The 461,373-nt window shown below is 60.5% G+C and carries 367 protein-coding genes, 2 tRNA genes, 71 pseudogenes, 1 riboswitch and 1 other annotated feature (2 of these 442 running past the window's edge); of the genes and pseudogenes, 253 read left to right on the top strand and 187 right to left on the bottom strand.

Annotation, left to right across the window (positions count from 1 at the left end):
• The 3 genes and pseudogenes from tnpC (JG739_RS30215) to JG739_RS30205 form a co-directional block, all read left to right on the top strand.
• A protein-coding gene (tnpC, locus tag JG739_RS30215) for an IS66 family transposase (protein ID WP_183445373.1) crosses the window boundary here: on the top strand, positions 1–600 show its 3' portion. It extends 1,041 nt beyond the left edge of the window; 600 of the gene's 1,641 nt are visible here — the last part of the coding sequence; its start codon lies off the left edge, out of view; its stop codon occupies positions 598–600.
• Between the two features lie 9 nt (positions 601–609).
• Positions 610–1,227 (top strand): annotated as a pseudogene (locus JG739_RS30210) (transposase); the annotation flags it as partial.
• Between the two features lie 33 nt (positions 1,228–1,260).
• Positions 1,261–1,486, top strand: a pseudogene (locus tag JG739_RS30205) (integrase core domain-containing protein); the annotation flags it as partial.
• Positions 1,487–1,660: 174 nt separating this feature from the next.
• Here the strand turns inward: JG739_RS30205 and JG739_RS30200 are convergent.
• Positions 1,661–2,506, bottom strand: a complete 846-nt coding sequence (locus JG739_RS30200) for a LuxR family transcriptional regulator (protein WP_202364566.1) — start codon at positions 2,504–2,506, stop codon at positions 1,661–1,663.
• 350 nt (positions 2,507–2,856) lie between these two features.
• On the opposite strand from JG739_RS30200, the pseudogene JG739_RS30195 reads away from it, so the two are divergent.
• The 3 genes and pseudogenes from JG739_RS30195 to JG739_RS36545 all read left to right on the top strand — a co-directional run.
• A pseudogene (locus tag JG739_RS30195) lies at positions 2,857–2,980 on the top strand (IS110 family transposase); the annotation flags it as partial.
• Positions 2,981–3,300: 320 nt separating this feature from the next.
• Positions 3,301–4,602, top strand: a complete 1,302-nt coding sequence (locus tag JG739_RS30190) for an aminotransferase class I/II-fold pyridoxal phosphate-dependent enzyme (protein WP_202364565.1) — start codon at positions 3,301–3,303, stop codon at positions 4,600–4,602.
• Positions 4,603–5,125: 523 nt separating this feature from the next.
• A pseudogene (locus tag JG739_RS36545) lies at positions 5,126–5,778 on the top strand (transposase); the annotation flags it as partial.
• A gap of 116 nt (positions 5,779–5,894) precedes the next feature.
• Here JG739_RS36545 and JG739_RS30185 read toward each other — a convergent pair.
• The 4 genes from JG739_RS30185 to JG739_RS30170 all read right to left on the bottom strand — a co-directional run bounded on the left by JG739_RS30185 (position 5,895) and on the right by JG739_RS30170 (position 11,281).
• The gene (locus JG739_RS30185) at positions 5,895–6,680 is read right to left on the bottom strand and encodes an SDR family NAD(P)-dependent oxidoreductase (protein ID WP_202364564.1); all 786 of its coding nucleotides are present in this window, start codon (positions 6,678–6,680) and stop codon (positions 5,895–5,897) included.
• On the bottom strand, positions 6,677–8,404 hold the full coding sequence (locus JG739_RS30180; protein WP_202364563.1) for an acetolactate synthase catalytic subunit: 1,728 nt from the start codon (positions 8,402–8,404) through the stop codon (positions 6,677–6,679). Before JG739_RS30180 ends, JG739_RS30185 begins: the two co-directional genes overlap by 4 nt.
• A 3-nt stretch (positions 8,405–8,407) precedes the next feature.
• Positions 8,408–9,766 carry an aspartate aminotransferase family protein gene (locus JG739_RS30175; protein ID WP_202364562.1) on the bottom strand — a complete coding sequence of 453 codons (1,359 nt, stop codon included), beginning with the start codon at positions 9,764–9,766 and terminating at the stop codon, positions 8,408–8,410.
• A gap of 285 nt (positions 9,767–10,051) precedes the next feature.
• On the bottom strand, positions 10,052–11,281 hold the full coding sequence (locus JG739_RS30170) for an ATP-grasp domain-containing protein (protein WP_202364561.1): 1,230 nt from the start codon (positions 11,279–11,281) through the stop codon (positions 10,052–10,054).
• A gap of 1,471 nt (positions 11,282–12,752) precedes the next feature.
• Between JG739_RS30170 and JG739_RS30165 the strand changes: the two are divergent.
• The 3 genes and pseudogenes from JG739_RS30165 to JG739_RS30155 all read left to right on the top strand — a co-directional run bounded on the left by JG739_RS30165 (position 12,753) and on the right by JG739_RS30155 (position 17,530).
• Positions 12,753–13,781, top strand: a pseudogene (locus tag JG739_RS30165) (transposase).
• 455 nt (positions 13,782–14,236) lie between these two features.
• Positions 14,237–15,520 carry an ATP-grasp domain-containing protein gene (locus JG739_RS30160; RefSeq protein WP_202364560.1) on the top strand — a complete coding sequence of 428 codons (1,284 nt, stop codon included), beginning with the start codon at positions 14,237–14,239 and terminating at the stop codon, positions 15,518–15,520.
• A gap of 840 nt (positions 15,521–16,360) precedes the next feature.
• The gene (locus tag JG739_RS30155) at positions 16,361–17,530 is read left to right on the top strand and encodes a M24 family metallopeptidase (protein WP_202364559.1); all 1,170 of its coding nucleotides are present in this window, start codon (positions 16,361–16,363) and stop codon (positions 17,528–17,530) included.
• A gap of 951 nt (positions 17,531–18,481) precedes the next feature.
• Here JG739_RS30155 and JG739_RS35705 read toward each other — a convergent pair.
• Positions 18,482–19,045, bottom strand: coding sequence for a transposase (locus JG739_RS35705; RefSeq protein WP_244749636.1), 564 nt, complete (start codon positions 19,043–19,045; stop codon positions 18,482–18,484).
• Positions 19,042–19,434, bottom strand: coding sequence for a helix-turn-helix domain-containing protein (locus JG739_RS35700; protein ID WP_244749635.1), 393 nt, complete (start codon positions 19,432–19,434; stop codon positions 19,042–19,044). The genes JG739_RS35705 and JG739_RS35700 overlap by 4 nt, the downstream gene beginning before the upstream one ends.
• A 281-nt stretch (positions 19,435–19,715) precedes the next feature.
• Between JG739_RS35700 and JG739_RS30145 the strand changes: the two genes are divergently transcribed.
• The 11 genes and pseudogenes from JG739_RS30145 to JG739_RS36535 all read left to right on the top strand — a co-directional run bounded on the left by JG739_RS30145 (position 19,716) and on the right by JG739_RS36535 (position 31,959).
• The gene (locus JG739_RS30145) at positions 19,716–20,879 is read left to right on the top strand and encodes a M20 aminoacylase family protein (RefSeq protein ID WP_202364558.1); all 1,164 of its coding nucleotides are present in this window, start codon (positions 19,716–19,718) and stop codon (positions 20,877–20,879) included.
• A gap of 185 nt (positions 20,880–21,064) precedes the next feature.
• Positions 21,065–22,177 carry an ABC transporter substrate-binding protein gene (locus JG739_RS30140; protein WP_202364557.1) on the top strand — a complete coding sequence of 371 codons (1,113 nt, stop codon included), beginning with the start codon at positions 21,065–21,067 and terminating at the stop codon, positions 22,175–22,177.
• Positions 22,178–22,262: 85 nt separating this feature from the next.
• On the top strand, positions 22,263–23,360 hold the full coding sequence (locus tag JG739_RS30135; RefSeq protein WP_202364556.1) for an ABC transporter ATP-binding protein: 1,098 nt from the start codon (positions 22,263–22,265) through the stop codon (positions 23,358–23,360).
• Positions 23,361–23,377: 17 nt separating this feature from the next.
• Positions 23,378–25,150 (top strand): ABC transporter permease subunit, encoded by a 1,773-nt coding sequence (locus JG739_RS30130; protein WP_202364555.1) that lies wholly within the window; start codon positions 23,378–23,380, stop codon positions 25,148–25,150.
• A 120-nt stretch (positions 25,151–25,270) separates the two neighbouring features.
• Positions 25,271–26,977, top strand: a complete 1,707-nt coding sequence (locus JG739_RS30125) for an acetolactate synthase catalytic subunit (protein WP_202364554.1) — start codon at positions 25,271–25,273, stop codon at positions 26,975–26,977.
• Positions 26,978–26,993: 16 nt separating this feature from the next.
• Positions 26,994–28,016, top strand: coding sequence for a cyclase family protein (locus JG739_RS30120; protein ID WP_202364553.1), 1,023 nt, complete (start codon positions 26,994–26,996; stop codon positions 28,014–28,016).
• Positions 28,017–28,029: 13 nt separating this feature from the next.
• Positions 28,030–28,815, top strand: coding sequence for an SDR family oxidoreductase (locus tag JG739_RS30115; RefSeq protein WP_244749634.1), 786 nt, complete (start codon positions 28,030–28,032; stop codon positions 28,813–28,815).
• 506 nt (positions 28,816–29,321) lie between these two features.
• Complete coding sequence (locus JG739_RS30110) at positions 29,322–30,272, top strand: aldehyde dehydrogenase family protein (RefSeq protein ID WP_244749633.1); 951 nt, start codon at positions 29,322–29,324, stop codon at positions 30,270–30,272.
• Between the two features lie 58 nt (positions 30,273–30,330).
• Positions 30,331–31,041, top strand: coding sequence for a hypothetical protein (locus tag JG739_RS30105; protein ID WP_244749632.1), 711 nt, complete (start codon positions 30,331–30,333; stop codon positions 31,039–31,041).
• A 394-nt stretch (positions 31,042–31,435) separates the two neighbouring features.
• Positions 31,436–31,690: pseudogene (locus JG739_RS36540) on the top strand (transposase); the annotation flags it as partial.
• 29 nt (positions 31,691–31,719) lie between these two features.
• Complete coding sequence (locus tag JG739_RS36535) at positions 31,720–31,959, top strand: transposase (protein ID WP_202364552.1); 240 nt, start codon at positions 31,720–31,722, stop codon at positions 31,957–31,959.
• A 186-nt stretch (positions 31,960–32,145) separates the two neighbouring features.
• Here the strand turns inward: JG739_RS36535 and JG739_RS30090 are convergent, their stop codons facing one another.
• The 5 genes and pseudogenes from JG739_RS30090 to JG739_RS30075 all read right to left on the bottom strand — a co-directional run bounded on the left by JG739_RS30090 (position 32,146) and on the right by JG739_RS30075 (position 35,921).
• A complete protein-coding gene (locus tag JG739_RS30090) occupies positions 32,146–33,375 on the bottom strand; it encodes an ATP-grasp domain-containing protein (RefSeq protein WP_202364551.1) in 1,230 nt (409 codons plus the stop codon).
• 470 nt (positions 33,376–33,845) lie between these two features.
• Positions 33,846–33,983 (bottom strand): annotated as a pseudogene (locus tag JG739_RS30085) (ATP-binding protein); the annotation flags it as partial.
• A gap of 197 nt (positions 33,984–34,180) precedes the next feature.
• On the bottom strand, positions 34,181–35,158 hold the full coding sequence (locus tag JG739_RS30080; protein WP_244749997.1) for a zinc ribbon domain-containing protein: 978 nt from the start codon (positions 35,156–35,158) through the stop codon (positions 34,181–34,183).
• 30 nt (positions 35,159–35,188) lie between these two features.
• Positions 35,189–35,362, bottom strand: a pseudogene (locus JG739_RS35690) (recombinase family protein); the annotation flags it as partial.
• A gap of 49 nt (positions 35,363–35,411) precedes the next feature.
• On the bottom strand, positions 35,412–35,921 hold the full coding sequence (locus JG739_RS30075) for a recombinase family protein (RefSeq protein WP_202364549.1): 510 nt from the start codon (positions 35,919–35,921) through the stop codon (positions 35,412–35,414).
• Between the two features lie 718 nt (positions 35,922–36,639).
• On the opposite strand from JG739_RS30075, the pseudogene JG739_RS30070 reads away from it, so the two are divergent.
• Positions 36,640–37,850: pseudogene (locus tag JG739_RS30070) on the top strand (IS256 family transposase).
• Positions 37,851–37,902: 52 nt separating this feature from the next.
• On the opposite strand, the pseudogene JG739_RS36530 reads toward JG739_RS30070, so the two are convergent.
• Positions 37,903–38,064: pseudogene (locus JG739_RS36530) on the bottom strand (ATP-binding protein); the annotation flags it as partial.
• Between JG739_RS36530 and JG739_RS30060 the strand changes: the two are divergent.
• Both JG739_RS30060 and JG739_RS35685 read left to right on the top strand, forming a co-directional pair.
• A pseudogene (locus JG739_RS30060) lies at positions 38,061–38,252 on the top strand (transposase); the annotation flags it as partial. The pseudogenes JG739_RS36530 and JG739_RS30060 overlap by 4 nt on opposite strands.
• A gap of 133 nt (positions 38,253–38,385) precedes the next feature.
• A pseudogene (locus tag JG739_RS35685) lies at positions 38,386–38,700 on the top strand (IS21 family transposase); the annotation flags it as partial.
• Between the two features lie 36 nt (positions 38,701–38,736).
• Here the strand turns inward: JG739_RS35685 and JG739_RS36525 are convergent.
• Both JG739_RS36525 and JG739_RS30055 read right to left on the bottom strand, forming a co-directional pair.
• Positions 38,737–39,074 (bottom strand): annotated as a pseudogene (locus tag JG739_RS36525) (CapA family protein); the annotation flags it as partial.
• 495 nt (positions 39,075–39,569) lie between these two features.
• On the bottom strand, positions 39,570–40,307 hold the full coding sequence (locus JG739_RS30055) for a class I SAM-dependent DNA methyltransferase (protein ID WP_202364548.1): 738 nt from the start codon (positions 40,305–40,307) through the stop codon (positions 39,570–39,572).
• A 515-nt stretch (positions 40,308–40,822) separates the two neighbouring features.
• Between JG739_RS30055 and JG739_RS36520 the strand changes: the two are divergent.
• A pseudogene (locus JG739_RS36520) lies at positions 40,823–41,754 on the top strand (transposase); the annotation flags it as partial.
• 778 nt (positions 41,755–42,532) lie between these two features.
• On the opposite strand, the gene JG739_RS30045 reads toward JG739_RS36520, so the two are convergent.
• Positions 42,533–42,847, bottom strand: coding sequence for a hypothetical protein (locus tag JG739_RS30045; RefSeq protein WP_202364546.1), 315 nt, complete (start codon positions 42,845–42,847; stop codon positions 42,533–42,535).
• Between the two features lie 77 nt (positions 42,848–42,924).
• On the opposite strand from JG739_RS30045, the gene JG739_RS30040 reads away from it, so the two are divergent.
• The 6 genes from JG739_RS30040 to JG739_RS30015 are packed head-to-tail and all read left to right on the top strand — an operon-like array spanning position 42,925 to position 48,619.
• Entirely contained in the window at positions 42,925–44,523 is a 1,599-nt protein-coding gene (locus JG739_RS30040; RefSeq protein ID WP_202364545.1) for an ABC transporter substrate-binding protein, read from the top strand.
• Positions 44,523–45,464, top strand: a complete 942-nt coding sequence (locus JG739_RS30035; protein WP_202364544.1) for an ABC transporter permease — start codon at positions 44,523–44,525, stop codon at positions 45,462–45,464. Before JG739_RS30040 ends, JG739_RS30035 begins: the two co-directional genes overlap by 1 nt.
• A gap of 1 nt (position 45,465) precedes the next feature.
• A complete protein-coding gene (locus JG739_RS30030) occupies positions 45,466–46,347 on the top strand; it encodes an ABC transporter permease (protein ID WP_202364543.1) in 882 nt (293 codons plus the stop codon).
• A 1-nt stretch (position 46,348) separates the two neighbouring features.
• The gene (locus JG739_RS30025; RefSeq protein ID WP_202364542.1) at positions 46,349–47,356 is read left to right on the top strand and encodes an ABC transporter ATP-binding protein; all 1,008 of its coding nucleotides are present in this window, start codon (positions 46,349–46,351) and stop codon (positions 47,354–47,356) included.
• Positions 47,353–48,384 carry an ABC transporter ATP-binding protein gene (locus JG739_RS30020; RefSeq protein ID WP_202364541.1) on the top strand — a complete coding sequence of 344 codons (1,032 nt, stop codon included), beginning with the start codon at positions 47,353–47,355 and terminating at the stop codon, positions 48,382–48,384. Before JG739_RS30025 ends, JG739_RS30020 begins: the two co-directional genes overlap by 4 nt.
• A 46-nt stretch (positions 48,385–48,430) precedes the next feature.
• Entirely contained in the window at positions 48,431–48,619 is a 189-nt protein-coding gene (locus JG739_RS30015) for a hypothetical protein (RefSeq protein WP_202364540.1), read from the top strand.
• Between the two features lie 326 nt (positions 48,620–48,945).
• Here JG739_RS30015 and JG739_RS30010 read toward each other — a convergent pair.
• A pseudogene (locus tag JG739_RS30010) lies at positions 48,946–50,052 on the bottom strand (IS3 family transposase).
• Between JG739_RS30010 and JG739_RS36515 the strand changes: the two are divergent.
• Both JG739_RS36515 and JG739_RS30005 read left to right on the top strand, forming a co-directional pair.
• A pseudogene (locus tag JG739_RS36515) lies at positions 50,051–50,354 on the top strand (hypothetical protein); the annotation flags it as partial. The pseudogenes JG739_RS30010 and JG739_RS36515 sit on opposite strands and share 2 nt — an antisense overlap.
• 70 nt (positions 50,355–50,424) lie before the next feature.
• Positions 50,425–50,577: a hypothetical protein gene (locus JG739_RS30005; RefSeq protein WP_202364539.1), complete on the top strand. Its 153-nt coding sequence runs from the start codon at positions 50,425–50,427 to the stop codon at positions 50,575–50,577.
• Positions 50,578–50,946: 369 nt separating this feature from the next.
• Here JG739_RS30005 and JG739_RS30000 read toward each other — a convergent pair whose 3' ends face one another.
• The 3 genes from JG739_RS30000 to JG739_RS29990 form a co-directional block, all read right to left on the bottom strand.
• A complete protein-coding gene (locus tag JG739_RS30000) occupies positions 50,947–51,267 on the bottom strand; it encodes a hypothetical protein (protein ID WP_202364538.1) in 321 nt (106 codons plus the stop codon).
• Between the two features lie 189 nt (positions 51,268–51,456).
• Positions 51,457–51,636, bottom strand: a complete 180-nt coding sequence (locus tag JG739_RS29995; protein ID WP_202364537.1) for a hypothetical protein — start codon at positions 51,634–51,636, stop codon at positions 51,457–51,459.
• A gap of 129 nt (positions 51,637–51,765) precedes the next feature.
• The gene (locus JG739_RS29990; protein ID WP_202363131.1) at positions 51,766–53,172 is read right to left on the bottom strand and encodes an IS30 family transposase; all 1,407 of its coding nucleotides are present in this window, start codon (positions 53,170–53,172) and stop codon (positions 51,766–51,768) included.
• Positions 53,173–53,728: 556 nt separating this feature from the next.
• Here JG739_RS29990 and JG739_RS36510 point away from each other — a divergent pair.
• Together JG739_RS36510 and JG739_RS29980 are read left to right on the top strand one after the other, a co-directional pair.
• A pseudogene (locus JG739_RS36510) lies at positions 53,729–53,879 on the top strand (methylaspartate ammonia-lyase); the annotation flags it as partial.
• Positions 53,880–54,053: 174 nt separating this feature from the next.
• Positions 54,054–55,424 carry a CapA family protein gene (locus JG739_RS29980; protein ID WP_202364536.1) on the top strand — a complete coding sequence of 457 codons (1,371 nt, stop codon included), beginning with the start codon at positions 54,054–54,056 and terminating at the stop codon, positions 55,422–55,424.
• Positions 55,425–55,592: 168 nt separating this feature from the next.
• Here JG739_RS29980 and JG739_RS36125 read toward each other — a convergent pair whose 3' ends face one another.
• Positions 55,593–55,715: a hypothetical protein gene (locus JG739_RS36125; RefSeq protein WP_274609412.1), complete on the bottom strand. Its 123-nt coding sequence runs from the start codon at positions 55,713–55,715 to the stop codon at positions 55,593–55,595.
• An 840-nt stretch (positions 55,716–56,555) separates the two neighbouring features.
• On the opposite strand from JG739_RS36125, the gene JG739_RS29975 reads away from it, so the two are divergent.
• Positions 56,556–59,042: a GcvT family protein gene (locus tag JG739_RS29975; protein ID WP_202364535.1), complete on the top strand. Its 2,487-nt coding sequence runs from the start codon at positions 56,556–56,558 to the stop codon at positions 59,040–59,042.
• Positions 59,043–59,359: 317 nt separating this feature from the next.
• Here the strand turns inward: JG739_RS29975 and JG739_RS36505 are convergent.
• The 17 genes and pseudogenes from JG739_RS36505 to JG739_RS29895 form a co-directional block, all read right to left on the bottom strand.
• A pseudogene (locus tag JG739_RS36505) lies at positions 59,360–59,493 on the bottom strand (transposase domain-containing protein); the annotation flags it as partial.
• Positions 59,494–59,614: 121 nt separating this feature from the next.
• Positions 59,615–60,555 (bottom strand): annotated as a pseudogene (locus tag JG739_RS29970) (tyrosine-type recombinase/integrase).
• A gap of 53 nt (positions 60,556–60,608) precedes the next feature.
• Positions 60,609–61,532 (bottom strand): tyrosine-type recombinase/integrase, encoded by a 924-nt coding sequence (locus JG739_RS29965; protein ID WP_202364534.1) that lies wholly within the window; start codon positions 61,530–61,532, stop codon positions 60,609–60,611.
• Complete coding sequence (locus tag JG739_RS29960) at positions 61,529–62,677, bottom strand: site-specific integrase (RefSeq protein WP_244749630.1); 1,149 nt, start codon at positions 62,675–62,677, stop codon at positions 61,529–61,531. The genes JG739_RS29965 and JG739_RS29960 overlap by 4 nt, the downstream gene beginning before the upstream one ends.
• Before the next feature lie 78 nt (positions 62,678–62,755).
• A complete protein-coding gene (gene istB / locus JG739_RS29955) occupies positions 62,756–63,556 on the bottom strand; it encodes an IS21-like element helper ATPase IstB (RefSeq protein WP_202364533.1) in 801 nt (266 codons plus the stop codon).
• On the bottom strand, positions 63,556–64,842 hold the full coding sequence (istA, locus tag JG739_RS29950) for an IS21 family transposase (RefSeq protein ID WP_202364532.1): 1,287 nt from the start codon (positions 64,840–64,842) through the stop codon (positions 63,556–63,558). Before istA (JG739_RS29950) ends, istB (JG739_RS29955) begins: the two co-directional genes overlap by 1 nt.
• Positions 64,843–65,488: 646 nt before the next feature.
• On the bottom strand, positions 65,489–66,685 hold the full coding sequence (locus tag JG739_RS29945) for an IS91 family transposase (RefSeq protein ID WP_202364531.1): 1,197 nt from the start codon (positions 66,683–66,685) through the stop codon (positions 65,489–65,491).
• Positions 66,686–66,695: 10 nt separating this feature from the next.
• Positions 66,696–67,577, bottom strand: coding sequence for a tyrosine-type recombinase/integrase (locus JG739_RS29940; protein WP_202364530.1), 882 nt, complete (start codon positions 67,575–67,577; stop codon positions 66,696–66,698).
• 193 nt (positions 67,578–67,770) lie between these two features.
• Positions 67,771–69,164, bottom strand: a pseudogene (tnpC, locus tag JG739_RS29935) (IS66 family transposase); the annotation flags it as partial.
• A 69-nt stretch (positions 69,165–69,233) separates the two neighbouring features.
• Positions 69,234–69,590, bottom strand: coding sequence for an IS66 family insertion sequence element accessory protein TnpB (gene tnpB / locus JG739_RS29930; RefSeq protein ID WP_202364529.1), 357 nt, complete (start codon positions 69,588–69,590; stop codon positions 69,234–69,236).
• Positions 69,587–70,036 carry an IS66-like element accessory protein TnpA gene (tnpA, locus tag JG739_RS29925; protein WP_202364528.1) on the bottom strand — a complete coding sequence of 150 codons (450 nt, stop codon included), beginning with the start codon at positions 70,034–70,036 and terminating at the stop codon, positions 69,587–69,589. The genes tnpB (JG739_RS29930) and tnpA overlap by 4 nt, the downstream gene beginning before the upstream one ends.
• A gap of 372 nt (positions 70,037–70,408) precedes the next feature.
• The gene (locus JG739_RS29920) at positions 70,409–71,569 is read right to left on the bottom strand and encodes an NAD(P)/FAD-dependent oxidoreductase (RefSeq protein ID WP_202364527.1); all 1,161 of its coding nucleotides are present in this window, start codon (positions 71,567–71,569) and stop codon (positions 70,409–70,411) included.
• Entirely contained in the window at positions 71,562–73,181 is a 1,620-nt protein-coding gene (locus JG739_RS29915; RefSeq protein WP_202364526.1) for an FAD-dependent oxidoreductase, read from the bottom strand. The genes JG739_RS29920 and JG739_RS29915 overlap by 8 nt, the downstream gene beginning before the upstream one ends.
• Positions 73,182–73,517: 336 nt before the next feature.
• Positions 73,518–74,261, bottom strand: a pseudogene (locus tag JG739_RS29910) (formyltetrahydrofolate deformylase).
• Between the two features lie 7 nt (positions 74,262–74,268).
• Positions 74,269–75,198 carry an electron transfer flavoprotein subunit alpha/FixB family protein gene (locus JG739_RS29905; RefSeq protein ID WP_202364525.1) on the bottom strand — a complete coding sequence of 310 codons (930 nt, stop codon included), beginning with the start codon at positions 75,196–75,198 and terminating at the stop codon, positions 74,269–74,271.
• Positions 75,199–75,357: 159 nt separating this feature from the next.
• Complete coding sequence (locus JG739_RS29900) at positions 75,358–76,107, bottom strand: electron transfer flavoprotein subunit beta/FixA family protein (RefSeq protein ID WP_202364524.1); 750 nt, start codon at positions 76,105–76,107, stop codon at positions 75,358–75,360.
• A 709-nt stretch (positions 76,108–76,816) separates the two neighbouring features.
• Positions 76,817–78,472 (bottom strand): MFS transporter, encoded by a 1,656-nt coding sequence (locus tag JG739_RS29895; RefSeq protein ID WP_202367702.1) that lies wholly within the window; start codon positions 78,470–78,472, stop codon positions 76,817–76,819.
• Between the two features lie 849 nt (positions 78,473–79,321).
• Here JG739_RS29895 and JG739_RS29890 point away from each other — a divergent pair.
• The 10 genes and pseudogenes from JG739_RS29890 to JG739_RS35675 form a co-directional block, all read left to right on the top strand.
• Positions 79,322–80,317 (top strand): succinylglutamate desuccinylase/aspartoacylase family protein, encoded by a 996-nt coding sequence (locus tag JG739_RS29890; RefSeq protein ID WP_202364523.1) that lies wholly within the window; start codon positions 79,322–79,324, stop codon positions 80,315–80,317.
• A gap of 62 nt (positions 80,318–80,379) precedes the next feature.
• Entirely contained in the window at positions 80,380–81,633 is a 1,254-nt protein-coding gene (locus JG739_RS29885) for a methylaspartate ammonia-lyase (protein WP_202367701.1), read from the top strand.
• 13 nt (positions 81,634–81,646) lie between these two features.
• Positions 81,647–82,798: a CaiB/BaiF CoA transferase family protein gene (locus JG739_RS29880; protein ID WP_202364522.1), complete on the top strand. Its 1,152-nt coding sequence runs from the start codon at positions 81,647–81,649 to the stop codon at positions 82,796–82,798.
• Positions 82,799–82,931: 133 nt separating this feature from the next.
• Positions 82,932–83,834 (top strand): HpcH/HpaI aldolase/citrate lyase family protein, encoded by a 903-nt coding sequence (locus JG739_RS29875; RefSeq protein ID WP_244749629.1) that lies wholly within the window; start codon positions 82,932–82,934, stop codon positions 83,832–83,834.
• A gap of 125 nt (positions 83,835–83,959) precedes the next feature.
• On the top strand, positions 83,960–84,886 hold the full coding sequence (locus JG739_RS29870; protein WP_202364521.1) for a LysR family transcriptional regulator: 927 nt from the start codon (positions 83,960–83,962) through the stop codon (positions 84,884–84,886).
• Positions 84,887–85,089: 203 nt separating this feature from the next.
• Positions 85,090–86,523, top strand: a complete 1,434-nt coding sequence (locus tag JG739_RS29865) for an NAD-dependent succinate-semialdehyde dehydrogenase (protein WP_202364520.1) — start codon at positions 85,090–85,092, stop codon at positions 86,521–86,523.
• Between the two features lie 6 nt (positions 86,524–86,529).
• The gene (locus tag JG739_RS29860) at positions 86,530–88,074 is read left to right on the top strand and encodes a fumarate hydratase (protein ID WP_202364519.1); all 1,545 of its coding nucleotides are present in this window, start codon (positions 86,530–86,532) and stop codon (positions 88,072–88,074) included.
• 68 nt (positions 88,075–88,142) lie between these two features.
• Positions 88,143–88,640, top strand: coding sequence for an Lrp/AsnC family transcriptional regulator (locus tag JG739_RS29855; RefSeq protein WP_202364518.1), 498 nt, complete (start codon positions 88,143–88,145; stop codon positions 88,638–88,640).
• A gap of 161 nt (positions 88,641–88,801) precedes the next feature.
• Positions 88,802–90,208, top strand: a complete 1,407-nt coding sequence (locus JG739_RS29850; RefSeq protein ID WP_202364517.1) for an aminotransferase — start codon at positions 88,802–88,804, stop codon at positions 90,206–90,208.
• Positions 90,209–90,970: 762 nt separating this feature from the next.
• Positions 90,971–91,400: pseudogene (locus JG739_RS35675) on the top strand (transposase); the annotation flags it as partial.
• A 16-nt stretch (positions 91,401–91,416) separates the two neighbouring features.
• Here JG739_RS35675 and JG739_RS29835 read toward each other — a convergent pair.
• Positions 91,417–91,703, bottom strand: a pseudogene (locus JG739_RS29835) (IS30 family transposase); the annotation flags it as partial.
• Positions 91,704–91,985: 282 nt separating this feature from the next.
• Here JG739_RS29835 and JG739_RS36500 point away from each other — a divergent pair.
• A pseudogene (locus JG739_RS36500) lies at positions 91,986–92,079 on the top strand (transposase); the annotation flags it as partial.
• An 86-nt stretch (positions 92,080–92,165) separates the two neighbouring features.
• On the opposite strand, the pseudogene JG739_RS36495 reads toward JG739_RS36500, so the two are convergent.
• Positions 92,166–92,371, bottom strand: a pseudogene (locus tag JG739_RS36495) (phosphomethylpyrimidine synthase ThiC); the annotation flags it as partial.
• Between the two features lie 97 nt (positions 92,372–92,468).
• A pseudogene (locus JG739_RS36490) lies at positions 92,469–92,697 on the bottom strand (ATP-binding protein); the annotation flags it as partial.
• A gap of 186 nt (positions 92,698–92,883) precedes the next feature.
• On the opposite strand from JG739_RS36490, the pseudogene JG739_RS29825 reads away from it, so the two are divergent.
• Both JG739_RS29825 and istA (JG739_RS29820) read left to right on the top strand, forming a co-directional pair.
• A pseudogene (locus tag JG739_RS29825) lies at positions 92,884–93,015 on the top strand (helix-turn-helix domain-containing protein); the annotation flags it as partial.
• A gap of 71 nt (positions 93,016–93,086) precedes the next feature.
• Positions 93,087–93,896, top strand: a pseudogene (gene istA / locus JG739_RS29820) (IS21 family transposase); the annotation flags it as partial.
• Between the two features lie 91 nt (positions 93,897–93,987).
• Here istA (JG739_RS29820) and JG739_RS29815 read toward each other — a convergent pair.
• The 4 genes and pseudogenes from JG739_RS29815 to JG739_RS29800 form a co-directional block, all read right to left on the bottom strand.
• A pseudogene (locus JG739_RS29815) lies at positions 93,988–94,110 on the bottom strand (ATP-binding protein); the annotation flags it as partial.
• Complete coding sequence (locus JG739_RS29810) at positions 94,106–96,211, bottom strand: recombinase family protein (RefSeq protein WP_199202838.1); 2,106 nt, start codon at positions 96,209–96,211, stop codon at positions 94,106–94,108. The pseudogene JG739_RS29815 and the gene JG739_RS29810, both read right to left, overlap by 5 nt.
• Before the next feature lie 498 nt (positions 96,212–96,709).
• Positions 96,710–97,357, bottom strand: a pseudogene (gene istB, locus JG739_RS35670) (IS21-like element helper ATPase IstB); the annotation flags it as partial.
• Positions 97,358–97,367: 10 nt separating this feature from the next.
• A pseudogene (locus JG739_RS29800) lies at positions 97,368–98,147 on the bottom strand (Mu transposase domain-containing protein); the annotation flags it as partial.
• Between the two features lie 26 nt (positions 98,148–98,173).
• Between JG739_RS29800 and JG739_RS29795 the strand changes: the two are divergent.
• From JG739_RS29795 to JG739_RS36485, 3 genes are all read left to right on the top strand, one after another.
• A complete protein-coding gene (locus JG739_RS29795) occupies positions 98,174–98,461 on the top strand; it encodes a Y4bD/Y4pK family protein (protein ID WP_199202839.1) in 288 nt (95 codons plus the stop codon).
• Between the two features lie 309 nt (positions 98,462–98,770).
• A complete protein-coding gene (locus tag JG739_RS29790) occupies positions 98,771–99,109 on the top strand; it encodes a helix-turn-helix domain-containing protein (protein ID WP_244749628.1) in 339 nt (112 codons plus the stop codon).
• 258 nt (positions 99,110–99,367) lie between these two features.
• On the top strand, positions 99,368–101,446 hold the full coding sequence (locus tag JG739_RS36485; RefSeq protein WP_446720522.1) for a recombinase family protein: 2,079 nt from the start codon (positions 99,368–99,370) through the stop codon (positions 101,444–101,446).
• A 3-nt stretch (positions 101,447–101,449) separates the two neighbouring features.
• On the opposite strand, the pseudogene istA (JG739_RS29780) reads toward JG739_RS36485, so the two are convergent.
• A pseudogene (gene istA, locus JG739_RS29780) lies at positions 101,450–102,205 on the bottom strand (IS21 family transposase); the annotation flags it as partial.
• A gap of 192 nt (positions 102,206–102,397) precedes the next feature.
• Here istA (JG739_RS29780) and JG739_RS29775 point away from each other — a divergent pair.
• From JG739_RS29775 to JG739_RS29745, 7 genes and pseudogenes are all read left to right on the top strand, one after another.
• Positions 102,398–102,922, top strand: a pseudogene (locus tag JG739_RS29775) (Mu transposase domain-containing protein); the annotation flags it as partial.
• Positions 102,922–103,633: pseudogene (gene istB / locus JG739_RS29770) on the top strand (IS21-like element helper ATPase IstB); the annotation flags it as partial. The pseudogenes JG739_RS29775 and istB (JG739_RS29770), both read left to right, overlap by 1 nt.
• Positions 103,634–104,076: 443 nt before the next feature.
• The gene (locus JG739_RS29765) at positions 104,077–106,182 is read left to right on the top strand and encodes a recombinase family protein (RefSeq protein ID WP_199202838.1); all 2,106 of its coding nucleotides are present in this window, start codon (positions 104,077–104,079) and stop codon (positions 106,180–106,182) included.
• 4 nt (positions 106,183–106,186) lie between these two features.
• Positions 106,187–106,351, top strand: a pseudogene (locus tag JG739_RS29760) (ATP-binding protein); the annotation flags it as partial.
• Between the two features lie 214 nt (positions 106,352–106,565).
• Positions 106,566–106,910 (top strand): annotated as a pseudogene (locus tag JG739_RS29755) (transposase); the annotation flags it as partial.
• 16 nt (positions 106,911–106,926) lie between these two features.
• Positions 106,927–107,712, top strand: a pseudogene (locus JG739_RS29750) (helix-turn-helix domain-containing protein); the annotation flags it as partial.
• 239 nt (positions 107,713–107,951) lie between these two features.
• Positions 107,952–109,384 (top strand): annotated as a pseudogene (locus JG739_RS29745) (IS701 family transposase).
• Between the two features lie 326 nt (positions 109,385–109,710).
• On the opposite strand, the gene purU reads toward JG739_RS29745, so the two are convergent.
• From purU to JG739_RS29720, 5 genes are all read right to left on the bottom strand, one after another.
• Positions 109,711–110,595, bottom strand: coding sequence for a formyltetrahydrofolate deformylase (gene purU / locus JG739_RS29740; protein ID WP_202364513.1), 885 nt, complete (start codon positions 110,593–110,595; stop codon positions 109,711–109,713).
• Between the two features lie 688 nt (positions 110,596–111,283).
• Positions 111,284–111,817: a sarcosine oxidase subunit gamma family protein gene (locus JG739_RS29735; protein WP_202364512.1), complete on the bottom strand. Its 534-nt coding sequence runs from the start codon at positions 111,815–111,817 to the stop codon at positions 111,284–111,286.
• Positions 111,810–114,779, bottom strand: coding sequence for a sarcosine oxidase subunit alpha family protein (locus JG739_RS29730; RefSeq protein WP_202364511.1), 2,970 nt, complete (start codon positions 114,777–114,779; stop codon positions 111,810–111,812). Before JG739_RS29730 ends, JG739_RS29735 begins: the two co-directional genes overlap by 8 nt.
• Positions 114,780–114,785: 6 nt before the next feature.
• Positions 114,786–115,049, bottom strand: coding sequence for a sarcosine oxidase subunit delta (locus tag JG739_RS29725; RefSeq protein ID WP_202364510.1), 264 nt, complete (start codon positions 115,047–115,049; stop codon positions 114,786–114,788).
• Between the two features lie 19 nt (positions 115,050–115,068).
• Positions 115,069–116,319 (bottom strand): sarcosine oxidase subunit beta family protein, encoded by a 1,251-nt coding sequence (locus JG739_RS29720; RefSeq protein ID WP_202364509.1) that lies wholly within the window; start codon positions 116,317–116,319, stop codon positions 115,069–115,071.
• Positions 116,320–116,412: 93 nt separating this feature from the next.
• Here JG739_RS29720 and JG739_RS29715 point away from each other — a divergent pair, with 93 nt between their 5' ends.
• Positions 116,413–117,393 carry a GlxA family transcriptional regulator gene (locus JG739_RS29715; protein ID WP_202364508.1) on the top strand — a complete coding sequence of 327 codons (981 nt, stop codon included), beginning with the start codon at positions 116,413–116,415 and terminating at the stop codon, positions 117,391–117,393.
• A 155-nt stretch (positions 117,394–117,548) separates the two neighbouring features.
• Here JG739_RS29715 and JG739_RS29710 read toward each other — a convergent pair whose 3' ends face one another.
• From JG739_RS29710 to JG739_RS29675, 8 genes are all read right to left on the bottom strand, one after another.
• Positions 117,549–117,929, bottom strand: coding sequence for a pyrroline-5-carboxylate reductase family protein (locus JG739_RS29710; RefSeq protein WP_202364507.1), 381 nt, complete (start codon positions 117,927–117,929; stop codon positions 117,549–117,551).
• 373 nt (positions 117,930–118,302) lie between these two features.
• On the bottom strand, positions 118,303–119,142 hold the full coding sequence (locus JG739_RS29705; protein ID WP_202364506.1) for an ABC transporter permease: 840 nt from the start codon (positions 119,140–119,142) through the stop codon (positions 118,303–118,305).
• 10 nt (positions 119,143–119,152) lie between these two features.
• Entirely contained in the window at positions 119,153–120,292 is a 1,140-nt protein-coding gene (locus JG739_RS29700; protein WP_244749627.1) for an ABC transporter permease, read from the bottom strand.
• A gap of 103 nt (positions 120,293–120,395) precedes the next feature.
• Positions 120,396–121,505: an ABC transporter ATP-binding protein gene (locus JG739_RS29695; protein WP_202364504.1), complete on the bottom strand. Its 1,110-nt coding sequence runs from the start codon at positions 121,503–121,505 to the stop codon at positions 120,396–120,398.
• Between the two features lie 101 nt (positions 121,506–121,606).
• Positions 121,607–122,674 (bottom strand): ABC transporter substrate-binding protein, encoded by a 1,068-nt coding sequence (locus JG739_RS29690; RefSeq protein WP_202364503.1) that lies wholly within the window; start codon positions 122,672–122,674, stop codon positions 121,607–121,609.
• Positions 122,675–122,737: 63 nt separating this feature from the next.
• Positions 122,738–124,078, bottom strand: a complete 1,341-nt coding sequence (locus JG739_RS29685) for an amidase (RefSeq protein ID WP_202364502.1) — start codon at positions 124,076–124,078, stop codon at positions 122,738–122,740.
• Positions 124,071–124,283, bottom strand: coding sequence for a hypothetical protein (locus JG739_RS29680; RefSeq protein ID WP_202364501.1), 213 nt, complete (start codon positions 124,281–124,283; stop codon positions 124,071–124,073). Before JG739_RS29680 ends, JG739_RS29685 begins: the two co-directional genes overlap by 8 nt.
• A 9-nt stretch (positions 124,284–124,292) precedes the next feature.
• Positions 124,293–125,438, bottom strand: coding sequence for a M24 family metallopeptidase (locus tag JG739_RS29675; RefSeq protein WP_202364500.1), 1,146 nt, complete (start codon positions 125,436–125,438; stop codon positions 124,293–124,295).
• 163 nt (positions 125,439–125,601) lie between these two features.
• On the opposite strand from JG739_RS29675, the gene JG739_RS29670 reads away from it, so the two are divergent.
• The 6 genes from JG739_RS29670 to JG739_RS29645 all read left to right on the top strand — a co-directional run bounded on the left by JG739_RS29670 (position 125,602) and on the right by JG739_RS29645 (position 129,495).
• Positions 125,602–126,375 (top strand): maleate cis-trans isomerase family protein, encoded by a 774-nt coding sequence (locus JG739_RS29670; RefSeq protein WP_202364499.1) that lies wholly within the window; start codon positions 125,602–125,604, stop codon positions 126,373–126,375.
• On the top strand, positions 126,375–127,070 hold the full coding sequence (locus JG739_RS29665) for a GntR family transcriptional regulator (RefSeq protein WP_202364498.1): 696 nt from the start codon (positions 126,375–126,377) through the stop codon (positions 127,068–127,070). Before JG739_RS29670 ends, JG739_RS29665 begins: the two co-directional genes overlap by 1 nt.
• A gap of 169 nt (positions 127,071–127,239) precedes the next feature.
• On the top strand, positions 127,240–127,965 hold the full coding sequence (locus JG739_RS29660) for a LuxR family transcriptional regulator (RefSeq protein ID WP_202364497.1): 726 nt from the start codon (positions 127,240–127,242) through the stop codon (positions 127,963–127,965).
• Between the two features lie 100 nt (positions 127,966–128,065).
• Entirely contained in the window at positions 128,066–128,692 is a 627-nt protein-coding gene (locus JG739_RS29655) for an acyl-homoserine-lactone synthase (protein WP_202364496.1), read from the top strand.
• Position 128,693: 1 nt separating this feature from the next.
• Complete coding sequence (locus tag JG739_RS29650; protein ID WP_202364495.1) at positions 128,694–128,945, top strand: transcriptional regulator domain-containing protein; 252 nt, start codon at positions 128,694–128,696, stop codon at positions 128,943–128,945.
• Positions 128,946–129,009: 64 nt separating this feature from the next.
• Entirely contained in the window at positions 129,010–129,495 is a 486-nt protein-coding gene (locus tag JG739_RS29645; RefSeq protein WP_244749626.1) for a DNA -binding domain-containing protein, read from the top strand.
• A gap of 30 nt (positions 129,496–129,525) precedes the next feature.
• Here the strand turns inward: JG739_RS29645 and JG739_RS29640 are convergent, their stop codons facing one another.
• Positions 129,526–129,777 (bottom strand): DNA -binding domain-containing protein, encoded by a 252-nt coding sequence (locus JG739_RS29640; RefSeq protein ID WP_027033327.1) that lies wholly within the window; start codon positions 129,775–129,777, stop codon positions 129,526–129,528.
• 125 nt (positions 129,778–129,902) lie between these two features.
• On the opposite strand from JG739_RS29640, the gene JG739_RS29635 reads away from it, so the two are divergent.
• Positions 129,903–130,112: a helix-turn-helix domain-containing protein gene (locus JG739_RS29635; protein ID WP_096453812.1), complete on the top strand. Its 210-nt coding sequence runs from the start codon at positions 129,903–129,905 to the stop codon at positions 130,110–130,112.
• Positions 130,113–130,386: 274 nt separating this feature from the next.
• Positions 130,387–130,602 carry a helix-turn-helix domain-containing protein gene (locus JG739_RS29630; protein WP_006328748.1) on the top strand — a complete coding sequence of 72 codons (216 nt, stop codon included), beginning with the start codon at positions 130,387–130,389 and terminating at the stop codon, positions 130,600–130,602.
• 91 nt (positions 130,603–130,693) lie between these two features.
• Here JG739_RS29630 and JG739_RS36480 read toward each other — a convergent pair whose 3' ends face one another.
• Positions 130,694–130,840 (bottom strand): hypothetical protein, encoded by a 147-nt coding sequence (locus tag JG739_RS36480; protein WP_446720521.1) that lies wholly within the window; start codon positions 130,838–130,840, stop codon positions 130,694–130,696.
• A 179-nt stretch (positions 130,841–131,019) separates the two neighbouring features.
• Between JG739_RS36480 and JG739_RS29620 the strand changes: the two genes are divergently transcribed.
• From JG739_RS29620 to JG739_RS36110, 6 genes are all read left to right on the top strand, one after another.
• Entirely contained in the window at positions 131,020–131,229 is a 210-nt protein-coding gene (locus tag JG739_RS29620) for a helix-turn-helix transcriptional regulator (protein ID WP_202364493.1), read from the top strand.
• Between the two features lie 631 nt (positions 131,230–131,860).
• A complete protein-coding gene (locus JG739_RS36115) occupies positions 131,861–132,247 on the top strand; it encodes an ArsR family transcriptional regulator (protein WP_202364492.1) in 387 nt (128 codons plus the stop codon).
• Positions 132,244–133,581 carry a serine hydroxymethyltransferase gene (locus tag JG739_RS29610; RefSeq protein WP_202364491.1) on the top strand — a complete coding sequence of 446 codons (1,338 nt, stop codon included), beginning with the start codon at positions 132,244–132,246 and terminating at the stop codon, positions 133,579–133,581. Before JG739_RS36115 ends, JG739_RS29610 begins: the two co-directional genes overlap by 4 nt.
• Positions 133,582–133,636: 55 nt before the next feature.
• Positions 133,637–134,812, top strand: coding sequence for a methionine adenosyltransferase (gene metK, locus JG739_RS29605; RefSeq protein ID WP_202364490.1), 1,176 nt, complete (start codon positions 133,637–133,639; stop codon positions 134,810–134,812).
• A gap of 100 nt (positions 134,813–134,912) precedes the next feature.
• Complete coding sequence (locus JG739_RS29600; protein ID WP_202364489.1) at positions 134,913–135,905, top strand: adenosine kinase; 993 nt, start codon at positions 134,913–134,915, stop codon at positions 135,903–135,905.
• 373 nt (positions 135,906–136,278) lie between these two features.
• Positions 136,279–136,878, top strand: a complete 600-nt coding sequence (locus JG739_RS36110) for a cold-shock protein (RefSeq protein ID WP_202364488.1) — start codon at positions 136,279–136,281, stop codon at positions 136,876–136,878.
• A gap of 257 nt (positions 136,879–137,135) precedes the next feature.
• Here the strand turns inward: JG739_RS36110 and JG739_RS29590 are convergent, their stop codons facing one another.
• Entirely contained in the window at positions 137,136–137,600 is a 465-nt protein-coding gene (locus JG739_RS29590; protein ID WP_027056411.1) for a MucR family transcriptional regulator, read from the bottom strand.
• A 244-nt stretch (positions 137,601–137,844) separates the two neighbouring features.
• On the opposite strand from JG739_RS29590, the gene JG739_RS29585 reads away from it, so the two are divergent.
• Both JG739_RS29585 and JG739_RS29580 read left to right on the top strand, forming a co-directional pair.
• Positions 137,845–138,147 carry a DUF982 domain-containing protein gene (locus tag JG739_RS29585; RefSeq protein ID WP_202364487.1) on the top strand — a complete coding sequence of 101 codons (303 nt, stop codon included), beginning with the start codon at positions 137,845–137,847 and terminating at the stop codon, positions 138,145–138,147.
• A gap of 339 nt (positions 138,148–138,486) precedes the next feature.
• On the top strand, positions 138,487–138,666 hold the full coding sequence (locus tag JG739_RS29580; protein ID WP_244742469.1) for a DUF982 domain-containing protein: 180 nt from the start codon (positions 138,487–138,489) through the stop codon (positions 138,664–138,666).
• 719 nt (positions 138,667–139,385) lie between these two features.
• Here the strand turns inward: JG739_RS29580 and metE are convergent.
• The 4 genes and pseudogenes from metE to JG739_RS29560 form a co-directional block, all read right to left on the bottom strand.
• The gene (gene metE, locus JG739_RS29575) at positions 139,386–141,716 is read right to left on the bottom strand and encodes a 5-methyltetrahydropteroyltriglutamate--homocysteine S-methyltransferase (RefSeq protein ID WP_202367698.1); all 2,331 of its coding nucleotides are present in this window, start codon (positions 141,714–141,716) and stop codon (positions 139,386–139,388) included.
• Between the two features lie 116 nt (positions 141,717–141,832).
• Positions 141,833–142,032: riboswitch (cobalamin riboswitch) on the bottom strand.
• A 274-nt stretch (positions 142,033–142,306) separates the two neighbouring features.
• Positions 142,307–142,561: pseudogene (locus JG739_RS29570) on the bottom strand (cytochrome P450); the annotation flags it as partial.
• Positions 142,562–142,566: 5 nt separating this feature from the next.
• On the bottom strand, positions 142,567–143,799 hold the full coding sequence (locus JG739_RS29565; RefSeq protein WP_202364486.1) for a cytochrome P450 family protein: 1,233 nt from the start codon (positions 143,797–143,799) through the stop codon (positions 142,567–142,569).
• A gap of 90 nt (positions 143,800–143,889) precedes the next feature.
• Entirely contained in the window at positions 143,890–144,549 is a 660-nt protein-coding gene (locus tag JG739_RS29560; RefSeq protein ID WP_446720579.1) for an OmpW/AlkL family protein, read from the bottom strand.
• 742 nt (positions 144,550–145,291) lie between these two features.
• Between JG739_RS29560 and JG739_RS29555 the strand changes: the two genes are divergently transcribed.
• From JG739_RS29555 to JG739_RS29530, 6 genes and pseudogenes are all read left to right on the top strand, one after another.
• Positions 145,292–146,167 carry an AraC family transcriptional regulator gene (locus tag JG739_RS29555; protein ID WP_202364484.1) on the top strand — a complete coding sequence of 292 codons (876 nt, stop codon included), beginning with the start codon at positions 145,292–145,294 and terminating at the stop codon, positions 146,165–146,167.
• Between the two features lie 70 nt (positions 146,168–146,237).
• Positions 146,238–147,329 carry a threonine aldolase family protein gene (locus JG739_RS29550; protein ID WP_202364483.1) on the top strand — a complete coding sequence of 364 codons (1,092 nt, stop codon included), beginning with the start codon at positions 146,238–146,240 and terminating at the stop codon, positions 147,327–147,329.
• 524 nt (positions 147,330–147,853) lie between these two features.
• Positions 147,854–148,174 (top strand): GNAT family N-acetyltransferase, encoded by a 321-nt coding sequence (locus JG739_RS29545; protein WP_244749625.1) that lies wholly within the window; start codon positions 147,854–147,856, stop codon positions 148,172–148,174.
• A gap of 344 nt (positions 148,175–148,518) precedes the next feature.
• Entirely contained in the window at positions 148,519–149,487 is a 969-nt protein-coding gene (locus tag JG739_RS29540; RefSeq protein WP_202364481.1) for an omptin family outer membrane protease, read from the top strand.
• Between the two features lie 425 nt (positions 149,488–149,912).
• A pseudogene (locus tag JG739_RS29535) lies at positions 149,913–150,581 on the top strand (ArdC family protein); the annotation flags it as partial.
• A gap of 47 nt (positions 150,582–150,628) precedes the next feature.
• Complete coding sequence (locus JG739_RS29530) at positions 150,629–151,531, top strand: ArdC family protein (protein ID WP_199202493.1); 903 nt, start codon at positions 150,629–150,631, stop codon at positions 151,529–151,531.
• On the opposite strand, the gene JG739_RS29525 is transcribed toward JG739_RS29530, so the two are convergent.
• Genes JG739_RS29525 through JG739_RS29510 form a run of 4 tightly spaced genes read right to left on the bottom strand, consistent with a single transcriptional unit; the run spans position 151,512 to position 156,487 of the window.
• A complete protein-coding gene (locus tag JG739_RS29525) occupies positions 151,512–151,961 on the bottom strand; it encodes a hypothetical protein (RefSeq protein ID WP_199202492.1) in 450 nt (149 codons plus the stop codon). The genes JG739_RS29530 and JG739_RS29525 overlap by 20 nt on opposite strands.
• Positions 151,951–153,771 carry a hypothetical protein gene (locus JG739_RS29520; protein ID WP_199202491.1) on the bottom strand — a complete coding sequence of 607 codons (1,821 nt, stop codon included), beginning with the start codon at positions 153,769–153,771 and terminating at the stop codon, positions 151,951–151,953. The genes JG739_RS29525 and JG739_RS29520 overlap by 11 nt, the downstream gene beginning before the upstream one ends.
• Entirely contained in the window at positions 153,768–155,555 is a 1,788-nt protein-coding gene (locus JG739_RS29515; RefSeq protein ID WP_244749624.1) for a site-specific integrase, read from the bottom strand. The genes JG739_RS29520 and JG739_RS29515 overlap by 4 nt, the downstream gene beginning before the upstream one ends.
• A complete protein-coding gene (locus JG739_RS29510) occupies positions 155,552–156,487 on the bottom strand; it encodes a tyrosine-type recombinase/integrase (RefSeq protein WP_244749623.1) in 936 nt (311 codons plus the stop codon). Before JG739_RS29510 ends, JG739_RS29515 begins: the two co-directional genes overlap by 4 nt.
• A gap of 12 nt (positions 156,488–156,499) precedes the next feature.
• Here JG739_RS29510 and JG739_RS29505 point away from each other — a divergent pair, with 12 nt between their 5' ends.
• The 10 genes and pseudogenes from JG739_RS29505 (at position 156,500) to JG739_RS29460 (ending at position 167,408) form a co-directional block, all read left to right on the top strand.
• Positions 156,500–156,886 carry a transposase gene (locus JG739_RS29505; protein ID WP_183445375.1) on the top strand — a complete coding sequence of 129 codons (387 nt, stop codon included), beginning with the start codon at positions 156,500–156,502 and terminating at the stop codon, positions 156,884–156,886.
• Positions 156,883–157,227: an IS66 family insertion sequence element accessory protein TnpB gene (tnpB, locus tag JG739_RS29500; protein WP_183445374.1), complete on the top strand. Its 345-nt coding sequence runs from the start codon at positions 156,883–156,885 to the stop codon at positions 157,225–157,227. Before JG739_RS29505 ends, tnpB (JG739_RS29500) begins: the two co-directional genes overlap by 4 nt.
• 76 nt (positions 157,228–157,303) lie before the next feature.
• Complete coding sequence (tnpC, locus tag JG739_RS29495; RefSeq protein ID WP_183445373.1) at positions 157,304–158,944, top strand: IS66 family transposase; 1,641 nt, start codon at positions 157,304–157,306, stop codon at positions 158,942–158,944.
• A 439-nt stretch (positions 158,945–159,383) separates the two neighbouring features.
• A pseudogene (locus JG739_RS29490) lies at positions 159,384–159,689 on the top strand (zincin-like metallopeptidase domain-containing protein); the annotation flags it as partial.
• A gap of 206 nt (positions 159,690–159,895) precedes the next feature.
• Complete coding sequence (locus tag JG739_RS29485) at positions 159,896–160,315, top strand: DUF2958 domain-containing protein (RefSeq protein ID WP_202364479.1); 420 nt, start codon at positions 159,896–159,898, stop codon at positions 160,313–160,315.
• A 78-nt stretch (positions 160,316–160,393) separates the two neighbouring features.
• Positions 160,394–162,124, top strand: coding sequence for a ParB/RepB/Spo0J family partition protein (locus JG739_RS29480; RefSeq protein WP_202364478.1), 1,731 nt, complete (start codon positions 160,394–160,396; stop codon positions 162,122–162,124).
• Between the two features lie 241 nt (positions 162,125–162,365).
• Complete coding sequence (locus tag JG739_RS29475) at positions 162,366–163,340, top strand: hypothetical protein (RefSeq protein WP_202364477.1); 975 nt, start codon at positions 162,366–162,368, stop codon at positions 163,338–163,340.
• Positions 163,341–163,760: 420 nt separating this feature from the next.
• Entirely contained in the window at positions 163,761–164,942 is a 1,182-nt protein-coding gene (gene ubiM, locus JG739_RS29470; RefSeq protein WP_202364476.1) for a 5-demethoxyubiquinol-8 5-hydroxylase UbiM, read from the top strand.
• A gap of 407 nt (positions 164,943–165,349) precedes the next feature.
• Positions 165,350–165,919: a nodulation methyltransferase NodS gene (nodS, locus tag JG739_RS29465; RefSeq protein WP_244749996.1), complete on the top strand. Its 570-nt coding sequence runs from the start codon at positions 165,350–165,352 to the stop codon at positions 165,917–165,919.
• An 835-nt stretch (positions 165,920–166,754) separates the two neighbouring features.
• Entirely contained in the window at positions 166,755–167,408 is a 654-nt protein-coding gene (locus tag JG739_RS29460) for a reverse transcriptase domain-containing protein (RefSeq protein WP_202364474.1), read from the top strand.
• An 11-nt stretch (positions 167,409–167,419) separates the two neighbouring features.
• Here JG739_RS29460 and JG739_RS29455 read toward each other — a convergent pair whose 3' ends face one another.
• Together JG739_RS29455 and JG739_RS29450 are read right to left on the bottom strand one after the other, a co-directional pair.
• Positions 167,420–169,645, bottom strand: coding sequence for a recombinase family protein (locus JG739_RS29455; protein WP_202364473.1), 2,226 nt, complete (start codon positions 169,643–169,645; stop codon positions 167,420–167,422).
• Positions 169,638–169,796: a hypothetical protein gene (locus JG739_RS29450; protein WP_202364472.1), complete on the bottom strand. Its 159-nt coding sequence runs from the start codon at positions 169,794–169,796 to the stop codon at positions 169,638–169,640. Before JG739_RS29450 ends, JG739_RS29455 begins: the two co-directional genes overlap by 8 nt.
• 285 nt (positions 169,797–170,081) lie before the next feature.
• Here JG739_RS29450 and JG739_RS29445 point away from each other — a divergent pair, with 285 nt between their 5' ends.
• From JG739_RS29445 to JG739_RS29415, 7 genes are all read left to right on the top strand, one after another.
• Complete coding sequence (locus JG739_RS29445) at positions 170,082–170,969, top strand: reverse transcriptase domain-containing protein (protein ID WP_202364471.1); 888 nt, start codon at positions 170,082–170,084, stop codon at positions 170,967–170,969.
• Positions 170,970–171,742: 773 nt separating this feature from the next.
• Positions 171,743–172,336 (top strand): NodA family N-acyltransferase, encoded by a 594-nt coding sequence (locus tag JG739_RS29440; RefSeq protein WP_044549143.1) that lies wholly within the window; start codon positions 171,743–171,745, stop codon positions 172,334–172,336.
• A 127-nt stretch (positions 172,337–172,463) separates the two neighbouring features.
• The gene (gene nodC, locus JG739_RS29435; RefSeq protein ID WP_010913821.1) at positions 172,464–173,738 is read left to right on the top strand and encodes a chitooligosaccharide synthase NodC; all 1,275 of its coding nucleotides are present in this window, start codon (positions 172,464–172,466) and stop codon (positions 173,736–173,738) included.
• A 103-nt stretch (positions 173,739–173,841) separates the two neighbouring features.
• Entirely contained in the window at positions 173,842–174,810 is a 969-nt protein-coding gene (gene nodI / locus JG739_RS29430; RefSeq protein ID WP_244420834.1) for a nodulation factor ABC transporter ATP-binding protein NodI, read from the top strand.
• Between the two features lie 3 nt (positions 174,811–174,813).
• A complete protein-coding gene (locus JG739_RS29425) occupies positions 174,814–175,602 on the top strand; it encodes an ABC transporter permease (protein WP_010913823.1) in 789 nt (262 codons plus the stop codon).
• A gap of 303 nt (positions 175,603–175,905) precedes the next feature.
• Positions 175,906–177,927, top strand: a complete 2,022-nt coding sequence (locus tag JG739_RS29420; RefSeq protein ID WP_202364470.1) for a carbamoyltransferase family protein — start codon at positions 175,906–175,908, stop codon at positions 177,925–177,927.
• A gap of 84 nt (positions 177,928–178,011) precedes the next feature.
• Positions 178,012–178,155, top strand: coding sequence for a nodulation protein NodZ (locus tag JG739_RS29415; protein ID WP_446720385.1), 144 nt, complete (start codon positions 178,012–178,014; stop codon positions 178,153–178,155).
• Here JG739_RS29415 and JG739_RS36475 read toward each other — a convergent pair.
• Positions 178,146–178,382 (bottom strand): DUF6398 domain-containing protein, encoded by a 237-nt coding sequence (locus JG739_RS36475; protein ID WP_244748460.1) that lies wholly within the window; start codon positions 178,380–178,382, stop codon positions 178,146–178,148. The two genes, JG739_RS29415 and JG739_RS36475, sit on opposite strands and share 10 nt — an antisense overlap.
• On the bottom strand, positions 178,383–178,535 hold the full coding sequence (locus JG739_RS29410; protein WP_244420605.1) for a PLP-dependent transferase: 153 nt from the start codon (positions 178,533–178,535) through the stop codon (positions 178,383–178,385).
• A 318-nt stretch (positions 178,536–178,853) separates the two neighbouring features.
• On the opposite strand from JG739_RS29410, the gene pdxR reads away from it, so the two are divergent.
• Positions 178,854–180,323, top strand: a complete 1,470-nt coding sequence (gene pdxR / locus JG739_RS29405; protein ID WP_010913827.1) for a MocR-like pyridoxine biosynthesis transcription factor PdxR — start codon at positions 178,854–178,856, stop codon at positions 180,321–180,323.
• Positions 180,324–180,345: 22 nt separating this feature from the next.
• Here the strand turns inward: pdxR and JG739_RS29400 are convergent.
• Positions 180,346–180,506 (bottom strand): annotated as a pseudogene (locus tag JG739_RS29400) (LysR family transcriptional regulator); the annotation flags it as partial.
• Positions 180,507–180,835: 329 nt separating this feature from the next.
• Between JG739_RS29400 and nodB the strand changes: the two are divergent.
• From nodB to JG739_RS29380, 4 genes are all read left to right on the top strand, one after another.
• Entirely contained in the window at positions 180,836–181,495 is a 660-nt protein-coding gene (gene nodB / locus JG739_RS29395; protein WP_202364469.1) for a chitooligosaccharide deacetylase NodB, read from the top strand.
• Between the two features lie 489 nt (positions 181,496–181,984).
• Complete coding sequence (locus JG739_RS29390; protein WP_010913831.1) at positions 181,985–182,608, top strand: FMN-binding negative transcriptional regulator; 624 nt, start codon at positions 181,985–181,987, stop codon at positions 182,606–182,608.
• 27 nt (positions 182,609–182,635) lie between these two features.
• Positions 182,636–183,286 carry a LysE family translocator gene (locus tag JG739_RS29385; protein WP_202330438.1) on the top strand — a complete coding sequence of 217 codons (651 nt, stop codon included), beginning with the start codon at positions 182,636–182,638 and terminating at the stop codon, positions 183,284–183,286.
• Between the two features lie 263 nt (positions 183,287–183,549).
• The gene (locus tag JG739_RS29380) at positions 183,550–184,362 is read left to right on the top strand and encodes a TIM barrel protein (protein WP_161633554.1); all 813 of its coding nucleotides are present in this window, start codon (positions 183,550–183,552) and stop codon (positions 184,360–184,362) included.
• Between the two features lie 14 nt (positions 184,363–184,376).
• On the opposite strand, the gene JG739_RS29375 is transcribed toward JG739_RS29380, so the two are convergent.
• Positions 184,377–185,321 (bottom strand): LysR family transcriptional regulator, encoded by a 945-nt coding sequence (locus tag JG739_RS29375; RefSeq protein WP_202364468.1) that lies wholly within the window; start codon positions 185,319–185,321, stop codon positions 184,377–184,379.
• 208 nt (positions 185,322–185,529) lie between these two features.
• Here JG739_RS29375 and JG739_RS29370 point away from each other — a divergent pair.
• Positions 185,530–186,045, top strand: a pseudogene (locus JG739_RS29370) (hypothetical protein); the annotation flags it as partial.
• On the top strand, positions 186,038–187,159 hold the full coding sequence (gene nolL, locus JG739_RS29365) for a nodulation factor fucose acetyltransferase NolL (RefSeq protein ID WP_202364467.1): 1,122 nt from the start codon (positions 186,038–186,040) through the stop codon (positions 187,157–187,159). The pseudogene JG739_RS29370 and the gene nolL, both read left to right, overlap by 8 nt.
• A 35-nt stretch (positions 187,160–187,194) precedes the next feature.
• On the opposite strand, the gene JG739_RS35650 is transcribed toward nolL, so the two are convergent.
• The gene (locus JG739_RS35650) at positions 187,195–187,350 is read right to left on the bottom strand and encodes a hypothetical protein (protein ID WP_274609110.1); all 156 of its coding nucleotides are present in this window, start codon (positions 187,348–187,350) and stop codon (positions 187,195–187,197) included.
• 43 nt (positions 187,351–187,393) lie between these two features.
• Between JG739_RS35650 and JG739_RS29355 the strand changes: the two genes are divergently transcribed.
• Both JG739_RS29355 and JG739_RS29350 read left to right on the top strand, forming a co-directional pair.
• Entirely contained in the window at positions 187,394–188,299 is a 906-nt protein-coding gene (locus tag JG739_RS29355) for a LysR family transcriptional regulator (protein ID WP_202364466.1), read from the top strand.
• A gap of 120 nt (positions 188,300–188,419) precedes the next feature.
• A pseudogene (locus JG739_RS29350) lies at positions 188,420–188,526 on the top strand (nitrogen fixation protein NifQ); the annotation flags it as partial.
• 521 nt (positions 188,527–189,047) lie between these two features.
• Here JG739_RS29350 and JG739_RS29345 read toward each other — a convergent pair.
• Together JG739_RS29345 and JG739_RS29340 are read right to left on the bottom strand one after the other, a co-directional pair.
• On the bottom strand, positions 189,048–190,274 hold the full coding sequence (locus tag JG739_RS29345) for an MFS transporter (RefSeq protein ID WP_202364465.1): 1,227 nt from the start codon (positions 190,272–190,274) through the stop codon (positions 189,048–189,050).
• A gap of 56 nt (positions 190,275–190,330) precedes the next feature.
• Positions 190,331–190,676, bottom strand: a pseudogene (locus JG739_RS29340) (RNA polymerase factor sigma-54); the annotation flags it as partial.
• Between the two features lie 1,673 nt (positions 190,677–192,349).
• On the opposite strand from JG739_RS29340, the gene JG739_RS29335 reads away from it, so the two are divergent.
• From JG739_RS29335 to JG739_RS29290, 10 genes and pseudogenes are all read left to right on the top strand, one after another.
• Positions 192,350–192,673 (top strand): DUF736 domain-containing protein, encoded by a 324-nt coding sequence (locus JG739_RS29335; RefSeq protein ID WP_006328923.1) that lies wholly within the window; start codon positions 192,350–192,352, stop codon positions 192,671–192,673.
• A 162-nt stretch (positions 192,674–192,835) separates the two neighbouring features.
• Positions 192,836–193,105 (top strand): helix-turn-helix transcriptional regulator, encoded by a 270-nt coding sequence (locus tag JG739_RS29330; protein ID WP_202364464.1) that lies wholly within the window; start codon positions 192,836–192,838, stop codon positions 193,103–193,105.
• Positions 193,102–193,650, top strand: a complete 549-nt coding sequence (locus JG739_RS29325) for a S26 family signal peptidase (RefSeq protein ID WP_010913839.1) — start codon at positions 193,102–193,104, stop codon at positions 193,648–193,650. The genes JG739_RS29330 and JG739_RS29325 overlap by 4 nt, the downstream gene beginning before the upstream one ends.
• Positions 193,638–194,255, top strand: coding sequence for a lytic transglycosylase domain-containing protein (locus JG739_RS29320; RefSeq protein ID WP_446720519.1), 618 nt, complete (start codon positions 193,638–193,640; stop codon positions 194,253–194,255). Before JG739_RS29325 ends, JG739_RS29320 begins: the two co-directional genes overlap by 13 nt.
• 265 nt (positions 194,256–194,520) lie before the next feature.
• Positions 194,521–196,491, top strand: coding sequence for a relaxase/mobilization nuclease RlxS (gene rlxS / locus JG739_RS29315; RefSeq protein ID WP_202324022.1), 1,971 nt, complete (start codon positions 194,521–194,523; stop codon positions 196,489–196,491).
• A 123-nt stretch (positions 196,492–196,614) separates the two neighbouring features.
• A complete protein-coding gene (locus JG739_RS29310) occupies positions 196,615–197,805 on the top strand; it encodes an AAA family ATPase (RefSeq protein ID WP_202330433.1) in 1,191 nt (396 codons plus the stop codon).
• A 103-nt stretch (positions 197,806–197,908) separates the two neighbouring features.
• Positions 197,909–199,840 carry a S8 family peptidase gene (locus JG739_RS29305; protein ID WP_244749995.1) on the top strand — a complete coding sequence of 644 codons (1,932 nt, stop codon included), beginning with the start codon at positions 197,909–197,911 and terminating at the stop codon, positions 199,838–199,840.
• Positions 199,841–199,891: 51 nt separating this feature from the next.
• Positions 199,892–200,278: a transposase gene (locus tag JG739_RS29300; protein WP_183445375.1), complete on the top strand. Its 387-nt coding sequence runs from the start codon at positions 199,892–199,894 to the stop codon at positions 200,276–200,278.
• Positions 200,275–200,619: an IS66 family insertion sequence element accessory protein TnpB gene (tnpB, locus tag JG739_RS29295; RefSeq protein WP_183445374.1), complete on the top strand. Its 345-nt coding sequence runs from the start codon at positions 200,275–200,277 to the stop codon at positions 200,617–200,619. The genes JG739_RS29300 and tnpB (JG739_RS29295) overlap by 4 nt, the downstream gene beginning before the upstream one ends.
• 76 nt (positions 200,620–200,695) lie before the next feature.
• Positions 200,696–201,433, top strand: a pseudogene (locus tag JG739_RS29290) (IS66 family transposase); the annotation flags it as partial.
• Between the two features lie 12 nt (positions 201,434–201,445).
• Here the strand turns inward: JG739_RS29290 and tnpC (JG739_RS29285) are convergent.
• The 3 genes from tnpC (JG739_RS29285) to JG739_RS29275 all read right to left on the bottom strand — a co-directional run bounded on the left by tnpC (JG739_RS29285) (position 201,446) and on the right by JG739_RS29275 (position 203,890).
• The gene (gene tnpC, locus JG739_RS29285; RefSeq protein WP_183445373.1) at positions 201,446–203,086 is read right to left on the bottom strand and encodes an IS66 family transposase; all 1,641 of its coding nucleotides are present in this window, start codon (positions 203,084–203,086) and stop codon (positions 201,446–201,448) included.
• 76 nt (positions 203,087–203,162) lie between these two features.
• Positions 203,163–203,507, bottom strand: a complete 345-nt coding sequence (gene tnpB, locus JG739_RS29280; RefSeq protein WP_183445374.1) for an IS66 family insertion sequence element accessory protein TnpB — start codon at positions 203,505–203,507, stop codon at positions 203,163–203,165.
• Positions 203,504–203,890 (bottom strand): transposase, encoded by a 387-nt coding sequence (locus tag JG739_RS29275; protein WP_183445375.1) that lies wholly within the window; start codon positions 203,888–203,890, stop codon positions 203,504–203,506. The genes tnpB (JG739_RS29280) and JG739_RS29275 overlap by 4 nt, the downstream gene beginning before the upstream one ends.
• A gap of 78 nt (positions 203,891–203,968) precedes the next feature.
• Here JG739_RS29275 and tnpC (JG739_RS29270) point away from each other — a divergent pair.
• The 7 genes and pseudogenes from tnpC (JG739_RS29270) to JG739_RS36470 all read left to right on the top strand — a co-directional run.
• Positions 203,969–204,874: pseudogene (gene tnpC / locus JG739_RS29270) on the top strand (IS66 family transposase); the annotation flags it as partial.
• Positions 204,875–204,976: 102 nt separating this feature from the next.
• Positions 204,977–205,348, top strand: coding sequence for a hypothetical protein (locus JG739_RS29265; protein WP_202364462.1), 372 nt, complete (start codon positions 204,977–204,979; stop codon positions 205,346–205,348).
• An 11-nt stretch (positions 205,349–205,359) separates the two neighbouring features.
• The gene (locus JG739_RS29260; protein WP_202324016.1) at positions 205,360–206,259 is read left to right on the top strand and encodes a hypothetical protein; all 900 of its coding nucleotides are present in this window, start codon (positions 205,360–205,362) and stop codon (positions 206,257–206,259) included.
• A 654-nt stretch (positions 206,260–206,913) separates the two neighbouring features.
• A complete protein-coding gene (locus JG739_RS29255; RefSeq protein ID WP_202324014.1) occupies positions 206,914–208,092 on the top strand; it encodes a DUF6884 domain-containing protein in 1,179 nt (392 codons plus the stop codon).
• Positions 208,085–209,704, top strand: coding sequence for an SIR2 family protein (locus JG739_RS29250; RefSeq protein WP_202330429.1), 1,620 nt, complete (start codon positions 208,085–208,087; stop codon positions 209,702–209,704). Before JG739_RS29255 ends, JG739_RS29250 begins: the two co-directional genes overlap by 8 nt.
• Before the next feature lie 13 nt (positions 209,705–209,717).
• A complete protein-coding gene (locus tag JG739_RS29245; protein WP_202324009.1) occupies positions 209,718–210,161 on the top strand; it encodes a nucleoside 2-deoxyribosyltransferase in 444 nt (147 codons plus the stop codon).
• Between the two features lie 23 nt (positions 210,162–210,184).
• Positions 210,185–210,717, top strand: a pseudogene (locus tag JG739_RS36470) (DUF3363 domain-containing protein).
• 77 nt (positions 210,718–210,794) lie between these two features.
• Here JG739_RS36470 and JG739_RS29235 read toward each other — a convergent pair.
• The 4 genes from JG739_RS29235 to JG739_RS29220 all read right to left on the bottom strand — a co-directional run bounded on the left by JG739_RS29235 (position 210,795) and on the right by JG739_RS29220 (position 213,724).
• On the bottom strand, positions 210,795–212,342 hold the full coding sequence (locus JG739_RS29235; protein ID WP_202330428.1) for an E2 ligase fold family C protein: 1,548 nt from the start codon (positions 212,340–212,342) through the stop codon (positions 210,795–210,797).
• Positions 212,343–212,572: 230 nt separating this feature from the next.
• Positions 212,573–212,821, bottom strand: a complete 249-nt coding sequence (locus tag JG739_RS35640) for a hypothetical protein (RefSeq protein ID WP_244749622.1) — start codon at positions 212,819–212,821, stop codon at positions 212,573–212,575.
• Positions 212,822–212,829: 8 nt separating this feature from the next.
• A complete protein-coding gene (locus tag JG739_RS29225) occupies positions 212,830–213,447 on the bottom strand; it encodes a putative metal-binding protein (RefSeq protein ID WP_010913845.1) in 618 nt (205 codons plus the stop codon).
• Positions 213,440–213,724 carry a DUF2604 domain-containing protein gene (locus JG739_RS29220; RefSeq protein WP_202364461.1) on the bottom strand — a complete coding sequence of 95 codons (285 nt, stop codon included), beginning with the start codon at positions 213,722–213,724 and terminating at the stop codon, positions 213,440–213,442. Before JG739_RS29220 ends, JG739_RS29225 begins: the two co-directional genes overlap by 8 nt.
• A gap of 703 nt (positions 213,725–214,427) precedes the next feature.
• Here JG739_RS29220 and JG739_RS29215 point away from each other — a divergent pair.
• The 3 genes and pseudogenes from JG739_RS29215 to JG739_RS29205 all read left to right on the top strand — a co-directional run.
• A pseudogene (locus JG739_RS29215) lies at positions 214,428–215,210 on the top strand (DUF1403 family protein); the annotation flags it as partial.
• A gap of 252 nt (positions 215,211–215,462) precedes the next feature.
• Positions 215,463–216,169, top strand: a pseudogene (gene scpB / locus JG739_RS29210) (SMC-Scp complex subunit ScpB).
• A gap of 24 nt (positions 216,170–216,193) precedes the next feature.
• Positions 216,194–216,685 carry a hypothetical protein gene (locus JG739_RS29205; RefSeq protein ID WP_202323995.1) on the top strand — a complete coding sequence of 164 codons (492 nt, stop codon included), beginning with the start codon at positions 216,194–216,196 and terminating at the stop codon, positions 216,683–216,685.
• A gap of 23 nt (positions 216,686–216,708) precedes the next feature.
• Here the strand turns inward: JG739_RS29205 and JG739_RS29200 are convergent, their stop codons facing one another.
• The 5 genes from JG739_RS29200 to JG739_RS29180 form a co-directional block, all read right to left on the bottom strand.
• A complete protein-coding gene (locus tag JG739_RS29200; RefSeq protein WP_202323994.1) occupies positions 216,709–218,715 on the bottom strand; it encodes an ATP-binding protein in 2,007 nt (668 codons plus the stop codon).
• Positions 218,712–220,052, bottom strand: coding sequence for an SIR2 family protein (locus JG739_RS29195; RefSeq protein WP_202323993.1), 1,341 nt, complete (start codon positions 220,050–220,052; stop codon positions 218,712–218,714). Before JG739_RS29195 ends, JG739_RS29200 begins: the two co-directional genes overlap by 4 nt.
• A gap of 451 nt (positions 220,053–220,503) precedes the next feature.
• The gene (locus JG739_RS29190; protein WP_202364460.1) at positions 220,504–221,496 is read right to left on the bottom strand and encodes a hypothetical protein; all 993 of its coding nucleotides are present in this window, start codon (positions 221,494–221,496) and stop codon (positions 220,504–220,506) included.
• A 2-nt stretch (positions 221,497–221,498) separates the two neighbouring features.
• Positions 221,499–222,083 carry an RES family NAD+ phosphorylase gene (locus JG739_RS29185; protein WP_202323991.1) on the bottom strand — a complete coding sequence of 195 codons (585 nt, stop codon included), beginning with the start codon at positions 222,081–222,083 and terminating at the stop codon, positions 221,499–221,501.
• A 2-nt stretch (positions 222,084–222,085) separates the two neighbouring features.
• Positions 222,086–222,802: an antitoxin Xre/MbcA/ParS-like domain-containing protein gene (locus JG739_RS29180; protein WP_202323990.1), complete on the bottom strand. Its 717-nt coding sequence runs from the start codon at positions 222,800–222,802 to the stop codon at positions 222,086–222,088.
• 428 nt (positions 222,803–223,230) lie between these two features.
• Between JG739_RS29180 and JG739_RS29175 the strand changes: the two genes are divergently transcribed.
• From JG739_RS29175 to JG739_RS29160, 4 genes are read left to right on the top strand one after another with little or no spacing between them, the layout of a single operon-like run.
• Complete coding sequence (locus tag JG739_RS29175) at positions 223,231–223,857, top strand: hypothetical protein (protein WP_244749621.1); 627 nt, start codon at positions 223,231–223,233, stop codon at positions 223,855–223,857.
• On the top strand, positions 223,854–225,230 hold the full coding sequence (locus JG739_RS29170; protein WP_202323989.1) for a 7-cyano-7-deazaguanine synthase: 1,377 nt from the start codon (positions 223,854–223,856) through the stop codon (positions 225,228–225,230). The genes JG739_RS29175 and JG739_RS29170 overlap by 4 nt, the downstream gene beginning before the upstream one ends.
• A complete protein-coding gene (locus JG739_RS29165; protein WP_342215816.1) occupies positions 225,170–226,420 on the top strand; it encodes a helix-turn-helix domain-containing protein in 1,251 nt (416 codons plus the stop codon). Before JG739_RS29170 ends, JG739_RS29165 begins: the two co-directional genes overlap by 61 nt.
• Complete coding sequence (locus JG739_RS29160; protein ID WP_202323987.1) at positions 226,395–227,009, top strand: hypothetical protein; 615 nt, start codon at positions 226,395–226,397, stop codon at positions 227,007–227,009. The genes JG739_RS29165 and JG739_RS29160 overlap by 26 nt, the downstream gene beginning before the upstream one ends.
• 173 nt (positions 227,010–227,182) lie before the next feature.
• Here the strand turns inward: JG739_RS29160 and JG739_RS29155 are convergent, their stop codons facing one another.
• The 5 genes and pseudogenes from JG739_RS29155 to JG739_RS29135 form a co-directional block, all read right to left on the bottom strand.
• Positions 227,183–228,001 (bottom strand): hypothetical protein, encoded by an 819-nt coding sequence (locus JG739_RS29155; RefSeq protein WP_202364459.1) that lies wholly within the window; start codon positions 227,999–228,001, stop codon positions 227,183–227,185.
• A 14-nt stretch (positions 228,002–228,015) separates the two neighbouring features.
• Positions 228,016–229,440, bottom strand: coding sequence for a dGTP triphosphohydrolase (gene dgt, locus JG739_RS29150; RefSeq protein WP_202364458.1), 1,425 nt, complete (start codon positions 229,438–229,440; stop codon positions 228,016–228,018).
• 848 nt (positions 229,441–230,288) lie between these two features.
• Positions 230,289–230,918 (bottom strand): annotated as a pseudogene (locus tag JG739_RS29145) (transketolase family protein); the annotation flags it as partial.
• A gap of 90 nt (positions 230,919–231,008) precedes the next feature.
• A complete protein-coding gene (locus JG739_RS29140) occupies positions 231,009–231,419 on the bottom strand; it encodes an IS1096 element passenger TnpR family protein (RefSeq protein WP_202323984.1) in 411 nt (136 codons plus the stop codon).
• 172 nt (positions 231,420–231,591) lie between these two features.
• Positions 231,592–232,216, bottom strand: a pseudogene (locus tag JG739_RS29135) (IS6 family transposase); the annotation flags it as partial.
• 409 nt (positions 232,217–232,625) lie between these two features.
• Between JG739_RS29135 and JG739_RS29130 the strand changes: the two are divergent.
• On the top strand, positions 232,626–237,836 hold the full coding sequence (locus tag JG739_RS29130; RefSeq protein WP_446720578.1) for a Ulp1 family isopeptidase: 5,211 nt from the start codon (positions 232,626–232,628) through the stop codon (positions 237,834–237,836).
• 46 nt (positions 237,837–237,882) lie between these two features.
• Here JG739_RS29130 and JG739_RS29125 read toward each other — a convergent pair.
• Both JG739_RS29125 and JG739_RS29120 read right to left on the bottom strand, forming a co-directional pair.
• A pseudogene (locus tag JG739_RS29125) lies at positions 237,883–238,448 on the bottom strand (ISKra4 family transposase); the annotation flags it as partial.
• 6 nt (positions 238,449–238,454) lie between these two features.
• Positions 238,455–239,316 (bottom strand): annotated as a pseudogene (locus JG739_RS29120) (transposase); the annotation flags it as partial.
• A gap of 116 nt (positions 239,317–239,432) precedes the next feature.
• Between JG739_RS29120 and JG739_RS29115 the strand changes: the two are divergent.
• From JG739_RS29115 to JG739_RS29055, 13 genes are all read left to right on the top strand, one after another.
• Positions 239,433–239,708: a DUF4158 domain-containing protein gene (locus tag JG739_RS29115; RefSeq protein WP_010913953.1), complete on the top strand. Its 276-nt coding sequence runs from the start codon at positions 239,433–239,435 to the stop codon at positions 239,706–239,708.
• Between the two features lie 99 nt (positions 239,709–239,807).
• The gene (locus JG739_RS29110) at positions 239,808–240,338 is read left to right on the top strand and encodes a hypothetical protein (protein ID WP_202364456.1); all 531 of its coding nucleotides are present in this window, start codon (positions 239,808–239,810) and stop codon (positions 240,336–240,338) included.
• Positions 240,229–242,289, top strand: a complete 2,061-nt coding sequence (locus JG739_RS29105; protein WP_202364455.1) for a Tn3 family transposase — start codon at positions 240,229–240,231, stop codon at positions 242,287–242,289. The genes JG739_RS29110 and JG739_RS29105 overlap by 110 nt, the downstream gene beginning before the upstream one ends.
• Positions 242,286–243,203, top strand: a complete 918-nt coding sequence (locus JG739_RS29100) for a tetratricopeptide repeat protein (protein WP_202364454.1) — start codon at positions 242,286–242,288, stop codon at positions 243,201–243,203. Before JG739_RS29105 ends, JG739_RS29100 begins: the two co-directional genes overlap by 4 nt.
• 174 nt (positions 243,204–243,377) lie before the next feature.
• Positions 243,378–243,923 carry a recombinase family protein gene (locus JG739_RS29095; protein WP_202308621.1) on the top strand — a complete coding sequence of 182 codons (546 nt, stop codon included), beginning with the start codon at positions 243,378–243,380 and terminating at the stop codon, positions 243,921–243,923.
• Positions 243,920–244,846, top strand: coding sequence for a hypothetical protein (locus JG739_RS35625; RefSeq protein ID WP_010913958.1), 927 nt, complete (start codon positions 243,920–243,922; stop codon positions 244,844–244,846). Before JG739_RS29095 ends, JG739_RS35625 begins: the two co-directional genes overlap by 4 nt.
• A gap of 89 nt (positions 244,847–244,935) precedes the next feature.
• Positions 244,936–245,283, top strand: a complete 348-nt coding sequence (locus JG739_RS29085; RefSeq protein ID WP_010913959.1) for a hypothetical protein — start codon at positions 244,936–244,938, stop codon at positions 245,281–245,283.
• Between the two features lie 23 nt (positions 245,284–245,306).
• On the top strand, positions 245,307–245,633 hold the full coding sequence (locus JG739_RS29080; protein WP_202364453.1) for a hypothetical protein: 327 nt from the start codon (positions 245,307–245,309) through the stop codon (positions 245,631–245,633).
• Entirely contained in the window at positions 245,630–245,950 is a 321-nt protein-coding gene (locus JG739_RS29075) for a helix-turn-helix domain-containing protein (RefSeq protein WP_096453910.1), read from the top strand. Before JG739_RS29080 ends, JG739_RS29075 begins: the two co-directional genes overlap by 4 nt.
• 513 nt (positions 245,951–246,463) lie before the next feature.
• A complete protein-coding gene (gene xopAD / locus JG739_RS29070; RefSeq protein ID WP_244749619.1) occupies positions 246,464–253,522 on the top strand; it encodes a XopAD/skwp family type III secretion system effector in 7,059 nt (2,352 codons plus the stop codon).
• Between the two features lie 1,650 nt (positions 253,523–255,172).
• A complete protein-coding gene (locus tag JG739_RS29065) occupies positions 255,173–255,844 on the top strand; it encodes a winged helix-turn-helix domain-containing protein (protein WP_010913962.1) in 672 nt (223 codons plus the stop codon).
• A 128-nt stretch (positions 255,845–255,972) separates the two neighbouring features.
• Positions 255,973–257,331 carry a type II and III secretion system protein family protein gene (locus tag JG739_RS29060; RefSeq protein ID WP_446720577.1) on the top strand — a complete coding sequence of 453 codons (1,359 nt, stop codon included), beginning with the start codon at positions 255,973–255,975 and terminating at the stop codon, positions 257,329–257,331.
• A gap of 8 nt (positions 257,332–257,339) precedes the next feature.
• Entirely contained in the window at positions 257,340–257,900 is a 561-nt protein-coding gene (locus JG739_RS29055; RefSeq protein WP_010913964.1) for a CpaD family pilus assembly lipoprotein, read from the top strand.
• 790 nt (positions 257,901–258,690) lie between these two features.
• Here the strand turns inward: JG739_RS29055 and JG739_RS29050 are convergent.
• Entirely contained in the window at positions 258,691–260,541 is a 1,851-nt protein-coding gene (locus JG739_RS29050) for an HrpF/NolX family T3SS translocon protein (protein ID WP_202364452.1), read from the bottom strand.
• A 197-nt stretch (positions 260,542–260,738) separates the two neighbouring features.
• Positions 260,739–261,440, bottom strand: a complete 702-nt coding sequence (locus JG739_RS29045; RefSeq protein ID WP_063825847.1) for a hypothetical protein — start codon at positions 261,438–261,440, stop codon at positions 260,739–260,741.
• A 183-nt stretch (positions 261,441–261,623) separates the two neighbouring features.
• On the opposite strand from JG739_RS29045, the gene JG739_RS29040 reads away from it, so the two are divergent.
• Positions 261,624–262,127, top strand: coding sequence for a nodulation protein NolB (locus JG739_RS29040; protein WP_010913967.1), 504 nt, complete (start codon positions 261,624–261,626; stop codon positions 262,125–262,127).
• Between the two features lie 9 nt (positions 262,128–262,136).
• Positions 262,137–263,000, top strand: a complete 864-nt coding sequence (gene sctJ / locus JG739_RS29035; protein ID WP_044549206.1) for a type III secretion system inner membrane ring lipoprotein SctJ — start codon at positions 262,137–262,139, stop codon at positions 262,998–263,000.
• Between the two features lie 193 nt (positions 263,001–263,193).
• On the opposite strand, the gene JG739_RS36095 is transcribed toward sctJ, so the two are convergent.
• On the bottom strand, positions 263,194–263,466 hold the full coding sequence (locus JG739_RS36095; protein WP_157866081.1) for a hypothetical protein: 273 nt from the start codon (positions 263,464–263,466) through the stop codon (positions 263,194–263,196).
• Between the two features lie 170 nt (positions 263,467–263,636).
• Here JG739_RS36095 and sctL point away from each other — a divergent pair, with 170 nt between their 5' ends.
• The 12 genes from sctL to JG739_RS28970 all read left to right on the top strand — a co-directional run bounded on the left by sctL (position 263,637) and on the right by JG739_RS28970 (position 275,434).
• The gene (gene sctL, locus JG739_RS29025) at positions 263,637–264,260 is read left to right on the top strand and encodes a type III secretion system stator protein SctL (protein ID WP_010913970.1); all 624 of its coding nucleotides are present in this window, start codon (positions 263,637–263,639) and stop codon (positions 264,258–264,260) included.
• Positions 264,257–265,615: a type III secretion system ATPase SctN gene (gene sctN / locus JG739_RS29020; RefSeq protein WP_096453929.1), complete on the top strand. Its 1,359-nt coding sequence runs from the start codon at positions 264,257–264,259 to the stop codon at positions 265,613–265,615. The genes sctL and sctN overlap by 4 nt, the downstream gene beginning before the upstream one ends.
• The gene (locus JG739_RS29015; protein WP_010913972.1) at positions 265,591–266,124 is read left to right on the top strand and encodes a hypothetical protein; all 534 of its coding nucleotides are present in this window, start codon (positions 265,591–265,593) and stop codon (positions 266,122–266,124) included. Before sctN ends, JG739_RS29015 begins: the two co-directional genes overlap by 25 nt.
• Positions 266,125–266,151: 27 nt before the next feature.
• Positions 266,152–267,216 carry a type III secretion system cytoplasmic ring protein SctQ gene (gene sctQ / locus JG739_RS29010; protein WP_010913973.1) on the top strand — a complete coding sequence of 355 codons (1,065 nt, stop codon included), beginning with the start codon at positions 266,152–266,154 and terminating at the stop codon, positions 267,214–267,216.
• The gene (gene sctR / locus JG739_RS29005; protein ID WP_010913974.1) at positions 267,209–267,874 is read left to right on the top strand and encodes a type III secretion system export apparatus subunit SctR; all 666 of its coding nucleotides are present in this window, start codon (positions 267,209–267,211) and stop codon (positions 267,872–267,874) included. Before sctQ ends, sctR begins: the two co-directional genes overlap by 8 nt.
• A 29-nt stretch (positions 267,875–267,903) precedes the next feature.
• Positions 267,904–268,152 (top strand): EscS/YscS/HrcS family type III secretion system export apparatus protein, encoded by a 249-nt coding sequence (locus JG739_RS29000; protein WP_010913975.1) that lies wholly within the window; start codon positions 267,904–267,906, stop codon positions 268,150–268,152.
• An 8-nt stretch (positions 268,153–268,160) separates the two neighbouring features.
• A complete protein-coding gene (sctT, locus tag JG739_RS28995; RefSeq protein WP_202364451.1) occupies positions 268,161–268,979 on the top strand; it encodes a type III secretion system export apparatus subunit SctT in 819 nt (272 codons plus the stop codon).
• The gene (locus JG739_RS28990; protein WP_010913977.1) at positions 268,976–270,013 is read left to right on the top strand and encodes an EscU/YscU/HrcU family type III secretion system export apparatus switch protein; all 1,038 of its coding nucleotides are present in this window, start codon (positions 268,976–268,978) and stop codon (positions 270,011–270,013) included. The genes sctT and JG739_RS28990 overlap by 4 nt, the downstream gene beginning before the upstream one ends.
• Before the next feature lie 975 nt (positions 270,014–270,988).
• A complete protein-coding gene (locus JG739_RS28985; protein ID WP_044551341.1) occupies positions 270,989–271,309 on the top strand; it encodes a hypothetical protein in 321 nt (106 codons plus the stop codon).
• 392 nt (positions 271,310–271,701) lie between these two features.
• Positions 271,702–272,592: a SctD/MshK family protein gene (locus tag JG739_RS28980; RefSeq protein WP_010913978.1), complete on the top strand. Its 891-nt coding sequence runs from the start codon at positions 271,702–271,704 to the stop codon at positions 272,590–272,592.
• Between the two features lie 238 nt (positions 272,593–272,830).
• Complete coding sequence (gene sctV / locus JG739_RS28975; RefSeq protein WP_010913979.1) at positions 272,831–274,876, top strand: type III secretion system export apparatus subunit SctV; 2,046 nt, start codon at positions 272,831–272,833, stop codon at positions 274,874–274,876.
• Positions 274,877–274,936: 60 nt separating this feature from the next.
• Complete coding sequence (locus JG739_RS28970) at positions 274,937–275,434, top strand: tetratricopeptide repeat protein (protein ID WP_010913980.1); 498 nt, start codon at positions 274,937–274,939, stop codon at positions 275,432–275,434.
• A gap of 110 nt (positions 275,435–275,544) precedes the next feature.
• Here JG739_RS28970 and JG739_RS28965 read toward each other — a convergent pair.
• Positions 275,545–275,814, bottom strand: a pseudogene (locus JG739_RS28965) (IS110 family transposase); the annotation flags it as partial.
• Between JG739_RS28965 and JG739_RS28960 the strand changes: the two are divergent.
• Positions 275,815–276,118 (top strand): annotated as a pseudogene (locus tag JG739_RS28960) (transposase); the annotation flags it as partial.
• Here JG739_RS28960 and JG739_RS28955 read toward each other — a convergent pair.
• From JG739_RS28955 to JG739_RS28920, 8 genes and pseudogenes are all read right to left on the bottom strand, one after another.
• A pseudogene (locus JG739_RS28955) lies at positions 276,090–276,681 on the bottom strand (IS6 family transposase); the annotation flags it as partial. The pseudogenes JG739_RS28960 and JG739_RS28955 overlap by 29 nt on opposite strands.
• 55 nt (positions 276,682–276,736) lie before the next feature.
• Positions 276,737–276,970, bottom strand: a pseudogene (locus tag JG739_RS28950) (ATP-binding protein); the annotation flags it as partial.
• A complete protein-coding gene (locus tag JG739_RS28945; RefSeq protein WP_199202838.1) occupies positions 276,969–279,074 on the bottom strand; it encodes a recombinase family protein in 2,106 nt (701 codons plus the stop codon). The pseudogene JG739_RS28950 and the gene JG739_RS28945, both read right to left, overlap by 2 nt.
• Positions 279,075–279,581: 507 nt before the next feature.
• A pseudogene (gene istB, locus JG739_RS28940) lies at positions 279,582–280,247 on the bottom strand (IS21-like element helper ATPase IstB); the annotation flags it as partial.
• A complete protein-coding gene (gene istA, locus JG739_RS28935) occupies positions 280,244–281,506 on the bottom strand; it encodes an IS21 family transposase (protein WP_202367696.1) in 1,263 nt (420 codons plus the stop codon). The gene istA (JG739_RS28935) and the pseudogene istB (JG739_RS28940), both read right to left, overlap by 4 nt.
• A 149-nt stretch (positions 281,507–281,655) precedes the next feature.
• Positions 281,656–281,844 (bottom strand): annotated as a pseudogene (locus JG739_RS28930) (IS6 family transposase); the annotation flags it as partial.
• Positions 281,845–281,992: 148 nt separating this feature from the next.
• Positions 281,993–282,143, bottom strand: a pseudogene (locus JG739_RS36465) (IS6 family transposase); the annotation flags it as partial.
• A gap of 53 nt (positions 282,144–282,196) precedes the next feature.
• Positions 282,197–283,306, bottom strand: a pseudogene (locus JG739_RS28920) (IS701 family transposase); the annotation flags it as partial.
• Positions 283,307–284,654: 1,348 nt separating this feature from the next.
• On the opposite strand from JG739_RS28920, the gene JG739_RS28915 reads away from it, so the two are divergent.
• Entirely contained in the window at positions 284,655–287,030 is a 2,376-nt protein-coding gene (locus tag JG739_RS28915) for a hypothetical protein (protein ID WP_446720518.1), read from the top strand.
• A gap of 350 nt (positions 287,031–287,380) precedes the next feature.
• Here the strand turns inward: JG739_RS28915 and JG739_RS28910 are convergent, their stop codons facing one another.
• Positions 287,381–288,097: an IS6 family transposase gene (locus tag JG739_RS28910; RefSeq protein ID WP_202364450.1), complete on the bottom strand. Its 717-nt coding sequence runs from the start codon at positions 288,095–288,097 to the stop codon at positions 287,381–287,383.
• Positions 288,098–288,480: 383 nt separating this feature from the next.
• Between JG739_RS28910 and JG739_RS28905 the strand changes: the two genes are divergently transcribed.
• Positions 288,481–297,651 carry a shikimate kinase gene (locus tag JG739_RS28905; protein ID WP_202364449.1) on the top strand — a complete coding sequence of 3,057 codons (9,171 nt, stop codon included), beginning with the start codon at positions 288,481–288,483 and terminating at the stop codon, positions 297,649–297,651.
• Positions 297,652–297,678: 27 nt separating this feature from the next.
• On the opposite strand, the gene JG739_RS28900 is transcribed toward JG739_RS28905, so the two are convergent.
• A complete protein-coding gene (locus tag JG739_RS28900; protein ID WP_202364448.1) occupies positions 297,679–298,389 on the bottom strand; it encodes an IS6 family transposase in 711 nt (236 codons plus the stop codon).
• A 98-nt stretch (positions 298,390–298,487) separates the two neighbouring features.
• Positions 298,488–298,873: pseudogene (locus JG739_RS28895) on the bottom strand (Tn3 family transposase); the annotation flags it as partial.
• Positions 298,874–299,659: 786 nt separating this feature from the next.
• Between JG739_RS28895 and JG739_RS28890 the strand changes: the two are divergent.
• The 11 genes and pseudogenes from JG739_RS28890 to JG739_RS28845 all read left to right on the top strand — a co-directional run.
• On the top strand, positions 299,660–300,862 hold the full coding sequence (locus tag JG739_RS28890; protein WP_010913992.1) for a cytochrome P450: 1,203 nt from the start codon (positions 299,660–299,662) through the stop codon (positions 300,860–300,862).
• 94 nt (positions 300,863–300,956) lie between these two features.
• A complete protein-coding gene (locus JG739_RS28885) occupies positions 300,957–302,246 on the top strand; it encodes a cytochrome P450 (RefSeq protein WP_010913993.1) in 1,290 nt (429 codons plus the stop codon).
• Between the two features lies 1 nt (position 302,247).
• Positions 302,248–302,529: pseudogene (locus JG739_RS36265) on the top strand (ferredoxin); the annotation flags it as partial.
• Between the two features lie 18 nt (positions 302,530–302,547).
• Positions 302,548–303,372: an SDR family oxidoreductase gene (locus tag JG739_RS28880; RefSeq protein ID WP_027033417.1), complete on the top strand. Its 825-nt coding sequence runs from the start codon at positions 302,548–302,550 to the stop codon at positions 303,370–303,372.
• On the top strand, positions 303,372–304,715 hold the full coding sequence (locus JG739_RS28875; protein ID WP_006329090.1) for a cytochrome P450: 1,344 nt from the start codon (positions 303,372–303,374) through the stop codon (positions 304,713–304,715). Before JG739_RS28880 ends, JG739_RS28875 begins: the two co-directional genes overlap by 1 nt.
• Positions 304,716–304,865: 150 nt before the next feature.
• Positions 304,866–305,831 carry a polyprenyl synthetase family protein gene (locus JG739_RS28870; RefSeq protein WP_202367694.1) on the top strand — a complete coding sequence of 322 codons (966 nt, stop codon included), beginning with the start codon at positions 304,866–304,868 and terminating at the stop codon, positions 305,829–305,831.
• Between the two features lie 310 nt (positions 305,832–306,141).
• A complete protein-coding gene (locus JG739_RS28865) occupies positions 306,142–307,692 on the top strand; it encodes a hypothetical protein (protein ID WP_010913996.1) in 1,551 nt (516 codons plus the stop codon).
• Positions 307,689–308,591 carry a terpene synthase family protein gene (locus tag JG739_RS28860; protein WP_096453947.1) on the top strand — a complete coding sequence of 301 codons (903 nt, stop codon included), beginning with the start codon at positions 307,689–307,691 and terminating at the stop codon, positions 308,589–308,591. The genes JG739_RS28865 and JG739_RS28860 overlap by 4 nt, the downstream gene beginning before the upstream one ends.
• Before the next feature lie 84 nt (positions 308,592–308,675).
• Positions 308,676–309,731 carry a type 2 isopentenyl-diphosphate Delta-isomerase gene (gene fni / locus JG739_RS28855; RefSeq protein WP_010913998.1) on the top strand — a complete coding sequence of 352 codons (1,056 nt, stop codon included), beginning with the start codon at positions 308,676–308,678 and terminating at the stop codon, positions 309,729–309,731.
• 405 nt (positions 309,732–310,136) lie between these two features.
• The gene (locus tag JG739_RS28850; protein WP_096453949.1) at positions 310,137–311,789 is read left to right on the top strand and encodes an MFS transporter; all 1,653 of its coding nucleotides are present in this window, start codon (positions 310,137–310,139) and stop codon (positions 311,787–311,789) included.
• 356 nt (positions 311,790–312,145) lie between these two features.
• Positions 312,146–312,349, top strand: a pseudogene (locus JG739_RS28845) (cold-shock protein); the annotation flags it as partial.
• A gap of 1,460 nt (positions 312,350–313,809) precedes the next feature.
• On the opposite strand, the gene JG739_RS28840 reads toward JG739_RS28845, so the two are convergent.
• The 9 genes and pseudogenes from JG739_RS28840 to JG739_RS28800 form a co-directional block, all read right to left on the bottom strand.
• Positions 313,810–314,334, bottom strand: a complete 525-nt coding sequence (locus JG739_RS28840) for a tyrosine-type recombinase/integrase (protein ID WP_446720517.1) — start codon at positions 314,332–314,334, stop codon at positions 313,810–313,812.
• A 287-nt stretch (positions 314,335–314,621) separates the two neighbouring features.
• Positions 314,622–315,821, bottom strand: a complete 1,200-nt coding sequence (locus JG739_RS28835; protein ID WP_202362577.1) for an IS256 family transposase — start codon at positions 315,819–315,821, stop codon at positions 314,622–314,624.
• 66 nt (positions 315,822–315,887) lie between these two features.
• Positions 315,888–316,103, bottom strand: a complete 216-nt coding sequence (locus JG739_RS28830; RefSeq protein ID WP_244749617.1) for a hypothetical protein — start codon at positions 316,101–316,103, stop codon at positions 315,888–315,890.
• Positions 316,100–316,255: pseudogene (locus JG739_RS28825) on the bottom strand (tyrosine-type recombinase/integrase); the annotation flags it as partial. The gene JG739_RS28830 and the pseudogene JG739_RS28825, both read right to left, overlap by 4 nt.
• 29 nt (positions 316,256–316,284) lie before the next feature.
• Positions 316,285–317,172: a dihydrodipicolinate synthase family protein gene (locus tag JG739_RS28820; protein ID WP_069093303.1), complete on the bottom strand. Its 888-nt coding sequence runs from the start codon at positions 317,170–317,172 to the stop codon at positions 316,285–316,287.
• Between the two features lie 18 nt (positions 317,173–317,190).
• Positions 317,191–317,829: a LysE family translocator gene (locus tag JG739_RS28815; protein ID WP_010914002.1), complete on the bottom strand. Its 639-nt coding sequence runs from the start codon at positions 317,827–317,829 to the stop codon at positions 317,191–317,193.
• Positions 317,830–317,913: 84 nt separating this feature from the next.
• Positions 317,914–318,603, bottom strand: a complete 690-nt coding sequence (locus JG739_RS28810; RefSeq protein WP_096453950.1) for a B3/B4 domain-containing protein — start codon at positions 318,601–318,603, stop codon at positions 317,914–317,916.
• Between the two features lie 316 nt (positions 318,604–318,919).
• Positions 318,920–319,862: pseudogene (locus tag JG739_RS28805) on the bottom strand (IS630 family transposase).
• A 190-nt stretch (positions 319,863–320,052) separates the two neighbouring features.
• Positions 320,053–320,805, bottom strand: a complete 753-nt coding sequence (locus tag JG739_RS28800) for a carbonic anhydrase (protein WP_010914007.1) — start codon at positions 320,803–320,805, stop codon at positions 320,053–320,055.
• 680 nt (positions 320,806–321,485) lie between these two features.
• On the opposite strand from JG739_RS28800, the gene JG739_RS28795 reads away from it, so the two are divergent.
• Both JG739_RS28795 and glmS read left to right on the top strand, forming a co-directional pair.
• Complete coding sequence (locus JG739_RS28795; RefSeq protein WP_044549225.1) at positions 321,486–322,133, top strand: acyl-homoserine-lactone synthase; 648 nt, start codon at positions 321,486–321,488, stop codon at positions 322,131–322,133.
• A 454-nt stretch (positions 322,134–322,587) separates the two neighbouring features.
• On the top strand, positions 322,588–324,411 hold the full coding sequence (gene glmS / locus JG739_RS28790; RefSeq protein WP_010914009.1) for a glutamine--fructose-6-phosphate transaminase (isomerizing): 1,824 nt from the start codon (positions 322,588–322,590) through the stop codon (positions 324,409–324,411).
• Positions 324,412–324,806: 395 nt separating this feature from the next.
• Here glmS and JG739_RS28785 read toward each other — a convergent pair whose 3' ends face one another.
• Together JG739_RS28785 and JG739_RS28780 are read right to left on the bottom strand one after the other, a co-directional pair.
• The gene (locus tag JG739_RS28785) at positions 324,807–325,070 is read right to left on the bottom strand and encodes a hypothetical protein (protein ID WP_006329192.1); all 264 of its coding nucleotides are present in this window, start codon (positions 325,068–325,070) and stop codon (positions 324,807–324,809) included.
• A 332-nt stretch (positions 325,071–325,402) separates the two neighbouring features.
• The gene (locus tag JG739_RS28780; protein ID WP_202364447.1) at positions 325,403–326,566 is read right to left on the bottom strand and encodes a porin; all 1,164 of its coding nucleotides are present in this window, start codon (positions 326,564–326,566) and stop codon (positions 325,403–325,405) included.
• A 1,341-nt stretch (positions 326,567–327,907) separates the two neighbouring features.
• On the opposite strand from JG739_RS28780, the gene hemN (JG739_RS28775) reads away from it, so the two are divergent.
• Complete coding sequence (gene hemN, locus JG739_RS28775) at positions 327,908–329,233, top strand: oxygen-independent coproporphyrinogen III oxidase (protein WP_202295898.1); 1,326 nt, start codon at positions 327,908–327,910, stop codon at positions 329,231–329,233.
• 1 nt (position 329,234) lies between these two features.
• Here hemN (JG739_RS28775) and JG739_RS35615 read toward each other — a convergent pair whose 3' ends face one another.
• On the bottom strand, positions 329,235–329,525 hold the full coding sequence (locus tag JG739_RS35615; RefSeq protein WP_286295265.1) for a ZinT/AdcA family metal-binding protein: 291 nt from the start codon (positions 329,523–329,525) through the stop codon (positions 329,235–329,237).
• Positions 329,526–329,578: 53 nt separating this feature from the next.
• Entirely contained in the window at positions 329,579–329,767 is a 189-nt protein-coding gene (locus JG739_RS35610) for a hypothetical protein (RefSeq protein ID WP_244749616.1), read from the bottom strand.
• A 65-nt stretch (positions 329,768–329,832) separates the two neighbouring features.
• Between JG739_RS35610 and JG739_RS28765 the strand changes: the two genes are divergently transcribed.
• The 15 genes and pseudogenes from JG739_RS28765 (at position 329,833) to JG739_RS28695 (ending at position 344,763) form a co-directional block, all read left to right on the top strand.
• The gene (locus tag JG739_RS28765; protein ID WP_202364446.1) at positions 329,833–330,234 is read left to right on the top strand and encodes a hypothetical protein; all 402 of its coding nucleotides are present in this window, start codon (positions 329,833–329,835) and stop codon (positions 330,232–330,234) included.
• Complete coding sequence (locus JG739_RS28760) at positions 330,225–330,614, top strand: hypothetical protein (RefSeq protein ID WP_202364445.1); 390 nt, start codon at positions 330,225–330,227, stop codon at positions 330,612–330,614. Before JG739_RS28765 ends, JG739_RS28760 begins: the two co-directional genes overlap by 10 nt.
• 653 nt (positions 330,615–331,267) lie before the next feature.
• Complete coding sequence (locus JG739_RS28755; RefSeq protein ID WP_202367692.1) at positions 331,268–333,298, top strand: conjugal transfer protein TraG; 2,031 nt, start codon at positions 331,268–331,270, stop codon at positions 333,296–333,298.
• Positions 333,299–333,416: 118 nt separating this feature from the next.
• Complete coding sequence (locus tag JG739_RS28750; protein ID WP_202364444.1) at positions 333,417–333,830, top strand: CopG family transcriptional regulator; 414 nt, start codon at positions 333,417–333,419, stop codon at positions 333,828–333,830.
• Positions 333,827–334,786, top strand: a complete 960-nt coding sequence (gene trbB / locus JG739_RS28745) for a P-type conjugative transfer ATPase TrbB (protein WP_202364443.1) — start codon at positions 333,827–333,829, stop codon at positions 334,784–334,786. Before JG739_RS28750 ends, trbB begins: the two co-directional genes overlap by 4 nt.
• A 20-nt stretch (positions 334,787–334,806) precedes the next feature.
• Positions 334,807–335,115: a TrbC/VirB2 family protein gene (locus JG739_RS28740; RefSeq protein ID WP_202364442.1), complete on the top strand. Its 309-nt coding sequence runs from the start codon at positions 334,807–334,809 to the stop codon at positions 335,113–335,115.
• Positions 335,115–335,387 carry a VirB3 family type IV secretion system protein gene (locus tag JG739_RS28735; RefSeq protein ID WP_006329217.1) on the top strand — a complete coding sequence of 91 codons (273 nt, stop codon included), beginning with the start codon at positions 335,115–335,117 and terminating at the stop codon, positions 335,385–335,387. The genes JG739_RS28740 and JG739_RS28735 overlap by 1 nt, the downstream gene beginning before the upstream one ends.
• Positions 335,381–337,831 (top strand): conjugal transfer protein TrbE, encoded by a 2,451-nt coding sequence (gene trbE / locus JG739_RS28730; RefSeq protein ID WP_202364441.1) that lies wholly within the window; start codon positions 335,381–335,383, stop codon positions 337,829–337,831. The genes JG739_RS28735 and trbE overlap by 7 nt, the downstream gene beginning before the upstream one ends.
• Positions 337,828–338,553, top strand: coding sequence for a P-type conjugative transfer protein TrbJ (trbJ, locus tag JG739_RS28725; RefSeq protein WP_065004902.1), 726 nt, complete (start codon positions 337,828–337,830; stop codon positions 338,551–338,553). The genes trbE and trbJ overlap by 4 nt, the downstream gene beginning before the upstream one ends.
• Positions 338,554–338,584: 31 nt before the next feature.
• A pseudogene (gene trbL / locus JG739_RS28720) lies at positions 338,585–339,905 on the top strand (P-type conjugative transfer protein TrbL).
• Positions 339,906–340,631 (top strand): conjugal transfer protein TrbF, encoded by a 726-nt coding sequence (gene trbF / locus JG739_RS28715; RefSeq protein WP_202295869.1) that lies wholly within the window; start codon positions 339,906–339,908, stop codon positions 340,629–340,631.
• A gap of 8 nt (positions 340,632–340,639) precedes the next feature.
• A complete protein-coding gene (gene trbG, locus JG739_RS28710; RefSeq protein WP_446720516.1) occupies positions 340,640–341,656 on the top strand; it encodes a P-type conjugative transfer protein TrbG in 1,017 nt (338 codons plus the stop codon).
• A gap of 11 nt (positions 341,657–341,667) precedes the next feature.
• Positions 341,668–342,882: a TrbI/VirB10 family protein gene (locus JG739_RS28705; protein ID WP_202364440.1), complete on the top strand. Its 1,215-nt coding sequence runs from the start codon at positions 341,668–341,670 to the stop codon at positions 342,880–342,882.
• Between the two features lie 12 nt (positions 342,883–342,894).
• Positions 342,895–343,164, top strand: a complete 270-nt coding sequence (locus JG739_RS28700) for a DUF2274 domain-containing protein (RefSeq protein ID WP_010914026.1) — start codon at positions 342,895–342,897, stop codon at positions 343,162–343,164.
• A gap of 367 nt (positions 343,165–343,531) precedes the next feature.
• Positions 343,532–344,763 (top strand): IS3 family transposase gene (locus JG739_RS28695; RefSeq protein ID WP_244749615.1). Its coding sequence is split into 2 segments (ribosomal slippage): positions 343,532–343,823 and positions 343,823–344,763, totalling 1,233 coding nucleotides; the frame shifts between segments, so codons are not numbered across the junction.
• Positions 343,816–343,932 (top strand) — a sequence feature (AL1L pseudoknot). It overlaps the preceding gene by 117 nt.
• Before the next feature lie 262 nt (positions 344,764–345,025).
• On the opposite strand, the gene hemN (JG739_RS28690) is transcribed toward JG739_RS28695, so the two are convergent.
• Positions 345,026–346,375, bottom strand: coding sequence for an oxygen-independent coproporphyrinogen III oxidase (hemN, locus tag JG739_RS28690; protein WP_096453978.1), 1,350 nt, complete (start codon positions 346,373–346,375; stop codon positions 345,026–345,028).
• Between the two features lie 157 nt (positions 346,376–346,532).
• On the opposite strand from hemN (JG739_RS28690), the gene JG739_RS28685 reads away from it, so the two are divergent.
• On the top strand, positions 346,533–347,288 hold the full coding sequence (locus JG739_RS28685; protein ID WP_010914028.1) for a Crp/Fnr family transcriptional regulator: 756 nt from the start codon (positions 346,533–346,535) through the stop codon (positions 347,286–347,288).
• A gap of 3 nt (positions 347,289–347,291) precedes the next feature.
• Here the strand turns inward: JG739_RS28685 and JG739_RS28680 are convergent, their stop codons facing one another.
• Positions 347,292–347,831 (bottom strand): hemerythrin domain-containing protein, encoded by a 540-nt coding sequence (locus tag JG739_RS28680; protein ID WP_010914029.1) that lies wholly within the window; start codon positions 347,829–347,831, stop codon positions 347,292–347,294.
• Between the two features lie 129 nt (positions 347,832–347,960).
• On the opposite strand from JG739_RS28680, the gene ccoN reads away from it, so the two are divergent.
• From ccoN to ccoS, 8 genes are all read left to right on the top strand, one after another.
• Positions 347,961–349,571, top strand: a complete 1,611-nt coding sequence (gene ccoN, locus JG739_RS28675) for a cytochrome-c oxidase, cbb3-type subunit I (protein ID WP_010914030.1) — start codon at positions 347,961–347,963, stop codon at positions 349,569–349,571.
• Between the two features lie 11 nt (positions 349,572–349,582).
• Positions 349,583–350,314: a cytochrome-c oxidase, cbb3-type subunit II gene (gene ccoO, locus JG739_RS28670; RefSeq protein WP_010914031.1), complete on the top strand. Its 732-nt coding sequence runs from the start codon at positions 349,583–349,585 to the stop codon at positions 350,312–350,314.
• A gap of 10 nt (positions 350,315–350,324) precedes the next feature.
• Positions 350,325–350,474, top strand: coding sequence for a cbb3-type cytochrome c oxidase subunit 3 (locus JG739_RS28665; RefSeq protein WP_202295854.1), 150 nt, complete (start codon positions 350,325–350,327; stop codon positions 350,472–350,474).
• Positions 350,475–350,476: 2 nt separating this feature from the next.
• On the top strand, positions 350,477–351,340 hold the full coding sequence (gene ccoP / locus JG739_RS28660; protein WP_202364439.1) for a cytochrome-c oxidase, cbb3-type subunit III: 864 nt from the start codon (positions 350,477–350,479) through the stop codon (positions 351,338–351,340).
• Between the two features lie 203 nt (positions 351,341–351,543).
• On the top strand, positions 351,544–353,109 hold the full coding sequence (gene ccoG, locus JG739_RS28655; RefSeq protein WP_446720515.1) for a cytochrome c oxidase accessory protein CcoG: 1,566 nt from the start codon (positions 351,544–351,546) through the stop codon (positions 353,107–353,109).
• On the top strand, positions 353,106–353,603 hold the full coding sequence (locus JG739_RS28650) for a FixH family protein (protein ID WP_006329246.1): 498 nt from the start codon (positions 353,106–353,108) through the stop codon (positions 353,601–353,603). The genes ccoG and JG739_RS28650 overlap by 4 nt, the downstream gene beginning before the upstream one ends.
• A complete protein-coding gene (locus JG739_RS28645; RefSeq protein WP_202364438.1) occupies positions 353,600–355,888 on the top strand; it encodes a heavy metal translocating P-type ATPase in 2,289 nt (762 codons plus the stop codon). The genes JG739_RS28650 and JG739_RS28645 overlap by 4 nt, the downstream gene beginning before the upstream one ends.
• Positions 355,885–356,034, top strand: a complete 150-nt coding sequence (gene ccoS, locus JG739_RS28640; protein WP_006329249.1) for a cbb3-type cytochrome oxidase assembly protein CcoS — start codon at positions 355,885–355,887, stop codon at positions 356,032–356,034. The genes JG739_RS28645 and ccoS overlap by 4 nt, the downstream gene beginning before the upstream one ends.
• Before the next feature lie 225 nt (positions 356,035–356,259).
• Here ccoS and JG739_RS36460 read toward each other — a convergent pair.
• From JG739_RS36460 to JG739_RS28620, 4 genes and pseudogenes are all read right to left on the bottom strand, one after another.
• Positions 356,260–356,766: pseudogene (locus JG739_RS36460) on the bottom strand (tyrosine-type recombinase/integrase); the annotation flags it as partial.
• 10 nt (positions 356,767–356,776) lie between these two features.
• A complete protein-coding gene (locus JG739_RS28630; protein ID WP_006329252.1) occupies positions 356,777–357,964 on the bottom strand; it encodes a Fic family protein in 1,188 nt (395 codons plus the stop codon).
• A gap of 633 nt (positions 357,965–358,597) precedes the next feature.
• A complete protein-coding gene (locus JG739_RS28625; protein ID WP_202295834.1) occupies positions 358,598–358,759 on the bottom strand; it encodes a hypothetical protein in 162 nt (53 codons plus the stop codon).
• A gap of 208 nt (positions 358,760–358,967) precedes the next feature.
• Positions 358,968–359,981 carry a DUF4238 domain-containing protein gene (locus JG739_RS28620; RefSeq protein WP_244749614.1) on the bottom strand — a complete coding sequence of 338 codons (1,014 nt, stop codon included), beginning with the start codon at positions 359,979–359,981 and terminating at the stop codon, positions 358,968–358,970.
• A 306-nt stretch (positions 359,982–360,287) separates the two neighbouring features.
• Between JG739_RS28620 and JG739_RS28615 the strand changes: the two genes are divergently transcribed.
• The 4 genes from JG739_RS28615 (at position 360,288) to JG739_RS28600 (ending at position 368,070) form a co-directional block, all read left to right on the top strand.
• Positions 360,288–361,436 (top strand): IS30 family transposase, encoded by a 1,149-nt coding sequence (locus tag JG739_RS28615; protein WP_096449641.1) that lies wholly within the window; start codon positions 360,288–360,290, stop codon positions 361,434–361,436.
• Between the two features lie 275 nt (positions 361,437–361,711).
• Positions 361,712–362,689 (top strand): AAA family ATPase, encoded by a 978-nt coding sequence (locus JG739_RS28610; RefSeq protein ID WP_244749613.1) that lies wholly within the window; start codon positions 361,712–361,714, stop codon positions 362,687–362,689.
• Between the two features lie 12 nt (positions 362,690–362,701).
• Positions 362,702–365,038 (top strand): S8 family peptidase, encoded by a 2,337-nt coding sequence (locus JG739_RS28605; protein WP_244749612.1) that lies wholly within the window; start codon positions 362,702–362,704, stop codon positions 365,036–365,038.
• 329 nt (positions 365,039–365,367) lie between these two features.
• Positions 365,368–368,070 (top strand): hypothetical protein, encoded by a 2,703-nt coding sequence (locus JG739_RS28600; RefSeq protein WP_202364437.1) that lies wholly within the window; start codon positions 365,368–365,370, stop codon positions 368,068–368,070.
• Between the two features lie 63 nt (positions 368,071–368,133).
• Here JG739_RS28600 and JG739_RS28595 read toward each other — a convergent pair whose 3' ends face one another.
• Positions 368,134–368,547, bottom strand: a complete 414-nt coding sequence (locus JG739_RS28595; protein WP_244749994.1) for a DUF1294 domain-containing protein — start codon at positions 368,545–368,547, stop codon at positions 368,134–368,136.
• 441 nt (positions 368,548–368,988) lie between these two features.
• Positions 368,989–370,299, bottom strand: a complete 1,311-nt coding sequence (locus tag JG739_RS28590) for a tyrosine-type recombinase/integrase (protein ID WP_202364435.1) — start codon at positions 370,297–370,299, stop codon at positions 368,989–368,991.
• A 1,543-nt stretch (positions 370,300–371,842) separates the two neighbouring features.
• Here JG739_RS28590 and JG739_RS28585 point away from each other — a divergent pair.
• The 8 genes from JG739_RS28585 (at position 371,843) to JG739_RS28550 (ending at position 376,848) form a co-directional block, all read left to right on the top strand.
• Complete coding sequence (locus JG739_RS28585) at positions 371,843–372,181, top strand: hypothetical protein (RefSeq protein WP_202364434.1); 339 nt, start codon at positions 371,843–371,845, stop codon at positions 372,179–372,181.
• A gap of 106 nt (positions 372,182–372,287) precedes the next feature.
• A complete protein-coding gene (locus tag JG739_RS28580; protein WP_202364433.1) occupies positions 372,288–374,054 on the top strand; it encodes a phage tail tape measure protein in 1,767 nt (588 codons plus the stop codon).
• Positions 374,055–374,069: 15 nt separating this feature from the next.
• Positions 374,070–374,288 (top strand): hypothetical protein, encoded by a 219-nt coding sequence (locus JG739_RS28575; protein ID WP_202364432.1) that lies wholly within the window; start codon positions 374,070–374,072, stop codon positions 374,286–374,288.
• A 153-nt stretch (positions 374,289–374,441) separates the two neighbouring features.
• Positions 374,442–374,750 carry a hypothetical protein gene (locus JG739_RS28570; RefSeq protein ID WP_202364431.1) on the top strand — a complete coding sequence of 103 codons (309 nt, stop codon included), beginning with the start codon at positions 374,442–374,444 and terminating at the stop codon, positions 374,748–374,750.
• A 78-nt stretch (positions 374,751–374,828) separates the two neighbouring features.
• On the top strand, positions 374,829–375,218 hold the full coding sequence (locus JG739_RS28565; RefSeq protein ID WP_202364430.1) for a hypothetical protein: 390 nt from the start codon (positions 374,829–374,831) through the stop codon (positions 375,216–375,218).
• A gap of 89 nt (positions 375,219–375,307) precedes the next feature.
• On the top strand, positions 375,308–375,730 hold the full coding sequence (locus tag JG739_RS28560; RefSeq protein WP_202364429.1) for a hypothetical protein: 423 nt from the start codon (positions 375,308–375,310) through the stop codon (positions 375,728–375,730).
• On the top strand, positions 375,727–376,281 hold the full coding sequence (locus tag JG739_RS28555; RefSeq protein WP_202364428.1) for a hypothetical protein: 555 nt from the start codon (positions 375,727–375,729) through the stop codon (positions 376,279–376,281). The genes JG739_RS28560 and JG739_RS28555 overlap by 4 nt, the downstream gene beginning before the upstream one ends.
• Before the next feature lie 27 nt (positions 376,282–376,308).
• On the top strand, positions 376,309–376,848 hold the full coding sequence (locus JG739_RS28550) for a hypothetical protein (RefSeq protein ID WP_202364427.1): 540 nt from the start codon (positions 376,309–376,311) through the stop codon (positions 376,846–376,848).
• 318 nt (positions 376,849–377,166) lie between these two features.
• Here the strand turns inward: JG739_RS28550 and JG739_RS28545 are convergent, their stop codons facing one another.
• Positions 377,167–377,376, bottom strand: coding sequence for a YegP family protein (locus JG739_RS28545; protein ID WP_202364426.1), 210 nt, complete (start codon positions 377,374–377,376; stop codon positions 377,167–377,169).
• Entirely contained in the window at positions 377,377–377,763 is a 387-nt protein-coding gene (locus tag JG739_RS35605; protein WP_244749611.1) for a hypothetical protein, read from the bottom strand.
• Between the two features lie 158 nt (positions 377,764–377,921).
• Here JG739_RS35605 and JG739_RS28535 point away from each other — a divergent pair, with 158 nt between their 5' ends.
• Positions 377,922–378,257: a hypothetical protein gene (locus JG739_RS28535; protein ID WP_202364425.1), complete on the top strand. Its 336-nt coding sequence runs from the start codon at positions 377,922–377,924 to the stop codon at positions 378,255–378,257.
• A 131-nt stretch (positions 378,258–378,388) separates the two neighbouring features.
• On the opposite strand, the gene JG739_RS28530 is transcribed toward JG739_RS28535, so the two are convergent.
• The 3 genes from JG739_RS28530 to JG739_RS28520 form a co-directional block, all read right to left on the bottom strand.
• The gene (locus JG739_RS28530; protein WP_202364424.1) at positions 378,389–378,892 is read right to left on the bottom strand and encodes a hypothetical protein; all 504 of its coding nucleotides are present in this window, start codon (positions 378,890–378,892) and stop codon (positions 378,389–378,391) included.
• Between the two features lie 86 nt (positions 378,893–378,978).
• On the bottom strand, positions 378,979–380,025 hold the full coding sequence (locus JG739_RS28525) for a hypothetical protein (RefSeq protein WP_202364423.1): 1,047 nt from the start codon (positions 380,023–380,025) through the stop codon (positions 378,979–378,981).
• A gap of 132 nt (positions 380,026–380,157) precedes the next feature.
• Complete coding sequence (locus tag JG739_RS28520; protein ID WP_244749610.1) at positions 380,158–380,418, bottom strand: helix-turn-helix domain-containing protein; 261 nt, start codon at positions 380,416–380,418, stop codon at positions 380,158–380,160.
• Positions 380,419–380,661: 243 nt separating this feature from the next.
• On the opposite strand from JG739_RS28520, the gene JG739_RS28515 reads away from it, so the two are divergent.
• Together JG739_RS28515 and JG739_RS28510 are read left to right on the top strand one after the other, a co-directional pair.
• Positions 380,662–381,315 carry a hypothetical protein gene (locus tag JG739_RS28515; protein WP_202364422.1) on the top strand — a complete coding sequence of 218 codons (654 nt, stop codon included), beginning with the start codon at positions 380,662–380,664 and terminating at the stop codon, positions 381,313–381,315.
• Positions 381,315–381,758 (top strand): hypothetical protein, encoded by a 444-nt coding sequence (locus JG739_RS28510; protein WP_202364421.1) that lies wholly within the window; start codon positions 381,315–381,317, stop codon positions 381,756–381,758. Before JG739_RS28515 ends, JG739_RS28510 begins: the two co-directional genes overlap by 1 nt.
• On the opposite strand, the gene JG739_RS28505 is transcribed toward JG739_RS28510, so the two are convergent.
• Complete coding sequence (locus JG739_RS28505) at positions 381,748–382,185, bottom strand: Arc family DNA-binding protein (RefSeq protein ID WP_202364420.1); 438 nt, start codon at positions 382,183–382,185, stop codon at positions 381,748–381,750. The genes JG739_RS28510 and JG739_RS28505 overlap by 11 nt on opposite strands.
• Positions 382,186–382,199: 14 nt before the next feature.
• On the opposite strand from JG739_RS28505, the gene JG739_RS28500 reads away from it, so the two are divergent.
• Genes JG739_RS28500 through JG739_RS28485 form a run of 4 tightly spaced genes read left to right on the top strand, consistent with a single transcriptional unit; the run spans position 382,200 to position 383,914 of the window.
• Positions 382,200–382,385: an Arc family DNA-binding protein gene (locus tag JG739_RS28500; protein WP_202364419.1), complete on the top strand. Its 186-nt coding sequence runs from the start codon at positions 382,200–382,202 to the stop codon at positions 382,383–382,385.
• The gene (locus JG739_RS28495; RefSeq protein WP_244749609.1) at positions 382,366–382,596 is read left to right on the top strand and encodes a hypothetical protein; all 231 of its coding nucleotides are present in this window, start codon (positions 382,366–382,368) and stop codon (positions 382,594–382,596) included. The genes JG739_RS28500 and JG739_RS28495 overlap by 20 nt, the downstream gene beginning before the upstream one ends.
• Positions 382,596–383,663, top strand: a complete 1,068-nt coding sequence (locus JG739_RS28490; RefSeq protein WP_202364418.1) for a tyrosine-type recombinase/integrase — start codon at positions 382,596–382,598, stop codon at positions 383,661–383,663. Before JG739_RS28495 ends, JG739_RS28490 begins: the two co-directional genes overlap by 1 nt.
• Positions 383,660–383,914, top strand: a complete 255-nt coding sequence (locus tag JG739_RS28485; RefSeq protein ID WP_202364417.1) for a hypothetical protein — start codon at positions 383,660–383,662, stop codon at positions 383,912–383,914. The genes JG739_RS28490 and JG739_RS28485 overlap by 4 nt, the downstream gene beginning before the upstream one ends.
• Positions 383,915–384,031: 117 nt before the next feature.
• Here JG739_RS28485 and JG739_RS28480 read toward each other — a convergent pair.
• The 10 genes from JG739_RS28480 to JG739_RS28435 all read right to left on the bottom strand — a co-directional run bounded on the left by JG739_RS28480 (position 384,032) and on the right by JG739_RS28435 (position 390,094).
• Positions 384,032–384,107, bottom strand: a tRNA-Phe gene (locus JG739_RS28480).
• A 197-nt stretch (positions 384,108–384,304) separates the two neighbouring features.
• Positions 384,305–384,508 (bottom strand): DNA gyrase inhibitor YacG, encoded by a 204-nt coding sequence (gene yacG, locus JG739_RS28475; protein ID WP_202367687.1) that lies wholly within the window; start codon positions 384,506–384,508, stop codon positions 384,305–384,307.
• Positions 384,505–385,131, bottom strand: coding sequence for a Maf-like protein (locus tag JG739_RS28470; RefSeq protein WP_202364416.1), 627 nt, complete (start codon positions 385,129–385,131; stop codon positions 384,505–384,507). The genes yacG and JG739_RS28470 overlap by 4 nt, the downstream gene beginning before the upstream one ends.
• Positions 385,132–385,158: 27 nt before the next feature.
• Positions 385,159–385,377: a translation initiation factor IF-1 gene (gene infA / locus JG739_RS28465; protein WP_006200926.1), complete on the bottom strand. Its 219-nt coding sequence runs from the start codon at positions 385,375–385,377 to the stop codon at positions 385,159–385,161.
• A gap of 90 nt (positions 385,378–385,467) precedes the next feature.
• Positions 385,468–385,875, bottom strand: a complete 408-nt coding sequence (locus JG739_RS28460) for an arsenate-mycothiol transferase ArsC (RefSeq protein ID WP_244749608.1) — start codon at positions 385,873–385,875, stop codon at positions 385,468–385,470.
• A gap of 58 nt (positions 385,876–385,933) precedes the next feature.
• Positions 385,934–386,419 (bottom strand): UPF0262 family protein, encoded by a 486-nt coding sequence (locus JG739_RS28455; RefSeq protein WP_027155503.1) that lies wholly within the window; start codon positions 386,417–386,419, stop codon positions 385,934–385,936.
• A 5-nt stretch (positions 386,420–386,424) separates the two neighbouring features.
• The gene (hisD, locus tag JG739_RS28450) at positions 386,425–387,717 is read right to left on the bottom strand and encodes a histidinol dehydrogenase (protein WP_202364415.1); all 1,293 of its coding nucleotides are present in this window, start codon (positions 387,715–387,717) and stop codon (positions 386,425–386,427) included.
• 9 nt (positions 387,718–387,726) lie between these two features.
• A complete protein-coding gene (locus JG739_RS28445; protein WP_202364414.1) occupies positions 387,727–388,161 on the bottom strand; it encodes a DUF2948 family protein in 435 nt (144 codons plus the stop codon).
• 283 nt (positions 388,162–388,444) lie between these two features.
• Positions 388,445–389,737: a UDP-N-acetylglucosamine 1-carboxyvinyltransferase gene (gene murA, locus JG739_RS28440; protein WP_202364413.1), complete on the bottom strand. Its 1,293-nt coding sequence runs from the start codon at positions 389,735–389,737 to the stop codon at positions 388,445–388,447.
• 135 nt (positions 389,738–389,872) lie between these two features.
• Positions 389,873–390,094 (bottom strand): hypothetical protein, encoded by a 222-nt coding sequence (locus JG739_RS28435; protein WP_202364412.1) that lies wholly within the window; start codon positions 390,092–390,094, stop codon positions 389,873–389,875.
• 254 nt (positions 390,095–390,348) lie between these two features.
• Between JG739_RS28435 and JG739_RS28430 the strand changes: the two genes are divergently transcribed.
• The 4 genes from JG739_RS28430 (at position 390,349) to JG739_RS28415 (ending at position 393,376) form a co-directional block, all read left to right on the top strand.
• Positions 390,349–390,423 (top strand) — tRNA-Thr (locus JG739_RS28430).
• Positions 390,424–390,898: 475 nt separating this feature from the next.
• Entirely contained in the window at positions 390,899–391,153 is a 255-nt protein-coding gene (locus JG739_RS36260; protein ID WP_342216468.1) for a hypothetical protein, read from the top strand.
• A gap of 454 nt (positions 391,154–391,607) precedes the next feature.
• Positions 391,608–392,417 carry a class I SAM-dependent methyltransferase gene (locus JG739_RS28420; protein WP_202364410.1) on the top strand — a complete coding sequence of 270 codons (810 nt, stop codon included), beginning with the start codon at positions 391,608–391,610 and terminating at the stop codon, positions 392,415–392,417.
• Positions 392,418–392,674: 257 nt separating this feature from the next.
• Positions 392,675–393,376, top strand: a complete 702-nt coding sequence (locus JG739_RS28415; RefSeq protein ID WP_202364409.1) for an endonuclease/exonuclease/phosphatase family protein — start codon at positions 392,675–392,677, stop codon at positions 393,374–393,376.
• Positions 393,377–394,573: 1,197 nt separating this feature from the next.
• Here JG739_RS28415 and JG739_RS28410 read toward each other — a convergent pair.
• The 8 genes from JG739_RS28410 to JG739_RS28375 form a co-directional block, all read right to left on the bottom strand.
• Complete coding sequence (locus tag JG739_RS28410) at positions 394,574–395,743, bottom strand: substrate-binding protein (RefSeq protein WP_202364408.1); 1,170 nt, start codon at positions 395,741–395,743, stop codon at positions 394,574–394,576.
• Between the two features lie 42 nt (positions 395,744–395,785).
• On the bottom strand, positions 395,786–396,487 hold the full coding sequence (locus tag JG739_RS28405) for an ABC transporter ATP-binding protein (RefSeq protein ID WP_202364407.1): 702 nt from the start codon (positions 396,485–396,487) through the stop codon (positions 395,786–395,788).
• A 2-nt stretch (positions 396,488–396,489) separates the two neighbouring features.
• Positions 396,490–397,194 (bottom strand): ATP-binding cassette domain-containing protein, encoded by a 705-nt coding sequence (locus JG739_RS28400; RefSeq protein WP_202364406.1) that lies wholly within the window; start codon positions 397,192–397,194, stop codon positions 396,490–396,492.
• Positions 397,191–398,177 carry a branched-chain amino acid ABC transporter permease gene (locus tag JG739_RS28395; protein ID WP_202364405.1) on the bottom strand — a complete coding sequence of 329 codons (987 nt, stop codon included), beginning with the start codon at positions 398,175–398,177 and terminating at the stop codon, positions 397,191–397,193. The genes JG739_RS28400 and JG739_RS28395 overlap by 4 nt, the downstream gene beginning before the upstream one ends.
• Positions 398,174–399,091, bottom strand: a complete 918-nt coding sequence (gene urtB, locus JG739_RS28390; RefSeq protein WP_244749607.1) for an urea ABC transporter permease subunit UrtB — start codon at positions 399,089–399,091, stop codon at positions 398,174–398,176. The genes JG739_RS28395 and urtB overlap by 4 nt, the downstream gene beginning before the upstream one ends.
• Complete coding sequence (locus JG739_RS28385) at positions 399,036–400,157, bottom strand: class II histone deacetylase (protein WP_202364404.1); 1,122 nt, start codon at positions 400,155–400,157, stop codon at positions 399,036–399,038. The genes urtB and JG739_RS28385 overlap by 56 nt, the downstream gene beginning before the upstream one ends.
• Positions 400,158–400,240: 83 nt before the next feature.
• Entirely contained in the window at positions 400,241–402,955 is a 2,715-nt protein-coding gene (locus JG739_RS28380; protein WP_202364403.1) for a LuxR C-terminal-related transcriptional regulator, read from the bottom strand.
• Complete coding sequence (locus JG739_RS28375) at positions 402,956–403,900, bottom strand: GNAT family N-acetyltransferase (RefSeq protein WP_244749606.1); 945 nt, start codon at positions 403,898–403,900, stop codon at positions 402,956–402,958.
• Between JG739_RS28375 and JG739_RS28370 the strand changes: the two genes are divergently transcribed.
• From JG739_RS28370 to JG739_RS28335, 8 genes are all read left to right on the top strand, one after another.
• A complete protein-coding gene (locus tag JG739_RS28370) occupies positions 403,838–405,145 on the top strand; it encodes an ArgE/DapE family deacylase (RefSeq protein WP_202364402.1) in 1,308 nt (435 codons plus the stop codon). The two genes, JG739_RS28375 and JG739_RS28370, sit on opposite strands and share 63 nt — an antisense overlap.
• Entirely contained in the window at positions 405,142–406,200 is a 1,059-nt protein-coding gene (locus JG739_RS28365; protein WP_202364401.1) for a phosphotransferase, read from the top strand. The genes JG739_RS28370 and JG739_RS28365 overlap by 4 nt, the downstream gene beginning before the upstream one ends.
• A 5-nt stretch (positions 406,201–406,205) precedes the next feature.
• Positions 406,206–407,522, top strand: a complete 1,317-nt coding sequence (locus JG739_RS28360) for an aspartate aminotransferase family protein (protein WP_202364400.1) — start codon at positions 406,206–406,208, stop codon at positions 407,520–407,522.
• Between the two features lie 19 nt (positions 407,523–407,541).
• Positions 407,542–408,198, top strand: a complete 657-nt coding sequence (locus JG739_RS28355; protein ID WP_202364399.1) for a GntR family transcriptional regulator — start codon at positions 407,542–407,544, stop codon at positions 408,196–408,198.
• Between the two features lie 341 nt (positions 408,199–408,539).
• On the top strand, positions 408,540–409,223 hold the full coding sequence (locus tag JG739_RS28350; protein WP_244749605.1) for a Crp/Fnr family transcriptional regulator: 684 nt from the start codon (positions 408,540–408,542) through the stop codon (positions 409,221–409,223).
• Between the two features lie 230 nt (positions 409,224–409,453).
• Positions 409,454–409,699, top strand: coding sequence for a hypothetical protein (locus JG739_RS28345; RefSeq protein WP_202364398.1), 246 nt, complete (start codon positions 409,454–409,456; stop codon positions 409,697–409,699).
• A 7-nt stretch (positions 409,700–409,706) separates the two neighbouring features.
• Positions 409,707–409,934, top strand: a complete 228-nt coding sequence (locus JG739_RS28340; RefSeq protein ID WP_202364397.1) for a hypothetical protein — start codon at positions 409,707–409,709, stop codon at positions 409,932–409,934.
• A 447-nt stretch (positions 409,935–410,381) separates the two neighbouring features.
• Entirely contained in the window at positions 410,382–410,681 is a 300-nt protein-coding gene (locus tag JG739_RS28335; RefSeq protein WP_202364396.1) for a DUF1236 domain-containing protein, read from the top strand.
• Between the two features lie 23 nt (positions 410,682–410,704).
• On the opposite strand, the gene JG739_RS28330 is transcribed toward JG739_RS28335, so the two are convergent.
• Positions 410,705–411,619, bottom strand: coding sequence for a transglutaminase family protein (locus JG739_RS28330; RefSeq protein ID WP_202364395.1), 915 nt, complete (start codon positions 411,617–411,619; stop codon positions 410,705–410,707).
• Between the two features lie 313 nt (positions 411,620–411,932).
• Between JG739_RS28330 and JG739_RS28325 the strand changes: the two genes are divergently transcribed.
• Positions 411,933–412,133 (top strand): hypothetical protein, encoded by a 201-nt coding sequence (locus JG739_RS28325; RefSeq protein ID WP_202364394.1) that lies wholly within the window; start codon positions 411,933–411,935, stop codon positions 412,131–412,133.
• A 138-nt stretch (positions 412,134–412,271) separates the two neighbouring features.
• Here the strand turns inward: JG739_RS28325 and JG739_RS28320 are convergent, their stop codons facing one another.
• Positions 412,272–412,472, bottom strand: a complete 201-nt coding sequence (locus JG739_RS28320; protein ID WP_091595138.1) for a CsbD family protein — start codon at positions 412,470–412,472, stop codon at positions 412,272–412,274.
• 197 nt (positions 412,473–412,669) lie between these two features.
• Positions 412,670–412,954, bottom strand: coding sequence for a hypothetical protein (locus JG739_RS28315; protein WP_244749604.1), 285 nt, complete (start codon positions 412,952–412,954; stop codon positions 412,670–412,672).
• 217 nt (positions 412,955–413,171) lie between these two features.
• Here JG739_RS28315 and JG739_RS28310 point away from each other — a divergent pair, with 217 nt between their 5' ends.
• The gene (locus JG739_RS28310; protein WP_202364393.1) at positions 413,172–413,456 is read left to right on the top strand and encodes a DUF3606 domain-containing protein; all 285 of its coding nucleotides are present in this window, start codon (positions 413,172–413,174) and stop codon (positions 413,454–413,456) included.
• A 31-nt stretch (positions 413,457–413,487) separates the two neighbouring features.
• Here JG739_RS28310 and JG739_RS28305 read toward each other — a convergent pair whose 3' ends face one another.
• From JG739_RS28305 to JG739_RS28295, 3 genes are all read right to left on the bottom strand, one after another.
• A complete protein-coding gene (locus JG739_RS28305) occupies positions 413,488–414,405 on the bottom strand; it encodes a YihY/virulence factor BrkB family protein (protein WP_202364392.1) in 918 nt (305 codons plus the stop codon).
• A 175-nt stretch (positions 414,406–414,580) separates the two neighbouring features.
• Complete coding sequence (locus JG739_RS28300) at positions 414,581–415,300, bottom strand: hypothetical protein (RefSeq protein ID WP_202364391.1); 720 nt, start codon at positions 415,298–415,300, stop codon at positions 414,581–414,583.
• Positions 415,301–415,516: 216 nt separating this feature from the next.
• A complete protein-coding gene (locus tag JG739_RS28295; RefSeq protein ID WP_202364390.1) occupies positions 415,517–416,290 on the bottom strand; it encodes an SDR family NAD(P)-dependent oxidoreductase in 774 nt (257 codons plus the stop codon).
• Between the two features lie 199 nt (positions 416,291–416,489).
• Here JG739_RS28295 and JG739_RS28290 point away from each other — a divergent pair, with 199 nt between their 5' ends.
• Positions 416,490–417,806, top strand: a complete 1,317-nt coding sequence (locus JG739_RS28290; protein ID WP_202364389.1) for an NAD(P)H-dependent oxidoreductase — start codon at positions 416,490–416,492, stop codon at positions 417,804–417,806.
• Between the two features lie 175 nt (positions 417,807–417,981).
• Here the strand turns inward: JG739_RS28290 and JG739_RS28285 are convergent, their stop codons facing one another.
• The 4 genes from JG739_RS28285 to JG739_RS28270 form a co-directional block, all read right to left on the bottom strand.
• Positions 417,982–419,145 carry an IS4 family transposase gene (locus JG739_RS28285; RefSeq protein ID WP_199202850.1) on the bottom strand — a complete coding sequence of 388 codons (1,164 nt, stop codon included), beginning with the start codon at positions 419,143–419,145 and terminating at the stop codon, positions 417,982–417,984.
• 321 nt (positions 419,146–419,466) lie between these two features.
• Positions 419,467–420,282 (bottom strand): pyrroline-5-carboxylate reductase, encoded by an 816-nt coding sequence (gene proC / locus JG739_RS28280; RefSeq protein WP_202364388.1) that lies wholly within the window; start codon positions 420,280–420,282, stop codon positions 419,467–419,469.
• A gap of 128 nt (positions 420,283–420,410) precedes the next feature.
• Entirely contained in the window at positions 420,411–421,730 is a 1,320-nt protein-coding gene (locus JG739_RS28275) for an O-antigen ligase family protein (protein ID WP_202364387.1), read from the bottom strand.
• Positions 421,699–422,697 (bottom strand): glycosyltransferase family 2 protein, encoded by a 999-nt coding sequence (locus JG739_RS28270; protein WP_202364386.1) that lies wholly within the window; start codon positions 422,695–422,697, stop codon positions 421,699–421,701. Before JG739_RS28270 ends, JG739_RS28275 begins: the two co-directional genes overlap by 32 nt.
• Before the next feature lie 168 nt (positions 422,698–422,865).
• Between JG739_RS28270 and JG739_RS28265 the strand changes: the two genes are divergently transcribed.
• From JG739_RS28265 to JG739_RS28255, 3 genes are read left to right on the top strand one after another with little or no spacing between them, the layout of a single operon-like run.
• Positions 422,866–424,038: a glycosyltransferase gene (locus JG739_RS28265; RefSeq protein ID WP_202364385.1), complete on the top strand. Its 1,173-nt coding sequence runs from the start codon at positions 422,866–422,868 to the stop codon at positions 424,036–424,038.
• Positions 424,035–424,853 (top strand): WecB/TagA/CpsF family glycosyltransferase, encoded by an 819-nt coding sequence (locus JG739_RS28260; protein ID WP_202364384.1) that lies wholly within the window; start codon positions 424,035–424,037, stop codon positions 424,851–424,853. The genes JG739_RS28265 and JG739_RS28260 overlap by 4 nt, the downstream gene beginning before the upstream one ends.
• Positions 424,850–425,773, top strand: coding sequence for a DUF6492 family protein (locus JG739_RS28255; RefSeq protein WP_202364383.1), 924 nt, complete (start codon positions 424,850–424,852; stop codon positions 425,771–425,773). The genes JG739_RS28260 and JG739_RS28255 overlap by 4 nt, the downstream gene beginning before the upstream one ends.
• Before the next feature lie 4 nt (positions 425,774–425,777).
• Here JG739_RS28255 and JG739_RS28250 read toward each other — a convergent pair whose 3' ends face one another.
• Positions 425,778–427,073: a lipopolysaccharide biosynthesis protein gene (locus tag JG739_RS28250; protein ID WP_202364382.1), complete on the bottom strand. Its 1,296-nt coding sequence runs from the start codon at positions 427,071–427,073 to the stop codon at positions 425,778–425,780.
• Positions 427,074–427,268: 195 nt separating this feature from the next.
• Here JG739_RS28250 and JG739_RS28245 point away from each other — a divergent pair, with 195 nt between their 5' ends.
• From JG739_RS28245 to JG739_RS28230, 4 genes are all read left to right on the top strand, one after another.
• Positions 427,269–429,389, top strand: a complete 2,121-nt coding sequence (locus tag JG739_RS28245) for a GumC family protein (RefSeq protein ID WP_202367681.1) — start codon at positions 427,269–427,271, stop codon at positions 429,387–429,389.
• Between the two features lie 245 nt (positions 429,390–429,634).
• Positions 429,635–430,534 (top strand): bifunctional methylenetetrahydrofolate dehydrogenase/methenyltetrahydrofolate cyclohydrolase FolD, encoded by a 900-nt coding sequence (folD, locus tag JG739_RS28240; RefSeq protein WP_202364381.1) that lies wholly within the window; start codon positions 429,635–429,637, stop codon positions 430,532–430,534.
• Between the two features lie 19 nt (positions 430,535–430,553).
• Entirely contained in the window at positions 430,554–431,552 is a 999-nt protein-coding gene (locus JG739_RS28235; protein WP_027155553.1) for a GlxA family transcriptional regulator, read from the top strand.
• A gap of 126 nt (positions 431,553–431,678) precedes the next feature.
• Positions 431,679–433,334 carry a vWA domain-containing protein gene (locus tag JG739_RS28230; RefSeq protein ID WP_202364380.1) on the top strand — a complete coding sequence of 552 codons (1,656 nt, stop codon included), beginning with the start codon at positions 431,679–431,681 and terminating at the stop codon, positions 433,332–433,334.
• A gap of 192 nt (positions 433,335–433,526) precedes the next feature.
• Here JG739_RS28230 and JG739_RS28225 read toward each other — a convergent pair.
• From JG739_RS28225 to JG739_RS28155, 15 genes and pseudogenes are all read right to left on the bottom strand, one after another.
• Positions 433,527–434,348 (bottom strand): annotated as a pseudogene (locus JG739_RS28225) (alpha/beta fold hydrolase).
• Positions 434,349–434,465: 117 nt separating this feature from the next.
• Complete coding sequence (locus tag JG739_RS28220; protein ID WP_202364379.1) at positions 434,466–436,112, bottom strand: MFS transporter; 1,647 nt, start codon at positions 436,110–436,112, stop codon at positions 434,466–434,468.
• Complete coding sequence (locus JG739_RS28215; RefSeq protein ID WP_202364378.1) at positions 436,109–436,564, bottom strand: DoxX family protein; 456 nt, start codon at positions 436,562–436,564, stop codon at positions 436,109–436,111. Before JG739_RS28215 ends, JG739_RS28220 begins: the two co-directional genes overlap by 4 nt.
• A gap of 15 nt (positions 436,565–436,579) precedes the next feature.
• Positions 436,580–438,547, bottom strand: a pseudogene (locus JG739_RS28210) (amidohydrolase).
• Positions 438,547–438,843 (bottom strand): XapX domain-containing protein, encoded by a 297-nt coding sequence (locus JG739_RS28205; protein ID WP_202364377.1) that lies wholly within the window; start codon positions 438,841–438,843, stop codon positions 438,547–438,549. Before JG739_RS28205 ends, JG739_RS28210 begins: the two are co-directional and overlap by 1 nt.
• Positions 438,844–438,930: 87 nt before the next feature.
• Positions 438,931–439,587 carry a hydrolase gene (locus tag JG739_RS28200; protein WP_202364376.1) on the bottom strand — a complete coding sequence of 219 codons (657 nt, stop codon included), beginning with the start codon at positions 439,585–439,587 and terminating at the stop codon, positions 438,931–438,933.
• Positions 439,588–439,701: 114 nt separating this feature from the next.
• The gene (locus JG739_RS28195; protein WP_202364375.1) at positions 439,702–440,094 is read right to left on the bottom strand and encodes a response regulator transcription factor; all 393 of its coding nucleotides are present in this window, start codon (positions 440,092–440,094) and stop codon (positions 439,702–439,704) included.
• A 103-nt stretch (positions 440,095–440,197) separates the two neighbouring features.
• On the bottom strand, positions 440,198–440,845 hold the full coding sequence (locus tag JG739_RS28190; RefSeq protein WP_202367680.1) for a response regulator transcription factor: 648 nt from the start codon (positions 440,843–440,845) through the stop codon (positions 440,198–440,200).
• Between the two features lie 23 nt (positions 440,846–440,868).
• Positions 440,869–442,263 (bottom strand): ATP-binding protein, encoded by a 1,395-nt coding sequence (locus tag JG739_RS28185; RefSeq protein ID WP_244749603.1) that lies wholly within the window; start codon positions 442,261–442,263, stop codon positions 440,869–440,871.
• A gap of 287 nt (positions 442,264–442,550) precedes the next feature.
• Positions 442,551–444,140: a VOC family protein gene (locus tag JG739_RS28180; RefSeq protein ID WP_202364373.1), complete on the bottom strand. Its 1,590-nt coding sequence runs from the start codon at positions 444,138–444,140 to the stop codon at positions 442,551–442,553.
• A 1,150-nt stretch (positions 444,141–445,290) separates the two neighbouring features.
• Positions 445,291–445,788, bottom strand: coding sequence for a DinB family protein (locus JG739_RS28175; RefSeq protein ID WP_202364372.1), 498 nt, complete (start codon positions 445,786–445,788; stop codon positions 445,291–445,293).
• A gap of 398 nt (positions 445,789–446,186) precedes the next feature.
• Positions 446,187–446,852: a TetR/AcrR family transcriptional regulator gene (locus tag JG739_RS28170; RefSeq protein ID WP_202364371.1), complete on the bottom strand. Its 666-nt coding sequence runs from the start codon at positions 446,850–446,852 to the stop codon at positions 446,187–446,189.
• Between the two features lie 254 nt (positions 446,853–447,106).
• Entirely contained in the window at positions 447,107–448,747 is a 1,641-nt protein-coding gene (tnpC, locus tag JG739_RS28165) for an IS66 family transposase (protein WP_183445373.1), read from the bottom strand.
• Between the two features lie 76 nt (positions 448,748–448,823).
• Positions 448,824–449,168: an IS66 family insertion sequence element accessory protein TnpB gene (gene tnpB, locus JG739_RS28160; RefSeq protein ID WP_183445374.1), complete on the bottom strand. Its 345-nt coding sequence runs from the start codon at positions 449,166–449,168 to the stop codon at positions 448,824–448,826.
• On the bottom strand, positions 449,165–449,551 hold the full coding sequence (locus JG739_RS28155) for a transposase (RefSeq protein ID WP_183445375.1): 387 nt from the start codon (positions 449,549–449,551) through the stop codon (positions 449,165–449,167). The genes tnpB (JG739_RS28160) and JG739_RS28155 overlap by 4 nt, the downstream gene beginning before the upstream one ends.
• A gap of 19 nt (positions 449,552–449,570) precedes the next feature.
• Between JG739_RS28155 and JG739_RS28150 the strand changes: the two genes are divergently transcribed.
• Both JG739_RS28150 and JG739_RS28145 read left to right on the top strand, forming a co-directional pair.
• Complete coding sequence (locus JG739_RS28150; RefSeq protein ID WP_244749602.1) at positions 449,571–450,143, top strand: GFA family protein; 573 nt, start codon at positions 449,571–449,573, stop codon at positions 450,141–450,143.
• A complete protein-coding gene (locus JG739_RS28145; protein ID WP_202364370.1) occupies positions 450,136–450,435 on the top strand; it encodes a DUF6958 family protein in 300 nt (99 codons plus the stop codon). Before JG739_RS28150 ends, JG739_RS28145 begins: the two co-directional genes overlap by 8 nt.
• 199 nt (positions 450,436–450,634) lie before the next feature.
• On the opposite strand, the gene JG739_RS28140 is transcribed toward JG739_RS28145, so the two are convergent.
• Together JG739_RS28140 and JG739_RS28135 are read right to left on the bottom strand one after the other, a co-directional pair.
• Positions 450,635–451,675: an L-idonate 5-dehydrogenase gene (locus tag JG739_RS28140; RefSeq protein WP_202364369.1), complete on the bottom strand. Its 1,041-nt coding sequence runs from the start codon at positions 451,673–451,675 to the stop codon at positions 450,635–450,637.
• Between the two features lie 7 nt (positions 451,676–451,682).
• Positions 451,683–452,630, bottom strand: a complete 948-nt coding sequence (locus JG739_RS28135) for a 2-hydroxyacid dehydrogenase (protein ID WP_202364368.1) — start codon at positions 452,628–452,630, stop codon at positions 451,683–451,685.
• 94 nt (positions 452,631–452,724) lie between these two features.
• On the opposite strand from JG739_RS28135, the gene JG739_RS28130 reads away from it, so the two are divergent.
• The 9 genes from JG739_RS28130 (at position 452,725) to JG739_RS28090 (ending at position 459,821) form a co-directional block, all read left to right on the top strand.
• Complete coding sequence (locus JG739_RS28130) at positions 452,725–453,498, top strand: SDR family oxidoreductase (protein WP_244749601.1); 774 nt, start codon at positions 452,725–452,727, stop codon at positions 453,496–453,498.
• A complete protein-coding gene (locus JG739_RS28125; protein WP_202367678.1) occupies positions 453,467–454,015 on the top strand; it encodes a gluconokinase in 549 nt (182 codons plus the stop codon). Before JG739_RS28130 ends, JG739_RS28125 begins: the two co-directional genes overlap by 32 nt.
• Positions 454,000–454,887, top strand: coding sequence for an NAD(P)-dependent oxidoreductase (locus tag JG739_RS28120; protein WP_202364366.1), 888 nt, complete (start codon positions 454,000–454,002; stop codon positions 454,885–454,887). Before JG739_RS28125 ends, JG739_RS28120 begins: the two co-directional genes overlap by 16 nt.
• Positions 454,884–455,216 (top strand): hypothetical protein, encoded by a 333-nt coding sequence (locus tag JG739_RS28115; protein ID WP_202364365.1) that lies wholly within the window; start codon positions 454,884–454,886, stop codon positions 455,214–455,216. Before JG739_RS28120 ends, JG739_RS28115 begins: the two co-directional genes overlap by 4 nt.
• Before the next feature lie 102 nt (positions 455,217–455,318).
• Entirely contained in the window at positions 455,319–456,338 is a 1,020-nt protein-coding gene (locus tag JG739_RS28110; RefSeq protein WP_240547428.1) for a LacI family DNA-binding transcriptional regulator, read from the top strand.
• 221 nt (positions 456,339–456,559) lie between these two features.
• Complete coding sequence (locus tag JG739_RS28105; protein ID WP_202364364.1) at positions 456,560–457,063, top strand: TRAP transporter small permease; 504 nt, start codon at positions 456,560–456,562, stop codon at positions 457,061–457,063.
• Positions 457,060–458,340, top strand: a complete 1,281-nt coding sequence (locus JG739_RS28100; protein WP_202364363.1) for a TRAP transporter large permease subunit — start codon at positions 457,060–457,062, stop codon at positions 458,338–458,340. The genes JG739_RS28105 and JG739_RS28100 overlap by 4 nt, the downstream gene beginning before the upstream one ends.
• Positions 458,341–458,373: 33 nt before the next feature.
• Entirely contained in the window at positions 458,374–459,348 is a 975-nt protein-coding gene (locus JG739_RS28095) for a DctP family TRAP transporter solute-binding subunit (RefSeq protein ID WP_202364362.1), read from the top strand.
• Between the two features lie 131 nt (positions 459,349–459,479).
• Positions 459,480–459,821, top strand: a complete 342-nt coding sequence (locus tag JG739_RS28090; RefSeq protein WP_202364361.1) for a hypothetical protein — start codon at positions 459,480–459,482, stop codon at positions 459,819–459,821.
• A 305-nt stretch (positions 459,822–460,126) separates the two neighbouring features.
• On the opposite strand, the gene JG739_RS28085 is transcribed toward JG739_RS28090, so the two are convergent.
• Positions 460,127–461,110 carry a hydrogen peroxide-inducible genes activator gene (locus JG739_RS28085; RefSeq protein ID WP_202364360.1) on the bottom strand — a complete coding sequence of 328 codons (984 nt, stop codon included), beginning with the start codon at positions 461,108–461,110 and terminating at the stop codon, positions 460,127–460,129.
• 65 nt (positions 461,111–461,175) lie between these two features.
• Here JG739_RS28085 and JG739_RS28080 point away from each other — a divergent pair, with 65 nt between their 5' ends.
• Positions 461,176–461,373, top strand: partial view of a hypothetical protein gene (locus JG739_RS28080; protein ID WP_202364359.1) — the 5' end (the start) only. 294 nt of this gene lie beyond the right edge of the window; 198 of the gene's 492 nt are visible here — the first part of the coding sequence; it begins with the start codon at positions 461,176–461,178; its stop codon lies beyond the right edge, outside the window.

Raw genomic sequence — 461,373 nt, 5'->3', positions numbered from 1 at the left:
CGGGCCAAAGCCGGCAGCAATGAAACAATCCGGCTCGCCGGGTGCTGGGCTCACCTGCGGCGCAAATTCTACGACCTGCACATCAGCGGGGTCTCGCAGGCCGCGACGGATTCGATCATCGCCATGACCGAATTGTGGAAGGTCGAGGACGAGGTCCGCGGCAAGGATGCCGGAAGCCGCGCCGCGCTACGTCAGGAAAAGTCCGTGGCCATTGTCGCGAGCCTCTTCGATCTATGGGAAGCGGAACTGGGCAAGGTCTCCGGAAAATCCAAGACCGCCGAGGCGATCCGCTACGCGCTCACCCGGCGGGAGGCGCTGGAACGCTTTCTGATGGACGGTCGCATCGAAATCGACTCCAATATCGTCGAGCGTGCAATCAGGCCCCAGACGATCACGCGAAAGAATAGTCTATTCGCCGGCAGCCACGGCGGTGGACGAACCTGGGCGACGGTAGCCACCTTGCTGCAAACCTGCAAAATGAACAGCGTCGATCCGCTCGACTGGCTCTCGCAGACCTTGACCCGCATCGCTCAAGGCTGGCCGGCATCCGAAATCGAAATGCTCATGCCTTGGAACTTTAGGCCTGACGTTATCGGCTGACCGCTTACGGTCAAGCGGCTGCAGCCGACACAGCCGCCGAGCGCGGCCCAGCAGCGGCTCAAGGCGCTGGTGGCCCGACTCTCCCAGGTGACCGGCGATCTCACAGTCCAGAAGCAGCGCAGGAGCGCTGCCGCCGATGCCGAGACCATTGCCAGCCTCGATGAGGTCATCATTGTGTTCAAGCGTCAGAGCCGCCGGCTCGAGGGCGAGATCGCCTCGCTGATCGATGATGATCCCCTGTGGGCATGCCTCGATCAGGCCTTCCGCTCGCTCAAGGGCGTCGCCTCCCGCACCGTGGCGCGGCTGATAGCGGAACTGCCTGAGATCGGCGTCCTCTCCAACAAGGCCATCGCCAAGCTGGCCGGCCTGGCGCCGATCGCCAACGACAGCGGCAAGCGCAGTGGCCGACGGCCGGTGCGAGGCGGACGAGCAGGACCGCGCTCCATCCTCTTCCTCATTGCCCGTGGCGTTGCCCGCTACGATCCTCACTTCGGCGCCTTCCATCAACGGTTGCAAGCCGCCGGAAAGGAAAAGATGGTCATTCGCATCGCACTCGCCAGAAAGCTGCTCGTCGTTCTCAATGCAAAAGCACGCGATGCGCGCAAAGAGTTCGGAAATGCAACTTGACACCCCAGATAGTCGCTCATTCACAGGCGCCTACGGGTCGCGCGCGAACGGACGGGTTGATCGCCGGCCGTGGAAAGCCGGGCATGATCGGCTCCGACCATGGCACCGAGTTCACCTCGAACGCTATCCTCGCCTGGTCGAAGGATCGTCGCGTGGCATTACATAGCACCAGGCAAGCCGATGCAGAACGCCCTACATCGAGAGCTTCGACGGCCCGATGCGCCACGAGTTCCTCGAACGCTGCGCCATCTCAGACTGGGCGTAGGATCACAATATCAGCCTATGCCGGAATCATCACCGCAACCGGCTCCGACGCTACACTGATTGAAGGCTCCGCGCCTTCGTCGGTTGCTCAACGCGCGCTCTACGGGTAACAGAAAGGGCCGAGACTCTGATCGCCGCCGGAGGGAAGCAGTGGTATGTTAGCCGATTCTTACAATTCGATAATTCCAAAGTTTACGGCTTTTATAGCAGCGACCGTTCTGCTCGCAGTATCCATTTTTCGCATTACGTTTTTTATATGGAAATTGACGGTGTTTACGGAAATTCCCAAAATTTTTCCTATTTCCCATGACGATTTCCCTCTCGCTGTCCACAGAATACACTCCCTTTCTCTTAAAGAAAGGTCAGGAGCTTCCTCGCTGCCCCTCGAATTCGCGAACTTCGCAACTCTCAGATGGAAATGAAACGCGGCAAGCTCCAAGTATGTGACTGTTCTATTCTGGAATTCGCGATTCCGGGGTTGAGCAAAGCTCATGATCGCAAAGTTGCCATCGGGGCAGTGCAATGGAACGCTGATTCCTGACCTTAAGCCGAACGTCGCAGCCTCATCGAAAACGCGCCGTTCGTCTTCAGTCGTGCTTGTATCGTTGTACACCTCACTCCATCGAAAGGCGCCCGCGCGTTTTCGACTCGTCTTGATGATGGGGTCAATTCTATCATAGCTCATTTCGAAATAGCGCTCCTGCCATTCATCAGGATAATTCACCATGACCTCTCGATCGCGTGGGGCCGGCTTTGAAATTCTTTGGTCAGGTGTAAGAGAGCCATATGAGATCCATGGGCAATCAAAATTCAGGGCAAAAGCAGATAACACGTCGAACAACTGCTCGGATTGACCAACGCCATCAGTCTGGTCGAGAAATCGGGCGAATTCGACCGCAAACGCCTCCCCGGCTGCTGCCGGGAGATGCATCGACGGGACCAAATAAAACTGGTCTGAAACTCTGGTTGCCAGCCCTCGAGGCTGAGGTACCGCAGTCATCGGCAGACGTTCCATAGTCTCGGCTCCACAGGCATCTTGCGCCGGATGTGTCACTGGTGGACAAAGCTGCCGGCTGTAAGGCTGCAACTCTGCGCGCCGTTCTCGGCCGGCATCGCCAAAGCTGTAACACGTCCCCGAGGCCGTAAGATTATCATCGAGTTAAATGTCGGTTACGAAATATTTCTGAAGGTATAACCCTCATAAATGACGTTTTCTACAAATTGATCGCCATATTATGTCAATGTCTGCAGGCGCTCTCCAGACTACGTCAGTTGGCCGGCGTGCCGCCGTAGAGGTGGACAGCCTCCGCTCCCGGCATCGAAGTGCCATGGTGTGTGTCAAAGTCACATGAGGGAGAGCCATCCATCGAAGAGATTGCCACAATCGGTTCGGATATCGCCAAGGAGGTTTTTCAGGTTCATTGGCATCGATGCTGCCGGAGCAGTCGTCGATCGTCGAAAGCTTCGGCGCGATGACGTTGTTGGATTTCGCGGTTGTGTCATGAAACCTGCAGCGCTGGCCACCGCTGCGAACTCCGCCGTACTCTGATCCATCTCGTCTTTTTCCGCGAACAGCTTTCGTCACGTCCACACGGGGGGCGTCAGCCCGCCTCTTTTTTACGAGGAAATATTACCATGCAGCCATGATTATTTAAATTCACAATCAAGAATTATTAATAATTATTCACATAATAAATCTATGTATGTTGGTATTACTGGGAAATCTGGTGGGTATCACCACTTTTGATAATGCAACTAGACATGAAAACCCAAGTCTAATCAAAGCCTTACTTGTGAAAGGACGTCCTGATGTCTGCAGTAGAACCCGCAGCAAGCGTTGTGAGCGCCGGTCGTTTCCGCAACACCGCTTCGGTCATTGATCGGACGCGAATGCATTTCGAACGGGCTCACCAACGTGGTCTCATGGCCGTTTACGGACGGTCGATGGAGGGGAGGACGGTCAGGCTCACGAGAGGCGAGCTACAAGGCGTTACCGTTGCCGACTATGTGCGTTGTTGCTACCTCGGCCTGGACAATCATCCAGCTATCGTTGCCGGCGCGGTTGCCGCAATGGAGGAATACGGATCACTCCACTGGTCATGTGCACGCACGCGGCTGAATTTCGGGCTCATTGGTAATCTTGAGGGCGTACTTTCCCAACTTTTTGGGGCGCACGTTATTGCTTATTCGTCAGTCATGATTGCCAACATGGGCGCATTGCCAATCATCGCCTCCGGACATCTAACGGAAGGTCAAAGACCTGTCATGGTATTCGACCATCTGGCCCACGCCTCCCTCGCCTTTCATAAGCCAGTTGTGGCCGAGGAGACCCAAGTCGAGACAATTCCTCACAATGACCTCGATGCTTTGGAGCAGATTTGCCGCAAGCATCCAATCGTCGCCTATGTGTGCGATGGCGTCTATTCGATGGGCGGCTTCGCGCCGATCGAAGGGCTTCTCCAGTTGCAGGAAAAGTATGGCCTTTTTCTTTACATCGACGACGCGCACGGAATTTCCCTCTTTGGCGAAAATGGTGAAGGCTTTGCGCGCTCGCAATTGCCCCCTGAGCTAGGTCAGCGCACGATCGTCGCGGCGTCCCTCGCCAAGGGCTTCGGCGCGTCGGGCGGCATGCTCATGCTTGGAACAGCGTATCAGGAAGAGCTATTTCGTTGCTACTCCATTCCGCATGCCTTCTCGGCTTCGCCCAACGTCGCAGCTGTCGGTGCCGCTATAGCCTCGGCGGAAATTCACCGGACGAGCGAGCTCAAGGTTCGCCGAGGTCAATTGGTCGAGCGCATTGCCCTTTTCGACGAGCTCATCCAGACAGATCAGCGAGGCGCTCCTCTGCCGATTCGCATGATCAACGTGGGCGACGAATTTGCGGCCATTGATTTCGCAGCGCACCTGTTAGATGATGGCTTTTACACATCCGTCACGTTCTTTCCGACGGTCGCCCGCGGCCATGCGGGCATACGCATCTGCCTTACCGCAAGTCACGATCTGTCAGACTTGGCGCGGCTCTGCAACAAGATTCAGATCTATGGACAATCCGTGTTTACCGCACCAGAGGAGCCTCACAGAAATACCAAGGAGCGGAGTTTCGGATCATGATCAGCCATGATCACCTCAGCATCTCCCGCCTTGCGCACGAGCGCACAAAAAGTTCATGCCCTGGACAATACGGGTTAGAGTGTCTATCAGGCGCTTCTTCCACTTGTTTGAAATCCGAAAAGGCAGCCTAGTAACAGGGGTCGACGATAAGTTCAATTTGGATTTCCAGAACAATTTCACTGCTCCGATACATTGTTATGGCCACCCCGATATAAATGGCCTCCCATGAGGCGAATCGGCATCGAGCTCAGCTTAGCCAATCTGGCCGAGTGCGAGATCGAATTCGCCGACGTTGTTTGTGAAAGAGTGCCTTTCTGCGAGCAGGTACGCTTCAACAACTACAGGTTCGGAGGTGGTGATGATGGCCATCACGGTCGCGCGCGCTTTCAAAAGACGTCCGAAAATGGCGAAGTGCGAAGGCGCTTATCACGGGCAATTACGATGGGAGTGGCTTCGATCTCGTTCGGCTGGTGTTCTTCCCCGACGTGCCGCAAGGCCCGTTGGAAGAATTCTGGCAGTCCCCGCCACCGGGCGCCCGGTCGCTATGATCCTGCGCCCCGGCAAGACTCCAACGGGCAAAGAGATGCGGCCATCTGCGCCGCCTCTTGTACGCATCCGCACCTGCTGGCCGACCCCCACATCCTGGTGCGCGGCGACGGCCATTACGGCCGGTGCAAGTCATTGCATGGTGCGAAGCGCGCTCAAGCGCAAGTCTGTTCTGCGCGTCCATGCCGAGACCCGCTACAAGTCGCAATCCTGAAAGCCAAACGCCGCCCCTGCGCCGCATCGAGGCGACTGCGATCGGCCTCGACATCCGCTTCGTCCCCAATCTCGACAGCGGCTCGGCCGGGCACCACTACGACGGGATCTACTGCGCCCGTGGCCACCTATCAAGATGCGCAAGAGCCAACTCGCCTCCGACCGCACCTCCTGCGCTCACCAATCGCAACCAAGTCCACCTCGAACTGCACACCGTCGCATATTGGCTCCTGCTCACCCTGCGCGACGCCGTGCCAAGGTCCCATTAAGTGAGCAGGACCGAGTTCGCACGCTGCGGCTCAAGCTGCTCAAATCGGCGCCCGGGACATCAAAACTGTCTCGCGCATCCGCCTGGCCTTCGCCGCCGCCTGTCCCCAAGCCAGCGTGTTCCAGGCGTTCGCCAGCAATCTGCCATGACTGCCAGTGCAGTAGGCCCGGTGAACCAATTTGCACCTCTTTGCACATGCGCAGCCTGTGCGGGAGTGGGCTGCGCGCGGGCCCTCGTCATAGAGGCTTTGCCGCCGGCCGACAGGCTAGGAGGGGGCGAACTCCCCGCCGTTGACGTCGATGATGGCTCCGTTGATGAAGTCGGAATCCGGGCGGACGAGGAACTCAATGACGCGGCTGATGTCTTCGGGCCCGCCGAGCCGTCCGATCGGGATCCGCGCGAGTGCAGCGCGGTTCCCGGGCGTCTCGGGCGGTCCCGTCATATTGCTTAGGATACGGCCAGGGCAGATCGTGTTCACGGTGATGCCGAGCCCTGCGTATTCGCTCACGATCGAGCGGGCGAGCCCCGCGAGCGCGCTCTTCGAGGCGACGTAGCTCGCACCCGCGATCTTCGGCTGCGTACGCGCCGCGAGTGAGCCGATCAGGACGATACGGCCTTGCCGGGCTTCCGCCATACCGAGCAGCACTTCGCGGCAACAGAGGAAGGCGCCCGTGAGGTTCACCCGGATAACGTCATCCCATTTAGCAAGCGGCATCTTGCCGAGAGCGAGTCGTTGATCGTCTGGACCTTTCGGCGAATAGCCAGCATTGCAGACGAGCGCGGACACTGTTCCCCAGCGCTCGCGGACATTGGCGAAGAAGCGGCAGAGGCCGCCTTCGTCACGTAGGTCGACCGTGTCGGCGTGGATCTTCCAAGCTGGAAAATGGGCGCGTAGATCGACAGCGGCAGCCTCGACCCGCTCTCTCGTCTGGCTGAAGAAAGCGACGCGCCAGCCAGCCTCGATTAGGTGCGCGACGGTCGCAAACCCGATCCCGGTTGCCCCGCCGGTGACGACCGCAACGCCCATTGATTCGCTGTTTTCTTCCGTCATCCGACGGACCCCACGTCGCGAACGGCGTTCTGGTCAACCGTGCCGTCGAAAAGGGAAAGAGCAGGATGGGCGTCGGGATCGGCGACGACCTCGACGAGCCAGGGCCTTCCAGAGGCGAGCGCCTCGTCGAGAGCAGGCCCTATGTCGCCCGGTGCCCTAACCACGGTCGCGCCGCAACCGCATGCCCGGGCGATCGCGGCGTGGTCGACTGGAGCGAAATGGCAGGCGCTCGTATAGGCCCCGAACTTTATCGTCTCGGCATACTTTTGGAAGCCGAGCACGCCATTGTTTAGGACGATCACGACGACGGACACGCAGCTGCGTACCATCGTCTCGAGTTCCGCCCAGCTGTGCGCGAAACCGCCATCGCCAGCGACCGCGACGACTGGTGCGTCCGGTCGCGCTACCTTCGCTCCGATAGCCAGAGGCAGCCCCCAGCCGAGTCCCGCGAGCCCGCGCGGCGTGAGGAAGCGGTGGCCGGCGCGCTGCGCACGTAACTGACCGATGATCCACATCGACGAATAGCTAGCATCCGCCACGACGATCGTCTTGGGCGTCAGGCGCGCCTGCAGTTCCCTCATCACGCGCTCGGGCCGTATGGGGCTATTGTTGCTGCCCGCTAGCGATGCACGGTCCACTTCGAAGGCGGCCCAGGCGGCCGCTATGCGCTTTTCAGCCTGCGCTCGCGCGGTGCGGCGGCGCGACAGGTCGAGGCGTTCGAGGGTTTCGCAAAGGGCATTCAGCGTCACCGCAGCATCGCCCACGAGGCGCAGCGCCTCGTAGTTGCGACCGACCTCGGTTGGGTCGACGTCGATATGGATGATACGCGCGCCAGGTGTGATCTGGCGCCAACTGTCCGTTCCATTCTGGTTGGTGCGCGTGCCTACGAGGAGGACGAGGTCGGCCTCGCCAAGGATCGGCTTCGTCCGTCGGCCGAGCGAGCGCGCGCCCGTGAGCGAGCCGAGCACGCCGCACGAAAGGGGATGGCATTCGTCGACAGCGCCCTTGCCCATATTGGTCGTGAAGACAGGCAGGTGAGCCGTCTCCTGCAGGCGAGAGATTGCCGCGGAAGCCGCGGGCGAGGTCGTGCCTCCGCCGGCCACCGCCACGGGTGCGTCGGCTGCAGCGATGAAGTCAGCCGCCTCGCGCAGGACGCTGTCTTCCGGCCGCGATCGGTCGATCGGCCAGCGATCTAAGCTCACTCTGCGGGTATGCCTCGGTGCGATCGCTCTTTCGCGCAGAAGGTCTGCCGGGAGCAGGAGCACCGCCGGACCCGGCCGGCCGCTGCCGGCCGCGACGAAGGCCTGATCAACATAGTCATCTGCTCGGTCGGCGGTGATGATACGACGCACCCATTTGGCGCAGGACGAGAAGAGGGCGAAGTGGTCGACTTCCTGGAAGGCGTTGCGGTCGATCTGCGGCCGTTCGACCTCCTGCACGAGAGCGACGATGGGCACGCTCGCCTTGAAGGCCTCGGCAAGTGGTGGCACAAGGAGTGTCGCGGCCGGCCCGTTTTGTGCAGCAACCACTGCAATACTGCGCGAGACGCGGGCAAAGCCGTCTGCCATGGCGCCACCCATGTTCTCCTGCCGGTAGGCGAGCTGGCGGATGCCGATCGTCTCGCAGGCGAGGAGGACGGCGGACGGCAGGCTTTGGCCAAAGACCACTTGGACGCCGTGGCGCTTCAACGCACGCGCGATCGCCTGTGCGACGGTCTCTCCCATGATCTAACCCTTTATCGTGTCGAGGAGCGCCGCGCGCTGATTGAGGAAACGGTCGAAGACGTTTGCGACGAGGGCGATGTCATCCTCGTCCATGGGTGTCGAGAGGCAAGCGGCGGCCGCATTGGGCAGAACAATGCCTTCCGTGGCGAAGAAACGAGTGAGTTCCGTCATTACGGCCACCTCCCGTGGGGTAAGGAAAGTTTCGCGGAACTCTTGCGGCGGCTTGCGCCGCGGGTGGAGGCGAAAGAGCGAGGCGGCGCCTGTGACGCTCAGGGGGGCGCCGTGCCGCGCGATGATGCGTTCGAGCCCGTTTCGCAGTTTGTCCCCCAGCAGCTCGAGGTGATCGAAGGCAGCGCGGTCGAGGGCCTCCATCGCGGCGAGACCTGCCGCCATCGAGAGCGGATTGGCTGAAAAGGTGCCGCCCTGCGGCAGAGCAGGACGGCCTGATGCGGATTCGAAGACTGCCATCACTTCGCTGCGGCCGCCGATCGCGCCGATGGGGAGCCCGCCGCCAATGATCTTGCCGAGCGCGAAGAGATCGGGGGCGAGCCCATAGAGCGCAGAGGCGCCTTCATAACCCTGTCGGAGGTTGAGAATCTCGTCGCTGATAACAAGGATACCGTGACGACGGGCCGTCTCTTGGATGGCGGATACGAAATCCGGCGTGGGCGAAATGAGCCCACCGCGGCTCGGCATGGGATCGACAAGGACGGCTGCGAGACGCCCTGCATGTTCCGTGATCAGCCGGCGCGCACCCTCGGCGTTGTTGAATCGCAAAATCACGACGTCATCGAGCACGGCTCGCGGCATGCCGCGATAATGAAGAGTGGGCGCGGGATTTTCGGGATCGCCCCACGTTTGAGGCGTTGCAGCTTGGCTGACCTCCACCCAGTCGTAGGCGCCGTGATAGGCCCCCTCGATCTTGGCAATCGCGGGACGCCCCGTGAACGCCCGCGCCGCCTTTATCGCGAACATGACCGCCTCGGTACCGGTATTGACGAAGCGGATGCGGTCAAGATGCGGAATGCGGGCGCAGAGAAGCTCGGCGAGCGCGATTTCGATCTCGGTCGGGTTGGCGAAGCAGCATCCGCTTCTGAGCTGCTGCGTCACGGCCTCGATCACGGGCGGGAAGGCATGGCCGTGGATGAGGGTCGTGAAGTTGCCGTTAAGGTCGAGGAGGCGGCGGCCATCGACGTCGACAAGAAACGCACTCTCTCCGTGATGCATGTAGCGGGGAATGGGATCGCGCTCGATCGTGACCCGCGTGGTGCCGCCCGGGAAAACCCTGCGCGCCCGGCCGAAAGTCTCGGCCGAACGGGGCCCGGTGAGCGGAGGGGGGGGCAGGGCTGCTTGCTCTAACATCGCGGCTCTCCTCTTGCTGAAGGCCTGGGAATTGCTCGGACGACGTAGACGTCGCGATAAAGCAGAAGACATTAGTCCTTTGCATAAAAGTAGTATGCATTACAGTTCAAGTAGCACTCTCCTTATTGTCTTCATGGACAAAAGGTTTCCTGAAATAAAACCAAGTGTATCATTCATTTTGCGACCCTCCCGCTTTCGGTTTGCACCAATGTTGATCAAGTTGCTTCTCCGTAGCGCCCCCCTCCCGCTGGTGCGGGAAGGTGAGGGGCTGCTGATTGTCCTTGTTCACCAGGTCCGAACTGGAGAAATCGACCAACTGATTAAGTCGACCGCACGCTGAAGTATCGCCTCGGTCCGGGCACGCTCGGGTGAAACCGCGATGACATGTCCCATGCGATCTCGATAGTCGCCTTTTCTGACGATCGGCATGTTGGGCTCGACACACAATTTCACCTCGACGACACCTGGTACAGCGGCCGCCCGACTGTCGCCCTCGATCCAATCGAGGATGCCATCGCGATCAGGAACTAGGACCCGCACGGCCACAATGTGCGAATGTTTTTTGCGCAAATCCCATTCGTAGCCGGCGACAAGCTTGATGTGTTCGGTGACGAGATCGACACCGTAAGCCAGCTGAACCAATTGAGGACCCGTCCCACCTAAAAGTCGCGGATTGACTTCAATGACGACTGGGCCAAGCTTCGTCCACCGGAGTTCAATGTTCGAGGGACCCCAGCCAAGGCCGAGAACTCGCAAGCCGCTCAGCGAAACATCGGCGATACGCTCGTGCTCGTCATCTGTCAGCGGGGCTGGCTGGAAGCCGCTATGGAAAACGAAATGTGGTGGGGGGCCATAGTCAGCGGCGCCAATCGCAATGATCTCATTTCCCATTATCTGAGCGATATAATGGGGGCCTTGTACGAATTCTTCGACGAGTATCCTCGGCGAAGACCGCCATATGTGCTTCTCGCTAAACAGGTAAGTGGTATGTTCGGCTACCTCTTCGAAGGTGCGGCACAATCGGACACCGATGCTGCCGCTGCCTACAGCTGGCTTCAGAATCACCGGCAGGCCGATCTCCGCGGCAGAGCTTTCAACCTCCGACGCATTCGCTGCCAGGCGATAAGCAGGTATTGGAACGCCGGCCTCCGCTAGGAGCTGACGTTGAGTGAATTTATCGCAGCATCGTTCAACCGATGCTGGGTTCGGTCCTGGTAGATCGAAATGCCGGCAGAGCTTGCCAACTGTCGCATAGATCGACTCGTCGTCGCCCGCAAAGCCAGTAATGCCAGCAATTTCATACGTCCCAGCTAGCCGGGAGCATTCGTGAATCAGCGCATCGAGATTGTCTGTATCGACACGGATTGTCTCAATGCTTTCTGCTGCAAGATAGTCGTAGCGAGCTGGATCAGCCGATAGGGTAATTGGATGAAGACCAAGACTCCGGGCTGCTTGGACGTACCGCAGACCAGTACGCGCATGGCCTTCAACCAGGATGAGCGCTCTTTTTGCCATTGGCGTCGACCTCCGTTGCGGGCTGTACGGCAGTCTGAGCGCAAACAGGCATTGTTTTTTTGTTAGTGCCTGACCTCAGATGTCGGGATGAACGTACAACCTTTCGGGATTTGCGCTCGCAAAGATTCTATACATTTAGTTTAAGGATCAGTTGCAGGTATTAGTGGAGCGTCTTAACACCTTCGGTGAAGGCATCTTCAAGGGTGAGCGAGCCATTGCGGGTGGCGACACCACGGCTGGACTATCGCTTCTCGCCTCTGTTTTGCATCAGAAATCAAGACGCGCTAATTGGCTAGGTGCGGAGCCTCAATCGTGTCCTCGACCAGGGCGATGCGAGTGTTAGGTGATTTGACTCTAAGCTGCTGTGTAACGACGCCAACAGGCAGTTCGGCGGCGAGCTGGTCTGAAGTCCGATATGCGATGGGGTAGGCCATTCGCGAGCGCCGCCTAGATGAGGCGCTCCGCCTTGTGGTCCTCAACACCGTGCTAATCACGACCATCTGGTCGAAGTGCTGCGGTGTACAATCGCCCTGTGGTCTGCGAGGCAACCGGGAACTTATCACCGGCCGATAGCATGGCGCCTGCTGAAGCGGATTTTAAGCGCCATAAAGGCGCGCCGCACGGGCGTGGAAAAACCATCCTCTATCACGCCCAACGTAGTAGGTGCAAGGGGTATCCTTATGGATGTACATTCGGGCCATCCCGTCACCGCTGAAGCTTGATAACACCAGTCTCCTCGGTCCGTTCCAAATGGACAATCTCCTGAAAGCGCACACCTAGGGTTATCAAAAAGTCGCTTGGCGGGTCGCGCCGGACCGCGGCTGAAGCCATTCCAGGATCGCCAGAACGCACAGAGCAAACAGTCGGCTTCGGGCGCAGCCCGCCGCCGCCGATCGGCTTCAAGCTCCCCGCGAGCGCCGGTGACAATGATGTACATCACAGGGCGCGCTCTCTACCAATCCGGAGAAGCCAATTGTGATGGCCATTATCCCACGTGGCGACCGCCACTTGCGAGGGCTTCTCTACGAACCGGCGTCGGTGTGACGCGTACCTCAACGAGAGCACCCTGCGGGTTATGGGGTTTCCAGCCTGCAAAAGATGGGCTTGAAAAGAGCTGCGTTAGCTGTGGCGCGCCAGCCGGCGACCGATGTTGACCGCACCGTGCACCCAGCGAACTTATTTCCAGGCGCGAATGGACTTGACGTCTCCACGGCGGTAGCCAGACCGTCAGGTCAAAAGCTCATGAGGGGAACCCCGTCGCACTGCGCCGCCGTTTCGTCGATCTTGGCCAAGATCAGCTGCACAACGCAGACGCACCGCGAAAATGGGCAAGAAGGTAGAGGTGGACGGGCGACATGCTGGTAGGCATCTTCATCCAAGTCGCCGAGAAGCTGATGCTCTGGAAGCGGGAGAACAGTGGGCTGCGCCAAGTCAATGAGACCTGCTCGGACTGCTCAGTCGGCCGTGAAGAATTCGGGAGCCGCTGATATCGCTTAGGAATCTGTTCCGCGCCGCCCGCCTTGATCAGATCCTCAAGATGAACCACGAGCTGGTGCGGCTGGCCCGCACCATCGACTGGCCGGTGCTGGAGGCGCGCTTCGGCGAGGTCTATTGCGACGGGCCGGGCATGGCCGCTACCGACCCGGCTGATGCCGAAGCTGGCTATCCTCAAGCACACCTTCAACCTGTCAGACGAGGTGCTGTGCGCACGCTGGGTCGAGAACCCGTATTTCCAGTACCTGTGCGGCGAGGAGTTCTTCCACCACGAGCTGCCGTTCGACCGCTCCTCGACCTGTATCAGCGCTACGCCCACGCCAAGCAATTCAAGCGGGCCAACAAGACCTTGCGCAGGCTCAGGACGTATCTGGGGCGCACCGTCCGCGACATCTCCCGTCAGATCGCCGGCGACCCGGAGCTGGACGCGATCTTCAAGTGGCCGCTCTACCAGGCCTCCACCGTTCTTGAACAGAGGCAGCGCCAGCGCGGCCGCAAGATCTACCGCCTGCACGCCATGAGGTCGAGTGCATCGGCAAGGGCAAGGCGCACGCGTCCTTCGAGTTCGGGGTAAAGGTGTCCGTGGCGACGATGCTGAAGCGTTCAAAGGGCGGTCAGTTCGCCCTGCACGCCATGGCGCTTCCCGGGAACCCGTATGACGGCCATACCCCTGGCAGCGGTCATCCCGGACATGCAACGGATCATCGGATACGAAACGCAGCGCATCCTCGCGGATGCCGGCTACCGCGGCCAGAATGCGCCGCAAAGTCATAAGTTCAGGGTTTTCACCGCTGGTCAAAAGCGCCGCCTGACATCGGCCATCAAGCGCTAGATGCGGCGGCGATCGGCGGTCGAGCCGGTGATCGGCCGCATCAAGAACAAACACAGAATGGGCCGCAATTACCTCGCTCACACCCAAGGCAATGCGATCAACGCCACCCTGGCCGCAGCCGGTTACAACTTCTCCCTCCTTCTCAAGTGGCTGAAGGCGATTTTTGGCTCTTGATCGCCGCGTTCCGAACCGGCCGAAGCAGCTTGCCGCTTAGCGATCAAGATTGTTCACGGGTCGACTGCTTAGTTGGCGATGGCGGAGCTCGATCGCCTTTACATTCGCCTTCATCGACTGTACCGCAGCGGAGAAGGAGGTGAGCCGATCTTTCGTTTAAGGTGCTGCCGAACACCTCGTTAAATCGCGGAGCTGGACTGCAAGTTCCGTTTTCGTCTTATCCAGTTTCCTGCCGGCTCAGTGATCATGTTTGCGGCTAGCACTGGTTACCCCATGTAAAATTCATGATGCCACATGTCGAGCTACCGGCACGTTGTAACGGATCTTCAAAGTAAATTTATAGAATATTTGCGAGAGAAAGCTCCGAAAGGGGGTATGTTCGTCCCAACATCTGAGGTCAGTACTGAAAAAAGGCGATGCCTGTTTGCGCTCAGACCACAACGGAGTGTCAACGTATGACAAGAAGAGCGCTTATCCTAATTGAAGGTCATAGGGGAATTGGTCTGCGGTACGTCCAAGCAGCCCGGAGTCTTGGTCTTCATCCAATTACCCTATCGGCTGATCCAGCTCGCTACGACTATCTTGCAGCAGAAAGCATTGAGACAATCCGTGTCGATACAGACAATCTCGATGCGCTGATTCACGAATGCTCCCGGCTAGCTGGGACGTATGAAATTGCTGGCATTACTGGCTTTGCGGGCGACGACGAGTCGATCTATGCGACAGTTGGCAAGCTCTGCCGGCATTTCGATCTACCGGGACCGAACCCAGCATCGGTTGAACGATGCTGCGATAAATTCACTCAACGTCAGCTCCTAGCGGAGGCCGGCGTTCCAATACCTGCTTATCGCCTGGCAGCGAATGCGTCGGAGGTTGAAAGCTCTGCCGCGGAGATCGGCCTGCCGGTGATTCTGAAGCCAGCTGTAGGCAGCGGCAGCATCGGTGTCCGATTGTGCCGCACCTTCGAAGAGGTAGCCGAACATACCACTTACCTGTTTAGCGAGAAGCACATATGGCGATCTTCGCCGAGGATACTTGTCGAAGAGTTTGCAAATGGCCCAGACTACGGCGCTTACATAATGGGAAATGAAATAATCGGGATAGAGTCCGCTGAATATAACTGCCAGCCTCATTTCGTCTGCAGTGAAGGCACCTTCCCGGCCCCGCTCACTGATGACGAGTATAGACTTATCGCGGATATTTCGCTGAGCTGCTTGCAAGCTCTCGGCCTCGGCTGGGGGCCAACGTGTATCCAATTTCGTCGGACGGAACGTGGCCCAGTCGTCATTGAAGCTAACCCGCGACTTGGCGGCGGTCCTCAACCGGTTCATCTGGCTTACGGAATCGACCTCGTCACCGAGCACATCAAGCTTGTCATCGGTCGCGAAGCTAACCTGCGCAGAAGCCATTCGCACGTCCCGGCCTGGCGGTCGTTACTTCCTGATCGCGATGGCATCCTCGAGTGGATAGATGGCGAAAGTCGGGCTGCTGCTATACCAGGTGTCGCCGAAGTCAAATTTTATGTTGGGCCCAAGACGTCGATCGTCAGGAGAGGCGATTACCGAGACTCTATGGAATATGTCATCGCCGTTTCATCCTACCGTTCTCGGACAAAGTCGGCACTTCAGCGAGCCACCGAACTAATCGATTGGTCGATTACACCATTTCCGACTGAACTGGAACAATCAGCGGTTCCTCGTCTCTCCGCACCAACGCAGATATCCGCAGCCCAAGAGTGATCGTTGCCGAACATGGGTGCGATTGAGAGCACGAAAGAGATGCGGACCCACAGTTATACTTTGCGATCCGTGGAGAATCGCGATTGGTTGATATTTGCTGAGCCACAGAAGCCTCGAGCTTTGCTGTCTGCGACACGATCGTGAGTGGCGACGGTACCGAGGGCCGACCTGGGTCGCAGCGTAGCTCGCAGCGCTGCTATGTGGGGCCGTGAAAGCCTCTTCGGAGGGATGCTTTTGATACAAGGTGCGATCCCGCTTCCCGTAACAAGTTGCGCGACCGTCAAGCTGCCATTCCCGCTGCCTACGGTTCCATCCACAGCAGTCAGAGTATCGGACCAAATGTACGGATGCCCGCCCGCTTAAGGTTCACGGTCGCGGCCGTAAGACTGGCTTGGATCCTCATGTCGTGGATCTCTCCGATCGGTCGGCCATGGCCTCAGTCACTACAGCGGTGGCTACTCAGGCCGACATCATGCTGGCCGAAAGCTGAGATGGGCGTCGACGAGGGGATTTCCATCGGTGACAACGAGCAGAAGAGGTTGTGTTCCCCTTCAGCTACCGACGCTCAAAAAAGGGACCTTCGCGAGCTAAAGAGGCTTCGCTTGAGGCCGCCACCGCCTAAACAGGGCTCTCCGAGACATCTTGCAGCCAGATGGCGCCGATATAGAAACTGCATTTGACCATGGCCGCCGGGCGTTCAATCGTCTGACTTCGTCGCCGCGAGTTGAGAAGCAAGCACAGCACTATCCTTCAACAATCGGATTTTGGTGCTGGCGAGTCTTAGCGGCGGCTGTGTCCTTGTTGCACGAATGCACATTTCAAAATGAATGGAGTAGACCCATGACGATCCCAAAAGGGAGCCAGGCGTTTCCACGCGCTGAATACCTGCGCCGGCTGTCCGCCGTGAAGACAGAAATGGAGAGTCGCAACGTGGGCGTACTCCTCGTTCTGGACGCCTCAAATATCACTTATCTCTCGGGCTATACCATTCCCTCCGGATATGTTCCTCAGGCCCTCGTGGTTGACGCGGAAGCTGAGGAGCCGATATTCATCCTTCGTCGCTGCGACGCGCCGGCCGCCATGCACGAATGCTTTATGGAACAGCATAAGATCATCGGTTACCCGGAAGTGCTCATTGGCAATCCAGACAAGGACGGATACGACGCCGTCATCGGCTTCTTGAATGAAGCTGGCCTTGCTAGACGCAGCCTGGGGATCGAGGTGGCGAGCCTGCCTGCAGCGACACTGGAAAAGTTTAAGTCGCGGCTACCCGAGGCTCGCGTTGTGGACTGTACCAAGCTTGTCACTTGGCTCCGCCTTGTCAAATCCGATCTCGAAATCGAAGTCATGCGGGAAGCAGCCGCCATATCCGACGCGACGATGAAACGTGCCAGCGAAGTCATACGCCCCGGTGTGACGGAAGCGGACGCAGCGGCAGAGATTGCGGCGGCGTTAATCCGGGGGGCGAATGGCAAGCCGGGTACGGCGCTGAAGTCATTCTATCTCTGCGCCTCCCCTCGGATAGGTACCTGTCATATTCCCTGGACGGGCGACGTTTTCCGAGACGGGTCTCAGATCAATCTGGAACTCGGCGGCACTCGCCACGGATATTCCGCGGGCCTCATGCGTACTTTCTCGATCGGCGCCCCGTCCGAACGCCTGCGCCGCATTCATGAGGCCCAGGTCGAAGGCCTCGAGGCGGCACTCGACGCGGTCCGGCCTGGATCAACTTGCAGCGAGGTAGCGAATTCATTTTACGCGACGCTCCGCAAACACGGTTTCGATAAGGAAACGCGCTGCGGCTATGCGCACGGCATCGGCTGGCTCGAACCGACCGCAAGCCTCAAGGACGGCGACACGACTGAACTGAAACCGAACATGACCTTTCATTTGATGCTGGGCAACTGGATTGAAGACGACTTCGGTTACGTGATCAGCGAGACATTCAGGGTATCTGGCAGCGGCGCTGAGGTCCTCACAAATACGCCACGGAAGATCTTCGAAATCTGACGGGCAATCGTGTCCGGTCGCCGGCCAAGTGAACCGGAGGGCGGACACCTTTCTGGGTCTAAACCGTCGATCCAATCATCAGGCGGAAAGAGGCAATGTCGTGGACGCGAAGTCCACGACATTCATCAGGCATATCGGCCAAGGTTTGAAAGCGATATCGATAACCGGTTACGATTGGCCTTTATTATGCTTTCCACGGACACGTTGACCGAGTTCGAACTTCGCATGATGCTCCCGGCTGATGTCACGATATCCGCTACGCGCATTTGAAAACTGGAACCCCGGTTACAGTCGAGAACCTGCGCAGGCATGTAGCTGGCATACTGCGCGGCGGCATTGCTCGACCCGCCGGATCTGATCCGCGTTTTCGCTTATGCATGCACCTTTAGTCCCGCAATCATTTCTCGGAAGAAGCTCGAGCAGGAATTGCATCGGGTGGCAGCAACCCTTCGTCCCAATGACCGGAAACGATACGGGGCTTTTTGGACGCTGACATCGCCGGATCTTCCTGCTCACAACCTCTCGGGAAGTCACCCCGGTCACTATCGACTAAATTATCGCAGCCGGAGTGACCCCGGGGGGCCCGCGGCTCGCTCAACAACAACCACGACTACGACATTACCTAGTCACCCGACAGGTAATCATTAATGCTGCGGTCGACATTGATGTCGCGGCTTCCCAAGATCTGAATTCGGGTGGGCAGGATTCACCCCGGTCCGCCAGGGAAAGATGCGGGCATCCCGGGTCGGTTCGGCGCCGCCACGCGCCCCGATGTGCCTGGCGGCCACCACTCCGCTTAAATGGTTTGGGAGCCACTTGCCTAAGCTGCTGAGGGGACTCATACCAAAGGTCATGAAGCTCGACCGACGTGAGCCCACTCTCGCATTCCGATTGATGTGATTGTTTCGGGTCGGGCGATGAGCTTCTGCCAAGCCTCGCAGGCGGCGTCGATTATGGCGTTGTGGCCGTCGAAAACGCGGTTGGAGAGCCTTGGCGCGGATATTGCCAGACGTTCTCGACCGGGTTGAGTTCTGGGGCTCGCGACGGCAGCAGCACCGGCGTGATGTTTTTCGGCACCTTCAGCTTGGCGGTTGTGTGCCAGCCTGCCCGGTCGAGTAGCAGCACGGCCTGCGCGCCGCGCGCCCACGTGGCGGCTGATCTCGTCGAGGTGAAGCTGCATGGCCGCGGTGTCGGCAAACGGCAGCGCCATGGCTGCTCCCTTGCCGCGCGCCGTGCAGATGGCGCCGAACAGGTATGCGCTTTGATAGCGCTGGTCGGCGGGCTGCCTGGCCCCGTGCCACGGCGCGCCCATTGCCGCACGACACCGTTTTTCTGGCCAATTCTGGCTTCATCTTGAAAACACACATCTACGGGCTTGCCCTTCGGCAGATCGGCCAGGTGGGCGTCTAGCGTGCGCGAAAGTTTTTTGAACTCTTCCACGATCGGGCATCCTGCGCCGGATGGCGCGGCCGGGCTCATGTGCGAGAAGCCGAGTTCCTTCAGCAGCTTGCTCACGAAGGCTCGTGATAGGCGACGCCGAAACGATCCGCGATGGCGCGCTGCAGATCGATGCGCCGCCAGCGCACCACGCCGTCAACCGCCAGGTCCGGTCCCGTCTCGACGATTTGCGCCGGTTCGGCCTTCTGCGGCATGGGGCCGCCATACCAGGCATCCTTCAGTCCGTCAGGGCCATCCTCGTTGAAGCGTTGCACCCAGTCCCGCAGCGTCTGGCGGTCCATGCCGCCGATCCGTGCAGCATCTTCCCGGCTCATGCCGTCCATGATTCTAGCCAGCGACAACAAGCGCCTGCTCTGGTTGACGTCCTTCGCCGCCTTCGCCGCCTTCGCCAGTCGCCGAAGCGCCACAGCCGAATAGTCCATCCGCATCTTCACCGCTAGTCCCATCGCCCGAATCCTCCTCGCGACAAGGAATCACGGATCAGTCGAGGCGGGAACCCCTAGAGGGTCAGCCCTCAGAGCCTTTGGATCACGGGTATTTCGTATTCGCGAATGAAGACGATCCGCCACGTGCTGCCGGACCGTCCTCCTGCTGAAAAGCGAGCCCCGGTCCATCTCGTTACTAGATGCCGAAGATATACAAACGGCATTTGACGAAACTGTCCCGGGGAATGATGCTCGCTTGAATAAGGCGTTTGCCGCCAACAGAAAAAGCTTGGAACTAGCAGATGCACAGCGTCGACACTTTCCGACATCTCCAGGACGAAGCCACGCAATGGCGACGCTACCTGCACCAGAATCCGGAGCTGGGATACGAGGTGCACAATACGGCGAAGTTCGTTGCGGAGAAGCTGGCTTCCTTCGGTATCAACCACATCGAGACGGGCATCGCCGAGACCGGCGTGGTTGCCCTGATCCAGGGTGAGGGCGGGGAGGGGCCGACGATCGGACTGCGCGCCGATATGGATGCCCTGCCGATCATCGAAGCGTCGAACAAGGCGTGGTCCTCGCGGATACCCGGCAAAATGCACGCGTGCGGCCATGACGGCCACACCACGATGCTACTGGCGGCTGCAAAACACCTCGCCGCGACGCGCGACTTCAAAGGCTCGGTGGCTTTGATCTTCCAGCCTGCCGAGGAAAATGGACGAGGTGCTTTGAAGATGGTCCAGGAAGGGATCATGGACCGCTTCAGCATCTCCCAGGTCTACGGCATGCACAACTCACCCGGCACGGACATTGGCCAGTTCGCCATCCGGGACGGCGGTATGATGGCGGCGCTTGACGAGTTTGACATCATCGTCAAGGGGAGGGGCGGTCATGCAGCTTCGCCCCACAGGACCGTCGACCCTGTGGTCACCGCCGCACAAATCATCGTTGCCCTGCAGACCGTGGTATCCCGCAACACCGATCCCACTGACGCCCTCGTCGTTTCTGTCACGAAGTTCACGGCGAGCCAAGCCTACAACGTCATCGCGGACCAGGTCGAAATGGGTGGCACTGTCAGGAGTCTGACCTCCGCCGTGCGCGATTTGGCGGAGCAGCAGATCAGGTTATGCGCCGAGGGTGTGGCCCGCGGGCTCGGCGCGGAAATTGAGTTCACGCATCGGCGGCTCGAGCCCCTCACATTCAACCACACGGCCGGAACACATCTCGCGATCACCGCAGCCCGCGGCCTCGTGGGCCACGACGCCGTAAACGACAACGTCAAGCCTTCGATGGGATCCGAGGACTTTGCCTACATGCTGGAAGCGCGGCCGGGCGCGATCATCCTCTTGGGGAACGGCTCGACGCCGGGCTTGCACAATCCCGCTTACGATTTCGACGACGAGGCGATCCCTTATGGCGTGGGCTATTGGGTAACCCTCGTCGAGAAGATCCTGGCGGCCTGACTTGTCGGGTTACGGCTCGTAAACCGTGCTGAAGGGCGAGAGATGCTTCGGTTGACCTTGAAGCGCGCAGGACAGGAGCGCGGGCGGCACCGCGGAGATCACTTCGGGAAGTCTCGATGCGCTGTCCGCTGATTCGGCGAAAATTGCATATTCATTATGCTCAACATTAAAAAAGGGGATGGCCAATGAGCTTCTCTATTAACATTAACCGCAGGCGTTTCATGCAGGCAGCATCAACCGCCTTGGCTGCCGGCGCACTTTCCATTGCCAGTAACAAGGCATCGGGGCAGACTCCTGGCGAACTGCGCGTCCTTGTCTACGGTGGCGATACCGGAAAGGCGATGATTGAGGCTTATGTAAAACCGTTCGAAGCCGAAACAGGCATTAAGATGACCCCGATTACCGATCAGGGTGACCGGGCGTCGATCGAGATGATGGTTGCGCAGAATAACGTCACCGTCGATGTTGTCACCGCTAACCAGGGATCTTCGTTCGAGTTGTCCCAAAAGGGTCTTTTTGAGCCGATTGATTATTCTATTTACAGGACAGAAGACCTAGACGGGCTCGCCGACTTCGCAAAGCAGCCGTTTGGCGTAGCTAACGTAGTTTATGCTTACGTCATGGTCTACAATACCGAAAAATTCCCAGCGGGTAAGCCGCGGCCGACCACATGGGCGGAATTCTGGGACGTGAACAGTTTCCCGGGTGTCCGCAGTCTTGTCAGCGGCCAATATGGTTCAGAAGGCCCTTGGGAGGAAGCCCTTCTCGCCGACGGCGTGGCTCCAAAGGAAATATATCCTATGGACATAGATCGTGTTTTCAAAAGTTTGGACAGAATAAAGCCCGATATTCGCAAGTGGTGGGGAACAGGGTCCGAAATCCAGCAGATGATGCATGACAAGGCGGTAGATCTTGTGAATGCCTATGACGGTAGGGCCGGCACGTTGATCAAGCAGGGAGCACCGCTTGAAATTAATCGTAACCAGGCGAAAATAACTTGGGACTACTGGCAGATTCTGAAGGGGTCTCCTAACGCGCACGCTGCGCAAAAGTTTGTTGCATTTACCGCGCGCGCCGACCGTCAGGCAGCATTTTCACAACTCATGCCGTTCGGCCCGAGCAACCTCAACGCCTTCAAGGTTCTGCCGGAAGACCTCGGGCGCTCGCTGGCCAGCCACCCCGACTATCTGAGGTCAAGTGTGCTAATCAACTCGAAATGGTACGCCGAGAAGGGATCGGACGGGCTCACGAACACCGAAAAGCTGGTCCAGCGCTGGAACGAGTGGATCCTGCTTTAAGCCCCCGTCGGCTTTTGCGACGGCATTTACCGATGACGTGCCGCGCCGAACCCGGCACGTCATCGTTCGGCTTGGAGTGACGAACATGAATGCACCTGTCAGAACGCTGCATCCGCTAGCTAAGGATAGACCATTGGAGAAACTCGCTCTTTCCGAGCAAATCGAATTTCGGAACGTCACCAAACTATACGGTCAGGTCACCGCCGTCAGGAGCCTGTCGTTGACCGTTGGGCGCGGCGAGTTCCTCACGATCCTTGGTCCGAGCGGTTCTGGCAAGACGACGACACTCATGCTGCTGGCTGGGTTCGAGGCGCCTACCGAAGGTGATATCCGCATCGCGGGGAAGTCCGTCGCCTCGGTACCTTCCTATCGGCGCGATCAGGGCATCGTCTTCCAAAGCTATGCGCTCTTCCCGCACCTTACTGTTCGCCGCAACCTTGAATTTCCGCTCGAGATGCGCGGCATCAGGTCGGCTGAACGGGCTGCGAGAGCCGAACGTATCCTGTCACGTGTCCATCTAGACGGCCTGGGTGACCGCATGCCATCGCAGCTCAGCGGTGGGCAGCAGCAGCGCGTGGCGCTCGCCCGGGCCCTCATAGCCGACCCTCCAATCCTGTTGCTAGATGAGCCGTTGGGAGCACTCGACCGTAACCTGCGTGAGCAAATGCAGGGTGAGATCAAGGGGCTTCACAAGGAGTTCGGAATCACCACGGTGTGTGTCACACACGACCAGGAGGAGGCGCTCACACTTTCCGATCGGATCGTGGTGATGAACGCTGGACGAATTGAGCAAACTGACACGCCTGAGGCGCTATATGACCGTCCTGTCTCCCGGTTTGTCGCGAATTTCCTTGGGGACGCCAACATCCTCGATGATCCGTCATTCGCCGTTGAGGCGGACACGCCGCAACCGGACGGCACCGTCGCGATGATCCGGCCGGAACGTATACGGATCTCCGCTCCTGGCACCACGATGAGTGCCGACGCCGATCAGCGCCAGCATGTCGCCGGCACCGTGACCGATATGATCTATGCTGGCCCGCTGCGAAGATACCACGTGGCTGTCGGCGATAACGACCTGGTCATACGCGAACATGTCGCCGCGGGGCGTCAGATTTTCCAGCTCGGGGACACCATTCAGCTCGACTGGTTGAGATCGGACATCCGCTTCGTCACGACGTGATCTCAGGGGACTCGCAGATGTTGACTTTACAAAAGCTTACGCGGGCCTCTGTTGGGCTGACCCTTCCGGCGCTCTGCCTCCTGCTACTCGTCTTTGCCATACCGATCGTCCAGCTCTTCTTCAACAGCATCAACGCACCCGCGTTCTCCCTCGTCAATTACCTGACGTTCTTCGTGCGTCCTGCGAACGTTCGCGTCCTCATCCAGACCCTCGAGGTAAGCATCGCAGCCACGGTCATCTGCGCTCTCATCGGCTATCCGACGGCCTACCTGATCACGGCTGCTTCGAAGCAGGTCCGGACCGTCTTGGTCATCCTCGTCCTGATCCCGTATCTCACGAGCTCCCTGGCCCGAACCTACGCCTGGGTCATGATCCTGGGTGACCGCGGCCTCATCAATAACCTGCTGCTCGATCTGGGCGTCATCACGAGTCCTCTGCCTCTGATTTACAACCGTATGGCCATGTACATCGGCATGGTCCACATCATGTTGCCGATCATGATCCTGCCGCTAGTGAGCGTGATGCTCGGAATCGATAAGTCGCAAGTGGCAGCCGCGCGCAGCATGGGCGCGCGTCCGTTCTCGGCCTTCTGGCGCGTGTTCTTCCCGCTCAGTCTGCCCGGCTTACGCAGCGGTGCGTTGCTCGTCTTCATCCTGAGCCTCGGATTCTACATCACGCCCGCAGCCCTCGGTGGCCTGCGCGATGTCATGCTCTCGACTTTCATCGCGGCTGAGGTGCAAAGCTCGTTCAATCTCGGCCGGATAGGGGCCGCGTCATTTATTCTCCTCGCGATCGCGATGACGGTGCTCGCCGTCCTCAGACTCAATCCGGCCGGCCCCCAAGGCAATGCTGCGTCGGTTCGGCGAAACCGTTTTCCCGCAGCGGGGGCCTTGGCGCGACACCTCATTGAGCTCGGCACGGTTGGGCGGGCGCGTCGCTGGAAGACGCATCTTTACCGCGCTGGCGACGCCACCCGTGTCTGGAGGTACCCGGGGATCACGTTAGTCATATTCACCCTACTCTTTCTCCTCTTCCCGGGTGTGGTGGTGATCATCGTGTCGTTCAGCGCCGGAACGCAGTTGGAATTCCCTCCATCCGGCTTTTCCTTGCAATGGTATCGTTCGTTTTTTGCCGATCCGTCGTGGAACAGGGCCGCGCTCAGCAGTTTCGAAATTGCAATCTCGGTAACCATAATCTCGACCATACTCGGTACGCTGGCCGCCTATGGACTCAGCCGCAGCACGCCAATGCTGCGCAACGTGCTCACGTTGATCCTCCTGGCACCGATCACCTTTCCGGTGATCGTGGTAGGCATCGCAGCCTACCTTGGTCTGGTATCCTTCGGCCTGGTCGGGTCGAAGACGGGCATCGTCTTGGCGCACAGCATTGGCGCTATGAGCTATGTCGTGGCTGTCGTCGCGGCAACGCTGACCAACTTTGACACTAGCCTTGAGCAAGCCGCTAAGAGCATGCGGGCCGGGCCCTTCCGGACGTTCATGAGGGTGACACTGCCTTTGATCCGGCCAGGCATCCTCGGCGGGGCGGTTTTTGCCTTCCTTCATTCATTCGACGAAGTGGTCATATCCTTGCTGGTCAGCGGTCTATCCATACGCACGCTTCCCTTAAAGATGTGGGAAAACATCCGGCATGAGATCGACCCTACCGTCGCCGCGGTAGCGTCGCTGCTGATGCTTCTGCCCGTGCTCTGGCTCGTCGCTATGTACTTCGTCTGGTGGCGGTCAAGATCCAGAATGCAAGCCGCTTCCGCCCCCACGCTCGCCGCGGTCTGAAGCCGCACTACTCGTTAGGGCCCCGGGCAGTGCCAGCGTGTCAACCGCAGGGCACGACACGCGCCTTGGGCCGCGGTCACTCTGCGCCTGACCTTTCAGAACTCTATCGGAAGAAACACCATGACAGAAACCGAACCTACAGTTGCCGTAACAATCGCCCGTGCGCTATCGCGCCACGGCGTGAAGTTCATATTCGGTCAGAGCCTTCCTTCCGCCGTGATCCTCGCTGCGGAGGAAATCGGAATCCGTCAAATCGCCTACCGCCAGGAGAATATGGGTGGTGCGATGGCCGACGGTTTCGCGAGGGCCTCGGGACAGGTCGCGGTGGTCACCGCCCAGAACGGTCCAGCAGCGGCACTGCTCGTTGCACCGCTGGCCGAGGCCCTGAAGGCCAGCATCCCCGTGGTAGCTCTCGTTCAGGAGGTAGAGCGACCGCAAGTGGACAAGAATGCCTTTCAGGAACTCGATCACCTGGCGCTTTTCGCATCCTGCGCCAAGTGGACGCGCCGGATTGGCACCGCGGATCGGGTTGACGATTACGTGGACGCCGCGTTCGTGGCTGCGGCGAGTGGCCGGCCGGGGCCTGCCGTCCTTTTACTGCCGGCTGACCTGCTCCGCGAGACAGCTCAGCCCAGCGCCCACAAGCGCGAGGCATGCCTCAGCGCCTGGCCGCTCGACCGGACCCGGCCGTCGGATGCCAGCATTGCCGAAGCGGCTTTCCTAATCGCGAAAGCCCATTGCCCGGTGGTCGTGGCAGGTGGGGGCGCGCTTTCCACCGGCGCGCCATCGGCTCTGGCGAACCTTCAGGAATTTGCCTCGCTCCCTGTATTCACGACGAACATGGGCAAGGGTGCCGTCAATGAATTCCACCCCCTTTCATTCGGTGTGCTCGGATCCCTCGTCGGGCCAACATCGCTTGGCCGCTTCACGCGGGGCTTGGTCGAGGACGCCGACCTCATCCTGCAGGTTGGAACACGAAACAACCAGAACGGCACTGACAGCTGGCGCCTCATTCGCCCGGGCACAAAGATCATCCAGATCGACCTTGACCCGCAGGAGATCGGGCGCAACTATGAGGCAGTCCGTCTCGTCGGGGATGCGGCAGAAACCCTCAAAGCACTCACGCAGGCCCTCAAGACCCAAGATCTCAAGGCAAGATCACAGGCGCGCCCCGGTCTGGTCGATCGGATTGCCGACGCGTGGCGCCAGTTCGAGACGGTCAGGGCACCCCTTCTAATGCAGGGAACCGGAGGGATCAGGCCGGAACGTGTGATGGCCGAACTGCAGAATCTGATCCAGCCGGAGATGATCATCACCGCTGATGCAAGCTACTCATCGATGTGGGTCGTGGGTCATTTGCGAGCGCCACGGGAAGGGATGCGCTTCCTCACACCCCGTGGGCTCGCCGGGCTCGGATGGGGCCTTCCGCTCGCCATGGGAGCAAAAGTCGCGCGGCCTTCGGCACCTGTTGTGGCGATCGTCGGGGACGGCGGCTTTGCACATTCCTGGGCCGAATTGGAGACAATGGTCCGCATGGGAATTCCGGTGACGGTCGTCGTCCTGAACAACGGCATCCTCGGCTTCCAGAAGGACGCCGAAACCGTGAAGTTTGGGGCCTATACCACAGCCTGCCATTTTGCAGCGGTTGATCACGCGGCGATTGCGCGCGCCTGTGGCTGCGAAGGGATAAGAGTCGACGACGCTGCGGATCTGCCAGAGGTCCTCAAGCAAGCCCTCGCGGCCGAGCGGCCGACACTCATCGAGGTGATGACGGATCCCGATGCGCATCCTCCGATTTCGCTGTTTGCCGGGACCCTAGATCACTGAAGCGGAATGGCGTTACATGGGCAACCGATGGAACAATAAGCCGGAAGGCGCAAACTGGGGCCTGTTCGGCGCCGACGACGAAGTCGGGCGTCTCAACCTGATCACGGATGACATCCGCCTGAAAGCGGCCGCCGAGATCAGGACCGGCCGGGCTTTCTGCCTCAGCTTGCCGCTGGACCTTCCCGGCGGGACTGCGCTCAATCCGAACCGAAAGCCGCCCCGTCGTCATGTGGCGACACGCAAGCAGGGACTGCCGGCGGTGAACTATCCGCTACATCTGGAGAATACCCATTACATCGACGCTTCCTGCGATGACAGCGTGACATTATTCACACAATATTCGACGCAGTGGGACGCCCTTAGCCACATCGGGCAGCATTTCGACGCCGACGGTGACGGCACCGCTGAGATCGTCTATTATAATGGCTTCAAGGGCGGCACGGATGTTCTTGGACCCGATGCCGAAGGCGGAGCCCGCGCGCGCCGACTAGGCATCGACAAGTTCGCCGAGACTTGCGTCCAAGGTAGGGGCGTGCTGCTTGACCTAGGCAGGATCTATGGACGGGACCGGACCCTGGTCGGCTACGATGCCCTGTTGCATGCTATGCAGAGTCAGTCCGTTGAAGTCGAGGCGGGCGACATGCTGTGCATTCACACCGGATTCGCCAAACTTGTTGTCGACATGGACGGCAGCCCGGATCCGCGTGTTCTGCACAATGCCTGCGCCGTACTAGAGGGGCGGGACGACAGGCTGCTCCGGTGGATCGACGACTGCGGTATCGCCGCGCTGGTTGCCGACAACTTCGCGGTGGAGGCCTATCCGAATCGCGTACCGGACGACTGCGACCACTGCGCCGGCCTGCCGCTGCACCAGCAGTGTCTGTTCAAGCTTGGCCTTCCCCTTGGCGAGCTCTGGTACCTATCGGACTTGGCTGCGTGGCTAAGAGATCACAACCGTAGCCGGTTTTTCCTTACCGCCCCGCCTCTGCGCCTGCCCGGCTCGTTTGGCTCGCCGCTGACACCCGTCGCCACAGTGTAGGAGGAAGTACGTCGTGGACCAGATTTCGCACGCACCCGCATTCGCGGGCAAGGTGGCTCTGGTGACAGGCGCCGCGCGGGGCATCGGACTTTCGATCGCCACGCGGTTTCTTAACGCCGGCGCCGGTGTGGTGCTGACGGACCTCTCCGAGAGTGACCTGAACGCCAGCATTTCGACCCTGTCTTCGGACTGTACTGGGCGGGCCTTGGCGGTGCGCGTTGATGTGTCCAAAGACGCTGATGTCACGCGAATGGTCGAGTCAGCAGCGGCCCGATTCGGGCGGGTCGACATCCTGGTCAACAACGCGGGAATCTCTCCGAAACACGGCGGACTGAAGGCTACGGTTGAAGAGATGCTCGCCGCGGAGTGGCGTCAGGTTCTCGAAGTTAACCTGACAGGCGCCTTCCTCTGCTGCAGGGCCTGCCTTCCCCACATGCGGGCGGCGAAATGGGGCCGGATCATCAACATCGCTTCAGTGGCCGGCCGAACGAAAACCGAGATTGCAGGAGCCCACTATGCCGCGTCCAAAGCCGGCATGATGGCCCTTGCCCGCACCCTTGCGGTTGAAGTTGGCACAGCGAACATTACGGTGAATTCCATTGCGCCGGGCCGCATCGAAACACCGATGGCTGCCGCGGCTGGTGCCGAGCTTAACCGGGCTTACGTCGCCCGCATTCCTGTCGGCCGACTTGGCACCGGCGAGGACATCGCCGCTGCGGTCGCCTACCTGGCGTCTGAAGACGCTGCCTTCCTCACGGGTGTGACGCTCGACGTCAACGGCGGCTCGTTCATGATCTGATCCGCCTGGCGGCTGAAGACTACAAAACGTGAAAGTTTGGAGTTCTGGGTATGGGGGTACCTACCGTGGTGTTAGCGCGACTGGCGGATTCAGATCGAACGCCCCTATGTCGGCGGCGAATGGATTTCGGGCGGACGTCGCTTTGACGTGATCCCGTTGCGTCGGTCCCCGATAACCGACGGGATACGGTGGAGGGTGGCGATCGACGCCGCGCACCGCGCGCAACGGGATGAGCCCGACGCACAGGCAACGCGAGCGCTGCGGTTCTGCGCTCCCTCCAATGCCTTCTTCACCGCCGAGATGGTCAAGCCGTGCGCCGAAGCGCGCAGCGAGATCCTTTATGGCACGTCCTACGTCGAGTGGTTCGCCGAGGAAGCGAAGCGGTTCTATGGCGACGTCATCCTCGGACATCAGCACGGCAAGCGCATTATGGCAATACTCCAGCCGATCGGCGCGGTAGTGCGATCACCCCGTCGAATTTCTCGAATTCGATGCCAGCGAGGAAGGTGGCGCCAGCGCTACTCGCCCGCTACGCCATCGTCTCCAAGCCCGCTGCCCAGACACCGCTCTCGGGGCCGGCGCTGCTCGCCGCGCGCCGGACTGCCGGGCGACTGTTCTCGGTGATCACCGCGACGGCCGCGGTCATGGTGGGCAAGACATTACGAGAACGACAAGGTTCGCAAGATCACCTTCACCGGCTCTACGCAGATTGGCCGCACCCTGATGCGGTAGGCTTCGACCAGATCAAGAAGCTTGGCCTCGAACTCGGCGGCGACGCCCCTTTCATCGTCTTCAACGGCGGGACCTGGACGCTGCCATCGAAGGCGCGATGCTGTCGAAGTTCCGCAACGCCGGGCAGACCTGCCTGTGCCCCAACTGGCTTTACGTACAGTCCGGTATCCATGATTTCTTCGCGGCGCTGGCGAAGTCGCATCGGCAACCTCAATGTCGGCGACGGCCTTGAGAATGGCGTGGCGATCGGACCAAACATCGACGAGAAGGCCGTCGCCAAGGTGAAGGAGCATATCACCGACGCATGTGCAGTGGGTGCTCAGGTCGTCCCCGGCGGCGAACAGCACGGAAGAGGTGGGCTGTTCTTCACGCCGCCGGTCCCGACTGCTGTTACGCAGGAGATGAAAGTCGCGCGCGAAGACAATTCGGGCTGGTCGCGCCTCCCTTCCGATTTAATACGGAAGAAGAGGCATCAGACGCGCAAACGATACCAAGTTCGGTCTCGCATCCTCCATCTACTCCCGCGATGCATCCAAGTTCTGGCCATCCATCGATACGTACGCGTAGCCAACCTGCATGTGTCCGAATTGTTATGGAGACATGCGGCTGATTTGCTGCGTGAAGACAGCCACGACGTCGCCGGCAAGCCATCTGGCTTTACGATGGTTGCCGCCTGCATTCGATACTTGACCGGCCGGCGCAAGTGCGATGACATTGGCACGTGACCGCCCACAAAGGCGGCGCTAGTTCCGATAACATAGAATACTGCTCGAGGCTCCCCGCGTGACAATACTTAGACCGCCTGCCTCCCTGGGCTTTCTCGAGCTTGAGCGCGGGCTCGCGCCGGGCGAAAAGCCTCCGCAAGCGCATCCAGGTTCCCTGCTCAACCCAGCTACTTACGACTTTCCGATCATTATCGAGACAGTAGAGGGTGCATGGGCGGATCGGGTCATTCGTGGCGATCCGTCACTTGAGCTGGCCTATGTCGCGGCCGCGCAACGCTTGGTCGAACGGGGCGCGGTTGCCATGATCGCCAACTGCGGGTTCGCCATCCGGCACCAAGCGGCGGTGGCCGCGTCGGTGAACGTACCCGTGGCGCTGTCAAGTCTCCTGCTTATCCCGACCCTGCTACGTCAGCTTTCACCCGGCGCCAAGCTCGCGGTACTGACTGCCGATTCCACGCATTGCAGCGAAGACCTATTCGGGATCGACGATGCGGCCGAGCGCGCGCGGATCGTGGTCGGCGGTATCGAAGGTGGAAAGCTCCTTGAGAACGAAATGCAGCGCCCGCCGCGGCGAACGCGGGTGTCTGAAATCGAGGATGATGTCAAGGCGTGCGTCATGCGACTGAGAAAGAAACATCCGGACATCGCCGCTTTCTTGTTTGAATGTACCGCATTCCCTCTGGTGTCCCCGGTAATACGCCGGATGACCGGGCTGCCGGTATACGACACGGTGACGCTGAGCCGGATGACATTCACCAGCGCGAGCTGACCGAATCTTCCGAACCTTAACAGCATCGACGCGCCCCTTGCTTAGTCGGCTTGGCAGGAAATTGTGAAGTTCCGGGATGAAAGTCTTGTCTGGATAAGCGAAGTCAAACCAGCTGGGGCTTCAACGTTCCGCTCGCACGCAAGCTGCTGGTGGCGCTCGAGGGGGCAGTGATGAAGCCGGCATGACTTCAACTATCCCCGTATCCGAAGGATCTGATCAAGTCCTGACGGATCCAGGTGACGACCGAACGTGGGCATGGTTTTTTTACCCCCCGACTTCAAGGATGGTCTCGTCCTCCTGAGCCCTTGCCTGCCGCAAGCGGGATTTTGGTGCAGCCGTCCCGCACGGCGATCGGATGTGAGGTTGATCAGGCTTGGGTGTCCCCAGCCGCATCATGCAATCGGGCTCAAACCAACGACGCCGTGAAAAGGATTCTGCCGGCTGCGGCGTCATCGCAACGTCGCTGCTTGATGCCCATGTCGGTGCCGACGCCGATACAGCTCTGGTCGAGGAGATCGCCGTCACACCCGCTAACATCAACGACGGCAAGGCCGGTCCCGATGCTTTGCCTGACAACCCCGGCGAGGTGTTTGCCGATAGCGCCTATCGGGGCAACCATTTCGGCGACGCGGTGCGGGCCAAGGGTGGAACGCCACGCATCGCCGCCAACCGGCATGTGTGGACGGGGATGAAGCCGAAATACTGGCACGCCTTGAGGACTGCAACCAACCGATCCACCGCATTCGTGGCCGGATCGAGAAGATTTTCGGCATATGGAAACGAAGCTACGGCCTTCACCGGATGCGATGGCGAGGCTTGCAAAGGCAGGCGTTCATCACCGCCATCGCCTACAATATGGAACACAGTTTGAAGGTCATGTCATCGCTATGGCTGGATAGCGGCAAAAAACACCATTGATGCTCACACGAGAGCGTCAAAAGACACAACCGACTATGTCGGCGCTGACTTCATGCGCCCTTTACCCTGGAAGCCGAAAAGATCAAACAAAATCAACGAACTTCCCGCGCACAGGTCTCGAAACACCGCCCAGCTCCGCAAGTTGTAGATCTACGCCTTGACCAAAAGTAGTCCAGAATGAAGGGGTCAGATCAGATTCTGTCGGAATGGTGTGATCGACCAATCGATCGAGTCGACGGCACGCTGGAGTGCGATCTCGGTCTCAGCAAGGCTGGGTGAAACGGCGATGACATATCCGAGACAGTCCCGGTAGTCGCCTTTCCTGACGATCGGCGTCTTGGGTTCAACATACAATTTGACCTCGGCAACACCTGATACAGCAGCCGCTTGATCATCACCACGGATCCAGTCGAGGGTGCCATCGCGATCAGGAAGAAGGGTTCGCCAGGCCGCAATGTGCGAATGCCTTTTGCGCAAATCCCCTTCGTCGCCGACGACAAGCTTGATGTGTTCGGTAACTAGATCGACACCGTAAGCCAGCTGGATCGGTCGAGGACCGCCACCAAGACGTGGATTGACTTCAATGACGACTGGGCCAAGCTTCGCCCACCGGAGTTCAATGCACGTTGGGCCCCAGCCGAGGCCGAGAGGTTGCAAACAGCTCAGCGAAACATCGGCAATACGCTTATGCTCTTCATCTGCAAGGGGGGCGGGAAAGATACCGGTATAAAAGACGAAATGCGGTAGGCGGTCGAAATTAGTGGCCTCGATCCCAAAGACCTCATTTCCCATTATATGAGCGATATAATGGGGGCCTTGTACGAATTCTTCGACGAGTATCCTCGGCGAAGACCGCCATATGTGCTTCTCGCTAAACAGGTAAGTGGTATGTTCGGCTACCTCATCGATGGTGCTGCACAATCGGACACCGATGCTGCCGCTGCCTACAGCTGGCTTCAGAATCACCGGCAGGCCGATCTCCGCGGCAGAGCCTTCAACCTCCGACGCATTCGCTGCCAGCCGATAAGCAGGCATTGGAACGCCGGCTGCCGCTAGGAGTTGACGTTGAATGAATTTGTCGCAGCATCGTTCAACCGATTGTGGGTTCGGTCCCGGTAGATCGAAATGCCGGCAGAGCCTGCCAACTGTCGCATAGATTGACTCGTCGTCGCCCGCAAAGCCAGTAATGCCAGCAATGTCATACGTCCCAGCTAACCGGGAGCATTCGTGGATTAGCGCATCGAGATTGTCTGTATCGACACGGATTGTCTCAATGCTTTCTGCCGCAAGGTAGTCGTAGCGAGCTGGATCAGCCGACAGGGTAATTGGATGAAGACCAAGACTCCGGGCTGCTTCGACGTACCCCAGACCAATATTCCTATGACCTTCAACCAGGATGAGGGCTCTTTTTGCCATTGGCGTCGACCTCCTTGCGTGCTGTGCGGCAGTCCGGGCGAGAATCGGCAACAGCTTTTGTTAGCCGTGCGAGACCTCAGACTTGCGGAGACCGTACCATTGTCAGCGATCTGCGATCATAAAGATTCTGCAATTTAGTTTGAAGGATTTGTTGCCACGTGTTGGTTTACTGGTGGTGTGGCACCGAACGATTCAACGAATTTCGGAGCGTTGCGATGCTCAAGGGTCGCAAGCTTAACCAGTCAGTCATCCTGCCTTTGCGTGCGGGAACTGTCAGGAATTCCGTGTGCGGGCGGCATAATGGGTAAAAAGGATTCCCACTGCGGATTCCGACGAAGCCGGCCATCGATTCCGATTTGAAGCCGGCCAGTCATTCCGATTTCATTCCGGCCGGTGTTCCGATTTGAAGCCGGCCATTTTTCGGACTGATCCTGGGTCTCGTTGATGTTTGGATTGGGTTTCGTTTCCGGTCAAGCTTGCGCTGTTTCAGACGCTCTTGGCGAGCGCTGTTTTCGCATGCTTTCACCGGTGAGATCGATGCGATAGGCGTTGTGAACGAGGCGGTCCAGGATGGCATCGGCCAGGGTTGGGTCCGCGAATGCTTCATGATGCATCTTTCCTTGATCGCCTGGTCCGTTGCATTCGGCGTTGAAGTTGATCGATCTGGTCGCTGGAAAGGCTGATTTGCCAAGGCTGGCCTTTCGTGCTTTGCCGACCGTGGACAAGGCCCTGGGCGAGGTAGTCGAAGATGGTTTGAGCCGTCACGCCGATTGCAGCGGCTGCGCCCTGTACAGAGTAGGTTCCATCAGGCCAGCGCGGCGGATTGGCTGCGACGCCGTTGATCTTGGCTGTGGGGATTCCCCAACGGTGGCGTAAGAGCCAGATGTTTCTCATAGCTGAACAGCTTGCCTCGCGACGAGCGGACGCCCTCTTCATTCAATATTTTGGCGATTTGCCTATCCATATCGCCCGCAGCATTGAGTTGCGTGATCCGCTCACGCACAAGCTCGAGTTCGCCATAGTCTCGATCGTAAGATTGAACTCGGCGTTGGATTTGATGTTCGCTGGTTGCGCCGGTCTGCCAAAGAATCTTGATGGCGACCTGGCCGCGTATCTTCTTCTGGTCTAGAACGACCTCCTGCACGATGAAGCGCAAGATACGTTTGCGGTCTTCTGGCTGGGTGGTTTCTGAGTGCCAGATAGCCGGCAAATTCTCGGCGAGTTCCTGAAGCGCCGCGTGATCCTGTGCCTGTAACACCAAGGGCTCTCGGTCTTTCCACCGACGATATTCTTGCTCGATCTCACCGACCAAGCGCAGCTTGTCTTCCCATGCCTTTTCCAGGGTTCTGGCGACGAGACGATTTTCCGGTTCCACGGTGTCGTATTGTCGTCGAGCCCGCTCGGCGTCATACCGCGCACGTTCCCGCCGTAGCGCCCATTGTTTCTCGAGGCTCCGCGTTTCCTCCGCAATCTCGTCGAGCGCAGCGATGGCGATGGCGATTTGGTCAGGTTCCAACGCCTTCAGGAGGGTTTGGGCAACCAACTCATCTACTGCGGGCGCCCGAACCTCCTGACAGAGAGAGCTGCCGGTCTGGTTGCGGTCCGCCAGGCAGCAGTAGACGGGGCATGCACTGTCGGGGCCGCTATAGCGCACGGTCATCCGCCGTCCGCACTGGCCGCAGACCGCTAAGCCCTGCAGCAAAGCAATGCCCTTGCGTGGCGCGCCGCGGTGGCCGGCCTCGTATTGATTGGTGTTGTCGGCGAGGCGTCTCTGATTGGCCATGAACTCCTCCCAGTTAATATAACCAGGGTGTGCGTCTTTGATGCAAACCTCCCAGTCGTCAATGGCCACCTTCGAGGTTGCGCGGTGCGAACCTGGACCTTGGCGGACCGCATTTATTCGGCGCCGGCCGTAGACATATGCGCCGGCATAGGCCGGGTTGTGCAAAATATGATGGACATGGGCGATGGTGGCGTCTCGCCACACCAGCTCTTGGGGCGCCGGCCCGCGAAGCGGCCGCACCGGTACACGCAGGTCATGCGTGCGCAGGCCGCTCCCCTTGATGCAGGCGGATGCGGATCTGGTGCAACTCCGCTTCACTCATGATCCCCGAGAGCCCTAACAGTAGGCGGTCGTGATAGGCGCAGGGATCGTAGAGGCGCTCGCCATCGGCGATGATAACGCCGAACAATGAACACAACTCGAGGAGTTGATGCCAATCCCGGTTGTTGCGCGCCAATCGAGATGCATCGAGGCTGACCACCAGACCCGCGTTGCCGAGCCCGATCTCGGCGATGAGCCGTTGGAAGCCGCCACGCTCGACTTGGCCGTTTCCCGATTTTCCAAGATCCTCATCGATGACGACTACACGGTCCGGCGGCCAGCCCAACCTGACGGCGCGGTCCACCAAGCTGTACTGAAGTTCGGTGCTTTCCTGATGGTGGCGCACCTGGTTTATCGAGGATTGGCGCACATACACGTAAGCGAACTTTGAACGCCGGACGGTCGTGAGCCGCTCGTCAGAACTGCTCGGAATAGCCAACATCAAACCGCTCCCTCGCCGCTGGCGCGTTCGGCGGCATCCGGCGGATCAGAGTCGCGAGCATCTGCGCGACTTGGTGCTGAGATACTGGTGGGAGATTGTTCCAAAGGCTGGGCGTATCTGGCTTGATTCTTACCAGTGGAATACTGGTCTCCTGTAGAGACACCGCAATCCGATGCGCCAAAGCATGAGCAACCATCGCAACTCGCTATTGAGTTACCAAAGGTGATTCGCGCATAATACACTAAAGGAAGCAAAGTCCGAACGGATATTAACTTTCTCGCTGCGCTACGATGTTCAAGATCATCATTGCTAGCAGGCGACAAATCCGTCACTGACCGGCGGATATTGCGTGACCGACCATCCGGAAGGCGGATGACAATAAAGGCAGGTCCGCGCCCCGACCGAAGTGATGCCACCTCAAACCGCTGTCCACAGAGCGCATGTCGACGGTCAACTACCGTGACATGAGACACCAACCGATCAACAACAGGGGTATTTTGCGTTGCTTGGGTTTGCAATGATCTCGTACCAGCGATCCAGAGGCAACTGGCTGGGGACGATGGTAACGTCCGCGCACGTGGTGTAATTTCGGGGAGCGATGCGGGTGGACTTTGCGGTGGAGATTTCGCTGCCAGTTTCGCCGAGCGTCGGGTGGTCACCGGGCCTGTCGGATAAGGTGGAGTTTGAGGACTTCAACCTGACCGAAAGGGAACCCCCGATGACCGATGACAGACTACCGCTGGCCGAGCTTGCCGCGAAGAGCGGTGACGCCGATTTTCTGCGCGTCATTGCCGAGAACGTGCTGCAACTGATCATGGAGGCCGATGTCGACGGCCTGATCGGTGCAGGCCGCTATGAGCGCGGCGAGGCCCGCCAGACGTGGCGCAACGGCTACCGCGAGCGCTCGCTCGACACGCGGCTTGGCACGCTGAACCTGAAGATCCCGAAGATGCGCAACGGGGCCTACTTTCCAGGCTTCCTGGAGCCGAGGAAGACGGTGGAGAAGGCGCTGGTCGCCGTAATCCAGGAGGCATGGATCAACGGCGTCTCAACCCGCAAGGTCGATGAACTGGTGCAGGCCATGGGCATGACCGGCATCTCGAAGTCGTCCGTGTCGAAGCTGTGCAAGGACATCGACGAGCGGGTGAACGCCTTCCTCAAGCGCCCCCTTGCCGGTGACTGGCCCTATCTGTGGCTCGACGCCACCTACCTGAAGGTGCGCGAGGGCGGGCGCATCGTCTCGGTGGCGGCGATAATCGCGGTTGCCGTCAACACCGACGGCAAGCGCGAGATCGTCGGCCTGCACATGGCCCGTCCGAGGCCGAGCCGTTCTGGACGAGCTTCCTGCGCGATCTGGTGCGCCGCGGCCTGACCGGCGTGAAGCTGGTCATCTCCGATGCACACGAAGGACTGAAGGCCGCCATCACCCGCGTGCTCGGCGCGACATGGCAAAGATGCCGGGTTCACGCCATGCGCAACGCGCTCGCCTACGTTCCCAAGGGCCAGCACACCATGGTCGCGGCTGCGATCCGGCAGGCCTTCATCCAGCCCGACCACGACAACGCCGTCCAGACCTGGCGGCATGTCGCCGACCAGCTCCGCGCCAGATGGCCGAAGCTGGGAACCTTCATGGACGACGCCGAAGCCGACGTGCTCGCCTACATGGCATTCCCGGCCCAGCACCGAACGAAGCTGCACAGCACGAACCCGCTGGAGCGGCTGAACAAGGAGGTGAAGCGCCGCGCCGATGTCGTCGGCATCTTCCCGAACGAGGACAGCATCGTCCGCCTGATCGGCGCGGTCCTCCTCGAAGCCAACGATGAGTGGCAGCTTCAGCACCGATACATGCAGGTCGAGGCCATGGCCGACCTCACCCCACCAGCAATAGAGGAGGAAAAGACGCTTCAGATTACACCGAGAGCCGCCTGATCATGACGGCCCGGAACCACACCCGAAATTACACCACGTTGACGGACGCTACCGTGACGATTGTCGATCGGCGTTCGTAGCGGTCTTCAATGATCTCCAGCACATCACGCCGCTGGTCATCATTGAGTTTTTCCGGTCCCCAGTCATCGAGAATGAGAAGGTCGGTTTTGGCGAGTTGCTTGAGGATCCGGCCATAACGTCCGTCGCCTCTCGAGTGCTGCCTTCGAACAGGGCGGCCTGCTTGATACGCTCAAGAACGCTCTGACCGAGCGCGCGCTGAACGCGGAGATGGACCATCATCTGGCGAGCGACGAAGACGCTGGCAATACCCGTAACGGCTATAGCCGCAAGACGGTGACGACCGAGACCGGCAAGCTGGAGATCGATGTTCCTCGTGACCGCTAACGGGCGGCCTGAGAAATTGACCCACTAACGACACGAGGAACTGACCTCTCTTCGTGATCGAGGAGGGAAGGATGGAAACGATAGAATCTGGCCATCTTGCCCGCGTGTTTCTGTGACGCGGGGAGAGGAGATGCTGCAGCCTGACGAGGTGGCGGCGATGATACGGCTGCACGGGCTTGGCTGGGTGCCAAGCGGCTGGCGCATGAGTTCGGATGCGCGCAACACGGTGCGACGATACCTTCGTCAAGGTGGGTGGCGACTCTCCCGGCGGCTGGTACGGCGATCGGCGCTGGACGGACCGGACGGGTGGCTGCGTGAGCGGGTCTTCAGGCATAGTGGCAACGCCGACGTCATCCGGCAGGAGCTTGCGACCGAGCACGGCCTCGTACTCAGCCTGCGGCATGGTGAGCGGCGTGTCACTGGCTGGCGGCGCGAGCTGAAGGCGCTTGCACCTGAAATCCTCCATGGGCGTGTAATACTACGCAAAGGAGACCAGTGCCACGCGCCCGCGGGAGTTTCCGGAAAGCGAGCTGCGCCAGCCTTATGCCAGGTTCTCGCCCACACCTAGGCGATTCCGCTTTGATCAAGAACGCGGCATGTCTCGCGCATGCCTTCGAGCCCAGTCGAGTGTGTGGTTGTTGGCCTAACTCACGATATAGAAGCCCATCGCCCTTAAATCAGGTCCAATCGCTGCGGGCTTACGTGATATGCACCACCGTACTCTGCTTCAGGACTTCCCTTGAAGTGGCGGCTGTAGAAGATATTCGTTTCCATGTTGCCAAACGTGACATCTGCACCCCGCAAGATCGGGACGATGTCACTGTTCAGCATTGACCCTGGTCGGATTCGTGCCAGTTCGTCGGGTCGAGAATGACAAACTTCTCGCCGCCGTGTCCGGCCTTCGCCAAATAGCCTTGGCGACTCATGCACGCGCCACTGGCTACGCAGCACGAGTGGTCCGCAGCCGTTTGCGCGCACACTACGGCAACTAAGGGAGCCCGCACGACTACCTTGCACTGAACGGTTCAACGAGGAAGTGCGTCGGACGTGGCTGCGCTGTCTGAGACGGCGCGGCCAGAAAAAGTCGGCGCATGGGCCGGTCGGAGGTTCGAGACCCTGATGGCACGCGTCTGCCTGCCCGCTCCGCGCATTATTCGCACTTGGCCGCACGCTCGGAGATGACGTTGGTTACTCTCGGGAAAAGCCGGGTCAGGAAATCCCCTCGCCCGAATCTGTGAGGGCGAAAGCCGACTGGCTGAGCTAATTGCCGGTCAGCAAAATGCAAATTGCATTGATTCACCGGCAGGACATGGACTATGGGCTGGCTCGCCGATACACTGAAATATGGCGTTCGGAAGTATCTGTGAACCCATCTCTCATCCAGTTCTCCCAACGCTCCGCCAATTCCAAGCCCACGCATTCGGCCATGGTATCGAGCTCTTGATGATAGACGTAACGAATGCGTTGTGGCCAACGCCTAATAGACTTACCAGAAAACCAGAGGCTGGTTGACGTTACGGTTTGGTTCAGTGGGTCGTGCGTTTCTGTGTCCACGAAAGTATTTTTGTCATCAAATAGCCTTGCCGTAATCCGCTGCCTATTAACGAAACCACCCAAGACTGGCACGCGTATTTCTATCACTAAGACTCCCTCCTTATTTAGCGCCGCCGCCGCAGACCGGAGGCAAGCTATCTGGTCTTCGCGGTTGGAGAGCAGCGTGAACGTGCCATATATACAAAAGACTAGGTCGTAGACTTGCTCTACGCTAAAATTCGCAATGTCCCCCTTCCACGCCTCGACCTGATACGTACGCTCCGCGAGCAGTTTCAACATACTGTCCGAATTGTCGATACCTTCGACCCTCACGCCGCGCTCACTCAACGGCCCCGCCACGCGCCCGTTTCCAATACCAAGTTCAAGGGCATTCCCTCTGATGCAAAATCGCTCAAGAAAGGCGGCAGCTTCGCCGGCCTCCGTGTCTCTGCCGATAAGATTTGTATACTCCTCATACATCGATGACAAATTATCATCATAACCATACTCGTCAAGCATATCCGGCTCCATTGCAGTTTTACTTCTTAACACTTCCTTGTGTAGGGTTATTTAGAGATGCGAAAGAGTCTACTCCCGTTCTCGTTGGCGCGGGCATCTGTCCAAGTGCCACTCGCATGCAAACTGCAATACGGAACTGAGCGGCTTCGTTCGTGGATGGCTGTTGCAGTTCGGAGTGCACACACTATGCCAAGTGAAGAATGATTGGTTGTTCAATACCTTGGCTATTTGCGCCCCGTTTCGTCGTTGTCTGCGAAACTACAAATTGTTGGTTTTTCAACGTTCGATCGGTCGATTGAGGTCCAAAGGCCAGGGCGGCAACTCCGGACCTGCGGCGGGGCGAGGAGCGGGCTTATGCCCGCCTCTTACGGAGTGCTCTGGCTCGTGCCCCACGAGGTGGTGTAGCTCGGCGGTTTTAAGCCGCTCGCGAGCGCGCCGTTAATAGCGCTGTAGATGCTGTGGGCGAGCGTGTGGCATCCTCGGCGCTGTTGAGCAGCTACTAAGGAGCGCCCCATGTCACCATCTATGAGGCTGGACACGACGGCTTTTGGTTGGCACGCTGGCTCCAGGCGCGCGCTGTCGAAGCTTATGTCATCCATGCATCGAGCGTCGAGGTTTCCCGTGAACATCGGCGTGCCAAGACCGATCGCCTCGATCCGAACTGCTGATGCGTGGCTTTCTTGGCTGGCTGCGGCGCGAGAAGCGCCGCTGCATGGCAGCCATCCCAACCATCAATGAGGAGGAGGCCCGCCGTCCCAACCGTGACGAGACAATCTCGTCCGCGAACGTACGCGGATCGTCAAGCGCATTAAGGCAATCCTCGCTCGCTTCGGCCTTCGCGCCTTCAAACCCAATCTGCGCAAAGCTGCCGAGAAACTGGAGACTCTGCATACGGCGGAAGGTACGCCCCTACCGGCACGAAGCCGAGCCGAGTTGCGCCGTAACCTCGGACAGCTTCACCTGTTGCGTGAATAAATCCTTGAGATCGAACAGGAGCGGTTGCGGCAGTTCTCGGTGGTTCTGGACACGGAGAAGCGTGCGCTCGCAATGGTTCGCCTTCTTGCGCGGATCATCGGTGTCGGTATCGAGACTGCGGACATGCTGGTGAATGAGATTCTCTCACGCGGCCTGCGTGATCGGAGAGCCGTCGCCCGCTATGCCGGACTTACCGGCGCGCCGGATCAACGTGGCCAAGCAGGCGCGAGAAAGGTCTTGCGCGGGCCGGCAACGCTCGCGTCCACTATGGCATGATTCTTTGGCTTGGCGGTTCCTCCAATACCAAAAGGACAGCGCGCCGGTGCACTGGTTTTGCGCGAGAACGGCCAATGGCCATGGCGGTACGCGCAAGACGATGATCGTGGCTTTGGCGCGCAAGCTACTGATTGCATTCTGGCGACTTGTCACGACCGGCGAGATCCCGACGGGAGTAGCTCTGGGTCCGCCATAAAGCATGGAGGAGCGTTCGACGGGACGAGTTTGGTAGCTGCAATAGCGTCTGCCGACAACGGTCCGAGGTGGTGATGATCCCGGTCAGTCACATGGCTGACGAATGGGCCGACCGCCCGGAGCGTCGCCGCCGATGCGTATGGCTGCATCATGGTTTTCGATCCGCGAGGATCCAACCGCATACAAGCTTGCGGCGCGTTTACAGCGCCTGATGGCGAGCTCCCCTCGGTTTGCAGGGCGCTGCAACGGTCCACGGGCGGAAAGCAGAAGCTTGGCGATGCGCCCCCCTGACGGTCCGTGGCTGATCTCGCATTGACACTATCGGAGACGATCTCGGCCGTTGGGCCGCCGGCGGTGTCGCACGTACTGGCTTCGACCAGATGGTCCGAGATCTGCTTGGTAAGGTTGGGCAGTTTCGGCGCGGGAGGTGTCGCGGTTGCCCGCAACAGCCGCGACTGGTAGGAACTCGTCGAGATGTGTGTCGCGTCGTCGACACCGCATCAAGCGATCAAAAAGACGGTTTGTGCACCACGACGGGAAATGACAGATCGCCGCCGGGATCGAAGGGTAGTGCCAACGAGTACGAGCTTGATCTATTACGCCAGCGCTCTCTCTCTCTCCGGGCTTGTTCGTCGCCGCTGCTGCGGCCTCAAGTTGACCTGCGATACACCGGCACCGACACACCGCGCTCTCCCTGTTGGCGGACCTGCTCGAACGGGTGCAATACAGACCGAGCGGTGCCCATGCCGTATTCGGCCTTATGCCGTCCTACGTCTATCTCAAAACCAGATGACTTCAATACACACACTGAATTTGACGCAAAGCCCTTCGGCAATTGAAAATCCACCGATAAGCCAAAAAGCAAGACAGCAAGACAGTCGCAAGGCGGAGGAGGCGATGTGCCTATTTGGTAAACCGCAGGCGGCATCAATGTTGGCCAGTTGCCGTCGGGGCTCAATCATCCGCACCTCGCCGGGCTTCAGTTTAATTGACTGTGGGATGGAAAACGCGACCCTGCAGCTAAAGTGGCGCCGTTCCGCGCCAAGGGTGGGATCAACGTTGCGGCAGACATCCGACGAGGATTCGATCGACAACGTCGACCTGCAGAAAGGCACCCGATCCAGCGAATAGCGCTCATCGTTTGTCGCCACAAACCAAAGGGGAACTGAACATGACAATCTCACGACGCGAAATGATCAAGGCCGGTTTGGCCGCCGGAGCGGCTATAACGATCCCATCGGTCCTGCGGGCACAAAAAGCACCAACCGACGCGCGGACGGTCCGGATGGTGATGGGTGACCTCAGCGTCTTCGATCCGATGTTGACGACGGCTACCGCCACTGTCACCCATGGCCTGGCGATTTACGACACGCTGTTTGCGCTTGATTCCAAGTTTATGCCGCAGCCGCAAATGGTGGGGAAGTGGGGCGTTTCCGACGACAAGAAGATCTATACGTTCGAGCTTCGGGATGGTTTGGGGTGGCACGACGGCGCGCCTGTCACCTCGGCGGACTGTGTGGCGTCTATTCGTCGCTGGGGCCAGGTGGATCCCGGCGGACAACTGATCGTTGCGCGGACCAAGGATATCTCTAAGAAGGACGACAAGACCTTCACGATCGCGCTCGAGGAGCCGTTGGGGATTCTGCTCGATCTGCTCGCGAAAGTGGTTGGACCGGTCCCGTTTATGATGCGCGAAAAAGACGCAGATCGGCCCGCGACCGAGCAGGTGACCGCGAATATCGGATCGGGACCATTTAAGTTCAATGAGGCTCTTGCAAAGCCGGGCGCGAGCTTCACCTACGACCGCAATGAGAAATATGTGCCGCGTGAGGAAACCTCGGATGGCTTGGCCGGCGGGAAGGTCGTCAAGGTCGATCGTGTCATCTGGGAAATCATCGCCGATCAGCAGACCGCTTTCGCCGCCTTGCAGTCAGGTGAAGCTGACTACCTCGGAACGCCATCTCCGGATCTTTACTCACTAATCGAGAGCGATCCTAACCTTGAACTCCGGGTTCCCAAGTCGAACGAAGTATTTTTCATGCGCATGAACTGTCTGCAGAAGCCGTTCGACAACGTCAAGGCGCGCCAAGCAATGCTTAGCCTGATCGATCAGGAGGCAGTCATGCGTACCACGTATCCCCCAGAATACATCCGCACTATCACTTCCTTTTTTGGAAACGATACACTTTATTCGAATGATGAAAATACGGGATGGTTCAAGAAGGGCGGCGACCCCGAAAAAGCCAAGCAGCTCTTCAAGGAGGCCGGATATGCGGGCGAGAAGGTCGTCATTCTTGATCCCACGGATTGGGGGGCGGCCAACAATATGGCGCAGTTATTGGCGGCCACACTACGCAAGATTGGGGTGAATGCGGAGCTTGCCCCGAGCGACTGGGGCGGGCTCGTCGCCCGCCGCGCGAACAAGGGTTCGGTAGAGAACGGCGGCTGGAGCATTTTCATCACGAGCGAGTCCGATTACTCCCGCACCGATCCGGTCGGAAACCCCACTCTAAGCGCGAATGGCGAGAACGGTTGGTACGGCTGGCCGAAGAGCGACGAGTATGAGGCTCTTCGAGCCAAATGGGCGAATGTCGACACGGCAGAGCGCAAAGCACTGGCCCGCAAGATGCAACAAGAACACTGGAATTTCGTCGGCACCGTTCTGCTGGGTGAAGCTGTCTCGCCAACCGCCAACCGCAGAGCGCTCACCGGCCTCATCGCCATGCCAGATTGTACCCCGATGTGGAACATGCAGAAGGCCTCGGCCTAATGGCTGTCTACATCCTACGCAGAATGGTCTCGACCATCGCCGTCATGGCGATGGTCGGGATTTTTGTATTTCTGCTTCTTAGGTTGGCGCCCGGAGACCCCGCGGATATGATCGCTGGCCGCAACGCGACGCCTGAGATGATCGCCGGCATCCGTGAAAAGCTGGGCCTGAACGATCCTATGCCGGTTCAGTTCATGCATTGGGTGCGGGATATGCTAGGCGGTGATTTCGGCACCTCGATCTTTGCCGGACGACCGGTTCTGGACCTCATCTCGCAGCGGCTTGAGCCGACCCTTTCCCTGTCGATCCTGACGATGATGCTTTCGGTGACGGTCGGGGTCTCCTTCGGCATCCTTGCCGCGTGGCGATCTGGCGGTCTCGTCGACCGCCTCCTCACGGCCTTTTCGGCACTTGGTTATTCCGTCCCGGTCTTTGTCATCGGCTATTTTCTCATATACTTCTTCGCCATCAAGACACACTGGCTACCGGTGCAGGGATATGAGCCCATCGATGGTGGCCTCGGGCCTTGGTTCGTGCATCTGATCCTTCCCACCGTGGCGCTAAGTCTGGGCTACATCGCATTCATCGCGCGGGTTACGCGGGCTAGCATGCTCGAGGTCTTGTCGGAAGACTATATGCGAACCGCCGCTGCCAAAGGCGCTTCGTCCCATGCCATGCTTTTCCACCATGCCTTGAAGAATGCCGGCGCGCCAATCCTGACCGTCATCGGCATAAGCTTCGCCTATCTGATCGGCGGAGTTGTCCTCACGGAAACGGTGTTCAACATACCCGGTATCGGTCGTCTGGTTGTGGATGCGATCAACAACCGCGACTATCCGATCATCCAGAGTGTGCTCATCCTGACTTCGGGTGTGTACGTCCTTATCAACCTCACAGTCGATCTGGCGTACACCTTAATCGATCCCCGTATCCGGTACTGATATGACGATTTTGTCCGCATCAGTTGAAACGGTCCCGACGGGCCGCCTGCGAATATCTGATATTCCCCATCTGGCAAGGCGTCATCCGCTGGTCATTGCAGGCGGCGGCCTATTGGCGCTTCTGATCATCCTGGCGTTCGCTGCCCCACTTTACGCCGGCGACCCAGTGAACATGGATCCGTTCACGCGCCTCCAGCCGCCTACCGCTGAGATGTGGTTCGGGAGCGACAATCTGGGTCGGGACGTGTTCGCGCGAACGATCTTCGGCGCCCGGATTTCCCTCATGGTGGGATTGCTGTCGGCGGCATGCGCGGCTCTTGCCGGGGCTCTGATCGGTGTCATCGCCGGCTACAGCCGCAGCTTCGACAACTTCGTCATGCGGGTCATGGACGGCCTGATGTCGATCCCGACCATTCTGCTCGCCATTGCCCTTATTTCTCTGACAGGCCCCGGTATTGGCATCCTCATCGTCGCCATCGCGATCCCCGAGACGCCAGCCGTCGCGCGGCTGGTACGTTCGGTGGTTCTGGGTGTTCGAGAGCGTCCCTACGTGGAGGCCGCGCTCTGCGGCGGGGCGCGCCTGCCCAAGGTGCTGTGGCGGCATATTCTGCCGAGCACCATTCCGGCGCTGATGGTCCAGGGCGCCACTGTCTGCGCCAGCGCGATCCTGACGGAGGCCGGGCTGAGCTTCCTCGGCGTGGGCGTGCCACCCGAAATTCCGAGCTGGGGCAACATGATCGCCAGTTCGCGTCTGTATCTCGCCATCGCCCCATTGACGATCTTCGCCCCCGGTATCTGCCTTGCGGTCACGGTCCTTGCCGTCAACATGCTCGGGGACGGTTTGCGCGACCTGTTCGATCCCCGCGCCAAGCGGAGGCGCTAACATGAAGATGCATCAAACCGCAGGGAACGACGTGCTTCTCGACGTTCGAGACCTCGAGACACACTTTTACGGCGAAGCAAGCGTTACCCGCGCCCTAGGCGGCATCAGCTTTCAGGTCAAGAAAGGCGAGACGCTCGGCGTCGTCGGCGAATCCGGGTGCGGAAAGAGCGTTACCGCTCTCTCCGTCCTTCGCCTGCTGCCGAAGCTGTCCGCCAGGACGGTCGGCGGCGAGATCCGTTTTCGCGGACGCGACCTGCTTGAACTGTCTGCTCGGGAGATGCGCCAGATCCGCGGTGACCAGATCGCCATGATCTTCCAGGAGCCGATGACGAGTCTGAACCCGGTCTATACGGTCGGCCACCAGATCGCCGAAGCGGTGCAGATCCACACGAAAGCGTCCCGCTCGGTGGCCATGGAAAAGGCCGAAGAGATGCTCCGTCTCGTCCGCATCGCTGACCCGGAGCGTCGCGTGAACAACTATCCCCACGAAATGTCGGGGGGCATGCGCCAGCGCGTCATGATCGCCATGGCTCTTGCCTGCTCACCGGAACTGTTGATTGCCGACGAGCCAACCACCGCGCTCGACGTCACTATCCAGGCGCAGATCCTGCGGCTGATCGTCGACCTGAAAGAGCGCATGGGAACGGCCGTGATGTTCATCACGCATGATCTGGGCGTTGTGGCAGAGACGTGCCAGCGCGTAATTGTCATGTATGCCGGCCGGATCGTGGAGCAAGCGAGCGTAACTGAGCTGTTCGCGCGCCCTGCGCATCCGTACACCCAGGGCCTGATGCGTTCGGTGCCTGATCCGCGCCGCGGCCGTCAGCGCCGCCTTCCGGAAATCCCCGGCATCGTGCCAAGCTTGTGCGAGCCCATTGTCGGCTGCAGCTTTGCGCCTCGCTGCCCGTTCGCGATCGACATTTGCCGCGACAAGACGCCCGCCCTGCGTGATGTCGGGTCGAGCCACGCCGCAGCTTGCTGGCGCGCCGAAGAGGTGATGGACGCATGAGTGGTCCTTTGCTGAAAGTCGAGAATCTGACCAAGCATTATCCGCTCGGTGCGGGAATCTTCAAGAAAAGCATTCCGGTGATCCGGGCGGTGGAGGATGTATCCTTTTCGGTCGAGGCGGGCGAGACGCTTTGCATCGTCGGCGAATCCGGCTGCGGCAAGTCGACTGTCGCGCGGCTCTTGATGCGGCTCGTGGAGCCGACGGGCGGGCGCGTGCTGATCGACGGGACCGATATCGCGGGCCTCAAGAAGGGCGCGCTTCACGCGTGGCGCCGTCGGATGCAGATGGTCTTTCAGGACCCGTACTCGTCGCTCAACCCGCGCCTCACCGCCGGACAGATCATCACCGAACCCGTCGAGAATTTTGAGCGCCTCAGCCGGAAGCAGCGTCAGGCGCTTGCCGCTGACCTTCTCCGAAAGGTCGGAATGTCGCCCGAGATGATGAACAGGCTCCCGTCTGAGTTGTCGGGCGGTCAGCGCCAGCGGCTCGGCATTGCACGCGCCCTGTCGCTCAACCCCTCTCTCATCATCGCCGACGAAGCGGTCTCAGCCCTTGACGTGTCCGTGCAAGCGCAGATTCTGAATCTGCTTCTGGATCTCCAGCAGCAGATGGGCATCGCCTTCGTCTTCATCTCGCATGACCTTGGCGTCGTGGAGCATATCGCGCATCGCGTTGCCGTCATGTACCTGGGGCGGATCGTGGAACTCGCCACGTGCGAGGCGTTGTTCGCGAAACCGGTCCATCCCTACACTGAGGCGTTGATCGCCGCAGCTCCGGTGCCGGATCCGACGCGGGTTCGGCTGGAGGTGCTCGTGGAGGGCGAGGTGCCGAGCCCGATCAACCCGCCGAGTGGGTGCGCGTTCCACCCGCGCTGCCCCCTCGCGGTCGAGCGTTGCCGCATCGAAGTGCCGCCTTTAGTGCCGATGGCCGACGGACGGTTCGTGGCCTGTCATGTGCGCGCACCGGCGACAGGGGGCCCGGGAGAGTCGGCCGCCAACGCTCTACTCGCTTCCGTGGCAGAGCCGTAGACCTGTGCCTGAGGAAATCATGCTCTTATAGAGGTGATTGCCGTCCTTGGAACTGGCAATCTCGGCGGCTGCGTCAAACGCGACGTTGCTGCCGCGAGAATTGAAGATCGGCGGCAATGCAGGCTTCAATGGCATCCCAATCTTGGTCCGGGTTCTCGAACGGCTGGTCGAGCCTGCTCACTCGAACCCAGAAGCCGACTCGATCCCGCCAGTCGAACGATACCCAGCAAGATGAGGTCAGATGAAAGTTATATTAGATCAATCGCCCGCTTTATGACTCGTGGTCTGTCAAGCGAAGTCCGTGACTAGTCCAGAAGGGAACCGCCATATGACAATCACGACGCAACCGTATCAAGGCCGGTGTGACCGCAGGGCGACTTTATGGATGCCCGTTCGGTTCTAGCGGACCGGCATCGTGATTCTGAACGTTAGGTTCAGTACGGCAAAAGAAGAAGTTAGTCGTTGTAAGATTCAGCTTATGGAGGTGTCAATGGAGAACAATTCACAAGATCACGGCTCTCATACAGCTCGGCGGGGCGATGGTGACCTGCCACTGAACTGTCATCCAGCGGCGATTAGAGCCTCGGCCTTTTCTGTTACGCCGTAGGGCGCGGGTTGAACAACCGGCGGAGACGCGAAGCTTCTATCGAGCGCAGCGTTGGAGCCGGTTGCAGTGAGGGTTCCGGCGAAGGCCGCCGGGGTCTGGTAGCCGAGCGAGGAATGCGGCCTCGTCGCGCATCCGGCCGTTGAAGCTCTCGACATAGCCATTTTGCATCGGCTTTCCCGGCGCGATGTAGTGCCATTCGACGCGATGATCCTTCGACCAGGCAAGGATGGCGTTCGAGGTGAACTCCGTCCCGTGGTCGGAAACGATCATGTCTGGCTTGCCGCGCTGGACGATCAGGTCGGTCAGCTCACGTGCCACCCGACGACCGGAGATCGAGGTGTCGGGGATCGCCGCCAGGCACTCGCGCGTCACGTCGTCGACGATGTTGAGCACGCGGAACCGGCGGCCGCAGGCGAACTGATCATGGACGAAATCCAGCGACCAGCGCGCGTTCGGCCGTGCCTCGACCAGGATCGGTGCCCGCGTGCCAACCGCGCGCCGCCGCGCCCGGCGCTTGCGAACCGTCAGTCCCTCTTCGCGGTAGAGCCGATAGATCCGGTTGATCCCTGACGGCTCGCCTTCGCGCCGAAGCAGGATGAACAGTCGCCGATAGCCGAAGCGACGCCGCTCGTTGGCCAGGTCGCGCAGTCGGCTGCGCAACTCCGTCTCCGGCGGCCGGCAGGACTGGTAGCGGATCATCTTGCGATCGGCACCGACGAAGGAACAGGCCCGCCGCTCCGACAGGCCCATGGCGGACCTCAGATGCGCGACGGCTTCGCGCTTGGCGGCGGGCCCTACCATTTTTTTGACAGAAGCTCGCGCAGCGCCGAGGCCTCCAGCATCTGGTCGGCGAGCAGCTTCTTCAGCCTGGCGTTCTCATCCTCCAGCGCCTTCAGGCGCTTGGCGTCGGACACGTCCATGCCGCCATACTTCGCCTTCCAGTTATATAGCGTCGCCTCGCTGACCCCGTGCTTGCGAGCCAGGTCACCGGCCTTTGCGCCCGCCTCGTGCTCGCGCAGAACCGCGATGATCTGATCTTCCGTGAACCGCTTCCGCTTCATCTGTCCGTCCTTCAATCGAGGCCGGACTCTAACTCCAGGTGGAGGAAAAACTCAGTGGCAGGTCAATGGCTATGATACGGCCGGCTCGATCGAACGAATGTTGCGAACGGCTTCACACTGGTAGCAGTCGGCGACCTCATCTTATCGCGACCGCTGACTAGATACGAACATCCCTGCTTCGGCGACATCGTCAAGATTCCTTGTGATGCCGATGTCACTTCGGTAATATGGAAACCTTGATCTTCGATATCCGATCGTTTGAGGGAAGTCCGGAGGCTGAGCACGGCGGCGCTTGTCACATTCTTGCACAAGCTGGGGCCGCTCGCTTCCGGAGCGGTCAGTCTTTGACGCCCCGGAGGGGCTTCTCCGCCGATGGCGACCACGTTGCTGAAACCGGCAATGTTGAGCCGGGGCGGGACAGTTATGACCGCTACCAAGTCGGCCTTCCACCTTCAGATCGATTTCGATGCGTTCGAATGCGGCGCGCATCTTTTTCAACTCATGGTCGAAGGAGATTCCTCGTGATCTCGTCTAAATTGGAAAGCCGCGACCGAGGCAAAACCTTAGGCGACATCAGCGGGTACAGCAATTTTCCGATTGTCAGTTCCGTTTGAAATGGCTGCGGGTCTGCCTCCTCACATTTCTCGTCGACCATGCAAAAAAGATCTGTCGAAAGCCGCGCTTTCGGCGTAACGTTGCTCCACTGAGCCCCGTCGTTTCGCGTCACATGGATGAGCCCGTCGTCGGTAGCTGCTCAGATATCGCCCTTGCGGTTCCGGGATTCCACGATCGAGGCGCACGTAGCATGCACTCCGGCGCCGGAATCGTCGTGGGTCAGGACGCCACCCGAATGGTCCTGTCGAGCTGGGTCGTTAAGGCTTAGATCGGGCGAGATCACGGTCCAACTCGATCCCTCGGCGCGGTTGCGGAAGACGTGCTTGCCCCGATATAAAGTGTCTTCTGATCATGCGGCGAGAAGGTGATCGGGAAGATCCAACCGAAACGGTAGCGCATATTCTTCGACGCCATACCGCTCGTCTTTTCCGGGCAGCCACTGACAAGGCGAATTTGTCGGGTGCGGTGGTCGTAGCGTTGCAAAGCTCCACAGTCTCCTGGGCTTGAGCCGATCGCGCCGCACTGGACGATCTCGGAATCCTTGGGATCCACGGCGATGAAGCCGCTCTCGCCGGTGCCTGGATAGGTGCAGTCGCCCAAGCGTGATAACACTTATTCCGAGGGCCCTCGAAACCGAGATCGAGGTGTTGTCCTGCTGCGTGGCGTAGATAGGGATATTGGTCGTCGACATCGATGCGATAGAACTACGCTGTGTTCTGATTGTAAATCGACGACCAGGTCCTGCCCCATTGAAGGTGATGTAGGCGCCGCCGTCATTGCCTTCGATCATTAGCTGGGATTGACCGGGTCGATCCAGAGATCGTGGTTGTCGCCATGAGGCGTGATCACCTCGGTGAAGCTCGCCCCACCATCGGTCGAGCGGGCGACCGCGAGCGCTCCGACACTGGCGCTCGTCAAGAACCATCGGATACGCAGCGCCAATATACGCCGCCGGCGATCGTCTTCCATACCCCGCCCGCCCACCCGCCGAAATAGAACACTATCGGCTCGTTGGGGTCGCCCGCGACCGCGGCTCTTCGGGTCGGTGACACGGATCTGTGCCGACATCGACTACCTGCTCTTGATGATAAGGCGGATTCAAGCGGTCGTCGCAACACCGATTGTGTTCACTCGCGACAGCAACTCGTCAAGCGCTTCTGCGGGTGTTTTCCATCCCAGAGTTTTTCTCGGTCGGGCATTGAGGGCCACGGCCACGGCGGCGATCTCGTCGGCGCTGTGGACGCTCAGGTCGGTGCCTTTCGGGAAGTACTGACGCAGCAGTCCATTGGTGTTCTCGTTGGTGCCACGCTGCCATGGGCTTTGCGGATCGCAGAAGTAGACTTGGACACCCGCGTCGATCTTGAGACGATCATGCTGAGCCATTTCGGCTCCCTGATCCCAGGTCAGCGAACGCCGCAACTCTTCGGGCAAGGTGATGATGGTGCGCGTAATCGCGTCACGCACGGCTTCAGCTCCGTGTCCCGCGAGAGCAGGGCCATTCTTCATGCGCGGAGCTTCGCCATGCCCCGCAAGTCGGGGAAGATGCAGCAACATCGTGAAGCGCGTCGTACGCTCAACCAGCGTGCCGATCGCCGAGCTGCCAAGACCAAGGATGAGGTCTCCCTCCCAGTGACCCGGCACCGCGCGATCGACCGCTTCGGCGGGGCGTTGACTGATCATGATCTCCGGCGAGACAAAGCTCTTGCCTCGCCCGCGTACGCGCGCCCTGGGGACCCGCAACACGCGCCCCGTTCTCAAGCAGGCCGACAGTTCGCGGCGTAGCGCTCCCCGGCCCTGAACAAAAAGGGCCTGATAGATGGCTTCGTGGCTGATGCGCATCGTCTCGTCGTCCGGGAAGTCGATCGGCAAGCGTCGGGCAATCTGTTCCGGGCTCCAGGCCGTGGCCCACCGCCGATTCTTTCGCGGGCCATGCCGGCGGCCCTTCCACGAAACGGCGGGACCCGGAACGGGAGCGCCGCTCGGAGTCATGACGACGCCGGCCAGTCTCTGCTCAACATAAGTGCGCAAGGTCGTGTTGAGCGCAAGCTTGGTCGGTTTGGGTCGACGGGCCGATCGCTCGGCATGCCATTGGGCTGTCGATGCACGATACTCCAGGCCACCGCTGCGCGTCGCGGCATTGCGTCGTAGCTCGCGGGAGATGGTTGAGGCGGATCGGCCAAGTTGGCGACCGATCTCGCGTCTCGAAAGGCCTTGAACGCGAAGTAGTGCGATCTCCTCACGTTCCACAAACGAGAGGTACCGCCCGGACGGCGGCTTGCTCGAAGATCTGAACATCGCTGGTGCCATGCCACCCGCCTGTCGGAACAATCTGGTTCCAACAGGCTGCGACATACCAGCAGCCAGCGCAGCATCTTCGCTTGTCATTCCTTGCGCGATCCCCAACCAGAATCGCTGGAGTTCAGATCTCTCCGCCACTGGCGGACGTCCCGGTGACGGCAACGGCGCTCGTCCAGAACGGTGTGATCGTCGCTTTTGGATGCCCATCGCAACCTCCTTCGTTTAGGTGTTGCGACGACCGCTTGAATCCGCCTAATGTGCCCCAAGCCCTCAAAAAAACCGGCGCGAGCGCGCGTCAGACTCCATATGAACCTGCTGTATGAACGCTGCTGTTCACCTTGGGTGAACCCATATCGGTCGTCGGCCCCTTTTGCCTCAAATTGATCGCGATGAGACCTCGGACCACAGCTCGTTGCTGAAACAGCTTGTGGTCGACCACGGCCCTGGGGGTCCAGGAGCGTCGTCGTTGTGATAAAGGAGATGACTGTCCTGGCGCGTGCGGGAGATGCGATCGACGCACATCAGCCTCACTCCGGGCACGGAAGCTTCGTTTCGACTCGGTTGATTCCTGTTGAGGTTGGGCTCCATATAGATGCGTTAGGGCGATGGCGGCTTTCTTGGCAGGCGCCAGCCATCTGGAAACGCGATGGCACCGCCTCGAACTTTATATTGGCGAACTCAATGTCAAGTGACCAAGTTGGGCAGGTAGTGGGTGGACCAGATCCGTTCATAAATGCGTTTGGAACAAATTGAGCGAAACGAAATGCAGATCAAAGATGTCTTGCTCGCGCCTGGCAACGGCCCATTTTTCTATGACGATCAGAAACCCATTAGGTCAGGCGCAATCCAGGACGGCTTCGTCTATGTCGGCGCACCGACAACACCCCGGTTTCAAGTCGATTCGCGTTCCAGCATTTCGCTCAGCGTACCCCCGACCGCGGCAGCTCCTGTGCCGGATCCCACCCGAGTTCGGTTGGAGGAGCCCGTCGAGGGCGAGGTGAAACTCTTTCCGCTCGAGCATCTCAAGCGCACCGCTGCACGGACACCGAGCATCATACCAAGTACAGGAAAAGAAGAGAACAAGGACTATGGAAGAACATTTGCAAGAGAACGATTGTCATCTGATCCAGCACGACGGTGGCTATGACACGGTCGGATCGATTGCAACGAACGTTGTGGACGGCTTCACGATGGTAGCAGTTGGCGACCTCATCGTGTCGCGGGCAGTGACCAAATCTCAGGGTTCTGGCTTCGGCGCCGTCGTCAAGATCCTTCATGATGGAGACGTCACTTTTGGCAACCTGGAAGTCAACATCTTCGATATCCGATCCTTCACTGGATACCCGCAGGCTGAATACGGCGGCGCGTATCACCTCAGCCTGCCGGAGATCGGACCTGATTTGAAGGCGATGGGATTCGACATCCTCGGCCGCGCGAACAACCATACGCTTGACTGGGGCGTTGAAGGCATGCGCGAGACGAGCCGGGTGCTCGATGAGAGCGGTATCGTCCATGCAGGTACGGGCGAGAATCTCGCACAAGCTGGCGCGGCTCGCTTCTTGGAAACCGCACGCGGTCGCGTGGGCTTGGTGTCGTTGGCTACAACGTTTGCGCCTATGTTTCGGGCGTGCGATCCCGCCGGCGAGGCGCCAGGCAGACCCGGACTCAACCCGCTTCGTTTGGCCGAAAGCATCGTGGTCCCGCCGGAGATGCTCAAAAATTTAAGGCAAGTGCGCGATGCGCTGCCGGGTTGCGCGTCCGGCCATGGTGACTCAGCCCGGGTCGCGGTCGCCGGAGCAACTTTCAAGGCGGGCGACAAGGCCGGATACAGCTACGAACCCGACCCGGGCGATGTCGCCGACATTCTACGAAACGTTCGTCGGGGCAAGCAGTTCTCCGACTTCTGCATTGTCACGAACCACGGCCACGAGCCTGGGAATTGGAGCCAGGAACCGCCTGATTACGAGCAATCCTTTGCGCGCAAAATGATCGACGCCGGAGCGGACGCATACATTGGTCACGGGCCGCATCTGTTGCGAGGCATCGAAATCTATAGGGGCCGGCCGATCTTTTATAGCCTTGGGAATTTCTTCGAGGACGACCTCGGGACCCCGTCCGGCGCCGACATGTTTGACGAATACGCTAAGGACCCACGGGTCGACACCGATGCGGAGGTGAAAGTCGCCGAGATGGCGAGGGGATTCACAGACCCGATCTTCTATGAAAGCATTGTCACCGTAAGCCGATTTGAGCAGAATCAGCTTGCCGAATTGCGGCTATATCCGATCGAACTCGGTTACTCGAAAAGGTTTGCCGACCGGGGCATCCCGCAGTTTGCCTCGACACCTCAAGCCAAGGCCATTCTAGAGCGCCTACAGAAGCTCTCGACACCTTTTGGGACCGAGATCTTCATCGAGAACGATATTGGAGTGATCAGATTGAGTCCGACTTCGCCGTGATCACTCGGCTGGCTGCGGCATCTAAATTTATCTATGCTCAGTCTGGCGAGAAATTGTTTGAGCATTTGGTGAATGAACTGTGCCGACAGGGTAAGCAGAGCGCAGTGCGTGGGAGCAATAAGCAGGGCTGCGCGCGTAAAGTAAGCGCCCGGTCATGACCTGGGGCTTTTACCGGCCATTGTTTTGACCGCCGCTGCGATTGGCTTTGTGCTCGCGGATAAAATCGGTCAGACTTTCGAGGCCGAAGTCTGTGAAGGCGGGGATCTGCTGATCGTCGGCCCGTAGACCCATAGGCAACCGTCCTCCGGTTCCATATGGACATAGACCTCCCACAGCAGTTCGCACTGAGCATTTCGGCGGCGGGCGGGAGGGTGTAGACCCGGGTGATCGCGGCCACAGTCAGGCCGCAAGTCTGATGTCGGATCGGGCGTGCCAATTCCTGGGGAGAAGCTCATCGATGCGATTGCGATCCCCCGGAGTGGCGGTTGTTTTGCGCCAGATCGCATCCATCTCGTTTCTAGATGCCGACAATCCATAAACACTGTTTGACAGAAGTCGCCCAGCGATTGATCTTTGAACAAATAAACATGCCATGCGGCTGAGCCTTTGATTTTGGAACTATAGATGCATGCCGTACCGCGATCTGCAGAACAAGGCAATCGAGTGGCGCCGCTACCTCTCAGCAAAAAGCGCGAGTTCCGTCATTGGCCAGACGACACTATGAACGGGAGATTAGCTTCGCTTTTTCGGCAGGTTGGTCGTCTCGCCAACTTCGCGAACTGTCGGGAATTCTGGAACGCGTCCTCCGCCGGCTCTGCTGTCAGCTCAAGTACTTCCTCATTGCGCGTGAGGACTTCGTCCGCTTCGATGACCGGAGTGATGATTCTTCGCGCCGTCTCGGGCTTCCTAGCACGGCACTGGCGAGGAGCTGTGTCGACAGTTGCTCCTTTTTGTCGCTCCGGCTCTTCCTTTGCTGTGCTAGCATCATGGCGGCTACCTAGGGTTTTCTTGCGGCGGTCGTGACCGTTCCCCTCATTACGGGCTCGCTGAGCGAGCGGTTTCCTGTTCGGCGCCCCCTTCGGCCGTGGGCAAAAGGCCGGGAAAACAAACAGAACAGGAGCTTAAATTTCCATGAGCGTTTCACCAGAAGTTAGCGAGTTTGTTCAGTTGTCCGAAAAGCAGTCGCTGCCCTTCAAAGCGCGAGTCGTCATAATCGGGGGCGGGGTGTCCGGATGCTCAATAGCATATCACTTAGCAAAGCTCGGATGGAGCGACGTCATTCTGCTTGAACGCAAAAAGCTTACTTGCGGCACAACCTGGCATGCAGCCGGCTTAGTGAGTGAGCCGCCTATTGCTTCAACGCCAAACCTTTATAAGTACTCAATGCAGCTGTACTCTAGCCTGGAGGAAGAAACAGGGATTGCGACCGGACTTCGCCGCGTCGGCTCGTTGTCTATCGCCCTCACCGAAGAGCGCAAGCACGAGTTTTACAGGCAGCTGTCTCTAGCGGCCGCAGTCGGTGCCGAGGCGCGAAAGCTCTCTGTAGATGAACTCAAGGAAATGCACCCTCATGTAGATGTATCTGACGTCACTGCTGCGCTCCATTTTCCTAATGATGGGCAATGTGATCCAACTAATGTCACGATGGCGCTCGCCAAAGGCGCACGTATGCGCGGCGCTGCCATATTTGAAGGAGTGCAAGTCACTGGTGTTCAGACGAGGAACGGTCGGGTGTCGAGCGTGACATGGGAGAAGGATGGCGAGCGAGGGGTAATTGAAACAGACAACGTCGTAAACTGCGCCGGGATGTGGGCCCGGGAATTAGGCTCAAAAAGCAACGTCGCGATTCCACTGCATGCCTGCGAACATTTCTACATGATCACAGAACCGATAGAAGGGCTGACCCGACTGCCGGTACTTCGTGTTCGTGACGAGCAGACGTACTACAAGGAAGATGCAGGCAAAATTCTTTTTGGGGCGGTAGAACTGAAGGCGAAGCCGTGGGGAATGGATGGCATCCCGGAAAGTTTCTGCTTTGATCAGCTGCCTGAGGATTTTGCGCATTTCGAACCTATTATGGAGAAGGCTCTGAAGCGCATGCCGATCCTGGCCACGGCCGGTATCCGCACCTTCTTCAATGGGCCAGAAAGCTTCACACCCGACGATCACTACCTTTTGGGAGAAGCTCCCGAACTTAGAGGCTATTGGGTAGCGTGCGGTTACAACACCGGAGGGATAGCCTCCTCGGGTGGGGCGGGCTTAGCGCTGGCACAGTGGATGAATGACGGCGAGCCGCCATTCGATCTGTCAGGTGTGGACATCCGTCGGATGCAGCCTTTTCAGAAGAATCGTTCCTACTTGAGAGAGCGGGTATCGGAGATTGTGGGGGTTACCTATGCCGACCAATTCCCCGCCCGTCAGATGACAACTTCGCGCGATGTTCGACGCTCGCCAATTCACGAGCATCTCAAAGTGAGGGGCGCGGTGTTCGGCGAGGCGGTAGGCTGGGAGCGAGCCAACTGGTTTGCCAGGCAGGGCCAGGAGCGCGAGTATCGTTACTCCTGGCACCGCCAAAACTGGTTCGATAATCAGCGCAACGAGCACGTGGCGATACGCGAACGTGTTGGTATTTTCGACTTGACCTCATTCGGAAAAATCCGTGTGGAGGGACGAGACGCCTGCAGCTTCCTCCAGCAGCTTTGCTCCAACGACGTTGACGTGCCGATCGGCCGGATCGTCTATACGCAAATGCTGAACGAGCGCGGCGGGATCGAGAGCGACTTCACCGTGAGTCGCCTCACGGAGACTGCTTTCCTGCTCGTCGTTTCGGCCTTCACATTGCATCGCGATTTGTCTTGGCTCCGGCGGCATGTAGGCGACGAGTTCGTCGTTATAACCGATATGTCGGCTTCGGAAAGCGTTCTGGCGGTGATGGGACCAAGTTCGCGCGAACTGCTCGGCAGAGTAAGCCCGAATGATTTTTCCAATAAGAACAATCCGTTCGGCACCTTCCAGGAAATTGAGATCGGCATGGGCCTGGCGCGGGCGCATAGAGTGACTTATGTTGGCGAGTTGGGCTGGGAAATTTACGTCCCAACTGACCAAGCCGCGCATGTCTTCGAAGCAATCGAGGTAGCCGGCGCGGATGTCGGACTCAAGCTGTGTGGGCTGCATGCCATTCTCTCCTGCCGCATCGAAAAGGCATATCGGGGTTTTGGGGAAGATATTGGCAGCGATGATCATGTGCTCGAAGCGGGATTGGGCTTCGCCGTAAAAACAGCAAAGCCTAGATTTATCGGGCGAGATGCCGTGCTGAGAAAACGTGAGGCGGGGCTCGGGCGTCGACTGGTTCAGTTTCGGCTCAAAGATCCCACTCCACTGATGCATCACAACGAGGTCATCTTCCGAAATGGTCGGATCGCGGGAACAATCACGTCCGCTGACTACGGGCATACGCTCGGCGGAGCCATAGGCCTTGGATATGTATCTTGCAAGAATGAAAGCGAAGAAGAGCTGCTCTCCTCCTCTTACGAAATCGAGATTGCAGGTGAGCGCTTTGCCGCGGACGTCTCGCTTAAGCCGATGTATGACCCGAGGAGCGAGCGGGTGCGGGCTTGAGCTGCCGATTGGAGCGGCTCAGTATCCAGCCGGGTCAACAATATCGAAGCGTAGGAGCTCGCGGGCAGCGTCGAAGATTGACGTCCGATGTTGAAGACGGGTTGAGGCCAAATTGCCGCTGAGGCAATACCACTTCCTCAACTGGATTTAGGTGGGGATCTGGGCTCTGGCGAAGGCTGGAAGCACGGGCATGATATTTTCGGACAGATCGAGATGTACTGTACCTGCCATGGCGCTATGGGCTGCTAACGCGAGGATGTATAGCAGAAGTCTTGCTCTTATTGTCAGCCCCGCGGTCTGCAGTGTAAGCGCTGTTTTCAGGCCACGGCCTTGAGCTCGGGCACCCGGATATAGGCCCAAGGCAGGAGATCGTCGATCTGGCTGTTCGGGTGGCCGTTGACGATCCTGGTGAGGGGACATCGGCCAAGTAGCCGAGGGGCTCGACGCTGTTTGCAGGTTTATGCCGACCGCCGAACTATGCCGAGCGCCTCTTCCGATCATGGCGGTACGGAGCGCTTTGCCCGCCATTTCGATCAAGAACCGGTCGTTGACACTCGGCATAGTTCTGATGCTCAAAGGGCGTTCAGGAACTCAAGAAGCCTGTCGTTCGGTCGAAATCGTTCGGCCTTTGCGCGTTCGTATGGCTTCAGCTTGGCGAGTGCGGATTCCTTCAGCTCAAGATGTGCGTGAAGATAGGTCAGCGTCGTTTCCATCGCCTCATGGCCCAGCCATAGGGCGATGACCGAACAATCGACGCCCGCCTGCAGCAGCTCCATGGCAGCGCTGTGCCTCAAAACATGGGGGCGAAACCCGCTTCGAGCGGGACGCAGTGTTCGCGAGCCTTGGCGACATATTTGTTCAGCAGCGCCTGCACGCCGTCGGCGCTCAGCTTGCCGCCGTGCGTGTTCGGAAAGAGAGCCGTTGCGCCCCGCTTCCTGGGCTCGTTGAGCCAGCCCCGAAGGGCTTGCTGTGCAACTTTGGTGAGCGGCGTACTTCGCTCCTTGCGGCCCTTGCCAACGCATCGCACGTGGGCACCGTGCCCCAGCATCACCGAGTCCCGGTCGAGATCGATGATCTCCGAGACTCTTAACCCCGTTTGCGCAGCCAGCAACAGCAGAGTGTGATCACGCCGTCCCAGCCATGTGCTGCGATCCGGACAGGCCAGGATCGCTTCAATCTCGGGCCTGGTGAGAAACTGAAGCTGTCGCTTGTCGCATCGCTTGCTCGGGATCGCGAGCACGCGTTGAATCTGGGCGCTATGGGCCGGCTCCTCGAACGACGCATATCTAAAGAAAGACCGTACGGCCGTGAGGCGGAGGTTCCGGGTCCTCACCGAGGCGGATCGCAGGGTCTCGAGGTCCTCCAGGAATGCGCCGATGAAAGGCGCGTCCAAATCCCGAAGTGTCAACTGCGACGGAGACCTGCCAAGGCGTGTCTGCGCGAATGCAAACAGGAGCCGGAAGGTGTCGCGATAGGAGGCGATGGTGTTGGAGCTTACGCCTCGATGTCGCATGAGCCGATCGGTGAACCATCGCTCGATCAGCACGGCCAGATCGTTCGAGGCACTCATAAGCGAACCTCCCACCGCTCATCCAGCAGTCGCGCGGCATGGGTCATTAGCTCCGGCGCGGCGGATAGATACCAGTAGGTGTCGCGAACATTGGCGTGGCCGAGAAAGGTCGAGAGGACTGGCAGTTCCCGCTCGACATCTTCGCCCGCACGATACCAGTTGGTCAGGGCCTGGACAGCGAAACGGTGACGAAGATCGTGAATCCGCGGACCATTGCGCTGCCCCCGCTGCCGCAGACCGATCTGTCGCGACAGCTGCCAGAACACCCGGTGCACGTATTGGTGCAGCAATCTGCCGCCCTGCTCGGCGACAAAGAAATAGGGGCTACGAGGTGCGACGAGATGCACGTCGCGTCGCGCGGCATAGTCCGACAGCACGGCGACCGTCGTGGCATGGAGCGGGACCAGCCGCGACTTGCCGAACTTCGTCTCCCGAATGGTGAGGATACCTTGGTCGAGATCGACGTCGTCTCGGCGCAGGTCGAGCGCTTCGGAATGGCGTAGCCCGGCGACCGCTATCAATCCGAACAAGCAATGATATGTCCAGCGGCGCAGGGCCTTGGCCGGCGGCAGCGTCAGTGCCGCCGCCAGAAGCGCCGAGATCTCGGCATCGCTATAGATGTAGGGCTTTGCCCGCCGCGGCGCCGGCACGGCGTCTCGAGGTGGCACTTCCGTCAGGGGATCGAAATGAGCGAGGTGCTGAGCAAAGCAGCGCACATCGGTCAGGCGGATGGACCAGCTCGGTTGCCGGCCGATCGACGTCACCCACTCCATGGCCAGCGCTATGGTGGTGGTCTCGGCGCCGCGAGCTTCCATGAAGGTGATGAAATCCGACAACCGTCGAGCGGGTCCGTGATACTTGTATCCCAACCCCTGGCGCATGCCCACATAGCGCTCGAGCGCTGTTCGAAGCCGGCTCATTCGACGCCTCCCGGCCAGGGCAGGCTCAGTTCGCGCAACTTCTCGATATCGAGCTTGGCATAGATTCTTGTGCTGTCGATGCTCCGGTGGCGAAGCAATTGGCCGATCTCGGCAAAGCTGGCCCCCGACCGCAGCAGGTCGGTCGCGAGGCTGTGGCGAAAAAGGTGGGCGCCGTGGTGCGCATAGCCGTCAATCCCTGCCCGCTCGAGCGCCTCCTTTGCAACCATCGTGATGGCGCAGCCGGAGGCAAAACCGACGTGCGGGGCAAGCATCCGCAAAAACAGCCGACGACACGCTGAAGCCGGTCGCCCGTGCCGGATATACGCAACGATAGCTGCGCCGACATCGTGGCGAAGCGGCATCGCCGCTTGCCGTCGTCCCTTGCCTTGGACAAGGATACTGCCCGACTGCCAATCGATATCGTCAAGACTGAGCGCCGCAACCTCGCTGGCGCGCAAGCCAAGCTTGGCCAGGACCATCAGAACCGCATAGTCCCGGAGCCCCATTGCCGTGGTCCGATCGCAGGCATCGAGAACCTGTTGGACCTTCTCTGGCGGCAGGAAGGTTGGTAGGCCAGCAAGCCGCCAGCGACGGATCGACGGCACACAATCGGCCAAGGCCACCGAAATGAAGCCCTTCAGATGCAAATAGCGCAGGAAGGCGCGCACCACCCCGCACATCGCCTTGCCGCTGTCGGCGGAGCCATCGAGAGCATGTCGCTCGACATAACCGATGACGATCTCCGGGGTGAGCGCTGCAAACCCATCTGCGCCAGCCGGACAGACCTCCTGCAGAAATCGGCGTGAGAGCAGCTTGTGGCTTTCCACCGTCGAGGCGGCGAGCCCTCTCTCATTCGTGAGGTAAGCCGCGAACACATCAACAACCTGCTCGTACTCCGTGCGCTCAATCGGAAGGGCGGTTGGTATCAAACCTTCTTGCCGTAACGCGGCAAGCAAGCGCCGGAGCGCCGATCGGTCGCCCGAATCGATGCTCCAGTGTTTGGAACGGTGCTCAAGAAACCGCTCAACATGAACTTCGCTTAAATCCTGGAGATCGTGCCCGTTGCCGACATGCCAGTCTCTCAACTCACGAAATAGGCTTAGCGATCGCCAGGTGCATTGCCGACCGAAGCCTTCGTCCGACAATCTGCCCGCATAAACGCGTGCAAACTGTCAAGCGACACGAGGAATTGACCCCTTGGCGACATCAGGAACTGACCCCCTTCACTGGGTTGCTGTTTCGTTGGTTTCGGGCGCCGGTCCCGCCTTCTGCAGAAGACCGGACCGACGTTTTTCGCGGAGACGGTAGCTGTCGCCGCGGATGGTAATCACCGCCGAATGGTGAAGCAGGCGATCCAGGATCGCGGTGGCCACCACGGGATCTCCAAAAACGTTCCCCCATTCGCCCACCGAACGATTGGAGGTAATCAGGATCGATCCCTTCTCGTATCGGCGCGACACCAGCTGGAAGAACAGGTGAGCGGCATTGGCCTCGAAGGGAAGATAGCCGAGCTCGTCGATGATCAGCAATTTTGGACGCGATAAGATCGTCAACTGCTTGTCGAGCGAGCCATCGCCATGGGCTTTTGCCAACATCGCCACCAGCGTGGCCGCAGTGACGAATTGGACATTGTAATTCTGGCGGATCGCCTCGCGACCAAGGCTCACAGCAAGATGGGTTTTGCCCGTTCCCGGAGGCCCCAGCAACAAGAGCGTGTCGCCATGGGCAATCCAGCGGCAGGTCGCCAGCTCCCTGATTTGTCCTGGATCCACCGATGGCTGCGCGTCGAAGTCGAAGCCGTCGAGTTCGCGCACGAACGGGAACTGCGCGATCTTGCTCGACATGGAGATGCGCCGCTCGTCGCGCCGCGCGATCTCGCGCGACACCAGGAAAGCCAAGGCCTCGCGCAAGGTCATCTTCGAACGGACCGCTTCGTCCAGCAGCGTGTCGAGCTGGTCGCGGATCGCCGTCAACTTCAGCCGATCCAGGGTTGCGATCAGCACGTCATGATCTAGGGTCGTCATCACCAGCCCCCTCCGACCACCGCTTCGTACTCGGCGAGTGGCCGCAGCAAGGTGGCCGGGGCGATCTCGATGCGCTCGGCGCGCACCGGCCCTTCGAAGCCGGCAACGCCGACAAAATGCATTCGGTCCACGATGCGCTGTCGTCGCCCTCGGTATAGGGCATGGTCGGCCACTACCTGGCCGGCATGACGGATGATCACGCGGCCTGCCAGCACCACGACCTGGACGCTTTCGCCGATCAGGCGCCAAGGGACCGAGTAGCTGTTCGTATCCAAGTCGATTGCGCAGTCGGCCTGGACCTTGCGGACCAGATCCCGCAGCTGTCCGAACGGCGCGCGTCCCGCCAGCGGGCGAAGCGCACGAGCTTCAGCGGCAAAGCGTTCCACCGGCGCGACACCGGTCGTGCCGTGTTCGCGCTGGTCGGCGACCTCGCGCGTCCACCGGTCCAAATGCGCCTCGAACGCCGCCCAGCTCTCAAACCGGCGCCCGGCGATCGCGTTCTTCTTAACGTAGCCGACTCCGCGTTCGTCCTTCCCTTTCGTGCGCGCTCGATAGGGAGCACAGGCCCGCGGCTTGAAGCCCCAGTACCGGGCGAAGGCATGCAGCCGCGCGTTAAACCTCACCTCGCGCGTCACCGCGTCATGGTGCTCGACAAGAGCCTTCGCATTATCGATCAGGACTTCCGCCGGAACGCCCCCGAACCGCAGGAATGCGCCCTCCAGCCCTTCGAACCAGTCGGCCTGGCGCTGCCTCTGCGAGGCCCGGATATGCATCCGGCGCGAATAGCCAAGCGTCCCGACAAACACATGGATCCGCACCCGCTCGCCGCCGATCCAAACACGGGTATCGCCGAAGTCGATCTGCATCTGATGACCGGGCGCCGTCTCGAAGCGGACTGTCGCCCGCTTCTGCGCCTTTAGCTCCCGGCGCCAATGCTGCACCCCACGCTCCACCGAACGCAGGCTGATAACGATCCCGTGTTCGTCCGCCAACTCTTGGCGAATAACGTCCGCGTTGCCGTCGTGACGGAAAAATCGCTCCCGCAACCAATCATCAAGCCCGTCGAGCGCCGACACGCGCGGGCGACCCTGATAAGCGATGACACCGCCTTCACGAAGGTAGCGGCGAGCCGTATTGCGCGCGCAACCGAATTCCTTTGCGATCCGTTTTGCGCCCCAGCCGCATTTATGCAGGCGCACCATCGACATGACTTCCTCTGCCTGCAGCATCCCCTCTCCCTGCATCGATCTGGACGGTGCAGGAGTCACAGAAATCTCAATCGTCATCTAGCTTCTTTCCTCTCAAAAGAGAGGGATCAGTTCTTCGTGTCGTCAGGGGGTCAATTGTGCATGTCGCCTGACACAAACTCGCCATATGGCCCGTGGATCAGCTTCCGATACAGTGTGCTGCGTTGCAGATAGTCACTTGCGTTCATGTGTCCTCTCCTTCGCGTCTATTGCGACGGAGAGAGCCTAAGCTATGCCGATCCAGCTACCGCTACGTTGAGGAAAGTGTTGGCAAAAACTTGCTCACTCGGCATAGTTCGACGGTCGGCATAATGCAGAGCGTTTTTAGCTTGGCGTCGCGCTGAAAGGCGGGTGGCGAGAGCGCGCTGGGGTGGATCGCGGCGCTGAGCTAAAAACGTGTTGGACTAAGCCGCCGGCACGGGTGGCCGCTATGGGTTTTCATTTGGGGCCGCACCCATAACAGGCATCGCGTGGCGGTGCGGATGCGGTCGCAGACCCAGCGATTGAAGGCGTGGCGTGCGCCGAAAGCGGCACGGATATCGGTTCCAGCATGTGAGGATCGGCGCCGCGCCCTGCCTGGGAGAGGTTGCCGGTGATGACGGCGCACACTTTTGCGGGACCGGCTCAGTTTGGCTTCCGAGCGGGCCGGCGCGATGCTTATGACAAGGAAGGCGACGCCCCTGCTTCATGACGTGTCCTGGTATGGCGGGCGTCCGGTGACGCCGAATGTTTCGATGATGATCATCTGCCCGCGATGGCACGCCGGGCATTGCCTGAGGGAATGCCCGGTGAGGTCCTCGTAGCGGTCGCGATAGTCCTTTGCGGATCGGCTGTCCGACGGCTCGGGAACCGGCATGCCGAGCAGGTCGCGGCAGTGGGCAAGCTTTTGCGCGCGATAGCGATTGCCGAGGAAGCCGTAATAGCGGATGCGATGGAAGCCCTCGGGCAGGACGTGTAGCAGGAAGCGGCGAATGAACTCATCGGCCGCGACGGTCATGACCTTCTGCCGACTGCCGTGCCGATAGTCCTTCCAGCGAAAGGCGACTTCGCCATCCTCGATGGCGACGAGGCGATTGTTGGAAATGGCGACGCGGTGCGTATAGCGGCCGACGTAGTCGAGGACCTGTTCGGGTCCGGCGAATGGCGGCTTGGCATAGATGACCCACTCGGCCTTTCGTAGCGGCGCCAAATAGCGCCGGCAGGCATCGCGCTCGCTCAAGGCCTGCAAGTCAGAGAAGAACTTCAACTGGCCGGCGTCGAAGGCTTTCGCAAGATGCTCCAGGAACAATCGTCGGAACAGGCGCGAGAGCACCCGGACGGGCAAGAAGAAGCCGGGCTTGCAGGCGATCCATCGATGGCCGTCGCGAGACAAGCCTCCGCCGGTGACAACGCAGTGCAGATGCGGATGATGAAGCAGGTTTTGGCCCCAGGTGTGCAACACGGCGAAGAAGCCGATCTCGGCGCCCAGGTGCTTGGGATCGGCAGCGATGATGCGCATGGTCTCGGCGGTGGCGCGGAAGAGCAGGCCGTAGACGAGTGCCTTGTTCTGATAGGCAATGGCGGCAATGGGCTCCGGCAGCGTGAAGACGACGTGAAAGTATTGGGTGTCGAGAAGCTCGGCGCGACGATCCTCCAGCCATTGTGCGCGGGCCAGCGATTGGCAGCGGGGGCAATGGCGATCGCGGCAGCTGTTGAAGGCGATGCGCCGATGGCCGCATTGATCGCACTGCTCGACATGCCCGCCGAGCGCGGCGGTCCGGCACAGTTCGATCGCCGTCATGACGCGAAGCTGGGCGGTCGACAGCGACGCGTCATGCTGGATACGATAGGCCTCGCCGTAGCGACGGAATATGTCCGCCACTTCCGGCCCCGAGCGGGCCATCGGCGCGAGCTCAGAAGTACTGAGGCTTGGCGGGCGGCGGCACGGTGGGCGCCGGACGCGGCAAGAGCTCGAAGGGGCTCGATGTGGCGCAGACTCTGTTGGTGGCAATCCGCAGGTAATGGGCGGTGGTCGCGAGGCTGCGGTGACCGAGCAGCAGTTGAATGGTCCGCACGTCGGCGCCGGCCTCCAACAGATGGACGGCGAAGGCGTGCCGCAAACTGTGGGGCGTGACCGGTTTGGACAAGCCGGAGAGGTCGCGCGCTTTCGCGCAGGCGTGTCCCACCGCATCCCTGGTGATCGGCTGGTCGGCACGATCGCCGGGGAAGAGCCACGCCTTTGGCCGGCGCACCTTCCAATAGTTGCGCAGGATCTCCAGCAGCTTGGGCGACAGCATCACGTAGCGGTCCTTCTGGCCTTTGCCCTGCTCGACGCGGATGACCATTCTCTGGCTGTCGATGCCCGTGGGCTTCAGCTGAACCGCTTCCGAGATGCGCAAGCCGGCGGCATAGCAAGTGGTCAGTATGGCGTGGTGTTTGACATCGAGGACGCAACCGAGAAACCGCTGAACTTCCTCGGGACTGAGGATGATCGGCAGCTTCTGCGGCTTCTTGGGAAGCGGCAGGACCTCTTCAAGCGCCCAATCCCTCTCGAGCGTCACCTTGTAGAGAAAGCGCAGCGCCGCAATGGCGGTGTGGATCGAGCCGGGCGACAGCTTCTTCTCGTTGGTCAGATAGACCTGATAGGTCCGAATATCCTCTCGCCCGAGCAAGTCCGGCGACTTGCCGAAGTGACGCGCAAACAGCGAGACCTGCTGAAGGTAGGAGAGCTGGGTGTTGAGCGCGAGGTTGCGCACCTCCATGTCCTCGCTCATACGCTGGCGAAGTTGGGTCATGACAAACTCCTTTGTCCGATGGAATGGGCTGCAAGCAGCCACTCCATGCTGACGCAGTCGGAGCTTGTTGTGGACACATGACCAGCGCGACAGACGACGCGATCAACACCACGCCGGCGGCACACACCCTCCTTGCCGCTCCGCAATCGCGGAGCGGGTTAGTCCAAACCGCCTTATGCCGCGCGCGGCATAAGCACGTGTTGATCAGCGTCGCCATGACGGCCCAATGCTCGGCGCCGCCGTCGGAGCCTGCGAAGAGTGCATTCTTGCGGTTGAGCGCGATAGGACGGATTGAGCGTTCTACGGTGTTGCTGTCGATCTCGATGGGCCGTCATCAAGGAAGCGTGTGAGGCCTTCCCAGCGCGAGAGCGTGTAGCGGATCGCCTCGGCGAGCTTGGTCTTCTGGCTGATCAGGCCGAGCTTCTCGCGCAGCCATGGTTCGAGATCGGCAATGATCGGGCGGCTTTTTTCCTGACGCACGGCTCGGCGCTCGTCGGCCGACCGGCCACGGATGCCGTCCTCGATCTTATAGAGCCCGGCGATCCGTCTCAGCGCCTCGCTGGGGATCGGCGCTGGTCCGGCTGCTGCCAGTTCATAAAAGCGCCTGCGCACGTGTGCCCAGCAGAAGGCGAGCGTCACGCCGCTTTTCTCGGCCAGCACGCGATAGCCGCCATAGCCGTCGACCTGAAGGATTCCGGTGAAGCCTGTGAGATGAGCGATCGGACGCTCGGCCTTTCGGTCCGGCGCATAGACATAGGCGACGCCCTGCGGGTCGCTTCCCTCCCATGGTCGGTCATCGCGGGCATAGGCCCAGAGTTGGCCCGTCTTGGTCTTGCCGCGGCCGGGATCGAGCACCGGCGCGGTCGTCTCGTCGGCGAACAGCTTCGGCGAGGACTTCAGCTTGCCAAGCAGCCGCTCATGCACCGGACGCAGGTGCCAGGCGGCGCGGCCGACCCAGTCGGCGAGCGTGGAGCGATCGAGATTGATGCCCTGCCGGGCGTAGATCTGCGCCTGACGATAGAGCGGCAGGTGATCGGCGTATTTGGAGACCAGAACCTGGGCGACCGTCGCCTCGGTCGGCAGCCCGCCTTCGATCAGCCGTGCGGGCGCCGGAGCCTGCACGACAACGTCCTCGCAAGCGCGACAGGCATATTTGGGACGGCGCACGACGATCACCCGCAGCAGCGCCGGAACAATGTCGAGCCGCTCGCTCACGTCTTGGCCGATCCGGTCTAGGCCGTTGCGGCAGCACGGGCATACAGGGTCGTCGATGTCGACGACCACCTCCACGCGAGGAAGATGGGCAGGCAGCGCGCCGCGGTTCGTGCGACGCTTCGCGGTGCGCGTCAGACGCTCGGCGGGAGAAAGCCGTTCGGCATCCTCCATGCCTGACGCCTCGATCTGCTCTGCCTCTTCGAGCCCCAGCAGCAACTGGTCTTCCGGCAGCGTCTCGGCTCTTCGGCCGAAGCGGTGACGCTGCAATTCCTTGATGATCTGGATCAGTCGGGCATTCTCGACATCGCGCGCCAGGACCATCGCCTTGAGCGCATCCGGATCGTCGGGAAGCTGGTCCGCCGTCGTCGCCATGAACGGATCAGACCATATTCGCCGACGGCCCGCGACTGCGGAATCAGGGCTGATTCACTTGGTCGCGGATCAACCGGCCTGGACCGGAACGCGGGTCCGGCGGGCCTCATGGACCCGCCGCCAGTCCAGTCCTTCAAGCAGCGCCGACAGTTGCGCGGCCGTCAGCCGCATCACGCCGTCATGCACTTTCGGCCAGCGGAACTCGCCATCCTCCAGGCGTTTGGCATAAAGGCAGACTCCGGTGCCATCCCAGAAGATCAGCTTGATCCGGTCCGTCCGCTTTGCCCGGAAGACGTAGACCGCGCCGCTGAACGGATCGGCGCCCATCGTCTCGCGCACCAGTGCGGCCAGACCCTCCGCGCCCGTTCGGAAGTCGACCGGCTTCGTCGCCACCATGACCTTGACCGCACCCGTCGGTCCGATCACGGCGTCGCCTTCAGCGCGCGGATTACAGCAGCCACCGTCTTGGCATCGGCGCCGCGGCCAACACGCATGGCGACACCGTCGATCTCCAGCTCGATCACCCCGCCGTCTCGGGCGGCTTTCCGTTTGCGTTGCCTTGGCGCCCGCTTCGCTGTCGGTTCCATCGTCGGAGCCGCCACAACCGCTGGCACGAACAACGAGTCCGACATCGCCACTCTCTCGGCCGCCGGCTGGCGAGCGGCCCGACGCCAGGTGAACAGTTGCTGCGGGGACAAAGCGTATCGGCGCGCGACAGCACATACCGTCTCGTCGGCTGCGTAGCTTTCCGCCACGATCCGCGACTTCTCTTCCGGCGACCATTCCCGCCGCCGGCCGGTGCCCGTGAAAACCTCGAACCGGCGCACCGGCTCAAGATCGCTGGACTTAAGCGTAAACTCTGAAATCGTCATATGTCGAAGCCCTCACAGGCTTCGAACATCGCCCCTCACAGCCCGATCCGAAAGGTGGCGTCAGAACACCGCTCACTCTGCAGTTCATCGAGAAGACGATGGAATCGCAATCGACCCGATGCCTGCTGCATCTTTGCCGCGTGCTGGACAGACCATTCCGAACAGATTTCCTTTTGCGGCCGCTATCGAACGATTCGCACGTCTTGTGTCCCTCCTGCCGATGCGCCGAATGAAGCCGTTCTGCATTCGGAGTCAGCTTCGAAGAAACGGCGATAAGCGAGGCGCAGGCAAGGCAGCGCGTTCACGCTCAACGCTCCCCGTGGTCAAGGTTGTATAGTCAAGAAACAGCGAGCATGTCCGTCGGACAGTGCTCTATGCGGCCTCCTCCATCGCGAGCGCAACCCATCCCTGCAATTCACGCCAGTTGGGCTCAAGTTTCGCGAATCGTGCCAGCCTGAATGAGGAGATGTCCGCGAAGCTACAGGTGCCGTCGACAACTACATCGCGGATCGCTCGCCCGCTAGACGGTGAGAGACCAAAGCCCACGCTGGACATAGTCGCAACAACCACGTTAGGAAACGTTGAGAGCCGGTCGATCACGGGACGCCCGTCGGGCGTGTTCTCGATCACACCGGCCCAGGATCGAATGATGCGGGCGTGTGCGGCCTTCGGCATCATCTCAATCAAGCGGCGGCCGATATGGCCCATCAGCGGGGTCGAGGGGTTGGCAAATACGCCTCCCTCGGGCAGCTCCAGCCATTCGTGCGGGCCGCCTCCAAAGGCCAGATTGCCGCGCAGGGTCTGCCGGCCGTGCAGGCCATTCCCGTCGACACCACCATGAACCATCAGGGGAAGCGGCTCAGTAACGATCATCTCGGCGCGTGCGCTGGCCATAGGAACCTCCTGACCCAGCATGGCGGACAAGCGACCAGTGTGTGGCCCTGCTGCAATCACGAGTTGATCGCAGCCAACCAGGCCGCGGTCCGTCTCGACGCCTACCACCCTCTCACCCTCGGTGCGGAACCCCGTGACGGCGCAGTGTTGCATCAGCCGGCCGCCATGGTCCTGCGTCGCCCACGCATAGCCCTGGACCGTGCGGTGTGGATTCGCGTGCCCACCGAAGTGATACAAATACGCGCCGGCAACGTTGTCGCCGACGAGGGGAATGAGTGCACGGCGTTGCTGCCAGTCAAGAAGCTCGCACCGGTACCCATGAAGCTCCACTGCAGCAGCGCTGCACTTTTCGACCGCCAGTTGCTCCTCGGTCACGGCGACGTGGATCCGATTCGCCGAGAACTCTGTCGGATAACCGAGCAATTCATCCATGATCGGCCACAGCCGCAGCATCTCTGGGTAGAGAGGCGAAGTGACGTGCCCGCAGCCGCCACCATTGCGGCCAGACGCTTCCCAGCCGACGATGCCTTTCTCGATAACTAGAACATCGACGCCGGATTTTGCCAGCCACCAGGCGGCGCTCAGCCCTGTAACACCGCCGCCTACGATGACGACTGATGCACCCGTGATCTCATTCATGGCCGCCTCCCTCACCATCCGCCCCCGCGACGGTCGCTTCATTGGCGGCAACCGTATAAAATTCGGGAACCTCCCACTGGGTTTGCCACTGCGAGGGGATTCCGAACCAGAGCTCCCAATGTCGGGCCTGGTCTGCCGATTCGGGAAGCTGGCTGGCGATCGCAAGGGGCAGCGGGCGCACGGGCGCGCGGTAGCCTGCGAGAGGGATAGCAGCCAGCGGTGCGGTGGCCTGTAGCGCCAGCAAGGCCGCTATCTGCTCGCGGCAGCGCCGTCCTTGGCACGGTCCCATGCCGGCGCGCGTGAGCCGCTTGACCTGGTCTGGGTTTGGGGGGGCCTCGTCCAGCAGGGACGAGAGCGAGCGGTCGTTGCGGCGGTCGGCTGGCCAGCCGAGATAGCGCGGCGGACGGACCTCGATGATCTCTCTCGCGGTGACCTCCTCACATTGACAGACGTGGAACTCGCCGCGCGCCGCTATGACGCTGGCGCGCACCCAAGCCATGCGATAAGCTGATATGTCGTAGGCTGGCCGGTCGGGCTCAGGGACCTTATAGTTTCTGGCGTCCCCCAGAATGGTGCCGACTGCGCGGAGACCTTCGCCCGCTGCGATGCTGCGGTCGAGCGTCTTGGCAGGCCAGATGCCGGCACAGTCGCCGACCGCGAAGATGTTGTGTACGCTGGTGCGTTGACCCGGGTCCATCACTGGCGCATAGCCGCCACGTTCCGGCTGAAACGCAATACGGCAGCCGAGAGCGGCGAGCAGATCGACGACCGGCGTCGCGCCGACCGCCAGCACGATGCCCTCACAGCCAATCCGGCGCTCTTCGCCAACGGATCGACCGGTCTTGTCCACGGCGGAAATTAGCACTCCCTCGATCGATCCTCGCCCCAGCGCCTCGCGCACGACATGATGGGTCAGGAATTCGCACCCTGCGCCGCGCAATTCGGTCACAAGGTGGGCGGGACCGACGGGCTCGGCCGCCTGTTCCACGATCGCCCCGATCTCGATGCCAGCCTCCCTGAGTGCTGCGGCAGCAGTCAGCGCCTCTGCCGAGGTGCCAAGGATAACCACCCGCCGAGGGTTCAGGGCTCCGAACCGCGTCGCGAGTGTAACCGCTGCCGTGGCACCTATTACGCCCGGCTTCTCCCAGCCGGGGAAGCCAAGTCCTATGTCCCGCCGGCCCGCCGCGACTATGACGTATTCCGCGCCGATCAGCCAGCCGCGTTCCTCATCGGCCAAGCCGGCAACCGTGCCGGGTAGCCAGTGGACACCGGGACCATTTGCATAAAGCCCCCAACAGGCGGTGCCGAGCCGCACGTCCACGCCAGCGTCGAATGCTACCTGGATCAGTGGTTCGGAAGTGACGAAGGCCTCAATCATAGCATTACGGTTGCGCGCTATGCCGGACATGCCCTGTCCATAGTGCAGTGGCACCTCGTCGCCCATCGTCTTGAAGGGGACCGGGTTCTCATCAATGAGCACAACCGAAAGGCCTCGCCGAGCCGCCTCAATGGCGGCGGATAGACCGGCAGGACCCGCGCCAATTACCAAGAGCTGGGTCTGTTCCTGTACAATTAGCTCTTTGCCTGCAACGGATTTTTTATCGATCTTCATAGGTCCGCTTTACATTTGCTTGACGATGCGAGGTGCTCGTCCGCACCGTTCAAGTTGCATCGGAGACTCGCGGACGCCCACTCGGGTACTTCGGAAGCCCTCAACGCAGGGCAGGTGAACGTACCTGCGTTGAGACGTCCAAACATCCAGTCTGTTGGTTGATGTCATTCGTCATGAGGCCTTGTGTCAAATTCAGTTTGTGAATTGGGCTAATCTGATTTCGAGATGGAGCGAAGCCATCGTAAGGCGATAATCATGTCCGGATTAACGGCCTTGTCATATCTCTATTGGCCTCGACCGCGCGCCACCAGCTTTTGGCTGCATTGGCGAATGTCGTCAGGTGGGAAAAACGATCGTTCTGTTGCCATTGAACATGATGCGTCTCTCGAGGTGCAGCTTAACGGCCCGAGCAGGGGACGCGGCTTTCGACAGCGCGACCCGTGGCAACAAGGTCATCCACGGTCATCGCATGCGCAACACGCCCGACTTCCTGCTCGATAATCGGTCCTTCGTCGAGATCTGGTGTGACGTAATGGGCCGTGGCCCGATCAACTTTACCCCGGGTTCAAAGGCCTGATGATAGGGTTTTGCCCCCTTGAAGGAGGGCAGAAAGGAATAATGAATATTGATGATTGCCGAACAGCCGGGTCGATAGTCCATCCGACAATACTTGCATATACCGGGCCCAAGACGACGAGGTCTGCCTAAGCCTCCTGTACGAAGTCAAGCAGCCTCCGTTCGTGCTCGGCCTTGTTCTCGGCAATCACCTTCCAATAATGAAAGGAATTCCTTCGCGCGCGGCAGTCTCGCGGCTTTCGTCGTGGTTGGAGACAATCGTTGCCACCTCCGCCTCCAATGCAAGCCAAAGCGGTCGATCACCGATTTCGGTGCATGCTCGATTCTCTTCGCCGAAAGGGAGTTGTCCCCCTCGACCGCGTTCGCATGAAGAATGCTAATGCGGTCCCAAAACTGACTACTTTCCGCGATGTTTGCCTTTAAGTCAGCCAATTCGGTAGTCACGGCGGCCACCACCCCAGGGCGGTTGTCACAGGCTAAGTTCAGGACGTGGAGCTGAGACATGGATGCCTCACAGTTGGTTCTGGAGTTCGGGGAGGATCTGGAAAAGGTCGCCGACGAGGCCGTAGTCGGCGACCTGGAAGATCGGCGCTTCCTCGTCCTTGTTGATGGCGACGATGACCTTCGAATCCTTCATGCCGGCAAGATGCTGGATGGCGCCGGAGATGCCGACGGCGATGTAGAGATCGGGTGCGACCACCTTGCCGGTCTGGCCGACCTGCCAGTCGTTCGGCGCGTAGCCGGCATCGACTGCGGCACGAGAGGCGCCGACGGCGGCGCCGAGCTTGTCAGCGATCGGCAGGATGACTTCCTGGAACTTCTCCGAGGAGCCCAGCGCGCGGCCGCCCGAGATGATGATCTTGGCCGAAGTTAGCGCCGGACGATCGGTCTCGGAAAGCTTGTTCTCGACGAAGCTCGACAGGCCGGGATTGACTGCGGCCTGAACCGTCTCGACCGGGGCTGAACCTCCTTCGGGTGCAGCCTGAAAGGAGGCGGTGCGCACGGTGATCACCTTCTTGGCGTCGCTCGACTGCACCGTCTGGATGGCGTTGCCGGCATAGATCGGCCGCTTGAAGGTGTCGGGCGAGACAACTTCGATGATCTCCGACACTTGCGCGACATCGAGCAGGGCTGCCACGCGTGGCGCGACGTTCTTGCCCGACGAGGTCGCCGGCGCGACGATCGTGTCATAGGCGTCGGCGATGCCGACGACGAGCGCCGCCAGCGGCTCGGCGAGACGCTCGGTGAGTTCGTCGGCTTCGGCGAGCAGCACCTTGCTCACGCCTTTGAGCTTGGCGGCGGCGTCGGTTGCGCCCTTCGCGCCCTTGCCGGCGACCAGCACATGCACGTCGGAGCCGATCTGCAGTGCCGCCGAAAGCGCCTTGGCGGTCTGGTCGGAAAGCGTCGCATTGTCGTGTTCGGCAATCAGAAGAATTGTCATCTTTTTATTCCTTGATCCACTTCAGTGGGGACGTCTCGAATTCATGTCAGGCCGAGTCGAAAACGGTTGGGTTCGAGAACCCGAGCGGAGCGTACTTCAGTACGTGAGCCTAGGTGAGCGGAGAACCCTGCCTTTTGCAGGCCGGCATCACATGAATTCCTACAGCACGCCGGCTTCGTTCTTGAGCTTGGCGACCAATTCGGCGACACTCTTGACCTTGACGCCGGCCTTGCGGTCGCCCGGCTCCTCGGTCTTGATCACCTTCAGCCGTGGCTTGACGTCGGCGCGGTAATCAGCGGGAGATTTCTCGTCGAGCGGCTTCTTCTTGGCCTTCATGATGTTGGGCAGCGACGCATAGCGCGGCTGGTTTAGGCGAAGATCCGCGGTGACGATCGCGGGCATCTTCAGCTCCACCGTCTGCAGGCCGCCATCGACCTCGCGCGTCACCTTGGCCTTGTCGCCATCGATAACGACCTTGGATGCAAAAGTGCCTTGCGCCCAGCCCAGAAGTGCGGCCAGCATCTGGCCGGTCTGGTTCGAATCGTCATCGATCGCCTGCTTGCCGAGAATGACGAGACCGGGCTTTTCCGCCTCGACCACGCCCTTCAGCACCTTGGCGACGCCCAGCGGCTCGGTCTGCTCGTCGGTCTTGACCAGGATGGCGCGGTCGGCGCCCATGGCGAGCGCGGTGCGCAAGGTCTCCTGCGCCTGCTGCGGCCCGATCGAGACAACGATGATCTCCTCCGCCTTGCCGGCCTCCTTCAGCCGGATCGCCTCTTCGACCGCGATCTCGTCGAACGGGTTCATCGCCATCTTGACGTTGGCGAGTTCCACCGCCGAACCGTCAGCCTTCACACGAACCTTCACATTCGCATCCACAACCCGCTTTACCGGAACAAGAACTTTCATCTAGCTTCTCCTATTCGAATTCCAGAGTATGTCGCCGACAGCGAGGCTTTCACCCGCCTTAGCGGCGATCCGCTTCCTGCATGTCGCGGGCTCAAGTTGACGAGAATTTGCGTGCGGCGGAAATAACTTCGGGACCCCGCTCCTTTTTGAGCATCTCATGGGGACGCGACCGCCTGGGTTCTTGTGAAAGACTACTCACACAGGACTAAGCAGGATTGGAAGAAGTTTCATGTGGAGGAGCCAGGCAGCCACGATGGTTTACAAGGAATCTGACAACCAGACCGCTTCAATGCGCCTCGTAGCGGCTGACGAATATTCAGACAAACATCAAATGGCCAAGCATCTCAAGTCAAATTCAGTCTGTCTATCACTATCATCTAGAGGCGAGATGGATGCCGGATCGACCTTGACGGCCCTTAGAATTCTCATGCTGCTTGCAAATGCTCATGCAGCGGTCATCTCGTCCTGGCCATCCCGGTAAGCCCGTCTAACATTGAACACGCTCTTTCGCAGATCGGAACCTTGAGCGGCAATCCTTTCATAGCCGTCGCTGTCAAGACGCTCGAATCCTGCAGCGTCCGGGCCGCTACGAAGAAGCTGTCGCCTTGCTCAACTCCTTGGCCGCCGCCATCAACACTCTCTAGCATAGCGTAATCAGTCGTGATCTAGTGCATGCGCGAGTTGTACGAGAAGTACACCCGTAAAGAAGTCAACGGTGGGGAAAATAAGGCGTTAATGGCTCGGTATTGCGAGCAGAGCCTGTGGGTCGCTCAATCGAAAGCGTGGTCTGAGGTGGGATATCTCCTCCGTGCAGGAGAAGGACCCGTTCGTCCAGTTCCTTGTCGTCTTCCGTGAGACGATAATTGAGTCGAAGGTAGTCCGTCCAGGTCGGTGTGCGGAACGTCTCTGTCCATTGCATAGGCTTCTGAAGGTTGCGCTGGAGCGTCCAATTCCGAGCACCGACGCGGCTGTGTACATGCCTCCGCTGCCGCATGAGGTCGAGGAAAGCCTCTAGATTTCTCTCGGCTATCAGATATTCGACCCTGATGACGATGGGACCGCTTCTTGGGTTCAGATTGACAGCGACAACTGGGGCGTCGAATTCCTCCAAAGGATCGGGCTCGGACTCGCGGCGCTCGCGCAGAGGAAACAACGCGCCGGTCGCGACAACGAGCAACAGAGCACCAGCAGAACCCTCCAGCGCCAAGGTCAGGGAATGGTTCTGCGCCACCGTGCCCCACACCCAACTGCCGGCCGCGATACCGCCATCTATCAATGCATAATAGATCGAGATGGTGCGACCCACGACCCAGCGCGGGCTCGCCAGCTGTACGCTCACGGCAACCCCGGACCAGGCTGTGACCCAGCCCGCGCCGCCCAAGGCGAGCGCAATTGCCGCCACCGCAATCGAAGAGGTCAGCGCAAGGGAGAGGGAGCATGCCGCGCAGGCGACGCACGCGAGCGTCATTAGTCGTTCTTGAGACAAGATCCGTCTGAACATGCCATTGGAGATGCCGGCGATGACAGCGCCTGTCCCGAAGCCGGCCATGAGGGCGCCATAGGCGAGTGGTCCTCCTCCCAGCTGATCGCGGACGACCAGGGGCAGCAGCGCGAGTATGGCGATACTTGCCAGGCCAAAGAGAGTTCCGCGCGCGATCGCCGCCTTGATTTCGGACGACATCGCCGTGAAGCGCAGCCCGTCATAGATCGCCGTCCTCATCGGCTCACGCGGAAGAGGCCAAGAGCGAACCTTCCACTTGCAGCGCCATATGGTCCCCAGAGGTACCAGGTAGCTGAGTGTGGTCACGGCAAAAGCCGTCAGCAGCCCGAACGAGGCAACCACGATGCCGCCGAGCGCCGGGCCCACGGTGCGGACAGTGTTGAAGCCGAGGGAGAGGAGGTTGACCGCAGCGGGAACATCGCGTCTGTCCACGATATCGCCAACCGAGGCTTGCCAGGCGGGATCATTGAGAGCGCCCCCGCATGCGATCAAGAAGCTGAAGCCGAGGATCATCCACGGGTCGACAAAGCCCAGCGCCACAGACGCAGTCAGCATGGCAGATGCTATCACCATAATGCACCGGCCGGCGAACATGACCCTGCGACGGTTGAAATTGTCGGCGATGGCCCCGACGAAGACAGATAGAATGAATGCGGGCAGCGTCGATGACGCCGGTACCAGCGCGACCATCAGATCGGAAGTCGAGACTGTCGCCATCAGCCAGCTGATGGCGACAGTCTGCATCAACCAGCCGAGAGTAGAGACCTGGGTGGCGAGCCAGATCGAAAGAAAAGTCGGCTGCATAAGTGGCGCAAACGTCGCCGGCGAAACTGGGTCGTCATCTGCTTCCGCCACCCTGCGCATATTTCGGAGTGTCGCCTCTCGTTTGACGGTTCGTATAGACACGCCCTGCGCGGAAGATGTGCAGGCGCAGATTGCCACCATTTTGCAATCTCGTTCCAGTCCAAGATTGATCACCTGCTAGCTTGCGTCAAATGCAGTATCCATATCTGGGTCATCTAGCGCCCAGATGGGCCCTAAGCTCCGCCGGCAGGCCCTACTGGGCGGTATGACCAAGGCCCTCGTCGCCCGCAAAGTCCCGTCCGCACTGTCGGTTGGCCCGCGCCAGAGCTCGGCACATTGCGCCGAAGCGGCCCTTCAAGTCTCGCATATCATCGCCGACGAGAGGGCCTCGGCCCTGGACGTCTTCGTGTAGGCCCAGATCGTGAACCCTGCCCATGGATCTGCAAGAGTGGATCGGCATCGCCTTCATCTTCATCTCGCACAAGCCTGGCGTCTTGGAGCAACGGGCAGTGCAACTAGGCGCTGATAATGTCTGCCAGGATTGAGCACGGTAGCGGGCAATATGCTTCTTAGCCCTCGACCGGTGATGAAACGCTCCAACGTCTCCACTAAGCTTGCAAGATCCCTGGGTTGGCCTGTGTGGCGGGCAAGTACGCTGTCGGTGCTAGGTCTATGAAGGAGAGGCCCGCTATTCGCCACGGTTCCAGTTCTTCCTTGTGAACATCGGAGCAGCGGAGTCCAGCGAAGCAGGCGCTGGCCATCTGAAAATGCGATGGCACCGTCCGGGACATTATATTGGCGAATTGAACACCGCGTGGCGCATACTTCCAAAGTGAGAGAATGCAAACGCGCAACTGCTATCGTAAACCCGGCGCCCAGGTCGCCTGAATACTCGCAATAGGTTGAACAATGAGCGAAGCACCATATCTTACGTTTGATCTCGATACGCCCGGGGTGAGCAGGGGGCATCTCGTTGTCCCGGGAGGTGCCGACCGCGGAGAGCTTTCGCTCCCGGTCTTCAGTCTCAATAAAGGAGAGGGACCGCCCCTCCTTGTCACCGGCGGAAATCATGGCAATGAACTGGAGGGGCCACTAGTCGCGCGACGCCTTATTGAGTGGTTGCCAGAAGAGCAAACCTGTGGAAGGGTCATCGTCCTGCCGGTGCTCAATCCATTGGCCGTGCAGGCATGGAGCCGCAATACTCCGCTCGACGGGTTGAATCTCAACCGCGTGTTTCCGGGCCGCGCCGACGGGCCAGTGACCGAACGAATCGCGGATGCGGTTTCGCGCGTATTGTTGCCAGTGGTCGACACCGTATTTGATCTGCACAGCTTTGGACCAACGTGGGATTTTCCGCCGGCGACCACGACGCACCCCATTGCCGATCCCGATCTCATGGCCAGGACGGTGAGAATGGCGGAAGCGTTCAAATTGCCCTTGACATTGGTCTGGGAATACAACGACACGGCTGGAATGTTCGATATCCTGGCGCAAAACCAGGGCAAGGTGTTTGTTTGCACTGAATTCGGCGGCGGCACGGTCGGTGCGGACAATCTGGCGATCTACGAGGCTGGAGTACGCAACGCGCTCATCGCGCTCGGGCTGGTCGAGGGTAAAGCCGAGTATCCAACGTTCCATCAAAAGAAGTCCGGCCGAACACTCGAAACGCATCCTTCCGACGAGTTGAAATCGCCTGCAACCGGCATCTTCGAACCTCGCTGCTCGGTATTGGATGAAGTGAAGCAGGGAGATCTCATAGGCATCCTGCATCCGATGGATTCGCTGTCCGCTGAGTCCATTGATATCCGCGCGCCTGGAACATCCATCGTCATCGCCATACGATCGGGCGCGCATGTCGACGTCAACGAAGGGGTAGCGCTCGTTGCGCGACCGCTGAAGATCTAAGAGTTCAGGCGTGCCAGTAGCGGAACGAATTTAATCCCCTCAGAAAGAATCGAGTGACTGAATTGCAGATCAAAGACGTCCTCCTTGCGCCTGGCAACGGCGCATTCTTCTATGACGATCAAGCTGCCATTAGGTCCGGCGCAACCCAGGACGGCTTCATCTATGTCGGCGAACCGATAACGCCTGGGTTCACGTCGCTTCGCATTCCGGCATCTTCGCTGAGCGTCGGGCTTGTTCTCACGGACGACACCGTTGTTTGGGGCGACATGATGGGCGTTCAGTACTCTGGTGCTGGCGGACGCGATCCTGTGTTCGAAACTACTCGAATCTCGGATTTGACGTCGCGCGTCGTGGCACCACGGCTTCTCGATGTCGATGCGTCTCTTTATCTTGATGCCTGCGCGAAGGTTTTCGAGCCATTCGAACAGCAGCGGCTACCCCTCGCGATTGAGTACGGCGTCAGCCAGGCGCTGCTTCGAGCCGCGGCCTACCTTCAGCGCGCCACCATGGCAGAGGTTGTATGCGCTGAATTTGACTTACCGCTGCCGACGCGCAGGGTCCCGATTTACTGCCAGAGCGGCGATGCTCGCGAAATCAACGTCGACAAGATGATTTTGAAAGCGGTGGATGTGCTTCCCCACGGTCTGATCAACTCACGGCAGAAATTCGGCGTCAACGGCCAGACTTTCGTGGAGTTCGTGAAGTGGGTTGCAGCGCGCACGCGCGAAATCGGCCGCTCGGGGTATCATCCGGTGCTGCATTTCGACGTGTATGGTTGGATCGGCCTGGAAATCGGCCTGGAGCCGCAACGAATCGCCGACTTTATCTGCAGGGTTGCCGATACCGTTCCGGGTTTTACGCTGAACATCGAGTGCCCGGCCGATTTTGGTTCCACACAGGCCCAAATTGATAACTACGCTCGAATTGTATCGATCCTGGCTGACCGGGGGTCCAGCGCTCGCATTGTCGTGGATGAGAGATGCAATACGCTCGAGGATATCCGGCTCTTTGCCGAAGCGAAGGCTGCGCATCTCGTTCAAATCAAGACCCCCGATGTCGGCTCGATTGCCGACACAGCGCGTGCCGTTCTCCTTTGCAAGGCCAACAAGGTCGGAGCTTATGTCGGAGGAAGTTGCACCGAGACAGATCTCTCCGCCCAAGCTTCTGTCCACGTATCAGTGGCAACCCAGGCCGACATGATGCTTGCAAAGCCCGGAATGGGTGTCGACGAGGCCTTCTCAATTGTTGGAAATGAACAAAACCGGTCGCTGGCGATGCTGAACCGTCGTCGGGCTCAAAACGAAAACGTTGGATGAAACACGGTGCCGCATGCAGAACTCTCTTGAGGGGATCACCGTCGTTGCCGTGGAGCAGGCCGTTGCTGCGCCTTACGCATCGTCTCGCCTTGCGGACGCCGGCGCCCGGGTGATCAAGATTGAGAGGCCCGAAGGAGATTTTGCCCGAAACTACGACAAGCTGGTGCGGGGGCAAAGCGCCTATTTCGTCTGGCTTAATCGGGGTAAGGAGTCAGTGTGCCTAGACTTGAGATCTGAGGCGGACAGTGCCGTCCTGGAATCCCTCATTGCCGTTGCTGACGTCTTCATCCAAAACCTAAAGCCGGGCAGCATAGAAAAACTGGGTTTCGGGTCTGCTGATCTGCGTAGACGCTTTCCGCGGCTGATCACCTGCGACATCTCGGGTTTCGGGGAGAAAGGGCCGTATTCCCATTTGAAGGCGTATGATCTCATCGTCCAGGCTGAAACAGGTCTATGCGCGATCACCGGCACCCAACAAGGGCCAGCGCGTGTAGGGGTGTCGGTTTGCGACATCTCGGCGGGCATGACAGCACATAGCGCCATTCTTCAGGCGCTGTATCACCGCGAGGTCACCGGCGAGGGGGCTAGCATTCAGGTGTCACTGTTCGATGCCGTCGCCGACTGGATGAACGTACCGGTTCTGCAACACGACTACAGCAGCTACCAAACGGTACGCGCGGGCGTGAAACACCCGTCGCTGGCGCCCTATGGCGCCTATCGTTGTGCTGACGGCAAAGAGGTCATCTTTTCGGTTCAAAATGACCGCGAATGGGTAAATTTCTGCGAGAAATTCCTGAAGCAGCCGGAGCTTACACGCGCACGTGGTTTTGCTGATAATATGGAGCGCCTCAGTCACCGTGCGCAACTTGATGAGATCATTGAGAGGCGGTTTTCTGAACTGTCCTGCCTTGAAGCGATGAGGGAGCTCGAGGCCGCCGGTTTGGCATACGGCCGACTAAACGAAGTGGCGGATGTTTCAAACCATCCACACCTTCGCAGGATGCAGGTCGGAACACCCGAAGGAACCGTCGAAACGATAGCGCCGGCGGCGATTTTCAACTCCGAGCACCCCTCGCTGCGCCCAGTTCCGGCTCTTGGCGCTCATACCGACACTGTCCGCAAGGAGGTTCTGGGGCGTTTGCGCGAGAGAGCCGCGTCAGCGTGAGCGCGCATCTCGGTAGGGTGAGCGAGCACGCGATTTTCAAAGGACCTGTATACCACGCATCATCTCAGCACGCCGGCCGCCCAAAAAGCTCACTGGCACCGCCGTCGCTAAAAACGGCCGCGGAGGCGACTCCGTGATCAAGGACACCTTTGCGGTCGTTCAAAGCGCGATGTCTGTGCCCCGCTGGAGATCCCTGCTCTTCGTACCCGCTCACGTTCCGCGGTTTGTGGAGACGGCGCATGAGCGGGGTGCAGATGGCATCATTGTCGACCTAGAGGATTCCGTTCCCCAGGATCAGAAGGGCGAGGCACGGCGGCAGCTTCCTGAATCCGTGGCAAAGGTGGGCCGCAAGGGCGCATCTGTTTTGGTACGCCTGAATCGTGGTTTGCGCGCCTTGGCGGCCGATCTCGATGCAGCCGTGATGGCTGGTGTTGACTCACTGGTTCTTCCGAAGACGGATTCGGCAGAGTGGGTTTTAGAGATCGCGAATGCGGTTTCAGAACTAGAACGAGAAAGAAATCTTCCGCTGGGACGCATCCGCTTTCTTGCTCAGATCGAGACGCCGGGCGCCTTGCAAAGGCTCGCGGCCATTGCGTCGGCGCACCCAAGGATGGTCGCAATGGCACTCGGTCCTGAAGACTTCAGTGCCGCTGTTGGCGGCGCCCCGGAATTCGACCTACTGTTGGCGCCGAACCTTTCTGTTCTGTTTGCCGCCCGTGCGGCCGGCTTGCTCCCGCTTGGCTTCATAGGAAGCATCGGCGAGTTCTCGGACACGCATAAACTTCATGAAGCCGCGGTGCATGCGCGGCGGCTAGGCTTCGCTGGAGCTTTGGCGGTCCATCCGACACAGGTGGCAATATTCAATGAGGCTTTCTCGCCAAGCGCCCAGGAACTCGAGTGGGCCCATAAGGTCGTCGCGGCGGAAAACGATGCCGCCACGCGTGGACTGTCCGCATTCTCGCTGAATGGCAAAATGATCGATCCGCCAGTGGTGCGACGCGCCCACGAGATCCTGGCTCTCTCCAGCAATAACTGACCCTATAATCAGCGGCCGGACAGGCGGTTTTGAAACTAATGCGACAGTTTTGTGGCTTGCCTGCCATCTCGTTTCGAGATAGATAAACAGCACTGGGGAACATGCCCCGGTTGGATTTGTTCATCGTGGACATCAGGCAGTTAAGATATTTTGTCGGCGTCGTGGAAGCCGGCAGTTTCACGAAGGCAGCTGCGACCCTCAATGTTGCTCAAAGCGCTCTAAGCCTGCATGTGCGTCAACTGGAGGAAGGATTCGGCACCCAGCTGCTGGTTCGCGACAGGACCGGTGTCAGCGTCACAGCGTCCGGAGATAAGCTGCTTGAGCGCGCGCGGGTTATCCTGAAGGAAATTCAGCTCACTGAGGCCGAACTGACCAACTCGGTGGCTGCTCCTTCCGGAGAGGTGACCATCGGCATTCCGTCCGGCGCCGCTCGCGTCCTCAGCGGTCCCCTGCTTGAATCGGTAAGAAGCGAATTGCCGAGGATCTCGCTTAAGATGATCGAGGGAATGACGGGACCGCTGGAGGAGTGGATGGCTGCTGGCCGTTTCAATCTGGCTGTCCTCTACCGCACTGCCGAGAGCGTTGGGCAAATGGCGGTGCTGGCCCGCGAAGAGTTTTGCCTGGTGGTGCCGCCGGCTCTACCGCCTTTCGAAGATTCAATAGCGCTCGCCGACCTGCACGCATTTCCACTGGCGGTTCCCATGCGCAACAACAATGTCAGGCGTTCGGTGGCGGATGTCGTTGCCCAGCACGGTTGTGTTCTGGACGTCAGGTTCGAAGTCGACTCCCTTTCCACGATCATCAATATGGTCATGGAAGGAAAGGCGTACTCCATCCTTACCCCGTCGGCGATTCAGAAAGAGGCGTCTCAAGGCCAAGTCCGGACGGTTAAGATCATTGACCCAGTGATCACCCGTTCCGTCGTGCTTGCCGTCAACCCGAAAGATGAGCGCTCTCCAGCTGTCTCCGCGGTCCGCAAGCTGATCCCCAAGGTCGTAAGGACTTTGATCGAGGGCAAGCACTGGTCAGCCACGGTTCCGGACCGGGTTTAGGAGATCCCAGCCAAGTTCTTCCAGTGCTAACGCTCTTCGCGGCTGCTTGAGCGGTATCAATCTGGATTCGAGATGGGTTTGGCCAATATTCAATATTTGACCCGCTGCGACCGTCGCGGTGAAAGTGGCTCAAGCGAGTTCAGCGGTTTCGGTATCGAACGGCGCTCGTATGGCAAAAATTCACACAAGTGGAGCAGCACGCGATGTCCGACGCCAGGAGCCACGAGCTCTTCATCAACGGCAAATGGCGGGCCGGTGGTAGCAGAGTCACATTGCCGGTGATTAATCCGGCAACGGAGAAGGTATTTGCCTCGGTCGCCTCGGCGACGGTGTCGGATCTGGATGAGGCCCTCGCTTCTGCAGAACGCAGCCGCAAGGCTTGGTCCTCACGGCCTGCAAAAGAACGTGGCGAAATCCTGGTAGCAGCCGCAAGAATCTTGGCAACGAAGATTGAAGCAGCAGCCAGGGACCTGTCAGCCGAACAGGGAAAGACGATTGCCGAATCGACAGGCGAGTACGCGCGCGCCGTCGAAACACTGGAGTGGAACGGCACGCGCGCCGAAGAGCTGTCGGCCCCCATTCCGATGGGCCCGAGCCGGATGATCGTCCCGGAGCCGCTCGGTGTCGTTGCTGCGTTCACGCCATGGAATTATCCGGCCGTGCTCATCGCCCGCAAGCTCGCCCCCGCGCTGGCGGCAGGCTGCCCGGTGATCCTCAAAGGGGCCGAAGAGACACCGAGCGTGGCGGTCCATATCGTTAAATCGTTGCACCAAGCAGGCATCCCGGAGGGCGTGGTCAATCTGGTCTTCGGCGTGCCGGTGCATATATCGCGGCATCTGCTCAGTTCGCCAATCGTGAAGGTCTTGACTTTCACGGGCTCAACCGCGGTTGGAAAGCAGCTGGCCACGCTCGCCGCAAATAATTTGCAGCGTTGCATCCTTGAACTCGGTGGGCACTCCCCGGTCATTGTGTGTGAGGATGCCGACCTGGCAAAGGCGATACCGGCAATTTCGCAATACAAGTTCGAGTGCGCGGGCCAGAGCTGCAACGCGCCGAGCAGGATTCTCGTCGCTCGGTCGCTCTATGAGCAATTCTTGTCCCGGATGACGGAAGCAGCCCGCAAGATCAGGATCGGCCCACCGGACGACCCTGCAACGGAGATGGGACCGATGGCAAATGCGCGGCGAATTGAGGCCATGCAGCGTCTGACCAAGGATGCAGTCGATCGCGGCGCCCGCATCGAGACAGGTGGAACCCGCCTCGACCGACCAGGCTTTTACTGGCCGCCAACCATCCTGACGGGCGTGCCAAAGGATGCCAGAGTGCTTCATGAAGAGCCGTTCGGACCGATCCTCACGGTGGCGCCGTTCGATACGATCGACGAGGCCATCGAAAAAGCCAACGATACTGAGTATGGCCTGGCCGCCTACTTCTTCACGGAAGCTGCCGATGCGCAACAGAAGCTGACCAACAGTCTTTCAGCAGGCGCTGTCAGTGTGAATTACCTTAAAGGGGTTTCCGCGGACGCGCCTTATGGGGGCGTCAAACAGAGCGGCTATGGCTATGAAGGAGGCGAGCAGGGGGTGCGAAGCTTCCAAATCCTGAAAATGGTGAACGGCCTCGGTTCATTTGGATGAAATCCGGTGGGAAATAGAACACGGACCATCGCCGGCAACGACATCACGAAGAGCGTGGCCGACGCCCTTCAGTACATCTCGTACTACCATCCCCCAGATTACATCCGATCTCTTTCGCAGGCTTACGCGCGCGAACAGAGCCCGGCGGCAAAGAATGCCATCGGGCAGATTCTGCTGAACTCCCGCATGGCGGCCTTTGGGCGGCGACCGCTCTGCCAAGACACCGGTCTTGTGGTGGTGTTCGCAAAAGTCGGCATGGACGCCCGCATCAAATCAACGGTCAGTTTCGCAGACCTCGTGAATGAGGGTGTCCGTCAGGCATATCTCGATCCTGACAATCCCCTTCGGGCATCGATCGTTGCCGATCCGCTCGCCGGACGGGTCAACACCCGTGACAACACGCCGGCGGTCGTCCACGTCGACCTTGTGCAAGGTAGCCAGATCGAGATCACCATTGCCGCAAAAGGCGGCGGGTCAGAGAACAAGGCGCGCTTTACCACCTTGAACCCCAGCGGGTCCGTTTCCGACTGGGTGGTTGACACAGTCTCGACGCTTGGAAGTGGATGGTGTCCACCCGGCCTGATCTCCGTTGGCATCGGTGGTAGCGCTGAAAAGGCGATGCTGCTGGCCAAGGAGGCTATGAACCAGCCCATCGATATGGCGGAGTTGATCGCGAGGGGGCCAACAAGTGCGGAAGAGGCACTGCGGATTGAACTTTATGAACGGATTAACGCGCTGGGCATCGGCGCCCAAGGCCTTGGAGGCCTGACGACAGTCGTCGACGTCAAGGTTGCGACTTATCCTACCCATGCGGCGTCCAAGCCCGTGGCGCTCATTCCGCAATGCGCCGCCAACCGGCACTTGAAGTTTACCTTGGACGGCTCTGGACCCATCAGGCTTCAGCCGCCCGACTTGCGCGAATGGCCCGACATTGGAACCGACGAATTGAGTCCAGCCGGCGTACGAAGAGTCAACCTCGACGCGTTGACCAAGGAAGAGACGGCATCGTGGCGCTGTGGTGAAACGCTTCTTCTGTCCGGAAAGATGCTGACAGGCCGTGACGCCGCCCACAAACGAATCGTCGAGTTGATCGACGCCGGCAAGCCGCTTCCATTCGATCTGCAAGGACGCGTTATTTATTACGTTGGGCCCGTCCGCGCCGTGAGAGATGAGGTCGTCGGACCCGCTGGCCCAACAACCTCCAGCCGCTTGGACGATTTTACGGACAAGGTGCTCGCTGAAACCGGGCTTTTCGCGATGGTGGGCAAAGCGGAGAGAGGACGGGCGGCCATCGAGTCGATTGTCAGACACAGAACGCCGTATCTCATCGCAGTGGGTGGGGCTGCCTACCTGATGTCAAAATCAATCAAGTCAGCGCGGGTCATTGCCTTCGAAGACCTGGGCATGGAAGCAGTCTGTGAATTCGAGGTGCAGGATATGCCTGTCATCATGGCTGTCGATGTTGAGGGAAACTCCATTCACAATTCCGGGCCTCTTGAGTGGCGCAAGCGCATGGCTGCGGACAGCATCGCACGCAACATCGGCGTTTGAGCCTTCCGACCAATCTCGGTTGGTCGGCGTCAATTCCATTGTCGACAACGGCTTAAGAGCACAAGGTCATGAAGTCGAACCCCAATCCTGCGCGCCTGGACGCTTGGGACTTCCGGATTCTCTCAGAGATTCAGGCAGACGGCCGGATTTCAAAAAGCGAGCTTGCAAAACGCGTTCATCTTTCGGCGTCGGCCTGCTCGGAGCGGCTCCGTGCACTCGAGGTCGCAGGGATTATTGAGGGGTTCTACGCGCGGCTGAGTCCGGCCCTCATCGGCGGCATGGTCTTTGTCATGGTGGAGGTCGTGCTGGGACGTCATCGCCTCGAGGACCAAAGACACTTCGAGACTGCGATCGGAGAATTTCCGGAAATCCTGGATTGCTGGGCTATCGGCGGGCGGATCGATTATCTGATGCGCGTCGCATCTCCTTCTATGGCTGCGTATCAGGATTTCATGGAGGGACTGCTGCAGGCAGCCTTGGGGATCGATCAATATTACAGTCTTGTCGTGACCAAACCAATCAAGTCCAATTCACCAATCCCCTTGTCCGCACTAAGGCGACGGTAAACGCCGAGGCCTTGGTTTCCACGGCTTTTGGTCCCGATTCCGCGATTTCGTCGGCGAAGGACGTGCATTCCCGCGAAACTGAAGAGGCGTTTGCGGTATGGTAATTGCTAAGGAGGCGGCCGGCCGAGTGCCCTCCGCCAATCCATCGCGAGGAGAGGACAATGCGGTTGAGCAATCTGGGAACCGAGCAACTCAGAGAGAAGGATCGAAGCTTCGTCTTTCATCCGTCTACGCATCTGGCCAAGCACAGCCGAGGCGAGACCCCAAATCGGATCATGGCCGGTGCAGAAGGCGTGTACATCTGGGATACCGAAGGCCGAAAGAGCCTCGACGGTTTCGGTGGGCTCTACTGCGTCAATATGGGATATGGCTGCACGGAAATTGCCGAGGCCATTGCCAGGCAAGCACACGAATTGCCGTTCGCCCATGTCTATGCAAGTCAAGGAACAGAGCCAGTCGCCCTCTTGGCCGAGGCCGTGGTCGAGTATTTTGGTCAGAACATGCGAAGGGTCTTTTTCGGCCTTTCCGGCTCCGACGCCAACGAAACCAACATCAAGCTGGTCTGGTACTACAACAACATTCTGGGCCGCCCCGAAAAGAAGAAGATCATCTCGCGACATCGCGGCTATCACGGGTCTGGGCTGGTCACTGGCAGCCTGACGGGCCTTGCCTTCTTCCATAATTTCTTCGACCTGCCGTTGGATCTGGTGCGCCATACAACGACGCCGCACCACTATCGCCAGGCGCATGACGGCGAAAGTGAGCAAGCGTTCTCGGAGCGCTGTGCGGATGAACTTGAAGCCCTTATCCTCGCTGAAGGCCCGGAGACCGTTGCAGCTTTTATCGGAGAGCCGGTGCTTGGGACAGGCGGTATCGTTCCGCCCCCAAAAGGATATTGGACCGCGATCCAAGGCGTGCTCGACAAGTATGATATCCTCCTCATCGCCGACGAAGTGGTCTGCGGGTTTGGACGAACCGGTGAGAAATTCGGTTCACACCTCTATGGCATGCGGCCGGACTTCGTGACCATCGCCAAGGGCTTGAGTTCAGCCTACCTACCCATCTCCGGGTCAATCATTGGCGACCGCGTCTGGTCGGTCTTGGAACAAGGAACAGAGAAGCACGGCGCCCTCGGTCATGGCTGGACATATTCGGGTCACACGCTTTGCGCTGCGGCCGCGCTCGCCAATATTCGACTCCTAAAGGAAAGAAATATCCTGGAGCATGTCCGCGATGTCGGACCGTATTGGCATGCCCGCATGACTGCCGAACTGGCGGGACACCCCATCGTCGGCGAGGTTCGTGGTGTCGGAATCCTCTCCGCCGTAGAGCTGATGCGAGATCCAAAGCAGAGGTTACCGTTTGAATCCGATCTTCAGGTCGGCGTTCGCGCCGCCGCTGCTCTGTTCGAGAACGGTGTCATCGGCCGCGCCATGCCACACGGTGATATCCTCGGCTTTGCCCCGCCTTTGATCATCACCCGGAAGGAGATCGACATAATCGTCGACGCAACCGCTAAATCTGTCGAGACAACCTATCACGCGTTGAAGGCCGAGGGTGCGATATAATCGTGACTGAGTCGTTGGATTGCTGCCGGCGATGAGTCATATTCTCCAAGCAGTCGCTTCAGCGCAATACGCGTGCGACGTTGGGCAGACCGTGGGCCCGGCAGGCGCGCGGAGATGTTAAAGGATGCAACTGCCCTTCCGCGCACTCACGGGACTGTTTGTGGAGCGTGCCCAACGATGTAACGGAGCAAACCCTTGCGGATCCAGAGACAAACTCGTTCGCAAAGCCCAGCCTGTCGCCGCTGTCCGGTCGCCACCTGACCGCGACCTAAGCGCGGCGCGCCCTGCCGGTGCACCTCCCCACCGGCAGGGCGATTAACTGTCGCGCCATCTCAGCCGAATTGTCATCGTCACCGATCTGCGCCTGGAGCGCATCCTTTGCCGCGCCGGCCGGCCGATTGCGCGGATCGGCGAATCGCCACGCCACCAGCGCCGTGACCGGATATCTCGACGTCTCCACCGAGAGGCTGGATACCGTTCGGCGGAGTGGCCGGTTACATGGGCCTATACTGTGGGCGCCAGTAGCCTGCAGGGCCGCGTGATGTCTGGTCGTTGCCCCTGTCCTCAAGGCGGGCCTGGGTCATGAGCCTGGCAGAAGGTGCGATAGTGTCCTGAAGGTTCTGCAAAAAGCTTTGGAGAAAGGCCAGCGCTTGCCCGGAAGTGAGGCGGCCATGGCACGGTGGAGAGTGGCGATCCCCGATTCCCGTAGAAGGGGAGTGCCATGACCAATCGAGAAACTATTCTAGACTGAACAGAGGCGAGTTGAAAGCGTTGCTGTTGTTGGATGAGGACGGCTTTCGCAAGGTCTTGCAGACTGTGGTGCAGGAGACTTTGGAAAGCGAGATGACGGAGGCTATTGAGGCGCAGAAAGGCGAGCGGACGGCGGAGCGGGTTGGTTGCCGGTCCGGCTATTATGAACGCTAGCTGTTGACGCGAGTCGGAGTTCTCGAGCTACGCGTACCGCAGGACCGGGCCGGCCGGTTCTCGACGGAATTGTTTGAACACTACCAGCGTTCGGAGAAGGCCTTGGTGTCGGCGCTGGTGGAGATGTACGTGCAAGGGGTCTCGACCCGCAAGGTGAAGGCGAACACGGAGGAACTGTGCGGCCACGCCTTCTTTGGCCTCGACGGTGAGCGAGGCGACGGTGCGACTGGATGAAGCGCTGAAGGCGTTCTTCACGCAGCCGCTGGAATGCCGTATCGGCGGGTTCAACCGATCGCTGCAACACACTCAGCGAACTTCTCCGCTGCGGTCTGATAGAGCAAGGTCTTTCTGGGGCGTTCGTTGAGCTGCCGCGCGATGGCGCTGAGCTTTGCCTGTGTGCTGTGCAGGGACAGTCGGTACCACGTGGCAGATATTGGCGCAGCAGTCGGTTGGTGTTTTCATTCGGGCCGCGCTGCCATGGTGATCGAGGATCGCAGAAGTAGACCTCGACGTCCGTGGCCAGTGTCAGCCGCTGGTGGTCGGCAAGCTCTTTGCCTCGGTCCCACGTCATCGGTATTCTCGGTGATCTCCCCAGCCGGCGGCATTCGCCCAGCCGAGCGGCGACGGGCGCCCAAGGCGCTCAGTCTGGGCGAGCGGAGGAGATATCCCGAGGGTTCAGTGACGCCCGATCAAACCGCCGCCCAATCGAATTCATCGACTCGCCAGCCTGCCACCGATCCCAGATCTCCGATCGCTGGGCAGCAGAATGATAGATGCGACGTCGCTGCTTCATGGCCCACACTCCATCTTTGATGAAAGACTTGTGTGTTGCCCTCACCGGTTGAGCCCACTTCTCATTTTAGACGCGCGCTACGAGCGGGCTCGCGAGCGTGATCGCCAGCCAGGCGGTGCTGGTGGCGATCGGCGTGGACTGGGAGGGTCGTCGGGGGCAGGCGCACTGAACGTTGATCCGTGCGATTTGATCAGAACCCAAAATAGAAGCAATGTTCGCGACCCGGGTGCCCGGAACTAATCATTCGCGAACTAGGGCTGCCGCTGAATGGCGCCCGCGCGCGTGGAGATCGCCGCCCTCGCGGTATTCGCGGCCATAACCGCCATGCCCTCCTTCTGGACTTCCGAGCGAACTCATAAGAGATTCGCAGGGAGCAGAATTTCGGCCCGCACATCGAGCAGAAATGCGCCAGCTTGTCGCTTCTTGGCCAACGTCTCGTGGTGGAACTCGTGCCGTGGCGTTCGCGTGATCGCGTGCATCGGTCGTCGATCGGCCGGGCTACGACAACGTCCTGATCGAAGTCTCGGCACTTGTGGCCGGTGTAACGGCGCGATCGATGCCGCGCGGGATGCGCAAATCGACATCTTCCACGCATGCGCTCTGGCGCAGCGCGGCGAATTTAAGGCGCGTGGTGAGCCGTTTGGTGTCGCGCTCCTCGACGATCGACAAGAAGCCCGATGCGACGCTCCTCGAACGACAGCGCATCGAGATCCGGCGATCGCCGCTGTTCCTCGAAGGCGTTGGCTATTCCGGTCAAGCCGAGTGCGATCAGCCGGTCATGTGCGTGTTTCGGTAATTCCCGGACACCCTTTTCGCTAAATCCCGGACAGTGATTTCAGTAATTCGCGGACAGCGATTCCGCTAAATCCCGGACAGTTTTCGGGAGCGGATTTAGCGGTCGGTTCTTGGTTGCGCCGTTCTGGCAGTTTGGCCTCTCACGATGATGTTGAGAGGGGCCATGCCGAGACGGAAGCAAGCGAGACGAACGAGCGTGAGGGACATCCAAGCGATCTTGCGCCTGACCCATGAGCAGGGTCTTTCGGTGCGTGAGGTGTCGGAACGGCTGAAGATCAGCAAGACGACAGTGTCAGGCGACATGCACAATTGACCCCCTGACGACACGAAGAACTGATCCCTCTCTTTTGAGAGGAAAGAAGCTAGATGACGATTGAGATTTCTGTGACTCCTGCACCGTCCAGATCGATGCAGGGAGAGGGGATGCTGCAGGCAGAGGAAGTCATGTCGATGGTGCGCCTGCATAAATGCGGCTGGGGCGCAAAACGGATCGCAAAGGAATTCGGTTGCGCGCGCAATACGGCTCGCCGCTACCTTCGTGAAGGCGGTGTCATCGCTTATCAGGGTCGCCCGCGCGTGTCGGCGCTCGACGGGCTTGATGATTGGTTGCGGGAGCGATTTTTCCGTCACGACGGCAACGCGGACGTTATTCGCCAAGAGTTGGCGGACGAACACGGGATCGTTATCAGCCTGCGTTCGGTGGAGCGTGGGGTGCAGCATTGGCGCCGGGAGCTAAAGGCGCAGAAGCGGGCGACAGTCCGCTTCGAGACGGCGCCCGGTCATCAGATGCAGATCGACTTCGGCGATACCCGTGTTTGGATCGGCGGCGAGCGGGTGCGGATCCATGTGTTTGTCGGGACGCTTGGCTATTCGCGCCGGATGCATATCCGGGCCTCGCAGAGGCAGCGCCAGGCCGACTGGTTCGAAGGGCTGGAGGGCGCATTCCTGCGGTTCGGGGGCGTTCCGGCGGAAGTCCTGATCGATAATGCGAAGGCTCTTGTCGAGCACCATGACGCGGTGACGCGCGAGGTGAGGTTTAACGCGCGGCTGCATGCCTTCGCCCGGTACTGGGGCTTCAAGCCGCGGGCCTGTGCTCCCTATCGAGCGCGCACGAAAGGGAAGGACGAACGCGGAGTCGGCTACGTTATGCGGATTCCGACGATGGCGCGCATGTATTCCGATCTGATGCCGCGCAGCGTTCCGATCTGATCGCGCGCAGGTGGAGCACCTGATCGTCGGGGAAGATGTCACTGCATTTGCGGTTCGGTCAAGCGGCAGCGGAGATGATGGATCTGCGCATGGATTCGCCGTTGAGTTCGAGCCGGTGAGCGTTGTGAACGAGGCGGTCGAGGATGGCATCGGCGTAGGTGGGATCCGCGAATGCTTCATGATGCACCTTTCCTTGATCGCCTGGTCCGTTGCAGTCGGCGTTGAAGTTGATCGATCTGGTCGCTGGAAAGGCTGATCTGCCAAGGCTGGCCTTTCGTGCTTTGCCGACCGTTGATAAGTCCCTGGGCGAGGTAATCGAAGATGGTTTGAGCCGTCACGCCGATTGCAGCGGCAGCGCCCTGTACAGAGTAGGTCCCATCAGGCCAGCGTGTCGGATTGGCTGCGACACCGTTAATCTTGGCTGTCGGGATTCCCCAGCGGTGGCGCAGAAGCCAGACGTTCTCGTAGGTGAATGGTCTGCCTCGGGCTGAACGAATGCCCTCGTCGTTCAATTTTTTGGCGATTTGCCTGTCCATATCGCCCGCAGCATTGAGTTGCGTGATCCGCTCACGCACAAGCTCGAGTTCGCCATAGTCTCGATCGTAAGATTGAACTCGGCGTTGGATTTGATGTTGGCTGGTTGCGCCGGTCTGCCAAAGAATCCTGATGGCGACCTGGCCGCGTATCTTCTTCTGGTCGAGAACGACCTCCTGCACGATGAAGCGCAAGATACGTTTGCGGTCTTCTGGTTGGGTCGTTTCTGAGTGCCAGATAGCCGGCAAATTCTCGGCGAGTTGCTGAAGCGCCGCGTGATCCTGTGTCTGTAACACCAAGGGCTCTCGGTCTCTCCACCGACGATATTCCTGCTCGATCTCATCGACCAAGCGCAGCTTGTCTTCCCATGCCTTTTCCAGGGTTCTGGCGACGAGACGATTTTCCGGTTCCACGGTGTCGTATTGTCGTCGAGCCCGCTCGGCGTCATACCGCGCACGTTCCCGCCGTAGCGTCCATTGTTTCTCGAGGCTCCGCGTTTCCTCCGCAATCTCGTCGAGCGCAGCGATGGCGATGGCGATTTGGTCAGGTTCCAACGCCTTCAGGAGGGTTTGGGCGACCAACTCATCTACTGCGGGCGCCCGAACCTCCTGACAGAGAGAGCTGCCGGTCTGGTTGCGGTCCGCCAGGCAGCAGTAAACGGGGCATGCACTGTCGGGGCCGCTGTAGCGCACGGTCATCCGCCGCCCGCATTGGCCGCAAACCGCCAAGCCCTGCAGCAAAGCAATGCCCTTGCGCGGCGCGCCGCGGTGGCCGGCCTCGTATCGATTGGTGTTGTCGGCGAGGCGGCGCTGATTGACCATGAACTCCTCCCAGTCAATATAACCAGGGTGTGCGTCTTTGATGCAAACCTCCCAGTCGTCAATGGCCACCTTCGAGGTTGCGCGGTGCGAACCCGGACCTTGGCGGACCGCATTTATTCGGCGCCGGCCGTAGACATATGCGCCGGCATAGGCCGGGTTGTGCAAAATATAATGGACATGGGCGATGGTGGCGTCTCGCCACACCAGCTCATGGGGTCCCGGCCCGCGGAGCGGCCGCACCGGTATGCGTAGGTCGTGCGTGCGCAGGTAACGCATAACGCGTCGCGCGGTCCCAAGCTCCCTAAATTTGTCGAAGACCAGACGCAGCCGAGCCTGCACCTCTTCATCAGGATTGAGCACGATCTGGCCGGAGCGGTTGTACGCCAAGCCACCTGGCAGCGGTATGCGAAGCTCGCCTCGCGCCGCCTTCTGCCGCTCCCCTTGATGCAGGCGGATGCGGATCTGATGCAACTCTGCTTCGCTCATGATCCCCGAGAGCCCTAACAGCAGCCGGTCGTGATAAGCGCAGGGATCGTAGAGGCGCTCGCCATCAGCGATGATAACGCCGAACAATGAACACAACTCGAGGAGTTGATGCCAATCTCGGTTATTGCGTGCCAATCGAGATGCATCGAGGCTGACCACCAGACCCGCGTTGCCGAGCCCGATCTCGGCGATGAGCCGTTGGAAGCCGCCGCGCTCGACTTGGCCGTTTCCCGATTTTCCAAGATCCTCATCGATGACGACGACACGATCCGGCGGCCAGCCCAATCTGACGGCTCGGTCCACCAAGCTGTACTGAAGTTCGGTGCTTTCCTGATGGTGGCGCACCTGGTTTATCGAGGATTGGCGTACATAAACGTAAGCGAACTTTGAACGCCGGACGGCCGTGAGCCGCTCGTCAGAATTACCCGGGACGGCCAACATCAAACTGTTCCCTCACCGCCGGCGCGGTCGGCGGCATCCGGCGGATCAGAGTCGCAAGCATCTGCGCGAGTTGGTGCTGACATACCGGTGGGAGATCGTTCCAAAGATTGGGCGAGTCTCGCTTGATCCTTACCAGTGGAACGTTGGCCTCCGGAAGAGATACCGCCATCCGAAGTGCTAATGCATGAGCAACCATTGCAATTCGCTATTGAGTTACCAAAGGTGATTCGCACATAATACACTAAAGGAAGCAAAATTCTAACGGATATTAACTTTTCAGTCCCGCCGCGATGCTCATCGTCATCATCGATAGCGCGCGACAAATCCGTCACTGACCGGCGGATATTGCGTAACCGCCCATCCGGCAGGCGGATGACAACAAAGGCAGGTCCGCGCCCCGACCGAAGTGATGCCACCTCAAACCGCTGTCCACAGAGCGCGTGTCGACGGTCAACTACCGTGATGTGAGACACCAGCCGATCAATGACAGGGGCATCCTGCTCTGCTTGGGTCTCCGATCAGATCGAACCAGCGGGCCACCGGGAGTTGACTGGTCACCAGCGTTGAGCGCCGCCCGTACCGGTCTTCGAGGATTTCGAGCAGGTGGTGACGGGCATTGCCGTCGAGCGGTTCGAGGCCCCAATCGTCGAGGATAAGGAGATCGACCCTGGCCAGGCTTTTCATGCGCGCGGCGATGCGGCCGTCGCCCTTGGCCAGGGACAGGTCATCGATGAGCCGCGGCAGCCGGGTGTAGAGGACCGAACGGTTGTCACGGCAGGCCTTGTGACCGATGGCGCAGGCCAACCAGCTCTTCCCGACCCCGGCCGGCCCGACGATGGCCAAGCTCTCATGGGCGGCGATCCAGTCGCCCTTGAGCAGCTTGTCGAACAGCCGGCGATCGAGACCGCGCGCAGCACGGTAATCGACATCCTCGGGCACGGCATGGTGGCGTAGCCGCGCATGACGAAGGCGGAGCGCAAGGCGCCGGTCATTACGGTATGTCGCCTCGTGATCGAGCAGCAGGGCAAGCCATTCGGCGTGGCTGAGGTTGTCGGCATCGCTGTTGCTTTCCAATTCGATGAACGCATGGGCCATGCCGGCCAGGCCGAGTTGCCCCAGCAGTTCGAGTGTCGGATGTTTGAGCATTGTAGTCCTTTCAGTTGTAATATCCGGAGCCCCGGATGTTGGTGTGGAAGATCGGCGTGTGGTCCGGGGCTTCGCGCGCCGGAACCTTGTCGAGCCCCTTCTCGAGGATCGATTTGACCGAGGGATAGTTGCGCGCCTGGATCTCCAGCGCGCGCCGCGCGGCCGCTTCCAGGCGTTCGGCGCCGAAGCGCTTCGCTAGCCCGATGATGCCGAGGCATGAACGGTAACCCTGCTCGGGATGCGGCCGATCCTCAATGATCTTTTCAACCAGCAACGACAGCATCGGCCCGATCCGCGCCGCTTCCTCCCGGATCTTCACGGGCGTCCATTCACGGTAGCGCCGATGGCTCGAGGGCATATGTTCGGGGATCGTCGTATGCCGCCCGTTGCCGCTGCCACGCATGTGCGCGGCGATGCGTTCGCCGTCGAGGAAGATTTCGACGGTGCGTGTGGTAATTCGAGCCTCGACCTCGCGGCGGGCGAAGCGCCAGGGCACCGAGTAATGGTGGTGCTCAATCGCGATGTGATAATCGAGTCCGACTCGGCAACGCTTCCACTCAGCGTGGACCCACCGTTCCGCCGGCAGCGGCTTGAGGTTCGGCGCGTCGATCTCCTCGAACAGCTGGCGCCGCGTTTTGCTGAACTGGCGAAGCACCCGTGTGTCGTTGAGATCGGTGATGCATTCGGCGACCGCCGCGTTCACCTCGGCCAGGCTGTAGAAGATCCGGTTGCGCAAGCGGCCCAGGACCCAGCGTTCGACAATGCCGACACAGGCCTCGACTTTCGCCTTGGATCAAGCCGTCAACTGCAGCTCGTGTGGGTACGACCGGTCTTGCGGTGCGCATCACACATCCCTTCCACCCACTCCTTGGTCAGATCTTCGAGGTGGTCAGCCGTAGCCCGCATTGGGGCGAGGACCGGGTAATCTATCGGGCGGCAAACGGGACTTTGCCAACCATTGCCGTCGCTTTGACGGACATGGCGCCGCCCGATCCATTCCGGCGGATCGCGGCTGGGCGTGCCGCTTTCCGGATAGTCGACCTGCAGCGGCTGCTCGGCATCTTGGAGCAGGTCTCCTCGTCAATAGAGGTGGGCGATGCGTAAAAACAATTACACCGCTATTGTAATGCAAAATACGCCGCATCGAGCGATAAGAGACCTCAATGTTGCCTGTAGTATCAGGCATTTTGGGGATTCATATCAGGTTGCGGCATTTGACAGCTTAGCTTGTGAGGCGTATTTTTATTTACGAATCAGTTTTGAGGTTGGACATGGCCAAACCAAAGCCGGTGCTAGACGATCCAAAGGGCGAGGCCCTGGCTCGGGACGGCACGCTCAACCCCCACCCCGAAGCCATCAGCGACACCCTGTTCATCAGCAATCCCTTCCTTCGACGCCAAGGACCTTGTCCAGGTGCGCTACGAGATGGTGCGTCGCCATCAAGCCGATGGCGTGCCCATCAGCAATGTGGCCCGCGTCTTCGGGGTCTCGCGGCCAACCTTCTACAAGGCACAAAGCACCTTGGCCGATCACGGTCTGGCAGGCTTGATCCCCCAGCAGCGGGGACCAAAGGATGGGCACAAGCTCTCGGCAGAGATCGTTGGCTTTGTCGACGAACTCAAGGCGGCAAGGCCAGATCTGACCTTGCCGCAATGCATCGCCGAGATCACAGCGCGCTTTGGCATCACCGTGCACCGACGAAGTCTCGAACGGGCGATGGCGCGCCAAAAAAAACGACCCGACTCTCTTTAACCGCCGGCGCAGCCAATCTTGTCGACGCCTACGAACAGTTACGGGCGGTCGTGCTTGGCGCCCCAGTAATTACCGCCGCAGGGCTGGGCACCCTTCGGCGTCAAGGTATGGCCGCTTGGATCAAGGCCATGTCCACGCCCCCCGCTTCGGCGCTGACACGCCCGGTGTATCGACCGCCTATGCCGGGCGCGACCGCCACCAATGAGCTTATCGTCATTTTAGCCAGTCTTGTTGTCACGCTAACCGCGGAGCCAGCACATGCCTGATCTCAAAATCACCACCGATCACCTCCGGCGCGATGCCTACCTCTACATCCGCCAATCGACACTGCGACAGGTCGCCGAGAATGGCGAGAGCACCCAGCGACAGTACGCGTTGCGTGATCGCGCCATCGCCGCCGGTTGGCCCGTTGATCGTATCCACGTCATCGACTGCGATCTGGGCAAGTCCGGATCCAGCGCTGTCTCTCGCGACGGCTTCCAGGAGTTGGTCAGCGAAGTCGCGCTAACCAAGGCCGGCATCGTCATGGGGCTAGAGGTCTCGCGATTAGCGCGCAATTCGGCTGATTGGCATCGGCTTCTCGAACTCTGCGGCCAGACCCGCACCCTGATCCTCGACGAAGACGGCATCTACGACCCGGTCGGCTTTAACGATCGGCTGTTACTCGGGCTCAAAGGAACTATGAGCGAAGCCGAGCTGCACTTCCTCAAAGCCCGTATGCGCGGTGGACAGATCAACAAGGCCCGCCGCGGCGAGCTTCGGATCGGCGCGCCTGTCGGCCTGGTTTACCGGCCTGATGGCGCCCTCGATCTCGACCCCGATGCCGAGGTGCAGGCCGCGCTTCACCTGGTGTTCGCCACCTTCGAGCGCCTCGGCAGCGCGACCCGGACGGTCAAGTACTTCCTGGACGAAGGCATCCTGTTCCCACGACGGCTGCGCAAAGGCACGCAAAAAGGCGAGGTGTTGTGGGCGCCGCCGCGTCACGCTCGCATTTTGCAGGTGCTTCATAACCCGAGATATGCAGGCGCCTTTGTCTATGGAAGATCACACGGCCGCCCTCGGCCCGGAGGCGGCGTGTCCCAGATCAAGGTGGAAATGGCTGACTGGCAAGTCGTCATGCCCGACATGCATCCGGGCTACATCGACTGGGCGCGCTTCAAGGCGAACCAGGAAAAGCTCACCGACAACGCCCAAGCCTATACCATACACCGCAAAGCCGGCCCGGTCCGGGAGGGACCAGGCTTGCTTCAGGGTCGCGTCCTTTGCGGCCTATGCGGCGAACGCATGAGCGTCCAGTATAGTCAGGAACATGGGCAGTCAGTCCCGACCTACGTTTGCAAGGAAACCGCCACCCGCCGGGGCGGCAAGGTCTGCCAGTCGGTGCCGGGCAAGGTGGTCGACCCGGCCGTCAGCGCGCTGTTAGTCAAGCTGATGACCCCGATGACCTTGGAGGTCAGCCTCGCGGTACAGGGCGAGCTGGAAGCCCGCACCGCCGAGACCGACAACTTGCGTCGCCAACATATTGAACGAACGCGCTACGACGCCGAACTCGCCCAGCGACGCTATATGAAGGTCGATCCCGACAACCGTCTCGTCGCCGACGCCCTCGAGGCTGAATGGAACGAGAAGCTGCGGCTGCACACCGATGTCGTCGAGGACTACGAGCGGCGGGCGCCCGAGGAGGCCGCCGCCCTCGACACCGAGATGCGCCAACGCATCCTTGATCTCGCCGAGCAGTTCCCTCGGATCTGGAGCGACCCCCGCGTCGACGTGCGTGAACGCAAGCGCATCCTGCGCTTGCTCATCGCCGACGTGACCCTAATCAAGGCGGACAAGATCACGGTCCATGTTAGCTTGTCTGGCGGAGCGACGCGCTCCTTGACCCTGGATCGGCCGCTGCCGATCGCTCAGATCCGCAAATTTAAGCCTGATCTGGTCGCCGAGGTCGACCGCCTGCTCGATCTTCACTGCGATCGCCAGATCGCCGAAATCTTCAACGAGCGCGGCCTTCGAACGTGGGAAGGCTCACCCTATAATCTCAAGAAGATCGCCCACATCCGCAATGCCTATAGATTATCAAGTCGTCGTCAGCGCCTTCTCGACAAAGGAATGCTCACCACAAAGCAAGTTGCAATCCGGTTCAATATATCTCTGACGACTGTCCATGCGTGGGGCCGCCAAGGCCTCATCACCAAATGCTTTAGTGATAACCATAATCGCGGCCTCTGGGAACTTCCCGCAGGTCGCACCATAATTAAGGGAAACGCTGGAAAACATCCTTATCCCGCTCGCCTTCAATCCACTACCGCTCAATCAACCGAACAAGGTGCAATATGAAGCCTTCTCCTTATCGCGTGGCTTCCTCGGTCTTGCCGGGAGCACCGCCGTGCCGTAATGACGCGCCATGTCGGTGTAGCTGCGGTTGACCATCGGATCGAAGTGACACGCCTTAATCACCGCGACCTTCGCGTTGTCCGGGACCAGAAGATGGGCCACGCCGCCGAAGAAGGCGAAGGCGCCATTGTGCGCCTCGATCCAGTCCGCGAACTGCTCGGTCCACGTCGCGCAGGCAAATGACAAGCTCGATCCGCCGAGCACCGCCACAAACAGATGGGCATCGCGCACCTCACCGGTCCGGCGGTCGACTACAACCGGCACCGTGTCGCCGGCGTAATCGACAAACATCTTCTCACCGCCCGCGTGGCTCTGCCGCATCGTCAGAGGCAGGCGGCCTTCCCAGCGCCGGAACAGGTCACACCAACGGCTGTAGCGATAGCCATCCGGGTGGGCGGCGACATACTCTTCCCACAGAACCTGCAGCGTCACATGCTTGCGCTTCAGCTCACGTGCTACCGCCGACCAGTCCGGTTCCGGCTGTTTGCGCCGGCCGGGCTTCATCCCAGGTAAGCCGTATAGGCAAGCTTCCAGGTCGGCATCGCTCATCTCGGCCGGGACCGGCCAGTTCAGCCCGGAGCGTGCAAACCGCTTCAGCATATCCCGGACCGTCGTCGGCCCGACCCCGGCACGCTCGCCAGCCATCCGCGTCGATAGCCCCGCTTCCAAGCTCAGACGTAAAATCTCGCGCACGTGGCGCATCCTAACCCTCCTCGTCGGCATCCATTCCTCCGGTCGTTGCCCGACCGGAACATGCCCCAAGGATCAGGTTCTCCTAACTCCGAACTGCGCGCGATCGTGTCGGAATCCCGCGCGGGTAATTCTCGGAATGCTGCGCGCCATCACTTCGGAATGCCGCGCGCGATCAAATCGGAACGGTGCGCGCGATGATCTCGGAATCCGCACTACGTTAAGAAGAACGCGATCGCCGGGCGCCGGTTTGAGAGCTGGGCGGCGTTCGAGGCGCATTTGGACCGGTGGACGCGCGAGGTCGCCGACCAGCGCGAACACGGCACGACCGGTGTCGCGCCGGTGGAACGCTTTGCCGCTGAAGCTCGTGCGCTTCGCCCGCTGGCGGGACGCGCGCCGTTCGGACAGCTGCGGGATCTGGTCCGCAAGGTCCAGGCCGACTGCGCAATCGACTTGGATACGAACAGCTACTCGGTCCCTTGGCGCCTGATCGGCGAAAGCGTCCAGGTCGTGGTGCTGGCAGGCCGCGTGATCATCCGTCATGCCGGCCAGGTAGTGGCCGACCATGCCCTATACCGAGGGCGACGACAGCGCATCGTGGACCGAATGCATTTTGTCGGCGTTGCCGGCTTCGAAGGGCCGGTGCGCGCCGAGCGCATCGAGATCGCCCCGGCCACCTTGCTGCGGCCACTCGCCGAGTACGAAGCGGTGGTCGGAGGGGGCTGGTGATGACGACCCTAGATCATGACGTGCTGATCGCAACCCTGGATCGGCTGAAGTTGACGGCGATCCGCGACCAGCTCGACACGCTGCTGGACGAAGCGGTCCGTTCGAAGATGACCTTGCGCGAGGCCTTGGCTTTCCTGGTGTCGCGCGAGATCGCGCGGCGCGACGAGCGGCGCATCTCCATGTCGAGCAAGATCGCGCAGTTCCCGTTCGTGCGCGAACTCGACGGCTTCGACTTCGACGCGCAGCCATCGGTGGATCCAGGACAAATCAGGGAGCTGGCGACCTGCCGCTGGATTGCCCATGGCGACACGCTCTTGTTGCTGGGGCCTCCGGGAACGGGCAAAACCCATCTTGCTGTGAGCCTTGGTCGCGAGGCGATCCGCCAGAATTACAATGTCCAATTCGTCACTGCGGCCACGCTGGTGGCGATGTTGGCAAAAGCCCATGGCGATGGCTCGCTCGACAAGCAGTTGACGATCTTATCGCGTCCAAAATTGCTGATCATCGACGAGCTCGGCTATCTTCCCTTCGAGGCCAATGCCGCTCACCTGTTCTTCCAGCTGGTGTCGCGCCGATACGAGAAGGGATCGATCCTGATTACCTCCAATCGTTCGGTGGGCGAATGGGGGAACGTTTTTGGAGACCCAAGCAGAGCAGGATGCCCCTGTCATTGATCGGCTGGTGTCTCACATCACGGTAGTTGACCGTCGACACGCGCTCTGTGGACAGCGGTTTGAGGTGGCATCACTTCGGTCGGGGCGCGGACCTGCCTTTGTTGTCATCCGCCTGCCGGATGGGCGGTTACGCAATATCCGCCGGTCAGTGACGGATTTGTCGCGCGCTATCGATGATGACGATGAGCATCGCGGCGGGACTGAAAAGTTAATATCCGTTAGAATTTTGCTTCCTTTAGTGTATTATGTGCGAATCACCTTTGGTAACTCAATAGCGAATTGCAATGGTTGCTCATGCATTAGCACTTCGGATGGCGGTATCTCTTCCGGAGGCCAACGTTCCACTGGTAAGGATCAAGCGAGACTCGCCCAATCTTTGGAACGATCTCCCACCGGTATGTCAGCACCAACTCGCGCAGATGCTTGCGACTCTGATCCGCCGGATGCCGCCGACCGCGCCGGCGGTGAGGGAACAGTTTGATGTTGGCCGTCCCGGGTAATTCTGACGAGCGGCTCACGGCCGTCCGGCGTTCAAAGTTCGCTTACGTTTATGTACGCCAATCCTCGATAAACCAGGTGCGCCACCATCAGGAAAGCACCGAACTTCAGTACAGCTTGGTGGACCGAGCCGTCAGATTGGGCTGGCCGCCGGATCGTGTCGTCGTCATCGATGAGGATCTTGGAAAATCGGGAAACGGCCAAGTCGAGCGCGGCGGCTTCCAACGGCTCATCGCCGAGATCGGGCTCGGCAACGCGGGTCTGGTGGTCAGCCTCGATGCATCTCGATTGGCACGCAATAACCGAGATTGGCATCAACTCCTCGAGTTGTGTTCATTGTTCGGCGTTATCATCGCTGATGGCGAGCGCCTCTACGATCCCTGCGCTTATCACGACCGGCTGCTGTTAGGGCTCTCGGGGATCATGAGCGAAGCAGAGTTGCATCAGATCCGCATCCGCCTGCATCAAGGGGAGCGGCAGAAGGCGGCGCGAGGCGAGCTTCGCATACCGCTGCCAGGTGGCTTGGCGTACAACCGCTCCGGCCAGATCGTGCTCAATCCTGATGAAGAGGTGCAGGCTCGGCTGCGTCTGGTCTTCGACAAATTTAGGGAGCTTGGGACCGCGCGACGCGTTATGCGTTACCTGCGCACGCACGACCTACGCATACCGGTGCGGCCGCTCCGCGGGCCGGGACCCCATGAGCTGGTGTGGCGAGACGCCACCATCGCCCATGTCCATTATATTTTGCACAACCCGGCCTATGCCGGCGCATATGTCTACGGCCGGCGCCGAATAAATGCGGTCCGCCAAGGTCCGGGTTCGCACCGCGCAACCTCGAAGGTGGCCATTGACGACTGGGAGGTTTGCATCAAAGACGCACACCCTGGTTATATTGACTGGGAGGAGTTCATGGTCAATCAGCGCCGCCTCGCCGACAACACCAATCGATACGAGGCCGGCCACCGCGGCGCGCCGCGCAAGGGCATTGCTTTGCTGCAGGGCTTGGCGGTTTGCGGCCAATGCGGGCGGCGGATGACCGTGCGCTACAGCGGCCCCGACAGTGCATGCCCCGTTTACTGCTGCCTGGCGGACCGCAACCAGACCGGCAGCTCTCTCTGTCAGGAGGTTCGGGCGCCCGCAGTAGATGAGTTGGTCGCCCAAACCCTCCTGAAGGCGTTGGAACCTGACCAAATCGCCATCGCCATCGCTGCGCTCGACGAGATTGCGGAGGAAACGCGGAGCCTCGAGAAACAATGGACGCTACGGCGGGAACGTGCGCGGTATGACGCCGAGCGGGCTCGACGACAATACGACACCGTGGAACCGGAAAATCGTCTCGTCGCCAGAACCCTGGAAAAGGCATGGGAAGACAAGCTGCGCTTGGTCGATGAGATCGAGCAGGAATATCGTCGGTGGAGAGACCGAGAGCCCTTGGTGTTACAGACACAGGATCACGCGGCGCTTCAGCAACTCGCCGAGAATTTGCCGGCTATCTGGCACTCAGAAACGACCCAACCAGAAGACCGCAAACGTATCTTGCGCTTCATCGTGCAGGAGGTCGTTCTCGACCAGAAGAAGATACGCGGCCAGGTCGCCATCAGGATTCTTTGGCAGACCGGCGCAACCAGCCAACATCAAATCCAACGCCGAGTTCAATCTTACGATCGAGACTATGGCGAACTCGAGCTTGTGCGTGAGCGGATCACGCAACTCAATGCTGCGGGCGATATGGACAGGCAAATCGCCAAAAAATTGAACGACGAGGGCATTCGTTCAGCCCGAGGCAGACCATTCACCTACGAGAACGTCTGGCTTCTGCGCCACCGCTGGGGAATCCCGACAGCCAAGATTAACGGTGTCGCAGCCAATCCGACACGCTGGCCTGATGGGACCTACTCTGTACAGGGCGCTGCCGCTGCAATCGGCGTGACGGCTCAAACCATCTTCGATTACCTCGCCCAGGGACTTATCAACGGTCGGCAAAGCACGAAAGGCCAGCCTTGGCAGATCAGCCTTTCCAGCGACCAGATCGATCAACTTCAACGCCGACTGCAACGGACCAGGCGATCAAGGAAAGGTGCATCATGAAGCATTCGCGGATCCCGTGGTGGCCACCGCGATCCTGGATCGCCTGCTTCACCATTCGGCGGTGATTACCATCCGCGGCGACAGCTACCGTCTCCGCGAAAAACGTCGGTCCGGTCTTCTGCAGAAGGCGGGACCGGCGCCCGAAACCAACGAAACAGCAACCCAGTGAAGGGGGTCAGTTCCTGATGTCGCCAAGGGGTCAATTCCTCGTGTCGCTTGACAGGGTTTTTGCCGCAAACTCTGAGTAGTCCATGAACAGGGAGTTTTTGCCTGTCCATCAGGCAGTCTAGGCAACGGCAACTGCACTAGCAGGCAGTTGAAAAGGGCTCGCGACAGTCTCCGGTTCGCGATTCACTCTGACCACCAAGAGGTAGGAGTGAATCGTGCGGGGCGGTGACGGACAGACGGGCGAACTGTTCAGCTACGTGGACCTTGAGGCTCGGGTTCGGCGCGATCATCCGTCGCGCCGTATTCGGGCGATTGTGAAAGAGGCGCTTTCGGCGTTGGAGCGGGAGTTTACGGCGCTGTACTCGCCGATCGGACGGTCGTCGATCCCGCCGGAAAAGCTGTTGCGAGCGATGCTGTTGCAGGCGTTCTATTCGATCCGCTCGGAACGGCTTTTGATGGAGCGGCTGGAATACGACCTCCTGTTCCGATGCAGCCTGGGACCATTCGGTTTTCTCGAAGAACCGCGACCGGCTGCTGAGGGCGATATCGCGGCGAAGTTCCGGCTGTCATCGGGCGATCATCCGCGCCAAAGTGGGGTTGCTGGCTGGCCAAACAGCTCGGCAATGTCAGCCAGCCCTGCAAGATAATGGGCTATTCGCGCGACAGCTTCTACCGCTTCAAGGAGCTTTACGAGACCGGTGGCGAACTGGCGCTGCAGGAACTGACGCGCAGGAAGCCGCTGTTGGCCAACCGCACGCCACCGGAGATCGAGGCGATCATCCTCGAGCTGACGCTGGAATATCCCGCCTATGTGCAGACCCGCATCGCCAACGAAATGCGCAAGCTCGGCCACTCGGTCTCGCCGTCGGGCGTCCGCGGGGTGTGGCAGCGTCACGATCTGGAGACGATGAAGAAGCGGCTGAAGGCGCTGGAGGCCAAGGTCGCCCAGGACGGTATCGTGCTCACCGAGAGCCAATTGGCGGCACTGGAAAAGGCCAAGCTGGACAAGGAGGCACATGGTGAGTTCGAGATTGAATGCCCGGGCTATTGCGGCGGCCAGGACACCTTCTATGTCGGCGCCATGAAGGGGGTCGGACGCATTTACCAGCAGACCATCCTCGACACCTATTCGAAAGTCGCCTTCGCCAGGATTTATGACCGCAAGACGCCGATCACCGCCGCCGATCTCCTCAAGACCGCGTGGTGCCGTTCTTCGACGAGGTGAAGCTAAGCCGGGTGCTGACCGACCGCGGCACTGAATATTGCGGCAATCCCGAACACCACGAGTACGAGCTCTATCTGGCGGTTGAGGACGTGGACCATTCCCGCACCAAGACCAAGAACCCGCAGACCAATGGCATCGTCTTCTTCACATGGGCGGGCTTCGATGAGACGGACGAGGTCACCGGCGACGGCTCCGCCGAATTGCTCGTCACCTTCGCCTATCACAACGGCGACGAGGCTATCCTCAAGGCCAAACGTGCTCCTTCTTCAACAGCCTACTAGACTAGTCTTACTGAGTCAGAAAGTCGCGGGTGCGGGGGGATTCGCGCTGGCTGCGGATTTGTTAGCGTGCTGATTCGTGATCAGGGAAGCGCGCCATGACCAACTGGACTGCGGAGAGTGAAGCGGCGTTCGACGCCTATATCGATGCTTGATCGGGGTGATCGGCCACGCCGACAGAGCTGAGCCGCTGAAGGATTATTGCCTGGGACTTCTAATGCCGATCGAGCGCAAGAGCGTGGAGCCGTTGGCGGCCGTCACGGCGCCGTCGCGGGTGGCGGCCAAGCATCAGTCTCTGCTGCATTTCGTGGGACAGGCGCCGTGGTCGGACGCGGCCTTGCTGGCGCGGGTTCGCGACTGGGTTCTTCCACGGATCGAGCGGCGTGGACCGATCCGGGCGTGGATCGTCGACGACACGGGCTTTCCCAAGAAGGGCAAGCACTCGGTGGGCGTAGCGCGCCAGTATTGCGGCCAGTTGGGCAAGCAGGACAACTGTCAGATTGCGGTTAGCCTATCGATCGCGAATGACGCAGCCTCGCTTCCGATCGCCTACGAATTGTATCTCCCGCACAGCTGGGCGGAGGATCCGGAACAACGCAAGAAGGCCAAGATTCCGGCGGCGATCACGTTCCAGACCAAGCCGCAGATCGCGCTCGAGCAGATCAGGACGGCCAAGGCCGAGGGCGTCGCGCCCGGCGTGGTTCTCGCCGACGCCGGATATGGCGCCGACGGTAGTTTCCGCGCCGGTCTGTCCGAGCTCGGTCTGACCTATGTTGTCGGCGTTCAGCCCACCCTCAGCGTCTGGCGCCCAGGCGAGAGCCCGCTGCCGCCCAAGCCTTGGAGCGGAAGAGGCCGGCCGCCGTCTCGGGTCGGCCGAACCGACAAACACAAGCCGATCTCGGCCAAGGCCCTGGCCGAGGAGTTCGACGCCAAGACCTGGCGCACGATCGCCTGGCGTGAAGGAACCAACACCGAGCTCAATTCCCGCTTCGCCGCCGTGCGCTTGCGGCCGGCCTCCAGGGACTACAATCGGCCCGAGGCTCACGCCGAAGAGTGGCTCCTGATCGAGTGGCCTGAAGGCGAGGTCGAGCCGAGCAAGTATTGGCTCTCCACCTTGCCGGCCGACGCTACGATCACCCAGCTGGTCGACACCGCCAAGCTGCGTTGGCGGATCGAGCGAGACTATCAGGAACTCAAGCAGGAGCTGGGACTGAGCCACTACGAAGGCCGAGGGTGGCGGGGCTTCCACCACCACGCCAGCCTCTGTATCGCCGCCTATGGCTTCCTGGTCTCTCTGAGGGAGACGATTCCCTCGGCTCCAGCTCGCGCCCAGGGCCGCCAAACACCTGGTCTTCCCGACGGTTATCGACCCCGCGGATCCTCCGATCCGACCAGAGCGGCACGTCCCGACCTCGATCCCGACCCTCAGGCGACGCCTGACTGTGGCCCTGGCCAACCGTCTGCAACGATGTCCGTGCTGCATAAGGGCAATGGACAGTCCGCGTCAGGCTCGCAATTTATGACGCAGTAGTACTAGGAGGGCGTGCATGGTCTTATCGGCATTCAGGTTCTTCGTAGCTATCCGGTGATCGCTTCGCCGGAGGCTACGGTAATTCACCAAACTTGTGAGATCTTCCTGGCTGGTCTCGGCGGCGAGGGCGTGCTGCACCGAGCTTAAGCCGCTCCTTGCCCTTTGCGGCTGCCGGAACAAATGTAAGTGCGGCTCGCTGGGTCGTCACCGACGAGGTGACGGCAGGGAGGGTCTTCACGCCATTCTGCTCTCAAGCGCCGCAGCCGCGGCCTCCATTATATCGATCACGGATGCGGCAACCTGTTTCCCGTCGACTATCGTCATATTCAACCCATGCGTTCGGAGGCGTAACTTCCCGGGCTCGCCGGGAAGACGACGGTGCGGTTGCCGTTCAAGAAGACGCGGTGATGGATATGGGCGTGGACTGCCCGTGCAAGGACTTGACTTTCAACGTCCCGGCCTATCGAGACATAGTCTTCCGCGCTTTGGGCGTGGGTAACGCGAACCGTGTCCTGTTCGATAATCGGGCCCTCATCGAGATCGGCAGTGACATAATGCGCCGTAGCCCCGATCAGCTTGACGCCGCGCTCATAAGCCTGCTTGTAGGGGTTGGCGCCCTTGAAGCTCGGCAGGAAAGAGTGATGGATGTTGATTATCTTGCCCGACATCTTGTGGCACATGGCATCCGACAGCACCTGCATGTAGCGAGCAAGCACGATCAGTTCGGTGCCTGAGCTTTCAACCAACTGTATGATCTGGGCTTCGGCCTGCGGCTTGTTTTCCTTCGTCACCTTAATGTGGTGAAAGGGAATGTCATGGTTCACCACGACCTTTTGGTAGTCGAAATGATTTGAGACGACGCCAACGATGTCGATCGGCAGAGCCCCAATCCGCCAACGATACAGAAGGTCGTTGAGGCAATGGCCAAAGCGCGAGACCATCAATAGCGCCTTCATCCTTTGCGTTGGTATGTGAAGCTCTGCTTCCATTTGAAATTTTTCGGCGATTGGTCTTAGCTCCTCGGCGAGTGCTTCGGCTCGTTGCCCGTCCTCGGATATGAATGAGACGCGCATAAAGAAGCGGCCAGTGCTAAGATCGTCGAATTGCGAGCTATCGACGATATTGCAACCCAGTTCGCAAAGAAAACTGGATACGGCGGCTACTATTCCTCGCGTTGATTGACACGTTGCTGTCAGGACATAAGTGGTCATTCGTTGCCTTTACGGGTTGTGGGAAACAAGGTTCGCTTCTTTGTGAGAAGGTGGGCCACGCTCGAAGCTTTCGGAGCCCGGCCTGTCGTCCAGGGCATGAGGTCACCCGACCAAAACAAACGTTGCGACCCGGCGGCGTCAGGAGATCAACTAAGGACGCGCCAAACGCTCCAGGTCCACGTTCCCTCCGGATAACTGCAACGACGGTCTTGCTGCTCCACATTTCGCGGTGCGGCAGGACCGCGGCCAATGCGCGGGGCGATGCCGCCGCGAAACGCAACACGTCCCGCCCGAAGGTCGACGTCAATCCCGCAGGCGCCATCGGCTCGCGCGGCGCTACCTCGACCTCGACCGGAATGAAACTGGGTAGGCATACCCCTCGCGCGGACAACGCCAGCGACGCGGCGCAAACCGTCGACAGGCCTCGGCTGACGCCATTATGATCACCTCCAAGATGTTCGCGCCCGCTTCGCCTTCTCGTCGTCCGATCACGCCCGATGCTGCCGGTGGCCAGAAATCAGCTCGATCCTCCGATAGCCGCTGAAGGCTTCAAGCCCGACACTAAGCCTGACTGCATCCGACATCGCAATACTCTCGCCTCAACGCCGACAATAGTATCCGACACTCCGAGATCACGTGGGGAGCTGATCACGCCTACGATAATGATTGTCATGGAAGCTTTCCGTTTTCAGACGTATTCAGCGCACATGCGGGCAAGATCATCCCACAGGCTTTCGGCAAAGCCGCGCAGAACCATAATTTCGAAAGCGTCGTCGCCCACGCGGGTCACGTGCGCCGCGATGTGGCCAATCAGCGTGGTCGTCGAGTGACCGACCGGGAACGCGGCAAGCGACAGATCGACCGCGGTGCCCTTAGCCAGCACCCGCTCGACCATGGGGCCTTTCGCCAGCATTCGAACGCGGCCCTGGCTTTGGTCGACGCCAAAGGCGTCCGGCTTTAGCGCTTGGAATAGCGCCGAAAGCTCCGCATGTGATTTCATGCGATTGCCGATGAGAAACCACTGGCCGGGGCCGCCGGCGCGAACCGCCTGCTTCGAACCGTCGGAAAGTAGCCCAAGACGCGCAGCAAGACCTTCGTCGCCCGGCTTGCCGAGAACATGAATGACATGGCCTTCGGCCAATGCTTCTAGCGCGATCCGGTCGGAAACAATTGGACGCATGGTGGCCAGAGCGGGCCGTAGGGTGACGCGGAATTCAGACATGAAGCTTCTCATTTTCTAAATCGACGAAAACCGGATGGCAGAGGCGGCCGCGTGTGAACTCATCGCGCAGGCCATTCCAGATCATCACTTCCTCGCCATGCCGCTCGGAACCGCGCTTGACGAGCGCCAGACCGATCGTGGAGCCAACATGCGGCGAGTAGGCTGAAGAGGTGACATAGCCCTGGCCGTTTTCGAGTATGGGGGCCGCATCCTTTGCGAGGATATGCGAGCCATTGCGGAAGGAGGTACTAGAATCGAGCGGCATGACACCGACGAGCTGCGGCCGGTCAGGCGCAACAAGTCCTTCGCGGCCCACCATGGCCTTGCCAATGAAATCCTCCTTGGCGGCGGACACCATCTTGCCGAAGCCGAGATCGCCCGGCACCACGGTCCCGTTGATTTCGTTATGGGTGACGTGACCCTTCTCGATTCGCATGACGCCGAGCGCCTCGACGCCATATGGCTGGATGCCGTGCTCGCGGCCCGCCTCCATCAGCGCGTCGGCGACGCTTTCGCCATAGCCGGCTGGAACCGCCACTTCATAAGCCAGCTCGCCGGAGAAGGAGATCCGGAACAGGCGGCCATGGAGCTGACCGCCGAACAGGGACACTTCCTTGGCAGCGAGGAACGGGAAGGCCGCATTCGAAATATCTTCGTCGACGATCTTCTGCAGGATCGTTCGGGATTTCGGCCCGGCGATCGCCATCTGCGCCCACTGGTCGGTTGCCGACGCAAGCCGTACGTCGAGTTCCGGCCACAATGCCTGCGAGCAGAATTCGAGGTGATTCATGACGCCTGCAGCATAAGCCGTAGTGGTGGTCATGAAAAAATGATGGTCCGACAGGCGGCTGGTCGTGCCGTCGTCATGGATCATGCCGTCTTCACGCAACATCAGGCCATAGCGCGCCTTGCCGACCGGCAGTTTCAAAAAGGCGTTTGAATAGACGCGCTTGAGGAATTCGGCGGCATCTTTGCCGCAGACCTCGATCTTGCCAAGCATGGACACATCACAAAGGCCGGCATTGATGCGGGCGTTCTTGACTTCGCGGTCGACACTTTCGCGCCAGGTTGTCTCGCCGTAACGTCGGAACCAGGAGGAACGATACCAGAGGCCGGTCTCGACAAAGACCGCGTCGTTTTTCTTGGCCCAGTCATGCAGCGGCGACTTGCGCACCGGCTGAAAGTGGAAACCGTGATAGGCGCCGGTGAGCGCTCCGAAGGAGACCGGCGTATAGAAGGGACGGAAGGTCGTCGTGCCGACATCCGCAGGCGAGACGCCGCGCGCTTCGGCGAGCAGACCAATGGCGTTGACGTTGGAGAGCTTGCCCTGATCGGTCGCCATGCCCAACGTCGTGTAGCGCTTGGCCAGCTCCACGTCGCCATAGCCTTCCTGCACGGCGAGGCCGAGATCCTTGCGATGTATATCGTTCTGGAAGTCGACAAAGGCCTTGCCCTTGACGCCCGGAATGGTCCACAGCGCCTTGGTCGGACGCGTCTGCGCTGCCATGTCGCCTTCAACCGTACCTAAACTGACCGGCGTCGCCGAGAAGCCCATGTCTGAGACCATAACCGAGGCTTTGGCTGCGCCTATTGCCAGCGAAGCGGCAATGCCCGCCGCGCCTAAGGCCGCGCCTGCCAGCTGCAAACCGTTCAGCCTCTCCGGCGCAAGAAATGCAGCCTGCTCGTCGGACCAAACGGGCTTGCCGCCACGATGGCAGGCAATATGAATGATGGGGCTGAAGCCGCCGGCCACCGCGAGCGCATCTACTTTCAGGGTTTCCTTGGAGCCGCCCTTCAAAATTTCGATGGCCGAGAGGGCCTTGCCGCCCTTGGCATCCGATACTAGCGCACCCTTGAGGACCCGTCCCCTGCCTGCATAGGCCGGACAGCCTTCTGCGCGACTGTCGATGATCGCCACAGGCACGATGCCCCGCGCTTCGAGATCAAGAGCGAGCGCATAGCCGCTGTCGTTCGTGGTAAAGATCGCCACCTCACGGCCGGGCGCAACGCCATAGCGATTGAGATAGGTGCGCATCGCGCCTGCCATCATCACGCCCGGAATGTCGTTGCCGCCGAAGACCAACGGGCGTCCCTCGGCACCGGTCGCCAGAAGCGCCTGCTTCGCGGCGATGCGCCACAGCCGCTCGACCGGGAGTTTCGCCTGCGGCAAAGCGACGTGCTTCTGCACTCGTTCGACCGCGCCGAACACGTTGCCGTCGTACCAGCCGAACACAGTGGTGCGGTCGAGGATGCGTATGTTCGGGAGCGATTCCAGCTCGGCCGTCATTTGGCGGACGAATTCCACCGCGGTCGCGTCGCCGATCCTGGCTGTTTCCGACAGGAGCGAACCGCCGAGCATCGAATGCTCGTCGGCCAGGATCACCCGCGCGCCGGATCGTCCGGCAGTCAGCGCAGCGGCAAGGCCGGCAGGGCCGGCGCCGATGATCAGAAGGTCGCAATGCGCCCAGCATTTCTCATAGGTATCCGGATCCGCCTCATAGCTTGCCTTGCCGAGACCGGCGGCCTTGCGGATGAAGGGCTCGTAAACCTTTTCCCAGAATGGGGCCGGCCACATGAATGTCTTGTAGTAGAAGCCGGCGCCGAGGAAGGGCGACAACAGGCTGTTCAGCGAGCCGATGTCGAAATCAAGTGACGGCCAGCGGTTCTGGCTCTTCGCTTCCAGTCCCTGAAATAGCTCCTGCATGGTGGCGCGGGTATTCGGCTCGGTGCGGCCGCCCCGACCGATGGTCACCAGCGCATTCGGCTCGGCGGCACCGGCGGTCAGGATGCCACGCGGACGGTGATACTTGAAGCTGCGACCGACCAGAAGCTGTCCGTTGGCGAGCAGCGCCGAGGCGAGGCTGTCGCCGGCAAAGCCGAGCATTCTTTTGCCATCAAAGGAAAAAGACAGGCTCGCCTGGCGGTCGATAATGCCGCCATTCTGCAAACGGTACGATGTCATGGGCGCCTATCCTTGCGCGAGCGCCGCATCGCGGCTCGCTTCTATCTCGTGGGTGGCGGTATCGCGGGTCACCACCAGCCAGCGGCGGCAGCCGGAGGTATGGTGCCAGTATTCCTCATAGACACCACGCGGGTTGTCGCGCAGATAGACATAGTCCACCCAGGCTTCCTTGCCGGCGTCGGGCGCGGGCCGGGCGAGCGCCGCGCCCTTCACGGTGAATTCTTCCTTCGGCCGGGAGCCGCAATGGGGGCAGGGGATGAGACTTGCCATCGTGCAACTACCTTGAGGGTCAGTGAAGGTTGGGCTGGGCGCCTTGGCCCTTTTCATCGATCAGATAGCCGCGCTCGAAACGGTCGAGCCGGAAGGCGCGAGCGGTCTCGTGCGGCGTGCCCCGTGCCATGAGATGCGCAAAGCAGAGGCCCGATGCCGGCGTCGCCTTGAAGCCGCCATAGCACCAGCCGGCATTGAGGTAGAGATTGTCGATATGGGTACGGTCGATGATCGGCGAGCCGTCCATTGACATGTCCATGACGCCGCCCCAGGAGCGCAGCACGCGCACACGGGAAATGCCTGGGATCATCGCCTTACCCGCCTCAGCGACATGCTCGACGGTGGCGAGATTGCCGCGTTGGGCGTAGGAATTATAGCCGTCGATATCGCCGCCGAAGACCAGGCCGCCCTTGTCGGATTGCGAGACGTAGAAGTGGCCCGCACCGAAGGTGACCACGGAGTCGAGGAAGGGCTTCAGGCCTTCCGACACGAATGCCTGGAGCACATGGCTCTCGATCGGCAGCTTGATGTCGGCCATTTCGGCAACGCGTGAAGAATTGCCAGCGGCTGTGAGCGCCAGCCCGCCACAGCCGACAAAACCGCGGGTTGTCTCGACGCCGACGACCTTGCCGTTTTCGCGGCGAATGCCGGTCACTTCGCAATGCTGAATGATATCGACGCCGCGCATGTCAGCGCCGCGCGCATAGCCCCAGGCCACCGCGTCATGCCGCACCGTGCCACCGCGCCTCTGCAGCAGGCCGCCCTGGATCGGGAAGCGTGCATTGTCGAAATTGAGGAATGGCAGCTTGGCGCGCACCGCCTCGCGGTCGAGCAGTTCCGCATCGACGCCGTGCAGCAGCATGGCATTGCCGCGTCGCGTATAGGCGTCGCGCTGCGCATCGGAATGGTAGAGATTCAGCACGCCGCGCTGGGAGACCATGGCATTGAAATTGAAGTCCTGCTCCAAGCCTTCCCAGAGCTTCATCGACAGTTCGTAGAAGGGATTATTGCCCGGCAGCAGGTAGTTCGAACGGATAATCGTCGTGTTGCGGCCGACGTTTCCGCCGCCGATATAGCCTTTTTCCAGCACGGCGACATTGGTGATCCCGAATTCCTTGGCGAGATAATAGGCGGTCGCCAGGCCGTGGCCACCGCCACCGACGATGATCACGTCGTAACGGGACTTCGGATCCGGCTGGCGCCAGGCCGGCGCCCAAGCCTTGTTGCCGCGAAGCGCGTTGAGAAATAGGGATAGAGCCGAGTATCGCATGTAATGCCCGCAATCGAGGTGATGCCCCACAGCCTAGGCCGAGTTTTCCGATCTGAATTGCACAGATAGGACGTCGTGAAGTAAAATTGGGCCATGGTGTCGATTGAAACAAATGCCCTCCACCGCATTGGCTTTCTGCTCGTGCCAAATTTCGCGCTGATGTCCTATGCGTCCGCCAGCGAGCCCTTGCGCGCTGCGAACCTAATCGCCGGCATACCGCTCTATGATGCGGTGCCGGTTTCTTCCTCTGGCGACCCGGTGCGAAGCTCGTCGGGCCTCAATGTCGAATGCGGCGACCTGCTGGTCCAAGGCAGCGCTTGCCATACGCTTTTCGTCTGTGCCGGCGGCAGCCCCCGCGATTGGGTGGATCGGGAAGGGCTTTATGGCACGCTGCGCAAGCTCTCGCGGCAAGGAATCAGGATCGGCGGCATATCCTCGGGTGCCTACCTTCTGGCTGCAGCAGGCCTCCTGGACAATCGCGACTTTACCATTCACTGGGAACATGCCGGGCTTCTGAAGGAAGCCTTTCCACGTCTGTCGCCCCGGCAGGCGCGCTATGTCATAGACGGCGACCGGATCACCTGCGGGGGTGGTATAGCGCCGCTCGACATGATGCATGCGATGATTTCCGAGCGGATGGGCTCGCATTTCGCTCGCCGAGTTAGCGATTGGTATCTCCACACGGCGGTCGGTGAGCCCACCGCGTCGCAGCGCAGCTCGGCGGCGGAGCGCTTCGGCACCCATCATCCGGCGCTGCTGACGATCCTGGAAAAGATGGAAGCGGCCATCGAACAGCCATTATCCCGCGACGCTATGGCGAAGGTCGCTGGCGTCAGCGTTCGCCACCTAAACAGATTGTTCGCAGACCACTTGGAAATCGGATTTCTTGAAGCGTATCGAAACGTCCGCCTGGATCACGCACGCCGTCTTTTGGAGCAGAGCCCGCTGTCGGTCTCCGAGATCGCGTTCGCCACCGGATTTTCTAGTGCTGGTCATTTTTCCAAAGTGTTCACTGCGCGCTTCTCAATCACCCCGGGCCGGCTTCGGGACAGAATAAGGGAAAGCAAGCGATGATCAGTCGGCTCTGCTTTCGTCAGGTCCGAGCAAGTATGATCGGGCAAGCGCCGGCTCAAGGCCATTGCTGACCGCAGTCTCAAAGTTGCCGGCGATCATCGCTCCAGCGCTGCCGAGGTGATGCCTCTGTTATCAACGAACCTTTTGACCAATCCTCAGGTCCGTCGGAACTGGGTTGAAAGAGTGCCTCGGCACCTTTCAGCACGGGCATGACGGCCTGCACGCAAACGACCCGGATCAATCACCCTCGCCACAGCATCTCGCGCCATTGCCCGGGCGAGCAGAGCGGGAAATGCAGGACCTGAAACTGTTAATCCAATGAAATAAGCCACGTCGAGTACCGAACGCAACTCGTCAGCTTCGCCCCAAGCGGAAATAATGCGCTCTGCGACGACGCGATCCTTATCCGTTAGGTTCGGCGACGCGACCCGTGGTGTGTAGGACTGCCTGACTTCTGCCGCAGCATTCGGCAGGGATCGGACGATGCGCTCCGTTCCAATTTGCGGGGAAAGCGTCGTCAGATTGATCCCGGCCATGACGGAAATCGAGAGCTTCCTTCGGTCGCGATGTCGACCGACCGAAAATAACCTGGCTGGACCGAAACGACGATGGCAGAGGCTTTCTCGGCGAGGAGCTTTGTTATTCGATCCCCTTTGAACGCGGGGCACTCGACCTAGACTGCACGAGCCGGTCGGCTAAGAGCACTTTCGTTCTGCAATAGGTCGCCCGGAATGGCGGATCTCTCCAGCTCTTTCGGGGCACGTCGTGGAGTGCACCAACCTGCCAACTTGGAACCTGCGTCGCCCCACGCCGTTCGAAGGGATCGTTGCCGACAGCGATGGTCAGCGGGTCGTCTTTCCCACGTATTCGTTATGAGTTACGAAGCAGGCCGGAGCTCCGTTTGCTCAGTTAGTCGACTGGTTTTGCCGACCGCTTGGCGGACTGGCGCCGCAGCACTCCCATAAGGATCATCAGCACCAAAGAGAGAACGATCCAGGTGGTGGCGACGGCCAGAATGGTAGGACTGATCTGTTCACGCAGGCCGGACCACATTTTGCGGGGAACCGTGTAGTAGGCCGGACTTGGGGACAAAAAGAGAGTGATTACAGCTTCGTCGAACGATGTTACGAAGGCCAGTGCGGCGCCGGAAAGGACGCCAGGCGCTATAAGTGGCAGCGTGACGCGACGAAAGACCATCGTCGGATGCGCGCCGGAAATGAGACCCGCCCGCACCAACCCCTGATCGAAGTTCGAGAGGCTGGCCAGCACGGTTACTACGACGAAAGGCAGTCCCAAGGTAGAATGAGCGAGCACAAGCCCGAGATAGCTGTCAACGAGACCTACCTTGGCAAAGACGAAATAGGTGCCGGTAGCCAGCACCACGATCGGGACGATCATTGGCGCCAGGAGAAGGCTCACGATCAGGTTGCGCATGGGCAGGGGCTTGTTGAGGCCTAATGCGGCAAGGGTGCCGAGCGCTGTCGCGAGCAGCGTCGAAAGAATCCCGACAAAGAAGCTGTTGTGTACGGCGACCATCCAGCCTGCATCCGAAACGAACGCTTCGTACCACCGCGTTGAGAACGCTTCCGAGTGGAAGTGCAGCATGCCGCTGGTGAATGTGAAGTATGGCTCCGCATTGAAGGAGAGTGGCACAATGATCAAAATCGGCACGATCAGAAAGATCAGGATCGCAGCGCAGATAATCCGGAATGCGACTGACCAAGCTCCTTCGACGGTGAAGCTGTGCATGCCTCGTTCCTCAGTTCACCAAACGATTGGCGTCGGAATATCGGTGGTACACGGCGTAGAGGATCAGGATGACCGACAGGAGGATTATGCCGAGTGCCGCTGCCAGGCCCCAATTGAGGGACGACTGAACGTGGAATGCGATCATGTTCGAGATCATCTGCCCGGACTGTCCGCCGACCAGGGCGGGGGTAATATAGTAGCCCACGGCGAGTATGAATGCGAGGAGCGCGCCCGAGCCTACACCCGGGAGCGTGTTAGGAAAGTACACCTTCCAGAACGCGTAGAACCGGTGGGCACCCAACGACTGCGCAGCGCGCATATAGACCGGGGAGATCGAAACCATTACGCTGTATAGAGGGAGGATGAAGAAGGGCAGAAGGATGTGCGTCATGGCAATCAGGGTGCCGGCAAGGTTGTAGATCATTCTCACCCTGTTCTCGTCCGAAATAAGACCGAGGTAAACAAGCAGGTCATTCAGAACGCCCTGAGACTGTAGAAGCACGATCCAACCGGTGGTTCTGACCAGCAGAGAGGTCCAGAATGGGAGTAGAACCAGTACGATCATGATCGTACCAACAAGCTTCGATGAAGTCGCAATCAAGTAGGCCACCGGGTAGCCGAGAAGAATGCATAGAGCCGTCACCGAAAAAGCGATGAGGAAAGTCCTTGCAAAGAGCGTGGTGTGTATACGGTTTTCCTCAGGGGCCATTTCGATGCCGCCGGAGGCGTTGCGACGAAGATCGACGGCTGCGAGGTAATAGTTCGCGCTCACTGAGCTTCGTAATTGGTTGATGACCTGCCAGGTTGACTGCTCACCCCATACCGGATCTGCCCGTTGAAACCACTCTGAGTAATGACCGCTGGGAGGCTTCTCCCCGAGACGCCGAGCAGTTCTCGCGAACGCACTACGCAGTCCCGCTGCCTCGACGTTCAGCCGATTGGCAATTGAGCCGACAATATCCGCCTGCCGCGCGTCGATCAGGTCCTGGGCGAGGGCCTGAAACGTGTGCTCATCGGGAGCCCCGTTTCCACTCCAACTTTGCAGTGCCTCTGCGGTCCGCGGAAGCCCATCATGAATGGTCGGATCGTAAACGCTTAAGCGCAGGATGTAGCCGAGCGGAAGGAGGAAGGTGAAGAACAGGAACAACAAGGCAGGCGCCAGAAGGAGAAGACCCTTTCGCGTTTCGCCCCGTCGAGACCGAGCGACCTGCCGGGCGATTTCTTCAGGTGTCGCGAAGACAGTCACAGCACAATCAGCCATTGCCAGGCACTTTCTGGGATGAAAAGGCTCGCGCGTCGGTGGCTTGCCAACCGAGAAGCACCGGCTGACCGACGGAGATCTGTGTGATCCCGTCTCTGTTCGGCTGTTTCATCGTCACGGTTTGCCCGTCTTCGAGCTGGCACGACAGGCGCAGATGATCTCCGAAGTAGACTACTTCCTTTGCGATAGCTTTCGCGGTGTTGGCGAAAACCGAACCATCATGTACCAACGACACGCGCTCCGGACGAAGCGAGACCACCGCGCTATCTCCCCGCTTCAAGGATCCGACGGCAACGCATTGCATGTCGACTTTTCCGACGGTCACGACACACCCGTTGCGAGCAGCCGAAGAGATCAAGCCGCTCAGGTGGTTATTCTCGCCCACGAATGACGACACGAATGCCGTTTCAGGCGATTCATAAATCGCGCGGGCAGCGCCGACCTGCTCAATAATGCCGTTGTTGAATACCGCCACGCGGTCAGACATCGCCAAGGCTTCGTCCTGATCATGCGTGACATACACCACGGTAAGGCCGAGCTCCTCGTGCAGGTGCTTGATCTCCATCTGCATGTGTTCGCGCAGCTGCTTGTCGAGCGCGCCTAAGGGTTCATCCATCAGCACGAGCGACGGCTCGAACACCAGAGCGCGGGCGAGGGCCACTCGCTGCTGCTGGCCGCCTGAAAGCTGAGCGGGGCGACGATGCGCCAGTGCGCCCATGCGAATCCGTTCCAGCGCCCCGCGGACACGGGATGCAATCTCCGGCTTCGGCATCTTGCGCGCCACGAGGGGGAACGCCACGTTCTCCTCAATGGTCATGTGAGGAAACAAGGCATAGTTCTGAAAGACCATGCCGATATCCCTCCGGTGAGGAGGAACGTTCGTTAGGTCGCGTCCTGCTACGGTGATCTTGCCGCCGGTGGGCCGCTCGAAACCTGCAAGCATCATCAGCGACGTTGTCTTGCCCGACCCCGATGGCCCTAGCATCGTGACAAATTCTCCCTTTGCTATGGCAAGGGAAAGGGACTGCACGACAAGGCAAGAGCCGTCGTAGCTTTTTTGCACTTCGTGGAAATGCACGAACGCTGCGCTGCCGCTATTCATGATCTCTGGTTCTGGCTCGTGGTACTGCCGCAGCTAACGCTTCAAATCCGATGGCCGGAGCAACGCTCCGACCATCGCAGCGGAAAGCAAGCGCGACCGAATTACTTCGCCATCCAGGTCGCCCAGCGCTGGTTGATCTCATCCTGATGATCTGCCCAGAACTCGAGATCGTTCGCAAGAGACGTCTTGAAGTTGTCTTCGTAGGTCGGCAGGCTGGTCCGGATCGTCTCGGGAACCAAACTTTGGGATGACTTTCTGACCGGGCCGTAGCTGATGTACTTAGTCATGTCTGCAAGGCGCTGGCCCGTCGTCGAGAACTTCACGAAGTCCAGAGCAGCGTCCTTATTCTTGCTTGCCTTCGAGATCGCCCATACGTCCAGATTCCAGATTTGTCCGTCCCACACAATCTCGAAGGGTTTGTTCTCCTTGGAGATCGCGTCGTAAATCCGGCCATTCGCCGCTGCCGTCATGACGACTTCGCCGTCCGCGAGAAGCTGCGGTGCCTGAGCATGCGCGCCCCAAAACACCACGTCCTTTTTGATCGAGTCGAGCTCCGCAAACGCCCTGTCGAGACCCTCTTTGGTCGCGAGCGTTTCATAAACCTTGTCGTTCGGCACACCATCGGCCATGAGCGCCCACTCAAGGTTGACATTTGGCTTGTTGCTCAGGCCGCGCTTGCCCGGAAACTTCTTTAGGTCGAAGAAATCGGCAATGGTCTTGGGACCGCCGTTCGGGAACTTGGTCTTGTCGTAGGCGATGATGTTCGACCACATGATGGTTCCAACGCCGCAATCCATCAGGGTGTCTGGCAGGAAGTCGTCCTTAGCGGCGGTTCCATCGGCGGCCGGAGCGAGCTGGGAGGCGTCGATCTTTTCGATGAGGCCGTCATCGCAAGCTCTGAGCGCATCCTGAAGCTCGAGGTCGATCACATCCCAAGCGCCGTTGCCGGATTGAACCTGGGATCGAAGTTCCGCGAGACCGCCGTTATAATCAGCGGTGAGTACCTTGGCGCCTTTCTCGGCCGTGTAGGGCTCGATAAAGGCCTTTGACTGACTGGCCGTGTAGGCACCTCCGAACGACGCGATAACCAGTTGGTCCGCGGCGAAGGTTGTGGAAGAAACGGTGGGGATGCTAGCAATCGCAGCCACTAGATATAGAAACTTATTCATTCTTGTTACTCCTCTGGATCGACCGAACTTCACGCCGGCTTGGTCGATTAAATTCAAAAGCGGCTAGGTCGCGATCTTGTTTGTTCCTCGAAGGTTTTCCTCAAAAGCCTGCGCTACCGCCAGAAGCTCGGAGTCGCGATTGCGTCGGCCGACTAGCTGCGCTGATACAGGAAGGTAGGATGTCGCTTCAGGGACGGGGAACGCGATAGCTGGTGCCCCCACGAGGTTGAAGAACGATGTGAACAGGGTCAGCGCGTTTCCTACGGGCAGACTGTCACCTCCCACGTCGACACGCACGGAACCGACTTTGGGGGCCGTGATCGGGCAACTGGGCGTCAGCAGAACGTCCACGGTGCTCATCGTCTCTGAGAACGCCCGATCATAAACCTCAAGCATGCGCTTGCACTGTATGTAGCTTTCTGCCGAAAGGAACTGTCCGAGCGCCATCCCGCTCAGCATGTCTTCCCCGAACGATGAGCGCGCACGCGCGAGGTTGGGGCCATGATAGGCCAACGTCTCTGCCAACTGTATCGTCAGCGAAACTGTTCTTGCTTCCGCTTGGTCCGGGAGCTCGATTTCCGTGAATGATGCCCCCATTTGCTCGAGGGCAGATTTGGCCATGAGGAACGCCTTACGGACGGGGGCGTCACTTCTTTCGGCCCACCCCCTTACAGTCCCGACCTTTAGGTTCCTGTGTACCGGTGCGCGACCGATAGATGTCGTCTGATCTAGGACGAGGGCCACGTCTTCCACGTTGTTGGCGAAGATCCCGGCATGATCGAGAGACCAGCAGTATGGAATGACGCCTTGAAGGCTCATGCGCCCGAAGCTGGGTTTGAAACCAACTACTCCACAAAGTGCGGCTGGAACGCGAACCGACCCGCCAGTGTCCGTTCCCAGTGCGTAGGGCACGATCCCCGCCGCAACCGCGGCAGCCGACCCTCCGCTGGATCCTCCAGCCAACCGTGTGGTGTCGAACGGATTGCGTGTCGTACCGCTCCAGCTGTTCTCCCCCGTCGCGCCATACGCGAACTCGTGCTGGTTCGCCTTGCCGATCAGTACAGAGCCAGCCTCCTCCAGACGCGTGATGACCTGGGCTGATGTGTCAGGCACATTATCCTTCAGTACCGGACTTCCGCCCGTTGTGAGAACGTCGGCGGTTTCGAACATGTCCTTTGCCGCGAAAGGCACGCCCTCGAGCAGCATCCCATCATGGCCGTGTCTTCTCCGGGCGTCGGCTTTTGCCGCCCGCAAGAGTGCTTGATCCCGCATAATCGTTATGAAGCTGAAGTGCTCGGGATTCAGTCGTTCCGCTGTTGCCAAGCTCTCTTCGACAACTTCGACAACCGAGCGGCCGCCTCGAATTTCTGCCGCGATCTGTTTGACGGATTTCCTCTCAGTCATTGGTGAGCCCCGAGTTGTGGTCATCGGGGGTCACCTGGCCCAAATCTTTATTGACAATGCGCTGAAGGTCCAAAATGACCTTTTCGAAGCTGGAGACGACACCGAATGTTGGCGCAACAAGCTGCTCCAGATCCTTATCGTCCCAGCGGCCGCCGAAGAATTCGGCGTTCATCGCTCTCAATGTAGCAAAGGTGGGCCGGGTCATTGAGCCACCTCAAACGACTGCGAGTTCACGCGGATAGTTCGTCAGGTACTCGAATCCGGTATCGGTCACCACGATCGAGTCGCCGATACGCCCGCCGAAGCTTCCTTCGATCGTGATCCCACCGTCCACCGCGAAGGTCATGCCGGCTTCGAGCAGACGCTTCTCTCCGCGCTTCAGTTCCGGGAACTCCAGGAATGACTGACCGACCGAACGACCAGTTCGATATCCAGCCGCGAAACCTGCCTCGGTGTAGACTGCTTCTGCAGCGGCGTTGATTTCCTCGCATGCGATGCCCGGCTTGATTGCCGCGAGCGCCGCCTGCTGAGCGGCCACGGCAGTCTCATAAACACGGACTTGCTCGTCTGTCGCTCCGCCGACGAAGAATTCGCGGTCGAAGCCGAGCTTGTAGTTGCGGAAGTTGGCGATCCCGCAGAAGCAGAGATAAACTGGATCTCCCTTTCGGATTTCACGAACCGACGAACGTCGGTGTACCAGGCACACGTCGGTGCCCGACTGCAGGATCTGAAGATTGTAGATGGTAGGAGAGACGAAACGATCCGTCTTGTCATCGAGGAATGACGCTGCCTTCCTGGTGCCCGCTGCGATGACTGCCAGCGCGACCTCGTACTCCGGCACGCCCTCGGCAATGACTTCGCGCGCGCCTTTCACCATGGCGACGGCAACTTCGCCCGCCTTGCGCATAATTCCGATCTCATCGGCCGACTTGATCATCCGGATCTCCGAGATGACAGGTCCCGCGTCGCCGACTTCGGCTCCATGAAGCATGGGGAGCAAATCATTGGCCACGAGCGCCGGGATGGATCGCTTCTCGATTGCAACTCGGCGCGCCTTTCCTTCGACCGCCGATTTGAGGACGCTCCGCCACTCGTCGTTGATGCCGTCGCTCCAAGGGCGGATGTCGGTCACCCAGCTCATCCGTCCGCACATCTCCGATTCCATCAGGGGAGTAATAATGGTCGGCTCGCCGTCAACCGGAACCGTCATCAGAGTAGGCCGGCCGAAGTCTATGCCCAGATAGTCCAGATACTCGCCGAAGTAGGCGATGGAATCCGGGTTGGTCAGAATGGCGCTTTCGAAGCCACCCGCATGGAGCGCCTTCTTCAGTTTCTCGGTACGTTGCTTGCCTGGTCTCATGGTCTCGGGCCTCTCAATCTGTATGCAGCTTGGATTACAGCAATGTTAAATTGACGTCAAAAATCTGTCAACTGCGACGTAATCGGCAGTTTTTTGACAACAAATCTTGCATATTCGCATTGGCTGTGTACAGGTAAGGGACGGCTATAGGAGCAGGCGGCAAATGCAACAGACTGGAACCGTTGAATATTCACTCGGTCGCGGAGGCATCCGGTTCGACGGGGGGCGCCATCACAAGGCCAAGCTGGGGTTCGTTCTTCTGGCGATGGAGCAGACCATCGAAGAGGATATGTTCAAGCTGGCTCCGCACGGGGTCGGCGTTCACTTCCAGAGAGCCCCGATGGCAAATAAGGTGGACGTCGAAACTTTGTCTGCCATGGCTTCGGGAATCGGCGACGCTGCTTCCCTGATCGTTCCGGAGGTGCAACTCGACGTCATTTGCTACGCATGCACTTCTGGAAGCGTCGTGATCGGCGAAGACAAGGTGTTCGCGGAACTCACACGCGGTGCACCCGGCGCCAAGCCGACATCTATAATCTCCGGCGTCATGCGCGCCCTGAAGGCGATGAATGCGAGGAAGATCACCGTCGCGACTCCTTATGTCGATCCGGTTAACGAGATCGAGCGGGTTTATATGGAAGAACGGGGATTTGAGATCCTGAATATCCAGGGTTTGAACATTGAAAATGATGAAGACATGGTGCGGGTGACCCCTGACTATATCTACGAATTCGCGAAGCAGGTCGATCGGGCAGATTCCGATGCCATTTTTATCAGTTGCGGTGCCCTTCGCTCGGTGGACATTATCCAGGCACTTGAAGCAGAATCGGGTAAGCCGGTGATCACCAGCAACCAGGCGATGATATGGGATTGCTTGCGGTTGGCGGGGGTGAACGACCGGAGCGACAAATATGGCCGACTTTTCAAAGAGAACTGATGTCTAAAGCCGCGACAGCATTTAAGCGAGAGGCGCCACGAACCGCGCCTCCTCGGGGCCAGTCGGTCGAGATCCATCGCGTTCTTCGAGACCGGATTTGTCTGTTGCAATACCGGCCCGGAGAACTGCTCGTCGAGACAGAATTGGCTGCGGAGTTCAATGTCAGTCGTACACCGGTTCGGCAGGCGTTGCAGCGTCTTGACTACGAAGGTCTTGTTGAAACCAAGAATGGAGTCGGCACGACAGTCACCGGAGTGGATTTCAAGGAATTCAAGGACGTCTACGCTTTCCGTCTAAGACTGAGTGAAATGATCGGCGATTTCAGCAGACCCGAGCGAGCCCCCAAAGCACTTGAGGCAGTCGAGGCACTTGTCCCGCGGGTGGAAGCCCTTCTTCATTCGAGAGATTTTGAGCAGTTCTGGCAGATTAACCATGAGCTTCATTTCGCGGTCAATGGGCTTATCAGCAATTCCGCGATGAGGGAGAGCCACGACCGCCTGTACTTTCAGGCCTCACGTGTCTGGTACAGCTTGGTAGATAGAATGTGGGAGGATGAAGTCAGGTTCTTAAAGGAGGAAGTTGATGAACTCTGTCGCGCGTTGCGTGCTGGAGATCTGAGAGCAGTCGGATTTGTGCAGCGAAACTTCATCTCATACGGCCTATTGCGCGTCGCGAGATACATCTCCACGGGCTAGTTACTATCCCGTCTGTCACGTCAATCCGCGCGGGATTTGACGGAAACTTGTTTCCCCGCCGCAGTCTGCTGCGGCCATCTACCCCGCGTCCTCTGATCACGATGCAACGCCCTTAGCTGGCAAGAAGTCCGAAAGTCCCAGGTTTAATTGAAAACAGCCGCAGGAGAAAATGCAGCTCGTCTTCGAAACTTTGCTGGAACAGTTGTCTTTGAGCGTTGATGAAGTCGACTTCCATAACGCACTGGCCAGCGCCGCCGGCGCCTTCGACATTCCCGCATTCGCCTATCTGTCTCTGGTGTCTGATCGCGTCACAAAACCCAGGCTGATATCGAACTATCATTCCGGCTGGACGTGGCACTACTTGCGCCACCAATACGAAAGGATCGACCCGGTCATAGAATGGGCAAGGTGCAGCGAATGTCCCTTTCAGTGGGGACCGGGTTTCGGCCATGCCGGCATTTCAAAGCGACAGCAACAGCTTTTCGACGAGGCTGCCGAATTCGGCATCTGCTGCGGACTGACCATTCCACTTGTCGACCGCCGCGGCGGTGTCGCTGCGATGACCTTCGCGGCAGACAGGCTCGATCCGACCTTCCTGCGCACCGCCGAGCAATATGAGCAAGCGCTCGAGATTATGGCAATGTGTTTTCACATTGGCGTTCGCCGCAAGCTTTCGGGTGGGCTGGCGGTGGATGGTGTTTCGCTGACGCCTCGTGAGTACGAATGCCTGCAATGGACGGCAAAGGGCAAGTCCGCCTGGGAGATCGGCTGCATCTTGGGGATCAAGGAGCGCACGGCCGCTTTCCATCTGGACAATGCCAAGAAGAAGCTCGGCGTGCGCACCAAAAATCAGGCGGTGACGCTGCTGGCCTCCTCACGATCATCAATTCCCTGAGGAACAAAATCTCTCTTTAATCCACCTGTGCAAATACACAGGCAGTCGCGGCATGAAGGTTCGCCTCCAATGGCAGGGTCATACCTGCGAGGAGACCATCATGATTGAGCTTATTGCGCCCGGCTGGTACGGCGCCTTTGCCGACGAACTAATGCACTGCCTGCGCTACCGCGTCTTCAAGGAGCGGCTCGACTGGAACGTGCGCACGACCGGGGGCTTCGAGATCGATTCATTCGATTCCCTGAAACCGCGCTATCTTGTGTTGCGCGATTCGGCCAGTCGCGTCGGGGGCGGCGTACGCCTTCTGCCCTCGACGGGGCCGACGATGCTGCGAGATGTCTTTTCGAGGCTGTTGGAAGGGAGAACGGCACCCGAGGAACCGAGTGTCTGGGAAAGCAGCCGTTTCGCCCTTGATCTCCCACCGTCTGGACCGAAGGACAGTGGGAGCATTGCTGTTGCCACCTATAAACTCTTCGCCGGCATGATCGAGTTCGGTTTGTCGCGGCGGCTCACGCATATCGTTACGGTTACGGATTTGCGCATGGAGCGAATCCTGCGTCGCGCCGGATGGCCGCTGGCCCGCATCGGGCCGCCCCAGACAATCGGCACCACGCACGCCGTTGCCGGCTTTTTGGATGTCTCAGAGGCGAGCCTTGCTGCGGTCTGCCACAATGGCGGTCTTGGCGGTCCCGTGCTGGGGGCGCCGGTGCTCTGCACGGCCGCCTGACATGGTTATGATAGGTAACGGCGCCGACTGGCCGGACTGGCAGGATGAGAAATCCTATCGCTATACGCGCTACCTGACCCGACGCGGCTGGGCCTGGGAATTCCTGCGGCGCAATCCGGCCTTCCAGCGTGACTTGAGGCGCGCCCTTGAGCAGGCAGAATTTGCAAAAAGGCGCTTCAATGTAGAAGTGGTGAGATCGCCGCTCGATCTCACGCGGTGGCGGCTCCTTTTTCGCAAGCTCATTGAGGCCTGATGCGGCTGTGTTCTGGTGCTTCCGCCAATGCCCGCATGTCCTGCCGCTCATTGCGGAAAAGGCATTGTCGCCCGAAACGCTTTCGTTTGATCTCGCTGCATTGCCATGTCGGGTGGCAATCGTGACCACGGCGGACGATCGCCAGCACGTCGTGCTGCGAAATGCTCACCGGGATTTACAACTGGTTGTGGAGGGCGCGGACGTTTTGTGCCCCGTTCGGCTTTCCGTCGACGCGATCTGGCCCCCCGATCGGATGAGGCAGCACCTGAATGCGCTCGAATGCCTCAATGCTCTTCACTCGACTGGACAACTTCCCGACAGGCTGTTTCCCCCCGAAGCGCGCGCCAGCCGTCTGCGCTTTGTCCTCCAGGCGCTCGACGGCTCGCTAGGCGGGGCATCGCACCGCCAAATCGCAATGGCTCTGTTGGGCCGACAACGCGTCAGGGCCGACTGGACGGATCCGCGCAACCACCTTCGCGATCGCATCCGCCGTGCCGTCCGGCGCGGTCACATGCTCATGGATCGTGGCTATCGGGATTTCCTCGCCTGAAAGTAATTGGAATAGCTCACCTGGAGCCGGTTAGCGCGCGAACAGTTCTTTGTATCCAGTCGTAACCATCCAGTTGGCCCGGTCGAGATGGCTGCGAACAGCCATTCGGGCGCGCTCAGGTTCTCGCATCGGATCGATGCCGAGGACGAGCTGAGCCATCTCGTCTTCGCTGGCATCGTCAGCGGACGCGTCCAGGAGCCTCATATAGATCGTGAAGTGCTCATTGTCGTAAGCGGTCAGGCTGTCCGACCAAGGGACTTCGTCTTGGACTTTGCGTTTCATCGCGACCCTCTTGCCTGTTTGGGGTTTGTTGTGATCGGGCACGGCTGCTCCTCGGTTGGCTCACCATAGCGAATAGGAACGATCGTTCCTAGAACCATAGTTCCGGTTCTGGTCCCTATCTCGCCATGGACCTCAAGGAGGTCATGGCGATCAACATGCGTCGTTTGCGCCATGATCAGGACCTGACGCAGGAAGAATTGGCTGCCCGCGCAGAGCTGAGCATGCGCTATGTGGGTTCGATCGAGCGTGCTCGGGTTTCCGCAAGCGTCAGTGTGCTTGGCCGGCTCGCAAAAGCACTTGACGTTGATCCTTGTGAGTTGATTAGGCCGCAGTAACAAAGGCGATCTGGCCCATCCCGGATTGCCGAAATCGATTTTGATGGCGCGCAACCGGCCGCCAGTGACCTGACCAGTCGGCTTCGCTCCCTGGCGTAGCTCGCGTGACTACAGCGCTGACCTTGAGCGATAATCATCGTCAGATCGCATCCGGGAAGTCGCGATCCCTAACAGCAGGTAGTTCGGGCAAAGTCGATGCTCGTGCGAGTTGCTCCTTAAGTTTGTAGAGTATACTCCGTGGTGAAATCCTCAACAAGAGGGTGGCCTCTCGCCTATGGGAATCCGAGAGGTCTTTGCCCGCAATCTGCGTAGGCTTCGCGAGAAAAAGAAGCTGTCGCAGGAGGCGCTGGCGCATGAAGCTGGTGTTGATCGAACCTACATCAGCGCTCTTGAGCGCAGTGTATATGCTGCTACCATCGACATGGTCGAGAAGCTCGCTACGGTGCTGGAGGTTGAGCCGGCAACGCTGCTCGATCCGCGATCTGAATAGGCTTAAGCACCGTCTCATGCCGAACTCCCTTCGATCGCCCCGCCAACGCCGGCTGCTTGAACAGCTGATAGCGGCGCGCAAGAACAAGGGCTTAACCCAGGCCAAGGTTACCGACGCGCTTCGCCGCCCGCAGTCTTTCGTGGCCAGGTATGAGGGCGGTGAACGTCGCATGGACGTCATTGAATTCCTCGACGCAGCGGAAGCGCTCGAAATCGACCCTTGCGAGGTTCTCGCACATGTGCGTCGCTTGCGTGACCGATAGCTCGTGCTGTGCTTGGCTTGAGCGACCAACGTCATCAAAATCGCATCCCTGGATTTACTGCCCCCCGCGGCAGATGGTTCGGGCAAATCGATGACAATGTGGATTACATATTATAGTTGATAAACTCAAGGCCCGTGATCCGCTGACCTCCGCGCATGGATATGCGCAAGCTGGTCGGACGAAATGCACGCAGGATCAGGGAGAAGGCCGGCTTGACGCAGGAGCAGCTTGCCGAGATCTCCGGCTTCAGCCAGCAGTACATCAGCGGGTTGGAGAAGGGCAAAAGGAACCCCACAATCGTCACGCTTTATGAACTGGCACAAGCCCTCCGTGTCAGCCACACCGATCTGGTGCGACCTGACTGACCGGGATTAGGCGCTATTTGGAAACGGCGCCGACGCGCCGCGGACATTTCGACTGCATCCGTCGTGTAAATGATGCTGCGCACACTCGGATAGGCGAAGAACGGCACGACGTGCTGCCAGTCGCGCCGCCAGCTCTAGTGATCGCCGGGTACCGCCGGCCCAGTCCGTGGCCCTGAAGTCCCCACAGCCTTCATGCCGGCTTGGCGTCCGCGCCTCCGGCAGATGGCGCTGAGCGTCGGCACGACGGCTTTGCGATCCCTCCGCGACACGAAATCAAGTAAATGGCGGATCGGGTGCACCAGCAGGTTAGCACTGTCGCCTGGGAAAAAGGTGGCGCCGGTCGCCTCTCTCTTGGCCAAGCTGTTCGCCAGCTTGCCGTCTTACCAGCACCTCGCCAATCTCGTTGCGTTCTTGTTTAGGCCTTGCAACAGATCCTTCAAGGAAATTCACGGAAACTTTGCGACCGAAAAGTGCTGTCAATGGTACGCTCACCACAACTTTCGAGTTCAGTGGCTGCAGAAATCTGGTGTCGTTTTGTGTTCCGCCGCCGAACAGCATTTGCGAAGAGCGCGAAATGATAAAGCCAGCAGGACGAGCGTTCGGTTCTTCTATTTTGGCGTCGTGCTAACCAATGATGATACTTGTCGATCGCCTAATGACAGCAGCACATCTTGATCGCCTACGGATCCTGGGCCTTTGCGCGCATGCCGACCTGACTGTCTGCGAACTAGCTGCGATTCTCGATCTTCGTCGGGAGCGCGTTGCGCGACACGTCCGGATGCTCGCCAAAGCCAACTTTCTTTGCGGCAATGGACAACGTCCTTGGTCCTCATATCATCTCAATGCAGGGGGCCGGGACGGAGGGTTGGTTCAATTCCTGGTCGATCTCCTACCCCACGACGATGAGTATCATAAGCGCGACCTGGAGCGGCTCGAGGCGGTACAAGACGCGTGGTCGAAGGGGACTGCTGCTTGTCGTGAAAAGATCTGCCTAAGTGGGAGTGCGAAACTACCATGAAGAACTCCGCTGACGTAGCCATGGCAGAGCCCGGCACATACGGACGGTCTTCCTTGGTCCACGTCGATTGCCGCGTTCATGAACTGCTTCTACGACAGAGGCGGCAAGAGCGGACGATGCTCAAACTTATCGCATCTGAGAACTTTGCCTCCTCAGCCGTACTGGAAGCGACCGGCTCTATCTTCGCGAACAAGTATGCCGAGGGCTACCCGGGTGCGCGCTACTACGCGGGAAATGAGATCGTCGATGAGCTTGAGACCCTCGCGATCGAGCGCCTGAAAGCGCTATTTGGCAGTGAGCACGCCAACGTCCAGCCTTATTCGGGCTCACCAGCCAACCAGGCTGTCTATCGCGCGCTTTTGAGCCCCCGTGACAAAGTCATGGGGCTGCCGTTGCCCGAAGGGGGCCATCTGACTCATGGGTGGTCCGTCAACTTTTCCGGCACTGATTATCAACGCGTCCCCTATGGGCTGCACGATAAGACGCAGCAAATTGACTATGACCGCTTGCGCGAGACCGCCAGGCGGGAACGGCCGAAACTCATTTGGGTCGGCGGAACTTCCTACCCGCGTGTCTTTGACTACGCGGCAATGGCAGAAATCGCTCTGGAGGCCAACTCCTATCTCGTGGCCGACATTGCGCACATCAGCGGCCTGATTGTCGCTGGAGCGCATCCGAATCCCGTGGCTCATTGCGACGTCGTCACCAGCACATCTCACAAGTCGATCCGCGGCCCCCGCGGTGGCTTTATTTTGTCAAGGAATGAAGATCGCTATCAGCCGCTCTATCATCCGAAAAGCAAACACAATCTGGCCAAACGTATAGACCGCGCCGTGTTCCCTCTCCTGCAAGGCGGACCGCATATGAATACTATCGCCGCGCTTGCCGTCGCCTTGCAGGAGGCAGCGAACCCGTCCTTTCGTGTCTACGGTCAGCAGATCGTCAACAACGCCAAGGCTCTGGCCGGGGCGCTTCTGGAGCGAGGTTATAAACTTGTCACTGGCGGCACTGACAATCACATGCTGATCCTTGATCTTCGAAACCGGCCGCTGTCGGGCAAAGCCTATGCCGAGCGCTTATCGCGTGCTGGTATCATTGCGAATTTCAATATGGTGCCGGGTGACCGGCGGCATCCGGCGCTCACAAGCGGCATCCGCTTAGGGACACCAGCGGTGACGTCCATGGGCATGCGCGAGACGGAGATGGTGCAGATCGCCGCTTTCATCGACTCGGTCTGCCGCCAGCCCGATGACCAGGAAGTTCATGCGAGCGTACGAAGAGAGGTTGCCGATTTTTGCACTGCGTTCGACGTCCCCGGCATCACCGACCGATAAGCCGCCCTAATCCAGAAACTCCCATCTAACTCCAACACTTGAAGCGAGGGCATCCATGACCAGGCAGTTCGTATTCTCTTCCGAATCCGTCGGCGCGGGACACCCCGATAAGATGGCAGACAACATCTCCGATGCCATCCTCGATGCCATCCTCCGCACCGACCCGAAGGCGCGCGTCGCCTGTGAAACGTTGGTGAAGACAGGGATGGTCGTTCTGGCTGGAGAGATCACCAGCCACGCGGTGATCGATTATACTCAAGTTGCCCGCGATACGATCCTCGATATTGGCTACGACGACGATGGCATCGGCTTTGATGGTCGACGTTGCGCCGTCGTTCTGGCTCTCACCGAGCAGTCGCCCGACATAAGCCAGGGCGTTGATGAGGGACGAGGGCAGGATCTCGAGCAGGGGGCGGGGGATCAGGGCCTCATGTTTGGATTCGCATGCAACGAGACGGATACTTTGATGCCCTTGCCGATCCAACTCGCTCACCATTTGACGAAAAGACAGGCAGAGATCCGGAAGACGGGACAGCTTGGCTGGTTGCGTCCTGACGTAAAATCTCAAGTCTCCGTACGCTACGAGGGTCTCCGCCCAGTGGCGCTGGACACTATAGTGCTGTCAACTCAGCATGACGAGGCGGTCTCCCAAGATACAGTCCGCGAAGGTGTCATTGAGGAGATCATAAAACCGGTCCTGCCGACCCACTTGGATACGTCAGGGATCAGATTTCTGGTCAACCCAACAGGGCGGTTCGTGGTCGGCGGGCCTGCCGGCGACTGCGGCCTCACCGGACGCAAGATCATCGTCGATTCCTACGGCGGAACGGGGCGTCATGGCGGCGGCGCCTTCTCGGGCAAGGACCCATCCAAGGTTGACCGCTCGGCCGCCTATGCCGCCCGGTACGTCGCGAAGAATATCGTTGCCAGCGGACTTGCGGAGGTCTGCGAGGTTCAGCTTGCCTACGCGATCGGCGTGGCCAGTCCGGTTTCTGTCATGGTCAACACATTCGGAACCGCAAGGATTGAGGAAAAAAGGATCGAGAGCCTTGTTCTTGAGCTTTTCGATCTCCGACCGAAAGGCATCATCAAGATGCTTGATCTCTTGCGCCCGATATACCGCAAGACCGCGACATACGGACACTTCGGCCGTGAAGAGCCTGAGTTCACCTGGGAGAAGACGGACAGAGCCGACGACTTGCTGCGTGAAGCAGGACCGGCAGCTGCGTGAGGGCCGCTGGATCAAGCGCATGCGGCAATCCTTTTCAACTCGCTAGACGCGCGCCTGGCCGGCATAGCAGAAAGCCGGTGGGTAGTTGGCGGAGACATTGATGCCGGATTATGACGTGCTTTGCATCGGCAATGCCATTGTCGACATCATCGCCCAATGCGACGAGGAATTCCTCGAGACCAACGGCATCATCAAGGGCGCGATGAACCTCATCGACACCCATCGCGCCGAACTACTCTACAGCCGTATGGGCCCGGCGATCGAGGCCTCCGGCGGCAGCGCCGGCAACACGGCGGCCGGCGTTGCCAGCTTCGGTGGACGTGCCGCCTTCTTCGGTAAGGTTTCGAACGATGCGCTCGGCGAAATCTACACCCACGACATCCAGGCCCAGGGCGTCGCGTTCGACACCGAGCCGCTCCAAGGCCAGCCGCCGACGGCGCGGTCGATGATCTTCATCACGCCGGACGGCGAGCGCTCAATGAACACCTATCTCGGCGCCTGCATCGAACTCGGGCCGGAGGACGTCGAGGCCGAGAAGGCGTCGGGCGCCAAGGTTACTTATTTCGAGGGCTATCTGTGGGACCCGCCGCGCGCCAAGGAGGCGATCCGGCGGACGGCGAAGCTCGCGCACGCAGCCGGCCGCGAGGTCTCGATGACACTCTCGGATTCGTTCTGCGTTGACCGCTACCGCGACGAATTTCTCGAGCTGATGCGATCGGGCACGGTCGACATCGTCTTTGCCAACAGCCATGAGATCAAATCGCTCTACCAGACGTCGTCCTTCGATGATGCGCTGGCGCGGATCCGCAAGGACTGCAGAATAGCCGCCGTGACCCGCTCGGAAAAGGGCTCGGTGATCGTGCGTGGCGACGAAACCGTCACCATCAAGGCGATGACGATCCGCGAACTGGTCGATACCACCGGCGCCGGCGACCTCTATGCCGCCGGCTTCCTGCATGGCTACACGCAGGGCCGCGACCTCAAGACCTGCGGCGACCTTGGCTCACTGGCCGCCGGCCTGGTTATCCAGCAGATCGGCCCGAGGCCTCGGCAGAACCTGCGCCGCGAGGCCGAGCAGGCTGGGTTGTTGTAGGGGGGCGTTAATGACGAGCTGCCCGTCTGCCCTCCTGGGGGCTGTGCGGAAAAGTGCGCGTAAATCGAAACATCGGATGCGCATCCGCGTGAGGCGGCAGCCCGGAGCATGTCACGATCGAAACGGTTGATCGCGGGTGCCGCCCTACAGCGCGACCCTTTTGCCGTGCGATATAGGGATCCCGTTCGGATCAGCTGCCTCGAGCTGTGGCATATATTGCTCACCCGCCATCATCGCGCGTGTGGCAACAGGTCGGGATCGTGATGCGATCGAGCGGGTAAGCGGCCAACTGGTGAATTGACATGAATGCATCGCCCGATTGAGATTATCCTGCCGGGAGCGCAGTGCGTTGTTCAGCCGAGTCGAGACGATCATGAGCAAATATAAAGATCATCGTGAGCCACGCCGGCATCGTCATGACGATGACCCGGTTTCTTTTGCGGAACGGCCTTCCGAGCCAAGCTACTTTCAGCGTTCGTCGACCCTAGCCGCATCCGCTGTCGACGCCGAAGTGATCTGGTTCAACACCAGCAAGGGTTTTGGCTTTGTCAAACTGCCAGAGGGCATCGAGGCCTATCTGCACATCCGAGTGCTGGAGGCGGCCGGGAGCCGCGGTGTTTCCGAGGGAACGCGTCTCAAGGTCACAACGGAAGAAAGTCCAAGAGGTCATCAGGTCGCGCAAGTGCTGGAGATAGGCGGTCAGACCGCAAAACCTCAGCTACATACGCGTCGCACTGGAGAGTCCACCGCCGGGACGAGTGCCCAGGTGGAGAGCGAGGGCACGGTCAAGTGGTACAATCCCCAAAAGGGCTTCGGCTTCATTGCTCCTGAAAACGGTGAGAAGGACATCTTCGTTCATGCCACCGCGCTGACCCGCTCAGGACTGAGCATGCTGATGGAGGGTCAGAAGGTTTTTGTCCAATGCGGGCAGGGCAAGAAAGGCCCGGAAGTTCGGAGCATTCGCCTCGCTTAGAGCCAAATGCGTTGGCCTACCGAAATCGTCCCTCAGACAAAGAAAAAGCCCGCTACCGGGAGGAGGTGGCAGCGGGCTCGATTTAGAATGAGGCACGGGAGGAGGTGCGCCCCATTCAGGGTCGGCACCACATCTGGGAGGAGTAGATGGCCGACACCATGATCATACCGATAGCCCCGGATATTGCAATGCACAAATGTTATCTCGCGAGTGCGAAATCATGCCGGGCCCGCTTCGTCGGGCCTGAAAAAGTGCGGTCAGGCTGCGGCTTTCTTGCGGGGACGCTTGGCAGGTGCCGGCGTTCCCGGTTCCTTCGGCTTGCGGCCCAGACCCATCGTCTTGGCCAATGCCGAGCGCGCCGCAGCGTAATTCGGCGCCACCATGGGATAGTCCGCCGGCAGCTCCCATTTCGCGCGATATTCGTCGGGCGTAAGGCCATAGTGGGTAGCCAGGTGACGCTTGAGCGACTTGAACTTCTTACCGTCCTCAAGGCTGAAAATGTAATCGGGTGTAACCGATTTTCTGATCGGTACGGCAGGCTTGAGAGCTTCTGACTTTTCTGGTGCGGCACCACCAGCAGTGCCTTTCAATGCGATGTGTATCTGGCCGATAAGCCCAGGCAGTTCACCGACGGGAACCGGATTGTTCGAAACATAGGCTGAGACGACATGGGCGGTGAGTTCGATGAGGTTGTCGGCTTTGCTCTCGGTTTCGTCGGTCATGAAAACGCTCCTGCGGAATTAGACTAGCCGGTTATGAATCACTTCATAGCTTAATAGTGACGACCGCCTTTGATGGCAACCACGCCATTGCATGATGTGTTGGCGGATCGCTGCACGCCCGGTCGCCGTCACGGATCTTCCTCTTGAACCGTCATCGCCCTGACAACACATTGTGCCAGGGTCGCCGTGTCGATGCGGCGCCTCTTCACCGCAAATTGGCTATTTAGAAAGTTGGGAGAAACCAATGAACGCTAAGGCTTTCAGCAGCCCCCTTTTTGTGAAGCGCGCAACGCACATCATCCAAGAGATTGCTGGCCTTGCGGATGCAATCGATTTTCTCAACGAATGGCCGGAAGACCGCAGAGACCTGATCCACGAAGCCGCCCTGAGGGCATGCTACGATGCATACGATGGGCGCAAGCCGGTAAGCACGGCGCGCAATGCCTTTTTCGGCTTTGCGAAGCGGGTCGCCATCTTGGAAGATTCAACCTCCGCGATGCAGTGGATCGCCGCCTGCAGATCGGGCAGTGGAAAAGTGCAGGTGTAGATTTCGACGACATGTTTGAGACTGGCGCGAGCCGCGTCGAATAGTGCAGTATGCACAGGTTTCACGGTTAGACCACGCGAATGAGAAGCAGTTCCTCACCACCAACTGCAAAACCGCAGATCGCACGCAAGCTGACCATGCCAGACGCAGCTCATGGCGATCGCTTGCCCGCCAATGGCCAGGCTCATTGGCGCGATGCAGCGGTCGCGTTCGGCTGAGTAAAGAAATGCGGCCCGCGCTGTTTGCCGAGTAGTGGCTGTGGAGGAGGGGATGACCGGGTTGATCAGATTTGAGAGGCCAGTCGTAGTTCAGCTTAGCCGCCGCGGCTCGGAGCGTGTCGTGTTCGACGTCAACGACGCGGCCGCTATCTTGCTCCGGGATCTGCATCATGAGACCGATAAACGCAGGATAGCGATGGACACCTGTCTGCAGGTGTTACGCGGTAAGACCCATCCACCAGCTGCTCGACGAGCTTTTGTCGCAGCCGCGCTCGAAGCACGCATTCTGCGCAGTGATTGAGATCTGGGACGCCGCTCGTGAATTTCGGCCATCTGCACATCGCTATTGGGCGCGGTCCGAACACCCCTGCCGGCTCCGCCAGGAGCAAGCCAACACCGCACTTTCCGCGGCGGCTTTCCTGGTCCGGCGCCTGATCTTCCACCATCGAAGCACAAGGGTCCGCCAGCCAGCTGCGGCCGCTCGGCTTCGCCGTCGCGGTGATGGTGATTGCAGCCAGAGGCAGACGGAGCCATCGAGCGGGAATTGGCCCGCTGCAGATGGTGGAGCGTCGATGCCGCCTCAAAAGTCTCCGGAAGTACCGTATGAACCTTGCCCCAGCTTGGCCCTGCATCCGATCTCCCGCAACACGCTCCGCGGACCGGCGCCGCGTGATCGCTGATGCTTCTCCCGATGGTCGGGACCGGGGGGTTCGGCGACCAAGGTCGGGGAGACGATAGTGACACTGGATGATCCCAATACGGAATAATCCGAAACTGGCTGGCGGTGAGCCGTCTCGTTTCTGGCCGGCTCATTTGAGGCCAAGCCTCCTTCGATCGCCAGCCAACGGCGGCGTCTGGAAAGCTGACTTCGACGCGCCGTAACAAGGGCCGCGGCCAGGCCAAGCTTGCCGAGGCGCTTCGTCACCGGCAGCGCGATTGCCTTGGGCGCGCCGGATAGACTCCCCCAAGGATGCCCGGTGTGTGGCGTTGCCGCTCACCGCCGGCGAGTGTCACCGAGCCCTACGCCGTCTGCGCTTTTTCCCGAATTGCGCGTGCCGCAGCCACCATGTTCATCAGGGCAGGGCGGACCTCCTCCCATCTGCGTGTTTTGAGACCGCAGTCGGGATTCACCCACAATTGGCCATCCAGCAATCGATCGCGAGCAAGCATGATGAGGTTGGAAATCTCGCCCACTTCCGGGACCCGCGGCGAGTGAATGTCATAGACGCCGGGACCGATCTCGTTCGGATACTTGAAGGTTCGCAGCGTATCGAGCAGTTCCATCTGCGAGCGCGAGGTTTCAATGGAGATCACATCGGCATCCATTGCAGCAATCGCGTCCACGATGTCGCCGAACTCGGAGTAGCACATATGGGTGTGAATCTGGGTCGCATCGCCAACCGCCGTTGAAGCCAGCCGGAAGCATTCGACGGCCCAGTCGAGATAGGTTTCCCAGTCGGCCTCACGAAGCGGCAAGCCCTCGCGCAGTGCGGCTTCGTCGATCTGGATCATCTTGGCGCCGGCCTTTTCGAGGTCGCTCACTTCATCGCGAATGGCGAGCGCGACTTGGCGGCAGACGGCTGAGCGCGGAAGGTCGTCTCGGACGAAGGACCAGTTGAGGATCGTCACCGGGCCGGTAAGCATGCCCTTCACCGGCTTTGGCGTCAGCGACTGGGCGTATCGCCACCAGTGTAGTGTCATCGGATTTTGTCGCGACACATCGCCAATGATGATCGGGGGTCGCACAAAGCGCGAGCCATAGCTCTGCACCCACCCATGCTGCGTGAAGGCAAAGCCGCGGAGCTGCTCGGCGAAATACTGCACCATATCGTTGCGCTCGAATTCGCCGTGGACCAGCACGTCGAGTCCGATCTCTTCTTGCCAGCGAACGGCGGCTTCTATCTCTTTTTTCAGGAAGGCCTCATAGTCGACGTAACTCAGCTCGCCCTTGGCATGGGCTGCCCGCGCCTTGCGAACCTCGGCTGTTTGCGGGAAGGAGCCGATCGTCGTGGTGGGGAAGGATGGCAAGCCAAACGTGTCGCCCTGAAGCTTGGAGCGCACGTCGAATGCGCTCTTCCGGCGCGTCATGCCGACCTTGATGCTGGCGACCCGTCCTTCGACGAGCGGATCATGCACCTTAGCGGATGTCGCGCGAACGGCGGCAGCCTCAGCCGACGCCTCTAGTTCGGCGGCGACCGCGTCCCGGCCTTCAGCCAGGGCACGGGCGAGCACGACCAGCTCGTCGGTTTTTTGCGCCGCGAAGGCGAGCCACGATTTCACGTCCGCATCGAGTGCCGTCTCCATGTCCAGGTCGATCGGCACATGCAGCATCGAGCAGGACGGGGCGATCTCCACGCGGTCCAACGGCCAGCCGGCGACGATCGGCTTGATGCGGTCAAGTATGGCAGGCAGGTTCGCGCGCCAGACGTTGCGGCCGTCGATCAGTCCGAGCGACAGGACAAGTTCCTTTTGCGCGAGCCGGCCGACGGTCTCCAACTGCTCTGGAGCGCGCACGAGATCGACGTGCAGTCCCGCCACGGGCAGAGAAGTTGCGGTCTCGAGATTGTCTCCCAGCGATCCGAAATAGGTAGCGACCATGATCTTCAACTCCGGTGCTGCTTTTGACAGCCGGCAGTAGGCGAATTGGAGCGCATCCCGTTCATTGGGAACCAGATCGACCACGAGCGCCGGCTCATCGATCTGCACCCAATCGGCTCCCGCGAGCTTCAGCCTCCGCAGGAGCTCCTCGTAGACGGGCAGCAGCCGTGGCAGGAGCGCGATAGGGTTGAAACCTTCCTCAGGTGACTTCGCCAACTTGAGAAAGGTAACCGGTCCAAGCAGGACCGGGCGCGTGTGGATGCCGAGCGCCTTGGCCTCGAGGAAATGATCGACCGGTTTCGCCGACGAGAGGGCAAAGCTCTGATCGTCGGTAAGTTCCGGCACAATGTAGTGATAGTTGGTGTCGAACCATTTGGTCATTTCCATCGCGGCAAGGCCATGCCCGTTGGCCGCATGCTCGTCACCGGCATGTCCGCAATCAGCGGCCTGATCTTGGTTGCCGCGCGCCATGGCGAAATAGGTATCGAGTGGGACCTCGCCGTCAGTCCAGGTGTATCGTGCCGGCACGGCGCCGACCATGGCGACGGTGTCGAGCACATGGTCATAAAGCGAGAAATCGTTGGACGGGATTTTCGACACGCCGCGATCGTGCTGCTCCCTCCAGCTGGCGGCGCGTAGCGCCTTCGCCGTCGCGAGCAGGTCGGCAGCGGGAGATTTTCCGGACCAGTAGCTTTCAAGCGCGAATTTGAGTTCCCGCCGTCGACCGATACGCGGCACGCCGAGCGTTGCCACTGGAATTTGTTGAGAGACAGTCATGCCATACCCCGATGGTTGGGGCGTGGGGACAAGGAACGCGCGAGCAGGCGGCACGAAGCCAGGCTACCGCGGCCACCGAGACACCCCGCCCGTGGACGTTGTTCGTCGTGGCAGGTCTCCTGGCTCGCGGGTCAAAGCCTCTGCCCGTCTTCCCGAGGCCGTTCGCCTCAGTGACACCAATGGGCTTGGCTCGCCGCTAACAGTTGCGGGGGCAGCGCCGGCATCGCACCGGCTTCCCTCTTAGCTCCGCTACAGCAGTGCCGCGCGGAGAACCACGACATGCGCACAATCACAGCAGCTTCGCTCCTTGTCAATACATATAACGAGATGTTTATGTGATGATGCGAATAATGCCCTTGCGCTGATCGGTCTCTTTCGCCCAAAGCCGCTTACGATGCCGCCTCTTATCAGTGCAGGCTCGGAGAGATCCTTGTCCCCATCGGCGACGCCGGATGAGATCGAGGTCGCCGGGCTCAAAGGGCGTAAAGTCGGGCCAGGTCGTCACGGTCAGCCGGGAATCCCGGTACTTGTTCCCGCTCGGCTTCGCTCAGCGTGCTTGCGCACTCGCCCATCAGCACGCTGATAACCATGTCCGGAAGCGGAAAGGAGAGGTGGCGCCTCAGGTCGGCGGACTGGGGCTGGGCCGCCAGCGTCTCGAACAACTGCGCGGCGATCGCCTCGACCTGCTGCGCGAGCAGCTTCACCCTGCGATTGCTGAAGGCCGGCGCCACGATCGTGCGTAACCGGGCATGCTCGCCCCCCTCGTGCGAGACAAGCCACCCCGGCGAACCGAGAATCACCGAATCCGGGGTGAATGCCGCACTCTCTAAGCGACGGAAGGGCGGAAGCTGACCGGCAGGCGCTGCGGGCAGCGAATGACGTAAGACGGCATGTAGACGACGTCCTCCGCAGCGATGGTCAGCGCCAGATCCTCCAGCCGCCCGAATAGCGCGGGGAAGGCGCAGCGCAATTCCAGGCGCGCCAGCGCAGCGCCCAGGCAGGAATGCGGCCCCTCGCCGAATGACAAATGCGGGTTGTGCCGCCGGGTGACATCGAACCTGTTGGCGCCGGGACCGAAGGCCTTTTCGTCCCGGTTCGCCGCATGGAACGCCATCAGGACGGCATCGCCGCGGCGGACCAGGCATCCGTCGATCTCCACGTCCTGGGTGGCATAGCGGAACGGCAGATTGGCCGCTGAGCTGCCCCAGCGCAGGATCTCCTCGATCGCCTGTGACCACGGAACTTGGCCGCTGCGCACCAAGTGCAGTTGCTGCGGATGCGTCAGCAATGCCAGCACGCCATTGCCGATGACGCCGGCGGTGGTCACGAAGCCCGCAGAGAGCACCATGAACAGCATGTCGATGAGCTCGGTGTCGGAAACGAGCTCGCCTTTGTCACGCGCGACGATCAGGGCCGAAGCCAGATCATCGCCGAGCTGGCCCCGCTTGAGCGCGATCAGGCGACGGAAGAACTCCGGGATGCGCTGCCGCGTCTGTCGCACCTCTTCGGCTGTGGCGGAGGTGTTGGCCAGGCTGTAGGTGAGCGCGACGATCTCTTCGCGCTGTTCGTCCGGCAAACCGAACAGTTCGGCGATCACGTTGGTGGGCAGCGGAGCGGCGAACTCGCTCATCAGATCGGCACTGCCGCCGCGCTGCGCCATCTCGGCCAGGAGTCGATCGACGCATTGTTCGACCCGTGGCGCCAGCAAGGCGATACGACTGGGCGCGAAGCTGCTGGACAGCAGGCCGCGCAAGCGCCGGTGATCGGCGCCGTGCGCCGTGGTCATGTTGTCCACTTTGCATATCCCGATCAGCGAATGATCCTCGGGAATCTCGCCGTCCTGCAGCGCCCCCCACTGTCGCCAGTCCTTGTTGAAACGCTGGTCGGAAAGCATCTGCCTGAGCGTCTGGTGACGGGCTGCCGCCCAGGTCACCACATCGCCCGGCAGCGACACTCGCGCCATCCCCCCCTGCCGCAGAATCGCAGAAGAAAGACGATCAAGTTGCGTGGGAGCGGCCGGCACACCGATCACGTCGCAATGATCGCTTTCTACGCGCATGCCAACAACTCCTTTAAGAACCATCGCGGGTCCACTTCTCGGCACGGAAGATCCGCGCGCGGACTTCGAAAAGTGCCCCGTGCTTCGTCCTCAGAAGCGGTAGGTGAGACCTGCGCCTATCAACCAGGGATCGAGCTTGGCCTTGCCCGTGAGCTTGGCGCCGGCGACAGTGACGTCGAAGTCGGGCTTGAGGAAAAGCTTCTTCACGTCGAAGTTGACGCCCCAGTGCCGGTCCACCATGTAGTCGAATCCGACCTGCAGCGCGGCGCCGAATGTGTTCTTGACCTTGAGATCATCGGCGCTGCCGACTTGCTGATGATAGAAGATCGTATAGTTCACGCCGGCGCCGATATAGGGCTCGAAGGCGCCGAAATCGGTAAAATGATACTGCAATGTGAGCGTGGGCGGCAGCAGCCAAACCTTGCCGACCTCGCCCAGCCCGCCGATCGCACCTTGGCCATCGATGTTGGCATAGGTGGTGCCGAGTATGAGTTCGGCGGCGATGTTGTCCGTGAAGAAATATGAGATATCGAGTTCCGGCGTCACGGTGTTCGAATACGAAAGACCGGAGCCGGGCACCGCATTGACATAGCCCGAATCCTCGGTGATCACCCCCAACGCACGCAGGCGGATCTGCCAGGGGCTTGGCGCTTCCGCGACGCAGGCTTCTGCCTGCGGGACGCTCGCGGCTTGATGAACATCTGCCGCGCCGGCCTGTCCCGCAACGATGAGGACGACAGCCGCTGTCATTGCCCGCGCCACGCCAATTCGCGCTCTCGCCATACTTTTCTCTCCTTGATCTTCAGAAGCGACGCACTGCGCCTTGATTGAATCCTGCTCGCATCAATCGAGATTGACGGAGCGCTCATGCGGGATAGCCCCCGCATGTGTCGTGCCAAATGAGAAAATCGTTGCAGAACAATGCGGTCACTCCGATAGCGCTGTGTCTGATGTCCGACTTCGTCGAAGATCCGACAATGAGTGCAGCCGTAGCCGCCCCTGGTAGCCGTTCGTCAACATCGGCCGGCAGTTCGTTGGCACGCTCGTCCTCGGCTTCGAGTTTTGGCGTATTCTGCGTTCAGCGCCTTGATCGGCGCCTGCTGCTTCGCCGTCAGGCCGGGGAACGTTCCAGCCAGTTGGCGCAGTCCGTGGGCATGTCCGTAAGGCGTCTCGACCGCGACCGATATGGGCGGGAAATCCTTTGGCAGCATGCGCGCCCGGTCTTGGCCGCGCCCGGCAGGAACGGTTTATCCGCGACCATTCCTCATGCGTCAGATCGGAGGGGATAGCGCTTGGTCTTCTTCTTGATATCGGCCACACGGCCACGCGTCGCTCGGGTCCACATCCCAAGCTTGAAACACGATTAATCCCGCCAATCCGCTGCCCGCCCTGCAGCAGGCCCCTCTTCGGGCGGCAATTAATCCTGCTTCGGTTTGAAATTCGCGACGTGTGCACGATATCGTTGTGACGACCGACCTGGATTGATCATCAAGTGGCCGATACCGCCGTAGAATGCGACGAAAAGGCGCGCGGCCGTTCTGAACCTCCGGGCCGACCGCCGCGCAATCGTGCGGTGATGAAGCACTCCGATGTCCTTGGCGGGCTCGATTACCTGGCGGCGGACTATCACCGGCAGGATTTCTCCAAGCATGTCCACAACGAGTATCTGATCGGGCTGATCGAGCGAGGCGTCCATGATGTTTGGTGCCGAGGTGAGGTTTGGCACGCCGGTAGCGGCACCGTCGCGACCTTCGCGCCCGGGGAACCGCATTTCGGGGGTGCTGGTGACGATCTTGGCTGGAGCCAGAAGATCTTTTACATGCCCGAAGTCCTTATCCGGCAAGTCCTTGAGGACAGCGGCCAAAACGAACCCGGAACGATCGACTTCAAAAGCCCGTTCCAGGAGAATGCCCCAGTTGCACACGGCCTCAGCGCGTTTTGGCGCCTGCTTGAACATGGGCATAGCTCGGCACTGGAGATCGAGGAGTATCTGATCCGTTTCCTGCCCCACGTCTTCGCAGAGGCCGGCGGGTCGCGCGTTGCTGAGCGAAAATTGGTACCGCCGAGGTTCCGCGACGTGCGTGACTTCATCCATGCCCACTTTGACGAAGTTCTGCAGCTCGCCGCCCTGGCCGCCCTGGCCGGATGCTCCAAGGCGACGTTGATCGATGGCTTCAAGGCGCATTTCGGGTTGCCCCCCACCCGCTACCTCATCCAGGTCCGCATCGACGAGGCGCGACGGCTGCTGAGGCGAGGCCAGCACGTCGCCGAGGTCGCCGTCGCGGTAGGGTTCGCGGACCAGAGCCACCTGACCCGGCACTTCAAGGCGGTGCTGGGGGTGACGCCGGCGCGTTACCTCTCGGTTTGAATATCGTTCAATAAAGCGCGCGGCGAACCGTCTAGCTTGGACGCTCAATGGATGAAAGAGCGTCAAGACGATGAGCGACAGCAAGCAGACCCGCCCCCGCGGCTTCACCAGCGACAACATCGCCGGCGTCTCCCCCGAGGTGATCGCAGCCATCACCGCGTGCGCGTCGGGTCAGGCGCTTCCCTACGGCAACGATGAGCTGACGCATACCGTCGAGCGCCAGCTCGCCGAGGTGTTCGAGCATGCGGTCGACGTGTTCCTCGTTTCGACGGGGTCGGCGGCAAACGCGCTGGCGCTCGCGGCGATTACGCAGCCATGGGGCAGCATCCTCTCGCACGCCGACGCACACATCAACCGGGACGAGTGCGGCGCGCCGGAGTTCTACACCGCCGGTGCGAAGTTGGTGCAGCTTCCAGGCGAGGCTGGCAAAATCGACATCGACGCCTTGGCGGCCAATGCAACGCGCATGGTGGGCGATATCCACTCGGTCCAGCCCTCCAGCGTCAGCATCACGCAGGCGACCGAGATGGGATCGGTCTACGCGCTCGACGAGATCAAGGCGATCGGACATATCTGCCGGTCAGCGAACCTGGCGCTCCACATGGACGGTGCTCGCTTCGCCAACGCCCTCGTCACTCTGCGCTGCTCGCCAGCCGAGATGACGTGGAAGGCCGGCGTCGACCTTGTGTCATTTGGCGCCACCAAGAATGGAACGTTTGGGGTCGATGCGGTCGTCTCGTTCCGCGGAGATCTCGCGAGCACGATAGCCTTTCGCCGAAAGCGTGCCGGCCAGTTGAGTTCCAAGATGCGCTTCATGGCGGCGCAAATGGACGGTTATCTGAGGGAAGGTGTCTGGCTTCGCAACGCGGTCCATGCCAATGCGATGGCATCGGCGCTCGCGCAGGGGTTGGCCCTGGTGCCAGGCGTGAAAATCCAGCAGCGTCCCGAGGCCAATATACTGTTCTGCCGACTTCCCACGTCCCTGATCCGGGGGCTGCTCGACATGGGATTCCGCTTCTACCATGATCGCTGGGAGCCCGGGATCGTGAGGTTCGTCACCTCTTTCGCGACGACCGGGGCCGACGTGTCCGACTTGATCGGCGCGGCGACCAGCCTCTGCGCACCGGTCGGCTCGGCTCGTGTTCCGGCTGGCGCCGAATGAGTGTGGCGACCGTCGAGCGCTCTCGCCGCCCGTCACGGATGTCCTCTTTGCTCGACTGCATTGTCCTAGCGTTCTGGCCGCACGGGCATCTCAAGGCTGTATCTTTTGTCTCAGGCCCTTTTAGACTTGCAGCTTCATCCCACCTCGGCAAGGCGGCTTCACCGTGCGGTGACGAAGTAACCATGTTGATTTGCTGTAAGAAGGTCCCCTATCTGCGCAATCCACCTCAAGTCATCCGGAATCCTATTGCTTGTAATATTTATTTTGCAATTTTTTATCATATTTTTGATGAAAAATGCTGTTCACTCGTCCGAGTTACTTAAAAGAGTGAGTCGGATCTGCGCTGATGACAGCATGCATCGGAATTTCGACCACTAGCAGGAGAAAATATGCCTTCCATATCTACGCGCCGCGCCAACGCAACGGACGCAGGGACGGTCGTCCGTTTTATTCACGCGCTACTCGATGAACTCACTGGCGGGAAAGCGCCCGCGCCCGACGACGTGAGACAAAGCGCGCAGATAATGCTTGCCGACGCTGGCGTGGTCGCAGTGATCGCAACTGCAGATGACGAGCCGGTCGGCATCATGGTGCTGAATGAATGCACGGCGATCTATGCAGGCGGTAAGTTCGGCTATATTTCGGAGCTGTATGTTCGACCCGAAAAGCGCTCCAAAGGGATTGCCCCTCAACTGCTTGAGGTCGCCTCGCGGGAAGGCCGTGCGCGTGGTTGGAAGCGACTTGAGCTTGCAGCGCCCAGGCAACCAAAATGGAAGCGCACGCTCGATTTCTACCTGCGCAACGGGTTCGAGGAACTCGGCCCTCGGCTCTTTCGGATTATCTAGACTAGAGAGTTTGCTATGGGCTGCTCAAAGCAACCTGCACGATTCTCAGCGGATTGAGGTCCGGCGTGGTCGCTGCCTGCCGCTGCAATCGTACCAGCATCGTCATCGCAAATGTGTGCCTCGGATAATGCAGGGGTTCCCGTCACGCCGGCTGCCCGGAACGCATCGGCAAAAACCGCCGTTAATCGGGTCACGCTAACGGCGTTTCCTTGAGTGTTGAGGAACAGAGCCGAGGGCGGCAATTTTGCCAACCTACAGGGGCGCTGCATAGACGACCGCACGTGACGTGCACCCGGCACGCTGCGTATAGCCGAATGGCGGATGATTCCCATGAGGGTAGTCCTATGAAATTGTACGCGAAAGTCTTTGGTGGAGCGGCAGCGTTGCTCGCTGCCTGGCCGGCGATGGCCAGCGACGCGGTGGCGAGCGAACCGGCGCCCTACAATCCCAATTTCTCTTTCGTTGGCGGCGTCGGCGTCATCGACATCGAGGCCAACGAGCTGGTCTATCAGGCTCCCGGCAGCGGCTCGAAGCTGAGCCACCTTATCTGGGAAGGCACCTCTGCGGTCATTTCAGCCGAGATGACGGCGCGCAGCGAGGCCGGCTGGACCGCCAAGCTTTCCAGCCAGATCGCCTTCAGCGGCGACAGCTACATGGAAGACTATGACTGGAACCCGTCATTCTCGACCAATGATGGCTGGAACGACTGGAGCAACCGTTCGCGCCATTCCGACACCGATCTTGATTACTTCTATTCGGCAACCGTCGCGCTCGGCCACGATTTCCAGTTCAGTGACCAGCTGCTGATCAACGTCAACGGTGGTTTCAAGTACACCTCGGTCAAGTGGACTGCCTATGGCGGCTCCTATGTCTACAGCGTTGCCGGCTTCCGGGATTCGGTTGGCGGCTTCCCAGGAGACGCAAAGGCCATCAGCTACCAGCAGAAATTGCCGGTCGCCTTCGCCGGCATCGATGCGACCTATGTCCAGGATCGCTGGAACTTCGGCTTTGCGCTGAAGGGCGGCACGACCTTCTCGGCCGGCGCTACCGATCATCACTGGATGCGTGACCTGCGCTTCGAGGATGATTTCGAATTGGCGCCGGTTCTGATGGTCGGCGGCAGCGTCGGCTACCAGTACAACGAGCGGACCAGCTTCTTCGTCTCCGGTTCCTACGAAAAGGTGTTCACCGCTCGCGGCGACTACAACACCTATGACATTGCGACCGGCGCAGAGACTGGCGGCGAAGACGACTGGATCGGCGGCGATTTTGCCGCGGCGACAGTGATGGTCGGCATCAAGACCTCGTTCTGATTGAACGAGTGCGACCGGAACGCCAAACCGATGTCCGCACGGCGCAGAAATCTGACGCGCCCGCGCGCCTGACGGCGCGTGCCGGGTGCTCGTGAACCGAGCCCGCTTTTTCTTCGCCAGGCTCAGGCGGTCTCGGCCATCCGGCTTCGCCCCCTGGCGCGGGCAGCCTGTCGGCTGCTGACGGTCGCCGCCCTGCCGGCCGGCGCGGTTTGTCTGTTGGCCTTTCCCGGCGGCGCGGGGTGGGCGGCACTCCCTTCTAGGCCCGCCGCGGCGTCCCGCAACCCTTCGCTTGCGCTTCGGGTCCTCCTCTTCGTTCCGGTCCTTCGGATGCGGTCCGCCTCCGACGGCGGGCCTTTCCGGTCGCGTCTCGCCGCCCACCCCACTTGCGGGGAAAGGCGCGGGATTGAAGAGCGGAGGACCAGACGATGCGTGCAAAACACCAGCGTTCCGGCAGCCGAGAGGCTGGCGCGGGCAGGGGCGGGCGCTCGGGCGCCAGCCTTTATCAGGAGATCACGGACCGCATCATTGCCGAACTGGAGCGCGGCACCGTGCCATGGGTCAAGCCATGGGGCAGCGCAAAGGCCGACCTCGGCCTGCCCAGCAACGCGGCCACCGGGCGCCGCTATTCCGGCATCAACATCCTCATCCTGTGGGGCGCCGTCATCGAGCGCAGCTATCCCGGCCAGAACTGGCTGACCTTCCTGCAGGCGCTTGCCCTTGGCGGCAATGTCAGGAAGGGCGAGCGCGGCACAACAATCGTGCATGCCGACCGCTTTGTCCCAAAGGGCGAGCAGGAGCGCGCCAGGACAGACGGCGACGAGCCGCAGGCGGTGCCGTACTTGAAGCGCTTCACCGTCTTCAACGTCGCGCAGTGCGACGGCCTGCCCGAGCACCTTTATGGCAACGCCGAACCGCTGCCCGAACGCGAGATCATCCCGCAGGCCGAGGCGCTTATTCGAGGAAGCGGCGCGGATTTCCGCATCGGCGGCGATCGCGCGTTCTACATGCCGGGGACCGACTCCATTCAGGTGCCGCCGCAGCCGGCATTCTTTCAGCAGATCGACTATTACCGCACCTGCTTCCACGAGTTAGGTTTCATCGCAAGTGTCCTTCTTGCTTCAGCACCTGCAGCAGGGAGGGCATGACGATGGCTTCTCTGAACCGAGCAGATGTTTATGCCCGCATCACTGAAGAGATTATCGCTGCCATCGAAGCCGGTGCTGGCGAGTATGTGATGCCCTGGCATCATGATGGAACAGCCACTGCCCGGCCGACCAATATTGCATCCGGCAAGGCCTACCGTGGCGTGAACACACTTGCCTTGTGGGTCGCGGCGCATAGCGCTGGATATCCTGCCGGCCTCTGGGGAACGTATCGCCAATGGCAGGCCCTTGGTGCCCAGGTGCGCAAAGGTGAGAGATCCACAACCGTCGTCTTCTGGGGGCAGATCGGCGGCAAGACTTATGAGGATGATGATTCCAATGATGGTGAGCGTCGGCGTCTATTCGCCCGCGGCTATTCGGTGTTCAACTGCGCCCAGGTCGATGGTTATGAGCCAGAACCGGCGGTTGCCCGCTCGGAAGAAGAACGTATCGCACACGCTGATGCTTTCTATGCGAACCTTGGGATCAGCACCGTATATGGAGGCAACGAAGCCTACTATTTGCCTTCGGCTGATCGGGTGCATATGCCAGTTTTCAGCTCATTCCGCGACGTCGCGTCTCATTACAGCGTGCTTTTCCATGAAGGTCTTCACGCGTCAGGAGTAAAACACAGACTCGACCGCGATCTATCCGGACGGTTCGGCTCCGAAGCCTATGCCATGGAGGAGATAATTGCTGACGCTGGAGCAGCCATGGTTCTCGCCGATCTATCGATATCGGCACGGCCAAGGCCGGATCACGCCGCCTATATCTCCAGTTGGTTGAAGGTCCTTCGCGCCGATACCTCCGCCATCTTCACGGCCTCAAGCAAGGCTCAGGCCGCTGTCGACTGGATGCATGCGCAACAGCCCTGCCAGCAGATCAGCGCGGTAGCGGCCTGACAGGCAACGCAGCGGCAGGCGCCAATGGCGCCCGCCGCTGCGAGGATGCCAGTTTGTCCTCCGCCGTCCTCGCCCGGTGAAGGAGTGCTAGATTTTCGCTCGCCAGCTTCCGCTTTTCTTCGCTGTGCCGGCGGGCTTCGGAACGGAGCTGTGCAATCTCAACCTCCATTTCCGTCACCCGGGCCGCGAGGTCTTTGGAAGGACCTGGTGCCTGTACGGCGGCCTCGATCTCATCGAGGATGTCGCGATGTGTCGTGTAGAGCGGATTTCGGCTTTTCCCCGCTTCACGCGCGACCGAAGCGGGACTGATCCTCACGATGCGCCCCTGATGATCCGGATGGCGGCCCTCGCCACGAACCAGTCGAGCCAGCGCCGCACGATAAGCGCGCGCCGCAGACAAGGCGGAAGGCGAGCGTGGGTCATCCATCATGTTCTCCGATCCTGATCAGGACATTGTCGCATTGTTCGATTGCCTCGGTGAGAACCGCGACCGTCATTTCGTTGGCGGCAGGGAGCAACACCTGGTTCCTCGTCCGACGGTCCTGCCAATAAGGCGCATGCTGCGGCTCGATCACCATGTTCGCGCAGCCCAGGCAGACAGATGGACTCCGGCCGGCCTCGCTGGGTGCTATTTCACCTCCACAACGACTGGTCTCCTGCTGGAACACACACCAGCCGTAATCGCAGGCGTGGATGCGCAGGTCCGTTTCGGCGAGGACAAACTCGATGTAATCCTGACGGACCTGCTCGCCGGCGCGTCCCCGGAACCGGGCGTTGCCCGCGACAATGCGCTCGCCCATGCGCCCGGCAAGTCGATCGCTGACCAGCATTCGTTCCAATGCCGTGGCTGTTTCCGCCCGGTTTTCATGATCGACGAGTTGCCGGAGATCGAAGTCGCTGCCGACATAACCACGCGCGGTCATCGCGACCGATGCGTGTTTGTAATGCCCCGCAAGGCCAAGAAGTTGCGACCGGTCCTTTCGCGCGATAAAGCGCGCAAACGTCTTGCGGAACTGGTGGCTGCTGAATGCCCAAGGCTTTCCCTCGTGCATGGGCACGCCAACATGTCGGGCAAAATCGTTGATCCGCCAGCCGATATGCATCTGGGTGACCGGGACGATCTCGCCGTACTGGGTATTTTTGACGAGGAAGAGTTCTCGCCTTCCGGACGCTTTACGCAACGGTGCACTCAGCTGCTCAAGTAGGCTGACCGCCTTCACCACGGGGTCAGGAGCAATCCAGCGCTCCAGTCGTCCGCCATGCTGGTCGACGGTCTTGAACAACCGCGCGACAATGTAGGCTTGATCGACGCCGGTATCCCCGATGGGGTGGAACTCGATGGCACCGACCTCGGTCGAGAGGATTTCGCTCACGCGCATGCCGACGAAGCCGGCAATGATGATATAGCAGGCCTCCGCGAGATGCGTGGCAGCGTGGCGGACCGCATACGCGCCGGACAGTGCTTCGCCCGCAGGGCCTTTCAGATCGGCACGCCGCAATGCCTTGCGTACATGGTAGGAAGCTTGCCTTTTTGCCCCTTGGGTCAGTCCGAACGCCCGTGCCTCGCGTCGGATCGTCTCTGCTTTCACGATCGTTGGACCATGGTCCTCCACCCATTGCAGAGCGGTATTCAGCAAGGAGATCGCAATGGCATCGGGAATGAACGGGATCGCACCGCGCGTCGCGGGCGTCAGGCCTGCCGCCTCATAGGTCGTCTCCTGCGGCAGAGGATCGATCAACGGGGCATCATCAAGCTTGGTTCGCTGTCGATAGAGATCCTTCAGCACCACCATGTAGTTGACGATGGTGTTCGCCGTGATGGGCTTTCCCCGGTATCCCACTCGTGTCAGCAGCCAGGCTCGCAGCCGCTCCACGGCCGCGGCATCAATGCTGCTGAACGTCTCCAGTCCGTCGAGCACCATCCACCGGATCATGGTTTTCAGGGTGATGGCTTTGCCATGCACCGACGTTGGTGACAGCCGCTTGCGACCGGCTGGTGGATTCACGGTCATCGACCATAAGAACTGCTTCGCGGTTTCATGGAGAGCACGCCACGCGTCTTCACTGATGACAGCTCCCTCCGGCAAGGCGATCGTCCAGCTCATTTTGTTCTGGTCGGCGCGCCGGCCGGCGGTCCGGATGTCGAGCAACCATTCATCATCGCCGAACCGGCTCCATTGCGAGAGCGGTGCTTCGGACCACTCGGCGAGAACAGGTTTTCGAGCACGTCGCGCCTTCATTCGATCACCGGCAGAGCTGGTGCCGCTTCCATGGACGCGGCCAAGTGAAGCTCCGGCGAGAAGCGCGGCAGGATGTCGTGCTCGAGGATTTCCAGTTTCGGCGCGTAGAGGAGCCGCCAGCGGTCCGGAGCCAGCGCTTGACGTGCCGCGACAAGGGCATCTCGCGTCGACAGCAACCGGATTAGAACACCAGGATCGAGAGGAATCACCGCGTTCGGGCAGGTGAAGCAGCCCAGCCAGGCCGTGCATAGACGGCCAGTTTTCTGGCCTTCCCCGACGCCCGCGAGTGGATCCTTGCAGATGAAGCCGGCAGCCGTGGCATATTCGGCCTGGACTGTCGCTACGTCGGCATCACGTTCGTCATCAGCCTCATCGTGGGGGCTGCGAATGGCTTCGACGAAGCGTAATTGCAGATCACCGATAATGCGCTCCTGGGCCTTTCGCACGATCGGCCGATCGATATAGCGCTGCGTTGTATCCGGCGTGGCGTGATTGGCGAGGATCTGGGTCTTCAGGATATCGTGCCCGAGCGTTTCATGCGCGAGAGTGAGCCCCGTAGTTCGCAGCGCGGCCAGGGTGAGCGCGAGCGGCGCGCCTTTTTCGTCAACAAGGCCGTGACGTTGGGCGAACAATCTGACGTGCTTACTCATCAAGTAGTCGGGGATCAGCTTGATCGCACGCGTGCCGTTTATGCTCGCGACCAGAAAGAGCCGCTCGCGATCATGCGCCGGAACATGGGGCATCAATAACGCCGTCATTTCCACTACCTGATCGATGAGGTGAGGCACCGACAAACTTTTGTCACGCAGGAAGCTTCGCCGCTGCACTCGGTTTGAGCGGCCCTTCGACCACGTCATGACTTCCCGGCCATCTAAAAGCAGATGATCGCTCATGCAGTCCCGTCGAAGTTCTCGGAGGGCCTCGGGGTTCGCGTAGCTCTGCGCCCCGATGGCGATCATGTATGGAATCAGCGTTTCGGGCAGGGTGTGAAGATAGCTCGCGAGCTTCTGGTTCCCGCCATGCTTAAGCGAGGCGAAGTGAAGCCGCCATCGACCAGCACCGCGCTCCAGCGTCACGTTCTGGGGAGGAACCAACCCGCCGTAATGCTCGACGATGACAGCGAGCATCACACCGAGATCATCAAGGTCGAGCCGACTGAGATCCCGTTCCCGCGCGATAGCCTCGCGGTCGACCTGGGAGAGCAGGGTTTTCCCAGCCTGGAAGGTCGACCAGATTGCTTCTATGTCTTTGCGAGCCGCGGAGAGGATCGCTTCCATCTCAGACCGGCTCAGCGCCTCGCGGGGACGCGTCTCTGCATTCTTGCGAGGAAAGGCGTTGAACGGGATTTCCAGATCGGTGGCGACGAGCTCAGGCCGATTGCGCTTCAGCCAGCGAACCATCTGTTTGAGCACGGACCAGGTGCCATGGCGAGAACTCTTGGTCCACGGTTTGGTATCGAGCCACGCAATAAAAGCTCGTAGCGTTGTTGTATCGACATCCCGCATCGATGTGATGGCGGGATTTTGCTCACCAAGGAACACAAACCAACGGCGAAGCGCATGGAACGCTCCCTCGCGCGTGGCCGGACTGTGACCGGCATGGTGGTTGCGGAAGGCAAGCGCGATTTCGGCAGCGACTCTTGGTGTCATTCCATAGATCGAGAAGTCGAAGCTTTTTTCCAGTCGACCGTTGGGATCAAGGAAGTTGACCACCAGCGAAGTAGGCTCGCCAGCGAGCGGTATAGGCGATGGATCGAGCCGATAATCTTTGCGTTGCCGCTTCATTGTAGAAGAGCCCCGTAAAGTTCGTCGACAGAGGATTCCACCAGTGTCAGATCTGTCGCCAGCACGCGCAGATAGATTGCCGTCGTAGAAAGATCGGCATGTCCTAACACCACCTGGAGGGTGAGAAGTGGATTGAGCTCCGGCTCGTCTTGCGCCCGCCGTTGCAAGAACCGGAGCATCGCTGTCGCAAAGGTATGTCGCAGCGCATGGAAGCTTGCCGTCACACCTGCTGTCCCGGCCGCGGCGGCGAACATTGCACCGACACGGCGAGCACTGATTCCGCGACCGGCTTCCGTCAGGAAGACAGCATCTGGTTCCGCGTAGTCGGCGTGCCGCAATTTGGCTCGTCGAACGATGACCGCTCGCTCTTCGCGCGCATAGGCGAGCGTGCGATCGATCAGGGACAATGGCGGATAAACCGTCCGCGTTTTGCCCCCTTTCGTGGCTTCGATTCTGACGACGACCAGAGCATCCAGACTGGATCGTGGAAGTGACCGCAGTCTCAATCCGGCTACCTCCATCCGGCGCATGCCGGTTGTGACAGCCCATTCGATTATCAAACGGTCGCGAGACCCCAGGCCAGCCATCACGCGTCGCAACGCGACCGGCGACAGCGGTTTTGGCAGCGCCGAGGTTTGCCGGATAGTCAGTTCATTGGCGAGCTGTCGCCCGCCGGTGGCATCAACATGAGTGAGGAATCCCTGCGGCTGACGTCGCGACAGCGCAAGTTCGCTCGTGTTGAACGGTGCAGTATCAGTGAGACCCGCAGCAACACACCATCGATAGAACAAAGCCAATGTTCTGAGGCGACCATTGACGGTGCTGCGGGCATAGGCCCGTCCGGTGTGATCGCTGGGTCGAAAGAGCGTAAGCGCGTAGGCGTCCCCACGTAGCGTGCAGGCGGTTGATCGCTCATTTTCAGCATGAATCATGCGGAGAATCCTATGAGCGACAGTATGAGCCATCATCGAACATTCGAGATTTTGACGGCGGAGCCTGTGCCGTCCCGACGCAAGCCGCGCCATCGGTCGGACGAAGAGAAGGCACGGCTTGTCGCCGAAGCGTTCTCGCCAGGGGGCAATGTCTCGGCGGTTGCGCGTTCCGAGGGGCTGGACCCCTCGCAGCTCTATGCGTGGCGCCGCAAGGCGCTTTCGTCGGGCATGGTTGCGCCACTGACGGAGGGAGCGAGCAAGCCGGCGAAGTTCACGCGCTTTGAAGCGGTGGGCAGCGACACGGTGGAAATCGTCATTGGCGACGCAGTGGTGCGCGCCGGCGGCGATGTCGATCCCGATCGCCTGGCGAGGATCATCCGCGCGGTTCGTAAGGCATGATCGCTTCCGGTGTGGTGGTTTACGTGTCGTGCCAGCCGGTCGACTTCCGCAAGGGCGCGGCATCTTTGATGGCGCTGGTCAGGGATGGCGGCCTGGACCCATTCTCGGGGGCACTTCACGTATTCCGTTCGAAGCGTGCGGACCGGGTTCGCATCGTGTGGTGGGACGGCAGCGGGGTTTGTCTTTATTCGAAGACTCTGGAAGATCACAGCTTCTGCTGGCCGGGGATATCGGCCGCGCGCATGCGTCTCGACCACGCCCAGTTGATGGCGCTTCTGGCCGGACTGGACTGGAAAAAGATTCGTCCGGCCAGGGTCAGGCGGCCGTTATCGACGGGCTGAAACCGGCCTGCGGCAAGATGAATCATGCGGCTGGAACGGTTGGGAAAGCGGCTGTTTTTGTGCTCTGTTGCTTGCCATGGTTCTACCGGGTCTTGCCCTTCCCGACGACGTTGATGCGCTGAAGGCGATGATCCTTTCCATGGCTCGCGAGCAGGCTGCAAGCGAGGCCCGGATCGCAGTCGCCGACGCTCGGATCGCAGCATCTGAGGCGGAGGTCGCCCGGCTGAAAGCTGTCGAGAAAAGCGCCAGCGAGCGGATCGCCAATCTCACGTCAATCCTGAAAGTTTTACAGCGCACGCAACATGGCACGCGTTCCGAGCGGCTACGCCTGGCCATCGACGACGAGCAGGCCTCCTTTGCCTTCGAAGAGGTCGAGACCGGCCTTTCGGAAATCCGGAGCGAACTCGACCGCGCGGTCGGGAACAAGCCGAAGCGCGCCCCGCGTCCGCGCAAGGGCTTTGCTGCCCACCTCGAACGCATCGAGGAGGTCGTCGAGCCGGAAATCCCGGCCGACTGCGAGGGGCTTGAAAAGGTTCTGATCGGCGAGGATCGATCCGAGCGGCTGGACGTCGTGCCGCCGAAGTTCCAGGTCATCGTCACGCGCCGTCCCAAATACGCCTTCCGGGGCCGTGACGGCGTGGTCCAGGCTCTGGCGCCGGCGCACATCATCGAAAGCGGGCTGCCGACGGAGCGGCTGCTCGCCTATATCGCCGTCTCCAAATACGCCGACGGCCTCCCGCTTTATCGGCAGGAGGCGATCTATCTGCGCGACGGCGTCGAGATCAGCCGGTCGTTGATGGCGCAGTGGATGGGGCATCTGGGCTTCGAGCTGCAGATGCTTGCTGATTACATACTGGAGCGCATCAAGGAGGGCGAAAGGGTCTTCGCCGACGAGACGACCTTGCCCACCCTTGCCCCTGGTTCCGGGAAAACCACGAAAGCCTGGTTGTGGGCCTACGCACGGGATGACCGACCCTATGGCGGAACCAGTCCGCCAATGGTTGCCTATCGTTTTGAAGACAGCAGAGGTGCGGATTGCGTGGCGCGCCACCTCGCCGGATTCAGCGGTATCCTGCAAGTGGATGGCTACTCGGCCTATACCAACCTGGTCAAGGCACGGGCCAAAGCCGGCAGCAATGAAACAATCCGGCTCGCCGGGTGCTGGGCTCACCTGCGGCGCAAATTCTACGACCTGCACATCAGCGGGGTCTCGCAGGCCGCGACGGATTCGATCATCGCCATGACCGAATTGTGGAAGGTCGAGGACGAGGTCCGCGGCAAGGATGCCGGAAGCCGCGCCGCGCTACGTCAGGAAAAGTCCGTGGCCATTGTCGCGAGCCTCTTCGATCTATGGGAAGCGGAACTGGGCAAGGTCTCCGGAAAATCCAAGACCGCCGAGGCGATCCGCTACGCGCTCACCCGGCGGGAGGCGCTGGAACGCTTTCTGATGGACGGTCGCATCGAAATCGACTCCAATATCGTCGAGCGTGCAATCAGGCCCCAGACGATCACGCGAAAGAATAGTCTATTCGCCGGCAGCCACGGCGGTGGACGAACCTGGGCGACGGTAGCCACCTTGCTGCAAACCTGCAAAATGAACAGCGTCGATCCGCTCGACTGGCTCTCGCAGACCTTGACCCGCATCGCTCAAGGCTGGCCGGCATCCGAAATCGAAATGCTCATGCCTTGGAACTTTAGGCCTGACGTTATCGGCTGACCGCTTACGAAAGAGCATCCGATCTCGGTACGCAGCGATTTCCGCGACGCCGACCTCATCCCATATCCACTCATTCGCTTCGAGGGTCTGCCACCAGTCGTAAAGGGCTTCACCATAAGTGCGCCATGTCTGCCGGCTGCGTGTTCGTCCTCTTACGAGCGCAATGTGCAGCAACCAGGCACAAGCCGGTTCGACCAGACGCATCTCTCGGTCGAGGAGCATCGGCACGCCAGGGACTGACATACCGTTCGGTGCAAACTCATCGGAAGTGAACAATAGCTCGGCCAAAGGCTCTCCAATTCGGGCGACCCGCCTTTCGCGGGGAGCAGGCCCTCGGGCCCGCTCCCCGCGAAAGGCGGAGCAGCGTCTCATACGTAGAAACTGTCCTGATTCCCCATCAGGGAGATGACAGAAAGGACGCCATGGAGATGTGACCTAACACGAGCTTGGCCACTGGACCGGCCACCCGGCGCGGCTGGCGCGCGACCTCTCCGGCGCCTTCGGTTCCAAGACCTATGCGCGCGAGGAACTGGTTGCCGAAATCACCGCAGCCTTTGTCTGCTCGACCCTCGGCATCGAGCCGACCGTGCGCCATGCCGACTATATCGGCACATGGCTGAAGGTGCTGCGCGATGACAATCGCGCCATCTTCCGCGCCGCCAGCCTTGCCTCCAAGGCCACCGATTTTCTTCTGGGCTTCAACGCCGAGGCCGAACGCGCGCAACAAGACGAGATCGCGGCATGAGCGCGCGCGATCCCGACACCCTGCGGACCGAGCCAACGCCGCAAGGCGAGCAGACGCTCATTCCCGGTGTCCAGCCACCACGCGCGACCGCCTCGCCCTTTTGGCCGACGCGCCGATGCGCCCACGCGCGGCGCAAAAGCCGCTCGATATCGGGCTGTTCGATGACGCCAGAAATCAACGCGCCCTGTTTTGAGAGGAGTTTTCCCATGATCCTGATCACCGACGAGCTTTGCGCCCTGCTGCTCGCCAATGGCGCAACCGACACCGAAACCGACCATGTCCCGGTGGTCAAACTGTTCGATCCTACCGGCCCAGCGACCTGGCTTCTCACCGAACTCGACGCCGACGGCGACACCCTTTTCGGCCTTTGCGACCTCGGCTTCGGCTTCCCCGAACTCGGCAGCGTCAGTCTTGCCGAGCTTGCAAGCGTCAAGGGGCGGCTTGGCCTCGGCATCGAGCGCGACCTCTGCTTCAAGCCGCGCTTTCCGCTCTCCGTCTACGCCCAGGCAGCGTGCAGCGCCGGCCACATCACCGAAGCCGACCGGCTGCTGCGACAGGCGGCAGAGGCCCTTGGCAACGCCCATTCCAAGCTTCCGCCCGACACGGCGGAACAGACGCGCCGCTAGGCGCGAAAACCGTCCCGCCGCGCCGGCTTGCAGCCTCTGCGGCGGGGCAATCCCACCCCGCAACGAAGGAGACAAACCATGCAACTTGCCCACATTCCGCTTGATAAGCTCAACATTTCGGCGCTCAACATGCGCCATTCCAAACGCGCGCCCGACGTGTCGGACATCCTGCCGTCGGTTCGCGCGCGCGGCGTCCTGGTGCCGCTTTTGGTGCGGCCCAACGGCACGCCGGAAAGCTTCGAGATCGTCGCCGGCCGGCGCCGCTATTTCGCCGCCAAATCGCTCGCCGACGAGCGCGGCCAGGGCAATGCCTTGCCCTGCGCCATCATGGAAGACGGCGACGACGCCGACGCGCTCGAGGCCTCGCTGATCGAAAACTTCGCCCGGCTCGATCCCGACGAGGTGTCGCAGTGGGAGACGTTTTCGCGGCTGATGAGGGAAGGCCGCACCATTCCAGATATCGCTGCAACCTTCGGCGTCACCGAGCTTCTGGTCAAACGCATTCTGGCGCTCGGCGATCTTCTGCCCAAGATCCGCGAGGCCTATCGGCGCGCCGACATCGACGCCGAGACGGCGCGCCATCTGACCATGGCCTCCAAGGCGCAGCAGAAGGATTGGCTGGCGCTTTATGCCGATCCCGAGCAATACGCGCCGCGCGGCCACCAGTTGAAGCAATGGCTGTTCGGCGGCCAGTCGATTTCCACCAAGGTGGCGCTGTTCCCCATCGAGGACTATCCGGGCCTGATCGTCTGCGACCTGTTCGGCGAGGACAGCTATTTCGCCGATGCCGACCTGTTCTGGCAAAAGCAGAACGAGGCGATTGCCGCCAAACGCGATGCCTATCTGGAAGCCGGCTGGCCCGAGGTGGCCGTGCTGGAACCGGGCCAGCATTTCCAGTCATGGGACCACGAAAAGACGCCGAGGAAGAAGGGCGGCAAGGTCTTCATCTCAGTCTCGCATCGCGGCGCGGTCGAATGCCACGAGGGCTGGCTGTCGCGCAAGGAAGCCCGCCGCGCCCGCGCGCAAGGCGAGGGCGGCGCGCACGAAGAAACCCCCGCCAAGCCGTCGCGACCGGAACTCACCGGGCCGATGCAGAACTATGTCGATCTGCACCGCCACGGTGCCGTGCGTACCGCCATGCTCGACCATCCTTGTGTCGCGCTGCGCCTGATGGTGGCGCATGCCGTCACAGGTTCGGGCCTGTGGCAGGTGCGTGTCGAGCCGCAGCGCACCGCCAATGAAGCGGTGGCGGCAAGCATCGCAGCCTGCAAGGCCGAAGCCGCATTCGCCGAAAAACGGCGCGAAGTTCTTGCCCTGCTCGGTGCGCCGGACGAGGAGGGTGCGATAGCCGGCGGCAATGGCGACGCCTTTGCGCTTGCCGCAGTCTTTGCCCGTTTGCTGGCACTTTGCGACGACGACGTCATGCGCGTTCTCGGCCTTGTCATGGCCGAGACGCTCGAAGCCGGCAGCGCCGTCGTCGAGGCCCTCGGCAACCATCTGGGCATCGACATGGGCGCGTGGTGGCAAGCGGACGACGCCTTCTTCGACCTGCTGCGCGACAGGGAGATCGCCAATGCAATGCTGGCCGACCTCGCCGGCAAGCCTGTCGCCGACGGCAATGTCGCCGAGAAGGTCAAGACGCAAAAGAAGATCATCCGCGATTGCCTGTCGGGCGAGAACGGCCGCGAGAAGATCGACAACTGGCTGCCCAACTGGATGAAATTCCCGGTCGAAAGCTACACGAAACGCGGCGGCTTCCGCACCGCCGATCAATGGGCGAGCGTCCAGCCGCTGTTCGTCCGCCAATAGCTGCCAAGCCGGGCGGCGGCTCTTTTCAAGTGCCGCCGCCTCGTTTGCCTGCCGCTGGATATTGGCTGATGCGCACGGCGATCCGAACAGATTTGCCACGCGCAAGGCTATTGTGCATTGCACAAAAACCGACGCGCGCCTACACGTCCTTCCGTTGCGGGAATCGGGCTTGGACCAGCGGCGAGGCAGTGAGAACCGATGCTTCGTCGATATCATATTGCATTCATAGCTGAGGACCTTCATGACCCTTTCGAGCCCTGACAAATCCGGCGCCACCAGTCTCGAGGCCATCGCGCGAAACGGCGGCGTGCTGCGCCGCATCGCCGTGTGCATTCCGACCTATCTGTCGGACATTCGCGAGAACCCGGCATGGCTGCCGATGTTCGTGCTCGCCCGCACCATGCCGGCGCGCCGGATGCACTGGCGTGGGGCAAAGCCGGTTCGCGTGTCGCAAAAAGCCCACGACACCATGTTTGCCGGCGTCGATCGCCAGGAAATTGTCGAGGCGCTGCGGTCGGACGGGCTGTTTTGCGGGCTCGTCCTGCCGACTTCCATCCATAAGGAGATCGCCGCCTTCGCCCGCTACACGCCTTGTTTCGGCAATTTCGATCGCCGTCTCGAATTCATGGCTGAGGACCATGCCGAGGCCGAGAAGCGTTTCGGCCGCCCCTTGCTCAGCGGCCACTTTTTCGAACACATCCTCGGCTGCAAGGCAGCGGTCGCCATCCAGAACGATCCGCTGCTGCTCGACATCGCCGCGCATTATCTGGGCGCTGAGGCGAAATTGATCACCACACGCGTGTGGTGGAGCTTCCCGACCAGCGAGGCTTCCGACGCCGACAAGAACCGTGCCTCGCTCGGCAAGTATCATTTCGATCTCGATGACTGGCGGATGCTGAAATTCTTCTTCTACCTGACGCCGGTCGACGAGGGCACCGGCCCGCATGTTTATGTCCGTGGCAGTCATAACCGCCGCGCCATCAAGCATCAGCTCACGCTGCTTGTCGGCCATCCGGCGCAGGAGGTTCTCAAGGTCTATGGCGATGACAGTCCCGTCACGCTGACCGGCGAAGCCGGTCTCGGTTTCGTCGAGGATCCGTTCGGCTTCCATATGGGCACCGTGCCTTCGCGCACGCCACGGCTGATGATGGAAGTCGGCTTCGGCGTCTCGCCGCCCTCGCGCCGGCGCTTCCATGGCGAGCCGGTTATTCGCTGATCTCGCAAAAAGTCCTTAAAACAGCCTTCCCCAGATCAGACGCCTGGTTCTCCCTTGGGCTGGCTGGTGCCATGGCGTCGTCATGGGGTCAGCTGGCGCATGACTGGATTGGATCGACGTCATCTGACGCCGGTTGGGCCTCGACTGACCCAGATCAAGGCCACGCCCTTGTCGGCGTGGTTTGATCGCCCAGTCCTTCACGGGAAAACGCATGGGCTGACCGACAGCCTGGTCGTCGCTCCCATCATCTTGACAATCCAGATCATACAGCAGGCAAATGACGCTTCACCAGCCAGGAACCGACGTGAGAACCGCGCTTGAGGCGATGCGGGCAATAGATCACAGCGCAATCGATGCACGACCTGCGGCTCGACTCCCCCAACATCTCACGAAGAGAACCGACGCGCTGGCGGCACGCTGATGGCCGGCTGTGACGACAGCTTCGACATTATTGTCGTGGGCGCCGGGCCGGTCGGACTTTCCTTCGCCGCATCGCTTGCCTATAGCCAGCTCAAACTGGCGGTTGTGGAAGGGCAGGCCCTGGAAAGACTGGCAAGTCCGGCTTTCGACGGCCGCGAGATCGCGCTCACCCACGCCTCGATTGGAATCCTTCGCGAGCTCGGAGCCTGGGATGTTATCTCCGCTTCGGACAAGTCACCGCTTCAAGGCGCACGCGTCCTCAACGGATCGAGCCCGTTTGCGTTGTGTTTCGATGCCCCCGCCGGATCCGCGGAACCACTGGGCGTTCTGGTCCCGAATTGCCAGATCCGCGATGCCCTGTTCAAGATCATCCGCTTGCGGGGCCATGCCCGGCTGCTGTGCGGCCACTCGGTCGTGCGTGCAACAAACAGCCGTCAAGGAGCAGTGATAACGCTCTCCAATGGCAGGCAGCTGAGCGCTCGCCTTCTCGTTGCAGCCGATTCGCGTTTTTCCGCCACCCGCAATCTGCTCGGCATTGGCGCCGATATCAATCGGCTTGGCAACTCGATGCTGATTTGCCGGGTGAGGCACGAGCGCCCCCACCACCAGATCGCGATCGAATGGTTCGATCACCATCAGACGGTGGCGATGTTGCCCCTCGCGCCAGGCGTGTCGTCGCTGCTTTTGACTTTGCCCTCAAACGAGGCCGACGGACTGCTTGCCCTCGACGACGAGTTGTTCCTGAGGGAGTTGACAAAGCGCTGTCGAGGGCGCCTCGGCAACATGAGCCTGGCAAGCCAACGCTATATCTATCCGTTGGCCACGACCTGGGCGCACAGGTTCCGGGCGCCGAGCTTCGCATTGATCGGCGACGCTGCCATTGGCATGCACCCGGTGACCGCGCATGGCTTCAACATCGGCCTTGGCGGCCAGAAGCAGCTCGCCCGGGGTATAGAGACCGCATGGCGCGACCGTCGCGACATTGCCGACCCCGACATGCTCCACAGATATGAAAGCCGACTGCGCCTGTCGGCGGCGCCGCTCTACCATGCTACGAATATCCTCGTCGGACTCTACTCAAGCGAGCATCCGGCGGCACGGCTTGCAAGGCATGTGGGGCTGCGCCTCGGCCAACATCTTCCCTTTGTCCGTCATGGCATTGCGGCCGTGCTGAGGCGGTAAACCCCAGTCACCATAGTCTCAGCATCAGCGTGCGGCGTCGTAGCAGGCGGGCGCGTGTGGTTCGATGGGAGCGGTCGCGGCTGCGCGGGATCAGCTTGATGAAGACGGGGCTGCTGAATGCCGCGAGCCTCTTCCATCGCGGATCGTCAACGTGTCAATCGCCGTGTGTGTGCGAATCCACGCCCAATTCCGCCTTCGATGTGTTCACTGCGTGGATGGTTGTCATCCAAACAATCAATTTTGCCAATCCTGCGGACCCAATTAGGAGCGTGACCGAAATCAACTGCCTCGGCCCGCAGTACGGTCCCGACCCTACCGACATCTGACGGCATTTGCAGCGCCGGTGATTGCTGCCTTAGCTAGGTGCGAATTTGACCCAAATCGATCATGAACTGCTGAATCGAGAAATGGCCGCAGACGATCCATGGCGGCTCGATGGCAACCCGTTCGAGCGGGAGCGCCACACCCAAATTCTCCGGTTGTCACTTGCGCAAGGTCGAGTCGCGAATGCGCTCGAAGTCGGGTGCGCTGCCGGCGCTTTTACGGAGCGGCTAGCCCCCATTTGCCAGCGGCTCACTGTGATCGATGTCGTGGAGCCAGCGATTACCCGAGCACGTTTACGCATGAAGGAGACGCCGCACATCAGCTGGATAATTTCCGATGTTCAACAGTTTTCGAGTGATGAGCTGTTCGACCTGATCGTCGTTGCGGAGGTTCTTTACTACGTCGGAGACCTCGTTCAGATCCGCGCGGCAGTCCGCAACCTGGTAGGTCTGCTTGCGCCAGGCGGGCAGCTGGTTTTCGGGTCGGCACGTGACGCCAATTGCCAACGCTGGGGGCACGCTGCTGGTTCAGAGACCACCATCGCCATGCTGAAGGAATCGTTGACCGAGATCGAGTGCATCGAGTGCCGGGGCGCGTCGATCAATGAAGACTGCCTGCTGGCTCTCTTCCGAAAGCCGATTTCCGCTGCCTGATAAAACACTGGGAGACACTGTGCGCTTCTGCGGTGTCAAGCTGACCCAATATGCGGACGTATAAGAGCGCCCGATGCAACAAGTAGCTGGATCCGGTTGATGGTAACAACCGCTGACTACATCCGGCTTCTTCATGCGGCTCGATGTTCAGCGCCGCGAGCCTCGAGGGGTTTTCGCCCGCTTCCACCTCAACGGCCCCAGACGTCGGCCGAAGCCTTTCCGGTCCAGACATCAGGTTCGGAAGCGGCGGGGTGACCGTTCCCCACCTCTGCCATTTTGCGTAACGGCTTTACCCAATAAATGACCCATAGATGCCCACATGAAGCGAAGTCCTTATTTTGCATGGCTCCCTATGCGGGACGGGCTCCACGGCTGCCGCCACCGAACCTCAAAGGTGTTTCGGCCCAGGTAGGTGACGATCCCTAGCCGGGAAAGCGGCACTCCTCGTCGGGGGCCGTCGGTCCCGTGTCCGAGCGCCGGAGAAACCGGCAAGGAATAGAATGGTGAAAGTCCATTTCAGTGAAGGAGTAGCAATCCACCTTGGCTCCGAGCCGTGCGCCGACGCCCGCGAGGTCGTCGGTGAAGCGTCGGTAGGAGAAAGCATAGGCCAGCCATTGAGCCGCGTAAGGGACCTAATCTCGAGTGCCGACGGCGTGGATGCTCCGGAAGGCAACATGGTAGGGCGCGTTATTGCGAGTGCCCGACCAACTCGGCGTGGTCGTAGAACCTGGCATGTGCGGAAATTCCTTGTTCGGGAACCGGGAGATCTCACGATTGACCAAGGCGGTATCACCTTCCTTGGTCCGCATCGGGAAAGCGAAAGCATGAGCCGATGATGAACGATCGTGAGAAGTCAGACGTTGCCGTAGTAGCTATGAAGCTGACGAACAAGGCCGGGGAACCGGCTGCGGAGTCAGTGGAGCCAAGGGCAACGACCAAGGGAAATGCGGATCAGCAAACCACGCGCCGGGCACAGGACCGGGAAAGCGTGTCACATGCGCTGGAACGCATACGGCAAGTCGCAAGACTTAGGAAGCAGGAGAGGTTCACCAGCCTCTTTCACCATCTCAATCTCGAAACGTTGAGGACGGCATTTTACGCCCTACGGCGTGATGCAGCCCCCGGCGTTGACGGGCTGACATGGCGAGCCTACGAAGCGGACCTTGATCCCCTGATCGAGAATCTGCGCGATAGGCTCCAAAGAGGTGCATACCGGGCAAGCCCCGCACGGCGGCAGTACATACCAAAGCCGGACGGACGCCAACGCCCGCTCGCAATCGCCGCCCTTGAGGACAAAATTGTCCAAAGAGCGACGGTCGCGGTGCTGAACGCGATCTACGAGGAAGACTTCCTCGGGTTCTCGTACGGTTTCCGGCCCGGACGTGGCCAGCACGATGCGCTGGACGCACTCGCGGTCGGGATCGAAAAGCGAAAGGTGAACTTCATACTGGACGCTGATATCCAGCAGTTCTTGGATCCATTGTCATAATGCCCCCTGGTTCATGAAGTGTGTTCGAAGAGGGTGGGATCGTGATCTATGGTCTTGATCCATAAACCTTTTCTCTGTCCGCGGACGATATGGACGGCGTCCAGTTCGCCGCGTTTTATTCGCTGCAACAAACTTTGGCGGGAAAGCCCGAGGGTGTCCATGGCATCGCGGATCGGTTCAAAGCCGTGGCCGGGTGTGGTGAGGAAGCGGGCCTTGAGCTCCGGGGTTAGGCGAATGCGCCAGGGCGCGCCGGGCGTGATTTGTTCGCCCTGGATCAGGCCGTCGTTGATGTGGCGGTGGAGCGTCGACGGCGCCACGCCGAGGCTGGCGGCGGCCTGACGGACGGTGACGATGTCGCCGTTGGCGGCCGGCGGCTTGGCCTTGCAGACAGGAATCTTCCAGTGGTTGCGCAGATAGCCGACGCGATTGGCATCGAAGCGGTGGCCGTACGCCGTTCGGCGACCCTGGCGGTTGAGGACGCCGGCGATGACGGCGTCGGGGTAATGCGGTGCCAGCCGCCGCAGCAGCGCCAGCGTATCTTCGTCGGTACGAACCGTCGCCGGTCGCGAGCGCGGTAAGGCGACGGTGAGGCGGCTCGTAGCATCGCCCTTCCAGCGCAGCACCAGACGCGCCGCTGCCTCGCCGCGATCAATATGGAGGGTGACCTCCTCGAGGAGAGTGCGCAGCAATTCCTTGCGGTCACGCGGCGTGGTGGTGGGCGCGTGCCAAACGCTCGCCAGATCGGCCCCGAGGGCAAGCAGCTTTTCCCGCTCCGTGGCCGACAGGACGCGCGGACGCTGCTCCTCGCGCCGCGCCAGTTCCGCCTTTGCCGCCTCCAGTGCGCGCAGCGCCTCCTCCCACTCCTGCTCGAGCCTGCGGGCGACCAGGCGATTGTCGGGATCGACGGCGCAATAGCGGCGCTCGGCGCGGTTGACGACGAAGACGGCGCGCTCCACGTCGAGCCGCCATTGCTTGAGGGCCGCCTCGCGATCGTTCTCCAGCCGCTCGGCCGCTTCGAGCGTGGCGGTCAGGCACACCGGCTCCAGCGCTTCCAGGAAGGCCGCCACCACGGCTTCATCGATCTGCCCGCCGCCAACATTGAGGCAATGGACGCCTCTGCCCTCGACGACCACCTTGCCGGGACAATGGTAGCCCGGCGTCACGGTGCGGCCGCGATAATGGGTGTGCAGCCGTCGCCCGCAATGGCCGCAACGGGCAATGCCCTGCAGCAGGGCGCCGCCCTCTCTGGCGGCGCCACCGGCCTGTTCCTGCGCCTTGGCGTGCGTCCGGGGCTGGGTGTTGGCCGCCATGCGCTCTCGATTGGCCTCGAAGGTCGGCCAGTCGAGATAGCCCTGGTGGTGGTCCTTGATCAGCACTTGCCAGTCTTCCATCGGCAGCTTGCGCATCCGCTTGCGCCGCGCGCCGGTTTCGTCGAGCACCGTCTCTCGGCGATTCTTGCCATAGACATAGGCGCCCGCATAGACCGGATTGGCAAGCACGCTGTGAATGGCGTGGTAGCTGGCCTCGCCCCAGCGCAGCTCTGTGCGTGCATTAAGCCACAGCGGGAACTTCATTCCTTGCTCGCGGAACCACAGCCACACGCGGCGCGCCGAGCCGAGCTCGGCAAAGCGGGCAAAGACGGTGCGGATGGCATGGGCGACGGCCTCGTCGGGATGGATCAGGATCTCGCCGTCTTCGTCCCCCCAGATGAAGCCGATCGGTAGGCCGCGGCGCAATTCGCCGCGCGCTGCCTTGTTGCGGATGCCGCCATCGAGGCGGGCGCGCAGGACGTGCAATTCGGCCTCGCTCATGGCGCCTTTCAAACCGAGCAAAAGTCTATCGTTGAACAGGGCCGGGTGGTAGATTCCGTCGGCATCGCCAATCAGCGTATCGGTCAGCCCCGCCAACTCGATCAGCCGGTGCCAGTCGGCATTGTTGCGCGCCAGTCGCGAAACCTCCAGGCCAAGCACGATGCCGACCCGGGCCAGCGCCACCTCGCTGGTCAGCCGGGCAAAGCCGGCGCGCATGACGCTGCCTGCGCCGGACAGGCCGAGGTCCTCGTCGATGACCAGGACACGCTCGTCCGGCCAACCCAGCTCGCGCGCCCGCTCGGCCAGCCCGTATTGTCGCTCGGTCGATTCACGGTTGTTCTCCACCTGCGAGGCGCTCGACTGGCGCAGGTAGACGACAGCCAACCGGGCCTGGTGACCGGCGGCGATTTTGCTGTGTTCAGTCATGACCGGCCTCCCTCACTGTCAGCATGCGCGCGATCACGAGGGCGAGCCGGCGCAACGCCTCCGCCCGCGCCTCGGCGTCCAGCGTCTCCCAGGCGGGTGGGTCGGGAGGCCGCTTGCGGTCTTCCTCGGCGAATCTCAGCTTCAGTTGCATGTCGCTCCTCCTTGTCATCGGGCGGCGACTCGCCGCGCCGCTCAAGAAGAGCGTCGGTCAGAAGGCGCAGATGCAGAAGGTCTGAAATCCGCCCAATGCTGGAGTGATTTGCTGGCGAGGCTGTGGAACCACCATCCATGCCCCCGAGATCCGTCCACGCCACGGGAATGTAGGTCCGGCTGCCGTCCGGCAATTCTACAAGCAGCGTTGGCTCGCCGCGGCGTTTGAGTCGGCTGATTACGGCCAGAGGCCGCCCTTCAAAGGCGTGGCCCTCCCGCATGATCGTTGCCGAGGCGGGAAGGTCCTGGTGATGGGCAGTCTGGAGATGTTTCCTTCGACCGGGTCAGTCAGGAATGGCTGGTCAGGTTCCTGAACCATCGGATCGGCGACCAGCGTATCATTCGTCTCATCCAGAAGTGGCTGAAGGCGGGCGTTCTGGAAGAAGGGATCGTCACGACGTCTGAGCAGGGGACGGGTCAGGGATCGGTGGCTTCGCCACTGCTCGCGAACCTCTACCTGCACTACGTCTTCGACCTTTGGGCCAACCGCTGGCGACAGCGGTCGGCCACGGGCAATATGATCATCGTCCGCTACGCGGACGACATCGTGGTAGGCTTCGAACGAGAAGCTGACGCACACCGTTTCCAGATCGAGATGCGAGAACGGTTGGAGAAGTTCTCTCTGTCATTGCACCCTGAGAAAACGCGCCTGCTAATGTTTGGCCGCTACGCGGCCAGTCGTCGTCGGGAACGTGGTCTCGGAAAACCGGAGACCTTCGACTTTCTCGGCTTTACCCATATCTGCGGCAAATCACTGCGGGGAGACTTCATGCTTCTTCGGAAGTCCCGCCGCGACCGTATGAGGGCAAAGCTCCGGGAGATCAAGGACCGGTTGCGGTGGTTGAGAAACCAGCCAATTCGTGAACAAGCGAAATGGCTCAGGCAGGTCGTCCGCGGATACTATGAGTATCACGCGGTGCCCGCCAATCTGCGATCACTTCGGGCATTTAGGGAGCATGTCATCTTCCTCTGGAAGCTGGCTCTGAGACACCGTGGCCAGATGGACACGACGTCGACGTCCCGAGTGGAAAAGCTCGCAGCGCAGTGGCTTCCGAAACCAAGAATCCTGCATCCCTGGCCGGCAATCCGCTTCGCCGTCAAACACCCAAGGTAGGAGCCGTATGCGGGAATCCTGCACGTACGGATCTGTGCGGGGGGCGCTCAGCAATGAGCGTCCCTACCGCGATCGGCCCTTCGGCCGGCGCAAGTGCTGACGCTCCTTAGGCTGCCTTTCTGTGTGCGGCGATTTTTGATCCCTCGCACGGAATGAAGACTTAGGGGCCAGCTCCTTCGCGCACTTCAGGCCTCAGGTGCTCAAGCTGTGTGTTCCAGTCGGCCAAAACCTCAAACAATTCGTTCGAAGTAGCGCCATCCGGGCGCGCCCTCCTTCCCGCTCTCCAGGTGCTTTCACCGACAGTCCGGTTGACTGGCAACACTCGAAAGCATTGACCAGACGATTCCTGTTGGCGAGCGCGATAGAGCTTCGCGGAACCTGTTTGCCGCCGGCGATCCAGAGCTGCGCGATCGCCATGCATCATCGCGTGCGCCAACGGTCGCCGCGTTTGCTGACGCCTAACAGTCGGGCCGTCCTCCACTTGATCGCTGCTTCGGCACGGGCGCAGCCACGCGCTGGCGGCCGCTCTTGAATCAGGTTGTGTCACCGACAGCTGCCATCGGTGCCGCCGCTTATCGGGCCAATCGAGCACGACCAGAAGGTTCAGATCAGGCTTTGAAAGGCATGGTTTTAACATCCATAGCGTGGATGCTCGCGATCTAAACAATCAATTTTACCAATCCGGGAGGGCCGTTCATAGACCCATGACATGCACCGCCATTGCTCTACCGCGTGAGGTGCACAAAAGAATCCGAAAAAGAGGAAGTCTTCGCATGCGCCCTGACGTGCAGTGGAGGTTATGCTGGGAAAATGAGTTGCAGCTTCCCGATCACCTCGAACTCTCTGAGTTCTTCCGGAAGACCTATGAACCGACCGGAGCCTTTAATGGGAAGCAATTCGCAGGCGGTCGAAGTTGGGCCGGTGCAAGGCCGGAGCTCCGCGTAATCGGCCGTGATGTGCACGGGGTAGCGGCTCACTTGGGCCTGCTGCGCCGATACATCAAAGTTGGCGACGATGATCTGCTTGTCGCTGAACTCGGTCTATACGGGGTGCGTCCGGATCTTGAGGGGCTGGGAATCGCCCATTCGATCAGCGTGATGTATCCGGTGCTGCAGCAGCTTGGCGTTCCATTCGCGTTCGGCTCGGTGCGGCCCGCGCTCCGGAACCATGTTTCGAGGTTCTGCCGCAAAGGCTTGGCGAACATTTTGTCGGGCGTTCGCGTGCGTTCAACCCACCCGGACGTGTACCTCGATCTGCCTCCCACGCGAGTCGACGACAACGTACTCGTCCTGGTGCTCCCAATTGGACGCTCAATGAGCGAGTGGCCGGCCGGCACTTTGATCGATCGGAACGGTCCAGAGCTATGAAGGACACCCGCTACGACGTCAGTCAGCGCGACCCGCCCCCATGGCGTTGATCGAGCTGATTCCAGCATTGGCCGCGGTTTTACTATCCGCCCGCTTCCCTCAAATTCACTGAAAAATCTGACATCTCATGAACCTATTTGCCTCAGCCAGTACTGTTGCCATCTGCTCTTACGCGCTGCTGTCGACCGTCTATAAAACCGCGCAGGTCTTTTATACCCTGCCTACAAACGTACCGCCGACCTCGGGCGACCCGCCCAGCGGTGAGCCTTGGCCGAGCGTCGATGTCATTATCCCGTGCTACAACGAGGCGCCTCGCACCCTCTCGGACTGCCTGGCTTCCATTGCAAGTCAGGACTACGCCGGCAAACTGCAGGTCTATGTTGTTGATGACGGTTCTGCAAACCGCGATGCCCTCGTGGGTGTACACGAGGAATACGCGGGCGACCCGAGGTTCAACTTCGTTGCGCTCCCAAAGAATGTCGGAAAGCGCAAGGCGCAGATTGCCGCCATTCGCCGCTCGTGCGGAGATTTGGTGCTGAATGTAGATTCGGACACGATACTCGCCCCGGACGTCATCACCAGGCTTGCGCTAAAGATGCAAGATCAAGCGGTCGGCGCCGCCATGGGCCAGTTGGCGGCTAGCAATCGCAGTGAAACTTGGCTGACGCGGTTGATCGACATGGAATACTGGCTCGCCTGCAACGAAGAGCGCGCAGCGCAGGCTCGGTTCGGTGCCGTCATGTGTTGCTGCGGTCCGTGTGCCATGTACCGGCGATCCGCGCTTGTTTCGCTGCTGGATCAGTACGAGACGCAGCGCTTTCGAGGGAAGCCGAGCGACTTCGGCGAGGACCGCCACCTTACGATCCTGATGCTGAAAGCAGGCTTTCGAACAGAGTATGTCCCGGAGGCCGTCGCGGCAACAGTCGTTCCCAACAGCATGGGTCCCTATCTGCGCCAACAGCTTCGCTGGGCCCGGAGCACTTTCCGTGACACGTTGCTGGCGTTCCAACTGCTGCGCGGCCTTAATATTTATCTCACATTGGACGTGATTGGCCAGAATATTGGCCCATTATTGCTCTCTTTGTCGATTCTGGCGGGGCTCGCGCAATTCGTAACGACAGGTACTGTGCCTTGGACGGCATGCCTGATGATTGCAGCCATGACTATAGTTCGCTGCAGCGTGGCAGCGTTTCGTGCGCGCCAACTTCGATTTCTCGGGTTCTCGCTCCACACACTCATCAACATCTTTCTCTTGCTCCCCTTGAAAGCATACGCGCTGTGTACATTAAGCAACAGCGATTGGTTGTCGCGAAGCTCTGCGGCCAATGTGCAAGACACCGGCGACGCCCTTCCAAAGCCAAACCTGGTGGGATCTGACGCCGCTTACAGCGAACAGCAATAGTTACTTGATCGCAGGTAGAAGAGTTTTGAGCCAGGACCAGAAACATCAAGTGTTGAAGCGTAAGTTGGGCCCAGAGGATTTGCGGCGGCTCGAGACTCCTGCGATCGAACGGGAGTCTCACGGGCAAACAAGCGCGAAAAGCTCCGTGCCTGACTCTGCGTCAACCGTGGCAGTCGATTTTGCCGGCGTAACCAAGTCGTATGGGAACAAGATCGTTGTCGACGAACTGTCGTTCTCCGTTGCGTCGGGAGAGTGTTTCGGCCTCCTCGGACCAAACGGGGCGGGCAAAAGCACGATTGCGCGTATGCTCCTCGGCATGACATGCCCTGACGCGGGCACGATCACGGTGCTTGGCGTCCCGGTGCCGGCGCGCGCTCGGCTGGCACGCAGGGGCATTGGCGTGGTCCCGCAATTCGACAATCTTGACCAGGAATTCACCGTACGCGAGAACCTGCTGGTGTTCGGACGCTACTTCGGCATGAGCACACGTCAGAGCGAAGCGGTCATCCCGTCGCTTCTCGAGTTCGCTCGCCTCGAGCGCAAGGCGGATGCGCGCGTCTCGGAACTGTCCGGCGGCATGAAGCGATGCCTGACAATGGCGCGGGCGTTGATCAACGACCCCCAGCTCATTGTGATGGACGAGCCGACCACCGGCCTCGATCCGCACGCGCGCCACCTGATCTGGGAGCGGCTGCGCGCCCTGTTGGCACGCGGCAAGACGATTATCCTGACGACGCATTTCATGGAAGAGGCTGAGCGATTATGCGATCGGCTGTGCGTGCTCGAAAAGGGCCGCAACATCGCCGAAGGCGGCCCGCAGGCGCTGATCGACGAGCATATCGGATGCCAGGTCATGGAGATTTATGGCGGCGATCCGCACGAGTTGCTTTCGCTGGTCAAGCCACATTCCCAGCGCATCGAGGTCAGCGGCGAAACCCTTTATTGCTATGCGCCAGACCCTGACCAGGTGCGCACGCAACTGCAGGGGCGAGCAGGTCTGCGTCTTCTTCTGCGTCCAGCCAATCTCGAGGATGTTTTCTTGCGGCTGACCGGGCGCGAGATGGAGGAGTGAGCGATGATTGAAGGTTTTGCGGCGGCGCTGCCGGCCAATGCGTGGAACTGGGTTGCGGTATGGCGACGCAACTATCTGGCATGGAAGAAAGTCGCACTCGTGTCGCTTCTCGGTAACCTCGCCGATCCTATGATCTACCTTTTCGGCCTAGGCACCGGCCTCGGCATAATGGTCGGCCGCGTCGACGGTGCGTCGTATATCGCCTTTTTGGCGGCCGGCATGGTCGCGGTAAGTGCGATGACCGCCTCTACCCTGGAAACATTGTACGCGGCTTTCGCTCGCATGCATTCTCAACGCACATGGGAAGCCATGCTGTATACGCACGTTACCCTCGGCGACATCGTTCTGGGTGAACTGGCGTGGGCAGCCACCAAGGCCTTCATGGCCGGTACGGCTATTACCATCGTCACCGCAACCTTGGGCTATGCCGCCTGGCCGTCCGTCCTCTATGCGCTGCCAATCATTGCTCTGACAGGGTGCGTATTTGCGAGCCTCGCGATGATCGTCACCGCACTTTCGCCCAGCTACGATTACTTCGTGTTTTACCAGACGCTTGTCCTCACACCTATGCTGTTCCTGTCGGGCGCCGTTTTCCCATTGAACCAGCTGCCTGGCGCCTTTCAGCAGATAGCGCGATGCATGCCGCTGTCACATGCGATCGACCTCATTCGTCCGGTTATGCTTGATCGCCCGATCAGCGGCATCGCCCTGCACGTCGGTGTGCTCGGCCTGTACGCGCTGTTGCCATTCTTCCTCTCGATGGCGCTGTTGCGCCGCCGACTAATGCGCTGACGAAAGAGAGTGAGATAAACAATGCGCTACGGACTTCGTGCTGCAAATAAAAACGACATCGCCAACGCAAATCGGCATCCAACCCAGGGTCTTCGTGGCATCCACTCAATCTCTCAACGTTATGGAACGCCCGGGACCTCGATCACAGGATCTCATGTTGATCCAGGCGTAAGAGAATTTCTTTGAGGTTGGTGATGTCTGACTGGCGTTCGCGGCGGCGAACGACAACGCAGCCTGTGTTTTTGATCAAACGGCCTTGAGACAGGCCAATTCAGTCTTCCTGTACGATAAACGGAGAGCGAGATGCTGTGTCTAGGATTGAGCGGCGGATTAGACAAAGTCTATGAAAACCGATTCCAGATTGCGAATACATTCATGCACGATGGCGCTGCGGTGCTCGTCCGAGACGGACAGGTCATCGCGGCCGTAGAAGAGGAGCGCCTCAATCGGATCAAGCACTCCAACAAGCTCCCAATCAGTTCGGTTCAATACTGTCTTTCAGCCGCTGGGGTTCAGCTCAGCGAAATCGATCATGTGGCGTACTACGCTACCGAAGCCTATTGCAACGCCATGCTCGAAAACATGCTTGCTTCCGAGCCCGACGCCTCCATTCCGTTGGATGCCAAATTTTTGGTGCAGCAGCTGTTGGCGCAGGAGTTCGGTAGCGAGCTCGACCCTTCGCGTATCTCATTCGTAAGTCATCATCAGGCGCACGCCGTGAGTGCTTTTGCAATGTCGGGCTTCGAGCAAAGTCTGATTTTCGCGATTGATGGCTCTGGTGATTTCCAGTCGGGTCTTGTGGCGGTAGGATCTGGTGCTGAAATTTCGCAACTCGCGACTTTCCCAGAGAACAATTCCCTTGGGCTATTTTATCTCGAGGTGATCCGGTATCTCGGCTACGGCTTGTTCGATGAATATAAGGTAATGGGGCTTGCCCCCTACGGCGATCCCGTTCCCTATCGCGAGCTTTTCGAGCAGTTCTATGAACTGTCTGCAAACGGCGAGTATCGCGTCCACCTGGACCGCATCGGTCCGACTTTGCTTCGCACCATTCAGGTCCGGCAAAAGGGAATGCCATTCACTCAGCAGCACAAAGATGTGAGTGCGTCGCTACAGGAAGCACTCGAACGCATCGTGTTTCACATTCTTCGGCATCATCGTGAGGCCACGGGGATGACGCGGCTGTGCCTGGCCGGTGGCGTTGCGCACAATTGCTCCATGAACGGCAAGCTGCTCTATTCAGGCCTTTTCGAAGACATCTTCGTGCAGCCCGCGTCGCATGACGCTGGCTGCGCATTGGGCGCTGCATTAATCGTGTCTGGTGAGTTGGGCCGCCCCGCGCCGCGTGCGCGATTGCAGGAGGTTTATTGGGGGCCGGATCTCGCGAGCGATCATGCTGTGGAAGAGGAACTAAAGGCATGGGCGGGGCACCTGGAGTTTGAACGCACTGAGGAGGTGGCGGATAGGGCAGCCGAGTGGATGGCCGGTGGCGCCGTGATCGGCTGGGTGCAAGGTCGTTCGGAGTTCGGGCCGCGCGCGCTCGGAAATCGCAGCATTCTTGCCGACCCCAGGCCCGCCACAAACAAGGACCGGATCAACGCCATGGTCAAGAAGCGGGAAGGGTATCGCCCGTTCGCCCCATCAGTGCTGGAGGAGGATGCGCGCGAATTTTTCGACCTCCCAGGCAGTGCGTGCGAATTTCCCTTCATGAATTTCGTGGTTCGTGTGCGCGACTCCAAGCGTGGTTTGCTCGGCGCCATCACGCACGTCGACGGTACGGCTCGGCTGCAAACAGTATCGCGCAAGGCCAGTCCGGCCTACTGGGACGTCATCAATGCCTTCAAGCAGCGCACTGGCATCCCAATTCTGCTCAACACGTCCTTTAACAACAATGCCGAGCCGATCGTGGATTCAGTTGCAGACTCGATTGCCACGTTCCTGACGACAGAGTTGGATGGACTTGTGGTCGGGCCGTTCCTCGTCAAAAAACGGGCCGCAACGCTGGAGGATTGGACTGCGCTCGCGGTTTCATTGCCGCCTTATGTATCCCTGTATAAGGTCCGCGCTCACACGGCGCTGGATCGCCAGGAGACCGTCTGCGAAATCCGAACGGATCACTCCAGCCGTGACGGTGTGCGTATTTCACCTGAATTGTTCGATCTGCTGACGCGAATCGAGGGCGAAGCCGTGCTCGCGGATCTCCTCGATACAATTACGCTGGATCAGGCCCAGCGCGAGGCTCTCACAGGAGAACTGCGACGGTTGTGGGAGCAGCGCCGCGTTCGGATGCGTCCCTCGCAAGCTGCTCGCGTCCATCAAAACTGATGCCAAAAGCTGGACGACAGATAACAGTTGCCGAAACACCGTTCTGTCCAAGCATCTTCATATGACTGTGCCCAGGCTGCGAGCATGCATAACGCCTATGGCAGTCGAGGATCAGTAATGGATTTGCTTGCCGGTGGCTCAAGACAGCACCAATTCGTCGTTTCTCGACGGCGGACCCGGTTCGGTGACTGCCTATGGTCTTCGGCATCAGCCTGGTGTTACGCATAGCGGACGGGACGTGCGAGCGGGCTGCGCCGCTCGCGGGATAAGGCGGCGGCCCTACGGCGCGCCAAGCCGGCATATTCGTCGTTGAGATGCTTTTGGCAAAATGCGTTGGTGAGGCGACGATCATGTCTTAGCGCGCCTTGACCCTTCGGCCCCCTCGTTGGCGATGCCCGACATCTCCTTTCGGGCAATCGCCTGATCGGGATGCGAGTCGAGGAAGGGGAGCTCACCTAACCCACGGCCGAATGCCCGTCGCGCACCTGCGCGATCGCAAGCGCCGTGGTGCTGTGCCATTCCATGCGAAGCGCGAGAGTCCTTTTCAGCCCGCGCAGAACCAGGAAGGAGGACATGGTCGAGAGCGCCGCGCCGGTGATGTAGCGCAAGCCCGTTTCGTACAGCGTGTGGAGGCTTCCGCGTCGCCGAGGATTGCGCCGCCAAGGCGGCGGCCTCATTCGCCGCAACACTTTCGATCGTAGGTCGAGCTCAGGAAGACGCGTGGTTGACCGGCATTGGGAAAACCAGCCGGATCGTAGCCGTGATGGATCGCGAGGGTAGCGAAGCCGAATTTGGCATCGTTCGCAGATGTGCCACTTTCCGGTCTTGGATTGCGGTCTCGGGCATCGGCTTCAGACGTGCCTTGGCTTTCGGAAGGAGTGGCTGCAAACTGGTTGATATGGAATGTCCAGTTGGCAGGAAAAGAAATGGTCCAGTCTCCAGGTCCCGGTGCTTCAACCCGCTCGCATGGCATGGGCGCGCGCCAGATCTACGAAGCGCTTCGCGAGCAGATCCTCAGAGGCGTTTACGGCACCGGAAGCCAGCTGCCGTCCTCCCGTGGTCTCGCCGAGGAACTTGGCGTCTCGCGAACGACCGTCACCGTCGCCTACGAGCAGCTGGCCGCGGAAGGTTTCATCGACATCCGTCAAGGCGCGCGCCCTCGTGTCGCATCCTCACTGCTGGGACATGAGCTGACCGCCAATCCCCCAAAACGGTTCGGCCCGGTTCACTTGTCAAGCTATGGCGAACGGCTGCGTGGTACTCCGCGCTGGCCGGATTACCTGCCGAACACGCTGAAGGTTGATTTCCGATATGGCGTCCTGGCGCCCTCAGATTTCCCCGCATCGGTTTGGAAGCGCGCGATGAACGCGGCGATGGCGCAGCGGCCGGCACGGCTCGCCTATGACGATCCGTGCGGTTCGAGCCGGCTCCGCCAAGCGCTTCAGGGCTATCTCTGGCGCGCCCGTACTGTGCGCTGCGACCCCGAGCAGATCGTCATCGTCAATGGTTCGCAGCAGGGCCTCGATCTCTGCGCGCGCCTGCTGCTCGACCCCGGGGACAGCTTCGTCATCGAGGACCCCTGCTACAGGATGGCGCGCCAGGTCTTTGCCAGTACAGGTGCCACGCCCGTTCCCGTCGAGGTTGACGATCACGGCATGCAAACGGAGCAACTGGCGGGGGTCGCGGCCCGGCTGGCCTATGTGACGCCCTCGCATCAGTTTCCGCTCGGCGGCGTCATGCCGATCCCGCGGCGGCATCAGCTTCTGGAATGGGCGCGGGAGCAGGGCGCCTATGTCATCGAGGACGACTACGACAGCGAATATCGCTACGATATCAGCCCCGTTCCCCCGCTGCATAGCCTCGAGGATCATGGGGCCGTCATCTACCTCGGCACCATCTCCAAGACGCTCTCGCCGATGCTGCGGATCGGTTATCTCGTCGTCCCGGCGGAATTCCTGCAGGTTTTCGAAACCGCCAAGCAGCTTGCCGACCGGCATTCTCCGATGGCGGGGCAGGAGTCATTGGCCTCTCTGATCGAGAGCGGTGGCTATGAAAGCCATGTGCGCCGCGTGCGCCGCATCAACGGCGAGCGCCGGGAGGCATTGCTGACCGCCCTGAAGCGGAGTTTTCAAGGTCGGATCGCCGTCCAGGGGGCAGAGGCTGGACTGCACGTCGTCATATGGTTCAACGACCTGCCGCGATCGCGTGAAACGGCGTTGGTCGAAGCTGCCCAATACGCGGGTCTGGGTCTGCACCCGATTTCGCCGCTTTATCATCGGCAGTCGGGAGCAGGCGAAGCCGACCGCGTCGGGCTTGTCATGGGCTATTCCGCCCTGAGCATCCGGCAGATCGAAAAAGGCGTCGAGATGCTGCGCGACGTCGTCGCTCGACTCTGAGACGCTGACGGTTCCGCACGCGGGTTAGAACGCATTCGCGGCCGCTCATCGTAAACAGTTCATCGTTGAAATAGTCGCGCGGCCGGGCGACGGCCGCGCTCATGGCCGGCTGACTAAGGTTGATGCTGCTGCCGCCGCCGTGAGGTTGCGCGCGATCCAAGCCTTTGTCTCATCTATCCGCAACGTGGATGCTTGTCATCGAAACAATCGATTTTGCCGATTGTACAGAACGTCCCATAGGAAGAATTCAAGGATGCAGCCCTAAGGAGATTGTCGATGCATGCGTTGGCTCCGAGGAGCATTTTCTGGTGTGTCCCTCCTGGTCTGCGCCGAACATCAAGCGAGCCGATCCCCTTTTCGATCAGGTACATCGGTGATCGGCGCAAGCTGCATCGCGTCGGCTCTTCGCGACAAGCTCCCCCCGGTAGCGTAGGCCCCTACCTCAAGGATCGGGGTTATGCCGATTGCGAATGGCCGACCGGTACAACAATTGACCGCAAGGGTTCGCAGCTATGAGACGTCTCGATGACAGATGGAAGGTGCAGAGTGAATGCGCTGACGGCACCGGGCGTCGAAGCGTTTATCTGACGTTTGACGACGGTCCCAATCCATGTTTCACACCACAGATACTCGATGTGCTGGCGCAAAATCGGGTGCCAGCGACATTCTTCGTCATTGGTGCTTACGCCGCAGAGCATCCGGAACTCATCCAGCGAATGATCGCAGAAGGGCATGAGGTAGGCAACCACACGATGTCTCATCCGGACCTGTCCAAATGCGGTTTGGGCGAAGTGCAACCTGAAGTATTTGAGGCGAACCAGGCCATCATGCTGGCATGCCCGCAGGCCTCGATCCGCTACATTCGCGCGCCATACGGCGCCTGGAGCGAAGAAGTGTTCACTGCCTCAGAGATCGCGGGGCTGGCGGCCCTTCATTGGTCGATCGACCCAAGAGACTGGTCGCGCCCCGGCACCGACGCGATCGTCGATGCAGTGCTCGCCTCGGTACGCCCCGGCGCAATCGTGCTCTTGCACGACGGATGCCCTCCCGACGAGTCGACACGGAGCACTCAAGCCAGTCTGCGCAACCAGACCGTTATGGCGCTGTCCAATCTGATTCCTGCATTAGATGCCTGCGGATATGAAATTCGCTCGCTTCCAGAACATCACTGAAATGCGAGATCCCATGGACCTGCTTTCCCAGCCAGTACCTGTGTGGTCTCTCTTATGAAGGCTTACAGGCCGTTTACGCCCTGCGAACAAGCACTTCGTCGACATCGGACGAACTGGTCGGCTCCGACAGTTGGCTAGACGTCTGTTGTCACCTGCTACGATGAGGACCCGCGCAGGCTCTCGGCATGGCCCAGCACCGCCGGTAGGTTCACTCTTCGACGATTGTTGAATGTATGGTTCACTTCGCGTTGGATCGATTTCATTGGGCTTGTCACAGGCTCACATAGCGCGACCCTGCGGGATCGCTGGCTGCGTCCGAAAGGTTTGGCAGGCAATTCGCATACCGTGACCGGCACCGGGGATTCCGGTGCCCTGATCCGGCGCGCGATGCCATCTTTCACCAACTGGACTACCTCAATAGCTTCTGACTGGCTGTTTCCAATAGGCCAGCTTGCCGATACCTGACTTGGTAACGCAAGGAGTTTCGCGATGTACATCCCTCCCGCTTTCCGCGACGACGACAAGGAATGCCTGCGCGCGACCATTCGCGCGGCGCTGCTGGCGAACTTCGTTACCGTCACGGCGGAAGGGCCGCTCGCAACGCCACTGCCCCTCTTCCTTGACGAGAGCGAGGGCGAGCACGGCGTGATCTACGGGCACCTGGCGAAGGCCAATCCCCAGTGCCGTGTTCCGCCGCTGGGCGACGGCTTGGCCATCTTCATGGGGCCGGACGCTTACGTGACGCCGGCATGGTATGCGACCAAGCGGGAAACCGGGAAGGTCGTCCCGACCTGGAATTACGTCGCCGTCCACGCCTATGGCCCGGTCGAGTTCTTCGAGGATGCGGGAAGATTGCTGGACGTCGTGAATCGGCTGACCGACCACCACGAGGGCGAGCGCGCCTCGCCTTGGGCGGTGTCGGACGCGCCGCCGGATTTTATACAGGCGCAACTCCGCGGAATCGTCGGCCTGCGCATGCCAATCACGAGGCTGGAGGGCAAGCGCAAAATGAGCCAGAACCGGAACGCGGCCGACCGCGCTGGCGTGGCGGCGGGCCTTGCGGCGAGCGAGCGGGCATCTGACCGCGACGTCGCCGCTCTCATCCCAAAATAATCATGAACTTCGTCGGAATCGACCATCATGCCAGAACTGACCCCACTCGCCCTGTACCTCGCCGCGGCCTCCGTGCTCGCCATCACCCCCGGTCCGGGCATCTTCTACGTTGCCGCGCGCACGCTCGCCGGTGGTCGTCGGGAAGGTATCGCTTCCAGCTTCGGCACGGGGTTGGGGGGCATGATCCACGTCCTCGCCGCAAGCTTAGGTGTTTCCGCGATCGTGCTCGAGAGCTCGGAACTGTTCTCCGCATTAAAGCTGTTCGGCGCGGTCTACCTCGTCTGGCTCGGCTTTCGCACCTTTCAAGCCGCCCGCCTCAGGGGAGCGACTGGCGGCGATGACGGCGCCGCAGTGGGTCCAGTCGGACCCCGGCGGGCGTTTCGTGAAGGGGTACTGGTCGAGGCGCTCAACCCGAAGACGGCAGTCTTTTTCCTCGCCTTCATTCCGCAGTTCGTGAATCCGAGCGCAGGGCTCGTAGCTCTGCAATTCGTGGTGCTTGGCTCCGTGTCCATTGCGCTCAACACGCTCGCCGACATCGTGGTTGCCGTCGTGGCCAGCGGCATTCAAGACGGCGCGGCAGCGCGTCCCGGGTTGATCCGCCGCCTGAGGGAGGCGTCAGGTGGCGCGATGATCGCGCTGGGCGTCGGCCTCGCTCTGGCGAAACACCCTGCTGCCTGACTTTGGCGGGTACCTTGCGGAAGCAGTTGGATGGCTGCGAGCGAGTTCGGTCATTGCACCTATTTAACCATGTCTCAGGAGGCGCGGCACCGCCGTTTGGGTGAACGTCGGCTCATAAATGAGAGAAAAACATAGCGTGAGAGAAACGTGAGTACGACTGCCTCGCCTCGCTCATGCCCATCATTTCGGCCCTCGCGAATCAACGCACGGTAGAAGCCAGTCAGCCGAGAATGACGCCCGTTTCATGGAAGGAAAGCCAAGCCATGCGCCAAGCATCGCCCCGCTTTGCACTCGATTATTTGGCGACGCCCGGACTTGACGTCAGGGCACTTTTCGCTTTTGCCCGCGACCAGGGCCTAACCGATGTCCAGATCCGCAGCCAACCGGGCAGCAATGCTATTGCACGCGGCATGCCGGCGGCGGACGTCCGGTCTGCGGCCGCCGACACAGGCGTTGGGATTATTTCCGTCAATGCCCTCCAGCGCTTCAATGAGTGGACCCCCGCCCGCAGGGCCGAGGCGAGCAAGCTCGCCGATTATGCAGCGGCCTGCGGAGCCAAGACGCTCATGCTGGTGCCGGTCAACGACGGCTCCTGGCCCGCCAATGTCGAGCGCCGGGGCGATCTCCGCGTCGCCTTGAAGGCGCTCAAGCCGATCCTCCAGTCGCGCGGTCTGATCGGTCTCATCGAGCCGCTGGGCTTCCGGACCTGCTCGCTTCGATCGAAGAACGAAGCGGCTAAGGCCATTGCCGCCATTGATGGCCAATCCGTCTTCCGCCTCGTGCACGACACGTTCCACCACACGCTTGCCGGGGAGACGTTCTTCTCCTCCGAGCTGACCGGTCTCGTCCACATTTCAAGCGTGAACGATCCGATCCACTGGATTTACCCGGATCGCGTCTTAGTCGGTTCCGACAATGGCAGCCAGATCCGGGCGCTGCTTGATGGCGGCTATGGGGGGCCCTTCTCATTCGCACCGTTTGTCGATGCAGCCCACCCGCTGGACGACCTCGCAGGCGCACTTGCCGCGAGCATCGCTCTCTTCCGACACGGGCTATTGACGCGAGTGCCGGCGTGAGACGCGGGAGTAAATTAGGGCTGCCTGGGGCGCCTTTTGGCGTCCCCCGGAGAAGTCATTCGAGACGCCTCCTGTAGCAATATCTCTCGCAGCCAGATGCTTGCCGGATCACTGTTGTGAAGGGCGGGCCATTGAACGGCCTCGGTGAACGTGGGTAGTGGCAGCGGAAGGTCGATGATCCGCAGGGGAAAGGTTTTTTTGAAATGCTGAACCAGCCGGAAGGGCATGGTCGCTATACGAGCTGTGCCTGAGACCATCGGCGGGATCTTGCTAAAGGCCTGCACAACGATCTCAACACGTCTCTTGAGACCATGCTCAAGAAAAAACTGTTCCTCGATGGAGGGCTTCAGCGTCCGCCCGAACTTGACCGCAACGTGCCTCATCGACATGTATCTCTCGAATGTAAGCTGCCGTGGCAGCTGCTTGTTCGTGGAGCAGCCCACGCACACGAGCGTGTCGTCGAACAGCGCCGCTCTTGGATGGGCACTTGACATGAACAATTCTGGAAAAATCAGAAAATCGACGTCACCGCGCCGGAGAAGCTCATCGGGGTCGTCGTCTATAGGCAACAATTCGAAGCTGACGGCGGGTGCTTCGCGTGCAACCCGCTCCACGACCTTTTCAAAAAACACGAGTGTGGCGAAATCGGAAAGAATGATCCTGAAACGGCGATCGGATTGAGCCGGATTAAACGGATCCCAAGAGATAATCGAGCACTGGATTTGCAAGAGTGCGCTGCGAACTGCGGGGGCGAGTGTTTCCGCACGCGGGGTTAGAACACGTTCGCGGCCGCTCGTCGTAAACAGTTCATCGTTGAAATAGTCGCGCAGCCGGGCGACGGCCGCGCTCATGGCCGGCTGACTAAGGTTGATGCTGCTTGCCGCCGCCGTGAGGGTCCGCTCGGTCAGCAGTGCGTCGAGCACGACGAGAAGGTTCAGATCAAGGCCCTTGAAGCGCATGGCTTTCACTTATCCATAGCGTGGATGCTCGCGATCTAAACAATCGATTTTACCAAACTTCCAGGGCGCTGCATAGATGACCGCACTTGACATGCGCCCGATCACGCCCCTGCTTCTGCAGCGTGTGCTGGGAAGTGACTTGTAAGTAGCCGATCATGTCGAACTCTCCGCCTTCTTCCAAAAGGCCTATGGGCGACAGGGGCTTTCAGGCGGTTGTAGCTGGGCCGGTGCGGGGCCGAAGGTTCGCGCAATCGGCTCTGATGTGCACGGCGTAGCAGCTCACTAGGACCCGCTGCGCCATTTCTTCACGGTTGGCGAGGTTGATTTCTTGGTAGGCGAACTCGGACCGTACAGGATGCATCCGGATCTTGAGAGACTCGGAATGAGTCATTCTATCCGCGTCATGCGTCCGGTGCTGCAGCAGCGTGGCATTCCATTCGCTTTTGGCATGGTTCGGCACCCGCTGCGAAACCATCTTGAGAGGTTCTGCAGAGACGGCCAGACGACCATAGTGCCGGGCGTTCGCATCGCCACACATGATCGCGACCGCCAATGCGCTCGAGGTTTGCGATCAGGCACTGGGATTTTGTCCGCTCGGTTGCAGCCAATCGGCCCTCCATACCACGCCGCGATCCGCGTGATTTTCGATCCTTTGCACCGCGCTCGCCGTGCCCAGAAACGGCAAGTAGCAACTGCAACAGATAGGCTGGAGTCTGATGCTTGATCACATAAGAGCCGGAGCGAAGGGACGCGGCTCGTGCCCAGCAGGGACAAACAACCGAGACCTAAGCTTTGATTTCGCCAAAGGCATACTCATTATTTTGGTGATAATTGGGCACTTGTTACAATATTTAATCTACCAGGGCACCGACGCTTTCTGGCTGTCGCCGTATTTCAAGTCGATCTACATGTTTCATATGCCTCTCTTTATGGCGATAAGCGGATATCTTTCTTCTGGGGCAATTTTGCGAAAATCGTTCACCCAGGGTGTCGGTGAGCGGGCAACGCAGCTAATACTGCCAATGCTTTTTTGGTGTATGTTGATCTGGACGATAAAGTTCGTAGTGATTTTTCCTACGAAGAGTTTAACCGACACATTGCTGGACTTGTCGACGGAAGTTATTGGAACCTACTGGTTCATATGGGCGGCATTTATTTCGTTCATTCTGATTAGAGTTCTTACAAATTTCAACCGTCTATCGATATGGATCATAAGCGCATCTGCAATTGCGGTCGCATTCGCACCCATCACGTTATCAATAACCCCGTTGTTAAAATACACCTACCCATTTTATTGTTTAGGGTTCCTGTTTGCCCAGCCGATCGGATGGCAGAATGGCGTCATCTGGCGTTACAAATGGATTTTTGTTGTCTTACTTTCGATAGCGGCTTTCATATGCTTCCTCGGGTGGGGCAATGAGACTTATGCCTACAATAATCTCGTTTTAATTCATGATGAACAGTCAGCTAAACAAGTTTTTCTGATGTTCTCTGGCTCTTTGGCGGCTTCTGCGGTAGCAATGCAGTCTATGTTCCAATGCTGGAGACTTGTCTATTCGACTAGAGTAGCTCGCTTCGTCGCGGTGCAGCTTGGTCAGAGCACGCTGCTGCTTTACCTGGTCCAGGGTGCCGTGTTTCGCCTCATGGATTTGATACAGTTTGGAGAAGTGTGGAATCTCACGACCAGAATCGCCTTCGCAACTGTGCTTGGAGTGGCGATTGTCGTCATAGCGATGGCAATTCGCAGTATTGCGCGCAACCTCGGATATGTGTCGCGGATCGTTGTCGGAGCGCCGCCACGCCCAAGTCTGCTCAAATCTCAATCTGTAATCAATTAGTCACGTGAAAAATTCGCATCTGTAATCGACATGTTTCATAGCTCCGGACCTATCCGATCGACTGTTGTACCGGTCGGCCATTCGCTCGTCGGCCGCGCTATCCCCATAACTACGACGAGCACGTCCTCCACGCGCGCGGGCGGCAGGTCGGGACACAACACCTCTGAGTGGGACCGTAAACGAGCGCCCATAATGGTCACGATGACAAACAACCACGTTACGGACAGATGAGGCATGCGTTTCAAAGGCCTTGATCTGAACCTTCTCGTCGTGCTCGACGCACTGCTGACCGCGCGCAACCTCACGGCGGCGGCAAGCAGCATCAACCTTAGTCAGCCGGCCATGAGCGCGGCCGTCGCCCGGCTGCGCAACTATTTCAACGATGAACTGTTTACGATGAGCGGCCGCGAACGCGTTCTAACCCCGCGTGCGGAAACACTCGCCCCCGCTGTTCGTGGCGCACTCTTGCACATCCAATGCTCGATTATTTCTTGGGATCCGTTTAATCCGGCTCAATCCGATCGCCGCTTCAGGATCATTCTTTCCGATTTCGCCACACTCGTGTTTTTTGAAAAGGTCGTGGAGCGGGTTGCACGCGAAGCACCCGCCGTCAGCTTCGAATTGCGGCCGCTCGACAACGACCCCGATGAGCTTCTCCGGCGCGGTGACGTCGATTTTGTGATTCTTCCGGAATTTTTCATGTCGAGCGCCCATCCAAGAGCGGCGCTGTTCGACGAGACATTCGTGTGCGTGGGCTGCCCCACGAACAAGCAGTTGCCACGTCAGCTTACATTCGAGAGATACGTGTCGATGAAACACATTGCGTTCAGGGTCGGCGGTGCCCAGATGCCATCCATCGAGGAACAGTTTTTGCTTGAGCATGGTCTCAAGAGACGTGTTGAGATCGTCGTACAGGCCTTTAGCATGATCCCGCCGATGGTCTCAGGCACAGCTCGGATAGCGACCATGCCCTTCCGGCTGGTTCAGCATTTCAAAGAAACCTTCCCCTTGCGGATCATCGAACTTCCGCGGCCACTACCCACGTTCACCGAGGCCGTCCAATGGCCCACCCTCCACAACAGTGATCCGGCAAGCATCTGGATGCGGCAGATAATGTTGCAGGAGGCATCCCGCATGTGAAGTCGCGGGCACTCCTGGTCTCAGTCTAGATTTACTCAGCGCCTCATACGGGTGCGAACCGGCGTGCAAAATTGGGTCTGACGCACATTCGATGATTTTGCATGACGGCGTGCCACGTGTTTCCCCATGCTGGCAGCCGGCAACACCAAAAACATGAAGTGGAAGAAGTACTTTTACCGCAAGCTATGCGAGGCTGAAGGTTTTCGCCATGCGCCGCACCGAATTGCGGGGATACTGAGCGTGAGATAACTCGTCTCGTCCTCCTGCCGAATTCCGGTAAGCCGCCTTACCAAGGGCAGGCGGCGCTTGAGATTCCGCCGCTGGAAATCCGTCGCGCGGGGCTGTCGACGTTCAATCGCGGCTGGATCACAGTTGGTGAATACAACTACGATATCGCCGAACGATCCTCTATTTCGGGCCGAATCAGAAGCTGCGGGGCATGTTCGGCCCCGAGCTTCATGTAAGAGATCAGGCGCGCGATCCGCCCGATGCTCGCCGCAAGACAGAGCCGCATAGACCGCGTCGCCATGCCAGAGCGGTCGACGGACGAGGCGGTCCGGTTCGGTCCCGCACTCTTAGGTTCTCTCGTCGGCACCATCATTCGAAACGCCCCCGCCGGTCGAAATCGACCGGACAACAGCGTCCGATCACCCGGAGACGAGGCCTGCAACCGCCAAAAATCGTGCGTAGGATCGCACCGCGCGGCTGATGATTGCATCTTTCCCGCGCTGCACTGATGGCCTCTCTGTCAGGTGGTCTGAGGTTCGCGCTTCGGGCCGAGCAAGAACACTGTCAGGGCGCCGAGGAACGAGGCAACGGCGCTGTAGGCAAGGGAACTGGCGACGCCGGCATTGTCCATCAGTAGTCCGCCGAAAATCGCGCCCGCTGCGATGGCTACCTGGAACGTTGCGGCCATCAGCCCACCGGCGCTTTCGGCCTGCTCGGGAGCGGCGTGCAGCACCATCCATGTCTGCAGTCCCACCGGCACCGCGCCGAAGGCAAAGCCCCATACTGTAACCGCAATCGCCGTGGCCCAAGCCGATGCTCCCAGCGTCAGCAGCGAGACAGTGGCCATCGCTATGAACAGGGGAGGCAGGGCCGCGGCTGCCTTGAGGCTGTGCTCGGCCAGGAATCCGCCGGCCAAATTGCCGAAGAAGCCGCCGATGCCAAAGACGAGCAACACCAGCGAGATCGTCTCGATATCAAGCGCGGGAAACTTCTCAAGGAAGGCGCGGATATAGGTGAAGCCGGCGAAGTGCCCGGAAGCGACCAGCAGGACGACCAACATCGCGACTTTGATCATCGGATTCTTGGCCACATCCAGCAGACTGCGGAAGCTGGCCACTCCAATCGGAGGCAGCCTCGGAATGGTTATGAGTTGCACTACCAGCGTAACGGCGCCGACGACCGCAGCGATCATGAAGGCGGTTCGCCATCCCCAGATATCGCCGACATAGGCGCCGATTGGAGCCGCGCAAACGGTAGCGCAGGTAACGCCGGTGAGGATGATCGACATGGCGCGCCGCAGGAGGTGACTTGGAACGAGCCGCATCGCCAGCGCTGCCGAAATCGACCAGAACCCTCCGAGTGCTATGCCGAGCACGACGCGGGCGGCCAGGAGAACCGGCAGCGACCCCGCGACGGCCGATAGAACGTTCGACAGGATCAGCAGCAGCGTCATCGCCCATATGACGATCCTGCGGTCCAGGGGCCTTGTGATGACGGCCATCGTCGGCGCCGAGATCGCCCCCACGATGGCGGTCGTTGTCAGCGCCTGTCCGACTGCACCCTCGGTGATAGAGAGATCATGCGCGAGCGGCGCCAGCACGCTGGCAGGCAGAAACTCTGCCGTCACAAGCCCAAAGGTGCCTAAGGCAAGCGAAATGACTGCACCCCATGCGGGACCAGACCGTTGATCTGGCTGTTTTGGGTCATGCAGAACTCCGTCCATGAAGCCCGTAGCGGATTCGGTCATCAACAGGGTCTCCAGTTTGGATGTGCTGCAAACTCGGGTTGCTGCGTTGACCCGCATTAACGCCAGAAGCGCCATTCCCTGCGGCATTGCACGGACGAGGGGATGTTCATCGCTTCGCGATATTTTGTGACGGTGCGGCGCGCAAATCGATGGCCCTTTCCTTGGGCCGGACGACGATGTCGTCGTCGGAAAGCGCGTCATCTTGCGATTCGTCGGCGATTGTCGCCTTGATCCGATGGCGGACAGCTTCGGGGGGGACCGCGCGTCGCCACCTTGGGAGGACGCGCTCGCGACGGTGAAAAAATACTTCAGTTCGAACACTTCGCGCGGGGTCTGCATGTATGTGTTCGACGTCACCCGGCTTACCGTCGCCTGATGCACTTTGATCGCGTCGGCGACCCTCCTGGCGGAGGCGGGTAAGCGACAATTGGGCGAGCGCCACGGCTCCGTCAGTCTCGAACCAGCCATAGCAAATCAGATACCGGAGGAGGGACGTCTGGAGGGGACGTTCGGCGCAAACGTGCACGGTCTCCTTGGGCGCTTGTATGGAACTTCGCGTTTTTGCCATGGTTCTGTTCATAGCTTTCTACGTGCTTTGGTGGGCTCTAACGGATAACAGCAAGCGCTATGCCATTTCACTTGGGGGCACCGAATCGGACTATCTTTTGCCGAAGCCCTGTCGGCTTGAGCAGGGGCGCCGTGCATTGACCGAGACCGAGCGCGCCGCACAATCGCTTGGTCACCCGGACCGAGCAAAGGTGCTGTACTGTCGGAGTAGTCAGAACTTCCGCGCCGGCAAGGGAAGGCGAAAGCCGTTCCGGACGGGCCGAGCCGATGCATTGCCGCACGCCGGCATCGACCGCGTAAGGCTTTGTCTCTGGCGTGTAATTGCGTGCGCAGGCTGCGATCTGCGAAGATGCGGCCGTCGCGCCTACGATCGCGCTGTTGCTGCTCCCCCTGTCGAGGAAGGCCTTTGACACCTCCGAGCTCTTCAGCACGGCGCGCCGGTCTCCACGCCCTGAGGATCGAGTCCGGCTGGGCGTCACGGCGTTTGCGAGATTGAGATTCCTTGATTTGCTCCCTCGTGCGCGCCTATCCGAAAACACTGTTGTGTCCCGAAGGCTGACAAGAATGTCGCAAGCGCGACCAAAAGATCGCCACGGCCCACAGGGGCAATTGCGACCAGTGGCCTTCTTCGGAAATCGGGGGAGCAATACCCTTTCCTCGTCGACTTCGGACGCGGGCTCAGCCGTGCCCGCCGCGCCGCTAGGAACGACCTAACCTTGGCGGATGGCGGCTGGCCGATCACCCGGGTATGTCCGCGTCGATAAAAGAAAAGCGTCTGGTCTCAGCCAGGCGGACCTCGCGAAGGCCATCGGTATCAATTTGGTCGAATTCCTCGATCACGCCGAGACGATCGGTTTCGCTCCAATGGAACCAGCTGGCGCGGATTCGACCAAGTTCCCAACCGAAAACACACGAAACGCGGCGGCTTCCGACCGCCGATCAATGGGCCGAGGCCCGGTCGCTGTTACCCTCGAATGAGTCCGCCATGCCGAGGCGGCTCGTCGATAGCCGCGGGTTGGCGCCTCTCCGGGGCGCGTTGGCTGCACGTTCCGCCCCTTGGACCCCGCTTCCGGCAACAACATCCGGCCGCCAAAGCTCGCCCTTGTCAGTGCTCGATTACCACGCCGAGATGCCTGCTGGGGCTCCCGGTGCACGGGCACATTTATCGATCCGGCACGGTGTTGAGCGTGCGGAACCCGCCGCACGCGTTCCGATCGCTTGTTGTGCTCACCCGATCACGCGACCTGTCCCCACACGTCTTGAGGACATTCCCCTGCGGCTGGCTCATTGACCTATGGGCGGTTCCAGCCCGCCCGAAACCCTCGCCACCAGCTTTTTTCCCCGCCGCATGACGCGGCTTCCTCGCGCCGCTTCGCTTCAAAAAAGCTGCCCGCTCGGGTCCTTCGCTGCCGCTGCGGCCCTGCCGGGTTCGGGCGGTCCGGACGCGCCCATCACGGTCCGCCATCGCAGGGGAATGGTCCCCGGCGACAGCAGAAGGAGACAGGAAAATGACCGCGATCGGTTACGTCAACAAGCAGGAAAACGGCAGCTACAAAGGCCAGCTCAGGACGCTCAGCGTCCGCGCCGACATCGACATCGTGCCCAATCGGAGCAAGTCCGCCGACAACCATCCCGACTTCCGGGTGCTGACGCAGGGCGTGGAGGTCGGCGCCGGCTGGATCCGAACCGGGGAGACTTCCGGCAACGACTATGTGAGCTTGTCCATCGCCGCACCGGAGTTCGGTCCCCGCAAGCTCTACGCCAATCTCGGCCGCGCCGCCGGCCAAGACGATCAAGACACCTACGCCGTCATCTGGAACCCGGCCGACTGACCGGCCGGCTCAAGCCCTCGCGCCGCAACTCGGCGCGGGGGTTCCCGCCGACGCTCGCCCGAAGGGGCGGCGAAAACTCCCACCCGACTCTTCGCCCGTCCCCAGGACGACCTCGCTCGCCGATCCTCGCGGTCGCTTGTCCGAAGCGAAACGAGGACCATCATGGACGACGAAAACGACCGCGCGGCCCGCGCCAAGAAGGGCAGTCCGTTTCTGAACACCGCGCAGGCTGCCTTCTATATCGGCCTGTCCCAGCGCACCCTGGAAAAGATGCGGCTGACCGGCGGCGGCCCGAAATACCGCAAGCACGGCCGCTATGTCCGCTACCACATCGACGAACTCGACGACTGGTCGAAAGGCCGCCCGCCAGAACCCGGCTCCGACGATGACAAGGGCGGGTCCGGCTCAGCCGACGAGAGAGCCCGCTCATGAGCCAGCGGCCTTCCATCCATCTGATCGGCAGCCGTTTGCGGCGCGTTCGGGCGCGCAACGCAATCGCCATCGCCGCGATTGGCCTGAGCCTGACAGGCTTCACGGCGCTCCCAAAGCCGTCTCCCTTGCTGGTCTGGAACGCCTCGGCTAGCGCGCCGGTCGGTCTCTATCGCGTTGGGTCTGGCACGCCTGCGCGCGGCGATCTTGTGCTCGCCCGCCCGCCTGGCTTCGTTGCCTATCTCGCCGACCAACGCGGCTATCTGCCTCGCAATATACCGCTGGTGAAGCGTCTCGCCGCGCTGCCGGACGAGCATGTCTGCGCCTTTAGTAATGCCATCATCATAGGCGGCGAGATCGTCGCCCGTCGGCTCAAAATCGACACGCAAGGCCGTCCGCTGCCCTGGTGGAACGGCTGCCGAGCGCTCGCCCATGACGAGGTTTTCCTGCTCGGCAACGAAAAAAATCACTCCTTCGACAGTCGCTATTTCGGGCCGGTGCCGGCCGAAAACATCATCGGGAGGCTGGTGCCGCTATGGACCGAGTGACCCTCCTGATGCTCGGCATGATCGCCGTCGCGCCATGCGCCCGTTCCGCCTCGACCGGCGCTGAGCCAGCCGTCATCTCCCAAAGTCCGCAGCTGCAACGATGGCAGCACTTCGTATCGGAAGCAAGCGCACTCTTCCACATTCCCCAGGCCTGGATTTGCGCCGTCATCGATGCCGAAAGCCGCGGCAAGACCGTCCTCGATGGCCGTCCCATCACCTCCCGCGCCGGCGCCATGGGTCTTATGCAGGTGATGCCCGGCACCTATCAGGAGATGCGCGTCGAGCACGGTCTGGGAGCCGACCCGCACGATCCGCGCGACAACATCTTGGCCGGAACCGCCTATCTCAGCGCCATGTATAAGCGTTTCGGATTCCCCGGCCTGTTTGCCGCCTACAACGCTGGACCCGAGCGCTATGAAGGCCATTTGAAGCTTCGAAGGCCGCTGCCGAAAGAGACCGTTGCCTATCTGAAACAGCTTGAGGCGACGGGGATTTCGGCGGCCGACATGAACGAATTCAAAGGCCAATCCACAACTTCAAAGGGGCGGGAACGCTCCCTCCGGACGCTCTTTGTTCTTCCTTCGCGACGGTGTTCGCGCCGGTGAAACGAATGGCGGCCTTTTCGTGCCGCTCGGCAGGGATCTCGCGCGGCCAAAGAAGCACAATGGCTAGCGCTGTTGAGGGCATCCGGGAGGGGCCAGGGACGCTTAAGGCGAGGGGCGAGGGGCGCGTAAGGCAAGATAAAGGCACCGCCTCCGATAGGCGGTTAAGTCTTTGTCTGCACATCGCTTTCCCAGGAGGCTGCCAGCGGCACCAAGAGGCTGGGGCGCGCAAGCCGCCGATTTTGTTGCAGTATTTCGGGAGGCTTGCATGACAGACGACGAGTTCAGGCCAAAGCTTGGCAAGATCGGGTCGCGCGGCTCGAAGGCAGAAAAACGCTTCGCCGGCCAGGTCCGAGCTGCAATCAACCGAGCCGGCGGCAGGTCCCCGCGCGGTGGCCGCTTCACGGGAAGCCGGGCTGGGCGGGGTGGGGCCGCAGCCGCGCTGCTCAAGTCACGCGACCGCTACGCCGCCTTTCGGCTGCGACGTGTCGTCGTCAAGGCACGGGTCGTCAAACTGGCCGGCAAGGGTTCCGACGGAGCGCACGCGCACCTGCGCTACCTCCAGCGCGACGGCGTCACCCGCGAAGGCGAGCCTGGCCAACTCTATGGTGCCGACAAAGATCGGGTCGATGGCAAGGCCTTCCTCGATCGTGCCGATGGCGACCGGCATCAGTTCCGTTTCATCGTCGCCGCCGAAGACGGCATTGAGTATGACGACCTCAAGCCACTGACCCGACGCTTGATGGCGCAGATGGAAGAGGATCTCGGCACCAAGCTCGATTGGGTTGGCGTCGACCATTTCAACACTGGCCATCCCCACACCCATGTCATCGTTCGCGGCAAGGACGATCGCGGCGAGAATCTCGTCATCGCCCGCGACTACATCTCGTCCGGTTTGCGCGAGCGCGGGGCCGAACTGGTCAGCCTCGATCTCGGTCCTCGCACCGACCGCGAGATCGAGCAGCGCCTGCGCCAGGAAATGGAACAGGAGCGCTTCACCAGCATAGACCGGCAGCTGCTACGCATGCGCGACGACGACGGACATGTCACGCCGGACGGCCGGGACGCCTTTCGCCAGACGCTGCATCAGGGACGCCTGCGCAAGCTCGATCGGATGGGGTTAGCCGATGAGATCGGCTCTGGCAGGTGGCGTCTGGACGACGAGCTTGAGGCGACGCTGCGCCGCGTTGGCGAGCGCGGCGACATCATCAAGACCATGCACCGCGAGCTGACCGGCAAGGGGCTCGCCCGCAGTGCTGCCGATTACATTGTGCATGATCGACCGGAACCGCTGGCCGCACCTATTGTCGGTCGCGTCGTCGTGCGTGGGCTGGCCGACGAGATCAGCGACCGGCATTACCTCGTCGTCGACGGTGTGGACGGGAAAAGCCATTATGTCGATATCGGCAAGGGCGAGGCCGCTGGGCCGACGCCCGACGGCTGCATCGTGCGTGTCACGCCGAGGAACATCGAGCCCACGCCGGTTGACCGGGCGATCGCCGAGATCGCCGCTACTCATGAGGGCCGCTATTCCATCGACATTCACCTCAAGCATGATCCGTCCGCCACCGAACGCTTTGCCGAAACCCATGTGCGGCGGCTGGAGGCGATCCGCCGCGCGACCGCCGGCGTGGAGCGCGAGCCGGACGGAGCCTGGATCATCGCGCCAGATCACCTCAACCGTGTCGCTGACTATGAGCGCCAGCGGGCCAGGGCCGAGCCTGTTGTTGTCGACGAGCTCTCGTCAATGCCGCTGGAGCGACAGGTCCGTTCTGACGGCGCCACCTGGATTGACCAGCAGCTGGTTGCCGACCGACCGGAGGCCTTGCGCACCTCCGGCTTTGGCGGTGAGGTACGGGAAGCGCAAGTCCGCCGGCGGCAGTGGCTGATCGCGCAAGGCCTCGCGCATGAAGAGCAGAACCGGACCGTCTACCGCGCCAACATGATTTCGATCCTGCGCCAGCGCGAGCTGAACCGTGTCGCCGGCCAGCTGTCGGATCAGCTCGGTCTCGCGTATGCCGAAGCGCAGCCTGGAGATCGAATAGAAGGCACGCTGCGCCGATCCGTCGACCTTGCTAGCGGCAAGTACGCTGTCATCGAGAAGTCGCGAGAATTCACGCTGGTGCCATGGCGACCAGTGCTTGACCGACATCTCGGCAAGGAGGTTTCCGGTGTGGTGCGCGGGGAGGCCATCTCATGGACCCTCGGACGGCAGAGGAGCGGACAGAGCGTTTCGTAGTGGCGGCGCGGCGTGAAAGGAGGTACTGCACGTCTCATCGAAACCGTGTCACCTTTGAACCGTCGTGGCAGCCTCAAAACCGAACGTTAACGGGCTTCGAATGACAATAGGATCGTCAGGAGAGTGGCAGCTTTTTGCACCCTGCCTCTGGCGCTGGTTGCCAATTGGCTTATCATTAATGGGAAACAGCGCCGCATTGGGGACGAGTCGAGCGCGGAAGGTAACGGAACAATGGCGCGAACCGGCATCGCACGGAAGGATGACGATCTTGGCTTTTCCAGCGACCGTGCCTCGCTGCCGCTTCAGGCGCTTGTCGCCGAGGCGCGGGCCCAACAACAGAACGGAATCGCTGAGCGACTAGTCGACGCGATCGACGCAGATCGTAGGAAGAGGTCCAGTGCGCCGAGAATGCGTGAATACGCCATCCCGCCAGAATTGAGTGACGCACTGGTCGAGCTCAAGCCGAGCCGTAGGCTCAAGGATCTCGTCCTGGCACCGGAGACGTCGGGGGAAATCCAGGAATTCATTGACGAGTATTCGGAAATCGGATTGTTGCGGTCCCACGGTCTCGAGCCGCGGCATAAGGTGCTGTTGGTCGGGCCGCCCGGGACGGGCAAGACAAGTCTCGCTGAAATACTCTCGCACGAGCTGCGGCTGCCATTTTATGTCGTCCGGTATGACGGACTTATCGCCAGCTATCTCGGCGAGACCGCATCCCGCCTTCGCCGGCTCACTGATTTTGTCGCCGGGCAGTCCTGCGTGGTGTTTTTCGACGAATTCGACACGGTTGGCAAGGAACGGGGCGATACCCAGGAGACCGGAGAAATCAAGCGCGTCGTGAGTTCGCTTCTGTTGCAAATGGATGCGATACCCACGAACTGCGTGATTGTGTGCGCCACCAATCACCCCGAGCTCTTGGACCGTGCCGTGTGGAGGCGCTTCGAGCTTCGAGTGGACGTGCCACTTCCACGTCCGCAGGAAATATCCCAGTGGTTTCATCGGCTCCGGAAAGACTACGGTGACTCTATTGCCTTTATTGAGGAAAAATTCGTACGCACATTGAACGGTCTGAATTTCTCGGATATCGAAGCCTTCACTTTAGACGTGAGAAGGAAGGTCGTTTTGTCTCGCGGAAAACTTGCCGCCGACCAAGCGCTGCTTGAAGGTCTGGCCAAGCTCCGGCGGAAACGGTCAATTCGGGGGGGGGCTGAAGATAGTAGACCGGCCGATCATACGCATTCGCCGAAGCGAAAACGTGCTCAAGCGCTTAAAGGGGAGCCGAAAGGCTCGCTTCCCGAGGGCTCGCTCCTCTGAGGAACAATCCAGGAGGCTGGCTCCGGGCATCGCCCTCCTAAAGGAATCACTAGAAGCTGGGGCAACCACGAATGCAGCGTTCGCTTCTCCCGAACGTGCCTTGGTGTTCGAAACCATCGGTCCGGTCGAGCGGTTCGTTGCGGCCGCCGAGCAGCTTAGATTCGAGTGGCTGACCGAGGACTATGTCGGCTCAGACCCCGACCCTGTCACCGATGACGATGCGGACCAGGACGACGCGGGAGATGCCGACTCCGCTATGTCTCGCCTCTACCTCACCATGCCGACCGAAAACGGCATGCGCCAGCTGCTTGCCATGTGGCGGCGGTTCGAGTCGAAGCTATCGCCTCGCGAAGACGAAAAGGATTGGTGGAAAATATTCGGCTACCTTTCCAAAATCCGGGTGTGGAATGCTTCTGACAGGGTTGAACCGGCCACCCAGTTCTTCATCCACCGCCGTCTCGCGAAGGATCCGCAGGCGCCGGTGCGGCTTGAACTCGATCTGTGGTTCCACGAGAACGAGGAACTCCGCAAGAATGCGAAGCAGGCGCTCGAGGGCATTCTTTCAGCGGTGGGTGGCCGGATTGTCGATTTCGTGACGATCGAGCCCATCCGGTACCAAGTGGCACTGATTGAGGTCCCGGCCCAACAGGCTAGCGCGATTAGTTCCCGCACCGGGCGCTTGGCCAATGCCGACCCGATCATGTCGATCCGTCCCCAGTCGCTATACGCCACCAGGCCCCTCTCCGAGCCGGATTCTGCGGTGACTAGCCTGCGTGAGGGCACAAATGACGGACTGCGTCCCGCGGTGGCCGCGATCCTGGATGGATACCCAATGCAGAACCACCGCCTTCTGGATGGGCGGGTGGATGTCATCGAGGTTGACGTGTCGAGCGCCTGGGTTCCCGTCGCTCGGCGATATCATGGTACTGCGATTGCTTCCCTGATCATCCACGGCGATCTAGCAAATGGAGAGGCGCCACTGACGAGAAGCCTCAAGGCGGTTCCCGTCCTGGCCGCACCCCAGCATCTCAATGACGAGCGTACGCACCAGGACCTTCTTCCTATCGGCATCATCTATCGGGCGGTCTTTGCCCTGAAGGACGAGCACCAGCAGGCTGGGCCGGCGGGGCCCGATGTCCTGATCATCAATCACTCGATCTGTGACGCAGAAGGGCCTTTCGTGCGTCGGCCAACTCCCTGGGCGCGACTGCTTGACTGGCTATCGCACAAATACGGCATCCTGTTCGTCGTCAGCGCCGGAAATATAACAGCACGGTTTCCCTCCGGATATCCGGATCAGGCATCGTTCAACGCAGCTTCGCCCCTGGAACGACAGATCGCGCTCATTCGTGCGGTCGAGGCAAGCAAGGGCATTCGCGGTCTGCTCAGCCCTGCCGAGGCCATGAATGTCCTAAGCGTGGGTGCCGTGCATGCGGACGGGGCGGGCGCCTGCCCTTCGGACACTATCGACCCGTTCGCGCCGATTGGCGTTCCAAATCTCGGATCGGCGATCGGCCCCGGGATCAACCGTTCACTCAAGCCGGATATTGTGGACATTGGAGGTCGGCAGGTCGCAAGGGCGGCCGATCACGCCGATGGGCACCTCGTCTGGCCGGACGAGATCGGACACATTGGCCTGGAGACGGCAGCACCCGACCCTTCGGCAGGATCTGTTACGCGTACCCGTCGCTCGACCGGTACGAGCAACGCAGCAGCTCTCGTAACGCGTTCGGGTATCCAGATTGTCGACGCTCTTGAGGAGGTGCTGGCCGAAGACGGGGTCAGCCTGCGGGATTTCAAACGGGCGGCTCTCGCCACGAAAGCATTGCTGGTGCACGGCTCCCAGTGGGGCGATGCCGGTACCTTGCTGGACGCCTCTTATCCACCGCCGGGCACGAAACAATGGCGGCGGCGCAGGGCAACGGTCACGAAATTCCTAGGATACGGCAAGCCGACGGTCGAGCGGGTGATATCAGGTGCGGTCAACCGTGTCACCCTGCTTGCCGATGGTAAGCGCGTAGGCGTCCCCACGTAGCGTGCAGGCGGTTGATCGCTCATTTTCAGCATGAATCATGCGGAGAATCCTATGAGCGACAGTATGAGCCATCATCGAACATTCGAGATTTTGACGGCGGAGCCTGTGCCGTCCCGACGCAAGCCGCGCCATCGGTCGGACGAAGAGAAGGCACGGCTTGTCGCCGAAGCGTTCTCGCCAGGGGGCAATGTCTCGGCGGTTGCGCGTTCCGAGGGGCTGGACCCCTCGCAGCTCTATGCGTGGCGCCGCAAGGCGCTTTCGTCGGGCATGGTTGCGCCACTGACGGAGGGAGCGAGCAAGCCGGCGAAGTTCACGCGCTTTGAAGCGGTGGGCAGCGACACGGTGGAAATCGTCATTGGCGACGCAGTGGTGCGCGCCGGCGGCGATGTCGATCCCGATCGCCTGGCGAGGATCATCCGCGCGGTTCGTAAGGCATGATCGCTTCCGGTGTGGTGGTTTACGTGTCGTGCCAGCCGGTCGACTTCCGCAAGGGCGCGGCATCTTTGATGGCGCTGGTCAGGGATGGCGGCCTGGACCCATTCTCGGGGGCACTTCACGTATTCCGTTCGAAGCGTGCGGACCGGGTTCGCATCGTGTGGTGGGACGGCAGCGGGGTTTGTCTTTATTCGAAGACTCTGGAAGATCACAGCTTCTGCTGGCCGGGGATATCGGCCGCGCGCATGCGTCTCGACCACGCCCAGTTGATGGCGCTTCTGGCCGGACTGGACTGGAAAAAGATTCGTCCGGCCAGGGTCAGGCGGCCGTTATCGACGGGCTGAAACCGGCCTGCGGCAAGATGAATCATGCGGCTGGAACGGTTGGGAAAGCGGCTGTTTTTGTGCTCTGTTGCTTGCCATGGTTCTACCGGGTCTTGCCCTTCCCGACGACGTTGATGCGCTGAAGGCGATGATCCTTTCCATGGCTCGCGAGCAGGCTGCAAGCGAGGCCCGGATCGCAGTCGCCGACGCTCGGATCGCAGCATCTGAGGCGGAGGTCGCCCGGCTGAAAGCTGTCGAGAAAAGCGCCAGCGAGCGGATCGCCAATCTCACGTCAATCCTGAAAGTTTTACAGCGCACGCAACATGGCACGCGTTCCGAGCGGCTACGCCTGGCCATCGACGACGAGCAGGCCTCCTTTGCCTTCGAAGAGGTCGAGACCGGCCTTTCGGAAATCCGGAGCGAACTCGACCGCGCGGTCGGGAACAAGCCGAAGCGCGCCCCGCGTCCGCGCAAGGGCTTTGCTGCCCACCTCGAACGCATCGAGGAGGTCGTCGAGCCGGAAATCCCGGCCGACTGCGAGGGGCTTGAAAAGGTTCTGATCGGCGAGGATCGATCCGAGCGGCTGGACGTCGTGCCGCCGAAGTTCCAGGTCATCGTCACGCGCCGTCCCAAATACGCCTTCCGGGGCCGTGACGGCGTGGTCCAGGCTCTGGCGCCGGCGCACATCATCGAAAGCGGGCTGCCGACGGAGCGGCTGCTCGCCTATATCGCCGTCTCCAAATACGCCGACGGCCTCCCGCTTTATCGGCAGGAGGCGATCTATCTGCGCGACGGCGTCGAGATCAGCCGGTCGTTGATGGCGCAGTGGATGGGGCATCGTAAGCGGTCAGCCGATAACGTCAGGCCTAAAGTTCCAAGGCATGAGCATTTCGATTTCGGATGCCGGCCAGCCTTGAGCGATGCGGGTCAAGGTCTGCGAGAGCCAGTCGAGCGGATCGACGCTGTTCATTTTGCAGGTTTGCAGCAAGGTGGCTACCGTCGCCCAGGTTCGTCCACCGCCGTGGCTGCCGGCGAATAGACTATTCTTTCGCGTGATCGTCTGGGGCCTGATTGCACGCTCGACGATATTGGAGTCGATTTCGATGCGACCGTCCATCAGAAAGCGTTCCAGCGCCTCCCGCCGGGTGAGCGCGTAGCGGATCGCCTCGGCGGTCTTGGATTTTCCGGAGACCTTGCCCAGTTCCGCTTCCCATAGATCGAAGAGGCTCGCGACAATGGCCACGGACTTTTCCTGACGTAGCGCGGCGCGGCTTCCGGCATCCTTGCCGCGGACCTCGTCCTCGACCTTCCACAATTCGGTCATGGCGATGATCGAATCCGTCGCGGCCTGCGAGACCCCGCTGATGTGCAGGTCGTAGAATTTGCGCCGCAGGTGAGCCCAGCACCCGGCGAGCCGGATTGTTTCATTGCTGCCGGCTTTGGCCCGTGCCTTGACCAGGTTGGTATAGGCCGAGTAGCCATCCACTTGCAGGATACCGCTGAATCCGGCGAGGTGGCGCGCCACGCAATCCGCACCTCTGCTGTCTTCAAAACGATAGGCAACCATTGGCGGACTGGTTCCGCCATAGGGTCGGTCATCCCGTGCGTAGGCCCACAACCAGGCTTTCGTGGTTTTCCCGGAACCAGGGGCAAGGGTGGGCAAGGTCGTCTCGTCGGCGAAGACCCTTTCGCCCTCCTTGATGCGCTCCAGTATGTAATCAGCAAGCATCTGCAGCTCGAAGCCCAGATGCCCCATCCACTGCGCCATCAACGACCGGCTGATCTCGACGCCGTCGCGCAGATAGATCGCCTCCTGCCGATAAAGCGGGAGGCCGTCGGCGTATTTGGAGACGGCGATATAGGCGAGCAGCCGCTCCGTCGGCAGCCCGCTTTCGATGATGTGCGCCGGCGCCAGAGCCTGGACCACGCCGTCACGGCCCCGGAAGGCGTATTTGGGACGGCGCGTGACGATGACCTGGAACTTCGGCGGCACGACGTCCAGCCGCTCGGATCGATCCTCGCCGATCAGAACCTTTTCAAGCCCCTCGCAGTCGGCCGGGATTTCCGGCTCGACGACCTCCTCGATGCGTTCGAGGTGGGCAGCAAAGCCCTTGCGCGGACGCGGGGCGCGCTTCGGCTTGTTCCCGACCGCGCGGTCGAGTTCGCTCCGGATTTCCGAAAGGCCGGTCTCGACCTCTTCGAAGGCAAAGGAGGCCTGCTCGTCGTCGATGGCCAGGCGTAGCCGCTCGGAACGCGTGCCATGTTGCGTGCGCTGTAAAACTTTCAGGATTGACGTGAGATTGGCGATCCGCTCGCTGGCGCTTTTCTCGACAGCTTTCAGCCGGGCGACCTCCGCCTCAGATGCTGCGATCCGAGCGTCGGCGACTGCGATCCGGGCCTCGCTTGCAGCCTGCTCGCGAGCCATGGAAAGGATCATCGCCTTCAGCGCATCAACGTCGTCGGGAAGGGCAAGACCCGGTAGAACCATGGCAAGCAACAGAGCACAAAAACAGCCGCTTTCCCAACCGTTCCAGCCGCATGATTCATCTTGCCGCAGGCCGGTTTCAGCCCGTCGATAACGGCCGCCTGACCCTGGCCGGACGAATCTTTTTCCAGTCCAGTCCGGCCAGAAGCGCCATCAACTGGGCGTGGTCGAGACGCATGCGCGCGGCCGATATCCCCGGCCAGCAGAAGCTGTGATCTTCCAGAGTCTTCGAATAAAGACAAACCCCGCTGCCGTCCCACCACACGATGCGAACCCGGTCCGCACGCTTCGAACGGAATACGTGAAGTGCCCCCGAGAATGGGTCCAGGCCGCCATCCCTGACCAGCGCCATCAAAGATGCCGCGCCCTTGCGGAAGTCGACCGGCTGGCACGACACGTAAACCACCACACCGGAAGCGATCATGCCTTACGAACCGCGCGGATGATCCTCGCCAGGCGATCGGGATCGACATCGCCGCCGGCGCGCACCACTGCGTCGCCAATGACGATTTCCACCGTGTCGCTGCCCACCGCTTCAAAGCGCGTGAACTTCGCCGGCTTGCTCGCTCCCTCCGTCAGTGGCGCAACCATGCCCGACGAAAGCGCCTTGCGGCGCCACGCATAGAGCTGCGAGGGGTCCAGCCCCTCGGAACGCGCAACCGCCGAGACATTGCCCCCTGGCGAGAACGCTTCGGCGACAAGCCGTGCCTTCTCTTCGTCCGACCGATGGCGCGGCTTGCGTCGGGACGGCACAGGCTCCGCCGTCAAAATCTCGAATGTTCGATGATGGCTCATACTGTCGCTCATAGGATTCTCCGCATGATTCATGCTGAAAATGAGCGATCAACCGCCTGCACGCTACGTGGGGACGCCTACGCGCTTACGGGGCATCTGGGCTTCGAGCTGCAGATGCTTGCTGATTACATACTGGAGCGCATCAAGGAGGGCGAAAGGGTCTTCGCCGACGAGACGACCTTGCCCACCCTTGCCCCTGGTTCCGGGAAAACCACGAAAGCCTGGTTGTGGGCCTACGCACGGGATGACCGACCCTATGGCGGAACCAGTCCGCCAATGGTTGCCTATCGTTTTGAAGACAGCAGAGGTGCGGATTGCGTGGCGCGCCACCTCGCCGGATTCAGCGGTATCCTGCAAGTGGATGGCTACTCGGCCTATACCAACCTGGTCAAGGCACGGGCCAAAGCCGGCAGCAATGAAACAATCCGGCTCGCCGGGTGCTGGGCTCACCTGCGGCGCAAATTCTACGACCTGCACATCAGCGGGGTCTCGCAGGCCGCGACGGATTCGATCATCGCCATGACCGAATTGTGGAAGGTCGAGGACGAGGTCCGCGGCAAGGATGCCGGAAGCCGCGCCGCGCTACGTCAGGAAAAGTCCGTGGCCATTGTCGCGAGCCTCTTCGATCTATGGGAAGCGGAACTGGGCAAGGTCTCCGGAAAATCCAAGACCGCCGAGGCGATCCGCTACGCGCTCACCCGGCGGGAGGCGCTGGAACGCTTTCTGATGGACGGTCGCATCGAAATCGACTCCAATATCGTCGAGCGTGCAATCAGGCCCCAGACGATCACGCGAAAGAATAGTCTATTCGCCGGCAGCCACGGCGGTGGACGAACCTGGGCGACGGTAGCCACCTTGCTGCAAACCTGCAAAATGAACAGCGTCGATCCGCTCGACTGGCTCTCGCAGACCTTGACCCGCATCGCTCAAGGCTGGCCGGCATCCGAAATCGAAATGCTCATGCCTTGGAACTTTAGGCCTGACGTTATCGGCTGACCGCTTACTGCCGATGATGAGATCAGCCACGAGCAGCTTCACGAGTATCGCATTCCAATCCCAACCGGCATGATCCGCTCAAGGGAGATCCGTAGGATCACTATGACGCTCGCATGGCTACCCCCGATCCATCCAACCTCCATCGCCTATCGGGGTGTGATGCTGGACGTCGTCGATCAGGACGGAAAGCGTAAGTTCTGGCGAGGTGTGAAGACGATCATGCAGCCCCATCCGGATGATATAAGGCGCGGAACCGTGGCGCACTTCATCCTTGAGGGGAGCAACAGCACTGCCTTCATGGACTCCAGCGGGCTGTTCATAGGAGTCCAGGCGCGCGCCAACCACCGGAATTTCCAGCAGGCTGCGGTTCCCTATGCACTCGCGGTGACGTTGGAAGTCGGCGCCACCGTGCGGGAGGATATTTACGCCTCCGTTCGCGAGGCCATCCGGCCAAGGCCGCGCGTACGTGCTTGAAAGGGGACCGAATGGAATTCGACAAATCAGATTGCATCGGAGCCAAGCATCCTTTGGAGATCGCCGCCTATCTGGAGGAAATCGGCGATCACGAAGCGGCTTCCCGTTTCCATCAGCTGGGGGCTCGAAGTCAGGCGATCAGCGTTCCCTTCTTCACCAACGACCAATGGGCTAACACTGGCGCGGCGATCGGGTTCATTCCCGAGAATGGATCTTCGGCGGGAGATAGACTGGACATCGTTCACGCAACGTCGATGGCGCCCGATGAAAGGCTCCAAGGCGCGAGTTTGAAAATCACCCTCGATCGGTTCTACGTTCACAACTATCCGGGGTCCGGCCGCCACGAGATACTGTGCGAATTTACGGGGAAGAACCAAGCTGGGAGCAAGTCGGAGGAGATGCGCTTTGCCTTGAAGACCATCGCCACTGACGGCAGCGCAGCCCCGTTGCTAAGCTTGCCCATCTTCGTCGGAGTGAACGTTGGCAACGACGGCCTGAGCTTCGAAGGGCGCACCATCAACGTTCGCAGCGGCGGAACCGACATGCTGGTGGAAGCGCTGGATAACTCTGCTTTCAAGGAAGGGCTATCGCTTCTGACCACCGCGCAGCCCGTGCTCGTGCCCTTCGTTCAGCTCGCCAAGGGCGTTGTTCGTGCGATCGAGAAGCAAGGCAACAACCGGCCTGTCTTTTCATTCGGTCTGGGCTTGGATTTCTCAAAAACGGCCACTTCCGCCAAATTGCGGTTAGGCTCATATGTCGTTGTGCAGACAAATGAGGTCGGCTGGAATTGGAGCGATTTCGTCTTTAGCAGGCAGAGCGGAACTGTCGCTCCCAAGCTCAGCGGCGCTTCCCCCATCGCTCTCAATTACATGATCTTTGGGGTCACACGAGCCGGTCAAGCAGCGCCTTGAGCGTCCAGGGGGGAACATGATTCAATGCAGCAAAATCACCGAGTCGTGTGAGAAGCTGTGCTCGATCATGTCCTATGATGACTCTATTGACGGATTTGGCAAGACGGGTTTGAGCGTCCGAGAATCCGCATCTCTCCTCGGCAGGAAACCCAATTCCATCTCCAAGAGTCGTAAGCTTGACGAGGTGCTGGACTGTCTGGGGGGCATCGCCACGTTGCCGGCTGAGCTGCCTATCCTCGATGTTCACGTCAGCCCGGTTTTCGCACGAGTAGGCCTATCGGCTAAGAAGCCACGCGGCGCGGCAGCCTCGGCAAGTTCGGTGGCGACAAACAGATCGGCTGTAGTTAGGTGCATGGGAATTGCCCCCGATCTTACACGCACACGGACGCAGCCCAGTGCTCCTTGGCAGTACGCGAGCCTTACCAAAAAGCCATATGGCGCTGGCACTGCTGTTTATCACAGGCTTGTTCAGCTTAAGGTCGGTCGATCACTGCGTGATAGCCATGATGTAGACGCCGCAAGGATTCGTCGAATCATTGTCGATCGGACCCCGGTGGCGTTAACGGCTGGTCTGGTCCTTTGTCGACTCGCTCTTGCCAAGCCATTCCACAGCATGAAAGCCGCGGATGATCCTGCAGCCAGAGGATTGGCGTGATGCAGGGCGAACTGTTCGAGCCTCCGACAATGCTTCTCCGAGAAGCTGTGCTCGGTCGCAACGGCGTCGTTCCACTCATTGTCATTGGCTGCGGCCGAAAGAAGCGCCAAGAAGCCGCCCCCGCAGATCAGCTCTATACTTCGGACCGATTCAAAAGTTGCATCAATCTTGTTCGATCGCTCGGCGCGCCGTACGCAATTTTGTCGGGCAAACACGGGATCGTCGCGGGCGAGATGGTTATCGCTCCGTATGATCTCAATCTCCCCGATCTGCCTGAAGCCAATCAACGCGATTGGGCTGAGCAGGTGCTTGATGCGCTTGCTGCTCGTGCCGAAAGCAGGCAGGTGACGCTGCTTGCTGCTAACGAATACAGTATGCCGTTGCTGGAGCTGAACAGGGCCAGGGTCTCTCCGTTGGATATCGTCGCGCCCTGGTTGGGCCTTGAATACTCTGACCACGCCATTTGGCTAGCGGAAGCAAAACGAATGGCGGCAAGGATACAGGACCTGGATCGGCTCTATAATTGGATTGGTGAAGAGCGCATAGCGGACCGTGTGTTCTCGTTCAGGGAACTTTCGTCGAGATCCGTGCCAAAACGCGGGGTCTACATATTCCTGGACGGCGCCGAACGGAACTTCCGAGGCGCTGGTTTCCGAGTGGTGCGGATCGGTACCCACGCAGTTAGCGCTGGCTCGCAGGCTTCCCTGCGGGGTCGATTGCGCAATCACCTGGGACCTTCCAGTCAGATCGGCAACCATCGTGGCTCCATCTTCCGTCTGCACATTGGTAGAGCGATGCTGGAGGCCGGCCCCGGCCATGGCAGCCTTGCGACTTGGGGTGAGGGTCAGGACGCTCGCCCCGAGGTGAAGAGTTTGGAGATTGCGCATGAGCTTGCGGTCTCACGATATCTTCAGGATTTAGAGGTGGTTCTGCTTGAAGTTGATGACAAACCTAGCAAGGAAAGCTTGCGCGCTAAGGTTGAGATGCAGTTGATTGCGCTTTTTAGCGAATCGATGCGGATAATTGATTATCCCGGTCCTGACTGGCTTGGCCTCAAATCTCCTGTAGCACATATCCGCCAATCTGGATTATGGAACATCCGTGGGGTCGGGGGAAAATATGATCCAGCAGCAGCGGGCTCAGTCGCCTCGATATTTCGAGGTCTGAATAATGGTTAGTGACCTTCATGCCGCCATCGCGCGACAGCCGCGTCTCCCGCGATTTTTGTGCCACCTCTACCAAAGGCTGAGACTGCAACGGCTGAACCTGGTGACGGGAGCCGGAATTTCAATCGACGCCAAGGTGCCCGGGTGGCAGGATCTATTGAAAAGGCTTGCGGAGATTCAGGGCGGCCTCCCTGATGATTTAGCAGCACACGTTGCGGCGGGACTCCAACCTGAATATCTCGGACAGATCATCTATCATCGCTTCAGGGGGGCATGTCCTGTCACGGAGCCGGCAGAGCTTAGGTCCGCAACGGTCGAATATGAATGGGGCGACGCTATTCACAAGGCGATCTATGAGAAGGTCCCGCAAACAATCGCCGAGGTCATACAAACGCATCCCTATCTCGCACAGCTGCGTGATCTGTCTCGCAAAGTATCACTGGTAATAAATTTCAACTTCGACGATCTTCTGGCTGATGCGATAGGGGAGCAGGTAAAGCAAAGCGCTTTTGGCAGCGAGTCCGGTAACGCCCTAAGCGTCACTTGGCAACCGCCTCTTACCGATCGAGGGAATCTGACGACAGTTTATCACGTCAATGGAATATTGCCCCGTGTCAGCCTTAAGAAGCGCAGCCCCCAACTGATATTCACGGAAGATTCTTTCGCGGATGCTCGTGCACGTTCCCCCGGTGTCAGTTCCGAGTATCTGTTCCTTCGCTTTGTTCAAAACACAATGCTGTTGATTGGTCATTCGCTTGCCGATAGCTCACTCAAAAATTACCTACGCCTCAACCGGGATAAGAGCCCAGCTAACCATCACTATATGATATACTGGATTAAGGAAGAAGGGGTCCTATCAGAGGCGCGAAGACAGGACATATTCGAGGCCAATCTCGAGCTCTATAACTTGGTAACGATATTTCTCACGTCTGCTGAGATCAGAGATTTTCTCGATATTCTTAATCTTGATGAAAGAGGGTTCAGCGAAACCGTGGAAACGCTTGGAAAGGATCGGCGCTCTCGGTATCACTATTATATAGTGGGGCCTGTCGCCTCCGGGAAATCGACATTGCTCGAGCACTTGCGATGCTTTCAAACACACGAAGAATGGACACGGCCACCTCCTCGTGAAATGTATATGGCGTCAAGTAAGATCACTGAAGATCAGCAGAAAATCGTAGATCAATTCATATATTCGGAACTGAAGGAGAAGAATCGCCGTATGCATGCGGCGACGGCGGGGCTTCATTTTATGGATCGTGCCCCTTTGGATCTTTATGCCTTCTCTAAAGGCGATGACGAGAACAAGGTAAAGTCTCATGCATTGCGCGATCTAGTAACTCGCGATCAGCCTCTTCAGAAAGGAGAGATCATTTTTATCGAGGCGGACTCCAAGACGCTAGTGAAGCGAAATATGGCGCGAGGTCGCCCTCCGGAGGAGGCGGGCAAGCAACCCTATTTTGATGCACAGACTATGACCCTCAAAATGATCTACAATCCGTCGTTTGTCCTCTCAACCGATGAGAACAGTCCAGGTGACGTTGCTCGCAAGGTGGCTCGGCACGTTCTATTCGAGGAATATGAACCGACCGAGCTCAACACGATTATCGCCCGCTATGAATGATGCTCGAACGTCCATGCGTATCTATCTGGCAGCGCCACTGTTCAATGACATTGAGCGCAGCTTCAATGAGCGGCTGACAAGCCTTCTTGAGCCTATGGCGCACGTTTTTCTTCCTCAACGCGACGGAAAGCTCATGCGCGATCTAGTCGATGGAGGGATGCCATTGGAGGCTGCGAGGCAATTGGTGTTTGAGGCGGACATCAATGCGATTAGGAGGTGCAATTATATCGTTGCTGTACTGGACGGTCGCACGATTGATGAAGGCGTGGCATTTGAAATTGGCTACGGTCGGGCGCTCAACAAGGTGTGCCTTGGTCTCAAGACCGATGATCGCACATTGCTACCCTCCGGCGACAATCCCATGATTATTGCAGGATGCAAGAAGATTTTTGCTAACACCATCGAACTCGTTGCTTGGTTACGCGGGGGATTTCTCTCGGCACGCGACGCAGGTTGAAGGGGCGGCACGCTACCCGAGTCATGATGGCGGGGTGTTCGTCGATCCGCAAAGAGGCGCATCACGCTGCGGATTCGCTGGAGCGACAGGTCAGCTTTGACGGCGCCACCTGGATTGACCAGCCGCTCGTTGCCGACCGACCGGAGGCCTTGCGCAACTCCGGCTTTGGCGGTGAGGTACGGGAAGCGCAAGTCCGCCGGCGGCAGTGGCTGATCGCGCAAGGCCTCGCGCATGAAGAGCAGAATCGGTCCGTCTACCGCGCCAACATGCTTGCGATGTTGCCAGCGCGAGCTGAACCGTGTTGCCGGGCAGCTGTCGGAGGAACTTGGACTGCCTTGTGTCGAAGCCCGGTCTGGAGAACGAGTAGAGGGTACGCTACGCCGGTCCGTCGAGCTCGCCAGCGGAAAATATGCCGTCGTTGAAAAGTCGCGAATTCACGCTGGTACCATGGCGGCCGGTGCTCGAGCGGCACATCGGCAAGAAGGTGTCCGGGATCGTGAGCGGGGAGGGGATATCATGGACGATAGGTCGGCAGAGGAGCGGGCCCAGCGTGTAGTTCGCCCTCGTCACGAGCACAAGCCGCCGGCCCTGGGATCTAGATATCCGCGTCTGCTTAGGGGGCGGAGACATCGCCTAGCTGTTCAACGCGCTTGCCGTATTTGCGTATTTGCGCCTGTAAGCGGCAATGAAATCGTCATCGCTACAGATGCAGCGGCCGCTGGAATCCTTGGCCTTCGGATCGTGCAAGCGGGAGCCAAGTGGGCGCAGAAGATTCACCCGAGTGCTCGTCGTCGGGCCCACGGGAAAACCCGCGCTGTGTTTGACGAGCTCGGCGGCAAGCATAATCCCGGCAAGCGCTGACTGGAAGGCCATCGGAACCACGGTTCGAACGCGGCGACTTCCATCACTGAGCTGGAACACCAGACCGCCGCAGATAGCCTGCTGATAAAAGGAACGCAGGGGCTGGCCAACAAACGGGGCTAGCGGTTCAAACGGCACAGCCATCGCTGTAGCCACCCGAACTACAAAGTCGTTGGGAACTCCGGCATTGGTCTGCAGGAGCGTTTTCACCTGCTCGTGTGCTTCCGGTATTCCGAGTTCCTCGGCAATCAGCTGGTGCTCGTCCTTGGATTTCCCGGACGGCAGGTACATGCAACAAAGGCAAGCTTGGCCGTCATCGAACCCGTGCCGCGAGATGCCGAGGTCGTGCTCCTGCGTCCAGGCATTCGCGATCCATCGGGGCAGAGCACCTTGGACCGCCAGACGGTCGGCGGCGGTGTCAAGCGCCACACCCACTCGGTCGAAGACCCAGTCGCCGTGGCGCGCAACATATTCTGCCCACGTCAGCGGGTGCGCCTCGACCCCAATGGCCGTCGATCTAAGGGCGGTGGCTGCAAGAACCGCCTTGGACATGCCAATCTCCGCCTGGCCGGCCAATACGTAGCGCTGCAGGTTTGAGAGTTCGATTGCTTCGTGATCGATTACATGCAGACGACCCGTGAGACCGGGTTGTCTCGCTAGCGCCCAAAGCGAGCCATGGCCTATCGCACCGAGCCCAACGAGGTGCGTTTCGCCAAGGTCGACAGGTATGTCGATCGGGCCTGCCTCGCCGGCTTTGGTCTTGTCGTAGCTGTATAACGAGAGGTCGATGGTTTCGTCTAACTCGGCGCGGGTCAGCTGGGCGGCGAAGATGGTTCGAAAGACGTTGGCGGCGCCGAAGCAACTGGCGGCGCCAGCTCCATAGGGCAGCAAACTCGAGCCGGAGCCCACCGGGTCCGTACGCGACAGCTTTGCCGCCCAACCGTCCGATCCCATGAAAAAGGTCGGGCACCGGAGTGGTGGGCGCGTCACCCCTGCAACTACGCAGATGGTGGCAGACTTGCCGGAACGCCGGATGCCAACTTTTGGATTTATCGACTTTGCCAAGCGCTCCAGCGCTTGGGCTTGAAAGCTTGCCGCGCTGCCCAGCGGGAGTATCGCCAGAACTGGATAGAGCCTGGCGAGCAACCTCACCGCAAGATCTAGTGTCGCCTGGCCTTCGGCGCAGGAAGCGGCTTGATCGTCAAAGGCGACGGCCACGACCTGCTTTTCAAGAGCTGCTTTAAAGTCCTCCAGATGAAAATCGGCTAGGACCTGAGATGCCGCCGTGGCGGCGCGGTCGATGAAGTTAGCGAGTGCCATTGTTCAACTCGTTATTGTGATCATTCGCGACAGTGCCGCGGAAGGGAGCGCATTCCAGTTGGCTTTTCCGTCGAGCCGATAGGCGGCGACTCGAGCAAAATCGAAAGGCTCGCGGGCGAAATTCGGCACTACCAGCGACAGACACCCAACCGTGGTAGCAACCGCATAAGCATCGTCGGTCGTCGAATGGTAGGCTCGGCCCGGATGGCTATGGATCTGGGCCAAGAGTTTCAGGCCGCTATTGTAGAGCCAGACATAAGCCGGTGCAGTTCCTCGGCCGGAACCATCACGCAAACACCATCGCCCGTCCGAATGTGACGCTGCGCCGGGAGCACGGTCTCTGTTACGGCAAAATGCTGGTCTTGCTGAACGCCGACCCAGAGCGCCATCCCCTCATTGCCTTCGCGACCAACCGAGCGCAGATGCGCATGCACAGTCGAGATGCAGTGGCGCGGGAGCGTCACGGTCGTTACATCCATCAAAACGCTCATTCCGGGATGGCGGATGGGGGTACTACCATCGCTCCCACTGAGATTTGGAACTGATACTGTATCTGCTCCACGGGGCCGGTCCCGTACTTGATGATCTTGTCCAGGATAAAGGCCAAACAGCCTTCGCCAGAACCCCGGTGGAGAAGCCATGAGTCACCTGAATGGGCTGGATTGTCGTGGTATTCCCGGACGCCTGCCATGCACAGGAATGGCGTATGTTCCGCACTGTTGGCCTGGAGGAAGTCCGCTAGCGACAGAGCTTTCTGCTGCATGAGGACCGAAATCATATCCGGTGGGGTTCCGGGTAGATGCGGTCGTCTGAGCATACTTAGCAGTAAATCCTTGCGGGCAACCGGCCGGCGGGTAAAGGGGTCGACGAAGACTACCGACGGAGGTCGGAGGTCGTAATTGGAGAAGTCGATCTCGACAGCTGCACCGATTATCTGTGGCCTTATCTTGGGCGGTGCGAAGATGAAGAAGGCAGTAGGGAATCTCGCCTCGATCAGGAAACAACCCTGAGCCCGGTAAGCGCCCGCTTGTGTTTGGAACCAGCCGATCTGCCGATCGAATTTCGCTCGCGAGACCGCAGGGTCCACAGTCTGGATTTCAGGCACCTGCTACACCCGCCTTCAGGCTGAGGAACAGGGTCACAATGTTCGCGAAACCGAAATCGCCAACTTTTTTGTCAACGTCGAGCAGGTTGCCGTCCTCATCCTTGAATTCCCAATTCTCGGCCGGCTGGGCGACGTTCTGCGTGTTCTCAAGGGCTTTGGCACGAACGACGTGAAGCGGCTGGTTGGGATTGGCTTCGACCTGCGTGGGCTGGCCGTTCACCACCACCGTGATCTCGATCTTGCCGCCGTGATCGCCCTTACCCGAATCCTTCGACATTTGTCCTACTCCTGTGGCTTGCCAACCGGCCCCAGGCGCTTGTGCCCACCTGCTAGTGAGACCGGCGATCTTCAATCGTCCACTCGGCGCCACGGGCCGCGAGTACGCAAAAGACAGGGGATAAGCTACCGAATCGGTGCTACCTTCTTTTATGCGTGACTTGAGCGGCAAGTAAACGGGCTGAAATTGCGCTTCACAACTATAATCGATTAGAGCAATACGAAAATATTGGCGATACACCTATTTCATGTGCTCTTTCACGCGCCTGCTCCACTGACAGCCCCCGTGCAAGTCCGCCTGCCGGTATGATTTCAGGTTCGATTGGGCGGGCGCTGTGACCGTTTGGCTGCGGCGGCTTCTAGCCGCTGCAATCTTGACGGAGGGTTTATCGAATAGGCAATCACGTGGAGCTTTAGAGCTGGTGATCCGAGCTCGGCCTATTCGAAAGGTGGCTCGGAAGCAGGTCGCCGTGACCAACTCCGGGTACCGGGATAGTCGCGACGAGAAGACGGGACTGTCCGGATTGACGTGAGTGGCTGCACCGAACCGTCGTCCGGGTGTGCCCGAAGAGTGATGTTATCCAGCTAACTTGTTGCGAGTGGAAGAGTAGAGTTAAGCAACTGATAATGCAACATTATCATTCGTTTTGCGCTTCCGACAGGTGCAGCGCTTTTTGCCTATTTTCGTTGCTAAAAGCGCCGTCATGATTCATCCTGCTTGCAATGATTCTGCGCCCCAAATCTCTCTCGCGCCACCCCGGCACGCTTCTTGGCGCGGCAGCCGTTACTCCACCGCCGTCCCGACCTGGCTGCGCCGGTCCGTCCCGGATGCGCAAGGCCTTGCGGGAAAAGATGTTGACGACGTCGCGTTCGCCGCCGGCGCCGCCATCGGCGCGCTCGATGCTGTGGTCCGCCGGCAGGAGCGGTGGGCCGGCGCCTGGCGGCAGCGGCTGGCAATTTCGGCGGCCGCGGCAACTGCAAAGCAGGCCGGCCGCGTCGAGGATGAAAGCGCGGTGCGCGACGCCGTGTTGCTCACACGACCGGGCGACAATGTCGGTCCCGCCGGCCTTTTCCTTCTTGCTTGGCGGCGGCTGGCATCTCGCCCAGCGGACGATCTGCTGACGGAGAAAAACCTCGCCGCGGTGCTGGAAGATCTCGGTCTCACGCGCGGTGACGAGGTGGTCAGCGATCTGACGGACGATCTCCGACAGCTTGCCGCCAACGCTGGGACGGTCGAAACGCTGGTCGGAGCATTCGCGGCTGCGGAGCGTTACGGCTTCGGGCGCGTTCTCGGAGCTTGGCTTGCCGATGTCTTGCTCGCGCAGCGGCTAGGTTGGACACATGCAGTCCCTTTGTTGGGCGGCGAGGCTACCTTAGTTGTGGGTACGAGCCGGCCGCGTCGACCAGTGACTGCCGTTCTAGCAGCGGGTGCCGAAACGGAGGGCGGGACCAAAAGTCTGCAGGCCGCGCAAGCGCGCGCTGCGCTGCGCGCCATTGATCTTTTCGCCGAACTCGAGCGCCGTGCGGACCGGCTGCTTGCCGTTGCCGAAACTCAGAGCCAAGGCGGCGGGTGCTGTCGTCGAAAAGCTCTTGTCCGACGACGCGATCATTGCCTCAGAAAACATCGCTGGAATGAGCGACCGCGGATTGCGCCGCCTGTTCGACCGGCTGGTCGAGCTCGGTGCCGTGCGCGAGCTGTCCGGTCGTCCCACGTTCCGCATCTACGGGCTGTGACGATCATGGCGGAGGCAGCGCGCAGGCGAGGGGGGAGCCGGTCAGATGACCGTCGATCAGCTGATCAGCTGTTTGACCGGGAACTGGATCACCTGCCGCCGGAGGCCCGCTGGCGCGAATGGATGCATCGCGTCGAGGCAGCGATTTTTGCGGCCAGCGAGCCAGTCAACCGCGAAATGCTCGCCCGGATCGTCGGAAAAAGCTGCAGCATTGATCTCCTCATCGACGACATCCGCGAGGAGCTGCGCGGTCGACCCTATGATCTGGTTTCGGTCGCCGGCGGCTGGAAACATTTGACCCGGCCTGCCTATGCAGACGCCATCCGCGCTGCTGTAGGTGGAAGTGGAAAGACGGCCGACCTTACGCAGTCGGAGGTTTTGGTCTGATGTGCATCGGCTACTTCCAGCCGATCACCCGCGCCGAACTGTCGTCTTTCTTCGGCAAGGAGATCAGTCGCGATTTTATTGGTCATCTGCGCGGTGCCGGCCTGATCGCTTCCGGTCCGCGCAGCCTAACGCCGGGCGCGCCCTACACCTATGTGACGACAAAAGAATTCCTGCTGGAGTTCGGGCTCGACACGCTGCGCGACCTGCCGGATTTCGAGGCGCTCGAGGATGCCGGACTGCTGTCGAAGGAGAAGCTGCTGGCTGGTGACATCATGCCAGACTTTTCCGGCAGCCAGCAGGACGTCGGCGTCGAGATAGAGGAATAGGTTTGTCGGAGGGGGAGGGGATCGATGACTGGGAAGTGGTCGCGATCGGGAATTCCGCATAAGGGCTGGACCTGCGTCAATGTCGAGGATCTCGATGAACCGTCTGAGATCTGCGAAATGTGCGAAACCCAAGAGATCAGATACGTCCATTATATGACTCATCCTGACCATGCCGAAATGCTCGGCGTGGGATGTGTCTGTGCGGAGAAGATGGAGCAGGACTACGAGGCACCGCGAATGCGCGAACGTGCGCTCCGCAGTGCTGCTCACCGCCGACGCAATTGGCTCCTGCGCAAGTGGCGCGTCTCGCACGCTGGCAACAGCTATTTGAATACCGACGGGCTGAACATTTCCATATACCGAAAAGGATCGGACAGTTGGGGCGGCCGGATCCTGGAGCGCTCATCCGGCCGATCCGTGGAGTCTCGAAGGCGCTATGCTACCGAAGCCGCGGCAAAACTCGGCGCATTCGATGGAATGATCTTCTTGAAAACGAAAGGCTGGCCAAAGACATAGAGCTCCTCAGTATTCGGCTAGTGTCACACTAGATCTGAGAATACGTCATCCGGATCGGGTACGAGCGGGGCGAGTCGGATGTTCGCTCGGCGACCTTCCTCGTGGAACCAGAGATCAACTATTTTGGTGTCGTCGCTGGATGGCCGGGGAGACGCGTCCCTGACGCGGAACGTCGTCGGCAAATTCACGGATGTTCCGAACACCAACGCGTGCTGCTTGGGGAGGGATGGCAACCGTTTGAGAACCGCGTCGGAAATAAATGGAGTCATCTGACGGATTTGCGACAGGTCGTCTGGGTTCTGAATGCGGTGAACGACAAAGTTGGAGCACTGAGACAACACGGTTTTTGAAAGCTCACTTGGCCTCTGTGATGCTACCATGAGGAACATACCGTACTTGCGACCCTCCTTGGCTATCCGCTCAAAAACCTTCGCTGCGTCCAACGCATAACGGGAGGGTGTGGAGGCAATATAGCGATGAGCCTCTTCAAGCAGCAAGTGAACTGGGAAACGGTTACGCGGATCGGCTTGCCGCAGCAGCCTAAACGTCATGCGTGCGAGAACCGAGCAGAAAAGCTCGACGACGTCATCCGATACGGCGTTCATATCGACGATCACGACCTGACTGGTCTTAGTCAGGCCACTGCCCTTCGCGGTCAGCCCGAGGATTCGGGCTAGGAATTCGCTCTGACCTTCACCGGCTTGCCCCCCGACTGGCAGTGAGTGGCGCAGAAATTCATACTCCCGACGCTCCTCAAGCGATTTCAGGCGGGTGACCATCTGCGAGCAGTAGTCACGTATCTGGCGGTTGCCGTGTGCCTCCTCGTAAAGGATGGCGAGATCCATTGCCTCTCCTAGTGAGCGGAAATCGAAAGGGATGTTTTCGTAATCCGGCAGCTTCAACTCGTCGATAACAAAGGCATTCTCGCCGACGAGAAAGTCGTCTAAACCTTGGGCATCAGCCAGCTGACCGTAGCTAATTGCAATGAAAGGTTGGATGGATTGCAGATTGATTTCACCAGTGTTGAATCGCTGGAGGATGCCAACTATCCGGTCATGCTTGGACGGACTACTGGAATCGTCGCGCACGATCTGCGTGATACATTTGGCAAGGATGTGGTTCTTCACGCCGCCGAGATCGTTGGCACCAGCTTCTGAGAACATCGTTGAAAGGCCAAGCGCCATGCGCAGTATGGGTACCTGCGTGCGTTCGCTGGCCTGGAGCAGCAGTTCCCACTCTGAAAGATCCAAGAACCAATGGGGCAAGCGGAAGCCAGTGGCTGTGCCATCGAGTACGACCCGGTCGATCCCAATACCGCCTGGCTTTGCCAGTGGTTCTAGCGCCTGCCGATACTCGCCGTTGACGTCGAACACCACGAACGTGGCGCCCCGGGCATGATGTTCGTCCGGTTTTTCAAAAAGCGCCTGAAGAATCGAAGCGACTGTGCACGACTTTCCGCTTCCCGTGTTGCCAAGCACTGCGACGTGACCACCGAAGAAATCGTCGAGGCGGACCTTCACCGCATAGTCCTCGAACACCACGGACTGACCGATGCTTAAAACACGAAAGCGGGTGGCTTTCGCCGGCACACAGATTTGCCCGTCAGGTCCGATGCCGGCCTCAACCTCGGTTTTCGTCTCAAATATCCGGTCGAGTTCGCTGTCGAGGGCATACAATGCGTCCGCGTAGAGCGAAGGGAAGACCGAGACACCGAACCGGAATTTTCCATCGCCCGAAGCAGGCAACATGCCGACGGGCACGACATCGAGGAATTTCGCCGATCCTGCTTTGTCGAGGTCGCCTCTCGAGGATGCAGCAACATCACGTTCGCGCAGCCCCACAACCTCAGCGACAACATATTCGGCGTGAGTCGGTATCATCAGGAACGAGCCCAAACGTGCGACGTAGTGCACGTCGTCAAAGCCCACGACCGTGAAGTTGTCGGTTCCCGCGTGCATCTCGACCACGAACCTGTCTGCTGCCACTGACGTGACCTTGCCTACCGCCCGTTTGCGATCGTCGTGACTCATTCGGTATCGCCCTTGTCCGGAGCCAATTCCTTCATCACCTTGCGAACGGCGTCGTCGATACGCTCGCTTGGCCGCTGAGGCATGAACCGATCGACCATCGTGTCGAAATAATGTGCCCTTGTACCCGGCTCCGGACCGTCGCCACCGATTATCCAGATCCGCGGATCACCAAGGGCGCGCAGTTTGGCAATCTCTCCGGGTGCGTCCGGTGATGCAAAGATAATCAACCGAAAGGTCGGTATTGTCAGCGCCTGGTAAATGATGTTGTTCAGGTGCTCATCGCCGAACCCGTAGCCCGAAGTCACAAGCACGCTTTGCTCGCGGACGATGCGCGACTGGAATTCGCGAAAAAGGTCGGCATATGGTGACCCTAGACTCGAGTTCTGCTTTGCGGGCGTGGGAAAGATCATCATCTTGGCGCTGCCGTCGGCCGGCCACTTCTCACGGATTGGGAACAGGCCGTGATCGTCTTCTGTCCAGCTGATCGATCCGTGTAACTTGCACAGGTAGACAAACGCATCGACCGCCGACCATTTGCGGTTTGAAAGATCGAGCTGCTCAGCCAAGGCGTAGCGAAATGTGGAGGGATTGAAACGGCGCTCTATGATGCCGGAGAAACCGTTGGCATAGGGAATGCCGAGGCGGTCCATCGCCGTTTCATTGAACAGATCATAATTCGTAGTGAACACCCATGGCCGGGGTAGGCTTCGGTCGCGCAACACTAATTTTCGGTAGAACTTCTCATAGAGGTCGCGGACAGCTGTATCTCCCTTCGCGAAAGCACCGTCAGTGCACCGTTCCCAGAGGAATGCCTGGACCTTGTTGATTACCTCCGTCAGCTCCTTGGCTCGCGCCCAATGGGATGATTTCGCGCTGCGTTGGGAGACGAAACGAAGACTGTGCAATACCTCCATCAAGCGCTCAAGGTTGCGAGCGTACTCATCTTCCAGTTCGACGCCCGCCTCTTGGAGAATGGCTACTTCTTCTTTGGTTAGAAGCCAGTCAGGCGGCTCTACAGGGGGCACGTCGGCGCTGCCTTCGCCCAACAGATCCTCGTCTTCCGCAGCCTGCTGTGCGGCTGCCAACGCTTGGGTGGTAGTGTTGCAAAATATCTCAGCGAGGGGCTGCATGGTTGAGATGCCTCGCTCCTCTCCGTCGACACGCAACGAGGAGCAGCCAGCGCCCAACAGGAACGCAACGTTGCGCGCGTTCAGGGCATCGGCGATGCCCTTTTGAACTGTCTCGACTCCTTGGGACCAATCTATGTTGGCAGGTGTCGAATCGCCGTTGCGGACAATCTGGAATTGGCGCCGCGGCGCCACATCCTCGTCAGCCATCCCTCTTCTTCCCCCATATATGCGAGCACCAAGAATATGCCGCAGTAGTGGCCCACCGTTCAAATTAAAGCAAAGATGATTTGTAACGACTGGCAGGTCAGCACCTGCAAACTACGCTGCTTTGAAGCGATCAGCTGCTGAAAGCCCTCGCGTGAGCGGCTCCGCTTCGGGCCAACGATAGATGTCCCCGCGCAGAAACCGAAGTTCGTCACATCAGACCATCCTCAGCCTCCGGTGCAACATTAGGCTGTTTCCGCGCAGGCCGAGCCGGAGCAACGCGTCGCGGTGTTTTCCTATAGCCGGAATCAAGGTCGAACAGATCGAACTGTCCAGAAAGCGTGTTTATCAAATTGTAAGGCAAGGAGAGTAACAACCAATTCCGACAGGGTAAGATGGCATCATCGACCGTTCTCCATGCAGTTAGGGCGACTCGGGCCCAGCCTTGCAATTGCTATTTTGCATTTATCCGCTGTCTGCTGCGGGGGCGCGATCGACGGTCGATGAGTATGGTTCCGTCCGGACCAGGCGAAACGTTCCGCTCTTTCCGACCCTCGTACGATTGCAACCTGCCGGCTATAATTTCGAAGATCTCAGCTGTCCGACGGCTGCGTTCTTGCTCACTGTCGGGGCGTTCTAGGATGGCAGCAAAGACTTTCTGGTCAAGGCCGAAGTAAACACCGTCTTCAATTTCGCGACCAACATATCCGTCAACAACTTCTGCCTGCAGATCCGTCGTAGGTTCGTCCAGGAAGAAGGAGTATGCCTTGGCAAGCGCATCTAGCACATCGAAGTTGACAGCGCTGCCTTCTCCATTACCGGGAGGGTCGGACACGAACCCCTCGGTACCAGCGCTCCTGAGCATGAAGAAACTTGCACACCGGGTCTTTGGCGCCTTGCCATTGACCGAATGAAGGGCGGACACTTGCACGAGCGCCTTGCTCACAGCACTTGCCGTCGGCCGCCGAATCCGGCCCTTGCTTTCGAAGACATGACTCTCGGTGCGGCGTATGCCGATGAAATCGGGACGGCTCTTTGCGGCTGGCGGGGACGCGCCCGTCTTCGGGGCAAGCGGAGTAGCCGGTGAAGTCCACGAGCAACTCGACAGCCCACCCACATGGACGAGATATTCAATCTTCATCCTGTCCTGCGCGTACCAGTGGGTGAATGCCTCGCCGAGCAGGAAGGAAACACCGACCTTCTCCGACTGCTCGAGATTGCGGAAGTAAAGCGTCGTGTTTAGCGCATTGTCGAGATAGCCAGTCGCCATCGCGACCAGCATTCGTTGCCTCCACCTACCCACGACGCGCACGGCCGCCCTTCGGCTCGGATACCCCACCGTCAGCAGTGACCGGATAATGTCCGCATGCGTTGCGGTCAGTGCGACGGTTCCGTTCAGCTTCTTGAAACGTCCCGAGAAATTCACCGACGTAACGTTCCCGGCCATCGTCAGGCACCTCCCCGAAGGGAGAGGCCAATAGACTGCAGAGCTGCTATCAGGTCTGGGTGCCGCACGAGATTTATTGCTGGCGACGCGTCCAGCTTTCCCTCAATGGCTCTATCGTAAACGGCCACACACTCGGCGGACGTGAGACGGGATGCATAGAGCAGGCCGTCAATCGCGAAGGCGCCATGAATCGCCGCGCTGAGTTGTCGCCCCTGCCGGTGCTTCTTGGCTCGAGCGGCGTCAGTGCTGACTCCCAACCTGAGGAGGCCCGTGGTCCGCAGATCGAGTACCGTAAGCGGAGAAGTCGCCGTAATCTCCGCTACGGCCCACTCTTCGATCTCGCTTTGATCAAGGACACGCTTCGTCCTGCCCTCGAACCTGTCCCGGACGATGGTCTCGGCAATTGCCGTTGCAAGGTCGCGGGCGATGTAGACGAGTTGAAACGTCCAATCCGGACTTGAGAAGCGTGTGTGTCCAAAACCCATCCCCAGCGGCGTCGCCATATGCGCGGCGCGCATCACGCGTAGGTATGAACGCGGCTGAAATTCGAGAGCGAGGTCCGCGACTGTCTTGGGATCAAGCTTCACGATCAGCTGAAGTCACGTTCGGCGGCCGCAACAACCTCGTTCACCCGTCCAGCCTTGAGAAGGTCGAGGGGAGCGCCCCCGATGCTGGGCTTCGGCTGAATAAGCCATTGCCAGGCCGCGCGAGAATTACGGATGATGCTGGTGACTTCAGACATCCCCTTGACCGGCCGGCCGTCCACAAACTGTGCCAAGGGAAAGACATGCTTTCGTTCACCTTTCAGCAAGCCGATGACGGCTCCCCGTTTCTGCCAATCATGGAGTGTGGATCTTCTTGTTCCAAAGGCCTTCTCAATATCGCTCGGCCCTGCAACCGGCCCGGCCCAGTCTTCAAGGCGAACCGCTGTTACATATTCCGCGACCCTTCGCCGACCTTCCTCAAGATCTACTACGTTGCCGAGTCCCGCGCCGTGGCTGACCTCAACAGGCCTTTCAATGTCGAGCTTAATCAGTCTGCTGTCGCCTCGACCAGCGAGATCCGCGACCACTGTTTCCATTGCCTGGGCAAGATCCTTTTCATGGACCAGAATCTGACGCTGGTTCTCCTCCGAAAGCCGGACGGCTGCCGCAGTGACCGCAGCTACCATTTTGCTCTTGCCCTTTAGCGCCGATCGGGAGATTCCTGGATTGTGCCGTGCTAACACGTCAAGAATGTCGGCGACGGCCGCGCTACTCACATTAACGTGCACGCCTGTTCCAGATTTTCGAACTGTTGCGACCATGGCGGCCTCCATTTCTAAATGACATAGACATAGTCCGGATCGTCCGAATTGTCCAGATCGTATGGAGGCGGCTTGTCTTCTGGCTGTCGCAAGAGCCGCTCTGCATTCGCGAAAGGATGGGAGGAGCGCTATGTTGTTTAGGTGCGCACTCCGAGACATCAGAAAGGTCCTCGATGTCCTTTCACTGCCCTTGCGGCGCGGCAGGCGCAGATCGATTTTGCTGCCCAGCGCGCCCTGCGTGAGGCCGGTCTGCTTGCGTCCGCGGCACAGTATAGGGCGCCGAAAGCTTTTCGTTGCGGGCGTCTGGTCGGTCATGGCGAGCTTCCAGAGAGACTGCCGGCTTACCCGCGTGATGTGTGGCGCGGGTATCGTGACAAATCCACCTCTAGCGGTCATCGCTGATTAATACACATCGCCGCACATTGACAATGTCAGAAAAAAATATCAACATCTCTGACATTGGGGAGATTCTAGTGAGTGACGGTCCGCATAAAAGCCTGCCACTGCGTCCTAAATATCGGCGTGTCGCTGAATGGGCGTACAAGCCGGCATTTTCTATCTCCGAGGTCTGCGAAGCGACCGAATCCGCGCTAGTTCAGGACGCCAATATGGAAGTGCGCGGTGTGATCAGGCAGCTGATTGACATTGTTGACGGTGGCGATCTTTTCAGCAGGCAGCCGGATGAATTGCAGCGTCAGCTGCAGGAGCTGCGCGATGATCCGACGGTGCATCCACTGGCCGCAAACGCGATCGAGTGCACCCAAATGGCCGTCCAGCAAGGCTTGCAAGGACGTGATGCGGTCCAGGACGGGATTGTCACGGCCTTGAGCGAGCGTCTGCATGCGAACGCGCGAACTACTGAGGAGCACTACCTCGTCGAGCGCGGGCCAGGCGCAAGCCGCACTATCCGCAATCGCATGGGCGAAGTCAGCGCTAGAATGAACGAGAACGGCTCGTTCGCCCGTATCGCTCGTTCGCTTTTCGGTGACAGCACGGTCGCCATCACGAGAACTCCCGCCGCGCGCAACGGTCTTGACGATGGGGTTTCCCTATGAAGGTTCTTCAAGGGGAATGCCCCGCACTCAAGGTTGCCGTTATTGAGGCCGGCGGGAAAGCCAAGGAAAGTTGGCAACCGGTCGAGATTGGCAAATTCATCATTTTCAACATGAAGGATTTGGACGACTACCGTACGAAGAATTGGGACACTCGTATCTTCGACACTTTGGTCCTGAGCGCTGCAGTTGAATATTGCGACAAGACGTGCAAGCGCTCGGCATGGGGCTGGATGCGGAAGTTCGATTTAGCTGTCCCTGTCCATGATTTGGCTCGCTGGCAAGAACCCGAGGTCATCGCGGCGCTCGTTTCCGTTTTGAAATTTCTAACTGGCGATGAGTGGAGCCTCTCTTTCTACCAGCGCCAGCGGGCGCCCGAGGAAGACGTCGGTCAGCAGAGTCGTCTGGAATTTGGTGATGCCACGCGCATAGTGACGCCGTTCAGCGATGGTTTGGATTCGCGGGCGGTGAGCGCTTTGCTTTCGGCAGGAGGGCGCCCGGATCGGTTGATCCGTATCAGGGTGGGCTCGAAAAAAGATGATCGCCCCTGTCGCGACGCTCGAAAGCTTCCATTCCTGAACATTCCCTTCAGGGTCAAACCTGGACCAGACGGCTTCAACGAGTCCTCCGCTCGGAGCCGCGGCTTCAAATTTACTCTTTTGAGCGCGATCGCAGCCTATCTGCTCGGAACTCATGACATCGTCATGCCGGAAAGCGGTCAGGGCGCGCTCGGGCCTTCGCTGGTACAAACCAGTCATGGCTACGAGGACTACAGAAACCACCCACGCTTTCTCACTAAGATGGAGCGTTTGTTCGCTGCGCTTTTTGACTACAGTGTCGCCTATCGGCTTCCGCACTTGTGGAAAACGAAGGGCGAGACGCTTCGCGAGTTCGCGGCTCTTCCCATCGAGCCGAAGGAGTGGATCGAGACGCGATCGTGCTGGCAGCAAAACCGTAATTCCTCCGTAGATCACAAGTGGCGCCACTGCGGCATCTGCGCTGCCTGTATGCTTCGCAGGCTCAGCTTTCATGCGGCCGGTGTTGACGAGCCAAAAGAGAATTACATCTGGGAGGACTTGTCAGTCCCCAAGTTTGCTCGGGGAGCTGCCAAGGATTTTAACAAAATAACGGGGGCAATGGAGCAGTATGCCATCGCCGGCGCACTGCACCTTGATCATTTGGCTGATTTGGGCTCTTCACCCGCCTATCGGAAACGCATGAGCCGTCACGCGTGGCAATTGTCCGAAGTACTGGACATGTCGCATGCGGATGCGGAAGGCCAGCTCTTGGGCCTGCTTGAACGGCATGAACTTGAATGGAAGGCATTCATGAAAGATCTCGGACCCAAATCGTTCGTCGCTCGGTGGTTGGCCTGACAGCGATGAGTGAGGCCAATAATCAGCTCTCACTAGTGGAAGTAGGTGAGAGAATTCGGATCGCGCGTGAAAGTGCGGGCAAAACCCAGGCAGAGGCTGCAGAGGCAATCGGTGTGGCACGCACTACCCTAGTTGCGATGGAAAAGGGTACGCGGCGCGCAAAGATCGGGGAGCTGCAGAGGCTGGCAGGGTTCCTAGACACGAACACCAACGCGTTGCTCCGCAAGGAAGCGGTCCACGTCGAGCTAACGCCAAGATTTAGGAAGCTGACCGAAAACGAAGAGCCATCGGTTGCGAAAGCCGCCGACCTTTTGGCGCAACTCGTAAGGGCTGAGGTTGAGCTTGAGGCTCTGCTCGGTGTCGAATATGCGCGCAACCTGCCGCCTGAAAGACGCATCCTTGTTGGCGACGTTCGCCAACAGGCAGAACAACACGCTTTGGAACTTCGCCATTGGCTCGGTCTTGGGCTTGCGCCGATCGCAGATATAGTCACTCTGCTCGAGCTGCAGATGGGTGTCCGTGTTTACGCTCGACGCCTAGCGGCGAAAATCTCCGGCTTGTTCGCCTATGATGAAAAGGTGGGTGCCTGCATACTTTTAAATGCGAACCATCCAATCGATCGGCGCACTCAGACGGCCGCACATGAGCTTGGTCATTTAGTAGCTACGCGCGGAGACGCAGAGGTCTATGAGATCGACGAACTGGAGAGTTCGCGCGAGGAAAAATATGCCAATGCCTTCGCAAGGAGCTTCTTGACGCCGGCGCAGGCTGTTCGGCAGAAATTTGCTGAAGTTACGGCGGGTGCTACGAGCCTCACTCGCCGGCACGTGATCGTTCTTGCCCACTATTTCCATGTTTCGCGCGAAGCGCTTGTCCGGCGCCTTGAAGAGCTCCAACTTACGAAAAGAGGAACTTGGGATTGGTTCGTTCAGAACGGAAACATTACGGATGAGCAAGCACAGCAAGTGTTAGGTGACGTTTCGAGGAGTGATAGCCTGAAAGACGACGCGGCCAGACCAGTGTCGCTGAAGACAGGCCTGATGGCATATGAGGCGGCAAAGCGGGGGCTCCTTAGTGAGGGGCAAATTGCACGGCTCCTTCATATCGACCGGATCCAGGTGCGCGTTTTGCTAAGTGATATTGATGCCGAGGAAAGTGGGGCCAATGCGGCGACCTCAATTCTCCGGTGATCTTCCACCGAACCTAGTTGCTGACACCAGCGTCATTATTAATCTCAATGCCACTGGCGCTGCGCATGAGATCATTCGGTCACTGAATGTCAAGCTGAGTGCAAGTACGGTCGTGAGAGATGAGCTCATCCATGATCGGATTAGCGGGCGCAATGACGCCGACCTCGCTCAACGGCTGGTACAGGATGAATTGCTGCAGTTTGCTGAGTTTGACGAAAAGAGCGGGGCGATATTTGAAAGCCTGGTCAGTGGCACCGCGGAGACGACTCTGGATGACGGTGAGGCGGCGACATTGGCCCTCGCCGTATCGTCTCAGGGATTGGCAATCATTGATGAACGCAAAGCAATTCGCATCGCCACTCATCGCTTTCCAACTCTCCAGCTGCTCGCCACGGTGGACCTTTTGCGACTTGATCGCGTCCTTTTAGCGCTCGGAAACGAACGTCTCGCAAAGGCCGTGATAAGCGGCCTGAAGGATGCACGGATGGCAATCCCGGAGCGACACCATGGTTGGATTGCAGACCTTCTTGGTGACCAGATTGTCGAGTGCCGGAGCTTGCCAGCGGCACTGCGCCGAGCACCGGCCTGATCGCTTCCCAGCTTCCGTTTGCTCTCTTTGCGGTCTCAGACAGACAGTTGGGCATCGCGAAGCAAGAGATCGTCTTCGACCATCGCGGAGAAAACGCCGAATCTTCAAGCTCTTCGGCCCGGAGCCGAGGCTGTGACTGCAGGGTTGTGGTTCGACTTCTTTCAAGACCAACTTCAAGGGTTAGTATCTGGAATCACGAAAGCCGGCCGTCCTCGCCTGCGTACCGGACCCTCGGGGTGGCTCGCCAACGCCCGGGTCGGTAGACGCGCGGTCGATACCGACTTGCACTCGAGGAGGGTCTTTCCGACACCGTGCTCGTAGAGCGCCGAAATCGCGGCATCGAGGTCCGCTCCAGACGCTAGGCCAAGACCGTTATGCGTGGCATAGTCCAGGATCTCGTTGCGGCTACGCGCAATACCCTCTGCCAGGTAGTTGGCAAGCCGAGGCGTGAGCTGCTGCCGCCAATCGAACAGGATGCGCAAGGTGCGCGCAAGCGTGCCGATGTAGTGGGGGTTGGCCTCGAGATTGATATCGACGATGCCATGCTCGATGCTCGCCCAGAATCGCTCGGACCGGGTGATCTCCAGCGTGCGGCAGTGGAACAGGACTGCATCACAATCGAAGAACGTGGTTTTGACTAGGTCAGTCAGCGAGTGGACCGCGACGTAGTCATTGCTGGCCGCCCATGTCGTCTGCAAGGCCCAGACGTCAAAGTCGAAGCGGCCATACTTCAAGCGATACCCGCCGAACCGATTACGCTCACCGCCCAATTGCCCGAGCAGCGCCGCCAATGCTCCAGGGACGGCGTCAACCACGACATCGACATCCGACCTGAAGGAATTGCGGCCGTCGCGGGCGAAATCGCGTGGCAGGCCGCCGAAGATCGCACAATCCCCGACCGGACTCAGACGGTCGATAAGATCGCCGATATCGTGCCCTTGCGGCCCTCGGATGAAGTCGGCAATGTCCGAGCTGAGACCGTGGTCCAGCATATGCTGCGATGTGGTCATGCCGCGCCCCGTGCCCGCAGATCTTTCAGCAGCGAGATCGCGAAGCCGTCCGTCATGCCCGACACCATGTCCGTCATCAGCTGCAGTTCACGATAGCGGATAGGCATGCGGTTGTCCGAAGCCTCAGCGACGCGGCGGTAATTCTCCGAAATTCGGGAATAGACATAGCTGTGAAGGGGCGATGTTCGCTTCGAGGCGATATCCAGCGGATCTTTCCGGTTGGTGATGGCTGCCCAGAAGATGTCCATGAGTCCGTGAATCGTCTGATGGCCCGTCAGTTCAACCTCAAGCACCTGGCGGTGCGGGTAGATGTGCTTGCCGGCGAATTCCTTGAGCAAACGCCATAGGCGTGCCGCTTTGGACACTGCCATCAGTTCCTTGTCGAACGTGCCGGCCATAATTGCGTCCAGGTTTGTCACGAACGCATCTGTCGCTGCGACGATCATCACACCAATCGCGTTGACCCGAAACATCTGCATTGTGATGTCGTCAAGCTCTGCCGCCGACAGGGATTTCTCACGGAATTCTTGGTGCTGCTCCTTGGCCTTCTCGACTACCTTGAGAACGGCCTCGTCCTCCTCTGCCTTGTGCGTCAGGTAGCCGACGAGACAGTCGAAATTGATGAGCCCCTTCTTCGCGGCATCTTCAACATCGACGACGGAGTAGGCGATGTCGTCACAGGCTTCCATGACGAAGGTAAGCGGGTGCCGAATACCTTCAGCAAGCCCGGTTTCAGCCCAGACTTCCCTGGCGATGTTGGCTTCTGACTGGAAGAAGTTGAACTTCTTGCGAGCCAGCACCGACTTGTTCACCTTATCTGAAGGACTGGGGTATTTCATTAGAGCCGCGAGGAACGCGTAGCTCATGTTGAGTCCGAAGTCATCGTTGACGATCTGCAGCCGGGTTAGCAGCCTGAATGCTTGAGCGTTTCCTTCGAACCGAAGGAAATCTTCGCGCAATGCGGCACCATCCAGCCCTTCAAAGATCTCTGGTCCCTTGGACTTCACCCAAGATTGGATCGCATCCTCACCTTGGTGACCAAAGGGCGGATTGCCCAGGTCGTGGGCCAGCCCGATCGCTTCTAGCAGGGCAGGGACATTACGCCCGGCATTTACGGCTTCGGGCAAATTCAACTTGTCGGGATAGACGTGGACCAGCGCGGTACCGAAGCTGCGTGCCATGTTAGCTACTTCATGGCTATGGGTCAGGCGCGTCCGCACGCTGTCATGGGGGTCCAGTGGAAAAACCTGCGTTTTGTCCTGCATGCGTCGAACAGGTGTCGAGAACAGAATGCGGTCATGATCGCGCTCCAGCTCGGTCCGGTGTTCGGCGGTTTTGGCGGAGCGCTCGGCGGCCTTGCCCTTGGCCTTATCCTTGCGCCGTTGCGCATTGAGCAACTTTTCCCAATTTAGGTCAGCCAATGTCCGTCGCCCCCCGTCTTCGCTCCGGTATCGGCTCGGTGCTACGATTCGTCAATTGGCAGAACCTTGTTGCTGGAAAAACCACGCTAACAATGATCAAGCACAAACCATCATTGGCTCTCCAGCCAATTGGCGCGTCAAGTCCTATCAGTGATGTTCTTTATTTGTTCTAAATCAGAATAATCGTAGGGTCAACGGTACCCGCCGCGCTTAGCCCATTAGTCGACTTCTTCCGCGATGTGGCCTGTCATGTTCTGGCATCGAAAGTCTGGTGGGGAATCGCAAATGGGTGATGACTCCGATAGGGTCGTCAGACGAATGGCGGCTTCTTGCTGCTGAGCCGAAAGCCGACTTCCACATGGCCCGACAGTGCCGCAATACTGATCCTTCGATACGCGAATGACTTCTGGGGCAGAGAGCAAAGACGGTGCTTTCGGGCTCGATGTTCGCGTTATGTGCTTAGAAAGTCGCATAAAGGGCAGTGTGGAACTTCAGTGCTGCCTCGGCTGCCCTGCGCGCTCGACGTTTTGGTCGATCTGTCATCGCCGAACTACAGCGGGGGCGGCCCCGTCCATAGCGTGCTGTCTTGCGATTGGTCGAGCTCGCCAAGAACATGCGAAGGGAGTACAAGACCGGGATGCGCGAGGGGAGCGTTGCTTCACGAGCCATGCTCGCCTGGCTGACGCGCGATCGCTTGCCGGAGAAAGCGTCGCAGGAGCGACGCGTCAGGGAGCATTCCCGGCGCTGACCATGCCGCGGATCGCCTTCACGCTAGAAACCGCGTTTCAGGGGCACATTGGCACCATAGGGTCAGACCCCAAGCCTGGTTACGCGTCAGGACCTCGTATCTATTTCACCCACTTGCGTACGCGGTGCACGATCTCTGATGTTGAGATCCCGTAGCGGTCGTGAAGTGTCGGTAGCGCGCCGGCGTCGAGAAATTCGTCGGGCAGTGCGATCTGGCGGAAGACAGGGGTCACGCCCTCGCGCATCAGCAGGCCAGCGACACCTTCGCCCAACCCGCCGATCATCGTGTGGTTCTCCGCAACGACCACCATCCGTCCAGCCCGGCGCGCGGCGGCAAGGATTGCGTCCGTATCGAGCGGCTTGATGGTCGGCACGTGCAGCACCGCGCAGTCGATGCGGTTCGCTTCAAGCGCCTTCGCGGCCTCCAGCACGCGCATGGTCATCAGCCCGCTGGAAATGAACAGCACATCCGCACCGTCGCGCAGCAGCCGCGCCTTGCCGATCTGGAATGTGTAATCATATTCGTCGAGCACGACGGGGACCTTGCCCCGCAACAGCCGCATGTAGACCGGCCCCTTGTAGTCCGCGATCGCCTCCGTGGCCTGTTCGATGTCGAGCGCGTCGCATGGATCGATGATCGTCAGGTTCGGCATGCCGCGGAAAATCGCGATGTCTTCCGTCGCCTGGTGGCTGGGGCCGTAGCCGGTGGTCAATCCCGGTAGCTGCGCGATCGGGCCTGCGGCCCCAGCCTTGACCGTCACTGCGCGCGGCAGCCAGAGCGAAATAGGTCGGGACGAGGAGATGGTCGCCAATCGGCCGAACTAGGAGATGGTCGAAATGAAGTAGGAGCTGGCTTGACAATCATCGCCCCATACAAGTGTAGCTCGGCCTTTGATCCGAAACAGCAATTCCTGTAATTCCCAAGCGCGGTCCGGATCATCGAGGACCGCAAGGGACCGGGTGTCGCCGATTTCCGTGATGAATTGCAATGCTGTGGCGAGATCCTCATGGAGGTCAGGCCCGAGCGCCTCGTCCCTCTGCCACATCCAGGCTTCCGGTCCACCACAATCCTCAGGCGGACAGTTGCCGTCGCCGCCCGTACACGCCGGATAGTGAGCTCCGGGTTTGACAGGCCGGCGCTGCTCTAGCCGGACCTCGTGCTCCCAAGGGAAGTTGAGGTCGTACTCGTACAGGAACCGGCTGCCGTTACGCAGTTGCGTGCGGCCAACCATGCTTCATCGGAGTATGACGCGGCGGTAGCCGGTTTTCGGTTGTGCAATAGGTTTGGCAAAATTGAGCAGCAGTGAAATCGTTAGCGAAGAATCGTGCCCTTCGTAGCGTCTAAACCTAAACAACACATGACATTTCGACGTTTGAAATCGGGAAGTAAAAGCGACAATCGTGGCGGGGAACGTTAAACAGGTTGGCGATCGGGTCGTGTACGGAAACGAAAGGCTGAAGATGTCGCGCTGACTTGAAGCGCTTCATGATCCTCTCCCGCCGCGGGCCGGGTTGATGAGAGTTCTCCGCCCGATTGTTCGGGCCCTGTGCGAGCGATGCTCGACGCTTGGCATGATCTCCCGCTTCGCCGCACCGTAGGATCGAAGCTTGTCGGTGATCATCACACGCGGCGAACGGCCTTGGCCTTCAGAAGCTTTCGCATCAAGCGCTTTGCCGCCTTGACATTGCGACGGCTTTGCACCGACACGTCGAGAACAAACCCGTCCTGATCAACGGCGCGCCAAAGCCAGTGTTTCTTTCCACCGATGGTGATGGCAACTTCATCGAGATGCCATGTGTCGCCGAGCTTGCCGGCCGATCACTTCCGGATATCATTTGGCAAAGTGTCTGCCAAATTTTTCAGCCCAAAGTCGCACGGTCTCTGGCGAGAGACGATGACGCCACGAGCTGCCGGCATATCCTCGACCATCCGCAGGCTAAGCGGAAACCGGAAATAGAGCCAAACGGCACGGGCAATCACCTGCGCCGGAAATCGGTGGCGACGATAATCACGGGAAAATCTGGTCATGCCGCCAGATCCCACATTTTGATCGATGCCCGGTTAACGTTACGGTGCCCGTCAGCTTGTCGTAAGCCAACCCGCCTAGCATGGGTCATCCAGATGACACTGAAGGTTAAGCGCCCGTCTCGCGTATCCCGTCCCTTGGCGATCAGAAACTCCACTACAGGTGAACGGCTATGGGAATTTGCATCTCCAAATCCTCCGGATCGACTCGACATGCCACATATGACACGGAAGAGTCGCAAGGCAGACAGGCGCCCTCCCGGAGCCGGCACCCTTGACGGAAGCAGAGGAGGGATTCTCCGCAGAATCTCGACTCGATGAGCCGCTGCGCGGATTGGCGCAGGACTTTGACGATACAGTTTGATGCGAGGCTAGTGTGGACCAGCGAAAAATTACATCCCGTGTAACAGCTTTGCCGCAGGTGCAGGACGCCGGCTTGGAAGAGGGGCAAGCGGTCCAGGCCCGGCAAGTGGGCTTTGAGCAGCACCTTGCCGAGGCCCGGAGGCTGTTCGATCAAGCTGACGAGTCGCCAACCAATCCAGAGGAGCTTCTGCGACTGGAACAGGGGTTCCGCGAAGTGCTTCAGCGACGGCAGGATGATCAAGTGGCCGAGGCGCTCCGGCCGCTGTTCGATGATCGAGCTGACGAGCCGCCAGCCAATCCAGAGGAGCTTCTGCGACTGGAACAGGGGTTCCGCGAAGTGCTTCAGCGACGGCAGGATGATCAAGCCGTCTCGTCTTTTTTCAGCGACCCAGGGATGCCCGCTGGACCGGGTGACCACAACAGCATCGTGACGGACGCTTTCGCAGCGGCCGGCTCTGGGCACGCCGGAGTTGAGGCCGCCGCCCCGCCAGTCTTGGCTGCCAGCCAACAGCAGATCCGGCCCTCGCCGGATGCGCTTGACCAGGGCAACCACCTGCCACCCCAGGGGGGCATCATCAACAATGAACATTCGACGGCGCCGTTGCGGCCAGCGAAGAGGCAGAGGGCCGTGGATAGGCCGCAAGCCGTCGCCATTCAGCAGCAGCTGAGCGAAATCGGCAATTCAGGCGGCCGCGTGCCGATACAGCCCCCCACGCAGCAGTTGGGTGAATTGCCATTGCAAGGGGTACCGGTTCAAGGGACAGGGTCCGAACACATCGGAAGGCTGCATGCGGTGGCCGCGCCCTCAGCAAGGTCCGAGGCGCCCCCGGCTGCGATCGAGGACTCCATAAACGTTTCGTTCGCCGTCCCCAAAGACTTTTCCCATGGGACTCAACGCGTCCCAGACGCGATGCTCCCTTTCTTGGACCGCCCTGGCCCCTTGCCGGATGCTGGCCAAGCGCGGCAAGCGGGCTTTGAGCAGCACGTGGCCGAGCCGCGCCGAGCCGACCCGGTTGCGAGTGGCGCCCGTGCTTCCCGCTATCACCATCTGTCCGACGAACACCGGGACCTTATTGATAGAGCGATCGCCCACTCCCAGGAAAAATATAGCGAGACCACGGCCCGAAAATACACGTTTGCACTTAGCCGGTTGGCGAATGATCTCAGCGCTCGTGGCCAAGCAATCGATCTAAGAAATCACAAATCCCTGGTCGATCACGTCGGTGCTTTCTTTCCGAAAGACGTTGATATGAAGAGCGCTTTGAAGGCCCTGCGTGCGTATCATGAGCCGGGCTATTCAGCGACTGCTGGCGGCCCTGCTGCCAGCTATCCCCATCTGTCCGCCGAACACCGGGACGTTATTGACAAGGCGATCGACCGCGCTGCGGCTCAGCAAAACCAGAGCGCGGACACGCTGCGAATATACTCGAATGCGCTTCGCCGATTGGCGAATGATCTCGGCGCTCGTGGCCAAGCGACTGATCTAAAAAATCACCAATCCCTGGTCGATCACCTCGATACTTTCTTTCCGAATGACCAGAACATTAAAACGGCGTTGAACGTCCTACGTGCGTATCATGATCCGGGCAATGCAGCGACTGGCTGGTGGCCAGCGGCGGTGCCGTCAAAGGCAGATGCGCGTATCCTGGAAAAATTAAGCAGTGACAGCGGGTTGGCCTTAAGCACCCGTGTCGTCTATGGTCGTCTTCTTCGCAGATTTTCTGAGGAGCTCGAGAGTCGGGGCCAGACGATCTCTGGGCTGGATCACAATTCGCGGACCGAACTCGCCGAGGCGTTGTTTCCAGGCAACAAGAAACTCCGCTTCGCGCTGCAGCGGGTTCACAATGCGGAGGTTCCCGAGGCCTTGCGGCCGCTGTTCGATAATCGAGCTGACAAGCCGCCAACCAATCCAGAGGAGCTTCTGCGACTGGAACAGGGGTTCCGCGAAGTGCTTCAGCAGCGGCAGGGTGATCAAGCCGCCTCGTCTTTGTTCGGCAACCCAGGGATGCCCGCTGGACCGGAGGATCCTAACAGAAGCGTGTCGGACGCTTTCGCAAGCTCTGGGCACGCCGGAGTTGAGGCCGCCGCCCCGCCAGTCTTGGCTGCCAGCCAACAGCAGATCCGGCCCTGGCCGGATGCGTTTGACCAAGGCAACCACCTGCCACCCGAGCGGGTGATCATCAACAATGAACATGACACAGCGCTGTTGCGGCCAGCGGAGAGGCAGAGGGCCCTGAATACGCCGCAAGCCGCCGCCATTCAGCAGCCGCTGAGCGAAATCGGCAATTCAGGCGGCCGCGTGCCGATGCAGCCCCCCACGCAGCAGTTGGGTGAATTGCCATTGGAAGGGGTACCGGTTCAACGGACAGGGTCCGAACACATCGGAAGGCTGCATGCGGAGGCCGCGCCCTCCGCAAGGGCTGAGGCACCCCCCGCTGCCATCGAGAACTCCATAAACGTCTCATTCGCCGTCCCCAAAGGCTTCTCCCATGGGACTCAACGCGTCCCAGACGCGATGCTCTCTTTCTTGGACCGCCCTGGCCCCTTGCCGGATGCTGGCCAAGCGCGGCAAGCGGGTTTTGAGCAGCACGTGGCCGAGCCGCGCCGAGCCGAACCTGTCGCGAGTGGCGCCCGTGCCACCGGCTATCGCCATTTGTCCGACGAACACCGCGACCTTATCGATAAGGCGATCGCCCACGCCGCGGCTCAGCAAAAATATAGCGAGAGCACGGTCCTAAAATACAGGTATGCACTTCGCCGATTGGCAAATGATCTCGGCGCTCGTGGCCAAGCGACTGATCTAAAAAATCACCAATCCCTGGTCGATCACCTCGATGCTTTCTTTCCGAAAAACGATGATATGAAGAGGGCGTTGAACGTCCTGCGTGCCTATCATGAGCCGGGCTATTCAGCGACTGTTGGTGCCCCGGCTAACCGCTATCCCCACTTGTCCGACGAACACCGGGACGTGATTGATAAGGCGATCGCCCATGCTGAGGCTCAGCAACACCATAGGGCGCCGACGCTCCGAATATACTCGAATGCGCTTCGCCGATTGGCGAATGATCTCGGTGCTCGTGGCCAAGCGACTGATCTAAAAAATCACCAATCCCTGGTCGATCACCTCAATACCTTCTTTCCGAAAGACACTGACATAAGGGATATAAGGCCGGCGTTGAACGTCCTGCGTGCGTATCATGAGCCGGGCTATTCAGCGACTGGCCGGTGGCCAGTGACGGTGCCTTCAAAGGCAGATGCGCATGTCTTGGAACAAGTGACCAGTGACAGCAGCTTGGCCCCAAGCACCCGTGTTGTCTATGGTCATAGTCTTCGCAGATTTTCTGAGGCGCTTGACAGGCGGGGCCGGACGATCTCTGGGCTGGATCATGATTCGCGGATCGAATTCGCCGAGGTGTTGTTTCCAGGCAACCATTATCTCCGCTGGGCGCTTGAACGGGTTCGCGATGCGAAGCCTGCGTCAGACAGGATCGTGGCGGACGCTTTGGCAGCGGCCGGCTCTGGGCACGCCGGAGTTGAGGCCGCCGCCCCGCCAGTCTTGGCTGCCAGCCAACAGCAGATCCGGCCCTGGCCGGATGCGCTTGACCAGGGCAACCTCCTGCCACCCGAGCGGTTCATCATCAACAATGAACATTCGACGGCGCCGTTGCGGCCGGCGGAGAGGCAGAGGGCCCTGAATACGCCGCAAGCCGCCGCCATTCAGCAGCAGCCGAGCGAAATCGGCAATTCAGGCGGCCGCATGCCGATGCAGCCCCCCATGCGGCAATTGGGTGAATTGCCATTGCAAGGGGTACCGGTTCAAGGGACAGGGTCCGAACACATCGGAAGGCTGCATGCGGGGGCCGCGCCCTCAGCAAGGTCCGAGGCGCCCCCGGCTGCGATCGAGGACTCCATAAATGTTTCGTTCGCCGTGCCCAAAGGCTTCTCCCATGGGACTCAACGCGTCCCAGAGGCGATGCTCTCTTCCTTGTACCATTATGGCCTCTTGCCGGACGCGGACAAGCCGGAATGGAACTACGAGATTAAAGGCCACGGCTACACCGCCCGGAGGCCAGAGGAGGGCAACGACGTTTGGCTCCTCCATCGCGGAGCGATAAGGGAAGCTGGAGCGGCAGCAGTACCGGCAAGGGCTCCGGGACCCGCCTTGCCAGCGACCGCCAGGCTCTCAGACACCCATCTCGGGGTTCCGTTGGTCGATCTGACCACCTCCTCCGATGCACACATCGAAGCCCTTCCGTCAGGCTCGTCCAATCTCCCCCGGGGGGCGGTGCTCGGGGCCACCCAACTGCTGGGCGACGAACATATCCAGAGGGATTACGAATTCCTCGAGCAGCAGCTGCAGCAGGCCGATCCAGCGCTCGCCGCCCGGACGCGGCTGGTCGATCCGTCGGTCTCCCATCTGCTGCGCCACATGGAGCAGCAAGACGCGCGAGGCACATTGCAGTCGATTTATAATCGAAACGCCGGCCCATCCGACTTCCTGTTCGTGCCAGTGAACGATGGGGTGGGTATTGACCGCGGCACCCATTGGTCGCTGCTCCTCGTAGATCGCCGCGATCCGGAAAGAGCGGTCGCCTATCACTACGACTCCATCCAGCAAAATGAACAGCGATACAACGACGCGCCTGCACGAAAGCTCGCTACAAGACTGGACGCGACCCTGGTAACACCCGACATGGCGCAGCAGAAAAACGCTGTTGACTGCGGCGTCTTCGTGGTGGACGGCACGCGCGAGCTGGTTCGTCGATTGGCGAACGAAGAGCGGCCAGACCAGCAGCTGCCGCTGCACCTCAACTACCTCGTCGCCGATCGGCAGGCGCTGCAAAACCGACTGAGAGAGGGGCGCTTGCCGCACGAGCTTGCCGCAAGCCCTGCCGAAGCTTTGGCAGCACCCGGGTCGCAGGTGCAACACGCCGCCTTGCAAGAGCAGCAAGCCAGACAGGTCGCGCCAGCGCCGTTGGAACGGCACTTGGGCAAGACGCGCGAGGCCGAGGACAAGCTGACGAGTACACTGGACAGGAGCAACCGCGTGAACAGCGGGGGCGTCGTCATCAACACTGAACGTTACACAGCGCCGTTGAGACCGGCGAAAAGGCAGAGGACTGACAATTCGCAAAGCCTCGCCATCGGGCGGCAGCCGAGCGAAGCAAACACAACGTCCATCGGCCAAGCCTCCGATCAAGCCCGAGCGGACCTAATGGCTTCCTCCAGAAGCAGAGAGCGCTCCGACGCGGGACGTTGAGCTCGATGGCTGGGATGAACCAGAACAGCTCTTTGCCGACGGAGAGGCTGATGCGATCTCCGGCCCGGTAGCTCTCGCCGTAATTGATCAGGCTGGCACTGTTGGAAGGCGATGTAGGCCTGGAACTCGCCGATTGGGGGTCAGGAACTTGCGCATGTTCGGCTAGCCTGTGTCGAGACTTTCCGCGTCGAGCTGCAGCTCGGCGATTTCGTCACAGATGCCATTTGATCCTGCGCAAGGTTGCAAGCAGGTCCTGTCCGGTCTGCTCGTCGTGGTTGTCGAGCCCTTGCACGAACTGGCGAAAAACCGTGATGCGCATGGTGATATGGAACCAGTCGAGGACATGCTCGCGCCGGTGCGATCATTTCCGCGAGCGAGCGGACTTCTTCCCCCCGTCGGTGATTAAGGTAATATCCTGATTGGCCCGGACGCCCTGCTTCTTGAGATGGTCGAGAATGCGCCGTTGCAGCTCGCGATCATAGCCGTGGACGAAACCGATGTAGCGCGGAGCGCCGTCTTCAGGCAGCGAGCGGCCTACGATCAGCTCGAATTTTCTTCCGGTCGTCACGGTGGCGGATGTACTCGGGAACCGGGCAGGTTCATCCAGTCGCGCGGGCTGCCGTACATTGCGCGCTTGAGGGTCTTGAGGCGGTTGATCTGACCTTCGGCCTGTCCGTTGCTCCAGGGCAGCTCGATGGCGTTGTTGTCGGAATGATGTCGGAGTCGATTGCATCGTCGATCTAGGGGGCCAGTGTTTCCGACCTCCTGCTCCGAAGGATACCGTTGAAGCGCATTGCCAAGGCGTCGCATCTCGGCGAATGCGTCAGATCCCTGCTTCAGGGCATCGACTTTCCTTGCTTGTCGAGGCGTCAGCAGGCCTCTTGGCTTTATGTACAGCGCCGCGGCAACAACTGGCGAAATCGCGTGGCCGGTATCCGGATCTCGAACGGGTCCCGAGCTGATCGCCATCGAAGGAACATCATCGGCGCGCACTCTTTCGGCCCGCCGCCAAGCTCCCAGCAGTCGCTCCAGATTGGAGAAGCTGCCGGTGTAGCCGCGCTGCGTGACATCATGAAAAAGATGCCGTCCGCAGCGGTTCCCTTACTTCCAGCATTGGGCAAGGAACGTTTCAAAGCACCATGGTGATGTGGGGTTCAATGCTGCTCGCCGCCTATCTGGTAGGATAGACCCTCCTGGCGTAAGGACTATGCGCGAGACGGGCACGCCGGCGATGTGTCGCAGCGTCGACAATAGCGTCCTCGGACAGGATGGGTCTTCCTGAAGCACGTCCACTAAGGCTCATCTGTTCCTCGATTGCCGTACGAAGATTCTGGACCAGATGAAACCGGTCGGCCACCTGGTGAGCCTGCGGTGCGCCTTCACGGACGGCCTGCGCATACAGGCGGCAGCGGTCTCGGCTGACGACCTCGACGGAGGGATGATTCCGCAGCCACCTGGCTGCGCTATCGACACTCCGATCATGGCCTAATCGGCCCCAAGCTGCGATTTTGGCCAAGTTGTGGAACGTTGCCGGAACGGATTGACCGGTATGGCGTCGGCGCTTGAGAATTCACTCTTGGAAGAGGGAGTGGATGTATGGGTTTGCGCGTTTCGCTCGAGGTGTTGACCGGGGCGTGGAGCCTCTCTTTTGCCGACATCGACTTTTTGAAGGTCAAGGCGGCCGGGTCGAGGCTTGGACTGGCGGTTCAACTGAAGTTCTTCGCCGCGAACGGATATTTCACCACCGCGGCGGCTGAGGCCCCCGATGACGCGGTTTCGTATCTGGCCGAGCAGCTTGGCGTCAGCAAGGCAGATCTCTGCCGGTATGATTTTTCGGGGCGTTCAGGGCGGCGCCATTGCGCCGAGATTTAGCGCCATCTTGGTTTCCGCCGGATGAAGCGGGCGGATCGAGCCGCACTTGCGAGCCGGATAGCGACGGAGCTTTGCCCTGGGGGAGCATCGGTCGCAGCGATGATGGAGGCTGTTTTTCTGTTGTGCCGGGATCGCAAGATTTTCGGTCCGTCGCGCAAGGAGATGGAGCGGATAGTGCGCTCCGAGCGGCAACGCTTTCTGGAATCCTTTCTTGGCGGTGTTGCGGATCGGCTTCGCCCGGAAACGGTCGCGCTGATGCAAACATCGCTGGCCGATCCAGATAGCCCGACCGGGTTCCATACGATCAAAGGAGATGCGGGTGCAGCCACGCTGGACAACATGCTTGCCCTGGCTGATCGGCTTGCCTTCATCAAGAAGCTGGATTTACCGCGGGATCTTCTATCCGCTGCCGGCAAGACCTGGATCGATCAGATCGTTCGGCGGGTCGGCGCCGAAAAAGCGTCGGAGATGCGCCGCCACGCCCCGAGGCGGCAACTGGGGCCTCCATACCGTTTTCCTGATGATGCGGGAAACACAGATCATCGACGGCATGATCGACCTGCTGGTGGAGACCATCCACAAGATCGGGGTGCGTTCGAAGCGCAAGGTGGTGGGCGGCATCGCGCGTGACATCGAGAAGGTTTACGGCAAGGAGCGGCTGCTGGTCGATATCGCGGGTGCCGCGATCGAGGCGCCGGGTGGCCGGGTCTGCGATGTGATCTTTCCGGTAGCGGGCAAGGAGAAGCTTGCGGCGATCGTCAAGGAGCATCGGGCGAAGGGCACGCTCGAACGGCGCATCTACCAGGTTATGCGTGGATCCTATGCCGGTCACTATCGAAGAATCCTGCCGAAGCTTCTTTCGGTTCTGGAGTTTCGTTCGAACAATGCCGTGCATCGGCCCGTGCTTGGGGCGTTGGACTGGATCAGGCGGGCCTTCGAAACCGGTTGCCGCGTGGTGCCGCGGAACGGGGTGCCGATCGAAGGCGTCATTCCGCCGAAATGCCGCGGCGCGATCATCGGCAAGGACGGACGCATCAACCGGATCAGCTATGAACTGTGCGTGCTCAGTCAGTTGCGCGACCGCATCCGGGCCAAGGAAATCTGGGTGGTCGGGGCGGACCACTATCGCAATCCGGACGACGATCTGCCCAAGGATTTCGAGAGCCGACGGGCGGCCTACTACAACGCGCTCAACCTGACGTCGGATGCGCGAGCTTTCACGCGCAAAATCCAGGCCGAGCTTGAGCGGGAATTGCGGCTGCTGAATGCCGAACTCCCCCGCAACGACAAGGCACGCATTCTCTGGCGCGGCGAGAACCGCATCTCGATCACGCCGTTCCAGCCGCTGCCGGAACCGCAAGGCCTACGATCGGTCAAGGCCGAGATCGGCCGGCGTTGGCCGATGACGGAACTGCTGGATGTGTTGAAGGAGACGGCGCTCGACACCGGCTTTCTGGACGCCTTTGAAACGTCGGCTTCCCGTGTGGCGCTTTCGCGCGGTGCGCTCGACCGGCGTCTGATCCTGTGTCTTTACGGGCTGGGCACGAATGCCGGCCTGAAGCGCGTGGCGGCCGGATGCCCGGATGTCAGCTACGAGGAACTGCTTCATGTTGGCCGGCGCTTCATCCATCGGGATGCGCTGGAGGCGGCCTGCGGACGTGTTGCCAATGCGACGCTGGCAATCCGCAACACCGCCATCTGGGGCGAAGCCGGCACGGCTTGTGCCTCGGATTCCAAGAAATTCGGCGCCTGGGACGGCAACCTTATGACCGAATGGCATGTCCGCTATGGCGGTCGCGGCGTGATGATCTACTGGCACGTCGAAAAGGGTTCAACCTGCGTCTTCTCGCAACTCAAGCGGTGCTCGTCCTCGGAAGTTGCTTCGATGATCAAGGGCGTGCTTCGGCATTGCACCGACATGGAGATCCAGCGGCAGTATGTCGACAGCCACGGCCAGAGCTCGATCGGCTTTGCCTTCTGCCATCTGCTCGGGTTTGAACTGGCGCCACGCCTTAAGGCGATCGCCCGGCAGACGCTGGCGCTGCCGCATCCAGGCCTGCGCGCTTGCCCAATCTGCTTCCCATTCTTTCCAGCGTCATCAACTGGGAGGAGATCGAGCAGAATGCACAGCGGGTTAGCCGATCCCGAAGCGATCCTGCGCCGCTTCGCCCGCGCCGAGGTGATGCACCCGACCTATAAGGCACTCGCCGAACTCGGCCGGGCGATCAAGACGATCTTCCTTTGCCGGTATTTGCGCCACGAGAAATTCCGCCGCGAAATCCACGAAGGCCTGAATGTGATCGAGAACTGGAACAGCGCCAACAGCTTCGTCTTCTTCGGCAAGGGTGGCGAGATCGCCTCGAACCGGGTCGATGAGCAGGAGATATCGGTGCTGGCCCTGCATCTGCTGCAGGCGTCGCTTGTCTATGTGAACACGCGCATGATGCAGTCGGTGTTGAGCGAGCCGAAATGGTCGGCGCGGCTAACGCCGGAGGATTATCGCGGCCTGACGCCGCTGATACGGGCACGTCAATCCTTATGGCCGCTTCAACCTCGACCTGAACAGCAGGATCGATTTTGAGCAGAAACAAGCGGCGTGAAGCATCGAAGGGAATGGTAGAAATGCCTGTATCGAAGAAGCCCCGAAAGAAGGCAGTGGCGAAATCCAAGAAGCCGGAAAATGACAATGCTCTGCCTCCGATGCCGGACCGGCGCGGCATGGAGGGGTTCATGGCAGGTCTTTTCGGCGGAGGGCGTGGGAGCGACCCGACGGACGCTGCGCAAGACATCATGTATGAGGCTTGGGAAGCAACCAGTCGCAGCAAGCGTATTACGCTGGCCCGGAAAGCGCTTAAAGTCTCGCCGTTGTGCGCCGACGCCTATGTGCTGTTGGCCGAAGAAGAGGCGGGGTCTGTCGAGGAAGTGCTGGACTATTACCAGAAGGGCGTCGCGGCGGGTGAAGAGGCGCTGGGCCCTGACGGGTTTGAGGAATATGCCGGTCGCTTCTGGGGTTTTCTCGAGACGCGCCCCTACATGCGGGCGCGGGCAGGTCTTGCCGCGGTACTCTGGCGGCTTGGTCAGCACCAGGAGGCCATCGACCATTATCAGTCAATGCTCAAGCTCAATCCGAATGACAATCAGGGCATCCGCTACGTGCTGGCCGGGCATTTGCTGGCGCGCGACGATATCAAGGCCCTGAGGAAGCTTCTCAAACAGCACGAAGACGATGGCGCTGCTGCATGGCTCTACACGCGGGCACTTCTTGCCTTTCGTGAAAACGATCCGGGCGCCGGCAAGCTTGCCGAGGAGGCCTGGCTCGCGCACAGCCATGTGCCTGGCGTCCTTTCCGGCAAGCAGCCTTTGGTTGCTTCCATCGACGGCTATATCACTTTGGGGGGGAGGATGAGGCAGCTGACTACGTCGACGAAAACGGCCAGGCCTGGCAGGCCACGCCCGGTGCAGTCGCGTGGCTGGCGGAGGTTACCAGAAAGCTGAAACCACGACGACGGCGTAACTGACCACCGGAACCGATGGGCGTGTTCTAATTTGGGTATACCCGGCCTGAACACCCCCCATGAACACGTCGCAACCGGAAAGCCTGTATATTTTGGGCTCAATCTTCGTTAATGAACAGAGCATCGCGCCGGCACACCCAAAATGAACAGTTGCATGACCCGCATCGGATACGCCCGCACCTCCACCACTGACCAGAACCTCGCCGCGCAGATCGTCGCGCTCAAGGCCGCCGGCTGCGAGGTCATTCGCGAGGAGCAGAAGAGCGGCTCTACCCTGGAAGGCCGTCCGCAACTCAACACCATTCTCGACTTCATTCATGCTGGCGAGACGCTTGTCGTCACCCGGATTGACCGCCTGGCCAGATCGCTGCGCGACCTGCAGATGATCGTGGACAAGCTCAAGACGAAGGGCGCGCATCTCTCCGCGACAGAACAACCTGTCGATACGTCGACCGCCGCCGGTAAGGCCTTCTTTGACATGCTTGGTGTCTCTGCCGAGTTCGAGACCAATCTGCGGCGCGAGCGCCAGGCGGAGGGAATCGCTGCCGCCAAGAAGCGCGGCACATACAAGGGCCGGCCGCCGAAAATCGACCGCGACACGATCCAGCAAAGGCTTAAACAGGGTCAGGGCCCAACACAAATCGCCCGCGATCTCGGCGTCTCACGCGGTACTGTCTATCAGGTGAGGAAGGGCAAATGACGAAGGGCAGGCTCATAACCCGTCTGACGCCAGCGACATGCGAAGAGATCCAGACCCGCATGCTCGAAGTCTGCCAGAAGATCGCTGAGGACCACGGCCTGGTCATCGAGGGCGCCGGATGGCGCGGCACGGATACCGGCTTCTTCTTCGAGCCCGTGTTCCGCGTCAGCATTCCCGCTTCCGACGGCACCGCATTCAATCTCGAAAAAGACAGGTTCGAGTTCTTGGCAGAGCACTTCGGATTGGCCCCTTCGGACTTCGGACGCGAGTTCCGCACCGGAAGCGAGCGATTCCGGATCACCGGCATCGATCCAAAGCGGCCACGCTACCCGATCTCCGCTGAGCGAATTCCCGACCGCAGAGGGTTCAAATTTGCCGCCGAAAACGTCGAGCAGATGCAAGCTCCCACCCCGTCGTTGTCCGCGCCGCAGCGCGGCGCACAGCCCAGCTCGTCGCAGGAGCTTCCCGCAACCCCAGCTACGCCGAGCTCGGGAGCTTGGGATGGGGACAGGCTTAGGGAGCAGACACAACAACCCGAGTCATCATCGTCAGCCGACGCTGCGGCGTCAAACATGTACGACCGCCTTGACCCAGTGCTTGATCCGAATGCGCTCACAGTGGCTAAGTTGAGCAGCGATGCGCAATCTGTGCTGGCGCCTGGCGTTGCTAGACCGCCTTCGTTCGTTGGGCCAGCAGGCCCCCCCGACCTACAGGACATCGGACCTATCGTCGGTAAGGGCTGGCGCCACGGCTCCCAACCGGCCTCGAAGATCCTGATCGAGGAACTGGGTAAGATCAATCTGCTGCCGAACCAGTTCGGCCCAGCCCAGTTCGCGATCAACAGAGAGCACTACTCCGCCACGTTGGGTCGGGAGGGCGCAGGGACGTTCGCCTCATCCATCATGCTCGCTCCGGGCAGATAAATGAAGCTGGTCCGTCACGTCAGCCGCCGCGTCTGGAGGCCGGAGCACAGGTACCTGCCGGCTGGAGCACCGCGAGTGTTGGCTATCCGGTGCCATCCACCCCGAAGCTGCATGCTCATTATGCGCCCGCGCTTCCGAGCACATTCTCCGCTGATCAGATCGGGGCGTTGAAAGTCTCGTCCTCCGACCCGAGCGGGCGGACGCTCGGCGCCAGGGAATTCCTGGGCGATCAGCACATCCAAAGGGATTACGAGCTCCTGGGAGAGCAGTTGCAGGCGCGCGATCCAAATCTCGCTGCTCGGACGCGGCTTGTCGATCCCCTCATAGCCCATTATCATCTGCGCCTGGGCGAAGTGAGCGAGGCGCAGCGCGCATTTCGGCGCATCGTCCAAGATCCCAATCGTAATGACACCGCCACTTCCTGTTTCTGCCAGTGAGTGATGCTAGCCGTGCCGATCGTATGGCCCGCGGCACCCATCGGTCGCTGCTGCTCGTTGATCGCCGCAACCGGCAAAGCCCGGTTGCCTATCACTACGACTCCTACGAGGGAGGCAACGACCGCCAAGCTGCGATGCTCGCAACGCGGTTGGGCGCCAACCTGCAACAAGCGAGCATACGTCAGCAGGAGAACAAATTTGATTGTGGCGTTTTCGTCGTGGACGGCACCCGGGCCCTTATTGAACGATTGGTGAAGACGGACGGGCAACACATAGCAGATCTCAACGACCTCGTCCCCGATCGCCGGGATTTGCAAGGCCGACTCAGAAATTTTCCTGGCCGCGGTTGACGGCGACCAGAGCAGCTCTCGCGATCAGCGCTTGTCGCGGCGAGGCGGTCGCACGCAAGCAGGGCCAGCCATCTGGCTCGAAGCTCGACCCGCACGAACGCTTCATTCTTGGCCTGATTGAGGAGACGCCGGACATCACGCTTGCCGAGATCGCCGAGAGACTGGCGTCCGGGCACGGCGTGCGGGTTGTTCCTTCAACGGTGTGGATGTTCCTCGACAAGCGCGGCGTCACGTTCAAGACGTATGCCCGCCCGTCGGCAAGAGGTTTATTTCTGATGGCGGCTGGTCTGCATCAACGTATACGGCGTGTCGGCTGAGGGCCTGGGCCGGTAGCGCGACGCCGTTGCTGCGGAAGAATATTCTACACCGGCGCCCTTCCGAGCGAGAATAGCTTCGCCATCACGAGAAGTCCCGGCGGTACCGCCAGCGGCAAGTTCACGCGCCACTGGCGGGCAATCGCAGCAAAAGCCTTAGCATCTGTCGCCTCACTCTTCAAAGCCAAGCGGCACGGCTCTGCCAACCTTCGTCTTTGCCTCGTCAGAGCATATTCATCGTCACGCATCATCAGCGTGGCTTCGCCGAGGCTTGTCCACAGCGATCTCGCTCACCGCCGCAGCTGGCCCGAGATAGGGGCAGCTCCCGGACGTCTGGCGGAATAGGTGAACGCAATGCGACTCCAGATAGACCCAGGTCAGAGTCACGTCAGGTGAAGGGGATATGTTCGATCCCAGAGCGCGCAGGTTGGGCAGATCCGCGCTTTGCGGGTTGTGGAGGGCGCCGTGTGCGCCACGCATTGTAATCGGCGCGCATTTCTCGCCTGGAGACGGATTATGACGGGAGTTGACCGGCGTTTGAATGCGCCTAGCGGATCAGGCACGCACCGGGCTGAATCGGATCATGGCGGTGGTCAAAAAGGCTCGACCTTCAGTTCTGTCGTTCAGGGCTTGCGCTCTGAAGATCGAGAGTTAGGGGCATCCTCAGCTGAAAGGCCACCTTCGGCCAGCGATGTCCGGCGCCGCACGTCCGGCGATCCCTCCGTCAATAGGTGTGACGGCCAGCCCGTTTTTCGCGACTTGCCGCATCTGGGAGCGACAAATCGGCAAGAAAGTTCGTCGCGTTCCGGTGCAGAAGTCCGCAATGCCGATCAGTCCAGGAGTTCACAACAAAGTGGTCCTTCCTCGCGCAGGCAGCCCGTGTCGGGCCTGGATCGCAGACCAAAAAGGCGGCGCCTGGACGATGTCGCCGCGCAGAGCGTGCAAAGTGCAATCTCAGAAGAACAATCTAACAACGCACTACACGCCATTTGTTTTGCCCGTGACATTGAGGGGTTCTCGCGTGCAGTGGTGGAGCATGACAGACGGCTGCAAGGGGCGGGCGACGAGGTCCATGCAGCCTTCCTGCAAAAGGCCGCCGCCCAGTTCAAAGCTCAATTTGTCACATGCTTCGAGGACAATATCCGCCGCGGGCAATCATGGGGCTACGCCACCGCATGCAATACGGTGAGTCGTGAGGCTGGAGGTCAGGAAGGTGTGGAAGCTTGCAAGGCGATGGCAGCTCGGGTGTCGCAGCTTCCTAGTGCGTTAATGTGCGAAGTAGACCCCAAAGCCTTTTCGCTCTTTTCGGCATCGTTTGGTCGGCATCCGCAGTCGAGAACATGCCGAAATGGAACGATCAGAATCGCCGAATTTTGCCGCGATGAGGGCAGGACACTTGGCGTACTGCAAAGTCAAAGTCTGTCGTTGCTGGTGAACGGTTTCAGCAAGTGGCCGCAGCGGTCGGAAACTCGTGACGGTACGGAAGCCGTCGCCAGTGAGGTCCGTCGTCGCGAGGACCGCCGTTTCGGGCTCTCTGATTTTAGGGAGCAGCACCTGGCTAATCTGGTGAACGGTTTCAGCAAGTGGCCGGAAAAGGAGTGGTCCCGCCAAGCCACCGGAACGATTGCCGGTGAAGTCCTTCGCCGCCGTAACCTCGGGCTCTCAACTTTTAATCACCAGGACTTGGCCAACCTAGTGAACGGTTTCGGAAAGTGTGCCCAAGAGGAGGTCTGTTGCCAAGCCACAGTTGCGATCGCGGGCGAGGTCCTGCGCCGCGACCGCCGTGCCCGGCTCTCCGAATTCACCCACCAGGAACTGGCGAACCTGGTGCAAGGTTTCAGCAAATGGCCGGAAGAGCAGGCGTCCCGCGAAGCCGCCAGTGCGATGGCCGGTGAGGTCCTTGGTCGTAACCGGCGTGCCGGCGTCGCTGATCTTAATCCCCAGCACATGGCGACCCTTGTGAACGGTTTCAGTAAGTGGCCGATAGAGGAGCGGTGTCGCCAAGTCACCGGAGCGATTGCCGATGAGGTAGGTCGCCGCGCCGCCCGCGGCAGGTTCGGGCTCTCTGATTTTAATCATCAGGACTTAGCGAACCTGGTGCAAGGTTTCAGCAAATGGCCGGAAGGGGCGGTCTACCGCCAAGCCACAGCCAATATCGCCACAGAAGTCTCTCGCCGCGCCGGCGAGCAAGGGCTGTCTCATTTTACTCCGCAGGAGCTGGCTAACCTAGTGAACGGGTTCGGCAAATGCCCGGACGATGCCGACTATCATCACGCCACAGTCGCGATCGCCAGTGAGGTCATCCGCCGCCGCGCCCAACTCTCTGCTTTCAGTCATCAGCACTTGGCAAACTTGGTGAACGGTTTCAGTAAGTGGCCACAACAGGCGGACTGTCGCGATGCAACACTGGCGATCGCCAGCGAGGTCTTTCAACGCGATGACCAGTTCTCTCATCTTACTCAGCAGGCACTTGCGACATTGGTGAACGGTTTTAGCAAGTGGCCGGAAGAGGCGGCGTCTCGCCAGGCAACAGTCGCCATCGCCGGGGAGGTCACCCGCCGCGCCGGGCGCGGCGAGTTCGGGCTCTCTGATTTCAATGACCAGGACCTGGCGAACCTGGTGAACGGATTCGGCAAGTGGCCGGAAGCGGCGTCGACTCAGCAAGCCACAATCGCTATAGCCAGCGAGGTCCTTCGCCGAGGCACCCGACTCCGTGACTTTACTCACCAGCACCTAGCTAATCTGGTGAACGGTTTCAGCAAGTGGCCGGACGGGGCGGACTGTCGCGACGCCGCGATCGCCATCGCCGGTGAGGTCATTCGCCGCGGCGCCCGACTCTGTGAGTTTAGTCACCAGCACCTATCTAATCTGGTGAACGGTTTCAGCAAGTGGCCGGTCGGGGAGGACTGTCGCAGAGCCGCGATCGCAATCGCCGGGGAAGCCCGTCAGCGCCAGCTCTCCGATTTCGCTCCGCAGGGAGTGGCGACCTTGATGAACGGCTTCACCAAGTGGCCGGAAGAGTCGGCGTGCCAGCAGTCCACGATGGACATCGCGCGCAGATTGGGTGCTCGAGAGCTACGATTCGGTGTGTTCACGACAGCTCAGCTAAGTATTCTCGCCAATGCTTTGTCGCGAATGATCATGAAGGCAGAAGACACTGGGGATATTACGGACGCGGCTCTGCCGAAGGATCGCTTGCACAAGCTCGCTCATTACCTGCACTATGATGATGATCGCCTGGCGCAGGCTGACGTTCTAGACATCACAACCGTTTTCAAGGCACTTGGTAAGGCTCGGCTGTCTGATGATCTCGGTTTGCTCGCACCGACAGGCTTGAACCGCCTCTCGGAATTGCGTCAAGCCCCTGATTTTACGACCCACAACGATCTGGAAACCATGGCTAATCTGTGTGCATCTCTGCTGCCGCTGGCTCGCAGCCCACAGAGGCCGCTGCGCTCGCACCGCACGCAGGCCCTCAATCTGCTCAACGACCTCCAATCCGTGCTCGAGCAGAAGATCGAGGCGCATCTGAACGCAAGCGATGCCGAGCGGACCCGTGGACCGCTTGCCAGCCGCCGCCCCGCTTTATCGATCTATCAGACGCTTAAGGCCCGTGCGGTCCTGGAGAGACTATTCAGGTCACCGTATGTCGAGGGCAAGAGGTCCGACTTGCGGGTGAGGCAGCAAGCGCTGGAGCGCAAGACGAAGGAGATCCTGGACAGCACGCGCGGCCTCATTGAAAGCGACCTTTCCAGCATGAGCTGGAACCTGATCGCGCAGATCGAGGCGGAGAATCCAGTGGATGCGCTGGACTTTTTCATAGAGCAGGATGCGGCGACGATCCAGGGGCAACATCCAGCATCGGTCTTCGACGTGTATCAGGTCCTGCGAACCATGGATCACGAGCCAAGACCGCCGCAGGGTGACGCAGGACTGATGCAGTTGCCGGTAGTTGACATGCAGGGACGGCCGGTGGCCACCGAGCCGGAGAGACGGTATTCGATATTTCAGCGCCTGACTGCCGGGGCTTTGCCAGTCGTTGCGGTCCAGATGCCAGGAACGCCGAGCGCCTTCATGCTGGCGCGTACGGTGAACGTCAACGGTGTGCCATACCGCATGGACCTGTTCGGAGGCAGCAAGTTAAAGCCGCCGCGATTGACCGTGTCTCAGATTGCGGCCCGTGCTCCAGGCGAGCTAGCTAAGCTTTCCGGGGGAAAGCTGCTGGCGATTCCGTATGTCGATACCGCACCGGGCACCGCCTTCGAGCAGCTGTCTCGGACTTGGGCCCCTTTCAAGGAGGCCTATTATTATACCCAGCGCAGGGGTTTTGCGGCGCCACCGGCGATCAAGGGCCTGGGAGTTCACGACTACGCGCTGGAAGGCGCCTTCAAACTGTCGCTGCTGCCGGACCGTCCCGCCAACCAGGAGCATCCCTTCAAGCTGAGGGGGCCGGACGGTCCCATTGCATTGCGACCGCATGACGGCTGCGGTTTCATCAGGGCCTCGCTAGCCAACCTTATGCCAGCTGTATGTCGCGCCGGCGAGCAGGGTCCTGATCAGATGTCTGCCTTTGGTGAGGGAAGGAAATCATCCCTGCCAGTCTCGGCGCTGCAACACTATCCGCGCTGCGACCAAGTGGCGGATGAGGTCCGTGAAAAGGCCACGGCCTGGCTCGAGAGCCAACAAGAGCCAACGTTGACCACCGAAGAGCTGTTTAGAACGGTGACGGCCGGACACATCGATGGTCCCGGCGCGGTTGCCGTACCCTCCAACGATGAGTGTCTCCATGTGCCGACGCTGAAGAGCGAAACATTGACGGGGACGAGCGGCGTGCTGGTCGGGCGCTCGCCCTACGATAAGCCGAACCTGCGCCCGTTTGCCGCCGAGCGGGTCAAGTTGGCCGTCGACGGCGATCCGACCGCTGTATTTCTCGATAACTGCACGGCCATTCAATACAGCTTCAATGTCGCCCAGAAGTCGGGGAGGGAACTGGCCGCCGACGATCCGACTTTCTTTGCCAAAGGCATCCTGATCGTTGTACCGGATAAGATGTGGCCGGCCGCCTACGCCGACCGTGTGCTAATCATGTCTGCCGAGGACGTCAAATGCCATGCGAGCTGGACCACGAGCAAGGACCGCGTCAAGGTGGACACGACGGTCGACTGCCTCGGCATCCTGCAGGCGACCGAGGTGTTTGCCCCGGGCTCGTTGGTTGCCGTCCCAACTGGTGAACAGAAGAAACTTGACGGCGACTTCGACGGAGACAGCCTCGTCATCGTCGGCGACCGGCCACAGCTTTACGAGCATGTCAGGCAATTCGATCAAGAGGAGCAAGCTCGCGGATTGCGCTCGCTCAAGCCGCCAAAGTCGCACACGCCGGCGATTGAGGATGGTCGCTACAAGTTCGGGCGCGCCAGCCAGATCCTCGCCGCCACGCGCAATGTTCTGGAAATCTATACTTGTCTGCAGCGAGACTTTCTCGCTCAATCCCATGAAGCCCGACAGTGGTTTGCCGAGCGTGCCATCTTCGGCACGTACGAAGGCATTCACCAAGAGCTCAAGCGAGACATCCGAGGCGTGTTGGAGCAGGAACAGGTCAGTGCTCAGAACGTCCAGGAGACGCTTGAAAAGGCGCGGCACGACATCCAACTGGCAGACCATCCGGTCGCGCGCGAGATTGCTGAGTTGCTCCACGCTGAGCTCGAGACGTGGGCCGCGAGGCTGGATGAGCAAGCTCTGCCCGAACAACTCCTGCCCGAAACAGTCGTCAGCCTGAGCGAGGCACCACTCGCGATGAGCCAACCGCTTTGCGAGCTGTTCCCGGAGCTGGCGGAGATCTATTCGGCAACGGCTCAGCCACGCGACCGCGTCCAGCTTCTTGTCGACCGTTACCCTACGCGCATTGCCCCGCGACCGGATGGATACAATCCACACGACCTCGTGCGGAGTGCAAAGAATCTCCTGAGCCTCGGTATCAAAGTCGGAACTGACGCATATAAATCGGACACTGGGGCCCACATCTTTATGTTCAAGAGCAGGCAACTTCGGCGCCTGCTGCAACAAACACCAGGCTCGAAATCGGTGCCCTACACCAAGAGCATTGCGGCTACCCTCAACCAGGGTCGGTTTGATGTCGATGCCACATTGCAGGATCTTCAGGACAATCCGACGCTGGCGGCTTCAGTTATGCAAGCTTCGATCAAACTTGCTGCCGAGCGAGGCTTTCTGCCTCAACCCTCGGCTCGAGGGGCTTCTGCCGATGATTCAGCCACGACGATGACCTTGACTCCCGAGCTGGCCGTACAGCGAGCTCAAATGGAGGCTTGCCGCGCCCGAGCCGAAGAGAAGGACATCACCCCGATGGTAATCTCGGTTGCCGAAGCCCTCAGGAGAGCCGATATCAACGTGAAGATGCCCCATCTCGCTGAGCGTTTGAGATCGGAAAGCTCGATGACAGGCCAGCTCACCGGGATACAGGCCCCGTTTGAAGCCGGCGCCCAGCTGATCAACAACGCTGTACGCCACTGCTTCCAACTCCCTGATAGAGATTTTACCCGTGCCTTCAAGAAAGCCATTATAGCCTTCGACGAGAGCGGGTATTCTGAGGTCAGCACGACCAACTGGTTCAGGACGCGATCGCCGACCTTCGTCGGCATCAAGACCGTGCTCGCCACGCCGGGGGGCTACCGCTTCGAGGTGGAGTTCCACACTGCAGACAGCTACAAGACCAAGATTTACAATCACGACACCTACAAGGAGCTGCAGAAGCTGCAGGAGCTGCAGCGAGAGAGCCAAGATCCACTGGATCAGTCTATAGCCGAGCAACTCTTGGAGCGCGTGCGACAGGCCTGCAACAAGGTCATCATCCCTCACGAGGCCATAGAGATCCCCCACTGGGAAGCCCACGCCGATAGCACAGTTGGTGCCAGCCTACGTCGTCGGTTGCAAGTCGCCCCGCCGAGACGAACGGAGCGCTCCCCGATCGCAACAGAGATTCTTGGCGCGTTGGGCGCGCGGTCGATCGTGCTCGTCGGCGTGAAAGGCGCAGGGAAATCCAGTTTGGGCCGTGCACTCGCCAAACGACTAGGAATGAGGTTCGTCGATTCCGATAGAAAAATCGAGGCGAAGACCGGCAAGTCCGTAGCTAAGATCGTCGCTGAGGATGGGGAGGCCTATTTCAGAGATCTTGAGGTGAATGAGATCAGGCAGTCACTCGAACTGGGGTCGGCGGTGCTCGCAACCGGCGGTGAAGCGTTCATGATCGAGGAGATCCGGCATTATGTCGGGGAGAAAGCCGTCTCGATCTGGCTCAATACCAGCGAGGACGTGATCAGGCGGAACCTGAGAGATAACATCAGAGGCCCAAAGGTGCAGACCGCCGACCAAGCCCAGACCATCACAGACCTGATGCATGTGCGGAATCCAATCTATACACTTGCCGATCTCACGATTGCCCCGCAGCATGAGCGGGATCTCAAGAACGCGAATGCTTGCCTGACCGCGCTGCACGCCTATGTTTGCGGTGGGGGCAGGGCGGTATCCAAGCTCGTGACCTCATCCGGGGTCGTACCATGACGGCCCCGTTCAACTCGGCCGCGTGCGGAAACGGGAAAGACGCTGATCCAGCAGACCCCTTGGTGATCTCCAGCGCCTCCGCTCACTGAAATCGGCACCGTGGAGCATATGATAGCTGAACGTCCCGGCAAAGATCAGAGGAACCTACCTCAGACACCCGCCCGAAATCGGCGAGCAGATTGTCTGTCAACCCATGGACATCGCGAAAGTCTTGACCAGCTGACTGGTCGGCATGAGCAGCAAACGCCACGTCCGGCCGCAAAATCAACGGCGGCCGTCAGAAGGTCGCCGAGTGGATGTGGCACGAACTCGGCGTCATCGACCTGCGCGAATGACCGCTATCGCATTTGTCCCAAGCCCGACCACGGCCGAGATGAAGCCGCGCCACAGGGTTGATGCTAGACGGGCGCCGATCAGTGCCGCAATTCAGCCGGGCAAGCCTGGGCAACGTTTAGGTGCGGCGAGATAATGTCGGATGGGAGCCGTTTGGTTTCCAGCGCATCTTGCGGCCATCCAGTAGGCGAGCGTCTCTCAGCGAGATTATGTGGCGGAGCCGCCCTGGAGCGCGAGGTGTTCTGCGGAGAGGAGAATGGAACCGATACTGATCGGAAACTTTTGGCAACGAGTCTGCACCAATCCGAAATGCCGGCGCGACGCTCCCTTATTTGCCGCACCCGAGTTGGTGCGCGACGAGGCGGTGCGCGGACGGCATCATTCCCCAGCATCTATCATCCCGAGCGGTGATAATCGGCTGCAATTTCGTGGTCAAGAATCGAGGCCAGTGTCAGCAACTCGGCCGTCACCTCCTGATGGCCAAGAAGGGAGATGCTCTCGGCCGCCCACCCAACCGCCGCTATAGGCTTGGCCCTGTCGACCGCCGCAATATCCACAACGTTCTGGATGGGCGTGCAATACGCCGGTGCCTACTCGGTATCGTGCAGCTTTACAACAGGCCGAGTCGAGAACCTGACCAAAAACCGTGTCAGCTTGCTCTTGAGGCCGTTCCACCTGATTGCCAGGGAAAACCGACGGTTGGTTCGATCCGACACTGACCTGTGTGATTGGGGGCTTGGGTTACGAGCCGGTGCCGGACTGAACCGTCTCCGAGGACGACGGTTATCTCGTGGCACATTGGGGCACGTGGCGGCGTTGCCAATCGCCCCAGGTGTCGCAGAAGCGGTCAACGATTGCACTTCATGGTCAGGCGGACCTGATTTGAGGCTGAAACCAGGGAGGCGTCGGTACCAAGCATCAGCCTCACAGTGCGATCTGGGGGGTGAATATGCGGACAATCCAGGATGTGGATTGCTTACATCCGAACAATCGATTTGCTCAAGTCGCTTGTCGAAAGCTAACCCCTACGGGTCATGGAATTATGGGCTCTGGAGGGCAATGTCGCTTGGCGAATGCAGGGGCCGCCACATCGGCAGGATGCGCAGACGAATTGAAGGCGGAGTGGCATCTTGGCCTGCCCAAACGACGCTTCAGCCCATCACAGGTTCTACCTCGCCTACTACAGGCGTACGGCTCGCATGATCCTGCGACTAGCCGTCCCAAAGAGGATTACGAACACTGCGACGCGTTGCGCGACTTCTGCTTTCGCCGTCTCAACAGTCTCGGTGACCTGTCCTACCATTAATAGGAGATGAAATGCGAACGCTATTCGTTGACCACCATGCGGATCTTACGCGAGCGGTGGGAGTTGCACTCGGCGACAGCGGTTTCGCCGTTGATGTTGTTCCCACACTGGAACAAGCATCGAGTGCATTTTCTTGCGCCAGCTACGAAATTCTCCTGCTGGAGCTGGTTCTGCCGGATGGCGATGGCTTGGATTGGCTGAAGCAGCTAAGGGGTGAGGGACATTCAGTTCCTGCTCTCATTTTGAGTGACGTCGACGATCTTGAGAAGCGAATTGCGATTTTCAACGGTGGTGCGGACGATTTTCTGCTCAAGCCAGTGTATACTAATGAGCTCATTGCCAGAATGAGAGCCGTTCTGCGGCGGTCGACTCAGATGACTGCCCCGATCATTGTATTTGGCAATCTCCACTTCGATCCGATCGGCCGACAGGTTTCCGTTGCTGGTTATCCACTGACGGTCGCACGCCGTGAATTATGTATTTTAGAGCATCTGCTCAACCGTGCAGGCCGCATCGTGCCGCGTTCGCAGTTGGAAGATCACCTCTATTCGTTCAACGATGAAGTATCGGCCAACGCGCTTGAAGTCGGAATCTATCGCTTACGTCGATATCTGAGCAGTTCAAACGCAACGCCACGGATAAAAACGGTGCGTGGCATTGGTTACATTCTTGAATGTGACTAGCGCGACATTCGTATAGTTGGCCGAATTTGAAAGAAAAGACCGCCTTGAAAATCATTACAACTCATTCTGACACCGATCGGCGGCCCCCGCACATCGTTTGCCCGAGACCTGCTACTGTTTCTCCTTACTTGGGCCGCCTTCTCTGTGCGCTCATTCTGGCATATCCAGTTTCTGCCCCGGCCGAAAACATGCAGGATCAAGGGGCGCCGCGTGCCGCATCCAATAGCATCGACGGCACGCTGAACCTTTCCTCTTCGCTCGGCAAGACGGTTCATTTGCCCGCGCCTGCCACGACCATCTTTGTTGCTGACCCGACGATCGCTGATTATCAGGCAGCCTCAAATACAACGATCTTCGTCTTCGGGAAGAAATCCGGGCGGACCAGCCTGTTCGCCTTGGACGATAAGGGCGAGGCTCTCGCCGCGCTGCGAATTGTCGTTACGCAACCGATCGAGGAATTGCGCGCCATGTTGATGGATCAGGTTGGCGACTCTTCAATCCAGGTGAGCTATACGCCGCGCGGCGCAATCCTTAGCGGTACAGCGCCCAATGCGGAGGTCGCCGACACCGCAAAAAGGGTCACTGAGCAGTATCTCGGGGACGGTGCGCAAGTCGTCAACAACATTAAGGTCGCTGGGTCCTTACAAGTTAATCTCAGTGTGCGCGTAGCGGAGGTCTCCCGTAGCGCCATGAAGGCACTCGGCGTTAACCTGTCCGCCTTTGGTCAAATCGACAATTTCAGAGTGGGCTTGTTAAGCGGCGGAGGCACTGGCTCTGGTGCAGCGCAGGGTGGTGGCACAGCAGGAATCGGATTCAACAACGGTGCCGTCAACATCGGCGCGGTTCTAGACGCGCTCGCCAAGGAGCACATAGCTTCCGTGTTGGCTGAGCCGAATCTCACCGCGATGTCCGGTGAAACTGCCAGCTTTCTCGCAGGTGGCGAATTTCCCATTCCTGTCCTGCAGGAAAACAAGCAAGTGTCGGTTGAATTCCGTCACTTCGGCGTCAGCCTGGAATTCGTGCCGACCGTTCTCAACAACAACCGGATCAACATTCACGTAAAGCCGGAGGTCAGTGAACTATCGTCCCAAGGTGCCGTTCAAATCAATGGTATTTCCGTGCCGGCAGTTTCCACGCGCCGAGCCGACACAGTCGTCGAACTCGCCAGTGGGCAGAGCTTTGCAATTGGCGGTCTGATCAGGCGCAACGTGAACAATAATGTCAGTGCGTTTCCCTGGCTCGGCGAAATGCCGATTCTTGGCGCTCTGTTTCGTTCCTCCTCGTTTCAAAAAGAAGAATCAGAACTTATAATTCTGGTTACGCCTTACATCGTAAAACCAGGCTCCAGCCCCAACCAGATGAGCGCACCCACGGACCGGATGGCGCCGGCTTTGGACGATCCGCCGGCAGATCCGCCGCGAGGCCGCGCTGCTGCCCGCACCGGCGCGCCCGGGGCCAAGCGCGGTCGCGGCTTCATAATTCAATAGGTGATCGAATGACTTTGCGGATCAAAGTTCTCCTGGTCGCCCTGACAGCCAGCGCAAGTGGCTGCACAAGCACTGTGCCGATCTATGTCGAGCCCCCTGCGCCAATCCTTATCCGGCCGGAGACCACCGTGCTGATATTAAAGAGCCTCCGCGCTTCCGAACGGCAGCGTTTGCGTGTTTTCCTTGACAGGACCAGTAGCGGCCGCCGCGATGCCCTTCACCTCCTTATCTGGGGCTCGTCCCGGCTCAGCGCAGAGGTGGTGCATCAGGCCAGGCAGATGGGTATAGACACTTACAACATCCATTTGCTCGACCAACACGATGGCGGCGCAGTCCAAGTAGAAGCAATTGTGTATCATGCCCGCCCACCTGCCTGTCCGTCGTATTCTTTACTCAGTGACAAATCCTTCGAAAAGCCCCTTGGCTGTTCGACACGACGTAACCTAGCTGCAATGGTCAACGATCCGCGCGATTTGCTCGACAACCAGGCTGTCGAGCCGAGCGATGGCGAGCGTGCGGCCATACCAGTTGCCACATACAGGACGTTCGGGGCGGGCAAAGGTCAATGACATGGGTCGTATGTTTTAGCTTGGTAGAGCACGGCGCCGCCTCCAGTCTGTAACATTGCCGTTGCTTCGGATCTGGTGGTGAGCGCGGCCGTCACAATACACGACCGTGACCTGAACAAGATAGGGGTGTCCCTCACCTCTCCGGGGTGCCCGGTGGCGCTGCGCTCATGACGTTGCCTCGCTGAGCGGCGTTCTTCATTTGCGAGGTTAAAGGCGCACGTCACGCGACGGCGGCGTGGCTCAAGTGGCCAAGCGAGCTTGATCTTGGCGGTCGTGTCGACAAAGCTGGCGGCTGTGTCGCTGCGCTCCACCGGCCCATGTTGCGGCCCGGTGGTCCCTATGACCACCGGAGAAGCAGTGGGGGACGGGCGCTGCGCCAACTGGCCAGCACGACCGCTCTGGGTTGATACTGTTGAAAAAGTCCGGCGCACCGCAAAGTCCCCACCGATATTAGAATCCAGTTCCAACCCGGCGCATTGCATGGAATCAGGATTCAATTTTGGGGTCTCCGCGGAACGCCATCCTACGAAAGCGCCACGGGCGACCGCGACGCGGACTTTTTCAACAATATCGGTTTTTTCTAGCCGTTCTCAGTTCTCACCTTCTCCTCTCAGGCTAAGTGTGAAAACGACCTCAAGGCCGAAGGATGAGCGGATTAAGCCCGGGCCTGCTGCGACCTAACCACGATCCTCAAGGCACGCCTGCCAAATCGCCTTGCGGAAAGGCAAAGGTTCCCCACAAGGTGATTGATAGGCTAGTGAAGCGTGCGAAGGAAGTCGCACATTTGTTGTCAGGCCACTTTCTGGAGTATTGGCACCATCGGGCTGAGGAGGCCGGCCGCTTGCATAGTGTCGGCCGGAAGGCATGCTTGCAGGTTGGACAAATAGTCTTCTGCATAGCTTTTCGCCATGGAAATCGGCAGATCGATCCCGGCCGCGGCGGCCTCTTCCAACGCCGTCTTCACCAGCCCGTTGCGAATCGCAAGCTTGACCTCGGGACCCGCGACAAGGCTGAGCGCCTGCGCTCCGATATTGATGCCAGCGTCTAGCAGCGCCTGCTTCATATTGCCTCCGGTAATGGCTGTGCGGACAAGATTTGCCGCTTGCGCCTCGAACGCGAGCGTCATCGACACGGCATCGGCCACTTGGCCCACGACCGGAATGAAGCTCAACAGACCCACCGCCGTCGCAGCCCAATCAGCCACTGTCGAGTACACCTTGAGCACGTCGTCGACTGTGTGGATGAAGGCCCCGCCGTTCTTTTTGGCCGACTTGGTATCAGGCTGGTCCGCCCGGCCCGTCATCATGTCCGAGACGGCGTCCTGTTCCGCAGCAGTTTCGGGCGCATGGGTCTTTGGCTGCTGAACGGCTCGGTTTGCAGACGACATGCCGTTGTAGAAGTGGCCAAAATCTTTGTTGCTGATATTGCCGGAATCAACCGTGTGTCCGCCGCCGAAATCGAAGAACGAATTGTGGGTCTTGTAGCCCGTAATCGAATTGTTTAGAAGACCGAAGAGCAGATGATCCGATAACAGCTGCGATGCCGCCTGCTTTACTCTCGGATCTAGGCTCTTGTCTTGCGCCATGCTTGCGAGCTTGTCACGAGTCAGGACACCGCTCCCAAAGAATTTTTGCTGGTTGCTGTTGATCGTCTTAAGGGTATTCAGCTCGGTTTGCGTGAGGCTCATCGAAGATGAAGCGACTTGGAGAAAATCCTCTTTATGGACTTTGTCTATCGAGCCACCGTACAACCGCTTCCATTCATTCGGGTGACTGACAAAGTACTGAGCCGCCGCAATGACCTGTGGCGGACATTTGCCAGTTTTCGCGTCGCCGTCGACGATCTGCTTGAAATAAGTCAGACTCAGGTTCTTGGGCAGGTTTTCGGAGTACCGGTAAAGCTCGCGCATCGCATCGTTCAAGGTCATAACCGACGGCTGCGCACTTCCAGTACTATCGGATGGGATGTAGTTCTGCGCGTAGCTTTGCGCCTGCTGGCCCTGAAATGCGGCAACTTGTGAGTGATGGCGAGAGAACTCGGACAAATCCTTGGCCGTGATCTTACCGCCACAGCGGCCATCGCCCTGCGAGCCGATCGCATAAAAAAGCTCTGGATCCTGCTGCAATCCCTCAATCGCCGCTTTCAGATCCGGTGGCGTAGAGGGATCATTGGCTTTATCCGTCAGCGATTGCCAACTAAGCGGGCATAGGTCCTTGTGACGGTTCAGCACTGCGACAATCTGCAACTCGGCTTGGGACAGTGAGCCGCCGTTCCACGTAATTCTCTCGCTTTTTATAGGCGCTTGCGCAATGGGAGGGAGGGCGACCGCAGGCTGCGGGCCTTGATCCGTTGCTTCGATGGCTGCCCTCATGCTTGGCGGCAGCAGATCCAATGGGTTCTTGCGCAATTCTTCCAACGAGGATGCGACATCGGGCAACAGCGACTCCGATGTGTTCCGGCACAATTCCTTCATCGACGGGAAGGGGCTGGCGTCGTCTTCGTGCAGGTGAAGGGAGAGCATCGCCTCGAATGACGATGCGTTTTGCTGCGCCTTTTCCAACGAAGATGTCAGATTCAGGCTGCTGTACTGGAGAATATCCTGGCTACGGAAAACGTTGCTTGTATTATTATTGACGGACATTGTGTCTCCTCAAAAATGAAATTGCAATCCCCCACGCCAGATCCATGTGCAATACCAGCACAATGACCGGAGATATCGCTGAAGCTGGCGGTTGCCACCATGAGCGGTTTAGCTTTCGGTAAACTGACGAGTTCAGAGGAATTCACAATTTGGGGTGGCCGCGGTGTTGTTTTGTCCCGAAGCTGCGACCGCAGATATCATTTTTGGCGTGGCTCTGGCTTCCCGCCAACGCCATCCTGCTGCGGCACGTCGGACGAATAAGCGGCTTCAGGCAATCCGTTGCGGACGACCATGGTGGAGGAACCCCGAAACAATGTCAGGACCGATTCGCTTGTCGGCGTTTCATGGACGCGCGGCTGCCCCTGTGCCTCTGCGACAAGACCATTGAAAGTCTGCTCCACGAGCGCGGTGAAGCGCGGCGGACCGGAAACCAAAACGAGGCCATCTCCCGGCGCGGGTCTCACGACGTAGCGGTCATCGGAGATCTCAAGCTTGTCTAGGGCACCCTTAAACGTATCGAAGCGGATCGAAGTCAGCACAAGCATGCGGGTTTGTGATTCTTTTGCGGCTGACACGTAGAGGACAAGCCCATCATAATACCATTGGAGACCGTACATATTGGCCAAACGGTCGAGGAACTCGCGCGGTGGCAAATCCGGCATACTCCCGCGGATCCGCCCCTTCACCTCGGCGCTAATGTTGACTCGGATATTAAGGTTGTTGCCGAATTGCTGCAGCGCCTCAGAAATATCCTGATCGAGAACCGTATATCTGTACGGCGTCTTGGAGAGGGATAAGGGGACGCCGAGAGTTCCGTTGGTTCCGGCGGAGAGAAAAAAACCGGCACACAGAAGTCTCAAAACGTGTGGGCGGACGGATCGGATGAGCGCTCTCAACATTGCGCACTGATACACTAGAGTCTGAAATTTGCACAAGTGACTTAGGCGCCAGCATATCCTCTAGATACTAACCAGGCTCCGTCAGTCAGCTTGTCGTCAGCTCGGCCACCTAGACGTTGACCTGATAACGAATGACGAAGGGCCGAGTTCGCTCCGGTCAAAGAGGAAGCTATCGGGTCTTTCATGATGATCCCTATCACGTCGATCACTGCCACTTTAACGGACTGTCTGGCCAGGGCCGGGTCACCGTCGTTCAGCGAGCAAGCCCAGTTTGAGCGCGCTTTGGCGCACGCGGCCGACTCGCTGAAAAACGATGCCGCATCGGCGCCATCGAGGGTGCCAGTTCCTCCGGCGATGGCTCTTCAACGCGCGGCTACGCAGATGAGTCCCTTGGGGGACCGCGTGTTGCAGACGATTTCTGCGATGTACCCAGACCGTGCTGTTAATTCGGCTGCGCTCGACCAGCAGGTAGGCCTTTTCAAGGGCGCTCTACCTAGGCCGCAGAAGCTTCCTGCCGAAGGTGATGCGGGAACCGGAACGTCAGGCGTTCCGCAAGGACGGCATGATTTCGAAACAATGATTGCTGGTCTGCGGGATATGTACAATGGCGTCACTCAGGTTGCGCTTGTTTCCAAAGGTGTCAGCGGCATCACCTCATCTGTAAATAAACTTCTAAAGGAAGGCTGAACCGCGCACATGATTGGCTTAGCCCAGGAAATCATGCCTGGCACGTGCGGTCGGAGGTCACTTCGCCTTATCGTGCTGCCACTCCTCGTGGCCCTCGGCGGTTGCAAGGTGGATCTCTACACGCAACTGCAGGAGCGCGAGGCGAATGAAATGCTCGCCCTTCTGATGGACAACGGAGTTCATGCGGTTCGGGTCGCTGCCAAGGATGGGACTAGCACGGTCCAGGTTGACGAAAAGCTGCTCGCTTACTCAATCGACCTCCTGAATGGCAAGGGATTGCCGCGCCAGTCATTCAAGAACCTCGGAGAGATTTTCCAAGGATCAGGCCTCATTGCCTCGCCGACCGAGGAACGTGCCCGTTATGTTTATGCGCTCAGCGAAGAGTTGTCCCGCACGATCAGCGATATCGATGGCGTATTCTCTGTACGTGTCCACGTAGTTCTGCCGCATAACGACCTTTTGCGAGCAGGCGCCACGCCATCCTCGGCTTCGGTCTTTATCAGGCACGACGCCAAAGCAGATCTCTCGGTTCTGCTGCCGAAGATAAAGATGCTCGTGGCCGACAGCATCGAAGGGTTGTCCTACGACAAGGTCGAAGTGGTTTTGGTGTCGGTGGAGCGTTCCGCGCCTGAGCAACGGTCCGTGCCGGCGACTGTTTTGGCCCAAGCGTCCAGGCCCGTTCCAGCGCCACTTTTGGCCAGCTTAACCGGTATTGCCGCAGCTGTGTTCGCAGTGGCGTGCTATCTCTTAGTCACCGGTCTTAGCCGCCGGCGCAAGCAGTCAGCGGGCGAAGTTCCCAAGCTCGAGCGGCGGTCGGGTGTTTCCGCACTCGATGCCATTCGCAAAAAGACACCGGCGATAGCGCCTCAGTGACATGTCAATGCCAATGCCGATACTGACCGCCCAACCTGATGGTTCGTTCCAATTGCCTTCCTTGGGTCGGAGCGAGCTTGCTGCTTCGGCCCATCCTACCCGTCTTGGCGCGCGTCTTGATCCGGCGTTATCGGCTGCTACGTTGGCTCAGTTGCAGAAGTGTCCCAGACTGCAGCGAAGACTAACAGAATTGTTACTCGACAATGATTCGAAGTCGAATGATGTTGAGCGGGGGCTGGACCTTCTGCGCGGTAATGATCCGCTTCGGGCTGCCCTCCTTGCAGGTAGTGCATGGCATGCCCGATCGCTGCTTAAGCTTGTCTCTCAGCCTGACCTCACAGTGCTCATTCAACGTATCGGCGCTGATGCCCATGCGTTTGGAATCCGACATCTGGCGCATGCCATTGCGGACAGATTGATCGCGGATCCGGGAAAACTCGCGCACCAAATTGAACACGATGGACACGCCTGTCTTGGTGCCTGGCTCCATCACAGTCCAGTGATGGAGCGCAACCGCGTGCTCCTACGCTTGCCTGTAGGAACCGCCGCCGACAATCCAGAGCCTAAGCACGGGAACGCCGCAGGTCAGTTGTTGTCGCTTGTGGTACGCCATTTTGAGGCGGAGAACCCGCCGATATGACAGCCGATATTTCCGTGGCGCCGGCAGCGCCGCAGATGCGCCCATTGGGGCCACTGATACCGGCGAGCGAGCTCGAAATCTGGGATAATGCCGCAAAAGCGTGTGCCGCCGCAGAACGGCATCAGCAGCACGTACGCAGTTGGGCACGCGCGGCGTATCAGCGTGAGTTGGCGCGCGGCCATACCGAGGGCCTGAATGCAGGCGCGGAGGAAATGGCGGCGCTGATTTCGCAGGCGGTTGCCGAAGTCGCACGACGAAAGGCGGTTCTGGAGCAGCAATTGCCGCAGCTCGTGCTTGAGATACTAAGCGAGCTTCTAGGAGCGTTCGATCCGGGCGAACTGTTGGTCATGGCTGTTCGCCACGCCATTGAGCGCCAATACAGCGGCGCGGAAGTCTGCCTCCATGTGTATCCGACGCAAGTGGACATGCTTGCGCGAGAGTTTGCGGGATGGGACGGCCAGGATGGTCGGCCAAGGGTTCGGATCAAACCGGATCCGACGTTATCGCCGCGACGCTGCGTGCTGTGGAGCGAGTACGGCAATGTCGATCTGGGGCTTGATGCGCAGATGCGCGCGTTGCGTCTCGGCTTCGGGTCGCTTTCTGAAAAAGGCGAACTGTGACAACGCAGGTATCAGAACATAATCACGACGATGCGATCTGCCCTGTCGATCCGGCGATCTCGTCTTTGAGAGCTACGGCAAAGGGGATCGACACGCGCGTCGTGCGCGGCAGGATCACGCGGGCTGTCGGCACACTGGTCCATGCCGTCCTGCCAGACACTCGTATTGGAGAACTTTGCCTCCTACAGGACCCACGAACCGGACTGTCGCTGGAAGCTGAGGTGATCGGCCTGTTGGATGATGGCGTATTGCTGACGCCGATCGGCGACCTGGTCGGCCTCTCCAGCCGCGCGGAAGTCGTGGCCACTGGACGAATGCGTGAAGTACCCGTCGGCAACGATCTACTTGGCCGGGTGATTGACAGTCGCTGCCGTCCATTGGACGGCAAAGGCCAAATCGAGACCACAGAAACTCGGCCGCTGCACGGCAGAGCTCCAAATCCAATGACAAGGCGCATGATTGAACGGCCCTTGCCCCTTGGGGTGCGTGTTCTGGATGGTCTCCTGACGTGCGGCGAGGGCCAGCGGATCGGGATTTACGGCGAGCCAGGTGGTGGCAAGTCGACCTTATTGTCACAGATCGTAAAAGGTGCCGCCGCTGACGTTGTCATAGTCGCATTGATAGGCGAACGAGGACGTGAAGTTCGTGAATTCATCGAGAGGCATCTCGGGGAAGAGGGCCTTCGCCGTGCCGTCGTTGTTGTTGAAACGTCCGACCGCTCGGCTGTTGAGCGGGCGCAATGTGCTCCGATGGCGACAGCGCTCGCGGAATATTTTCGCGAACAAGGGCTACGCGTTGCTCTCATGCTGGACTCGCTGACACGCTTCTGCCGCGCCATGCGTGAAATAGGCCTTGCTGCGGGCGAGCCGCCGACGCGACGGGGCTTCCCTCCTTCCGTTTTCAGCATGCTGCCAGGCCTGCTTGAGCGCGCCGGCATGAGTGAGCGTGGCTCAATCACGGCGTTCTATACCGTGCTTGTAGAAGGCGATGGCACAGGGGATCCAATCGCTGAAGAGTCGCGCGGCATTCTCGATGGCCATGTCGTGCTCTCGCGCGCTATTGCGGCGCGATCGCATTTCCCCGCTATCGATGTACTACAGAGTCGCAGCCGCGTGATGGATGCGGTCGTTTCGCGGACACATCGCAAGGCGGCATCCTTCTTTCGTGAACTCCTTTCCCGGCATGCCGAGACCGAGTTCTTGATCAACGTCGGAGAATACAAGCAAGGCGGCGATCCCCTGACGGACCGGGCTGTCGAGTCAATAGACGAACTGAGGGAGTTTTTGCGCCAGAGCGAAGACGAGATCTCAGGGTTTGAGGAAACGGTCGCATGGATGTCGCGTCTGACCGCGTAAATCATGTTCAGGCTTCCAGGTTACGGGTCTTGAAGGAAATGCAAGAGCGTCGTGCCCTTAGTGAGCTGTCCAAGAAGGAAGCCGAGCGCCGTATGGCCACCTTAGCCGCACAGAATGCCTCCCGAGAGCTTGCCATGGCACAACAACATTGCGCAACGGCGGAAGCAGCGCTCTACCAGGAGCTGATGACTCTCGAAAACTTGTCTAACGCCGCGCTTGACCGGCACCACCTGCATGTTGAGCGGCTTGCAACTGAAATCACACGCCGACGGCAGATGCTTGGTAATGCGCGAATCGCCCAAGAAAAGGCGGAGACAGCGGCGTCCGAGACGAGGGACCTATGGGTCGCATGTTCGGCGGCTACGCACAAATGGCGCCAGATCGAGGACGACGTCGGGCGCGCCGTCGAGATCCATTCGGAGGCCGCAGGCGAGATCGAGGCCGACGATGAGATACTGCTTCGATTTGGCAGGGGACCGCTTTCCCAGGTCGCGAAACGGATTCGATAACCTGCAGGTCCTCCGAATGACAGAACGGTGCAGTTTTTGGCAGCCGCTTTGGTGAGCCCCCCTCTATTGGAACCAGCGCTGACACTGTCCCACGAGGTCGCCTCGTGGCTCAATGACACTGCGGCTTCGCGCGGACCGTTTCAGACCCGGATCAACGACGTGCCACTGTCGGTGCGTGTGGCAGGGCTTGTCTGGCAGGAGAATTTTGCCGCCATTCCAATGCTCGACTGCATTTGTAGGGTCGGAGCTGAGACGGTCGTGCTGTCGATATCGCGGTCGCTCGTAGAGGGGCTCATCGCAACAGTGCAGAATGGGCTGACTTTCCCTTCCGAGCCAACGGCTTCACTCATTGTTGAACTTGCACTTGAGCCACTTATTGCTCGACTGGAGTATAGGACTCAGCTGAACGTGCAGCTCGTGCGCGTGTTTGAAGCCGCGACACTGGCTCCTTATCTCGAACTGGATATCGACTTCGGCCCGGTCAGTGGCAAGGGTCGTCTGTTCCTGTTCTCGCCTCTCGATGGCTTGGTGCCATCTGCGTTTCGTGCTCTGGGCGAACTGTTTGGCCAGTTACCGCGACAGCCGCGCGGATTACTTTCAGACCTCCCGATCGTGGTTGCAGGAGAGATCGGCACGCTGCACGTTCCTGCGGCGATTCTTCGAAAAGCATGTGCCGGTGATGCTCTGTTGCCGGACCTGGCGCCGTTCGGCCGGGGCGAGATCGCCCTATCTTTGGGCCAGTTGTGGGCCAGCGCCGATCTTGAGGGCGACCAGCTAGTCCTGCACGGGCCTTTCCGCCCGCGTTCCTATTCTTTGGAGAATGCGCATATGACACAACTTGGATCGCAACTAGGGCCGACGGAGGATCTCGACGATGTCGAGATCATGCTTGTCTTTGAATGCGGTCGCTGGCCTATTCCTCTAGGGGAATTAAGAAGTGCCGGCGAAGGGCATATTTTCGAACTTGGACGGCCGATTCAGGATCCGGTCGATATACTTGCCAACGGTCAGTGTATCGGGCGTGGCGACATCGTGCGCATTGGAGATACGCTGGGCATCAGGCTCCGTGGCCGGTTGGGATGCAATGACTGAGCTCCAGCCGCCAATCCTGGCGCTTCTCGCAGTTACCGCCGGACTGGGTCTGCTGGTTTTAGTGGTCGTCACGACCACGGCCTTTGTAAAGGTATCGGTTGTTCTTTTCCTCGTGCGCAATGCGCTCGGGACTCAGACGATACCACCTAACATAGCGCTGTACGCTGTCGCATTGATCCTCACCATGTTTCTTAGCGCGCCCGTTGTTGAACAGACCTATGATCGGATGACCGATCCGAAGCTACATTATCAGACGTTCGACGACTGGGTAAGCGCCGCCAAATCCGGGAGCGAGCCCCTGCGTGATCATCTTAAGAAGTTCACAAATGAGGAGCAGCGACAGTTTTTCCTCTCGTCTACCGAAAAAGTCTGGCCAGCGGAAATGCGTGCCAAAGCCACAGTTGATGATTTGTCCATTCTGGTTCCATCTTTTCTAATTTCAGAGCTAAAGCGCGCGTTTGAGATCGGATTTCTTCTTTATCTTCCTTTCATCGTTATTGATCTTATTGTGACGACAATTTTGATGGCGATGGGCATGTCTATGGTATCCCCGACGCTTATATCTGTCCCTTTCAAACTCTTCGTGTTCGTCGCTATTGATGGCTGGTCGAAATTGATGCACGGGCTTGTGTTGAGTTACACGATACCGGGAGGTTGATTATAGCTGAATCCAGTATTGTCACTCTTATGAGCCAATCGTTGGTGGTATTCATGATCTGGATTCTGCCGCCGCTCATTGCATCGGTGGTCGTTGGCTTGGTCATTGGCATCATCCAGGCGGCAACACAGATCCAGGATGAAAGTTTGCCACTAACCGTCAAGCTTCTGGTTGTTGTCGCGGTTATTGGTTTGTTTGCTCCTGTGCTGAGCGCCCCGCTGATAGAGCTAACCGACCAGATCTTTACCGAGTTTCCCGCCATGACACTTAGCTACTAGTCTCCGCCATGTATGCGTCACCGGCCGAGATTCAGATCCTCATGCATACGGCTATCGAACTCGTCGTAGCAGCCGGTCTTGGCGCAGCGCGCGCGATAGGCATTATGATGATCCTACCGGTATTTACACGTTCTCAGACCGATGGCCTGATCCGCGGCTGCCTGGCTGTCGGCTTCGGATTACCATGTCTGGCACATGTCAGCGACGCGTTGCAGGCGCTGGATCCTGAAACACGTCTGATTGAGGTAGCTCTGCTCGGATTGAAGGAAGTTCTTGTCGGCGCACTACTTGGCACCTTCCTTGGCATTCCCTTATGGGGACTTCAGGCGGCCGGTGAGTTTATCGACAACCAACGCGGCGTCACCAACCCGTCCGCCCCGACCGACCCCGCGACGAATAGTCAGGCTTCCGCCATGGGAGTCTTTCTCGGGATCACTGCGATTGCCATCTTCGTCGCATCAGGGGGGCTGGAAACGTTGATCGGCGCCCTTTATGGCAGCTATTTGATCTGGCCCGTGTATAAGTTTTATCCTACATTGAGCACGCAAGGAGCAATGGAGGTGTTAGGGCTCCTCGACCAGATTATGCGCACGGCGTTATTGGTGTCAGGGCCCGTCGTGTTCTTTATGACGCTGATTGATGTATCCTTTATGCTACTGCGTCGCTTTGCGCCGCAATTCAAATTGACCCAAATGTCCCCGGCGATCAAGAATCTTGTCTTTCCGATTCTCATGGTTACATACGCTGGCTATCTCGTAGAGGGTATGAAACTGGAGATCACACAAGCGAATGGCGCGCTCGAGTGGTTCGATAGATTGCTGAAATGAGCGACTCGAGCGAAGAGAAGACACACGCCGCCACCCCCAAAAAGCTAAACGATGCACGCAAAAAAGGGCAGCTGCCACATAGCTCCGATTTCGTTCGCGCGGTCGGCACTTGCGCTGGTCTCGGATACCTTTGGCTAAGAGGCAGCGCGATCGAAGACAAATGCCGCGAAGCGCTACTATTTGTCGACAAGCTGCAGAACCTGCCATTTGACTTCGCGGTCCGGCAGGCGCTGGTTGTGCTTGCCGAACTCACCTTGGCAACTGTTGGCCCGCTGCTTGGAACGCTTGTCGCGGCGGTGCTTTTGGCAAGCATATTAGCCAATGGTGGATTTGTTTTCTCTCTCGAGCCAATGACGCCCAACTTCGATAAAATTAATCCTTTTCAAGGGCTGAAGCGCTTGGCGTCTGCGCGTTCGATGGTCGAACTCGGGAAGACGCTGTTTAAAGTATTCGTTCTCGGCGCAACCTTTTCCTTTTGCCTTCTCGGCATGTGGAAGACGATGGTCTATCTGCCGTTCTGCGGCATGGGCTGTTTGGGCCTTGTCGTTACGGGGGCAAAACTGCTGATCGGAATTGGCGCCGGCGCACTTCTGGCCGCTGGCCTGATCGATCTCCTGGTGCAGCGTGCGTTGTTTCTGCGCGAAATGAGGATGACCAAGACTGAAGTCACGCGCGAGCTGAAGGATCAGCAAGGGGCGCCAGAGTTGAAGAGTGAACGACGTCGCATTCGTGACGAGTCAGCTGACGAACCTCCCCTCGGTGTGCATCACGCCACGCTGATCTTCAAAGGAACGGCGATACTGATCGGTCTGCGTTACGTCCGCGGTGAAACCGGGGTGCCCGTCCTGGTTTGCCGCGCCGATGGCGAGCGGGCTTCACACCTGCTTAGCGAGGCGCGAGCGCTACGTCTTGAAATTGTCGACAACGATGTCCTAGCGCATCAGCTCATCGGCAAAACGCAACTGGGCAGACCCATTCCCATGCAATATTTCGAGCCCGTGGCGAGAGCACTCTTCGCCGCAGGATTGGCCTAGCCCTGGGGCCTCTGTGGCCGCCCCGTAACACAAGAGGGCTAGTGCCATTTTGGACGTGATCGGAGTGCGGTCTTCCGTGAGGCCTTTATGTGTAACATTCCTAGCCTGAAAAATTCGTGGGAGTCGGCGGGTTTCATGCAAGACGTTGAACGCATGATTTGGTTGCTCACGCCGATCCGCGCCATTTCACGGAGACCACTTAAGCTGCCGCTGAGCGGTTTGTCATTTGTGGTCGGCAAGCGCGGCGGCGCATGTGGCATGCAGAGCTTTGGAGCGGACAGACGCCGGCCGTGCTGACCCGAGCTGCCTCTGCGGTTTTCCGAGCTCTGATCGGCTGAATTAACGCACAATCCGCCGCGGAGCCACGCCCTTGGATCTCGCTGGATTCGGCGGCGAGCCTGAGCTCCCTCGGTGCAAAAAGGAGGAGCAGCAGCTGGACGCGGGAGCGCATCACCGCACCCAGGTCACACGACCAAGTTCGCACTTTTCCGGCCCGCGATGAATGGGAACGACCTTTCTCCTCAATTTGACAGCACGGCGGGCGTCATCAGCAGCGTTTGCCGGATGTTAGTGAGATCGCCGGGAAGTGCAATTGCGCCGTCGAGGCTGCCGCTCGCTTTGGCGCAGGTCGGTAGCAGAAGACGGTTCGGGCAAGGCGGGGCTCGGGAGTTCGCCTCCCGCGCCCTCAGCCCGCCACCGTGGGAAAGTTGGGAAATGATGATGTCGCAGCAACGAAGCCTCGGAATTTACCGCTACGTTCGAAGAATGTCAGGCCTCCTGTCAGGCGCTATTCCTTTGGCAGAAGCGCAGTACCCACTTTTCACCACTTTGCAGGAGGCCGAACCCTGCTCGATCATTATTTTCCGGTAGCCCGCTTTTTGTCCAGACTCGTCAGGTTCTCGAAAGCTCCTGCTCGTAGCCTGATGAGATTATCTTTAGGCGTCGGCGCCAATGGAACGCATGCAGGAGTACTTGATGGCCGCAGCAATTGGGAGTGGATTTGGCAACATTTCCTTAGCTCGCAGGGGGCATGGAGATCCGAAAAGCCAACCAGAGCAACCTGACAAGCCGGGTAGCGGGAATGATGACCCTAACAAACCGGGTAGCGGGAACAATGACCCAAACAAGCCGGTTGGCGGGAAAGATCCTGTGGACGGTCAGACTATCTCTGGGGATGATCAGCAAGCTCTAGCCGAAGCGTTCGACACGGTTCTCCACTCCGTTGCGCTAACTATTTTGAACGATGCCATGGCTGATGCCGACGAGGCTATTGCAGAAACTGAAGAGGATGCCTGACGTGGATGGTCTGCGTCAGGATGTGTGTGCCGTGCTGACGGGCGCGGTTTGAACAGAAGGAAAACGTTATGAGTAAAGCAGGTACTGGCACCAGTGCGGCTGGCACTGGGACTTCGGTGGCTACAGACGTAGGTACCAGAGTCGCGGGGAAAGCCGCTTTCGAGGCGCAAATCGCGGATCTAACGGCGGCTAGCTTGGAGGCTACGGCTAGGAGTATACAGCTGCGCACCGTTACGACCAACCTCAACACAATCAAGAAAGCGGCCGACGAGCGCGTTCAGTAGGTTCGGAAGCAGGGGTTCCCGATCGCGTCGCCAGGTGGCGCGATGTGGAACCGAAATGAGCCGCACGGCAATTGCCGTGCGGCTTCTCTCTTGTTCGGGAGAACATCCTTGAATGACGCCGTTTCTCTTGATTTCGAAGTTCTGTCGGGGCTCTATTGCGGGCTGACGGGTAAGACTGCTCTCGAAACGAGCTTAATCGGCTGCGGCTTAGACGCCGATATGATCTTCGTCGAGCAAGGATTGGCACCGCATCATTTTCGTATAACGCTCCTTGGCAACTCGATCGAGGTCGAGGCGCTTGCGGCCGGACTCAGCATCAAGGGTAAGCGGAATATCGCCGCGGGCGAGTGCGTTGTGGTGCCACTTCCTGTCGTCGTTCTCGCAGGCGAGATGTCCATTCTCTGGTCCGTGCAGGATGAAGTGACAAGTGGTCCGATAGGCATACCACGCCTCTCGATGCGTGTTCTGGCCACGGTGATAGTCAGCTCTCTAGCGGTCGGTATGCTCTCAGCCTTTTTTTCCTATAATGGGGACGGTGGTGCATCGAGACCCAATTCACCCAGTGCCGATCATGAGTCGAAGCGGACCAACCACCGCGCCGACGACCAGATTGCGGAGGCAGCGGCTAAAGAGCTGCAGGAGGAAGTCGATAGAGCGGGCCTACTCAATGTTAAGGTCGGCTCGGCAAAGGACACTGTGACGGCGGAGGGTACCGTCACGTCTGAATCGGTCATCAGTTGGCGGAAGCTCCAGCAGTGGTTCGATCATCGCACCAAGGGCGCCCTGACACTGGTCAATGGAGTGCTCATAAAAGACGAAAAGGCGCCATCCGCAATCGCAGTTGAAGCCGTTTGGCGTGGCCCGCAACCGTATCTTGTCATAGGTGGTGAGAAGTATTTTGTTGGCGCCGTTCTGGATGATGGATGGACGGTCGACAGGATCGAGGACGGTCGTGTGCTGCTGAGCCGTAATGGCCGCCTTGCTGCTCTCCCGTATTAGTCCGCAGGCCCTATCAAGCAGAATTGCGTGGTCAGCTACCATTCTGCCGCGCCCAGTACCACAACAAACCTGGACAGAGTGAAAACTTGCTGACCACCCAGCTTCGCGCATTCGGGCTCTCATGCCACAGCCTGCTGCTCGCGGGCTGCCCAATGAGGGACTTGGCCCTCGGACTTCGAATGCTACGCTTCACTGCGTAGCAGCAGAATAATTCTCAAGCGATCGTAAAGGGGCCTAGATGGCCAACGTCCTGCGTAAGTTCATCAACCGTTCGCCGGCCAACCCGGACCTGATGGTCGCGTTGATGCTGCTTCTGGCTATCGCTATGATGGTCATGCCTATCCCGATCGTGGTGGTCGACGCGCTGATAGGATTCAATATGGGACTGGCCATCCTGCTGATGATGGTTGCCCTGTATGTCAGTACTCCACTTGATCTTTCCTCTTTGCCCGGCATCATTTTGCTTTCCACGGTGTTCCGCCTGGCGCTCACCGTCGCAACGACGCGCCTGATCCTGGCCGAGGGGGAGGCAGGCGCCATCATCCATACGTTCGGCGATTTCGTGATCTCGGGCAATATCGTGGTCGGTTTCGTCATATTTCTGGTCGTCACCATGGTACAATTCATGGTCCTCGCCAAGGGCGCCGAACGCGTGGCCGAAGTGGCGGCGCGCTTCACGCTCGACGCTCTGCCGGGTAAGCAAATGGCGGTCGACGCAGAGCTACGCAACGGCCACATCGATGCCAACGAATCTCGCAGGCGACGCGCCGCATTGGAGAAGGAAAGCCAACTTTACGGCGCGATGGATGGCGCGATGAAGTTTGTGAAGGGCGATTCCATCGCCGGACTGGTGGTTATCTTCATCAACATGCTGGGTGGGATATCGATCGGCCTGCTCTCGAAGGGCATGTCCTTCGGCGATGTGCTGCATCACTATACTCTGCTAACGATAGGCGATGCATTGATATCGCAGATTCCGGCCCTGCTGCTATCAATTACAGCGGCGACCGTCGTCACTCGTGTCACGGGGGCGGCGAGGGTCAACCTTGGTACCGAAATAGTGAATCAGATCACTGCCAGCAAGCGACCAGTGCGGGTCGCAGCTTGCGTCCTGGTTTTGATGGGGTTCGTTCCTGGCTTCCCCCTGCCCGTCTTTTTGGTGTTGGCCGCAATCTTCGCCGCGATAAGCTTTGTGAAGGGCGATGTTGTCGATACCACAAGTGCAGGGGACACTCAAAAACAAACCGCGCCCGCGCAGGAATGTCCGATCGCTTTCTTCCTTGCGCCAGACCTGATGCATGCGATTGAACAAGTCGAATTGCAGCAGGAGATTGCACGCGTTTCGCAACTACTTTCAGCCGATCTTGGCATTGTCGTTCCCCCCATCCCTGTCACTGTCGACCAGCAGTTGCTGGAGTCTCAGTTTCGAATAGATATCGAGGGGGTGCCAGTTGAACAGGGTGTGTTTGATCCGAGCCAGCTGATGCTCAAAGACGATGTGGCGAACATCGAATCGAGCGGTATCCCGTATCGGCGTGATCCAAAAACGGACAGACTCGTGGCCGACCAAAGCCATGCACCGGCTCTCAAGAGTGCCGGCATCACACATTACGGTCCTGGCGAATTCCTCGCCTTGCGCCTCCATACAGCGTTGACCCGTTTCGCACCCCGATTGATCGGTATTCAAGAGACCCGACAATTGATAGGCCGAATGGAGAAGGACTATTCTGATCTGGTCAAGGAGGTGCTGCGCACGACGCCAATACCTCGGATTGCGGATGTGCTGCGCCGGCTCCTGGATGAAGGAATCCCGATCCGCCACACCCGCCTTCTCTTAGAAGGATTGGCGGAATGGAGCGAACGTGAGCCAAACGTTGCCCTGCTCACGGAATATATTCGTTCTGGTTTGAAGCGTCAGATCTGTCACCGCTATGCCAACACAGAGGGCATCGTGCCCGCCTTGGTCGTCGAACGCCAGAGTGAGGATGTGATGCGCAATGCAGTTCGAGATTCGGCTGCAGGACCCCACCTCGTACTAGAGGACCGGCAAAGCGAAGCGCTGCTGTCACAGGTACGTCAGATCCTTTCGAACACAGCACCGGGTCAGACCCGCCCTGTCGTTTTAACCTCAACGGACATCCGACGCTTCGTCCGCGGCTTTTTCACCAGAAACGGGATCGATGTTGCCGTGCTGTCTTATCAAGATATCGCCTCCGACTTTACAGTTAAACCCGCCGGGTCCGTCAAATTCCCGCATGGATTGATCAGTGGGCTGTCAGAGTAAACCCAATCCGTTTGCCATCGAATGAACGTGATAGCACTCTATGATAATTGGAAACCAAGCATGAATTCACACCAGAATACAGACGGCCGAGCATTTAGGAACTCACTTTTCTTCTCTGTACTCGCCATGCTGCCTCTCGGCGGTTGCGCCAGCTTGGACAAGCCTGCTCTTTCAGTGAGGGAGACGTCATCCCCAGAGCTGCTCAACGCCAACCAAATCGACCCGGCTATGCGAGAACGCATTTTGAGCGCGGTCGGCCAGGATGCACAAGAGCGGGCTCTGCGGGATGAGTTGACGCAGCACCCAGACAATGTCGATGCGGCGATCCGTCTTACGAATGCTTTGGTCGCGCAGAAGCGTCCGCATGAGGCGCTTCAGGTACTGGACAGGCTCTTGGTTGCAGCCCCAGGAAATTTGCGCGCATTGAACGCGAAGGGAGTGATCTTGGACCTTGAGGGGCGGCATGACGCGGCACAGGTGCTGTATCGGCAAGCTCTCGAGACAGAGCCTGGGAATCAGATGGTGCAGCACAATCTCGACCTGTCGCTTGCGTTTTAAAGGAAGTCCGGACCTGAGTGCGTTGGCGCGGTCGCGCTAGCTGTGCACATGCACCGCCCGACACACCTTGGTCAGCGACCGGTTATTTCCAGCACCTCGGCGTCAGCGCCGGCCAGCTCCTGCACACGACCGGCGATGGTGGTTCGCGACCGCGTGCCCAGTTGATACAGGCCTCCCGCAGGATCGTCCGGACCATATTCTCGATGCTGCGCATTTCGTTCAGCACCGGGTGGCGGTGAGAGAGAACGCCAGAGCCGGCATTGCCAGCTCTTGACATGCACCGGCTGGCCTTCGGCGCGCAATCCGTCGTGAGGCCAGGCCGTCAGCGAGCACGCTTCCAGGTTGACGCGCTCCAGCGGGAGCCCGACTTTGGGCAGCGCGATGCGGGCAAGAAGATCAAAGGCAAGAAGCGGCATATTCTCGTCAATACCAAGGTCTCCTGATGCACGCCCTCGTTCATGCCGCCGACATCCAGGACTGCGATGGCGGCGTGATGGTGATGGCGAAGCTGTTCGGACTCGATCCCTTCCTGTTCAAGCTCTACGCCGGTGGCGGCCATTCCAGGGGCCGGAGTTCCAAAAGGGGCTGAGGAAGACAAATTCAATTTCGAATCGCACCAGGGCGCTCGCCTTCCTCAAGCTGGCCTCCATTCGCCTCATGGTCGGAAGGCTTCGGGCACTGTAAAGTTATCAGCGGATTGATGCAGCGATAGCTGGCCGGGACGGCTGTCACGCTGCGGCGAGACACGCGATTTTGTTCCAGATTTGCATGGCGGCGTTACGCAGGTCTCGATGTTGAGCCGATGACAGCGTATTGCGGGGAAAGTGGAACAGGTTGGCAATCGGATCATGGATGGAAACGAACCGCTGAAGCTGGCGTGCCGACTTGAAGCGTTTCATGGTCCTTTCGCGTCGTCGGGTCGGCTGGTGCGAATTTTCCGCTCGATTATTGAGGCCTTTGTGCGACCGGTGTTCGACACCGGGCATGAGGTCGCGCCTGGCGGCATCATAGGACCGGAGCTTGTCGGTGATCATGACTCGTGGTGTCCGCCCTTGAGCCTTCAGCAACTTGCGCATCAGACGCTTTGCCGCCTTGGCATTTCGGCGGCTTTGCACCAGCACTTCGAGGACGAAGCCGTCCTGATCGACGGCACGCCAGAGCCACTGCTTCTTGCCATTGATGGCCACCACACATTCGTCGAGATGCCATTTGTCGCCCAGGCAGCCGGCTGACCGTCGCTTGATCTCCCGGTGTCAATACCGGGTGAAATTTCCCCAAAAGTGCCGAAGTAAAATTCCCCAATTATGCCGTCTCGGACGGCATGGAGAAGTGAGTATTTTTCGGCGGCCGCCCTCTGGGGCGTGAGGGTGGAGCGAAGGACGGTGGAGTAATCAGGGCTTTCGAACGGACGTGTTCAGGCATCAATTCGGCATGCTGGCGCAGCCTGTAGCTTGATCCTTCAATCTGAACGACGACGGCATGATGCAAAAGCCTGTCGAGAAGCGCGGTGGCGACCACAGCGTCCGCGAATGCTTCATGATGCACCTTTCCTTGATCGCCTGGTCCGTTGCAGTCGGCGTTGAAGTTGATCGATCTGGTCGCTGGAAAGGCTGATCTGCCAAGGCTGGCCTTTCGTGCTTTGCCGACCGTTGATAAGTCCCTGGGCGAGGTAATCGAAGATGGTTTGAGCCGTCACGCCGATTGCAGCGGCAGCGCCCTGTACAGAGTAGGTCCCATCAGGCCAGCGTGTCGGATTGGCTGCGACACCGTTAATCTTGGCTGTCGGGATTCCCCAGCGGTGGCGCAGAAGCCAGACGTTCTCGTAGGTGAATGGTCTGCCTCGGGCTGAACGAATGCCCTCGTCGTTCAATTTTTTGGCGATTTGCCTGTCCATATCGCCCGCAGCATTGAGTTGCGTGATCCGCTCACGCACAAGCTCGAGTTCGCCATAGTCTCGATCGTAAGATTGAACTCGGCGTTGGATTTGATGTTGGCTGGTTGCGCCGGTCTGCCAAAGAATCCTGATGGCGACCTGGCCGCGTATCTTCTTCTGGTCGAGAACGACCTCCTGCACGATGAAGCGCAAGATACGTTTGCGGTCTTCTGGTTGGGTCGTTTCTGAGTGCCAGATAGCCGGCAAATTCTCGGCGAGTTGCTGAAGCGCCGCGTGATCCTGTGTCTGTAACACCAAGGGCTCTCGGTCTCTCCACCGACGATATTCCTGCTCGATCTCATCGACCAAGCGCAGCTTGTCTTCCCATGCCTTTTCCAGGGTTCTGGCGACGAGACGATTTTCCGGTTCCACGGTGTCGTATTGTCGTCGAGCCCGCTCGGCGTCATACCGCGCACGTTCCCGCCGTAGCGTCCATTGTTTCTCGAGGCTCCGCGTTTCCTCCGCAATCTCGTCGAGCGCAGCGATGGCGATGGCGATTTGGTCAGGTTCCAACGCCTTCAGGAGGGTTTGGGCGACCAACTCATCTACTGCGGGCGCCCGAACCTCCTGACAGAGAGAGCTGCCGGTCTGGTTGCGGTCCGCCAGGCAGCAGTAAACGGGGCATGCACTGTCGGGGCCGCTGTAGCGCACGGTCATCCGCCGCCCGCATTGGCCGCAAACCGCCAAGCCCTGCAGCAAAGCAATGCCCTTGCGCGGCGCGCCGCGGTGGCCGGCCTCGTATCGATTGGTGTTGTCGGCGAGGCGGCGCTGATTGACCATGAACTCCTCCCAGTCAATATAACCAGGGTGTGCGTCTTTGATGCAAACCTCCCAGTCGTCAATGGCCACCTTCGAGGTTGCGCGGTGCGAACCCGGACCTTGGCGGACCGCATTTATTCGGCGCCGGCCGTAGACATATGCGCCGGCATAGGCCGGGTTGTGCAAAATATAATGGACATGGGCGATGGTGGCGTCTCGCCACACCAGCTCATGGGGTCCCGGCCCGCGGAGCGGCCGCACCGGTATGCGTAGGTCGTGCGTGCGCAGGTAACGCATAACGCGTCGCGCGGTCCCAAGCTCCCTAAATTTGTCGAAGACCAGACGCAGCCGAGCCTGCACCTCTTCATCAGGATTGAGCACGATCTGGCCGGAGCGGTTGTACGCCAAGCCACCTGGCAGCGGTATGCGAAGCTCGCCTCGCGCCGCCTTCTGCCGCTCCCCTTGATGCAGGCGGATGCGGATCTGATGCAACTCTGCTTCGCTCATGATCCCCGAGAGCCCTAACAGCAGCCGGTCGTGATAAGCGCAGGGATCGTAGAGGCGCTCGCCATCAGCGATGATAACGCCGAACAATGAACACAACTCGAGGAGTTGATGCCAATCTCGGTTATTGCGTGCCAATCGAGATGCATCGAGGCTGACCACCAGACCCGCGTTGCCGAGCCCGATCTCGGCGATGAGCCGTTGGAAGCCGCCGCGCTCGACTTGGCCGTTTCCCGATTTTCCAAGATCCTCATCGATGACGACGACACGATCCGGCGGCCAGCCCAATCTGACGGCTCGGTCCACCAAGCTGTACTGAAGTTCGGTGCTTTCCTGATGGTGGCGCACCTGGTTTATCGAGGATTGGCGTACATAAACGTAAGCGAACTTTGAACGCCGGACGGCCGTGAGCCGCTCGTCAGAATTACCCGGGACGGCCAACATCAAACTGTTCCCTCACCGCCGGCGCGGTCGGCGGCATCCGGCGGATCAGAGTCGCAAGCATCTGCGCGAGTTGGTGCTGACATACCGGTGGGAGATCGTTCCAAAGATTGGGCGAGTCTCGCTTGATCCTTACCAGTGGAACGTTGGCCTCCGGAAGAGATACCGCCATCCGAAGTGCTAATGCATGAGCAACCATTGCAATTCGCTATTGAGTTACCAAAGGTGATTCGCACATAATACACTAAAGGAAGCAAAATTCTAACGGATATTAACTTTTCAGTCCCGCCGCGATGCTCATCGTCATCATCGATAGCGCGCGACAAATCCGTCACTGACCGGCGGATATTGCGTAACCGCCCATCCGGCAGGCGGATGACAACAAAGGCAGGTCCGCGCCCCGACCGAAGTGATGCCACCTCAAACCGCTGTCCACAGAGCGCGTGTCGACGGTCAACTACCGTGATGTGAGACACCAGCCGATCAATGACAGGGGCATCCTGCTCTGCTTGGGTCTCCAAAAACATCTCCCCACTCTGCAAAGCCGCGGTTGGACGTCAGGATCATTGCCCCTTTCTCGTAGCGGGCGTTGACGAGCTGGAAGAACAGATTGCCGCCGCCGGCGATGACCGGGAGATAACCGATCTCGTCGACGATCAGCAGACTTGGCCTGCAGAAGAAGCGGATGCGTTCTTGCAGCCGTCCCTCGCGCTCGGCCCTGGACAGCACTGCAATGAGATCGGCCAGGGTGCAGAAGTAGACGCTCTTGCCGGCTTTGACAGCTTCGACGCCGAGCGCGATAGCCAGATGGCTTTTGCCAGTCCCTGGCGGCCCGAGGAAATGGGCGGCCTCGTGCCTTTCGACGAAACCCAGTTGCGCGAGTGTGAAGATCCGATCGCGATCGAGGGAGGGCTGGAAAGAGAAATCGAAGCCGGCGAGCGTTTTGATGGTTGCCAGCCGACCCATCCGCAGCGCCGTCTTTATACGGCTGTTCTCCCGTAGGGTCAGCTCTTCGGAAAGGAGAATGTCGATCGCTTCGAGCGCCGACAGCTCGCCATGCTCCAGGCGGCGGACAATATGGTCAAGTGCTTCAAGGGCACGTGGCATCTTCAGGCCGACCAGGTCATGGCGAATGCGGTCGATCATCGACGGCACGGCATCGAGCGCGGCGCTCATGGGCGGTTCTCCTGTGCCATGGCTCTGGCGACGGCGTCGTAGAAGGCGAGCGGCCGCTGTGTGACCCGGTCTCCGGATCCATGAAGAATGATCTCGTCATTGTTGACGCGCGATCGCGAGCGCGGCGGTGAGCGAAGGGTTCTGTGTCCTGGTTCGACGCGTCGCTGATGGCGACCTTCCAACACCGGATGCACAGCAATCAGCGCACCGTCTTCGAAGATTCGAACCTCATTGGCCAAGGTGTGAACTTCGACGAGCCGCCTTCTGGTGGCGTCGGGCACGCTGTATGCGTTTCCACCGACACTGACCATGCCCTCTCGGGATATCCTGCGCTCAAGCCGCAGAACCGATCGGAACGGAGCCAGCGGCAAGGGACGCAGATGAAGGCGCTCTTCCGCGAAGGCCTCGACGACGACGCGCTGCGTTGTGGCGTGCACGCGCGGATTGGCAACGACATCCAGCCATTGCCGCAGTTGGGTGTTAAGATCATCAAGGTTGCGAAACGAGCGCGCCAGGAAGAAGTCTTCACGAATATAGCGGAATGGTCGCTCGACCTTTCCCTTCGTCTTGGCGCGATATGGTTTGCAGGCCTTTGGATGAAAGCCGAAATGGCGGGCGAGATCGAGCAGAGCGCGGTTATAAACAATGCCACCCGTCTCGCCTTCGCCGATGACGGCAGTCTTCATTCGGTCGTAAAGGATCTCGCGCGGAACGCCGCCGATCGCATCGAACGCCGCGGCGTGGCATCGCAGCACCGTCGGCAGATCCTGATGCATAGCAAAGCGCGCCCAGATGAGACGGCTATAGCCCAGCACCATAGAAAACAGCCAGACGATCCTGGGGGTTGCCGGCTCGTCGGTGAAGACGACATGGAATTGGGCGAAATCCACCTGGGCCTGTTCGCCGGGAGCTGTTTCGAACCGAACTTCAAAGCCGGGTTCTGAGGTCGGACGAACGTCTCTGAGGAAGTCCGTGACGGTGGTGTAGCCCCCGGCATACCCACGATCCTTCAGCTCTCGCAAGAGCCGCCGACCGCTAAGGCCGGGATAGGCAGCAACCCGTTCACGCAGATAGGCGGTGAATGGATCAATCACCGTCGCCCGCGGCTTCCTTGGTCCATAGGCAGGGGCCTCAAGGCCACGCTCGATGTATTTGCGGATTGTCTTTCGATCGACGCCGGTCTGCCTGGCGATCGCTGACACCGACAGCCCCTGCCGATGCATATCCAAGATCATGACTATCTCCCTGAGTTTGATCACCGCCATTCCCCTCTCGACCATCGAGAGCAGTATCGGTGATGACGCGCCGCCGGTCCTCCGGGGCGCGCCCCGGAAGACCGGCGGCAACGCTAAACTGAGGAAGATTCAAACGGCACTTATGGGGAGTATTGATCCGGTATCGACACCCGGGCGAAATGCCGCCCGAATTTCTCCGCCCAGCTTCGAATGGTCTGATGCGTGACGATGATGCCGCGGGCCGCCAACATGTCCATGCGCAGGCTGAGCGGAAAGCGAAAGTAGAGCCATACCGCGTGCGCAATGATCTCGGCGGGAAAGCGGTGGCAACGATAAAGCGGATCACGAGCAACTTCTGACATGGCCCATGTTCGCACATCTTCATCAGCCGTCGGTTAACTTTACGGTGCCCGGCTACCTCATCAAGATGCCAGACATCGTCTTTCGATGGCGCCTTGCGGCGCAGGCGACGTGCATAATCGGGACTGTGCTTCTTTCCCCAGCGGCGGATGGTCTCGTAGGAGACGACGATCCCCCGCTCCAGCAGCATTTCTTCAACATCGCGCAGGCTCAGCCCGAACCGGTAATAAAGCCAGACGGCATGAGCAACGATTTCGATCGGGAAGCGATGGTTCTTGTAGGTGGCGCATGCTTCGACCATGCCAACCTGACTTATCGTCAAACCGTTAAGCCAAAATCAATGTGACAGCACCCCTGCTTGAGTTCCTGATAGTCCCGCTCGATCCGCCATCGCATCTTGGCCTGATCGACGAGGTCGGCAAGCCTGGTCTTTCCAGGCAAGGTCGAGAGCCAGTACTTAGTTGGCTCGACTTCACCGTCCGGCCATTCGATCAGGAACCATTCCTCAGCGTGGGGGATGGAGCGCCAGTAGTCGCGATGGGCCGGCCGAACCCGCACGGCGGCAAAGCGTGAGGCAAGCGACGCCTTGGAGCCCTCGCGCCAAGTAACCATGTGCCAGGCGTCCTCGGGCAGCGCTTGCGCCAGTTCCTTGGCTGAGACCGGCGCATGTTCAGCCTGCCGCCGAACGCGCGAGGGCGGGCGTCCGCGTCCGCTCCACGGCTTCGGCGGCAATGGTTGCGTGCCGAGCGACCACAGGCGGATCGAGGACTGGACCCCGACGACATAGGTCAAGCCCACCTTTGTCAGCCCGGTGCGGAAGGCGGTGTCGTTGCCGTAACCGGCATCGGCCAGCACCACGCCCCGTGAGACGCCGGCCTCCAGCGCCGCCCGAATCTGCGCGAGGGCGATTTCGGGCTTGGTGCGGAAGACCACATTCTCCGGCACGCCTGTCTTGGCCCGCCGGTCAGGGTCGTTCGCCCAGCTTTCCGGCAGATAGAGCTGATAGGCAATCGGCAGGCTCGCCTGCTCGGTGGCAACCGACAGAGAGACCGCGACCTGGCAGTTGTCCTGCTTGCCGAGCTGCCCGCAATACTGCCGTGCAACCCCAACCGAATGCTTGCCTTTCTTGGGAAAGCCGGTGTCGTCGACGATCCAAGCACGGATCTGCCCCTGACGCTCAAGCGCTGGCAGCACCTGTTCCCGCACGCGGCTCAGCACGGCATCATCCGACCAATCCGCCTTCGCTACGAAATGATGCAGCGACTGGTGCGCCGCCTGGACACGCCCAGGCTCCACCCGTGCCGCCATCGGCTCGACGCTTTTGCGCTCGCGCGGCAAAAGCAGCCCGGTGCAATAGGCCTTCAGCGGCGCCACCCGGTCAGCATGACCCAATACCGAGGCCAGCGTCTCGACATAGGCCGCAAAACGCGATTCACTCGTTTCGATTCCGTCCTGGAGATCCATCGCTCCCTCCATATGAAGCACGAATCGCCATTCTCGCAATCAGTCGTTAACGAAACTTACGACACAGTAAGACTAGGGGCCAGTTTGTAGAGTGCCGGATCGGCGTCTCTTAAAGAGAACACGGTTGTGCCCCTGACCGCAGGCTCTTGCGTGATTAGGGGAATCACATCGTCGACCGCCTCTGGAAACGCGTCTCCCTTGGCCCGTAGCATCTGAACCAACTTGAAGTTGGCCCTCGGCGTTTGGAGTTCGGCGTCAAGTGGCCAGGTGCCGCGAAACACCGGCCCAACAACTTCGCGCCAGGTCTTGAGCTTCTCTGCGGGCGCCTCCGACTTCCATCTCAATGCCGAAGCGGTGCCCGACCTGCCAGAGGGCATTGGACCCTATGCGGCGCAGTGCTGCTCTGGCCTCTACAGGTGCCCCTTCCGCGTGGGGCCGACCAGGCATGGATCAGCGCCGGGGCCTCGCCGGCCTTCACCGTCCGAGACTACAGGGAGCGATCAGCGTTCGGCCGGGCGGAGTTGGTCAGGTTACGCAGCCCGGGCGAGCGCGGATCGCGCTTGGCCGCTGATCGGTGATGACGCGCGGTTCTTGTCTCGATTTGGAAACCCGCCACGAGAAACGCTTGGCCGGCCAGTAGGTCGATGGTTGCGCCCGCCATCATCATCGTGCGCAACAGTCGACAGGGCGGCATTCCCGACAGCACGCCCGCATCATCCGAAAGTTAATTCCGATCCGTGATGCGCTGCGCGAGTGCCGAAGGCGAGGGAATTCGACGGCCCCCGAGAGAAAAAGCGAACGCAGTAGGTGCATCGCCCCGCCGGAACTAGCTTACAGCGCGTCAGCTCACCGTCAGCTCGTTCGAGTAGCTCTCTTCGAGAGAGACCTAACAACTCAAAATCATATTAAAGACTTCCGCCAAAAAGGGAACGAATGCCATGTACGGTCGGAAAAGTGGCTCATCCGAAAGCTCCAACCAAGCTAACGACCCGGTACGGTCAAAGGGCAGCCACGGCTTTGGCAAGCACTTGCGCACATGGCGCCGCCTGGTCTCAATGCGAGTTCGTCTCCAGCGCCGGCACGCCCGTACTCGCTAGTTTCGCGGCCTCCTATCGTGGAGATCGACAGGTCTTCGTGTGTTTTGCATTGGGTTCAGGCTGGACCGGCGCGGCAGGGTCGATCCGGGCTGGCCATGACGACTGACGAAAACATGCCGCTGGTTCTCAGACGTCATGCCACCTGTCATCTGGGCGATTGCACTTACCCGCCAGAGCCCTGATGCACTACGGCTGACACATCAGCCCCAATCCACAGACAGCGCGTTCTCGTCTATATCGGAGATGAAAAAATGACGGGCATTGGCCGATCTGGAAAATCGCGCATTGGAGATGCTGGAGCCGGATCGAGCAGTTCGCGCTCGCAATCAGGTCTTGCCTCCGGGGAAGGCAGCCAAGGGTTCGGTTCCGTCCTGGAGCGGATGCGCTCTGAGGGAGGTAAAGGTTCACCCTCGGCTGGCGCTGCGCGAGGTGCCCATGATGACCTTGGCGGCAAATCTTCAGGCCCTTCCGTTCCCCCACATCGAATCCCGGCGGCTGCGCCACGTGCAGCCGCCGGGCCACGTGCGGCCGGTTCGCGGAGGCGCAGTGTTTCCTCAACGTCGGATGGTGAAGCCCTGGCGCCGGTCGCCAGCCAGCCGTCAACTTCGGGTGTGACAGTCCCCAGTTCCTCGTCAGGCGAAGTCATCAACGAGACAAAGCGACGAATGTGCTCGCTGATTGACGAAATCCAAGTTCTCGAAGAGAAGAGCCTGCATAGCGGAAAACCGATGGAGGGCTTCCGAGACGAGCTTGATCAGCTCGCTAATGCGGGCGCAGAACTTCTGGAATGCTACGCGAGCCTGCCCAAGGATGAGGCGCGCAGCACTCTGTCCGACGATGATGTGCGTCACTACCGCGCCGACGTGATTCATCGGGCGGACAGTGCCAACGAGCTGGCCCATACGATCTTCAAGAAGGAGGAACAGAACCGGAAGCGGATGGAGGACATTCTCCACAACTTGGTCAAATCCAATGCCACCCTCGACCAGCTGAGCCGATCGGCTCCCAGTATGGCGAAGTATCCCGTGGCCTGCGTGGAGCGTTGGGACAAGAAAGTACAGCGCCACGAATTGATGCGGGCCGTCTGCGTCGCGACAGCCGACTTACCAAGCTCAACAGCCGAGATGCGGCGGGAAGAAGAGGCCGCGCTGCGGCTGCACTCGGGCTGGGTTGTCAATTCAAAGATAATGCAGCTGCAATCGCGGATCAATCTCGCGCAGGTCAACATGGCCCCGCAGGCGATCATGCTCGAAGCACCCATCAGGGAACTCCTCATCGGTGACAACGGGCAAACGCGTCTGCTGGGTAACTTCATCGGCGAGGTTTTTCCGGCATTCGTCTCGACGGCCGAAGCTGTACTGAGGAAGGAAGGGCGCCCGCTCGACGCGGAACACTGCGCCGTTCTGGAAGGAGTTGTGGAGCGGCTTGCGGATTTTGCGTCGGCCTCGCACTCCGTGGTTGACAGGCTAAGGGATCACCAAGCAGGTGCTGGCCTCCCATTGGAACTGTTGACCCGGATCGTGGACGACGCCTGGATCGCTTCGGACGAGGTTACGGACCTCCTCGCACTGCAGCCGAAGCCGCCAGCCCCTGACCTGACGGCCGACGCTGCCGCTGCGATGCCGACTGGAACTGCCGGCAAGACTATGGTGGCCGAAAGCACTACAGCGCCCAGAAAAAAAGGAAAAGACAAGAGCAAGCAGGCCGCTGGCGCCGGGAGTTCGGCGGCCGGGCGGCCGGAGCCGCAAGTCGCTGCGGCCGTCAGCGACCCTGCGGCAGCAGCCAAGGTGCTCGTACGCACGGATTTAGGTACGAAGAAGCTCGTGAGTGCAGAGGAGGCGCAGAACAGTGCGTCGTCCGCGGCAGCACGCTTGGCGATCTTGCAAAATCCAACGACGGGGGAGAACACGAAGTCACTAGTCGCACGGTCGACCGAACTTTTGAAGTTCGATTTGCCTGCTCAGCAAAGTTTGATCTCCCGAGCGCGCTCCGGGAAGCCCGAGGACGTCGAACACGCCGTCGGCCTCGTGGTCCAGCGCCTGCAAACGCAGGCTGTCGAGATGGAGCCCTGCCTCCCAGCGTTGGAGGCGTCTCGTCTCTCCAAGGAGGGAAAGATGGACGACGTGCACCGACTAACGGTTCAGTTCAGGGACATGTTGGCCAATGTGCGGGGATTGGCTAAAGCTTGGGACGAACAAAAGCCTGATATGATCATGGATTGCATGAAGAGGTACCCATTTCCCTCGCAAAACCACCTTGAGCAGTTGCGGTCGGCCCGGGAGTTGACGCCTGCAGATCCCCCGTGCGCGTTGAACCCAGAGCCGAGCAATCTGTTCGAGATTAGGCTGCAGCCCAAGGCGCTGAGCAACCGTACACTACCGAGTCCAATGTGGGTGCACATCCACACGACACGAAAGATATATGCGCAGCAGTTGGCAACGCTGGACAGCGCCGAGTTCGCCGCTTGCCACGTCAAGTCCAATGAACAGCGCGGCCATAATCGGCAGTGGCAGACCTCCCGGGCTAAGAAGGGTTACGACAACGCAATCCACCGCGGCAAGCTCACCCCGGCGTTCTGTAAGTCCTTGTTGAGCGACCGGGCCGATATGCGAAATGGGCCGGCCTAACATCGGCATTTTGTGGATTCCAACCAGCTTAGTAGACAGAGGCGCAATCTGGGAAACCCCTGGCAGAGCGGCAGTGGCCTGGATCGCAGGTGTGGCTGATTCTCGCGATGGCCGGCATCGAGCATGCTGCTCTAGGGTTTTGGGTACTGCCCGACAACCTGACGACCCGACAGCACGCCTGCATCACCCGAAAGTTTTTCCAAATCCGCGATGTGGTGCACTAGACGTTATGACCGTGGTCTGAGGAGCGGCCCGCCCTTAGACTTTGCAGCTGTTAAGCAAACGGGGGTTGCTTCGGCACTGTAAAGTTATCAGCGGATTGATGCAGCGATAGCTGGCCGGGACGGCTGTCACGCTGCGGCGAGACACGCGATTTTGTTCCAGATTTGCATGGCGGCGTTACGCAGGTCTCGATGTTGAGCCGATGACAGCGTATTGCGGGGAAAGTGGAACAGGTTGGCAATCGGATCATGGATGGAAACGAACCGCTGAAGCTGGCGTGCCGACTTGAAGCGTTTCATGGTCCTTTCGCGTCGTCGGGTCGGCTGGTGCGAATTTTCCGCTCGATTATTGAGGCCTTTGTGCGACCGGTGTTCGACACCGGGCATGAGGTCGCGCCTGGCGGCATCATAGGACCGGAGCTTGTCGGTGATCATGACTCGTGGTGTCCGCCCTTGAGCCTTCAGCAACTTGCGCATCAGACGCTTTGCCGCCTTGGCATTTCGGCGGCTTTGCACCAGCACTTCGAGGACCAAGCCGTCCTGATCGACGGCACGCCAGAGCCACTGCTTCTTGCCATTGATGGCCACCACACATTCGTCGAGATGCCATTTGTCGCCCAGGCAGCCGGCTGACCGTCGCTTGATCTCCCGGGCGAAATGCCGCCCGAATTTCTCCGCCCAGCTTCGAATGGTCTGATGCGTGACCATGATGCCGCGGGCCGCCAACATGTCCTCAACCATGCGCAGGCTGAGCGGAAAGCGAAAGTAGAGCCATACCGCGTGCGCAATGATCTCGGCGGGAAAGCGGTGGCAACGATAAAGCGGATCACGAGCAACTTCTGACATGGCCCATGTTCGCACATCTTCATCAGCCGTGGTTAACTTTACGGTGCCATACTACGCCATGCTGCAAGAACCAGCCATAGCCGCGTGACTCAAACCAAATGGCCTTCGCCAAACCCGGGACGGTTCTGAAACTCTCCGTCAGCTAATCGTCAGCCAAGCGATCTATCTAGACCTGCCGTGCCTAACCGGCCCGACGCTAACGGAAAGATAGTAGTGCAAATCCTAGTATAGCGAATTGGTGGCCCGTCCGATGCACACTACACGCGCATTGGCGAAGCTGACGAGGCGTGATTTCACTCATCAAAGCCTTCATACGCCAGGGCTCAGCGACATCAGCCCCAACAGCATAGGCAACACATCCTCGCCTATATCGGAGACGGAATATGACGGGCGTGAACCGATCTGGGAGATCGCGGACTGAAAAGAGAGTCGGCAGGACGGGGGAGGCGAGCAGTTCGCGCTCGCAATCAAGTCTTGCGCCTGGGGCAGGCAGCCAGTCGTTCGATACCGTCGTGGAGCAGATGCGCTCTGTGGAGATAAATAGAAGGACGCCCGCCGTGCCAATGGAGCGCGGTGCCGATGACGCCCTGCACGACAGGCCGTCCGGCCCCTCCGTTGGTATACACGGAACCCTGGACGCTGCGCGGCATGCCGCCGCCGCGCCACGTGCAGCCGGTCCGCGGCGGCGCAGTGTTCCGTCAATGTTGGAGGGTGAAACCCTGGCCCCGGTCGCCAGCCAGCCGCCAACTTCGGGTGTGGCAGCGCCCATTTGCTTGTCAGGCGACGAAATCAAGGAAAAGCGACGAATGGACAGTCTGCTTACGCTAGTGGGCATGCGCTTTAACGCGGCCAGGCAAGACCCGGGCGATGAAAAGCTGCTCGATCAGGTCATCAATGCAGGCTCAGCAGCTCTGCACCACTACAAGAGCCTATCCCCGGCTTTGGCGCGGACCATTGTGGACGACAACCAGTTGATTACCTGCCGCTACCTCGTGTGGGATGCGGTGCAAGAATATAGCCGCCTTGCCGAACCGACTATCCACAAATTGCAAAAAAAAAAAGCTGAGGAAGAAGCGACCGGGCTGACTCAATCCACGGCTACCCCGGAGAGTGTGGTGGAGGCGCATGCGGCCTGCGTGAAATGGTGGGAAAAGAAGGTAGGGCACTGCGAACGGGGGCGAGCCGCCTGGCGCGCCACTGCCAGCTTGCCAAGTGCAACAGCCAAGATGCGGCAGGAAGAAGAGGCCACGCTGCGGCTGGCAACCGGCTCGGTAATGCATAGCAAGCTCGTGTATCTGCAATCTCGGATCGATCTCGCGCGGGCGAAGATTGAGCCGCAGGCGAGCACGTTCGACGCACCCGTCAGGGAAATCCTCATGGTTGAGAATGGGCGAGTGCGTCTGCTGGAAGCCTTCAGCGGGGACGTTTTACCGGCATTCCTTTCGACACAGAACGCTGTTCTGAGCAGCGGTGGGCACCCACTCGACGCAGATCACTGCGCCGTTTTGGAAGGAGTCATCGAGCGGCTTTCGGAGTTTGCGTCCGAGTTGCAAGTCATCCGGACCAACCTAAACGATCACCAAACAAGTGCCGACCTCCCATTGGAACTGTTGAGCCAGATCGTGGAAGGCGCGTGGATCGTCGGGCACGAGGTCATGCACTTGCTGGAACTGCAGCCGAAGCCGCCAGCCGTTGCACTGCCGCCCGACGCTGGCGCTGCGATACCAGCCGAAACTGCCGGCAAGTCTCGAGTGGCCAAAGGCACTCTGGCACTGCAGCCGAAGGCGCCAGCGCTCATTGCCTCGCCGGCCGACGCTGGCGCTACGATACAGATCGACACTGTCGGCAAGTCTCCAGTGGCCAAAGGCACTCTGGCACTGCAGCCGAACTGGCCAGCGAACATAGCACCACCAGCCGATATGGGCGCTGGAATACCGGCCGACACTGCCGGCAAGGCTGCGGTGGCAGGCGCCGCAGCGCGTAGGAAGCGGAAAGGCAAGGGCAAGCCGGCCGTTGGCGCCGGGAGTTCAGCCCCCGGGCGGGCGTCGCAAGTCACTGCCGTCGACAGCGACACGGCGCCAGCAGACAAGGTTCTAGTGCTCTCGGATATGGGTACGAAGCTTGTGAGCGCGGAGGAGGCGCGTGCGAGTGCGTCGGCGGGCGCACAGTCGGCAAAGCAGGCGCCGCCGTCCATGGAAGCACTGACGCAAGAGCGCCAGGTGAAACCCGAGGACGCCCGCTACGTCGCGGAAACCGTGGTCGAGCGCCTGCAGACGCAGCCCGCCGAGATGCGGGCCTGTCCGGCCGCGTTGGATGAGCCTCGTCGACCAGGCCTGCTTGCGCCTGCACAGGTGCCCGAAGTGCAAGACAAAACAGTCCGGCTCAAAGGAATGTTGAACCAGGCGCAGGAACTGGCCAAAGCTCTGAACTCGCAATCAAGTCATGCCCCTGGGCAATCCAGCCAATCGTCCGATGCCGGCGTGGAGCGGACGCACTCTGGGCCCCAAGATAGAATGTCCTATGCTCGCGTCGTGCGAGGGGCCGACGAAGCCCTTGGCGACAAATCTGCCGATTACTCCATAGCTCCCCGCGGAGCCCTTGCAGGTTCGCGAGGCGCAACCAGTGGGCCGCGGCATGGTTCTCCCCAAGGTCGGCACGGCGAAGCGATGGGTAGGCAAGAAAGCTCTTTGCGTTTAGAGAGGTCCTGGCTCGGCGATCAAGAACCGAGTAGGTCGCAACCGGACACGCTCGCACGCCATGACCAAAGCCAGTCCAGGCCGGTTGCAGGACCGGAACGGCGGCGTTTCGACCATGTAGCTGCACAGAGCTTCGACGATGCACTACTTAATGACGCTTTGCACAAAATTTTCTTCGCACACGACATCAATGAATTCTCATACGCTGTGGTGGAGAACGACAAGAGGCTGCAGAGTCAGGCGCATCGGGCAACATTCCTACGAAAGGCCGCTTCCGAGTTCACCCGTCACTTTGTTCCAAGATGGGAGGACGATGTCCGCGCCGGCAATACCTGGGGGTTCGCCACCTCATGCAACGCGACGAGCCGGGAGCCTGGAGGTCAGGCAGGCATGGAAGCTTGCAGGGCCATGGCAGCTCAGGTGTCGAGGCTCGGCAGGGCGCTGAACGATGTCGAAAGCAAAACGCTTTCGCTGTTCGTATTGTCGTTCAGTCGACATCCCCGATTGGCGGAATGTCGCAATGGAATGATCACAATCGCCAAGCTGTTTCATGAGCAACCCGGAGCGCTGTCGGAGCTCAACGGTCAAAGTCTCGCTCTGCTGGTCAACGGATTCAGCAAGTGGCCGGAACAGGAGAACGCTCGTAAGGCCACGGTAGCAGTTGCCGCCGAGATTCGCCGCCGCCCTGCCGGGCTCTCTGATTTTGATCCGCAGAACCTGGGTAACGTTGTGAACGGGTTGAGCAAGTGGCCGCTAGAGGAGGAGTGTTGCGGCGTTATCGATGCAATCGCCGGGAAGGTCTGTGGCCGCGCCGGTGAAAAAGCCGGCCTGTCTGGGTTTAATTCGCAGGCATTCGCAAACCTGGTGAACGGGTTCAGCAAGGCGCGGGAACCGGGGAACTCACATCAGGCGACCATTGTCATAGCCGATGCGGTCTGTCGCCTCGCCGATGAAATTGTCATAGCCGATTCGATCGGTCGCCTCGCCGATGAAAAAGCCGGCCGGACTGGGTGGTATCCGCAGGCGTTGGCGAATTTGGTGAACGGCTTCAGCAAGTGGCCTTTGGACTGCCGCGGCGCTATAGTTGCGATCGCGCGTCAGGTCGCTGGCGGGGCCGGCAAGCTGCCTGTGTTTGATGCGCAGGCATTGGCGAACCTGGTGAACGGGTTCAGCAAGTGGCCAGAGGACTGCCGCGGCGCTACAATTGCAATCGCCGCTGAAGTCTGTCGCCTCGCGGACCTCCCAAAGGCCGGGCTTTCTGGTTTCGATCCGCAGCACCTGGCGAACCTGGTGAACGGCTTCAGCAAATTGCAAGCGGCGGAGTGCTCACGCGCCACCGTTGCAATCGCCGGTGAAGTCTGTCACCGCGCCGGCCGCCGCAAGGGGCTTTCTGATTTTGATGTGCAGCACCTGGCGAACCTGGTGAAGGGCTTCAGCAAGTGGCCGCAAGAGGTGAATTTGGGTTACGCCACCAATGTGGTCGCCGGCGAGGTGCTTCGCTGCGCCGAGCCACTCTCTGAATTTCTTCCGCTGCACCTGGCGAGCCTAGTGAACGGCTTCAGCAAGTGGCCGCGATGGGAAAACTCACATCAAGCCACAGTTGCGATCGCCGGTGAGGTCCGTCACCGCGCCGACCAGCTGTCTGGGTTCGAACCGCAGGAGCTGGCAAACCTGGTGAACGGTTTCAGCAAATGGCCCGAGGACTGCCGTGGCGCCATCGTTGCGATCGCCCGGGCGGTGCCTCGCCGCGCCGGCCGGCTGTCGGGATTTAATGGGCAGGATCTGGCGAACCTGGTGAACGGTTTCAGCAAGTGGCCTTTGGACTGCCGCGAGGCCATGGTTGCGATCGCCCGGGCGGTGCCTCGCCGCGCCGGCCGGCTGTCGGGATTCAATGGGCAGGATCTGGCGAACCTGGTAAACGGCTTCAGTAAATGGCCGCAAGAGGAGAACTCACGTCAGGCCACCGTTGCGATCGCTGGTGAGGTGCTTCGCAGCACAAACCCGCCCCCTGACTTTAGCTCGCAGTACCTCGCGAACCTGGTGAACGGCTTCAGCAAATGGCCGGAAGAGGAGGCCTTACGTCAAGCCGCCGCGGCGATTGCTGGTGAGGTGATTCGCAGCGCTAACCGGCTCCCTGATTTTACCTCGCAGCACCTGGCGAACCTGGTGAACGGCTTTAGCAAGTGGCCGCAGGAGGAGAAATCACGTCAGGCCACCGCGGCGATCGCCGGTGAGGTGCTTCGCGGTGCCGAGCGACTCTCCGGGGTTAATCCGCAGCAACTGGCAAATCTGCTCAACGGCTTCGACAGGTTTGCGGAAGAAGAGGCGTGCAGCCAGGCGATTTTGGAGATCGCGCGCAGACTCGGCCAGGCGGGTCAACCATTCCGTCATTTTGCCGCGCCCGGGCTCTCCAGTATCGCCAACAGTTTGGCGCGGGGGATCCTCAGGAGCGAGGACGCCGGAGAGATTGCAGAGGCCGCTCTGCTGAAAGATCGGCTGCACAAACTGGCTCATTATCTTCATTATGCCAGTGATCGTCTGGAGGAGGCCGACGCGGTGGGCGTCACGAGCATCTTGAAGGCGTTGGCCAAGGCTCAATTGTATGATGATCTCGGTTCGCTCGCAGGAGCAGGTTTAAATCGGCTCGCGGAATTGCATCGTGCCCCTGGCTTTGCCCATGAGAATAACCTCGAAACCATGGGCAATCTGTGCGCCGCTCTGCTGCCGCTGGCTCGCAGTCCGCGCAAGCAGCTGCTTTGGCACCGGCGGCCGGCTCTGAACTTGCTGAACGATATCCAACCGATCGTGGAGCACAAGATCGAAGCCCATCTCAGGGCAAGCGATGCCGAGCGGGCCCGCGGGCCGTACTCGACCCGTTGTCTGGCCCTGTCGATTTATCAAGTGCTCAAGGCCCGTGCGAGCCTGGCAGGGTTGCTGCGGCGGCCCTATGTCGAGGGCAACAAGCCCGATTTGCGTGCGAGGCGCGACGAGCTGCAGTCCAAGACCAAGGAAATCCTGGACAGCACGCGCGAGCTCGTCGAACGCGACCTTTCCAACATGAGCTGGAACCTGATCGCGCAGATCGAAGCGGAGGGTCCGACCGATGCGCTGGACACGTTCATGGCGCAGAACGCCGCGACGGTGCAGGCCCAAAATCGAGCGTCCGTCTTCGACGTCCATCAGACTTTGCGAGCCATGGACCACGAGCCCAGACCGCCCCAGGGCGAGGCGGGGCTGATGCGATTGCCGGTGGTCGACATGCAGGGCCGGCAACTGGCCACGGAGGCCGAGACACGCTATTCGATCTTTCATCGCCTGACCTCGGGGGCGGTGAAGATGGTCGCGGTGCAACTGCCCGGAAAGCCGAGCCCGTTCATGCTGGCGCGCACGTTGACCGTCGAGGGCGTGCCATACCGCATGGACCTGTTCGGCGGCAGCAAGTTAAAGCCGCCGCCGAAGACGCTTTCGCAGGTCGCCGCCCGCATTCCAGGTCGGGTGGAGGCAGCATCTTCCGGCGGAAAGCTGCTGGCCATTCCCTATGCCGAAACCGCACCGGGCACTGCGTTCGAGCAGCTATCGCGCTCTTGGGCGCCTTTCAAAGAGGCATATTACTACACTCAGCGCAGGGGGTTTGCAGCGCCACCGAATTTACAAGGTCTGGGGCCTCGCGACTACGCGTTGGAAGGCGCCTTCAAATTGTCGCTGCTGCCGGACCGCCCTGCCAACCAGGAACGTCCCTTCAAGCTGATTGGGCCGGAAGGCCCGATCGCCTTGCGACCGTATGACGGCTGCGGTTTCATCAAGGCCTCGCTGGCCACGCGTATGCCGGCTGTTCGCCGGACCGGTCGGCAGGAAGGACCTGATCGGGTTCCTGCTTTTGGTGAGGGAAGGAGATCGTCCTTGCCTGCCTCGGCGCTGCAACATTATCCGCGCAGCGAGCAAGTGGCCGATGAGGCGCACGAGAAGGCCAAGACCTGGCTCGAGAGCAGAGAGGGGAAAGAGCTGACGGCCGAGGAGCTGTTTCGAACGGTGACTGTCGGACATATCGACGGTCCTGGCGCAGTCGCGGTACCGTCCGCTGATAAGTGTCTCCATGTGCCGACGCTCAAGAGCGAGACGTTGACGGGCAAAAGCGGTGTGCTGATCGGGCGGTCGCCCTACGACAAGCCCAACCTGCGCCCACTTTCCGCCGACCTGGTCAAGTCAGCAGTTGATGGGGACCCGACGGCAGCGTTCCTCGACACCTGCGTTGCTATCCAATACAGCTTTAATGTCGCCCAGAAGTCGGGGGAGGAACTCGCGGCCGACGATCCGACTTTCTTTGCCAAAGGCATCCTGATCGTCGTGCCGGACGAGATGTGGCCGGCCGCCCACGCCGACCGAGGGCTGGTTTTGTCTGCCGAGGACGTCAAGTCCCATTCGCACTGGACGACAGGCAAGGACCGCGTCAAGGAGGACACGCCGCTCGACTGCCTCGGCATCCTGCAGGCCACCGAGGTGTTCGCTCCGGGCTCCTTGGTTGCCGTCCCGACCGGTGAACAGAAAAAGCTTGACGGCGACTTCGATGGCGACACCGTCATCATCATCGGCGACCGGCCGCAGCTTTATGAGCATGTGCGCGAGTTCGATGAAAAGGAGCAAGCTCTCGGACTTCCATCGCTGAAGCCGCCAAAGTCGCATACTCCGGCGCTTGACGGCGACAAGTACCAGTTTGGTCGCGCCAGCCAGATTCTCGCCGCCACCCAGGATGTCCTGGAAACCTATAGCGGTCTGCAGCGAAACTTCCTGGCTCAATCCCATGAAGCGCGAGGCTGGTTTGCCGAGCGTGCCATCTTTGGCACCTACGAAGGCGTTCACCACGAGCTTCGGCGAGACATCGGTCAGTTGTTGGGCCGCGAAGAGGAGGTGAGTGGCCAGGATATCGAGACCGTGTTTGCGAGAGCGCGGCGCGAGATCGAGGTCGCCCGGCATCCGGTTGCTCGCGAAATGGCCGCGCTGCTGGTCGCCGACCTTGAGGCGTGGGCACAGAAGCCGGAACGCCTGCCCGAAACAGTCGGGCCCGTGAACGATGCAAAAAGCACGACGCTGAGCGCAGCAGTCTCAGAGTTGTTGCCGGATCTGGCGGATGCCTATCCGGTAACAAATCAGCCCCGAGACCGCATCCGGGCTTTGATCGACAACTATCCTGCGCGGATCGATCCTCGCCCGGACGGTTACAACCCGGATGACCTCGTGCAAAGCGCAAACAATCTCCTGAGCCTCGGCATCAAGGTCGGCACCGATGCCTACAAATCCAACACTGGCGCTCGGCTTTTTTCCAGGAAAAGCCAAGATCTTCAGCGGCTGCTGCATACGACGCCTGGCTTGAGGTCCGTGCCCTACGTCAAGGGCCTGGCAGCGTCTCTCAACCATGGAAGGTTTGATGTCGATGCAGCCTTGAAGGACCTGGAGGACAACCCCACGCTGACGGCTTCAGTCATGGAAACATCGATCAATCTCGCTGCGGAGCACGGCATTTTGCGCAGACCCTCCGGCCTTCGGCCCACCGCCGAAGCTGCCGAGATGATCCCGCTGACCCCCGAGGAGGCCTCAGAGCGCGCCCGAATTGAGGTTGCGCGCGCTACAAAAGAGGAGGGGAAAATCACCGCAGCGGCACTCAGCGTCGCCGCAAGCCTCAGGAAAATGGAGATCCAGGTGAAAATGCCTCATCTGGAGCGCCGGTTGAGATCGGAACGCTCCATAAGAGAGCAGCTCACCGGCACGAGCATCTCGTCCGGCAGCACTCCACAGCTGATCAGCAGCGCCGTACGCCACGTCTTCGAAATTCCTGACAACGATTTTACACGTGCCTTCAAGGCAGCCATTCTGGCCTTCGAGGAGCAGCACTACACCGAAATCGAGGTGACCAACTGGTTCAAATTCGAGCGTCCGAGTTATCTCGGCATACACACTGTGCTCGCCACCACAGAAGGCTACCGTTTCCAGGTGGAATTCCATACGCCAGCCAGCTACAGCGCCAAAGTTGACAATCACGACGCCTATAAAGAGATGCAGGAGCTGAAGCGCCGTGATGCTTTGCAGAAGGCAGAGAAACTCGAGCAGAAGGTAAGAGAAGGCAATAAGGCAGTTGACAGACCCGATAACGTGCTCAGCATAGCACACTGGAGGGATGGTAAGGATAGTGCTGCTGCAGCACCTGGATTGCGAGCTGTCGGACGATCAACAGAGTCGGAGATCGCCAAGTCACCGGAGGCAAAGGAGACTGTCGCTGCCCTCGGCCATCGGCCGGTCGTGCTTGTCGGTATGCCGAGCGCCGGGAAAACCACGATTGGCGCGCCACTCGCCAAGCGACTGGGGCTGCGCTTCATCGATACCGACCAAGAAATTCAGAAGCAGACCGGGAAATCGATAACGCAGATATTCAATACAAATGGCGAGGGCTATTTTAGGAAGCTTGAGGCGGAGGCAATCGCGCGTGTGCTCGAGCAAGGGCCCGCGGTCATCGCGACCGGTGGCGGCTCGTTGAACGATGAGCAGACCCGGCGACTCATCGCCGACAAAGCGGTCTCGATCTGGATAAATACCGACCCGCGGGTGCTACGACGCCGCCTCAGGAACGATACCACCCGCCCGCTGCTGCGGGGCTCCGACCGGGATCAGACGGTTCCCCAACTCATGGACGAGCGCAAGCCGTTCTATGAACAAGCTAACGTCAGGTTTGTCCCACCCCGCAAAAACGATAAACAGAACGCGGGCCCATGTCTGAAGGCCCTGCACGCATACCTGTGCCCCACGGGGGCCGACGCTCAGTCGCTTTCTAATATATCCCACGGCACTGTAAAGTTATCAGCGGATTGATGCAGCGATAGCTGGCCGGGACGGCTGTCACGCTGCGGCGAGACACGCGATTTTGTTCCAGATTTGCATGGCGGCGTTACGCAGGTCTCGATGTTGAGCCGATGACAGCGTATTGCGGGGAAAGTGGAACAGGTTGGCAATCGGATCATGGATGGAAACGAACCGCTGAAGCTGGCGTGCCGACTTGAAGCGTTTCATGGTCCTTTCGCGTCGTCGGGTCGGCTGGTGCGAATTTTCCGCTCGATTATTGAGGCCTTTGTGCGACCGGTGTTCGACACCGGGCATGAGGTCGCGCCTGGCGGCATCATAGGACCGGAGCTTGTCGGTGATCATGACTCGTGGTGTCCGCCCTTGAGCCTTCAGCAACTTGCGCATCAGACGCTTTGCCGCCTTGGCATTTCGGCGGCTTTGCACCAGCACTTCGAGGACCAAGCCGTCCTGATCGACGGCACGCCAGAGCCACTGCTTCTTGCCATTGATGGCCACCACACATTCGTCGAGATGCCATTTGTCGCCCAGGCAGCCGGCTGACCGTCGCTTGATCTCCCGGGCGAAATGCCGCCCGAATTTCTCCGCCCAGCTTCGAATGGTCTGATGCGTGACCATGATGCCGCGGGCCGCCAACATGTCCATGCGCAGGCTGAGCGGAAAGCGAAAGTAGAGCCATACCGCGTGCGCAATGATCTCGGCGGGAAAGCGGTGGCGACGATAAAGCGGATCACGAGCAACTTCTGACATGGCCCATGTTCGCACATCTTCATCAGCCGTCGGTTAACTTTACGGTGCCGGCCGGACTATTCCGATGTCGTTCTGGCCGGCCCAGATTGACTGTGGCCATACTGCTGCTCGACCTCCTCCCAAGTGAGGACCTTGGAAAGAATGGGAAGCATTTGGCAATTCAGCGCGCAGGCCTGGCAGCGCCAGCTTCTGCCAGGCGATCGCCCTCAGGCGTGGCGGCAGGTTGAACCCGAGCAGGCGGCAAAAGGGACGCCGAGGGCGCTCTGGCCATGGCTGCCGACATATAAGCGCTGGATCTCCACGTTGGTGTAATGTCGCAGCAAGACCTTGGTCATCGCCGCGACCTCCGAAGACGAACAGCGCTTGAGCTGCGAGAAAATGCAGGTCGAGCCCTTTTCGACATGCCAGTAGATCATCACGCGCGACCGCCATAGCGGACATGCCATTCCGTCATCAGGTTGCCGTCCCAAGCGCCGAACTTCTTGGGCCGTGCCGGCTTCGCCCTAGATGGCGGTGTTGCGGATCGCCTGTGTTGCATTGGCAACGAGCCCGCAAGCCGCCTCGAGCGCGCCCGGAGCAAGCACGTGACCCCTGAGCCAACCAGGAGCCCTCCTATGGCTCAATACGGTCAGGTCGCCTGCCATCATTCCACGACAGGACAACTAATAAAGAAGGTGTCGCCGGTCTGGCGTCTGACCACCGTATACTATCCGACACTGTTTTGTCGCCTTTGTTGGGTCCGCGACACCGGGCTATTTCATCGAGCTCTTGTCTGCCTCAGGCTAATCCCCTGAAAAGCAATCACAATGTTTTTCTTCTGCTGGGTCGGCCAAATTGGCACGAGTTTTGAGACTCCTTCGTTGGGAGCCGGGAGCCGACGACCGATCTTCATTTCGTGGATGACACCGCGATCGATGGAACGAAGAAAGAAAAGCATAATGTCAAATCCGCATCAGATAGCATCCTATGGCAAGGGGGCCTTGGCGAAACCGCCCGTACCCAAACAGGCTGCCAACCTTGTCGACGCTTGCGCAGGAAATCTTGATGGCCGGCTGCGACTCAAGGGCCCACCACACTCGCCTTAATCCTGAACTCGAAGGCGCAGGATAAAGTTCTGCATCTCGCCGCGCGGTATGCCTAGACAGTTACACGTTGGCCGATCTTGACATCGAGTCGGGCTACTCCCCGGAGGACGTCTACGTGCCGTCGTAATCATTCGCTGCCCGCAGCGCCTTCCGCCCTTCCATCGCTTAGAGAGTGAAGTGCCACCATGTCCGAACAACCCTTGCCGACGCTGCCGATGTGGCGCGTCGATCACATCGAGCCCTCGCCTGAGATGTTGGCGCTACGCGCCAACGGTCCGATCCACCACGTACGCTTCCCGTCCGGGCACGAAGGCTGGTGGGTGACAGGCTACGACGAGGCCAAGGCGGCGCTGTCCGACGCGGCGTTCCGGCCCGCGGGAATGCCGCCGGCGGCATTCACCCCGGATTCGGTGATTCTCGGTTCGCCGGGGTGGCTTGTCTCGCACGAGGGGGGCGAGCATGCCCGGTTACGCACGATCGTGGCGCCGGCCTTCAGCAACCGCAGGGTGAAGGTGCTCGCGCAGCAGGTCGAGGCGATCGCCGCGCAGTTGTTCGAGACGCTGGCGGCCCAGCCCCAGCCCGCCGACCTGAGGCGCCACCTCTCCTTTCCGCTGCCGGCCATGGTCATCAGCGCGCTGATGGGCGTGCTCTACGAGGATCACGCCTTTTTCGCCGGGCTGTCCGACGAAGTGATGACGCACCAGCATGAAAGCGGCCCGCGCAGCGCGTCGCGCCTGGCCTGGGAAGAACTGCGCGCCTACATTCGCGGCAAGATGTGGGACAAGCGCCAGGATCCGGGCGACAACCTGCTGACGGATCTGCTCGCGGCGGTCGAGCAGGGCAATGCGACCGAGGAAGAGGCGATCGGCCTGGCGGCGGGCATGCTGGTGGCGGGGCACGAGAGCACCGTCGCGCAGATCGAATTCGGCCTGCTGGCCATGTTCCGCCATCCGCAACAGCGCGAACGCCTAGTCGGCGATCCATCCCTGGTGGACAAGGCGGTGGAGGAAATCCTGCGCATGTACCCGCCGGGCGCGGGCTGGGACGGCATCATGCGCTATCCGAGGACCGACGTGACTATCGCGGGCGTGCATATTCCCGCGGAGAGCAAGGTGCTGGTCGGCCTGCCGGCGACGTCGTTCGATCCGCGCCATTTCGACGACCCGGAAATCTTCGACATCGGACGCGACGAAAATCCGCACCTGACGTTTTCGCACGGGCCGCACTACTGCATCGGCATGGCGCTGGCCAGGCTGGAACTCAAGGTGGTGGTCGGCTCGATCTTCCAGCGCTTTCCCGCGCTGCGCCTGGCCGTGGCGCCCGAAGAACTGAAGTTGCGCAAGGAGATCATCACTGGCGGGTTCGAGGAGTTCCCGGTGCTCTGGTGACGCGCGGACGCCGCCCGGAATCGCGATCTACTCCGCAATTTGCCGGCGCGCCCAGCGCGCGCCGGTCAGATCAGCCAGCCAACAGGTAACCAAGATGGACGTGCAAGAAACCACGGCAGCATGCCGGGACGCCTTCGCCGAACTTGCGTCGCCAGCGTGTATCCAAGACCCGTATACGTTCATGCGGTGGTTGCGCGAGCACGATCCGGTGCATCGTGCGGCGTCGGGCCTCTTTCTGTTGAGCCGCCACGCCGACATCTACTGGGCGCTCAAGGCCACGGGCGATGTGTTTCGGGGACCGGCGCCGGGCGAACTGGCGCGCTATTTCCCGCGTGCGGAGACCAGCCTGTCACTCAATCTCCTCGCGTCCACGCTAGCGATGAAGGAACCACCGACGCATACGCGTCTGCGCCGGCTGATCTCGCGCGATTTCACCATACGCCAGATCGACAACCTGCGGCCGAGCATCGCACGCATCGTCGCAGCGCGCCTGGACGGCATGGCGCCCGCGCTGGAGCGCGGGGAGGCGGTGGACCTGCATTGGGAATTCGCGCTGGCTGTGCCCATTCTGGTCTTCGCCGAACTGTTCGGCATGCCCCAGGATGACATGTTCGGGCTCGCCGCCGGCATCGGCGCCATTCTGGAAGGCCTGAGCCCACACGCCAGCGATCCCCAGCTCGCCGAGGCGGACGCGGCCAGCGCGAGGGTGCAGGCCTACTTCGGCGACCTCATACAGCGCAAGCGCACCGATCCCCGCAACGACATCGTGTCGATGGTGGTCGGCGCACACGACGACGATGCCGACACGCTGTCGGATGCGGAGTTGATCAGCATGCTGTGGGGCATGCTGCTGGGCGGCTTCGCCACCACTGCTGCGACCATCGACCATGCGGTCCTAGCGATGCTGGCGTATCCCGAACAGCGGCACTGGCTGCAGGGAGACGCCGTGGGGGTGAAGGCATTCGTCGAAGAAGTCCTGCGCTGCGACGCGCCTGCCATGTTCAGCTCCATCCCGCGTATCGCCCAGCGCGACATCGAACTGGGCGGCGTGGTGATCCCGAAGAACGCGGACGTGCGCGTGCTGATCGCGGCCGGCAATCGCGACCCGGACGCCTTCTCCGATCCCGACCGCTTCGATCCCGCGCGGTTCTACGGCACCACTCCTGGCATGTCGACCGACGGGAAGATCATGCTGAGCTTTGGCCACGGCATCCACTTCTGCCTCGGTGCGCAACTGGCCCGGGTGCAGTTGGCCGAGAGCCTGCCGCGGATCGAGGCGCGCTTCCCCACGCTGGCATTGGCCGAGCAGCCGACCCGGGAGCCATCCGCGTTCCTCAGGACGTTCCGCGCGCTGCCGGTGCGACTGCATGCTCAGGGGGGCTGAGATGCGCGTCGTGATCGATCAGGATCTATGCGGAACCACCGGGCAGTGTGTGCTGACGCTGCCGGGCACCTTTCGCCAGCGCGAACCGGACGGCGTGGCGGAAGTGTGCGTGGCGACGGTCCCGCAGGCGCTGCACGCCGCCGCGCGGCTCGCGGCCAGCCAGTGTCCGGTCGCCGCCATTCGGGTCATCGAAAGCGACGCTGGCGAGCGCGCCAGCGCCGACCCTGCGCCTTCTCCGGCGCAGGCTGAGCGGCATGCCGCGAAAGACCAACGCAACCCAGGAGGACGGTTTGAAGGCAAGGTGGCCGTGGTGACCGGCGCCGGCGCCGGCATCGGCAAGGCATGCGCCCTCGCCATCGCGCGCGAGGGCGGCAGAGTGGTGGTGGCCGACATTGATGGCTCGGCGGCCGTCGCCTGCACCGCGCAGATCGCGGCCGAAGCGGGCCACGCGCTGGCCCTGGCCATGGACATCGCCGATGCGCAGGCGGTGGCAGCGCTGTTCGAGACGGCGGAGCGGCACTTCGGTGGGGTCGACCTGCTGGTGAACAACGCGAGCGCCATGCATCTGACACCGCGCGACCGCACGATCCTCGACCTGGACCTGGCGGTCTGGGATCAGACCATGGCGACCAATCTGCGCGGCACGCTGCTCTGCTGCCGGCAGGCCATCCCACGAATGATCGCCCGCGGCGGTGGCGCGATCGTCAACATGTCGTCGTGCCAGGGGCTCAGCGGTGACACCGCGCAGACGTCCTACGCCGCGTCGAAGGCGGCGATGAACATGCTGTCGGCCTCGCTCGCCACCCAGTACGGTCATGCGCAGATCCGCTGCAACGCGGTTGCGCCGGGTCTCATCATGACCGAGCGTCTCCTCGCCAAGCTGGACGAGTGCATGCAACGGCATCTGAGCCGGCACCAACTCCTGCAGCGCGTCGGCCGCCCCGAGGACGTGGCCGCGCTGGTGGCGTTCCTGCTCTCCGACGATGCTGCGTTCATCACCGGCCAGGTCCTGTGCATCGACGGCGGCATGCTGGCGCATGTGCCGACGTACGCCGACGGTGGCAACAGCCGCGCCGCGCGGCCTGCCGGCGACACCGCCAAAGCGGCCGCGGGGCCGCGCTGCTGATGGACATGCTGCTCAACCCGCTGGACCGTCGGCACCGGCTGCGGGACGACATCCCGGTCGTGCCCGGCGCTTTCCCCCTGGTCGGACATCTTCCCGCCATCGTATGCGACCTGCCGCGCCTGCTGCGGCGCGCGGAACGGACGTTGGGCAGCCACTTCTGGCTGGATTTCGGCCCTGCCGGACACCTGATGACCTGCGTGGATCCGGATGCGTTTGCACTGCTCCGGCACAAGGACGTGTCCTCGGCGCTGATCGAAGAGATCGCGCCCGAATTGCTTGGCGGAACGTTGGTCGCCCAGGACGGCGGCGCGCACCGGCAGGCGCGCGACGCGATCAAGGCGGCGTTCCTGCCCAAGGGGCTGACCCAAGCCGGCATCGGCAACCTGTTCGCGCCCGTCATCCAGGCGCGGGTGCAGGCGTGGCGCGACCGCGGCGACGTAACCATCCTGCGCGAAACCGGCGACCTGATGCTCAAGCTCATCTTCAGCCTCATGGGAATCCCAGCGCAGGACCTGCCGGGATGGCATCGCAAATACCGGCAACTGCTGCAGTTGATCGTCGCGCCCCCGGTCGACCTGCCTGGACTGCCCTTGCGGCGCGGCCGCGCCGCCCGCGACTGGATCGACGCGCAGTTGCGCCAGTTCGTCCGCGACGCGCGCGCACATGCCGCGCGCACTGGGTTGATCAATGACATGGTGAGCTCCTTCGATCGCGGCGACGATGCGCTCTCCGACGACGTCCTGGTCGCCAATATCCGCCTGCTGCTGCTTGCCGGTCACGACACCACCGCCTCGACGATGGCCTGGATGGTGATCGAGCTGGCGCGGCAGCCTGGGCTATGGGACGCCCTGGTCGAGGAGGCGCAACGCGTGGGCGCGGTGCCGACCCGGCACGCGGACCTGGCGCAGTGTCCGGTCGCCGAGGCGCTGTTCCGCGAGACGCTGCGCGTGCATCCGGCGACCACGCTCCTGCCGCGTCGCGCGCTGCAGGAATTGCAACTCGGCCAACGGCGCATTCCTGCGGGCACCCCTCTGTGCATCCCGCTGCTGCATTTCTCGACCTCTGCGCTGCTGCACGAGGCGCCTGATCAGTTCCGCCTGGCACGGTGGCTGCAACGCACGGAGCCGATCCGGCCGGTGGACATGCTGCAGTTCGGTACCGGCCCACACGTCTGCATCGGTTACCACCTGGTATGGCTGGAAATGGTGCAGTTCTGCATCGCCTTGGCACTGACCATGCACAAGGCCGGGGTGCGGCCGCGGTTGCTGAGCGCCGTCGAAAAAGGTCGGCGCTATTTCCCGACCGCACATCCGTCCATGAAAATCCGCATCGGATTCTCATGAGCTGGCATCGCATGCCCCGTGTGGCGAGGCAGCTGCGCCGGCGACGCGCGGCAATGCTGCACTCGGCGCGCGCGCTCGGTGCGACCCCGCCAACACCGCGGCGGCTCGGACGCTCGCCGTGGCCGTGCCAGATACAAGGACATGAACGACATGCAGACCGATTCCACGCTACACGACGACGCGCAGGCGCGCGGCGCATCCGGCAGGCTGCCGTCGGAGATCTGGATGCAGGACGGCGCAAGGCGGGTCGAACAGGCGCTGGCGCGTCTTCTCTGCGCCGAAGACGACGGTGAGACCGAGCTGATGGCGGCGATGCGCTACGCCACCTTGCATGGCGGAAAGCGCACCCGCGCCTTGCTCTGTCTGGCTACCGGCGCACTGGCCGACACGCCGGCGCCCATGCTCGACGATGTCGGCGCCGCCATCGAGATGATGCACGCCTGTACCCTGGTCCACGACGACCTGCCCGCAATGGACGATGACGTGCTTCGCCGCGGCCTTCCGACCGTGCACGTCAAGTTCGGCGAAGCCACTGCGATCCTGGTCGGCGATGCGCTGCAGGCGCACGCCTTCCTGACCCTGGCGAGCCTGGATGCGCCGAGCGACAACCGTATCGCGCTCGTGCGCGAACTGGCGCAGGCGGTGTCCGCCGAGGGTGCCGCAGGCGGGCAGGCCATGGATCTGTCGCTGGTAGGAAAGCACGTCGAGCTGGACAGGATCGTGGCGATGCACCGGATGAAGAGCGGAGCACTAGTGCGCGCGTCCGTTCGCATGGGCGCGCTATGCGCCATCGCGGAGGATGCCGCCCACGCTGCGCTGTACTGTGCGCTCGATCGCTACTCCGCCTGTTTCGGCCTGGCGTTGCAGGTGGTCGACGACATTCTCGACGCGACAGCGGATACCGCGACGTTGGGCAAGACCCCCGGCAAGGACGCGGCGGCGCAGAAGCCGACCTGTGCGTCGATCATGGGGCTGCAGGCAGCGCGCCAGTTGGCGCTGGATCTGTTGCGCGACGCCGGGGAGGCCATCCCCCCGCTGGGAACGCGTGCGGAACGGTTGGCGCAGATGCTGCAACGGGCCAACGCGTATCTGTTCAAGCACGCGCCACGCGCATGAGCGCGCCCGTCCGCATGGAGTCGCCCCTGTGCCGCTGCGATCGATCGGCCGGCGTGAGCGGTGCATGCTGCACTGTGTCCAAGTCGGCGGCGGCGATCGCAGCGGTTGCCCAGCACAGCCGCGGCTCACGCGGCGCGCTGCGCGCAAGCCTATGCGGCGGACCGGCCCCAGCATGGGGCGCGTCGCCGCGCCGGAGCAGGGCGGCCGTCCGGCGCTGCCCGTGCGCCGGGCCGCGACGGGCCTGCGGCGACGTGCGCGGCGTCTGCCCGATCCAGGTTCCCGTCAACTGTCTGCAGAAGGAACATACCGCGTGAACGCGCTGTCCGAACAGATCCTTTCCGAATTGCGCCACCTGCTGATCGAGATGAGCGACGGCGGCAGCGTCGGTCCGTCCGTCTACGACACGGCGCGAGCTCTGCAGTTCCACGGCAACGTCACCGATCGGCAGGACGCATACGCGTGGCTCATCGCGCAACAACAGGCCGATGGCGGATGGGGAAGCGCGGACTTCCCGCTGTTCCGCCATGCGCCCACCTGGGCGACGTTGCTGACATTGCAGCGTGCCGATCCTCTTCCCGGCGCGGCCGACGCAGTCCAGGCTGCAACCCGGTTCCTCGAGCGCCAGCCCGATCCCTACGCGCATTCGGTGCCGGAGGACGCGCCGATCGGCGCGGAGCTGATCCTGCCGCAGTTGTGCGGCGAGGCCGCATCCTTGCTGGGCGGCGTGGGGTTTCCGCGCCACCCGGCGCTGTTGCCGTTGCGGCAGGCGTGCCTTGTCAAGTTGGGGGCGGTGGCGACGTTGCCGAGCGGCCATCCGTTGCTGCACTCCTGGGAAGCCTGGGGAACGTCGCCGACCACCGCATGCCCCGACGACGACGGCAGCATTGGCATCAGTCCGGCGGCCACCGCCGCGTGGCGTGCGCACGCCGTAACACATGGGAGCACGCCGCAGGTCGGGCGCACCGACGCGTATCTGCAGGCGGCATCGCGGGCGACGCGCAGCGGCATCGAAGGTGTCGTTCCCAACGTCTGGCCGATCAATGTGTTCGAGCCATGCTGGTCGCTGTACACCCTGCATCTGGCCGGGCTGTTCGCGCATCCCGCGTTCGCCGATGCCGTGCGCGTGATCGTCGCGCAGCTCGACGCCCGCATGGGCGTGCGCGGTCTGGGCCCGGCCTTGCACTTCGCAGCCGATGCCGACGACACCTCCGTTGCGTTGTGCGTCCTGCGCCTTGCAGGTCGCGACCCGCCGGTCGATGCGCTGCGCGATTTCGAAATCGGCGAGCTATTCGTCACCTTCCCCGGCGAGCGCAATGCCTCGGTGTCGACCAACATCCATGCCCTGCATGCGTTGCGACTGTTGGGAAAGCCCGCCGCCGGCACCAGCTACTACGTCGAGGCCAATCGCAACCCGCACGGTCTATGGGACAACGAAAAATGGCACGTTTCGTGGCTGTATCCCACCGCGCATGCGGTCGCTGCGCTGGCGCAAGGCAAGCCCCAGTGGCGCGACGAGCGCGCGCTGGCGGCGCTGCTGCAGGCGCAGCGCGATGACGGCGGCTGGGGCGCCGGTCGCGCGTCCTCATTTGAGGAAACCGCCTATGCGCTGTTCGCGTTGCACGTCATGGACGGGAGCGAAGAGCCGACAGGGCGCCGGCGCATCGCGCAGGCGGTGGCGCGTGCGCTGGAGTGGATGCTCGCTCGCCATGTGGCGCATGCATTGCCGCAGACGGCGCTGTGGATCGGCAAGGAACTGTATTGCCCCACCCGGGTCGTGCGGGTGGCCGAACTCGCCGGGTTGTGGCTGGCGCTTCGTTGGGGGCGGCGCGTCCTGGCCGAGGGAGCAGGAGCGGCGCCATGATCCAGACCGAACGCGCGCTGCAGCAGGTGCTGGAGTGGGGGCGTTCCCTGACAGGGTTCGCCGACGAGCATGCCGTGGAAGCGGTCAGGGGCGGCCAGTACATCCTGCAGCGCATCCACCCGAGCCTGCGCGACACCTGCGCCCGCACTGGCCGCGATCCGCAGGCCGAAACGCTGATCGTGGCGTTCTATCGCGAACTGGCGCTGCTGTTCTGGCTCGACGATTGCAACGACCTTGGCCTGATCGCGCCGGAGGAGCTCGCCGCGGTGGAGCAGGCGCTGGGGCAGGGCGTGCCGTGCGCGCTCCCCGGATTCGAGGGCTGCGCTGCTCTGCGCGCTTCGCTGGCCGCGCTCGCCTACGATCGTCGCGACTATGCTCGGCTGCTCGACGACACTCGGTGCTACTGCGCGGCGCTGCGCGCCGGACACGCGCAGGCGGTAGGGGCGGAACGCTGGTCCTACGCCGAGTACCTGCACAACGGCATCGATTCGATCGCCTACACGAACGTGTTCTGTTGCCTGTCGTTGCTGTGGGGGCTGGACATGGCGACCTTGCGCGCGCGTCCGGCGTTTCGCCAGGTCCTGCGGCTCATCTCCGCGATAGGGCGCCTGCAGAACGATCTGCATGGACGCGACAAGGACAGGTCGGCGGGCGAGGCCGACAACGCGGCGATCCTGCTGCGGCAGCGCTATCCGGCTATGCCTGTGGTGGAGTTCCTCAACGACGAGTTGGCCGGCCATACGCGCATGCTGCACCGGGTGATGGCGGAAGAACGCTTTCCCGCGCCGTGGGGAGCGTTGATCGAGGCCATGGCGGCCATCCGCGCGCAGTACTACCAGACCTCGACCAGCCGCTACCGCAGCGACGCTGCGGGGGGAGGCCAGCGTGCGCCCGCCTGAACGGCGGGATGCGGCTGCGTGCGCGCGCTGCCGTCGGTCCGATCCGATGCAACGCCGTCCCCCGATGCGACGGATGGAGCGAGCATGAGCGATAGCGACAACATCCCGAGCCGGCGCAAGGACGACCATCTGGACATCGTGCTGGATCGGCGAACGGCGCCGGCCACGGTCGCCGCCGGCTGGGAGTACATCCGTTTCGAACACTGCGCATTGCCCGAGTTGGACCTGACGCAGATCGACCTGCGCGCCTCGCTGCTGGGCAAGACCATGCGCGCGCCGCTGCTGATCAGCTCCATGACCGGCGGCGTGCTACGCGCCGAGGCCATCAACCGGCATCTGAGCGAGGCAGCACAAGCCTTGGGGATCGCCATGTGCGTCGGTTCGCAGCGCGTGAGCCTGCAATCCCGCAACTCCCAGGGGCTGACGCGCGCGCTGCGCCGCATGGCCCCAGACATTCCCTTGCTGGCTAATATCGGCGCCGCGCAACTGCGCGAGGCCGACGGCCTGGACCTGGCGTGCCGGGCGGTGGATGCGCTGGAAGCCGATGGACTCATCGTCCATCTCAATGCGCTGCAGGAAGCGGTACAGCCGGAGGGCGACCGCGACTGGCGCGGCGTCCTGGCGCAGATCGCTCGCGCCGCGCGCAGCGTGGACGTGCCGATTGTGGCCAAGGAAGTGGGGTCGGGCCTGTCCGCCTCGGTGGCCTGCGCGCTCGTCAAGGCGGGCGTGGCGGTCATCGATGTCGCCGGCGCCGGCGGCACCAGTTGGGCCGCGGTGGAGGGCGAGCGCGCCCGCGATGCCGCCGACCGTGCAGTGGCGATGGCGTTCGCCGACTGGGGGATTCCGACCCCGGCCAGTGTGCAGGCGGTACGTCGGGCGCTGCCAACTGTGAAGCTGATCGCGTCGGGCGGGATCCGCGACGGCGTCGACGTGGCCAAGGCCATCCGCCTGGGCGCGGACATCGCCGGGCAGGCGGCCGGCGTGCTGCGCGCGGCGACGGTGTCCACCGAGGCGGTTGTCGCGCATTTCGAGATCGTCATCCGCCAGTTGGCCGTTGCCTGCTTCTGCACCGGCTCGGCTGATCTGGCGGCGTTGCGTCAGGCGCGGTTGTTGCCCTCGGCGCATCTGCCCGCCGGTTGATGCCGGCGTCGCCCGCACGTGGCGGCGGGCGCCTAGCAGGCTGCTGAATACCTACGCCAAAGATGACTACTGATCCACCTTGGCGAGGCGGTTCAATGCGCGGGAGCTCGTGATCACCAGAAGGGAAGTCGATGCCCAGGACGTGGCTTGGTTGGAGACGCTAAGGAACGTCAAACTGACGATTCTTGTAACGTGGTCGGGGATCGAGAGCGACAGGATCGAACCGGTCTCGTCCCGCATAGCGGAACGATAGCTCCACCGGAAGCATTCGGTTCTGCCACAGCATCGGCCAGGCAAAAATAACTTGCGTTGCGCAGATAAAATGCCCTGATCCTGCCATTCCTCCATGGGCACGTGGGCGGGGAGAAATCTCATACAACTGGCAGCGAAGGGAGGCTCGGCCCAATGAGCGGGGTGGCGCGTGAAGAAGTTAATCCGGTGTCATCGGCAACGTTCGCGCCGCTCGAGAATTCAACTTTCCGTCCGATCTGGATTGCCACACAGGTATCCAGTCTAGGGTGGCTGATTCAAATGGTTGCCATCAGTTGGCTGATGGCGACCATTTCGACATCGGATGTGATGGTCGCCTTGGTGCAGGCTTCGACAACCTTGCCCACATTCCTCCTGTCAATTATCGCCGGCGCCCTAGCGGACAATTACAGCCGCCGCAATCTCATGTTCGCTGGCTGGTGCGTGATAGCATCGTCCTCGACGATGCTGACTGTTCTTGCAGGTCTCGGAATTTTCAATCCATGGATGGTTCTTGCATTCAGCTGTTTGGCCGGAGTAGGCGCCGCTTTCACCGACCCCGCCTGGCACGCGTCGGTTGGCGATATCCTGCGAAAGCGCGATGTTCCGGCCGCCGTCACGCTTATTTCGGTCGGATATAACGCCGTCCGAAGCATCGGTCCCGCTCTCGGTGGAGTCGTCGTTGCTTCCTTTGGCCCTTTGACGGCTTTCGCAGTGGCGACGCTTACATATCTGATGCTGCTGTGGACCATAGGGCGCTGCAAATGGCAAGTTCGCCCGTCACCGCTGCCGAGTGAACCATTGACCACGGCGATCCATGACGGAGCGCGCTTCACTGCCCTGTCATCCGAAATCAAGGCAGCAATTGCCCGCGGTGCCCTCTTTGGGCTGACGAGCATCTCTATACTAGCGCTCTTGCCTCTCGTCGCCCGCGATCAGCTGGGGGGAGGGCCAGTCGTTTACGGCATCCTGATGGCCGGCTTCGGGACCGGCGCCTTGTTCGCCGGCATCTGCAACAACATTCTGAGACGGAGGCTGTCCCAGGAACGTTTGACGACACTGTCGTGCATCGCCTGTGCGGCTTGTTGTCTATCGCTTGCTTTCACCCCCTCGGTGGCGGTGGCGGCTATCGCGCTGGCGCTCGGCGGCGCGGGCTGGGTCGTGACCTGGACCGGGCTGGACGTAAGCGTCCAGTTGGCGAGTCCAAGGTGGGTCGTTGGTCGCACGCTCTCGATCTATTACGCCCTTTCATCCGGCGGCATCGCGGCTGGCAGCTGGCTGTGGGGTACGGTGGCCGAGAGCTATTCGCTGAGCTCGGCTCTGGAGCTTTCAGGTGGCGCGCTGCTGCTGGTCGCTGGCACCGGCTTCCTGCTGCCCATCCGTCAATGGAAAGATTCCGATCAGGCTCCTCTTGGCTTCGAAACGCCTCAGGTTGCCCTGGATTTGAAGCCCCGAAGCGGGCCGATCGTCGCCAAGATCGAATATTCAATACCCGAAGCAAATGTCGAAGCGTTCCTGGAGCAGATGCGGGAACGGCGGCGAGTACAAAGCGGCGTTGGTGCGCGACACTGGAATCTCCAGCGCGACCTCCAGCAGCCTTCGCGTTGGACAGAAACCTTCCGCACCCCGACCTGGATGGACTACCTTCGCCTGAACCACCGCCTTACGGCAGCCGACAAGGAGTTGGACCAGCGTCTCCTCGCATTGCACCTGGGAGAGCTTCCTCCTCGAACCACGCTTGCGATCGAGCGGCCGACTGGAGCTGGCCGCAAGCGGGACCAATCGATGCGGTTCTTTTTCCGGCGTTGACATCCGTCCAGGCGTCCGCGCTGGTGAGACAGGATGGGTTGGAAACGAGCCACCGCTCTCACCATCCGTTTTGCAGATCGGCTTCGATCCATTCGAGTGGTTGCCGAGCCGGCATACTGGGCGGCTCAGACGTATCCTTGTCGGAGAGATTCCTCGGCACTCGAGCGTCTTGCAGCGCGTTGCGCTCAAGCTCACCGGCACCTGTTCGGTGCGTTCCCAAACAGAGCAATGGCTTTTCGCGCCGCAACCCCGAGGTGGGTAATTCTGGTTTTTGCTGGGTTTAACTCTACGAAATATGAACAGGATCGGCTTCACGGCCCGTCTGGTTCGCACTGGCCACAGAGGAATACACAGATATGGCGACCGGAACAGTGAAGTGGTTCAACAGCACCAAAGGTTTTGGCTTAATCCAGCCCGATGACGGCGGTCAGGACGTTTTCGCCCATACTCCAGCTGTAGAACGGGCTGGACTTTCAAACCTCGTTGATGGGCAGAAGATCAAGTACGAGATCGAGCAGGACCGCCGTAGCGGCAAGTCCTCCGCAGGTAGTCTCAGCAAGGGTAGGCTGATTTTCTCGTCGGACCCGCAGAGCGCGAAGGATAAGTCAAGCCGAAGGTACCATCGTCATTCGCGGGGCGTATCGCGACGGACTCTCTTTTACGAGACGATCCTGATGCGTCACGCAAACGGTGAATCACGAACGCTCTCGCCGCAAACCCCTTCCGCCCGGAAATCTGCCCCGGTTACGGCTCTCGGCGTATCCCAGAGTTGGGAGAAGCTTCTGCCAGACTACAACTGTAACCTCATATCGGTTTAGCAGGTCAAGCGTCGGTGGTACCCTGATTGGGTAAATTAACGACTTTGGAGGCCGAGCAATGGATCGCGATAACAAACGGGCACGCGCAGCTGCAAGTTCATCCCAAGACGTGGGGAATCGCAGTACCCTCCGTGACCTTCCATACGGACCATTGACCGATGTTGCAGAACGGCTGGTAAGCGCTAAACCCGCGCGATACAGCGCGAAATCTTGGGACCTTCAAAGAACTCGGGAGGCGAGAGCGCATAGCCGTTCGGGGCACTCGAACCGAGCCAGAAACTGACCTCGCGAAGTTTGAAACGCGGACCAATCAGCTTGGACGATCAGCCGTCGATCTGGGAGATAAATTGACTGCCGGGTTGGGACACACCTCGGATGAAGTAGCATTGGAGCAATTCAGAGCAGTCAGTAATGTGTCTCATTACCTTCGGTCAGAGACACAAGATAGTATTGTTAATCGCATTGGCAACATGGATCCACCTTCGCAAGCTATCGGAGCGCTTTACGCTGCGCAAAACTTCAGCAAGTTTAACGCTGAAAATAAAGCTCGCATTTTTGATCAGGCCGCTGAATTGGCTACCGATCCGGATGGCCACGTCAGGTCGACAGCATCCAATGCTATGTACGCGATGTATCACCAGTTAGATCCAAATCAACAGGGCCAAGCTCACTCAATTCCCGGCATGCAAGACATCTTGCCGCAGATGCCTCCTCCGCGGCATGCAGCAGAGGAACGCAGTGCGGATCTGGACGCCCACATAGCAGGTATTGGGGCTGCAGTCCGTGATACAGTTGGCCCGCAAACCTCCCACGAACAGCTGCAGCGGGGTGGTCAAGTCGGCCGGGACATAAGCCACTCCTACAATCACGCCCGAGAGGATCTAATGGAGGCTAGGAGAAGCAGAGATCGCACCGGCCGTTGAGGTCTCGGCCATGGCAGTAACGCTTCCTCTCCCGAATTCCGTTCACGGCCTTGCTGTTTCCAATTCCCTGGCCGTCGACGTAGCTGCTTAGTGAAACTTTCAAAATCCACGTCTGCCGGGTGGCGCGATGCAAGCATCGCACCACCCGCTGCGGCATCGATCTGTCGAGCGTCGGCATCGCGACCTCGGTTCGGTGTCTGAAGCAAGCGCAGCATCAGCACGGCTAATTCGGCCATGGAACAATGTCTTCTACAAAAACGACGTCCCCCAACATAGCCATTAGCATCGCGTGCTCACTCGCCTTGGGGTTCTGTGCGGCAAGTCTGTACGCAACCTTCCGCCACGGGGGTAGCGGCGAGGCTCTGATGGCGTTTGATGTCCGTGCCTTTTGGTTTGAGACGCCCTTCTATTTGGGTATTTGTTCAGCAGCGCCTGCACGCCGTCGGCGCTCAGCTTGCCGCCGTGCGTGTTCGGAAAGAGAGCCGTTGCGCCCCGCTTCCTGGGCTCGTTGAGCCAGCCCCGAAGGGCTTGCTGTGCAACCTTGGTGAGCGGCGTACTTCGCTCCTTGCGGCCCTTGCCAACGCATCGCACGTGGGCACCGTGCCCCAGCATCACCGAGTCCCGGTCGAGATCGATGATCTCCGAGACCCGCAACCCCGTTTGCGCGGCCAGCAACAGCAGAGTGTGATCACGCCGTCCCAGCCATGTGCTGCGATCCGGACAGGCCAGGATCGCTTCAATCTCGGGCCTGGTGAGAAACTGAAGCTGTCGCTTGTCGCATCGCTTGCTCGGGATCGCGAGCACGCGTTGAATCTGGGCGCTATGGGCCGGCTCCTCGAACGACGCATATCTGAAGAAAGACCGAATGGCCGTGAGGCGGAGGTTCCGGGTCCTCACTGAGGCGGATCGCAGTGTCTCAAGGTCCTCCAGGAATGCACCGATGAAAGGCGCGTCCAAATCCCGCAGTGTCAACTGCGACGGAGAGTTGTGTGCGTCAAGTTCTGCAAAAATGGCGTGGCATTCAGCGGTGACGTTGGCGTGTCCGCCGCGCAGCCCCCGTGTTTAGCGGAGCGGCGGACATGGCGGCCGCGTCAGGCGGCCAGTGCCCTCAGGTTCTCCTTCTTGTGCTCGCGCAGATGATCCATGTTGAGGTAGCGGGTCGCCTCGAGCCAGTTCTCGTGGATCTCCACCGCCAATGCCCGAACCAGCCGCAAACAGCTCTGCGGGTTGGGGAAGATGCGAACGACCAGGGTGCGCCGCTTGATCTCCTGGTTCAGCCGCTCCAGCATGTTCGTCGACTTCATGTGCTTGTGATGCGGCAGCGGCAGCCGATAGAAGCTCAGCGTCTCCTCGATGTTGTTCTCCACCCAATCCACCAGCTTCGGGTATTTGGCCTGCCATTTGGCGATCCACTGCGCCAGGTCGCGCTTGACCTCGGCGAGGTCGCGCCGGTCATAGAACCATCTGAGCTCCATCAGGCAGTCGTCATCGACCTTGCGCGGCACATAATCGAGCGCGTTTCTGAGGAAGTGCACGTAACAGCGCTGCCAGACTGCCTCGGGCAGGACTTCGCGGATCGCTGCCCTGAGCCCCGGATGGTCGTCGGAGACGACAAACTCGACGCCGGCGAGCCCGCGCTGCTTGAGCCCTGCCACGAACGCGCGCCAGCTCGAATGGCTTTCACGGTTGGCCAGCTCGACACCGAGCACCTGGCGCCGGCCTTCCCAGTCGACGCCGATCGCCACCAAGACGGCCTGGCTGGCGATCACGCCGGCCTCGCGCGCCCGCTCGTAGCGCGCGTCCAGAATGAGGTACGGGTAAGGTTCGGCAAGCCGCTGCTCAAAGAACGCCTTCAGCGCCTCATCCAGCCGCGCCGTCGCCTGGCTTACCGTCGAGGCCGAGAAGGAATGGCCGCACAGATCCTCGGTGATCGCCTTCACCTTGCGCGTCGACACGCCTTGCACGTACATCTCGACCAGCGCCGATACCAGTGCCTTCTCCGAGCGCTGGTAACGCTCAAACAACTCCGTCGAGAACCGGCCGGCCCGATCTTGCGGAACCCGAAGTTCCAGCACGCCAACCCGCGTCACAAGCTTGCGTTCGTAATAGCCGGACCGGTAACCAACCCGCTCCGTCGTCCGCTCGCCTTTCTCGGCCCCGATCGCCTCCGTCATCTCGGCTTCCAAAGCCTCCTGCACCACAGTCTGCAAAACTCTGCGGAAGCCGTCCTCATCCGACAACAGCAACGCTTTCAACTCGCCTCTGCTCAGTCTAACCTCTCGCTTGGTCATGGCACTTACCCTTCCACGGGAATCGGTGATCGCAACGTCACCAGCGTGCCATGGCCGCCCCTCGCCTCAGAGTAAGGGCTGTTCTCTCTCCAGAGCTTTTTGCAGAACCTTCAGAACACTATCCGACGGAGACCTGCCAAGGCGTGTCTGCGCGAATGCAAACAGGAGCCGGAAGGTGTCGCGATAGGAGGCGATGGTGTTGGAGCTTACGCCTCGATGTCGCATGAGCCGATCGGTGAACCACCGCTCGATCAGCACGGCCAGATCGTTCGAGGCACTCATGAGCGAACCTCCCACCGCTCATCCAGCAGTCGCGCGGCATGGGTCATTAGCTCCGGCGCGGCGGATAGATACCAGTAGGTGTCGCGAACATTGGCGTGGCCGAGAAAGGTCGAGAGGACCGGCAGTTCCCGCTCGACATCTTCGCCCGCACGCAGTTGCACTGGGCATGCCCTGTGCTCGGCTATTCGAGCTTCTCCAATGCCTGCCTAATGTCATCTCCGGCGTCCTCCGGCAACGGCAAAATAGGGCGCGGTGGCTGGACGTGCGCCAGACCGAGGTAGTCGGCGATGACGAACATAACGCGGAAGCTGCCGTAGTGTTTGAACAAGGTCCAGAGCGGCCCGAAAGCGCGGTTCAACCGAGTGGACTCCACCGCGTCGCCGGACTGCGCTGCACGCGTCAGCGCAAGCGCCGGGACCGGCAGCAGACCTGCCGCAACGCTGTACCAGGTGTCACATCCGGCAAGCAGGGCATCCGCCGCGCCCCAATCGCCGCTGTATCCGATTGTGAACGTGTCAGGCGTCATCGACCGCAAACGTGCCAGTTCCCCCGCGTAATCGTCATTCGCCGCCAGAGGCATTTTCACCGCGACGATGTTGGACACCTCTGACAGCCGGGCGATCAATGCGTCGCTGAATGTGAAGCGCGTGGTGCTTGGATTGTTATATATGCACAAAGGCAATTCCCCCGCCTCGGCCACCGCGACGAAGTGCTGGAAGACTTCGTCCTCGTTCAGGGGAACGTAGGACATCGGTGCCAGGAGCAGGCCGTCAGCGCCAGCGGATTTGGCATCGCGCGCCAGAGCCTGAGCTTCATCGGTACGCAATGCACCCACACCCACGACAAGAGGCGTTTTGCCGCCGATGCATTCCACGGCAGCCTGAACGGCACGCTTGCGTTCTTCCCTGGTGAGGTAAGCATAACCGCCCGTGCTCCCCAGAAGGCCGATGGAGTCCGCTCCGGCGCGTTGAATACGCTCGAGAAAACGAGCCAGACCCTCGGTGTCGACATGCCCTTCCGCATCGGTTGGCGTAAGGGGGAACGCCGACAGGCCGCGAAACAAAGTCATCATCCATTCCTTTCGAAACTACATACGGGAAAGCAGCATACGCAGCCCGGCGAACGCGAAGAACATCGCCAACAGACTTTCGATCCAGCGGCGGCAGCGGCGATATAGAGCCACCATAGGCGGTGTGGAGAAGACAATGGCGTAGCCGCAGAATATCGTGACACTTAGGATGGCGCAGCCACCCAATATCGCTGCGATGCTTTGCCACGATGAATTCGGACCGATCCCCAGCGTGACGAGCGCGATCCATGCCAGCACGGATTTTGGGTTCGCCAAATGCATCAAGAGGCCCTTCCTATAGAGCTCACCCCGCGAAAGAGCGACTTGGTCGGTCGATGCGCGCACCGCCAGCTTCTCGTTCGACGTAAGCGCCGACCGTCCCGCCCTGAAGGCGAGGAATAGCAGGTAAAGCCCCCCGAAAACCTGCAGAACGAGCAGTGCCTGGGCGTACCTGGCCAACAGGGCGGAGATGCCGGTGGAGGCCATAAAACCCCAAAAGATCGAGCCGCTGACGACGCCGGAGGCGAGCATGAGCGCAGCACCTCTGCCGCGCGCCATCGCAACCCCCATAATGCGCATGTTGCTCGGGCCGGGGCTCCCCGCGGCAATGACATATGCAGCAAAGACGATGAGCAACTGATGGAGATCGACATTCATTCTCTCAGCCCTTGATAATCTCGATCGGATCGATCGCGCCGGATGCCCCGGGCGGCCATGGATCCACTCGCTCGACCGGAAACCTCATCCGGCGATGGCAATTTCTTGGCTCGCGATTTTGCAGCCAGGCATCAAGGCATTCAGCCCTCCGACCATGGCATCCGTCGCCTCTGCCAATGCATCGTCCGGCATGGTCTCCAACGCCTCCAGTACGAACCACATCCGGCCTGTTAGGGTCTTCAGGCGGGTTCGAGTGCCCTGTCGCCAGTTCCAGCGTCGGCAGGTGACGCCAATGTCGTCGCGCCAGATGACCTCACCGGGCAAGGGAGGATCGTTGACCGCCTCTCCATTCACCATGGTGTCGAACGTCTCACTCCCGTCAGCGATCGTCAGGTGGGGTCTTCCGACATAGGCGTCAAAATTCTCTCCACCCACCGGGACTGCGTATTTCAGGCTGATGGCGTTGTAGAGATCGACGATCGGGTTGATCGTCGAAAGAGTGCCGTCTTTCAGAACCCGCTTTCTGAGGGCCTGGGCTGAGCACGGCGTACGGTTAGGCTTCGCGCCAAAGACGGCGTAGGCGTCGGACCAACTCGCCAGATGAGCTTCTGCCCAAGCCGGGCCATCCGCCAACGCGCAATCGCAGGCTTCACCAAGCAATCGGGGATCGAAACGTCCTTCTTCAGCTGAAGTGGCATCGACGTAGACGCTCACGGCTCTAAATCCCGATGCAATACTCTTAATTCGAGCGTCGATGATGGGACCCTCAAACATCCAGGCAACTCCATCAGTTCGAGCGCAAGCAATCCATGACCGGCGCGACCAGTCACGATCGCTTCCCTGACTGCAAGCCAATATTGCAGTTCACTGGTCCAAACTAAACTGCCACTTTTGGAGATTTTAATTGGTCCAGTATGAGGAGGGTTCTCGCAGCACGGGAGCGACGCGTCGAATTTATCAATCCCTGATCAAGCAGATCCAGGCCGGAGCGTACGGGTGTCGGTGACGCCACCCAGTTCTCCGCAAGCAAGCGGCCCACAAGTTCCCCATGATCCGGTCATGCTGTTGTGAACCCTAGAGCGGGATGATTTTAGGTTGAACAGTATCCGGCGTTTTCGAAGTAGTTGTTGCATTCGGTTGCGGTGAGGCCATCGAGGATTTCGCCGATCGCGCTGCAGACAGTATCGACGGTTCGGCGCGCCGCCTTTCTGAGCCAGTGCTTGAGCTTGGCAAAGCTTGCTCGATCGGGTTCAGATCGGGCGAATATTTCGGCAGGAGCAGGAGTCTGGCACCGACGCCGCGAATGGCGCGGCGCATTGCCTTGCCCTTGTGCGAGCCGAGATTGTCCATGATCACGATGTCACCGGGTTTAAGGGTCGGAACCAGAACCTGCTCGACATAGAGCCGGAACCGCTCGCCGTTGATCGGTCCGTCGATCAGCCATGGCGCGTCCAGGCGATCATGGCGCAGTGCCGCCAGGAGTCATGGTCTGCCAGTGGCCGTGCGGGACCTCGGCATAGAGCCGCTCCCCGACCGGCGCCCAGCCGCGCAACGGCGCCATGTTTGTCTTGGTCCAGGTTTCGTCGATGAACACCAGGCGTGAAGGATCGATCGCTGCGCGATACTTCAACCATTGCTGACGCCGGCGCGCGATGTCGGGACGCCTCTGTTCGGCCGCGACCAGCGTTTTTTTTATAACTAAGCTTCTCCTCGCGAACGAAGGCCCAGACCGAGCGATAGTCCACCTTCAGGCCGCGTTCGGCCAGTTCCGCGACCAGCCCACGCAAGGTGAAGGCCTCATTGCGGCAGCGCTCAACCAACCAGTCGCGGTGGGCGCCGCGGATCTTCTTGGGCTTGTGTCCACCGATCTGGCCGGGGCTGACGCTGCCTGTTTCTCGAAAGCGCCCCACCCATCTGATTACCGAGCTGATGCCGACATCATAACGCGCCGCTGCTTGCCGGCGCGAAAGCCCCTCCTGCTCAACCGAAGCGACAACCCGGTCCCGAAGATCGTTTGAATATGGCTTGCCCATCCATGCCGGCCTCCTTCTCCCAGCCAGCATCTTGAATCTGATTTGCAGACCCTTGGGAATCCCCTTCGATTCAATCCAAATTCATCCCGCTCTAGGGCATTATGGTCGATGCCAGCGCCACCAGGGTGCCGTCGTACTGTTCGAAACCCCCCGATTGTTACCGCGGTTTTGCTTGACGCGCGCGATGACCTTAGCTGAGGCCTAGGATGAAGCGCCGATTGGAGGGACGGATCGACCGCGCGTTAGATGCGTAAAGCGTCGTAAACCGCTTGATGTCTGCGGTGTCGACCTCGACCGGTTCCATTGCAACCATCCACTCCACGTTTTCGGTGCAGGGCGGAGTCGTTAATGATCCCTCATAGGTCCAATAGCCGAGCGAGGCCGGCAAAAGCCCGTTGGGATCGAACTCGTCAACTGCCATCTCCTCGCCGGGCCGGGCCGGAAAGACCTTGGCGAGACCGGCAAAGCTGTTATTTGTCGCGCCAGGCATAAGAAGGGCGCTCAGCACACCCAGAGTATCGCTCTTTGTGTCTTTATGGACAAAATGCGCTTCCATCGGGAAGCTCATGCCCGCCACGTGATGCTCGCTCGGCGCGTGGAAATGCAACTGTGCCAGTTGGTAGACGCGATCCCCGCGGGTCAAGGTGCTGCCTTCCGGCATGTTGATTTGAATGGTGTGGCCGTTGTTCACCATCCTGCCGCCGCCCTTGAGCCAACTGATGTCGATGCGCGGTATATCCGCCTTTACCGTGCCGGCGATGTCGATGGGTGACTGCTGCCTGCCCGCCGAACAGGCGAAATTTCTCGTGTCCAGATCGGCCCAATGCTCCGGCCCGACCGAGCCGCCATATCCCCAATGGGCGCTGGCCGCACGCGCGGTCTGGGCGCAGATCGGGCACACGCCCAGCGCGATGAATGCTCTAATCAGGTTACGACGATGCATATTGCCTCGCTCCTTGATGCGAACCTTATGTCCTTGCTTCCAATTGGTGCAGTCAAGGCACAGCCGCAAGGGCGGGCGTAGGTTGAGCCGCGCCACCAGCGTACACGCCAGCCAGTCCTCGTCGAACTGGTAAACTGGAAGAAGCGTCGCCGCCGGCGATCGTTGGAGGCTACGCTCGCCGGTCCGTGGAAATGGCTGGCGACGTGGCTCAGATTCACCGTGCCGCCGCTGATCAGGCCAACAACCAGCACAGCCGGCGTCGCCGGTCCGGCTGTTACTCGGCGGTATGTGGCGCGTAACGTTGAAGCGGGAGTGTCGGGCAGGCAGTGCATTGCAAAGGATCCCCTCTTTGGCGAGACGAATTCCTCCATTCCAACTGATTCCCGACCTCTCGGCCACCCACTGTGTAGCCTGCCCGCCACGCTCCCAAGACCATAAAGGCATGGATAAAACTCGCGAATACGCCTTGGAAAGCAGGTCTCAAAGGGCAAGGGGACCTTCCATCTGGAAAATGCCAAGCAAAGCTCGCGTTCGGACGATCCATGCGGTTGCCAGGCTGGCTGCCTCCGGTCAGGCGAGATCCGGATCCTTCCGCGAGGATAGCTGTAAACGTCCACAGGCTGCATCGCTGTGCGCTTTGCCCTTCGATGGCGGGAACACAACCCGCACGGAGGCGACGAATGATTCAGCTGATCACACCTGGCCTCTACAGCGAATTCGCAGGCGAGCTCAAAGAGATGCACGGGCTCAGATATCGGGTTTTCAAGGAGAGGCTCGATTGGGAAGTTCAGACCGGAGGCGAAATGGAAACAGACACCTTTGACGACTTGAAGCCTGTCTATCTGCTGCTCAAGGGATCCGATTGGCGAATTCGTGGCTGCGTGCGCCTCTTGCCAACCACTGGGCCGACCATGTTGCGCGACACATTCCCGGCGCTGCTGGGTGAAGCTGTGGCGCCCGCGAGTCCCGACATATGGGAAAGCAGCCGTTTCGCGCTCGATTTGCCCCCATCAACGCCCAAGGCGGCAGGCGGCCTTGCCCAAGCAACCTACGAGCTCTTCGCCGGCATGATCGAATTCGGCTTGGCCAACAATCTCACCCGGATCGTGACGGTGACCGATACGCGTATGGAACGGATCCTTCGCCTCGCAACGTGGCCATTGTCGCGCATCGGAAAGCCGCAGCCCGTCGGCAAAACGGAGGCGGTGGCCGGGTTTCTCGAGATCTCTCACGCCAGCCTGTTGCGCATCCGCTGGAGGGGACGTCTGAATGGGCCGGTACTGTGGCGACCGATTCTCGGCCTGCCGCACGGCCCATGCGGTAGCTAAGACGTGGTGCGTGGCCCCAGGGATCGGAAGAGAGGGTTTGCTTCTCGTCGCCGAAAGGAGTCATTGCGTCCGGCCTGGAGAAGCAAACCGAGGAATGATGCATGAAGCAGCGTCCGCACAATTGAACGACGAGATCAAAGAGTGCGCTGGGGCTACCCATTCGCACTCGGCCCAAGTATTCCCCGTCTCCTCCGGCCGGCTTGCATGCTATTAACGCAGGTGAGGGCGCCGGCCATGATATGCGCAGCCCGTTGAAGGCGGAAGCGTACGCCCCGGTTCACATCACCCGCATTGGACTGAGATTTAGTTCATCCATGGCGTGGATGATGGCTATCCCAACAATCAATTTTACCGAACTGACTGGATTCCATTAGAAGACTCTAACTGAGCGCATGCCGGGCGGCGTCCCTCGTCTGCGTCGGCTAAGGCTGCCGGGAAGAATTCGGAGAAGAACATGTGCGGAATTGTTGGCATCGTTGGGCAACAGCCGGTGTCGGAACGCCTGGTCGACGCATTGAAGCGTCTGGAATACCGCGGCTATGATTCGGCCGGCATTGCGACGATCACCGATGGCACCTTGCACCGCCGGCGCGCGGAGGGCAAGCTCGTCAATCTCGAGAGGAGACTCAAGGAAGAGCCGCTGGGTGGTACCATCGGCATCGCCCACACCCGCTGGGCAACCCATGGGCCACCGACGGAACGCAATGCACACCCGCACTTCACGGATGGTGTGGCCGTCGTCCATAACGGCATCATCGAGAATTTCGCCGAACTGAAGGACGAATTGGCGGCGACGGGAGCCGAGTTCCAGACCGACACCGACACTGAGGTCCTTGCGCATCTCTTGGCAAGGCACCGCCGGGAGGGCATGAGGCGTGGTGAGGCGGTGCATGCCATGCTGAAAAGCGTCAGGGGTGCCTACGCGCTTGCCATCCTCTTTGAGGATGATCCGTCGACCATCATCGCGGCGCGCAATGGACCACCGCTGGCGATCGGTCACGGCGACGGCGAGATGTTCCTGGGCTCCGACGCGATCGCGCTTGCTCCATTCACGAATGAAATCACCTATCTCATCGACGGTGACTGGGCCGTTGTCGGCAGGACGGGCGCTGATATATTTGATTACGACGGCCACCCCGTCGCGCGTCCGCGCCAGACCTCCGTGGCCGTGGCCACTCTGGCCAACAAGGGCAGCCATCGCCACTTCATGGAGAAGGAAATCCTCGAGCAGCCCGAGGTCATCGCCGATGCGCTCGGTCATTATATCAATTTCATCGAAAATGGTGCCGATGCGGTTTCTGGCATCGACTTCGCCAAGATCCCGAGCTTGGCGATCTCTGCCTGCGGCACCGCATATCTCGCCGGGCTGATCGGAAAATACTGGTTCGAGCGCTATGCGCGCCTGCCGGTCGAAATAGATGTTGCATCCGAATTCCGCTATCGCGAGATTCCATTGTCGCCGCAGTCTGCGGCTCTGTTCATTTCACAGTCGGGCGAAACCGCCGATACGCTGGCATCGCTGAGGTACTGCAAGCAGCTTGGGCTGAAAATTGGCGCTGTCGTCAATGCGCGCGAATCGACCATCGCTCGGGAGGCCGATGTGGTCTTCCCGATCCTTGCCGGCCCAGAGATCGGCGTCGCCTCCACCAAGGCCTTCACCTGCCAGCTAGCCGCTCTTGCCGCACTCGCCATCCACGCAGCCAAGGCCCGCGGAACCGTGACCGAAGATGAGGTGCAGGCGCTCGTCGAGAGCCTCGCCGAAATGCCGCGCCTCATGAGGCAGGTACTGGACAGCATCCAGCCGGAGATTGAGCTTCTGTCGCGCGAACTGTCAAAGTGTCATCATGTCCTTTATCTCGGCCGTGGCACAAATTTCCCGCTGGCGATGGAGGGGGCGCTGAAGCTCAAGGAGATTTCCTACATCCACGCCGAAGGCTATGCGGCGGGTGAATTGAAGCACGGTCCTATCGCATTGATAGACGAGAACATGCCAGTGATCGTCATCGCGCCACATGATCGCTTTTTCGACAAGACCCTCTCCAACATGCAGGAAGTGGCCGCCCGCGGAGGGCGCATTATCCTCATCACCGATGGAAAAGGGGCAGCCGCATCGAAACTCGATACGATGCACACGATCGTGCTGCCGGCCACCGACGAGATTATCGCGCCGATGATCTTCTCGCTGCCGATACAGCTTCTTGCGTACCACACGGCGCTCTTCATGGGCACAGATCTCGACCAGCCACGCAACCTGGCAAAATCAGTCACCGTCGAATGATGTGACGCCTTCATTAGTCGCAACGCTCGCCCATTCGGAAAAAACTCCAAGCACTTCAACCGGGGCTCAAGCGCGCCGCTACCGCCTTGCCGTTATTTGCTGGAGCATGCCGTTTAGCGACGATTGGTTATCCCTTTGGCCTCCCCTCACGCTGCTTGGCTGTGCCTACTGGCAAACCCGGTCGAGAAAAGCATCGAATACGCAGCAATAGCGCTAACCACAAAGCGATCCTCCTGCCGCATGCGGATAAAACCCTTCGCTGTCCCTATTTCGTCCTCGCTCGATGATTGCGGCTCGCCGCGGTCTTCGTCGGTGAGACGGTTGCCCTTTGACTTTGCCAGGCGGCCAGCTGCGATGTGCGGGCTGTAGGAATCCCGTGTAACCTCGTTCTGGATCTAACGCTCACCGATAGGCCCGGCCAGTCGCAAGAGGACCGGGCGATGATCGGACACTTCCAGGAACCGCTCGATGGTTCGGTCGAGCGCGAGGATCATGAAATCGTGGCCGCACGGCACGAGATTGGGCGAGATAAAGACATGGTCGATCAGCGACTTGAAGGGCGCCTTGACGCAGGTGATTTGCTTGTCCGAAGCATCCTGCGCGGCGAGCGCGGTCAGGCCGGCGGCGGTCAGCGCGGTCTCCGGAAGCCAAGGTTGCATTGAGTCGCCGCCGATTCAGTCGTTATCGAAGCTGGGATACTAGGCGAGTTCGGCGATTGCTTCGGCGATCACGCGCCCACCCATCTGCCGGCGGCCTCCACCGTGTCGCCGGACTGCGCCGCACGCGTCAGCGCAAGTGCCGGGACCGCCAGCAAACCTGCCGCAACGCTTTGCCAGCTGTCACATCCCGGCAGGCGGGGCATCGGCCGCGCCCTAATCGCAGCTGTATCCGATTGCAAACGTGCCAGCGCTTATCTGCCGCAGGCGTGGCAGGTCCCCCGCATAATCGTCATTCGCCGCCTGAGGCCACCGAGATGAAGCTCTTCCTCCCGTTAGAATGAACGTTCGAAACGGAGGATGCCGCCGACACTGCTCTTTTTGTTGGCATTCGCCCAGCTAATGGAAGGGTCGACCTTGCCGACGGCGAAGTCGCCGTAGCGGTCATAGTCGAGTTCGGCTGTAATTGTGAAATCTGCAAGAAACGTATAGGCGACGTTTGCAGCGACACCATAGTTCCTGAGCTGATCACCCGAGAGCTGAAGATTCAACGAAGTTGTCTCATTGAGCTTGTAAGTGGCGCCGGCCCAGAAAGCCCAGTTACCGCCCCAACTTTTGTAGAACCCGCGACCATGAGCGTCGATTGCGTTAGTGACGTCATCGTTGAGCTTGCCGCTGGAGCCGTAGCCGAACATTCCGAATAGCGAGAGTTGGTCGGTAACATCGACGTCGATGCGGACCTTGCCCGCGACCGATTCGTAGTTGCTATCATAAGCGACAACGCCGGTGATCGCGCCCCAGTGTTGTGTGTATTTCACTCCGCCGACTAGGTGCGGAACGTAGCTGTCGATGGTGCCGACCAGGCCCGAGCCTTCTTCGAGTGAAACCACAGCCGAAAAGCCGTTACCGGCGTCAAAGTAGTACTGAACCACATTAGTATCGAAGGCGCCGTACGGGATAAGCATCTGATTGAGCACGTCGCCCGCGTAGCCAATAAACATGTCGAAGGCGGACCAGTCCTTGCCAACTCGGAGGCCACCAAGCTGAACCCAGGCGAAAGTCAACGTGATGCCTTGGCTGAAGGCATGGTATCGAGGACTGTCCGAACCGGAATAGGCGGTGTGCTTGCCGTAGTTCATGCGGGTCTCGATGTAGGTCTGCAATGTACCGAGTTCGGTCTCTTGCCCGGTCCAAGTTTTGAATGTGAAGCGCGTGTGGTTTTGCCATATGCCCTGGGCCTCGCCAGTCTTCACATCCGTGGTTCTAGCTTGGTCATACGACACGACATCGCCGAGGCCGATGTCGTAACGGACATAGCCGCCGATGCGCAGGCAGGTCTCGGTGCCGGGGATGTAGTAGTAACCAGCGCCGTAAACGTCGCAGATCTTGACGTATTCAACGGGCTCAGGCTCGGCCAGGACGATGGCGTCGGCGGCTCGGGCACAGGAAACGGCGATCAGGGCCGCAGCTGAGCCGAGCAGGAGGCTCCTGATGTTCATTCTTGATCTCCGTTCAAATATTAAAGAAGGGGACGTCAACGAACGAGCCAGCCCCTTCCTGTCCCCACAATCGAAAACGATGCACATCGCGCTGCGCCCATCGCAGTATGACGCACGGGTCATAATAATGATTCAACAACAGAGGCGATGAATCTGAATCATACTTCCACGCGATAAGATGTTGTTCTCATATCACCTGCTTGAAATGCCCGGGGGAGGAATCAAACACTTCTGGGTCGATCGCCATGATTATCTCCGATAGCTGCGGGCGTACCGGCTTCAGAAAATCACCCCGCAAGCGACGTGCCAACCTCACGACCAAGCTACGATTGACACTCAAGTTTGCCGTCGGACCTTGGCTTGCGTTTCCTTTTTTGCTCTGAGGGTCAAGCTGAGCACGAAAAGCAAATGTTTCGGACATGGTTCGTCTGTTCGCTTCGCGACAGTATCGTTCAATGGCGATAGCTTTTGTTTGTTTTGAGCCTCGACATTGTTGACATCATGCGAGTGCACCGCTCGGTACGTCAGCCGAGATGCCCCACTGATGCCGACATGCCTAGGCGTAAGCGTCCTCGTTAGGGCGAAGGGCCACACCTCGGCGGTGGCGAGGTGCACCAGCTTTCCAGCTAGTCCGGACAAAGTGGTTCCGAAAGGCGGGAAGGTCGAGACGAGCCGTTGTAAGCCCCTCTCTGAATCGGAAGCCGTGCATGGGCCATTTTTGTTTTTACGGAAGCACATGCGAATTCGCTCGATTGTCAGCTGCGAGCGATGCTTGAGTTGCGCTTCACTCCGGCGCTTTGCCGGGCCACAGGAGCGCGATTTGTCGGTGATCATGCGCCTGGCGTAGCGCTACTTTCTAAATTGGTTCATCAGGCTTGCAGCCTTGGCAGGGGCGGACCTGGACGGTCTCCTCGAGCACAATTCCCGCTCTGACAGACGGTGCGCCACAGCCAAAGCCTCGTGCCGGCAATTAATACGACGAACTCATCGAGATGCCAGGTATCGCTACGTGACGCCGTCTTACGCACCAGCCGGCGAGCAAAAGTCTGGTCCCAACGCCGAATCGACTGGTCGGACGGGGCATGCTGCGTTCCATCGGACGCTGAAGGGAGGGGATAGGATAGGATAGTAGCACCAAACGGTGTGCGGGAAAGTCTCGACGGGAAACCCACGGCGCTTGTCGCTGACCAGCGCGTGCTCATACCATCGCTGTCCAGCCAAGGCTGAATGGGGCTATCGCTGCGAAATAATCGGGCCCAAAGCGGACCGGACTGATACAGCGCAAAGACACAGGAGAGCGCAGTGGTAAGGATGGAAGGCAACAACATGGGACGGTAACTGTTGCAGACCACAAAACATCGCGAAGCCCACCTGCCTTGGTACACCATCTATCCGACTGTCGCGGAGTTCTCTGGGGCGGTCGGCGCCGACGCTTATGAGGAATGGCTCAGGAACCTACCGGCTAACGATCCGGCGTCACTCTACTTGCACGTTCCGTTCTGCCGATCAAAGTGCTGGTATTGCGGCTTCCCCACCACCATCACCCGCCATGATGCGCCGATCGTTAATTATCTGGCGGCGCTGCGTGACGAGATACGTTTGGTCTCGGAGCACGCGCCGCAGGCGCTGCCCGTGAGCGATGTGCATTTCGGCGGCGGAACGCCAACTCTCATGGGGCCAGTTGAGTTCCTCGCCCTGACGGAATTCCTGCGCCGCCACTTTGCGCTTGCGGAAACAGCTACGATCGCCGTCGAGATCGATCCACGCACGTTCACGGCCGATATGGCCGAAGCCTTGCAAGCAGCCGGCGTGAACCGCGCGAGCCTCGGCGTGCAGAGCTTCGATCCCATTGTTCAAAAAGCGATCAACCGGGTCCAGAGTGAGGCGCAGACGGCGGCTGCCGTCGAAATGCTGCGTCGGCATGGAGTGACAAGCATCAACTTCGACCTCATCTTTGGTCTCCCGCATCAAACGGTGCAGTCTTGCGTCGAGACCACGAGGGCGGCGGTCGCCATGCGCCCCAACCGGCTTGCGGTGTTCGGCTACTCGCACATTCCGTCCTTTATTAAGAATCAGCGCCTCATCGAGGAGGCATCGCTTCCGGGCAGCGCTGCCCGCGCCGAACAGGATGCGGCCATTGCCGTGACGCTGATTGCCGCCGGCTACCGAGAGATCGGGCTCGACCATTTCGCCTTGCCGGACGACGATCTCGCGCTGGCACAGAAAACCGGTCGCCTGCGGCGCAACTCGCTGGGCTACTCGGCCGACACCTGCAAAACCCTGATCGGTTTCGGCGCGTCGGCTATCGGGCGTGTCGGCGAGGGCTACGTTCAGAACGAGGTTACACGGGATTCCTACTGCCGGCACATCGCGGCTGGCCGTCTGGCGACGTCAAAGGGCTACCGTCTCACCGACGAAGACCGCGCGCGAGCCGCAATTATCGAGCGACTAATGTGCGATCTCGAGGCCGATGTGCCGGCAATCTGTGCCGCCCACGGATCTGATCCGATCCATTTTCTCGATTCAGCTGAACGCTTGGCGATGCTTGCCAAGGACGGGATTGTGGACATCGAAAAGGGTTTTGTCCGCGTACGGCGGCAGCATCGCTTTGCGATGCGCGTTGTCGCTGCCGCATTCGACGCTTTTCTCGACCGGGTTGCCCGCTGAGTCAGCCAACCAAGTGTGAGGAGGCCAAGGCGACGCCGAAGCGGAATTTGACGCCCATGCGGTTTCCTTTCTTCGAGGTCAGGATTTCACAGCCGTCGCCAGGGAAGCAGGCCTCAAGCGGCTTCCCGCCCTCGAAGAATGCCACGGTGTCGCCATCGATCGTGATCCGCTCGAATTGGTGCGATAGCCGATCTCGTAGTAGGCGCGTACTCATCTGCGCTCTGGTCGCCGCTCTCCGCCTTATAAGCCATGACTGGATCGAGCGTTCCATCGTCAGGAAGGGATAGACCAACTGCCAATCCCGGACCCAAATTCGACAGGGCGCGCTGCTTGATCTGGTCGTCCTCAAATGTAGATCGGCTGGACCGCGGGATCGTGGCTATATGCGTGATCTTTCTCAGCTGCTTGATCGTGGATCTTGCCGCTCCCGCCGACGGCCACGATGTGGAAGGGCTTGCCCTCCACGGCGATCTCGCCGTTCCTGGTGAACGATCCCGCCGACACGATACGATATAGGGCTTGAGGGTCGGTCACGACGATGTTGTCCCCTGCCGCGGCGATGCACGGCCGTGCCCGTCCATCGAATAGAGGTCGTGAGCTTGAGCGAGTTGGCGATCTTGCCAGCCACGAACCTTGGCGTTCTGGTGACGCTCAACAAGGCGACCGCAGCAATGGAACGTGCTGCCAGAGAAGCCGAATCCGTTGAGGCGGGCGGCAAGCTGCGGCCGCGCGTGCAAATCTGTAGGGTCAGGGAACTACTATTGAAGGGCAGAAAGCCCACGCTTCCACCTGTCTATGACATTATCTCTGCCGCTGCCGCCCGGCAGGTGGCCGCCGCGGTTGCCAACGCGACAGGAAATACGGGACCCGCCGTCCTTCAAATATTCCATCGCCGGCAGCGGACAGAAAGCCACGAACGATCAGTCGCCGACACCTGTGAACAAGCCGTGTGCGACGTTGCAATCATCCATTTATTGGCTCAACTGCCCACATGGCCGTGAATGAACTGGATTTGTTTGTTTTCCAGATGGCAGTGGAAAGCGTCCGCTCACTCTGCTTGAGCTTCAATGACAAAGCGGCGGAGATAGCCGCGAGGAGCCGCGGAAACCTGCTTTTCGATGTGCGGATCGATGATGACGCCGAGGTCCAACGGCTCGCAGCCATCCGATATCGAGGCGGGCAGATTGGTGTGCTGGCGTTGGACAGACAAGGCCTTATTAGCCGCTACTGCGTCGTCGACGGTACCTTCTCCCGCTTCATTGCACCGTTGGAGAATTGGACCAGCATGCCGGTGTCAATGCAGGCCAAAATCGATGTCACTCACCATGCCGGCCTCTTCCTAGGCGCGTTGCGAAATGCCGGTCATATGCTTCGCAACTAGCGCTGGCGGAACGCATCTGTGGATCTTTGCATCCGCCTGGGCGTTTGAGCCGGCGGCTCATCGAGGTTCTGCAGCGCGCGGATGTGCCACGGCCGGGGTGATAGCCGCCTCTGCCCAACAGATCGCCGGCGAGGGCTTGTCGGACAATGAATGTCAATTCACCGTCCGAGAAATCGTGTCTGGCTCACAAGAAGCACAGCGAATTGAAACTGAAACGCAGTCCAGCTGGGAAATCCAGCGCGAAGGCCGGAAGGTAATTTATCTGCGATAGAGGCAACGGGAAGGCGCCTTCCACTTATAAGGCAGCGCCCAATATGTCGGTACTCGCCTGAGGAATTCCCATGGCGGGCAGGGCTACCTCGCGATCCGATCTCGTTGTACCTCAGACCGGACTCGATGTTACGAATTTCCTCAGCGGCTTGCCCGCATGCCACCGCCAGTTCCCCGACCACGTGCTCACGATAGGCACGAACGATATGAGTCCCCTCCGACATAGCAGTCCTCGGGAATGCGCGAATATTGATACACCTCGAAGGAGAGCAACGGCGCGCCAAACAGCCTCTCATCGCACCAAGTCGTACATAGGGCGCATTCCTGTTCCGGCCGTCCCGCGCGATCCTCGATCCATCTCTCCAGAACAGCGGAGCAAGCCAGTGACGCCCACGAAGCTTCTGATTGGGCAGATCGCCATTGTGTTCGCCATCGTTCTCCTCGGCGTGTGGGCTGCCACGCAATGGTGCGCTCATATGCTAGCCTTTCAGGAACAACTCGGCGCGCCATGGTTTGTCGCGGCTGGCTGGCCGATCTACGAGCCGTGGAAACTGTTGGAATGGTGGTTCCAATTCGATGCCTATGCGCCCGAGGTATTCGACAAGGCGGGCATGCTTGCGGGCACCAGTGGATTCATGGGCTGTGCCGCTGCGATCGCTGGTTCCCTCTGGCGCGCGCGCCAGCGCGGCTTGGTCACCACCTATGGCTCCTCTCGATGGGCGGCGACGCGGGAGATCGAGAAAGCAGGGCTGTTTCAGCCGGAAGGCGTCTTCCTCGGCAAACTGAAGGACCGGTATCTGCGTCATGACGGGCCTGAGCACGTCATGGCCTTTGCGCCGACACGTTCCGGCAAGGGCGTCGGGCTGGTTGTCCCAACCCTTCTCTCCTGGTCCGGCTCGGCCGTCATTCACGACATCAAAGGCGAGAACTGGCAGCTGAGCTCCGGCTGGCGGTCGAGGTTCTCGCATTGCCTTTTGTTCAATCCGACTGATCCGCGATCGGCCCGCTACAACCCGCTGCTGGAGGTACGCAAAGGTTCGGACGAGATTCGCGATGTCCAAAACATCGCCGACATTCTAGTCGATCCGGAAGGCGCGCTGGAGCGGCGGAATCATTGGGAGAAGACCAGTCATTCACTCCTGGTCGGCGCTATCTTGCACGTGCTCTACGCCGAAGAGGAAAAGACTCTTGCCCGCGTCGCCACCTTTCTGTCGGACCCGCAACGCTCGTTTGCCGCGACTTTGCGGCGAATGATGACGACCAACCATCTCGGTGCGGCCAATAAGCCTGAGGTCCATCCCGTCGTGGCCTCGGCGGCACGAGAGGTGTTGAACAAATCGGAGAACGAACGTTCAGGCGTCCTCTCGACCGCCATGTCTTTTCTCGGCCTCTACCGTGATCCGACCGTGGCGGCGGTAACATCGGACTGCGACTGGCGCATTGCCGATCTGATGGATGCGGAGTGGCCGATGTCGCTCTATCTGGTCGTGCCGCCATCGGACATCTCGCGCACCAAGCCGTTGGTGCGACTGATCCTGAACCAGATCGGCAGGCGGCTGACGGAGCGCCTCGAGGGTGACCCAAAGAAGAGCCGCAAGCATCAACTGCTCATGATGCTGGATGAGTTTCCGGCGCTCGGTCGCCTCGACTTCTTTGAGACCGCGCTCGCGTTTATGGCCGGTTACGGAATTCGTGCCTACTTGATCGCGCAATCGTTGAACCAGATCTCCAAAGCGTATGGCGACAACAACGCCATTCTGGACAACTGCCATTTGCGAATTGCCTTTTCCTCCAATGATGAGCGCACGGCCAAGCGAATCTCGGACGCGCTTGGCACGGCCACGGAACTCAGATCCATGCGCAACTATGCGGGCCACCGGCTGGCACCTTGGCTCTCGCATGTCATGGTGAGCCGCCAGGAAACCGCCCGCCCGCTGCTGACACCGGGCGAGGTGATGCAATTGCCGCCCGCGGACGAACTGGTGCTGGTTTCGGGACTGCCCCCCATCCGGGCCAAAAAGCTGCGATACTATGAGGATCACAATTTCACCGAGCGGGTGCTGCCTTCGCCGGTGTTGCGCGACGGACCCTACGCGGACTGCCCGATGTCGCGGCCGGACGATTGGACTGGGCAAGTACGCGGCGTCGACCGTCGTCTTGCGTCCGACGATGAAAGCGCTGGCGCCGCGCTTGCGGACGAGGGAGGTGTTCAGCAGCAGCGCCATCCTGGCCTACCCGAAGAACATACCGCCGTCACCCAGGAACCGGACCAGGACGATCTGTCCAGACCCGCAGACGATGATAGCGAGGCGATGGCGGACAAGCGCGTCATGGACCGGATCTCCACCGTCGCAGGTGCCTATGGCATCAACGAGGGAAGGGACGATGATAAGGATATCGTCCCCGGCTTCTGAACGCTTTCCGCAGCTCGGGCGTATCTCAGCGTAGATAACGGCCGTAAGCAATTTTGGGCATCTCGATAATGCTTGTTCCGCCGCCGGCCCGCCAGCGCCGGCCAGTTGGAACAAGCGCATGAAGCCCCACCGCATTCGTCACCAGTTTCTGCTCGAACCGGAATTGAGCGAGAAGCTGGACAACCTCAGCCGCGATCCCTCGACCACAAAATCCGCGGTCGTCGCGAAGGCCGTAGAAGCTTTCATCGAGCGGCGTGGCGAGAATGAACTCGATCGGCGCTATGGCATGAGGCTGGACCGTCTTTCCCGCGACCTCAGTCACGTCAGGCGCGATGTCGACATGACATTGGAAAGCTTGGCGCTCTTCATCCGCTTTTCGATCACGCTTCATGCCCACACGCCTGTTCCGGACAAGGCGACGCAGGCGATTGCCCAGGAGCGTTTCGACAAATTCGTCGAGCAGGTCGGTCGCCAGATCGCATCGGGGAAACGCTCGCTTGGCGAAGACAATGGCGGAGGAGGGGAAGGATGAGCGCTCATCCAGCGGCCGACCACCGACGCCGCGCCATGCTGCGCACCGCCATGGGTCCGACGATCACTGAGGCGCTGGCCGATCCATTGGTCATCGAGGTGATGGTCAATCCCGATGGTGCGCTGCGGCTCGACCGGCTGGGAGAAGGCCGAATCGATACGGCCGTGCATATGCATCCTTCCGAGGCGGAACGCATCATCCGCCTGGTCGCTTCCCACGTGCGTGCCGAGGCGCATGCGGACAATCCGATTGTCAGCGCCGAATTGCCATCGGGCGAACGCTTCGAGGGACTGCTGCCGCCTGTCGTGCTGGCGCCTTGCTTTGCCATCCGCAAACCAGCCGCAAAGCTCTACACGCTGGCCAACTATGTTGCGGATCGCATCATGTTGCCGCTGCAGGCCGATGCGTTGATAAAGGCAGTCCGAGAACGGCGCAACATCCTTGTCGCCGGAGGCACGTCGTCGGGTAAGACGACGCTTGCCAATGCGCTGCTGGCCGAAGTCGCCGAATGCGACGAGCGAGTGATCCTCATCGAGGACACCCGCGAACTGCAATGCGCAGCAAAGGACTGCGTTGCCCTGAGAACCAGGCGGGGCTCGGTCACACTCGCCGATCTCGTGCGCTCGACGCTCCGGCTCCGCCCCGACCGCATCATCGTCGGTGAAGTCAGGGGCGCGGAAGCGCTGGACATGCTCAAGGCATGGAACACCGGGCACCCCGGCGGCATCGCCACGGTTCATGCCAATTCGGCGCGCTCTGCCCTCTATCGCATCGAGCAGCTTGCACAGGAAGCTGTCGTCACCGTGCCGCGCCGCCTCATCGCCAATGCCATCGATCTCATCGTCTTCATCGCGGGGCGCGGCTCGTCGCGCCGCATCGATGCAATCGCTGAGGTCACAGGTCTCGACGGCAGCGGCGACTACGCCCTCACCCCACTCACGCCTCCGCAACTCTAGCAACTCTGAAAGGCCCCCTTATGCGCAAGAAGCTCCGCTTTCTTTCGTTTGCCGCGCTCGCGTTTCTTCTCACAGTTCCGGCGCACGCTGCCGGCTCCGGCATGCCTTGGGAACAGCCGCTGCAGCAGATCCTGGAATCGGTGCAGGGACCGGTCGCCAAAATCGTCGCGGTGATCATCATCATCACCACCGGCTTGACCCTTGCCTTCGGCGATACTGCAGGCGGTTTCCGCCGGCTGTTTCAGATCGTCTTCGGCCTGTCGATCGCCTTCGCCGCATCGAGCTTCTTCCTCTCGTTCTTCTCCTTCGGCGGCGGGGCGCTCGTCTGATGGCCGCCGGAGTGCAACATATCGAGGGCTTCGAGGTTCCCGTTCACCGGGCCTTGACTGAACCGATCCTGCTGGGCGGCGCGCCGCGGGCGGTGGCGATCCTCAACGGCACGGTGGCTGCGGCCATCGGACTAGGCTTGCAGCAATGGATTGCCGGGCTAGTGCTCTGGCTTGGCGGCCACACGCTCGCGGTCTTTGCCGCAAGGCGCGATCCCGACTTTGCCAGCGTGCTTGTCCGTCACCTTCGCCTGAGGGGATGGCTCGCATGCTGAACCTTTCGGAATATCGCGGCAAGGCCGACCGGCTTGCCGACCATCTGCCCTGGGCAGCACTGGTGGCGCCCGGCATCGTGCTCAACAAGGACGGCAGCGTTCAGCGGACTCTTCGGTTTCGCGGGCCCGATCTGGAAAGCTCGACCGAAGCCGAACTCATCGGCATCTGCGCCCGGGCCAACAATGCGCTTAGACGCCTTGGCTCCGGCTGGACATTGTTTTTCGAGGCCGAGCGCATCGAAGCGCTGGGCTATCCGTCCTCGCGTTTCCCGGACGCGGCGTCATGGCTGGTTGATGAAGAACGGCGTGCTGCCTTCGAAGGCAAGGTCGCGCATTTCGAGAGCCGCTATCACCTGACCTTGCTGTCCATGCCGCCACCGGACGCCCAGGCGCGGGCGGAAAGCGCGCTCGTCGACTCGCATCATTCAGAAGGCGAAAGAGACTGGCGCCAGGAGATGGCGCGGTTCCGTGACGAGACCGACCGTGTGCTGGATCTTCTGTCGGGCTTCATGCCCGAAGTGCGTCCGCTCGATGACGCCGAGACGCTGACATACCTGCACGACACGATCTCGACCCGCCGCCATCCGGTCGCCGTGCCGGAAATGCCAATGTATCTGGACGGCATCCTGGTCGATGTGCCGCTTACCGGCGGCTTGGAGCCGATGCTGGGTGAGCAACATCTTCGCACACTTACCATCCTCGGCTTTCCGAACCTCACCCGGCCCGGAATCCTCGATGCCCTCAATCATCAGGATTTCGCCTATCGCTGGATGACGCGCTTCATTCCGCTCGACAAGACCGAGGCCACCAAGACGCTGACCCGCTTGCGCCGGCAGTGGTTTGCCAAGCGCAAATCGATCGTCGCAATCCTGCGCGAGGTTGTAAGCAACGAACCCGCTCCGCTCGTCGACAGCGACGCCGACAATAAGGCGCTCGACGCCGATGAAGCACTTCAGGCGTTGGGCGGCGATCATGTCGGCTTCGGGTATCTCACTGCAACGGTGACGGTATGGGACGAGGATCGCCAAGCCGCCGCTGAGAAACTTCGCGCGGTCGAGCGCATCATCAATGGGCTCGGGTTCACCACCATCCGCGAAAGCGTCAATGCGGTCGAAGCCTGGCTCGGCTCGCTGCCGGGTCATGTCTATGCCAACGTTCGTCAGCCGCTCGTTCACACGCTGAACCTTGCCCATCTCATGCCGCTTTCCTCGGTGTGGGCCGGTCCTGCGGCGAACGAGCATCTGGCTGAAGTCACTGGACGAGAGGCCCCGCCGCTCCTCATCGCCGAAACCAGCGGGTCGAGTCCGTTCCGGCTTTCTTCCCATGTCGAAGATGTCGGCCACATGCTGATCGTTGGACCGACCGGCGCCGGAAAATCGGTGCTGCTTGCCCTGATCGCCCTGCAGTTTCGTCGCTATGCCGGCGCGCAGGTCTATGTCTTCGACAAAGGCAATTCGGCGCGCGCGGCAACGCTCGCCATGGGTGGAGAGCATCATGTCTTGGGTTCGGACGGTGCGCTTGCCTTCCAGCCACTGCGCAATATCGGTGATCAGGGTAGGCGCAGCTGGGCAGCTGAATGGATCGCCGGCCTGATTGCCCATGAGAACGTCACCCTCACGCCGGAGGTGAAGGAGGCGATCTGGTCGGCGCTCAACAGCCTCGCCACCGCGCCGGCGCAGGAGCGCACGCTGACCGGTCTGTCGGTCCTGCTTCAGTCCAATGCACTGAAGTCCGCCTTAATGCCCTACACGCTCGACGGTCCCTTCGGCCGATTGCTCGATGCCGATGACGATCGGCTGGCCTTGTCGGATGTGCAGTGCTTCGAGACCGAGGAGCTGATGCATAGCCAAAGCGCTGTGCTGCCTGTGCTCACCTATCTCTTCCATCGCCTTGAGGAGCGGTTCGACGGGCGACCGACGCTGCTCATGCTCGATGAGGCCTGGGTCTATCTCGACAATCCGCTTTTTGCTGCCCGCATCCGCGAATGGCTGAAGGTGCTGCGAAAGAAGAACGTATCGGTGATCTTCGCCACGCAGTCGCTTGCCGACATCGTCGGCTCTGCAATAGCGCCGGCGATCATCGAGAGCTGCCCACAGCGCATTTTTCTCCCCAATGATCGTGCCGTGGAACCGCAGGCACGGACTGCCTATGAGCGCTTCGGTCTCAACAACCGGCAGATTGAACTGATCGCCCGGGCCACGCCGAAGCGGCACTACTATTTGCAGTCGCGCTGCGGCAACCGTCTCTTCGAGCTCGGGCTCGGCCCCATCGCGCTTGCACTTTGCGGCGCCTCGGGTCCAGCCGCGCAAAGCCTGATCGACAGGGTCCTGTCCGAGCACGGGCAGGACAGCTTTGTCTTTCGCTTCCTCGGCGCCCGCGGCCTCGATTGGGCGGCCGAGCTTCTCCAGCAATTCCCTCAACCAACCAAGGAGCAATCGTCATGATGCGGCGCCGCTTTCTCTCGGGCCTGATCACCCTTTCGTTGATCGCCAAGCCGATGGCCGACTACGTGCAGCCGGCCTACGCGCTCATCGTGTTCGATCCGTCGAACTACGCACAGAACGTGCTCACGGCGGCGCGCTCGCTGGAGCAGATCAACAACCAGATCCAGTCGCTCCAGAACCAGGCGACCGTGCTGCAGAACATGGCACGCAATCTTCAGAGTCTGGATTTTTCTTCCGTGGGTCAGCTTACCGGCTCGCTCCAACGGATCGACGGTCTGATGGACCAGGCAAGTGGCCTGAGCTTTGATCTCAACAAGCTTCAGGACCAGTGGCGTAATCAATATCCGGAAAGCTACGACGCCACGATCAAGGTCAGCGATGTAGCGAGCGCCGCACGTGACCGCTGGCAAAGCGCAATGCAGGCATTCCGTCAGACCATGGGTGTTCAGTCGCAGATCGTCGAGAATGTTCGCGGTGATGGCGACCTGCTTGCCGATCTCGTCAACCGCAGCCAAGGCGCGGCCGGTGCGCTTCAGGCAAGTCAGGCCACTAACCAGCTCCTTGCGCTTTCGACCAAGCAGCAGATGCAGATCCAGACGCTGCTCGCAACGCAGTTCCGCGCTGAGGCCGAGGATGCGGCGCGCAAGGCGCAGTCCGAGGAGGCCGCGCGCGAGACGACAAAGCGCTTCCTCGGCACAGGCACGGCCTATCCCGGCAACTGATCACCAATCTCTTGACGACGAGGAAGGCGGCATGAACGACCTTGGGGTCATTGATCGCTTCATGGAGACCTTCATCCGCTACATCGATAGCGGGTTCGGTCTGCTCTCGGGCGATGTCGCCTTCCTTACCACGACCCTGATCGGCATCGACGTCACACTTGCCGGCCTCGCCTGGGCATTCGGCGGCGAACCCAACATATTCGGCCGGCTCATCCGCAAAGTGCTCTATGTCGGCGTCTTTGCCTTCATCTTGAATAACTTCAAGAACCTCGCCGACATCATCTATCGGTCCTTCGCTGGCCTCGGCATCAATGCGTCCTCAGGCAATCTCTCCGCCGACAATCTCCTGCATCCGGGCCGCATTGCCGCAACCGGTTTCGAGGGCGCCTGGCCGCTTCTCGATCAGGCAAGCCAGCTTCTCGGCTTCCCAGAAATCTTCGGCAACGCGCTCACCATCTTCGTGCTGCTCGTGGCCTGGTTCCTGGTCATCATCGCCTTCTTCATCCTCTCCATCCAACTCTTCATCACCATCCTCGAATTCAAACTCACCACTCTGGCCGGATTCATTCTTGTGCCCTTCGCGCTTTGGAACCGGTCAGCGTTTCTCGCCGAGCGCGTGCTCGGCAATGTCATCTCGTCGGGCATCAAGGTGATGGTGTTGGCCGTCATCATCGGCATCGGCTCCACGCTCTTTGGCGAGTTCGCTTCCGCGCTGCAAGGCAAGGAGCCGGATCTGGCCGCCGCCATGTCACAGGTCCTGGGCGCCTTGGCGCTCCTTGGTCTCGGCATTTTCGGACCTGGGATAGCCTCCGGTCTTGTCTCGGGCGCGCCGCAGCTTGGCGCGGGCGCCGCACTTGGAACCACGGCAGCCGCAGCCGGTGCATCGCTCGTTGCCGCAGGCGCAGCATTTGCCGGCGCGCGCACGGCAACCGGCAGCGGTCTCACCGCACTCCGTGCCGGCACGACCATGGGGTCAGCGGCTTCTACGGCCTGGCAGATCGGGCGCGCAACTGCCCGAGTCCGGCCTGTCCGGTGTAGCTGCTGGAATGCATGGTGTGACCAGCGCCGCCGGCGGCGCCGCAATGCGGGCGGCACGATCTGCCGCAGGAGGCTTCGGGCGCAGCGTTGATGCCGGGCGCGAAGCTGCCTGGACCGCGACCGGTGGTGCGCCGACCGCATCCATGACCGGAAGCCCTACTGGTCCGGTCGCTGATGCCGCGCCCGGCTGGGCCAGGCGCCTGCGTTCCGAACAGACAGCCCGTGCCCACCGTCACACCGCCATGCAGGCCGTCCGTGAAGGCGACAGGCCGGGAGGCAGCGCCAATCCCTCTCTCAACGACAAGGACGACTAAATGCTATTCAAGCGACCCATTCAACGTTACGGCAAGACGCCCGAGCCGGTCACGCCGTATCAGAAGGCCGCACAGCTCTGGGACGAGCGCATAGGCTCATCTCGAGTGCAGGCCCGCAACTGGCGGTTCATGGCTCTTGGCTGTCTGACCTTGGCGGCCGGACTTTCCGGCGGACTCGTGTGGCAGTCGATGCAGAGCCGCGTCGTGCCTTACGTCGTCGAGGTCGACGGCTTCGGCGAGGCACGCGCCGTTGCGCCGGCAATCCGGGGCTACGAGCCCTCCGATGCCCAGATCGCGTGGCATCTCGGCCGCTTCATTCAGAATGTCCGTTCCGTTTCCACCGATCCGGTGCTGGTGCGGCAGAACTGGCTTTCGGCCTATGACTTCGCCACCGACCGCGCGGCGCTCTTTCTCAACGAGTACGCCAAGGCGAACGATCCTTTCGGCCAGATCGGCACACGCAGCGTGTCGGTGCAAGTGACCAGCGTGGTCAGGGCTTCCGACAGCTCGTTCCAGGTCAAATGGGCCGAGCAGGTTTTTGAGCGCGGCAGCCTTGCCAGCACGACGCGCTGGACCGCGATCCTCACCATCGTGATCCGCCCGCCAAGTAATACTGACCAACTGCGCAACAACCCGCTCGGCGTCTTCATCAATGCGATCGACTGGTCGCGCGAGCTCGACAGTGCTGCGCCGACGTCCGTTTCCCCAAAAGGAGTCCACCAATGAAGAATAGAATGTCGTCGGTCCGTGCCGTGCTGATCCTGTCGGCCTCTACAGCAGTCCTCTCCGCCTGCGCGTCGAAGCCGGTACCGCCGCCTGAGATTTCCTATGATGCTGCCGATTTCAAACCAGCCGCAATCGAGAAGCCGCCGGAGAAGCCGGTCAAGATAGTCGAAGTGCCAAAGCCGCTGCCGTTGCCAGGTCAGCTACAGCCCGATCCGGGCAGGGTGGCCGATGACAAGCGCTCTCCTGAAGAACGGGTCTCCGATGCCAATAAAGCAGCGACGCAGCAACCCACCAGGTATGGGTACGTGAATGCGGTTCAGGTCTATCCATTCGCCGATGGCGCACTCTATCAGCTCTATGCCGCGCCGGAGCGCGTTACCGATATCGCACTCCAGCCGGGCGAGAAGCTAACAGCCGTGTCGGCCGGCGACACGGTGCGTTGGGTGATCGGCGATACCGTCAGCGGCACCGGTGACAATCAGCGCACCCATGTGCTGGTAAAACCCTTCGCGCCGGGACTTAACACAAATCTGGTGATCACCACGGAACGACGCACCTACCATTTGCAGCTTCAAAGCACCGAGAAGACCTCAATGGCGGCGATCTCCTGGACCTATAGCGAGGACCAGATCATCGCGCTACGCCAGCGCAACGCCCAAGCCGAGGCTGCCACGCCGGTGGCGTCGAATGTGGCGCTCGAGAATATCCGCTTTCGGTATTCAATCACCGGCGACACACCACCCTGGAGGCCGACGCGCGCTTTCGACGATGGCAGCAAGGTCTATATCGAATTCCCCCGTCGCATTGATCAGGGTGAAGCGCCTCCTCTCTTCATCGTCGGTGCCGATGGGGACAGCCAGCTCGTCAATTATCGCATGCGCGGCAACTACTACATCGTCGATCGCCTCTTTGGCGCTGCAGAACTGCGTCTAGGCAGCAAGCAGCAGCAGGTGGTGCGCATCACCAGGACTGACGGCCGGCAACCGCCGCGGCGGATTCCGCTCTTTGCGCGGCCCAGCAGGTGAGGGGAGCGCTCATGACCGATACTTCCCGATCCGATGCGCCGCCGAAACTCGATCCCGAGCAGCTGCAATTGCGAGCCTCGCCCCGCCGCGCTGTCCGATTCAGGCGCGGTGTGATCATCGCCATCGCTGCAGTCGGATCCGGTGCCATTCTGGGCGTCACGATGATGGCGCTTCAAGGACCGGCATGGCGTATCAAGCACCAGGCAGAGGACCGCTATAACACCGAGCGCAAGCCACCCGCCGAGGGACTAGAAGCGCTTCCCAAGGACTATTCCGGGATCATGCCGAAGGCCCCTGTGCTCGGACCGCCACTGCCCGGCGACCTCGGTCGCCCCATCCTTGAACGCCAACGTCAGCTCGGCATCGCGCCAGGGCAGGATATCTCCGCCGAGGAGCAGCGCCTTGCCCAGCAAGCAATTGAGGCGCGCGAGTCGCAAGTCTTGTTCCGGATCGACAATCGACCCAGACAGAGAGATGTCGCCGGCGGCGGGCCGAGTGCGCAGCAGCCGTCTGAGGCGCTTCCGCAATCCGGAGCGACGCGCACGTCAGCTTCCGTTGCCCAAGCCGAGGGTGACCAGAACAACCAACAGCGCAAGCTCGATTTTGTCAGTCAGCGAAACACAAGCGGGATCTACAATCCGCATGCGCTGCAGACGCCGGCCTCGCCCTACCAACTGATGGCCGGCAGCGTGATCGCGGCCAGTCTCGTCACCGGCATAAATTCCGACTTGCCTGGCCTTGTCGTCGCGCAGGTCACCGAGAATGTGCACGACACAGTCACCGGCAGCATTGTGCTCATTCCGCAAGGCTCACGCCTCATCGGCACTTATGACAGCGTCGTGGCTTTTGGGCAGAGGCGCGCATTGCTGGTCTGGCAGCGAATAATCCTGCCCGACGGTTCCTCGATCGAAATCGACAATCTGCCAGCGACGGATACTGCCGGCTATGCTGGGCTTGAAGACAAGGTCGATTTTCACACCTGGCAGCTGATCAAGGGAGTTGCTCTAGCGACGCTACTGGGCGTTGGTACCGAGTTGAGCTTTGGGGAAAACGAAAGCGACCTAGTTAAGGCGATCCGGGAATCCACTCAGCAAAACATCAGTCAAGCCGGCCAGCGCATCACCGAAAAGAACCTGAATATTCAACCCACCATTATCGTCCGCCCCGGTTGGCCCCTACGCGTGATTGTACACAAGGATCTTGTGCTGCGCCCATACCCGACTTGAACAGGAGTAATCATGGCAGATCTGAAACTTGGAAAGCTTCCGGACCGGACACCTTCGAAGATGACCATCACCGTTAGCGCGGACCTGAACCAAGCACTCAAGGACTATGCGGCGCTTTACCGCCAGACCTATGGCGAGTCTGAAACGGTAGCGGAACTCATACCTTTCATGCTGGCAGGGTTTCTGGAAGGTGACAGAGCGTTTGCCAAGGCCAGAAAGGAAAGCTTGCCCGCCGGCATGTCAGAGAAATCGCGACGCGTGTCAGGTTCAGATTCCGAGTAATCGAAGCATAAAGTTGGTCAATTGGCGCAGCCGCCCGGGTGCCTAATTTCCCGGCGGTCGCGGCCTACCGATCCGTCATGTAAGGCCTATGCGCGAACTTCGAGCAGCTGGAGGTCAAGTAAGTGCCTGGGCGGCCCGGAAACCGCGAACAGGCGCAGGGCGTGCTAGCCGCACTGATGCATGGTTTCAGACCCGTGGGAACGCCGTGCGGTTGTTACTCAGAATGAGCTCATCTCAAAGGGGCATTCAAGAGCCGCAGCGCTGAGTAGCGGAAGCCGCAATGGGGTGCGTCGCTGACATTCAGTGAAAGACTGGGCTGAACCGCGCCGGGTTGATCGGAGGCTCCAACTCCTGAGAAGGTGGAGCCATGACAAGCAAGACGACCAACAAGTTCTCTCCCGAGGTCCGAGCCCGTGCGGTGCGGCTGGTTCTGGATCACGAAGGCGAGCATGCCTCGCGGTGGGCGGCGGTGTCGTCGATCGCCGCCAAGATCGGCTGCACGGCGCAGACGCTGCATGAGTGGGTGAAGAAGGCCGAGCGCGACAGTGGCGTGCGAGCCGGTGTGCCTACGGATGTGGCGACGAAACTCAAGGCTTTGGAACGCGAGAACCGCGAGCTTCGCCAGGCCAACGAGATCCTTCGCAAGGCTTCCGCGTATTTTGCCCAGGCGGAGCTCGACCGCCGGTTCAAGCCATGATCGCATTCATTGACGATCACCGCGAGGCGCATGGGGTCGAGCCGATCTGCAAGGTGCTGCCGATCGCCCCGTCGACCTACCACGACCATGTCGCCAAGCGCATCGATCCCTCCCGGCTGTCGGCTCGGGCGAAGCGGGATGAGGCTTTGAAGGATGAGGTCCGACGCGTGTTCGAGGCGAACTTCCGCGTCTACGGCGTTCGCAAGGTCTGGCGGCAGTTGCAGCGCGAGGGCTTCGATGTCGCCCGCTGCACGGTTGCCCGCCTGATGAAGGCCATGGGCCTCGAAGGCATCATCCGCGGCAAGCCGATCCGCACCACGGTGAGCGACAAGGCGGCACCATGCCCTCTCGATCACGTCAATCGCCAGTTCCATGCCCCGGCGCCGAACATGCTGTGGGTCTCCGACTTCACCTACGTCGCGACCTGGACGGGCTTCGTCTATGTCGCCTTTGTCATCGACACCTATGCTCGCCGGATCGTCGGCTGGCGGGTGAGCCGGACGGCGCATGCCAGCTTCGTTCTGGACGCTCTGGAACAGGCTCTCCATGATCGGCGGCCCGTGCAGGGAGGCGGGCTCATCCATCACAGCGATAGAGGCAGCCAGTACGTCAGCATTCGATACACTGAGCGCTTGGCGGAGGCCGGCGTCGAGCCTTCGGTGGGCAGTGTCGGCGATAGCTACGACAATGCTCTCGCCGAAACGATCAACGGCCTCTACAAGGCCGAGGTGATCCATCGACGCGGACCATGGCGCTCGTTCGAGGCCGTCGAGTTCGCGACGTTGGAATGGGTCGACTGGTTCAACAATCGCCGGCTGCTGGAGCCCATCGGCAACATCCCGCCGGCCGAAGCCGAGGAACGCTACTATGCCATGCTGGAAGAACCAGCCATGGCCGCGTGACTCAAACGAAACGGCCTCCGGAAAACCCGGGGCGGTTCAGGCCGAACAATCCAACCTGCTTGGGCGGATACGAAGTGGAGCCCTGCCTGCAGGGTTCCGGCGGGTCCCAGCCCTCTGCCATGCGACCCCCTTTGGGAAATACCCGCGTCGTCACAGCATCGTAAAGTGGCGTCATATGCACTATCGAATTGTTAGCTGCTGGTTTCGGCGATTTTGAGGAGGTTCGCGATCGACTGAAGACGGTGACGTTCGTCTGTGGCACTCAGACTGCCACTGAGTGCCTGGCCGTTCCACTTTCGAAATATTTGTCGAACTTCGCTGCAATGCTCCTTACAAAGGGACGACTTTCCGCCGATACGACGTAACTGTCACCTTGGAGTTCAAGCGGTCGAGCAGGGTCGCCAATGGCGATGGAGCTTGCTTGGAAAAGAAGCTTTTGTCCGGCTTCCCCGAAGCGTTCCACCAGATCGGCTGCTGAAAAGCCGAAATCGCACATCAAGCGCTCGATGATCCAGCCGCGAACACGGTCATCTTCGGAAAACGCGATGCCGCGGACCGTGGCCAGATGTCCCCCCTCGACCATGCGTCCATATTCGGCTGTCGACGGCATGTTCTGCGAATAGCCCTGTCGAAACCGGCTGATCGATGACGGCCCGAGCCCGATCAGTGTTTCGCAGCGATCCTCGGTGTAGCCCTGGAAATTGCGGCGGATTGTTCCCGCGCGAGCCGAGACTGCAAGCGCATCATCCGGCCTGGCGAAATGGTCTATTCCAATCGCCTCGTATCCGGCGCCCATGATCAGACGGGCGGCAATTTGCCACTGAGCGAACCGTTCGGCCGGACCCGGCAACCATGCCTCGTCGATCATAGTCTGATGCTTCTTGAACCAGGGCACATGCGCGTAGCCGAACAGCGCCATCCGGTCCGGCTCCAGAGTCAGCGCCTGCGCCACGGTGGAACAGACGCTCTCCCTGGTCTGATGCGGCAGGCCGTAAAGCAAATCGAGGTTCACGGACCCTACGCCGCGAGAGCGAATGCCGTCTACAACCGCCTTGGTCTGCAAAAAGCTCTGCTCGCGATTGATCGCCTTCTGCACCTTCGGATCGAAATCCTGAACGCCGAGGCTCGCCCGCGCCATGCCGATCTCGGCAAGTGTATCAAGGCGGGCTTCGTCCATGTCGTTGGGTTCGATTTCGACGCTGATCTTCGCATCGGCAAGAAAATCGAAGCTATCCCGCAGGACAGTTCCCAAGGCTATCATATCCTCGGGCTTCAGCATGGTCGGCGAGCCGCCGCCGAAATGCACGGCGCGGACATGGGCCTTGCCGCCGACAAGACCGGCGACAGTCGCGATCTCCGCGTGAAGCGAGCGGAGATACGAAGCCACCGGCTCGTAGCGGCGGGTCTGCTTTGTATGGCACGCACAGAACCAGCACAGCCGGTCGCAATAAGGGATGTGCAGGTAGAGCGAGACCTCGTCACCGCTTTCGAGCGCCTTCAACCAGCTTCGATAGACATCAGCGTCGACGCCAGGATGGAAATGCGGCGCGGTCGGGTAACTGGTATAACGCGGGACGTTCTCGCCAAGCCTGGCAGCTAATTCCGGTCTCATTTGGTGGTCCGCCGTTTTTGCCTCGCCGGAAGTCTGGACGCGTCGAAGAGCCAATGCCCTGATTTCGGTCAGCCTCCAGCACGGACAAACTGCCGCAAGGATTTCTCTGCCATCGCTTGCTATCCTGTCGAAACTTGGGATCGGTAGCGCGAGCGTAATGACAGTACGGCAAGACATTCACAGTTCCGGCATTCCCGTTCTTTGCCTGTCTTGCGCAGCACGACTTCGCGGCGTCTGCGCTGCGCTCGATCCAAACCATTTGGTTGGGCTCGCCAAAACTTCGTCGCGGCACAAGCTCGAGCCGGGGGTCGAACTGATCGCCGACGCCGAGGCCGTCGACAGCTATTCAAACTTGCTTTCAGGCGTTGTGAAGCTGACGAAGTGCCTTTCGGACGGCCGCCAGCAGATTGTCGGTCTTCGGTTCGCACCGGATTTTCTGGGACGGCCCTTCAAGGTGAAAAGCACGATCAATGTGGAAGCGGCAACCTCCGTCTCGCTGTGCTCGTTTCCGAAGGCGGCCGTTGAACGGATAATGAAGGAATCACCGGGACTCGAGCATCGCCTGCTCAAGCAGACGCTGGACGAACTCGACGAGGCACTTGAATGGATGGTGACTCTCGGGCGCAAGACCGCACCGGAGAAGGTGGCGAGCTTTCTCCTCATGATCGCCCGGAATATGGATTCCAGTATCGACCCGGCGGCTGGGTCGGCATGCTTCGATCTGCCGCTGACACGTGCCGACATCTCTGATTTCCTTGGACTGACGAACGAGACCGTGAGCCGCCAGCTTACGCGATTGCGGGCTGACGGCGTGATCCGGATCGAGAACAAACGCCATGTAACGGTCGACAGCATGAGCCGGCTGGAGCAGCGCTGCGGCGGCCGAGGCGCGCGGCAACCGGCCTTTGAATGAGACCTAAGCGTCGGGGCCTTCGTCGCTTATTACGATCCGCGGCAGGACATGCTCGCGTTCGAAAGCGATGTGTCGCCGCAAGCCTTCGAAGAAGCCGCGTAGCATGAATCCGACAGCTTCCGCGCTCTCTATCGGATCACCATGACCGATCGCTAGGAGCGTTTCGGCCACCTCGCCAGCGAAGCATTGATCCTCAAGGTGCTCGATGCGCAACCGGCTGGTAGAGGCAAGTTTGGCCTCGGCCGGGGTCAAGTGCGCCTCATACGCAGGGAAAATCACCCTCTCCTCAAACCCATGAATGTCACGGAGCAGCGGAACGATCTTCTTGGCCGTTCCAAGACATTTGAGGCGGTCGACGTTCGGCAGTGCATCGGCAATGCTTTCCAGCGAGAAGCAGAGCTCCAGCTTTTCCCGATGGGCAAGCTTCATGACCTCGCCCGGAATCGCCTCTGTGCCGGCCTGGCGCGAGAAAGCCGCACTTGTCCATGAGCGGGTTGGCCCGTGCTGCGTTTCCTTGTTCAAATCGCCACCTTCTGATTGCACCGAACTCGATGCTGCCCGAAGCAAAATCGTGCGGCTCTGACATGGATCAGGGCGAGCAGGCGGCAACTACGGAATTAATGCACCGCGGATTTGGCGTCCGCGCATTGGAATCCTGGTCGGGGACATGTCATGAAATTCGGCACGGAGATCGTCGTTCTAAGCCTGTTTGCTTTTGCGGCCCTGGTGGCTGCCGGCTTCGGCGTAGAAGGACCTTTTCGCCAGCATATGGGGGTTTTGTTCGTCGCCGTGGCTGGCTTTACCGCGATCCTGCTGCGCAACACAGATTTCAAGCCGGCGGCTCCGGTCGACACCTCCGCCTACATGGATGGCCCAATCCGCTACGGAGCCATTGCAACGGTATTCTGGGGCGTCGTCGGCATGCTCGTCGGTGTGATCATTGCCCTGCAGCTGGCATACCCTCACCTCAACATCCAACCCTGGTTCAATTTCGGCCGGCTGCGGCCGCTGCACACATCCGGCGTCGTCTTTGCTTTCGGCGGCAACGCTTTGCTTTGCACGTCTCTCTATGTCGTGCAGCGCACGTGCCGCGCCCGGCTGTTTGGCGGCAAACTGGCCTGGTTTGTGTTCTGGGGTTACCAGCTGTTCATCGTCATGGCCGCGACCGGCTACCTGCTCGGCATCACCGAGAGCCGCGAATACGCGGAACCCGAATGGTATGTGGACATCTGGCTTACCATCGTCTGGGTCGCCTATCTCATCCTGTTCCTCGGCACGATCCTGAAGCGCAAGGAGCCGCATATCTACGTCGCCAACTGGTTCTACCTGTCCTTCATCGTGACCATCGCGATGTTGCATGTGATCAACAACCTGTCGATGCCGGCCTCCTTCCTCGGCTCGAAGAGCTACTCCGCCTTCTCCGGCGTCCAGGACGCCTTGACGCAATGGTGGTATGGCCACAACGCCGTCGGTTTCTTCCTCACCGCCGGGTTCCTCGGCATGATGTATTATTTCGTGCCCAAGCAGGCGAACCGGCCGGTCTATTCCTACCGCCTGTCGATCGTCCACTTCTGGGCGATCATCTTTCTCTACATCTGGGCCGGCCCGCACCACCTGCATTACACCGCCTTACCCGACTGGGCGCAGACGCTCGGCATGGCGTTCTCGATCATGCTGTGGATGCCGTCATGGGGCGGTATGATCAATGGCCTGATGACGCTGTCTGGCGCCTGGGACAAGCTGCGCACCGATCCGATCATCCGCATGATGGTGATGGCAGTCGCCTTCTACGGCATGTCGACCTTCGAAGGTCCGATTATGTCGATCAAGACGGTCAATTCGCTGTCGCACTACACGGACTGGACCATCGGCCATGTCCATTCCGGCGCGCTCGGCTGGGTTGGCATGATCTCGTTCGGCGCAATCTACTACATGGTGCCGAAACTGTGGAATCGTGAACGTCTCTATTCGCTGCGGCTCGTCACCTGGCACTTCTGGCTGGCGACGCTCGGAATCGTCGTCTACGCCGCGGTGATGTGGGTTTCCGGCATCATGCAGGGCCTGATGTGGCGCGAATACAACGAGCAGGGTTTCCTCGTCTACTCCTTCGCCGAAACCGTCGCCGCCATGCATCCCTTCTACGTCATGCGCGCCATCGGCGGTGCGATGTACCTCACCGGCGCCCTGCTCATGGCCTGGAACGTGACCATGACCATTCTTGGCCACGAGCGCGAAGAGCAACCAATGCCAGGTTCCGAGCCCGCCCTCCGGCCTGCCGAATAGGGAGCCAGACAATGGGCTTGATGGACAAACACGCGATCATCGAGAAGAACGCCACGCTTCTTCTCGTTGGCTCTCTTCTTGTGGTGACCGTCGGCGGCATCGTCGAGATTGCGCCGCTCTTCTATCTCGACAACACGATCGAGAAAGTCGAAGGCATGCGGCCCTACTCGCCACTGGAACTCGCCGGACGCAACATCTATGTGCGCGAGGGCTGCTACCTCTGCCACAGCCAGATGATCAGGCCTTTCCGGGACGAGGTCGAGCGCTACGGCCACTACAGCCTGGCCGCCGAGTCGATGTACGATCATCCCTTCCAATGGGGATCGAAGCGCACCGGGCCCGATCTCGCCCGGGTCGGTGACCGCTATTCGAACGCATGGCACGTCGCACATCTTTCCGATCCACGTTCCGTGGTGCCGGAATCGATCATGCCGAGCTATGCGTTCCTGAAGGACGCTCCGATCGAGGTGAAGGACTTCTCGACGCATCTGGTTGCGAACGCGCGTGTTGGCGTCCCGTACTCCGATGACATGATCGCGCACGCCAATGCCGATCTGATGGCCCAGGCCGACCCGAATGCCGATGCCTCCGGCGTCGAGAAACGCTATCCGAAAGCCAAACTCGGTGATCTGGACGGCAATCCGCAGCAGGTGACCGAGATGGATGCCCTCGTCGCCTATCTGCAAATGCTGGGAACACTGGTCGATTTCAAGACCTATGACGATGCAGCCGGCTACCGCTGAGGGGGACGCAATGAGCTATAATTTGATGCGGGAATTCGCGGACAGCTGGGGTCTGCTTGCCATGGCGCTCTTCTACGTCGGCTGCATTGCCTTTGCCTTGCGTCCCGGCGGCAAAACACAGGCCGATCAAGCCGCCCAGATTCCACTCAAGGACGACTGATCATGAGCAGCGAGCATATCGATGAAGTCTCGGGCATCTCAACGACCGGTCATGAATGGGACGGGATAAGGGAACTCAACAACCCATTGCCCCGATGGTGGGTGATAACCTTCTACATCACCGTCGCTTGGGCGGTGGCTTATACAATTGCGTATCCGGCTTGGCCGATGCTGTCTTCCGCGACCAAGGGTGTGCTTGGCTATTCCAGCCGCAACGCTGTCAAGATTGAGCTGGCGGCTGCCGAAGCCGCCAAGGGCAAATATGTCGCGGCCATCCAGCAGAAGACCGTATCCGAGATTGCAGCCGACGACGCGCTGCGTGAATTCGCGGTAGCGGCCGGCGGAGCTACCTTCAAGGTCAATTGCGTGCAATGCCACGGCTCGGGCGCCCAAGGGTCGAAGGGCTTTCCAAACCTGAACGACGATGACTGGCTGTGGGGCGGCACGACCGAGCAGATCCAGCAAACGATCGCGCACGGCATCCGTTTCGCATCCGACCCAGATACTCGGCAGTCGGAAATGCCCCCCTTCGGTGACATCATCACGCCCGAACAGATCGCACAGGTCGGCCCCTATGTCGCCAGCCTCTCGGGCAAGGTCCAGGATGCAAGTCTTATCGAGCCCGGCGCCAAGGTATTCGGGGAAAACTGCGTCGCCTGTCATGGCGATAATGCGAAAGGCAACAAAGAGCTCGGCGCGCCCAATCTGACCGATGCGATCTGGCTCTACGCACCCGGCGAGACAGCCATCGCCGTCCAAGTCCGCGCGCCGAAGCACGGTGTCATGCCGGCCTGGATCGGGCGTCTCGGCGAGACCAAGGTTAAGGAACTTGCGGTTTATGTCCATTCGCTTGGCGGCGGAGAATAGGAACGGAAGCCTATTCTCGGCCCTCCCCGCCAAGCGACGGGGCCCGGCACGAGTCGGGCCCCGACACCATTCCGGCATGCGGCGATTGACCTGCAGCAAGGCGGCGCGGCCCACACGGCGAAGCGGGCTCACTGCAGACCGGACGTCTGTCGAAGCAGACAAGTCCGTCGCACAACGATGTCATAGGCCGCGCGCGAGTGGAAATGCACGTGCTGGATAAAACGCAGATGGAGCGGCTCGAGGCAAAAGCGGTCAACTCCGCCAAGACACGACAGCCGCTCTATGCTCCGCGCAAGAAAATCTTCCCTAAACGCGCCTCGGGCAGCTTTCGCCGCTTCAAATGGCTGGTGATGGCGATCACGCTGGGCATCTATTATCTGATGCCCTGGTTGCGCTGGGATCGAGGTCCGTTTGCTCCTGATCAGGCCGTGCTGATCGATCTTGCCAACCGCCGTTTCTACGTCTTCTTCATCGAGATATGGCCGCAGGAATTCTACTATGTCGCCGGCCTTCTGATGATGGCCGGCATCGGCCTCTTCCTGATCACGTCCACCGTCGGCCGCGCCTGGTGCGGCTATACCTGCCCGCAGACGGTATGGGTCGATCTTTTCCTAGTCGTGGAGCGGGCGATCGAAGGCGATCGCAACGCTCGCATGAAGCTCGACGCCGGCCGCTGGACCGCGCGCAAACTGGTGCTGCGTGTGTCGAAACACGCCATCTGGCTGGTCATAGCGGCAGCTACCGGCGGCGCCTGGATCCTCTATTTCGCCAATGCGCCGACGCTGATCGGCGACGTATTCAACGGCACCGCCGCTTCGGTCGCCTACGTCACCATCGCGGTGCTAACGGCGACCACCTACACGTTCGGCGGGCTGATGCGCGAGCAAGTCTGCACCTACATGTGCCCGTGGCCGCGCATCCAGGCTGCCATGCTCGACGAGAATTCGCTCACTGTGACCTACAATGACTGGCGTGGCGAACCTCGTTCGCGGCACGCCAAGAAGGTCCAGGCTGCGGGGCAGCCGGTCGGTGACTGCGTCGACTGCAATGCCTGTGTCGCAGTCTGCCCGATGGGGATCGACATTCGCGACGGCCAACAACTCGAATGCATCACTTGCGCGCTGTGCCTTGATGCCTGCGACGGCGTCATGAACAAGCTCGGCAAGGAGCGCGGGCTGATCTCCTATGCGACGCTGTCCGACTACAACGCCAACATGGCGGTGGCGACCGCAGGCGGCTCCGGTCCCGTGAACCCTTCACTCGTCAGAACGGCCGACAGCACATTCTCCGCCAGGTTGGCGCATTTCCATATTCGCAAGATCTTCCGGCCGAGGACCTTCTTCTACATGGGCGCGTGGACGGCGGTCGGGCTTGCCTTGATCTATTCGCTGCTGACGCGCGACCGACTCGAGATCAACGTCCTGCACGACCGCAATCCGCAATTCGTGACCCTGTCCGACGGCTCGATCCGCAACGGTTACACCGTCAAGCTGCTTAACATGATCCCCGAGCCAAGGACGATCGTCGTCACGATGCAGGGCTTGCAGGGAGCCGAAATGAGCGTCGTCGGCAGTGATCTGCCGGCAGCTCGCTTGTTCGCCATCGCGGTCGAACCCGACCGGCTGAACATGCTGAAGGTCTTCGTGCGCCAGCCAGCGGGTGAGGTTCGGCACGCTGCACAAACCTTCAAGTTCCGCGTCGAGGACCGAGCGAGCTTCGAATCGGACGAATACACCGCCACCTTCAACGCACCGGAGATCGCCAGATGAGCACCAATACGCAAAAGACGCGTGAGTTCACCGGCAGGCACATGCTGCTCACCATTCTCGGCTTTTTCGGCGTGATCATCGCGGTCAATCTCACGATGGCGACACTCGCCAGCACGAGCTGGACCGGCCTTGTCGTCGAGAACACCTATGTGGCCAGCCAGCAATTCAACCGAAAGGCCGAGGAAGGGCGCGCGCAGGCGGCACTCGGCTGGACCGGCAAACTGACGATCGCTCGGGGTGAGGTCCGCTACAGCTTGAGCGATACCACCGGCAAGCCGGTCCCGTTGCATGGCGTCAAGATACTGTTTCGTCATCCCGCCTACGAGGCTGGGGACAAGGCCGTCACTCTCGCCCTCGTCTCGGACCAGGAATTTGCCGCGCAGCACTTGCCAAGGGATGGCGTCTGGATCGTCGAAGTCGACGCCGATGCCGGTCTGACAGAGCCCTATCGCGACGTTCGCCGGATCATGATTTCGCAAGGAGCGCTGCAATGAGCTGTTGTGCACCCAGCGCGGAACTGGCGCTGGATCTGACCAGTACCACATCGGTCCTGCCGTCTAGCCAGGAGATCAGGTTGGCGAGCCGATCGCTTGGCGACAATCTTTGGCAGACCGACCTTTCAGTGCCGACGGTTCACTGCGCGGCGTGCATCCAGGCCATCGAGACGGCTCTCGGAAGGCTCGATCGCGTCGAAGGCGCTCGTGTCAACCTGTCGACGAAACGGGTCGCGATCCGGTGGCGTGGGGACTCTGTGCCTCCGTTTGTCGCCGCGCTGGGACGGCTGGGCTTTCAGGCGCACCTGTTCGAAGCCGACCCTGATAAGAAGGACAAGACGCTTGCCGAGCTGATCCGCGCGGTCGCGGTCGCCGGGTTCGCCGCCGGCAACATCATGCTTCTTTCGGTCTCGGTCTGGTCCGGCGCCGAAGGTGCTACCCGCGACCTGTTTCACTGGGTCTCTGCATTGATCGCCATCCCGGCGCTCACCTTTGCCGGCGGCATCTTCTTCCGCTCGGCCTGGAATGCACTGCGCCACGGCCGCATGAACATGGACGTGCCGATCGCGGTTGGGGTGTCGCTCGCTTATGCCATGAGCCTCTACGAGACGATCAATCATGGCGATCACGCCTATTTCGACGCGTCCGTATCCCTGCTGTTTTTCCTGTTGATCGGCCGCACCCTGGATCACGTCATGCGCGAACGGGCACGGACCGCCGTGAAAGGCCTGTCCCAGTTGGCCGCACGTGGCGCCATGGTGCTGCGCGGCGATGGCGCGCGCGACTACCTGCCGGTTGGCGAGATCGAACCGGGCATGCAACTGCTGGTCGCCGCCGGCGAAAGGGTGCCTGTCGACAGCAGGGTCATTCGCGGCGCGTCGGATCTCGACTGCTCGCTGGTTTCCGGCGAGAGCACACCGAAAACCGTGGCGTCCGGGGAACAGGTTCAGGCCGGCACGCTCAATCTTACCGGCCCGCTGACCATCGAAGCGACCGCTGCCGCAAAGGACTCCTTCCTGGCGGAAATGGTTCGGCTGATGGAAGCCGCCGAAGGTGGTCGTGCGCACTATCGGCGGATCGCCGACCGTGTCTCGGCGCTCTACGCGCCGGTGGTCCATCTCACCGCCTTCGTGACGTTCCTTGGCTGGATGGCGGTAACCGGCGACTGGCACCGGGCAGTGACGATCGCGATCGCCGTTCTCATCATCACATGCCCGTGCGCGCTCGGTCTGGCCGTGCCGATCGTGCAAGTGGTCGCGGCGCGCCGCTTGTTCGAAGCCGGCATGATGGTCAAGGACGGATCGGCCATGGAGCGCCTGGCCGCGATAGACGTGGCGGTATTCGACAAGACGGGCACGCTAACGCTCGGTCAGCCCAGGCTGGTCAACGCGTCGACCATCGATCCGGCGATGCTGGCGATCGCAGCCGACATGGCGGCGCACTCCCGTCACCCGTTCTCGAAGGCCATCGCCGCATTCGCGGGTTTTGCCGGCCAGCCGAAGCTGGAAGCCGTCAGCGAGCACCCGGGTCTCGGCATCGAAGCGACGACCGCGGACAGCACCTGGCGTCTTGGCCGGCGCGGCTGGGCCGGATGGAAAGCCCGGACCGGTGGCGAAGGCAAGTATGGCGGCTATGGCGGGACGGTGCTTTCGAAGAATGGGAGGATCGTCGCCTCCTTCAAGTTCGAGGACGCTAGGCGCGCCGACGCCAAGGCGGCGGTCGGACAATTGAAGGATGCCGGCGTGTCGGTCGAAATGCTGTCGGGCGATACCCCGGACGCTTGTGGCGATGTCGCAAGAATATTGGGCATCGACCGTTTTGTTTCGGCGCTGCTGCCGTCCGAGAAGGCTGAGCGGATCGAAGTGCTGACCAAGGCCGGCCACAAGGTCCTGATGGTGGGCGACGGGCTCAACGACACGCCAGCGCTGGGCGCGGCGCACGTCTCGATCGCTCCCGCGACCGCCGCCGATATTGGCCGCAACGCGGCCGATTTCGTGTTCCTGCGTGAAAGCCTTTCGGCCGTACCCCTTGCGCTGGACGTCTCGCGGAAGGCAGGGCGGCTGATCCGCCAAAACATAGCCATCGCGATCATCTACAACGCTGTTGCCGTGCCGATCGCCATCTTCGGCAACGTCACGCCGTTGATCGCCGCGGTCGCGATGTCCGCCTCATCGCTGCTAGTGATCGGAAACGGGCTGCGGCTGCAGGGCTTTAGGCTCGCCGAGCTGACGAGGGCTTCTTCGGCAACGCATTCCGGCATTCACCCATCAGCGCGGTCATCATGACGATACTCGTCTACCTCATGCCAGTCGCCCTATTTCTTGGCGCACTGGGGCTGACTGGCTTTCTGTGGGCGTTGAAGAGTGGCCAATATGAGGATCTTGACGGAGCCGCTGAGCGCATCCTCCGGGACGACAAGCCGGAACGCTGAGCCAGACCGCTGTTCCTGACGCTGTGCTGACGCCGGCCGTCAGCCGACTCGGAATAACGATTGAAGCTCCACAACCAGTTAAGTCGCTTAACGTAGATTTGTGAAAAGCCCCTGTCCCTCGAAGGACTGCGTCGCCGGTCCCGCCCCAACATAGACGCGGCCAATGTCATAACGTACGCAAAGCTGATGTTCATGTTCACGATAGGTGCGGACACGGGGTTGCAGTTACACTTGTTTGGGTTCAACTGCAGGTTTCGTGCACCCAATTTCGTCCAGATAATCGGCCCACCACTGCACCATACTGACGCGCTTTTCCCAGTGCTCTGCCCTGGCGTAAGTGCGCCGAACGTCGTTCTTTTCAATATGGGTCAGCTGTCTCTCTTGCGTCTGGATGCCACTTGCCGCATTCATTCAACAGAGTTGATGCCGTTGCTCGGAAACCGTGAGCCGCTGCTTTTTCTTGCTGTAACCCATGCGACGCAGGGCGGCGTTAAGTGTATTGTCGGAAATCGGACGAGAACCCGATCGCACACTTGGAAACAGCAGCGCCTCGCCGCCGGAAATGTCTCTGAGCTCGGTCAGGATTTTGATGACCTGCCTCGAAAGTGCAACGCGGTGCGGCCGCCGCATTTTCATGCGTGCTTCCGGGATGGTCCACACCGAACCTTTGAAGTCGAACTCTTCTTATCCGGCGGCTCGCAACTCGTCGGGGCGGGGAAACAGTAGGCGCAGTTATGCGACGCTAAGTTTCCGGAAATAGCTTAGGAAACAGTTCGTCCAACGTGTCGACCGGGAAGCGTAGCGATACCGGTCCTTTCGGGGTATCGGACGCAAGCAGGCCAAGCTCGAGCACCTCGGTAAACACGCGGCGGGCCGTACGTTCCGGCAAGCCAGCGATACGTGAGGCCTCACCGCGATCGAACTCGCCGCGCAGAAGCGCCTCCTCGAGCAGCCGGAAAGCTTCGGGCTTCAGGTCGTAGCGTTGAACGAACCGCTGCAGGCGCCGGGCTAGTTGGTTCAAATCGAACAGGCTCGACATGAAACTGACCTGGTCGATGCATACGCGTAGAAACCATAAGGTAAAATCCGCCAGCGCCCGCATAGAAAGATTGCCGCGGCCGTCGCGATCGCCTTGGCGTGGCATGTCGGCGTGATCCATCATGCGTTTATAGTCGCCGCGGCTTTCCAGACCCCGCGCCAGGCCTCGGGAAATCGACCACAGCCCATGCGCGGCGATTCCTGCCTCATGGGCCATGGCGTGACTCATCAAGCGGCTGACGCGTCCATTGCCGTCTGGGAAGGGATGAATGTAATTGAACCGATGATGCGCGGCCGGAATCGCCAATATCCTAGCCGCTTTGCCCGTACGTTGGAAGCGGTACCGGCTAGCGAAATGCTCCATGAACGCTTCGACGCGATCGCTTGACGGCGGCTGGTGGCGGCCGACAGTGACATCATGTTCGGGCTGTGATCGCCACCGACCCGGAACCATCAAGAATTCTCTGTCTGCGCCGCGAATGCGCAACATCGCCTCATCGGCGTCACGGTAGAATTCCGCATGCAGCCAGCGCAAAAAATCAAGCGAAGCCGGTTCTGGGAGCTGACCCTCTGCGGCCAGGCGATCGATTTCCCCCTGCAGTCGAACATGGGCCGCGGCTTCCACCTGCAGGTTGCGTCGTTCCTGGTCTTTGTCGAATTCGCCGGCGAGGGCGCGTTCGATGTCGCGGGGGCGCGTGTTGTGGCCCTCGATCAGGTTGCTGTAATAGGTGTTCATGATGCGCACGAGATCCGCCAGGTTCGCGGCCGTGCGCGGATGCAGCTTGGCGCCGAGAACCGCCGAGCTTGCTGACAGCTCAGCCAGCGCGTCGGAGATAGGCTCCGCAACGTCTTCCAGGCGCGCCGGCTCGATGCGCTGTACGGTCTCTTCCATGATTGGCCGATGTTAGATCGCGCTAAGTACGTATATGTCAACAGAAATTTTAGCTGAGCGCCCATAACTGGCCGATCATTTGGCCGATGTTAGGCGCTACCTCAGCTTCACCGAGACGGTTGATCGACGACGCCAATGCCGATGCCGATGATGGCCGATATTCGCTATGCTTAGCGCATTGATAGCATATACAAATTTGCGATCGGTAGGTCGATTTGGCCGATCGCTTGGCCGAACTTCGCCGGTCGCGCCGGCTAGGATATACGACCAGGAAAATACAGGCGACTCCAAATGATTCTCCAGAGATTGCGGAAGCACGCGACGCTGCGACCAGGCTGCGCGAGGACTCGAACGAGGCAGCCCAATATCTGCTGAGCTCTGCGAGCGCGTGTGGAAGCCCGATGCGGGCCGCCAGGTTCTCACGTTTGCGTTTGAGCGCGATCCATTCGCTCTCAAATCGCAACTGGCGTCTTTGACGCTGGATTTGAACCCACAATAGGTACGCGCCGACAAGAGCAAATACGCCTGCACAACGTCTGGAAAGCTCGCCCGTTGCCACAATATCTCGAGCAGGCCGAAGCACACGTCTTCGTCGCGGGCGGCACTCTTTCCCCAATAGGCGAATGGGCGGCGTCAACCGGACACATCTCCATCAGCGTGCCATCGAGGTTCGGAATCCAGAGGTGCCAGGATCGGTCCTCCCAAGAGCGGCATCATGTTGATGACCCGACCATTCAAGGTTTCGATGTTGAGATGTCGCAGCTTTTTCAACTCGGAGAGCTTCGCTTTCTCCATCAGGGGTGTTCTCGCGTGAGAGACAAAACCGCGTGATTGTTACGGGCATGGTTGGGTGGGAAATACCATCTGTCGCCTTCCGGTGATGCCGCGAATGGTCGCATTTGACCCCGGCAGTCCAAAACACCGCGCAAACGGAAGGCTCTTCCATCAATCCGGTCATTCGAGGATCGGGTCCGCCTGGCTCGATGTAGCAGCCATCCTGGCCTCAAGGCGCGCGGCCTTTTTCAGGCGTGTCGATGTATTGAGATAACCTCGGCCGGGGACCGAAAACATTCCGGCAGATGATATGCACCTCTTTCCCAAGTCGCCGCACTCTAGTGGTGATGGTCGGCACGATCGCGCCATGGGCGCGGATCAGGTCGTCGCTAGAGCGATCCTGGCCGATGGTCATGCGATAGGAAAACTGCGCGATCGTGCGATTGAGTTGCCGCACCTTGTGGCTGTCGGAGATATCGCGATGGCGCGAGATCATGTTCACCGGCCCGCGCTTGCTGGAACCGCGCACAAGCATGTGCGCCGAAACCGGGAAGATCAGCTCGACCTCGCCGGAATGCTCGTAAGGCGTACGCGCATGGAACGCCTGACGCGGATCGTAGCTGCAGACCGGATTGTCCGATGTGAGGAAAGGCGTGCTTGTCCTGTTGTGGAGCACCTCGAAGCCGAGGCGGAAACAGAGGTCGCCGAAATCCTTGAACTCACCTTTCATTGCCAGCAGCGTTTCATGTGGGTTGACGCCTATCGGCACGGTGTCGAACTGGCCCGCATAGCGCTCGAGCGGCGGAGGAAGGACGCCGAGTTCTTCGCCGATCTTGTGCTCGCAGCGGATTTTGGCCTCGATCATCAGCGCGTGCCGATCGCGCGTCGCCGGAACACGCGCGCGCAAGATCGTTTGCATGCCGAGCACGTTGAAGGAGATGGCGGCCGACAGGCGGCGTGCCGCGAGCGCCCGCACCGTTTCCGGCCATCCGGTCTCGATGGTGTTCCACAGATCCTCGAAACAATGGTTTTCCTGACCACCCCCGGGCAGCTTCTGGGAATAGTAGTCTCGCTCGAAACCAATGGCCCGTGGATTCATTGGCGGCAGCGGGTCTTCGGGCGCCTCGCAAAGATAGGCCAGCACTCGGCCCCGGTCATCCGCGAAGCCGTTCATATAGACGGCCGAGATAAAGTGATGTCGGCGGTTGGTCCGGTTGGCATTGCTCCCCACGGGATTGATCATGCTGAACGGCCGCACATCATCATCTACGGGCACGTTGCCCCATGCGCCGAAGTATCTGGGAGCCCTCGCCATTTGCGCTTGCGTGCTCCTTTTGTCCTTAATTCTTACGCACCAGACAATATCTGATCTGATTCTTATGAACGCGACCACAGAATCTTCTTGGCATTGCTCATATCTGACTGAAGTATCGAGCAAATTGCAGGCCTGCAGCACGGCGGCGCAGCCTATCTGGAGCGTCGGCTTTGCGCCGGTGGGTTCAATAGGTCGCCGCAACACTCTTAATCTGAGAGGATGAGGAGGTGTTGCATGGTGACTTCACGGATCTGGTTTACGTCAGCGCAGAAGGCCGAGCTTTGGGAGCGATGGAAGCAAGGTCAGAGCATTTCGTCGATCTCGCGGGCACTGGATCGCCGGAACAAGACCGGCGTTCAGCGGATCGTATCCTTACACGGCGGCATTGCTCCGTCAGCAAGGCGTAGAGCGGCCTCGGCGCTCGGGCTGGCGGAGCGCGAAGAGATCTCTCGCGGGATCGCGGCGGGTCTCGCAATACGCGCTATTGCACGAAGTCTCGGGCGATCCCCATCGACAATATGTCGCGAGATCTCGCGCAATGGCGGTGCACAAACGTATCGTGCAACCCGGGCTGACAAGCATGCTTGGGAGCGAGCGCTGCGCCCGAAGCAGTGTCGCCTGGCATGCTCTGGACGGCTACGATGGCGGGTGGCGCAAAAGCTGGCGCTGCAATGGTCGCCGGAGCAGATAGCGGGCTGGTTGAGGCGAGAGTACCCGGGCGATCCAAGCATGCGGATATCTCATGAAGCGATCTATCGCAGTCTATTCATCCAGTCGCGAGGGGTGCTCAAGAAGGAACTGACAGCGCACCTGCGTACCAAACGACAGATGCGCCTCGCCAAAGGCGCACAGAGCCGGACGGGGCAAGGACAAATACTCGATATGATCTCCATCCGCGACCGCCCCGCCGAGGCGGAGGATCGTGCCATCCCAGGTCATTGGGAGGGTGATCTGCTCACCGGTGCTAACGACACGAACATCGCCACCCTCGTCGAGCGACACAGCCGGTTCACTATGCTTGTGAAGTTGGCGAGAAGGGACTCGGCGACCGTCGTGAGGGCCATCGCCGAGAAGATCGGCACATTGCCCGAAGAGTTGCGGCGCTCGTTGACATGGGACCAGGGCAAGGAGATGGCTCGTCACAAGAGCTTCACCGTTGCCACCGACCTACAGGTCTACTTCTGCGATCCGCGCAGTCCCTGGCAGCGCGGCAGCAACGAAAATACCAACGGTCTGCTCAGGCAGTACTTCCCCAGAGCAACCAACTTCTCCCACGTCTCGCAGGACCAACTCAACGCCGTCGCCCTGCGGCTCAATCAGCGCCCCCGAAAAATCCTGGACTTCGAAACGCCGGCCGATAGGCTACAGAGGGTGTTGCAATGACCTATTGAACTCACCGCCTGATTCCAGACATTGCTATAGTTCTTATCCGACCCCTAAAGCGGACGTCCCCGTGATAGGAAATCGATGTCCTCCCGGACGCCGTCAGGCAGTAGTCGCAGCCTCATGACCGCTTTCGACCAGAGTGATTTCTCAGTAAGGTATCCTCAGGCGATTCTGACGGTTTGGTGCCAAGCGTCGGATTCCGCAACACGGAGTGAATATCTAGTAGCTTACAAGGACAAAGCATAGGAATTCGGATGGCTCGCGGTGAATTAATGAAGAAATTGCTGGCGAGCTATGGCCGCGACGATGAGTTTCGTGCGGTTGCCGAGCAGATAATCGTCGAGGAAGAAAAGAAGAACAACAAGGTTCTTGCGCGCACTCTTCGCAAGACTCTCGAAAGCGGTCCTTCGCCGAGCGGGCCTAGGTCCATGAAATCGCTTGCGCCACTCATCCCGTTTCCGGATGCCGCCAAGGACTTTGTCGAGCGGGTCGAGCCGACGCATACAACCAAAGACGTCGTTCTCAGCGCTTCCAACACGCGTGTCTTCATCGGTCTCCTCAAGGAGTTCCGACGGGCTGAAGAAATCCGGCGCAGGGGTTTGCCTGTGCGATCAAAGCTCCTGTTTTGCGGACCGCCCGGTTGCGGCAAGACCGTATCAGCGGAGGTTTTTGCCGCTGAGCTCGGCTTGCCGATGTTTGCCGTCAAACTCGACCAGCTGATTTCCTCCTATCTTGGGGAAACCGCGAGCAATCTTAGGAAGATCTTCGACTTCGCCCGGAAGCAGCCTTGTGTTCTTTTTCTCGACGAGTTCGACGCATTGGCGCGGTCTCGCGATGATTCAAGCGAACACAACGAGCTCCGGCGCGTCGTCAATAGTCTGCTCCTGTTCATCGACCGCCTCAGACCCCAGGGCTTCCTGATCGCCGCAACAAACCTCGACCACGCTCTCGACAGCGCGATCTGGCGGCGGTTCGACGAGGTGATCTGGTTTGACAAGCCGGATGAGCAGCTGATCGGCCGCTACCTACGCACAAAATTCCGAAATGTGTCGACGGCCTTCGATGTCGGAACGAAGGCTGGTGAACTGATCGGGTTATCCTACGCGGAGATCGAGCGCGTCTGCATTCAGGCGATAAAGTCGGCGGTCATCGAAAAGCGCAAGGACGTCAGGGAGCGGGATTTCAATGCCGCCATCCTCGACGAACAGCGTCGCAGTGCGGGTCGGTCGCGCCTCACCAGCCAGTCGTAGGAGGCCGCTTTAATGGCCCGGTACGACCATTTGCAGCTCGCAAGGCTGCCGGAGCAACTCGAACGCCGCAAGCGCCCGGGCTTTGGTGCAGCACCGGAGCGCGACCGTCCTGATCACAGCCGCCGAATCGCCGAGGAGCTCAACGATGCGGTCGCGGTTCAGCAGCGTCGGCGTCCTCCTGGGACCGTCAATCCATCTCTGATCCTTCGTGTCCGCATGACGGGTTCGCTGCTCGAAAGCGACTGGGAGGATCTAGGCCTAACGGTGCTATCGAGCGACGCTGACCGAACTCTTGTTCTTTTTTCGTCAAACGACGAATTGGACGACTTCCGGGCGCGGATCGTCGCCTATGGCGGTCCGATCCCGGCTGGGCAGGCGGGCGCTCCGTATGCGACCTTCGTCGCCTCGATTGCATCGGTTGGTACGGTCGATCCAAGAGATCGGATTGGGATGCGCCTGAGAGAAGAGGGCTACACCGATTCCGAAGACTTCGACGCCGTCGGTGAGTTGATCGCCGACCTGGAGCTCTGGGATCTGGGCCGACGTGACCTACGTCAGCGCAAACTTGCCGACATCGAAGCCTATGTGGTCGCTCGCGGCGGCGAATGGCTCGACGAGTATATTGGGCCGTCGATCACCATGGCACGTATCCGCGCCAGCGGAGAGGTTTTTCGATCGTTGCTTTCGCTTGAGGACGTCGCGTCCATCGACCTTCCGCCGTCCCCGGACGTTGCAACGGCAGAAGCCATGCGCCTCGAACTAGGCGAACTACCGGAGCCGGGGCTCCTTGGTGAAGACGCGCCGCTCATCGGCGTGATCGACAGCGGCGTCAATGACCATCCCCTAATTGAGGACATCCTCGTGGGCGCGATCGGCGTTCCCGAACGTCTGGGCACTGCCGACGAATGGGGGCACGGAACGCGCGTTGGCGGCGTGGCCGTATTCGGAGATCTTCGTGCTCAGCTTGCCGGCGGTGCCCTCGCGCGCGCAGCGCGTCTTTGTTCCGCCAAAGTCGTCAACGAGCGCGGCGATTTCGATGAGCGGCGACTGGTACCCTCTCAGATGCGAGAGGCGGTCACTGCGCTTCACGCCCGTTTTGGATGCCGGCTGTTTGTCATAGCGCTAGCCGACCGCAAGCGCGTCTATGACGGTGAGAAAGTCGGCACCTGGGCCGCGACACTGGATGAACTCGCGCGCGAACTTGATGTTGTGATCGTGGTCTCGGCCGGCAACCGTGCCCCGCGTGCGGGCAACAGGATCGAACAGGCCGTGACGGAGTATCCCCGCTACCTAATCGAAGAGGGCAATCGGATTTTTGAGCCCGGCGGCGCCATCAACGTTGTGACGGTCGGGTCTCTCGCCCATGGCAATGGGCTCGATGCGCGGCTCGGCGCAGAGGTTGCGGTGCGGCCGATCACGCAGGAGGGCGAGCCGTCGCCATTTACGCGGGTCGGGCCCGGGGTGGAGGGATCGGTCAAGCCGGATTTCATCGATCTCGGCGGTACAATGATCGTCGACCCACTCGTTCAGAGACTACGCGACGGCGGCGACATCGCGAGCGCCGGCCTGCTCACGCTTCATCATCGGCCGATTGAGCAATTGATTACCAGCGGATCGGGCACCTCCTATGCGGCGCCGATCGTCGCCTTCAAGGCGGCGCAGGTGCTGTCCCGGTTTCCAGAGGCGTCGGCCAACCTCGTACGCGCCCTACTTGCCACATCGGCGACTGTACCTGAGGCCGCATACCAGCGTTTGTCGCCGTTGGGCGACGACGCAGTCCGGAACGTGTGTGGTTACGGGCAGATCAATCTGGAGCACGCCGCATTCTCCGATGACGCACGCGTCGTGCTCTATGCGGAAGACGAGCTGGCGATGGATTATTTCGCCATCTACGAGCTGCCGGTCCCAGCATTATTTCAGAGCACAAATGGCCGGCGCACGATCCGCGTTTCGCTTGCGTACGATCCGCCGGTCCGTCACAGCCGCAATGACTATGCCGGCGTCGGTATGAGTTTCCGCCTTGTGCGGGGATGCGAGCCGGCGCTGATCTCGGAACACTATCGCCGCAGACCGCGTGACGAGGCGATCCCCGACATCGCGAATCGGTTCCAGTGTAAGATGGTCCCCGGTCCGCAATCGAGGGAGAAGAGTACGCTCCAGTCGGCTACTGCGACGTTCAAGACCGACATTTCGAACTACGGCGATCGCTATTACATCGTCGTTCGATGCGAAGCCGGGTGGGCGACGGAGCTTGACCGCCAACGGTTTGCCATCGTCGTGCAGGTCGCACACGAAGCCGAGATTCAAATCTACCAGCAGATACGCCAGCGTATCCAGCTCCGCGGTTGAACCGGTGAAGGCGGACATTGATATGTGCTCGACCCATACGCTCACCGGGTCGCGTTTATCGCAATTCTCGCAGATCGTCGGATTGGGGGGCGTGTGTTCGGCCGGGCACACGCGCACGAAATGGTAAATCCTGTCCAACTCGCCGCCCAGCTCCGCTTTCATTTGAGCGAATTGGGTTCCCGTAACGCGCATCACGAGTTCGAGCATCTCGCACGCCACCTTGCCCGCGCCCGCATCTACAGCAACACCTGCCTGCGACGGGCCCTGTCAGCGCCGGTGGGGACGGAGGCCGCGATTTCGAGACGTTTCGAACCGGGATTGCGCTACCCGTGGCCGGCTCCCGGTTCGCGGCGCGCTCATCGCGAGAATGGGCGGTCGCGTTTGCCTGTAGTCTCGAAAAGCGCATAGAAAGAAAGATCCGTAGCGATGTCGAAAAGATCCTCGCGACCGGCAAGGTCGACGAGATCGTCTATTTCTGCGAGGCGAATCTCCCGATTGCCAAACGCCAGGAATTTGTAACCGCGGCCAGCGGCATGGGGGCTGAGCTCCAAATCTTCGACGGCAATACCATTGCAGAGTGGTTGGCTGAGCCCGACCTGTTCTGGATCGCGGAGGAATTTCTGCACGTCCCAGCCGAGATCAGCCCACAGATGCAGTCGGACGACGACGGCTATGCGCAGCATAAGGTGGACTGGAAGGCTCGGACGGTGCTTCCGATCAGCCGCGCCGACTTCGTTGCGATCAAAGCGGGTTTGCGTCACGCTACGTTTGAACCTGTCGCACGGCCGGACCTATCATTCTGGATAGAGAGAATGGCGGGCTTCCTCGTGCCGATGGCGCCGCGCGATCTGGTTCGCTCGGCGAGTTATGAGATAGCCGTGGCTCATCTGCGTGGTCGCGGCGACATGACCAGTCAGGCTCATCTGGTTGCCGACTACTTCGTTGACGTCGAAGCCCATACAGACATCGGCGATCTGACTACGGCTGCGACGCTACTGACCTACGCGTTTGGCGGGTACTGGCTGGGACAGTTTCTCACGAAGGAGTCCGATCTGCATGACTATCGGCGCAAACTCGCAGATGCCGTGCAATCAGAACTCGACGAAGCGATCGGTCCGGGACGAAGGGCGGGCCTGCTGCACGTGCGGGCCCTTCTAGCGCAGACGCCTGCAGGACCCGGCCTGGCGCCCGATTTTTCTGCTGTGATCGCACTCTGGAACGCGATGTTGGACAGCGCCGAGCAAGCGTCACTTTATCCGATCGAAGCATTTGCGGATTTGCTGGTCGAGATAGTCAAGCTCCGCGGGGACGATCCGGAGTTGATGGGTCTCGCAGCACGAGCCGATGATCTGCTGGCTGAGCGTATGGGCGGCGTCGCGGCCGGTGAGAAGGCCATCGATCGAGCTCTGTCGCTGCTCGAGCGGGACCAACCCGCGGCTGCCATCCGGGAACTTCATCGAGCCAAAGCCAAGTGGTTCTCTGGTGGGCGATTAGTAGGAGCGGTGCGCATCCTGGTCCTACTTGCCGAACAATATCGCCAACATGGTCTCGCCTATGCTGCGAAGTACCATGCGATGACGGCCGCGCTTCTAACCCGTTACGAGCGGGAGGACGGTGTCCGCCGCCTGCAACCCGAGACTCTGCTCGAGCTGCTCGATGCCGAAGACGGTGCCGGCAATTCGTTTGGGTTTCTTCGGCTGCTTCCCGTGTTCGTTCAAGCCCATATTTTCCATGACGATCATCCACTGAACACAGAGCGGCATCCGCGCCTGCAGAGCAATCTGGGACAGTTGGCGTCCCTACTTGGTTTCGTGAAGCGGGGGAGCCCGACGACACGCCAGGCGCTAGACGAACTCGTTGGCCAGTGGCCTCCCTTGCTCAGAGATCCGATTCTGAGCGCCGCGAACAAGCCTGATGGCTTTTGGAACCGAGGCACCTGGCCGGAGGCGTGGACCGGCCTTGAGGAAGCACTACTCGATCGACCCTTCGGCGATCTCGGGCTCGAACGACACGTCCGCTGGGAGGGGCTGGGCATCCGCTGGACTTGCGTTTTCCTCAACGATTATCGCACGACCCCACCGGCCGAGCAGATTATCGCGGAACTGCAGCTTGTAGTCTTCGCCTTCGCGAACAGGGACCTGGGAATCGTCCCGGTCGATTTCACCATGAATATCGAGGTTTCCGACGCGATTGAGAGACTGACGGTAGAAGAGCTGACCGAGACGCGAGCCGCATTTCGCGTGACGCTGCCGTCGCGGGACCGAGGGCCGGAGGAAAGTGGTGATGTTCTATTGGTGTTCGCTGCGGCCCTTCGCGCAATCTCCGTGCTCGATGATGAGGCCTTAGCTAGGCAATTTGACAGGTCCGTGCTGGAACCAACCTTTGTTGGTCGGCCCTACGCGGAACTGTTCCGGGAGTTTGTTCCTGAGGATCTATTTGCCGAGCTCTTCCGCCAGTCGATCGCGCCTCTCGATCCCGAGCGTCCCTTCGTCAGCCGCGCCGGCGGCCGTGTTCAGTGGTTCGACGGGCCGGGTCCAACGTTCGAGTTGGAACGTGCACTCGGTGACGCGCAAAATAGGTATGACAAAGTCCTTGTATCGCTTCGGTACACAATTTCAGGCATCGCTCACGATCCTGGCACTCGGGCGCGATTGCTCGAGATGCATGAACGAGGCATGAAAGATTGGGAGATTCTGAGCATCTTAAGCAACATCGCGATGGGCATTCGGCTTGATGTGCCGGAAGATCTCCCACTTGAGGAGCTCCGAAGCCGGGGAATGGCCCTGCTAGATAAGGTCGAAACCGAGGCCGATGCGCTCCTACCGGCGGTGTTCACCGATGAGCTGCTACACGCCCATGCCAAGGTTTACCTTGGTGCCTTTTTCAGCAGCTGGCAGCTGCATTGGCCACCAAGCGTGGATTATGAGGGAGCTGAGAAATTTCTGGTATCGCGATTCCGCCTTCGCGACGTTGACGTTCCGCATCAAGATGTATTTGGGTGGGATCAGGATGATGCGCCACTCAACCCATAGGCGATCATCGCGGTGGCTGCTAGCCGCAGGGCACGCGGTATTCTGACGTCTCGATCTGAGCGACTAGCACACACGGTTCACCTGCTCTCGAATGATCGGTAGGCAACGGCACGACCGCTGCCACATTCTTGCTATCGCCTCGAAACAAGCGCAGCTAGGAATGCGTCGGAATATGTTCCGGATAAGGCTCCTCAATGAGCTGCCATTCCGCTTCCGGCCCAGAAATGTGAGGAATTGCGATAACGTTTCGGGCGATCCCGTGATGACCAATCCCACTATAAGCGCGATTATCGCGAAGACTTGGAGCAGCACGATGCCAACGAGCCTGGACCGGAACGGCTCCTTGCGAGTCTTGTGCCGGATCGTTTGCTGAGCGATCACAGTCCCGATGCTACCCCCGATGAAGGCGAGGTACAGAAGCGTCGACTCGGGAATGCGTTGCGCCCTGTTCTCGGCCCTAGCCTTGTCGAACACCATGGCGGCGTATGCCAGCAAGTTTACCGATACAACGTAGCCGACGACCCCGATTGCCAACTGCCCCCGCATGCCCTGCTCCAACTTCGGGCCAGTATAACCGAAGCCCGTTCAGCCAACGCAAATGACAGCAGGTCCATCCCAAAAGGGTCGTTTGAAGCCTCATTCGATGGTGACCGAAGGTCGGCTTTCGCCGATCGGGACCCAAAAGCCAACCGTCCGTTCTCGGCCCCAAACCAGCCACGTTCGTCACGGGTTAATCGACCCTTCTTGTGGACGACGAGACACCGCGGAGGGAATACTAGTCCTCCTCCTGGTCCTTAGGTTCGCCAGACCATACGAGAGAATACGAAGGAAATGTGTGGCCAATTGACTTCCTGTGGAAAACGATGACCCTCCGGGCCTGCAACATTGGTCGCCCAGTTTCGGTGTTTTCGACGGGGTTCAGTGTGATTTTCGGAGATTGGAGGTTCGTCTCGTCGTTTGGCGAACCGTCGCTGTTGGCTTCCAAACTAGACCCTCGCGAGGATGTATGGACAGCAGGCTTGCCTCGCGTCCCCCGATTGAGACCACCCGCGAGTTTTTGCTCTCGAGTTCATCCAGATAATCGGCCCACCATTGCATCATCCTGACGCGCTCTTCCCAGTGCTCTGCCCGGGCATAGGCGCGCCGAACGTCGTTGTTCTCAATGTGGGCCAGCTGCCGCTGTACGGCGTCCGGGTGCCACTTGCCGCATTCGTTTAGCAGAGTTGATGCCGTTGCTCGAAAGCCGTGCGCGGTAGCTTCTTCTTTGCCATAGCCCATACGGCGAAGGGCGGCGTTAAGCGTGTTGTCGGAAATCGGACGCGAACCCGATCGAACACTAGGAAACAACAGCGATCCACCACCAGAGATTTCTCTAAGTGAGGTCAGGACGCTGACGGCCTGCGTGGAAAGAGGTACGCGGTGCGGCCGTCGCATCTTCATGCGTCCTTCAGGGATGCTCCACACCGAGCTTTCGAAATCGAACTCGTCCCATCCGGCCGCGCGCAGCTCGCCGGGGCGGGGAAATAGCAGGGCCATCAGCTTCAGAGCGGCTCGGGTTGTAGGCTGTCCGTCAAATGCATTAATCGCCCTCAGCAAGCCTCCCAAGGCCTTAGGATCGGTAACCGCGGCACGGGGCGTGACCGTCGGACCGACGAGTGCGCCCCTCAGGGCGATCGTCGGATCTACATCGGCGCGTGCGGTTGCGATTGCATATCGAAACACGCTGCCGATGGTGGAGCGCATTCGCCTGGCCGACTCGTATCGACCACGAACCTCCACGCTGCGGAGAGCGGCAAGAATTGTGGCCGGATCGATCTCCCGAACGCTTTTGTCCCCAAACGTTGGATAGGCAAAGTCGAGCAGCCATTTGACCTTGGTGATGGTCCGGTCGGCACGTCCCTCCTTCTTCAGCTTGTCGACATAGTCCTCCGCGATTGAGCGAAAGGTGTCCTCCGCCGAAGCCTTTTGCGACTTACGCTCCTGTGCGGGGTCGATGCCACGTAGGAGGAGACGTTTGGCGGTATCGCGCGCCTCGCGTGCCTCAGCGAGGGAGATGAGGGGATAGCTGCCCAACGCCAGAAGCTTCTGCTTGCCGCCAAAACGATAGGCGAGGCGCCATAGGCGAGATCCGGTAGGCTGCACCCAAAGCTGGAGCCCGCCACCGTCAGACAATTTCACGAGCTTGGAAGCGGGTCGGGCATTACGGCATTTTACGTCGGAAAGAGCCATTTTCGGGACCTCCATTTGGCTGCATCGATACCATCAGGATCTCCAATACCAGCGAAAATACCAGCCCCCCGCCTCGTTGGACCAACTGCGCCGAAATTCCACGAAACCCGACCATCCGCGCTTTGGTCAGCGAAATCAGTAAGTATTTCAGCTAGTTGCCGAGACAGGAGAGTAGAAGCTTCGGCGAAAGGGACTGTCGGGAGAAGAGGGGATGGTGCCCAGAGGCGGATTCGAACCACCGACACGCGGATTTTCAGTCAAACGTTGAGCAGCCAATATCAGGCACTTGCGGCGGAAATCCCGTCAAACCCGCTTTCGGAGATCAAGCACTTAGCCCTGGTTTGTCAAACTCGGATCACTTCAGTCTGCTGGTCTCGAAGGCTCAGATTGCCGATGTCGCAGGAAGGCTGTTTGGGGCCAAGGCCGCCCGACGCCTCTGGTACGATCTTGGCCTTCCCGCCGTCGACGGGAAAAACCCCCGGACCCCCTCTCATCAGAGCCTTCTGCCGCACGTGGCAGCGTTTATTGAGGCGCGCCTGGTCGCGGATAGCCGTATCAACATAGCCGCTCGGCAACTTTATCGAGCCTATTGCAATTGGGCCGTCGAGACAGGAGCGCCGGAGATGACGCTGACCCGGTTCGGTTTGCTCATGCAGCAGACCTCCATTCGACGTGTGCCCGGCCGCGTCGTGACTTACGAAGCGAGGTTCAAATGAGCAAAACCCCGTACCCCCGCTTTGGCGTCACACATTCCCGAAAAGTAGCGCTTTTGTTGTTTTCATTGTGTTTTTTGCCGCGACACTTGCGGGGGTTTGCGACACTTAGCGACACTTCTTCCAGCGAGATTAGGCAAACGATTTCAAATAGTTGCGATACCTCGCGATACTTCTTGGCGTCCCTATACGCGAGACAAACAAAAGATCAGCGGACGATTTTACTGCTATAGGCGAGAAAAAGTGCCGCAAGTATCGAACCCATTGATATTCCACAATAAAGTATCGCTAAAAGTATCGCTAAAGTGTCGCTAAGTGGTGCAGAGGGAAATAATGGATAAGGATCATCACCGATTTGAGAGGTCAGTGGCCGGCCGGGTGATTGGCACGAGGAGGTTGAGACAGAGCCTTTATTTGGAGGAGCCTGACTTCGCCAAGGATCCGGCCCGGATCATCCGATTGCGTCTAGCCCTACAGGCTGAGGCGGTCCGTCTGTTGGTGACCGAGCGCGGCTGGAGTGTAGATGATCTAGCTTCCTGCCTTGGCTTTCGCGCCAAGAAGGTCCGCGAGTTGATGAGATATTTTCCGCCAGCCGTTCGCGAGGCAATGAAGCGTCGCGCCCCTGGCGCGCTGAATGACGGGGTCGCTACTACCGACCCCGTTGCCCCGCTGACCCCACCCCCCGGTGTAGGGACCGTATCAGCGTCTCCGACCCATACGGGCCCGGGGGAGCCCGGGATTTTTCTAGTAGGCGACGCTGCAAGCGGTACACGCACAAACGCGTGTGCACACGTGCTGCACACATCATGCAACCTGAAGGAGAATGCGAAATGACTGAGAAGACCGTCACCCTGTCCCGCCGCTATGAAGCGCATGGCACTGTTTTCGAAACGGTGAAGGTGCGCGAGCCGCGGTTCAACGATTTGCTGCAGCTGGGCGAGCCCTACGAGATGCAGCGCGCTGCCGGCAACAACGTCGTCATCGAGAACGTCGACACGGTCGCCGCCTATGTCCGGCGTTGCATCGTGGAGCCAGGCGTCGACTTGCTTGGCGAGCTCGGCATCAAAGACGCCAGGGCGGTTCGGGTCGCTGTGCTCGATTTTTTTACGTCTGGCGAGCCAGCAACCGCCTCGCAGCCTTCGAAGTCGGAAGCCGCGCCGACGAGCTGATCTTCCGGTTCGGCATGCGGGCGGCCGATGTCGCCTGCATGCCGATGTCGGAGGTCCTCGCCTGGTTCGCTCGCGCCGTCGAATACTACAACCATAGGAGCCAAAAATGAGCAACCGTACGATCGAAGCCGTGATGCGGCTCTCCGCCAAGCTGGGCCCGATGGGAGCGTTTGACAAGATGGGCGCCAAGCTCAACCAGGTCGAGCGCAAAGCGCTCGCCTTCAACAAGGCGCAAACCCTGATCAGCCGCACGATGTCGGCCATGCCCGTCAGCCGCTTTCTTGGCCCGGCGGTGGCCGGCTACGCTGTCACGCAATCGATCAAGGAGTTTGCCTCGGTCGAGCGACAGCTGACGCGAATCGGCCTCACCCTAGGCGCGTCCCGCGAAGAAATGCAGGGCCTGTATCAGGACGTGAACCACTTCGCCAAAGCCTATGCCTTGCAGTCCGACCAGGTGATGGAGACGGTCGGCGCCTACGCGGCCGCCGGCGCCAGCCTGACGGATATCCGCAATCATCTGGACTTGCTTACCAAGTCGCAGCAGGCGCTCGGCGCGTCGGGCGAGGATGTCGTGAACAGTTGGAACACGGCGAGGCTGTCGCTCGGCTTGACGACGAAGGACGCCGAGAAGTTCTTCTCGATCATCGCCGCCGGCAGCTCGGCCGGCAAATTCGAGGCGCCGGACATGGCGCGCTTCCTTCCCTCGCTGCTGCCGTCGGCGGCCAAGCAGGGGTTCCAGGGGAACGAGGGCGCACTGCGGATGGTCGCATTGCTCGAGACTATGGCGAACTATACCGGCACCGTGGGTGAGGCCGCCACGTCAGTCGGCGATTTCCTCGAAAAGCTTTCCAGCCCGGACGTCGAGAAGCGGCTCGAAAAAATCAGCGGAGGCTTTCTGAAACGCATGTCAGCCGCGCGCGAAAATGGCGAGGACATGCTCAAGGTGATGCACGATATTTTGATGGAGGCCACCGGCGGCAAGGCGGATCGGCTGGGCCAGATTTTTGGCGACAAGGAAGCCCGCCAGGCCGCAACGGTGATCCTCACCAAATATGACGAGATCCTTGCCGCCCAAAAGGAGATCGCGGCGAATGCGCCTGGTGTGATCGATCGCAACAATGCACAGCTGCTGAAGAACACGCAGGCCGGTCTTGACCAGATCAAACAGACGATGAGCGAGCTGCAGATTCAAGCCGGGGAGTTATCGGCTTCGCTGGGCATCATCGACGGCCTGAAATATGTCGTCGACTCGATCGGATACATGAACGCGGTCAATGCCGGTCTCGAAAAAAGCGGCGTGCACGGGTTCGCCGCGCGCACCGCCTGGGGCATCATACACGGCGACGAAGACAAGCAGCAGATGGCCCGGATCGGCGGCTATCGAACTGAGGAAGAGCGCCGCTCGGCCGCTGCCTACAAGCAATACGGCGATTCGCGGCGCGCCGGCTTGCCACGCGAGACGACTTTCGGCGCGGGCGTAGACGCCAATGGGGTACCGATACCCGTGCCGTTGGGAGGTCCTCTCGGTCCTGTGGTGCACAGCAAGCCAGGCCACGGCGGCCGAGGATCTTCCTATCGGCCGGAAAGCGCCTGGTCGCGCCCGCCTGGTGCGGACGGTGGTTCGTCTCCGGCTGGCGACTGGTTTGCTCCCGTCGGCGCGGAGCTCGAGGACAAGATCGCCAGCGGCGGCCAGCAGGCCGGCAATGCATTTGCAAAGATGATCGCCGGTATGGGCGCGCAGCTCGCGGCCGAGTTCAACGCCAACGTTCGGCCGGTACCGATTGCGCAGCCGAACAGCAGATGGCAGCTGAACGACGTCAGAGCTAATACCGGCAAGAGCAATGCCGGCAGGGGCGATGCGAGAGACTTCTAAAAGGGAGCCGCGCAAATGGCGATCGACGGCGAATTCCTGTCGCAGAGGTTTCGGCGGATCGGTGAGGAACACACGGAGTTGGTCACGATCGCTTGCGCCATGGCCGAGATCGAGGACCGGGAGGAGCGGCTGTTCCGCCGGCTGATGATCGCCGAAGCCAGCAATCGCATCGCGGATCTTTGGCAGGAGGTCGCTGCGCACCTGGCGGACGGGGGCGCGGGGGTCGATGCGTAAGAGGATATCGCTTGTCGGCCCGCCTCGGCCTTCACCGTCGGCGCCAGCGCCCTTGCTGCCGGCGTTGAGCCTCGCCACGGCGCAAGCCGCATCGAGGCCGGTGCCAAGCGGCGACTGGCTGACGAATACGATGCCGCACAGAAGAATGGCGACGTGCAGCAACACGGTGGTCAAGGGAAGAGGGATGTTCCGCAACAGAACATCCCTTCCGCCGATGAGGTCGGTCTCGCTACGCGCCGGGCAACCGCGCGCGGCCACGTCATGGGCGCCTGGCATCGCGAGAAAGGCGAATGGTGCACGATGTGCGATCGGTGCGGGGAAAGTCTCGCCCTGGCGACCGGCGCGCTCAGCGCGGCCGGCGTGGCGGCGGTGAAGGCTCAGGGCGGCATTGCCGGCGAGATGGAAGGCGGCGTGGTGTACGTGCTTGGCGGCGCGCTGGAGCCCTGTCTTGTCGATGTCTAAAGGCGATACTTTGCGGGCGTGGCTCAGAATCTTATGGGGGGCGGGGGGTAAGCCTCTCCCCACCAAGGCTTGAGCGAAATGGGTGCGCCGGTCGACCAGGGTTTGATCGAAGCGGCCGATAGGCTTCGCCGTCTCGCCGACTTCATTGCGGCCGACAGGCCGGTCGACCGGGGCGAGGCGCTCTGGTTGATGCTCATGCTTCGCGACATCGTCGAATCGGACGATGACCGGCAGCCAGACCCGCGTCTTATTCGCAGAACGGCGCTGAGGCGCATCTGGCAAAACTTCTACCCAAACACGCCGCGCACGACGGCGGCGCGCCTCATGGCGGTCGAATGGCGTAGTGCCGCTGCCAGGGACGATGCGCCGGCCGGAACCATCGCGGACTATTTCCAGCGGCTCAGCCGCTCTAACATCCGGCCTGTTTCCGAGCGCCAGATCATGGACGATCTCGACTACGATCTGTGAACTGCATTTTTCTGCATTTCGGATGCGCCGCGCGGCCAAAGCGCCGATGCTTTAGCCCATCTTTCAAAATCAAAAACGGCAGTCGTCAGATGCAAAAATTCTCAATCGACCCGGAGAGGCTGGCCACGATCACCGCAGCGGCCGACGGCGCGCACGCGGTGCTCATGAATGCCAGCGAAGCAGAGCGAGAAGCTCGGCAAAAGCTCTTCGCGCTCAAGCAGCGTGTCGCGCGGTATGCTCACCAGAAAGGGTTTGCTGAGGAGCACCAGCCCGAGATCGAAAAGCTCGAGGCCGAGATCGGGCGCCTGAAAGACAAAAAGGACCAACTGTCAGAGAGTTGGCACCACCTGAAACAGGTCTCTTCGCGTTGCGAAGAGTATGCAGCTCCGCGGCGTGGGTCATCATTCTTCCTGCCGGGCGAGCCCGGTCATTCGTTTCCGGCGAGCGGACCCGGTTCGAGCCCGCAGGCGGCAGCGGCGCCCGGCGACGCCAACGGGGGTAACCGTCAATGAAAGGCATCTTCAAAACCGCTCTGGCGACGCTCGACCGCACGGTCCGCGCCGCTCGCTCCGACCTGGACGCACTTCGCGACAGGATCACCGACCTGCAATCCAAGCGTCACAATGTTGAGTTCACGCCCAACGATCGCGCCACGATGGAGCGGGAAATCGACAAGGAGATCGCCGCAGCTCTGGATCGCAGGCCGTTGCATTTTCCGGCGCTCGTGCGCGGGGAATTTATGCTCTATCGGGGCAGTTTGAGCGCCGATCTGAAGCACGCCTTAGTCGAGGATCCTTTCGGCGTGCTAGCTGCTTTCGACGCCGGCCGGCTGAAGGCGGGGATTCTGGCGACCTTGCCGAGCGATGGCATCTCGCCCGAGGCTCGCTCGGCACAGCTGGCGAAAATCGACGCCGATATCCTGTCGACGGAAATTGCCGAGGAAGTCGCCTGTCGTGAGCTGGAGCGCGGGCTCGGCGCCAGCGTGTCACGCCGCGAAGACGCCAACCCCGCCATTCTGCTGGCCCCCGACAAAGAGCTCGGAATGGAGCCGGCGGACGCCTGAACTTCAAAAAGAGGAGCGTGACGACCAATGGCAAATAGCATGTTAGCGGCAATTCGTGAGGCGATACTTGCACCGACCGATGACGGCTCGGTTGAGGCGAGCTACTTTGGATGTCCTCCAAATGGATCGACCGAGAGCCCGGCAAGCGTCGACGAGGCTTACGCTTCAGCCTTCAAGGTCGGGCGCAAAGCGGTGAATGATCGTGTCGCGGCGGTTTTTAATTCTCCCGGCATCAAGGGCGATGGCGCCCGTATGGCGGCTGCGTTCGATTTGGCAATGAGCAATCCGGACATGGCGACAGCTGACGTCGCGTCCTTTGTGGCCGGTCACCTGGGCGGCACGGTGGTGAACGCCGAAGCCTATGAGGCGATGCGTCTGTCAGCCGGTGGGATCAACGTTGCCGGCCTCGCACGCCCGTCGGCAGCTCGCGGGGAAGCCTCCTCTTGGAAGAGCTTCACAGAGGCTCGGAATGCCAAGTTCGAGGTGGAAAACCCCTCCTTGACAAGGGCACCTGCCGAAGATGGCAGCGCGGACGGGTCTACGGTTCGCGCGGCGTTGAAGCGTTGAAAGAAGAGCGCGGACCGGCGACGTAAAGGAAAAAGCCGACCGGCGAAGGGCGCGGCCTTTTCGCTTTTGGTCCTGCAGCAATCTATGCTGCATCCTCGATATTGAACTCGACCAGGTGCCTCGCGCCTTGCTGAGTCAAGTCCGCCTCTTTCTCATCGCCTCGAATATCGGACCACGGCGACCCAGGCGGATGGCCTCGGCCTCGCCTTCGGCTTCGGCTCGGTCGAGGTCTACGCCCGCCTGAAATATTGGGGAGACGGGTGAAGGGAAACGTGCGCCCAGCGAAATCGCCAGGCGCACGTGTTTCTTTTTTTTGTCTTAGGGCATGTTGACCTGGTCGATGGGCGACCAGACCGGCCAGTTGGTGCCGACCGCTATCAGATCGATGCCATGCCTACAGTCTGCCTTGCGGACATAACCCTCGCTGGATACAGCAATCGGTTCGCGGTTGGTGGCGTGAAACGTCCAACGCCACTCACCACGCGCATCCTTGTAGAGCCAAAACGATGGAAACGGACGGTCCGCCATTTATGCGGCCCTCCCAGGTTCCGCAGCGTCGACGCGGCTGCCACGGTGTTTGTGCTCTTTCAACACCTCATTGATTCGGCCAGGGTTTACATTGAACCTTGCCGCTATCCGATGCTGGAACCACCCTTGACTATGAAGTCGCCACACTTCGATGGCATCTTCGTAGGTGAGGGATTTAGTTTGAAGTTGCATTTCGGTCATACCATTGGGCCTTTCCAGGCTTTGGATTTGACCCAAGGCTTGACCAACGGCGCCGTACCGGACAGTGTGTCCACGCTTGACAAGAGCCGCCTCCTGCGCCTTGGGAAAGATTTGCAGGAAGTGATTTTCGGGGAGGGCCGTCGCTGGGGTGCAAAACCGCGACGGCTTCCTTTCGATCACCATCAACTATCGATCATGATGACGCCGACTTCCCAGTCAAGCACCCGACAGTGTGCTGCACAGGCGATTTTGTTCGCCTTTTGGTCCCAATCTGCCAAAAGGTGACGCGATTTCATGCAATTAGCGAGTTATCCACAGGCCGCTGCATTCTGTGTAGAACTTTCTTGACATTGTTTTTTCAGGGGAAAATAGGCATCCAGAAGTGCCGAAAGCAGCCCCGACAGTATCGTTCTGATTCGGGTAAACGTTTTAGCGACCTAGATGCGGCGCGCTTGTTCAATGTGACCTATGGCGTCGAAGTCTCGACAGGCACCGGCGGCGTGGGCAACGGTTCCCCTAACACTGGCTGGATGACGGCAGGCGCTGCCAACGGCCTCCAGCCTCGGCCTCGCCTTCGCTTCGGCTCGGCCGAGATCTTCGCCCGCCTTAAAGTATTGGGCAGACGGGTGAAGGGCGAAGGTGGGTTCTCGGCCGGTTTCGGTCGCATGCTCGCGCTATAAACCTACGGCCAGAGCGATCACGGGAGCAAGCAGCGCCTGAAGAATTTGGGCCCACGGGAATCTTCCCATGGCGCCATCGGCCAGCGCGACATGGCCCTCTTCGCGCCAAAGGTCGAGCCAGCAGCCGAATGCTATTGAATGATCTTCCCGTAGCCTTCCGGAATTTTCATCGGTGGCGTATCGGATTGCTTTAGCGACTTATCAAAGCGCTCCGCCTGCTTTCGTTCGACTGATTTGACCAACAGCTCCGATTGAAGATCAACCAAGCTGACGTCGCCTTTGATCACAGAAAAAATGCGAACAAAGACGTACGTAAGCAGGAAGCCTACGACGGCGGACACTCCTGGCTCCACGTAGGGGAGGACTTTCGGAGGAATGAAAGCGGCAGACGTCAAAGCCGCGCCTAGTGCTTTCGCGAAAACCAGCGAACCCATGGCCAAAAAGACAACGCCGATCAGTGCGCGAAGAGCGCGGATCGACTGCTTTATCGCCGCCGCAATAAGCCGGACTTCGCCAAGTTCAAACTGATCAGGATTGCTGAACGGCAGGCCCCGAGCCAACCGAACAAGAACGCCTGCCGCGATAACCGACAATGCAGTCAGAAGCGAAGGTTTAGCCGCTTCCCAAAAAGCCACAGATCCAAGCTCCGCCGCAGCTATTGCGCCGGCAAGGGGAAGGACGATATGGCTCCAACGTATGTTCATTTGCTTAAATATGGGGGCTAACTGACAATCTTTCCATCATGCAAAAAACGCCGATGGACTTCGAGCATCTGTGAAAGCGCGTGTTCAAGATCAAGGAGACCGCTGGTATCAGACATCTTTCGCACCGTCATGTCAGCAGAGAGACGCGCGTCATCACCTTTGATTTCACCATCGCGCCCGCGAACCCTCAACTCGCCATCCGGCGCGTTTCGCAAACCTGCTGCTAGATTGCCCATAAACTCCTTACCGAATTTCCTCTTGGTCGCACGATATCCGATGTTGACTGTAACTTCCAACGCTGCATCGGGGGGCATGGACTCTATCAACTTTTCCGCCTCCACCGGCCCCAGAAGATCATCGATAATCTTCCTGGCCTTCCCCCAGCCGGCCGCAATTTTCTCGCCCAGGCTCTCGTGGGTTTCGACATCGACAACCTGCGGCGTTGCGATTGCCGGCAAGGCGGGACGCACGGTTTCGGGCACAAGACCGCCAATCTCAACCGACTTCACGTCGCCGAGGTCACCACCGACTTGGTCGCGATCAAACTCGGCCTGCAATTCCACGTACTGGGCTGCCGAGATGACACCCGCCTGGTCGCGGAGTAGCCAGGTAAGGTATTCCTCCATGGACTTGGCTTGCAACGTGACGTGCTGGATTTGATAGAAATGGTCGCCAACCGCCAACCAGTACGCGATGCCGTGGAGATATTCGTGCCCGTCCGGCGCCTTTGATTCCGCGATGGCCCAGGCCTTCATCACCTCGTCGAGGGTAGGATGAGCGGGGTCTGCTGATAGCTGAAGCAAGGCTTGCATTTCGCCCGGAGAGAAGAGGCAAATGTCACCGAAGACATATTCATCTGTTTCGTGAAAGTCGTTCAGGAAGCGCTGATATCCCTCCGCTTTAGGCACATCGGCGATGCGGTGTTTGACACTCTCGGCAATCCGGGAGTTGCCTTTCTTGGTATTGAGCGCCTGCCGGATCTTTGCGCTTAAAGTCTCCGTTGGAAACTGCGAATTATCACGCCGAAGCTTCCTATAGTGAATTTTGCATCTTTTGGCAGTCATCCTTTAACCCCCCATGATTCGTCACCGACCCCCAGATGATCACAAAAGTGTAATCTCCGCGAGGGCACCACCCGGCGTAGTGGCGCGTTGCAATACTTTACAATTCTGGCGGACGGAACCGGGGAGAGGGGCCTATTGCGGCAAGTTGGTCATTGCGCTTTTCCTCAATCTCACACCCGGGCCTTCGCCATTCTCGTCGATGAACACGATCCCGGCGGCTTCTAACGCCTCTCGAATGTCATCTACTGTCCTGGGATATGGAACGCGTTTGCCGGTCTCAAACGTGGCGATCGTCGCAGTTGCAACATGTGCCGCTTCGGCCAGTTGATCCTGAGACCAGGCGATCAGCGCTCGTGCTGCCCTGCATTGAGCGGGAGAGATTGTCAATTTCATATAGCCTTAAATGAAAACGATTGACTTTAGATTTCCTTCAGAGTTATAGGAAAAATGTAACTTAGACGCAAGGGGAAGAAACTCTAATGCCGAACGCACTTGTTCGGGCAGCCGCCGAAGGTTTGCCCGCCGAAAACAATCCCCAGCTTTCCGGGCCGCTCGACTCGCTTCGACGTCTGTTCCGCGCCTCGAATCGACGCGCGGGCGATAGAGCCCGTTCCCAACGAACGAGAGGATCTTGCAATGAACGTACACGTTTCCCGCCGCTCAATCGTCGCCGCTACCGCTATTGCTGCGGGAATGTCGACCGCTCTTGCCAAGACTGCGCTTGGCACGCCTGGCACGTCGATCAAGGAGCATCCCGACGCCGATCTATTCTGGCTCGATCAAGAAATGGCGGAAGCCGAGGCCCAGATGAATCGCGCTAACAAGGCCTGCGAGCGGGTCGGCAGGAGGGCCGATAAGCTGTTTCCGGCGGAGCTGCCGGCATGGAAGGAACCGAGCATGCCGAATCATATAAGCGAAATGATGGGCGGCATGCTGGTGCGCGATCTAGCGTATCCGGAGAAACAGCCGGCACCTTTGCGTGATTGGCATAGGGCGTGTGGTGAGCAGCGGGCCGCGTATAGGGCTTTGCAGGAGGCGCACCAAGACAAAGTCGATGAGATATACCGCGAGGCCGGCATCGATGCCGCAGAAGAGGCTTACAGAGAGCGCACCGACGAGTTTTTCAAGGTCGTCGAACGAATTTTGGCAACGCCGGCCAGCACATTGCAGGGAATAGTAGTCAAGCTCGGGGCGGCAGACAGACTGGATTTCAACAACTTTTCCGCCAAAAATGATGCCTTAATCTCGATCGCCGCCGATATCCGGCGCCTGGCAGGTGAGGCAGTGTGATGGGCAAAGCCGCCAGACGCCACCCCGATGCCAAACTCCTCCAGCTGGAGCAAGAGTTCAACGCCGCGAGCGATCGATGGAACGCGGCCACGGACCGGACGGCGAAGTTTGAGGAGGAGCTTGAAGAGCGTCTCAGATCCCTCAGATCGCGTCTCAAGTCGCGCATCGCAAAGGCGGAAAAGAAGGAGGAGAAAAGGGCCGCAGCCTTCGCGCGCGCCTTCGACAAGGTCATGAAGACCCAGGCCAAAACCGTTGAGGGTCTGGCTGCGAAAGTCAGGGTGCGGGAGCGCGATTTTTGTGACGATGAGCAGCTCGAGATTGCCATTTCTCAAAAGCCTCGTCGACGACATCAAGGCGATGGCCGACCTTTAGCCTTACAACGGGCGCGGGCGGGACCAGGCAAGGCGAACGGTACGGCGCAGAAGTGCCCGATCACTCGCTAGAGTCTAGCGGTTTGTCGGACCTGTTTTTGCGCAGCTCATCGAACTTTATCTTTATGACCGAGAGCATCGACAGCATGTCGCGTCGGACCAGGTCATCAGCATCTTTTTTGTACATGTCGATGAGAAAGTCGACTTGTTCGAAAATTTCTTCAAGCGAAGGCGCCGCAGGAAATTCGCGGTCCAGAACCTCTATGATCTCGGCATTCATCGAACGCTTGTTTCGGTGAGCTTCGATGGCAATGCGCTCTCGCATGCCGTCTGGCATGCGCAACACGAATTTGTCGACGAGATCGGAAGGGGAGATTTTTGGTGCCATTTTTCGAGCATATTTCGTCTGGTGGCGCTCCGCTAGTAAAAAAACATGGCCTGATTGTTGACAGTGATAGCGCTCCGCTATGATAGTTGCGGCTTGGAATGATTTGCCCACAGGAGGCCTCAGCCATGGCACAGCAGAAACAGCCCTCGGATTTGCTGGAGAAGTTCGTTGTTCGCATGCCCGACGGCATGCGAAACCGTATCGCGGAAGTCGCGCGCGAGAACATGCGAACAATGAACGGTCAGATCAATTTCATGCTGCAGAAGGCGCTCGACGCTCGAGGCGACGAACATGACAATCGCAACACTTAATCTGCGCGTTGCACCGCGCCGAATGCTTTCAGAGCGTGAGGCGGCGGCATATTGCGGTATTCCCGCCAAGCGCCTTGCCATTGCCGTGCCGCCTGTCGTGATGCCGCACGGCGCCAAGCTCTACGACATGCACGACTGCGACGCATGGCTCGATGGACTGAAGGGCGGCGACGTCGCCGCCGATGACGACATCATCGGCAAGCTCGGCTGATGGCTATCGTGCGCGCCAAGGGCTTCGCAATCTGGCAGGACCGCAAGCCGCCTTATAAGTGGCGCTGCCGGCACCGCAAGACCGGTGCCATGATCGACCTGGCCAAGTTTCCGCTCGGCAGCATTGCGTTCTTTGCCGAGTGCGCGCGGATCGTGGAATTGTCCGGCAAGGTCGACGAGCCGAAACCTGGCACACTAGGCCAACTGATCGCGCGCTATCGCGCCAGCGTGTTTTTCACCGACCTGGCTGCACGCACGCGCGCCGACTATCAGCGCTGCTTTGACTATTTGCAGCCGATCGCCGGAACGATGCTTGATCGCTTCAACCCGCCTCTCGTGGTGAAGATCCGCGACAAGGCTGCGGCCAAGCATGGCCGCCGGTTTGGCAATTATGTCAAGACCGTGCTGGCACTCACATTCGCTTGGGGCGTCGAGCGCGGCTATCTAAAAATCAATCCGGCGATGAAGATCAAGGGCATCCGCCGGCCGCGCGGTATGGCCGACGCGAATCGGCCGTGGTCGGACAGCGAGCGCGATGCCGTTGCCGCCGCACTGCCGGCGCATATGCGCGTGCCGATCGCCCTGATGATGTATTGCGGCCTCGATCCGCAGGACGCGCTTAAGATCCCACCCACGGCTGTTTCTGACGGCATGATCGACGCCAGGCGGGGAAAGACCGGCGTTCCGATGTGGTTTCGCCTGCCAGCGCCCGTCGTGGCCGAGTTGGCGGTAGCGCCGAAGCATGACGCCATCACGCTTTGCGCCAACAGCTACGGCAAACCCTGGACGCCTTCAGGCTTCCGCGCGTCCTGGCGACCGATCCGGCAGGAGCTCGAGCGCTCTGGCGCCGTGCAGCCGGGGCTGACGTTGAAAGGTCTCCGCCATACCGTCGCGACCATCCTCGCTGAAATGGGATACGACGAGCGCACGATCGCCGACATGCTCGGCCAGAAGACAATCGAGATGGCGCGGCATTACTCTAAGCGCGCCAACAAGAGCCGGAAAATGTCAGCCGTGGTCACTGATTTCGACGCTGAGGTGGTCAGGCGCAAGGGGAGGGCGAAGTGAGAGACAACATCATCCATTTTCCTGCGGCCGATGACGGAGTTGTGGAGGACGCGCTCGTTGGAAATTCTCGCATCGGAACGCTGCAGACCGCCGATGTTGTGCTGGCTTTGAGAACAGGAAAAGGGGCAATCGCCCGCTCCGCCTATAAGTTCTATCGCGAAGAGCGGGCCCGGCTTCGATCTATCAATTTCGACGAAGCAACGGCGCGGGATTGCGCCGTCGTGGCCACGTTGCGCCACATTTTCCCATGAGCGCCCGGAACGTGAAAAGAACAAAAAATGTCAAACCCGCCTGACAAAAACGTCAAACCGATCGAAGCCGACGCTGCGGCAATCGCCGAAAAGGTAAGTGAAAACAACAAGGTAGAATGGTGCCCAGAGGCGGATTCGAACCACCGACACGCGGATTTTCAGTCCGCTGCTCTACCAACTGAGCTATCTGGGCCTGTTCCGGCACACGGGCAGTTCTGCACGCCGGATTTCTTGAAAGCGCCACAGGCGCCCCTTGAAAGCGCGTGGGTTATAGCACGGGAATCCCGCCTGTCCAGCGCTTAAGCGTTGATTTCAAGCGGCAAACGAGCAGTTGCTCGACAGGTCGATTCATCGGACCCGATCGAAGTCACCAAGCCGTGCCGAACAGCTTCATTTTGGAGGGTCGTTGTCCGTTTCGTCCTCGTCGTCGCGGCCCGGAATGACATAGGCGCCCTTGAGCCAGCGGTTGAGGTCGATGTCCTTGCAGCGCGTCGAGCAGAACGGGTAGGTCTCGCGCGCCGACGGCTTGCCGCATTCGGGGCAGGGCCGCTTGGGCCGCAGCGGCGTGACCTTGTCGTCCGAACCCGAGTTCATGGCCGAACTGACTGCCAATTGGCATGCACCTTGAAGCCCTCGCCGGCCAGCAGCGCCACCGTCTCGTAGAGCGGCAGACCGACGACGTTGGTGTAGGAGCCGACAAGCTTGACGACGAAGGCGCCGGCGAGACCCTGGACGGCATAGCCGCCGGCCTTGCCGCGCCATTCTCCCGAGGCCACATAGGCGTCGATCTCGGCGCGCGGCAGCCGCTTGAAACGCACCCTGGTCTCGACCAGCCGCTGGCGCAGCTTGCCGCTCGGCGTGATCAGGCTGATGCCGGAATAGACCCGGTGCGAACGGCCGGACAGCAGTCCGAGGCAATTGACGACGTCGTCGAACGTTTCGGCCTTGGGCAGGATGCGCCGGCCGACGGCGACCACCGTGTCGGCGGCCAGCACGAAGCTCGGCGCATAATCCTCTTCGGTCTGCAGCGAGGCCAGCGCCTTCTCGGCTTTTTCCTTCGACAGGCGCTTGGCCAGCGAGCGCGGATGCTCGGCGCGCAGCGGCGTTTCGTCGACACCGGCCGGCAGCACGCGGTCCGGCTCGATGCCGGCCTGCTGCAGCAGCTCGATTCGGCGCGGCGAACCCGAGGCAAGCACGAGCTTCTGCAAAATGCTCATCGCGGTCCCGGCCGAGCTCTGACGATCTTACTTGAAACGGTAGGTGATGCGGCCCTTGGTCAGGTCGTAGGGTGTCATCTCGACAAGGACCTTGTCGCCGGTCAGCACGCGGATACGGTTCTTGCGCATGCGGCCGGCGGTGTGGGCGATGATTTCGTGTTCGTTTTCAAGCTTCACCCTGAACATCGCATTGGGCAACAATTCCGTGACGACACCCGGAAACTCGAGGACTTCTTCCTTCGGCATTCGATACCTTTGCTTGGATGGATTCCCAGCGCCCGGCCGGAATTTGGGCGGAACCTATATGATAATCGTGCGCTTGTGAACATGCTTAAATCAGCCCGGTTTTTCTGCTTCCGGCGCCAGAAAACGGCTGGATAGCCGCGCCTTCAGCCGTTCGCGCACTTCGCGATAGGCGGCCATGATCTGCTCGCGCGTGCCGCCGACGCCGGTCGGGTCCGGCATCGGCCAATATTCGACGTCGACGGCGAGCGAGCGGGTAAGCTCGAGCGCGGTGTGATGGGCTTCCGGCGACAGCGTGATGATCAGGTCGAAATAGTCGTCCTCGAGATCGTCCAGCGTCCTCGGGTGCCGGTCGCCGAGCGAAAGCCCGTCCTCGGCCAGCACGGCGTCGACGAACGGGTCACGTTCGCCGCCGCGCACCCCGGCAGACGCGACGAAGGTGGTGGCCGGAAGCACTTGGCGCGCCAGCAGTTCGGCCATCGGCGAGCGCACGGCGTTCATGCCGCAGACGAACAGGATCGAGCGGGGCAGGATCGAGCGGGGCAGAGGGACTGACAGTTCAGCCTCGCCAGTGCAGCACGCAGACCAGCGTGAACAGCCGGCGCGCCGTGTCGAAATCGATGTCGATCTTGCCGGCCAGCCGGTCCATCAGCGTCTGCGAGCCCTCATTGTGCAGGCCGCGCCGGCCCATGTCGATCGCCTCGATCTGGCTGGGCGTCGAGGTGCGGATGGCGTCGTAATAGCTTTCGCAGATCATGTAATAGTCCTTGACAATGCGCCTGAGCGGCGTCAGCGACAGGATGTGGGTGACGACCGCCGCGCCGTCCTCGCGCGTCACCGCGAAGACCAGGCGGGATTCGGCCAGCGACAGTTTTAGCCGGTAGGGCCCGGCGCCGTCGTCATTGACCGGCTGGAAGCTGTTTTCCTCGATCAGGTCGAAGATCGCCACCGCGCGCTCATGCTCGACATCGGGTGTCGAACGGCCGATCGATTCGTCGAGTTCGACATCGATCAGCCTGGCACGGGTTCGATCGTAGTCCGCCATGTCAGCTACGTATTCAGCCGGATGGCGACGGAGCGTCCATGCCCGTCGAGGCCTTCCGCTGTGGCCAGCGCGATGGCCGCCGGCGCCAGCGCCCGCAATTGCTCCGGCCCGAGCTTCAGGATCGAGGTGCGCTTGACGAAATCGAGCACCGAAAGCCCGGACGAGAAGCGCGCCGATCGCGCCGTCGGCAGCACATGGTTGGAGCCGCCGACATAGTCGCCGATGGCTTCCGGTGTGTGGCGGCCGAGAAAGACGGCGCCGGCATTGCGCATCCGCGCCAGGAAGGCTTCCGGCTCGTCGATGGCAAGCTCGACATGTTCGGCCGCGATGCGGTCGACCAGCGGCAGCGCCGCCTCGATTCGGGGGACATGGATGACGGCGCCGAAGTCGCGCCAGCTCGCCGCCGCCGTCCCGGCCCGCGACAGGTTTTGCAACTGGCGTTCGACCGCCTGTTCAACCGCCGCGCCGAAGTCAGGATCGTCGGTGATCAGGATCGACTGCGCCGACACGTCATGCTCGGCCTGGGCAAGCAGGTCGGCGGCGACCCAGTCCGGATCGTTATTGCCGTCGGCCACGACAAGCACTTCTGAAGGCCCTGCGATCATGTCGATGCCGACCGTGCCGAACACCTGGCGCTTGGCCGCCGCAACATAGGCATTGCCGGGGCCGACGATCTTGGCGACCGGCTTTATCGTTTCGGTGCCGTAGGCAAGTGCTGCGATCGCCTGCGCGCCGCCGACGCGGTAGATCTCGGATATGCCGGTCAGGTCCGCCGCCACCAGCACCAGCGGATTGATGACGCCGCCGGGCGCCGGCACCGCCATGACGATGCGCTCGACGCCGGCGACCTTGGCCGGTACGGCGCTCATTAGCACCGAGCTTGGGTAACTCGCCGTACCGCCGGGTACGTAGAGCCCGACCGCCTCGATCGCCGTCCAGCGCGAGCCGAGCTCGACGCCGGCAGCGTCGGTATAACGGTCGTCGTTCGGCCGCTGCCGCTCGTGATGCGAACGGATCCGGTCACGGGCGAATTTGAGCGCCTCCACCGTCTGCGGGTCGGCCGCATCGTATGCCTTGGCGATGTCGTCTTGCGAGACGGCAATGCCGAGGCCTTTCAGATCGGCCTGTTCGAATTTCTGCGTGTAATCGATGAGCGCCGCGTCGCCCTCGGCGCGCACCCGCGCGATGATCGCGCGCACCACGGCGTCGACGTCCTCCGAGACCTCGCGCTTGGTCAAAAGGAACGCGGCAAACCGCTGCTCGAAATCGGCATCGGACAGACGAAGCGTGATGGCCATCTTGTGTGCTCAGGCTCTGTGGAAGGGGCGCGACGTCGCTTCCCAGGCGCCGCCGATGTCAGCCAGCCGCGCCTCGATGCACTCGACATCGAGCATGATCGCGCCGCCGCCTGAAAAGATCAGCTCGACAATGCCGGCCGGCTTGTCGAGCGCGACGAAGCTGATCGCCAGCAGCGACAGCACCTCGTTCGGCTTGTCGCGGGCAATGCCGCTGGTCTTGGCGCCCAGCACCCGGTCGAAATGCAGCACGCTTTGCCGCCGCTCATTGTGCTGGCGCAAGAAACCCGATTTCGCCTCCCAGACGAAGCGGTTCATCGTCATCACGAAGCGCTTGACCGCTGGAATGTATTCGAGGTCGCCGACCTTGAGCACGGCGTCCTGGACATGGGCCGAGACGATGCTCAGGTCCTGATCGTCGAGCGCGACAAGCTTGAGAAGGTTCATGCGGAGTTCGCACCTGAAAGTGACGGTTCAACCTTCTGTTAGGCGGTCTTGGCGATCCGTGCAACCGCGCCAATCGCTTCAGCTTTGCGCTGCCCCTCATCACCCTGCCGGGCACTTCTCCCCGTATAGTGACGGGGAGAAGGACGCCTTGGCGAAGGATTTCGCCAACATCGGGCGTTGCAGAAAATGGCGCCAAGGTCGCGGCCAGCCCCTTCTCCCCGTTTTCGGGGAGAAGATGCCGGCAGGCAGATGAGGGGCGGCGCCGGCCTCAGGCTCGTTGCCGCTACCCCGAAATCCGCTCGATCACCGCGCCGCAGCCGGACAGCTTTTCTTCCAGCCGCTCAAAACCGCGGTCGAGATGATAGACCCGGTTGACCGTGGTCTCGCCCTCGGCCGCCAGGCCGGCGATGACCAGCGACACCGAAGCGCGAAGGTCGGTCGCCATCACCGGCGCGCCCTTCAGCTTCGGCACGCCGTCGACGATCGCCGTCTGGCCGGACAATGTTATGTGGGCGCCGAGCCGGGCGAGTTCCTGGACGTGCATGAAGCGGTTTTCGAAGATCGTCTCGGTGATGCGCGACTTGCCCTTGGCCATCGTCATCAGCCCCATGAACTGCGCCTGCAAATCGGTCGGGAACGCCGGGAAGGGCGCTGTCGTCACGTCGACCGGCGCGATGCCGGCGCCGTTGCGCCTGACGCGGATGCCGGAATTGGTCTGCGTGATCTCGGCGCCGGTTTGGGAAATCACGTCGAGCGCGGTCTGCAGCAGGTCGGCCCGCGCGCCTTCGAGCACGACGTCGCCGCCGGTCATGGCGACGGCCATCGCATAGGTGCCGGTCTCGATGCGGTCCGGTATCACTCGGACCCGGGCGCCCGACAGCGCCTCGACGCCGTCGATGGTGATGGTATCTGTGCCGGCGCCAAAAATCCTGGCGCCCATGGCGTTGAGGCATTCGGCGAGGTTGACGATCTCCGGCTCGCGGGCGGCGTTTTCGAGCACCGTCTCGCCCTTGGCCAGCGATGCGGCCATCATCAGCACATGGGTGGCGCCGACCGACACTTTCGGAAAGACGTAGCGATTGCCGACAAGACGGCCGTTTCTGGCCTTGGCGATGACATAGCCGGTGTCGACGTCGATATCGGCGCCCAGCACCTGGAGGCCTTCGAGGAAAAGATCGACCGGCCGCGTGCCGATGGCGCAGCCGCCGGGCAGCGACACCTTGGCCTCGCCCATGCGGGCAAGCAGCGGGCCGATCACCCAGAACGAGGCGCGCATCTTCGACACCAGCTCGTAGGGTGCGGTGGTGTCGACGATGTTACGGGCGGAGAAAGTGACGGTGCGCGAATAGCCCTCCTGCTGCTTTTCGCGGCGGCCGTTGACCGAATAGTCCACGCCATGATTGCCGAGGATGCGGATCAGCTGCTCGACATCGGCCAGATGCGGCACGTTTTCCAGGGTCAGCGTGTCGTCGGTGAGCAGCGAAGCGATCATCAGCGGCAGCGCGGCGTTCTTCGCGCCCGAGATCGTGATGCTTCCGGCAAGCTTGTTGCCGCCGACAATTCTGATGCGATCCATTTAAAGAACGTCCCCTCGGCCAAAGGCCGGTTTAATCGGTTGAGTCTGTTGTGGCCAGCCGGCCCGTCTAGACCATTGGCCGGCTTGGTTCAAGAAACAGGATTTCTAGGCCTGTTAATATAGGTCAATTATAGGTCAATCCTTTTGCGTTTCCCCTAAACCGCCAAGCCCGTCCGGCCGCCTGTCATTCTCGCCAGCGCGCCGCTTGTCGGCGTCGCCAGCGCGCCGCGAGCGCGACTGCGCCTTGCGCTTTTGCAGATTGGCGCGCAATTGCTCGGCAAGCCGGGCCTCGCGGTCCTTTTTCGACGGCCCGCCCTTGTCGCCATCCTTGTCGGGTGCAGTTGTCTTGTCGTTCATGGTTCCGTCCGGCTGGGGCGACGCGCGTCCGCTTGCAAAGTACGCTCCGGCACTTTTATCGACGCAGCCTGCTTTTCGAGAATCGATTGCGGTTTTCGGCCGATGTGCCGGCCCGCTGTTCAGGGATAGCCAACATTGTGGCACTGCCATGTCCGGAAAAGTCGTGGGAGCGGGCTTTCACGGATGGCTTGCAGATGGCTTGCACTTGGCCTTGCGCTTGCCGGTTCGATATGGCAGAAGCCCCGCCATCAGCGGCTGCGGTAGCTCAGTGGTAGAGCACTCCCTTGGTAAGGGAGAGGTCGAGAGTTCAATCCTCTCTCGCAGCACCATCTCATCCCGTTGAAAAACGCTCAAACCCTTGAGACGCAAGGCTCCTTGTCCATTCTGTTGTTACAAATCACGTAACAAAACGGAAGGACCTGATGGCGGGGCGAGTTCGAGATCTCCTCAATCGCGACGGTCGCTACTTTGCTCGGCTGGTGATCCCGAGGGATCTTCGGCCTTTTGTGGATCGCAAGACCGAGCTGCGAAGGCGCTTGGACCTGATTATCGAACAGCACTAAAGGCCATTCCCGGCGCAGTCGCTGCCCTCCAGCATAAATAGCACTCGGTGAGCGACGTGCAGCGGAGGCGGGCATGCGTTGTCCGAGAAACAAGAGATCTTTCAGTTTCCCGTATTCGAAGACGTGACAGCAAGCGGGATCAGCATCGATATCGAGATTGCCTCCGGAGGGCCAGCGACCGCCGCTCCTTCAGAGCGGGGCCGAGCTGTTGGTAGCCAAGCTCGACCGCCTCAGCCGCAGGGTGTCGTTCATCGCCACCGTCATGGACGACAAGAAGGTCAAGCTGCGGGTGGCCTCGATGCCGCACGCAGACAAGTTCCAGCTTCACATCTACGCGGCCCTAGCGGAGCAGGAGCGGAGTTCATCTCGAAGCGGACGTGGGCGGCGCTGGCAGCGGCCAAGGCAAGAGGGACGAAGCTCGGCGGTCTTCGACCTGGCACTTTGGTTCGGGCCGAGGCAATCAAGGCGAAGGCCGAAGCCGACGCCAAGAAGCTGATGGTGGTCATCGGGCCGTTCAAGGCAGAGGGCAGAAACTCAGCCAGATCGCGGCGACCTCCGACAGCATGGGCTAGCGACATCGCGGTGTGGGAAATGGACAGCCATGCAGGTGAAGCGGACGTTGGAGCGGGCTGGCTGATCGGCGAAAGCGTTGGTCACTCCGGCTGCCTGAAGGAACCATAGCTCCGCCAAACATGCGAGATCTTCGCCCCGTCGCTGCCCGCGCCGCCGGTCTGATCCGTCAAACCGTCTTAAGGATCGGGGCCGATCCCCCGCGGCTGAGAAGGCGTTGGCATCATGGCGGCTCGAGCGCCTATTCGCGATGCTCGGCCGCTCGTTTTGCCTTCAAATCGACACGGATGCTGAAGATACACTATGAATCTCATCCGTATGGCAGAGTCCCGACGATCTCAAGAAAGCGACACTCGACGCCAAAACTGAGGTGGGCAATCATGAGGCTGGCCGCGAAAGTAGTTGCAAAGGGGATCGCGCTGTTGCCGGATCCGGTGCGCTATCATGTCATAGATCGGGCTGGACTGCTCTTGGGACAGCGTGATGAACTGACTCCACCCTGCTGGATGTTCCACGATGCCGACCGGATGGACGGCTCTCGCAATCTGCGAGAGTTCATCGCCATCGGTGAGTCAATGATTTCTTGGCTGATCGAGCGAGGCCTTGAACCTACGGACCGGGTTCTCGATGTCGGCTCCGGCATCGGCCGCATGGCGTTGCCGCTGACCGGCTATCTGACAGGATCGGGGAGTTATGACGGAATAGAGATCGATCCATTCAAAGTGCGTTATTGTCGGCGGACTGTAGGGCGGCAACATCTCAACTTCCGATTTCATCATGCTGACGTCTACAATAAATACTATAACCCCCGAGGCCGCTTGGCCGCAGCTAAGTACCGCTTTCCCTTCGAGGACGAGTCGTTCGACTTCGTCTTCTTGGTTTCTGTGTTCACTCACATGCTTCCTGTCGACCTAGAGCACTACCTCTCCGAGATCACGCGCGTGATGGCGAAGGGAGCGACTTGCACAGCCAGCTTCTGGTTGACAGAGAAGAAGAAAGGCCCTCCGCTCCACGACTATTCGGAGTTCTGTGAGGTCTTCCGACTCGACGCACCTGAGCACGGGGTTCACTACATCGAGAGTTACATACGTGACCTGTACCGAGGAGTGGGCCTGGCCGTCAATGACATAGTCTACGGCTCTCGATCGAAACGCCAACAGGACACCGTGATCGCCAGCAAGCCCGGGTGATATGCCGTGTTCTTCATGGTATAACGAACCCACCTCGGCTTTACCACTCGCCTCGGTCACGGGGAACAAACGGCGAGGGGTCGATGTACCTTCAAATATCCCAGAAAAAATCCGCCCGCCTGATCGGACAACCGGTTACCGGCGGTTCCCCCTCCCGGTGTTTGCTGTCCACAATCATTTGAGCGACGACCGTTATCGACGGACCGTTGCCTTGGCTAATGACATGGGGAGAATGAGCGAGAGGCGGGTGGGCGCGAATGGAAAATCAACGATTGCGTGTGGTGGCGTGGAATTGTGCGGGCGGATTTCATCGCAAGGTGACCGCCTTGACCGCGATCGGGGCGGACATTGCCATTCTTTCCGAAGTTCCGAACAACTGTGCTGCGCTCGTCAAGGGCGATGCGTCCGGAGCTTGGATAGGCACCAATCCGGACTACGGCCTTGCAGTGGTCGGAATGAACGGATGGCAGATCGAACGTATCGATCCCATCATCGAAGAACGGCTGTTTCTTCCCGTTAGAGCCGTACGTGGCTCGGAGGAACGCCACCTTGTCGGTGTCTGCGTCAAAAAGGATGAAAATTACGTCGCGCCGACGTTGGGGGCCATGTCCAAACTGTCGAGTTTCATTTCCAAAAACGCGGCAATCCTCGCCGGAGACTTCAACCAATTGGTAAGTTTCGACGCGAGGAGACAGCCGGACGCGAAGTTCGCGCGAGTTCTGGACGTTCTTGATCGGCTTGGCCTGGTCAGCGCGTGGCACGGGCACCATGGGGAGAGATTCGGCGCGGAGAACGCATCCACCTACTTCCATCAATGGAAGCGGGTTCAGGGCTTTCACATCGATTATGTCTTTGTGCCAAACAGCATTGCGGTGTCCTCAGCAGTGCTGGGAAGCTATGACGAGTTTGTCACGACCAGGTTGAGCGATCATGTGCCGCTCACGGTCGATCTTTGCTAATGCAAGCTAGCTCGAGCCCGGCGGTTTGGGATGCGCATGGCACAGCGACCCCACCGCCGCGTCAGATCGCGGCAAGGTAACGGCGGTGGTTGCCGTTGCGGTCATCATCAGGATCGCCCAGGCAGGTAATGCGGTCTCCTTGACGAAGCGGCCGAAAGTGGATCGTCAGGCTTCGGCGGAGGGCGTTTGTGGTCGACGAGCGGGTGCCTGAGGGGTTGCCTTTGCGTCGGTGATCTCCTCAGGATCTCCTCAGGCAGCGTCGGGGAGGACTACGGGGGCGAGGAGGCACGGCCGAAGGTCGCTGAACGGGCGCTGAAGGTGGCGCTCTGGATCGGCTGGACCTTCGGGGGGTTCCGTGACGGTAAATGAGCAGCGGGGACCGGGGTGGGGGCTTGGGGTTAGTCCCCGCTGCTTTGAGCTGCCTTCGCGGGGTGCAGTGGCAGCACAACTAAATAGTGACTGAGCGATGACCCAGACAGCGGAGCCTTGGGCAGCTTGTCAGTCTTACACCGGCTAGTGCCGCCCCCAAGGCCACCCGGGCGGGTGTCTCAAGGGTGCGGCCGGGGACGGACCTTCAAAGATTGCGACTTCCGTACCCCAGCCTGCACACCCGGCCTGACGCGCGTGCCCACCCAATTAACCCCCAGCGTCAAGCGACAGGTCATTAGTAGCCGATATAGGTCGCCCCCGAAATCGGCCGCTTGAGCTAGCTCGGATAGACAATTCGGGTGAGCGGGTTCAACCGGTCAAAAGGAGGGGAGCGGAACATCCCGGCCAAATTTTCTTACGACCCATCGGATAACAGGCCCATGCGTGGCACCCCCATACCCCTTGGTTCCACCGACATGAAGTTGACGTCTGTCCCAGGGACGCTCAGCCGACTGGTAGCACAAGGTCGAATGCGTAGAGATGAACTCGGCCGCCATCTGACGGCGTGACAGCCTGTCACGACTGGAGCCACAGCGCAGATATGTCAGTTCGCGTCGCGGCAAGAAATGGCAAGACCGTCTGCTGACGAATTTTCCGCGGATTGAGGTTCGCTCGAAAAGAATATAGTTCACCTCGCCGAGGGAATCCGAGGCGCGGGCGGAGGCAGCTTCAGGCCGTCCGATTTTTCCAGTGGTTCTCAAATCCTCCGGTGAAATCGACAGCGCTGGGAAAAGTGGCTGCACCGAATGAACGGCGCAGCCACTCCAGTTAAACCTTGCAGTCTGGTGTTACCGGCGCAATGACGCCGAAATCCTTGACGATGTCATAGCCGATGCCATCGGCTGCTGCTTTGCCGACATAGGAATGGCAGAGCGTGTGATTGTTGGTTGCGTCAACCCGGATCTTGCCTTGCGGCGCATCGAATTCGATCGTCGATAGCGCTGCCAGTACATCGTCGTCCTTCAGCGATCCGGCCTTCTCGGCGGCAAGCGCGTAGAGGTGCAGTCCGTTGTAGCCGGCTTCGCCGATGCCGTTGACCATCTTTTCCTGGCCGAACTTATCGCGGAAGCTCGCAATGAACTTCTTGTTGACCGGGTTGTCGAGCGCCATCCAGTAGGGCTGAGGCGCGTAAGTTCCGGCTGCCACGCCGGGCGGAAGCGCATCCTTGTTGAAGACTTCATCCAGCGGGGCGATCAGCGGCTGCTTGATGTCGAAGCTACGATATTGTTTGAGCTGGGTGACTGCGTCGTTGCCGACTACCATGGACCAGACGACGTCGGGCTTCAGCGACTTGATCTTCTGGAACGCGGGGCCAAAATCTGTCGTGCCGAACGGATAGTAGTCGGCGCCTATGATCTTGCCGCCGGCCTTCTCATAGGCCGCCGTGATTGCCTCGGTCATCTTCTGCGGCCAGGCATAATCTGAGGCCATGATGTAGATTGTCTTGCCGAGATTTTCGGCAACCCACGGCATCATCGGGTCGACCTGCTGCATCGGGATCGGGCCGGTAGCGACGAAGTAGCGGTTGCATTCGCCGCCTTCGAAGTTTGTCGGGTAGAAGAACAGCTTCTTGGCCCTCGAGGTCACCGACAGCGTTGCGCTGCGCTCCGGCGATATGATCGTGCCCATGATCACGTCGACCTTATCTTCGTTGAGCAGCTTGCGTGCCTTGTCGATCGAGCCCTTGGTCGTGGTCTGGTTGTCCTCGACAAACAGCTCGACCTGGCGTCCGCCGATGCCGTTAGCGGCGTTGAGATCGTCGGCGGCCAGCTTGTAGCAATTGAGCAGCGTTTCGCCGAGGATCGCCTGCAGCCCGGTGATCGGGATAGACAGTCCGATCTTGACAGTATCGGCCGCGCGCAAGATCGCCGGCGCTCCGACCATGGCGAAGGCCGCTGCGGCGCCGCCCGATTTCAAAACAGTTCGTCTGCTTATCATTGTTGTGTTCCCTTCTATTCCCAGGCGCGCCCCATGCGCGCCTTACAAAGCCAGTAGATCCTTGAGCAGGGTTTCGTCGGCGAACGCCTCCGGCGCGCCCGAATGGACGATCCTGCCCTTCTCCATCACCAGGCATCGATCGGCAGCCTTGAGAACGAGATCGAGATTCTGCTCGACGAGGATGATAGCGATGCCGCGCTCGCGGGCGATGCGCGGCACCAACTCGGCGATAGACTGGACAATATTCGGCTGAATGCCTTCGGAGGGTTCGTCGAGGAGCAGCACCGAAGGGTGGCCGCAAAGCGCGCGGCCGATCGCCAGCATCTGCTGCTGGCCGCCCGAAAGCGTGCCGGCGACCTGCGATTCACGTTCGCGAAGGATCGGAAAATAGTCGAAGACGTCGGCCGGAATGGCTCTGTCGCCACGGCCCCTGGCGGCGCGGGTGCCGACCTCAAGGTTCTGCCGCACGGTCAGCTGGTTGAAAATCCCGCGGCCCTGCGGCACATGCGCGATGCCTGCGCGCGCTCGGCGGAAGGCCGGCGCATGGGTGAGATCCTGGTCACCGAGAACCACCGCCCCGCCCCTGGTCCGCAACGCCCCTGCGATGACACGCAGCAGCGTTGTCTTGCCGGCGCCATTGCGGCCGAGCAGGCCGACTACCTCGCCGGCTGCGACCTTGATGTCGACACCGCTAACCACCGGGAGCACGCCGTAGCCGGCCGAAACTGCCACTGTCCGCAGCATCTTCAGCGCCTCCCCAGATAGACGTCGCGGACCATCTCGTCGGCCTCGATGTCGTGGAAAGGGCCGCTGCGTAACCTTCGGCCCTGGTGCAGCACCAGCGTCTCGCTGTTCAGCGCCCGCACGAAGCGGATGTCGTGTTCGACTGCGACGATCGAAAACTCGCCCTTAAGCCGCAACAGCATTTCGGCCGTCGCCAGCGTCTCCTGAGGCGTCATGCCGGCGGTCGGCTCGTCGAGCAGAAGCAGCCGCGGCTCGATCGCGAGCGCCATCCCGATCTCCAGCCATTGCTTCTGGCCATGCGCGAGCTCACCAGCCAGCGTGGCGGCGCGCTTGCCGAGCGCGACCAGGTCCAGCAACTCACGAACCGGGCGGGCTGGTGAAGACACGCTCCACCGCGCGACGTTCAGATTGTCTTCCACCGATAGGCTGGGAAAGATCGAGGGGATCTGGAATTTGCGGGCGATGCCGAGCCGGGCGATGCGGTGCAATGGCATGCCCGCAATGTCCTGGCCGAGGAAACGCACGCTACCGCTGGTCGGACGAAGCGTGCCGGTCAGCACGTTGAGGAACGTGCTTTTGCCGGCACCGTTCGGTCCGATGATGCAGCAGAGCTCCTTATCGCGAACGGTGAGGTTCAATGCTTCCAGCGCCTGCAGCCCGCCGAAGCGGATGCCAACATTTGCAGCCTGCAGCAGGACATCGCTCATTGCGCGCGCCTCCAGCCTTTGAAAAGGCTCTTCAGCCGCGCGTAGACCGACAGGATGCCATCCGGCAAGACGAAGACGATGATGACGAAGACGCAGCCGAGCAGCAGCGGCCACAGGCTCGGATTGAAGCTGCTGATCGTCTGCTGCGCGCGCTGGATAAAGATGGCGCCGAGCACCGGACCAAGCAGCGTGCCACGCCCGCCGACCGCCACCCAAACGATCACCTCCGTCGACAGAAGCAGGCCGGAAAGATCGGGCGCCACCAACCCTGCCATGCAGACATAGAGGGCGCCGGCCAGCCCGGCGATCGCTGCCGACAGAATGAAGGTGATGAGCAGCCGCAAGGGCGCGTTGTGGCCGAGCGCGGCGGCCCTGGTTTCATTGTCCTGGATGGCGGTCAGCACCGTCCCCCAACGGCCACGGCTCAGCGACCACAGTGCGAACACGGCTACCGCGACGATGGCCGAGACGAAAATATAGGAGGGAAGGTCCTGGCCGAGGTCGACATGCCACCCGGCAACCTCGAACTCGATCGGCGGGATGCCGATCAGGCCGCTGTCGCCGCCGGTTACCGAACTCCAGGAGACAGCCGCTTGCTGGCAGATGACGCCCAGGGCCAGCGTCACGATGGTAAAGTAGCTGCCACGGATGCCGCCGAAGAACAGGAAGTAACCGATGATGGCGGCGACAAGGGCCGCACCAGCAATCGCGCCCAAGACACCGAGTAGGCTGGCGAAGGGGATGGCGTCGTTGAGCGTGACCAGGGCCATGATGTAGCCGCCGATGCCGAAGAAGGCGGCATGCCCGAAACACAGAATGCCGGTGCGGCCCCAGAAGAAGTCGAGGCTCGCAGCAAACAGGCCGAAGATCAGTGCGTCCCGGATCACCGTAAGCTGATAGCCATCGGCGATGAACGGATACAGGATGGCGAGCGCCACGCAGAAGGCGAAGATCAGCAGCCAGTTGCGGTCACGGGCGATCATCGCGACGCTCCGTTAAACAAGCCGTTGGGCCGCAACCGAACGGCTACGATGGCCGCGAGCAGCACGGCCGCCTGTGCCAGCGATGGCGATATCTGGTAGTTCAGGATGCTGGTCAGCCCGCCGACGAAGACGCTGCCGGCGACGAGGCCGCCGATCGAGCCCACACCGCCGACGATGACGACGAAGAAGGCGTTGGCGAGGTAGTTCACCCCCATCTGCGGCAGGACGATCGCCAATGGCGCTACCAGGCCGCCGGCTAGGCCCGCGATGGCGGCGCCGAAGGTGAAGGCGATGGCGTAGGTGCGCCGCGTGTTGATGCCGACGCCCTCGGCCATCTCGCGATTCTGGATGACGGTGCGGATATCGAGCCCGAAGGACGTTCTGCCGATCAGCAGAATGACGCCGAGCAAGGTCAGCATGGCGATGGCGATCAGGATCAGGCGGTAGGCGGGGTAGACGGTGAAGAAGAGGTCGAACGTGCCTTCGATTGGCGGCGTCACCGGTTTGGCGCCGAGACCGAAGGTCAGTTCCATCCCTTGCTGCAGGATCAGGCTGACCCCCCAGGTGGCGAGCACAGTCGAGACCGGCCGCGAATAGAGATGCCGGATGATGGCAAATTCCAGAACGCAACCCACTACCGCGCCGGCGATGGGAGCCAAGGCAAGCCCCAACCAGAAGGAACCGCCTATGCTCTGGACGAAATAGACCACGAAGGCGCCGACGGTGACGAACTCGCCATGCGCCAGATTGGTCACGTTCATCAGGCCGAAGCTGATCGCCAGCCCAAGCCCGACCAGCATCAGGATGCTGATCAGCGTCAGCCCATTGAGGAGCGTGGTGACGACAAAATCCATCGCGTCAGGCCGCGCTGGCGAGGCGTTGGCGCAGACCGGCGAGCAGGGCTTCCGCGGCATCGATCACCGCCGCCTGATGCGGCTGCAAGTCCTGCCCGGCCCATTCGTCGATATGCTCGGACAGCGGATCGATCACCTCGGTGCGGTGATTGGCCAGCGTCTCGATGACGGCATGGCCGCAGAAAGGCACATAGCCTTCCGAATAGCCGCCCTCATGGGTCATCATCAGGCGTCCCTGCGATGTCTCGGCTGCAAGTGCCACCATCCGTGCGGCGAGGCGTCGGAAGCATTCGCTATTGAGCATCATGCGGCCGAGGGGATCGAATCCGGAGGCGTCGAAGCCTGAGGCGACAATGACGAGATCCGGCTTATAGGCTCGCAGTGCGGGGGCTATGACGCGATCGAAGGTCGCTTCATAGGCGCCCGTGCCACTGCCAGCCGGCAACGGGATGTTGATGTTGTAGCCTTCGCCAGCGCCTTTGCCGTTGTCCGCAAGCGCGCCGCGCCCGGTCGGATAAAGATTGTCCTGATGCACGGAAATCGTCAGCACCGAAGGGTCGGAATAAAACACCGTCTCGGTGCCGTTGCCGTGATGCACATCCCAGTCGACAACGGCTGCGCGGCGGAGCAGGCCTTCATGCTGCAGTCGGCGCACGGACACGCCAATATTGGAGAACAGGCAATTGCCCATCGCCTGGTCGGGCTCGGCATGGTGGCCGGGGGGTCGGGCCAGTGCATAGGCGTTGTCGACGCGGCCGGTCAACACGGCGCGCGTGGCGGTATAGGTCGTGCCTGCGGAAAGTAGTGCAATGTCGAAACTGTTGAGGCCGATCGGCGCCTGCGGTCCGGCAAAGCCGGAGCCACGCTCGCTGAGCATTCTGATATCGTCGACGTGGCGTTGCGTGTGCACGCGCAACAGGTCGTCGGTCGAGACCGGTTCTGGAATGATCGGCACCAGATGACGCGACAGGCCGCTGACCTGGATGAGATTGTTCAGCCGACGCTTCGAGCCGGGCGATTCCAGATGCCGGCCGGGTTCCACAAAACGGCCGGGAGGCATCATGTCGGCGCTCGAGCCGGTATCGTGCCACATCAGCTGTTCGTGAAAAACGTAACCCGTCGCCATCAGCAGCGTCCTCCGAAACCAGGTGACGCTAGCAGGCCTGCGATGGAACGGCCCGACCCGAAAGAGGGGGCGGCACCAATCTTCTATGCCCCTCCTTTCGGAGGGGTATGCAGGATTGCGCTGGTTTGTGCGGCGCGCACCGCTTGGACGCGGTTGGTCACCGCCAGCTTGCTGAAAATATTCTTGAGATGCCACTTCACCGTGGTTTCGCTCACCGACATCGCGACAGCGATATCACGATTGGACATGCCTTCGGTCAGGCAGCGCAGCAGTTCGGCCTCGCGCTGGGTAAGCTGATCCTTCTCAGCGGCTGGTGACGTCAGCTTTTGGACCCGCAAAGGCGTCGTCTGGGCGGCATCAATGATGCGCGTGGCATAGGCTGAAAGTGCCGGATCGGTCTTTGCGTGCGCCGCACGCAGCCGCATCAACCCTTCGATAACAGATATTCCCTCATCGACGAACGAACGGATGAACCCAGATGGCTGCGCAAGGCGCAGCGCCTCGAGCAGATAGCGGTCGGCCTCACGTTGATTGTGCCCGGCGTTCTTGGCGCGCAGAATCAGTGCCAGGATATGGCGGCGCCAGCGTCCACTGTCTTTCGTCCGCTGCAACAGCCCATCAAAAATTCGGTCGGCGGTCACATAGGATTTTTCGGCTGCCAGCAGTCTGCCTTCAGCGAAGAAATCGAATTCGTTGGCGACGGTGGGAGCGGTTTCGGCCTGCTTGCCACGATGTTCGCCAAATAGCGCGCGTGCGTCGGCGCCGCGGTTCTGGTCGAGAAGCAGCCTGACACGATCATGCACAAGCACCGAAGCGAGGCGGCGATACACCGAGCCCCGCACGCGTTCATAGACGCGCTCCAGCATATCGAGTGCGGCTTCGGTGCGACCGGTCAGCTGCAGAACGCGAGCATAGGTCGGCACGCTGGCAAGCGGATAGACGATGACCGCCGCGCCCTCGATCAGCGGGCCAAGATTCTCCACGAGTGTCAGCGCTTCGCCCGACGCGTTGGTCTCATAGGCAAGTTCGGCAAGCAGTGTTCCAGCCAGCGCCTCGGCATAGGAATTCGGGCCGATCCGCGCCCTGGCGTCAGCGATTGCGTCGCGCAGTAGCCGCTCGGCCGCAGGCAAGTGGCCGGCCGAGCGTTCGATCACAGCCATGTAGCACTTGGCGATAGTGACGCCGAGGAGGCTGCCGCTTCGCTCGTGCGCCTTGCGCGCTGCATCGATGGCAGCGCGCGCGCCAACAAGGTCGCCCAGCGCATAAAGATTGTAGCCGACGACATTGGCTGTCGCTCCCTCCATGAACCATGCATCCGGCGTGATGATGCGCAAGGCCGCGAGGGCGGCATCGCGCGCTTGTTCGAACTGCTCCAGCGTGCTGTGGACGGCGGCGGTAAGGACGACGAGCTCGGCCTCAATCGTAGTGCCGGTCAACGTGCCGGGATCCTTGCCGTCAGTTGGCCCCGTTTCAACGAGCTTGCGCGCATTGCTGAGCGTCTGTTCGGCTATCTCGGGCTGGCTGCTGTGGACTGCCAGCCAAAGCACGACGAGCTGAAGTCGGATGCGCTGGTTGATTAGTCTCTTGGGCAGCAGTGCCAGCAATTGGCGCACATAGAGAAGCTGGCACTGCGCGATGAGGTTCAGCGCGTGGTTCTCAACGAACACCGCCGCACGGGCCTGGTCGCCGGCCGCCAGCGCATGGCCGATGGCCTCGGTCAGCATCTTGCGTTCGCCGAACCATTCGGCTGCCGCCAGATGCAGCGGTGCGATCATCTCCGGCTCGCGCCGTTCCATTTCGCGGCTAAGGAAGTCGCGGAACAGATGATGGTAGCGGAACCACCGGCGCTCCTCGTCGAGTGGCACCAGGAACAGGTTGCGGGTCTCGATTTCCGTGATCGTTGCCTCGGCATCCGCCGTGCGCATCACTGCCCGGCAGGCCCCGGCGCTAAAGCGTTCGAAGATCGAACTGTAGAGCAGGAACTTCGCGATCGCCGGCGGCAATTCCACGAACACTTCGCCCATCAGGAAATCGGCGACGTTGCGGTTGGCGCCAGTGAAATTGCCGATGGCAGTTTCGACTGCATGCGCCGCGCTGAGCGACAATGAGGCCAGTTGCAAGCCGGCGGCCCATCCTTCGGTTCGGGAACACAATGTCTCCACCATGCCGCTGCTGACGCTGAGGCCGAGCTTCTCGTTGAAGAAGGCTTCTGCTTCAGAGGATGCGAAACGAAGATCGTCAGGTCCGATTTCGAGGACGTCGCCAAGCACCCTGAGTTTGCCGAGTTGCAGGTCGGGCAGGCTACGCGAACCGATAACGAAGGCGACGTTAGTCGGCGCCTGCCGCGTCAGGCGCTCCATGAATCGCTTAACCGTCGGCGTTTCGATGGCGTGGTAGTCGTCGAAGAACAGGGTGATGTCGGCCTCACGTGCCGCAAGGCCCGTCACCAATGCGGCGAGCACGACATCGAGCTGCGGGATCGGACTCGACTGGAAGGCAAGGTCAAGTTCAGCCGGGCTTTGGACTAGGTGGCGCAGCGCTCCAATCAGATGCGACAGGAAGGCGCCCTCATCATTGTCTGTCGCCTCGCAGGAGAGCCACGCGGTCAATCGGCCTAAACGCACCACTTCCGCAGCCCATTGCGCCTTAGTCGTCGATTTGCCAAAGCCTGCGGGCGCGGCGAACAGCACGATCCGCGTATCGATGTGCCGCTTGAGCGCCGACAGGATGGTCGCGCGGCGGACCCACCGGCGGTGATGAGGCGAAGCTGGGGTGTCGGGTTGCGGAGTTGTTCTCATCTAGATCCGCGTAATCTGTCGCTTCTCTGGCAGACGGAAAACGTCTTGCCCGTGCTGCCTGTGCGGGCCACTCCACTCCGCTTCGATCAATGGAATCTGCGGTGCGACATTGCGCGGCAAGGTTCCTTTTAGTCGGGGATCATCGAGGATTTCGAAGCCAGTCGCGAAGGGCACAAATCCGCAGGCGTTATAGAAGTCGATGACGCTGTGATGATCGAAGCTGCTCGTATGGAGCCAGATACGACTGGGATTGAGGCGCCAGGCCAAATCGAGCGCGCCAGCCATCAGCCGCTTTCCGAAGCCTCGGCCAGTCAAAGTGGGGAAAAGGCCGAAATACGTGATCTCGATTTCATTGTGGTCAGCAGCGAAGAACTCGACCATGCCGACATGAGCACCTGTTTCATCGTAGCCGTAGTAGAGGTGCTGGCGCGTGTCGGCGAAATGGGCAGCTATCTCGGCATCCGACATTTCCGAAACCCGGTCCCACAGCCAGGGCCCGCCTATCTCGAGAAAGATCGTCCGATAGGATACGCAGTCGGGCGCCACGATCCGGGTCATGGCTAAGGGTTGAGCGAGGGCAGGTTTTGGGGCGCGCGCCTCCATCCACGTCACCGCGTTGGCGAGCTTGCCCGCAGGCAGGCGATGATACCCAATGGCGAGATCGGTAATTTCGGCCGGCACTGTGTCTTTGATGATCAATGCATTGCTCTTGCTGTCTGCCTGATAGCAGTATCGGCTTGCGGCCACTGATGCCAACACTGCGGATGGGCTGGCAACCGAGGCATTCAGGCCTGGATCGGATTTTTGATTGCGCTGCCTCTTGCATTTCACAGAAATGGAATATGAGATATGATACATCATCCATGCGAAAGTGAAAACTTGATGCTTGAGCGAATTGCAGACGAGGCCATTCTCGGAGCAGTTGACGATGGCTTCGCGCGACAAGTCGCGTTCTTGGCTGACCTCGTGCGCATTCCCTCGCAGCGTGGCGAGGAACACGCCGCACAGTCGTTCATGGCGGCTGCGTATGAAGCCGACGGTTACGAGGTCGACATGTGGCGTGTCGACATCGATGCGATTCGCGACCTGCCTGGTTTTTCACCCGTGGCAGTCTCCTATGACGACGCCTTCAACGTCGTTGCCAAGCACACGCCGCGAAGTGCCACAGGCCGTTCGCTGATCCTCAACGGCCATATCGACGTCGTGCCAACAGGACCTCTGGATCGCTGGGCCCGCAATCCCTACGATCCGACGATCGAGAATGGCTGGATGCATGGCCGCGGCGCTGGCGACATGAAGGCCGGCCTGTCGGCTTGTCTCTACGCTCTGGCTGCATTGCGCAGCCTCGGGTATCAGCCAGCCGCGAAAGTGTTCCTGCAGTCGGTAGTCGAGGAAGAGTGCACCGGCAATGGCGCGCTCGCCTGCCTGCAGCGCGGCTATCGCGCCGATGCCGCCTTCATCCCTGAGCCTTTGGAACCACGTCTGATGCGGGCTCAAGTCGGGCCGATCTGGTTTAGGGTCGAGATCGACGGCGATCCGCAGCACGCTTCCGGCGCCTTCTCTGCCGGCGCCAATGCCATCGAGAAGGCATTCGTGATCATCCAGGCGCTGAAGCAGCTCGAGATCGTCTGGAACGAGCGCAAGGTCGATCACAAGCATTTCTGTGACCATCCCCATCCCATCCGCTTCAATCTGGGCAAGATCGCCGGTGGCGAATGGACGTCGAGCGTTCCGGCGCGCTGCGTGTTCGAAATGCGCGTCGCCGTCTATCCGGGCCAGGAGCTCGAGAAGGCCCGGGCCGAAATCGAGGCCTGTGTCGCCGACGCAGCGCGTCGCGACCCTTTCTTGGCAAACCGCATGCCCAGCATCACCTATAACGGCTTCATGGCCGAGGGCTACATCCTGGAGGGCGCCGAAGACATGGAGGCTGTGCTGCGGCGCAGCCACGCCGCCGTTTGGGGCGACCCGCTCACGGAGTATGTTACCTCGGCAACTACGGATGCGCGGTTCTTTGGCCTCTATGCCGACACGCCCGCGATCGTCTACGGCCCGATCTGCCGTATGCCGCATGGCTATGACGAGGCAGTCGATCTCGATTCAGTGCGCAAGGTTACACAGACCATCGCGCTGTTCATCGCTGACTGGTGTGGTCTTGAGCCCGTCGACCCCGAACAGGTGGCAAAGCCATGAGCAGGGCTGTGCATGATGCATCCGGCGATACACTAGCCGAGAATGCGCCGGATGTTTCGACAGCCGACGCGCTTGCTATCCTGCGGAAGCACTATGATCTGGCTGGCACGGCCCAACCATTACCTGGCGAGCGTGATCACAATTTCCATGTCCGCACTGATGGTGAGGGCGAGTTCGTTCTGAAGATCTCCCACCCGGCAGAGGACGCCGGCTTTACCGACTTCCAGAACAAGGCCCTCGACCACACCCGCCTGGTCGATCCCACCCTGCCGGTTCCCTTTGTGCGGAAAAGCCTGCAGGGCGCGGCGCAATTCGCGGTCTCGGTCGACGGATCTGCGCCGCGCATGATCCGGCTGGTGACCTACCTACCCGGCCAGCTGCTTGCCCGATCGCCGGTTTCGGCGGCGCAGGATCGCAACCTCGGCATATTTCTTGCCCGCCTCGGCCGGGCTCTGCGCGGGTTCTTCCACCCGGCCGCAGGCAGCGATCTGCTCTGGGATATTCGCAAGATCGCCAAGACCCGCCCGATGATGGCGCATATAGCAGACCCCCGCCGACGGGCGATGGTCGAGCGTGTCATCGACGCCTTCGAGGAGCATGCCGCTCCGGTCATTCCGAAGCTGCGTGCGCAGATCGTGCACAACGATATGAACTCCTACAATGTGGTGATGGAGGCTTCGCGGCCGGAGGTCGTGAGCGGCATCCTTGATTTCGGCGACATGATCCATTCGCCGCTGATCTGCGACCTGGCCATCGGCGCTGTCTACCGCTGGCCGGCGGAAGGCCATCCGCTTGCGCCGGCCTCGCGCTTCGTTGCAGGCTATCAATCGGTGCAGCCCCTCGAAGTCGAAGAAATTGGCATTCTATTCCATCTGATCCGTGCGCGGCTTGCTCTGATCGTCAACATCGCCAGCTGGCAGGCAGAGCGGTTCCCGGCCAAACGCGACTATGTCCTGCGCTTAGCCACCGAAGTCTGGACATCGCTCGAACGGCTGGATGAGCTATCGTCCCGCGAGGCCACCCGCTATTTGCTCGACCATTCAAATCCGGAGTAGAACTCGTGTCCCAATCCCCGACATACCCCGCAAACGCCTTCGCCGATGCCGGTCCGACGGCATCCGAAGGCGCACTGCTCGAACGTCGCGCCCGGGTGCTTGGGCCAACCTACCGTGCGTTCTATCGCAACCCGATCCATCTGGTGCGCGGCAGCGGCGTCTGGCTATACGATGCCCAGGGTCGGAAATTCCTGGATGCTTACAACAACGTCGCCTCGGTCGGGCACTGCCACCCGCGCGTCGTCGAGGCACTATCGGGGCAGGCCGCCACACTTAACACGCACACTCGTTACCTGAGCGAGATCATCCTCGACTACGCAGAAAAACTTCTCGGCACCTGCCCACCCCATCTTGGCCACGCCATGTTCACCTGCACCGGCAGCGAGGCCAACGATCTCGCCATTCGGATCGCCCAGCATTCCAGCGGTGGAACCGGGGTGATCATCACCGACTTCGCCTATCACGGCGCGACGATCGCAACGGCGCAGCTGTCACCGGCTGCGGTCGGAGCGAAAGCGGTGCCCGCCCAGCACCGCGCGGTCGCAGCGCCGGACACGTTCCGCGATCATGGCCAGGCAGCGCATAATTTTGCGAAGAATGTCGCGGCTGCCATCGAGGACATGCGCGCGCACGATGTTCGCCCAGCAGCTATGCTTCTCGACTCCGCCTTTTCCAGCGATGGCATCTTCTTTCCAGACGCAGCGGTGATGCGCGAGGCCGCGGACCACATCAGAAAGGCGGGCGGCATCGTCATTGCTGATGAGGTCCAGTCCGGCTTTGGGCGGCTGGGCCAAGGCATGTGGGGCTTCGCCAACTATGGCATCGAGCCTGATGTCGTCACGCTGGGGAAGCCCATCGGTGACGGGCACCCTATGGGAGCTGTGATCGTGCGGCCGCAGCTTGTTGCCTCTTTCGGCTCGAACACGGGGTATTTCAACACGTTCGGGGGCAATCCCGTCGCGGCCGCCGTCGGCATTGCAGTTCTCGAAGTGATCGAAGGCGAGGGGCTGATTGAGAACGCGCGCCTGGTCGGTGGCTATACCGGGGATCTGCTGCGTGCACTGCAGAGCCGGCACGGCATGGTCGCCGACGTCAGACACAACGGGCTCTATTTCGGCGTCGAGTTGACGGCAGGCGGCGACGAGACATTGGCTGCCACCAAGACATCAGCGGTTGTCGAAGCCATGCGCGAAGACGGTGTGCTGATCAGCTCCTGCGGTCCGCGCGGCAATGTTCTCAAAATCAGGCCGCCTTTGCCATTTGCGAGGGACAACGCCGAGCAACTGGCCGAGACGCTCGATCGCGCCCTTTCTCAGTGGTGACCAGGATTCATCGACGGACATGCTGAAGCTCGAACATCAAACCCTGAACGATCGCGCTTACGCTGCGCTCAAGCAGGAGCTTATCTCGGGCAGTTTCAACCCTGGCCAAGTGCTGGTCATCCGCAAGCTGGCCGAGATGTTCGGAATCTCCACGACGCCGATCCGTGAGGCGCTGCAAAGGCTTGTCGCCGAGCGGCTTCTCGAGATGAAGAACAACCGCTCGATCATCGTGCCTGTGCTGTCTTCTTCCGCATTCGAGGAACTGACGCGCATTCGCATCGCTGTTGAGGGGCTGGCCGGCGAAATGGCTGCGACCAGGATAACCGCAAGGGGGCTGGCCGACATACGCGCCGCGCTTCAAGGAATGCAGCAAGCCGTCGAGACCGGCGACGCTCGAACCTACCTGGCGCTGAACGAGTCCTTCCATTTTGCCATCTATCGGCAAGCCGGCGCACCGATCTTGCTGAACATGATCAGCGACCTGTGGGGCAGGGTGGGGCCTTATCTCAAACTTCTAATGGAAGCCGACCGCTATATTCCGCGGTCGAACGATGCCCACTGCAAGATTGTCGCCGCTTTGGAGGAAGGTAATGGTCCTGCTGTTCGGGTTTCTATAGCGGACGATATCAGCGTGGCTGCTGCGGTGCTTGTCAGTGTGCTGCCCGAGACGGAGTGACCGTCTGCTTGTCGTTTTTTGCTCATTCTGTCGCCCGTCACAACGTTACAAACTGTCTTGTAAAGCATTGATTTCATTAGCGTAACTCAGAGTTCAATCCTCCTCGCAGCACCAGTTTCCAAGGCTTTCTAGAAAGGTTCTATGCCGCACTGGTGCAGCTGCGCGGGCGCGCAAGGATGCGCAAAGGGGCCACATCGACTGCCGCCAGGGCGGTGTCTGCCGCTTGTGGCGAAGGTTTTGCCAATCGCGCGTTTGCACCTATGCTTCGATATCGGCCGCCAGTGCTGCGGATGCAGCCGACAGTGAGAGGGTACGTGCTCTTGCCCGTCCAGGAGAGAGCCGTGTCCCTTCCTCGCAATCATGTGTTGAAAGCCCTCTCGCCAGAGGATTTCGCGCTGCTGATGCCGTCGATGCATCATGTCGAACTGAACCTCAAAGCCCAGCTCGAGATCCCCTATCAGCCGATCGAGCATGTGTATTTTCCAGAGGTGGGCATCGCCTCGGTGGTCGCCAGCATGACTGGAGGGCGGCAGAGTGAAGTCGGGATCATTGGCTTTGATGGCATGACGGGCATTGCCGTCATTCTCGGCCAGGACAGCTCTCCCAATGAAACCTATGTCCAGGTCGCAGGCAATGGCTGGTGCCTGCCGGTTGAGAATCTTCGGTCTGAGGCGGCAAGGAGCCAGTCGCTTCGCGCATCGCTGCTTCGCTATGCCCATGACTTCCTTGTCCAGTCGTCCCGGACGGCACTGGTCAACGGCCATTCCAAGATCGAGGAACGGCTGGCTCGCTGGTTGCTGATGGTCCACGACCGGACCGAAGGAAACACGATCCGGCTGACGCATGAATTTCTGGCGACCATGCTCGGCGCTCGGCGCCCCGGGGTCACCACCGCCCTGCAAATGCTTGAATATCGGGGGCTGGTTCATGCCGGGCGCGGCGAGATCACCATCGTCGACCGTGCTGGAATGATAAAGCTCACGCATGGTGCCTATGGCGACGAGGAGCAACGTCACTTCGGCTAATGCATGCCTCGCAAGAGCATGCCCTCGGGGCCTGATCCAGCCTTGGACCAGCCCGCGGCCCGACTCGAGGGTGTGCAGCGGGTTTTTGGATAGCGACAGGCATGCAGGCCGAAGCGCGTCGCCCGGTCAAAGGCCACGCGCCTTAGCCTCCGACCGATTGTTCGAAATCAGACATAAGCTTGAAGGCCGCCGCATATTAGACGAAAGTCGTATGCAGGGAGGAACTGTTGATGAGCAACACTTTTCACACAATCTCAGTTGAAGGCGCGGCTGAGGCCTATGTCCTTTCCAGAGGCAAGGCCCGGTATCTCTCGATCGCACAGGCGATCCGCGCCATTCGAACACTCATGCCGGCCTGCAAGGCCACCAATCATGAGTTGGAGGAGATGCTGGCGGCGGCATGCGTGGTGCACGGCGTGCCCGTCGCGTTCGACGCCAAAACAGCCGATGTCCCAGAACCACGGCTGCATTCTTAGGCCGGAAATGTCCGCACCGTTGCAGAAGCCAAATTCCCTGGATGTTCGGCAAGCGATTGTCGGCTATCTGATCGATCATGTCGACAATCCGAGCGTCTCGATCCTCGAAGTGACCATCGCCGTGAGGGAGATGTTTCCACTTTGCGACCTCACGGATTGGCAAATTGGCGATCTCATTGCGCGAAGCGCCATCGACGCGGGATTTGTCATCGATTTCGATGCACCCTCTGGGTAGCAGTACCGCGCGTTACGGTTGCGCAGTCGCCCCGCCCCTCACGGCGGAACCGGGCCGAAAGCGCATATGGTCCGGGACGATGGCGCCGCAGGATTCTGCTATAATCCCGTATGGCCGCTCGCATAGTGGTTATCCTGGCGCTGCTTTCCGCCTTCGCCTACGGCTTCGCAAAACTCGTGGAACGTTATGGCGACGCTGGCGACAAGCCCTCTCCGTGTGAAAAATGGCCACAGGCTGATTGTCCAGTCCCAAACGCGCCGCCTCAAAAAGAAACCAGCCCTTGAGCGGGTGTTCGCGGGCGCCGCCAAACATCAGCGTTGATAGGGCCCTGGCAGCCGGTTCGCGCACAGCCGGTGGAACAAGAATTGCTCCGCATCGTTGAGATAACCATGCAACCCGCCGCGGCAGCAATCAAGCACCGCAGCTGAAGGTTGCTTGGAGGCTATTATGGGAAAGCAACTTACATTGGCTGCGGCAGGCGTCCTTCTGCTCGTCGGTGTCGGCGCCGCCGCCGCTCAGGACGTCATTATTCAACCCGAGCAGGACGTTGTGATCCGGGAATACGTGAAAAAGAAACCGGTGGCATCACTCAGCCTTCCTGGCGTGGAACTCAACATCGGCACAGCTTTGCCCGAAACAGTCGAGCTTTACGAGGTGCCGGACGTTCAGTACCGCTACGTCGTCATCGAGGGCCGAACTGTCCTGGTCGATCCAGGTACCCGCAAGATTGTGAAGGTCTACGACTGACGTGACCCTCGCGCTGAAGCCCGTCATGCCGAAAGGCGCGGCGGGCTGGCGCCTTTGTTGATGCCGACTTCCCTCACCACCTTGACCTCCACCGTCATGCCGAGAAAGCTCGACGCGCTTCCGCAGTAGCTTCCTGAAAGCGGGATGGCTTGCCCGGGATGCCTGGCCACAGCCACCCTGATCAGGTCCCGGTTGCCGACAATGCCGTTGGTGGGATCGAACTCGACCCAACCCGCGCCAGGCAGATAGACCTGGCACCAGGCATGCGTCGACCCGCCGCCGACGACAGAACCGCTGTCGCGGTTCGGCACATAGACATAGCCGGTCACAAAACGGGCGGCAAAACCGAGCGAACGAACCGCTTCCATCATGAACAGCGCAAAGTCCCGGCATGTGCCTCGACGCAGGTGCAAGGTCATAAGAGGCGGTTGCGTCCCTGATTCGGTTCGACGCGAATAAACAAAGCTCTCGTGTATGGCGTAGCAAAGCGTCATTAGCAATTTGCCGGTCCCGGTGCGCCCTTTGGCACTGACGAACTGTCGTGCCCATTTGCCGATCTCGTCGCCGTCATCGAGGTGATGGCGCTCGATGGTTTGGGTGAGGTCGGTTGCCTCGTCGGGATCGTAGGAAAATGGGTAGCTGAGTGCTGCGTCGTCGATACGAAAATCAGGCGCATGCTGCGGCGTATGATCGAGCCGGATGTCTGTCACGAAACGCAGTTCGTCGCCCGCGCCGCTGAAATCGATGACCGCAACGCAGTTTCCGAAAACGTCGTGGATCCAGCCAATCTCTTTCGGCTCGGGGTCGACAAACAGGGCGTGATCCAGAAGTCGCTGATCGAAACTGTCGCGCGGCCTGAACATCAGCCGGTGCTCGCCGAACGTCACCGGCTGCGTGTAGCGATAGACGGTCGTGTGCTTGACTGAAAAGATCGGCATTGGCTTGCGTCGACCACGTGCGTATCAGCGCCATCATATAATCTTTTTGGATGTGCAGCGGACAAAATGGGGCTGCCCGTCAATACGGCGTATCAGGCGGATTGATGAACAGGCCAGCACGGCTGGCGCCGAAGTGATAGGCATGCTGGCCCGCTGCTCCCGTTCCGTTGGGAGCATGGCCGCGATAAAAGCAGCGGACGTTCGCCCCAGGGCTTTTGCAATCTCCAATTGGTATACTCTCTCAAGACCGGGGAAGTTAATCCTTGCGCCGCGGAGGGGCCAAGGCGAGGAACGTCGCAAACGGGAGGAAGCAATGAATGAAGACTACGAACTGGCCATAGACCACGACGAGCCTTACGAAATAACTGCTTTCGCTAAAAAGCACGGCCTGACGACAAGAGCTGCCGAACTGATCCTTTTCGCCTATAGCCCGTCGCGAGCGGCGTGCGATACTGCCGCAACGGCTTTCCTCACCGCCGTCGCCGTGCAGGCCAAGAGACAATCGGCGCGCTAGCTCCGAAAATCCGGGAGCGACGGCTGGCGCAGATCAGCTCGCCGCCGTCGCATGCACCTCATTTCCGAGCGTGAGTTCGGATGATGCCGAGGCTGCGCCGATCGACGGCGCAGCCTTGATATTCTTGATATTGAAGACTCAGGTGAGGCTTCTGGACCAGTCATCCACCTGGCGCTCTGCCTCTTCCTTGGCGATTCCGTAGCGCTCCTGGATACGGCCTGCGAGTTGGTCACGATTGCCCTCGATGCGGTCAAGGTCGTCGTCGGTGAGGTCACCCCATTGCTCCTTGGCCCTACCCTTGAACTGCATCCATTTTCCCTTGATTTGATCCCAGTTCATGAATTCCTCCTTTGCTTCTCAAAGGGAAATGCAAACGGACAGCACACGTTCCCGACGGCCGACCGCCATGACGATTATTTATTGAGACGATTATTATTGGCGACGCAGCAAAAGCCGCCGGCTGAAACCAGCGGGCGAATTCGAGCAGGCGATCCGCGTCTTGAAATCACACTCGACGGCAAGCTTCCTCAGCCGGATCAGGTGGCGCGCGCCAAGGCGATCGATATGACGTTGTCTGTATCCGCGTCCGGTAGATCGAACAGCATCGGGAGTTGGCGGGTCATGGCCATTTCAACGATCAACTCTTCAATGGAAGCTGTCGGCAAGTCGGTCTCGACACTATTCGAGATCATCGCGGCAAGCTTGTGGACTGGCACTGGTGCCGACTTCGCACGGTCGTCGAGCAGCCTGCTGATCTCGATGACAACGTCTGCGTCAATGCTCTTTGGCAATTCACGCATGGCTTTTTCCTCCCTGCCCATATTGTTCTCCCCGCCCGCATCATGCGCGTGCCAGAGGACTGAGTCTCGAAAAATCGACGTCTGGATTAGACCAAAGGCGTGCTTCGGTCTGATTGCTGTGGCCGTGCGTCCCGGCTGCGGCGAAAAGGCGCTTTAGTGTCGAATGCGGCAACGAAATCGCCTGTGTCGCGTTGGCCAATCATACATCGTGAGCAAACGCGACAAAGGAGAGTAAAACATGGCAGCCGACGCGGCGAAGCTCTATCCTCGCCACCGGGATCGGATTTCTGGCAGCGAGGATTATGTGGTGAGGCATTTTGCCCGGCAGAACGGCATCACCCCGGCGCAAGTTCATCAGTTGATCAGGAGATATGGCAGCGACCGCGCCAAGCTGGTGGCTGCGGCGAAGGAACTTCGCGCGTCGCTGCGACCGGATAACCCCAAAGCCATGCTCGCCTCAGGGCGCCGCGGCGGGCGTTTTAGCGCCGGTGTTGATGGAGGTAGTGGCTTGGGGAGGCAGTGAGCCGCCGGCTGAAAAAAACCAGACTTCGTTCTCAGACGTTTCGATGCTGGCCGCCGCCGGCTTCTGTTCGCGATTTGCTTGCTTCAATGGTCGCCTCCAGATCGGACCGGCTGCCATGTCGAACCGAGTAGGCTCGTGTGAATTCGGCGCCCAGCAGAAAGATCTCGGAGGAATAAAAGACCCACAGCAGCACGACGAGCAGTGCACCGGCTGCGCCATATGACGATGCGACGGCGCTGGTCCCGATATACCAGCCGATCAGCGACTTGCCGATGGTGAAGAGAAGCGCCGTTACGACGGCGCCAACGCCGACGTCGCGCCATTGCAGCGTGCGGTCGGGCAGGACCTTGTAGATTGCCGCAAACAGCAGCGCGATCAGCGCAAACGAAACGATCGCGTTGATAGCGCTGAGGATGAGGGTGCCAAACGGCAGATATGCGTTGATAATATCTGCAAGCGCCGATATTGCCGCGCTTGCGACCAGCGACACCAGCAGCAGAAAGCCAAGTGCTGCGACGAGACCCAGGCTGGCAGCTCGGGCCCGCACCAGACGTGAAATCGAGGTGCCGCCCGGCTTGACTTTCCAGATCTCGTTGAGGGCAAGCTGCATTTCGCCGAACACGCCGGATGCGGTAACCAACAGCGTGACGAGCCCCAGTATGCTGGCAAGAGTCCCCGCTTCCTTGTTTGATGCGTTCTCGATCGCCGCCTGCAGGAGCTCGGCGCTCTGCGGACCCATCAGGCCCGCCATCTGGGCCGAAAGCGCCAGCCGTGCCGCATCGTTTCCGAAGGCCATGCCTGCGATGGCGACGACGATGAGCAGGATCGGCGCGAGCGAGGTTGTGGCATAGAACGCCATCGCTGCCCCGTGGCTCAAGGCATTGTCATTGATGAAGCCGAGGACGCTCTCCTTTAGCAGTATCCAGGCCTCTTTCGCCACATCCCACATGTTTGCCTCACCTGCTTGTCAAGCAGATAGGGGCAGTACCGGGGCGGACCAGAGCGTGGCAGCTGGCAAACCCAGGAGATTGGCCGAAACACCCCTCCACTTCGTCATCCCAGGGTCTGCGCCGCGTCGCTCCGCTCCTTGCTTGCCCTGGGATGACGAAGGCGTGGCAGAGCAATCAGCTGACGGATCTTGGCTTGTTCGGCGCGACCTGTCCCGCGGCTCTTTTTGCGAAACCCTCCTGCGTCGGAAAGGCCGCGAATGCCGCGATGGCCAGAAAGATCGGGATTCCCAATTCGAAGATTTCCTCGAACACTGTCGAGGTATCGATCCGAGCGAGATGGATGCCGAGAAAGGTGAGATTTGACGGCGCCCCGTCGATGGCCTTCGAAAGGACGGCGCAACCGATGGCGGCGGCAATGGCAACGGCAGTCGCCTCGCCGTGGCGAAGCCCGTGCACAAAGCTGGGCAGGCCGCCTTTGAGGAGACGATAGAAGGCGACGGCGAGCGCGATGACCACCGTCGCGCCGATTAGCTTTTCCCACAGCGGCACGTCAGGCGAGATATAGAGGGTGGTCTTGGTGATGTTGTGGGTGGTGAAATGCGCATGGAAGTCCAATTCGCGCAGGCACATCGCGATCGCGATGGCGACAAGGTACCAGCGCTTGAGCAACTCCCGATAGGACATTTCCCGCACAAGCGTCGCCACGACGATCAGATAGGCGGCGGCCGAGAAGACTTCGATGGGACCGCCCTCGCTGAGGTAGAATTTCAGTAAGTCTTCGGGAAGAAAGGCGAGCGGCAGAGCGATGAGAAAGACGAGCACCAGCAGCGCAAGGCCCATTTGTTTGAAATAGCGGCCTTTGCTGTAACCGGTCTTTCTTTCGCTCCATGCCATATCTGTCTCGCCCATCTGCCTTGTGCCGCTTCTCTATTAATCGTGTTAATCGTGATTTCACTCATTTTGAAAGACTGTGCCGTTGTCAAGTTCGTAGTGCCCGGCCGCCTGCCGGCGCTGTGACGGCATGACTGCGTAAGCGTGACAGCCTGTCGGGGCAAGTGCCGTGTTTGTCCAGACGTATCTTTGCTGCCATTGGCGAGACGACCGGTTCGCTCACGCCACCGACCAGCCGCCATCGACCAGTAAATTCGCGCCGGTGATCATCGACGCGGCGGGCGAGGCGAGGAACACCACGGTTCCCGCGACATCGATAGGATCACCGATGCGGCCGAGCGGGATGTGGCCGAGCACATGGGCATGAAAGTCTGGATCGGCGAGCGAGGGCCGTGTTCCGTCGGTCCAGATGAAGGTCGGCGCGACGCTGTTGACGGTGATCTTGTGCTGCGCCCATTCGGCCGCGAGGCAGCGGGTGAGGTGGTTTATTGCCGCCTTGGTCATGCAGTAGATCGCTTCGCCCTTCAGCGTCACCGTGCCGGCCTGAGAACTGATGTTGACGATGCGCCCGGATTTCTGCTCGATCATCAGCCGTCCGACCGCCTGGGTGGTGAAGAACGTGCCTTTGAGGTTGACGTTCACGGTGAGGTCGAAATCGGCTTCCGTCACGTTCTCCGCGAGGTTTTCAGGCCCGAGCCCGACATTGTTGACCAGAACGTCGATGCGGTCGAAGGCGGCGTGGGCGTCGGCGACAGCCTTTCGCACCGTCGCCAGATCGGTGAGATCCATCTGTACCGCCAGTGCGCGCCGGCCGATGCGCTCAATTTCGGCGGTAATATCCGCGCCGTCGGCAGCGCTGCGAACGCCAACGATTATGTCCGCGCCGGAGCCGGCGCAGGCGAGCGCACAAGCGCGCCCGATGCCGCGCGAGGCGCCGGTGACCAGCACCACCTTGTCAGCCAGATCGAATTTCGGCGTGAACTCGTTTGTCATCTCAACCTCCCGTGAAAATCCGTCGGGACGCGCCCCGTCAGGACGGTCTCTTCATCGCTCGACACTTCTGGGGTGGAAGACTATCCGCTCGTGGTGTGAAAGCCAGCCACAAGAAATTATCGGCGGCGGCCGGTTTCGTTGGCAAAAGGCTGCCATTCCCTGCTATTCCCCGTTCAAACTAAAAGCAGTGGACTTGCGCATGACCAATGTCGCCTTGACCGGGCTTGCCCGCGATCTCGCCAAGCGTGCCGCGGAAGGCCGACCGGTGCGCATCGGCGTCATCGGCTCCGGCGAGATGGGCACCGACCTGGTGACGCAAGGCATGCTGATGCCGGGCATTTCGGTGTGCGCGATCTCGACCCGCCGCCCGCACACCGCGCGTGATGCCATCCGCATCGCCTATGGCGATGAGGCGATGGCGCGCGAGGCCTATACGCCGTCGAAGCTCAGCGAGGCGATCGAAAGCGGAAAAATAGCCATCACCTCGAACGAGATGCTGGTCACCAATCCGCTGATCGACGTCGTCATCGACGCCACCGGCAAGCCCGGCGTCGCCGCCGATTTCGACCTGATGGCGATGCAGCACGGCAAGCATCTGGTGATGATGAATGTCGAGGCCGACGTCACCATCGGCTGTTACCTGAAGCAGCAGGCCGATCGGCTCGGCGTCGTCTATTCGGTCGGCGCCGGCGACGAGCCGTCGAGCTGCATGGAACTGATCGAGTTCGCCTCCGCGCTCGGCTACACCATCGTCTGCGCCGGCAAGGGCAAGAACAACCCGCTCAACCATGACGCCGTCCCTGACGATTATCGCGCGGAAGCGCTGCGCCGCAACATGAACCCGCGGATGCTGGTCGAATTCGTCGACGGCTCGAAGACCATGGTCGAGATGTGCGCCATCGCCAACGCCACCGGGCTGGTGCCCGACATTGCCGGCATGCACGGCCCCAGGGCCGACCGCGATGAACTGGCCAGGGTGCTCATCCCGCGCACCGACGGCGGCATCCTGTCGAGGAAGGGCGTCGTCGACTACACCATCGGCAAAGGCGTGGCGCCCGGCGTGTTCGTCATCGTCGAGGCGACGCATCCGCGCATCATCGAGCGCATGGACGATCTGCATATCGGCCATGGACCCTATTACAGCTTCTTCCGGCCCTATCATCTGACCTCGCTGGAAGTGCCGCTCACCGCCGCGCGCATCGCGCTCTATGGCAAGCCGGACATGGTGCCGTTGCCGAGGCCGGTTGCCGAGGTCTGCGCCGTGGCCAAGCGCGATCTGGCGGCGGGAGAGACATTCGACGCGATCGGCGAGACCTGCTACCGCTCCTGGACGATGACTGTCGAAGAGGCCCGCGCCAACCGCGCCGTGCCGGTCGGCCTGCTCGAAGGCGGCAAGGTGCTGAAACCGGTCAGCAAGGGCGAGCTGCTGACATCGGCCAATGCCGCGCCCGACCCGACGACCAGGCTGTTCGCCTTGCGCCGGCTGCAGGACGAGATGCTGTACGGGGCGGGGTAGTGCGCAGAATTTTGATGCCGGCGGGACAGCGCCCCCCTCTGTCCTGCCGGACATCTCCCCCACTTGGGGGGAGATCGGCAGCTTCGCGGACAGCGTCTTTTTTGCAAGGCTGGTAGTTGGCGAAATCGGTGATGAAGGCCAATCTCCCTCCTTGTGCAGGGCTGTCCGGGGAAAGTTATTCATAAATGAAGGCCATCTGATTGGGAGAGGCTCGGTCCCTTGGTCGGCTTGGATTGACCGGTGGCGGCTTATCGATGGTGTGCAGTTTCCGCCGCCCGAACAAGTATTGAGCGACCAGTTCTGTGAACCTCAAGATAGGAATAGTGACGCGGCGGGTGCGCGCGACAATGCGCAGCAGCGCAAAGGCGATCATTGCGGCAAAGAGTTGCAGGCGGATTGCATTGCCGTTGTTGCCGAGGAACTTGCGGATCTTGAGGTGCTGCTTGATCCATCGGAACAGAAGCTCGATGTGCCAGCGGCCTTTGTAAAGCCGTCCAATCTCGACGGCAGAGCGCTCCAGATCGTTGGTCAAAAGCGTGATGGTGTCGCCCGTTTCGCGCTGAACGCGCAGGCGACGCAGCCGCATCGGCAGCTTGCAAGCAGCCTTGCTGACCAAGCTTACCTCACTGTCTTCCACAACCAGGAAGCCGTCGCCCTGCGGCTCGGCTATAGGGCGATCACGCAGCAGCGCCAGCCTCATGTTGGATTTGGGCCGCGTCACGAAGATCGATCCGGCTTCGGCGATCGCCGTCCACCAGCCATAATGGCAGTAGCCCTTGTCGAACACGTAGGTCGCTCCAGCTTCGATCGTGATCTGGCGACCGACCTGGGCGTCGTTGACGTTGGCGTCGGTGATGTCGAGGACGCGCGGACAGTCGGTCTTCGGGTCATAGACGACATGCACCTTCATGCCGCGAATGCGCCCGTTCGACTTGGCCCAATCGCACAGTTTGCCGAGCGGAATGGGGGTCGAGTCGATCAGCCGCAGCATTGCTTCGCCCTCGCGCCGCATTTGCCTGTCGAGCAGGTTCGCCACCAGACCGAACGCCTCGGCAAAGATGGCGACCGGACGCCGTCTGTTGGCATCCGACAAGGTCGAACGCATCAACGGACCGCTGCCCAGGTGATAATGATGCTGGCTGTTGGCGTTCCAGCCGGCTTCCAGGCCACGCAAGCTGCTGCTGCCGCAGAACTGGGCATAGATCAGCGCCACCAGATGATCCCAGCTTCTGAACGATTTGTCGTACGCATCCCCGTCGTGGCGATCCACAATTGCTTGGAATTGACGCCGATCGATGGGTTCAAGAAGCTGCCCGAAGATGCTAGGTGCAAAGCGCATGCCCCGTTCCTTTTCTGAGTCTCGACAACCAGAGAAAAGACGGACAAACCCCGTTTTACGGGGCATGCACATGTGGCATTTCGATTCACTCAAAACTTTCCCCGGACAGCCCTGCACAAGTGGGGAGATTGGCAGCTTCGACCGTCCACTCACCACTGCGATGTTGGAGATTGGCGAAAGCCGGCATGACGTCTGATCTCCCCCCAAGTGGGGGAGATGTCCGGCAGGACAGAGGGGGGCGCGAAGGATCGCTACGGAACGTTTGCTATTGCATCTGACCGTCGACGGTAGCCGCCGACCGGCTTGCAACGCGTCAAGCCACTACTTCCCCAGCTCGATTGACCGCAGCCGTGCCGCCTCCACCGCTTCGGTCAGCAGTTTTGTCAGCCCGTCCTCGCCCATCAGCACGGCAAGTGCGGCGGCCGTTGTGCCGTTGGGGCTGGTCACCTGCTGGCGCAGCACGCCCGCATCCTCGCCGCTTTCGGCGGCGAGCGAGGCGGCGCCATAGACCGTCTGCACGGCCAGCAGCCTGGCGGTTTTGGGTGGCAGTCCGGCCTTCTCGGCAGCCACAGTCAGCGCTTCGATGAAATGGAAGATATAGGCCGGGCCAGACCCTGACACCGCCGTCACCGCGTCCATCAGGCCCTCGTCGTCGATATCTGTCACTTCGCCGCTCGCCGACAGCAGATCGGCAACGAAACGCTTCGTATCGATAGAGACCAGCCGGTTGGAAAACACCACCATCATGCCCTTGCCGATCGCCGCCGGCGTGTTGGGCATGCAGCGCACGATCGGCGCGCGATCGCCCAGAATGGCCTCGAAAGTGGCGACCGGCGTTCCGGCGGCGATGCTGAGGAAGGTGGTGCGGCCGTCATCGAAGCGCCTGTAGGCGGCGGTCGCCTCGCGGATCACTTGCGGCTTCACCGCAATGACGACGAGGGCCGGCACCGCGTCCGCTGGAATGCCGCCGGCATCCGCGGCGGCACTGCAGCCCAGCGCTTCGGCGCGCTTGCGCAGACCGGCATTGGGCTCGACAACGAAAACCGCCGCCGGAAGGAGCTTGCCCGATTTCAGCCAGCCGCAGAGCATGGCGTAGCCCATATTGCCGCAGCCGGCGAGAACAAGCCTGATCGTCATGGAAACCTCCGCTAGAGCATTGGACCCAAAAGTGGGTGCCGGGTTTGGAACAATCCGATGCTCAATTCAAAAGATGGCTTCCCAATAGACGTTCGTGGCGGGACGGGGAAGCCCTGTTGGGACGAAGATCAGGACCGACCACGAACCGCCATCGGCCGCAGCGACACCTGCCTCAGGCCGAACATGCCGAACACGAAGAACAGCCAGACCGGGTCGGCGCGACGGAAGAAGAAGCTTTCGAGGAAGGCGTTCAGCGCCGCGAACAGCACCACCATCATGAAGAAGTCGCCGAGATAGATGTTCTCCTTGCGCAGGGGAATGCGCATGTAATCGCGCAGCGGCGCGATCAGGAATGTGTAGAGCGCCACGCACAGCGCCGGAATGCCCATCAGCACCGCGATGTCGAGGTAGCCATTATGGCCATGCACGATGGTTCTGATGTCCCAGGCCCGGTCGAAAGGCTGGTCCTGGTTCAACAGCAGCGGCGTGCCCCAAAAACTCTCGAAGCCGTAGCCGGTCCATGGCCGCTTCGCCAGCATCTCGCCGGCGAACTCCCACAGCGTCGTGCGCCCGGTATAGGTCAGGTCGGGAAAATGGAGTGCCGCCAGATGCTTCACCGGCGGCAGGAAGACGATGCCCAGCGTGCCGATCGCTGCGGCGACGATGGCCAGCGCGAACAGGATCGGAGTGCCGAGCCGCATGCCGATCAGGCTTGGCAACACGACGATCAGGATCGAAAACGGCACCAGTCCGGCCGTCGTCTTGGAGCCGGTGTGCAGCATGAAGATCATCGCCGCGCAAAAGATCGATGCGCCCCAGAGCCGCTGTCCGCGCCGGTAGAGGTACAGCCCGGCGAAGCTGAAGCACGCCATGACGGGGCCGGCGATGTTCTTGTGGGTGAACACGCCGCGCCACAGGCCGGCATGCTCCGGCTCCAGCGACGCGGTGGTGTGCAGCGCCTCGTTTGGAAAGACGAGGAGCCCGATATAGGAAAGCCCGATGACGACGACGATGGTGAAGATGATGACTTTCGAGAGGGCTTCGGCGTCGCGCGGCAGTGCCAGGATCGTCGCCATCGTCAAAATGCCGATCAGCGTGAAGAAAGCGGCGCGCATGGCCGACGGCGGATCGGTTGCCATCACCACCGAAAGCATCAGGAAAGCCAGCATCAGCAGCCAGGACGGGCTGAGCAGCGAACGCACCACGCGCGGGTCGGCAAAAGCCATGAGCGAGAAGACCGAGATCGCGCCAAGCGAGCCGAAGCCGAGCTGGTTGACGATGTCGCCGCCATCGCCGGTCGTTGCGGCGCCGGCCGGCTGGAACGGACGGAACGACACCAGGATGACGGTGAACAGCAGCGCGGCGATCGCGGTCGCGACGCCGTCGCGTGTGAAGGCCGCGCTGAGCGGCGCGCGTTCAGTTCTTCTCAGGCTGCCGGTATTGCTCATTGGCATATCCGAATTCGGCAAGCACACGGCCGACAGCGACATGGACTGGGTATAAGGCCGTCGCCAATGACCCCGTCCGCGCCAGCCTGGCCGCGCCGCGAAACGGCGAGACGGCAAGCAGCGCCAGGCTCTTCAAAAAAACCCTGGTGCCGGCGAACGGCGTGCCGGCCCGTTTCTTCTTCTCGACCAATGTCGAGATCACGCCGTTGCGCAGGCTGCGGGCACGGATCCAGTCGGCCTCGATGCGCCGGGCCGGAACTGTTTCATGCACTTGCGCTTCGGCGCACCAGCCAAGCACAAAACCTCTTTGTGCGGCCCGGCTCAGAAAATCGGAATCGCCGCCGCCCATGAAGTTGAATTTCAGGTCGAGGAAGGGCGGCCCCATGGCGGTGAGCACGTTGCGGCCGACCAGCAGATTGCCGGAGGAATACAGCGCCGGCACCCGCCCGGTCTGCCGATAGGGTGGCGCAAAAACCGGGTGCTCGGCCCATCTGGCATGGGCCGCATCGGCAAACACAGGCATTTGCGGGCCGCCGACAATGTCGGCACCGAGCGTCTCGGCCGCCTGGCACATGCGCTCGAGCCACTGCGGACCGGCGATCTCATCGTCATCGATGACCAGCAGGTGGCTGAAGTCGGGAAAGTGCAGGATCGCCGTTTGCCAGCCGGCATTGTAGGCGCTGCAATTGCCGCGCTCATGCGCGACGATCACCATGCCCGGGATGTCGCCGCGCTCGAACAGCGGCAGCGCCGCCCTGGCGCCGGCGCGCGCCTCGGCTTCGTTCTCGATGACGATGATTGCGAAGCGTCTGCCGGTGTCCTGGGCCGTGAGCGACGCCAGTGTCGCCAGCAGCTGCTCGGGCCGTTTGAAGGTCGGCAGCGTAACGACCGCCTCGACGGCAGCGGCGACGAGTCCCGGCGACCGCCCTGCGATCGATACCGAACCGTCCGATGGCAAAGGGATCATCCGTGTCCAGCCCGGGATGGTGAGTTTGGCTCTCGATTAGCATCGTGATGATAACGTTTCGTTAATCACCTTCGCGGACAAGCCGGCAAATCGGCAACGCCGGGCCACCAAATGGCTTCACTTAATCTTCACCGCGCTTTGCTAGTTGGTCAGCGCTGGAAAGGTGAGATGCATCTGCTGTTCGCCACATCGATCGTGCCCGACGGTGCTCTTGCCTCGGGCTATGAGATCGCCAATGCCGCAATCATCGCCGCGTTGCGGCGCGCCGGCGCGCGCGTCACGGTGATCGGCTTCACCTGGCCGGGCAAGCCTGCGAGCGATCCGCAGAACACCATCGTGCTCGGCGCCGTCGATGTGCGCACCGAAACCGCCTCATCGCTGCAAAAGCTCGCCTGGGTTGCAAGGGCGATGCTCTCCGGCCTCACTTTCGCGTCGGTCAAGCTGCGCGTTGTCAACGACAGTGAGATCCGCGCCGCCGTCGAACGCGTCGGCCCTTTCGACGGCTATGTGTTGAATTCCGTGCAGTTCGCCGGCGCCTTCGAAAGGCTTTTCGGCGACCGGCCGTCGATTTTCGTCGCTCACAATGTCGAGCATCGTTCGGCGCAGGAGAACGCCGCTGCCGCCGGCGGCCTTTTCCAGCGCCTGCTGTTTCGCCGTGAGGCAAGGCTGCTCAAGACTGTGGAAGAACGGCTCTGCCGCCGGGCACGCTTCGTCTTCACGCTGGCCGAGGAAGATCGCTCGGCACTCGGCGTCGCCTCCGACCGCCGGTCGGCGGTGCTGCCGCTGGTGACTTGCGCCCAGCCGCCCGTGCAAAAAACCCCGCGCCGCATCGACTGCGACGCGGCGCTGATCGGCACCTGGACCTGGCAGCCGAACCGCATCGGCCTCGACTGGTTCCTGGAAAAGGTGGTGCCGCATCTCAGGCCCGATTTTCGGGTCAGGATTGCCGGCGGCATGCCGTCGGGCCTCGCGTCCGCGCATCCCGGCGTCGAATTCGTCGGCCGCGTCCCGGACGCGCAGGCTTTCGTGCGCAGCGCCGCCGTCATCCCGTTGATCAGCACCTCCGGCAGCGGCGTACAGCTCAAGACCATCGAAACCTTCGAGCTCGGCCTGCCCTCTGTCGCGACCAGCCATTCGCTGCGCGGCATCGACCATCGCCCGGTCAATTGCGTCGTGACCGATGATCCGGTCGCCTTCGCCGGCGCCCTTGAAGCAGCGGTTGCCGATGTCGGGGACGTCGACGGCAGCGCTTTCCACCGCCGGCAGCTGCAGGCGCTCGATGCCGCAATCAGGCTCGGCCTGGAAAAGCTCGGGCCCGTCGGCCAGGAGATGCTTGCATGAATATGCACAACGCCCGCGCCGTCTTCGGGGCCGACAGCTTGAAATCGATCCTGGGCATCCCGGTCCTTGCCATCGGCTGGGACGATGCGGTCGCGCTGCTGACCCGGTTGATTGCAGAGCGGCGCTTCACCAAGGTCACCTTTCTCAACGCGCACAACGCCAATGTCACCTATACGGACCCGGTCGTTGCCGAGGCGCTCGACGATTTTCTCATCCTGCCGGACGGCGTCGGCGTCGATCTGGCGGCGAAACTGCTTCACGGAGCGCCGTTTCCGGACAATCTCAATGGCACCGATTTCATCCCTGCCTTCCTGCAGGCTGCCGCCAGGCCGCTAACCGTGGGGCTGCTCGGCGCGACGAAGGTCAACGCCGAGGCGGCATCGAAGAAGCTGGCAGCACTCGCGTTGCAGCACCGGTTCGTGGTCGTCCATGACGGTTATTTCTCTCCCGCCGAGGAGCCGGCAATCGTCGATCGCATCGCCAGATTGCGGCCGGACGTGCTGCTTGTCGCCATGGGCGTGCCGCGCCAGGAATTATGGATCGCGCGCCACATCGACGCGCGCCACTGCACGCTGCCGATCGCAGTCGGCGCGCTGCTCGATTTTCTGAGCGGCACGGTGCCGCGGGCGCCGCTGTGGATGCGTCGGCTCAGGCTCGAATGGCTGTTTCGGTTGTGGATCGAACCGGGCCGTCTCTGGCGCCGCTATGTCGTCGGCAATCCCCTGTTCCTGTGGCGCGTCATCGGCCAGAAATTCTTGCGCAGGCCCGCTCCTGCCAGAACCAGCCCTGCGGCAGGCCGCGGAGCAGATCATTGAACAACCGGTTCGTTTCGAGCCCTGATCGCGAGGCCGATTTCCTTCGCCGGACGCCGACGGCGGCGGTCGTGACGGCAAGCTATGCGCCGGATTTGGAGCGCTGCCACCTGCTGTGCGACACAATCGACCGCTACGTTTCCGGCGTGGCGCACCACTATATCCTTGTCGAGCATCGCGATGTGGCGCTGTTTCGTCAGCTGGAGAACAATCGCCGCACCATCGTCGACGAGCGCGACCTGTTGCCGCGCTGGCTGCATGCCTTCGACGATCCGCTCAGCCTGTTCCGCCGGCGCATCTGGCTCAGCCTGAAGACCATGCCGCTGCGCGGCTGGCATGTGCAGCAGCTTCGCCGCATCGCGATATCGGCGCACGCCGGCGAGGACGTGCTGGTCTTCTGCGATTCCGACGTGGCGTTCCTAAAACCTTTCGACTGCAGCGCCTTCTGGCGCGACGGCAAGGTGCGGCTGTTCCGCCGCGACGGCGTGCTGTCGGGTGACGGTCACGAGCAGCATCGCATCTGGTCGCGCAATGCCGGCTCGGCGCTCGGCATCGAGCCATCGGAGGTTTCGACCCACGACTACATTTCGACGCTGATTGCCTGGCGCCGCGAAACCGTGACGGCGATGTGCGCCCGCATCGAGAAGATCCACGGCCGCTACTGGGTCGAAATCGTCGGCGCGGCGCGGAAATTCTCCGAATGCATGATCTACGGCCGCTATGTCGACGACGTGCTCGGCGGCGCCGGCCATTTCCATGGCTCGGAGGAGTTCTGCCGCGTCCACTGGACGGGCGAGGCGCTGTCGGATGACGAGTTCCGCCGCTTCGTCGCCGCCATGGCGCCGCAACAGGTGGCCATCGGCATGCAGTCGTTCATCGGCACCGACGTCGGCCGCATCCGCCGCCTGATCGGGCTGGATTAGTCCCTCAAACCGGCTTCGCCGGCCTGCGCATCGCCGAATAGGTGAGCAGCGCCGAGGCGAGATAGAGCAGCAGGAAGACGACGTTGAGCGACAGCACCAGATCGGGCGTGCCCGGGATATTGGTCAGCACATAGGTCAGCAGCACCGCCTTCATCCCGGCAAGCAGGGCCAGGTTGATCGCCCGCACCAGCGTCTGGCCGCGCGCGAACAGAAGCTCGGCCTGGTATTCGACGAGGTTGCGCAGGCCCGGCACGCAGATCGCCAGCGCCACCAAGGGGGCGGCCTCCGCAACATTGCTGCCGAGCGCGTTGGGGAAGAAATGCAGCACGATGCCGAGTGTCGCCAGCGCCAGCGTCGAGACCGCGAACACGCCGCCTTCGATGCCGCTCTTGACCGAAAGGCGCGACAAGAGCTCCGGCGCCCGCATCATGCGCTGCACCAGCATCATCGAGAAGGTGCGGATCGGGATCGCCGTCAGGTCGACCAGCCGCATGATGATGGCATAGATGCCGGCGAGGTGCGGGCCGCCGATCGCCAGCACCAGCAGCTTGTCGAATTCCATCTGCAGGTAGAACAGCACCTCTGCGCCGGCCACGTAAATGGAATCGGCGAGCCGCCTGAGATAGAGCGCCAGCCGCAGCCGCAGCCGCTGGCGTGGATAGAAAAATCCGAAGGCGATGAGCAGCGAGACGGCGTTGGCGCCGATGTAATACCAGGACCAGACCCCTATGCTCGGCTGCGCCGCAAACATGAACAGCACGGCGCCGAGCGCCCGCAGGGCCGTCGCCAGGATCGTCATCAGGGCGGCGCGGCCGAATTTGCCGAGACCGTTGTTGACGATCAGCGCCACCTCGACCGGCCGCCACAGCAACGCCTCGGCAAATACGATCGCCGCAAACACCGACAGCGGCACGGTGCTGGCAAAGAACACCAGGTAGACGCCGTAGGCGGCGGCCGCCAGCAACGGCAGCGATATCGCACCAAGCAGCAGGAAGCCGGCCGTGAAGGTGCCGATCAGATTGGGGCGGATGGTGGCGGTTCGGTAAAGCGCCGAGATGAAGCCGAAGGCCAGGATGCGCGACAGCATCACGCCGGCCGCCGAAGCAGTGGCGAACATGCCGAACTCGGCGATCGACAGCGTGTTGGCCAGCGCGATGAAATAGGCGAGCGAAAACACCAGCCGCCCGCCCGCGCCGCTGATCGCCGAAAGATAGTCGCGAACCAGCCGCCGTCGCTCGGCCAGGAAAGCGTCGATCCGGGCGAGATGCCGTTTTTGCGGGATGTTGCCTGCCTCAGTCATGTGTCGAGACAGCATAGGCCGGAAAGTTTAACGCGCGGTTCTGGGCGCTATCGATCGCTTTCCAAGGACACAACCCAGGAGGGAAACCTTGTCTTCAAGGCAGGGAAATTAACCTTTTGTTTCCTATGCTTGTTTAGTATGGCTTAACGAATGGCTGACCGCGCGTCCAAGCCGCAAAGGGCAAGCTCCACGACAATGGTCGACAGGCAAAACCGGGAAGATTGGAAGCGCGAGCGGTCCTTGCTGGCGCTCGGCCAGGCATTGCGCGGCGAAGAAGAACCATCGCTGGTTGCGATCGGCGGCGGGGCGTCATGGCGCGAGGATGCCGCAACACGCCATCGTCGCGCGCGTTCACGCCGCGAGGGGCGAACGCATCCGGAATTTTCGGCAACCCCGGAGTTATCGGCAAACGATGAAACTTGGTTTCAAGCCGACGATGCATCGGCTTCGGCCGCCCGGATGCCACCTGAGACCGACGACGCGGCTGATGCGGGCCATGCGCAGGCCAGGCAGCGGGAGGAGCCGCTTGCAGCCGGTGTCTCCGAGGACCGGCGTTCCGATGCCGATTCTCGATACGCCGCGTTCGAGCCTCGACACGCCGCGTTCGAACCTCGATATGCCGACGAAGAACCTCGATACGCAGATGACGAGCAGCGGTCTTCCCGCGAGGAGGACGACAGATGGAAGCCGTTGATCGATCCGATGCAGGTCGTCCGCGGCATTGCCCGCTCGAAGCTGCTGATCGTCGCCATGACGATACTGGGCGCCGCGCTTGGCGTCGCCCTCGCGCTGTCGACGCCGAAGAAATACGAAGCCACCGCAGAGCTGATCGTCGACCCGCGCGACCTGAAGCTCACCGACCGCGACCTCACCCAATCGGTGGTTGCGTCCGACGCCACGCTGGCCATCGTCGAGAACCAGGTTCGCGTGCTCACCTCCGGCACCGTTCTCAACAAGGTCGTGGACAAGCTCAATCTCGTCAATGATCCGGAGTTCAATGGGCAAGGGGCCGGTGGCCTGGGGATGATGACGTTGATCCGGTCGATGCTGTCGCGCAATGACGGGCCGGCTGCCGGTGAGGGCCGCCGCCGTGCGCTGGCCGTCGCCAATCTGGCCGAGAGCCTTTCGGTCGAGCGCGGCGGCAAGACCTTTGTCATCTCGGTCAGCGCCACCACGCAACATGGCGAGAAGTCGGCGCTGATCGCCAACACGATGACGGATGTTTTTCTGCAGACTTTCGGCCAGATCCAGTCCGATACCGCTGGCCGCGCGACCAACGAGCTGACCGGCAGGCTCGACGAGCTGCGCAAGGGCGTCGAAGTGGCCGAGCGCAAGGTCGAGGATTTCAGGGCCGCGCACGACCTCGTCGACGCGCAAGGCCATTTGATCAGCGACGACGAGATGCTCAAGCTCAACCAGCAGCTGGCCATCGCCCGCGCACGCACGCTGGAACTCAACGCCCGCGCCGCGTCGGCGCGCTCGATCGACGTGAGTTCGGTTCTGAGCGGCACCTTGCCGGAGGAGATCAACTCCAACACCATGAGCGAGTTGCGCTCGCAATATGCGACGCTCAAGCAGGAGGCCGACCGCGCCGCGATCCGGCTCGGGCCGCGACATCCCGAGCTCCAGGCGCTCAATGCCCAGCTTGCCGGATCGCGCGAGCGTATCGTCGGGGAACTGCGCCGCATCGCCTCGTCGCTGCAGGTCGACCTCAGGCGCGCCGTGCAGCTCGAACAGGATCTGGCCTCGCGGCTGGCGCAGTTGAAAGTCCGCAGCGGCGACGTCAACAGTGACCTGGTCACGCTGCGCGAATTGGAGCGCGAGGCCGCCGCCAAACGCTCCGTCTATGAACAATATCTTCTCCGCGCCCGGGAGACCGGCGAGCAGAAGGACATCAACACCGCCAACATCAACGTGATCTCCAAGGCCTTTGCCCCGCTCGAGCCGAACGGACCGTCGCGCGCCATGACGGTGCTTGCCGGCCTGCTAGCGGGGCTTGCTTCCGGTGTCGGCCTCGGCGCCATGCGCGGCGCTTATGCGAGCCTGCGCGAATCCGCCGATTCGCGGCCGCGCCGCCGGGCAGAACAGCGCCGGACACCCATTGAAGACAAGGCATACAAGGCGTCGCCGCCCGTTCCGCCCCATGCCGGGCCTCATCCGCAGCAGCACTATCGCCAAGCCTCGTCGGACGAGGCAGATCAGGCTTGGAAAGCCGCTGAACAGCAAGCCTCCATCGAGGAAATCCGAGCCAGCCTGCGCGAATTCCGCGAAGCGGTTCGCGAACTCAGCGAAAGCCGATCGCGGCGCTATTTCTGAGCGCCCGATAGAATAAAAGCCATCTGTTTCGAGTTAGCGGCATAAGACGGCGCTTTGACGGGATTGCCCGGTCGGATTTTCGTGAGAATGCCGCGCTGCATGGAGCCCAAAAGCACGCCCCTGGGCTTGACCCGAGGGTGCGCAGCGGTTTTGGGACGACGACATGCGCAAACAAGGACTCAAAGCGCGCCGCAGGATGTTTCAGACGCGACGCGCTTTCAGCAGAACGACGTTGAGGATGGTTGATGGCCGAGTTGATTGACGGAAAAAGCGTTGCCGAAGGCGTGGTGCGGCGCGTCAAAGCGTTGACGATCGAACTGATGGAAAAGGGCGCGCACAAGCCCGGTCTCGCCGTGGTCATCGTCGGCGAGGATCCGGCGAGCCAGGTTTACGTCGCCTCCAAATCCCGTACCGCCAAGGAATGCGGATTTCATTCGGTCCAGCACACGCTGCCGGCCGAAATGTCCGAACAGGAACTGCTTGCTATCATCGGCGAACTCAACGCCGATCCCGCCATCAACGGCATCCTGGTGCAGCTTCCGCTGCCTGGCCATATCGATGCGGGCAAGGTCATCCAGGCAATAGCGCCGCAAAAGGATGTCGACGGCTTCCACTTCATCAATGTCGGCAAGCTCGGCACCGGCGAACTGGAGACGGCGTTCGTGCCTTGCACGCCGGCCGGCTCGATGCTGCTCATCGAGCGCGTGCGCGGCAAGGATCTTTCCGGGCTCAATGCGGTGGTCGTCGGCCGCTCCAATATCGTCGGCAAACCGATGGCCAATCTTCTGCTTGCCGCCAACTGCACCGTCACCATCGCGCACAGCCGCACCAAGGACCTGGCCGCACTGGCGCGCACCGCCGACATTCTCGTTGCCGCTGTCGGCAGACCAGAAATGGTCAGGGGTGACTGGGTCAAACCGGGCGCCACCGTCGTCGACGTCGGCATCAACCGCATCGCGGCGCCGGAAAAGGGCGAAGGCAAGACCCGCCTCGTCGGTGACGTCGCCTATGCGGAAGCGGCCAAGACGGCCGGTGCCATCACGCCGGTGCCAGGCGGCGTCGGACCGATGACCATTGCCATGCTGATGGCCAACACGCTAGCTTCCGCCTATCTCGCGGCCGGATTGAAACGGCCGTCTTTCTGAACCTGGAAAGCCCAAAGCTTTGCCGAACCTCACTGTTCCCTCAGAGCGGCCGGTCACGAATGATCCCATTCACGGCGGCCGGCAATTCGGGTTCCTGCTGGTCGACAAGTTTTCCATGTTCTCGCTGGCCGCCGCAATCGACACGTTCCGGTCGGCCAACCGGCTGCTCGGCCACGATTTTTATGGCTGGACGACGGTGTCGGCCGACGGAGATGCCGTCATGGCCTCCAATGGCCTGCCGCTCAAGATCGACTACGCTGTCGCCGATTTGCCGCCGGTCGATATTCTTTTCGTCTCGGTCGGGCTGACGACCGAGTTTCCCGGCAAGAGCAAGGTGCTGGCGGCGCTGCGCAGCTGGGGCCGGCGCGGCAACGCGCTCGGCGCACTGTCGGTCGGCTCCTATCTGCTCGCCGAGGCAGGCCAGCTCGAAGGCTATCGCTGCACCATCCACTGGGAAAACCGCGCCGGCTTCGTCGAACGGTTTCCCGACATCAACTGCACCGGCAATGTCTTCGAGATCGATCGCAAGCGTTACACCTGCGCCGGCGGCACCACCTCCATCGACCTGATGCTGGAGATCGTGCGTGGCGATTTCGGCTCGAGCCTTGCCAACGGCGTCGCCAACCAGTTCCAGCACGAACGCATCCGCTCCGCCGGAGACCGCCAGCGCGTCGGTCCTGAGCGCGACCTGACCGGCAAATCGGAAAAGCTGCGGCGCATCGTCGAATTGATGGCCGACCATCTCGACGAGCCGCTGTCGGCGGTGCAGCTCGCCAAGTCGGCCGGCCTGTCGGTGCGCCAGGTCGAGCGGCTGTTCCTGCGTCATCTCAGCGTGACGCCCGGCCGCTACTACATGCGGCTCAGGCTTGAGCGGGCGCGCGAATTGCTGCGCCAGACCAACATGCCGATCCTCGACGTGGCGATCGCCACCGGCTTCACCTCGCACTCCTATTTTGCCCAGAGCTACCGGCTGCAGTTTGGCCGGCCGCCTTCCGAAGAGCGGCGCACGACATATTGAGCGGTTTGGCGCAGTCAGCGCCGCCATGTGCCCGGCGCCCGGACTTGTATCCTGACGCGGCGTCAAGTAGCTTCGCCCGCCTGACTGCAGAGACTGACTGGCGGCCACTGACTGGGGGGATATTTCATGGCGGGACTTGCACGGAGCATCGCTGCGGCGATTTTACTGTTGTGGATGACGACGCTCGGCCTTGCCGCCGACCGTGTCGTCATCGTTCTCGACGCCTCCGGTTCGATGTGGGCGCAGATCGACGGCAAGCCCAAGCTCGAAATCGCCCGCCAATCGCTGCGAACGGTGCTGCAATCGGTCCCTGCCGACAAGGAAATCGGCTTCATGGCCTATGGCCATCGCGAGAAGGGCAGTTGCGAGGACATCGAACTCATCGTGCCGCCGCAGGCCGGCTCGGCAGCTGCTGTTTCCGCTGTCGCCGATAGTCTGAAATTCATCGGCAAGACGCCGCTGACATCAGCCGTCAGACAGGCGGCCGAGGCGCTGAAATACACCGAGGACAAGGCCACCGTCATCCTGATCACCGACGGGCTCGAGACCTGCAAAGGCGACCCCTGTGCGCTCGGCAGGGACCTGAGGGCCGCCGGTGTCGACTTCACCGTAAACGTCGTCGGCTTCGGCCTGACCGCGGACGAGGGCAAGCAGGTTGCTTGCCTCGCCGACAACACCGGCGGCAAATACATCCAGGCGTCGGATGAGAAGGCGCTGCAGGACGCGCTGGTCGAGACCATCGCCGCCGCACCTGCACCGGCGCCCGAACCGGCGCCGCAGCCACCTGCCGCGCCGGAAAAACCGGAGTTCAACTTCATCCCCGCCGTGGTGCTCGCCGAGGGCGGCGATCCCGTCACCGAAGGCAACTCCTGGGAGATCTACAAGGCAAAGTCCGACGGCACGCGCGGCGACTACGTCGCCACCGAGTACGGCGCCTACAAAGGCAATCTGGACCCGGGCGACTACTTGATTGTCGCACGCCTTGGCGAGGCCGGGACTGAACAGAAGCTCACGGTCGAGGCGGGCCAGGTCTACGAACCCCTCCTTACGCTGAATGCCGGCACGCTCGTCATTCATCCGCGGCCAAGTGAGGGCGCGGATGTGGCCGATGGTGCGGCTGTCGTGATCGCCTATCCGGGCGTTGATATGCCGGCGACCTATTACGGCGACACCAAGGTCGTGTTGCCGGCCGGCGACCAGAAAGTGACGGTCAGGATCGGGCAGGGCGAGGTTACCGAAATCATCCCGCTCACGGGCGGCAAGCTCGTCGAAAAGGATATCGTCGTCGGCGTCGGCCATGTCGTTGCCAACGCCTATTACATTGCCGGCGGCGACAAGGCCGACGGTTCGGGCATCGGCTTCAAGGTGTTCAAGGCAAAAAAGAAGGTCGACGGAACCAGGCAAGAGGTGGCTTATGCCTATGGCCCCGACAGCAAGTTCGATCTGCCGCCCGACGACTATGTGCTGACGGCGACGGTCGACCTTGCCGTCGTCGAGCAGCCGTTCAGCGTCAAGGCCGGTGAGCATCAGGATGTCAAGATCGCCATCAATGCCGGCGTGCTGGCGATCACCGCGCCAGGAGCTTCGAAGATCGAGATTTTCGATGCGAAGAAGGACATCAACGGCAACCGCAAATCGCTCGGCTACGCCTTTGACGAGAAATATCAGGCGGCGCTGCCGGCCGGCGACTACGCCGTCGTCTCCGAAAAGTTGGACAACAGCTCGAAGGAAAGTACGGTGACCATCACAGCCGGCGAGCGAGCCGAGTTGACAGTTCAATAGGAGCGCAATTCGACGCCAGTGTCGATTTGCTCGCGACGGGAACCCGGCCGGCCTTACCGGGCTACTTCGCTCGTGTTTGGAGTCCGACGTCGAAGCTGCGAGCACTCTCCGCTGATACCCAAGTCTCGGCTGTCGCCGCGAGCACGGCAGCCGAGAGAGGGGACGCGGACAGAACGGCAGTGCGCGATCTGGCTAACCCTTGATGAACGCCAAAACGTCTGCGTTGAAGGTATCGGGATCAACTTGGGCCAGTCCGTGGCAGCCGTTCTTGTAAACCCTGAGCTCCGCACCCTTTACGATTTTTGCCGTCTTCTCGGCCGAAGCGGCGATCGGCACGATCTGGTCGTCCTCGCCATGAATGACGAGAGTCGGCTTGTCGATCTTCTCCAGGTCTGCGGTCTAGTCGACTTCCGAGAATTCGTGGATGCAGTCGTACTCACCCTTAATGCCGCCCTGCATGCCCATCAGCCAGAAGCTCTCGCGCAGCCCGTCGTTGACTTTCGCACCGTCGCGATTGAAGCCATAAAACGGCATCGTCAGGTCCTTGAAGAACTGCGAACGGTTGGTTGCCGTGCCTTTGCGGATGCCGTCAAACACCTCAAGCGGCGTACCTTCCGGATTGGCTTCCGTCTTTAGCATCAGCGGCGGCACGGCACCGACCAGCACGACCTTGGCGACGCGCTTGGAACCGTGACGGCCGATGTAATGCGCAACTTCGCCCCCGCCCGTCGAATGGCCGATCATGATCAGGTCCTTCAGATCGAGCGTCTCGATCAATTCGGCCAGGTCGTCGGCGTACTGGTCCATGTTGTTGCCGTCCCAGGTCTGGTCGGAACCGCCATGGCTTCGGCGGTCATGGGCGATGACGCGATATCCGTTCTGGCCAAAGAACAGCATCTGCGCCTCCCAGGCGTCTCCCGCAAGCGGCCAGCCGTGGCTGAACAGGATTGGCTGGCCTTTACCCCAGTCCTTGTAGGCGATCTTGGTTCCGTCCTTGGTGGTGATGGTACCCATCGGATTTTCTCCTTTCGTTGAAGTGGTGATGGAGCCGCACTCGCCCGTGCCGGCAAAGTGAGGGAGGCTGTGAGCACTGCTCCGGAAAGAAGCGTGTCGCGGCGCGTGAGTTGGAGTTCAGATTCGAATGATTGCCGCAAGGTCTATTCCTTCGGGTTCATCGGGAATCTCTCGTGCGGGACGGTTGATCGCGAGGAGGTGCCGAACGGTCGGGCCTCCCGGCCCCTTATGGAAGCGGCGGACCTCCTCTTGGACGTCTGCATCGGCCTTGGAAACACGCCGGTGTTGGCGCAGGTGCTCGGCCCATGATTCGACCACAAACCATTCCACTACCTTTTCCGGCTCAGCCGCATCCTCCGTCACTCCCCAGCCGTACGCCCCGTCGCGACGGCGTTCGTTCGAAAGCTTCGCCAGTGCCTTCAGGAAATTCGGACGCTCGGCTTTGTCGACTTTATACTCGATGATGATGAGGACCGGACCGCGGTCGTTGTCGACGGGTGCGGCGACCAACGGTTCGGGCCAATGGTTTGAGGCGACAAGATCGAACTCGCCCTTCGGCAGCTTAACGAAATGGAAGAGAAGCCCGGCTGCGGCAAGGCCAATGGCACTGATGATCAGAGCAAGCGGGATGCCCAGCGCCTGGGCGACAGCGCCCCAGGCGAGACTTCCCGCCGTCATCGCACCGTTGAAGACGGTCAGATAGACGGCCAGCGAGCGGCCCCGCACCCAGTTGGGCAGGATTGCCTGTGCAGCGCCATTCAAGGTGGTGAGCGCCGTGATCCAGGCCGCGCCAAGGGCAAGAAGCGCGATGATGGCTGTCCACTGCGGCGGCGCGAACGACAGTACGCCCATGACGGTTGCCGTGACGGCTGCCGCACCGAGCAGGAGCGCATCGGCATCGAAGCGCGCCCGTAGCCTCGGCATGATCAAGGCGCCACCAATCGCGCCAACGCCTACGGCGCCAAGAAGGATGCCGTAGAGGCCCGCGTTCCCGCCGAGAAGATCGCGCGCGACGAGAGGAAGCAGCGCCCAGACGGCGCTGGAGAATGCGAAGAAAACAGCCGCGCGCAACAGCACGACGTGCAGTTCGCGACTGGCCCTTGCATAGCGGACCCCCGCGCGGAAGGCTCCAAAGAAATGCTCGGAAAGCGCATCGTCAGCGGCGGCGGCGCGCTTCCACCAAAACAGTGCCGCGATGACGAACGCATAGCTGATGACGTCGACGCCATAGGTGACCGCCGCGCCGAACCAGGCAAGCAGCAGACCACCGAGCGCCGGGCCGATCGAACGGGCAATGTTGATGCCGAGCGAGTTCAGGGCGACGGCGCTCTTGACGTCTTGCTTCGCCACAAGCTCGGGAACAATCGCCTGCCATGTGGGAGCCATCAGCGCCGCGCCGATGCCTCCCACAAAGGTGAGCGCGATCAACGAACTGACCGATTGAAGGCCAGTCGCAGAAAGAAGCATGAGCCCGGTGCTTACGGCCGCGAGAAGGAGCTGTATAAAGATCAGGAATTTGCGGCGGTCGAGAATATCCGAGAGCACGCCAGCCGGAATCGCCAGCAGGAAAATCGGAAGCGTAGCGGCAGCCTGCACCATCGCAACGGCCGCCGGCCCCGCCGACAGCTCGGTCACCAGCCACGAACTGGCGACATCGCGGATGAAACTTCCGGTGTTGCCGACGACCGTCGCGATCCAAAGGATTGCGAAGACCTTCTGGCGCAGCGGCGCAAAGCCACTTGTCGAGGCAGCCCCGTCTGTCATAGCGCCTGCACCTTTCCGGAAACAGTGCGCTCACGCAGATCATGCCAGGCAACGAGCACGAAAGCGCCCGCGAGACCGAGATGCTCGAAAAACCCGTTGGTCGCCATCATGCGCTCCATGCCGGACGGCAGCTCCCAGAAGCGCAGCGCCAGGAACGTCGCCATCAGCGTGAAGCCAGCCAGGCAGAGCGCGGCCGCCCAGCGGAAGATGCCGAGAAGGATCAGCGCCGACATCACCAGTTCGAAAAAGATGACCGCGACAGCGAACAGCGGAGCGGGCGTCAGGCCAAAGTGGTTCATCTCCGCGATCGCGCCGTCGAAATCGTATATTTTCATCAACGGCCCCTGGATGTACGCCGAGCACAGAGCTAGCAACGCGAGGAAGCCGAGCGGCGGAGACGCAAGGGGTCGCGCGTAGGACGCTGCGCGTGCTTGCGTCGAGATTGTAGTCATTGTCTCGTTCTCCCCCTACATGGCCCAGCAGGCGCAGCCGAGCGCACCGAAGAAGCCCTTGAGATCGGAGATCGGCAGCTGGGATGTCCATGCTGAGGCGTGATCATGGCCATGGATGTTGCAGTTATTGGCGCAGCCGCATGTTGCGATCGAAGTTCGGCGGAGGGAGTGCTTGCCCGCTCCCTCCGGTTCGCCCCAAGCGGCATAGCCGCCAAAAGTGCGCACCGGAGACCAGTCCGGCATGGCCGGCGGAATGTCATTTTCGTTGAAATCGGAGAACGGGCCGGCCCCGTAGACGATCTTGCCGCCGACCATTGTGAGATCGGACGTCAGGAACGAGATCTCGTCCTCGGCGCAGCTAAAGAAGTCCTTGTCCGGCACGATCAGGTCGGCGAACTGGCTTTTCTCGATCCGGCCCTTCTTGCCTTCCTCGTTCGAGAACCAGGTCACGTTCTCGGTCCACATGCGAAGCGCCGTCTCGCGGTCAAGGCAGTTGTGGCGCGGATGAAGCTGCATGCCGCCGAGAGTCTTTCCGGTGATCATCCACGAGAGCGACACCCACGGATTATAGGAGGCGACGCGCGTTGCGTCGGTGCCGGCGGAGACATGGACGCCCTTCTCCAGCATCTTGGCTATCGGCGGTGTCGCCTCGGCGGCACCATGTCCGTACCGTTCGACGAAATATTCGCCTTGGTAGGCCATGCGGTGTTGGGTGGCGATGCCGCCGCCAAGCGCAGCGATCCGGTCGATCGACCGTTCCGAAATCGTCTCGGCATGATCGAAAAACCAGTTCAGGCCCGCGAGCGGGATGTCCTGGTTGACCTTCTCGAACACGTCGAGCGCGCGGGCGATCGTCTCGTCGTAAGTGGCATGCAGACGCCAGGGCCAACGGTTCTAGGCGAGCACGCGGACGACCTCTTCAAGCTCGCCTTCCATCTCAGGCGGCATGTCCGGACGTGGCTGGCGGAAATCCTCGAAGTCGGCGGCGGAGAACACCAGCATCTCGCCGGCGCCATTGTGACGGAAATAGTCGTTGCCCTGCTTGTACTTCACCGAAGAGGTCCAGTTGAGGAAATCCTGCTTCTCCTCCTTCGGCTTTTGAGTGAAGAGATTGTAGGCAAGCCGAACTGTCATCTGACCTTCGTCGGACAGCTTCTGGATGACCGCGTAGTCATCGGGATAGTTCTGGTAGCCGCCGCCTGCATCAATGACACCGGTGATGCCGAGGCGGTTCAACTCGCGCATGAAGTGGCGGGTCGAGTTGACCTGGTAGTCGAAGGGGAGCTTCGGCCCCTTGGCGAGTGTCGAATAGAGAATGCCTGCGTTGGGCTTTGCGAGGAGCATGCCTGTGGGGTTGCCGCTGGCGTCACGAACGATTTCTCCGCCGGACGGGTTCGGCGTGTCCTTCGTGTAGCCGACCGCGCGAAGCGCTGCCCCGTTCAACATTGCGCGATCGTAGAGATGCAGCAGGAAGACCGGCGTGTCGGGGGCGACAGCGTTGATCTCGTCGAGCGTCGGCAGGCGCTTTTCGACGAATTGATGCTCGGTAAAGCCGCCGACTGCCCGGACCCATTGCGGAGGCGGGGTGATCGCTACCTGACGCTTCAGCATGTCCATGGCGTCGGCAAGCGAGCGCACGCCATCCCAGCGCAGTTCCATATTGTAATTGAGGCCACCGCGAACGACATGCGTGTGGTTGTCGATCAGGCCCGGCAGGACGCGCTTGCCCTTGAGGTCGATCACCTTCGTGCCAGGTCCAGCAAGCGCCATGATCTCCCTGTCGTGGCCGACCGCGAGGAACTTGCCGTCCTTGACGGCGACCGCCGTGGCGTGTGGGTTGCTTCGGTCGAGCGTGGTGACGAGGCCGTGATGCAGGATGACGTCTGCGGTCATGGAGGTTTCTCCCGTGGCGGATGCTGGCGACAAGAGATCTGAAAGCGCGAGGCTCGATGCCGCGCCGAGAAGCGTGCGTCGCGTCGGCATCAGCTCGCCTTCCCTGTAGGTGGAACACGGCTTGCTATCGCACGAGCGCCGGAAGTGCCCCGCTCTCCCTTGGGCAGATGGCCGAACATGTGCGGCTTGATCTGGTTCAGCCAAGTGATGGCTGCAGGTTCCTTGTTCCAGAGCGTCTTGGCGAAGGGCATGATCTGCTCGCCGACCAGGATGCCGAACAGGCCCACGAGCGCGATCACCGGCGGCGCCGGAGAACGGACGTTGAGGAGACTGTAAATGACCCCGACGAGAAGTCCGGCCACAAGAGCGAATAGATATATTTTCATCGGCATGTCCTTTCGTCCGGTTTGGAAGGCAGTCCCGACAGCAGGAGCGATGGACGGGACTGCCGAGGCGTCTGGTCTTGAGCGGGATCAGTGCGCTTCGGACGCGCCGAACATTGTCTTCGCGTAAATGATGCCGAGTCCGTAGGCTCCGCCGAACTTCTTGGCGATGCCGGTCGTCATCTCGTAGGTTTCGGTGCGTGCCCAGTCGCGCTGCAGTTCGAGCATGTACTGGAGCGAGGTCATTGGCCGCACGCCGGCCTGCACCATGCGGTCCATGGCGCGTTCGTGTGCTTCGTCCGCGATGTCGCCGCAGGCGTCGGCAATTACATAAACTTCAAAGCCCTGGTCGAGCGCAGAAAGCGTCGGGCCGACGATACAGACGGAGGTCCACAAGCCGCAGAATACCAGACGCTTCTTGCCGATGGCGTTGACTTCCTCGATGACCGCGGCGTCCTCCCATGTGTTCATCGAGGTGCGGTCGAGCAGCGGCTGGCCGGGGAAGGCGTCGGTGATCTCCTGGTACATAGGACCGGAGAAGGTCTTTTCGGCGACCGTCGTCAGGATCGTCGAAACGCCGAAGCCGGCGGCGGCATGTGCGACCAGTGCGGCGTTGTTGCGGAGCGTGACGGCGTCGATAGACTTCGTCGCGAACGACATCTGCGACTGGAAGTCGATCATGAGTAGCGTGTGGTCCTTCGGCGACACGAGCATCGAGCCGGCCGTCGGCGTAGCGGAAAGCGTCATTTTGTTCTCCTGGTTTTCTGAGGATGATTGAAAGGTTTCGGGGGCGGGGGTTTGGTCGTGCCGCGTCCCGCAAGAACGGAAATTGAGGTTTCGGGCAGGGTTTGGGTTCAAATGCTAGGAACTGAATGGGACCGCCCCACCACCGATGGACGAGCGAATGGATCTTAACAGACGATCCGACTCCAGCGGTTTGACCAGATAAGCCGTCACGCCTGATCTCTCGGCTATCGCGCGGCTCACCTCGTCCGGAAACGCGGTCACCAAGATTGTCGGAATGGGTCTTTCCGTGGTGACCAAATGGCGGCAAAGCTCAAGCCCCGTCATTCCCGGCATCCTCAGATCCGTTACCAGACACGCCGCCTCGTTCACGGCGTTTGATGCTAGGAATTCCTCAGCACTCCCGAAAACAACAACCGAAAAGCCCAGTGAGCGTACCAGTGCCCTGGTGGCGTTCCGCGCCGACGCATCATCGTCGATGAGTGCGATCAGCGGATCTGGACAATACATTCGCCTTCTGTCACCTTCGCATCTCATTCCGGCGTGCGGAGGATCCGCCCGTGGCATTGCTTACGTGACAAACACCATGCGACGCGAAGTCGGTCGGGAGCAATTATACGGTGGGATAGTCCGTCTGCGGCTTTATGGTGTTGGCACCGACTCGGTCGGCGATCCGCACCAGGTCGGGAAGGGTCTTCACGCCCATCTTGCGCATCACCTGCGCCCTGTGGACCTTGACCGTGACCTCGCTTAGCTGAAGTTCGCCCGCGATCTGCTTGTTCATCAATCCGGCGACAACGCGGGACATGACCTCCTGCTCGCGTGGCGTGAGCGAGGCGAAGCGCTGGCGGACAATCTCCAACGTGCGGGCTCCCTCCCTTTGGACGCGGTCCCGTTCGAGGCCCCTGTGAACAGCATCGATGAGGTCCTGATCCCGAAATGGCTTGGTGAGGAATTCGATCGCCCCGGCCTTCATGGCAGCGACAGACATCGGTATGTCGCCATGGCCGGTAATGAACACGATCGGCACCCCCACACCCTGCGTCGCGAGTTCGCGCTGGAATTCAAGTCCGCTGACATTCGGGAGTCGGACGTCAAGGATGAGGCATCCTGGCCCAAGTCTTTGAGCTTCGGCAAGGAATGACTGGGTCGTCTCGAATGTAAGGACGGCATGGCCTATCGACCGAAATAATCTGTCGATAGATGCCCGCACGGAGGGATCATCATCCACCACATACACGGTCGCTTGATCAGAGGTCATCGGAGAATCTCTCGTCTTGCAGATCATTCCAAGCGTGGCAGCGTAAAGCGGAACGCCGCGCCGCCCGGACGGTCTCTCTCCAACCAGAGCCGCCCTCCGTGGGATTCTATCACCGAACGACAGAACATCAGGCCCATTCCCATGCCCTCGGGTTTGGTTGTAAAGAACGCCTCGAATATGCGGTCTGCGTCGTCGAGAGCTACGCCTGGTCCGGTGTCTTCAACGGACACTTGGACCCAATTTCGATCGTGCTGGCGGGTCCGCAATTGTACGACCCGTTCGCCGCCTGTAGCCTCGTTTACAGCATCGATCGGGTTGGCGACGAGGTTCGAAATCACCTGCTGTAACTGAACGCGGTTCCCGACAACAGTGACAGGTTCTTCCTCCAGATATGTCTCTAGCGCAACGCCTGTACGCCGCGCATCCGCTTGCCAGCGTCGAAGTACATCCTTCACCAGGGTTTTAACGTCCAGTAACTCGCGGTCTCGGGACGACTTCTGAAAGATCATTCGAATCCCCTCAATGATCCTCCCGGCACGATGGCCGTCGCTAACGATGTCTTCGATGGCGTCTTGCGCTTCATCGATTTCCGGGCGCGGCTTGTCGAGCCATCTTGCCGCGGCGTTGGCGTTCGTAACCATGCTCGACAAGGGCTGGTTGATCTCGTGCGCGATCGAGGCCGACAGAGCCTCCATCATCGTGAGGCGTGACTCCCTTATCCGCCGTTCCTGAGACACGGCATGGGCGAGCTTCGCATGGAGCGCAGTCGTCTGCGACAAGAGCGCCAGCAGAACAATGCTTGCCGAGACAAGGCCGTACACGCGGCCAGCCCACCATCCGACGCTGAGCCGTATACCCCCGCTGACGTATGACAGCAGGATTATCTCGATCGAGAGGGTCACGATGACGACGATCAGCCACAGGTCGAGAACAGAGCGCCGACCGCGCAACAAAATCAGAAGGGTGGTCGCGTAGAGAATCAGGGCAGTCGCCGAGACATAGCTCCAAAGGCCTGACACATCCCGGGTGCTCACCATGAATTCGGGAAGCGTGCCGGGGTCCAAGAACACTGCCAGCGTAAGCAGAGCCACACAGAGCCCGACCATGCCGACACTTGTCAGAATTGGCCGCGACGAAACAGGCGGCTCTTCGGTCCGCCCGTCCTGGTTCCGCAGGACCGCATAGGCGAGAACCAGCAGCGCGAAACCCAGGCGCCTGACAGCAGCAATCGTCGCCGTGCTCTGCATGCCCGTGTCCAGCCCGAAAGCGTCGAATACGCCCGGAAACGTGAGTGCCCAAGGCAGCGCGAGAAGCCCGGAAAACAGGTATGCGCTGGACAGGACGAGGACTGCCAGGGAGCGCTGTACCGAATACGTCGCCAGCAGCAAGGCAGCCGTGATTACCTCGACGAGCAGCATGGCGGCGGCATAGGCTGGGAGCAACCCTTCCGTGCCCTCGAGGCGGATTCTCGCGAATGGCACCGCGGCCAGGCAAGCACATGCCAGGACGGCCGAGATGCACAGCGCAAACAGTGTTTGATGCCTCGTAGGTCGTGAGTTCGAAAGCAAGTACGGCTGCGGCCCAGCCGGCAACTCTTCGCGTAAGCTCACCGTCTGTACTCCGGAGACGGGTGCGGACTCGCTATCAATCGAGTGTCCGTTAGGCGTCCGCGTGGACCCGGGTTGCTGTTCCTGCAGACCTCTGTTCAGCTCTCCGATCCTTCCCCATTCTGTTGCAGCCATTCCCGTGAAAAGGCAGTGTCCATGGCTACGAGTTCGTGTCCGGCATCGAATGTGTGCGCATCAAGCGCTGCGCGGGAGTACCTGAACCAGTCTTGCAGGACTGAGGCGTTGCGCCCGAAGGGATCGTGCGCCCCACTGAGCATCAGGACCTTAGCGCCCGTGAGATCGACCGCCGGCAGTACATCCAGCACAGGTGTCGGTCGCAGCAGTATGGCGCGGCGGACTGCCTTGGGACGGAGGCCCACCACGGCGGCAATGAAGTTCGCCCCGTTGGAATACCCAAGAAACGTCATGCGCGTGCGATTGAGACCGTAGCCGCTGATCGCTCCGTCGACAAATGCCTCGAAAGCCTCGGCCTCGGTCTTGATGTCGTCCTGGTCGAAACCCGTCTCCAAGCGGCGGAACCAGCGTGCCACGCCCTCCTCATGGCTGCGGCCGCGTAAGCCAAGGAGCGTCGCCTGCGGCGCGATCCAGCGCGCGACCGGCATCAGGTCGGCCTCGGAGCCGCCCGTGCCGTGAAGCAGCACGATGGTGCTTTCGTCCGGCTCCTCGGGCACATAGAGGCGATGCACGAAGGGCAGTTCGCGTCGCGGTATCCGCGGCTTTCCCGGCATCGCGAACTGCGGCAGCATAACCTTGAGGTCTTCGGCCCGGTCACTGTCACCGGGTGGAATGAACAAGGTCTGACCGAGCCGCTCCGGCTGCTCGTCTACAGTAAACCCGGGACCCTCTGTCGCCAGCTCGAACAGCGTTCCGCCGGGCTCGCGCACGTAGAGCGAAGTGAAATATTTCCGGTCATGGAAGTTTGTAGGTGAGGAATTCAGTCGGGAGAACTCTGTCTCGGCCTTTTTCACGGCGTCAACATCCGCGGCGCGGAACGCGGCATGGTCGACGGTGCCGGTGCCTGGAATGCCCGGCACATAGCCCGATGCATCACGAACATCGACGGCATCGGTATCGGAGAACATGCGGGTGATCGCACCCTCATTTCGGCGACCGCCGTAGCCGAAACGCTCGAGAAACGACATCGTTTCCTCAGGCTTGTCAGTCAGGATCGTGACGGCACGCAGCCGGCATGCGACCGCGTCGTGGCCCCGGTGGCTGTCAGAGGCGATGTCAGCTCCTACGAGCTTCACGATGATGCCGTCTGGGTCCTTCAGACGCAGAACCGGCTCGCCGAATTCCCGGACAGGACCCTCGACTGTAACGCCTTGGGAAAGTGCCCGGGTCATCCATTCGCCGATAGTGGATTGTGGAACAGCCAAAGCGATTTCCGACACCTGACCGGTGCCCACGCGCCCCGGCGAACCGTCTTCCCAAACGAGGAAGGTCACCAGTGAGCCGGGCGAGCCAAGGCGATCACCGTAGAAGAGATGAAGCTGTTCGCCGTCTTCAAAACCTCCGATCCGTTTAACCAGGCGCAGACCAAGGAAGCCGACGTAAAAATCGACGTTGGCCTGCACACGCCGGGTAATCAGCGTGACGTGGTGGATGCCGGAGGTCGGATTACCGTTGCATTGTGCATGACGCCGTTCGCCGTCGTCGTTATCCATTATGCACCTCCTGTCTTGAACAGCCGCGGACATGAGCCTGCCATTGGAATTGCGCTTGCGGAAACGTCGACAGGAGTCTTGTTATTGCCGCTACGCTGCCTCTTCAGTCAACACGCCCGCTGATCGGCAGCCTCCGCTTGCGCGTTTGCAAGTCGAGGTGGACCAACGTCCACATTCGGGGGCAAGCAGCCGTTCGCGCTCAGGCTACAGAGCCCAACTCGGGGTCAATCCTTCCGGTTCTCAAACAGGAAAGTTGCGCCATGTGCGGTAGCTTGCCCCGGTTGGGTTGCTGCTAAGCGTCCTTGAAGCGAAGGAAGACGTCGCAATGTTGCTCGATCTCTTCTCCCGTCGTGCTCCGACCTCGTTGTTTGCATCGGCGTGCGATCATTCCTCATTGTTCCTTTTGAAGGCGGCTCTGACGCCGGAGGCAAGGCTTGTACATCTTCCAGACCTGGATGCCGTAGTGGCCATTCGGATAGACGCAAACACCCTGATCCTCCTAGACATAGTGGCCCCGGAAATCCCGACCCTAGAGACATTCGTGCACATCTCGACTTCGAAGGTGACCGCATCGAGGTGCATCTCACACCCGACCGCTTGGGCTGGCGGCCGGAGAGACGGCATTCCGTCGACACGGGATACATGGTCCGTGGACCATTCCCGGTGGAAGGCTCGGCATACATGCTTTCCTCTATGCGCATTTAATGATCCTCGGCTTCGGGTCATCAGCGCTGGTTTGCGGATGTCGGCTATCGGGCAGCAAAATGGGCCGGCGAAGGTCGCGCTTGGTTCATGGGCGTGAATTCGCCGGGGCGCAAACGAGCTTCCGCTAACGGTTGCCGAAGACGCAGAAGCCCTCGCCCCACAACTGCCGAGCTTGGCCTATGGATGCGGCCGGCGCTGGTCGTACAGATCGGACGGCATTCGTATTTCTACCGCGCAGGCAGCGTCGACGCGAACTGGCCGGCTGAACGTCCGAAATCGTGGAATATTGCTATTCGTCTCGTCGATCGTAACGAGCAGGTAGGCCACTACCGGTCATTCGCAGCGCGCCTCGTTGGCTGACCTTCAGCCATAGGCCGGAGTCGACCCTCTGCGGTCGTCCACGTCAAGCACGACGAACGGCTCGATTGAGCCCAGAGCGGACAAGCTATGGAAGCATCGAAAGGTCAGTTGGCTCTGGTTCTGCGCCTGCTGCTGTCAGCATCGCGTGGACCTGACCCCGGTGGTGGGTCTGGTGGTTGAAGAGTTGAATAGCACAGAGAGCCTTTGGCTTCTCGATCCGCGTTGAACCGTCCCCAGGATACCAAACAACTATCCCGTTGAGGTCCGCGTCGAGCAATCGTGCTGCCCACTCTTCGATTTCCTCGTTCCGTTGCAAACGGAGCGTTTTGAAGTCATCCCAATCCGATGGGCTTGTGAGGGAGTGCTTGATGGTTTCCTCTGGGCGCTCGTTCCCCTTTAAACGCTGTAGCATCAGGGCATCAGCCCAATAAATATGGTTCAATGTAGCTGCGATCGATTGGAAGAACGCACCTCGATCCTTCCAGCGATCCACATTAGTGAGCCCATCAGCGGCAGTTACCAAAGAGGCATTCTGCCAGGTGTTGTAACGGGCCATAAGTCGGCAGTATTCGGCTGAGATCATTTTCTCGGGCTCCAATGGTTTTCGATGTTGGCTGTTTCCAGCCCCGCCTTGCCGTTTGGGGCGCCGCAAGCGCGCGGATTTCGTATCCGCAGCGAATGACGGCTTCGTCCTCTATTGAGCCGTTCGGCAAAACCACGCCGAACGGCAATCTCCCACCTTGGCCGGACTTTCCCGAGCTTCATCAGGCAATCTGTAGGCAGAACGCAGCAACCGATCACGTGCGCCATTTCACGACACTCGTGGCCCTTCTCAAAAACTGCCCTTCGCGCAACGGCTCGAGTCGACCCGTTGCTGCCGCTGGAGAAATCCTAGTGAACGGCCTGATTGAGCCCAAAGCGGGGCACTGAGCGCCTCGCGATGCGAACTACCAGCCATTGGGCGCTTGGGTATGCTCCACTTCATCGCTGGTCTGGATGCAGGAATGCGGCAAGGAACGTGGCGATGGCCGCCTCGGCATGCCGGCGAATCTCCTGCTGGGTCGGAATCGCCTCGTCTCCCAGCATCATGACCCGGTTAACCGGGTCCGCCATCACTAGCCAGTTGAACTGCGATGCGGCCACCGTCGCATCAGAGAACTGTAGCAGGTTCTTGTCGGCCAATTGTTCGAAGGCGCTACCCATGACCTCGAGCGCCCGTGCGGGGCCGCGCGCGTAAAGCGCCTTGGCTAGTTCCGGGAAGCGTCGCGCCTCCGCAATCACAAGCCGGCGCAACTGCATCAGCCCGGGTGTGAGGACGATGGTGAGCTGCCGGACGGCATAGTCGAGCAGATAGGCTTCGAGCTGAGAGCGGTCTTCGACATTGGGCAGGCCTGTGTGAACGGCAGTATCTGCCTCGCCCATCATCTGGCTCATCACCGCGGCGAACAGCGCCTCCTTGCTTGAGAAGTGCTTGTAGACCGTCTGCTTGGACACGCCAGACCGGCTGGCGATTTCGTCCATGCTGGCTCCAGCATAGCCAGTGCTCAGAAAGACTTCGGCCGCGGCGCTGACGATGGCGGCATGCTTGCGCTCCGAGCGCTTGCCAGGGCCATGGGCCAGGTCGGCTTCAACAGCCGGTATCGACATTTTCGAACTCCGTTGGCGAACCTTACTTGACATAATCAAACTGAACCGTCTAGTCTTGGCATAGAACCAAACGGTCTAGTTTGATCTTAGCGCAGGACAATGCAACGCGCTGGGCCCAGCGACAACGGCCTGCGACCTGTGGTTTAGCCCGACCGATGCGGACAATCTAGCTATCTCCGGCGGCCGTCTGGCCACCCCAAAGTGAGCAACGTCATGAAAACGAAGACAACCCACCTGAGTTGCGCCGTAAGCGGTCAGCCGATAACGTCAGGCCTAAAGTTCCAAGGCATGAGCATTTCGATTTCGGATGCCGGCCAGCCTTGAGCGATGCGGGTCAAGGTCTGCGAGAGCCAGTCGAGCGGATCGACGCTGTTCATTTTGCAGGTTTGCAGCAAGGTGGCTACCGTCGCCCAGGTTCGTCCACCGCCGTGGCTGCCGGCGAATAGACTATTCTTTCGCGTGATCGTCTGGGGCCTGATTGCACGCTCGACGATATTGGAGTCGATTTCGATGCGACCGTCCATCAGAAAGCGTTCCAGCGCCTCCCGCCGGGTGAGCGCGTAGCGGATCGCCTCGGCGGTCTTGGATTTTCCGGAGACCTTGCCCAGTTCCGCTTCCCATAGATCGAAGAGGCTCGCGACAATGGCCACGGACTTTTCCTGACGTAGCGCGGCGCGGCTTCCGGCATCCTTGCCGCGGACCTCGTCCTCGACCTTCCACAATTCGGTCATGGCGATGATCGAATCCGTCGCGGCCTGCGAGACCCCGCTGATGTGCAGGTCGTAGAATTTGCGCCGCAGGTGAGCCCAGCACCCGGCGAGCCGGATTGTTTCATTGCTGCCGGCTTTGGCCCGTGCCTTGACCAGGTTGGTATAGGCCGAGTAGCCATCCACTTGCAGGATACCGCTGAATCCGGCGAGGTGGCGCGCCACGCAATCCGCACCTCTGCTGTCTTCAAAACGATAGGCAACCATTGGCGGACTGGTTCCGCCATAGGGTCGGTCATCCCGTGCGTAGGCCCACAACCAGGCTTTCGTGGTTTTCCCGGAACCAGGGGCAAGGGTGGGCAAGGTCGTCTCGTCGGCGAAGACCCTTTCGCCCTCCTTGATGCGCTCCAGTATGTAATCAGCAAGCATCTGCAGCTCGAAGCCCAGATGCCCCATCCACTGCGCCATCAACGACCGGCTGATCTCGACGCCGTCGCGCAGATAGATCGCCTCCTGCCGATAAAGCGGGAGGCCGTCGGCGTATTTGGAGACGGCGATATAGGCGAGCAGCCGCTCCGTCGGCAGCCCGCTTTCGATGATGTGCGCCGGCGCCAGAGCCTGGACCACGCCGTCACGGCCCCGGAAGGCGTATTTGGGACGGCGCGTGACGATGACCTGGAACTTCGGCGGCACGACGTCCAGCCGCTCGGATCGATCCTCGCCGATCAGAACCTTTTCAAGCCCCTCGCAGTCGGCCGGGATTTCCGGCTCGACGACCTCCTCGATGCGTTCGAGGTGGGCAGCAAAGCCCTTGCGCGGACGCGGGGCGCGCTTCGGCTTGTTCCCGACCGCGCGGTCGAGTTCGCTCCGGATTTCCGAAAGGCCGGTCTCGACCTCTTCGAAGGCAAAGGAGGCCTGCTCGTCGTCGATGGCCAGGCGTAGCCGCTCGGAACGCGTGCCATGTTGCGTGCGCTGTAAAACTTTCAGGATTGACGTGAGATTGGCGATCCGCTCGCTGGCGCTTTTCTCGACAGCTTTCAGCCGGGCGACCTCCGCCTCAGATGCTGCGATCCGAGCGTCGGCGACTGCGATCCGGGCCTCGCTTGCAGCCTGCTCGCGAGCCATGGAAAGGATCATCGCCTTCAGCGCATCAACGTCGTCGGGAAGGGCAAGACCCGGTAGAACCATGGCAAGCAACAGAGCACAAAAACAGCCGCTTTCCCAACCGTTCCAGCCGCATGATTCATCTTGCCGCAGGCCGGTTTCAGCCCGTCGATAACGGCCGCCTGACCCTGGCCGGACGAATCTTTTTCCAGTCCAGTCCGGCCAGAAGCGCCATCAACTGGGCGTGGTCGAGACGCATGCGCGCGGCCGATATCCCCGGCCAGCAGAAGCTGTGATCTTCCAGAGTCTTCGAATAAAGACAAACCCCGCTGCCGTCCCACCACACGATGCGAACCCGGTCCGCACGCTTCGAACGGAATACGTGAAGTGCCCCCGAGAATGGGTCCAGGCCGCCATCCCTGACCAGCGCCATCAAAGATGCCGCGCCCTTGCGGAAGTCGACCGGCTGGCACGACACGTAAACCACCACACCGGAAGCGATCATGCCTTACGAACCGCGCGGATGATCCTCGCCAGGCGATCGGGATCGACATCGCCGCCGGCGCGCACCACTGCGTCGCCAATGACGATTTCCACCGTGTCGCTGCCCACCGCTTCAAAGCGCGTGAACTTCGCCGGCTTGCTCGCTCCCTCCGTCAGTGGCGCAACCATGCCCGACGAAAGCGCCTTGCGGCGCCACGCATAGAGCTGCGAGGGGTCCAGCCCCTCGGAACGCGCAACCGCCGAGACATTGCCCCCTGGCGAGAACGCTTCGGCGACAAGCCGTGCCTTCTCTTCGTCCGACCGATGGCGCGGCTTGCGTCGGGACGGCACAGGCTCCGCCGTCAAAATCTCGAATGTTCGATGATGGCTCATACTGTCGCTCATAGGATTCTCCGCATGATTCATGCTGAAAATGAGCGATCAACCGCCTGCACGCTACGTGGGGACGCCTACGCGCTTACGTTGCGCCTGCGGAACCTTTTGCCTCGAAGTGCATGGCACACCCATCATCAGCGCGGAATGCCACTGCAAGAGCTGTGGTGATGCGGCCAGAAGGCTGGAGATGCTTCCCGTGCCGGAGGCGATCCGAACGATCCACGGCGGTACGCGCTACGTCCTTTATCGGAAGGATCGGATCAGCCTTTTGGCCGGAACCGAAAACTTGCGGGAATTCCGCCTCGGGCCTAGCGCGTCAACGCGGCGTGTTCTGGCGTCCTGCTGCAGCACTCCCATCTTTCTAGAGTTCAAGGGTGGCCACTGGCTTAGCCTCTACGGCAATCTCTGGAAGCGTAATGATCTCCCGCCCCTCGAACTGCGCACAATGACCCAGGATGCCCCCGATCGCGCCAGCGTGCCGGACGACGTGCCTTCCAGTGCACTGGCTACGGCCGGCTTCTATGGCAGGCTGCTCGTCGCGTGGATTGCGATGGGCTTCAAAGTACCCGAGGTTGCTGTCAAAGGAGCTATCGATGCCTGACGATGAAAAAATCCTCATTGAGAGCATAACGTCGCCGCACCATACGGAGCGGGTCAACAAGGCCAAATACATGGCCATGCGCCACGCTCTGCTGGCTGCACTCCCCGAGCAGGCACCTGGGCTTACGGTGGCCGAGGCGAACATCGCCATCCTACCCCACCTATCCGAGGCCGAATTCCCCGGTGGCGCGAAGGCTGGATGGTGGTTGAAGGCCGTTCAACTGGATTTGGAGGCCAAGGGCATCATCCAGCGCGGTCCGGGAAAGCCGGTCAGACTTTTCAAGTGTCTTTGATACGTCTGCCGACATTTTGGGGGCACATTCTGAGATCACGTCCGAAATGGTGGAATGGCCATTCGTCTGGTCGATCGGAACGAGGTAGCGCCAGGAGGGGACCGTCGAGGACGGCCGCAACACGGTCGCGTTGGGAACTCAACGACTTTCACGATTTGCCGCGTGGTGGTCAAAATACAAGGGGGCGATGCCTCCGGCCTCAAGCCGCCGCGTCGAAGGCGATCTGGGCTTTCATCGCCTGGCCACGATCACTTGCGATCTGAAAGGCTTCTTCGGCCCGGGCGAGCGGCAGCGTGTGGGTTATCAGCGGCTTGACGTCGATCAGGCCGGACTGCATCAGCCGCACCGCCACCGGGAATTCTTCGTGAAAACGGAAAGAGCCGCGCAGTTCAAGTTCTTTCGCCGTGATCTGCATCATCGGCAGCGTCATGTCGCCGCCCAGTCCGAGCTGGACGATGATCCCGCGCGGACGCAGAGCGCCAATGCCGGCGGTCAGCGCCTGCTGAGCTCCCGAACACTCGTAGAAAACGTCGAAGTAGCCTCTGTCGCTGGCGTAGCCGGCGAGTCCATCCGGCTCGTCCTTCATGTTGATCGTGCGGTCGGCGCCGATCTTGTGTGCGAGGTCGAGCGGGAATTGCGCCAGATCCGTCACCACGATTTCCACCGCTCCCGCGCGCCGCGCAGCGAGAATGGCCAGCGCCCCGATCGGCCCGCAGCCGGTCACCAGAACGCGCTTGCCGAGCATTTCGCCGGCCCGCCGTGTCGCATGCAGCGTCACGGAAAGCGGCTCCGCCATCGCCGCCTCGCCGGCACCCAGCCCGTCAGCCTGGATGCACTGTAATGCGTCGGCCATCAGTACTTCGCGAAACGCGCCCTGTATGTGCGGGTACGGCATTGCAGATCCGTAAAAGCGCATGTGCAGGCACTGATTGTACAGGCCCTCGCTGCAGAAGCGGCACGAGCGGCAAGGACGCGACGGCGAAACTGCGACGAGATCGCCAACCGACAGGCCCTGCACGCCCTCTCCCAACCTCGTGATTCGTCCCGAAACCTCATGACCGAGGATCATCGGCTCCTTGAGCCGCACTGCGCCGAATCCCCCATGATTGTAGTAGTGCAGGTCGGAGCCGCAGACGCCGCCCGTTGCCAGCCTGATCTGGACTTGGCCGCGGCCGGGTTCCTCGACCTCGCATTCCTCGATGCGCAGATCCTTGGCCTGGTGGATGACGACGGCTTTCATTGGGACCTCACAAAACGGGCGTCAGCAGATCGCGGCCTTCGAAATGAGCCACGAGGTTGTCATAGACGAGCTTTCCCATCGCCTTGCGCGTTTCTACGGTTCCTGAGGCGTGATGCGGTTGCAGCAGAACGTTGTCGAGTTCCAGGAAGCGCGGATTGATCTTCGGTTCCCCTTCAAACACGTCCAGCGCAGCTGAGCCGAGCCTGCCATTCTCGAGCGCGTCGAGCAGCGCCTCCTCATCGATGTTGGAGGCGCGCGAAATGTTGATCAGCATGCCGTCGGGCCCGAGCGCGTTGATGACCTGCTTACCGACGATGTGACGCGTCGCCGCTGAAGCGGCGAGCGTAACGAAAAGGAAGTCGGAATGCTCCGCGAGCGCCACGGGGTCAGCGATGAATGTCCAGTCAGGCGCGTAGCTCTTGGGTTCCACGTCGCTATAGGCGATGTCCATGTCGAAGCCGGCGAGCCGCTTCGCCACCTCGAAGCCGATCCGCCCCAGACCGAGAACACCAGCCCGCTTTTCGTGAACTCGGTTCTTCAGCGGATAGAGCCCGCGCGAAGCCCAGTCGCCGCCGCGCACCCAGCTCTCAGCGCCAGTCATGCCGCGCGCCTGTGCGAGCATCATCGCCACGCCAAGGTCGGCGACGTCCTTGGTTAGCACGTCCGGCGTGTTGGTGACCCGGATGCCGCGCTCGCGAGCCGTGGCGAGATCGACCGCGTCGAAGCCGACACCGTAGACGGAAATGATTTCGAGTTTCGGCAGCGCTTCGATCATAGCCTTGTCCGCCCCGAGTTCGCCGCGCGTCGCGATCCCCCTGATATCAGGGCCATGGGCTTTCAGAAACGCCGCCGTGTCGCTAACCTCGAAATAGCGATGCAGGGTGAATTTTTCGCCCAGCGGGCCTTCGTCCCATGCCGGGTAGGGTCCGACCTGCAGGATCGCCACTTTGCTCATTTTGAAGAATGCTCCGTGCCATGCTTGTATGTGTTATCGATAACATATACAAACAATGCCAGCAGTGTCGAGAAGAAAAGAGGGAGGCCCAATCGTGCCAGCTACGAACCCGCTGTTTGACCTGAACGGGAAGACCGCGCTCATCACCGGTTCCTCGCAGGGAATAGGACTGGCCTTAGCGCGCGGACTTTGTGACGCCGGGGCGGCCGTCATCCTCAACGGCAGGGATGCGCACAAGCTTGAAGCCGCCGCGGCGTCGCTTGCGTCCGCCGGCGCGGTCGTCCACCAACTTGTATTTGATGTCACCGACCACGGTGTGGCGCGTGAGGCGGTTGACAAATTCGAGGCGAGGACCGGCCCGATCGATATCCTGGTCAACAATGCCGGCATGCAGCATCGCGCGCCGCTGGAGGAGTTTGAGCCCGATGCGTTCGAGCAGCTCCTTCGAACGAACATCTCAAGCGTCTTCAATGTCGGCCAGGCCGTGGCGCGCCACATGATCCGGCGCGGTGCGGGCAAGATCATCAACATCGCCTCGGTGCAGACCGCCTTGGCGCGCCCGTCGATCGCCCCCTATACGGCGACCAAAGGCGCGGTCGGCAACCTCACCAAGGGCATGGCCACGGACTGGGCAAAATACGGACTCCAGATCAACGCGATTGCGCCCGGCTATTTCGACACGCCGCTCAACAAAGCGCTCGTCGACGATCCGGCTTTCAGCGATTGGCTGCAAAGGCGGACCCCTGCGGGACGGTGGGGAAAAGTCGATGAACTCGTCGGCGCCTGCATCTTCCTCTCCTCGGCAGCATCGAGCTTCGTCAATGGACACATTCTATATGTCGACGGCGGCATCACTGCATCGCTCTGAGCGACCTCGGCTGTTCGTGGTGATGGGCGTGGCCGGATGCGGCAACTCCACTGTCGGCGAAGCGCTCGCGCCCGGGCTCGGTGGCATCTATTTCGATGGCGACAACTTTCATCCGCGGGAAAACATCGCCAAGATGAGCCGTGGCGAACCCTTGACGGATGCGGATCGCTGGCCGTGGCTGCGGCGGATCGGAGCCGAGATTGCAGCCCAGAAAGGTATTGTTGTCTGCGGCTGCTCGGCGTTACGGCGCGTCTATCGCGATGTGATCCGCGAAGCAGCCGGGGAGCCTGTCCTCTTCATCCATCTGGCCGGAAGCCGCGAACTCATCGAACGACGCATGGCTGCGCGCTCCGGGCATTTCATGCCTTTGAGCCTGCTTGAAAGTCAGTTCGCGACGCTGGAACCACCTGGCGCAGATGAAGATGCGGAGTCTATCGGGATCGATGCATCGACCGACGAAATCGTAGCGCGGATCGCCTCGCAAATTGGAGAGAACGGCTCATGGCCAACAGGGTAGCATTGATCGGCGCCGGCGTGATGGGCAGCGCAATCGGGACTCGGCTGCTGGAGACCGGAAATGAACTCCACGCATTCGACCTCGACAAGCAGAAATTGGCAGCGCTTGCCGCGAAGGGTGCGAAACCCGCGCAGTCGGCAGCCGCGGCCGCGGCTAGTGCCGACTTCGTAATCACCAGCCTGAACTCGGCTAAAATAGTGCGCGCCGCCATTTTCGGAGCAGAGGGGGTCGCTGCGGGGGCTGCGCCTGGGACGATGATTATCGATATGTCGTCGATCGATCCGGATTCGACCCGGTCTCTCGCCGTGGAGGCCGCTGCAAAGGGGCTGCGCTGGTTGGATTGTCCGCTCTCCGGCGGTGCGCCAAAGGCGCTGATCGGCCAGCTCGCCGTAATGGCCGGCGGCGAGCGAAACGATTTCGAGGAGGCCCGCGCGGTGATGCGGCACCTGTGCGCCAATTTCACCTATATGGGACCAAGCGGCGCCGGGCAGACCACCAAACTCATCAACCAGGTCTTGTGCGCGCTGAACTTCATGGCGGTTGCAGAAGCGACGCAGCTTGCGCTCGATGCTGGCGTGGATGCTGCCGCCATTCCCGGGGCGCTGAAGGGGGGCCGCGCCGACAGTGCCATCCTGCAAGAATTCATGGGCAAGATGGCGCGCAAGGATTTCTCGCCCACCGGCCGAATCGACAACATGGTTAAGGACCTCGAGGGTGTGCAGGATCTCGCTCGCCACACCGGCACTGCCATGCCCCTGACCTCGCTCTGCGCCGAAATCCATCGCCTGCTGACCTCGGCCGGCCTCGGCGGCGCCGATAACGCCGCGCTGATGAAATTCTTTGAAGGTCCAGCAAAAGGAGATGCTGCATGATTACGCGCTACGCGCTGTTCGAGGGTTCTGTGAAGGACGGGCAAACGGAAGCGTTTCGGGCTTTTGTCAACGATGAACTCGTTCCGCTTTGGACGACATTCGAGGGCGCACAGGAGGTCCGGGTGATGTTCGGAGAGGAGCGCGACGATGGCGCACCAGAGTTTCCGCTGATCCTGGCGATCACTTATCCCGATCGGGCCGCTCTCGAGCGCGCGATGGGCTGTGCGGCCCGTTTCAAATCTCGGGACAAGACGGGCGAACTGGTGGGGCTGTTTTTCGACGGCCGCATCCATCACCATGTGACGGCGGCGCAAAGCTTCGTTATCTGATGGGTCGAATGCGTGATCAGAGCTTCCATAAGGCGTAGCACGTGCAGTAGACATTTGCCCGGCTTGTGCCTAGATTTCTGATATCGATAACGTCGGGCAGTCATGGCAGGCAACAACAAGACCCCCACGATGTTGGATGTTGCGCGACTGGCGAACGTATCGTCCATGACGGTTTCGCGCGCCTTCAAACGCGATGCCTCGGTAGGCAAGGAAACGCGGGAGAGAATCCTTAAGGCGGCGGATGAGTTGGGCTATGTCCTCGACAGCACTGCCGCCAACCTCTCGTCGCGCAAGACTGGCTTCGTGGCGGTGACGATCCCTTCCATCAACAATGCCAACTTCGCCGATACCTTGCGAGGCATGTCCCAGCGGTTGCGCGGCAGCGGCCTCGAAATTCTCCTCGGCTATACCGACTACAGCGTCGACGAGGAGGAACGGCTCATCGAGCAGTTTCTGCGCCGCCGTCCCGAAGCGATCGTGGTGACGGGCGGAACCCATACCGACCGATGCCGAAAGCTGCTCGAACATTCAGGCGTCCCGGTGGTGGAAACCTGGGATTTGCCGGCGAAGCCAATCGGCCATGTGGTCGGATTCTCGAATGCCGAAGCGGCGAAGCTGATGGTCGATCATTTCGTCGAGCGCGGCTACACAAGGCTGGGATTCATAGGCGGCGACACGTCCCGCGACACGCGCGGCCTCGACCGTCGGCGCGGCTTTCTCGAAGCAGTCAAGGCCCGAGGACTGGATTCGAGCCGGTTGATCGCGTCCGGACCGCCGCCCATCACCATGCGCGAAGGCGCGGCATCCATGCGCGAGATGATCGCGCGCTGGCCTGACACGCAGGCCGTGATGTGCGTTTCCGACCTCTCGGCATTTGGTGCGCTGACCGAGTGCCAGCGGAAGGGCATCCGGGTTCCCGAAGACATCGCTATTGGCGGGTTCGGAGCTTACGACCTCGCTGAGCATGCCGTTCCGGCGATCACGACGATCGATGCGAGCGCAAAGGCGATCGGCACCCATGCGGCCGATACCGTATTAAGCTTGCTTTCCAATCCTGAATCCACCGATGTCCGTATGGTGACGAGAATCACCCCCAAGATCATTGCGCGCCAGACGACTTAGCGCCTTGCCGGAAGAATGGCCGCGGCAGACCGGAATCCTCCGCCCGCCCCAGCTAACCGGCATTGCTTCCAGCAATCGGTTTCAGTTCGAGACCATGCTTCTGGCGCCAAACAGTTATGCGATCGGGCGAGTCGTCGAAGGTCGATTCCCTGTTGACTTGATGTTATCGATAACATAGCATTCGGCGGCTGGTGGCTGTCCTATGGGAGGAGATAGCGTGAATGGACCGTTTGCGTCGCTTTTTTGATGGCGGTTTCAGGCTGATGGATGCCGTCATGGCGCTGTCGATGCTTGCCATGATTGTTATCGTCTTCGCCAATGTCGTGCTTCGCTACGGCTTCGCCAGCGGCATCCTGGGGTCGGTCGAACTGTCCCGCTTCCTCTTCGTCTGGATCGTTATGCTGGGCGCCGTTGCCTGCTTGCGCGACGACGATCACCTGCAGCTTACGACCATGCTTGAGGCGCTGCCGGCCGGGCTCCGCCGGATAGTCACGGTTCTGACCTCGGTGGTGATCATGCTCTGCTGCGCAATGCTTGCGTTGGGCAGTTACCGGCAGGCGATGGCTAACTGGGCCAATCCGCAACCGATGAGCGGCATTCCCGTCGGCGCGGTCTATCTCGCCGGAGCAGTCGGCGGCGTGCTGATGGCGGCGGTGGCGTTGGTGAGAGTATTCCGTCGGCTCCCGCCCGCGGGCGGCGCCCCTGCCGGGAGTGACCCGGTATGACGCTCTTCCTCTTCCTGTTCGTGCTAATCGGGGCGATCCTGATCGGCGTGCCGGTGGCGTTCGCGCTGCTGTTGAGTGCTATCGCCCTCATGGTCCATATGGACCTGTTCAGCTCGGATATTCTGGCGCAGTCACTCGTCAACGGCGTTGATAATTTCGCGCTGATCGCGATTCCCTTCTTTCTCGTCGCAGGCGAAACCATGTCGGTCGGCGGCCTTTCGCGGCGGATCGTCCGACTGGCCATGTCGCTGGTCGGTCACCGCAAGGGTGGACTCGGCTACGTCGCGATCATAACAGCGGTGGTCCTGGCCGGCCTGTCGGGTTCGGCAGTGGCCGACGCTGCCGCGCTCGTCGCCATTCTGCTTCCGATGATGCGGAACGCGCACTATCCCGAAAAATATTCGGTCGGGCTGCTGGCTTCGGGCGGCATCATCGCCCCTGTTATTCCGCCATCGCTGCCGCTCATCATCATCGGTGTGGCGGGCAACATTTCGATTTCGAAGCTATTTCTCGGCGGCATTGCACCGGGCCTCATGATGGGAGCCGCGCTCGTTGCGACCTGGTGGTTCATCGTCCGCGGCGAAGCGATCGAAACGCCCCAGGAGGCTTCGGCCGGGGACCGCCTCGTCGCGTTGCGCGAAGGCGCTTGGGCGCTGCTGCTTCCGGTCATCATCATTGGCGGCATAAAGACTGGCATATTCACCCCGACGGAGGCCGCCGTCGTCGCCGCCGTCTATGCCATCGCCGTGTCGGCTCTGATCTATCGCGAACTCTCGCTGCCGGCCTTCTACAAGATCCTGCTGCGTTCGGCGCGCGCCACCGCCATGGTCATGTTCCTCGTCGGTTGCGCCATGGTGGCGTCGTGGCTGATCACCGTCGCGCAGCTTCCGCAGCAGGTGGCAACCTTACTCGAGCCGCTGATCGACAGCCCGCGTCTGCTGATGCTCGCCATCATGGTGCTGGTCCTGCTCGTCGGCATGGTGATGGACCTCACTCCGACGATCTTGATTCTCGTGCCGCTGCTGATGCCGGTGATCAAGCTCGCCGGAATCGATCCCGTCTATTTTGGTCTGATGTTCGTCATCAACACGTCGATCGGCCTGATCACCCCTCCTGTCGGGACGGTGCTTAACGTCGTTTGCGGCGTCGGCAAGGTGCGTTTCGAAATGGCGATACGCGGCGTCGCGCCCTTCATTGCCGTCTACATCGCGCTGCTTGCCCTATTCATCCTGTTCCCGGACCTCATCATTGTTCCGATGAGATGGTTCACCGGATAGTTCGATCATTGCAACCAAGGAGGAGTCGCGAATATGCAGAAATTTAGAACGGGAATAGCCGCGCTGGCGATGCTGGCCGCAAGCGTTTCGGCCGCTGTCGCCGGCGTCGAATTGAAATTCGCCCATGCCGCGCCGGATACGGATCTGCAGCAGAACCTGGCCACTTTCTTCGCCGACGAGGTGGCCAAGCGTACCGGCGGGGAAGTCACGGTGAAAATTTTTCCGCAGGGCCAGCTTGGCAACGACCAGCAGATGATCACCGGGGCGCGGTCGGGCGTGATCGACATCGTCATGTCCGGCCTCAACAATTTTACCGGCATGATGCCGAAGTTGGGCGGCCTTGAGCTTCCCTTTATGTTTCAGAACCGCGAGCACGCCTACAAGGTGCTCGACGGCGAGGTCGGTCGCGGAGGCTTGGCCGAGTTCGAGCGGTTCGGCATGAAAGGCCTTGCCTATCCCGAAAACGGCTACCGCAATGTCACCAACAACACGCATCCCATCCGGACGCCAGCAGATATCGCAGGGCTCCGGATGCGCACCAACAATTCGGTGGCGCTCAACGAACTCTTTGCACTGCTGAAGGCCAATCCGCAGCAGCTCCCCGTGGCCGAACTCTACACCGCGCTGGAAACCGGCGTTGTCGATGCGCAGGAGCATCCGGTCAACATCACCTACTCGTTCAAGTTCTACGAGGTGCAGAAATACCTCTCGCTGACCGAACATGCCTATTCGGCCCTGGCGCTGGCCATGAATTTAGACAAGTTCAACACGCTCACGCCCGAACAGCAGAAGGTGGTCATGGAGGTGGCGGCCGAGGCGACTGCCATGCAGCGTAAGCTCAGCATCGAGAAGCAGGAGAGCATCCTCGGCGAACTCGCCGCTGCCGGACTGGAGATCAACCGCGACGTCGACAAGGCAGCGTTCCAGGAAGCCGCTAAACCGACCTGGGACAGCTACGTGGCGGCCAATGGCGACGAACTGGTCAAGGCGGTCCAGGCGGTGAAATGATTGGCTGCCTGCGGGCAGTCATTCCCCGCATGCGCGACATTGACGGGTGGGCATTCCGCCCGTCATTCGGCAGGCGACGGCCTACGCTTCGTCTTGTCCACAGCCCCTTCGGGCAGGGAATGAACCAGCCGATGTTTACCAGGACCGCTTTGTTCGAAGGAAAGATCCTGGAAGGACAGGAGGATGCGTTCTTCTCGGCCGTCGAAGAGCGGCTGCTGCCGATCTGGCAAAGGCTGCCGCGCGTGCAGGATGTTCGCTTGTATAAGCCCGTTCGGCGCGACGCAGACGCGCCGGAGATATTTCTGGTCCTGGAAATAGACTATCCCTCAATCGAAGCGATCGAAGAAGCCATGGCCTCGCCGGAGAGGGAACTGGCAAAGTCCGCGCACGAGGCCATCATGCCGATGTATGAAGGTCGCCACTACCATCTCGTTTCGCTGAGACTGGCCAATTTCCTCGCGGCATCCGGTTGATCGGTGCCGCGATCTCGGGGCCGGTTCGACGGCGACCGCCGTTGGCGCGCGGATTGCCGAAGGCGCAGTGAGGTCTTCGATGTCGCCGGATACGCCCTGCTTTCCGTGCAACGAACGCACTCCGTCGTGCACGGGCTAGCATGCGGTTGAGAACAGCACAGCTGATGGCAATCTCCGCCTGCTGGGCGGCCTGGATGCGGAAACCGACAGCCCCTTGTTGAGACAATGGTTTTGGTTTTCGGAGCGACGGCCGGTCCCGGCGCTCACCAGCAGGTACAGAAGGCAATCACTCAAGGCAAAGGGGTCTAGGGAAACTGCTCTGCGCGGGCTGCCCGGATTTCCTCCTTGACCGCCACAAGAGCGGTGGTCAGCTTCTCGAAAGCCGAATTCATGGGTGAGGTACGACGCCAATGAAGGGCGATCTCATGTCGCGCTTCTGGATGATCAAGACGGCGCAGGATGAAATCCGGGTCCCGGATCGCCTCTCCCAAAGCATAAAGCGATGGTAACACCGCCACCCCGGCGCCCATGACGGCCATTTGGCGAACCGCGTCAAGGCTCGCGCCCTGATAGTCCCGGCTGACCTGCGTTCCCGCCAATGCGGCAAGTCGCTCGACGATTTCGGTGAGCCGGTATCCCGGGCTCAGAGACAGAAGCGGCTTCGCGGCAAGATCGGCGAGCGTCACGGGGCCATCTGACGATGAGAGCGGATCATCGGCCGCCGCACAGATCCACAGAGTTTCAGTGAACAACGGGCGGGTGTGAAACTCGGGGCTTGCCGTCGGGGAACCGATAACCGCATCCAGCCGCCCCTCACGCAAATGGTTCAGCAAATCGCGCGTTGCTCCCTCCTGAACGGCAAGCCTGAGATCCGGGAAAGACGCATGCAGTCGGCGGGTTGCCAATGGCATGTAGTAGGCCCCGACCGATGGCAGCATATTGAGGCGCAGGTTCAGCTTGCCATCGGCGTTTCTGGCCAAGCTGCGGAACTCTTCCAGATCCCGCAAGATCGCGCGCGCTCTGGGCAAAAGGATTTCACCCAGCGGCGTGAGCTGCACGCGCCGGGAGGTGCGCTCGAACAGGGCGATGCCAAGTTCTGCCTCCATGGTCGCGAGCTGTTTGGACAAGCTGGGCTGGCTGACGGCCAGATCCTGAGCGGCTGCGCCAAATGCGGATTGATTGGCGACCGCCACAAAATACTGAAGCTGGCGGAACGTGGGGCGCATGCTGATGTTCCTTGATTGATAGATGCAAGCTATCGATTCAACAGAAAATTGCCATTGGTTCATCGATCTCCGGTCACCAACTTAGCCCCGTGGGCGGCGACGCCCGTGTAGCAAACGGAGAAAACAGAATGCTCAACAAGATAGCGATGTCAGCCAGCGTAATTGCCCTGATGGCCGTGGGATCCGCGCAAGCCAAGGCAATGACCCCGGTTACGGCGGACGAAGTCGTAGCGCTTCAGAAAGCCTGGGGCGAGGGTATTGTCGACATCGGCCAGGTCTTCACTGATGGCGGCGACTACAGAGCTGCTGCCGAGGAGCATCTCAAG

It is taken from the genome of Mesorhizobium sp. L-2-11, from assembly GCF_016756595.1.
GTDB lineage: Bacteria > Pseudomonadota > Alphaproteobacteria > Rhizobiales > Rhizobiaceae > Mesorhizobium.
The sequence above is the reverse complement of the archived record's forward strand: the minus strand, read 5'-3'. Positions and strand labels throughout refer to the sequence as shown.

Bases quoted from the DNA above. Each gene is read 5' to 3' on its own strand.
- JG739_RS30155 (WP_202364559.1), top strand. From the start codon at position 16,361: ATGACGATCCCAAAAGGGAGCCAGGCGTTTCCACGCGCTGAATACCTG.
- JG739_RS28495 (WP_244749609.1), top strand. From the start codon at position 382,366: ATGACAATCGCAACACTTAATCTGCGCGTTGCACCGCGCCGAATGCTT.
- JG739_RS29635 (WP_096453812.1), top strand. From the start codon at position 129,903: ATGGACCTCAAGGAGGTCATGGCGATCAACATGCGTCGTTTGCGCCAT.
- ccoP (WP_202364439.1), top strand. From the start codon at position 350,477: ATGAGCAGCGAGCATATCGATGAAGTCTCGGGCATCTCAACGACCGGT.
- JG739_RS29705 (WP_202364506.1), bottom strand. From the start codon at position 119,142: ATGCACAGCTTCACCGTCGAAGGAGCTTGGTCAGTCGCATTCCGGATT.
- JG739_RS29670 (WP_202364499.1), top strand. From the start codon at position 125,602: ATGCAACAGACTGGAACCGTTGAATATTCACTCGGTCGCGGAGGCATC.
- JG739_RS29475 (WP_202364477.1), top strand. From the start codon at position 162,366: ATGACCCTTTCGAGCCCTGACAAATCCGGCGCCACCAGTCTCGAGGCC.
- JG739_RS28850 (WP_096453949.1), top strand. From the start codon at position 310,137: ATGAGCGGGGTGGCGCGTGAAGAAGTTAATCCGGTGTCATCGGCAACG.
- JG739_RS28420 (WP_202364410.1), top strand. From the start codon at position 391,608: ATGAGGCTGGCCGCGAAAGTAGTTGCAAAGGGGATCGCGCTGTTGCCG.
- JG739_RS29105 (WP_202364455.1), top strand. From the start codon at position 240,229: ATGATGCGGGAAACACAGATCATCGACGGCATGATCGACCTGCTGGTG.
- JG739_RS29175 (WP_244749621.1), top strand. From the start codon at position 223,231: ATGTCAGAAAAAAATATCAACATCTCTGACATTGGGGAGATTCTAGTG.
- JG739_RS28575 (WP_202364432.1), top strand. From the start codon at position 374,070: ATGGCGATCGACGGCGAATTCCTGTCGCAGAGGTTTCGGCGGATCGGT.
- JG739_RS30180 (WP_202364563.1), bottom strand. From the start codon at position 8,404: ATGGGAGAGACCGTCGCACAGGCGATCGCGCGTGCGTTGAAGCGCCAC.
- JG739_RS28325 (WP_202364394.1), top strand. From the start codon at position 411,933: ATGAATGAAGACTACGAACTGGCCATAGACCACGACGAGCCTTACGAA.
- JG739_RS28620 (WP_244749614.1), bottom strand. From the start codon at position 359,981: ATGATCAATCCCGTGGGGAGCAATGCCAACCGGACCAACCGCCGACAT.
- yacG (WP_202367687.1), bottom strand. From the start codon at position 384,508: ATGAACTCGGGTTCGGACGACAAGGTCACGCCGCTGCGGCCCAAGCGG.
- JG739_RS29480 (WP_202364478.1), top strand. From the start codon at position 160,394: ATGCAACTTGCCCACATTCCGCTTGATAAGCTCAACATTTCGGCGCTC.
- JG739_RS30125 (WP_202364554.1), top strand. From the start codon at position 25,271: ATGACAGAAACCGAACCTACAGTTGCCGTAACAATCGCCCGTGCGCTA.
- JG739_RS28595 (WP_244749994.1), bottom strand. From the start codon at position 368,547: ATGGTGTTCGACAAGGCTAGGGCCGAGAACAGGGCGCAACGCATTCCC.
- JG739_RS29665 (WP_202364498.1), top strand. From the start codon at position 126,375: ATGTCTAAAGCCGCGACAGCATTTAAGCGAGAGGCGCCACGAACCGCG.
- JG739_RS30170 (WP_202364561.1), bottom strand. From the start codon at position 11,281: ATGGCAAAAAGAGCGCTCATCCTGGTTGAAGGCCATGCGCGTACTGGT.
- JG739_RS29890 (WP_202364523.1), top strand. From the start codon at position 79,322: ATGAGCGAAGCACCATATCTTACGTTTGATCTCGATACGCCCGGGGTG.
- JG739_RS28700 (WP_010914026.1), top strand. From the start codon at position 342,895: ATGGCAGATCTGAAACTTGGAAAGCTTCCGGACCGGACACCTTCGAAG.
- JG739_RS30185 (WP_202364564.1), bottom strand. From the start codon at position 6,680: ATGACGGAAGAAAACAGCGAATCAATGGGCGTTGCGGTCGTCACCGGC.
- JG739_RS29905 (WP_202364525.1), bottom strand. From the start codon at position 75,198: ATGACAATTCTTCTGATTGCCGAACACGACAATGCGACGCTTTCCGAC.
- JG739_RS29850 (WP_202364517.1), top strand. From the start codon at position 88,802: ATGCGGTTGAGCAATCTGGGAACCGAGCAACTCAGAGAGAAGGATCGA.
- tnpA (WP_202364528.1), bottom strand. From the start codon at position 70,036: ATGACGATTTCAGAGTTTACGCTTAAGTCCAGCGATCTTGAGCCGGTG.
- trbJ (WP_065004902.1), top strand. From the start codon at position 337,828: ATGATGCGGCGCCGCTTTCTCTCGGGCCTGATCACCCTTTCGTTGATC.
- JG739_RS29165 (WP_342215816.1), top strand. From the start codon at position 225,170: ATGGAAGGCATTCATGAAAGATCTCGGACCCAAATCGTTCGTCGCTCG.
- JG739_RS28970 (WP_010913980.1), top strand. From the start codon at position 274,937: ATGAATTCACACCAGAATACAGACGGCCGAGCATTTAGGAACTCACTT.
- folD (WP_202364381.1), top strand. From the start codon at position 429,635: ATGGCCGAGTTGATTGACGGAAAAAGCGTTGCCGAAGGCGTGGTGCGG.
- JG739_RS29695 (WP_202364504.1), bottom strand. From the start codon at position 121,505: ATGAATAGCGGCAGCGCAGCGTTCGTGCATTTCCACGAAGTGCAAAAA.
- JG739_RS29325 (WP_010913839.1), top strand. From the start codon at position 193,102: ATGAGCCAGCGGCCTTCCATCCATCTGATCGGCAGCCGTTTGCGGCGC.
- JG739_RS28525 (WP_202364423.1), bottom strand. From the start codon at position 380,025: ATGACTGCCAAAAGATGCAAAATTCACTATAGGAAGCTTCGGCGTGAT.
- JG739_RS28580 (WP_202364433.1), top strand. From the start codon at position 372,288: ATGAGCAACCGTACGATCGAAGCCGTGATGCGGCTCTCCGCCAAGCTG.
- JG739_RS28520 (WP_244749610.1), bottom strand. From the start codon at position 380,418: ATGAAATTGACAATCTCTCCCGCTCAATGCAGGGCAGCACGAGCGCTG.
- JG739_RS28175 (WP_202364372.1), bottom strand. From the start codon at position 445,788: ATGATCTCAGCCGAATACTGCCGACTTATGGCCCGTTACAACACCTGG.
- JG739_RS30200 (WP_202364566.1), bottom strand. From the start codon at position 2,506: ATGGAACGTCTGCCGATGACTGCGGTACCTCAGCCTCGAGGGCTGGCA.
- JG739_RS28510 (WP_202364421.1), top strand. From the start codon at position 381,315: ATGGGCAAAGCCGCCAGACGCCACCCCGATGCCAAACTCCTCCAGCTG.
- ubiM (WP_202364476.1), top strand. From the start codon at position 163,761: ATGGCCGGCTGTGACGACAGCTTCGACATTATTGTCGTGGGCGCCGGG.
- JG739_RS35640 (WP_244749622.1), bottom strand. From the start codon at position 212,821: ATGGATGTAACGACCGTGACGCTCCCGCGCCACTGCATCTCGACTGTG.
- JG739_RS28490 (WP_202364418.1), top strand. From the start codon at position 382,596: ATGGCTATCGTGCGCGCCAAGGGCTTCGCAATCTGGCAGGACCGCAAG.
- JG739_RS30160 (WP_202364560.1), top strand. From the start codon at position 14,237: ATGACAAGAAGAGCGCTTATCCTAATTGAAGGTCATAGGGGAATTGGT.
- JG739_RS30175 (WP_202364562.1), bottom strand. From the start codon at position 9,766: ATGTTAGAGCAAGCAGCCCTGCCCCCCCCTCCGCTCACCGGGCCCCGT.
- JG739_RS29550 (WP_202364483.1), top strand. From the start codon at position 146,238: ATGAGCGACAGCAAGCAGACCCGCCCCCGCGGCTTCACCAGCGACAAC.
- istA (WP_202364532.1), bottom strand. From the start codon at position 64,842: ATGACGATTGAGATTTCTGTGACTCCTGCACCGTCCAGATCGATGCAG.
- JG739_RS28365 (WP_202364401.1), top strand. From the start codon at position 405,142: ATGAGCAGGGCTGTGCATGATGCATCCGGCGATACACTAGCCGAGAAT.
- JG739_RS28355 (WP_202364399.1), top strand. From the start codon at position 407,542: ATGCTGAAGCTCGAACATCAAACCCTGAACGATCGCGCTTACGCTGCG.
- trbE (WP_202364441.1), top strand. From the start codon at position 335,381: ATGCTGAACCTTTCGGAATATCGCGGCAAGGCCGACCGGCTTGCCGAC.
- tnpB (WP_183445374.1), top strand. From the start codon at position 156,883: ATGATCGCTTCCGGTGTGGTGGTTTACGTGTCGTGCCAGCCGGTCGAC.
- JG739_RS29690 (WP_202364503.1), bottom strand. From the start codon at position 122,674: ATGAATAAGTTTCTATATCTAGTGGCTGCGATTGCTAGCATCCCCACC.
- JG739_RS28310 (WP_202364393.1), top strand. From the start codon at position 413,172: ATGGCAGCCGACGCGGCGAAGCTCTATCCTCGCCACCGGGATCGGATT.
- JG739_RS29460 (WP_202364474.1), top strand. From the start codon at position 166,755: ATGAACGATCGTGAGAAGTCAGACGTTGCCGTAGTAGCTATGAAGCTG.
- JG739_RS28180 (WP_202364373.1), bottom strand. From the start codon at position 444,140: ATGGATAACGACGACGGCGAACGGCGTCATGCACAATGCAACGGTAAT.
- JG739_RS30035 (WP_202364544.1), top strand. From the start codon at position 44,523: ATGGCTGTCTACATCCTACGCAGAATGGTCTCGACCATCGCCGTCATG.
- JG739_RS28555 (WP_202364428.1), top strand. From the start codon at position 375,727: ATGAAAGGCATCTTCAAAACCGCTCTGGCGACGCTCGACCGCACGGTC.
- JG739_RS28795 (WP_044549225.1), top strand. From the start codon at position 321,486: ATGATTCAGCTGATCACACCTGGCCTCTACAGCGAATTCGCAGGCGAG.
- JG739_RS30090 (WP_202364551.1), bottom strand. From the start codon at position 33,375: ATGGCAAAAAGAGCCCTCATCCTGGTTGAAGGTCATAGGAATATTGGT.
- JG739_RS36125 (WP_274609412.1), bottom strand. From the start codon at position 55,715: ATGGGTCTACGGGCCGACGATCAGCAGATCCCCGCCTTCACAGACTTC.
- JG739_RS29725 (WP_202364510.1), bottom strand. From the start codon at position 115,049: ATGGCAAGTCTCATCCCCTGCCCCCATTGCGGCTCCCGGCCGAAGGAA.
- JG739_RS28875 (WP_006329090.1), top strand. From the start codon at position 303,372: ATGGACATGCTGCTCAACCCGCTGGACCGTCGGCACCGGCTGCGGGAC.
- JG739_RS28740 (WP_202364442.1), top strand. From the start codon at position 334,807: ATGCGCAAGAAGCTCCGCTTTCTTTCGTTTGCCGCGCTCGCGTTTCTT.
- ccoG (WP_446720515.1), top strand. From the start codon at position 351,544: ATGCACGTGCTGGATAAAACGCAGATGGAGCGGCTCGAGGCAAAAGCG.
- tnpC (WP_183445373.1), bottom strand. From the start codon at position 203,086: ATGGTTCTACCGGGTCTTGCCCTTCCCGACGACGTTGATGCGCTGAAG.
- istB (WP_202364533.1), bottom strand. From the start codon at position 63,556: ATGACGACCCTAGATCATGACGTGCTGATCGCAACCCTGGATCGGCTG.
- JG739_RS29515 (WP_244749624.1), bottom strand. From the start codon at position 155,555: ATGAAGCGGCAACGCAAAGATTATCGGCTCGATCCATCGCCTATACCG.
- JG739_RS28250 (WP_202364382.1), bottom strand. From the start codon at position 427,073: ATGACTGAGGCAGGCAACATCCCGCAAAAACGGCATCTCGCCCGGATC.
- JG739_RS29590 (WP_027056411.1), bottom strand. From the start codon at position 137,600: ATGACCGACGAAACCGAGAGCAAAGCCGACAACCTCATCGAACTCACC.
- JG739_RS28760 (WP_202364445.1), top strand. From the start codon at position 330,225: ATGGCCGTGAATGAACTGGATTTGTTTGTTTTCCAGATGGCAGTGGAA.
- JG739_RS28735 (WP_006329217.1), top strand. From the start codon at position 335,115: ATGGCCGCCGGAGTGCAACATATCGAGGGCTTCGAGGTTCCCGTTCAC.
- JG739_RS29730 (WP_202364511.1), bottom strand. From the start codon at position 114,779: ATGACATCGTACCGTTTGCAGAATGGCGGCATTATCGACCGCCAGGCG.
- JG739_RS28145 (WP_202364370.1), top strand. From the start codon at position 450,136: ATGCCTGACGATGAAAAAATCCTCATTGAGAGCATAACGTCGCCGCAC.
- JG739_RS30080 (WP_244749997.1), bottom strand. From the start codon at position 35,158: ATGGCCAATCAGAGACGCCTCGCCGACAACACCAATCAATACGAGGCC.
- JG739_RS29050 (WP_202364452.1), bottom strand. From the start codon at position 260,541: ATGTCCGTCAATAATAATACAAGCAACGTTTTCCGTAGCCAGGATATT.
- JG739_RS28405 (WP_202364407.1), bottom strand. From the start codon at position 396,487: ATGCTGCGGACAGTGGCAGTTTCGGCCGGCTACGGCGTGCTCCCGGTG.
- JG739_RS35650 (WP_274609110.1), bottom strand. From the start codon at position 187,350: ATGGGCGCTCGTTTACGGTCCCACTCAGAGGTGTTGTGTCCCGACCTG.
- JG739_RS29420 (WP_202364470.1), top strand. From the start codon at position 175,906: ATGCTGTGTCTAGGATTGAGCGGCGGATTAGACAAAGTCTATGAAAAC.
- JG739_RS29260 (WP_202324016.1), top strand. From the start codon at position 205,360: ATGGAATTCGACAAATCAGATTGCATCGGAGCCAAGCATCCTTTGGAG.
- JG739_RS29220 (WP_202364461.1), bottom strand. From the start codon at position 213,724: ATGTCGAAGGATTCGGGTAAGGGCGATCACGGCGGCAAGATCGAGATC.
- JG739_RS28615 (WP_096449641.1), top strand. From the start codon at position 360,288: ATGGTGACTTCACGGATCTGGTTTACGTCAGCGCAGAAGGCCGAGCTT.
- JG739_RS29865 (WP_202364520.1), top strand. From the start codon at position 85,090: ATGTCCGACGCCAGGAGCCACGAGCTCTTCATCAACGGCAAATGGCGG.
- JG739_RS29190 (WP_202364460.1), bottom strand. From the start codon at position 221,496: ATGGCCGGGAACGTTACGTCGGTGAATTTCTCGGGACGTTTCAAGAAG.
- JG739_RS28380 (WP_202364403.1), bottom strand. From the start codon at position 402,955: ATGAGAACAACTCCGCAACCCGACACCCCAGCTTCGCCTCATCACCGC.
- JG739_RS29335 (WP_006328923.1), top strand. From the start codon at position 192,350: ATGACCGCGATCGGTTACGTCAACAAGCAGGAAAACGGCAGCTACAAA.
- JG739_RS29510 (WP_244749623.1), bottom strand. From the start codon at position 156,487: ATGATTCATGCTGAAAATGAGCGATCAACCGCCTGCACGCTACGTGGG.
- JG739_RS29620 (WP_202364493.1), top strand. From the start codon at position 131,020: ATGGATATGCGCAAGCTGGTCGGACGAAATGCACGCAGGATCAGGGAG.
- sctJ (WP_044549206.1), top strand. From the start codon at position 262,137: ATGATTGGCTTAGCCCAGGAAATCATGCCTGGCACGTGCGGTCGGAGG.
- JG739_RS29900 (WP_202364524.1), bottom strand. From the start codon at position 76,107: ATGAAAGTTCTTGTTCCGGTAAAGCGGGTTGTGGATGCGAATGTGAAG.
- JG739_RS29765 (WP_199202838.1), top strand. From the start codon at position 104,077: ATGTTGGCCGTCCCGGGTAATTCTGACGAGCGGCTCACGGCCGTCCGG.
- JG739_RS35700 (WP_244749635.1), bottom strand. From the start codon at position 19,434: ATGGGACTAGCGGTGAAGATGCGGATGGACTATTCGGCTGTGGCGCTT.
- JG739_RS29140 (WP_202323984.1), bottom strand. From the start codon at position 231,419: ATGGTTGGCCGCACGCAACTGCGTAACGGCAGCCGGTTCCTGTACGAG.
- JG739_RS29200 (WP_202323994.1), bottom strand. From the start codon at position 218,715: ATGAGTCACGACGATCGCAAACGGGCGGTAGGCAAGGTCACGTCAGTG.
- JG739_RS35625 (WP_010913958.1), top strand. From the start codon at position 243,920: ATGACGAAGGGCAGGCTCATAACCCGTCTGACGCCAGCGACATGCGAA.
- JG739_RS28220 (WP_202364379.1), bottom strand. From the start codon at position 436,112: ATGACAGACGGGGCTGCCTCGACAAGTGGCTTTGCGCCGCTGCGCCAG.
- tnpC (WP_183445373.1), top strand. From the start codon at position 157,304: ATGGTTCTACCGGGTCTTGCCCTTCCCGACGACGTTGATGCGCTGAAG.
- hemN (WP_096453978.1), bottom strand. From the start codon at position 346,375: ATGAGACCGGAATTAGCTGCCAGGCTTGGCGAGAACGTCCCGCGTTAT.
- JG739_RS28200 (WP_202364376.1), bottom strand. From the start codon at position 439,587: ATGACGCTTTCCGCTACGCCGACGGCCGGCTCGATGCTCGTGTCGCCG.
- JG739_RS28370 (WP_202364402.1), top strand. From the start codon at position 403,838: ATGCTTGAGCGAATTGCAGACGAGGCCATTCTCGGAGCAGTTGACGAT.
- JG739_RS28100 (WP_202364363.1), top strand. From the start codon at position 457,060: ATGACGCTCTTCCTCTTCCTGTTCGTGCTAATCGGGGCGATCCTGATC.
- JG739_RS28810 (WP_096453950.1), bottom strand. From the start codon at position 318,603: ATGTTTGAGGGTCCCATCATCGACGCTCGAATTAAGAGTATTGCATCG.
- JG739_RS29440 (WP_044549143.1), top strand. From the start codon at position 171,743: ATGCGCCCTGACGTGCAGTGGAGGTTATGCTGGGAAAATGAGTTGCAG.
- JG739_RS28785 (WP_006329192.1), bottom strand. From the start codon at position 325,070: ATGCAACCTTGGCTTCCGGAGACCGCGCTGACCGCCGCCGGCCTGACC.
- JG739_RS29975 (WP_202364535.1), top strand. From the start codon at position 56,556: ATGAGCGTTTCACCAGAAGTTAGCGAGTTTGTTCAGTTGTCCGAAAAG.
- JG739_RS29505 (WP_183445375.1), top strand. From the start codon at position 156,500: ATGAGCGACAGTATGAGCCATCATCGAACATTCGAGATTTTGACGGCG.
- JG739_RS29385 (WP_202330438.1), top strand. From the start codon at position 182,636: ATGCCAGAACTGACCCCACTCGCCCTGTACCTCGCCGCGGCCTCCGTG.
- JG739_RS30055 (WP_202364548.1), bottom strand. From the start codon at position 40,307: ATGCTTGACGAGTATGGTTATGATGATAATTTGTCATCGATGTATGAG.
- JG739_RS28990 (WP_010913977.1), top strand. From the start codon at position 268,976: ATGAGCGACTCGAGCGAAGAGAAGACACACGCCGCCACCCCCAAAAAG.
- JG739_RS29685 (WP_202364502.1), bottom strand. From the start codon at position 124,078: ATGACTGAGAGGAAATCCGTCAAACAGATCGCGGCAGAAATTCGAGGC.
- JG739_RS29045 (WP_063825847.1), bottom strand. From the start codon at position 261,440: ATGTTGAGAGCGCTCATCCGATCCGTCCGCCCACACGTTTTGAGACTT.
- JG739_RS29275 (WP_183445375.1), bottom strand. From the start codon at position 203,890: ATGAGCGACAGTATGAGCCATCATCGAACATTCGAGATTTTGACGGCG.
- JG739_RS29390 (WP_010913831.1), top strand. From the start codon at position 181,985: ATGTACATCCCTCCCGCTTTCCGCGACGACGACAAGGAATGCCTGCGC.
- JG739_RS30145 (WP_202364558.1), top strand. From the start codon at position 19,716: ATGCACAGCGTCGACACTTTCCGACATCTCCAGGACGAAGCCACGCAA.
- JG739_RS29680 (WP_202364501.1), bottom strand. From the start codon at position 124,283: ATGACCCGGCCCACCTTTGCTACATTGAGAGCGATGAACGCCGAATTC.
- rlxS (WP_202324022.1), top strand. From the start codon at position 194,521: ATGACAGACGACGAGTTCAGGCCAAAGCTTGGCAAGATCGGGTCGCGC.
- JG739_RS29630 (WP_006328748.1), top strand. From the start codon at position 130,387: ATGGGAATCCGAGAGGTCTTTGCCCGCAATCTGCGTAGGCTTCGCGAG.
- JG739_RS29810 (WP_199202838.1), bottom strand. From the start codon at position 96,211: ATGTTGGCCGTCCCGGGTAATTCTGACGAGCGGCTCACGGCCGTCCGG.
- JG739_RS28305 (WP_202364392.1), bottom strand. From the start codon at position 414,405: ATGTGGGATGTGGCGAAAGAGGCCTGGATACTGCTAAAGGAGAGCGTC.
- JG739_RS28645 (WP_202364438.1), top strand. From the start codon at position 353,600: ATGAGCTGTTGTGCACCCAGCGCGGAACTGGCGCTGGATCTGACCAGT.
- nolL (WP_202364467.1), top strand. From the start codon at position 186,038: ATGCTTGATCACATAAGAGCCGGAGCGAAGGGACGCGGCTCGTGCCCA.
- JG739_RS29945 (WP_202364531.1), bottom strand. From the start codon at position 66,685: ATGGCCCGCTCGGGGCCGGAAGTGGCGGACATATTCCGTCGCTACGGC.
- tnpB (WP_183445374.1), top strand. From the start codon at position 200,275: ATGATCGCTTCCGGTGTGGTGGTTTACGTGTCGTGCCAGCCGGTCGAC.
- JG739_RS36480 (WP_446720521.1), bottom strand. From the start codon at position 130,840: ATGTGCGAGAACCTCGCAAGGGTCGATTTCGAGCGCTTCCGCTGCGTC.
- JG739_RS28590 (WP_202364435.1), bottom strand. From the start codon at position 370,299: ATGGCTCTTTCCGACGTAAAATGCCGTAATGCCCGACCCGCTTCCAAG.
- JG739_RS28550 (WP_202364427.1), top strand. From the start codon at position 376,309: ATGGCAAATAGCATGTTAGCGGCAATTCGTGAGGCGATACTTGCACCG.
- JG739_RS29995 (WP_202364537.1), bottom strand. From the start codon at position 51,636: ATGGAAGACGATCGCCGGCGGCGTATATTGGCGCTGCGTATCCGATGG.
- JG739_RS29095 (WP_202308621.1), top strand. From the start codon at position 243,378: ATGACCCGCATCGGATACGCCCGCACCTCCACCACTGACCAGAACCTC.
- JG739_RS29040 (WP_010913967.1), top strand. From the start codon at position 261,624: ATGATGATCCCTATCACGTCGATCACTGCCACTTTAACGGACTGTCTG.
- JG739_RS29000 (WP_010913975.1), top strand. From the start codon at position 267,904: ATGAGCCAATCGTTGGTGGTATTCATGATCTGGATTCTGCCGCCGCTC.
- JG739_RS29855 (WP_202364518.1), top strand. From the start codon at position 88,143: ATGAAGTCGAACCCCAATCCTGCGCGCCTGGACGCTTGGGACTTCCGG.
- JG739_RS28265 (WP_202364385.1), top strand. From the start codon at position 422,866: ATGCATCTGCTGTTCGCCACATCGATCGTGCCCGACGGTGCTCTTGCC.
- sctV (WP_010913979.1), top strand. From the start codon at position 272,831: ATGGCCAACGTCCTGCGTAAGTTCATCAACCGTTCGCCGGCCAACCCG.
- JG739_RS28835 (WP_202362577.1), bottom strand. From the start codon at position 315,821: ATGACCAAGCGAGAGGTTAGACTGAGCAGAGGCGAGTTGAAAGCGTTG.
- JG739_RS29525 (WP_199202492.1), bottom strand. From the start codon at position 151,961: ATGATGGATGACCCACGCTCGCCTTCCGCCTTGTCTGCGGCGCGCGCT.
- tnpB (WP_183445374.1), bottom strand. From the start codon at position 449,168: ATGATCGCTTCCGGTGTGGTGGTTTACGTGTCGTGCCAGCCGGTCGAC.
- JG739_RS29610 (WP_202364491.1), top strand. From the start codon at position 132,244: ATGAAGAACTCCGCTGACGTAGCCATGGCAGAGCCCGGCACATACGGA.
- JG739_RS29715 (WP_202364508.1), top strand. From the start codon at position 116,413: ATGGTGTCGATTGAAACAAATGCCCTCCACCGCATTGGCTTTCTGCTC.
- JG739_RS29660 (WP_202364497.1), top strand. From the start codon at position 127,240: ATGCAGCTCGTCTTCGAAACTTTGCTGGAACAGTTGTCTTTGAGCGTT.
- JG739_RS30135 (WP_202364556.1), top strand. From the start codon at position 22,263: ATGAATGCACCTGTCAGAACGCTGCATCCGCTAGCTAAGGATAGACCA.
- JG739_RS28750 (WP_202364444.1), top strand. From the start codon at position 333,417: ATGAAGCCCCACCGCATTCGTCACCAGTTTCTGCTCGAACCGGAATTG.
- JG739_RS28185 (WP_244749603.1), bottom strand. From the start codon at position 442,263: ATGCTGCTCGTCGAGGTAATCACGGCTGCCTTGCTGCTGGCGACGTAT.
- JG739_RS29180 (WP_202323990.1), bottom strand. From the start codon at position 222,802: ATGGTCGCAACAGTTCGAAAATCTGGAACAGGCGTGCACGTTAATGTG.
- JG739_RS28665 (WP_202295854.1), top strand. From the start codon at position 350,325: ATGAGCTATAATTTGATGCGGGAATTCGCGGACAGCTGGGGTCTGCTT.
- JG739_RS28245 (WP_202367681.1), top strand. From the start codon at position 427,269: ATGGTCGACAGGCAAAACCGGGAAGATTGGAAGCGCGAGCGGTCCTTG.
- JG739_RS28205 (WP_202364377.1), bottom strand. From the start codon at position 438,843: ATGAAAATATATCTATTCGCTCTTGTGGCCGGACTTCTCGTCGGGGTC.
- JG739_RS29415 (WP_446720385.1), top strand. From the start codon at position 178,012: ATGCATAACGCCTATGGCAGTCGAGGATCAGTAATGGATTTGCTTGCC.
- JG739_RS29455 (WP_202364473.1), bottom strand. From the start codon at position 169,645: ATGACTGAACACAGCAAAATCGCCGCCGGTCACCAGGCCCGGTTGGCT.
- JG739_RS28870 (WP_202367694.1), top strand. From the start codon at position 304,866: ATGCAGACCGATTCCACGCTACACGACGACGCGCAGGCGCGCGGCGCA.
- JG739_RS28885 (WP_010913993.1), top strand. From the start codon at position 300,957: ATGGACGTGCAAGAAACCACGGCAGCATGCCGGGACGCCTTCGCCGAA.
- JG739_RS28815 (WP_010914002.1), bottom strand. From the start codon at position 317,829: ATGAATGTCGATCTCCATCAGTTGCTCATCGTCTTTGCTGCATATGTC.
- sctT (WP_202364451.1), top strand. From the start codon at position 268,161: ATGTATGCGTCACCGGCCGAGATTCAGATCCTCATGCATACGGCTATC.
- JG739_RS29565 (WP_202364486.1), bottom strand. From the start codon at position 143,799: ATGCGCGTAGAAAGCGATCATTGCGACGTGATCGGTGTGCCGGCCGCT.
- JG739_RS28500 (WP_202364419.1), top strand. From the start codon at position 382,200: ATGGCACAGCAGAAACAGCCCTCGGATTTGCTGGAGAAGTTCGTTGTT.
- JG739_RS28190 (WP_202367680.1), bottom strand. From the start codon at position 440,845: ATGACCTCTGATCAAGCGACCGTGTATGTGGTGGATGATGATCCCTCC.
- JG739_RS28820 (WP_069093303.1), bottom strand. From the start codon at position 317,172: ATGACTTTGTTTCGCGGCCTGTCGGCGTTCCCCCTTACGCCAACCGAT.
- JG739_RS28585 (WP_202364434.1), top strand. From the start codon at position 371,843: ATGACTGAGAAGACCGTCACCCTGTCCCGCCGCTATGAAGCGCATGGC.
- nodC (WP_010913821.1), top strand. From the start codon at position 172,464: ATGAACCTATTTGCCTCAGCCAGTACTGTTGCCATCTGCTCTTACGCG.
- JG739_RS28800 (WP_010914007.1), bottom strand. From the start codon at position 320,805: ATGCATCGTCGTAACCTGATTAGAGCATTCATCGCGCTGGGCGTGTGC.
- JG739_RS29380 (WP_161633554.1), top strand. From the start codon at position 183,550: ATGCGCCAAGCATCGCCCCGCTTTGCACTCGATTATTTGGCGACGCCC.
- JG739_RS29640 (WP_027033327.1), bottom strand. From the start codon at position 129,777: ATGAAACGCAAAGTCCAAGACGAAGTCCCTTGGTCGGACAGCCTGACC.
- JG739_RS29425 (WP_010913823.1), top strand. From the start codon at position 174,814: ATGATTGAAGGTTTTGCGGCGGCGCTGCCGGCCAATGCGTGGAACTGG.
- JG739_RS29205 (WP_202323995.1), top strand. From the start codon at position 216,194: ATGACTGGGAAGTGGTCGCGATCGGGAATTCCGCATAAGGGCTGGACC.
- JG739_RS29265 (WP_202364462.1), top strand. From the start codon at position 204,977: ATGACGCTCGCATGGCTACCCCCGATCCATCCAACCTCCATCGCCTAT.
- JG739_RS29880 (WP_202364522.1), top strand. From the start codon at position 81,647: ATGCAGAACTCTCTTGAGGGGATCACCGTCGTTGCCGTGGAGCAGGCC.
- JG739_RS28545 (WP_202364426.1), bottom strand. From the start codon at position 377,376: ATGGCGGACCGTCCGTTTCCATCGTTTTGGCTCTACAAGGATGCGCGT.
- JG739_RS29055 (WP_010913964.1), top strand. From the start codon at position 257,340: ATGACTTTGCGGATCAAAGTTCTCCTGGTCGCCCTGACAGCCAGCGCA.
- JG739_RS29655 (WP_202364496.1), top strand. From the start codon at position 128,066: ATGATTGAGCTTATTGCGCCCGGCTGGTACGGCGCCTTTGCCGACGAA.
- JG739_RS28905 (WP_202364449.1), top strand. From the start codon at position 288,481: ATGACGGGCGTGAACCGATCTGGGAGATCGCGGACTGAAAAGAGAGTC.
- JG739_RS28945 (WP_199202838.1), bottom strand. From the start codon at position 279,074: ATGTTGGCCGTCCCGGGTAATTCTGACGAGCGGCTCACGGCCGTCCGG.
- JG739_RS30020 (WP_202364541.1), top strand. From the start codon at position 47,353: ATGAGTGGTCCTTTGCTGAAAGTCGAGAATCTGACCAAGCATTATCCG.
- purU (WP_202364513.1), bottom strand. From the start codon at position 110,595: ATGACCACTTATGTCCTGACAGCAACGTGTCAATCAACGCGAGGAATA.
- JG739_RS30130 (WP_202364555.1), top strand. From the start codon at position 23,378: ATGTTGACTTTACAAAAGCTTACGCGGGCCTCTGTTGGGCTGACCCTT.
- JG739_RS28275 (WP_202364387.1), bottom strand. From the start codon at position 421,730: ATGAGCAATACCGGCAGCCTGAGAAGAACTGAACGCGCGCCGCTCAGC.
- JG739_RS29920 (WP_202364527.1), bottom strand. From the start codon at position 71,569: ATGAATGAGATCACGGGTGCATCAGTCGTCATCGTAGGCGGCGGTGTT.
- JG739_RS30140 (WP_202364557.1), top strand. From the start codon at position 21,065: ATGAGCTTCTCTATTAACATTAACCGCAGGCGTTTCATGCAGGCAGCA.
- JG739_RS30075 (WP_202364549.1), bottom strand. From the start codon at position 35,921: ATGTTGGCTATTCCGAGCAGTTCTGACGAGCGGCTCACGACCGTCCGG.
- JG739_RS29980 (WP_202364536.1), top strand. From the start codon at position 54,054: ATGGAAGAACATTTGCAAGAGAACGATTGTCATCTGATCCAGCACGAC.
- JG739_RS28455 (WP_027155503.1), bottom strand. From the start codon at position 386,419: ATGGCGGACTACGATCGAACCCGTGCCAGGCTGATCGATGTCGAACTC.
- JG739_RS28565 (WP_202364430.1), top strand. From the start codon at position 374,829: ATGGGTGCGCCGGTCGACCAGGGTTTGATCGAAGCGGCCGATAGGCTT.
- JG739_RS28335 (WP_202364396.1), top strand. From the start codon at position 410,382: ATGGGAAAGCAACTTACATTGGCTGCGGCAGGCGTCCTTCTGCTCGTC.
- pdxR (WP_010913827.1), top strand. From the start codon at position 178,854: ATGGTCCAGTCTCCAGGTCCCGGTGCTTCAACCCGCTCGCATGGCATG.
- nodB (WP_202364469.1), top strand. From the start codon at position 180,836: ATGAGACGTCTCGATGACAGATGGAAGGTGCAGAGTGAATGCGCTGAC.
- JG739_RS28155 (WP_183445375.1), bottom strand. From the start codon at position 449,551: ATGAGCGACAGTATGAGCCATCATCGAACATTCGAGATTTTGACGGCG.
- JG739_RS28260 (WP_202364384.1), top strand. From the start codon at position 424,035: ATGAATATGCACAACGCCCGCGCCGTCTTCGGGGCCGACAGCTTGAAA.
- JG739_RS28135 (WP_202364368.1), bottom strand. From the start codon at position 452,630: ATGAGCAAAGTGGCGATCCTGCAGGTCGGACCCTACCCGGCATGGGAC.
- tnpC (WP_183445373.1), bottom strand. From the start codon at position 448,747: ATGGTTCTACCGGGTCTTGCCCTTCCCGACGACGTTGATGCGCTGAAG.
- JG739_RS28140 (WP_202364369.1), bottom strand. From the start codon at position 451,675: ATGAAAGCCGTCGTCATCCACCAGGCCAAGGATCTGCGCATCGAGGAA.
- JG739_RS29990 (WP_202363131.1), bottom strand. From the start codon at position 53,172: ATGGGCATCCAAAAGCGACGATCACACCGTTCTGGACGAGCGCCGTTG.
- JG739_RS28315 (WP_244749604.1), bottom strand. From the start codon at position 412,954: ATGGGCAGGGAGGAAAAAGCCATGCGTGAATTGCCAAAGAGCATTGAC.
- JG739_RS29540 (WP_202364481.1), top strand. From the start codon at position 148,519: ATGAAATTGTACGCGAAAGTCTTTGGTGGAGCGGCAGCGTTGCTCGCT.
- JG739_RS28090 (WP_202364361.1), top strand. From the start codon at position 459,480: ATGTTTACCAGGACCGCTTTGTTCGAAGGAAAGATCCTGGAAGGACAG.
- JG739_RS36485 (WP_446720522.1), top strand. From the start codon at position 99,368: ATGCCTGATCTCAAAATCACCACCGATCACCTCCGGCGCGATGCCTAC.
- JG739_RS28195 (WP_202364375.1), bottom strand. From the start codon at position 440,094: ATGTATTGTCCAGATCCGCTGATCGCACTCATCGACGATGATGCGTCG.
- JG739_RS30030 (WP_202364543.1), top strand. From the start codon at position 45,466: ATGACGATTTTGTCCGCATCAGTTGAAACGGTCCCGACGGGCCGCCTG.
- JG739_RS28780 (WP_202364447.1), bottom strand. From the start codon at position 326,566: ATGAACATCAGGAGCCTCCTGCTCGGCTCAGCTGCGGCCCTGATCGCC.
- JG739_RS28415 (WP_202364409.1), top strand. From the start codon at position 392,675: ATGGAAAATCAACGATTGCGTGTGGTGGCGTGGAATTGTGCGGGCGGA.
- trbG (WP_446720516.1), top strand. From the start codon at position 340,640: ATGTCGTCGGTCCGTGCCGTGCTGATCCTGTCGGCCTCTACAGCAGTC.
- JG739_RS28300 (WP_202364391.1), bottom strand. From the start codon at position 415,300: ATGGCATGGAGCGAAAGAAAGACCGGTTACAGCAAAGGCCGCTATTTC.
- trbF (WP_202295869.1), top strand. From the start codon at position 339,906: ATGCTATTCAAGCGACCCATTCAACGTTACGGCAAGACGCCCGAGCCG.
- JG739_RS28340 (WP_202364397.1), top strand. From the start codon at position 409,707: ATGTCCGCACCGTTGCAGAAGCCAAATTCCCTGGATGTTCGGCAAGCG.
- JG739_RS29915 (WP_202364526.1), bottom strand. From the start codon at position 73,181: ATGAAGATCGATAAAAAATCCGTTGCAGGCAAAGAGCTAATTGTACAG.
- JG739_RS28115 (WP_202364365.1), top strand. From the start codon at position 454,884: ATGATTACGCGCTACGCGCTGTTCGAGGGTTCTGTGAAGGACGGGCAA.
- JG739_RS30025 (WP_202364542.1), top strand. From the start codon at position 46,349: ATGAAGATGCATCAAACCGCAGGGAACGACGTGCTTCTCGACGTTCGA.
- JG739_RS29650 (WP_202364495.1), top strand. From the start codon at position 128,694: ATGGTTATGATAGGTAACGGCGCCGACTGGCCGGACTGGCAGGATGAG.
- murA (WP_202364413.1), bottom strand. From the start codon at position 389,737: ATGGATCGCATCAGAATTGTCGGCGGCAACAAGCTTGCCGGAAGCATC.
- JG739_RS29320 (WP_446720519.1), top strand. From the start codon at position 193,638: ATGGACCGAGTGACCCTCCTGATGCTCGGCATGATCGCCGTCGCGCCA.
- JG739_RS28400 (WP_202364406.1), bottom strand. From the start codon at position 397,194: ATGAGCGATGTCCTGCTGCAGGCTGCAAATGTTGGCATCCGCTTCGGC.
- JG739_RS29015 (WP_010913972.1), top strand. From the start codon at position 265,591: ATGGATGTCGCGTCTGACCGCGTAAATCATGTTCAGGCTTCCAGGTTA.
- JG739_RS28470 (WP_202364416.1), bottom strand. From the start codon at position 385,131: ATGAGCATTTTGCAGAAGCTCGTGCTTGCCTCGGGTTCGCCGCGCCGA.
- JG739_RS29940 (WP_202364530.1), bottom strand. From the start codon at position 67,577: ATGACCCAACTTCGCCAGCGTATGAGCGAGGACATGGAGGTGCGCAAC.
- JG739_RS28890 (WP_010913992.1), top strand. From the start codon at position 299,660: ATGTCCGAACAACCCTTGCCGACGCTGCCGATGTGGCGCGTCGATCAC.
- JG739_RS29450 (WP_202364472.1), bottom strand. From the start codon at position 169,796: ATGCAACTGAAGCTGAGATTCGCCGAGGAAGACCGCAAGCGGCCTCCC.
- JG739_RS29345 (WP_202364465.1), bottom strand. From the start codon at position 190,274: ATGACCGAATCCGCTACGGGCTTCATGGACGGAGTTCTGCATGACCCA.
- JG739_RS28460 (WP_244749608.1), bottom strand. From the start codon at position 385,875: ATGAACGCCGTGCGCTCGCCGATGGCCGAACTGCTGGCGCGCCAAGTG.
- JG739_RS29170 (WP_202323989.1), top strand. From the start codon at position 223,854: ATGAAGGTTCTTCAAGGGGAATGCCCCGCACTCAAGGTTGCCGTTATT.
- JG739_RS28110 (WP_240547428.1), top strand. From the start codon at position 455,319: ATGGCAGGCAACAACAAGACCCCCACGATGTTGGATGTTGCGCGACTG.
- JG739_RS29710 (WP_202364507.1), bottom strand. From the start codon at position 117,929: ATGGCCGGGATCAATCTGACGACGCTTTCCCCGCAAATTGGAACGGAG.
- JG739_RS28610 (WP_244749613.1), top strand. From the start codon at position 361,712: ATGAAGAAATTGCTGGCGAGCTATGGCCGCGACGATGAGTTTCGTGCG.
- fni (WP_010913998.1), top strand. From the start codon at position 308,676: ATGAGCGATAGCGACAACATCCCGAGCCGGCGCAAGGACGACCATCTG.
- JG739_RS29675 (WP_202364500.1), bottom strand. From the start codon at position 125,438: ATGAGACCAGGCAAGCAACGTACCGAGAAACTGAAGAAGGCGCTCCAT.
- JG739_RS28435 (WP_202364412.1), bottom strand. From the start codon at position 390,094: ATGAACGACAAGACAACTGCACCCGACAAGGATGGCGACAAGGGCGGG.
- JG739_RS30190 (WP_202364565.1), top strand. From the start codon at position 3,301: ATGTCTGCAGTAGAACCCGCAGCAAGCGTTGTGAGCGCCGGTCGTTTC.
- JG739_RS29250 (WP_202330429.1), top strand. From the start codon at position 208,085: ATGGTTAGTGACCTTCATGCCGCCATCGCGCGACAGCCGCGTCTCCCG.
- JG739_RS28685 (WP_010914028.1), top strand. From the start codon at position 346,533: ATGACAGTACGGCAAGACATTCACAGTTCCGGCATTCCCGTTCTTTGC.
- hisD (WP_202364415.1), bottom strand. From the start codon at position 387,717: ATGGCCATCACGCTTCGTCTGTCCGATGCCGATTTCGAGCAGCGGTTT.
- JG739_RS28125 (WP_202367678.1), top strand. From the start codon at position 453,467: ATGTCGACGGCGGCATCACTGCATCGCTCTGAGCGACCTCGGCTGTTC.
- urtB (WP_244749607.1), bottom strand. From the start codon at position 399,091: ATGCCGCGGAAGCCCTGCTCGCCGGTCTGCGCCAACGCCTCGCCAGCG.
- JG739_RS28910 (WP_202364450.1), bottom strand. From the start codon at position 288,097: ATGTCAGAAGTTGCTCGTGATCCGCTTTATCGTTGCCACCGCTTTCCC.
- JG739_RS29115 (WP_010913953.1), top strand. From the start codon at position 239,433: ATGGGTTTGCGCGTTTCGCTCGAGGTGTTGACCGGGGCGTGGAGCCTC.
- JG739_RS28830 (WP_244749617.1), bottom strand. From the start codon at position 316,103: ATGAGTGCCTCGAACGATCTGGCCGTGCTGATCGAGCGGTGGTTCACC.
- JG739_RS29375 (WP_202364468.1), bottom strand. From the start codon at position 185,321: ATGCGCTTCAAGGGCCTTGATCTGAACCTTCTCGTCGTGCTCGACGCA.
- JG739_RS28515 (WP_202364422.1), top strand. From the start codon at position 380,662: ATGAACGTACACGTTTCCCGCCGCTCAATCGTCGCCGCTACCGCTATT.
- JG739_RS29735 (WP_202364512.1), bottom strand. From the start codon at position 111,817: ATGTCTGAATTCCGCGTCACCCTACGGCCCGCTCTGGCCACCATGCGT.
- JG739_RS28285 (WP_199202850.1), bottom strand. From the start codon at position 419,145: ATGCGCTTTGCACCTAGCATCTTCGGGCAGCTTCTTGAACCCATCGAT.
- sctL (WP_010913970.1), top strand. From the start codon at position 263,637: ATGACAGCCGATATTTCCGTGGCGCCGGCAGCGCCGCAGATGCGCCCA.
- JG739_RS28150 (WP_244749602.1), top strand. From the start codon at position 449,571: ATGCTGAAAATGAGCGATCAACCGCCTGCACGCTACGTGGGGACGCCT.
- JG739_RS29355 (WP_202364466.1), top strand. From the start codon at position 187,394: ATGCGTTTCAAAGGCCTTGATCTGAACCTTCTCGTCGTGCTCGACGCA.
- JG739_RS28330 (WP_202364395.1), bottom strand. From the start codon at position 411,619: ATGCCGATCTTTTCAGTCAAGCACACGACCGTCTATCGCTACACGCAG.
- JG739_RS29160 (WP_202323987.1), top strand. From the start codon at position 226,395: ATGCGGCGACCTCAATTCTCCGGTGATCTTCCACCGAACCTAGTTGCT.
- JG739_RS28085 (WP_202364360.1), bottom strand. From the start codon at position 461,110: ATGAACCAATGGCAATTTTCTGTTGAATCGATAGCTTGCATCTATCAA.
- nodS (WP_244749996.1), top strand. From the start codon at position 165,350: ATGGCCGCAGACGATCCATGGCGGCTCGATGGCAACCCGTTCGAGCGG.
- JG739_RS29330 (WP_202364464.1), top strand. From the start codon at position 192,836: ATGGACGACGAAAACGACCGCGCGGCCCGCGCCAAGAAGGGCAGTCCG.
- JG739_RS28445 (WP_202364414.1), bottom strand. From the start codon at position 388,161: ATGAACCTTCTCAAGCTTGTCGCGCTCGACGATCAGGACCTGAGCATC.
- JG739_RS28230 (WP_202364380.1), top strand. From the start codon at position 431,679: ATGGCGGGACTTGCACGGAGCATCGCTGCGGCGATTTTACTGTTGTGG.
- JG739_RS28605 (WP_244749612.1), top strand. From the start codon at position 362,702: ATGGCCCGGTACGACCATTTGCAGCTCGCAAGGCTGCCGGAGCAACTC.
- JG739_RS30120 (WP_202364553.1), top strand. From the start codon at position 26,994: ATGGGCAACCGATGGAACAATAAGCCGGAAGGCGCAAACTGGGGCCTG.
- JG739_RS28410 (WP_202364408.1), bottom strand. From the start codon at position 395,743: ATGATAAGCAGACGAACTGTTTTGAAATCGGGCGGCGCCGCAGCGGCC.
- JG739_RS29155 (WP_202364459.1), bottom strand. From the start codon at position 228,001: ATGCTGGACCACGGTCTCAGCTCGGACATTGCCGACTTCATCCGAGGG.
- JG739_RS29720 (WP_202364509.1), bottom strand. From the start codon at position 116,319: ATGCGATACTCGGCTCTATCCCTATTTCTCAACGCGCTTCGCGGCAAC.
- JG739_RS29065 (WP_010913962.1), top strand. From the start codon at position 255,173: ATGCGAACGCTATTCGTTGACCACCATGCGGATCTTACGCGAGCGGTG.
- JG739_RS29895 (WP_202367702.1), bottom strand. From the start codon at position 78,472: ATGCGCAGGGTGGCGGAAGCAGATGACGACCCAGTTTCGCCGGCGACG.
- JG739_RS36115 (WP_202364492.1), top strand. From the start codon at position 131,861: ATGATGATACTTGTCGATCGCCTAATGACAGCAGCACATCTTGATCGC.
- metK (WP_202364490.1), top strand. From the start codon at position 133,637: ATGACCAGGCAGTTCGTATTCTCTTCCGAATCCGTCGGCGCGGGACAC.
- infA (WP_006200926.1), bottom strand. From the start codon at position 385,377: ATGCCGAAGGAAGAAGTCCTCGAGTTTCCGGGTGTCGTCACGGAATTG.
- JG739_RS29560 (WP_446720579.1), bottom strand. From the start codon at position 144,549: ATGACAGCGGCTGTCGTCCTCATCGTTGCGGGACAGGCCGGCGCGGCA.
- glmS (WP_010914009.1), top strand. From the start codon at position 322,588: ATGTGCGGAATTGTTGGCATCGTTGGGCAACAGCCGGTGTCGGAACGC.
- JG739_RS29300 (WP_183445375.1), top strand. From the start codon at position 199,892: ATGAGCGACAGTATGAGCCATCATCGAACATTCGAGATTTTGACGGCG.
- JG739_RS29110 (WP_202364456.1), top strand. From the start codon at position 239,808: ATGATGGAGGCTGTTTTTCTGTTGTGCCGGGATCGCAAGATTTTCGGT.
- JG739_RS28860 (WP_096453947.1), top strand. From the start codon at position 307,689: ATGATCCAGACCGAACGCGCGCTGCAGCAGGTGCTGGAGTGGGGGCGT.
- JG739_RS30040 (WP_202364545.1), top strand. From the start codon at position 42,925: ATGACAATCTCACGACGCGAAATGATCAAGGCCGGTTTGGCCGCCGGA.
- JG739_RS29520 (WP_199202491.1), bottom strand. From the start codon at position 153,771: ATGAAGGCGCGACGTGCTCGAAAACCTGTTCTCGCCGAGTGGTCCGAA.
- sctR (WP_010913974.1), top strand. From the start codon at position 267,209: ATGACTGAGCTCCAGCCGCCAATCCTGGCGCTTCTCGCAGTTACCGCC.
- JG739_RS29235 (WP_202330428.1), bottom strand. From the start codon at position 212,342: ATGGCACTCGCTAACTTCATCGACCGCGCCGCCACGGCGGCATCTCAG.
- JG739_RS28705 (WP_202364440.1), top strand. From the start codon at position 341,668: ATGACCGATACTTCCCGATCCGATGCGCCGCCGAAACTCGATCCCGAG.
- JG739_RS29585 (WP_202364487.1), top strand. From the start codon at position 137,845: ATGAACGCTAAGGCTTTCAGCAGCCCCCTTTTTGTGAAGCGCGCAACG.
- ccoN (WP_010914030.1), top strand. From the start codon at position 347,961: ATGAAATTCGGCACGGAGATCGTCGTTCTAAGCCTGTTTGCTTTTGCG.
- xopAD (WP_244749619.1), top strand. From the start codon at position 246,464: ATGACGGGAGTTGACCGGCGTTTGAATGCGCCTAGCGGATCAGGCACG.
- proC (WP_202364388.1), bottom strand. From the start codon at position 420,282: ATGACGATCAGGCTTGTTCTCGCCGGCTGCGGCAATATGGGCTACGCC.
- JG739_RS28095 (WP_202364362.1), top strand. From the start codon at position 458,374: ATGCAGAAATTTAGAACGGGAATAGCCGCGCTGGCGATGCTGGCCGCA.
- JG739_RS28170 (WP_202364371.1), bottom strand. From the start codon at position 446,852: ATGTCGATACCGGCTGTTGAAGCCGACCTGGCCCATGGCCCTGGCAAG.
- JG739_RS28215 (WP_202364378.1), bottom strand. From the start codon at position 436,564: ATGACTACAATCTCGACGCAAGCACGCGCAGCGTCCTACGCGCGACCC.
- JG739_RS29080 (WP_202364453.1), top strand. From the start codon at position 245,307: ATGGCCCGCGGCACCCATCGGTCGCTGCTGCTCGTTGATCGCCGCAAC.
- JG739_RS28560 (WP_202364429.1), top strand. From the start codon at position 375,308: ATGCAAAAATTCTCAATCGACCCGGAGAGGCTGGCCACGATCACCGCA.
- trbB (WP_202364443.1), top strand. From the start codon at position 333,827: ATGAGCGCTCATCCAGCGGCCGACCACCGACGCCGCGCCATGCTGCGC.
- JG739_RS29255 (WP_202324014.1), top strand. From the start codon at position 206,914: ATGCAGGGCGAACTGTTCGAGCCTCCGACAATGCTTCTCCGAGAAGCT.
- JG739_RS28900 (WP_202364448.1), bottom strand. From the start codon at position 298,389: ATGTCAGAAGTTGCTCGTGATCCGCTTTATCGTCGCCACCGCTTTCCC.
- JG739_RS29245 (WP_202324009.1), top strand. From the start codon at position 209,718: ATGCGTATCTATCTGGCAGCGCCACTGTTCAATGACATTGAGCGCAGC.
- JG739_RS28915 (WP_446720518.1), top strand. From the start codon at position 284,655: ATGACGGGCATTGGCCGATCTGGAAAATCGCGCATTGGAGATGCTGGA.
- ccoO (WP_010914031.1), top strand. From the start codon at position 349,583: ATGGGCTTGATGGACAAACACGCGATCATCGAGAAGAACGCCACGCTT.
- JG739_RS28105 (WP_202364364.1), top strand. From the start codon at position 456,560: ATGGACCGTTTGCGTCGCTTTTTTGATGGCGGTTTCAGGCTGATGGAT.
- JG739_RS28625 (WP_202295834.1), bottom strand. From the start codon at position 358,759: ATGGAGAAAGCGAAGCTCTCCGAGTTGAAAAAGCTGCGACATCTCAAC.
- JG739_RS28385 (WP_202364404.1), bottom strand. From the start codon at position 400,157: ATGGCGACGGGTTACGTTTTTCACGAACAGCTGATGTGGCACGATACC.
- JG739_RS29485 (WP_202364479.1), top strand. From the start codon at position 159,896: ATGATCCTGATCACCGACGAGCTTTGCGCCCTGCTGCTCGCCAATGGC.
- JG739_RS28320 (WP_091595138.1), bottom strand. From the start codon at position 412,472: ATGAACTGGGATCAAATCAAGGGAAAATGGATGCAGTTCAAGGGTAGG.
- JG739_RS28630 (WP_006329252.1), bottom strand. From the start codon at position 357,964: ATGGAAGAGACCGTACAGCGCATCGAGCCGGCGCGCCTGGAAGACGTT.
- JG739_RS28290 (WP_202364389.1), top strand. From the start codon at position 416,490: ATGACCAATGTCGCCTTGACCGGGCTTGCCCGCGATCTCGCCAAGCGT.
- JG739_RS28985 (WP_044551341.1), top strand. From the start codon at position 270,989: ATGGCCGCAGCAATTGGGAGTGGATTTGGCAACATTTCCTTAGCTCGC.
- JG739_RS28650 (WP_006329246.1), top strand. From the start codon at position 353,106: ATGAGCACCAATACGCAAAAGACGCGTGAGTTCACCGGCAGGCACATG.
- JG739_RS29545 (WP_244749625.1), top strand. From the start codon at position 147,854: ATGCTTGCCGACGCTGGCGTGGTCGCAGTGATCGCAACTGCAGATGAC.
- JG739_RS28295 (WP_202364390.1), bottom strand. From the start codon at position 416,290: ATGACAAACGAGTTCACGCCGAAATTCGATCTGGCTGACAAGGTGGTG.
- JG739_RS28120 (WP_202364366.1), top strand. From the start codon at position 454,000: ATGGCCAACAGGGTAGCATTGATCGGCGCCGGCGTGATGGGCAGCGCA.
- JG739_RS30005 (WP_202364539.1), top strand. From the start codon at position 50,425: ATGGCGACCACGTTGCTGAAACCGGCAATGTTGAGCCGGGGCGGGACA.
- JG739_RS28270 (WP_202364386.1), bottom strand. From the start codon at position 422,697: ATGATCCCTTTGCCATCGGACGGTTCGGTATCGATCGCAGGGCGGTCG.
- JG739_RS29195 (WP_202323993.1), bottom strand. From the start codon at position 220,052: ATGGCTGACGAGGATGTGGCGCCGCGGCGCCAATTCCAGATTGTCCGC.
- tnpB (WP_183445374.1), bottom strand. From the start codon at position 203,507: ATGATCGCTTCCGGTGTGGTGGTTTACGTGTCGTGCCAGCCGGTCGAC.
- JG739_RS28345 (WP_202364398.1), top strand. From the start codon at position 409,454: ATGAGCAACACTTTTCACACAATCTCAGTTGAAGGCGCGGCTGAGGCC.
- JG739_RS36110 (WP_202364488.1), top strand. From the start codon at position 136,279: ATGAGCAAATATAAAGATCATCGTGAGCCACGCCGGCATCGTCATGAC.
- JG739_RS29600 (WP_202364489.1), top strand. From the start codon at position 134,913: ATGCCGGATTATGACGTGCTTTGCATCGGCAATGCCATTGTCGACATC.
- JG739_RS29965 (WP_202364534.1), bottom strand. From the start codon at position 61,532: ATGAGCCGGCTTCGAACAGCGCTCGAGCGCTATGTGGGCATGCGCCAG.
- JG739_RS28395 (WP_202364405.1), bottom strand. From the start codon at position 398,177: ATGATCGCCCGTGACCGCAACTGGCTGCTGATCTTCGCCTTCTGCGTG.
- ccoS (WP_006329249.1), top strand. From the start codon at position 355,885: ATGACGATACTCGTCTACCTCATGCCAGTCGCCCTATTTCTTGGCGCA.
- JG739_RS29530 (WP_199202493.1), top strand. From the start codon at position 150,629: ATGACGATGGCTTCTCTGAACCGAGCAGATGTTTATGCCCGCATCACT.